Here is a 461373-nt window from a genome sequence, read left to right as displayed (position 1 = left end):
CCGAAGGCCGTCGCTACTACATGGGCGGACTCCACTTTACGGGTAACGAAGTCCAGAGCGATGCCATGCTCGGCTATGTGTTCCGTCTTGATAGCGGTGCCGTGTTCGACCAGTACCTCTACGAAGCATCCCGTAAGGCTTTGCTCGATTCCTACCGCGAAGATGGCTACCTCTTTGCCCAATTCGATGAAGAGAGAACGTTCGAAAACGATTCCATTGTGAACCTCGCCTACAAGATGAACGAAGGTTTGCCGGCTCAGATCCATAAGGTCCATGTGCGTGGCAACACCAAGACGAACGAAAAGGTCATCCGTCGCGAAGTCCGCCTCTATCCGGGCGATACGTACCGCCAGTCCGCTTTGGAACGTAGCTTCCGCGAAATTATGCAGCTCAACTACTTCGACATGGTCGTGCCCGATATCAAGGTCGTGGGCGAACAGGAAGTGGATCTCGACTTTGCCGTTCAAGAAAAGCAGGCCGGTACAGGTCAGTTCAGCTTGGGCGTCTCTTATAGTGAAAGCGATGGCTTTGTCGGTACGGCAAGCATCTCTATCCCGAACTGCTGTATGGGCGATGGCCAGCAGGCTGCCTTGAACCTCGAATACGGTGCCGACAAGAAGAGTGCTACGATTAGCTTTACAGAACCGTGGTTCCTCGACAAGCCGATTACGGTCGGTGCAAGCCTCAGCTATTCCTGGTGGAACATGGAAGACTATGACGACCACGACATTACCCGCTACGGTGGAAACATCTTTGCCGGTAAGCGACTCAAGTGGCCGGATGACTACTTCTATGGTCAGATCGGTTATGGCTGGCTCATGAACGATCAGGGCCCGAACATCGACAATAGCTATGTGGTCTATACGGGTATTGAATCGGCATTCAACTTCCGCATCCAGCGTGACGACAAGAACTTGCCGCAGTTCCCGACCGAAGGTTCCCGTTATGTGCTCGACGTGCAGTGGGCCGATAAGATCTTTGGCAGTGACTTTGAATTCGTGAAGGCCGACCTCTCCATCAAGTGGTGGTTCCCGCTCTTCCGTGACCGCCTCACGATTGCCCTTACAAATGAATACGGTGTCATCTTTGGCGACAAGTTGCAACATCGTACGTTGTATAAAATGGGTGGCGTGCTTGGCTACGATGGTATGCTCCGTGGTTATAGCTCGGGTTCCATTGGCCAGAGCCGTTTGGGCCGCAGCTACCAGTACATCGGTGCTGAACTCCAACTTGGTCTTGTGCCGCAGACGTTCTACTTGCTCCCGTTCTTCTTTGACGCCGGTAACGTGTTCGGTGAACGCATCGACAAGAATGCTCGCGTTGACAAGCCCAAGAAGAATCCGCTCAGTGAATGGGATCCGACGAAGCTCAAGAAGGATATTGGCTTTGGCTTCCGCGTAGTGGTGCCGATGCTTGGCATTATCGGTTTCGACTTTGCCTGGCCGCTCGATCCGGGTGAATCCTACAGCAACGGTACTCAGCTTCCGTCGGTGGGTGATATGGAATTCAACTTTGTCATTGGTCAGTCTTTCTAACCTGACTGGAGGTGCGCTATGATTCGCAAGTTGATAGTTTTGCTTTCGGTAGTCTTTGCATGCGCAAGCTTTGCCGAAGATGGTCTTCGCATTGCCCATGTGGACTCAAAGATTATCTTTGACGGCTTCAAGGGCACCAAGAAGGCTCAAGAAGAATATGACCGCCAGGTGGCTAAATGGGAACAGCAGGCAAACCTTCTGCAAAAGGAGCTTGCCGCCATCAAGGAAAGGCTCGATAAGCAGGTCCTGATGCTTTCGGACGAAAAGAAGCGCGAACTCGAAGCCGAATACAACAAGAAGGATACGGAGCTCAAGTCGTTCATCGACCGCGTCTATGGCCGTAACGGAGAGCTCATCACCGAAAACGAAAAGGTGAGTGCCCCGATTATCCAGCTCATCCGCAAGGCCGTGAACGAAATTGCCTTGCAGGAAGGCTACGACATGGTCATTGACCGTGCTACCGGCGCTGTGCTTTTCTGGAAAAAGGAAAACGACCTTACGAACAAGGTGCTGAACTATTTGAACAATAGATAGTTCTTTGTCTTCGGGCATTTGAAAATCTCGCGGCGTGTGCTGCGGGATTTTTTTTATTGTCTCATGTAATCGCGGATGGCGTCTACGAATTGCTGCCCGAACTTTCGGATTTTCATTTCACCGAAACCGAATACATCTTGCAGTTCGTTGATGGAAATGGGCGCCTTGTAGGCGAGGTCTTTTAGCGTGCGGTCGGAGAGCACAACGTAGGCGGGCCAGTTGTTTTCGTCGGCAATTTGCTTGCGGACTTTTCGCAGAGCTTCGAACAGAGAATTGTCTTCCGCGTCGTCGGCTGCGCGCGTAAATGTCGTGCGACCGCTTCTCGGTTTTGTGTCTTCTTTGGCTTCAATTTTTGCGGCGATGGCGAGTTCTGCCGTTTTCTTCCCGAAGAGTACTTCGTTACCGCTTTCGGTTATTTTAAGGTGGTTGTTTTCGTTGTATGCAATTTCAATGTAGCCGAGTTGCAGCATTTGCAAAAGGTAATCGTGCCAATGCTTGAGCGTTGTCTTGGCGCCTACGCCGAATGTTTTGAGCTTGTCATAACCCTTCTGGACAATTTCGTCGTTGAGCGTGCCTTTGAGAATGTCGGCGGTCATTGAAAAACCGATGTGCTCGCCAGTGCGTTTGATGGCCGAGAGTGCTTTCTGCACGAGAATCGTACCGTTGAATCGCTGTGGCGGGTGCTTGCAAATATCGCAATTCCCGCAGTTGCTGCTATTGTTTTCACCGAAGTAGTTGAGCAAAATGCGACGACGGCAAACTTGCGATTCGGCGTATTCCTGCATGCGGTCGAGCTTCTCGGAATTGATATCTCGCTGGCCGCTTTCGTTTACAAATTTGCGGAGTGTGATGATGTCCTGGAAATTGTAGAACAGCACCGTCTCGGAGGGGAGGCCGTCACGGCCCGCGCGCCCGATTTCTTGATAAAAACTCTCGATGCTCTTGGGGAGATTGTAATGGATGACGTAACGGACGTTGCTTTTGTCGATGCCCATGCCGAATGCGATTGTCGCACACACGACATCGATATTGTCGTTGATGAAATCCTCTTGCACATTGTTGCGTTCTTCAGCTGTTAGCCCAGCATGGTATGCCTTCGCGTAAACGCCTGCGTTGATGAGTTCATCGGCGACTTTCTCTGTGCTCTTGCGCGAAAGGCAATAGATGATTCCCGATTCGTGCTTGTGCTTTGAAATGATGGACAAAATCGCCTTCAGCTTTTCGGATGCGGAATAACCGCGCCGCACATCGAGACTCAAATTCGGGCGGTCGAACGAACTCACGAAAAGTCTAAAGTCACGCAAGTTCAACTGTCGGACGATGTCCTCTTTTGTGAGCTTGTCTGCCGTTGCCGTCAGCGCCATAATTGTTGCGCTCGGGAACGCTTGGTGTAGCATGCCGAGCTGCGTGTATTCCGGGCGAAAATCGTGCCCCCATTGCGAAATGCAATGCGCCTCGTCGATAGCGAATAGAGAAACGCTCAAGTGCTGTTGCATCCACGGAATTTCTCGCTGCAAACGCTCCGGCGAAATGTAGAGAATCTTGGTTTGGCCCGCTTTGCAGCGCTCTCGGATGGCCGCATTTTCGCCTTCTTCGTTGTTGCTGTTGAGCGCGTCGGCTCCGATGCCGTTTGCGTTCAGCGCGTCCACCTGGTCTTTCATCAGTGAAATCAACGGTGAAATAACGACCGTGATACCCTTGAACATCAAGGCCGGAATCTGGTAGCAAATGGACTTTCCGCCACCAGTCGGCATCAGCACAAGCGCATCTTTCCCTGAGATAACATGCTCGATGATTTCCTCTTGCATAGGGCGGAACGAATCGTAGCCAAAAATAGATTTTAAAATTTCACGAGAGGTGGGCATAGCTGTGTATTATTTAAAACGGCGCAAATATACTAAGATGAAAAGGAAGACCTTCTATACAATCTTTGCAATCGCGTCTAATTGACTACGGATTTCGGTAAAGTCTTTGTTTAAATCTAGACTTTTTACACTGATTCTGTTCCCGCTCATTTTGTAGTCTTGATCTGGTGAAATAGCCTCATTTGTTTTGGCATAAAGAAGCATTCCCGAAACGGTTTTGTTGGCCGATTGTGTCTCGTACGCCAAGTTCTTTACATAGGTAAAGATTTGATACATGTTGTGTGAATGCTGGGTGCTAGAATTGTAGGTGTTTTGCAACATGCTATTGTAGTATTTGGTGTCAATAATCAGTATTCGGTTTTCATTTTCAAGAGTCACATCCGTTTTCATAATTGGCAACATTTTATCAATTGAGTCGTCCAATTGCCAACTTAAATGCGGTGCATTTGCGTTCAGTTCCGGGTGCTCACGGCGAAAATATTCAAGTACAAATTTCTCGTATAGACGGCTCATTTTTTGATCGTCTTCAAAAGAACGTTTTGTACCTTTTTTTTGACTATGATTTATGAGCCATTCATCATATATCCAATGGCAAATGTAAATGAGCATCTGGTATGTTGCGTTGCAGCGATTAAAATGGATGTTCCAATTCACAAATCGTAAGTCTATTGGCTCTACACAAGAAAAGTAGGTCAGTAGCTTATGAATTTTTTTCTTGCGTTCATGGGTAACATCCTTGCTTTTCAATAGAATCGCGAATGTTTGTTTTAGAATTCTATTCAACAGGGCGTTTTCTGTATATTCTTGAAAAGAACATACTAGCTCTCTTTTTTGCGAACTTATGTTTTTAATGGATTCCGAAAGCTCTATTTTCCCATGAGGGCATTTGAGGGATTCAGTTGCATCAATATAATCCCTCAGCAATCCACGCTTTATTTGAACCGTCACTCTGAGAATCAGAATTTCTGCATATAGGTTGTCTGTATTGTCGAAAAATTCTGTTTCATCGGATAACGCTTTAAATGCGCCTTCCTTCAAACAGCGAAAGGCGTACGAAAGCATGTGATATATGTTCTTTACGAGAATCATTGAATCGATGCTCTGAGTTTATCGCTCCAGTTCTTTACTTTTTCAGGCTCGTCAAACCAATATTCTTTCAGGAGCGGAATGACATCATATTCAACAACCGACTTGAGCCATTCATTATCAATGGTTTCATTTTCTTCGAAGCAAAAGTAGCTGTGACCTATGCAAAATCCTTCACCAAGAGAATCATCGGCGGCGATTTCCTTATTGAGATTTTTTACACATTCAATAAGACAGTCGTACTTCTCGTTTTCTGCACTTTCACGCCTGCTTTCAAATTGCTCTGAATCAAATGCAGGCTTAACATCAAAAAACGAGAAACGACGGCGTAAAGCGTAGTCAATCATTGCAATGCTGCGGTCTGCAGTATTCATGAGGCCAATGATGTATAAATTGGAAGGTACGGAGAATAATTCATCTTCGTATAGCAAACGAATTTGCTGGCCGCGTTTATCGTTTTCGATAAGCATGAATAGTTCGCCGAAAATCTTGCTTATGTTTCCACGATTTATTTCGTCGATGATAAAGAAATAGTTGTTTTCTGAATCCTCTGCCGCTGTATTACAAAATTCATAGAACGGACCGCGTTTTAGCTTGAATCCATTTCCATCAGGACGGTAGCCCATTATGAAATCTTCATAACTGTAACTTTGGTGGAATTGAATCATTTTTACTCGAGATGGATCTTTTTCACCAATCATCGAATAAGCTAGGCGTTTTGCCATGAATGTTTTCCCCACACCAGGGGCGCCTTGTAGAATAATATTCTTTTTCCTCTTAAGCAAACCAGCAAGTGAATCATAGCTGGATTCATCCATAAAGACTTCTTCTAAGAAATCTTCTTTAGAGTAATTAGAGATTGGTTGTGGTTCCGGTTTGATAGATGTTTCAACAACCTTTTGCGTTGTTTTTTGGTCCTCGAAAAAGTCTTCAAGCTGGTTTCTTAAACCAGAATATTTTGTGATGTCGGTGAGCATCTTCATGGAAAATGCACCCTCGTCTTTCAATTCGTAATTGCAATCGGTATGTGTCCATTGCACTTTTCGACTACTGCAAAAGGAATCTTTGTTCTTATCATAGAAATAATCTCCCTGAATAATGCCACGGCCAATAACTTTTGACATTCCGTCTTTTGCATAAACGATATCACCAATTTTCATATCGTTTACGAATTGCCAAAATGCATGAACATCATTTTTATGTGATGCGGAGTCTTTGTGAAATTTCTGCAAGGCAATTCGGTATTCTTCTTTATTTTTTAGAGTGCTCCAATCAACAATTTTGCTATAACCAATGGATATTTCTCCATTTTTCTTATCGTTCGCCCAATTTGCAGCTTTTGCTCCAGGAGAATAAACCCAGTAGCGAACGGCTTCAGAATCATCTGGAGAGGCTTCGTTTTCCATCCAATATTTTGCAATGTCTTGGTCATATAGAATTTGACCCAAAACTGTACCTAGGTTGTCTGGATTATTGCATTTGATGTTAAATGGTTCAAAGAATTTTTTTGCAGAATCAAAAAAAGAGTTTCTTTCGTAAGGAACCTTAAAAATTTTTTTTGCAATCAGTTTACGATGTTTTTCGCTTACATTTCCAAAATGTGTTGTTGGTTGATCTAAGTATTCAACGGCATTCATTGCAGAATCGGAAACTTCATCTTTGTTCTTCTTATACTGTAATAAGAATCTTGTCCAGCTATTTTGATAAATGCCTGCTTTAGCAATGACACGGTAATCTTCATATTTGTTGTATTTCTTTTTATCACTGGCACTCATATCGCAATATGCGACAATAGAGAAAATCAATTCTCTAATTTCAATAATCGTGGGGTCTTGAGAGTTCTTGATTTCTTGGAATCCTTCACTGGAAGAAGATTTTTCAATGAGGTTGTCTAGAAGTTTTGGACTTATAGAGTATGCTTGATATTTTCTGAGAGCTTCTTGCCCTTTGGCAAGCCAAAAGTCTTCACACGCTATTTTAGCAGCGAGCTTTTTATCTGTTGCAATTTTATTTCTTATCAATTTTTCAAGTTTCTCGTCCATATAAGCCTCTTTTGTCTAATTATACATTTTGTTGCTCAGAATGAGCGCGAAATTTCCTAAAACAGTCTAAATGCATTCTGGCTGTCCGTTCTTCACTTCGTCTACAAACTCTCGCTTCCATGATTTTCCATTGATATTGTCTAGGTAGAAATTCCCAGAGCAGATGAGCCAAATGATTTTGTCAATTTTATATGGTGTGGCTGTTTTATCGCCTTTATATTGCACCTCGTTTGAAATGTTCACAATCGTTTCAAAGACGGCGTAGTCGTCGTGTTCGCAAAATCCAGCGGTACTTATGACGTCTTTAAGGTGAACATCTGGCTTTGGATATTCGGAGTAGCCTAATTCCTTGAGTGCGTTGCAGACGAGTGAAAATCCCATCCCCTTGATTCTTATTGAAATAAGAAGCGGTAATGCCATCTTGGTCTTTGCGTTGTATCCGAAACTTGCAATGAATCCTCTGAAATCGTTTGCATCTTTGAAGCTTGATAAGAATTTGGCAATGCTTATAACGGCTTCACTCCACCTGAACCAGCAATTTTTAGGTGAATCTGTCGAGGTTACGTTGAATTGCCTACGGAATTCTTTATAGAGTGTATTTGCGTCCCAAGTCTTGATGACACGAGCAACATTGAAGTTGCAAAGAATTTTTTTTATTTGCTTGTGCCGTTCCCTAAACTTTATAACGTTGGGCAACATTTGCTGTGTCTGCGCCGATTCTATAAAGCCTTCGAAAACATCCGCAATTGAAGAAAATCCATTGCGTTCTGGGATGAAATATCTTTGCAATGAAGCTTCTGTAATGCTTGTGGGCAAATGGGCTAGCAAAAATTGATATGCTGTGCTATAAAACTTGGTGTAGGTCATTTTCCCCAAATATACATCATATAACTGTCATAAAATTTCAAAAAAGAAAAAATCTTCTACAGCCCTAGAGCTTTAGCTCTATCACGAATAGATTCTTTGTATTTCGCTTTGCCTTGTTCGCTTAAGAAAGATTTGTCTAGCATTTCTTCCATTGCGGGAACGGCATCGATGGCTTGCTTTATAAAACGGGCGGCTCTCTTCTCGACAACTCCGATTCTCTTGGCAAATTCCATAAAATCTGGAGAACCGTAAAAACCGTTTGCCTCGTAAAAAGGAGTCTTGAAATCGTCTTCGTCCTTGAATAAATCGAGTGCTGTACGCGATTGTTCGTGGGGGATGTGTAGCGATGTGTTCAGCAAGTCGTATGCAGGAGTCAAATCGTAGACATCGGGATTTTCGACGGAATTGCGGAGCGAAAAATTCTTCGCGTGTGCATCGCCGTTACATACGAGATAGTTGAATAATACTGTCCTAAAAAATATCTCAATGGCAACATCGGCAGCGCTTACGTTTTCGCGAATTAGCGTAGCGATTCCCTCGTATGAAATTCCTTTGTATTTGTAGTCGCTACCGTTTATTTCGGGGACGAGGCCCGCAATTTGCGCAAAGTCGCTTTGGCTCAAGCGCTTTCCTGTATGCTCGCCAGTTTCGATGACATCAAAACGTTTGGTAATGTAGACGGGGTCTCCGTTTTTGAAGTAAAGTAGAGCAGATATCGCTGTCGGGATTTTGAAAAGGACACGCGCCATCAGCATTGTTACGTGTTCGTTGGCAGGTGCGTCTTGATAGTTTTCGTAGTACGGCAATAATGTTGGCTTCAGAATGTGTGTCCCGCCGCGATCTGTGTTGATTAGTTTTTTGTTTTCAACTTTCACGGAAAACTTTGTCTGCGCTCCGGAAATGGAAATTCTCTTGACGGTACCATCTTTTGCGAACGCTAGTTGTGGAATGTCAAAATCCAAAGTTGCGCTAAATCTAGAACCGCCAAAAAGCGCCTTTGAACAGGCGCGACAAAAATCTTGTTCCGTTTCTTTTAAACAACAGTGGCAGAGTCCCATTAGTGGCTCCTTTCTCGTATGGTGACGGCACCGATAGTTTCATGGCTGGCAAGGTTCAGAAGCATTGCAAATTTGTCTGTGCGCTTAATGCCGAGACGCTCACAATAGAAGGCCTTGTTTGCTCCTTCAGGCAACAATCCCTGAAAATATGGGAAAAGGTAAGACGATCTAAACAGGCGTTTCTTTTTCGGCATGTCCAATGCGATGGATGGGTTTTGTGAAACAACATAATTGGAGTCGTATAAAAAAGTGTAGCTCCTGCTGTTTTGCAAGAGGTAGCCGGCAAGGATGTTATTGTAGAATACGCATGCACTGCGGATTTTGTGGCTATTCATGAGAGACCCTCTCGCTTAGTGTGACCACGAAACCGAGTGGCTTTACCATCTTGTTCAACACGTTGATGGATGGGTTCGCTTTCCCGAGTTCGACAGAGTTGATTGTTCTGGGAGAAACGCCGGAAATCTCGGCCAGATCCTCTTGAGACAGGCCTAGTTTCTTGCGCCTTTCCGAAATCTGTTTTCCGAGATTTTCCATAGCTGTAGCTCCAATAATGACAATTAATTCAATATGAATTGTCTTGAGATTTGCAATATATTGCGGTTTTTATGTTAAAATATATAATCTGGCCTAATTTGTCAATGAAAATCTGCAAGATATTGCATTTTTTATTACCTTTTCGCTAAAATCCCACCCACGGAGGTCCCTATGCCAAACACATTCCCTGATCCGATGATGGTCCACCCGATTGCGGGGTATGACAAGGAAATTTACGTGAAGCCGACGCTTAAGAACCCGCAGATTGTTGTGGGTGATTTCACCTACATTGCCGATAGCGATTTTGAGAGTCACGTGATGCATCTTTATCCGTGGAATGACGACAAGTTAATTGTCGGAAAATTCTGCCAGATTGCCTCGGGGGTGGAGTTTGTGATGAACGGCGCGAACCACCAGATGAATGCGGTTTCGACGTTCCCGTTTTACACTTTGCAAGGTTGGAATATGGCGCCTCCTGCAAAGGAGAATTTGCCGCTCAAGGGCGATACGGTGATTGGGAATGATGTGTGGATCGGGCAGAATGCGGTGATTTTGCCGGGGGTACATATTGGTGACGGGGCCATTATTGGTGCAAATGCGGTTGTAGGGAGTAATGTGGAACCTTATACGATTGTGGTGGGTAATCCGGCGCAGTTTATCCGCAATCGTTTTGACGAAGAGTTGACGGCACTTTTGCTTCGGTGGAAATGGTGGGATAAGCCGGTCGAAGAAATCAATTCGCTTATTCCAATTCTCACAAATCCGGACTTGAATTTTGTCAAAGCAAAAATCAAGCAATATTTGGCGAATTCTTAGTGGTTGAAAGTTGCATTTTGCGCTTTATCACAGACGTATTCCGCTTTATCGTTTTTGTGTGTAGTTTCTTATGTTGTTTTTTTATATTATTTTAGTTAATGGTTAGAACTTGAGAACTGGAGTGGAGCATGCGTAAATTAGTCATTATTCTATTGATGTTCCTCGTTGGGTATTCCATGGCGGCCGACAAGAAAATCTTGATCGCCTACTTTTCCCATATTGGTGAAAACGTTGGTCTCGGCATGATTGTCAAAGGCAATACCGAAATTGTTGCCGAGATGATTGCGGAAAGGACTGGTGGCACGCTTTTGGAAGTGAAGCCCGTTACAGCATATCCTAGAACTTACGACGAATGCCTCAAGGTGGCAAAAAAGGAACTTGCGCAAAACGCTCGCCCAGAGATTAAACCGATGGATATTAATCCCGAGGACTTCGATGAAATCTATATCGGTTATCCGGTGTGGTTGAACGATATGCCTATGCCGATGTATACTTTCCTTGAAAAGTATAATCTGAAAGGAAAGTTGGTTCATCCGTTCGTGACGCATGAGGGGAGTGGTCTTTCTGCCATTGCAAAACTGAAAAAGGCTGCACCGGGAGCTGTTGTGACGAAAGGTCTTTCTATCTATGGGCATATTGCTCAGAACAGTCCTAAAAAAGCACAGAAGGATGTGGATAAGTGGCTAAAATATCTCGGTGTACTTTAGATATCGCGATGGGAGTGGTCTCGGCTCTTGGCGTTTATGGAATTTATGCCTTTATCGAACGGGGCTTGTGGAAATACATGACGCTTCAACAACCGTTCTATGCCTTGGATTTGGAACACGGGTATTTGCTATTTACTTTGGATTACATCACTATTATGGCGCTATTCGCAGTCTCGATGCAGCTTGTAATGCAGGCTTTGAACAGATATTTCTATATTAGGAATGCATAATTAAACTGCGGCATGGCCGCTAACCTCTAATCACTAACCATTATTCACTAAAATATGGCCGAACAAAACAAAGCAGAAAAATTCGTTTTCTACATGTACAAAATGACCAAGTCCTATCCGCCTAACAAAGAGGTGCTGAAGGACATTTCTTTGAGCTTTTACTATGGCGCAAAGATTGGTATTATCGGCCAGAACGGTGCCGGTAAGTCGACACTCCTCCGCATTATGGCGGGCATTGACAAGGAATTCCAAGGCGAAGCTTGGATCGAGCCGGGTCGCACCGCAGGCTACCTGCCGCAGGAACCGCAGCTTGACCCGACCTTGACCGTCAAGGAAAACGTGATGCAGGCTGTCGCGAAAAAGCAGGCCGTGCTTGACCGCTTCAACGAAATTTCCATGAAGTTTGCTGAACCGATGGAAGACGACGAGATGAACAAGCTCCTCGACGAACAGGCTAAGCTTCAGGACATCATCGACGCTCAGGATTTGTGGAGCCTCGACCGCAATATCGAAATTGCAATGGACGCTCTCCGCTGCCCGCCGGGCGATTGGCCGGTGACGAACCTATCCGGCGGTGAAAAGCGCCGTGTGGCTCTCTGCCGCTTGCTTCTCGAAGAACCGGATTTGTTGCTCCTTGACGAACCAACGAACCACCTGGACGCAGAAACGGTTGCATGGCTCGAACGCCACCTCCGTGAATACAAGGGCTCCGTGATTCTCGTGACGCATGACCGTTACTTCCTTGACAACGTAACGAACTGGATTCTGGAAATTGACCGCGGTCGCGGCATTCCTTGGGAAGGCAATTACGCCCAGTGGCTTGACCAGAAACTTGAACGCATGAAGAACGAAGAGAAGGGTGAATCTGACCGTCAGAAGCGCCTCGCTCGTGAACAGGAATGGGTCAAGCAGAGTCCGAAGGCTCGCCAGGCAAAGAGCAAGGCTCGTCTCAAGGCTTACGAAGAACTCTTGGCCGAAGATTCCAAGGAACAGATCAAGGTGGCTCAAATCCACATTGCAAACGGCAAGCGCTTGGGCGATGTTGTTATCCAGGCGGAACATTTGCAGAAGGCCTTTGGCGAAAAGGTGCTGTTCGACGATTTGAACTTCAGCTTGCCGCGCTCGGGTATCGTGGGCATCATTGGTCCGAACGGTGCTGGTAAAACGACTTTGTTCAAGATGATTATGGGCCAGGAAAAGCCGGATGGTGGTACGCTCAAGATTGGTGAAACTGTCGAAATCATCAGTATGGAACAGGGCCGCGAAAGTTTGGACGATTCCAAGACGGTTTGGGAATCCATCACGGGTGGCAATGACGAAATCTTGGTGGGCGATCGCAAGATGAATGGCCGTGCTTACTGCGGTCTCTTCAACTTCACGGGTGCGGCACAGCAGAAGAAGCTTTCGCAGCTTTCCGGTGGTGAACGCAACCGCGTGCTCATGGCAAAGAACTTGCAGAAGCCGGGCAACCTCTTGTTCCTTGACGAACCGACGAACGACTTGGACATTGAAACATTGCAGGCTTTGGAACAGGCTATCCTCAAGTTCGCAGGCTGCGCCGTGATCATCTCGCATGACCGCTGGTTCCTTGACCGTATTGCAACGCACATCCTTGCCTACGAAGGCGATTCGAAGGTCGTGTGGTTCGAAGGCAACTGGAGTGAATACGAAGCCGACCGTCGCAAGCGCCTTGGCGAAGACGCTGACAATCCGAAGCCGATTCGATACAAGACTCTCACGAGACAGTAATACAAAAAACGGGACTCGAAAGAGTCCCTTTTTAATTATTTGCTGCTGCGGATGGAGTGTGGAACTTCGTAGCCGTGTTTGCGTAACAGTGTTACGTAATCCTTGTTCTGCAAGCGTTCTTCGGACTTTTTGATAAAGTCAGGCTTTTTCTTCAGCTTACTCTCAATCGTTATTATTACGCTTGAAACGAAAATAGTTGCGGTAAAGAAAAGCAGAATGCCGAAAAATTCGCGAGATGAATATGGTATATTCAAAATCAGTATCAGTAAGGCCACCGAAATAACAAACGTAACAACATTTACTTTTATGGAAATACGCCCGATGTTCCAATTACCAAAACTTCGATTCAATGCGGGTTCCAAACGCCCGTAAGCAAGTTGTTCCATTCCGCATTTGGGGCAGATAAATAACGGGCTCCCGTACATCGGCGAATTCCTTTCGTAAGGATATTTGTGGGGCGTTCCGCATTTTCTGCAGCGCCAGTCTTTCTCGATAATTTCTATGGCGAGCTCGCTAGGAGTGTCGTACGGGTTTGATTTTTGGTGGACTTCCCGGACGTACGACTTGATGGCGTTACGTTTTAGGAATGCATAAGCCACTAGCCCTCCAAAAAAGGCCAGCGCACTCCATAAGGCATTGTTTCCGTGGTCGAGATCCTTAAAAAAGATTATTAGCAATAATGGGAACCATAATCCGCAAACCATTATCAACCTCATTAGCAGATCACTTAAAAAATTGATTATAGCCCCAAACGGTAGAGATTTTGTGCTTTCAACCCATTTTTTTAGGATGTTGAATATCGGGAAGAATGCCAGTCCCCAAAGAAAATTTATAATACACAAAATTGCAATCATGTTTCCACTCGATTCATAAATAGTTGCTATATAATCTATAAAAAATAAACCTAAAGTAAAATCCATGTAAAGTGCAAATAAAACCTTTGCGAAGTCTTTGTTGCAGGCATTGCATAACTCCAAAGGACTTTTTATCTTGATGTTCGTTAAAATATCAATGCGCAGCGCTACAGCTACCAGATTGGCGTGCATTACATTGGAGCCGCAGGGAAGGCGGCTCTTTCATTTTTTTATATTTGCAATTTAGTAGGTGACCTTGGCCCTTTTTAGGGGCGAAAAATGGAGGGCTATATGAAAAAAATCATGGCGTTGGCTTTTGCCTTGTTCTTTGCGGTAGCAAATGCCGCTGAAACGTATGAGGCTTCGGAAAAAATCACGCAACAGGTTCTGTCAGGGGAACTTTCCCAGACCGTGTATGCTGGCGATGAAATTAAGCCGGTTAAAATTCTATATGAAAATACTGGCCTTGGCGAAGATGCTGTACCAGAATATTCATCGACGAACTTTTTGGAAAATTTTGGCTTGTCGAAAAGGTGGACTAAGGGGCCCGCTTGTGAAATTGCGGGAGAGATGAGAGATGATATTCCCGCTGGTAAGTACACTGCATTTATCGTCGTCAAAGACGCTGATGGCAAGTTCGCCATGACAGAGTTCGAGTTCATTGTGCTGGAAAAAGAAGAAACGTTGTCTTTAAAATGGAATAAAAGTAGCGGTGACGTGAATCAGGAAGTCACTGCGGGTAAGTCTATTACACCTATCGTTTTCGATTACGAGGGAATAACAAGTTATAGCGTAAGTGGACTCCCGTCTGGACTTGTAAAGAATATTGATGAAAAAAAACATAAAATCATGATTGTCGGCTCTGTAAATAGCGATGTAATGTCTGGTGATTATGAATACAAAGTCACTGTTAAGAACGACCAAGGCGATGAAAAGAGCATGTCGGGAACGATTGTTGTGGAAAGTGGCAAGGCTCGCACATCAATAAAACTTGTTAGTGAAAAAGCAAGACAGGAAGTCCTGGCGGGCAATGAGATTGAGCCTGTCGTGTTTGAGTTTGCAAATGTTCATGTCGATGAAAGTTTATCTTCATTTAAGTTCGAAGGATCGTTAAAAGGATCGTTTGCGTATAGTGTAGAAGAAAATAAGCTCACGTGCAGTGGAACTGTCGATGAGAATTTGAAGGATGGATTATACACGATAAGAATTATTGCAATTGGTGAAAATAACAATGATACCGCTTTTGCAAACGTTGATGTGATTCATAAGTCTGTAGAGACGAAGGTATATGTCATTGAAAATGAAACGCAGTCGCTGACTGCCGGCGATTCTATCAAGCCGATTGTTTTCAAGGTAGAACATGGCTCTAATCTTGAGCTTACGAATTTCCCGGGTGGTTACGGGCTTAAAAAAGATGGTAATACGGTGACTATTACAGGGCTGGTTGAAGAAAATGCTAAGGGCCCGTATGAAGTTGTGCTTACAGTCACTGGTGCCGACAACAATGCGAGTGCAAAGGCGACGATTAATGTAGCAGCTGGGGTTATGTCGTTCGATGTTATTGAAGGTAGCGATAATCAAACGGTTGTTGCTGGCCAAGAGATTGTTCCGATAGTTTATCAGTACAACCATGTGAAACTTATTAATGGTAAAAAAATCCTTGCTGATTTGAAAGTGGAACAAGATAAAGAAAAAAAGCAAGTTAAGATTTATGGAACTGTGGATCCTAAAATGGCGGCCCATGAATACGTTTATTCGTTCGAACTGACGGATTATTATGGAGAAACAAAGACTGTAACGGGCAAGATAAATGTCGTTGCATCTATTGACGATATTTCGTCTTCGTCGAATTCTGCAAAGTCCAGCAGTTCCGCGAAGTCTTCGTCGAGTTCGGCAACGAGTAGTAGCTCTGCCGTGCAGTCCAGCTCTAGCGAAAAGGCCGAATCCTCTTCGAGCGAAAAGACCATTAAGATCGTGACGGTGGCAATGAACGGCGTGAAGTTCGGCTATGCGGATAACGCACTGACGATTGCGCTGCCGACATCTTCGATGGTGCGTGTGCAGGTGTTCGACTTGACCGGTCATCTGGTCGAAACGTTTGCGGAACCTGTGAATGGCACAAAGAGCATTAGCCTCGCTCATTTGAACCGAGGCAGTTACCTGGTTCGTGTCGAAAGCAACAGCATGGTTCGTACCGCAAGAATTGCCGTGAAGTAAGGAAACGCCCTGTCACGTCGTGCTGACGTGTCAAAGGGAGAAAATTCTAGTGACTTTAAAAATAGCCCGTGAGCAGGAGCGGCAGAATAACCCTAAAAATAGCCCATTTGGGCTATTTATTTTTTTTACCTCTTTTTTAAATTTGACGCGGTTTAACATAAAATGGGATGCTTTACCCTATGAAAAACATCAAATTTTTCACATTTTTAGCAATTTTCCTCCTTTCTGCGGCTGTTTCGAGCGCGTGGGCAACGGATGTCACCTTGACTTACAAAATCGATGTCCAGGGCACAATTTTAAAGCCTGTGGCGCATATCTATAATGCCGCAACAGGCGAAGAAGTCGCTTCCTGGGATCATGGCAAAGGCGTCCTTTGGCCTGCGAACGAAGGGCACACCATGAACGATGGTTATGGCATCACTTTCACGCCCAATCAAGAATTGGACAAGACCGGCAAAAACGAAAACAACAAATCGACATCCACGACGGCCTTCAGTACCGAAAAAATCCCAACGACTTTCACTGTGTCGGTGGGCAAAGAGGGCTTTTACTTCAAAAGCGTGACGTTCAAGGAAGATGGTACCGAGAAAGCGTCTTCCTCCAACATCGCCCCAAACTCAACCTCCATCGGAGTGAGGGTTCCGGCAAACAAGTTCTTCAACTACATCACCGTGGTGCTGACGGTCGATGCCTATGCCGTGAGTGTTCCTGAAAATCTTACCATCAGCAACGCTTTTGCGACCATCAATAGAGTCAAATACTACAAGTCCGGCAAAACGGTCACCCTGACAGCCAAGGAAAATGAAATCATAAATACGATTACTGGCGTAACAGCTTCCAACGAGAACGTAACGATAAACCTCGCTGCCGACCGAAAAACCGCCACTTTCAAGATGCCGAGCGAAGATGTTGCCATCACGGCTACGACTGCCGAGGTGTATACCGTGAGTGTTCCCGACGGCATTACCTTGAGTGATGCATTCATCAACATCTCGGGTACGGATTACTACAAAGCTGGCGAAACGGTCACCTTCGGTTTTTCGGGTTCCGGCAGTGTAGTGTATTTTGTCAATGGTGAACGTATTGAGGGCAACAGCGTTACCGTGGGGAAAAAAGATTTGAAGGTGGAAATTGGCATCCCCTACATCGACGAAAATGGCAAGGAGCAAATCCGCAAGCTTGGCGAATACACCGTGCTTACCTCCTTAACCGACGTGAGCAACCTCGGAGGCGGCTGGTACGTGGTGCAGGGCAAGGTGAAATACTCGAACCAAGTCAAGTTTAGCGGTGACGCTCATCTCATCCTCGCGGACGGTGCGGAGATGGTGATTAAAAGTGAAACCGACGGAATCCAGGCTGATAAAAATCTGACCATTTACGGGCAGAACGGGCAAAGCGGAATTTTGAACGACACCGGAAATGGTTCGGGCGGTTGCGGCATCTACAGTAAGGGAACTGTCTCGATAATCGGCGGCAGTGTCACGGCCTCTGGCTCTAGCAGCGGCATCTACGGTTCTGAAGGAGTCACGATAAACGGCGGTATCGTCACGGCCACTGGCTACAACGGCATCTACGGTTCTAACGGAGTCACGATAAACGGCGGCAGCGTCACGGCCACTGGCTCAGGCGGTTTCGGCATCTACAACTGGAAACGCAATGTCACGATAAACGGCGGCATCGTCACGGCCACTGGCTTCAACGCCATCTACAATGATTTTGGCAATATCACGATAAGCGGCGGCAGCGTCACAGCCACTGGCAAAAACAATGGCATCTACGGTCCTAACGGAGTCACGATAAACGGCGGCATTGTCACGGCCACTTGCGGCTACGGCTACGGCATCTACAGCCAAAACAGTGACATCACCCTTGGCTGGACAAACAGCACCGACTTCATCAAGGCTAGCAGCTATAAAGGCTCCGTCCAAATCGCCGAGGGCAAGTCGTTCAAGGACGAGAATGGCAACGTATATAGCGGCTCGCTCTCCGCTAATGATCTCAAAGCTATCGAAAGAAAGACCCTTGTTCCTGCAGTGCCGTTCCCCGACAATATGGTCATTGCCGATATTCCCGACCAAATTTACACCGGTGATTCCATTTGCCCGATGGCTGATGTGACTATGCCTGCGGGTGTCGATCCACTTGTCAAAGGCGAGGATTACAAGGTCGTTTGCAAGGAAAACTTGAATGCCGGTACGGCTACTTTGTCTGTCCAGGGCGTCGGAATCTATTACGGCGAAATTAAAAAGACATTTACAATCGCGAAGGTATCGCTCACCGTCACCGCGAAGGATAAGACCATCGTTTACGGCGATGAACCCACAAATGACGGTGTTGAATACAGTGGCTTTATCGGCGAAGAAAATGAGTCGGTTTTGGGTGGCGAGCTCTCGTATAGTTACAGCTACAAAAAGCTCGACAAGGTCGGCAAATATACGATTACGCCAAGTGGATTGACCTCCGGCAACTACGAGATTACCTTTGCCGCAGGCACGCTGACAGTCGAGATCGCTGATGTTTCCGTGGAAGCTCCGGTCGCCAAGGAAAAGCTCGTTTACAACGGCAAATCACAGGAACTTGTAACAGTTGGCAAGACCAACTTCGGAACGTTGCTTTACAGCCTCGATGGTGAAAAATACAGCGCCGAAATCCCAGCCGCTACGGATGCAAAGACTTATACCGTCTATTACAAGGTCGAAGGAAGTGACAACTGGAATGCCTTTGAGGCGAAAACAATCGAAGTGGTAATCGCGAAGGCTCCGCTCACTGTTACCGCGAAGGACAAGTCCATCGTTTACGGCAATGAACCCGCAAATGACGGTGTTGAATACAGTGGCTTTATCGGCGAAGAAAATGAGTCGGTTTTGGGTGGCGAGCTCTCGTATAGTTACAGCTACAAAAAGCTCGACAAGGTCGGCAAATATACGATTACTCCTAGCGGCTTGACCGCAGGCAACTACGAGATTACCTTTGCCGCAGGCACGCTGACAGTCGAAAAAGCTGATATCTCTGTGGAAGCACTGGCAGCCAAGGAAAAGCTCGCTTACAGCGGCAAATCACAGGAACTTGTAACGGCAGGCAAGACCAACTTCGGAACGTTGCTTTACAGCCTCGATGGTGAAAAATACAGCGCCGAAATCCCAACCGCCACTGACGTAAAGACCTATACAGTCTACTATAAAGTTGCAGAAAGTGACAACTGGAACGCCTTTGAAGCGAAAAAGGTCGAAGTGGTAATCGCGAAGGCTCCGCTTACAATCACCGCCAAGGACAAGACAATCGCCTACGGCGATGAACCTGCAAATGACGGCGTGGAATACAGTGGCTTTATCGGCGAAGAAAATGAGTCGGTTTTGGGTGGCGAGCTCTCGTATAGTTACAGCTACAAAAAGCTCGACAAGGCTGGCGAATATACGATTACGCCAAGTGGATTGACCTCCGGCAACTACGAGATTACCTTTGCCGCAGGCACGCTGACAGTCGAGATCGCTGATGTTTCCGTGGAAGCTCCGGTCGCCAAGGAAAAGCTCGTTTACAACGGCAAATCACAGGAACTTGTAACAGTTGGCAAGACCAACTTCGGAACGTTGCTTTACAGCCTCGATGGTGAAAAATACAGCGCCGAAATCCCAGCCGCTACGGATGCAAAGACTTATACCGTCTATTACAAGGTCGAAGGAAGTGACAACTGGAATGCCTTTGAGGCGAAAACAATCGAAGTGGTAATCGCGAAGGCTCCGCTCACTGTTACCGCGAAGGACAAGTCCATCGTTTACGGCAATGAACCCGCAAATGACGGTGTTGAATACAGTGGCTTTATCGGCGAAGAAAATGCATCGGTTTTGGGTGGCGAGCTCTCGTATAGTTACAGCTACAAAAAGCTCGACAAGGCTGGCGAATATACGATTACGCCAAGTGGATTGACCTCCGGCAACTACGAGATATCTTTTGCCGCAGGCACGCTGACAGTCAAGAAGGCTGATGTTTCCGTGGAAGCTCCGGTTGCCAAGGAAAAGCTCGCTTACAGCGGCAAAGCACAGGAACTTGTAACGGCAGGCAAGACCAACTTCGGCACATTGCTTTACAGCCTCGATGGTGAAAAATACAGCGCCGAAATCCCAGCTGCCACGGACGCAAAGACCTATACCGTCTATTACAAGGTCGAAGGAAGTGACAACTGGAACGCATTCGAAGCGAAAATAATCGAAGTGGTAATCGCGAAGGCTCCGCTCACTGTTACCGCGAAGGACAAGTCCATCGTTTACGGCAATGAACCCGCAAATGACGGTGTTGAATACAGTGGCTTTATCGGCGAAGAAAATGCATCGGTTTTGGGTGGCGAGCTCACTTACAGTTACAACTACAAAAAGCTCGACAAGGTTGGCAAATATACGATTACACCTAGCGGCTTGACCGCCAGCAACTACGAGATATCTTTTGCCGCAGGCACGCTGACTGTCAAGAAGGCAGATGTTTCCGTGGAAGCTCCGGTCGCCAAGGAAAAGCTCGTTTACAACGGCAAAGCACAGGAACTTGTAACGGCAGGCAAGACCAACTTCGGAATGTTGCTTTACAGCCTCGATGGTAAGAAGTATTCTTCTGAAATCCCAACTGCTACGGATGCAAAGACCTATACCGTCTATTACAAGGTCGAAGGAAGTGACAACTGGAATGCCTTTGAAGCGAAAAAGGTCGAAGTGAAAATCGCAAAGGCAGATGTCTCTGTGGAAGCTCCGGTCGCTAAGGAAAAGCTCGTTTACAGCGGCAAATCTCAGGAACTTGTAACGGCAGGCAAGACCAACTTCGGCAAATTGCTTTACAGCCTCGATGGTGAAAAATACAGCGCCGAAATCCCAACCGCCACGGATGCAAAGACCTATACCGTCTATTACAATGTCGAAGGAAGTGACAACTGGAACGCATTCGAAGCGAAAAAGATCGAAGTTAAAATCGAGAAATCCTCCGCTATCGGGCGCATGAGCCCGCGCGCGGCCAGGGTCACAAGAGCTGTGGATCGCTCCTTTGACCTCAAGGGTCGCCCGGTCCGTGGCTCGTCGAATGCCCGAGGTGCTTACTACAAGAAGTAACCTCGCTATCCTCGCTCTCCCCGCTTGACGGGGGGGGAATGCTTGGAACAAAACAAAAAAGCTCCGCGATGGCGGAGCTTTTTGCGTTTGCTAGACGCCGCTTCTAACGAGACTATGCTCTTGCGGCGAGTTCCTCGGGCGACCTCATGAGAATGTCCCAGTCGCCGCGCTTGATGATTTTATAGGCATAGCCCTGTTCCGTGAGGAACAGCTGGCGGTTCATGGCGAATTCCTGTTCCTTGGAGTCCTGCGTCACGATGCTGTAAAAGTGGGCGGCACCGCCGTCGCTCTTGGGACGGAGCACGCGGCCGAGACGCTGGGCTTCTTCCTGGCGGCTTCCGAACGTACCCGAAATCTGGATGAGCACGTTTGCGTCCGGCAAGTCGATAGCGAAGTTACCGACCTTCGAAACCATGAGGTTCTTCTGCGCGCCCGAACGGAAGGCTCCGTAGAGCTTTTCGCGTTCCTTGTTCGGCGTCTTGCCGGTAATCAGCGGAATCTGGAGGTCTTCGGAGAGCGCTTCGAGCTGGTCGATGTACTGGCCGATGATGAGCACGCGGTCATCCGGCTTGCTGAAGTACTTGAGCAGGCGTTCGACGATGTCCGTCTTTTCGGGGTTCGTGCTCGCGAGCGTAATCTTGTCGCGCACGGGGGCAAGCGCATACTTCATTTTTAGTTCCGGATCCATCGGGATGCGGATTTCGTTACAGTCAGCAGTTGCAATCCAGCCTTGTGCTTCCAAGATGCGCCATGGAATGTCGAACTTTTTCGGTCCAATCAAGCTGAACACTTCGGTTTCCTTGTGGTCTTCACGGACGAGTGTTGCCGTAAGGCCCAAGCGGCGCGTGGCCTGCATTTCGGTACTCAAGCGGAACACCGGAGCCGGGAGCAAGTGGACTTCGTCGTAAATCATGAGGCCCCACTTTTCCTGGCTAAAGAGCGGGAAGTTTGCAAGTTCCTTCTTGACCTCTTCTTCGGTCATTTCTGGTTCCTTGCCTTCCTTGTTTTCGTCACCCTTCTTGGCGCGCTTGCGTTGCGTCAAGATCTGGTAAGTGGCAACCGTCACCGGACCGATTTCCTTCACTTCGCCGGAGTATTCCTTGACCTGGTCAAGCGTAAGGTTCGTCTTGTCGCAGATTTCGCGGATCCACTGGCGGGAAGACGAAATGTTCGGTGTCAAAATCAAGGTCTTAGTTTGTACCAAAGCCATGGTGGCAAGGCCAATCACGGTCTTACCGGAACCGCAGGGGAGAACAATCACGCCGGAACCGCCCTTTTCGCTACCGCTTGCGTAGAACACTTGTGCGGCATCCTTCTGGTAATCGCGGAGCTTGAACGGCTTTCCGGAAACGGTCGTTTCGCGGAGCTGGATGGGGAGCGGGTCGCCAACGGTGTAACCAGCCAAGTCTTCGACCGGGAAACCTGCGTTGGTAAGGACCATCTTCAAATGGCCGCGGCGTTCGGGGTCAACAACAACGTGCGTGTCATCGATGTGCTCGATAATAAAAGGTTCAACGTCCCTCAACTTGCAAATTTCGAGGAACATTAATTTGTCATCAGATTCCATCATCAAGCGTCCGTCTTCTTTTTTGAGACGAAGCAAGCCGTAACGAGCCATATAGTCTTCGATTTCTGTGACAACGGTCGGCGGAATGGGGTAGCGGCTCTGGCTTTCGAGTCTTTCGAGGACTTCGGGTGCGCGCAGCCCTGTTGCGGCAGCGTTCCACAAGCTCAAATGAGAAATCTTGTAAGTGTGCAGGTGCTCTGGGCTCTTGACGAGCTCTGTAAAAGGAGCGATTGCATCACGTGCGGTAGTGTAATTAGGATTATCGACCTCGACCATGATTTCGAGGTTACTTTGTACAATAATTGCGCCATTCGGATTCATAGAGTGCCAAATTTAGTTATTTAGGGCGCGTTTCGCAAGTCGTACGTTTTTGCTGAAAATCTTACAAAAAAACTCCCCGGACTTGTGTCCGAGGAGTCTTTCGAGCCGCCCAGCAGATTTGAACTGCCGACCTGCTGATTACGAATCAGCTGCTCTACCAGCTGAGCTAGAGCGGCGAACGGGGACAAATATAGTAAAACGATTATTTCTTGTCAAGATTTACTGACAACCTTTATTTTTTTTTCTATGATTGGTCTACGAGAAAATTTTTAACATGGAAGCTTAATTATGGCTAACGAATCTAATAACAATAATTCTGAACTTAAAGCCTTCTTTGTCCAGCACGGTACAAAGATTGCTGTGGCGTTTGTCATCCTCTTCGCGATTATCGCTGGCATTGTCCAGTATAAGGAAGCTCGCAAGGTGGCTGCTGCCGAACAGAGCGAACTCATCGGCGTGGGTCTCACTTATCTCTATGCGAACGAAAAGGATAGCGCTCTCGTGGAATTCGAAAGCAAGATTGCTTCTGGCAAGCTTGAAGGCCTCGCCTTGGCTAAGGCATCCCTCCTTGCTGGTAACATCAAGTTCGAAAAGAAGGACTTTGATGGTGCTGCTCTTCATTTCCAGAACTCTTTGGATAACGCTGGTTCCGTCGCTCTCGTGCGTTCGGCTGCCATGCATGGTCTTGCCGCTGTGAAGATGGAAAAGGGCGACTTCTCCGCCGCAGCAAACTTCCTCGAAAAGTACATTGCTGAATTCGGCAAGCGCACTGGCGACAAGGAAGACCGCTACCAGAAGGACGAACCGGCTGACGAGGTCCCGATGGTTGCAGACGCCATGTGGAAGCTCACTCTCGTGTACCAGCAGCTCGGCGCAAGCGACAAGGCTAAGGCTACTGCCGAACGTCTCCTCCAGGTCTATGGCGACAACCGCGCCTTTGCTGACAAGGCTCGCAAGTTCCTCGCTAGCCTCTAATCGCTAGATTTTCTGAAAAATTTAAGTCCGTCTCCTTATTGGGGACGGATTTTTTTATGGAGGTGTTTGTAGAAAATTTCTTTTAGTTAAGGCGAGAATTATTCTTTAATAAGTGAAAAAAAGAAATCGTTTAGAGAATAAAGCGTCGGCCAAGGATGGGGAGGGTGCAGGGAGGGGCCCGTGCGGCCTTCGCAACTCCGAGCTGGGGCCCCGCCCGCATGAAGTTCTTCTTAAAAATCTATTTACAATCAATGACTTTTTAAAAAAGTATATTGATATTATACACAACCTAAAATGGGAGGGTGGGCCATGAAAATATTTTTATGGGCTTTAATAGTGGCCGTCGTGTCATTGTCTTTCACTGCATGTGGAGATTCCCCTGAAAAGTTTGTGAATGAAGTGGTCGATAGCGGCATCAAGTGCGAAACGCACGAATACGACAAAGCGAAGTGCGATGAACTCGCTGTCGAGTTTAGGGCGCGTAACCACAATTTTAGTGAAGACGAGCAGAGGCGGATCCAGAAGCAGGTCGTCGAAAAGTTCTTTATTGAACTGAAGAAGCTAAACGACAAGAATGCGAAAGAAGGTCCGACACTTTAGTTTTTATATCAGATGGCTAAAGTCCAGCCGATGATAAACAATGCGTAGTAGGCGGCAATCCAAAGGATGTCGGCCGCGACTGTAGGCGTTCCCCAGCGGAGCGTCTTCTTTTTTGGGATGAATCCGCAAAGTAGGCCCGCGATGAATCCATACAGGTGGCCGAGGATGTCGGCGTTTTCGCCGAGACCGAGGAATACGGCGAGCGAGGCGGCGCCGCAGAGCGGCGCAAAGCGACGGAGCATACCGTGCGTTTCGCGCGGCATGAGACGGAACTCGATGACGGCGAGGCAACCGATGGTTGCAAATACGAAGCCGGAAAAGCCGAGCGAACGGAAGCTTGTCTGCACTGTGAGCGCAACGAAGAAGTTGGCAATAGCGCTTGCGACCGCTAGGAACGGCACGAGCTTCGCGAGGGGGATGCGGTAATGGAGTAGGCTCAGCGCCAAGAATCCCGAGACGAGGTTTGATGCGAGGTGGCGGCTATCGGCATGGAGCGTCATGGCGGTAATCGTGCGCCACCATTCTCCGCGCAAGATTTTTGATGCATCGGCAATGCCTGCATTGTGCATCTGGATGGAAATGTCGGAGAAGTCCAACAGCGTACAGGCGATGGGAATGGCGAGCACCCAGAGCGGGTGTAGCGTGAACTTTAGCGGGAGCGGCGGGTTCTCGTCGCGTGGAGGATTCTCGCGGTGGTAGAGGCGAATCTGGAATTGCGCTGCACGGCGTTTTTCAGGCTCCACGAAAATCTGGAACGGGCCTTCTTCGGAGCGCTCGATGCGGTGCGTAATGCCCTGTGACAAAAGCACGAGACTCTCGTCGCGGATTTGCCTAAAACCGCCCTCGCTCACGCGGACATCGGGCGGAATCTGTTGCTGTTCTTCGAACTGCTCGGAGCCTTGTTCTGTTGATGGCGGCGCGGTCTGCGAAAAATCGATGCTTTGTACAATCGGGGATGGCGCGGATTCTTGGATTGCACGCGGGTCTGTGCCGAGTTTATCTGCATCCGGTCGGCGGCGAATCATGGGCGATATAAAGTGTGGCATGGCGACCTTCCTTCTGCATCATTAGTAAAATCGGACATCTTATTTTTTAGTTTAGAAGCAAACTGCGTGCCAAAAAGGAAAACCAACTTTAAATATTCCCCAAAAGCAAAATTCACTAAAAATCAAAAACAATAAGTGTTCCTGCTTGTTCAAAAAATAACATGCAATCGTTTCAAAAGCAAATATTTAAGGAATTTTTTGAAACGCTGTCAGAGCAACTGTGCTGCAGATGTGAGAGCGAACTTGCCGGTAGCCGTTTCGCATTCGGCGCGGACGTAAGCAAATCCGAGTGTCGCGACCGGAATGTCGGCGTGGTCGGGGGTGGCAACTTGGCTCCCGATCATGACTTCTTCTTCGGGGGCGAACTTCCCGTTGTTCTGTATGCGGCGACCGTAAATGCGAACATAGCGGAATCCACCGCCGGTCTCTTTGTTGCTGCGGGCGTGGAACGTGATTCCGTTATTGTCGCGTTCCCACCAGAGGGCAGGACCATCCGTAATGTAGCAGTTGTCTGCTGCGAAGGCTGCGTTAATGTCTGCAAGCGAGAGCGGGGACTTTTGTTTTGCTCCACTCTCATCTAGTTTAATCACCGTTCTTACATTCCCGAAGGTATGCGCACGGGTGTGCTTGAGCGAAATAAGTGGCAAGTCTACAGCAGTCATGCTGTTCAGGTCGCCGTGGGCATCGTTTCCGCCGATGGGGAGCAAATAATTGCCTTTGCCTAATTCATTTATCCAAAATTCTCGACCGAGCTTGAAACCTTCATCGCGGATGCCGTTCCAGAATTGCAGTCCGCGAATCGAATGCTTGTTTTTCAGTTGCAAATCTTCGGGCTTCCAGTAACCGCGACGGAACACGAACTTTTCCAAGAGTCCCATTTGCTGGAACGGATGCGCTGCGAAGCAGTGCGCCTCGGTCATGTTCAGGATTTGCTTGATGCTACGCGTTGGTCTGTTTTCGAGCCAATAGCGGCCGCAGTCGCCGAGCCCCGGGAGGTAACCTTCGGGGGCGAGGACTGTCATGTGTACATTCTCGCCTTTGCTGTTCCCTGCAGATACTTCTTCGCCGGCGAGCATGAGCGGCATATCGCCTCCGTTTTCATCTTTCACTGGGAGCGCTGCGATTTCTTCGCGCAACTTCTGGAATCTCGGAACGGGTGAGTCTGCTTCCTTGGTGTAGTCCTCTTGCGTGAATGCAAAGTCGTAAGCGTGGTCGGTGCAGTTCACAAAGTCGAGCCCGACCGCCTTGGCGGCGAGCTGCAAGACTTCGGGCGTGGCGCCGTATTCCACATGGTCTGCGGAGTAGTGCGTGTGGCAGTGCATTTCGCCTGCGGCGTAGCCGGGGGCGATGGGCGGCATCTCGTTCAAGACTTTAAAGCGGAGCGGAACGGGTTTGAGTCTTGACAAGTTCCAGCGTTCAAACGTTTGCGATTTACCTTCGCGTTCAACGGTCAGTTTGCAATGCGCTTCGTATGTGCCTGCCGGGATTTTCCCGAGCGCAAGCGGAATGAATTTCATCTGATTGCAGACTTCGATATTCAAGTCTTTGCGGATGACGATGTCCGGTTGCGGCGCATCTTGTAACTGCAAATCCGGAGCCTGCGCATTTTGCGTCCGCGTTTTTAAAACAATTTCCGCATTTTTAATTGTTGTCGGGAAATGGTCTGCGTCACGCACGACAATCCAGAGGTAAGGTTCTACCCCCGGCACAAATTGGAACGGTGCATCGAAAATGATTTCGGGCCACGGCTTGTAAAGGAGCGACCAGGGTAGCTTGAACTTAAAATGCGTTTCTGCATAACGCAATTTTTCCCCCGGCCAAAAACTCATCAGTCACCTTTTGATTTTACGTTTGCAGGATCCGCGCTCTTTTGGGGCGCGTCTTGAGGTGCTGGCGTACTCGAAACCGGCGAAGTCCCGGCGGAATCTTGCACTGCAGTCTTCAGTGAATCTGCGACTTTTGCGGAATCTTGCACAACACTCGTGTCGATTTTCGCGGAATCTTGCGTTGTAGCGATAGAATCTTTCTTCGTATCGTCGATGATTTTGACTTTGGGCTTCTTGCCTTCGCCGTCATCGTCATCATCGTCGTCGTCATCCTTGGGCTTAGGCTTGTTCCATAACCCGAATGAACCTCTAATTTGCAATTGTATCCCACCTAGGTTCCATTTTGCCTTTTCGTCAGGACCGTTCGGGACGATTGATGAAAATGGCTTGTTGGACTTCACCGAAATAGAGTTAAATCCGATGTCGCCATAAAGCTTAAAGTTGTTCCAGGTTGCAAATAGATAGCCGACACTTACGCCAAAGCCAGCGCCAAACGGGGAGTTTTCCGCTTCGAGTTTGCCCCATGTCGTGTAGATTTCGGTGCCCGGCAATGTCCAGTACCAACGGACTGCAATACTGAAAAGTCCGCCCGTGCTGAGTGTGATGAAGTTCTTGGGGAGCGCCAACCGGTATTCAAGGAATAGCGGAACGCCCTGGAGTGTGTACTTGTAGCTGTGCGTGTTGCTCTTGCGGTCGGTCAGCACGACGGATTCGTTGTCGTAGATAAACCCGATGCCCGCGCTTAAGAACTGGTCTTCGCGGAATTGCCACTGGATTCCCGCCGTAATCGGGAAGCAGAAGTTCACCTTTTGGAAATCCTGCTTTGCGACGTTCAAGGATTCGGCGCTGTTGACGGCTGTCGCCTTGAATCCGTAGTAAATCGTATCGATGGCGTCCTGAAAATATTCTCGTTCGGTAAACCCGATGAACGAAATCGACGGCTGCACGAATACGGACAGGATGGAGTAGTCGTGGTCCAGCTTCTCATCGCTTGCGGCAAAGACCGTTGCAGAAAACAGCAACGCCATAAGCAGTGAAATAGAACAGGACTTAAACTTCATCCGATGGCCTAGTTAGCGAGAGTCTTTTCTTCTTTTTGCAGACGTTTCTTTTCGGCTTCTTTCTTGAGGCGCTTTTCGTAGGATTCCTCGGCCTTTGCAATCTTGTCTTCGGCCTTCTTCACGCGCTTTTGAATTTCGGCGTCTTCGCCAGATTCATTCTTTGCGATGTTGAGGTATTCCCTAGCCGGTTCAAACTGGTCGAGGTCCGTGTAGGCATCTGCGATGAGGAAGAGCGTTTCCTGGCGGCGCTGTGCCTTGGGGTATGTTTCCAAAAATTCCTTGAAGTAGATGACGGCGGCCTGCGGCTTTTCCATGCGCAGATAAAGACGGCCCGTCTGGAATTCCTTTTCGGCCACGCGGTCCACGAGGAGGTTGTAATAGTAGTTGACGGAGTCGCGGAGCGGGGTATTCGGGTGGTTCGCGAGGTAGCGCTCAAAATCCTTCATGGCGGTTGTCGTGTTGGATTCGTCGCGGTCAATCTTGTAGTCCATGTTGAACGAAGAAACTGCCTTGCGGTATTCGGCCGTTTCTGCAAACGGGGAACCCGGGAAGTTCACGATAAAGCTTCCGTATTCGCCACGGGCTTCAATCCACTGCTCCAGGTTGAAATGGCTCTCGGCAATCAGGAACTGGGCCTGTTCCATGTAGCCGGAACCGGCGCAAGTCGAAAGGATTTCTTCGAGCTTTTCTGTGGCTCTGCCGTACTTTTCGGCCTTGAAGAGTTGCTCTGCTGCTTCGTAGCGGTTTTTGCACCATTCCGTATGGGTTATTTTGGACGAACTGGTTGAAGAACAACCCATCATAGTTGCCATATAAAGGAAAAGAGGAACGAACAGGGTACTCTTGAAAACTTTTTTCATTTTTTTTCTTTGGTTAATTCTAACTTTCACGCTGTAAAGTAGAAAAAAACGACTCTAGAGAAAAATGATTTTAGTCCGCTATGTCTTGAAAGAGCTAATTGGTCCTTTTTTGGCTTCGCTCTTTGGCATTACTTTTTTGTTTGTAGTTGACTTTTTGGTCAAAATCTTGGACAATGTGTTGTCCAAGGGATTGCCTACATCCACGGTTCTTGAAATTTTTGCGTTGAACTTGGCGTGGATGCTTTCGCTTTCTATTCCGATGGCGGTGCTTGTCGCAAGTCTTATGACGTTTGGCCGTATGTCGGGGGACCAGGAAATTACGGCTGTCAAGGCGGCGGGAATTTCGCCCTTGTCGCTCATGCGCCCGGTCTTGCTTGTGGCTCTTTTGCTTTCTGTCCTGATGGTTGTGTTCAATAACTGGGTGCTCCCGGAGGCAAACCACAGGTCTGTAGAGCTAATGAACGCCGTTTCGCGCAAAAAACCGCACGTATTTATTGATGCCGGGCGCCTCATTACGCAGTTCCCGGGCGTGCAGCTTTGGGTGAACCGCATTGACCCCGTCTCGGGCACGCTGTACGGCATCCAGATTTTTGAAATGGAAAAGAAGGGCGCTCCGCGTATTGTCTATGCCGATAGCGCAACGATGGACTACGTGGACAATGGTGCTACACTTATGCTTCGCCTCCGCAGTGGCGAGACGCATCTTGTCGATCCGGACGATTCCGACAATTATTTCCGCATCCGATTCTTCTCGCAGGATCTTGCCATGCAGAATGTGGATGACCGCCTGGAACGCCGTAGCAGGAGTTACAGGAGTGACCGCGAAATGCCGGTCGAGATGATGTGGGACGTGGTGACGGATGCCCGAGCCAAGTACGATACGGCGTCTGTGCAGGCTAGAACCCGCCGTTTGCCGACGCTTGTCCGTTTGCGTGATCTCGTCGTTGGCGATTCGATCCTCCCGCCTGAGGCAAGTGGAGTCCCGATGGCCGACTCCATGCAGTTTATGCAGGGGCTCCGCAAGATTCGCGTGCAGGAAACGGCTTCGCTCCGTGCCACAGAACGTGCCTGGGGCCGCATGGAAGGCGAACTCAAGCGCGCGGCGCAGTACATGGTCGAAATCCACAAGAAGTTCAGCACCGCTTTTGCATGCTTCATATTTGTGCTGATTGGCGCTCCGCTTGGCATCATGGCGCGCAAGGGTGGCATTGGCACGGGCATCCTCTATAGCCTTGCGTTCTTTGTCATCTACTGGATTTGCCTCATCGGTGGCGAAAACCTGGCCGACCGTCTGGTGGTCTCTCCGGAACTTGCCATGTGGATTTCGAATATCATTATCGGTGTCGTTGGCATCCTCCTTACTCGTGCAATGGTGCGCGACCGCTTCTCGGGCAATTCCAAGGTCTTGCGCTTCTTTAAGATTGTTGGCCGCTATACGGGCATTACCTATTGTATCAGGGCGGTTGCTTGGTTGTTTGGTAAATTCAAGAAGAGGTTCGGATGAAGTTCTCTCGATACCTTATCTGGAACTTCCTGAAGATGTTCCTCATCGTGGTCTGCGGTGCGGTGCTCATCTTTGTTGTGATTGACTTTGTTGGTAACATCAAGACCTGGTCGGCACGCGAGATGAAGTCCGTGGGGGAATACTACCTGAGCTATCTCCCGTATATCATTTATTTGATTACGCCTGTCGCATTGTTTATTTCTGTGCTTGCCTCGGTGGGCAATATGGCTCGTCATCTAGAAATGAGCGCCATGCAGAGCTCGGGGCAAAGTCCGCTTAAGACGCTTTTCCCGATATTCTTCTTGGGTGTCCTCATGTCGATTGGCTCGTACGAAATGAGCGAACACTGGCTCCCGGATGCAAACCACAAGCGCTTTGAAATCATGGAAACCAATGCGCAAAAGCGTAAGAATCCGCGCATCAAGGAAAAACAGGACTTTACGTTTATCGATAGCGAAAAGAACAGCTGGTTCTTTAAACACTACTCGGGTAAGAATAAAGTAGGCAGAGATGTTGTCCTGCTGGTACGCGATCGTGGGCGCCTGGTCGAACGTTACGATGTCCGTGCTATCCGCTGGATTGAAAAGGATTCGGTGACCAAGGCTGGGTTTTGGCGCTTTGAAAACGGGTTCCACCGGATATTCAAAAAGGATGGTTCCGTCGATGTGTTGCCGGTGCGCCAAAAGAGCATGAAGGGCAAGGTGACCACGCATCCGAACGATTTGATCAACGAACGCCAACTTGCCGATGAAATGGATTCCAAGATGGTCAAGGCGCGTATCAACGTGCTGCGACGCTCGGGCGAAGATACCCGTGCGATGGAGACGGCCCTCCAGTTCAAGTATTCCGCTCACTGGATGAACCTGATTGTCCTTTTAATCGGGGCGGCGCTTTGCCACCGGTATAGCCGTTCTGGGGGCCTTTCCCAGAAATTCGGTGTTGGCCTGTTGCTTGTATTTAGCTATTATATTCTTGAGAGAATTGGACTTAAGATGGGTGAAAACGGGGCTCTGTCGCCGTTCTGGGCGGCGTGGAACAGTCACTTCATTTATGCCAGTCTCGCGTTTGTAATGTTATATCGATCATTCCGCTTGTAGAGGGTTGTATGTCCGTATCTGAGATATTGTTTGTTGTAGCCGGTGCATTATTGGGACTTGCTTTTCAGGGGGGCATGTTCCTTTTCCTTATTCCTTTTGCTGTTGTCGCGTTTTCACTCGCCGTCATGAACCGCCCGAGCCTCCCGAGTGGCACGACTGTGATTCCTGTTATCAAGAGCAGCAAGCGTACGACTGCTCTCACGCCGGTTGTGTCTCCGGACATCCGCAATGAATTTACGGACGTCAAGACGGATACGAACGAACCGAACTCGTCGCTCCGCGTGAACCAGATTTGGTCCCGTGCAAATTCGGATGTCGATAAGGCGCTCGGGGATATTTTGCGCTGCCTCAAGGTGCTGATGCCGGATGCGAATACATTCACTGTTTTTACAAATGGCGGCAGTGTGAATGAATTCCGGCTCAGGGCTTTCCAGAGCGATGTGCAGAACTTTATTGACTCGAGCGCAAAGATTACCGAAAACACGGGCGTCTTGAGCCAGCTCTTGCGTCCTGGAGTTAGCCGCATTTTGGAAGGTGATTTGTTTGTCAGCAAGCGCCTCCCGTACTACATCGAAAACAGAAGAATCCGCTCGTTGGTGGGTGTACCTATCCTGGATCGCGATGAACGCCACCTTGGTGCAATTTTGGTGGACTCTTTGCAGCCGAATGCGTTTAAGGAAGCTGAAGCTCAGGCGCTCATGTTTATGGCGCATGTGATTTTCATGGTGAGCTTCAAGAGCTATGTCTCTGCACAGAACTACATTGAACAGCAACAGTTCAGTACGCTTTACCGCTACCAGCGCAAGTTCTTCCAGACGATGGCGGTGAAGGACATCTACAAGCAGATGTTCGAGTACGTCAAGGAGAATATGCCGTTCGACCGCTTGACAATCCTTGCGCTTGACAAGCCGAAGGAATGCGCTGGCCGAGTTGTTTATTGCATCGGCATGGATTCTGAACAGTTTATCGATAAGACGTTTACGTTGTCTGACAAGGGTATCTTTGTGCTTGCGCTCATGAGAAACCGCCCGGTGTTCCGCTCGTTTACTTCGGGTTATGCCGATTACGTGCCGCGCCTGAACGATTCCGAAAAGCGCAATATGGAACTGCGTCAGTTGTTCGTAATGCCGGTGGCATCGGAACCGGATTCCAAGACGGCTGAACTTGCCATCTGCCTTGAAAGCCGTTACACGAACCGCTATCAGGATCATGAAAAGAAACTCCTCAAGGCATTTGCCGGTGTTGCAGGCTTTGCGTATGCCCGAGCTCTTCAGGTCGAAAGGGACAAGGACCTTGCGACGCGCGATGGCCTCACGGGGCTTATGAACCACCGCTCTCTGCAAGAAGCGCTCCGCACTGAAAAGGTACGTGCCGACCGCAAGAAGTATAACATCGGCGTCTTGATGATGGACATTGACCACTTCAAGCGCGTGAACGATACGTATGGACACCCAGTTGGTGACGAAGTCATCAAGGGCATTGCAACGGCAATTAGTGGCGAAATCCGTAAGGAAATTGACGTCGTGGCTCGCTATGGCGGCGAAGAATTTGTGGTGGCTCTCGTTGATACTACTCCGGAAGGCATGATTGAAACGGCAGAACGCATCCGCAAGGCGGTGGGCAAGCTCGAATTCAACGTGCACTTGACGGACCCGCTCCGCGTGACGGTAAGCATTGGAGCCTTCCTTGTGGAACCGGAATTCTCGGACATGAAGAAGGCCGTGAACAACGCCGACAAGGCTCTTTACAAGGCTAAAGATGGTGGCCGTAACCAGGTCGTACAGTTCGAAACTGTTGAAACCGAAGTGGGCGCATAGTCTATGTTTACAGCACTCGATTGGATTGTCTTATTTGCCTACTTGCTCCTCTCACTTGCAATTGGCTTGTGGGTTTCTCGCGGCAACAAGAACCTCAAGGAATACATGTTTGGTGGCGGCTCGATGCCGTGGGTGGCTGTGGGCATTAGCCTTATTGCAACTTCCGTGAGTGCAACGACTTTCCTTGGCGCGCCTGCCGATGTTTTCGGCGACGACATGACGTTTTTGATGTTCCAGATCGGTGCGTTATTGAGCATTTTTGTGGTGGGCTTTGTTTTTATCCCGCGTTTCCGCACGTCTGGCATTTCGAGCGCTTATGAACTTTTTGAAGTGCGCTTTGGGAGCCGTGCGGTGCGCCGTTTGGCTGCTGTCTTTTACTGTTTGCATTTGCTCCTCCGCACGGGTATTTTGCTTTACGCGCCCTCGCTGGTGCTTGCGCAGATTTTGCACATCGACTTGAAACTGGCGATTATCGTCTCGGCGGCGATTGCGATTTTCTACACGTGGTTTGGTGGCATTAAGGCGGTCATTTGGACCGACGTGATGCAGTTCTGCGTGTTCTTTGGCGGTGGCGTGCTTGTGCTCTTGATTATCGCAAGTCAGGTGGGCGGCTTTGGCGAAATGGCAACACTCGCCAGTGAAGCGGGCAAGACGCGCTGGTGGAATCCGTCGATGGATATTTCCGATGCGCGCACGCTTATCTCGGCGGGCTTTGCGTATGCGATTCTTGAAATTGCCATTCGCGGTTGCGATCAGCAGTTTGTACAGCGCTACCTCAGCTGCAAGGATGTGAAGGCGGCGAACCGTTCGAGTGTGCTTTCGATGGTGCTTGGCTGCGCCGTTTCGATTCTCTTTTACTGGGTGGGTGCTGCTCTCTTTGTCTTTTACAAAAAGGCTCAAGTCGCTACGCTTCCGGAAAACCTTGGGCAAAATGACGTGTTCCCGTACTTTATCGTGAATGCGCTGCCGTCTGGTGTGACTGGCTTGATTGTCGCTGCCATTTGTGCGGCGGCGATGAGTAGCCTTTCTAGCGCTATCAATTCCCTCAGCAATACATCCGAACGCGACTTCCTCGGTTGGGGCGAATCGACGGGGATGGGCGGACTCAAACGTGCTAAAATCTGGACGGTTGTCTGGGGCGTGCTCGGTGTGTTCTTTGCTCTCTTTGCTGCAACGCAGCAGGGGAGCCTCCTCAAAAACGCCATCTTCTTTACAGGGCTTTTCACAGGACCGCTTCTTGGCATGTTCCTCTTGGCATTCTTTGCTGACAAGGTCTTTGGAACCGCAGAAAAAGCGTTACGCGCTTGGGTTGTGATTGTCGCTGTGCTTTGCGGTATGGCTAGCCTCGTCTTGTTCCAGGGAATCCCAGCGTTTGGCGTGAAAGCTGTCTTCGGCGGCATCTTTAGCTGGCCGTGGTTGCCCTTCATCAGCATGACTACCACTATCGTCGTGGCACTTGTCGTGAACTTTGTCGCAAATCTTGTTTGCGCAAAACGCGTATAAGAATGACTGAAGTAAACTTAATTTTTCTGAATTATAAATAAGAAATTAAGTAGTTTATCGTTGAATGAATTCCGCAGGGATGATTCACCTGCGGTTTTGTTTTTGTGGATGTTTTGAAAAAAGGAGAAATATATGCAAAACAAGGTTTCGTACATCGTCATCATTGTGCTTGCATTTGTATGCCTGATTCTTTCGATGAAACTCGGGCAGCAAAGCGATGTGGCGGAAACGCGAAAAAATTCGGCGGTATCGGTGTCTTCGGAGTTTGCCGAAGGAAATAAATCTTCGGTGCCGAAGGTCGCGGTTTTTGCTAGGGAGTCTAAAAAGTTTGCTGCTGACGAGTATGTTCTGTCGGTTGAACTTTCCATGGTTGGTACCGATAAAAAAATTCTTTATCGTAAGATGGGTGAAAAACGAAATCGCTTGTTTGAAATTCTGAAGTCTGTTGGCATTTCTGAATCGAATGTGGAACAATCTAGTATTGAGCTCTCCAAGGAATGGGATTATGATTATCAGTATGCAAATCCGGGGAAGCGTTCGTTTCTTGGTTTTAGTTCAAGTCAAAAATTTAAGGTTCACGTAGGGACAAAGCAGTTGAAAAAAGATTTTATACAGCTTCTTTCGGCAGAGCCTGATTTTGAAATCAAAAGATCGGAACCTCAGTTAAAGGATATGGCCGCTTTGCAGGCTAAAGTCGTCAAGAACGTGTGTGACAAAGCGCTTGCGAAGGCTGAAAATTATGCACAAGGTGCTGGCAGCAAACTAGGAAAAATCTTGATGGCGAATGGAAATGTGGACCAGGATCGTTATTGGTGGTTCGAAAAAGCTGATTCCGTAGAGATTGAAGCTAGGTTGAGTCTTGAAATGGAGTTGCTTTCCAATGAAAAGGCCGAATCTTCTAATGAACCTGTAGTGCTTTTCGTTCACAATAATGAAGAACGCAAGTACGCCGCTGATGAATTTGAAACAAATTTTACTCTTGAAATAGTTGGTACAAATAAAAAAAGTTTGTATGAGTTGATGGAAAAACGTAGAGTCTCTATTCTTGAACGTTTGGATTCCTTAGATATTCCGCGAACCGACGTTGATGATTTTGATATAAAACTCCAAAAGAATAGAACAAGACCGATGGCAAAAGTACGTTCATTGGGCGAATTTGGTGGGTACTCGGCTTCCAAATGCTTTAAGGTTTATGTAAAATCTATGGACGTTGCTAGTGCGCTAGTGAATGTGCTTGCTCAGGAACGAGATGTCGAGTTCTCTGGTGTTACGCCGAAACTCAAAAATAGGGATTCGTTGACTGCGAAAATTGAAATTTTGACAAGCCAAAAGGCGATGGAAAAAGCGGAAGCTTTTGCTGCTGGGCTTGGCATGAAAGTTGGCAAGATCATTGATGTTGATGATGGAATGGTATCACGGGAATATTGGAATGAATATCGGGGAAAGTTAGCTCCAAAGTCTTATGGCGGGGGCATTGTGCTTGGTAACGACATGCCTCCTCCATCTAGAGCAATCGCAGATTCCGTCACGGTCGGTGCTAGGATTAATTACGTCGTCGAACTCCAGTAAAGTGGTCTTTCGCTTGGAAAATGACTATTTTAAATTCAAAACATTAAAAAGAGGGCTTAACGATGATCTCGAAATTGCTTAACATCATCTATCTCGTACTGCTAATCGTCTGCGTGTGCGTTCTCATTCGCGTCGTTAAAAGTGAACCGGCGGCTGTTCCTGTAGCAGCATCTAACGGAACTGTTGCATTCGAAGTGCCGCGCATTGAAGTTTCGGCTTCGGAATCCAAGAAGTTTGCCGCCGACAAGTTCGAGATGGGCTTTAGCCTTGAAATCCGCGGCAAGGACAAGGAATCGGTTTCCAAGCGCTTGGCTGAACGCCGTTCCGTGATTTTCGAAAATGTGAAATCGCTTGAAATTCCGCAGTCCAACGTGGAACAGAACAGCGTTGAAATCCACAAGGAATGGTCTTATCGCAATAGCAAGCGCGAACTCGTCGGTTACGTGGCCACGCAGAGCTTTGTGATTACGGTAAATCGTAAGATTGATGCCGCCGCTCTCGTGCAGGCACTTTCTTCGGAACCGGATGTCGAAATCCAGCGCACGTCCGCCCAGCTCAAGGATGTCGATGCGGTGCAGTCTACTGTCATCAAGGCGGCGGGTAAAAAGGCAACGGCCAAGGCTAATGACTATGCCGAAGGCGTTGGCGCCAAGCTCGGTCGCGTTCTTCAAATCAATGGCGAAGGCGGCGGAATCATCTACAACCAGTACAATCGTGTCTACCGTGCCAAGGGCGTCATGCTTGCGGCTAATGCCATGATGGACGGTGCCGCCGCTCCCGACGAAACCGCAATTGCCGACTCCGTCGAGGTAAGCGCTTCTGTCCGCGTCGTTTATGAACTAAAGTAGTTCTAACAGACTTTCTTCATATTCCTTGGCCGCCTTTTCGAGGGCGGCTTTTGTCATATCCGGGCTGCATCCGTAGAATCCAAGCGGCTTAAACCACTTCATGCCGGCTGCATTTGCGGTCATTTCGAACGGGATGAGCATTTCTTCGGCGGTGTAGCGGTTGAGGCCTTCGTGGGTGTAGTGCTCTGCGGCGGCGCCTGCCGTAAATACGACGCGTACGGGCATTCCCTTCAAGAAGTTGTCCGCGCTGTAGACAATCGGGCTCATGACCTGGTCTTGCCAGTCGCGCAAACTGGCGGGGGAGTTATACCAATATATAGGGAACTGCCAAACAATCGCCTTGGACTCCCTCAACAATTTTTTTTCGGCCTCCAGGTCGAAGTAGCCATTAACCCGGTTTTTGTCAAGGTGGTGAAACACAAAATTGGGATTTTTTCTGTTGATATCCACTAAGTGTTTGTTGAACATGGAGTTAGAAATGTTCGGATGCGATAGAAGAATTGTGATTTGATTGTTCATTATTTTTTCTTGTTGATAAGTTGAGGAAATATTATAAAAAAATTACATCTTACGTGCAAAAAGTCTTCCAAATTGGACTAAGATTTATTATACTTGTAGTGATGTCGACCTACATCTTGTGGGTGTGGTTCGACTTCGAACACAAGATATAGTAAAATCGGAGAAATTTGACTATATTTGAGGAAACGGGAATTGAAGGTTTTTTTTAGATGATTTTTACTGTCAAAAAGCGCGACGGCCGCGAGATGCCGTTCAACATCGAGAAGATTGCAGACGCCGTAATCAAGGCTTTTAGAGCCTCTGGCGAATTGGATGAACAGATTAAGGCTTCACAAGCCCAGATGAATTTGCTTGGAAGTGATGACCTTTTGACGAACGTCGCTCTCAAGGTTGCTGCCGAAGCTGTAGGCCATCTCGAAGCCGAAAATAAGACCAAGCCGGACATCGAAGAAATCCAGGATGCTGTTGAAAAGGCTTTGACCGAAGGCGGTTACGCCGATACCGCCAAGAGCTATATCTTGTATCGTGCCGAACGTACTCGCGTACGTGAAGTCAACACCCGCCTCATGCAGACGCTTCATGACATTACGTTCAGCTCTGCCAAGGAATCCGACCTCAAGCGCGAAAACGCCAATATCGATGGCGATACCGCCATGGGCACCATGCTCAAGTACGGTTCTGAATCCGCTAAGCACTTCTACACGATGATGATGCTCAAGCCGGAACACAGCCGCGCCCACATGGATGGTGACATTCACATCCATGACCTCGACTTCTATTCTCTTACGATGACCTGCTGCCAGATTGACCTCATTAAGTTGTTCAAGAACGGCTTCAACACGGGTCACGGTCACTTGCGTGAACCGAAGGATATCCGCAGCTACGCCGCTTTGGCCGCTATCGCCATTCAGAGTAACCAGAACGACCAGCACGGTGGACAGTCCGTGCCGAACTTCGATTACGCCATGGCAAACGGTGTGCGCATCACGTATCGCAAGGCTTACCTTTCGAACATGGTCAAGGCTCTCATGCTCTTGACGGGCAAGACCGAAGAAGAAATCCAGCCGGTGGTGAAAAAGCTCCACGGCGAAATGGCTGAAATGGGCATGGTGGCAACGCTCGTGCCGAATGAAAAGTTCCAGACAACTGAAGCCCACGAACTTTCCAAAACTTATGACGCCGAAACGGTAAAGAACGCCCAGAAGTTTGCCGAAAAGATGGCTTACGAAGAAACCGACAAGGCAACGTTCCAGGCAATGGAAGCTTTTGTCCACAACTTGAACTCCATGCACAGCCGCGCTGGTGCCCAGACACCGTTCTCTAGCATCAACTATGGTATGTGCACGGAACCGGAAGCCCGCATGGTCATGAAGAACTTGCTCCTCACGACCGAAGAAGGCCTCGGCGGTGGTGAAACGGCTATCTTCCCGATCCAGATTTTCCGCGTCAAGGACGGCATCAACCTCAATCCGGGCGAACCGAACTACGACTTGTTCAAGCTCGCCTGCCGCGTGAGTGCCAAGCGCCTGTTCCCGAACTTTAGCTTCCAGGACGCTCCGTATAACCTGCAGTACTACAAGCCGGGTCATCCGGAAACCGAAATTTCGTACATGGGCTGCCGTACCCGCGTGATTGGCAACCATTACGACCCGAGCCGCGAAATCTCTTACGGCCGTGGCAACTTGAGCTTTACCTCGATTAACCTCCCGCGTATTGCTATCAAGATGAAGTCCGTGGACCTGTTCTTCAAGGAACTCGACCGCATGCTTCAGCTCGTGAGCGACCAGCTCATGGAACGCTTTGCTGTGCAGAGCCGCCGCAAGGTCAAGAACTTCCCGTTCCTCATGGGACAGGGCGTGTGGATCGATTCCGACAAGCTCGGCTGGGAAGATACCGTGGGCGAAGTCATCAAGCACGGTACGCTCTCCATTGGCTTTATCGGCCTTGCTGAAACATTGGTGATGCTCACGGGCAAGCACCATGGCGAATCCGAAGCTTCCCAGGAACTCGGCCTCAAGATTATCGGCCACATGCGCGAATTCTGCGACAAGGAATCCGAACGCCTTGGCCTCAACTTCAGCTTGCTTGCAACACCGGCTGAAGGCCTCTCTGGCCGCTTTGTGCGCATGGACAAGAAGAAGTTTGGCATTATCCCGGGCGTTACCGACCGCGATTACTACACCAACTCTTTCCATGTGCCGGTCTACTACAAGATTTCTGCTTTCAAGAAGCTCTCGCTCGAAGCCCCGTACCATGCGCTCACCAACGCAGGCCACATCAGCTACATCGAACTTGATGGCGACCCGACGCAGAACTTGGACGCTTTCGAAAAGATTGTGAAGCACATGGCAAAGGTGGGTATCGGTTATGGTTCTATCAACCATCCGGTGGACCGCGACCCGGTTTGCGGATTTGTGGGTGTGATTGGCGATGTTTGCCCGCGTTGCGGACGTAGCGAAGGCCATGCGATTTCGTGCGAAAAGCTCGAAGAACTTAGAAAGAAATTCCCAGGAATGCCCGCATTCAGAGGGATTAGATGATTTTACAAGGAGTGCAAAAAATGTCTGAAAAAGAAATGTCTCAGTATGGTGAAGGTGTCGGATTCGAACGCATCCGCCGCATTACAGGTTACCTTGTCGGTACAGTCGACCGCTTCAACAATGCCAAGCGCGCTGAAGTCAACGATCGCGTAAAGCACGGCGTATAAGATGGATGAATATCCTCCACTGCGGATTGCAGGGATTGAGCCCGAATCATTCGTGGACGGTCCCGGAATCCGCCTGACTGTGTTTACCCAGGGCTGTCACCACAACTGCCCGGGTTGCCAGAATCCGCAGACTCATGATTTTGAGGGCGGACACTTTATCGAGCGCGAAGCGATCATCACGATGATCAAGGAAAATCCGCTGCTCGATGGTGTGACGTTTAGCGGAGGCGATCCGATGGACCAGGCGGCGGCTCTTATTCCGCTTGCCCGCGAAATCAAGGAACGCGGTCTCAATCTCGTGATTTTCACGGGATACACGTACGAACAGCTGATGAAGCTTACGCCCGAAAAGCCGGAGCTCTTTGAACTGCTCACGTTCGCGGACATTCTCATCGACGGTCCGTTTGTCATGGCGAAAAAGTCCCTGGATATCAAGTTCAGAGGTTCTTGGAACCAGCGCATTATCGATGTGCAAAAAAGCCTTGTCGAAGGTCATGTGGTCATCCACCAGATTCAACTGGACGAGATGGCGGAACACCCCGACAGGGAATACAATACATAAGGGTTAAGTGGTTGAAGCCATATTACTTTGAAAATGTCATGCCGGCCATAGTGCCGGCATTGCTATTTTTAGGCTTAATTCTTCAACGCTGTAATCGGCACTACGAATACTCCGTCAGGACGCTTGTAGGCGGCGTTGCTCATTCCGCAAATGACGCAGAGATTGGATGGGGGAATTCCTGCTGGATCATTGGAAATATCGTTCTGTATATCTAATAAGTTGCGTGCTGCTTCATCAATCTGATTTGCTCCGAGCTTTATTTCAAAAGCGTTCCAGCTACCATCGGGCATCTCAATAACGGAGTCTATTTCCTTGTTTGCGTAGTCTTGGTAATGGTATAGTTTTCCTCCGAAGGATTTTGCGTAGATATCCAAGTCGCGTTCGCAAAGTGATTCGAAAAGAAAGCCTAGAGTGTTCAGATCATTTAAAAGTTTGCTAGGTGTCGCTCCCAATAGTGCTACTGCAAGTGAAGGGTCGGCGAGGTGTCGTTTTTCGGCTTGCTTGACTCTAAGCTTGGAGCGTATTTTTGTGCAGAATGGAGGCTGGTTCTCGACAAGAAAGAGTCTTTTTAAAACATCAAGGTAGCTTGCTATTGTATCCGAGTCGATGTCGTCATCATCGATTTCTTTGATGTCGTTCTTCAATATTTTGTTTGTTGCTGTGGTTGATTCGTTTCTGGCAAGAGATCTGAGTAACAACGTCATCTTGCTTTTGTTTCGTTTGATTCCGTCAAGACGATCCATATCGTCGTCGATAATGGCTTCAAGATAGGCTTTAGGAATGGCCATGGATTGTTCCGTAGAAAGTCCAAGATTGCCTGGCCATCCACCGCGAACCACGAGTTCTATCAAGTCGTTTAATTGGACGTCTCCCGTCATGACTGGTTCGATTTTGCCGTTGCAAATGTCCAGTAACGAAACCTTTCCGCTAGAGGCTCCTGATTCGTATAGCGACATTGGCCGCATGCGAATTTTGGCGATTCGTCCGGCTCCGCTGTGCAGAACTCCTTTACGCGACGGTGTAGATGAACCTGTCAGGATAAATTGACCCTTGAGCGCACGATGATCAACTTCGTAACGAACGGCGTCCCATACTGACGGAACTTCCTGCCATTCATCGATGAGTCGAGGTGTATCTCCGCTTAAAATCAGTTTTGGGTCGAGCTCCGCAAGTTGTCGGTTCTGGAAATTGCCACTTGGGTCGCCTAGTTCGATTTTGCTGTTGGCGTGATAATCGGAAGTCCAGGTTTTGCCGCACCATTTGGGACCTTCGATGCATACGGCTCCGAAGGTTGAAAGGGCGTTTTCTATTTGGTTATCGACGATTCTTGGCTTGTAATTTGACGATTTCATACCCCTTAAAATATATAATCGGTATGATTTTGTCAATATATTCGGTGTAATTTGCTATTTTCATTCGGTTCGATTTAATGTTTTTAATCGGTATGATTTTGGATTTTTATTCGGTCTGATTTTGTAGAAATACGAAATTTGATCGGAATAGGGGTTAATTGTTAAGGAAAAACTCCAACGGAGCATTGGAGTTTTTCGGAAGGGGATGAATGCCGAACATTTTCTTGATTATATTTACCTCATGGTTATGAATATGTTTGGGAAGATAGTTTTGGCTGCGGCAGCTGTGTCGTCAGCTATGGTGGCATCGGCGTTTGCGGCGGGTAAGGTCGCTTGCGTTGGCAATAGTATCACGTATGGTTACGGGATTGAGTCTTGGCCTGACCAAACGAGCTACCCGCATCATTTGCAGGGGATGCTGCGCGGCGATGTGCCGAGCGATACGGTCGAGAATTTTGGCGTGAGCGGACTTACGGTCCGCAAGGACGATCAGGCTTCGTATTGGAAGGGTTACCGCTTTGCGCCGGCGATAGAATTCGCTGCAGATACGGTTATCATCGAGCTGGGAACGAACGATTCGAAATCGTACACGACTTGGAATACTCCGGCGCAGGATGCTGCGGTGGACTCTGCGATTACGGCGGATTTTGAGGCGTTGATTGACACGTTCCAGGTGAAGTCGAAACCGCATATTTTTATTTGCTTGGCACCTTATGTGAACAACGTAGAATGGAATATTCTTGATACGGCGGTCGTGAATCGCGTGAACCCTGCGATTTTGCGTGCTGGGCTCGAAAAGGGCGTGAACGTGATTGACTTGCATTCTCGTTTTAGCGCCCTTGAACATCCGAGTTGGTATTTGGAAGATATGGTGCATCCGTCTGTCGAGGGCGCAAAGCATTTGGCAGAAATTGTGTATGCCCATTTGCAGATGGATACATTGCAGGTAACGCAGGAAGGCTCGTTGCTCAAGGCTCCGAAGGGCTTTGGTTATCAGTGGTACAAGGACGGAAAACTGCTTGATGGCGAAACTCGTGAAACGCTTGAGGTTTCGGAAGTGGGCGAGTACAAGGTTTCTGTGAAAGTGGATGAGAATACGCTTTCGCGAATTGTGACTGCTCCGTTGAAAGTCGAAAAGACGACCGCCTTGAAGCCGGGGGCTCGTGTCGCTCACGATAATTCAGCGGGAGTCGCGAACATGGCTAAATCGGCGCGACGTTTTGACGCTCAAGGCCGCGCTCTGAAAGCTCGCGGACCATCGCACCAGAAAATCTATATCAAACGCTAAAACTGAAAAGGGAACGACCGGAGTCGTTCCCTGCGTGTTTGAGAGATGGACCTGTTCCCGTAGCATCGCTAGAGCTTGTTTTGGTGTGGGGCTTTTATAGCTCAATCCGATGCTAGAGCAAAATTCCTTTTTTTATAAAGATAGATGCGTGTGCCCTAAAAGTCGAGGGAAAACAGGTGCCTCGGGAACAAAGCGTCCTCGGTAGACAACGATTTTGATGCTGTTTTTGGGGCATTTTTACCGAATATCGGCTTTACAATATATTTTTAGAGTATGAAATCCAGTGCAGAAAAATTGCAGCCTGAAGAGCGTCTCGGTTCAATCCCTCCGAAGCGCATGTCGGTTTTTGAATTTGATGATTACCGCGCTTATTTGCGGCACTATTTTGAGTGTGCGCAAGCCTTGAACCGCCGTTATTCGCTGCGGAGTTTTTCGGACAAGCTTGGATTTTCGTCCAAGGATTTTATTTCGCGCGTGATGAAGGGCGAAAAGAGCCTCACTCCGGCGAGCATTGCAAAAATTGTCGGTGGATTGCAATTCGATGAAAGCGAGGCTGCGTATTTCGAGGCGATGGTGCTGTTCTGCCAGGCGTCCAACGACGACGAGCGTGAAAATTACAAGAAGCGCATGGAAGAAATCACGGCGACTTACCGTTTCACGCAGCAGATGCTTTTGACTCGCGCATACCAGTATGAAGTTTATTCGCACTGGTACTATTCCGCAATCCGCTCGATTATCGGGATGATTGGTTTTGATGGCGATTACGATGCTCTCGGGGCGCGCTTGATGCCGCCGATTTCTGGAGAGCAGGCGCGGCAGGCGGTGGATTTGCTGGAACGAGTCGGGCTGATCAAGAAGGACGCCAAGGGCAACTGGATTTTGAACAATCCGGCGATTAGCACAGGCGACAAGGTCATCCAGCAGGCGTTTATCAATTACCACAAGGAATTTATTGATTTGGCGAAGGAGTCCATCTCGACGATTCCCGGCAGCGAACGCAACCTCAGCAGTGTGACTCTTGGCATTTCGGAGGGTTCTTACAAGAAAATTGTCAAGTGCATCAATGAGTTCCGCAAAAAAATTTCTATGATTGCTAATGAGGACGAGGACGGTGGCCGCGTTTTCCAGATGAATATCCAGATTTTCCCGTTGTCCAAGTGAGGATGCAATGAAACGAAATACTCGATTGGCTAAATCGGCGGTTTCTGCATTGTTCGCGTTGCAGGCGTTGCTTGCAATGGTTTTCCTCGTATCTTGCTCCGACAATAAGGTGGCGGGCGGGAACAGTTCCGAAGTTGGTTCCCCGGAATTGATGGGCACGCTTGCGTTTATGGACGGTTCGCAAGTTTCCGCGAAAGTTGCGTCTTACGCCCGAGTTTACTGCGTCCCGGCGGATTTCGATCCTGCAAAAGAAGATAGCACGTCGTACTACACAACGACTGCGGATTCGATGGGGCATTTTGCATTTGATAGCTTGCCTGAGGGTGTTTACAACTTGGAAGCGTTTTATGAAGTGCCGGATGGAAAGTCTTTTGCACTTCGTGAGTCGGGTCTGAAAATTGCGACAGATTCTGTGCAATCTGTTGATTTGAAAATGAATCAAAGCCGCAATATTAAGGTCTATTTGCCTGAATCCAAGGACTCGCTGGCGAGTGTTTCTATCGTAGGCTCAACGTACAAGGCGACTGCAAAAATTGCTGAGGATGACGTTGGGGCGTATGCGATTTTTACCAATGTGCCGGCATCGTACTATGATTCGGTACAAGTGAGTACTTCGGAGGGCTCTAATAGCATCAAGGCTGTTTATGTTGGTGGGCCGGAGGCTGTTCCGACGCTTTTTTATGATGAGTCGGTTCGCACTTTGGAAATCCCGCTCAACACGGCGGCGACGGGTATTGACTTGCACGATACCATCGAAGGATTCCCGCTGTATGTCCGTTTGAGTGACTTGAATGCAGATGACCGTGAATCGCTTGTCAAGAATATTTCTGCACTTAAAGTTTATTTGGAGCCTGCTTCGGACTGGACAACATTCAAGGTCGTTTATGACAAGGATTCTCTCCCGATGGGGTTGTGGGTTCGCTTGTCGACGCTTTACCCGCAACGCGAAACGCAGAAGCTCGTTTTCGCGTGGAATGCTGGGGTTGCGGAGGTGCCGGGTGCCGCAGATCCGTTCTCTTATACGGATGGCTTTGTCGCTGCATGGAACTTTGATGAACGTGAATTCCCGGATTCATCAGTCTTGACTTCTGGCGATAATCCGTTCAAGGGACGCGTCACTGATGTTTCTACTGGCGATGGAATTATTGGTGGAGCATTTGTATTTAACGGTAAATCTTCTGTTATTGAAGTTCTGGAATCCGCAGACTATTCGGGCTTTGCGTTAAAGGATACCTCTAGCTTTACATCATCGTTCTGGGTGAATGTTGAAGATACTTCGACATCTCGATTCATCTGGAGCAAGTCCGAAGCGGAATACCACTTCAAGTATCAGGCTGGTGATAGCGACCGTTCGAGCTGGATGTACAAGGAACTCGATGAATCGGATTTGGGTCATTGGTATGAGGCGAGCATCGCGATTGCGCCGGAAACCGATTACAAGCAGTGGGTGCATTTTACGGTCGTCAAGTCGGGCGATTCAACGGCGATTTTCAGGAATGGCAAACTTGAAGATGTTTTGATTAGCCGCAACAATACGGATGATAAGCGAACGTCTGATGGTCCGTTTGTCATTGGCGCCCGCAAGCAGTCCAGCGGAAAGGTGGACCGTGTTTTCAAGGGTTCGCTTGATGAACTTTACTTTATGAATAAGGCGAAAGGTTCTGAATGGGCGAGACTCATTTACTTGAACCAAAAGCCAACTGGCTACTGGCCGAAATAGATTTGGTCGTTAGTCATTAGTTATTAGTCAATAGTGATGAGAATCGTCGAATGCTCGTGCTGAAATGCCCGCGCATTTTGAAACTAACCCAACTTCTCGGTGAGGCGTGTGTAGCGTCTTGTGCTGCGGTTGTTGCGCACGGCTTGGTAGAATGCTCCTGGTGCAGACAAAATCCACACATGGCCTTTCGCACGCGTGATGGCGGTGTAGATGAGGTTCCTTTGCAGCATAATGCTGTGGCTCGAATCTAGTACGACGATGACGGCGGGGTATTCGCTACCCTGGCTCTTGTGGATAGTGCAGGCGTACGCAAGGATAAGTTCATCGGCTTCATCGGGCTCGTAATCGACAGTCTTGTCATCGTAAAAGACCGTGATTTTTTTCGTGTCTTTCCCGATTTTGTAGATGATGCCGACGTCTCCGTTGAACACGTTCTTGTCGTAGTTGTTGCGGATTTGCATCACGCGGTCGCCAGTACTCCAGTTGCCGCTCGCGATTTTGATGCGTTCCTTGTCGGGGTTCAGGAGGTCTTGCAAAAAGTTATTTAGCTCGTAAATGCCGAGCGGTCCTTTGCGCATCGGCGTGAGGAGCTGCATTTCTTGCGTATCGACGTCGATTTTTTCCTTAATGCCGCGAGTGATGAGGCGGGCGATGATGTCTTTAGCTTCATCGGCCGACTCGTAGGGCAAAAAGTGGAAATTCGTGCCTTCGATGGGCGAGGGGCTAATGCCCTGATTGATTTTCGATGCTTTGTCGGCGATGTCGTTTCCGCCGGCCTGGCGGAAAATGTGCTGAAGGCGGGTGCTCGGAATCTTGGGGCAACGCAACAAGTCGTTCAGCACATTGCCAGCTCCCACGCTGGGGAGCTGGTCGGCATCGCCCACGAGAACGATACGCGCATTGAGTGGCGTTGCTTCGAGGAGCGAGGCGGCAAGCCACGTATCGACCATACTGAATTCATCGACAATGAGCAAATTGCATTGAAGCTTGTTGTCGCCATCGCGATGGAACTTGCCCGAAATCGGGTCTACTTCGAGCAAACGATGGATTGTGCGGGCTTTTTCGCCACAGCATTCGCCCATGCGCTTGGCTGCGCGCCCTGTCGGGGCCGTGAGGCTTACGCACTCTTCCATTTGGCGGGCGAGGTACAGAATCCCCTTGAGGATTGTTGTCTTACCTGTGCCGGGGCCACCGGTGATGATGGAAATCTTTCGCGAGAGCGCCATTTGGATTGCGCGTTTTTGGATCGGGTCAAAGCTGAACTTGTGTTCGCGTTCCCACTGCGCAAGGTTGTTTTCAAAGTTGTCTATTGGCAGTTCGTTGTAGCGCAAACGGAGCTTGATGTTGTCTGCGATGCGCTGCTCGGCATTGTAAAGCGGCGGAAAATAGCAGTCGTCGCCTTCGCGCGTGATGCGCCCAGAATCGCTTGCCTTTTCGAATTCGTCGAGGAGCGTGTTGATGGCGCCTTCGTCGTCCTGCATCAAACGCAAGTTGCGGAATGTGCGTTCCAGGAGCACGTTCTTCGGCAAAAACACATGTCCATCGCTCACAGACGCTTCTTGCAATGTGTAAAGCAATGCCGCCTGGAAGCGCTTGGGGCTGTCTTTCGGGAATCCGACTTTCTGCGCGATTTCGTCGGCCTTCAAAAATCCGATGCCCCAGACTTCTTCGCAGAGCATGTACGGGTTTTGCGTAATGCGTTCAATCGTCGCTTGTCCGAACTTGTTCCAAAGGCGCTTTGCCACGCTGCCGACAATTTCGTGCTTGTACAAAAACAGCATCGTTTCGCGGCTGTGACGCGCTTCTTGCCAACGTGCCAAAAAAGCTTCCACCTTGCGGGCGGGGAAGCCTTTGATTTTTACTTCGCGGAACTTGTCCGGATTGTTGTCGAGAATGTCAGCGGTTGCATCGCCAAAAGCTTCCACAATGCGTTCGGCAATCTTTTGCCCCACGCCCGGAAATTGTCCACTCGCCAAGTATTCAAGGATGTCGTTATCGTCTGTAGCGAGGTATTCAAAAGAAGTCGCCTGGAACTGCTTCCCGTATTTCGGATGCGAACCCCAGTCGCCCTCTACTACAATCGTTTCGCCGGCCTGCAAAGCAGGGAATGTCCCTGTGACGACAACGACCTTCTTGCTTTCGATATCGTTCAGGCGCATCACGGTAAAGCCATTTTGCTGGCTATGGAACGTGATGCTTTTGATTGAACCTTTAACTTGCACGAATTTTGCGGCGTTTGTATTTGCGGCGCTTGATTACTGAGCCTTCGGAATTTTACCTTCGTCCAGTTCCGGTCTCCAAACATCGGCATCGAAATCAGGCATCTTGGTAAGCTCCTTGCCACGAACGCAGAGGAAGAATCCGAGAATAGCAGCGTCATGGAGTGCGATCACAAGAGCGGTCTTGTAGTCGAGACCAAAGCCGAGCGGAGCGCCCTTGAGGTTTTCCGGGCTCACCCAGAGGATGTAATCAGCCGTAATGAACGTCATGAACATGCACGGGATAAGCGCAATCCAGAAGTTCTTCTTTTTACTGCGGAGATAAACGGTTGCCACGCAGAGGCTGCAAACGGCCATGAGCTGGTTGCTCCAGCTGAAGTAGTTCCACAAGATATTGAAACCTTCGGGGTTCAAGTTGCTCCAGAAGATAATCACAGCGCAGAGAGCGAACATCGGAATCGTGAGAATCAAACGGTTACGCACGGAGGTCTGTTCAAGGCCCGTAAGTTCAGCAATCGTAAGGCGGAGGCTGCGGAGGCTTGTGTCGCCACTTGTAATAGCAAGGATAATTACGCCCACGACCACGAGGATCGAAATCGGAGCCCAAGGAATCACGGTCGAAACGAGAACGCTCAAAACCTTCACGCCCGAAGCGCCTGTCAAAAGTTCCGGCATCTGGTGATAAATGAACATGCCACCTGCGGCCCAAATCATACCAATCAAACCTTCAATAATCATCATGCCGTAGAACGTCTGGCGACCGGTCTTTTCGGTCACTTCCGTACGGGCAACGAGCGGGCTTTGTGTGCTGTGAAAACCGCTGATGATGCCGCAAGCAATCGTCACGAAGAGCATCGGGATGATCGGCTGGCCAGCCGGATGCTTATGGAAGTTGCTCATGATGTCTGCAAAGCAGAATTCATCGAGGACGTTCAAGTTCGGGACGATGCCCACGAAAATAGCGAGGGAGGCGAGAATCAGGAGGGCGCCAAAAACCGGGTAGATGCGGCCGATAATCTTGTCAATCGGGAAGAAGGTGCTGATGAAGTAGTAGGCAAAAATGACGGCGACGGCAATCCAGAAAAGAGTCGGCGAAACGTGGCTGCCTGCGAGAATCGGCGTATTCACGAGTGCTGCCGGAGTGTTGGTGAACACGGCGCCAACGAGAATGAGCGCGACCGAGATAAGTGTCATCACAAGCTTTGCCGGACCCTTGCCCAAGAACTTACGGGAGAGTGCCGGAACGTTGTAACCGTTGTTGCGCATGCTGATCATGCCGCTGAAGTAGTCGTGCACAGCACCGCCGAGCACGTTTCCGAGCGGGAGCAAGATGAACACGATGGCGCCAAACTTGATGCCAAGAATCACGCCGATCACAGGGCCAATGCCTGCAATGTTCAAAAGCTGAATGAGAACGTTTTTCCAGTGCGGCATCGGGACTCGGTCAACGCCATCCGGGTTTGCGAGTGCCGGAGTCTTGCGGTCGTCTGGTCCGAACACGCGTTCGACGAACTTGCCGTAGGTGAAATATCCAAGGATGAGGATTGCAACACCGATTAGGAATGTTATCATTTTTTGTGCCTTCTTTAGTTTTTAATTAAAACTGAACCATTGCGTTGATCGATATGGCTATATAAGTTTGCCAGAAGTAGCTGATATCGACATCGTCAAATTCTACAGTTCCGCTATTTTTAGTGTGGACCGCCTTGTACCAGTTCTCATAAATGCGCAAGGAAGGGGACAGGCAGAAAAAGTCTGTTATATAATAGCGCATGTACGAGATGATGCCTACACCGGAACCCATCAATTCGGAATCAAAAAATCCCTTGATGCTTGTCACGTTGTTTTCGGCCTTTAAGCTAGAAAATGAATATCCGAGACCGACACCCACCTGGAAAAAGTCAGGATAGAAAAAGTTGTAGCTTGCTTCGAATCCGAATCTGTAATAACGGACGTCCTGCTCGTTTAAATCTTCGGGGAGGTTTGCAATTTTTCCCTCATAAGACCAGTATTGGAACGAAAGCCCAAATGTGAATTCGCGGATGTTGACACCTAGATTGTAGTCCGGGGCAATAAAAATCTTCGATATTGGAAGGTTGACCGTTTCTTCATCGCCGTCCTTGTCGATGATTTTCATATCACGCTTGAACAAATCACCACGGTTAGCAATGACGTTAAAGCCAATGCTTGCAAAATAAGAACGCGGCCAGTAGCTGAAATCGCTGTCGTCGGGTTGCGCAAAAACAGCCGAACATACCAAAGCGATTGCCAACAAAATTTTTCTCATTTTTCCTCCAAAATAATTAGTGCCCTTAAAAATAGAATTTTAAGGGCAACCTGTTGCAAATAGTTATGTTTTGCAGGGTTTATTCGGCATATTTGAACATGGCGTCGATGCACTTCTTGGCCTTCACGCGCACGCCTTCGTCGAGCGAGATGTGTTCTGCCTTTTCGGGGTGGCGGAGTGCTTCCAGAATGTTTTCGAGTGAGTTCGACTTCATGTATTTGCACATGCAGCAGCTACCGATAAAGTTCATGTCCGGATGTTCGTAGTGCATACGGGCATTGAGGCCGCATTCCGTGAGGAGCAAAATGCAGCTGTCTTTGGGCTGCTGGTTGATGTAGCTCACCATCTGGCCTGTGCTTCCGACGTAGTCACTAAGCATGGCGACAGACGGGTTGCATTCCGGGTGGCTAATCACCTTGAGATTCGGGTTTTGGCTACGGAAGAACTGGATTAAATCCGGGTCGTAGTTTTCGTGAACGTAGCAGCAGCCGTTATAGAGCTTGATGTCCTTCTTGACACCGCGACGCTTCATTTCGTCGATGATGTTCTGGCCCATGAGAGCATCCGGAACAAAGAAAATCTTGTCGGACGGAATCGTTTCGACGATGTGCATCACGTTACCGCTAGTCACGCAGACATCGCAGGCGGCCTTCACGTCGGCAGTCGTGTTGATGTAGCAGACAAACGTGTAGTCCGGATTCTGCTTGCGGAGTTCTTCGACATCCTTGCCGGTAATGGAATCGGCGAGGCTGCAACCCGTGAGCGGGCCCGGGATAATCACATCCTTTTGCGGGTTCAAAATCTTGGCGGTTTCGCCCATGAAACGCACGGCAGAGAAGAGAATGGTCTTTTGCTGGACGGTGGTGGCGTCCTTGCTGAGCTTAAAGCTATCGCCAGTGAAGTCGGCAACGCCCAAAAGAATTTCAGGAGCGCAGTAGCTGTGGGCGAGGATAACGGTATCCTGTTCTTTCTTGAGCTCGTTGATTTCGTTGATGAGCGGGAGCATCTTTTCCACTTTTTCCATGGTGTAGGTGCAAAGGGCTGCGCCCGGCTTGACGGACTTGAGACGATTGTAAAGTTCTTCTGCTGTCATTGTGTTACCTAGATTATTGCCTAGTTAAAAGATAGTAAATTAATACCCGGCCCATTCAGCGCTGATGGAGGGGCTTGCCTTGCGGATGTTCGATTCTTCGGGAGTCTCTTCCTTGCGGGCGATGTCGCCACTTGCAATCCGTTCCTTAATTTCGTCGAACGTCTTGGGTGGCACGGAATCGGGGGAGTTGTCGCCGAGCACTTTGCAGGGGGCGGCTTCGGATTCTTTTGCCTTGTCCTTGACGGGTGTGTATTCGCGGAGGGCGGGGACGCTGTAGAACTTGTCTTCTTCGGGGCACCAGGCGGTGAGTGCCTTGCCGTAGACGCAACCGGAATCGAGACCGATAAATCCAGGAATGTTCACGAAGCCCATCTTGGCCCAATGTCCAAAGATGACGAGCTTGTTCCACTTGACCTGTTCAAACCAGGGTTTGTCATTCCAGTAGCGGATGGAAAGGAGCACTTCGGGGCTCATGTCTTCGAGACGCGTCTTGCCCGGTTCTAGGCCTGCGTGCACGAGGAGGGCGTGCGGCGTGTCGCGCCAGAGCGGCCAGTTCTTCACGGTATCGCGGATGTAAACCCATTCGTCAAGCGAAAGCGCCTTGAAGCGCTTCTTCTGCTTTTCGGTCCAGTTGCTCTTGGGCGTTTCCATCATGCGGATGAGATGTTCTTCGTGGTTTCCGCGGACGGTTAGAATGCCGAGTTCCTCGACAATGCGCATGGCACGCATCATGTCGGGACCTTTGTTGATGATATCGCCGGTCTGGTAAATGGTATCGCTACCGCGCACAAAGCCGAATTGGTCGATAATCGCAGAGAGTTCGTCTGCGCAACCATGAACATCACCGATATATAAAGTACGTTTCATGGATCGCCTACAAGTGCACGGCCTGTCGCAATTTGTTCAATTCGTTGGGCGTGAGTTCGCGGAATTCGCCTGCGGGCAAGTCGCCGAGCTGAATTTGGCAGTAGCTTACGCGCTTGAGGTCGCGGATTTCGTAACCGATGGCACGCATCATGCGGCGGATTTCACGGTTTTTGCCTTCGATAAGCACAAGTTCTGCAAATCCGTTTTCGAGGTAGACGTCTGTGGCGAATGCAATTTCTTCCTGGGCGTCCGGATCTTCCGGGTCGCGGATGTCCACGCCATCGACCAAGCGCTGGGCGGCAGATTCGCTGAGCGGGCGAGTGGTCCACACGTAGTAGCTGCGCGGCACTTCAAAACTCGGGTGCGTGAGGCGGTAAAGCAATTCGCCGTCGTCGGTGAAAAGCAAGAGACCGCGGCTTTGCAAGTCAAGTCGTCCAACGTACTTGAAATTATGGTATCCCGGTGGCAAGTAATCGTAAACCGTGCGGCGGCCCTGCGGGTCGTCCTTGGTGCAAACACAACCAGCCGGCTTGTGGAGCATGATGACTTTTGTTTTCTTGTTTGTCGGGAGCTTCAGCAACTTTCCGTCAACCGTCACCTGGTCCTTGGTTTCGTCCACTTGATGGCCGAGGTCAGAGATTGTTTCTCCGTTTACCTGTACGCGACCGTCGGCGACGAGTTCGTCTGCGGCACGGCGGCTAGCAAAACCACTGAGAGAAATGTACTTGTTTATACGCATAATCTTTTTGCTCTGTCATCCTGGAGCCTCGTAGAGGCGATAGGATCCATCAAGCATCTCCTTTATTTGTCATCCCCGACCTGTTCGGGGATCGCCGTCTCGGATGTGGCATCCGTCTTTTTTAGGAATGCCGGGCGCTTCTTTGGCTTGGGTTCCGGTTCTTTTTCTGGCGGGTAGAGGAGTCCGAAGCGGAGTCCTGCCGTACTGATCTTGAACGTTTCTACGCGAAGCTTTTCGAGGAGCGAACGCAACCAGAACAAACCGCAAATGATAACTTCGTGGCGGCCGTTTCCAAGTCCTGGGAGCATCGCGCGGAGTTCTTTCGAAAGATTCGTGATGCGCGTGGTGACCGCTTCAAGGTCGGCAAGGCTCATTTCGAGACCTTCAATCGCCTTGTAGTCAAACGTTTGGCTGTTCAAGAAGACCATCGCAAGTGCGGTGCCTGTACCACCGATAAGGTAGACAGGCTTTTTCGTCATGCCCTTGAAGGACAAGTCCTTGAATGTTTCCTTGATAAACTTCTTGTATTCCGGACCGGGAATTGGGCCCATCGCCTTGAACATCTTGAGCGCGCCAACGGGAATCGAGAATGTCGTTTCGCCGTTGCTGAGTTCTGTGGAACCGCCACCGATGTCAATTGTGACGTTTCCTTCGCCGTGCCATTCCTTGACGGAGCGGTAGGTGAGCTTGCCTTCTTCTTCTCCGGTGATGACGCGCGGCTTGACCCATACTGCTTTTTCGACAGCTTCAATCACTTCGTCCGGGTTTGTGGCCTTGCGCATGGCTTCGGTCATCGCGACTGCCTTGAGGTCTGCGCCGAGGGCGTGCAAGTCCATGCGGAACTTGGTCATGATGTTGACGAGTTCCTGGATGCGTTCGGGCGTGATTTTCCCGTGTTCGTAAATGTCTTCGCCGAGGCGGCAGACTTCGACCTTCTGGAGTTTCGGCACGAGAATCTTGCGCGGTGCTACAGGCGCTTCACTTGATTCGGCAGGTGCGACTTCGAACGCTGCGATTAGCAAAATGCAGCTGTGACTCCCGATGTCAATGGTTGCCTGGAGTTTATTTTCCACTTTCGGCCTCGTCCTTTTTTTCTTCTTGCTGATTCATCTTTTTCAGCATGATGTTCTTCATCTTTTCGGCGAGGGCGCCTGGATTTGTGAGGAACTGCTTGGCGTGAGCGATTGCTTCTTCAACGACGGATTCCGGGTACTTGGAACTCCATGCGGCGACGATGTCGCCTGTCGTGCTGCCGAGCGGTTTCTTTTCGCGGATTTCCTGGCCCATCTTGAGAGCGAGCAAAAGTCCGAGTTCGAATGCTTTCGGTTCTGCTTCGGCTTCAATCATCTTTTCGATGCGGGCGATGCGTTCTTCAAAGGGAATGTTCTGCGAATTGGTCAAATCATTTTCTGAAATCATGCTAACAAAAATAGTAAACGGAGGGCGGACCGCCAATATAAAAAAAGACCCGCAGAGGTCTGCGGGTCAAAATCGTTGGATCAAAAAGAAGATTACTTCTTGGCGGCCGGCTTCTTAGCAGCAGTCGGCTTCTTGGCAGCGGCCGGCTTCTTAGCGGCAGCGGGCTTCTTAGCAGCGGCCGGCTTCTTAGCGGCAGCAGGCTTCTTGGCAGCGGCCGGCTTCTTAGCAGCAGCGGGCTTCTTAGCAGCGGCGGGTTTCTTTGCAACAGTTTTTGTAGCCATTTTTTTTCTTCCTTTTTTGTTATTTATTTGTTGATACCTGAAAAATAACTTCTTTTTCACAAATAATCAACACATAATTTAAAAAAAAGTGATTTTTTTTGAAAAAATTTTGTTATAGCGTTCACTTGATAGAAAAATGTTATCGTTAACAATTTTGAGTAAAATAAAATCGACCTCTTGCGAGATCAATTTGCTAAATAAAAATGATTTTAGTTTATCTTAAATTTAGAACTAAATATTTTTAATTAAGCTCTAGCCTTGACACTTTCGATGTATTTCTTAACTCCTTGAACACCAACGGAATACATATCTACGAACTTTGTGGCGAACGGCGGAATTTTGTTCGGATGCATGCCGAGAGCATCGTGCATCACGAGAACATGACCGTCTGTGAACTTGCCTCCGCCAATGCCAATTGTCGGTGCGGAGACTTCTTTCGTGATTTTTGCACCAAGTTCTTCGGGAATGTGTTCGAGAACCATTTCGAAGCATCCGAGACCGTCGACGAACTTTGCTGCCTCTTCAATGGCGCGAGCTTCTTCTTCGGTTTTGCCTTTCTGCTTGAAGTTTTCTGCAGTCTGCGGTAAAAGTCCGAGGTGGGCGCAAACGGGAATGTCCTTGCTGCGCAAAAATTCGATGACGCCTTCGGGAGTGCCTTCGAGCTTGATGCTGGAACAGCCCACGTCCAAAAAGCGGCGGGCGTTGTCGTAAGCGGTTTGCGGATCCTTGTCGCTCATGTAGGGCATGTCGCCAATGACGTGCGTGTTCGGGGCGCCGCGGCAAACGGCGGCTGCGAAGATGAGCATTTCGGTCATGCCGATTTCACGCGTGCTCTTGTAACCGAGCATTGTGTTTGCAAGGCTATCGCCTACGAGAATCTGGTCAATTCCGGCGGCTTCTGCAATGTTTGCGAAAGCGAAGTCGTAGGCGGTGATCATGGAAATCATTTCGTGCTTGGATTTTTTTGCTTTGATATCTTCTGGTGTTAACATGATGACCTCTTCACTTAAACTTTTCAACTAGGGCAAATATACAAATAGTGTAAAGTTATGGCTATTCCGGCGGAATCCAGTGAATGAACTTAATGATAATCAAACAGCTTTCGTGTTTCGTTCAAGAATTTTATGGAGTGGATTTCTTTTAAAAATCCGATGTGATGGCGCAAGTAGGTGAGGAGCGCGTTCTCGGCGAATTCAGGACGCTCGATTTTGCCGCCTGTTTGAAGCGCCCAAAGCCCATTGAGCGTTTCTAATCGTGCACGCGGGTGCTCGACACCGAGGCATGTTTGGCATACGAATCCGCCTGTTTCGGGGAAAAAGTCTGCGGCAGGCTTTTCGAGTGTGCGACCGCAGCGGCTGCAAGTGGTGAGGTCTAGATTGTAGCCCCACATATCGCAAGTGTCCAGGAGCCACTGCGCAAAAATGCGCGACTTGTCGGTGATAACCTCATCAAATTCGCTGATGGCTTGTTCCAACCGCTCAAATTCTTCTTGCAGGGGGACGCCTTGCGGCGCGTAACGCAGAATCATTTCGGTCATGACCTGCGCTTTCGCTGTGCTGAGTAAATCGTTGCGCAAGTTCTTACGCCAGTCCAAAAGCGTAGCTTCCTTGATGAACTGCAAATCGGTATTCGGATTTTGGCGAAAAACGACTTCGCTTAACGCGAGCGGATCAAGGGCTCCCCGGAACGGAGATTCCTTTTTCTTTCCGCCCTTCACGATAAACGAGACAATCCCGCTTTCTTCCGTAAGCGCCTTGACGATAAAGCTAGAATCGCTGTACGGAAAGCGGTGCAGAACTATAGCGCGAGTTTTGATCATAAGTTCGCGGCTTTTATGCCGTGATTACTTCGCTGGGAACGGAGGCCAGCCCATTTCCTGTCCGCCAACGACGTGCAGGTGGATGTGGAACACCGTCTGACCGGCGTCAGCCTTGCAGTTGAACACAAAGCGTGCGCCGCCTTCTTCGAGGCCGAGGTCTTTCGCGATGAGCTGTGCGCGGTAAAGCATCTTACCCACGAGTTCGCAATCTTCCGGCTTCATGTCCATGATGGTTGCAATGTGGCGCTTCGGCACGACCAAAAAGTGTACCGGAGCTTGCGGGGCGATGTCATAGAAGGCGAACACATCGTCGTCTTCGTAGATTTTCTTGGAAGGGATTTCACCCTTGATGATTTTGCAGAAAAGACAATTTTCACTCATAGTATGTATAATAGTAGTAAAAGTTTTAGGGGTTTGTGTTGTCGATGTTCAATTGGGCAATCGCCTTTTCATTTGATATGGGCTGTTGAACCAACTTCATGTAGATGAGCAGGGTGATGATTGCGAATATGTCGAAGAGTACTTTGAAGATAAAGACGTACCTTATAATAGGGAAGAAAAAACTGGTGAAGACTAAAAAAGTCCAAAATTGGATACTCTTTATCATCCCGAGTGTTAGTAAAAAGAACAGGAAAAGAAAGGTGGCAGGTATGAGCGGGGTCAAAAGAAGGAACGTTGGTATGGGTGCGGAATAGATACCATGTTCCTCAAGAATCTTTTTTTGTTGTGTGAGGATGTCCTTGAAAATGAAAAACGTCATGAACTGGCCGATGCAGGGAAATAGCGATCCGATAGCGGCATCCTTTGGAAAAAATCGTGTTTCTGTCCATTTGCGAAGGTTTCTTAAAATATGGTAAAGCCATTTGCAATAAATTGAGGCTGTTGAAAACAACATGAAGAATATGAATAGGGATAGGATTGGATATATAATAAGAAATAGATTGTCAAAAAAATTGGAACCTAAGCTGAGTGTTGCTATCCCAATCACGAAAATGAACAAATCTGCCAAGATAATTGTTTGAATCGATTTCTTTGACCTGGCAATCAGTTTCTCGCCACGCAGGACGTTCTCCTGAATTTTATCGTCAGGAACTTCTTGCGGTTTGTCGTTGACTGATTTGGTTTCTTTGTAAATCATAATACCTTGGTGGACAAACTAGAATAAATCGTCTAACGTCAACTCGTTTTGAATTTCGTTCCATGCAGCGTTCTTCGCGAGGCCGCATGGCGTTACAAGTGTCAAGTAAAGCGACTTGCGGGTCTTTGTGACTTCGCGGAATGTCTCGCGGCGTTGTTTTAAATATTCCATATACGTAGAGGTGATTTCGTAAGGCTTGCTAGAATATTTCATTTCGCAGAGATTGATGACTTGGTCGCGACGGTCGATTAGCAGGTCGATTTGTGCTCCTTGCGAATCTTTGTCGCCTTTGTAACGCCAAGAACATACATCGCTTTGGATTCCTGAAATGCCAAGTTTTTGCTTGATTTGGTCGATGTGATTTAAACAGACTTGCTCAAAGGCGTAGCCGCTCCATGCTCTGCGACTTGGTGAATCAATCATGTTGCTCCATCTGTTTTTGTCTCCACCACGGTAATTTTTGGCATAGCGTAGATAAAATAGTGAATAGAGATCTACGAGTTGGTACATGATGTCTTTTGCTTTTTTTCCGAAGGCTGCATAGCTACGGATAAAGTCGCAATTTTCAAGGTTTTCTAAAACTTCCGTTAGCACACCGCTATCAGAAATTTTTAGTGCGGCTACAATTTCAGAACGAGTCATCCCAATAGTCTTTTTTGCGAGCAATTCAACGATTCGCTTATACATCGTTGAATCGTTAAACAAGGACTTGAATAGGAATCCGTATTCTTCGGCAAGGGGAGCGTTGGGTGCGAAAAATAGTTCGTCTATATTTTGCGTTGTACTGAGACCTTTTTTCAGCATATCCAAGTAGAACGGCGTGCCGCCAAGGCACATGTATGTCTCAAAAACTTGTTGCCTTGAATAAGGCATTCCTCTGGACTTTATAAAGTCTTCGGTTTCTTTAAGAGTAAATGCTGAGAGGTGGATTCTCCTTGTAACGCGGTTGTGGAGACCTCCCTTGTTGCCGAGGAGTTTGTTTGTCATCCACGAAGTTGCGGATCCACATACGATTAGTTTGAGATTGTCTTGTCGGGAACCCCAGCTGTTCCAGAAATATTCGAATGCGTTCAAGAATTTTGAACGAGGGGTGTCCAGCCAAGGGAGTTCGTCTATAAAGACTGTTATGGGGCGCCCTTTGATGCTTCCTAAATAGTTTTGTAGTAAGGTGAATGCCTCGTCCCAAGAACTTACGGCCGGAACGAAACTCTTGGAATATTCCGCAATCTTTTGGCAGAATCGGCTCAGCTGTTCTTCTTTGCTTGCTCCATACGACCCGGTGCAATAAAAGTCGAACTTGTCGTTGAAGTATTCGCGAATCAAGAATGTTTTTCCGATGCGACGTCGGCCATAGACTGTAATGAATTCGGGCTTTCCTGATTGCGCGCATTCTTCAAAAAGAGCCTTTTCCTTTAACCTTCCGACAATGAGCTTTTCCATAAGAACCTCTAGTAGTATTACGAAATCTACTAAAAAAATAGAGATTTCGCAATAGTTCGTTTTCTGAAATATTACGAAAAGTGATAAAAAATATGAGATTTCGTAAAGGTTCAGATTTTGAAGTGCTACGAAATGTGTTTAAAAAAGTGAGATTTCGTAATGGTTCGGCTGAAATTTGAATGTCCGTAGCTATGGCGGACGCTTTTCCTCGCTTGATGTGAACGATTCCGTATCCCGTTCTATCGCCGAAACAAAAATATTTTTCGTATCTTTAATCCGTAATGATTTTCTTTGGTAAAATATTGGCGGCGGTTTTTGCGTGCGGTGCTTACGTGGTGCTTCGGCTTACGGGCTGGAAGCATAAAACCGTATTAGCTAATGCAAAGCATGTGGCTTCACCCGTCAACTACGATGAACTTTTGCTTAACTTGACGCGTCATGCGAGCGAACTCTTGTTTCGTTTCGGGACTTTCAAGAAGTTGCCGCATGATTTTACCGCATACCCGTGCTGTGTGGATGGCTGGGACTTTGCACTTGACGAGGCGGCTATTCCGGTGCTCGAAAAAATGCGGAGCGGCGGAATCTTCTTGACCGCGCATTACGGCAATTACGAAGCGATGGGGCCGTGGCTTTGCCGCCTTGAAATCCCACTTGTCGCAAGTTATATACCCGTGAAGCCCAAGTGGCTTAATAACATTCTTGAACGCAAAATCCGTGCGGTCAATGGCCTGAGTTATTCCGTGGATGCCCGGACACCTCGCGACTTTATACGCATCTTGAACGAAGGCAATCTTTTCTGCTTGCTTTCCGATCAGGATTCCCGCATTCCGAGCGCACTTTCGGGAACGCTCTTGGGGCAACCCGTAAATGTGAATCCGCTGCCGGACTTTTTGCTCAGGCATCGTCCGCAAACACCTGTGTTTATTTGCTGGATGGAGGAACGCGGCGCATCTCCGAAAGATGAATCTCTAGAACACTCGTCTTCAAAAAAAGTTCGCGTGCTCCACGCTGTCGAGGTGGGAGGCGTGCAGTCCAAAGTCGCCGAAAAATTTAACAAGTGGCTCGAAGAGCGCATCTGCGAAAATCCGAATCTCTGGTACAGCTTCACGCACCGTCGATTCTACAGCCAGTCGCCAGAAATCTATGGAGGGTAACATGGCTTTTGTCCCACACGAAAAGAAACCATTACTTGCCCGAATACTGGATTGGTTGAACGAGCCAGATGAATGGCCTGCTTGGGTGCAGTTCTTTTTGCTGCCGCGACCGCTCGGGCATAATAACTTTTTCACGGTCCGCATCGTGTTGCTTGTGGCGATGGCATTCTTTACGCTACAGGCGTTCGCTGGCGGGTATGAATCCTGGATTGCGCAATTCCTGCACAACCTGAACCTGCCGGTTCACGAAACGGGGCACATCGTTTTTAGAATCTTCGGGAGCGAAGTGATTACGTCGCTTGGTGGCTCGCTTTTCCAGACGATTATGCCGCTCGTATTTTGCTTAGCACTTTGGATTAAACCCCGTGACCTGTTCGGCGCTTCGATTGCGCTTTGGTGGGCGTTCGAAAACCTGATTGACGTGGCGCCTTACATCGAAGATGCTCTCCCGATGAAACTCATGCTCATTAGCGGTGGCACCGGTGCCGAAGCCCCTTACGGGTTCCACGACTGGAACTTTATCCTCTCGGAAACTGGCCTGCTTTTGAAATGTGACTCAATTGCCTCGACCGTTTATACCGTTGGCTATGTCGGCATGGCGCTTTGCGTTTTGTGGGGTGCCTGGAGCCTGATTTATTATTTTGTGTTCCAACGCCAAAATAAAGGGCTTTTGGACTAGTTTTTTATTGTAAAGATTGTGATTTTGAACAAAAATAGAAACCTAAATTGCGATTTTTCCCCTAAATAACATATATTATAAAACTACAAGAATTGCATGTTGAGGGGCGCAGTATTATGAACACATCCCGCCATACAAAAATACGGAGCGTTACGGTCCTCGTAGTTGCTGCATTGTTGCTTGAACTGACGACCGCAGTGCAGTACATTTCTACACGCCGTGCCATTACCGCACAAATTAAGGAAATGGCCAAGCACGATCTTACCTCTGCAAACCGAATCATTGAAGTCAAGGAAATTGCAGAATCTGCCATTGCGGCTGTGCTGCCGGAAGTGGAGCGCCTTGTCGATACACAACAGCAAGATTCGTTGCACATGGCGTTGCAACGAGTGGTTGCGAACCATCCTGAAATTGTCGGCGTCGATTTTGCCTATCGTGTGGGGAGTGATGGCCTTCGCGATGGGTATTTTACGTTTAGGGACGATGCAACCAACGAAATAAAAGACACCGTGATAGGATTTGACTATACGGAACGCACTTGGTACCGCGAGGGCTTGCATGGCACAGGTTCCTGGAGCGAACCGTACATGAGCCGCTATTACGTGGCGCTGATGTCTACATTCTCGCGGCCAGTCCACGATCCTCAAGGACGTGTCGTTGCCGTTATTGGCGCCGACGTCCCGATGCGAGAACTCTCTTCGATGGCTGTGCAGCTGTACGATAACCAACAGCGCTCGCTTATCCCTGTCATCATTCTTCAGCTTGTCGGCCTCTTTGTGCTTGGCTTTATCATGTACCGCAGCATCATCAGCGTCCGTAAGTTAAGCAAAGTCAGTGCCGAAAAAGACCTGATTAACAGGGAACTTGGCATTGCAAATGCGATCCAGACGGCGATGCTTCCGCCACCGCTGCCCGAAAGCGAATTCCTGAATATCGTTGGTAGTCAGGTCCCGGCAAAACAGGTGGGTGGCGATTTTTATGATTATTTTGTGCGTGATGGAAAGCTGTTCTTCAATATCGGTGACGTCTGCGGCAAGGGAATCCCGGCGGCACTTGTCATGTCGATGACGCAGGCCGTGTTCCGCACGATTGCAACTAAAGTCGATGATCCATCTCACATTGTGATGGGAATGAACACGATGGCCAGTCGTGGAAATACGACGGGAATGTTTGCAACGCTTTTTGTTGGTGTGCTAGACCTTGCAACGGGGCGCCTGAGCTACTGCAATGCCGGCCATGAAAAGCCCATTATCATTACTGGACGTAATATGCGATATCTCGATGTTACCGCAAATATCCCTATCGGGGTCATAGAAGAAAAAAAATACAATATCCAGGAATCGGTCATCGCTGCGGGCGATATGATCTTGCTCTATACGGATGGCCTCACCGAAGCGATGAACGCAAATGGAAAGCTGTTTGGATTGAAGCGCGTTGAAAAAACGATTTGTGGGGGTGGAAAAACTGGAGGCAATAGTGAACTCTCCGCATTTGCGGAACCGCAGCAACTGCTGGATACGATGTCACATGCGGTGTCCGAGTTTGTGAATGGCGCGGAACAGAGCGACGACCTCACCATGCTTGTGATAAAGTACAAAGGATAAGGACGGGGAAAATATTTAAAAATTGCCTAAAATAGGTTACCTATTTTAGGCTGGGTGAGGCGCTGCTGGTTACTAAAACCAGTAGCGCTTCATCTTTTTCATGAATGCTGCGTCTACAGGCCATCCGGAAGCGTCAGGGATGACAGAGTCAATAGCGCAGTATGGGCATAACGCTGTCAGGTCTTCCCTGTCGATGCAGAAGTCTTCTACTTCTGATGCGGGGAATGTTTTGCAGCAAAAGAAGCAGCCGCACATCTGGGATCTTTTTACGAGCCCTCTGTTCTGGAAGGAAGCGGCGTGTGCCTTTTTGATAATCTCAGGCATGTTTCTAGTCATATAAGAATCCTCTATAAAAGTTTTCCCATGTTGGGAGTTTTTAGGCAATGCTGTTTTGAATCTTGCCGGATTGGATAAGAAATTCTCTTACGTAGCGATATAGTCTCTACAGAAGTTTGAAAAAGCTCTGGAATCGCTTGGAGTGCATGGAACAGAGAATATCTTATTTGCTCCTTCTTCAATGTGTCGCAAGATGACGTGCTTGCCGTGACGTGCGATTTCCCATTTTTTGGACTTTAAGATGTTTAGGACGAAATCGCGGATGTCTTTGTTGTTGGAAATGTAAGGCTGCATTGTGCTCTCCTGGGCTAAGGTTTGTTGGATGCCGAGGGAATAGCGAAATGCGTGCCAAATTGCAGCTAATGTTGGGCTCTTGTTTGAAATAATGAATAAGGTGTCGTTTTTTGAACAAAAAGGGGACTTTTCTGGGGCGTCAGATATCTTTGGAAAAAAGAACTATGGTGTGTTGCTTGTTTAATACGAAAAATTTTTCCATTTAAAAGAAAAATATTACGTATATTAAATATTGGTTTTGCAGAAATGTTGATTTTCCCGTAAAAACGGCATTTTTTTACTTGGCATGAATTTTGCATTTGAAAAAGTGTAATTTTGACCATAACATAAAGGAGATTTTATTATGGCATTTGATCCTTCTAAGTATACCGTTGCCAAAGCTCGCCCGCTTCCTGTGATTCTGCTGCTTGATCGCAGTTGTAGTATGTCCGGCAACAAAATCAACCAGCTCAATGCATCGGTCAACGAAATGATCGAATCTTTTAAGACGGCTGGTCAGGGTGAGGTTGATATCAATGTTGCCGTTATCAGTTTTGGTGTGGGCGGAGCTACTTACGATGTCCCGCTGCAGCCTGCAAAGAATATTGAAAGTCTTTTGTGTTTGAACGCAAATGGCAACACTCCGATGGGTGCCGCTCTTCGCATGGCGAAGGATATGCTTGAAGACAAGTCTATTATCCCTTCTAGCGGTTACCGCCCTGCTGTGGTCCTTGTTTCGGATGGAGAGCCTAACGATGATTGGAAAGATGCCATGCAGGCTTTTATTGGTTCGGGTCGTAGCTCGAAGTGTGAACGCTTTGCCATGGCTATTGGGACTACAGAGGCAGACGACGTTCTGAACAAGTTCCTCAGCGGCACGGAAAACAAGGTGTTCCGCGCAGATCAGGCAACGCAGATTCGTGACTTTTTCAAGTTTGTGACGATGAGCGTTTCTGTCCGCAGCCGTTCGCAGAATCCCAATGCTCTTCTGCCTGCTGCAAGTAATACGCCTGCACGTTTGGAAGACTTGGCTAAAGAATTCGGTTTAGATCTGTAATTGGGAGAATCTTAAGCATGAAAGAGCTGTATGTTATTGTTGATGTTTCTGGCAGTATGTATGCCATGGGTAAGCCATTAATTGTTGGCAATATTTTGCAGACTCTTTCTGCTTGTGAAAAATTGGCTGATGAGACGGATCGGATTACTGTTGAAAAAATACAGTGGGACGGCAGTGCGAACGAATTTGAGTCTTTAATTGAAAAGTGCAACGAGAAAAAAACACTGCTTTTGACGGATGCCTATTCTTTGGCTGATTCATGTTGTAAGTCGCGCGTCATAAAAGATTTTATAGAAAACTCAAAAGATTCTTTGTATCTCGTTCTTTGTGGCGGTGATGCCATGGATGTTTCGGCTTATAAGTTTTTTTCAAGCTTGAATGTGGTTCTTGCTGAAGATGTATTGAAGACCGTGGAAATTTTGATGAGTCAACAAGACTGTTCTACCGAAGAAGAGGGCTGGTGATGTTTTGCTTTGGAAAAAAATTTGTATGTGGCGCAAGCGTTAAGGGGCCGTCCCATGTGTTGCATGGAATTGTCAATCAAGATGCGTTCTTGTACCTGAAAAAAAGAAAGTATTCTCTCTTCGTTGTTTCTGATGGTATGGGGAGCAAGCCTTATTCTGATTTAGGTTCAAAGATGGCGTGCATGTCTGTGGCCAAGGAAATTGAGCTCTTTGTAAAAAACAAGCATTCGTCTTATCCGATTTCTCAGTTGTTTGAGAATGTTGTTGAACAATGGAAAAAGTCGGTTTTGCCTCACGATGTAAAAGAATGCTCTGCAACATGCCTTTTTGTATTTGCAACGAAAACAAAAATATTGACCGCAAGACTTGGAGATGGCATGATTTGCCTATTGGGCAAGGAGTCTTCTCAAAGTGTTGCACTGACGGATGACAAGGATGGTTCATTTTCTAATGCGACTTGCTCGTTGTCGGATTCTTCTGCGGTGCGGGAATTTAAGTATGCCATTTATGATAGGTCTTTGTTTAAAGGGGTTGTGTTGTCGACGGATGGAATATCCGCAGATATGAATTCTGGGAAGGAACTTCCATTTGCGGAAGATATTTTCTGCGAATTGAAGAAAATGTTCTTTTGGAAGCGAAACGCTTTTTTGCGGAATATGATGGAAAAATGGCCTGTTCCGCACCATACCGATGACAAAACTATTGTTGTAGCGGGGCTGTAATGCAAAATGCTGATGAAAATGTTTTTCCCTTGTGTGATAGTGAAGGGAATACTGTAGAAATTAGAAGTGTGCTGGATTCTTATGGTTGCTCGCACGATATCGCTAAAGTTCTAGGTCAAGGAGGGCAAGGTGTTGTTTGCCTTACTCGCAATCCTGAGATTGTTATAAAGTTTGCACTTGATTCCAAAGGTCGTCTTATCTGTAGGGACAAAAATAAGGAAACTTTCTTAAAAAATGATGCAGCCTTTAAGGCGATTATGCAAAAACCATTTCCGGAAAGGCTTCATTTGGCTTATCCGATGGCTCGCCTTGTAGATTATTCTGGCTATGTGATGCGTCTTATGGGTGATATGACGGGTTTTTCTGACCTTGTTCCTTTGGATGAAAAAGCGATTGGAAAAATGTCTGAAGATGGTGGACACCGTAGGCGTTTTGAACTGCTTGCGAAACTTGCGGCTTTGTTGGCTAAAATGCATGGTGTAGGGATGGTCTATTGCGATTTGTCTCCGAATAATGTGTTTGTGACAAAAGATCCTAAGTTTACAACTCAGAATGTTTGGCTTATTGATGCAGACAATGTTTTTATTCCTGGTGAGGATTCTGAGAAATTGGTATATACGCCTCGCTATGCGGCTCCGGAATTACTTGAGGGGAAAAGCTGTAGTATAAATAGCGATGTGTATTCCTTTGCTACGTTAGCCTTTGAAACTCTTGCTGCTCTCCATCCGTTTGCAGGAAAAATGGCCAAGGTTGGAGGTTTTGAAGACGATTGGGATGTAACCGCTAAAGATGCGAAAAAAGAAGATGAACAAAAGCAAGTTGATATAGATCCACAATATTCTGGCAAAATTCCTTGGGTTGAAGATTTTAGCGATGTTTCTAACCATACAGATGATGGTTTGCCTAGGCAGAATTTCTTGACTGACGAGACTTTCACTTTGTTCAACATGACTTTCTCAGAAGAAGGTCGTGAAAACCCGAAAATTCGACCTACGTCGGTTCTTTGGGCAAGAGCGTTTGCCCATTCGCAGGCACAAAGCGTGCGTTGTCCCGATTGTGGCATGAGCTTTGTGTATGATGAATCTGCAAAAAATTGTCCTTGGTGTGATAAAAAGCATCCTCCGATTTTGCTGTTGAAAGATGAAAATGGCAAGGTTGTCTTTGCTCATGAATTGGAATTTTGTGAAGATAATTCTGGTTCTGAATTTCCTTTGCCAGAACATGTGTTTATGCCGTTTGATGTAAACACTTTTTATCGTGGAGTCTTTAAAGTACGTACTGTAAATTATAATGGCAGAGGTATCGAGTTTTCTTTGCAATTGCAGTTTGTGGATAATTGTGACTTTTTTATGGGTGTAAATGGAAAAGAAGAAAAAATTTCGGGTCGTTACATTCTTCAGATAAGGAAGGGCGAAACGTATGCCTTAAAATGTGTTGGACGCAACGAATGGTCTCGTACTCTTTCTGTTGAAATTGTGGGGAAGTGCTGATGATGAATGTAAATCATATTGAAACTGTTCCGTTTTATGAGAATATTGAAGCAAAGGTTGTTGTTGATAAAGATGCTTCATGCATAAAAGTAGGCTCTTTTACAGTCGTGCCGAATCCCATTCATCATAACTATATTATCCGGACGAAAGATCGGGCTGTTGAATTTGATTTCAAGAATAAGCAGGACAAAGAAAATGTGGATTTCTGCTTCCGCAGAAAACAAGCGCATATATGCGAAGTAAAGTCGGTCTCCAAAGACGGTGAATTTATTTTTGATTTTTATGTGTTTGCGGGGGCTGTTGTAGAATTTGGCGATGTTGCTATTCTTGCAGAAATGGAAAAATTTGGCAAACTGCAGGATAAAAAAGGCAAAGATGTTGAAGAATTCCGAAAGAGGCTTGCTGAAGATTGCATGGTGATGCTTGATGGTGAATCTTATTTTATCATGCAAGGGGATTCCGAAACTCCAAATGATGAACAGGAGGAGAATGCCGATGATTCAGATGAACCGGAAAAAACAGAAATTGGTAGCGCTTTTTCAATTCTGTGCAGTCATTTTGGTAAATGTTTTGCTATAAAGGTGCAACAGAAAAATTTAACCTCAACCGGAACTGAAAAATATTTTACGGTAACCGGTACGGCTTTGCGTAAAAATATTCGCCCCGCTTGCAATTTTCACTTGGTAAAGGCGAACATCTCTTTTTCGGATCAGAAAACAAAGGCTTCTGAATACAATCTTGAAAAGCTTAAAAATCTGATTGAAAAAAGCGGCAGTTATTTAAAGGCTTGGCGCGAATATACTGCGGCTCGTGGAAATCGTATTCTTGAACAGGCTCGAAAGTTCGGCGTATTGCATTATGAACGTTGCACTCCTGTTTCTGAAGACTGCATAAAGCTTTATTTTAAGGAAAATATTTCTAAAAAAATGAAGGAATCTTCGGTCGAAGAAGCGGTCCTTTGCTTCAATAATGTGGCACAGCCTCTTTTTATGCAGGATATAAAATGTGATTTCCTTGAATATTGCGAAAAGAAGAGTCTCGCTGCGAAGGAACGCAAGGCGATAGAAGCAAATGAGAATCAAGCAAAAAAGAAAGTAGTTCAAGAAGAAGTTGTATGTGATGTTGCCGATTATGAAGGTAATTGGATTCAACTTACGCTCCCGACGGATAAAAATGCTCCGACAATTTCAAACATTCCTCAGAAAGGCTGTATTTGGATGTCCATGACTGGCGAAGAGAGCCAAATCAATCGACAGCAGGATGCCTGGGATATGATATCTACGGGACGTGCGGGCATCAATTTTTTGGGAAATATTTTGGAAGGCAGTTTTGATTTTATGTCATTTGGTAAGAATCCTTCCAAGATGCATATTTCAAATCGTGTGCAAGAGAAAATATTTAGGAATCCGCCAACAGATCGACAGCTTGAAGCGATTGACGTGGCTCTGACTACTCCTGAAATTGCTCTTGTGCAGGGGCCTCCTGGCACTGGCAAGACTACAGTCATTACGGCTGTTCTTGAACTTTTGAATGAAATGCAGGATAAACGCGGTGTCACTGCGGGTCGTGTCCTTGCAACGTCGTATCAGCATGACGCTGTAGAAAACATGATTGAGCGAATTCGCATCAATTCCCTGCCGACTTGGAAATATGGAAAGCGTCGTGACGCTCATGGGAGCTACAACGAACATATAGATTCCTGGTGTAAGGAAATTGAAGAAAGAGTCCTTTCGCTTCATCCGAATATTGAAATTTCTCATAGCGAAGAAATCTTTGCAGATAAAATTGCCGAATATAGAATATCTCCGTTACCAGAAAATAAAGAGAGCTTGCTTGAATATGTTGCTTTGCTCCCTGTGTCAGAAAAGCTTGCTTCTGAAGCGAGAAATCTCTTGTTGCGAAAAGATAAGGCTATTTCTTCTGTGGATAAGGCTTTATTTAGAAAAATCCTTTCCATCAGAACTTCTGAAAAAACGTATTCTGATGATGGACAAAAGCGTGTAGAAGAATTGTATTTTGCGCTTGAAAGTATTTGGCTGCCTAGGCATCAAGAATGGGAATCGTTTTTAATGGATTTGGTTGTTGGAAACGCATCGCCATCGACAGAACAACTTCAAAAACTTGCTGAATTGAAATCAATTTTGCTTGAGGAATTTTCCCCAAGACCTGCATATTTTGCTTTTGAGGTTGATGACGAGGTTATGTCCTTATGCAATAAGGTTGTCGTTTTCTTGATGTCGCTCCATAGCAAAAAAAGTAAAAAGGATCAGATTATTGCAGATTGGGTAGACGCTCTTCGTTCGGGGCATCAGGCGTTTGCCCGAACATTGAAGGAATGTGATTATGTTTATGCAGCGACAAGCCAGCAGTCTGTTGGAAAGGATATAACGAAGCAAAAAAAATCTGTTGAACAGGCGAATAGTTCCTATATCAAATTGTATGATACCGTTATTGTGGATGAAGCGGCTAGAGCGACTCCTCCCGATTTGCTTATCCCGATGTGCAAAGCTGTAAAACGTATTATTCTTGTGGGTGACCATAGGCAATTGCCGCAACTCGTTGATGACGACCTTTGCAATGATGTTTATGAAAAAACGCAACAGGAAATGGAATCCAAGAAAGATTCCACTTCGGAGTCGTCAGAAAATGTGAATGACGCTTACGAGAATGCTTTCAAGTTAAGCCTTTTTGAGCTATTGTTCAAGAAACTCAAGGAATTAGAGGAAAAGGATGGCATAAAGCGGACGATTACATTGGATAAACAGTTCCGTACTCATCCTGTTTTAGGACATTTCTGTTCCCGTCTTTTCTATGAGCCTTATGGCGAAGGATACGAATCTCCAAGACCGGCGAGCGACTTTGAACACAATCTTCCTGGGATTGAAAATAAGGCTGCGGTTTGGATTGATGTTCCTAAAGAATGCGGTAGAGAAGAAAAGCATGGAACGAGCCGAATTCGTGATTGCGAAGCCGAGTGTATAGTCGAGACTATGATGAATTTTGTACGGAGTCAGAATCATCTTGCTAAAGAAAAGAAAATGAGCTTTGGTATCATTACGTTCTATAGCGCTCAGCGAAATCTCATTCTGCAAAAGCTTGGACGTTATAAAAAGGAATTGAAAGATTCTGTGACTTACAAGGTTGGAACTGTTGATGCTTTCCAGGGAATGGAATTTGATGTCGTCTTTCTTTCGGTTGTGCGTTCTACAGGGGCTATTGATTTTCTTACTCCCAATAGACTTTGCGTCAGTATGTCTCGTCAGAAAAAAGTCCTTATTGCTGTTGGAAGTAAAGATTTTGTGACATCTGAAAAGGCGAGGGCTCAAAAGGTGCCTGCTTTGGCTGAATTTTATGATTTGTGCAATGGAAAAAATGACGAAGGTTATGGAGTGGTCTTGACATGGAAAAAATAATTGGTGGAAAAGAATGGAATGGTGCATTCCCTGTAAGAATACGCCAAAAAATTTTGTGGCCTTGTTTTGAGTTCATTGCCCAAGCTGCGGGTGTTGATGATTATGAGAGAAATATCATCGAAGAGGTAATCCTTCGGCTTGCGGATATCAATGTGACTGATATCAAGGATATTGCTTCAAGTACAGGATTAGAAGAAGATCTTATTTCTTTTATGCAGTCGCGTCTTGAACAGCATGGATGCCTTGATGGTTGTTTCAAGATAACAGATATTGGCAAACAAAGATTGGGTGAGATGATTGAAAATCACAGTAGTTCAATACATGTTTATGTTGATGCTGTATCTGGAGATGTCGTTCCTTATTTTAGCATGTTGGAAGACAATGACCGATTTAATTACTCTTTTGGAAAAGAGGTGTGGGAAGAATCAGGAAGGTCTTTTTTCAAATATAAAGGTTACTCGACAGCAGGAACCGAATCGGATGAATTTGAAACCGCTTACAAACTTCAATATGACAAGAATTTGAATTTTGTCCCGCGAAGTGAAGACGTTACAGCGATGCTTCATAAGCTTTACCCTGGTAAAGACGGAATCTATGCGCGTGTAGAAGAAAAGCAAAATACGTCAAAAAATCTCAGATGGATTTTGATGGATGTCTTTCAGCCGGAAGGCTCGTCTCGAGACTGGGTGTTTACTGATGGCTTTGGTAAGGTGACTTCGTTCTTTTCTGTTCAGCGGATTAAGAATGATGTTGATAAGAAATATATTGCAAGCCTTCGTGAAAGTGTCCAGGTAAGAACAAATGCGAATAATAGTTCTTCTGTAAGCAAGTCTGTCGAAAGGTACTCCAAATTGAAGGAAAAGCTCGTTCCTGTACAGAAATGCATGAAGGAATTGAATTCGTTTGTGGATTCTCCAGACAAGGAAGATAAATTGCGCTCAGCGATGGTTGATTCTGTAGTTTATTTGATTCAACTTGTAGAATGGGTCCTCTTCTATATTTTGCACAAGCGTTCTAATGAGTACTGCGCTAAAACGGTTCTTGACAAGAATAGAAGAATGTTCAATAGCAAAGCGTCTACCCATATTATTGGAAGTTCGGCTTTTAAAAGTGCGCAAAATCTTGGTTTTGATGTTGGCTTGAATGAGAGGAAAGCTTTCTGTCAAAAGAATGGGAAACTTTGGAATGCCTTTGAAAAGACTCCAAAACTGTTACCTCTTTTGGATTTGCTTCTGATATCTTTAGATCAAGAGTCTTGGCTTAAAGAATTTGCAAGCGAAAATCCCGATTTCCTGTGTATCCTTGTAGATTTGAATGAAAAACGCAATCAAGGAATGCACGAAGGATCTGTTGGGAAAATTGAGGATTTTCCTACCTATGTAGAAGAAGCGTACAAAGAAATTCTTCTTTTGATGCAAAAGGGACTCAATATCAAGGTAAAGGAAGCAAGTGAATTTTCTTTTGAAGAAAAGATTGCTTTGCGGAATGAACGAGATGAGGCTATTTCTAGAATGGAGGATTCTCTTGGATTTTCGCTATGCTATGCATTGAATGCGGGTTTGATCAGCTTTATTATTGATATGGAACGCCGTGGAACGAATGCTGAAAATTTGAATAATGCGATTATTCTTGATCAATATCGAATTTTGGAGTATTTGTTTAAATCGGTAAATGAATGTCTTGGTGATGAACTGAAAAATTCAGGTTGGGTGGAAAAGGTAAAACGTGCTGGTTTTGTAATTCCTGAAGAAAATGTATTTAAAACGTTGCTTAAGACAAAAGAAGATAAAATTAGCGCTGCGTTGAATAGGAAAAATGCTTCAATGAATGCTGCCTGTATCGCTTTTTGTACGCTTGCCGATGCGGAGTTGTTGCGAGGAATTTCTGCCCAATGGCGTGAAATGCTCTCGGATATATGTTATATCGCGCATAAACGGTCTCATGGGGAAATTCCGGATTCTATTGATGAGAAAAGGACTCTAGAAATAAAAAAACGAATAATTGATTTGATTCATTATTTTGCGAAAAATGGATTTTTAACAAGTTATTTGTTTAACGGCTAAAAGAAAGAATTTAAATATTAATTGGAGATAAAAACTATGTCTGAAGAAAAAGATTATACAAAAGAAGAGAATGTTTACTCTAAGGAAGATGTCAAAAAACTTCTTGATGCATCAAAGAAAAAAATTGATGAACAGAAAAATCAAATCACGGATTTGAATAATCAGCTTGAAAATTACAAGTCCCGCGAAGCGTCTATCCCGACGGAAGAAGAAATTAAGGCCTTTAATGAGCAAAAGGCTGATGTCGTGGCTCGTAAAATTGCGCTTAATGCCCAAGAAGAGGCTTTTAAAAAGATTGAGGCATCGCTTGTCGCAGCTTCTCACGATCTTGCGCAGAAGAAGGCTGAACTTTTTAAGGATGCCGAAAAGCTCGCTGCTGACTTGCATGAAAAGCGTATCAATGAAACCAAAGAAGAAATTCAGAAAATGCGCAATTCTGCAACAGAATACTGTGAAACGTTGCGTGAAGACGCGAAAAAGGCTGCTGAAAAAATTCAGAGTGAAGCTAATGACTTTGCCGAAAAAATTCGCTTGAGTGCAAAAACGGAATATGACCGCATTGTCAATGACGCTAAAGGCAAGGCTAATGGAATTATTGATGCTGCAAAAGTTGATACTGAAAATTTAAAAAATCAAATTGAAAAATTGAAAAAAGAAAATGCGGAACTTTCTGGAAAGAATACGGAACTTGATGCCCAAAATAAAGCTCTCTGTGAAGATAAACAAGGCCTTGTCAATGAGTTAAAACAGCAAAAAGCTGAATTCGACAAGACTACTGCTACTTATGAAAAGACGATGGCGAATTTTGAAACTCTCAGGGTTCAGCTTGAATCGAGTGGAAAGAATGTTGATGAATTCTCGAAGAAAATTGCTGAGATGGATACTCGCGAGCAGGAACTCAACGCCAAAAACGATGATTTGGACGGACGTGATCGTATTGTTTCCTTTAAAGAAAAACGTAATGATGTCAAATCTAAGGGTCTTGATGAAAGAGAAAAAAATATTGATAATGATGTAGAAAAACGTTATTCTGAAATCCTTGCTGATAAGGATCGCAAGATTAAACGGATTGAAGAAGAAGCTGCATCTTTGCGTAATTCTATCCATGCTAATGAAAGCATTGTTGCAAAATTCGAAGACCTTAAGGCTGAATTTGACGGCAAAAATCCTGCGGAAATCCTTTTGGATTACCAGCGCGTAAAGCAGGAACTTGCCCTTGCTTTAGAAAAGGTCAATAATACACCGTCTTATACGTTGCAGAAAACTGCGGCTGATTTGGCAGAAGAAAAAGAAAAGCTTGTAGAACGTGAAAATGCTGTTGCGGAAAAGATTCTTCAGAGTGGGGCTTTGCATAGTCAGCTTACACAAGCTTTAGCAGAAAAGGATTCTTTGGGTCAGAGGATTGACGCTCTTGAAAAAGACAAAAAAATTGTGGAAGACCAGCTTACTCGTCTTCGCTCGACTTATGAAAATCCTGCAGAACGTGATGACCGTATCAAGGCTATCAATGAACCGTTGATTAAGGAACATTTAGACCGTAATAAATCGGCGGATATTAAGGAAACGGAATGGCTTAAGGGCATTAATGATAAGATTGAACAAAGCGGGTTCCATTTCTCGAACCGTATTCTTAAAGCTTTCCATACGGCTCTTAAAACTTCTGAAATGTCTCCGCTTACGGTGCTTGCAGGCGTGAGCGGTACGGGTAAGTCGGAACTTCCGCGTCTTTACTCCCGCTTTGGCGGTATCAATTTCCTTTCGATGCCTGTGGAACCGAACTGGGATTGTCAGGAAGCAATGCTTGGTTATTACAACTCGATTGATAATTGCTTTGAACCGACGGATATGCTCCGTTTGCTGGCGCAGTCTCAGCGTAATGTTGATGATCAGCAGGGGCTTAATGATGTCATGACGATGATCCTCTTGGATGAAATGAATCTTGCGAACGTTGAACTTTATTTTGCGGACTTTTTGAGTAAGCTTGAGACTCGTCGTGGCCTTAAGGAAAATGATCGCTCGTTCCCGTTTATTGGTGTGAAAATCGGAAGCAAAATGGCTGATTTTCCGCTTCGTTTGGGACGCAATGTTCTTTGGACGGGTACGATGAATAACGACGAAACGACAAAGACTCTTTCGGACAAGGTTCTTGACCGCGGAATCGTGATTAATTTCCCGCGTCCCAAAACGTTAATCCGTTCTAGGAAAAATAGCGTCCTTGCAGAACCTGCACCACTTCTGTTGAAATCCAATTGGAGCTCTTGGCAGAATGCGGTTGATTTTGAAGACAACCTCATTAATGGCTACAAGGAAAAAATCGAACAGATTAACGAACAGCTTGGAAAGGCGGGACGTGCCTTGGGCCATCGTGTCTGGCAGTCTATTGAAAACTATATGTCGCTTTATCCTGACGTCATTGCTGCTGAAAGTGATTCGTCTCGTAAGCATGCTATGGATAACGCGTTTGAAGATCAGTTGGTGCAGAAGGTGATGCCTAAGCTTCGCGGTCTTGAAACTCGCGGTACGCAGAAAGATGTGCTGGATGCGATTAAAGGCATTATTCCTGAAACTCTTCATGAAGACTTCAAGAATGCGGTAGAACAGAATTATGGTCAGTTTATTTGGACAACATCTGGTTATTTGCTGCGTGACGATGTTTCGAATGATCCGCAGAATGCAAAAGATTCTGCTGAGGCAAAACAAGACTAAGGCGTAAGGAATTGGTATGTCGGTAGAGCTTTGTACAATATATAAGCAGATCGCTGCGGGAAATGGAAAAGAGTATGAACTTCTGTTTTCTATAGTAGGATTGTTCTCATCAGTAATGGAGTTTGACCCTGTTACAGATGATCCTCTCCCTGTTACAGTTGATGATGTTTTGTACGGCCTTTCTTCTGTCAATGCAGAAAAGTGCGATTGGCAGAATGACCGCTTGCAACATGTCGTGTGCTTTGTTTCTACCGCTGTTCGCAATTTGATTGATTTGCTTCATGAAAAAAATATTCGTGAGCACCGGATTACACGCCCTGAACAAGTACGTGAAGTTGATAGCCGAAGCATGATGTGGCTTGCTAAAAAGCCTGGCTTTACTGTAAAACAAAAAATTGCGTCTGAACAGCGCATGATGGGGGTGTATCATACAACAAGCCTTGATACTGCTGAAAATCGCCTGTTCAAGGTCTTTATGCAAAATTTAGAGGACGTTCTTTTAGAGAAGGAAAATGCTTGCTATAAGTGTGGACTTTCCATAAGTGAGGACTTTGAACGTTTTGTATCAACGGTACACCAATGGCTGAAAAGTGATGAGGCTTTGCTGATAGGCAAGTGGAACAACACTCCTCCAAACAATACCCTTCTCAACGATAAGAATTATCGCAAAATCTGGAAAGCTCACTTGATGCTTCGGAATTTGAATGATCAAGTTCAATATGATTTAGACCATCTTGAATCGTTAAAAAAGTCAGCATGTTTTTGGCTTTTTGTGGCGAAAATGAATCGCTATAATGATGTTCGGTTTCAACAAAGGGTCCTTTTTCCTGATAGTATGTCACTGAGCTTGATGCCGGAAAAAACGGCTCTTGTCGGGTACATGAAAACTTCGTCTTGGGGAAAGATTAAATACACTTTGGACGATTTCAGCATTCCTCAAATTTCGGAGGTGACGCAATTATTTTCATTTGCAGAAGATAAATGTAATAGTCTATTGCCGAATAAAGCGTTTGCGGTTCCTGAAAAATTTGTCAATGGTGATGTGAAATTGACAGAGGTTGCCGCTGTTGACCTTAGCACGGTTTTACCTTCTTATACTTTTGGAAATGGATCTAAAGGGCGCTTTTCACAAAAGCTTGTTCATCAGTCTCAATGTGTCAAGGATATTTGGTATCCCTGTTCTTCGGCTCATTCAAAATTGATTTATACAAAATCAAAGGATTATAAGACTTTTTCGATTCATTCCATTTTTAATGCTAAATTGTTGCCGGATTCGGATTCTGATGATAATAAGAGTTATGTGGAAAAAGCGTGTAGCAGTTTTGCAAAAACCATAAAGGGTGAATTGTGTTGTGGCAAATGCCTTTATGTCACCAGTGACGATGTAGATGATTTCTCGCCGAGTGTGAATGCTTTTAAGTTTAGCATGAATTCGACGTTCTCGAATACGGAAATTTTACCAAGGAGTATTGCTATCCTGTTTACCAAATTGCAGGATATTCAAAAGAATTTCCATGAGGGCGATGTAATCTCGGTAAGGATGATTTATGAAGACTATGAAATAAAGTCTAAAATACGAGTTAATTACGATAAGGAACTAGCAAAGGAAAATCCTGAAACAAAAGGTTTTGTATTCCAGCGTTTGTCTGTGACGAGAGAAGATGTCAAAAAAATAATCCCGCCAAAAAATGTTCCGAAAAATATGGAACACTTGTTGACTTCGCTAGATGCAAACTTGTTAAAAGATTCATTTTCTGTTGATGAATTCCATTTTGAATCTAAAACTTCATTTCAAAAAATAACAGCAGCGAAAAAAGAGATTGTCTTTTATGCCGATGACGACTCGTCTGTAGGGGCGGTTGAATACGATTGTTTGCAGAAAATTACTCCTGATATTCCTTTGTGGCTAGATGTTCTGCCAAAGCTCAGTATGGTTGATTCTACAGGAAAGGAATATGTTCTTGTAGAACCTGAAATAGTTTCCATTCGTCCTGTTGTTGGTAGACCGGTAGATATTAAAATTCCGTGGAAATTCAGTTTCCCTATAGGTAAAGAATTCTACGAGTTTCCGCTTGCGCAGGGGGCGAATAAAGAATCTTCGAAGTATTTTGCGTTTATAAAGGATTCTTCGTTGCCTCTTGAACGAGAAACAACATGCCGCTTAAAGTTGACTTATACGTATGGAAATCCGCTTCCGTATAATTTGGAATTTATTCCGATTTCAGAAACTGCGGAATTTAAGTCGGTATCCGTGAAGTGGGAAAATAAGTCGCATAAGGATTATATCCACGATATGCCTGTGCCGAATTTTGTTCGAGAATATACTTGGGCGGATATGCGGGCGGTGAAAAAACGTGATTTAGAAAAAAAATCAAATTTGATTGACGAATGGTTGCCTAAGGAATATTCAAAAATTATATACTCTGGAACTTTTACTCTTCTGCGTACTTTTTCTCCAAAACCAACATTTTCAAGCCAGAATGATAATAAAAGTGCGTTCTTTTTTCATATAAGTCGTCTAAATAGGGATGCCATTTGTTTCATCGATAATAGGCAACATCCTCAAGTCGGATGTAAAGTCTGGTGCTGTTTGATGGAAACGCGTAAAGGAATTCAAGGGGTTGATCCTCATGTTGTTGGACGTAATTGGAATAAGACTGAATTTACAAAATCTCTCAGATTCCCGGCCATAATGGTATGGAATAACGGCAGAAGTATTGAAGATGAGGCTTGTCCCATAGTGTTCCGTGAGGGTACTAAAAAAGTACTAGAAAAATTGAAGAATATTTTGCAAGAAGAAAAACTCCCTACATGTGTAGCAAATGAATTTATGTTTTTCTTGTCTTGTATGCATAAAGATATTCCAGATTGGTTTTATCCGTATCTGACAAATGTTCTAGATAACGTCTCAGATTATTTTGATTATCCAAACTGGATTGCTTACGCACTTGGAGACTGTTCTACGGAATGGCAAAATGATTTATTAGAGCGGACATTCTCGTTGCTTGAGGACCCTAAAAAGGCGGAATACGCAATAAGGATTTTAGCGGTTGCGTTATGGCGTGTAAATAGCTTTGTCTTCAATTTGACATCGTATGATGCTAGAGTCCTTGTTACTGCAATCCAAAAGCAGTTTGATGATTTGAAAAATAATCAGCTAAAGGCTGCGGTGTCACCAAAGCTAAAAAAGCAAAAAAATCTGAATGATAATCGATTGTATTCTGCATGTTTAGAATGCTTGATTGCGCTATGTCGCTTGCGTAAAAAGAAAAATGGCAAAGATGCTGATAGTAATATGCTGTCCGCCCTTTCTCCTGTTGCAAATCCGTATGTAAAAAGCATTGTTGAAAACATGAAGTCCATAAAATGTGAAATTAAGACTTTTCTTACATTTGATATTGAACGCTCGCCTGATGACCATACCCCAGAATTGTTATATGCTGCACATGGATATTTGTCTGGATTGATTGATTCTAATGCCATTAAGGTTTTGGAAGCTGATTTTAACGAATGATGGATGTATAAATTGCTATTGATATGAAAACGAAAATCACATTGCTCACTTGGATGGCTGTCAATAACGATCCTAATGCTTTAGAATCGTTGTTGAAAAAGTTGGGTCAAAAATATGACGTTGAAAAGGTTATATACCTTTACCAAAAGGAATATGCCGAAAAACTGGAAAAAGTAAAGCCGCTTAGTTCGGCTATAAATCCGGTAGAGGTGAATGTCAAGAATCCGACTGCGCATAAAGAGATTTATGAAATCATAAAGCGAGAAATTCTCCCGATGGTGAATGATGAACCGAATTTGTTCATCAATGTGTCTTCAGGTACGCCTGCAATGCATTCTGTTTGGCTTATTCTGTATGCGGGAGGCGTTTTTCCCGATGGAACGCGACTAGTTTCTTCACAAATTAATCGCAAGACTGGGGGGACGACTTGTGATAATGTTGATTTTCCGATAGATACTTATTTAAGTGAACTCCGTAGGTATGAAAAGGAAAATCCGAAAGAGGCGATTTATAAACCGGAGTATGTAAAATCTGAGGCTCGCAAAAAAGCTTTAGAGCAAATTCGTGTTTACGCAAGCATTCAGAGTGTGCCGATGCTTTTGCTGGGAGAACGTGGCATTGGCAAAAGTCGTTTGGTTGAATCTGTTGTTTCGAAGATTAAGAAAAAAGATGTTGTTTCGGTTGCTTGTGGAACATTGGATTCTAATCTAGCGGAATCTGCGATGTTTGGTCATAAAAAGGGTTCTTTTACTGGTGCTACGGCTGACAAAAAGGGCTATTTTGGAGAGGCTGACGGCAAAATCCTTTTTTTGGATGAAATCCAGGATTTGCCGAAAGGTGTACAACGCAAGTTGCTTCGAACATTGCAGGATAAAAAACATCGCTATCGCATTGTGGGCGATGATAAAGAATCTACGGCGGATGTGGAGCTTGTATGTGCTTCAAACCTAACAGACTCTGAATTACGGAAGAAGTTAGATCCCGATTTTTATGACCGAATTAGTTTCTATCGGGTGGTAATACCGCCTTTGCGGGAATGTCGCGAAGACATTGAGACGGACTGGAATGAAGTTTGGAAAACAGTCCGCTTGGATAGCTCTCCGAAGGATGCTCCCATGGATAAGTATCTTGAAAAATATTTCAAGACTTCTAGATTGTCGGGAAATTTCCGAACATTGCAGTCTATTGCTTATCAGTTTATTGCATGGAATGGCAAAAAGACGATTGAGGAAATCCTGAAAGATCTTCCTGCGGATGACTCTCCGAATGGAACTTTTGATATTGGAGAATTTTCAGAATTCCAAAATTTGAATTGGAAAGAGGCGACCAAGCTTTTTCAGCAGAAACTTGCCAAGTATTCATGTGATAAGTATGGAACTCAGGAAGCTGCTGCTCAAAAGCTTGAATGTACCTCAAAGACATTGCAAAATGCGATGAAGTGAAATAACAGCTAGAATAACTGTGTCTTGAACAGTCGATCGCCTGTATCTGGGCCTTTATTTCCACTTTGAACTTTAACGTTTGAGCCCTTGAAGGAATTCCCTGAAATACGCACTGTATAGGTGTCCAGCGTGCTGAACTTTTCTACAGCCTTATAGCAGAGAACGTTGGTCATAATCTTGATGTCACTAGAAATCCCGTTCAGGCTTTCGATAGCTTTGATCATGGATTTGCCGGAATTGATGACGGAGTCGATCAAGAGGACTTGCTTTCCCTTCAACAGTTCTTGGTTGTCTTGGAAAAAGTTGGGAGATGTTTTGTCGTCGAAAAAGACGATAGGACAATCCAGGGCGTCAGCGATACCCATGGAGAAGGGGAGGCCTCCTCGCATAAAGCAGACGGCGACGGAGTTGTGGAAGTCCTGCTTGAAGGCGGACGTGAGCGCAAAACCCAAACGGTAGTGGGCGTGGCGCAGGCTTGCTCCAATGACGTTGGAGTCGCTTTTGCAGATAGCAATCAATTCGTTGATGCTTTCGTTGTTCTTGGCTTCGGTCAATGCGTTAATCATTAGACAACCTCGATGTTGTTGTACTGATTGGGGTTTTGTTTGAATTGCTTGATTTTTGTTTCGGGGTGGGCGTTCAAATATTCCTGTACGGAAGAACGCGTTTTTCCCGGTGCGTAGATGACGCCCTGTTTAGAGGCGGATTCCAACATATAGATGTCGGTCAAGCTATCTCCGCAGGCGAAAACTTCGTGGTCGTGAGAAATGTTTTGCGCAAGGAATCCCTTGACAAAATCGGAAATCGTTGTTCCCGTGGTCTCATCGCTATTCACCATCAGGTCAACGATGTTGTTCTCTCTGAAAATTTGCTGCCAGATGGTGCTGATTCCAGAAGTGACTCCGACGATGAAATATCCTTCGTTACGGAGCTCGCCAATTTTTTCCGTCACAAGGGTGTTGAAATGGAATTGATTGGTGGATGGGCGTACCGTAAAATTCTTGTGCAGCTGGTTGTATTTCCAGAACTGGTATTGTGAATAAATGTCACCTGCAAAGATTTCCTTGACGGGTTCCAAGGATGCACCGTTTGCCTTGAAATAGTCTGTTCCGGTGTCTTCTTTGACGATGGTTCTGTCGCAGTCGAACAACGCAATCTTTTTCCCGGAGGCTTTGCTTTTGCAAATTTCGGCAAGACGGGCGGCCTGCTGATAGCTGTTGCGCGTCTTGTAGTTTGTCGTGTACGTTTCGATGAAGGCGATGGTGCTTTCAAAATCGCTGTCGAGAACGATGAAGTCCTTTTTGATTTTGAAGCAGATATCGCGAAGTTCACCGATTTCTTTCTTTTGCCATGCGTCAATGTCGCTTGCAGAAAGGTTGGCGAATTTCTGATTTTTCGCAGAGTTTGCGATGCGACTTTTGACGTCTTCCGGCTTTGCCTTCAGGTAGAAGAATGTGTCGTAGCATTCAGCATCGTTCTTCGTGAAGACGGTATCGTACTTGCCGTCTTTGGGGAAACAGTAGTGGCCATCTGCAAAGATGTTTTCCTTTTGCATAAGCTTTTGGGCATATTCGGCGCGAACATCATCCTTGTCGCTTGCAGAAAGTTCCTTGAAAATTTTTCCAAAGGAGTCTAAAGCGATGGTGTTGAGGGATTCCGAGCCCTTGGGGTGTTCGTAGCCTTCGAATTTACCGGATTTGAGGAGCTTGTTTATGAACGTGTCTTTGCCGCAGCAGGAGATTCCATAGATCGCGTACTTCATATAAGTATCCTTTTAGAGGTTGTCGTAATAGCACTGACCATCAGCGCATGGGGTGATGTGAGAGACCATATAACGTTCAATTCCGTCAATAGGGTCTGTCGCGTTGCCGAGTTCGTATTTGGAGTTTCCGACGAATCGTCCGCAGGGGTAAACTTTTCCGTTGTCGAAATAGATGTTGGTGCGTCCGACGCCGCAAAGTTGACCATACATGGTGCAGTCGTATTTCTTTGCCTTGAACTGCCTCATTTCAATCTTGCGGGTTTGGGCGAGTTCCAGAAATTCCTGGAAGTCTTTTTTGCTGATGAACAAATGCGGAGATTCAACATCAACAAGTCTTGAAAACGTGACGTTCTTGAAGTTTTCTTCAAAGAAATCCAATACGCTTTGGGCGTGGCGTAATGTTTCGCGGTGGACTGTGGCATTTACAGAAGGCGCTTCACCAAACATCTTTTTATAGAGTTCTACAGATTGCATGATGGTTGCAAAAGAACCCTTCCCAGTCGCATTTACGCGGCACAAGTCGTTGATGGATTCGTATCCGTCAATTGAAAAGCAGAGCTTGAGGATATCGCGGTTCTCGAAAAAGAATTGGCAGATATCTTCATTGAAATGCATCCCGTTTGAGATGGTGTAAAAGCTTAAGAGGTGCTCTTTATCAATGACTTTTTCCATTTCAATAATGGCTTTGATGAGCTTGAAACGCAACAGGGGTTCACCGGAGCCAACAAGGCCAATCTTTATGTGGCCATGATGGGCTTTGGCGTAGTCCAAAAGGTTGCTGATGATTTTCTTGGCGTTGGTTTCGCCGATTTCAACAACGCTGTTTTTGTCGATGTGTGTGTCGAAATGGCAGTAGGTGCAACGAAGTTGGCATTTGCTAGAGAGCGAAATACAGGCGCGGTCGATCATGATTAAGCTTCCTTGAAAAAGTTTAAGAGTTCCGTGTTATTGCTTTTTATGGCGTAGTCTAATGCGGTAAGTCCTTCGAAACTTCTGATTTTGGGATCTGTTAATGGGTAAAGAAATTTGGCGCAGGATACCTGTTTTTTGATGCAGGCCTTGATAAGAGCGGTAAATCCGTTGGAATCCTGCTGATTTGGGCAAGCTCCGTTCTGATAGAAATACTGGACAAAGTCTTGTTTTCCATGCCATGCAGAAATCATTAATGCCGTGTTGCCGCGATTTTTTCCTTGAGACTGGCAGTCAATATCAGCACCGGCTTCTACGAGTGTTTTTACAAGTGCCATTTCTCCAAGTTGAACCGCGTGGCTAATAGCGGGGAGTCTGTATTTGGCTTCATCGCAAAGGTCGCAGTTTGTTTTTGGGTGGTTTGCAATAAATTCAGTCATGGATTTATCTCTGTTGCGGACAGCTTGAATGAGTGGGGTGTAGCCTGATTCAGGATGGATGAAGTTGGGATTTGCTCCTTTGCTCAAGGCTATTTTGGCGGTCTTGATGTTTCCTGCTTTGACTTCTGCAAAAAAGCGGAATGAAGCTTCTCTGTTAAAACCGTTGGCGTTGATAGGGAACTTTTCTTCAAAGTCTTGCAGATTCAAAACTTCAAGATTGTGCAACTTGATTTCAGCAAGAGAAAAGAAAACATCGTTCGTCAGCATATACACTATGCTGTGGATGTTGCGCTTGGCGACTTGCGTTGCAGCAAAAATGATTTTTTGATCATTGATGCCGTTGGCGTTTTCTTCATGAACTATGGAGAGCTTGTGCGGGTATTCTTTGCGGAACTTCTCGATTGTAACCATGGCGAGCCATGCTTGCTGTTTTTGCCCATGATCCTTTTGATAATTGAGCTCGGAAATAACGGTGTCGGGAATGATAATCTGGCTAATGTTTTCGTTTCCAAGAAGCTGATTGATGATTCTTGGACGGTTGAGTATGACGCAGGTGTCAAGGACGAAAATGGTACTCTTTTTAATCTGCAGAATTTCGTTTGCACTGACATGGAATACGTCATTGATTTTCATAATCTGCTCGGTGGTCGGGATGCATTTGGCGAGTTCCCAGTTAGATACGGTCGGGCGTGAAACGTCCAGCTTGCGGGCAAATTCATCTTGAGTGAGGTTGTTGCTGATTCTGATTTTCAGGATTTCTTTGGCGGTGTTTTCGAAGTTCATGGTTGGCTCCTTGTAGATGTTTGTTTTTATGTCGCTGAACGGGTGCTAGGCTCTTTTTTTTAACCTTGATGTCAGTTTTTCTGACATTCACGGCCAAAAAAAATGACGTTTCTTAGGCCGATGTCAGATTGCAGTTGCTTGATGGCCCTGCTCTTGTAAACGCCCTTGATGTAGCGATAAGGCTCGGCGGAAAAGAAGACTCGTTCACCTTTTTTAAGAGGGGCTTCGTCAAAGCAAAAATTCTGGAGTTTCACCCAGACATGGTCGGTGAGAGGGTGGCCTTCTTCGTCTCTGATCTGAGTCAGGATGGCAACGGTTCTGTTGTCCGAAGTTCTGCCGAATCTGCCGAAGCAAGCGCTGTAAGAGTGCTGTGTAAGTGTTGTTCCGAGATTTCTCATAAAATGACCTCTTTGGGTTGTTTTTTTTGTGTCAGGAGGGAGTTTCCCGCTGACATTTACAGATGTAGAAACCCGAAAAGGGACAAAAGGGGACAAAGAAAAAAGTGAAAAATGGCGATTTTACGCGAAAATTGACGATTTTGAGTGCTTTTCAATATTCGTCGAAAAAATTTTTGAGTGAAAAAATTATTTTTGTCCCTCAAGGAAATTTTATGAGCGAAAAAAATCCTTTTATAAATCAAATCAAGGAAAAAGTCCAAAAGGCAGGAACGGTTATCAAGGATACTGTTCAGGAAGTTGTCGATGAAAGCGGACTTTCGACAAAAGAAGGCCGTGAAGAAATTCTAAAAAGAGCGAAGGACGTTGCTGACAAAGCGAAAGAGTCTGTAATTCATACAGCTCAACGTGGAACTTCTGCAACTAAGAAGGTGGCGAATCAAACGATTCGAATGGCGCAAGCCAAAAGTGAAAAAATAAAGACCTCAATTAAGGACAAAGTTGATACTATGAAGGCAAATAAAATAACTGAAAAAAAGAGTGTCAAGGGAGCCGCTATTGTAGCTACTGGACTTGCTGTTGGCGGAATTGGCATTGGGGCTGGAGTGGCTGTCGACGATGCCGATACTCATTGTGCATATTACACTCTTGAACAAGAATACTATATGATGCAGGCTTGCGTCAAGTCTTGTGGTTCTTATCACATTAATAAATGTGCCGAAAAAATTAGAGAGTTTGAGTGCAGTGAAAAGAAAGAGTATTCGGAGTCAAAGAATGAATTTTATTATTCTTGCCCGATAGGAAATTCTTATAGATATTGATTTATTTGAGACTACCATGATCGATAAAATTCATCAATGGCGGAACTTGCGAAACGAGCTTGACGATATGCTTAAAGCTCGTGAAATGAAGTACGCCGAAGCGGTCAAGGAATACTATAGAGAAAATCCTAAAGACGCTAGCGAAAAGAAGTCCTCTAGTAAAAAGTTCAGCGTAAAAAGCGATTACGATGAATTTTCTTATGACAATTGCGTCGAGAAAAAATATTGGAAGAAACGACCGAAAAACGATAAGCCTTCGGAAAGCGAATTGAAGGCAGATCAGCCGGATCCTAAAAGGCTTGAACAGGCGATTGCCTTCTTTGAAAAACTGAAACATTTTTTAATGGCTAAAGATTGCCCAAAGCCAGAACAATGGCTTGCTGAAAATTTTGGCCAAGATTTTTTGAATCGCTTCAGAAAAGAAGTTATTGAACCCATCAAACAAGAAAAGGAGAATCAGCTCTTTTCCGGCAAAAAAGACGATGACGGAAAAGATGAATTTGATTTTTAGACTATGAAAAAAATACTGTTGATTTACATTGTGCTGGTTGCAGGAATGTTGATGTCTTGCGATTATCAAAAAAGAGAATGTGTTGTCAAGGCTTCTAAATGCTTGACAGACGAGGCTTACCGAGATTCCCTTTACAAGGGTTGGAAGGCTCCGATTAACAAGGATTCTCTGGTCGATTCTGTTTTCGCTATGTTGCGTGAACAACGCCAAATACTGCTTGACATGGGCGCCGAAAAGAAAACGGCTCCTGAAATTCAGCCGGTTATTGAAAAACCGAATGTCGCCCCTGTTGTTGAAAAGCCGAATGTTGCTCCTATCGTTGAAAATGTAGAAGAGCCGGTGGCTGAAGAAAACGCTAATGTGGCGACAGACAGTCAGCCAAAGGAACGTAAGTGGGGCAAACTTTTAACGGGGGCTGGCGCTGCTGTTGTCGGAGCCGCTGTTGGAGCTGCTGTTGTGGATAAATTGTACTGCAACGAACGCTTTGACATAACAGTTGAGTATAAATTGATGGTGGCGTGCCTCAATAGCTGTGGCTATAGCGAAGAGACCATTGATAAATGTGGCGCCGGAATAATGCGGTGGATCTGCAAGGATAAGGAAAAGGTCGAGACGATTCAGAATCGTGTTCAGGGCTCTTGCTCGATTAGATAAGTTTTTATTTATATTTCAAGAAAAAAGGAGCGTCTATGCGCAAAAATCTTGGAGTAAAAACATATCTGTACCCGCAGCCGACTTTGGTCATCGCCACTTATAACGAAGATGGCTCTGCAAACGCCATGGTGGCTGCCTGGGGCTCTATCAGCGACAACAACCAGGTTGCCATTTACGTGGCTAAGACCCACAAGACCATCCCGAACATTCTTGCTCGCAAGGCTTTTACCGTGAGCATGGCTACTGCGGACCACATCAAGGCTATCGACTATTTGGGCATTACCAGTGGTAACCGAGTGGCTGACAAATTTGCGAAGGCCGGTTTTACATCCGTCAAGAGCGAAAATGTCGATGCCCCGCTTGTTGCTGAATTGCCTCTCACGCTTGAATGCAAGCTCGTGAGCTACGACGAAGAATCCGAACTTTTGCTCGGTGAAATCGTGAACGTCACTGCCGACGAATCCGTGCTCGATCAAGACGGAAAACTCTCCGTCGAAAAATTAGCTCCGGTTTGCTACGATTCAGCAGGTCACGGCTACTACGTGATGGAACGCCGCGTGGGCAATGCCTTTAGCGACGGAAAGAGCATCTAATAAAATTAAATCCTTAACGTTTCCACCCAGTCAATGTCTGCCGTTACGGTAAGCGTCTGTAATCCACAGGCTGCTGCGGCGGCGGTGTTGACGGGGCTATCGTCAAGGAAGATTGTTTCGGCGGGGGAGGCTCCGAGCTCGCGAATGGCGGTCTTGAAAATCTCGGGATCGGGCTTTTGCAAATGGAGCTCCTGACTCAAGAAAATCTTGTCGAAAAAGTCTTCGAGCTTGTTGCCGTTCGCATTGAACCAATTTTGGCAACAGCATTCCCAATGCAATTCGTTTGTATTGCTCAAAAGCGAAACGCTTGCAACGCCTTCTGTTTTGCGCAAGCGACGGAGTGCTTGTAATTTGCGGTCGGCAACTCCCAGGCAAATAGAATTCCATGCTTCTTCGATATCGCGAGGCGTTGTCGGGGCCTCGGCGCTTCTTGCGAAAACATTTGCGGCGCACTTGCCTACATTGTAGCATTTCTTCGCGACTTGCTGGCAGAACTCTGCGGTCGTCACATACCCGAGTTGGTAATCTTCCATCAGTTTGTAAACAGAACCGCCCGGCTCAAGTTCAGCGGGCGGCAATCCCAAAGCGACAAAGCGTTCGTAAGCGTTTTTCATGCGGATGTCCAAAAGGACTCCGCCTAAATCAAAAATGTAGTTCTTGAGCATGTCGCAAAAATAGAAATTTAAGATGGCAATTTTTCGCTCAATTCTAGTTGCGATAGCGTGGCGGCAACTGTCGAAACGCCTCCGATAAATGCGGCAATGAATGAACCGCAGATAAGGTAAAGCGGTAACGAATAAACGGCTCCGGTGGCGAATGCGACGAACTTTAATTTATGAGTTTCCTTGCGGCTATCCTTAGGGGACAAACGCCAACGTTCGTAGGTGTAGTCCATAAATCCAAAGCCAAAGTAATACGCGTTGATGATGAATATCAAGATGAGCGATGCGATGCTCCCCGCGACAGGAATAAAATTCAAAAGCAAACAAAGGGCGGTCAAGACGAGTTGCTTTGCCGTGTTGCGAACGGCAATCACGACGGCGCGCAAAATATCCTTGAGCGTTTGCTTCATGTCAAACGGAAACTCTTTCCCGGTGAGGATGGTTTCTGTCTTTTCGGAGAGGAACGTGTAAATGGGCGACATCAAAATGTTGACAATCGTGCCGCCGATGAAAATGAATAACGCAAAGAATACAATGGGGAGGATAATCTTGATGGCGACCATGCCGGCGTGAATCCAGCCGTTCATGTTTTCGGTGCTGCGCTCGATGATGCCGTTTATCCAGTCGCTAATGCCAACGCCCGAGAATATGAAGGCGACCACGACGATAATGTTCAAAATAGCGGGGATGAGCAAATATCTTGTGAGCTTGTTTGCGCGTATAAGACGGATGGCCTTGATGTATGCGGCAAATCCGGTCTTGAATTGTTTTGCTATAGATACGTTTTCTTGTTCCATTGTTTTAAATATAAGAAAGCCTGCGATTGGGGAAATCGCAAGCTTGATGATTAGAGTGTGGTTTGTTATGAAAAAGAACTTATTTGACCATATAAACGCCCGTGTTGTGGAACTTGTTCTTGATGGCGCTCTTGATATCGCCATTGGCGTTTACGTTCCCGAGGTTTTTGCCCTGCAGGTCGAATACCTGTGCGTTGCTGATGGGCTTGGCCTTCGGTGCAAATTGGGGAAGGGCCGTGGAGCTTGCTTCGCCTGTGTAGACCTTGGCGTAGGCGAAGTCGAGTGTGCCGGAGGCGTTCCCGTTTTCGGGGTATTGGCCCGCTTCGCCGAGCACCTTCGCTTCGTACATGGAATTGCCGAGTTCAAGACCTAAGCTCTTCCAACCGTCAAAGTGGGCTGTAATGTCGATTGTTCCGCAAGAACGCTTGCTCTTACGCACGCTGAAGTACTGCGTGAAGGGCGTGTTGTCGCCTTCGATGGAACCGCGCTGGACTTTGTCGACGTAGACTTCGTAGGTGGCGCCGTCAACGGTGATGGTGCCGCGCAAGCCGCATTCGTCACAGTTTGCGGTGGATTTGCCGATCCAGTTCGGGCGATACGGGCTCCAGGTGTCGACGATGTACCATTCGATGAGCGGGTCTTGCGACCAGCCGTAAACACCGATGTACGAGTAAGTCACGTTGGAATAGCTTTTGAAAGACGGGTCGGTCAGCTTGAAGTCGGCGTAAAGGTGTCCGAGGTCAGTGTATTTGAGCCCGCTATTCATGCCGTAGCGGATGCCTTCGCGGCAGAGGTAATCGTTCACGTTGTTGAATTCGCAAGAGAACGAACCGTCGGTATAGAATGTGGCGGAGTTGTTGCCGATGTCGGCCCAGAGTTCGTAACTATAGTTACCGATATCGTTAATGTCGTTGGAGGTGACGACCGTGCTTTCGCTGCTGTGGGTTGCTGTGTTGCAAAAATCCTGGGAATAGGCTTCTGTGGCAAACGCAACGGCAAGACTCAAAACGAAAAATTTCGAATTTCTCATAAAACATCCCTTTTTTATACTCCAAAGGTAACTTTTAATGGGGTGGTTGGGGTATCCATCGTAAATTAAAATTTCAAAAGTGTTGCAGATGTTTTAATGCGTTTCGGCCTTCTTTCTGCGGTTTCCGGACGGCTTTTTTGAGCCTTACCCCCAAGTGTCGAAAATTTGACACTTTCTTTTGCTATATTCGGTAGACCCCCGAACGGGGTGTCTGGCAGCGGTGGTTGCCAGGCTTGTGTCACCGAGGGCCGTGCGGGCTGTGCTATCCAATGAGGGGTGTATGGCTCGGTGGACCCCAAATCCGGAAACGGAATCTACAAGTAGGAATCTCAAATGGATTTTTCTGCGATTATTGCTGAAGAGCTGAATCTTGAAGTGTGGCGCGTTAGTAAGGCGCTCGAACTTATGGACCAGGGGGGCACGATCCCCTTTATCGCCCGTTACCGTAAGGACCAGACGGGTACATTGAACGAAATTGAACTCCGCGACATCAGCCACCGTCGCGACTACCTCCAGGAACTTGTGGACCGCAAGGAAACGATCCTCAAGAGCATCGAGGAACAGGGCAAGCTCACGCCGGAACTCAAGGCACAGATTGAAGCTTGCAAGGACAAGACTCTTCTCGAAGATATTTACGCTCCGTTCAAGCCGAAGAAGCGTACTCGCGCAACGATTGCAAAGGAACTTGGTCTGGAACCGCTCGCCCGCCTGATGTGGGCTCAGGAAAATACCGGAAACACGGCAGAAGAAATTGCACGCATTTATTTGTCCGAAGAAAAGGGCCTTGCCGACCCGCGTGCCGCCCTCAAGGGTGCTGCAGACATCCTCGCCGAAGAAGTTGCAGACAACGCCGAATACCGCCAGTACCTCCGCAACAAGGTCGAAAAGACTGGCGTCATGGTTTCCAAGGTCAAGAAGGATTTCGAAAAGCAAGAAACCAAGTTCAAGGACTACTACGACTTTAGCGAACCGGTCTCCAAGATTCCGAGCCACCGTATGCTCGCTCTCCGCCGTGGCGAAAAGGAAAAGGTGCTCCGCCTCTCCATCGAAGTCCCGAACGAAGAAATGATCGGTTACCTCCAGAATCAGGTCATCAAGCACGACTCTGTCTGGAAGCCGTATCTCGAAGATATGTGCAAGGACGCTTGGGAACGCTTGCTCCAGCCGAGCATGGAAAGCGAAGTGCGCCTCCTCCTCAAGGACGCCGCCGAAGAAGAAGCTTTCAAGGTGTTCTCCAAGAATCTCCAGGACGTTTTGCTCGCCGCTCCGGCAGGCCACAAGGCTGTGCTCGCCCTTGACCCGGGTTTCCGTACGGGTTGCAAGGTCGCTGTGCTCGACAAGAACGGCAAGTTCATGGATCACGGCATCATCAAGCCGCATGAACCGTGGAACGACAAGGCTGGTGCCGCAGTTTATCTGATGAGCCTCATCGACAAGTATCAGATTGACCTCATCGCTATCGGTAACGGTACGGCTAGCCGCGAAACGGACGCTTTCTGTGGCGAAATGGCTCTCAAGTTCAAGGGCAAGGTTCCGCCGCGCGTTATCGTCTCCGAAGCTGGTGCATCTGTCTATAGCGCAAGCATGATTGCTATCGCCGAATTCCCGAAGGAAGACGTGACGACCCGTGGTGCTATTTCCATTGGCCGCCGCTTGCAGGACCCGCTCGCTGAACTTGTCAAGGTTGATCCGCAGTCCATTGGCGTGGGTCAGTACCAGCACGACGTGAACCAGCGCGAACTCAAGAAGCGTTTGGACGAAGTCGTGGAAAGCTGCGTGAACATGGTCGGTGTCGACGTGAACAGCGCTTCTGCTCCGCTCCTCTCTCACGTGGCTGGCCTCAGCAACACGCTCTCTGAAGCGATTGTGAAGTACCGCGAAGAAAATGGCGCTTATGCAAGCCGTGAAGATTTGAAGAAGGTCAAGGGTTTTGGCCCGAAGGCTTTCGAACAGGCCGCAGGCTTTATGCGTATCCCGGGTGCTGAAAACCCGCTCGACGATTCCGCTGTGCATCCTGAAAACTACGCTCTTGTCGAAAAGATGGCTGAAAAGGTCGGCGTTCCGGTCAAGGAAATGGTCGGCAATGCAGACGCTGTGAAGGGCATCAAGCTCGACGAATTCCTCTCCGACGAAGTCGGTCGTGCTACTTTGGAAGATATCCTCAAGGAACTCCAGAAGCCGAGCCGCGACCCGCGTAAGGAATTCCGTTATGCTAAGTTCGATGACCGCATCAAGACCATCAACGACCTCGTGACGGGTAGCTGGATGGAAGGTGTCGTGACGAACGTCGCTAACTTCGGTGCTTTCGTGGACATCGGTGTGCACCAGGACGGTCTCGTACACATTTCTGAAATCAGCGACAAGTATGTGACGGACGCTAAGGACGTGCTTACGGTCGGTGACGTGGTGAAGGTTCGCGTGGTTGCAGTCGATGCTAACCAGAAGCGCATCAGCCTTTCCATGAAGCAGGAACAGACGGACGGTGTTGCCGGTGCTGGCGCTAATGGTCCTCGCGGTCAGCGCGTGGGTGGCCCGCGTGGTAACTTCGGTCATCGCGACGGTGGTGCTCGCCCGCAGGGTGGCATCCAGGGTCATGCAACGATTGCCGACCTCAAGAACAAGATTGCCGGTAAGGAACGCCCGGGCTTTGCTCAGAAGAAGCCGCAGGCCGCCCAGCCCGCCAAGCTGAACGCTCTTCTTAAATCTATGAAGAAGGGCTTCTAAGATTTGATTGAAAATGTCACCCCGGCCTCTGTGCCGGGGGCGCCTTTTCGGCATCCCTCTTTCAAAACAAACAAAAACAGCACTCGATAGAATCGAGTGCTGTTTTTGTGTTCAATCTTACAAGATAAGCAAAGCTTCGTACCATCGCGGGGTTCCGCGATAACTTTGCCTAAATGCTCGAATTACGAGAACTTGATCACGCCGGCCGGGCAGCTGTCAGCAGCGTCCTTGATTTCGTTTTCGTAAGCGCTGAAGTCAACGCCTTCCTTAACGACCATCTTTTCCGGAACGGAGAAGACTGCATCGCAAGTTGCTTCGCAAGCGCCGCAGGAGACGCATTCGTCGCTAGATTCATCGAGCCAAACTTTCGTAATTGCCATAAAATACCTCTTATATTGGTTAGGTTTTCCCAAAAGATATAAAAAAAATACGCTTGAAGAGTGAAAAAGTGAAAGAAATTGGGAAAAAAAGGTTTAACCAATAAGTCGTGCTTTTTTCTTTTAAAAATTAATCCTTCGTGGTAAGCCTAGAGTTCCTTTTTCTACATTTGCGGTAAATTTTTCGGGCTAATCCGGGCAATGGTGCTCGCTTTTCGCCTGAGAATTATGAGGACATCGTAAGCGATGAAAAAAGTGGTTGTAAAAATTGGTGGCAGCTTGGCGATCGACGAAGCTAAGTTGGCCGATTTTGTGGCGGCAGTCAGCAAGCTTCCGGCTATGGGCTGCCAAGTGGCCGTGGTGCACGGCGGTGGCAAGGACATCAACGAGAACATCTCCTTGCTCCGAGAACAACCCACCTTTATCGACGGTCTCCGAGTCACGACGCCTTCTATCATGAAGATGGTCGAAATGACACTCTCGGGTCACGTCAACAAGAAGCTCGTGCGAATGCTCCTCGAAAACAATTGCAACGCTGTCGGCCTCAGTGGCGTCGATGGCAAGTTGTTTGAAGTGGTCAAGAAGCAGGGCAAGGTGGATCTTGGCCTCGTGGGCGAAGTCAAGAAGGTCAATCCGCAGATTGTGGAAACGCTTTGGTCTGCTGGCTTTGTCCCGGTCGTAAGCCCGATCTCTATCGGTCCTGACGAAAACGGTAAGGCTGTGAGCTGGAACGTGAATGCCGATACTGCCGCAAGCGAACTGGCTGTGGCACTCCACGCTGACCAGTTCGTGCTGGTGAGCGATGTCCCGGGCGTGATGGACGATACCAAGACCGTCATTCCGGAACTCACGGAAGATGCAAGCGAAGCCCTCATCGCTTCTGGCGTCATCAACGGCGGCATGATTCCGAAGGTCCGCGAAAGCTTCAAGAGCATTGAACGCGGCCTCAAGAGCATTCACATTGTCGGCTGGAAGGATGCCGACCACTTTGTAAAACAAATTAATGGAGAACTGAACTATGGCACAATCCTTGGCTAATTCCATTTTTGAAGAAGACAAGCAGTTTATCGCCCCGCTTTACGGTAAGGCCAATATTGAATTTGTCCGTGGCGAAGGTTCTTACTTGTTCGACAAGAACGGCAAGAAGTATCTTGACTTTGTCGCTGGCATCGCCGTGAACGCTCTCGGCCACCAGAATGCTGCTATCAAGAAGGCTGTCGAAGAACAGATGGACAGCTTCTTCCACATTTCGAACCTTTATCCGAACTACCCGCAGGTGAACCTCGCTAAGGCTCTCCTCGCTGCAACGGGATTCGACAAGGCATTCTTCTGCAACTCCGGTACCGAAGCTAACGAAGGCTGCATCAAGTTTGCTCGTAAGTATTTCGATCGCAAGGGTGAAAAGAACCGCCAGAAGATCGTAACGTTCATCAACAGCTTCCACGGTCGTACGTTTGCAGCCCTTTCTGCAACGGGTCAGCCGGCCATCCGCGAAGGCTTTGGCTCCATGCCGGGTGACTTTGTTCACGTTCCTTGGAACGATGTGGCTGCCCTCAAGGCCGAAGTCAACAGCGACACTTGCGCTATCATGCTTGAATCTCTCGCTGCCGAAGGTGGCGTGATGACCGTTTCCGATGAAATGGTCGCTGCAATCAACAGCTTGAAGAAAGAATTCGGCTGCCTCGTGATTGTCGACGAAGTCCAGGCAGGTATGGGCCGTCTCGGCACATTCCTTGGCCTCCAGAAGCATGGCATTGATGCTGACCTCGTGTCGCTTGCCAAGGCTCTTGGCGGTGGTCTCCCGCTCGGTGCAGTGCTCCTCCGCCAGAAGGTTGCTGACCAGCTCAAGGCAGGCGATCATGGCACGACGTTTGGTGGTAACCCGGTTGCTTGCGCAGTGGGTCTCGCTGTCGTGAACCAGATTGCAAAGCCGGAATTCCTCGCCAATGTCGAAGCTCGCTCCGCTCAGCTCAAGGCTGGCCTCGAAGCGATTGCTGCTAAGTTCCCGGCAGTGAAGAGCGTGCGTGGTGAAGGCCTTATTCTCGGCCTCGCTCTCGACGAATCTCTCCCGGTCGGCAACGTGATTGCTGCTGCTCGCGACGAAGGCATGATGGTTCTCAGCGCTAAGGGCAACGTGCTCCGTTTGCTCCCGCCGTTGAACGTCTCCGCTGCCGAATGCGACGAAGCTTTAGCAAAGCTTGAAAAGGCTTTTGCAACAGCTACAAAGTAAACCGCGGCGCACTTGTCATGCCCGATCTGATCGGGCATCACCTTTTAAAAACAGCCTATGGATAAACTCCATAGGCTAAATTTTTTGCATTCTGTATGTTTATTTATGTAGTTTATACAACGATGAAATCCCCGAAGTTAATAAGTGTTTTTGTTGCAATCCTTTTGACCTTGTTTTGCGTTTCTTGTTCAAAAACGAACGAGGAACCAGTTTCTAGTTTAAAGGAGTCGGGATCTGTTTATACAAAAGACTATTTTGTTCTGCGGCCATTTCATATAGCGTTGCCCAAGGGATATTCTGTGGAAAATATTCCTCATTTTGAGTTGGGTATTTACGAAATTAAAGACTCTGTAGGGCGTAAGCTTATGACTTTCATTCAAATGACGTACTATCATGGTGCATATCCGATTTCGTTTTTGCCTCCAAAAAATCCTAATGAGTTTAGCGAGGCGGGAAGGCTTGATACGGTTGTAACTATCGATGGAGTAAAAACTAAAAAGCGACAAGTTTATATTTGGTCTGATCGAACTCCGTTAAAGCGAAAAAGTTGGCAACCTCCTGAAATAGTTGAGTTTATTTATTATCCCGACCTAGTTGATTCTTCTATTTGCGAAAGTATAATCCGTTCTGCCCAAATTCATAGTTATAATAAGGATTATATGTGCAGCATTTATGTTCCTGAAAATAATTCTTTAGAAGGAACAAAAATGTCTAAAATGCGCGATTTGGATATAAAAGATATTCAATCTCTGACAAAAGATATTGAGTTGTTGCCTGCCGTGACTGCGGATGAAGACTTCTTTGAAAAGAGCGGGAAATACCTCCTCCTTGCCGATTGCTTTTTGAATGATGAGTACAAGGGCTCTTTTCACATTGACGAATCCTGTGAAATCGGATGGAACGGAAAATACGCCGAAAAAGAAGATATCCTTGATTTGCTGGATGCCATGGAAGATAAAGAGTTTAAAGAAAAGCTTGTGAAAAAGTGTGGCATTTCGCGATGAATTTTATCTATTGTAAAATTAAAAAAATCTTTGAGAATTATTAGGCCAAATGGGCTTCTAAAACGTGTTAATATAAAGGACGGGGAGCGTTTTTCTGTCTATGAACCCGACATTATCGGGTGTTTTAACACTGGAAAAATATGGGAAATAATATTGAGACCGAAACAAAAAATGGCCATGGTGAAATGATTGGCGAAGCAAAGACTTTTGAAGAATACAAAGGGGCAGGTGTTTTCGCGGATCTTCTTCTCGATAGGACTTTCAAGAAGGCTTTCAATCCTGACTCGCAGAACAAAGTATGTTTGATTGCGCTTTTGAACGCCGTACTTGAAGGCGAAATAGCGTCACCGATTGTCGATGTGCAGTCTCGTAACAAGGAATACAGCGACGGTTCGAATGAAAATCGTACTTCGGTATTCGACTTGCACTGTATTGATTCTGCCCAGCGTAGGTTCATCATTGAAGTGCAGATTCTTTTTCAGGAAAACATAGTTAACCGTTCAATATATTATGCTTCGCAAACAATCATTGCTCAGGGGCGACGCGGCAAAAAGTACAATTACGAATTGAATCCTGTTGTTACAGTTGTTTTTATGGAATTTAATGTGTTTGCCGATGATCGCTACATCCGCCGTGCAAAGCTTCGCGAAATCAATGGATCTTGCATCAGCGATACTCTCAGCTTTGCTTTTGTGGAGCTTCCGAAGTTCAATAAGCCTTTGGACGAACTTGAAACGATGCTTGACAAGGCGCTTTATGCTCTTAAGAACATGAAAAACATGACGCAGATGCCCAAGCAGTATGCAAACACGGTGTTCGAGCTCTTGTTTTCAACAGCGAAATTGGCTAAATTATCGAAAGAGGAACAGAAAATGATTGACGAAGCACAGAAAGCCAAGTGGGATGAATACGCAATTCATAAGGCATCGGTTGATACAGGCTTGCAGCAAGGTCGTGATCAAAGAAGTCGCGAAATTGCGAAGAAAATGCTGTTGAAACACAAGCCCATCGAAGAAATTACGGAGTTCACAGAGCTTTCTGAAGCTGATGTTTTGGCAATTAAGGCTGATTTAGATAAAACCTGAATTGCTCACGAGCCTTCCTATAAATTTGCAAAAAGACCTGGACTTTGTTCCAGGTCTTTTTATTATCTCCCTTCCCGTGACGCCTTCTTTTGCAGGTACATCTGCCTGTCGGCGGCTGCGATGACCTCTTCTTCGGATTGCAAGCCTGTCGTGCGGACCGCAAAGCCGTAGGCGGCGCTTTCCGTAATTCCCTGAACTTGAGTTTGTTTGGATTCCTCAATGAAACGGCTTAAAAACGCTTCACATTTTGCGCGGTTGAATTTGGGAATAATCACCAAAAATTCATCGCCTCCGGTGCGGATGGCTTCGGCGTTTTCGGGGAGAATCTTCTTTAGAATCTCGGCAAAGTTTCGTATGTATTCATCACCCTTGCTGTGTCCGTAGTTGTCGTTAATTTCCTTGAGGTGGTTTAGGTCAAACATCACGTAACTGCATGGGAGCTTGCGCTTCACATCGTCGGGGTGCATCACAAGGTAGTTTCTGTTGAAAAGTCCCGTCATGGCGTCGTTGAAACTCAGTTTTTCGAACATTTTATGCGATGTGTTTTCGCTGACCTGAACACCGACAAAAAGGCAGACAATTACGAAGACCACGCTGACGATATCCACGCGGATCCCTTCGACAAACGGAGCTGCCGAGCCTGCAATAAAGGGCAGAATAAAGTAGATGATAAAGAAGGTAAAAGTCCGTAGTCCAAACTGCTTGCGGTAATAAATGATGATTCCCGTCATGAGAATGCCCCAAACGCCTGTGGCAAGCCAAGAAACGATTGTCTCGTTTGAAGTCCAGTCGCGGGTAATGTCGCCTGTAGAGATGTCTACGCCGACGTTCAGCAAAAAGTCGAGAACGCAAAGTGCATAAATGGTATAGCGCGTGATTTTACGTAGTTCGCATTTCCTGTTTTCGAGGAATGCAAATACGTACTGCGAAAAGTAGTATATGCACAGCGCGCTTGAAACAAAGCTGACTAAATCGACAATGGTATAAACTGGGGCCGAAAGTTCACCGTCGCAAAAGTGGATGATGGCGTACGTGATAATCACGCCGTGGTAGGCGATTATCATGCCTGTAAAGTTGTACTGAAGCCTGTCGTTACGCCAATGCCCGACCCAGAGGAGAACCAAAATGAGGAACAATATGGAAAGGCTGAACAAGTCGATACAGATGTTTACCGCCTGGATAATATCGTTCATGGTTCCCTCCGTAAAAACGTGTAATAAATACGTTAGCATAAATATATAAACAATTGGAGGTTTTATGCGTTTTTTGGACTGTGCGCTAGACTATTTAAAGAAGGATGCCGATGAACTCGCACCTTTGACGGTACGCACGTATTACTGGAATTTGAAGAAAATTGCGCTTTTTGAACCGGAGCTCGAATGCGATGCTGTGACTTCTGAGACAGTGCGGAATTACAAGCGCTACTTGGAAACGCTCCACAATAAAGAAGCGACTGTGGTCAAGGCGCTTTCGGTGTTCCGTATTTTTTGCAACAAGATGAAGGCGGACGGAGTGATTCATGGCGACCCGTTTGAAAACGTGAAGGTGGGGCGTGCCTATTCGCGTCGTGGATTTTTGACGTTGCGTGAGCTGAAACATCTTTATTTGAGTTACATGGAGTCGCATGTCGCTTTGACACGGGCAGAAGATGACGTGATGCGCGTGTTCCTGTTCAGCTGTTTTACGGGGCTCCGTTACGGGGACTTGCGTACGCTTGATGCTTCGGAAATCTTCGACTGGAAAATCCGTAAGCAAATGCATAAGACGGGCGAGGCTGTGTACATCCCGATTCCTGTGCAGGCGCGGCTGTTGCTCCCGAACCCGCTAACGTCTGGGCGTGTGTTTCATGTGGTGGACAATTCGACATTCAATCGCACGCTCCGCAAGGCCGCTAAAAAGCTAGGGCATTACAAGCATGTCCATTGCCACCTGGCACGGCATACTTTTGCAACAACGTGCATCACGATTGGAATCCCGTTACCTGCAACAAGCAAACTTCTCGGCCACCGCAACTTGGATACGACGCTTATTTACGCCAAGTACGTCGACACGTTTTTGGACAAAGAAATGAAAAAGTTTGACCGACTGAGGTAGCGCCATCGGCGCAGTTGGCTTTGCTTAGACCGCTTCCCGCTGGGCAATGATCTCTTCAACTTTTTTGTTGATGCGGTTGTTCTCCAGCTGGTCGTGCACTGCCTGCTCGTTTGCTGTTGCGGCTTTGATGAGCTTGATGCCGAGAACGGTAAGGATAATCCACAAAATCGTACTGATGAATAGTATAGGAGTATTTAAGCTTTTACAAGTGAGATAATTGAAAATGGGTGTTGCAATGTTGAAAATAAAGAACCATGTCAGCAACTTGTTTGACTCTGTTTTAACTTTTATACCGAGTAATTTTAACGTGTTGCCTTGATTTTCTAATAATGCTTTAAAGACGAAGTAATTGACGACGGGGATGTAGTAGCAGATTACGGCTCCCCACGGAGCGAAAAACGTCTCTGTGAATTTGCTTTGTTCTTTATGGGCGTGATACACCCATAGCCAGTTTTTGCCGATGAAAACGCAAAAGGGAATGGCGGTGAACAAAAGTAAAAGGAATATGGTCCCCAAAGCGCTTTTAACTTCTTCGCTTACGGTTGTTCCAACTTGATAGTTCTGGAATGCGCCGAATGTCTTTACTCCTACGAAGAAGAAAAGGATGTTTAGGACTATCTGGAATTTTGTCCACGAGATGGCACTCTTTCCGCGTCGTACGTTGTCGTCGAAAGCTCGTTCAAGTTCTGGGTCGACGAGTTTTTTGAGCGATTCACTGTAGGCTTCTTCTTGCGCTTCGGAATCTGCGGTCGAGGCGTCGTCCCCGTCTTGCGAAGACAAGCTTTCGTTCGGTGCATCGCACCACAGGCATTTCGGCATATCGTCTTCGTATTCTCTTCCGCATTTTTTGCAAATCATAATAACCTCTTGTGAACTAATTCGAATTATAAAATACAAAATAAAAATGCCCGCACGTGGCGGACATCTTGTAATTGTACTAAGGAAGGGAGTCTAGAGGGAAACCTCGGGGTTCCCTCTACTGCTTATTAGTCGGAGCCTGTCTTGCGACCGGGGCGAGTTCACCATGCTTCCTAAACAGGTGCTTCACGAGCGTGCCAAATCCACGGAGAACGCGGTAACGTTCACGCGGGTTCTTGATGGCCATGATGCCCTGACGAATGATGTAGCTCGGACGCAAGTAGAATTCACGGCGGGCCTTGTCGCAGAAGTCAACGAGAGCCTGGCTCGTGAGTTCGCCACGCTGGATCGTAGTGCGGTGGAAACCGTCTTTGTCGAGCCACTGGCTGTAATCTTTCGACTTCAAAGCGCCACTGGCGAGAGCTTCCTTGTAAGCTTCGGTGCCAGGGTATGCCATGATGGGGTAGAACTGGGCTGTGTTCGGGTTCAGCTTCTTGGCGTAGTCGAGCGTCATGCGGAGCGTTTCCGGCGTGTCGCCCGGGTTACCGACCATGAAGCAACCGTGAACGAGGAGTCCTGCCTTGCGGGCATTCTTCGTAAATTCAATAGCCTTATCGGTGTTCTTCACGCCCTTGTGGATCTTTTCGAGAACCTCGGGGGAGGCGCTTTCGAAGCCCACGCACATTTCGCGGCCACCGGCCTTCTTCATGAGCTTGAGCAAGTCGAGCGGCACATCGGCGCGGGCGTTGCAGCTCCAAGTAATCTTGAGACCACGTTCAAGAATCAAGTTGCAAATTTGGCGCACGTGTTCGTGGCTTGCCGTAAACGTATCGTCTTCAAAGAAAACTTCGCCTAAGTCTTCGAAGTTTTCCTTGATGTACTGGAGTTCGTCGACAACATCCTTCGGATCGCGGCGGCGGAACTTGTGACCGTTGAGCGTCTGCGGAATCACGCAGTAGCTGCAGTGGTTCGGGCAACCACGACCACTGAGAATCACGATAAGCGGGTTCAGGTTTGCGCCGTAGAAATACTTCTTGTAGCAGCTGTAAAGGTGCTTGCGGTAGACCTTCGAGACCCACGGGATTTCGTTCAGATTTTCAATCTTCGGACCTTCGGGCTGGAAGTCCACCTTGCCTTCGGCGGTGCGGTAGGCAAGACCTGCAAACTGACCAACGGGAGCGCCATCGCCACGGAGGGCGCGGACGAGGTTCCTACAGGTGTAGTCGGCTTCGCCAATCACCACGTAGTCCAAAGACGGTTCCATTTCCATGGATTCGAGCGGCTCGGCGGTCGCGTGCGTACCCATGATGGCCACCTTCACGTTTGGCATTTCCTGCTTGATGGCGTGGACAACCTTGAGGTCATTCAAAATACTCGGGGTGCTAGTGCTGCAAATAACGAGTTCCGGGCCGAACTTCTTGATGCCTTCGAGCGTCTGCGCGAGGTCAAGTTCCATGGCGGGGCTGTCAATCAGCTGGATTTCGTTACCGTCGGCTTCGCAAACGCCGGCAGCATAGCTCAAAAACATGGGCCAGTAAAGTGTACTGGACTTCGTAACACACGGGGATCTAGATTCCCGACTGAACATCGGGTGGAAGGGGGGATTTAAAAAAGTAACGTTCATGACGCTCACAAAATACATAATCTAAATGGATAATGCTACATTATAATGCGATGGAAAAGCGTTTTTTTACAATTTTTGCGGCTTTCGTGATGTTTGGCACGGCAATCACGGCCTCTGCGGCGCCTAAGTCCGTGGCTATGGCTTTGGATACTGTTCGCACGACGTATGATGATGGCCGAATCTCTCGAATTTACACGGTCAAAAAGGGGACCGACGTGCGCGAGGGGGTGGCGCTTTCGTACCATCCGAACGGAAAATTGGCGGTAGAGGCCCCGTATAGGGATGGCAAGTTAGATGGTGTTTTACGTTCGTACGACGAAAATGGAAAGTTGCGCGAAACTGTAGGCTACCTGGACGGCGAAGAAGAGGGCTTTAGCATTGTCTATTTCGAAAATGGCCGAAGAAAAAGCCGCGAGACGTATCGTCGCGGCGTTCTGAATGGTGTTTCGGAAACTTGGGACGAAAATGGTAAGCTCCGTCGCCAGATTCCTTACGAAAACGGGCAGGTTCACGGCGTCTATAAATCGTTTGACGAAATGGGCGTCATCGAAGAGGACATGAATTTTGTTCGAGGCATCCGCAATGGCACTTACCACCGCTATGCTTTTGGCAAAGTCGTTTTCGAAGCCGAATTTAAAGACAACCGCTGCGTCAAAAATTGCAATTTTTAGTGGATTATTTCTTCTTTGGCTTCATGGCGTTCCAGACCATGTAACCGATGAAGAGCACGCCGAAGCCAAGCAATGCGATAGCGAGTTCGGAGTTGTACTTCTCGATGATGTCCTTCTGACCGTGGGCAAAGTAGCCGAGTAGTGCTAAGACGCAGTTCCAGATGGCGGCGCCGAGGAACGTGTAAAGCGTGAACGGGGCAAGCTTCATCTTGGCAAGGCCTGCCGGAATAGAAATCAGCTGGCGGATCACGGTGATGAGGCGGCCGACGAATGTCGAGATGGCGCCATGTTCACGGAAATAGTTTTCTGCCTTTTCGACCTTTTCGACGTCGAGGAGCAAGAAGTGCCCGAGACGGCTATCGGCAAACTTGTAGATAATCGGGCGTCCGAGAATCTTCGCGAGATAGTAGTTGATGTACGCGCCGATGAGTGCACCCAAAGTGGCGAACAAGACGATGAGCGCGATGTTGAGGCCGGAACCCGGCTGTAAAGCCTTGTACGCGGCGGGCGGCACGACAAGTTCCGATGGGAATGGAATAAACGAGCTTTCAATGGCCATCAAAAGCGTAATCGTTCCGTAGTTCAAGTTCTCGTTGTACCAGTCGATAATCTGGTTATAAATGCCTGTCGATTTTGCGGTGTCGGCGGCGGTTGTTGCAACAGCGCCTGCGTCCACAGAAAGCGTGTCTGCAGCAAAGGTAAATGCGGTAAAGAGGAGTGCTAAAGCAATGGTTGTTTTAAGGATAGAATTTTTCATTGGGGCAAATTTAGAAAATTAAAAATAGAAGTAAAGTCCGACTCCGAGGAGGGCGGCGCCTGTACCTAACAAAATGCTACCTGCGATGGCCTTGTTGTCGCCTTGGTTTACGAGTTTCTTGTTCTCTTTGACTTTGTTCTGATAGTTTTCGCCTTTGACAGCGCCAGGAATCTTGAGTTCTTTTTTAATGTCGTCTGCATCGTTGTAATCGAGATGTGCAAAGTACATGAGCAAAGCTCCAATGAGCATCGTTCCTGCAGAACCTCCGATAAACGCTTCACCGATGGTTTGCATTTTCTTGTCGTGTAGCCACTTGTTCTGCTTTTCAATTTCGTCGAAATTGGTCAACTTTTCAAGATCAATGCTCAAGTCGATTTGCGAAACCGGTGCTACAAAGAAATTGATGAGCGTATCGCGGTAGCCTGCCTTGCGGATGATGAGGCTGTCGGTTCCCATGTTGTAGGCAGGGATCTTTTCTGGCGTCTTGGCGATAGCTTTAGAACGCTTGGTAATCGGGGCGCTTGCCTTGTAGACGTTAGCTCCTTCGGGGGATGTCAAAATTCGGATTTCTGGTGCGACGCGTTTGAGCTTGAGCGCAACGTGTACGGTGTCGCCAGGGAGCGGCATTATGGATGTGCTTGCGCCCCACAGGTGCCTATCGACATTCCAATAGGCGTAAACGGTGAATCTAGTTGTATCCGAGGTGATGAATGTGCAGGGCGATTTGCAGATGGCGTCTTTTTCGGAACGTGAAATCGTGGCGCCATCCGGATCCGTTTCGATGTGGATGTAGGCCCTGTTTTTCTTAGTCTTGATGGTTTCCTTGCCCTGTGCGTCAAGAAGCTGGTTTTTGAGCTTGTTGTTTGTGATGGCGTCACTGAATGCTGCGGTGCGCGAAACGTTTACGCTAGACCTGTGCAACATCGGGAGTGAATCTTCGTAAAAGGCGTGGGTGAGGTTGAGCGTAAGGCTATCGGTCTTGATGTTTGGAACGATTTCTCCAAAGTAAATGGACCTGAAACCGTAGGCGGCCAGTTGGTTCTGCATGCAAATGTTGTCGTTGCAGTTCTTGATATCGCTTTTGCGGATGACTTGCGGATGTTCTCCTGATTCCATTAAGAGTCTTGCGGTAAGGCCGGTGAACTGGTCAACAACACTTTGTTCGACACCTTCGGCGTTATAGGCAACAAGGACTGTCTTGACGGGCTTTGTCGCAGGCTTTGCAACGGGCTTTTCAACAGGTTTCTCGGCAGAAGAACTTGAAACCGGAGCGACCTTTGCACTAGAAGAGCTCGAGGCGGCGGAGCTTGTGATGGACGAGCTTGAAACAGGGACGGTTTTATGTGACGAACTCGAAGTCGCTGCACTGGAAATCGGTGCGGGCTTTGCGCTCGAAGAACTTGCTGTCGAATGTTTGGCAGCGGAACTGGAGGTTGCCAACAGGTCGTTGCCTTTTTCGTCTACAATTCGCTTGAATTGCTTTTTGGCAATCTTCACGATGGTGAACTTGTTTTGGATGTATCCGCCAAGGCTTACGGTGTCGTTTTCAATCCCCATCAGTTTTGCGCGCTGGCGTGTCCCCGAAAGAAGTTCCACGTCGACGAATATCCCTTCGGGATCGGCGAAGGCTGCGGTTAATGCGAATGCGAGTAGTAAGAAAATCTTTTTCATATTCTACCTAAAATGAAAGGACGAATCCTGCAGTGAGGACCGCTAAACCTGTTGCAAGAAATATTCCAGAAACCGTTTTTGCTGTTTTGGCTGAGCCGCGGTGATCAGTAAAGTCACGCATGTGTGCGGCATAGCGTTCGTTTAAAAAGCGCGTGTTCTCCATGGCCTTTTTATGGTCTTTAGCCTTGCTAATGTTGTAAAGCGAGACTATCGCAGAAATTCCGCTAATGGTAAATGGCACAATCGATGCCCACTTGAAGTATCCACCGAGAATGCGCCTGTTCCTGTGCTTTAAAAAGTCCTGGTTCATTGCGATTTCGTCGTCATCAACGCTTTGGCGGAGCGCAACGATGATGAAAGAAGTGTCGTTTGGGGCTAGCGCAATGTTGATGGTCGTGTCGGCATAATCCGGGTGGAAAAATGAAACCATGACGGTGTCTTTCCCTGCGGGGACAGGGATGAACGCCGGAGATACGTAATCGGGCCTGCTTGCAAAATCAGGTGAAATTGTACCGGTGTACAAGTCGACTGTCGAGGGGTTTGTTGAAACTTGTAAATAGCGAGTCTTTGCAGAGTCCTGCTGCGCAAAAACGTTGGCGTAGAATGTCAACAGCAAAACGAAAATAGCGAGGGAGGCATTTTTGAAAGTCATTATTTGCCCTCCTCAAATTTGGCAAAAGGTCCAGAAACTTGGGTGACAGAGCCGTTGACTCTTATTTTCCAGTATGTGTCGGGCGCCTTGTTGCGGGCGTAATCTTCTGCGTATATGGTGAGATTGCATTCTTTTGCGCAGGAATTCTCGATGGAGATAATGTTGTTCTCGTATTTTGTAAGCAACGTATCCGAATTTTGGACGGCTTGTATCTTGGAGACGTTTACTCCTGAACCGTTGTCAAAGATGAAGAACTTGATGGGTGAATCAGTCTGGAAATCCGTGCTGGCTGGGACCATATTGGGTTTCACATTGTCGTGCAAGAACAAGGTGTCGGTGACGTTTTTTGTACTGGGCGCCAAGTCAACTCTCATGGAATCGCAACCGTATTCCGTGCGGTTTACATCGCATACGACGATTTTTAAGTTGGACTGTGGCTGTAAAGATTCCTTGATGACGAGGCTTGCCTTGGATTCCGAAAATTTCGAAAGCGTGTCGCCTGCTGCAGAGATAATTGCCCCGACAAGTTTTGATTTGTCTGAATAAGGGCTGAACTGGCAGGCAATAGGAACCTCGAGAATTGCGGTACCGTCATTTTTTAATTTGGTCGAAAAACTGAAAACGTCGCTATAGGTTTGTTCGGTGTAGCCTTTCTCGCTTTTTGTCGTGGCACGAACGCCCCAATAGATTGTCGAAGTTTCTGAGGTATGTTTTATGGTATCGCCTTTCTCGTTAATGTCGGCGTCTAGCTGTCCAATTAAATTGACGGTGCTAGAGCAGTCGATATTTCCGAGAGAAGATTCCCAAATCGTATATAAGTTATAGCTCGCGTAAATGGTACAGTAAGAGGTTTCCCACGGGTCGATTCCTGAAATTCCCCATGAGAGCTCGAGACCGTTTTCGTTGTCTCCATCAACTTGGTTGTAGTTGTTCGCAGGAGATTGTAAAGTGACCTTTGTGGGCGTGTTGACGTAAATAGTTGCGTTGGTGCGCAATGTGTCCCCAAGGTGGTCTACCGTTTCAAATGTGACCTCGTGGATTCCAGCTTTGTCAAAGCTGTGGTAAATCGAAGAGGCTCCCGCTTCATCCTTGTCGATAATCCATTTGTGGGTATTGTAATAGGGCGTCGCCTTGTCTGTCGGTATGTATTCTCCGTTAACGGAGTAAATGCCGCAGATGCGTAGCTTCTCGTTGATGTTGACGAAAAATTTATCCGAAGCTTGGTATTGTGAACTTTTGTACGGCTCGCCGACAAAGCTTTCGGGAACGACAAAAATGGACTGCGTGATTTCTGGAACATCCGAGGCGTGAATCTCGGCATCGGAACACGAAACGAGCGGGAGCAAAAAAGCTGCAGAAAAAGCGATTGAAAGCGGAAGGAGCTTGTAATTCATTATTCTTCCCCCTTCTTTGCGGGCTTCACGTAAAGCTTCCAAGTCTTGCTTTGCTGTAGTCCATTCTTGTAGATGACGATGGACTTTATGGTCTGTTCGGCATCGAAAAGGCTTGCTTCAAGTTCAGCGGTGAAAGACTTGCCTTCGCTCCTAGAAACGGAAATGATCGTTTTATTCTTGGTGACGTTGAAAAATTTCAGAGAGTCGATTGCAAATCCGTAAGGATTGTTTTCTTGAATGAAGAACTTGATAAGTGCGTCATTTGTAATGGTCGTATCGTTATTTGTAGTAAACCAGAGTGTACTCGGTAAAATGTAGAACGACTTGTTCGAAACGTTCTTGCTCCCGTCTGATGCAGAAACGGTGAGAACGCGGTATGTCCAGCTTTTGTCGGTTTCCTTGAGCACGACCGTTAAAATGCTGTCCGTGTAGTCTTTTTCTAGGGAGGTCTCGTTTTCGAGATAAGCCTTGACGCTAGAATGAGTAATTGTCCTGCTTCCGTCTTTTACGATGAAACGGAGCGAGTCTGCAAAATCGAGCGTATCTTGGCCTGTCGTGGATGTGATTATCGGTGCGATGGTGTCAATGAGCTTGAGGTCATTTTCGGTTGTAACAAAACCGTCGTTGATGGTAATGTCTTTTTGGATTGTTCCAAAATCAGCATAGTCCGATTGAATGTTTAATTGGTATTTCCCGGCCGGGATTGCGTCTAGAGAAATCTCATTGTTTGTCGATGAAAGCTTAAGATTGTAATCGAAACGTTTTTCGGAATTGCTCTTGTCCTGTAATGCTATGCGGATTGGAGTTGTCGAAGCTTGGCCTATATCCACTTTGGCTTGCAGGGAGCCTTCTCCCGGGAATCCTTTGGTGAAAAAGGAACTCTGGATTTTTTGTGCTGATGCAAAATTGTATTCGTTAAAAGCCTGGACTGTCCAGTTGTATTTTTTGAATGGATTTAATTTATTGTGGTATGTGAAGTGCGGTTCGTTCAAGATGGTGTCGATGGTCGTGAACTTGGATTCCGCATTGGCAAAACTCTGTTCGCTCAGCAAAAAGTGGTAGTAGTGCGCTAGCTTGATTCCTTCGGTCTTTGCGCTCCACGTAAAGTAGATGGATTCGTAGGGGTCGATGGCCTGAGTGCCGTCAGCCGGGGTGAAAACGCTATCGTTTAATACGGGATTATCGGATACCCAGACTTCAAGCGAATCGTAGTGCATGTCGCCGAAATAGTCTTTTAAGACAAACTTGAACTTATGGTACCCAGGGTCAGAGAGTTCTTTTTTGAAGTTGTACTCCGATGCGCAATATTTGCCATCCATGAGCCAGTGGTAATCTTGGACTTTGATAATCTTGTTCGGGCTGACCGTGGTTTGGAAATAGACTGTGTCGTTGATGTGGAATGTATCCGCCTTGACATTTGATGCAGACTCGCCTAAGGACCTCGCTAGTGAAGCCTGAATTATGATGCTGGTGGCGTCAGATTCGTTGAAAATGTAATCGTCTGAATTAAAGCAGGATTGGAGCAGATAGGCCATCGCTACAATGAAGGACATTCTGATGAATTTCATTTGGCCTCCAGCGTATCGACGACAAAGAATTTTTTGTAAGCGAGCGTATCGGAATCTCCGTAAAGGTCGTTGACGATAATGCGGAATTTGTGCTCGCCTGCTTTAAAGCCGGATTGCTTGACTTGCTGGAGCGTTCCGACATCGTAAGGCTTGCCGTCGATTTCTAAAATGTGAAATAGCGAATCGCCATTGTTGATATCCATGTCCATGCTGTACCATTCAAATAGGAATGCGGATTCCGACGAGCCGTAAAGCGTGTCGCCGTTTACGGGTATTGTGGAATCCGAAAGTACAGGAGGCGTGTTGATGACAATTGCGAAATCGTAAGTCTGCTTGTTTCCTTCCTTGTCTGTGGCGATAAGCTTGTTCGGCATGGCGCTCGATGACCTTTTGGGGTAGAAGGAATGGCTTTGGCCACGTTCAAGCAAGCTGTCTTTAGTATCTGTTGAATGAATCCATTCGAAGGCAATTTCGTCCTGAAATTTTTCAGGGGTGACTTTTGCCGTGATAGTCGCAGAATCGGACGGGTTCACCTTGAGTATGGTTGTGTAGTCATTGTCTTTTTGTTTAACCAAGACGCTAATCGATTCGACTGGTTCAGCCGCCTGAGGATCGCTAGGTGCATCGAGACAACCGGCGAAAAATACGCCGAAAAAGGATGCAATAACAAAAAAGGGTAAAATGGAACGATTGAACAAATTCATTTGGTTTAAATCTAACTATATTCGTGGACATGAGTGCGCAAAATTTTGAATATAAAAACGCAATGGCGCGTTTAGGGGAAATTCTCTCGAAAATCGACAATTCCGAGATGGAAATTGATGAACTTGCTGTTGAGGTTCAAGAGGCTACGCAGCTTTTGCGCAAGTGCCGCCAGATTTTGATTGCGACTGAAAAGAACGTTCAGGACGCTCTTAATGAATTGGATGGTTGATGAATACCGAAAATTTTGATAAAGCGGTACCTGCCATCGAGGTAAACGGGCTTACGGTCAAGTTCCCGATTCGCGGGGGCGTTTTTAGCAAAGTCAAGGATTATTTCACTGCCGTAGATAACGTTTCGTTCACGCTCCCGCAAGGGAAGATTCTTTCGATTGTGGGGGAGTCTGGTTGCGGAAAGTCGACTCTCGTGAAGTCTTTAGTCGGGCTTGTGCCGGTTTCTAGCGGTAAGGTTAATTTGTTTGGGCTGCCGGTGAACGGCGGCAAGGCCGGAACCGGGAAAGATTTTGTACGCGTCTCGGACCTGGTGCAGATGATTTTCCAAGATCCGTTCAGCAGCTTGAACCCGCGACAGACGGTGACGGAAATCTTGACAGCGCCTGTGATTGCCCGCGGCGTTCCGTATGACGAGGCTTGCGCCCGCGCGGTAGAACTTTTGGAACGCGTATCGCTCCCGGCGGGGGCTATGGACAAGTTCCCGCATGAATTCTCGGGCGGTCAGCGCCAGCGCTTGTGCATTGCGCGTAGCTTGATGGTGCGCCCGAAGGTGCTGCTCTGTGACGAAGTGACGAGTGCCTTGGACGTGTCCGTGCAGGCGCAGATTTTGCATCTGCTCGACGATTTGCGCAATGAACTCGGGCTCAGCATTCTCTTTATCAGCCACGATATGCAGGTGGTTCGCGCTTTGAGCGACGAAGTCCTGGTCATGTACTTTGGGCATGCCGTGGAACACGGCTCCGCCGATATCGTCCTCACGAATCCGCAAAACGACTACACGAAAAAGTTGCTCGCAAGCGTCCCGACTATTAGACGGGAATAAAAAAGGCGGGCTCGAGGCCCGCGATTCTTTACTTCACTTTCGCGATGTTCTCGAGTGCGTCTTGCATGTACTTGGCGTAGAGCTTCGAGAGCGCTTCGGCTGCGGAATGTGCATCGCGCTTGTTCATGCTCTGGCGCTCGTCATAGCGCTTTTCCCACAGCGGAGCGTCTTCACCGACCTTGCGGAACGTGAGCTGCACTGCGAGGTGAGCTTCTTGCGAGCTGCCTTCATCAATTTCTTCAATGGCATCGACATTGCCGAGCAATTCAAAGTCCGGCTTGCCCATCGGCTTCAAGTCCACAGACTTGAACATGTTGCTCTTAATCAGGTATTCGCCTGCAACCTGCGTGAGCATCTGTTCCGGGCGCGTTGCCCAGAGGTCCAAATCGTAGAACATAAAGTCGTACGGAGATTCGCGATAGACAATGTTCGTGCGCTGGTAGGCCGGGTCAATCGTAAATTTCTTGACGTGTATGCGGGCATCGCTAGTAGCGCCTGCAACCGAGATGGACTCTGCCGAAACAGTGTAATAGCGGGAAGGTTCGGTCGAACCACCGAGGCAACCCGTGAGCGTGAAAACAGAAAGGAGTGCGGCGACTGCCAACAAACGATTTGCTTTAAACATCTTGGTTTCTCCTTTTTAGCGACCGTTCTTGCCTTCGGAACGGATAAGTACAGACGGGTTGTTCTTGATTTTCTGTGAAAATTCTTCGAGGTTTTCAAGAATCGTGTTGAGTTCATCCATGGCGTTTCCGACCTGGTCTTCGTTCTTGTAAACGATGGCATCCACACGCTGGGCGAGCTTGTTCATCGATTCGGCGGTCTGCATCAGGTTCTCGTTCAAGCCCTTGGTGTCGATCGCTTCGAGCTTTTCCTTGAGCACTGTAAGATTTTGTTCGGTCTTGGCGGCGAGCTTTGCTTCTTCGATTTTTGCAAGGATCTTCTGCAGCGAAGCGGCGGATTTGCTCATGTTGTTGAGCGGCTTTCCGAGATTGGCCGTTATGTAGCTCAAGTTTGCGGTCGTCTTTTCGAGATTCTGGAGTGTGCGAGAAATGCTTTCGGCGTTTTCAGGATTCAGCACACGGACGAGCCCGTCAACAATCGGATTGACTTTGCCAAAGAGGTCGCCCATCTGGCCTGTAATCTGGTCGAACATCGAGGCCGCTGCCGGGACGAGGCCGCCTTCGGGGACGTTCGGTTCATTGAAATTTCCGCCGGAGAGGATAACCTGCTTTTCGCCGGTGAGGTTCATGCCTGCGGTAAGTCCTGCACGAGTGCCAATCTTGATTGGTGTTCCTTGCGTTACCTTGAACGCAACGACGACCTGGTTCAAGTCCTGTTCGTTGATTGTGATGCTTGTGACGCTACCGACGGAGATACCGTTCAACTTCACCTTGGCATCGACAAAAAGTCCGTTCACGTCCGTGTCGAAAATGGTGTAGTAGTTGTCGTATTGCTCGCTCAGGTAACGCTTGAGCACGTAACCCAGGAACACGCAAATAAGTACTCCGCAAAAGAGCATAAATGCGCCAAGTTTTATTCTTTCGGATCGGGTGGTTTCCATTATTTCTCCAACTCAATCAATAAAGTCAAAGTGGTAAAAGTCTTCGTCATTGTATTCTTTGGGGCATTGCCTATTGAAGAAATGCCTGAGGATGGGATCGTCAGATTCCATGCCTTCTTTCAAAGTCGCATCTTTCAGGACGTAGCCGTCCTTGAGGTACACAAAGCGGTCGCAGACAATCTTGATGCTCTCGAGTTCGTGGCTCACAATCACCATCGAAACGCCGAGCGTGTCGCGCAGTTCGAGGAGCAGTTCGTCGAGCGAACGGGCGGTCACCGGGTCAAGGCCTGTGGACGGTTCATCGCAGAACAGAAGTTCCGGTTTGAGCGCAATCGCGCGGGCGAGTGCGGCACGCTTTTTCATACCGCCAGAAATCTCGCCGGGAAACTTGTGGAACGCGTGGAGCAGGTGCACCTTCTCGAGGCGGTCTGCGACAATCGCTTCCATCTGGCTCTTGGGCATGTAGGGCATGCTACGCTTGAGCGGGAGCATCGCGTTTTCGGCGACGGTTAAGTCCGCAAGCAGAGCGCCACTCTGGAAGAGCACGCCGGTGCGCATACGTGTTTCGCTATCGAGGCCTTCCTTGGGGCCGAACGACTTTCCGAAGTACGTAATCGTACCTTCGTCGGACTTGATGAACTTGAGCACGTTGTTTAAAAGCGTCGACTTACCGCAACCGGAACTGCCGAGCACCATGCGGATTTCGCCCTTGCGTACACCGAACGAAATATCCTTGAGGATAGTCTCGTTGCCGTAGCTCGCTTTCAGATGGTCAACTTTTAGAATTTCGTCCATATTGACCTCTAGTAGAAAATGAAGGCGAAAAGGGTATCCGAAATCACGATCGTGCAAATGGCTGCAACGACGCTGGACGTGGTCGCCTTACCGACCGCTTCTGCACCGCCGTGGGCGTTGAGTCCCTTGTTGCAGGCAATCAGCGTTACAATCCAGCCAAATACAAGTGCCTTGATAGTGCTCTTGAGGAACGTCATCGGGTCGATGCCGTCGCGAAGCCCCATCATGTAGTTCGAGAAAGAAATATCGCAGAAGAAATACGCAATGAGGAAGCCAGCGAAACTACCGACGATGGATGCGCTAAACGAGAGGATCGGCGTCGTGATGCTCAAGGCAATGAAACGTGGGACCACGAGGTACTGCACCGGCGGAATAGCCATGGACTTCAAAGCCTTGACTTCTTCGCAGACGCTCATGTTTGCAATTTCTGCCGCCATGGCGCTACCGGAACGCCCTGCCAAAATAATCGTCGTGAGAAGCGGGCCGATTTCTGCAAAAATGAGGAACCCAAGCCCCGAAGCGAGGTAAGAGCCGCCGCCAACCGCATTCAGCATCACCGAACTCTGGAGAGCCATCGTAAGGCAGATAAGTCCCACGAACAAGAAGCAAATGCCCATGGCTTCACTGCCTGACTTGAACATCTGCTTCGTGATACCGCCAAAGTGGATTTTACCCTTGTCGAACGGCCCGACAATCGTCCAGTAAATCGCTGTAAAGAGCAAAACGAGGACTTCAAAGACTTCCTTGAGGAGCGAAAAACCGGCGCCACCCATCATTTCGAGGATGTTGTTGGTCTCGCGCTGCGGCTTCTCGGGCGGAACCATCTTGCGGAGGTTCTGCAAATGCTGCTTGATTTCGGGCGGAAAGTGCTCAAGGATGAGCTTGTTGCCTGTCTTTTCGGAAAGTTCCGCTAAAAGTGCAAAAAAGGCATCGGCGCTGTAGTCCATCGAGGCAAGGCTTGATCCGTCCAGATGAAGCTCCCCTTTGGTGAGGGCGCTCTTGCAACTCGAAAGCAGCTTTTTGCTGTTCGCGGCAGTGAGAGCGCTAGGCAAAACTATCGATGTCATTTCCATTGGGCGGAAATTTAGAAAAAATATGCAATTTGAATATGGTAATAATGACAGACTATTAGATATACGTGATGAAATGCATAAATACGGTAATGTCGTTTACATGTTATTGCCTTGTCATGCCCGACGTGAACGGGCATCTCCCTCTCGTGAGAGCCTCGTAAAAATTCTATTTTTGCAATTATGGTAGAATTCCGCAGAAACAACCGCTTCAAGGGTAATGGCGGGGCGTTTAAAGGCCCGCGTCCGAACCGCAATAATGATCGTCGTGACTCTAGCTGTGAGTCGCGCGGTGAATGCTTCACGCTCCGCATCGAAAAGATGGTGCAGGGGGGCGAGGGTATGGCGCGCTTGGAAGATGGTCGCGTGTGTTTTGTGGCGGGAGCGCTGCCAGGTGAACTCTGCAAGGTGCGCCTTACGTTCCAAAAAAAGGACTTTACCAAGGGCCGCGTTGTCGAAGTGATTGAACCGAGCCCGGATCGTGTCAAGCCGCTTTGCCCGCTGTACGGAAAGTGCGGCGGTTGCAGCTTGCAGCATTTGGCTTCTGAAAAGCAGGCGGAATATCTCGAAAAAGTCGAACGCGAAAATTTCAAGCGCCTCGCTCATGCGGAACTGCCTGAAGATTTTGTCATCCACACAGGGAATGCCTGGGGTTACAGGAACCGCGCTCGTGTCGTGCTCCGTGGCAATTCCGCTTTCGGTGCGGCAAATCGTGAAGGTTCGGCAAAACGCGCTGTCTTTGGTTTCCGTGGTGAAGAAAGCAATAACATCGTCCCGTTTGAAAAATGCCCTGTGCTCACGGACGGCTTGAATGAATTCCTGCGTGGACCTGCCGCGACGCTTCTCGTGAATAATTGCCATTCGGGCGGTCGCCGCGATGTCGATGTGAACATTTTCGATAACGGCGCGGGCGAGGTTTCGTTTTACTACCCCGGAATGCACAAGTCCGAATTCGATGCCCATGCCGTGAGCCATGTCGAAATTGCGGGCCGCAAAATTGAAGCGGATGCGTCCGTATTTTTCCAGAGCAATTTGGGGCTTTTGCCAGAACTCGTTGAATCGGTCCGCAAGGCTGTGGATGAAGGCTTGGCAAGTGGCAAGTCCTCTGACGCTTGGCTGATTGACTTGTTTAGCGGTGTCGGTTTCTTTGCCTGTATTTTGCAGGACAAGTTCAATAAGATTACGACTGTCGAACGCGAAGAAGGCTGCCTCAAACACGCAAAGGTTAATTTGTCTGTCCCTGCGGCGTTCCCCGAAGATTCCGTGGCATCTCGAGATTGCGCGGCTTCTCGCACCCCTGAAATTGAAAACGTCTCGGCCCCTGCCGAAGATTGGCTCGTTGAAAACGTCGTTGATGTCCCCGCCACCCTCATCGTTGACCCTCCGCGAACAGGCCTCCCCAAAGAAGCTTTGACCGCTATCGTGAAAAGCTCTGTCAACCGTTTGATTTACGTTTCTTGCGACCCGGTGACGCTTGCACGCGACTTTGCCAAGTTCTCCGAGGCCGGATTTGCCCTTTCTCACGCCGAAGGCTTTGCTTTTTACCCTCAAACGCCCCATCTTGAGATGATGTTTGTACTTGACAGATAGTTTTTTGCTATTTTAAAAAGTGCTGTTGGGAAAAAAAGAGAGGGATACAATGAACAAAAAACAGAAAGTCGTTATGCTTGCAACTTTAGCCTTGGGTGGGCTTTTTGCAGGTTGCTCAAAATCCGAACCCATTATCGCCTGTGGCCGTGAATGGAATCCGGCTGTGGGTTATGTTGCCGATACGGGTAGCGTATTCAGAATGGCTGATGAACTCATCATCCAGTTGCGTTATGGAACGGGTTTCGACTTTAACACATTGAAATTTGCCTTTTACGAAGGGACGCTTGCGAAAAAGGGTGAAAAGCTTTGGGAACACGATTTCCGTGTGACGAACAAGATGGAAGCTTTTACTCTTGAAGCTCGCTCACGCCGTGGTGGCTATGCAACTGCTCGCGAAATGACGAAGCTCAAGGCCCCGGGAACAGTTGTTGTCGAAGTCTCTTCTGAAAGGGGCTTGATCGCCGAAAAACAGTTGTCTATTGTCAATCAATAATTGGTTATCTTGATGAATAAAATAAAATTCTTGAGTGGAATGTTTGTCGCTGCAATGCTCACCGCTTGTGGCGAAACTGAAGTATCTGTTGACTATAAATTAAACGCTCCTGTCACGCTCGAAATGTACACCGAAAGCTATTATGCGACGCTGGACTTGAAGGGCGAAGAAAAAATGGGGACGATTACAGCGACGTATGCCGATTTGAACTACTCTTCAAAAGGCGATACGACGTTTGTCAAGCGCAATTACGTGATTGACAAGTCTCGTGGATACCTCAAGAATTTTATGCCGACGGAACTTGCCTGGCGCATCAAGGAAGTGAACCTTGCCGCCGTGGACCGCAATGTGACGAGCCTTACCGGCATTGACGATGGCTATGACACGCTGCTTGCCCATGTCCCGATGCCGAGCCGCTGGCGCGAACAGCTTTTGAATCCTGAATTCAAGCCGCATCTCAAGCGCTTGGAAAAGCACCGCTGGGAAATGGACCACTTGCTCAAGGGCGTCGTGCCGGTCAAGGGCAATGTGACAGAGCTCCTCAAACAGCAGGGGCGCTTGAACTTTGCGCTTATCAAGGTGGACTCCGTGGTGACTAAAGGCTTTACAAACCGCGACCACCGTAAGTGCCTGGACTACGTCGTCTATTTGCAAGAAACCGAAAGCTTCCCGTACTTCATTTGGGAACAGCACGTGGGCAGCAAGATTGTGCCGGAAAAGTTCAAGGCTTATTCTTCTGGACTTAAGGGCGAATACCGCACTGAGTTCGAAGTCATGATTGAACCGGAAACGGGCCTCCCGTGCCAGGAACGTGAAGTCAAGGTCGGAACGCACACGATGATCCACCCCGAAACAAAAGATACTGTCACGTTCACGAGCCACATCTCTTACGAAAGACTTTACAACACCAAGCGCGAAGTGACCGAAGCTGCTGAATAAATTGCAATTGTCATGCCTGCCACCGAGCAGGCATCTCCATTCAATGTCATGGCAACATTCTAATAACCATTGACTAATAACTAAGTTCTGCTTATTTTTTTTTGTACCTTTATTTTATGCGTTTGACAATCCCTCTCTTCCTTCTCCCTGTCGCGATGAACTTCATCGGTTGCGCGACGCACGTCTCCTCGCAGCAGACTATGGCTGATGACCGTAATCTCGTTTACGAAGATACGTATAAGGCGTACCGCGAGGCCGAAGAAAAGTATTTGAACTTGCTGTTCAATATCGAACGCATGCCCGAAGAAGAAGAACTTTGGATAATGAAGCGTGAGCGTATGATTGAGCTTATGCAGCTCAAGGAACTCATGCTGAACGCCCGCTTGGAACTCGATGGCGCCATCCAGGAATGGGAACGCCACTTGCTCGATGTCCAGGCCGAAGTGAAATCTCGTGAAATCAAAAAAATCAATCCGAATTTCAAAGGCCGCGACGCCCAGCGCACCAGCCCCGGACAACTCCTCCCCGGCGAAAAAAATACCAAGAGTTTTAACTACTAAAAACGGCGGCTCTAAGCCGCCTTTCGTTTATAGAAGTCTAGAATAGCTTACACAGTTATAATTGCAGATACGTTTTATAATGCAATAAGCGTCGGCCAAGGTATTTCCTTCGCAGTAGCGTGCAAAACGAGTGTTGCGACGGGCTGCTTGCAGACCGGCATAACCGAGTGAAGCCGCTGACGCCGTTAGGCGTCAACTCTGAGCTGGGGCCCCGCCCGCGTGAAGTACTATTTTGATTTATAATTGGCAATTTTTTATTGCCAACTATTTTGGAACCCCATCCCAATGGAAAACTTGATTCTCGTGGGGCAGATATCCTTGTGCAACAGCGGCAATTCAATCGGAGTCAACTTGCGCCCGCCGCGCAAATCCTTATCCTCACCAATGCGGCTCAGACCGCGAGCAAACGTGAGCGAAATATCGAACGGAATACTTCCCCAAATCTTGTTGCTCATGCGGAAGCTTAAACCCACGGAACGGTCCCAGAATTCGTGCTTGGTAAACTTGTTTGTAAAGAAGTCTCCGTTCCAGGCGGCACCAATCTGAGCGAATAAGTCGACGTACAAACTGCGAGTTGAGAAAATCCAGAGATTGTGTCTCCAGTCGTCGTAAATCGGGTAGAGGTAATGGAGCTCCGCCATTGCCGTCTTTGTACCCGAGAGTGTGTAGTCTTCGTTGCTACGCAAGTACGGGTAACCATCGAGGAATACCGGGTTGTAATAGTACGAATCCAACGTGTCGCTGACATCGTCTGTATTCCAGTTGAAGATGCTTGAAATCTTTCCGCCTGCCGCAAGTCTTGCGTGGAGGAAAGGCGTTTGCACGCTTCCGTAAAGGTTCAAGCCGAACTGGTGGAGCGCAAAGTTCCTGTAGTGCGTTGCGATTTTACCGTTTTCGGTGACGTAAAGGGTTCCGGGACGGCTAAGGTCGCTGTTGGCGTACTGGTAATAGGCAAAGAGCCCATTACCTTGTCCGGAAATTCCCGAACCACCTTCGCCTTCTTGGTCTCCAGATAATCCGAAACCGACTGTTGCGCTAAAGCGTTTGTTGTATGTCCATTCGATGGATTCATCGTAGAAGTTGACATTCGCCCAGTCGTAACTGATGGCCGCTTGCAATGTGTCGATGCTCTTGAAAATGCTGTAGCCTGCGGTTCCTGTAATGGCCTGTGTAGCGTAAGAGTATTTGCTTGTTTTTATGCTGTCTCCTCCGTTTCCTCCAACATCTTCGACACGAATAGTATCTTTGTTTGTGTAGTTCGCATAGCTGTACGAAAGTCCAAGGTCAATAGGCGTGCTGCGGTTATCCCATGCGATAAAGAATTCCTTTTCGATTTTGGGATTGAGTCCGTCACCATTGATGTAGTCGATGCCTTTCCCGAGTTCAAGCAACAATCCGAGCTGCACGGTGTTTTTCTTGAGGGCGTCACTGATGACAACGGCAAGGCCAAGCTTAGCCTTGATTTCGCCTTCGCCAAAGACGGTCATGCTCGGGGCGTTTTCGGAAATGCTGAAAATCGGGACGAACAGCGGAATGTTCGGGATTGGCTTGTAGTTGCGTTCGGCGCCTGCAAATTCGCGGTCGATGAGCTCTAGCTCTTTGTGCGGTTTTTGCGGGAGTGTTCCGTGCAAGATGATTTCGCGTTGTGTCGAATCTGTAACGGCAACCTTGATGGTGTCGCTGTGCTCGACTTGAATCACGTCCTTGCGTAATACCTCTTCCGTGCATTTTGCGGTGTCGGCAACATTGCTTGCGACGTTTGCGCTCTTTGTTGAATCGGCGGTTTTGGCAGTATCGGCGCATGCCACATAAAGCGTGTCGGTAAACTGCAAAACGCTGTCTCGCACGCTCACGATAATGCTGTCGCGGAATACGGGTTCTGATTTTTTGGCGTACGGCAACTTGTAAAGCGAGAAACCGTCCTTGTCGTATTGCGTAAAGAAAATCGTATCGCCAGCAAGTGTCGGCGTGAAAGCACCGCCAACTACGTTCGTGAGCGCGCGTTCCTTGCCGGAGTTCAAGTCTTTTTCAATCAAGTTGAAAATGTTGTTGCGGTTGCTTGCGAAGATAATCTTGTCGTTGTCAATCCAGTTGACATCGCGCTCGTCATAGCCTGTGGTGCTTACGACTTTGAAGTTTGCTCCGTTCGTGTCCACAATGGCAATTCCGCGTTGCACATCGTCAAAGAAACTGAATGCGATGCGTTTGCCATCCGGGCTGAATTTCGGACTGTAAATGTTATAGTAGAGTTGCGAAGAATCGGGCTTGAAAATATCAATGGGATCTTCTGCGGTGATGTTTTTGATATCGCTATTGAACGGAACCTTGCTCAAGACGAATCGTGTGCTGAATGGTTCGCGGCGCACGAATACAATCGCTGTCCCTTGCTTGTTGAATGATGGGTAAACCGCATCGGTGAGGTAGGTGAGCGTTGTATGATTCTTGTTGGTATCGCTTACAGCAACGTCAAAGTGGGCGTGGCCATCCTTGTCGCGGTTCTCGTAGCTGATGTAGGTGAGGATTGGACCGTGAACGCTATCGTCATAAACGTCAATGCCCTTGTCGAACCAGGGTTTCTTTGCCCTGAATCCGGATTTTGCAAAATCGGCAATGTTGATGAGGTTGCTATCAGCGCCTTCAACTTCGATATCGCCAACTTCAACTTTCGCGGAAACCGTCGCAGTACTATCTCTCGTCTCTAGTCTCTCGTCTTTCGTCTTGAGTGTATCTTCCATTGGAATCTTGAACACGCTGCCGTCAAACCACGGACCGCCAAAATTCGAAATGCCATAAAGGTTTTTGCCGCTTACGACAGGGAAGTCCTGCCAGAATGCGTCCTTCGTAATCTTGATGCCTTCGACGAGCGTGCCGAGAGAATCTTTTTGCGCTTGGTAATACTCAGTAATTTCTTTTTTCCAATCGTCGTAAAGTTGCTGTTCGCTGATGCCAAGTACGCTTTTAATCGCTCCGTTGAGCGTGGCGCGGTAGGGCTTTCCGAGTTTCTTCCAAATCTTTGGAATGGCATCGTCGCCGTAATGCTTTGCAATATAGAGCACGAGTGAAAAGCCTTGCGTGTAGGGCCCGAGTTCGGCGAGTAGCGAATTGTCCGAAAAGTCGTGCATGTACGGGAGCGTCATGAGGCTATCGTTCAGTGCGGCTGTGCGCAGAAGCATGTCGCGGTGCGTGTCCCAGGCGTCAAACCCCATGCGTGAAGATTCGTATTGTGCAGTACCTTCGGCAAGCCAAAGCGGCTGCAACGTAAACGGAATCATCGTGAGAAAGTCGCTTCTCGTGCGTTCATTATAATAGTCGGTATAGCTGAATTGGAATCCGTAAAGGTTCGGGACGATTTTAGCCCCGCTCTCAATGCTCACGAGATGGCTGAATTCGTGAGTCACCACGTCCGAAATCCAGCCGTGGCTGCTGCGGATCTTAAAATCCCAGTTGGTGAGCCAGAGGTTCAGTGCGTTTTCGCTCGGGATGGCGCTGCCGTTGCTGTAAAGAGCGTTGTTCAAGACCGCGCTGATGCGTGGAAGCGGCTTGTTGTAGCGGCTCGTGACGGAATCGTAGACGGCTTCGGCATAGGTCGAAACCTTAGCGGCGTGCGTAGAATATTCGACAGGGTAGATGAACTGGAAATGTTCCGTACCTGCAGTTTTCCATTTTATATCGCTCTGGTTACCGTAAAAACCGATTGCGTTTGCTGTGCCCACCAAAAAAAGTGCGGAACAGACTCCCAAAATGCTCTTAATACTAAACTTCATAATCGTAATTTAGAATTTTAAGAGCTTGCAGGATAATTGTTTTTAACGGAAAAACCGCATGATTGCTCATGCGGTTGCTTTGGAGGAGATGAGGATCTTCCATTGTTGTTCAATAAAAAAATACCTAATATCCCCATAGAGTAGAATCCTTAAAACTACAATTTTGTGAAAATCTGTATCGATTGTACGAAAAAAGCCACGCATTTCTGCGTGACCTTTTTTGAGGGGGTTTTAAGGAGAGACTTATTTGCTACCGACGCCGAGTGCCTTGTCGAGGCCTTCGATCAACTTGCCGTTTTCAATCACGGAGAAGTTGCCGGTGTAGCCCCAGTGCGTCCAAGGAATCTGGAGGGTGTCGCAGATTTCGCGCATGGCCGTGAGGTAGTTGATGCGGGATTCAGCGGTAGAGCGGAGGTTCAATGCGCCGAATTCGTTGATAATCACAGGCACGTTGTTGGTGGCTGCCCACTTCTTGGCCTTGAGAATCTGTTCCAAGATGGCTTCCTTGCTGCCGGTCTTGTAGTAGTTCTTGATGTTGGTCTTCACGTAGGACTTTGTGCTCTTGTTGACACCGAAGTCGCCAGAAACCGTAGACCACTTAGCCGGATCGTAGGGGAACGGAATATCGTGGATGGTGGCGTAGTCCGTCCAGGAACCGCCCTGATGCGTGAAGGCGAACGGTTCGTAGGTGTGGATCACGTAGATGATGTTGTCATCGGTGAACGGAGTGCGCTTGGCGAGGAGCGTGATGGAGTACCACTGGGCATCACCGAAGAGGATGGTGTGCTTGGTATCAACCGTGCGGATGGCGTCAATCATAGCCTGGGCTGCGGTTGTCCATGTTGCTGCAGTGACCTTACCATCGCTCATGTCCGGTTCGTTCAAGAGCTCGAAGAACAGGTCTTCGCGGGGGCTTTCGGCGTAGTGGGCTGCAACATGCTTCCACGTTTCTGCCATCATCTTGACGTAGTTGGCGTCCTTAGCGCTGGTGGTGTTGTAGCTGTTGTCGTATTCGTGGTAGTCGATCACGAGAGACATGTTGTACTTGGCCGTCCATTCCACGAAGGAGTCGAGAACCAGGAACAAGGTGTCGTCGTCGAACTTGAGTTCGGTATCGGTGCCTGCGACGAATGCGTCACGGTTTGTGGCATAGAGGTCGAGGTCAATCGGCAAGCGGAGGCTCTTGAAACCGTTGTCGGCAAGAATCTTGACGTCGCTTTCGCCCAATTCGAAGGACTTGAACTTGCCATCGGCGTTTTCGAGCCAGTTGGTAAAGTTGACACCCTTGTTGAGGTACTTCATGGCCTTTTCCTGCAACGGGTTCGTCACAGTAATTTCTGCTTCGGTGAATTCAACGACCGGAATGACCGGGTCCTTGATTTCCATATCCGGCTGGTCTTTTTCAACTTCGGAAGAGTCCTGCAAATAGATGTTGTCGATGAAGAGTGAGTCGGTCATGACTTTGCTCTTGCTTCCCTTTGCTTGGAAGCTGATTGCATTAATGTGCTTGGCGTCGAACGGGACTTCCTTGCCCCAGCCGCCCTGTACGAGGTCCTTGAAGCGGACAACGGCCTGTTTCCATGTGCGGGATGCCGGGAACTTGGCGAGATGCACGTCGTAGTCTTCGACATCGGTGATTTCAACATGCACTTCATGGGCGCCGCCCTTGTACCAATAGGTAAGGCCGCCGAAATGTCCGTTGGCTTCGTCCGGTGCGACTTGCACGCCCCAGCCTACGTACGGATCGTATTCGTAATCGCCTCTGTCGAGCGTGTAGTTGACTTGCAAAGCGTAGTTGGAACCGTTGTTGACGCGGCCCGGGATGATGTTTTCTTCTTCGTTCAGCGGAGTCGTGATGATGGATGCACCGCCGTTGTCGTTATCGTTGTAGGTGTACCAGTAATCACCAATTTTGCTCAAGTTGTCGCCGTCTTCAAAGTCATCGACCAAAGTGCCGAGACCTGCCGGCATGGTAATCGGGCCTTCTGCAGGGAGCGTAGACGGGTCAACCACAGCGGCTGAGCTGGAGGTCGGGTCGACTACAGCATCGCTAGAGGTCGGATTCATGTCGCTGCTAGAAACCGGGACCTGATTTTCGGCGCCCGGAGCCGGATTGTTGGCGAACAAAGCCTGGGCATTGTCGTCGCCGCAGGCGGTAAGTGCCATCACGGTTGCGATGCCGAGAACGCTCATCTTTGGATAGAAATTCTTGATTTGCATAAAACCCTCTTAAGGTGATTTTTTCTTTTTTACCAAAGATATATTTGGGGCCTTGCTTTATACTATGTAAAATGATGTATCGGAGTAAAAAGTGTAATAAGTGTTTTGGTCTAAAAGTCCACTTTCTGTACGAAAAACGTTAAAAAATATTTTATTTAACTGACATGGTGCTTTTGACAAACGTTAATCTTTTTATCTTTGCGTTGGATGCGCTATTTTTCGGAAATTTATCACGAATCGACCCAGTACATTCCCCACGGCAGCGGGGATCCCGTCATTATGCACTGGGAAAAGCAGGCGTATGCCGACAAGCGCTACGAGGGGTGCAATCGTTACCCTCTGACGGCCGCTTTCATGCCACTTTTGGCGCCGGTTTCGGCGGATTACCTGAATCCGGTTTGCGTCTATGCCGTGGTGCATGGGGGAGAGGTCCCCGATGGCGTTTACTACGTGGACCGTGCAGAATCGAAGCTTGTCAAAATTGGCGGTGTCGATGTCCGCAAGGCGATTCTTGCATCGTTTCCGGAACAGGAATTTATAACCGAAGCGCAGACGATTTTCATTTACACAGGGCTCCTGGAACGTGCGGTTTGGCGGTTCCGCGAGGCCGCGTATCGTCAGGTGCAAATGGATGTGGGCTCAGCTTGCGCCAATACGATTCTTTTGGCAAAGTCGCGTGGTCAAAAGGTTTTTGCGCTAGGCGGGTTTGTCGATGATTCCGTTGCTGTGGCGCTCAAGCTCGGGGCTACTGAAATGCCGATGGCGGCAATTGCGGTTTTCCCGGAAAAGAGCATGGTCGCGTTCAATTCCGTCGATGATGGCGTTGGTGAACTCGCGTATTCGAACCATGCGGAGATGGGCGCTTATGCGGGCGAAGATGAATGTCGCATGGAGATTTCGCGTTATCCGTCGCGATTCATGTTGCAAAATCGTTTGGAAAACATTGATGACTTGAACCTTTGTATGAAGGTGCGCCGCTTGAATGCGCAGGCGCTCCCGGGCGATGAATTTCCGCTGACGCCGTCGAAGTTTACGAACGACTATTATTTGCGCGAACTGTGGTATTTGCGCGCCGATAAAAAAGTGGCAACACCGTTTGCCCATGGAACGCTTGACCTGGATGATTTCTCGTCGATGTTGCGCTGGCTGGAACTCGCGCAGTTGAACGCTTTTGGCGCAGGACTTATAAAAATTTGGGTGGTGGTTTTTGATGTGATGTTTGTGTATGCAGGAGTGTACCGCTACATCCCTGTTCGCAAGTCCATCTATATGCAAAGCGGTTCTGCCAATCCGAAAAAGTTTAACAAGTGCTTTGCCGTTCCAGAACAAGTTCAAAATTCCATGTTCGCTGTGGTGCTTACTTCGAACTTGAATGAATCTTGCCAAGTGCTTGGGAATCGCGGCTACCGCTACATGAACTTAAACGCAGGCGTGCTCGCCGAATCGCTTTACGTCTCCGCGCGCTTGCTCAACAAGACTGCCCGCGAAGAACATTTCTTCTACCACGACGAACTCAAAAAGCTTCTTGATATTCCCGAAACCGAAAGCATCATCTCGACCGTGCTCATCGGGAAAAGCCCGGCTAGATAGCGGATTTTGAAACGCCCGCGCATTGTCATGCCCGCCATAGCCTGTAGTGTCATGGCGGACTTGATCCGCCATCTCGTGGCATTGTCATGCCCGCCACCTTTGTCATCCCGGACTCCGTTCCGGGAGGGCATCTCCATCTCGTCATCCTGAGGAGCGTAGCGACGAAGGATCCATTATTTCTCGCTTTTGCATTGTCTCCCCGGATTAGTTCTCTTTGACTACTTGCAGCTATGCTGCTTAGTAGTCATGATCCGCGAATGGGGACGGTATTCTTGTTTTTAAGCGAATATATTGAGCATCACTGGTGTCACGAACACTGTCATCACGCCCGCGACTCCTATTGACAAACTGCTCATCGCGCCCTGAACTTCTCCGATTTCCATCGCCTTTGTCGTTCCAAGCGCATGGCTTGCAGTTCCAATGGCAACACCTTGTGCAACAGGATTTCCAATGCGGAAAAATTTGCAAACAAGCGGTGCTGTCACGGCGCCTGTAATTCCCGTAATGACAATCGCCACAATCGTGATGGACGGAATACCGCCAATCTGCTCGGAAACCACAGAACCCATCGGAATAGTGATGGACTTCGGAATGAGCGAAAGCATCAGAGTCTTGCTGATGTTGAAAATCTTGGCGCAAGCGATTACGCAGGCAATGCTTGTGATGCAGCCCACGAGAATCCCTGTTAAAATTGGGAGCCAGTTGTTTTTGAGTGCCTGGATGTGTCTGTACAAAGGAACGGCAAGCAGAACTGTTACAGGTCCAAGGAAGAACGAAATGTAATCACCACCTACTTTGTATGTTTCGTATTTGATTCCCGTGACGGTCAAAAATCCGATGATGAGAATGGTGGCGATGAGAATTGGGTTCAAAAGCGGGTTACGCCATTTGTTGCGGATGGTAACGCCAAGCTCAAAAGCAATGATTGTAAGAATAATTCCAAACATAGCGAGTTAAAATCAATTTTTATTTTTGTTTTTTTTGCTTAAAAGTTGAACGGTCCAGCCGGTCGTTACCATGGTCACAATCGTAATCACGATGCAGAGGAATAGCAACAGTGGCCACTGGCTTTTAACGTCTTCGCCGACGAGCATAAGCCCAATTGCAGGTGGCAAGAAGAAGAACGAAAGGCGCTTCAAGAAGAAATCGCTCACTTCGCGAATCTGGTCGAGTTTCACGATTTTTAGGCAAAGTAACAAGAGCAGGATGAGCATTCCGAGAATGTTGCCGGGGACGGGAATGCCCGTGTAATCATGAATGAGGTCGCCTGCGTAGCAAATCCCCAAAATCAAGGCTAGTTGTAAAAATACTCGCATGCGCCCAAAGATAGAAAACGCCTTCACGTTTGCAATAGCTATATTTTGCGGTATGAAAATTGTATTTATGGGAACGCCCGCGTTTGCGGCTCAATTCTTGGAGCACCTCGTTGCTTCCGATAACGAAGTTTTAGCTGTTGTCACACAGCCCGATCGCCCGGCAGGCCGTGGCCGCGTGCTTACGCCTCCGCCTGTGAAAGAGGCTGCGCTCAAGCACAATTTGCCGGTCTTGCAGCCGACGGACTTGAAGTCTCCTGAATTCGAAGCAGACCTCCGCAAGTACGATGCCGACCTCTATGTCGTCGTGGCGTATTCCATTTTGCCCAAGAACATTTTGGGCATCACGAAGTTTGGTGCCGTGAACGTTCACGGCAGTTTGCTCCCGAAGTACCGCGGTGCCGCTCCGGTGCAGCGTGCTATTGCCGATGGCCTCAAGGAAACTGGCGTGACCGTTTTCCGTCTGGACGAAAAGATGGACCACGGTCCGATTCTTGCACAACGCACGGTCGTGATTGACCATCAGGACACAACCGCAAGCTTGCTCGACAAAATGGTCGCTCCGGGTTGCGATGCTTTGGACGATGCCCTGAACCAGCTCAAGAACGGTTGCGAAAAGGATTTGACGCAAGACCATGCACAGGCAAGTGGCGCTCCGAAAATCAAGAAAGAAGAAGGCTTGATCGACTTCAATTTGCCGGCACGCACGATTCACGATCGCATCCGCGCGTTCAATCCGTGGCCGGGTGGCTATGGAAAGCTCGGTGGCCGCATGGTGTACTTGCGCCAGACGGACACTCCTGAAAACGGTCCGAAGCTTGCTCCGGGCGTTGTCGAATTCAAGGACAACCGACTCTTTGTCGGCACTGGCGAAGGCGTTCTCGAAGTGATTGAAATCCAGGCCGAAGGCAAAAAGCCGATGCCTGTGGCTGACTTTATGCGTGGCATTCAAAAGCGCGAGGGACTTCAATTTTGCTAACGGAACGTGAAGAAGCCTTTCGAGTCCTTTTGCTTTGGCAAAGAGATGGCTCGTTCATCAAGGAAAGCGGACTTTCTCCATTTGCGATGGAACTTGCTCTAGGCGTTTGCCGCAGGCACTTGTACCTTGAATATTTCGTCAAGTCGCTCACGAAGAAATTGCCATCGCTCGAAGCCCGCGTGATTCTTGAAATGGGCCTCTTCCAGATGTTCTTTATGGACGTGCCGGATTACGCTGCAATCAATGATAGCGTGGAACTTGCAAAGTCTGCAAATCTCGGCGAGAGTACTGCGCGGCTTGTGAACGCGGTGCTTCGCACTGCTCGCCGTCAAGGCGAGCCTGCGCTTCCACCGCAGCGCGTTCGCCGCGTGAGCGTCGAGAATTCCGTGCCTGAATGGCTTGTGCGTCGCTGGTTCGACGTGTACGGAGGCGACCGCGCCGAAGCCTTGGCGAAGGCGACACTGGAGCGCCCGACTGAATGGATCCGCGTGAACTTGCAAAAGACGAGCGCTCCGGTGCTTGCCGAAAAAATCGGCATTACGGGCGCCTCGATTCTCTACGACCGCTTTATTGAAATCCCGCGAGACGTGGGCGTGAAGCTCTTGCTTGCGCTTCCGGAATTTGTGAAGGGTGAATTCTCGTTCCAGAATCCGTCTGCATACGAAGTCGTGAAACTCCTCGACTTGAAGCCCGGCTTGAAAGTCTGGGACGCTTGTGCCGCTCCCGGTGGTAAGACCGCTCTCATGGCTGAAATGGATAGTTCGCTCGAGATTCTCGCAAGCGATTCGTCCGCCTCGCGTCTTGAAAAGATGCAAGACCTGATGAACCGCCTCGGCCTTACAAACATCAAGACCGAAGTCATCGACCTTGCGCCTGCTCAAGATTCCGCGACCGCTCCGCAGCATTCGTCTAAGTTCGACCGCATTCTTCTCGATGTCCCGTGTAGCAACATGGGCGTGATCGCTCGCCGTCCGGAATCCGTCTACCGCATGACTCCGGAATCCATCAATGAAGTTGCCGAACTCCAGTTCAAGATTCTTGAAAACGCATCTGTCGCACTCGCTCCTGGCGGGCGCCTCGTGTATGCCACATGCAGCCCCGACCCGACGGAAACCACGCGCGTCATCGCACGATTTGTCAAGGCTCATCCCGAATTCGTGAAAGTCGGCGAACCCGTCTTGCCAGGTCTCAAGGATTCTCGCCTTGACGGCTTTTTCGCTCAAGCTTTGGAATACAAAAAATGAAAAAACTCATTACGATTCTAGCAATAAGTCTGGCATCGCTTTTGCATGCCGAAGATTCGTTTGCGTTTATGAACGATTCTTTGGCCGTAAAAGAAGATGTCTCGTTTTCGCATTTCGCCGTATTTCTCGAAGGTGGCGAAATCTACCCGATGGGCGATTTGCAGGACGCCGTGAAAAATACGTTGTATGGTGGCGTCGGTGTCCGTTACACTTATTGGGATAATGTCGATGGAATCGTAATGTTCCAGTATGCCTATTTCAAACCGCGTCCTAAGATTGGATATGATGGCGTTCATCAGTTCATGGGCCGCGTTGGCGCCGATTGGAAGTGGTCGGTCATTCAGCCGGTGGTGCTTGGTGCGGGCTTTACTTGCAACTGGACCCGTGCTGATGCAGAAAATTTTGATTGGATGGATCGTGGTGGCTCTTTGGCCGATAACGAAACTGAATTTGGCTGGTATGCAAGAATTAGTTTGCCGGTATTCAAGTTTAAAGAATATAGTGCCGGGTTCCATTTGATGTGGGAACGGCTTTGGACTTTACCGAAACGTTCTGATATGTTGTCTGCTGGTGTCACTTTCGAAAGGAGCCTTTGGTAATGAACTCCTTTGTTAATAAAATAATTTCAGCTTTGGCTATTGCGACTACTTCCGTTTTTGCGTCAGTCGATCCCGAAATGGAAGGCATGGAAGTTGTTTCCCGTGATGACGGAACTTTCTTGGTGGGGTCTCCGACATTCTATTTTGATAGGCTTATTGGCGCGGGTGGAATACACTCCGAAAGTGAATTGTGGACGCCTCGCAAACTGCACTACCGCTTGCTTTTTAACCGCATGTCTGTTTTGCCAAGCTGGAATCCTATCGAAACTCCGTCCATATGGATGAAGACCGGTAATGAGCTGGGCGACATGATTTATCAGGACTTTTTAACGGATGCCGCAGACCGTCCGGATAATAGAACTCCGATTCTGGAAGGGGGCTTCCGCACGCCGCTTTTCCACGGATTTTGGGCAACGGCCCGTATGTTCCAGGATGACCACTATTGCAATTTCCGTGGCTATCGCGTAGCAAAGACTAAAGAATCATTCTCGTTGTTTGGCGAAAACTGGCCTTTGTTCAGTTCGGGTTATGGTGGCCTTGGCTATACGAATGATTTTATTAACGCCTCTGTACTTGCAGGCATGGAATACATCTGGCTCTTTACGGAAACTTCTAGATGGATTCCTGTGCTGTATAAGCCGCGTGTCGAAGCACGTGCCGACTTCTGGAATTTCTCTACAACGCTTGTTTATGAAAATGCGGAATATCGGGATGATAGCAAAAAGGAACAGGGCGAACGCCATGAAGTGAACGGCTCCATTGTCTATAGCTGTGGTGAAAAATGCAGACAAGGTATGCTCCAACTTTCTGCCGGGCTTGCTTTCCGATTCCTCGATGATGACGGCACGGTCTATACAGGGCTGAAAAATGATCGAGTCCTTTGGCCTTTCCTTGAAATGCGATTCAAGCCAATGAGCCAGCTCAAGTTCGATGTCATGTTCGGCGTAAATGATAGAGACTGGCTTGTGCAGGATAGCATTGAATACCAGGTGCCTGCATTAGAAAAAATGAACATTACGGTCGGTGCCAAAAATATTTCGGGAACGCGTTTGAATCCGATTGCAGATACCTATGAGTTTTTTGATGGCGATACGGTTTCGTTGACCGCTGATGGCCGCATGAATTTGTTGCAAGGCTATGTTCGTTTTGAAGATACTCTTTCGACTTTCTTGAGTTTTGGCTTGCAGGGAAGTTTCTGGGCTGAACATGGCGCCGAAACATTCGATGTCAAGAAATTCGTTGACGATGGCGATTTTACGGCTCGTCATGGTGATGTCGGCCGCATCAATTCTTGGATTAAGGGTGTGACCGGTGAGTTCTGGTTAAATCTTTGGTACAAGGAAATGTTCAAATTTACGGCTCTTACAGGCTTTGAACGTATTGATGGTAACCAAAAACGCTTTGAAGTCAATCCCGCTGAATTCTTTGTGGCGTTTAATGCCGATTGGCTCATCAAGAGGTCTTTCCGCATATCGCATTCCATTCGCTACAGGAGCGATGCTGAATGGAACCTCCGTTCTAGGGACCCGCTAGTTGTAAAGGGTGACTGGTTCTGGGATGTGACTTTTGAACAGCGCTTCCCGAAGTATGGAATCTCGTTGGCGGGCACGCTAATTCAGGTGCTTGGCGATGAGGTCATAGAAACACCGAATGGTGGATACAGCCGATTCCGCTTTGTCTGCACTGCAAAGAAGGCTTTTTAATTTGCTCTAGTCATCCTCGACCGTCAGGGAGGGGATCCATTATTTTCTTTAATGCTTTTAAGCTAAAGCTATTCGCGAAAGTCTCCAAGGCTTTCGCTTTTTCTATCCATTCAAATGTGGTGGACTTCGGCAAATGCGCTGATTTTGCTTTTATTGAAAGCCGCACATGTAAAACATCGCATTCGATTTTATGCACTGTAATGCTGTGGCGGAAGGTCCCGCAATGTTCTACGGATTCGACTTCGTCGGCATTGATGTAATCTTCAGCCTTGGCAGGGAGTGCAATGGTGGCGTGGCGAGCGCTTTCAAAATGTGGGAGCGCCAGTTGCTTGTCCAGAAATTTTTGTCCGCCGTTTACGGCTAAGATTTTTTCGTCCGCGCTCTCGACTACAAGCACTGTCCCGTGCCAACTTTTTTCGGTGCGCTTTTTGGCTGGTGGAAATTCAGCTGTGCGGCCATCCAAGAACGCACGACATTCTTTATGGAGTGGACATGTTTCGCAGAGTGGGGATTTCGTTTTGCAGACCGTGCGCCCGAGTTCCATCAGCGCTTCGTTATGCATGTACGCTTTTGGAGAATCAGCCACTTCCCGCGCATATTCCCAATAAATCTCTGCGCAGTTTTTTTCTGTCGGCAAAAATTCAAGCTCGTACAACCGGCTAAAAATCCTGACGAGATTCCCATCCAAGATTGCTTCTCGCTGGTGGTAGGCGAGGCTTAAAATCGCCCCTGCCGTGTACGCACCAATTCCTGGCAACGCTTCTAGTTCCTTGCGCGTCTCGGGCATCTTGCGCACTCCCGTCATCCTCGAAGCGGAGCAAAGGGCGGCTACAATCTTCGCGGTCTTCAGTATATTTCTGGCGCGGCTGTAATACCCAAGCCCTTGCCAATATTTAAAGACCTCGGCTTCATCAGCCTTTGCAAGCGTCTCCACATCCGGGAACCGCTTCATCCAACGGATAAAATAATCCTTGACTGTTGAAACCTGCGTCTGTTGCAACATTGTCTCGCTGATCCATACGGCATACGGATCGCGCAACGCGTCCAAGTCCGCAGGCCTCCACGGCAATTCTGCCGCATTCGCCCTGAACCATTCGCGCAAACGTTTCAACGAATCTGGTGTCATTTGTTGTTCGGTTAAATCCCGTACACTTCCCGCTTGAGCTTTCTAAAGAACTCAAACTGCGTCTTGGTCGAGCTTGCAAGCGTGTAGCGTTCGCTTCGCTTGTGGCAATCAATGCGCATCTGTTCGTAGAGTTCCGGCTTCTCGAGCTTGATGGTACGGCATTCTTCGAGCGTGTCTAGCCACTTCGCTTCGTCAATCGGCAAAATGCGTCCGCAGCTGTCGTCCTGCACAATGTCGTGCGGGCCACCGTAATTGCTTACAATTGCAGGCGTGCCTGTAGACATCGCTTCTACGACAACGTTTCCGAACGTGTCCGTCGTGCTCGGGAACAAGAAAAAGTCCGCATCCGCATAAAGGCTTGCGAGCATCTCGCCGCCCTGCTCGCCTGCAAAGCAAACGCTCGGATTGTCCTTGAACTGCTTCTTGATTTCTTCAAGATACCAGCCGTAGCCCACGTACATGAGTTCCACGTCATCGTGTTTGGCTGAGAACTTGCTCCACACGGAGTTCAAAAATTCCAGATTCTTTTCCTTGGAAATTCTACCGATAAATGCAAAACGCACGGGCCTCTTGGTGCGGTCGCTGCCGAACTTTTCCCAAGCGCCTTTACCACGCATCGTGGGCGAAAACTTGTCAAGCGGGAGCCCGCGGGGGAGAATCTGTACCTGATTTGCCGGGACTTTCAAGTCCTTTTGTAGAATGTTCGCGTAGTCATCGCAAGGGCTAATGACCGGGCGAGCCATCCAGTAGAAAATGCGCATGAGCCATAGCACGTATGTGTGCATCCACTTTGCCTTCACGAGCGTCTTTGCGTAAGTCGGCACGTCAGTGCGGTAATGGCTAAATACCTTGATGCCTGCAATCCATGCGCATAGACAAACGACCCAAGCGCCAGGGCTCGGCGTTTCCAGTTCAATCATGTCGATGGGGTAGCGCTTGAGCAATCGCAGTGCCGGCGAAATGCGCGGAATCGCAAGTTCGCTGTTCGCGTACCCGAGCTGTTCCATGCTGAACAAACGCGGTAACAAAACGCAATAGCTGTTTTCAATCACACCGCACGGGCGCGTGTTAAACGCACTGCCGGCGAGGTAAGCCTTCATACCGTGAGCGCGCATGTACGGAATCACGTTTCTCAAGTTGTTTGCGATGCCGTTTGTCTCGTCCAGATTGTCCGAGTAAAACAGAATGCGTACATCGTCCGGGTCTCTTTTCTGGCGTTCCTTTTTCAAGAAAAAGCGCAACTTCAAGAGCTTCGGCAAGTTTATAATCGGCGTGAAAAACACAAGAGGCGGAATCCAGCAAGTGCGGATGTTTCCGGGCGGTCTGTGGTCAAACGAGAAAATTTTACGGAAGGTACTCGTGACCTTGCGTCCAAAGATGGCCGGGCGTGTATCGAGCTTGTCGCTAGCCTTGAGCTTTGTTGAACTTGACGCAGTCGTCATACTTCACTCCTTTGCCACCGAACAAGTCTAATGCACTACCAATGGTAAGGTCAATCTTGCCATTCGAAATTTCTTTGCAATGAATCAGGTCTTCAAGCGATTTTGCGCCACCTGCATACGTTACAGGAATCGGGCTATTCTCGGCGAGGAACTTGATGAGCTCGTCGTCCATGCCCTGCTGCTTGCCTTCGACATCGGCTGCGTGAACCAAGAATTCATCACAGCTCTTGGCGAGGTCTTCGAGCGTTTCCTTGTTGATTTCGATATCGATAATCGTCTGCCAGCGGTTGGTGGCAATCTTCCATTGCGGCTTGCCATCGACCATGCCGGTGCGCTTGCAACTCAAGTCCAAAATCAGGTGTTCCTTGCCGACGGTCTTTACAAGTTCGTCAAGGCGCGATCGGTCGAGTTTTCCATCCGGGAAAATCCAGCTCGTCACAATCACGTGCGAGGCTCCGGCTTGAATGTACTCCAGTGCGTTCTGGGCGTTGATGCCACCACCAACTTGCATACCCCCTGGATACGCCGAAAGCGCGTCCTTTGCCGCGCTCTCGTTTCCCTTACCAAGCATAATCACGTGCCCGCCTTTGATGCCGTCTTTCTTATAGAGTTCGGCAAACCATGCGGATGACCTGTCTGTTTCAAAATTTGTCTTGAGTCCCGCTCCGCTATCGGAGAGCGAACTGCCGACGATCTGCTTTACCTTGCCATCGTGCAAGTCAATGCACGGCCTAAACTTCGTCATTAGTCCTTGACCCCTGTAATAGCCCAGTCGATATTCTTGCCGAGACCGTTCTTGCTTCTGCCACGGTAGAACAAAACTTCGCCACCTGCAGCAATCTTCATGGCCTTCTTTGCAAACCATCCGTCAATCTTGTCCAAAAGCGATGCCTTCTGCAACACCTTGTTCACGGGGAACACCATGGCCGGGACGCCGTTCTTCCATTCAAAGGAGAGCGTGGTCTTCGGGAACTTCTTGCCGTTGTAATCAGCACCGCCTTCCTTGACCTTCGTCGGGATGGCAACCTTCATGCCCTGCGGACCGTTGTACAAGGCGTAACCCATGAGCTGGCCGTCTGTCGTTAGCGTAATGCGTCCGGCGTGCATCGGCGACTTGTCGCTTGTGCTAAAGTTGATGGTGCGCGATGCGAGTTCCGTTGCCTGTGCGGTTTGCCAAGTCTGGTCCATGTAGGCGTAGCCTTTGACCACCAAGGTGTCTTCGTTGTAAGCAATTTTGCCCGTCACGCGGCCGTACGGAATATGAATGTACTGGGCAAACTTTTCCTTGCCGAATGTCCAAGTGCCGTTACCCGGAACCATACCCTGGACAGCGCTTTCGAAAGTTACGTCAAGGAGGAATTTTCCGCCCTTGTCGGCGCTGTAAAGCACACGGTGGCCCTTGCCTGGCTTGTTCTGGAGCATATATTCGCCCTTGATATCAATCGTAGCCTTTTCCTTGCTTGCGACAAGGCGTTCAGGCGGGTACTGGCGACCGACAGAATAAGTTTTTCCCTTGAAGTTCCAGAAACTCAAGTCGCAACCGATTTTGCGGCCCGATCCCGGCACGTGAAGCAAGGAGTAGTTCACAAAGGCGCGAGTGCCGTTGTCGAACACGAACTGGTAACTCCAAGTTTCGTTGAATTCCTTGGTGATTGCCTTGTGTGGCATAAAGTCGCTTACAGTGAGGGCTCTGTCGTTACCCTGCGGTCCTGTAACTTCTGCGGCGTGTGTTGTCGCAGAAATAGCAAGCAGGGAGCAAATCCCCAAAACAATATTTTTTATTTGTAATCTCATACTTGAAAAAATAAAAAAAAGCTGTTCTTGTGGAACAGCTTCATTCTAGAAATTCGCTGAACGGCGGTTATTATGGAATGAACTGCCGATAATCGGAACAAGTTACAGGCGCAAGTCGCGGCCCATGCCCATCTTGAGTTCCACGCGACGGCGGACGACCATTTCGTTGAACAAGTCCGAGAGGCAATCTTCCATGCAAATCATGGGTTTCCAGCCGAGATTCATGATCTTGGTGGGGTCGCCAATCAAGAGCGGAATGTCGTTGCAACGGTCGTAACCCGGGTCAAAACGGAAGTCTACGCTCACGCCGGAGATGTCCACGAGCATTTCCACGAGTTCGCGGAACGTGTAGGACTTTCCGCAGCAAATGTTGAATGCTTCGCCGGATTCGGCGGTGTTCAAAATCTGGATAGCGGCGCGGGCAACGTCACGCACGTCAACCACGTCACGGCTTACGTCGAGGCTTCCCGAATAAATGACCGGTTCTGCGCCGTAATACTTTATCTTCACCAGCTGGTAGGCGATGGAAGGGATTACAAAGCGGCGGCTGTGATGCGGGCCCGTAAAGTGGAACGGACGAGCAAACACGATGTGGAGCCCGTTTGCGTTGCGGAACTGGTTCCCGAGAATTTCCATGCATGCCTTGGATGTGGCGTACGGAGTAAGCGGGTTAGGAGGGTCCGTTTCCTTGTGCAAGTAAGTCAGTTGTTGTTCCGTTCGGCCGTAGATTTCGCTACTGCTGAGGAGCAGGACTTTTGCCTTCGGCACAACCTGTCGCACCGCTTCGAGGAGTGTCTGCGTACCCAACAAGTTGATGTTGAGCGTTTCGTAAGGCTTCTTGTAGCTGAGCCCCACAGAGGATTGGCTAGCCAAATGGTAAATGTGCGTCGGTGAAACTTTCTGAATCATTTCCAGCACATTCCTGAAGTCTAGCAAATCACCGGTCAGGTACTGTACTCCTTCGACCTTTTGCCACGGCTGCGGAAGTTCGTCACTGAAGCTGTACAGCTCGTGATTGGTGCCGCTTAAGTTAGATAGAATACTGTACCCAAGTGATCCCGTTCCCCCGGTAACCAATATACTCATCTAAACCTCACTTGCCTGGATGGCTTTCCAGGCATCTGCAATAATACCCTTATCAATATTACAAACTTTTTCGACCTTTCCGATCTTTGTAGGCAAAATATAAACTCTTGTGCCTTTTTCGGCCTTCTTGTCGACAGCCATCGCAGCCCATGCCGCTTCGACATCCGTGTTGTATGTCTTCGGGAATCCGAGATCGTCGAGCAACTTGTTTTGACGTTGTTCATCTTCTTTCGAGAGCTTTCCGAGGAGTACTGCAGCGCGTGCGGCCACTCGCATGCCCAAAGAAACGGCGATGCCGTGGCTGTAAAGCTCGTAATGCGTGAGCTTTTCAATCGCGTGACCGAACGTATGACCGTAATTGAGGATGGCGCGGAGGCCTGCTTCCTTTTCGTCGATGCCGACCACTTCGGCCTTGATTTGGCAACTGCGGAAAATCATGTGCTTCAACACGTCAAAGTCGTGTGCCTTGATCTTTTCGACGTTATTTTCAAGGTAGGTGAAGAATTCTTCATCGTAAATCACGCCGTACTTGACGATTTCGGCAAGACCCGCAAGGTATTCGGTTGGGGGGAGCGTGTTCAGCACAGAAATGTCGCAGACAACCGCTTTCGGCTGGTAGAAAGCGCCAATCATGTTCTTGCCTTCGGCATGGTTCACGGCGACTTTACCGCCAACGGAACTGTCGACCATCGACAAGAGTGTTGTCGGGAACTGCACAAACGGAATGCCGCGCTGGTAAGTGGCAGCGCCAAAGCCTGCCATGTCGCCTACGACACCACCACTAAATTGCAAAAGGCAACTCTTGCGGGTGTAACCGCGGTGCAGCATAAAGCTGTAAAGCTGGTTCAAGTTGTGGAGCGTCTTGTGGCCTTCGCCGGCCTGGAACTTAAAAATCGGGCAACGGCCTGCCTGGCCGCGGAGTTCCGAAAGCTTCGTGTTCTGTTCCTTGGCAATCGTTGTGTCCGTGCAAATCAAGAATTCGTAAGTCGGGGCAAGGCGTAAGCCTTCAAGCATGATTGCTGCGTCCGGCACAATGTTCTTGCCGATGAAAATCGGGTAGCGGCCACCTTCGCTCGGGTGCACGTCAAGCGCGTGGCTTTCCCAGAACTTGAGCATGTGCATAATGCGTTCCGTGACGTGCGTTTCGGAATAGTCGTTCGAGCTTTCGACGCTAAAGTCCGCATTGGCGTAATTCTTTTCGCGGTCTTTCAGCATCTGCTTGATCTTTTCGAGGCGTTCTTCGTCCGAGAGGTTAGCAAGGAGCGGTCGCGTGTTCTTGCGGCCAATGCGTTCCGAAAGCACTTCGGGCTTTGCCCACAGGCGGATAATCGTTCCGTTTTCGCGGATGACCTTCAAGTTTTCGGCTTGTGTGAGAGCGCCACCGCCAAGGGAAACGACAAGAGGCTTTTCACTCTGTGCAATTTCGGCAATCACGTCGCGTTCCATCTTGCGGAAAGCGGCTTCGCCATCTTGTTCAAAAATTTCGCTAATGGACTTGCCAGCGCGTTCTACAATGACGTTGTCTGTATCGACAAACGGGCGTCCGAGGCGGTCTGCGAGGGCGCGACCTGTACGGCTCTTGCCGCTGGCCATGAATCCGGTAAAGTATAGATGCTTCTTCATTTTAGCCCTGCATTCCTTTGCGCATAATCGCAGTCAGTTCTTCGTTTGTTTTGTTTTCGGTTTCTTTCGGGAACCACTTTTTAAAGCTTTCGAGGCCCTGGTGTACGAGCATGCCTTCGCCAGTTACAATCTTGCAACCCTTGGCTTCTGCCATCTGCAAAAGCTTGGTGTGTGGCGGCGTGTAAACGATGTCGCAGACGACCTGCCCCTTATGCAGACATTCGTCTGTAATGGGGGAGGCATCAATGTTTGGGCTCATGCCGACCGAGGTCGCGTTGATGATGATGTCAAAGTTTGCAGAAATACTTGCAAATTCACCAAACGTCGTGACTTGAACGGTCTTGAAATTCTTGTCGCCTGCTTTGCCCGACTGGAAAAACATGTTCAGAGAACCTGCGAGAGCTTCGCCTTTTTCCTTGGTGCGGCAAACTATAGTAAGCTCGTTTTCTTGTTCCACAAGCGTAAACGCAATCGACTGGGCGGCGCCACCGTTTCCGAGGAGCGCAATCTTCTTGTTAGACGGATTTACGCCATTCTCTTCGAGATTTCGCACGCAACCGTAAGGGTCTGTCGTCGTTCCGCAGAGAGTCCCGCCGACAATGCCGTCCTTCCAGTACAGCGTGTTCACGCTGCCGGTGAACTTCGAAATTTCCGAAAGTTCATCGACCAGGCGGGCTGAACCGTCTGCATTGAAAAATTCCGTCTTGTAGGGGATGGTGACGTTTGCACCGTGAAACTTCATCGCCTTGAAGCCTTGAATCGCCTGGGCGAAATTTTCTGGTTCGGGTGCGTAGGGGAGATAAGCCGCATTGATGCCAAGGGCGTCAAAAAGGGCGTTGTGCATAGCGGGCGATTTGCTGTGAGCAACCGGATGCCCGAAAATGCAAAGAGTTTCCGTCTTTCCGTTTATGGAAGCCAAAGTAACCTCGTATGTCCTTCCCACCTGTGGGGAAAAACTCTAAATAATACACTACAAAGATATATTATTCTTGCGAGAAAGAATGAAAAAAGATGTTTGTTATTGGTTGTTAGTCATTGGTCATTAGTCGCTGGTCTTTAGTCTAAACGCCCCCTAGACACAATTTCTATATTTGTGCCCGATGAAATTACCTATCGTTTGCATAATTGGACGTCCGAACGTCGGAAAGTCCTCCCTCTTCAACCGCATTCTTGGCCGCCGTGCCGCCGTGGTGAGCGACCGCGATGGTGTTACCCGCGACCGTCATTACCAGAATGCGATTTACAAGGGTCACGAATTTACAGTCGTCGATACGGGTGGATTCTTGCCCGATGATTCTATCGACGTCTTGGCGGACAGCGTTCGCGCCCAGATTTTTAACGCCGTGAACGAAGCCGACCTGGTGCTCTTCATGGTCGATATCCGCGTGGGCATCACCAAGCTCGACCAGCAGTTTGCGCGCCTCATCCGCAAGCTCGACAAGAAGGTCATCCTCGTCGCGAACAAGAGCGAATTGCAGGGCGACCGCCAGGAAAGCTACGAATTTTTGAAACTCGGCTTTGGTCAGCCGCGTACCGTCAGTGCCTTGACCGGCTACGCTTGCCTCTCGCTCTTGGACGAAGTGGTCTCCGTGCTCCCGACTCCGGTGCGTGGCGAACGCCGCGAAGAACGTCCGGTGCGTTTTGCCATTCTCGGCCGCCCGAACGCAGGCAAGAGTACGCTCCTCAACCGCCTGTTGAACGAAGACCGCGCTGTTGTTTCGGATATCCCGGGTACGACCCGCGACTCCATCGACTGTGACTTTGTCGTTGACGGACAAAAGTTCGTGGTTACCGATACCGCAGGCCTTCGCAAAAAGGCTCGCGTCGAAGACGAAGTGGAAGTCTTCAGCAACATGCGTACGCTCGAAAGCATCCGCCGTTCTGACTTGTCCGTGCTCGTCGTCGATTGCACGCGCGGCATGGAAATCCAGGACTACCGCATCATCACGGAAATCCGCAAGGCCGGTAAGGGTCTCGTCGTTGTGCTGAACAAGTGGGATATCCTCCCGAACAAGAACGACAAGTCCTTCGACCACATGGTCAAGGAACTCCTCGAACGCGAACCGATGCTTGAATTTGTACCGATTCTCTCGATCAGTGCCAAGGAAGGCCAGCGCGTAGGCCGCGTGATTCAGGCTATCCAGACCGTCTATGCCAACTGCCGCCGTGTGCTTGGCCGTGACCGCGTTGCCGAAAGCTTTGCGAACTTCTTGCAAGAAAAGGCTCCTCCGAGCCACAACGGCCGTGTCGTCATGCTCACGCGCGCCTGCCAGATCATGGTGGAACCGCCGGTTATCGACATCGAAACCCGCACACCGGAACTTGTCGACGAATCGTACAAGCGCTACTTGCTCAAAAAGTTTTATGACGAATTCCAGTTGCAGGGCGCTCCGCTCCGCCTGAATTTCGATAGAAAGTTAACCCTCAGAAAGGATGAAGAACTTGAACAGTTTACTGAGTCTTCCAATAGCGTACTTGCTGGGGTCGATCCCCAGCGCCATATGGATCGCAAAACTCGCGAAAGGTAAGGACTTTGATATTCGTGACTACGGCTCCAAGAATGCGGGCCTCACGAATACATTCCGCGTGCTCGGCTGGAAGCCTGCTCTCCCGGTCGTGTTCATGGATCTTTTGAAGGGCTTTTTTGGACCGTTTATCGCTCAAAAGATGTGCGAAGCTCAGGTCGCCGCTGGCGGTGCCGATTACAGCGCATGGGTACCGCTCGTCGCAGGCCTCCTCGTGATTCTCGGCCACAGCTTCACTTGCTTTGCCGGTTTCCGCGGTGGTAAGGGCGTGCTTGCGGCCCTTGGCGTGTTCCTCGCCATTTCCCCGCTCACAGTCCTTTGCGCATTTGCCCTCTGGATTATCCTCACGGTCACCACGAAGTACGTCTCCGTCGGTAGCATCTTCGGTTGCGGTCTTCTCGGCGCACTTTCCGTGTTTGGCTATGTCTGCCCGGAATACTACTTCGAAAGCATCAACCTTGGCCAGATGATTCTCGCCGTGATTGTCGCCGTGTTCGTCATCGTGAAGCACAAGTCGAACATCAAGCGCCTCCTCAACGGCACCGAGAACGGCTTCGGCTGTAAGCGCAAAACAAATGCGTAGGTTGAGTGTCGCGGCCAAGCTTGCTTGGACATGACCGAGACCAGCATTTGGGACTAGAGCGTAGCGATAGTCCCAGTAAGGACTTGTCATTCCCGCCTTGAGCGGGAATCCCCTTTTCGTCCCACATCATTCCGAGGCGATAGCCGAGGAATCCAGTAAATTTCTCGATTGAATGTGACTAGACACATTTAATTATTGTAGATTATATGCGGCAATGATTTTTGGCAATGTTGAGCATTGCCTACGAACCATTAACTATTGACCAATGACTAATGACCATTGACTAAGGAACGATATTATGAAAGTTACAGTTTTAGGTACCGGTGGCTGGGGCCTGACCCTCGGTCAAGTTGTTTACGAAAACAAGAACGAACTCACTTTTTGGACCAATTCCCAAGCAGAAGTAGACCTTCTCTCCACCGAACACCAGTACAAGGACAAGCTCCCTGGCGTTGTTTTCCCGGCTGATTTTAAGTACACGACCGATATGCACGCCGCCCTCGAAGGCTGCGACATGGTCCTTATCGTTGTTCCGTCCCAGTTTATGGCTAGCGTTGCCGCAAATCTTGGCTCCTGGACCCCAGCAAAGGGCAAAGAACCGATTGTCGTTTGCGCCACGAAGGGTATTCTCGAAGGCACGGACCAACTCATGAGCGAAGTCATCCTCGAAAAGGTTCCTTGGCTTACCGAAGACAAGATGGTTGCCTTTAGCGGTCCGTCTCACGCCGAAGAAGTGAGCCGCCACGTGCTTACCGCCATTGTCGCTGCTTGCGTGAACGAAGAATCTGCAAAGGTTGTGCAGCAGGCGATGAGCTGCTCTTACCTCCGCGTCTATACTTCGACCGATATCGTTGGTGTGGAACTCTGCGGTTCCGTGAAGAACGTGATTGCTATTGCTTCTGGTGTGCTCTATGGCCTCGAAGCGGGTGGTAAGTTTAAGATTGGTGACAATACCCGCGCCGCAATCCTCACGCGTGGCCAGGCTGAAATGTGCCGCTTGGGCAAGGCTCTCGGTGCAAAGCCCGAAACGTTTGCAGGCCTCGCCGGCATGGGCGACCTTATTGTGACGTGCCTTTCTCAGCACAGCCGTAACCGCTACGTGGGCGAACACATTGGTAAGGGCGAAACGCTCGACCAGGTGCTTGCAGGCATGAAGATGATTGCCGAAGGTGTGCCGACTTGCCGCAGTACGCGTGCACTCGCGAAAAAGCTTGGCGTCGAAATGCCGATTGTCGAAGCCGTCTATCAGATGTTGTTCGAAAACCGCAAGGTCGAAGACGTGGTCAAGGAAATCTGGGGCCGCGAACTCAAGGCCGAAAACTGGGCTTAGTTTAAACAAACTAACAAGTACTCCGCCACGAGCGGAATTCACCTTTACATTGTCACCCCGGCCACCGTGCCGGGGTTGTCTTTTTATCCCGTCATCCTGAGGGCGAAAGCCCGAAGGATCCAAAATTTCTCGCCGAAAAAACAGAAAAACCATCAAAATCCTTCAAAATTTCAATTTGTAAATAAAATTTTACTTTTAAAAATTAAAATCAGAATTTGTTCTTTTGTCCGAAATTTCGAAATTTTAAAATTGCCGTTTTTATTTAAATTTCGCCAAATATGTCAAAAAGTTTACAGTTTTAGCACGTAATCTTTTTGTAAGAAGTTGGACGTAAAAATGCAACTTTATTCCAAGTTGAAATAATTTTTTGTAAGCAAAACTTAACTTTTGCGAAAAATTAATGTAAACTTTGTTTTGTGAAAGTTTTTCACAAAGATTGGAGAAAATTCAACAAGGGAGCATATTATGCATTACGCAAAGCTCAGTGTTGCGGGTTGTGCCGCACTCATGTTTGGTCTCATCGCTTGTTCCGGTGAAGACGGAAAAGACGGTGTTAACGGCGTCAATGGCCTTAATGGTGCCGATGGCGCAAGCTGCGAAGTCAAGTCCTTGAAGGACGAATCCGGCTACAAGGTGCTCTGCGGAGGGGATTCTGTTGGCGTCTTGTTAAATGGTAAGACTGGTGCAACGGGTAAGCAAGGTATTGCTGGTGCTACTGGTGCTAAGGGTGATACCGGTAAGACTGGTGAAAGCTGCAAGGTTGAGCCGATTACCGACGGTTACAAGGTGCTTTGCGGAAACAAGGAAGTTGGTACGTTGAAGAATGGTGCCAAGGGCGAATCTTGTACGACCTCTGAAGCCGAAGAAGGTATCAAGATTACTTGCGGTACTACCTCTACTGTTCTCAAGAACAAGAGCTGCACGGTTAAGGAAACCGCAGACAAGGATGGCACTAAGGGCATCCAGATGACTTGCGATGACGGAACCGGTGGAACGGTTTGGAACGGTAAGAGCGGTACAAGCTGCACTGCCAAGAAGGATGGTGATGAGCTTAAGATGTACTGCGATGACAAACTCGTTGGTTCTGTGACGGATGGTACGAGCTGCGTTAGCACGGACAATGGCGAAGGTGTTGTTACCGTGAAGTGCGGTGATGCCGAACCTGTGGTCATTGCTAAGGCCATGTGCGGTGATAAGACCTATGATCCGGCCGATCAGTTCTGCGTTCTCACTACACTTTTCGATAAGTGCGGAACAGATGCAAAGAAGGTCGCTTATAACATCTCTTCTGAATACTGCGAAGCTGGTGTTGTCACGCCGATGTGTATTGACGTTGAATTCAAAGATCAGGTAGAAGTTAAAGTTGAAGATATTAGCATGCGTGCTCCTAAGGCCGATGAATTCTGCTGGAACGGCTTCATTACCAAGAAGTGCGGTGGCAAGGAATTCGGTGATTATGAGTTCTGCGGTACGACTAATGATAGAACCAAAGACTCTATTATGACTTATTGCGCAAGATATACGAAAATTGATGACATTATTATCGATCTCAATAAGTCTCGGATTGTTCGTGATGCCGATGAAGAAGATCTCGATGCTCGTGCAGAACTCTTCAGTTTCATTTATGGAGCTAGCTCGCCTTACTCTAGGGAAAGTGTGAATGATTTCTTTGTGAAACTTGATCAGTACAAGGTGAAGCCGACTCAGTTCTGCGATGAAGAACTCGAAATGGTGTTCAACAAGTGCGGCGATAAGACGTTCTCTCCCAAGAATCAGTTCTGCGATAGACGTGATAACCACGTCTACTCAGTGGTTAAGGTAGGCAGCAACTGGTGGATGGGTGAAAACCTCGCCTTCGAATACAAGTTGCCGTTAATTGAAAATGACAAAATTAAGGTCGGTGGTAAGGTCATGTACTTTGAAAAGGATGCTTATGAAAACTATGCGGGTGAAGATGGCTTCCGTTACTACACTTGGGCTTCTGCAACAGGTGCCGGTGATGTTAGAACCACTTCCACTCTTCCGGAAGCCTTCATTAACGCAGTCGAGGGTGATGAACTCGAGTCCCACAAGCTTGTTACCGGTGCTTGCCCTGAAGGTTGGAGACTTCCGACTAAGGAAGAACTCCAGACTCTTGTTGAATCGAGAGAATTGCTGAAGTCGTTTAATGTGGCTGCTTCTGGTTACTACAATGTTGAATTTGTTGTTGATCCTGAAACAGAGAAGGAAGTTGCTAAAACGACTCTTATGAGTGCTGACGATGCATTCCTGTGGTCTAATACTGATCAGGAAGCTGATGGCGCAAAGGCTATTGCTTTGATGTACCCGCATGACTCGAATGTACTTGAAACGACATTCGATGCATACACCAAGACACTTGCCCTCCCGATCCGCTGCATCGCTGACGTCGATTAATTTAAGTCTCACATAATACAGCTCCAAGGCACCTGGCTCTCCACCAGGTGCCTTTTGGCGTTTTTATCGCCCATTTCTAAAATCCGCTCAGCTTGCACAAAAAAGGCCCGGATATAAATCCGAGCTAAAAAAGATTGCTTCGGCGCAACCGCCTCGCAATGACGTACATCGATAATTTATTGCTTCTCGATCTCCGCCTTGATGGCAAGGACATCTGCTTCAGAAAGCTTTGAAATTCGTACGACCTTTTCTACAGAATCACCTTCAACAAGCAAATCTTTTGCCACTTCGCGAGCCTTTTTATCCTGAGCATCATAGAATATGTAATCCTTGTCGAGCACCATCATAGCCTCCGTCATAAGGTATCTTGAGCTAAAGTTACTCATTTTCACTTCGTTTTGCAATAGTCTGAACACCGGGTCTTGCGCATACTCGCTAAAATCTGCACCTCGGTTTAAAGAATCAATTGCTCGCAACCATTGGGCTAGGCGACTGTTGTCATCTGCAAAGTGTTTTTTGGGAACGCCCCCGTAAAGCGAGCAGAGATTGTTTCGGCGTAACCGCCTCGCAATGACGTACAACAATAATTTATTGCTTCTCAATCTCCGCCTTGATTGCAAGAACCTCCGATTCAGGAAGCTTTGAAATACGTACGACCTTAATAAAAAACAAACGACAGACATAAAGCCTGCCGTTTATTAGAAATGTAATCAATAACTATTACTTCGATTTCAAAGCTTCAAGCCGTGCCTTCGCCTCAGCAATTTTCTCTGGGGGCAAGCCCATTGCCTGCATAACGCTTATAGCATCGGCATGACCTTCAGTTTTGCCTTCCGACTAGCCTTCAGCCTTTCCTTCAGTCTTACCCTTGAGAAAATTCTCAGCAATAACGGCATCGTATGCATGCATTTCGTCGAACATGAATTGCTCCATTTTTTTCAAAAGTTCAGGATCCGCATTGCTTACCCGCAGGCGATCCAAAGCATTCTTAAGAAGAGGGTATTCCGATTCGGGGACTTCAAGCGGGCCCCTTGAAATAAGCCTAAGCCAGAAATCTTCACGGGAGTTCACGCCCTTGCGAAGCTTCAAGAACTTCACCAAATCGACAATAATATATTTATTTTTCGGGAACAGCGGCAAGGCCTTTCCCGTCTTTACATCGTGTTTGCTATACAGCGTCCATGTATCCTTGTAGATTTCCCTCGGCTCCAAAATCGGGAACCTACAAAGCCAAATGGAAACAGTTTCAGGAACCTCGTAATAATGAGCCATCTTTTCCTTTTCGGACATCGCAAGGAACTGTTCCGACCGATTATAATCATGCTTGCCACGTATCGTTAGATACGCGTTGTAAAGTTGCATACGGTCCAAAAAGAACGGATGTTCGCGGTTTTGCAACTCGATATTCATGAAGCGATTGTCACGTGTCGACACCCACACGTCAAGTCGCATGGGTTCATCGCCCGGCATAAACACGTCGATATACTTTTCGAATGCGTAACTGAGGTCTACGATTTCGTGGTCATGGTCAAGTTCAAGAATACTATTCAGCAGGTCACGAATCGTGTCCTTGTCATCCAGCAACGCACGGAAAGTCGCCGGATAATACGGGAGCAAGTATTCTACGCCATCTGCGTTTTTGACGATATATGGTTTTGTAGTTGTATTATTATCATTTACCATTTGAATATCCTTATAACGGTAAGGAACGTCCCCTACCTATTACATTAACACGCTTTTCGCGCCCGTTTGGCCCGTTTTCTTTTGTAAAAAGTTGAAAAAACGAAAAACGGCCCGCGTTTGCGGACCGTTTTAATGAATAATAGAAATAGTCTTTACTTCTTGAAGACGCGTTGGGCGTTAGACTTTGTCTTCAAAATGTAGGCGCCCTGGCGGATGCTCGGCTTGAGCGTGCCGTTGTCGTTGAGGGCTTCGCCCTTGCGGCCCTTCCATACAAGGTTGCCGTTCATGTCAAAAATGTAAGCCTGAGTCTTAGAGTCGTTGACGATGGAGCGGCGGGTCATCTTGATAGAGCCCGTGCCCGTGCAGCCCGTGGCGACAATCTTTGCAATGTAGATGCCTGCGGATTCGCTGTTGAAGGTGAGGGCGGTAGAACCGTTTTCGCCTTCCTTCTTGAGGGAGACCTTGGTTTCGCTCCACTTGGAACCTGCGGCGAGCTTGCCGTATTCGTAATCGACCCAGCTACCACCTGCAGCGCCGCCCACGTTCACGTAAGCGTCAGAAGTGCCCTGGCTACGCATCGTGATGACGAGGCTTGCACAAGAGGCGAGAGCCTTGGCGCCTTCGGTGCTGATGTTCAAGAGCTGGTTCTGGTAGCCGCAAGATTCTTCGGACTGGTCGCAGCCGGCGAGCGGAACGCTGGCGTAGCCTGCAATGCCGTCGATGGCAGTTGTGCCGTAGGTGACGTCGGAGAGCTTGTCATCCATGGCCTGCCAGCCAGAAACGTCGGTCGAAGTCGTGTAGTCGACAATCACAACGTCATCTGTCGGAACGATAATCGGTTCGACGTAGCTTGCATCGCTTGTCTCGTCCTTGCAGGTTGCAACTGTGGCTGCTGCTGCGCCCTTCTTATAAACGAGAGTCGTGATGGAACGTGCCGGGAGAACGGTGCATGCTGCAACAGAGATGTTCTTGCTCTTGAGGCCGTTTTCCTTGGACTGCACGGCGGTAACGAGGCCGTAGCCTGTGATGGCCGGATTGTCGAGCTGGATGGCGGTGCTACCCGTATTGATAAGGATGGTCGAGATGGAATCGCCGTTTGCGCTGAGGAAGGCGACCGTCTTGAGGTTTGCGTCGTCAGTTGCGGTGGCAATGACGCTTGCCCCCGGGTTCACGAACTTGGAATAGTGGCGCATGGCGTGGTATTCCGGGAAAATCTTGAAGCCGGCGTCGTCACAGACGTACTTGCCGCTGCCGTCGAGGTCCCAGCCTGCACCCGGGCAGACGCCAATCATCTGGGAGTGGTAACCCCAGAAAAGCTGCCAGGCGATGTAGCCAGAGAGGCGACCGTCGGTAAAGCCAATCTGCATGATCTGGGCGAGACCGAGCATGTCCTTTTCGCGCGGTTCGTCGAGCATCGGGCAGAATTCCGTCATGATGATGGGCTTGTCGCCCTTACCGTAAACGTCGGCGATGGCCTTCATCGGCTTGCGGAAGTTTTCCGGATCGAGGTAGTTGTTGCCGGAGTTGTCGTTTCCGTCACCGGCATGGTAAAGGTGGTAGGAGTAGCCGTCGAGTTTGTTGGCGTCGAGTTCCTTGGCGTACTTTTCAAAGTTGCTGTAGCCAATACCGAGCGGTTCCGGGCCGATTAGCTTGGTCTGTCCCTTCACGGCGTCATAGACGGCGTTCAAGGCTTCCTTGTAACCGGCGATTTCGTTAGTTTCTGTCGGTTCGAAGAGAGTTTCTTCATAATCGGCTTCCATGTCTGGTTCGTTCTGGAGAGAAACATAGTCCGGAGAGATGCCTGCGGCCTTGTAGGCTTCGAGGCTCTTCTTCCACCAGTTGGCAAAATCACTGTAGACGTATTTGCCATACGGGTCGCTGTTCGAGGGCTTGAGCGTGTTCTGGCTCTTGATCTTTTGTCCGTCCACTTTACCGTTCAAGTTGCCGCTCGGCTTGAGCTTTGCCGGAGCAGACCAGCTGGACATCTGGATTTTCATGTGGTCGCCGAGGCGGGTCTTGGCGGCCTTGACGATGTCGATGTCGTCCTGGATTTTTGTGATGTCTTCGTCCTGGTACCAGTTACCCACGCGGAGCAAAGAAATGTTAAGACCCGTGAATGCGGTGTCGAAAAGGGCTTCTTGGTCTGCTGCGGGGAGGTTCTTGATCCAGCTCTGGTAGTAAACGCTTGCGCCACCGAAACCCGTAACTTTCTGGGCGGTGGAGGCGGGGTTAACCGTTACGCTTGCGGCAAGTGCGCTAGAAGCGAGCAATGCCGTTAAAGACAAGTATTTTCTCATTTTACACTCCTAAATTACACCGGATATATCCCTACACCGGTTCGACCATACACCGAGAGTTAAAGATACTAAAAGTAATAAGGAGTTTCAAGAATTTTAGAACTTAGAACATCTCTCTTTTCTCTAAAAGAAAATAACTAAGTTCTAAGAGCGGAGCGGACTAAGCTCTGCTAACTGCGCCACAGGCGCTAGTAAGCGCCGTCGCCCTTGAACACGACCTTGAACGTCTTCAAGATGAGCTTGAAGTCGTCCCCGAGCTTACCATCGCGACGGATATAGTCGTTGTCAAGGCGCATCTGACCTTCGAACGGGATGTTGCTGCGGCCACTGACCTGCCAAATGCAGGTAAGGCCCGGCGTCACGGAAAGGCGCATGCGGTGCCACGGCTCGTATTCAGCCACTTCAGACGGAATCGGCGGGCGAGGTCCGACAATGGACATGTCGCCTTTGAGAATGTTGATGAGCTGCGGCAGTTCATCGAGGCTGAACTTGCGGAGAACGTGTCCGAACGGGTAAATACGCGGGTCGTTCTTCATCTTGAAGGTCTTGCCGCCAGTCTCGTTCTGGGCCATGAGTTCTTTTTTGCGTTCTTCGGCGTCAACGTACATGCTGCGGAACTTGTACATGGTGAACAACGCGCCGTTCTTGCCAACGCGAGTCTGCTTGAAGATGACCGGGCCCTTCGGGTCGCTGATTTTGACGGCGAGCGCACAGAACAGCAGGAGCGGAGAGAGTACAATCAATGCAACAGACGTGCAGGTGATGTCTACAATCCTCTTGATGATGTGCCTAAAGCGGATCTTGTGCGGGTGGACCCAGATGTCAGAAAGGTTCAAACGGTTCAGCGTGAAGAAGCTTCCGTTAGTGCTGTTGAATTCCTTCAACTTGTCGTCCATTTCGAGGTTGTCCTTTTCCTGGTATCCGGTGTAAAGGTATGCCTGGAAAATAGGGGCCTTGGGCTTGTGGCGGAGTGCCTGGATGAGCCCTGCGTCATTGAGCTTGTGGAGGATCTCCTTGCGGATGCCTTCGAGCGTGCTCATGTCGGAATTCAAGAGGATGATGCCGATACCGCTATTGTCGCTCAGATAACCGAGAACGTCGATAAAGCGCAGGTGCGAAAACATCGTAAGAACGCTGATTTTCCACGTGTTTTCGACAATTTTGGACGGACGGCCCCAGCCGAGCACGTCGTACTGGTGCGAATAAATCTTGATGAAAAGGAAAGGCTTGCGGGTGCGGTTCGCGCGCAAAAATTCCTCGTTCAACCTCGCCTTGAAGAGCCTTGCGGGGTAAACGATATTCTTTAACTTTTGCTCGTTAAGGATTGAACCGATAGTCGGATTTACTGCTTCCTGTTCCATGCGCCTAAATATATAAAAAAGAGAATTGCTTTTAATCAAGGCCATTTTTTAGGCGTTGTAAATCAATGTTTGCAATACGGACTTTTTTTATTAGATTTTTTGCAGAAGGATAGAAAATGATATTTAAGCTTTTAGGGGCAATTGTCTTTGCGGTATTTTTTGCGGGATGCCAATCGGATGGGGGACCAACCGAGGTTTTGCCGTATTCGGGAATGCAGAGGCAAATGTTGCTTGTCGAGGGGTCCAAGGATACTGTTATACTGGGCACAAATAAGAACGGTGCCAAAATAGACGAATCTCCGGAAATGGAAGTCTTGCTCGACTATGATTATTGGGTGGACGTCCATAAGGTAACTTGTGGTGAATTTAAGTCGGTCATTGATGAATCGGTTGTTGAAAATCGCATCGATTGTGGCCCGGATAGCTTGCCTGTTGTCAATGTGACTTTTTTTGATGCCGTTCTCTTTGCGAATGAAAAAAGTAAAACAGAAAATTTGGACACTGTCTATGAATATTCTAGTGCGGAATTTGACAAAGACGGCCGTTGCGTGAATCTTGCAGGGCTATCTTTCCATCTCAATAGGAAGGGGTTTAGGCTTCCGACCGAAGCGGAATGGGTTAAGGTGGCCTCACAAAAAGATAAATGCCTGGATTGCTTCGAAAGAGAGAAGGAGTATGTCAACGACTACAAGGGTATTTTCAAAAATGAGGTCATGATAAATTATGCGGGCGCTTCCAGTACAAATGATGTCGATGAGCGAATTATCAAGGGTGGAGCTTCGTCAAGCCTTTATTCAAGAGGGGGAACGTATCCTGTAAGTCCATCTACCTATGATGACTATATTGGATTTCGTTTGGCGATTGGCGTAATCCCTGATGCGGCTTTTTTGGATCAAGGCGGAAAAATCGTAAATTCTCCTGTCAAAGTGGTTTCATCGGTATTGAAACTGTGGGATTACACAAAGACATCCAAAGTTAAGCTTGTCTTTAAGAACGAAGCTACAGGGAACCTCAATTACATTGATTATGACAACGAAAGTAAAGTTGTTGAACTAGTGGATTCGGTGCCGGCTTATCACCCGGATATTTCACCGGATGGGAGCAAGGTTGCCTATTGTACGGGTATTGAGGGGCTAGATCGCAAGTCTCAGGTTTATGTCCGTAATTTGGATGATGGCAACTCTGGTATTGTGAAATTGGATGTAGAAAGTGCCGCGATTCCTCGCTGGAATGTTTTAGAAAGTGGCGATACCGTTATTACCTATGTGACGGGAGCCGGTAACAATTCGAGCGAAAAATCCTTCAAGAGCATGAGCACGTGGCAAGTTCCTTTTGCAAACGGAAAGTTCGGAAAACCTGTTAAGTTGTTTGATGGTTCGTACCATGGTGGTGTCAGCGAAGACGGAAGGCTTGCCGTTACGGGGTCGAAAATTCTTCGGGCTAATGTCAACGGAAAAGAGACTGTCTGGTATAATGGGGAACAATCTTGCAATGTGTCGCTTTCGAGAGATTTTAGCAAGCGTACGTCATTTCTCGATTTCCATAGCGCCACGGGTGAAAAATTTGTGGGCGATAAGTACAAGGTTCATGAAATTCTATTTGTGGCGGATAGTACCGGAAAACTTATTCAATATGTAAAGGCTCCTTATGGTTATGCTTTTGACCATCCTGAATGGGTGACTGGGCGCGTGAACCAGAATATTGTGGCGACCTTTACAAATTCGGATGGCGCTCATTCAAAAATTGTCCTCGTCCATTTGCCCGATAGCTCTATTACATATCTTGTCGAAGGCGATGAATTGTGGCATCCGAGTCTTTGGGTTCGTGAAGCGGCTAGCTCCAGTTCTTCAGAAAGTGTAATGAAGAACGTTTTGTTGGATGAAGATAGTGCGGGTTTTTATGTGAAAGACAATGAATTCCAGGAAGCGCACTGGAGTTATAAGATGGAACTTGTCTGGACTTATTGGGATTCTGCGGATGTCGTTATTTTGGGGTCTTCAAGGCCTCAGCACGGTATAATTCCGGCCTTGTTCAGTGATCAGTTTTCGGTAGTCAATCTAGCGAGTGCGCACGGGTGTATGCATTCTTCCTATTATATGGCGTTGAACTACGTGTTGCCACATTATAAAAAGCTGAAGTACATTATCATAGAAATTGCACTTGATAGGCTATGGCTGACAAAACAGAATAGTTTCTTTAATCTTAGGAGCCAAAATATCAAGGGGTATGTTTACGATGCCAATCACGATTTCTGGAAGTCCGGCATTCCAGAAGGTCTTAAGGAAATGACGCATGAAGTGCCCAAGGTGTCTTCTTATGCGGCTAACTTGACTGGGCGTGGGGCAATGCCTTTGAACAGCTGTGGCAACTGGAGGTCGTCTGTTTATGCGGAACGCGATACGGCATGGCTAGATACGGGGCGAGTCCGTCTTGAAGAAACTTTGCTCTACTTGACCGAAATTATAGAGCTCGCAGGTCAAAAAGGAATTAAGGTGATTGGGGTAGAAATGCCGCAAAATCCGAATTACAAGAACGTGAATGCTTACGGAAAGTACGGGTTGCGCAATAGCGATGCTCCTGAAATCATCGAACAGATTGAATCTTTGACTAAAAAGTACAGCAATTTCACGTTCTTTGACCAGCACAAGATGGGGAAACACGATTATCTGAAAGGCATGAATTACGATGATGACCACCTCTGTCGTGCGGGTGCCGAGCAAATAACCCACCGTCTGGATTCCCTGTTGAAAACATTGGACTGATTTTTTCTACATTATAGCGCGTAAAATTTAAAATGGAGACGCTATATGTTGCGTATTGGTTTAATTGGCACGGGTACCGTTGGTGGTGGTGTCATTCAGATTCTTGAACAGAAGATTGCCGAATATAAGGAAAAGCTTGGCGTTGAGTTGGAACTCTCCTGCATTTGCGCCAAGTCCGAAGAAGAAGTGGCCCCGTACAAGGCTAAGGGCTACAAGGTCTCGACCAATGCCGACGAAATGATTGCTGGCGACGATATCGACGTGCTCGTGGAACTCGCCGGTGGCTACAACATGCCGCGCAAGTGGATCCTCGCTGCTCTCGAAAGCGGCAAGCACGTGGTGACGGCTAACAAGGCTCTCCTCGCCAAGTACGGTCACGAAATTTTCCCGCTTGCTGCAAAGAAGGGCTTGCATGTCCTGTTCGAAGCCGCTGTCGGCGGTGGCATTCCTATTATCCGTAGCCTGCAGGAAGGCCTGCTCGGTTCTACGGTGGAACACCTGAGCTGCATCATTAACGGTACTTGCAACTACATCTTGAGCCGCATGGCCGAAGAAGGTCTCGACTTCGACGTCGTCTTGAAGGACGCCCAAAAGCTCGGCTTTGCCGAAGCAGACCCGACTTTCGATATCGAAGGTATCGACTCCGCCCACAAGACGGCCCTCCTCGCAAGCCTTTGCAGCGGCAAGCGCGTGGACTTCGAAAAGATTCACGTTACCGGTATTTCCAAGATTACCGCCCAGGATATCGCATTTGCCAAGGAACTTGGCTGCTGCGTGAAGCTCCTCGGCATCTACCACCGTGAAGGTGACCGCGTGGACGCCCGTGTCCATCCGTGCTTCGTCCCGAACACGAACTTGCTTTCTAACGTGAACGGCGTCATCAATGCTGTTTACCTCAAGTGCGACAACCTCGGCGAAACGGTTCAGACCGGTGCCGGTGCAGGCCGCCTCCCGACCGCATCTGCAGTTGTTGCCGACCTCGTGTCTCTCGCTCGTTCTACCGACCAGGGCAGCCGCAAGGCACTCCCGATGGGCTGGTTCAACGTCGAAAACTCTGCAACGCTCGTTCCTATCTCCGAAACTAGCGCCCGCTACTACCTCCGCTTCACGTCCCGTGACGCTTGCGGTGTGCTCGCCAAGATTACGAAGATCCTTGCAGACAACAACATCTCTATCGAAACGATTATCCAGAAGAACGTGAACGACCCGGGCAAGGTGTCCATCGTCGTGATTACGGAAAAGACTCTCGACAGCAAGCTTTCCAAGGCTGTCGATGCAGTGAACTCTCTCTCTGAAATCGTTGAGAAGAGCCAGGTTATCCGCTTCCTCGCTTAATTAAAGGTCGTATATGATTCGCGCAACTACTATGGAACGAATTCTCTTAATCCTCTCGGATTTTGCAGCTTTGTCGATTTGCTTCGCCTTGGCGTTTTGGGTTCAGTTCCATAGTGGCCTTATCGTAGACAAGTTCGACCCGAGCAAGACGTTCGCAAGCTATTGGCAGTTTGGACTCGTCTTGAATATCGGGTGGCTGACCTTGTTTGCCTTTGCCGGATTGTATCGTTCCTGGCTTTTGTTATCAAGAACACACCAGGTGCTGCGTGTACTTCGCGCTGTTGTAATCGGTGTGGTCTTGATTATAGTTTGTCTCTTCGGTGCCGAGTTCATGGGGAAGGTCTTTACGAACCAACCGCTCAATGAAGGCTACCTCTATGGTTCCCGGTTCCCGTGGATTTTTATTTACGGCGGCCTTGCAATTTTGCTTGTCGGCCTGTTCCGTATGCTCATCTATGTCTTTTTGCGGGCATTGCTCCGTAAGGGCTATGGGGCGAACAACATTCTCGTGCTTGGCGCTACTGAAGCGGGTAAAAAGATTGCCCGTGACTTGGCGAAGACTCCGGCTCGTGGTCAGCGTGTTGTTGGCTTTGTCGATGAACGCTACCAGGTCTTGCCGAAAAAGTTTGCGAAGGTTCCGGTTCTCGGCAAGTATTCCGATTTGCCTGCACTTGTCAAGAAGTACAAGGTCAGCGGCATTATCATTGCGCACGAAAGTACTTCTCCGCAAGAGATTATGCGCGTGCTCGTCTGGATTTGCGAACTCCCGCTCCATATTTACATTGTTCCTGAACTTTATAGCGTCGTGAATGGCCGCTTCAAGGCAAACCTCGTTTACGGTTTTGAATTGCAGGAACTTTTTGCGTTTACGATGCCGCCTTGGCAGGTTCGCGTCAAGCGCATTATCGATATTGCTTTTGGCTTGTTCCTCGGACTTTTGTCTCTCCCGGTCTGCCTGTTTGCCGCTATTGCAATCAAGCTCGATGACCATGGTCCGGTTTTCTATTCGCAGGAACGCATTGGCCTTTACGGCAAGCCGTTTACGGTCTACAAGTTCCGCACGATGCGTACCGATGCTGAAAAGTTCGGTGCCCAGTGGGCTACCAAGAAGGACCCGCGCATTACACGAATTGGCCGCTTCTTGCGCAAGACCCGCATTGATGAACTTCCGCAGATTCTTTGTGTTTTGAAAGGCGATATGAGCATGGTGGGCCCGCGTCCGGAACGTGCCGTGTTTATCGGCAAGCTCCGTGAACAGATCCCGTTCTACATCAGCCGCCTCAAGATGAAACCGGGCCTCACAGGCTGGGCTCAGGTTTGCCACCACTACGATACGAGCATCGAAGACGTGCAGATCAAGCTCCAGTACGACATGTACTATTACGAGAACATGAGCTTGCTTCTGGACTTCCAGATTTTGGCTCGAACAGTTTATGTTGTTTTAACCGGAAAAGGCGCACAGTAATGTACGGCGATAATTCTACTCCAGTATTCCCAACCGAAGATGCTTTGACCATGATCCGCCTCGCTTTGGCGGAAGACGTTCGCACGGGTGACGTGACCAGCGAATGGACCATTCCTGCGGACCAGAAACAGCATGCCCGCCTCATCGCCAAAGAAGATGGCGTGCTCGCCGGCCTTCCGATTATCGAACTCGTGTTTCAGGAACTCAAGGCAAATGCCAAGGTGACGCTCCACAAGAAAGATGGTGACGTCGTGAAGAAGGGTGACTTGATTGCCGAACTCGATGGCACAACGCACGAACTTTTGACGGGCGAACGCACGCTTTTGAACTTCATCCAGCAACTCTCCGGTGTGGCAACTGTGGCTCACACGTTCCAGGAAGCTTTGAAGGGCGGTAAGACCAAGGTTCTCGACACCCGCAAGACGATTCCGGGTTTCCGCACGTTGCAGAAGTACGCCGTTCGCGTCGGTGGCGGTTCCAACCACCGCATGGGCCTCTTTGACATGGTGCTTGTGAAGGACAACCACATTGCAGCTGCCGGTGGCGTGCTCGAAGCTCTTGAAGTTGTCAAGAAGAACAACAAGCAGGGCTTGATGGTCGAAATGGAAGTCGAAAACTTCGACCAGCTCCGCGCTCTTCTCAACAAGGGTGTTGACGTCATCATGCTCGACAATATGAGCAACGAAATGATGGCCGAAGCCTTGAAGATTATCAAGGAAAGCGGTGACAAGGTGCTCGTGGAAGGTTCTGGCAACATGACGCTCGAACGTGCGAAGCAGATTGCAACGCTCGGTCTCGACTTTATCTCTGTCGGCGCCCTCACGCATAGCGTCAAGGCTCTCGACATCTCGATGAGAATTTAATTCGAATTTGTTATGGCGGGCGTTGCCCCGCCATCTAGCTGTCATGCCCGATGCTGAATTGTCATGCCCGCCACCGAGCGGGCATCTCCTTTATTATTCTCCTTTACTATATTTCTTACATCTTGACGCTTTATGGGAGTTTTTTATGCGTTGTTTAGTTACTGGTGGTGCTGGATTCTTAGGAAGTCACCTTTGCGAAAGACTTTTGAATGACGGTCACGAAGTCATTTGCTTGGACAATTACTTCACAGGCCGTATGGCTAACGTTGCCCACCTGCGCGACAACCGCAATTTTGAACTCATCCGTCACGATGTGACTGAACCGATTCTTTTGGAAGTGGACCGCATTTTCAACTTGGCCTGCCCGGCAAGCCCAATCCATTACCAGTTCAACCCGGTAAAGACCATCAAGACAAGCGTCATGGGCGCAATCAACATGCTCGGCCTTGCAAAGCGCGTCAAGGCCCGCATCTTGCAGGCTTCTACAAGCGAAGTCTATGGCGACCCGGCTGTGCATCCGCAGACCGAAGACTACTGGGGAAACGTGAACCCCATCGGCATCCGCAGCTGCTATGACGAAGGCAAACGCGTCGCCGAAACGCTTTTCATGGATTACCACCGTCAGAACAAGGTCGATATCCGCATCGTCCGCATTTTCAATACGTACGGTCCGCGCATGCTCCCGAACGACGGTCGCGTCGTTTCGAACTTTATCGTCCAGGCGCTCAATGGCGAAGACCTCACCATCTACGGTGACGGCAGCCAGACCCGCAGCTTCTGCTACGTGGACGACCTCATCGAAGGCTTTGTCCGCATGATGAACCAGGACAAGATTATCGGACCGGTGAACATCGGCAATCCTGGCGAATTCACGATGCTCGAACTTGCGAAGGAAGTGCTTGAACTCACGGGTTCCAAGAGCAAGATTGTCTACAAGCCGCTTCCGGGGGACGATCCGAAGATGCGCCGTCCGGACATCACGCTTGCCAAGAGCGCTCTCAAGTGGGAACCGACCATTCCGCTCCGCCAGGGCCTCGAAAAGACCATCGTCTATTTCGACAACTTGCTCAAGGCAAAGTAACCATTTATCTTAAATATTTGTCGTTCATTCTCTACTTTAGGGGAGTCGTCGAGACTCCTCTTTAAATTTTTCGATAAAGTTTTAGCTTTGATGAAAAAGAGAGAGTAAAATGCTTCGCAAGTTGTTGTCATCGCTATTGTTTTTGTCTGTAGCCGCTTTGAGCGCGCCCTTATTTTCTGACCAAACGATTCCTGAAGATTCTATCAATGTCGGTTACACAGTAACGAATACGACGTTCGAAGACACGGTTGACATCGATGCGCTAGAAAAGCCCAAAGAAGTTTACCCGCTTATCGTCTTGGGGGAGGTCCTTGGCTTTAACGGATTTGTTTGGGCGTGGGACCGTTATGTTTTGGACAAAGGGTATGCGCGCACGGGGCCGAAATACTGGAAACGCAATATGAAGGAAGGTTGGCAATGGGACCATAACCATTGGGCGATTAACTTTTATGGACACCCGTATCAGGGGGCGACTTACTACAATTTTGCACGTGGCGCGGGCTATGGTTTTTACGGAAGCCTCTTGTTTGCCGCATTGGGGAGCTACACGTGGGAAATGTTTGCCGAGACGGAATACCCTTCCATCAACGACTTGATTGCCACATCGGTTGGCGGCGCTGTCTATGGCGAAGTCCTCTACAGACTCTCGCGAAAACTTTATGGCGTTGATGAATCCGCATGGTACAACCAGGTCGGCGCATTTGGAATGGCTCATTCCGCTTACTTACAAAGAAAAATATTCGGCAACCGCGATATCATCACGGGTAACTCACCGTTGGACCTTTCTATTTTCTTGGGAACGGGTTCGCACTTCGGGAACATCTATCGCTATGGTGGCCGCAATGAGGATGACTTGGACCAGCGCTGGGACGATAAGCATATTATGTACGGTGCCGAAATTGAATACGGCAAGCCGTTCCGCAAGGTCAAGCGTCCGTTTGACTACTTTAATTTGTTCACTCGCGGTGAAGTCGGCCCCGATGGGACGCTTTTCCAGCTTGACGTGACGGGCAAGCTTACAAACGCCGGTGTTCATGGCCGTGGGCATTGGGTGGACTTTGCGACGTATCTCGATTATTGCACGTTCTATGGTGACTTCGCAACGGTTGGCACAATCTCTGTCGGTACGGGTATTGACTTTTCGCTTTGGCTTTTGCCCTCGATGCGTTTCCGCATGTACCACCAGATTTACTTCATACTGCTAGGCACGACGGATATGGGCTACGATGACCTGATTCGTGAAGTGCACCCGGAATATGAATCGGATATGGACAATTACCAGTACAATATGGGTGCAAAGTATGTGTTGGGGATTGAAGTTTCAATCGGGAAAAAGTTCCGCTTCAAGAACAAGACGATTGTCGATGCTCTGCACACGATTCCGGGCTCGCTACCACACTATGGAGCCGATGGCTGGGACATGTTGCTGATGAACTACACCTCTGCGGAATACAACTTGACGGATAGAATTGCCATGGGTGGCCGTTTCGATACTTATGCCAAAATCGCCGCTTATTCCTCGGAATTCTTTGAACCCATGAGCCGCGGCGTCTTCGCGTACACCCTGTACTTCAGCTATAAACTGTTTTAATGGAGTTATTAGTCCTTAGTTACTAGTTATTAGAAATGTCATCCTCGACCGTTAGGGAGGGGATCCATTGACATTCATTCTACTTTTTGCTATGATGTTTATATAATGAATGACCTTCCTTTTCATAAGAATGCGAATATCCGCACTGCGGATTTTTCGATGCTGAATTTTTTGCGTCAAGCAAACGTGTTGCCCGATAAGATTGCAATGATCACCAGCCTCAAGGAATTCGGGCTTGAAAATTATGTAAAAGTCCAGGCGGCGGTGCTCCTCTTGGTGAAACGCGGTTCTGTAGATGTTGAACTTGACCTTAAGACTTACCACCTCGAAGCGGGGGCCTTGTTCGTTGTGTTCCCAGAACAGGTGTTGCGAGCCAAGAAGGCTTCTGCCGATTTTGAACCGGTGTGCATTGCTTGCTCCAAGAACATGATTGATGAACTCATCATTCGCTTTGATGACAATACGCGATTGATTTTAAGGTTCCGTGAAAATCCGCTTCAGCAACTCGACAAGGGCAAGTTTGAACAACTGAATGCAAGCTTTGAATTCTTGAAGAAAAAGTTTGAAACGACAGAGACGAATGCTTGCCGCTTGCAGGTCCTCAAGAATCATCTGATTGGACTTTTGTACGAATGCATCGGCTTTGTCGATGAATCGCTCACGACGGATGTCGTCAAGAGTCGTGGCCAGGTGCTATTTGCGCAGTTTATTGACCTCGTCGTCGAAAAACATCGCGAACAGCATTCCGTGAAATTCTATGCCGATGAACTCGGCATTACGCCGAAGTACCTCTCTGCCGTTGCCGAAGAGCAGACTGGCAAGAATGCCAAGCGTTGGATTGACGAACATATTGCGCTTGATGCAAAAGTTCTGTTGCGCTCGTCTTCCAGAGACATCCAGAAAGTCTCTAAGATTCTGAACTTCCCGGATGTTTCGTTCTTTGGAAAGTTCTTCAAGCGCCTCGTCGGAGTCTCGCCCAAAGCCTACCGCAAAACCGCAGAATAAGTTCGTTAAACCAATGTTGTCATGCCCGGCCTCGACCGGGCATCTCCTTTATTTACGATAATTTAACCAGTTGTCTATAATCATTTTTTTTCGTATGTTGTATATTACTAGATTGTTCTTAATTTGCAATAAATAAGTCTGATTATGAAATTGAAAAAGGTTGTCTTATTCACGCTGCTTTTGGCCTCCGTTTTACTTCTCGCCGCTTGTGGCGAAGAAGAGCGCAAGGAATATTACAATCAAAATACGGTTAAATCCATTACAACATATTGTAAAAATGTCAAAGAGGGCAAATACATCTCTTATTATTGGGGTGGAAAAGTAAAAGAGACGGGCTTTTATAAAAATGACAAACCGAATGGTGTGTGGAAATCGTGGCACGAAAATGGACAACTTGCTTTTGAAGGCTTTTATCATGAAGGTATGCGGGATAGCGTTTGGAGATGGTGGCATAGCAATGGACAATTGTCGAGAGAAGAATTTTATAAAGGTAAAATGTATAATTACTGGATTCAGAATTGTCATCGACTTTCGGGTTGCTATGATGACTTTATTCGAGATAGTGTAAGTAGAGAATGGTATGCGAATGGAAAAATAGAATCAGAAGAACATTATAAGAACGGAGTGCGAGAAGGAACTAGTAAACGTTGGTTTGATAATGGTCGATTGCATTCTGAAATGTTTTATAAATCAGGGAAAATAGATGGCATCTTGAAAATTTGGCATTATAATGGGCAAAAGCTTTGTGAGCATGGTTATAGATTAGGCCGAAAAGAAGGGGCGTGGAAAGCATGGTATGAAAATGGTTTTTTGGAACTCGATGGAATGTACAAGTCTGATAAACGAGAAGGACCTTGGAAATCTTGGTATTGGAACGGACAATTGGCGGAAGAATCTTTTTATGTATCGGGTAAAAAAGATGGTGTTAGTAAAAAATGGTTTCATGACGGCAAGTTGAAAGAGATAATTTCGTATAAGTTAGGAGAATATGATGGCCCTTGGAAAGCGTGGTCCGAATACGGACAATTGAAAGATGAACGATTCTATAAAAATGGTAAGTTCGAAGGAACTTGGACAGAATGGTATATAAATGGTCGTCTGAAATCGAAGGTCATTTATAAAGATGGTAAACGTTATGGAACTTGGAAATGGTGGTATGAAAATGGGAAAATGCAATGGGAAGATAATTATGTATCAGATAAAGCCCATGGCGTATGGAAGAGATGGTATAAAAATGGAAAATTGAAAGCCATGTTTTATTATAAAGACGGCAATTTAGAAGGCGTTCGGAAAAAATGGCATGAAAATGGGAAAATCGCCGAGGAGGAACATTATAACGAAGGAAAACTCAACGGCGTTAGAAAAACGTGGTTCGAAAATGGACGTTTAAAGGCTGAAGAATACTATGAGTTAGACAAGCCCATAGGTGTATGGAAAAAATGGAATGAAAACGGTGAACTGATTGAGGAAGAAACTTTTAAAGACGGATTTAAGACATCCGTCCTTGATAACCCTGTTCGTCGCGATGATGACAAAATGAAGGAAAAGAGACGAAAGTCTGTGCCGACAATTCCTGTACTAGAGAGACTGCGAACTCTTTATGTTGATGATTCTTTGAAAGCTCGACAGTCTATTACAGACGAACCTGTTTGGAAGAGAAAGTTCGATTGATCCGCCTTACAATTATTAAACTTTCATCGCATCGACTTGATTGACGATTGCAGTCACGGCTTCGATGTACTTGTTGATGTTTGATATAATCACGTCGTTGTCTTTTGACATTTCGGGGATGCGCACGCCCGGGAACATTTCGTAAACTTGTTCGTGATTTTCGGGATAATTGCCTGTTGAAAGGTAATAGACACCGTAAAGCAAGGGGAGGAGTGTCGTTGCAGAACGCACGTAAATCCCGTGCGGATTGCGGTCTTCCTTGAGGTAAAGGAATGCTCGGCGTAAATGCACGAGAAGTCCGCGCAGTTCGCGTTCGCATTCGATTCGCAGTTCTGCGAGGTTCGGGTAAAAGTCTGCAATCGGCGCCTCGCCACAAATCGTTACATTTCGGCTCTTGATATGCAAAAATTCCAGCGGGAACACGTCTTGCGAAGTCTTGATTTCATAACGGCTGAACACGTGATTGAACACGATGTTCTCATGCTTAGCTTTTGATGTGAGCTTTTGTAGCGGGAGCAGGTCCTGTGCGGAATTGGACTTCAAGATGAAGCTGACGGTCCATGGAGATTCCAATGCGGAAAACCCTTCCATAAGGCAATCTCCGTGAACGAACGCCGAAACGAGATTGTCGCCGAGCGCTTCTTCAAAAAGTTTCGGCCATTCCGAATTCTGAAATTCTGCAACGCTTAAAATCTTCTTCATAGTTTACCATCCTCCGCCGGAGCCGCCACCGCCAAAGTGGCCTCCACCAAATCCACCGCCGAAACCGCCACCAAAGCCGCCTCCGCCGCCAAAACCGCCAAAGCCTCCACCGAATCCCCCTCGTGGCCCGTGATGCCCGCGGCTGCTATTGCTAAGGGCGTTCCCGAGCAGGAACCAGAGACATCCGTTTCCGCGCCCGCCGCCGTTCTTCGAAACAAGTAGGAACAGAATCACGAAAATAATGAGTGCGAGTCCGAATGGGCTGTTTTCTTCTTCTTGCGGGAGCTGGTCGGTATTGACCTCAAGCGTGATGCCTTTTTCCTTGGCGACAACTTGCGCAATTTCCCAGGCGAGCATCATCACGCCCTGGCCATACTTTTCAACTCTGAATGCAGGGACAATCGTCTTTTGCTGGAGCCGTTCCACGAGCACGTCGGGCAAGTAGCCCTCGGCGCCATAGCCGACTTCGACACTACGCTTGTGCTGCTTCATCGCCGCAAAAATCAGGACGCCTTCGTTTGATTTGTCGCCAACGCCCCAGCTTTCGGCAATGTTCAGTGCGTAATCTCTAAAGTCCGCAAAGCCGATGTCATGGATGAGCGCTACCGCAAGTCCAAAGCCTGCTTTTCTGTAAAGCTCTTCAGAAAGCGCATTGACGAACTGCACTTCTTGCTTTGAAAGCAAGCGGTCTTCGTCGTACACGTAACTGTTCTGCGGGCGCTTGGGGAGTCCCGCCTTGTTCACCTTGAAACCCGCCGCAACCGGGATTGCGAGCAACAGAATGAACAGTATCGATAAAATTCTTTTTTGCATAGAAAAAAGCCGCTAACCAGCGGCTTTGCAAAGATACATTTATAAATTGTCTAAAATTGCATCTATTGGTTTTGTGACCACGTGAATTCCATCAATTATTTGCAGAGCGGCAACAGCTGCTTCTGGAGCGGGCTAAAGTCCGTCTTCTTGATAGCGCTGATGGTTGCATCAACTTCATTCTTGCCGACACCTTTTGCCGTTGTGAAAAAGTTGACCTTGTCGCCCTTGATAGAAATGGTAAAGTCAAAGGACGAGATAAACCCGAGTTTGCCTCTGAAGGTGTTTTCGATTTCTACGCTAAGTTCCGGTGCCGTCGATTCTTCGTCTGGGCTGACGAAGATGGACTTCTTCGAAAGAGCGTTTTCAAGAGCGTTGCAAGCGTTTGCGATCATGTCGCAGTTGAGCTTGACTTCGCAACGGGAAAGCTTCACGCGGTACGGAACTTCAAGGGCGTTTCTCAAACCAGCCTTTTTCAGAACTTCAAGCGGGAAGTTCGGCTCCACGGTAATCACGTACGGGCCCTTGTCGAAGTTGACGTTGCGCAGCTTGAACGTGGCAATACCATTTTTCTGCGTACGGCGTTCTGAGAGAGTCTTGCTTTGACGAGCGACAAGCGGGAAGCTTGGCACAGGACCAATCGAATCCTTGACGATTACATTCCAGGACGGCATTTCGGCCTTGGTCAGTTCAAAGTTCGGTTCGGTCGTCGTTGTAATCGTGATGTTCGAAAGTCTTTCGATGAGCATGTTCTCGATTTCGGGGAGACCATGTTGCAAACGATGGCTGTCGTCCAGCGGATAAATATCGGCAAGCTGGAGCAGATAGAAATTGTATTCGTTGACCTTGTCTTCGGCTTTTTCCAAGTCGTTTGCGGCATTGATATAAACGCGAGTGTCGATAGCCTTTCTAGCGGACTTCTCGAGTTTAGCGATGTCCTGTTTTAAAGTCTTCAGACGGAACTGGAGGCTTGCGGTGAACTCGTCCATGTCGAGAGTTGCGGTTGCCTTGAAGCCTTTATCCACTTTTACAGGAGTCACCTTGACGCCTTTCAAGACGACGTTGCTCTTGACATTGCTCTTGGACCTGTAAGTTTCACCGAGGACGCTTTTGCCATCGTTGATGTCTTCGTACTTGGTCAGAGTCTGGGTGGCGCTAACTTGGGACTTGATCTGCTTTGCGACGCCTGCCATGGCGGTGTTGTTCGCATCTTCTTGCGATACTGTGGAGGTGGCGGTGTAGGTGACGATTTTCCCTGCCATCGCCGGGATTACAGCAAGACACGCACAAAGGATAAGGGCTTTGATATTCATTACTAGTTCAGCTCCATCAAAATCAGCTTACGAGTGATGTTATTCTTCTTGGTCTCTGCGATAGGCTTGAATACCTGTCTGATCTTCGAGTAGACTTCTTGGGAATCCTTGTACTGCAAGGGATTGGCGTAGATGACGAAGTCAAGTGTCTTGGCGGTCATCACGTTTACCTTCACGGAACTGAAGTTGCTCTTGAGGCCCTTCATGATGGCGTCGTGGAGGTCTTCGGTCTGGCTGTCGGAGTATTCACCCTTGATGTTAACGACGACCTTGTACTGTGTACCCTTGGCGAGGTCCATCTTCCAGTATCCGAGAATCTTCTGTTCAAGTCCGGGCATAGCCTTGCGGACGGCTGCGCCGATGTTTGAATTGATGTTGATTTTGGAAGTATGGCCGTTGTTGCGGACGACTGCAGACTGCGAACCGAGGAGGCGTGCGGTCGAGGTTTCGTAGGCAGAAACTTCGACGGAGACTTCGTCATTCGTCACTTCTGGGGTATACTTAATATAGATGTCGGCATCCAAAGCCACGCTTGCAAGGTAAGACAAGTCGTCTTCCGTATTGGCGATATCGCTTTGCATCTGGAGGATGCTGCTCAGCTCGGCCTGACCATCGACAGACTTGACCTCGTAGTTCTTCTTGGTCAGGTAGCCGTTAATGGCTTCTGCTGTTGTGCGAGAGTACGGGCTTTCGCTAGAGAGGTCTGGAACTCCGTCCTTGAGAGTCAAGTTGGGAGAGACCATGATAATCGGGGTCCCGATGTCCTGGATGGCGCTTGCATTGGCGTAAGTTTCAGTTGCGGCAGATGTCTTTTGAGCTACTGCTGCCGGAGCGCTTGCGTTAAATGCCGTAGGCGCAGCTGCGGTCGATTTTACTGCAGAATTTGTGGTAGAGGCGAATCCGTCCAGTTCGTTATAGGCGCTTTCTGCTCTTTGTCGGGTAGCGGCGTTCTTTTGACGATTGTCGGAATCATTCTGTTTTACGGCATGTGGTGCGGAACAGGCTGTTTCGGCCAGAAGAAGAGCTAAGCAGAGAGAAGGAATCAGGTGTCTCATATTACAATTATCTCTTTATAGGTTTCATATTTTTTTTATACAGATAATATACAATGTTTTGTGTTCGGAAGTAAACAAATATTACGAATTGTAAAATACTTTTTTTAAGAGTTGCTATCAAAGCAAAATTTGGATATATATATCTATAAGACTACGTTTGTTAAAAAGTTTTGCGGATAATGGAAAATTTATCAGCAATTATGTAGTTTGGAGTGTGTTTTAGTAGGCTCTTCACATGAGTGAGGTTGTATATGAGCGAAAAATGGATCTGGCTGCCTGATTGGGCCTCAAATCTCGGGATTTGGGAAGATGATCTGATGGACGTAGCTCCTTCGGCAAACCATAATTATGTGCAGTACAGCCAACTGGCTGAGTTTTTAGAGAAACCGGAGGATATTCCGGAGTTCAAGAAAGCTTCTACGGTAGTCGCCTGGGGGCTTGGAGCCTTGTCGTTGATGTGTTCTACGGCGGGTCCGCAAAAGGGGCAAAAGTGGATTTTGCTTTCTCCATATGCAGATTTTTGCGATGAAATCGGTAACTGGACTGTGCCGAATTTGCACTTTATGGCGCACCAGCTCGAAACGACCACGGAGCCAGCACTCAAGGCTTTCATGGAGCTTTTTGAGGAAGATTTTGGCGACTGGCAGGACGACTGGTTTGATGAAGCCAAGAAGTATGATGCTGATTCGCTTGCCAAGGGCTTGATGTACCTGGCATCGCACAAGGTGGAATCTGTAATCCCGAACAGCGAGAACATCCAGGTGCTTTATGGGCGACTGGATGCGACTGTCCAGCCGGAATGGACGTTGAAGCTTAAGGAATTCTTGCCCAATGCGGAATTCAAGGAACGCCCCAAAGCCGGCCATTGGCCGCCGATGCTGTTACTTTGAGTTGCGAAAAATGTCATGCCCGATTTAATCGGGCATCTCCTTTATGCAATCTCGAAATAGCAAATATTGCAATTAGGTAAATGGCAAAGAACCAAAGCAATGCAGTTTCGACAAATTCGCCTACAGATGTATAGAAGGTGCTCCTCGTCTTGAGGGGCATTTTTCTTTGGATGACGCGCATCTCGAAGATGCCGGTGTTCTGGTCATAGTGACCGTACTGGTCGATGAATGCCGAAACGCCACTGTTGGCGAGGCGTGCCACCGGATAGCCGTAGGTGACGGCCAAGTGGCGCACGATGTTCAGGTGCTGGAATGGGGCGGTGCTGCGGCCGAACCAGCCATCATTCGTGATGTTTACCATCAGGCGGGAACCTGCGCGGATGGCGTCTCTAATGAGGTCTCCGAAGATGGCGTCGTAGCAGATGTATGGCGTCCAGTTGTAAGGTCCATAAACGGGCGTTTCCTTTCCGGGGACAAAGTCGCCTTCGCCAAGGTCCACGTAATTGAGAATGGGGAAAACGTCATCGAAGGGAATGCGCTCGCTGAAAGGCACGAGGTGCTTTTTGATATAGCGCTGCGGAAAGTTTGGATCGCCCGGGGTAAAGAGGAACGAGGCGTTGTAGATTTCAAAGCGGCGCGGGTTGTTCATGTCGTCCGAAACGCGCTTGTAGTCGAGCGCTCCCGTGAGAATGCTTGAGTTTCTCATGTCGGCCATCTGGTGCAAACGCCTCAGGACTAAAGGCTGTCTGCGGATGTGGTCCGGGATGGCGGTCTCGGCGAGGAGAATCAAGTTTGTGCCTGGCTGAACGCTATCGAGCGCCATGTTGAAAGTCTTTGTGACAATGGAATCGAAACGGGCCTTGCTCCACTTGGCGCCTTGGGCAATGCTTGGCTGCACCATCGCGATGGATGGATTTTCAGGAGCGCTTGCGTTGTGGTACGGGGCTGCTTCCGGTGATGAAAGCACGCAAGAGCCGTGAATCAAAAGAGCCATGAAAATCACGAACGGAACGGCAAAGAGCGCGAGCTTCTTGCGGCCTTTCTGCAAAAAGGCGTAAGCGACAACCTGGTTCGAGGTGACAATCAGGATTGTGTAACCGAACACGCCAATGATGGAAAGTGCTTGGATCAGTTCGAGGTAATTGCCGAACGTGTAACCGAGATGGTTCCACGGAAATGCGAAATCACCGTGCGTGCGGAACATTTCGATGGATGCAAAGAAAACGGGGAAGAGGATAAGCAAGTACGCCTTGCCTTTGATCTTTAAGTTCTTGGCGGTGGAGTAAGCAAATGCGGCAAGGACGTTGAACAAGCTCAAGTAAGCGATGAGGAGTATAAGCCCGAGGAAGATAAGTCCTGAAGGCGCTGTCTCGACATTCATCACATTGCGGATCCAATAGTAATTGACGGTGTTGTAGACCATGCTTGCCCAAAATGTCGCAAAGACGGCAGTCTCGCGATTGTACTTGTTGAGCATGATGAACCACGGCACAAGCAAAACGAGAGTGGCAGGGCCAAGAGGCAAAGGCGGGAATGCAAATGCGAGAAATCCCCAGGAAATTGTGGCCAAGGCGATTGCAATGCGCGCGTCTTTTTGCTTAAAGAGCTTGACGTTCCAGCGGATGAACAATGCAAACCAGTAAAGCATCATCGGGATGAACGTCGTTACAATCTGGAAAAGCCCGGCATGGCTGCGCGTGAGGTAATCCAACGCAAGGAACGTAAAGACGATAATGCCGTACGTGTTCATGAACCGCGCAAATGGACGGCGAGCGTTCTTTATGAACAAGAATGGGAGTGCCGCAACGATAGGCAACAGCTGCGGAATCTGCGTGTAAAGCCCGGGCGTATCCGGACGCAACAGGAACAATACAAATTCAACGGCAACGAGTACCGCGATGTAAATCTTGTAAGCTCGCGGAAGTGCTTTAAGCTTGTTTAGGAACTGGTCGATAGTCATTAGTCGTTAGTCGGTAGAACTTAAAGACCGCTTTTGTCTTGGGGATTGAACACGAGCACGAATTCGCCTTTGGGCGGGTGCGACTTGAAGTGTGCGGAAATTTCTGTCGGCGTTCCGATGAGGTGTTCCTCGAACTTCTTGGTCAGTTCACGCATCAGTGCAATTTTGATATCGCCAAAGACAAGCTTGATTTCTTCGACGAACTTGTCGATGTTGTGCGGGCTGGCGTAGAAAATCTGTGTCGCTTCTTCGTCCTTCAACTTCTCGAGCAAGTGGATGCGCTGGGCGCTTTTCTTGGGAGAGAAATACTGGAACGTAAAGTGGTCGGTCGGCATGCCGCAAGAGACGAGTGCGGTAATCATCGCGCACGGTCCCGGGATGGCGCGCACGTCAATACCTTCGCGGACGCATTCTCGCACGAGGTTGAATGCCGGGTCTGCAACGCCGGGCGTTCCTGCATCGCTTACGAGTGCGATGTCGCCGGTATTCTTCAAAAAGTCGACGTACTTGGGCGTGACCTTCTCTTTGTTGAAGTCATGGTAGGCTTCCATGGGCGTCGTGATGCCGTAATTGTCAAAGAGAATTCTCGAATGGCGGGTGTCTTCGGCAAGGACGAGGGGAACTTCCTTAAGGATGCGCACAGCGCGGTAGGTGATGTCTTCCATGTTCCCGATGGGAGTCGCTACGATGTATAAAGTGTATGACATGATGTAAAAATAGATTTTAGACGAGAGTGTAGAGACTCCTCATTCCGAATTTAATAGTCGCTCACGCTATTTAAATCGGTGAGTCTGTTGGAATTGAGCTCAAATGCCAAGCGCTGTACGAGCTTGCGGTGCATTTCACGGGACGCCCTGTTCACGAGATCGGTGCGGAGACGCCCATATAAAATAGCGTTAATGTCTTGCTGCTCAATGAATTCCACATGGCGTACGAGTGCCCCATTGCAAAAGATGCGTGCCGAAAGCTCATATGTCCAGGATTCATTGACGGGGAGGATAGGCCACAGCGGAATGAGGACTCCAATATTCCAGGCGGAATTTGGTTCGTTCTGTTGAACTGTCGCCTTGATGGTTGCGTCCCCGCGGCATGTGTTGCGCGGAAATTCTGTTTCGCTTGCAGCCTTAGTGTAGGCTCGTAGCAAGTCTTGCGAAAGTTCTAGCGAGTCGCTCCCGTAAATAAAGGGAATGTTTCCAAAAAAGCTGAACGATTCATCGGTCAGGGGGATTCCTTCCAGGTCGCCTTGCGTGAGTTTCATGGAGCATCCGGAGAGGATTGCTGCCAAAGAGACGGCTAAACATGAAAATTTGACGATGGAGCGCATGTCTCAAAGATATAAAAAAACGAACGGCTTCGATTTTATTTAGATTGTGCTTATGGAATTGCCCGCTTATTTTATTAGTGACGCCCATCTAGGAATCGACCCGCCGGGTGCGGTCCCCGATAGGGAGCAAAAGTTGATTCAACTTCTTTCTTCGTGGAAGGGGAGAGCAAGCCACGTTGTCGTGGTTGGAGACCTTTTTGAATTCTGGTATGAATACAACTATTATATAGCGTCGGCACATTTCAACTTGTATCGGGCTTTTGCGGAACTGGTGGAATCCGGAGTGGAAGTCCATGTCTTACAAGGGAACCATGATTTTGCCTACGGAGATTTTTTCCCAAAGCATCTTGGCGTAGCTGTACACAAATCCCTGGTTCTTGAAATTCAAGGAAAGCGCGTGTTCTTGACCCACGGTGATGGTGTTCCCAAGTCCGATTACGGTTACCGCTTTATGCGCAAAATTTTGGACCTGCCCTTGAACCGTTTTCTGTTCAAGCAAATCCATCCGGATTGGGGAATGGGGCTTGCACGCTTTGTTGGGCGCAACAGCCGTAAATACGGCGAAAGCCGCACTATAAAAGTCGAAGAATATCTCGAATGGGGCAATCGCATGCTCAAAAAGCAACACTGCGACTACTGCGTTCATGGTCACCACCATCTTTCGGGTATTTGGAATGTACCGAATGGTATTGTGGCGTCCCCCGGGGAGTTTATAAAAAATCCCACCATTCTCTGCATGGAAAATGGTGGGTTGAAATTGGTTTCGCTTTAAGTGGTTTTGTAGAAGCTATTCTGCGGAATCGCTTGCTCGGCCTTCGGTGGATTGAACCATCTTTTTGCTGGAGTTTTCACCCCAAAGCTTTGCGACAAGGTCGATACTTGCAAATTCCTGCCAGTATTGTTCTACCCAGCACCAGTGGTGAACTTCACCCTTTTCATCGGTGATCGTCCAGTTCTTATGTACCGAGAAGGTCAGTTTCTGAGCTTGCGGGGTATAATAAGGATCGGATGATGTTTCCGGCTCAAGGGTGATTGTCCAGGTCTTGCCTACAGTTCGCTTGTAAATCGCGACATTGAATGCTATAAGCAAGGCCAGAAAGATGAGGGTCCACTTGAAGTTCTTCTTCGTCAGCAAGTATATCACAAGGAGAACTAATAATATACTTAGCGCTGCGAAGTTGTAATGAGTCGGATAAAATACTTTGAACACTTCAATCATTTTATCTTCCCTCTAGAACTCCTGAAGATTACTTCTTCTTAGCGGCCTTCTGCTGTGCAACGAGGGCTGCGACGCTGAACGTGAGGACGTTCTTGTCGACCTGGCTTTCTGTACGGAAACTCTTGAGCGGAAGAGCGATGCCGTGAGAAGAAAGCGTGCCCATGAAGGATGCATTAGCATGGCTTGCAATGGTACGGACGTTGATGAAGCCCTTGTTCTTGCTGAAGGTCAGCTTGAAGGTCTTCTTGGCTGCATCGTATTCTGCAACCATTGTCTTGTTTTCCTTGGTATTCAGAGCATTCTTGGTGTTGTGGTCAAAAATGATGGTACCACGGGTGTCAATGGAAAGCATGGTCTTGTTGCCAACGGCATTACGGCATGCGAGAGTTGTCCATTCGCCCTTCTTCTTTGCGCCCTTTGCGGTGAAGACGTACTTGTTGCCTTCCTTGACGAGCGTGTATGCGCCAGTTGCAACCGGGAGACCGATAGCGTTGAATGCGCCCTTGAAATAGAGGAACTTGGACTTAGAGCCGATAATTCCGTTGATAAAACGGAAGGAAGTGGACTTCGGGGTCTTAATCGGCGTGATAGCCACGCGCTTGCCAACCGGGTCGACTTCGACGTCTACATAAGGACCTACGTCGACGGTACGGCCATCTTCAGTCTTGGTCTGAGTGGCAAGCTTGTCGAGCTTGAGGGCCTTGACAGCTTCTTCTGGGAATCTGATGAAGCCACGAACATCCATTTTAACGATTACGTTTTCCATTTACACCTCTTTTGTTTGTTTTGTTTGATTGACGATAAAATAAAAATTTAAAGTCCAAATGTCAAAGATTTTCACTGAAAAAGCATGTACAAAGGATAAAAATAGCTTTTTCGTAACCAATAACATTTGTTGTATAAAAAATAATAATAAAAATGTAAAATGTTGCAACAAATGAAAAAAAATTTTCTTTATTTGAGGGTAATCACGTCAAAAATGGCTTCAGATAGGGATTTTGAGCCTCGCTTCGATAAATTAACGCCTTCGAAAGCTTGCTCAAAAGTGTGAGTTCTGTCACTGAATCGGGCCCTATCTGATAGGATTACTATGTTATTAGAGGTGAAAATGTCCTTTTTTTCGATCTTTACGTCTGCACGAACAAGGAATTTTGGGTAAAGGAGACGGTATTTGTCAGAAATGGCGTCGGCGATACTCCAGACAGGATCAATCAAAAGTATAATATTCTCCTTTTTGACCATTTTTGTCGCTAAAATGGCGCCTGTCCCGCGACCTGCAACGACTTTGGGGGCGTTGCCGTTTATCTGTGAAGCGCATTCGTAAATCATTTGGGCGTCGGATTCGAACGTCTCTTGAGACGGTGTTCCCTTGTTTTCGCCGCTACCGCGGTAGTTGAATGTGGCTGCTGCGTAGCCTGGGAGGCTGTCGAGTTCGGCGAGGAACTGGGCTGCGTCTTCATCGGCATCGGGGTAGTAGAGGATAACGTTATTCTGTTCGTTTCCGACAACGAAACCTTCGAGCTTTGTGCCGTCATCGAGAGTGCAGTTGATGGCTCTTGCCTTATCTGCAATGGCTTCGCGCGCTTCGTTGTGCGTGATGGCGCGGGGAAATGCGTTACGGCGTTCGGTTAAGGCAAGGTAAAATACCATGCTAATATATATAAGGAGAAGAATTCCCGCGTAACGTAAAATTCGGCTCAGTGTTCCCAGGGCGAGTTCTTTTATTTTCATAGCTGATAAGATAGTAATTAGTTGGCGGTATGCGTTTGGCTGTCATCCTGATGCTCGTCATCCTCGACTTTGTCATCCTGACGCTGAAAGCGGAAGGATCCGGTAAAGTCTAGTTCTTGAAAAATAACTGGATGCTTCGCTGCGCTCAGCATGACGAGCCGCCCCAAAACACAAATGTGTAAGCCGAGAGCCGCTGATTTATAACACAAAAACGCCTAAGGCGAGAGATGCGAAAGAGGATGGTGTGGGCAAAAAACACAAATGCGTAGGCCGAGAGTCGCGGCCATGCTTGCATGGACATGACCGAGGCCAGCATTTGGCGTTATACGGCCGTAGGCCTATAACGCAAAAGGACTTCCGGTGGAGTACAACCGGAAGTCCGAGGGATGGGATTGGGTGTTCCTTTAAATTAAGCAATTTTTTTTGAAAGCGTATCACCTAAAAAACAAAAAGTGTTCCCAAGGTGTTCTTTTTTGTCGATTTTAGAATGGAATAGGGCTTTTTTACGGGTTGTTTTCAAAAATAGGTGTTCCCAAAAATCTCAAAAAAAATTAGATTTCCTTTTGATGAACGTTTATGCCTACTACAATTATCGAAAGTACCTCCAGGACTACTACGAGTACCGTAAGTCCGTGCAGAGGTATTTCTCGTACCGGTCTTTTGCAAAGAAGGCTGGGTATTCCTCGTCCGGTCTTTACTTGGATTTAATTCGCGGCCGCAAGTCGCTCACCCAACAGATGATCCCGAAGTTTATAGAAGCTCTCGGGCTCAACGAAAGGGAAGGCCGCTACTTCACCTTGATGGTGGACTTCACGCATGCAACGACGGCGTCTTCGAAGCAGCAGATCTTCGACCAGATGTCCGCGCTCTTGCCGCGTACTATCAAGAACTTGACCAAGAACCAGCAGGAATACTACAGCAAGTGGTATTACGTCGTGGCGCGCGAAGCTCTTGCCGTCTTGAAGATTAACGACAAGAACATTCAGGAACTCGCGCTCTTCTTGAATCCGAAAATTTCACTCCCGCAGGCAAAGCAGACTATCCAGCTCCTTCTCAGTTTGGGACTTATAGAGCTCGGCGAAGATGGATTCTACCATTCCGTAAACAAGGCAATTACGAATGGCAGTGAAATCGCCCCGCTTTTCGTTCATCAGTTCCAAAAGCAGATGATTGATTTGGGTAAAGATGCGCTAGATCACTACAGTACGGAACGCAGAAATGTATCTTGTATGACGATGAGTGTGTCGGCGCAGGGCTTGGAACGTATCATTAGCAAAATTGACTTGTTCCGCAAGGAAATCGTGGATATTGTTCGTTCGGACGAAGGCGAATCCATGGTTTGCGAATTGAACATCCAATTCTTCCCGCTGAGTAAGGAAAAGATGAATCTTCCACCAGAGACGGAAGTCGAGGAGGATGAACATGAAGTTTGCTAAATCGTATTTAGGACTGCTTATGGCAGTTTGCGCTTGCATGTTCGCTTGCACAAGCGAAAACGGCGGTGTTGCCGGGACTGTTACGGATACGGGTAACACGATCGCGCTTGGCGGTGTTGTGACTCGCACTGATGGTTCGGCCGCTGTTGCAGCCTTGGTTCGCGTTGCTCGTGAACCGGGTGTGGGCGATACTCTTACGGAATCTGAATATATCGAAACTGTGACGGACTCGCAGGGTGTGTTCTCGTTTGATTCCGTGTTTGCAGATACATTCCAGCTTGCTGTTGTCGATGCCGAGTACAAGGAAATCTCGTACCAGCCGCGTGCGACAAAGAATGCAGGCGTTCTGGATAGCATCAAGCTAGAGAAGGCCGCTGTGTTCAGCAGTGTGCTTTATTACGAAGATATGGTCGAACCTTCGATGGCGGTTGGCTCTCACTTTAAGGTCTACATGCCGGGTACGCCGTTCTCGCAGAGCGTGTTTGCTGGGGATTCGTTCTCGATGCTTATCCCTGCAGGTGAATGGTGGCTTGGGTTCTGCCCGGGCGATCCGCAGATTGTGGCTCGACTTGCTGATTCCGGTGTTGCCGATACGTTAATTTATCGTACATGGAGCATGGATGGTGAAGTAAAGTCTGGCGATACGATTTCTAAGGGACCGTTTATCTGGAGCCCGACGATGGAAGTCGATTCGTTAATCAAGCTTGAAGAAAAGAAGAGGGCTAAGCCGTATTTGTCCGGCGTTGTGAATTGCCATGACAGCGCTTGTGCCAATGTCCAGGTCCAAATGATTACGGACTTGTATGGCTTCGACTTTGTCGAGGGAGATTCCATCGGTTTTGTCATGCAGACTGTAACGGATGATTCTGGACGCTGGGTGTTGCCGGCTCCGGAAAAGGTCCCGTATGATAGTCTTCGTGTGGAATACCGCTTGCTTGGCGAAGATGGCGCTGTGGCCTTGGCTGGTGTCAGCCGCTATGTGCATGCTTCAGAAATCAAGGGCTTGAAGGATACGCTCAATATCGGTGATACTTCGCTTGTGAAGCCGTCTGTGCTGGTGAGTGGCGTGCTCTTGGCTATTGATGACACGGATTCGACAAAGACTTCGAATTGCATGTCCATGGTGAATAGCGTGGTTGTAGGCCTGAAGGGCACGAGCCATTTTGTGAGAGAAGTGACTTGCAATATGTTGCGTATCGCAGATCTCCCGGCAGGTGGCCATGACATCGTTCTTTACTCTGGCGACCCGAAGGTGGTGAAGACTCTTCAGGAAGCGGATGTCGCATTTGATGACTACGTTAGAATTACGCATGTGCAGTTGCCCAAAAACGACACGCTTGACCAGCAGTGGATGACTTTTGAGCCGCCTACTTTAGAAACTTCGAAATAATTTTTCAATTACCCCTTGCAAAGTTGAAAATTATTTTCTAAAATTGGTGCGCACTGATGAGCTATGGTGTAACGGTAGCACAACAGATTCTGACTCTGTTTGTCTAGGTTCGAATCCTGGTAGCTCAACTAAAAACTCTTTGCTCTTACTCCTGAGCAGAGAGTTTTTTATTTTTAAGGTCATTAAACTATTATGGAATTTTTCGACTACTTTGAAGAGGTTTATGGTGAGCGTTGGCCCACGTTGCTGGAATCGCTGAAAGGCGAAGGCTGTGCAACGAAGCTACAGTTTGACGATGCCTTGGAACCGTACTTTTTGGACGAAGCTTCGGTGTTTGCGGCTAAGGCTCTTGCGGTAGAACCGGGAATGGATGTGCTTGACATGTGCGCAGCTCCGGGAGGCAAGTCCCTTGTGATTGCATCGATGCTCAAGGGCGAAGGCTCGCTCCAGTGCAATGACCGTTCGCCGGACAGGCGTCTCCGCTTGCAGCATGTGCTCGAAAATTCCTTGCCGGAGTCCTGGCGCTCGATTATCAACGTCACGGGCTACGATGGCGTGAAGTTCGGCATGCACAAGAAGGAATGCTACGACCGCATCTTGCTTGATGCGCCGTGCTCTTCGGATCGGCATGTGCTGAATTCGCCTTCGCATCTAGAAGTTTGGTCGGTGAAGCGCGTGAAGCGCTTGTCGGTGGAACAGGGCTCGCTCCTTGCTTCGGCGGTGGATGCGCTTAGACCGGGTGGCGAACTGATTTACGGGACTTGTGCGCTTTCGCCTCTTGAAAACGACGCCGTGGTCGCTAAAATCTTGAAGAAACGCAAGATGATGGAATTTGTTCGAATTGAGGACTTGCCGGAGGGTGCGGACCGCACGGAACTTGGCGTTCACATTTTGCCGGACAAGGCTCATGGCTGTGGCCCCATCTATTGTGCTAAGATGAGGAAAATGGTGTAAGTGGCAACCACCAATAATTACTATATTTTTTGTCGGTAAATAGGAGAATTATCATGGCAGCTTTGAATCTTACTGCAGAATCTTTTGACAAGGTTATTTCTTCGGGTCAGCTTGTGCTCGTTGATTTTTGGGCAACCTGGTGCCGTCCGTGCATGATGATGGGCCCGGTGGTCGAAGAACTTTCCAACGAATTCGACGGTCGCGCAATCGTTGCAAAGATCAACGTCGATGACGAAGGTGTTTCGGACATTTGCGCTCGTTTTGGCATCACGAATATCCCGAACATGAAGTTGTTCAAAAATGGTGTCGAAGTGGGTAACGTTGTCGGTGCCGTGCCGAAGAACACGCTCAAGAACGCCATCGAAAAGAATCTCTAATCGCTAGGAAAAACGCGTTTAAAAAGAGCTTGGGCGGAAGTGTGCCAAGCTCTTTTTTGTTGACGGCTTTTGCCAGTTTTCTACATTTGGAATATGCTCACGAAACGTTTAATTGTCTGCTTGGATGTCCGTAACCGCAAGGTCACGAAGGGTGTGAAGTTTAAAGGTAATATCGACATTGGCGATCCCGTAGAAATGGGCGCACGTTACAGTGATGAAGGTGTCGATGAACTTGTTTTTTACGATATCACGGCAAGTGCCGAGAACCGTCCGTGTGACATGGAAATGATCCGTCAGATTGCAAAGCGCGTGTTTATCCCGTTTGCAGTGGGTGGCGGTATCCGCAACTTGGACGACATGCACGAAGCGCTCCTCGCAGGGGCCGAAAAGGTGAGCGTGAACAGCCTTGCTGTGTTGCATCCGGAAATCATTGCCGAAGGCGCGAAGGCGTTTGGACGCCAGTGCATCGTGCTTGGTATGGATGCTAAGTTCGTGGGCGTTTCGGACAAAATTCCGAGCGGTTACGAAGTGTTTATCCGCGGTGGTCGCCAGGCGATGGGCATCGACGCTTTGCAGTGGGCAAAGCGCGCCGAGGAACTCGGCGTTGGCGAAATCTGCTTGAACTCCATTGACACTGATGGCGTTAAGAACGGTTACGAACTCACGATTACCGACATGATTGCAAAGGCTGTGCAAGTGCCTGTGATTGCAAGTGGCGGTGCTGGAACTCCGGCGCACATCGTAGACTTGTTCCGCAAGACGAGTGCCGATGCGGCACTGGTCGCGTCGATGGTGCATTTTGGCGATTATACGGTCCCTGGAATCAAGGGCGAAATGCTTGCTGCCGGCATCCCGGTGCGCAAGAAGATGAACGGCGAGGTGTAGGATGAATCCGGAAGTTGCCGTCAAGATTTTTGAAGCCGGCAAAAGTGCCGGGGCTGACTTTGTTGAAATTTTTGAAGAAGAGACTCGCAGTTCAAGCCTCGGCTTGAAGGACCGCCAGATTGAAACGGCGACCGCGGGTACCGAGTACGGTATCGGCGTTCGCCTTTTGTACGGGACGGAAGTCCTGTACGGGTTCACGAGCGACGACAGAGAAGAAGCTCTCGTGAAGCTTGTGAAGACGCTTGCGTTTGGGCGCATTGCCGCCGCAGCGGGGGCGGAAGGCTCGGCTGCAAGGCCGTTTGAATTTGCTCCTGAAAAGCGCATTTGTGATTTTAACACGGCCGCTTACAAGGATCCGCGCGTGCTCGGTCAGGCCATAAAGCAGGACTTCTTGTTCCGTGCAGATAAGGCGGCCCGTGCGCTCTCGCCGAAGATTGCTCAGGTGGGCGCCAGCGTAACCGACAGCTGCACTTCGATTTCTCTTTTAAATAGCGAAGGACTGCATCTGGAAATGACGCGTGGCCGTTTGCGTGTAAACGTGAACGTGACAGCAACTGATGGCACGGAACGCTTGACGACGCACGAAGCTCCGGGCGCACTTGGCGGTTATGAACTTTTAGCAAATTATTCTCCAGAAGCTTTGGCAACGGAATGTGGCGAGCGCGTGCTGCGCATGCTCGATGCCGGTTACATCACAGGCGGCCAGATGCCGGTCGTGATGGGCAATGGCTTTGGCGGCGTGATTTTCCACGAAGCTTGCGGTCATCCGCTGGAGACGGAATCTATCCGTCGCAATGCAAGTCCGTTCTGCGGAATGCTTGGTGAAGCGATTGGCCAGCCCTGCCTTACGGCCATTGACGATGGCACGATGGATGGCGTGTGGGGTAGCCTCAAGTACGATGACGAAGGAACGCCGACGCAGCGCACGACGCTTATCGAAAACGGTATTTTGAAAACGTACATGAGCGACCGTGTGGGCGCCATGGAAGTGGGTGTTGCTCGCACCGGAAGTGCCCGCCGTGAAAGCTACAAGTATGCACCTGTAAGCCGTATGCGCAATACGTTTATCGCTCCGGGCAAGGATACTCTTGATTCCATGATTGCAAGCGTGGATAACGGACTTTATGCTGCCCGCATGGCTGGCGGTTCTGTGAACCCGGCTACGGGTGAATTCAACTTTGCCGTCGATGAAGGTTACGTCATTCGTAATGGCAAGATTTGTGAGCCGGTCCGTGGAGCAACGCTTATCGGTAAAGGCCACGAAATCATGCCGCGCATTAGCATGGTCGGTACAGACTTTGAACAGGCCGCAGGCGTTTGCGGAGCCTCTTCGGGACACGTGCCAGTAACCGTTGGGCAGCCGTCTATTAAAGTCGATCAAATTCTCGTTGGTGGACGGTAGTCGCGCTCTTTTCCAATGAAAATGGAAAACTCCCATGAAAATGGAAAAGCCCTCGCAAGAGGGCTTTGGAGTATTATGGGTTGTCAATACAAGTAAAGTACAAAACCATTTCGAATAAAACAAGAAAAGCATGTAAAAAAGAAACAACGGCATCTCGTGAGAGGTGCCGTTGTTTTGGTGTATGGGATGTTTGGTTTTGTATCCATAAAATAGTTTAAATTGGAGTATTGGTGGTGCTTTTTAGAACTTTTCCGATGTAAAGGTTTACAACACTTACAACAGGCAACAACACTTACAACGCCTATAAAATCTGTTTCAAAAAAATCCTCTGAATCGTTGCTTTTGAAACGTTGGCGTGTTATTTTTTGAATAGGGTGGGGACTTGGAACGGCTTGAATTGCCGTTTTTTCGCTGAAAATCGCGATTTTGGGGAGCTAGGGGCGTTTTGGCACGCCGTTTGCATAGGGTAAGGCGTAAAAAAAGAAAGAAGGTCTATTATGTCAGATTTTACTAACGATGCAGAAAAGGTCTTGGCCAAGGCGCAAAGCTTGCGCGACCGCTGTTCGCACTCTTATTTGGGTGCGGCTCATTTGGCCGTTGGTCTTGTTGAAGGCCCTGATGCAACCCTGAAGAAACTTTATAAGTCCAAGGGCGTCAAGACGAATGAACTACGAGGCCGTTTGGAGCCGTTTGTCCAGAAAATCCCGCGCATGGAAGGCGTGAACCCGGATGTGGAACCGGATAGCGACTTGAACCGCATCTTGCGTGCCGCTGTGCAGGCTGCTCGTCAAGTCAGCCGTATGGTGACGCCGGGCGATTTGCTCGTGGCCTTGATGAAGTTCTCGGGTGACCGTGGACTTGCCAAGGTTTTTGAAGATGCGCTCGGTTCGACCGAAGTGGTGGAAACTTGGCTTTCGGACCCGTTTGCGGGTGCCGCGAATGCCGAGGAACAGTCTCCGCTGAAACTCTACGGTCGTGAACTCGTGGAAATGGCGGCAGACGGAAAGCTCTCTCCGGTGATTGGCCGTGAAGAAGAAATCCGCCGTGTGATTTTGATTTTGAGCCGTAAGACAAAGAACAACCCTTGCTTGGTCGGTGAACCGGGTGTGGGTAAGACGGCTATTGTCGAAGGCCTTGCCGAACGTATTTACCGCGGTGACGTGCCTGATGCGTTGAAGGGCAAGAAGGTCTTTGCGCTTGATTTGTCTGCCTTGATGGCAGGCGCTAAGTACCGTGGCGATTTTGAAGAACGTCTCAAATCTGTGATTGATGCGATTGAAGAAGATGGCAACACGCTTATGTTCATTGACGAACTCCACAACATTGTGGGGGCCGGTAAGACCGAAGGCTCGATGGACTTGGGCAATATGCTAAAGCCGAAGCTTGCTCGTGGCGAACTCCATTGCATTGGTGCGACGACGACTCAGGAATACCGCAAATACATTGAAAAGGATTCCGCTTTGGAACGTCGTTTCCAGCCGGTGCAGGTTTCGGAACCGAGTGAAGACGAAGCAATTTCCATCTTGCGTGGCATTAAGGATGGCTTTGATGCGCACCATGGCGTGCGTCTGCACGATAACGCGCTCGTCGCTGCTGTGAAACTTTCGAACCGTTACATCAGTGATAGGTTCCTCCCGGATAAGGCGATTGACTTGATTGACGAGGCGGCAAGCCTTGTGAAAACGCAGATGGACACGGTCCCAGAAGCGCTCGATACCTTACAGCGTAAGGAACTCCAGATGAAAATCGAAGAGCAGGCGCTTTCGAAGGAAACGGATGAAGCGAGCGTCAAGCGCTTGAAAGAACTCCGTGAAGACCTTGCTGTGACCGATGCTGCCGTCAAGCAGATGCAGGAACGCTGGCAAGATCGCCGTGCCGCATTTGCCGAAGTTCAGGACTTGAAGAAATCCTTGAAGGCGGCAAAGGACGAGATGGAACAGGCTGAAGCTCGTTACGACTTGAACCGCGCTGCCGAACTCAAGTACAACAAGATTGTGAACATCGAAAAGGAATTGGCCCAGAAGACCGAAGCGCTCCGCAAGAGTGCCGAAGAAGGCGGCTTGAGCGAAGAAGTCACCGAAGAGACGATTGCGCTTGTGGTGAGCCGTTGGACGGGCATTCCGGTGACAAAGCTCTGCGAAGGCGAAAAGGCAAAGTTGTTGCACTTGGACGAACGTCTGCATGCCCGTGTGATTGGCCAGGACGAAGCTGTTGAAGCCGTGTCCGAAGCGATTTTGCGTAACCGTAGCGGCCTCTCTCGTGAAAATGCGCCGATTGGAAGCTTCCTCTTCTTGGGCCCGACGGGCGTGGGTAAGACGGAACTTGCAAAGGCTTTGGCTGTGGAACTTTTCGATAGCGAAAACGCACTTGTCCGTATCGACATGAGCGAATACATGGAAAAGCATAGCGTTAGCCGTTTGATCGGTGCTCCTCCGGGATACGTGGGCTACGAAGAAGGCGGCCAGCTGACCGAAGCTGTACGTACGCATCCGTACTGCGTGATTTTGCTCGATGAAATCGAGAAGGCGCATCCGGACGTGTTCAATACACTGTTGCAGGTGCTCGATGACGGTCGTTTGACGGACGGCAAGGGCCGTACGGTGAACTTCAAGAACACCTTGATTTTGATGACCTCGAACTTGGGTGCCGAGAAGTTCCGCTTGAGTGCGGCTAACGCCAAGAACGGTGAACCGCCGCAGGTTGCGCTTGCGGATGTCGAAGCCGACTTGCATGCGTTCTTCCGCCCGGAATTCTTGAACCGCTTGGACGAAGTGCTTGTGTTCCAGAGCCTCTCGAAGAAGCAGATTCGCGAAATCGTGAAACTCAAATTTGCGGATTTGGCGAACCGCGCTGCCCGTCAGGACTTGGTGCTTACGCTTTCGGATGCGGCACTTGATGCGATTGCGGAAGGTGCTTACCAGCCAGAATTCGGTGCTCGCCCGATCCAGCGTTACATCGAACGCAACATTGAACGTCCGTTGAGCCACGCAATACTTTCGGGCACTGTGAGTGCAGCAAAGCCCGCTGTCGTGGACTACAAGGACGGAATGTTTGTAGTGAAGTAATTAGACTACAATGCTGTCATAACGTAAAGAGCAATGGTCTTTCGATCATTGTTCTTTTCTTGCATAACGCCGACGTCGAAGTCTACACGAACGTGCGTCCCGCCGAATGTAAGTTCCATTTTAGGAATAATGTCGACCATGAAATCGTCTTTGAGATTACCGATACTTGCAGATGAAGTGACTTCAAGGAACATGCGGAGAACTTGTCCGAAAACGATTGTCGGAATCATGGATGCCGAGAACTTTGCGTAGCCGTCTTTGCCGGTTGCTCCATCAAGGAAGCCGGCGCGAAGTTCATAGTAGTTGGCAAAGCACTTGGCGATAAACTGCTGTGTGCCGATGGTGAAAGCCAAGGCGCTTTGGCTTGTTTCGCTCAAGTCGAGATAGCCGTCAAAAGCGATATAGGAACTGGGTTTGTAGCGGTAACGAACGCCAAGATCAAGCGCTGTCCTTGTTTCTTCTAATTTATTGTAAGTGTTGATGTCGAGCTTTGCACCAACGTCAAAGTTTTTGTTGAGGCGTGTCGTGAAGTTGATGGGGAAAAGGACATCGGAATTGAACGGCGAGCGGATGCCAAGACCGATTCCCATCTTGGGTGACGGGCGACTTTCGGGGCCGAAGTTGTAGCGCATGTCCCAGAAATGGTCCAATGCAAAAGAACTTGTTGCTAAAATGGTGATTAGTAGGCAAAGAATGCGTTTCATGTCCATCAAAGTTAGATAAATCGCCCGGTAAAAGCTAAATTTACACGCGTAAAATGGAGGTATTTGTGGTAGAACCGCGTCCAGAACTTTCTAAACTTTCCGATTACGTCCCAGGCAAGTCCATCGACGAAATTCGTGAACGTTATGGTCTTAAGAATGTTGTAAAGCTTGCGTCTAACGAAAACCCGTTGGGTGCTTCCCCGAAGGCGGTGGAAGCGTTCCACGAAATTGCAAATTCGTTGCACTTGTACCCGCGCGGCGATGCTCCGAAGCTCATTGATGCGATTGCAAAGATGTATGGCGTTTCGACCAACCAGATTGTGATTGGTAACGGTTCCGATGAAATCATCGACATGGTGGGCAAGGCCTTTATCCGCCAGGGCGACAATTGCGTGGGCATTACGCCGACATTCTCCGTGTACAAGTTTACGACGCTTTCGAACGGTGCCGATTTTATTGGCGTTGGCGAAGGCGATGAAAAGGCTTCGCTGGATAAGCTCGCTGCTGCTGTTAACGAAAAGACTCGCGTGGCTTTCATTTGCAACCCGAACAACCCGACCGGTCACTATTACACCGAAGCCGAAATTCGCAGTTTCCTTGCAAAAGTGCCATCGAATGTTCTCGTGTTCTTGGATGAAGCTTATGCTGAATTTGCAACGGCTGCCGATTATCCGAAGATGGCTCCGCTGCTTTCGGAATACCCGAACTTGTTCCTCAACCGTACTTTCAGTAAGATTTACGGCTTAGCTGGGCTCCGCGTGGGTTATGCGATGGCAAGTGTTGAAGTTGTCCGCGCCATGTGGAAAATCAAGCCGCCGTTTGACGTGAACCAGGCTGCTCAGGTGGCTGCCGTGGCAGCTCTTTCTGATACGGCTCACGTTGAAACGACTCGCAAGAACAACGCTGTTGGCTTTGAATACTTGAACCGCGAACTTAGTGCGCTTGGCTTCAAGGTGCTTCCGACGCAGGCAAACTTTATCTGCGTGCATATTGGTGAACGCGCCAAGGAACTCGTTTCGTTCTTGGAACAGAACGGCATGATTGTTCGTGGTCTTACGAGCTTTGGTATGCCGGAACACATCCGCATCACGGTTGGTAAGCCCGAAGAAAACGAACTCCTCGTTTCGCTTGTCAAGAAGTGGGTCGGCTAGGAGCTTGTTATGGAAAATCGCGAAATTGCAAAGGCAGGTGTCGCTCCCGAGAATCTGGAACTCTTGAAGATTGCGCTTAAGACGGCTGAACTTGCCGAAGAGAACATCCTCAAGTTTTATCAGAACGATGTTGGCGTCGAATGGAAGGCCGATAAGACTCCCGTGACGATTGCCGACAAGGGAACGGAAGAACTCGCCCGTAAATTCTGGGCGAAGGAAACTCCCGGCTTTGGCGTCATTGGCGAAGAATTCGGCATTGAAAGTCCGGATGCGGAATACCAGTGGGTGATTGACCCGATTGACGGCACTAAGTCGTTTATCCATGGTGTGCCTTTGTTCGGAACGCTGATTGGCCTTTACCACAAGAACGTTCCGATTGCAAGCGTGATTCGTTTACCTGCAATGAAGAGCGCTGTGTGGGCGGTGAATGGCGGTGGCGCATTCTTGGACGGCCGTGAAGTTCGTGCTTCGAAGGTGTCGCAGTTGAGCGATGCGCTTGTGCTTTCGGGAACGGTCAATACGATGGAAGACAAGGGCTTTGGTGAAGGCTTTACGAAGCTCCGTCGCAGCGCCCGCTTGCATCGTGGCTGGGGTGACTGCTACGGTTATTACCTCGTGGCTGCTGGCCGTGCCGAAATCATGGTGGATCCGGTTGTTTCGCTGTGGGATATTGCTCCGTTCCCGCTTTTGATGAAGGAAGCGGGTGGCAAGTTCAGTACCATTGACGGTAAGACCGAGCTCTTCGACGTAAACGGCAAGCCGACGGCTCCGATTTACGAAGGCTTCACGAGCATTGCGACGAACGGGCTCTTGCACGATACTGCACTTGATTGCTTGAAGAAGTAGGCAATCACGAGAGGAAGGTGCCCGCTCGGAGGCGGGCATGACAAACTGTTTACCACATTGTTGTATAGCTGATGGAATCAGGGACGAACGTGAACGTTATCGTCCCTTTTTTTGCGGTGTTGATGTAGGGAATGTTAAGCGAGTCGAGGCGGTCGGTCACCTGCTTGTGCGGGTGGCGGAACTTGTTCTTGCGACCGCTCGGGATAATGGCGTACGTGGGGGAGACTGCGTTCAAGAACGGTACGCTACTGGATGTCTTGGAACCGTGATGCCCGAGCTTCAACACATCGCTTTTCAGATAGGCGTCTGTCTTCATGATTTCTTTTTCGCCTTTGACGGTGAGGTCTCCGGTAAGCACAACTGAATGTCCGAGCCCCTTGAGCCTAAGTGTGATGCTCCCTTCGTTGGCTTCAACGCAGACATCGTTTCGTGGGTGGATTGTTCGCATTTCGAAGTAGTTCTCTTTCCATAGAATGCCGCGATGGATGTTGCGGATGGGAATGCTCCTTTTGCGGGCTTCGCTGAGGACTTGTTGCCAGTCGGGTTTGCTTTCTTTCATAGAACAATCGCTTGTCCAAAGTTCCTTGACGGGGAACATTTTCAATAGCGAAAGCGCTCCGCCGAAATGGTCCTTGTCGGGGTGCGTGATGATGAGCGCATCGAGTTTGCTCACACCAATGTGGTGCAAAAATGGTACGATGATGTCTTTGCCGGAATCTTGACGGCTGTTGTCGCCTGCGTCCACGAGAAAATATCTGCCGGATGGCGCCTTGATGAGGTGGCTGTCGCCTTGCCCGACATCGATGGTCGTGAGCGTCCACGATGGGTGCAGAACTTCGCAGTAGCTTTCAAATGCAAATAATGCGGCGGCGACTAAAACGCATAAAAATGCATACTTGCGGGCGATGTAATTCTTGTAGCAAATCGGCAAAAGTAAAATCAAGATTCCGAGCGCAAGCAGTACCGCTGGCGAGAATGGCCCGACGGTCATCGAGGCGGCCGCAGAATCCGAAAGAATTCGCGTCAATAGCGATGCTAATCGCAAAAAGAATCTCGCGGCAGCACAGAACGTTCCGCAGATAAAGTCAATGGGCGAGAGCTGTGCGAAAAGCCCCGCCTGCATGCCGAGCGAAATGGCAGGCACGATGATGATGTTTCCGAACCATGCGAACGGCGAAAGCGTCTTGAAATGATGAATCAGGAACGGCGCTGTGGCGAGTGTGGCGCAGAGTGTAACGTAAGTCGGATCGATGGCGAATGCTTGAATCTTTTGCCAAAGCTTATTTTGCTTGAAACTGTCGGGCAAAAACTTTGTCGGGTTGTGTGGCGTGCCGATGATAATCCCTGCGGTCGCGGCAAAAGAAAGTTGGAATCCCGGATTCCAGATGACGCCAGGCTCTGGCAAGATGATAAGGAGTAAAGCGACGCCTAAGCTGTTAAGTGTATTCGCGGGTTTCCCGAATAAAGTGCCAATTTGCGGGATGGCGAACATCATGACCGCACGGCGAACTGCTGGCGAGCCTCCCGTGACGGGAACGTAAATTGCAAGGAGTGTGACGGCAATGATGGTTACCGCTTTATGCGGAAGTCCGGTCGCTTTCAAGAAAATCATGAGCATTCCTGCGAGCAAAACCACGTGAAATCCGCTGATTGCAAGCACGTGCACAAGCCCCGACCGCTGAAAATCGCTACGCAGCACTTCCGGAATCCCCGAGCGGTCCCCTGCCAAAAGCCCCATCAAGAGTCCCGTTTCGGCGGGGTCGAGGTACTTTGCGAATCTCGCCTGCATAAATTGCCGGAACTTAAAAAAGCTCCGTTCGAAAGTCCAATCACCGGGGTATGCTTCCCAATGCTTGAATTTGCCATAAGCGGCCAAATTTTGCGATTTTAGCCAGTTTTGCGTGTCAAAAGCGCCGGGAACGCTCGGTGGCGTCACGGGGTACCATGAAGCCTCAAAACAGATGGAATCCCCGGGCAAAGGGAGGTCCGGCAAGTTGCGTTTTTCGGTCAGGCGCACTTTATACGCCCCGCGCGCATTCTCGTGCGCACTCTCGCGAGCTGTTTCCTCTGCTTTTCCTATAGCAGCATCCTCGGCATAACTTGTAACGTTGATGATAAACGCCGTCCCTTTGGGACGTGGGAGCCTTGATTCGACTTTCCCGCAGCTAGAATTGCCCTCATAAGACCGCTCGGCTCTTATGCATGTCGGGGACTCCTTCTTCGCCTCGCTCTCGCACTCACGCTCGGTTAATACCGGGCGTTCGATGCTCACGGCATCGCTTTTGCCGACTATTTCGCTCACAAATTGCTCGTTCGATGGTTCCAAAATCCCCGGAAACCCCTCATGGGCGATAATTCCTGCCGCTAAAGACACTAAAATCACCCATTGGATGTGCCGCCTGAAGAAATGCGTGAGTAAAAATAGCGTTCCTAGCATAAAAATGGCCATTTGGGGCTCATCTAGGGCTATAATTGTTGATGCTACGGCCAATGCGCTTACAAGGGCTGGCTTGCCATCAAGTGGGGCTAAAAGGTCCTTAAATGCGATAAATATTTTTTCTTTGATATTTTTTTTCATTTTCGTAATTCTTTTGTATTTTAAGTGGGTGTCTATTTTTATACACGCGATTTAGGAGTGTTTGGACTTGGGTTTTATGAAAAATTTTTGTAAAAAAGTGTGGTTCCTGGGGCTTTTGTGCGTCTTGTGCGGGTGTTTTTTTACGTCGTGCTCAGAAACGGTCAGTGCTGACGATGAAAGAATTCTTCCGCCCGATACGAGTCGTTCGATTGACTACAGGCTTTACCCCAACGATATGGCAAAAAACGATTCTGCGGCGGCAAATTTGGCCCGTGGAATTGCTCTTTATTTGCATCCGGGGGCATCATACACGCTTTCTTTTGATATAGATCCTTCGCAACCGATTCCTGAATTACAACTTTTCCGTACGTATAATATCAAGGGCGTGGAAGGTCGCCTGGGCTTTACCAAAGTGCGCTCCTTGTTGCCAACAGTTGTCGGAAACCGCTATGTCTACTCCTTTATTTGTGGAGAGAATAAAATGTCGGTTTGGTTTACATCGCTTGGCGTCAATGGGGAATATTATAAGGGTACTGTAAATAACATAAGTTTAACTGGAATTGGGACTAATAGTGACCATTTCTCGATAAACTTGATTGTTGTGGGCGCTATGGAAAATACGCTTGACGGCATGAATACCAATGAATTGGCAAATTACATGCTAAAGCTTTTCCGTGAGAAATATTATGGTGTGACCATCGATACGTTGTATGTGCGCTATGCCCATAACCATCCGACTTTAGGCTCTTTATATCCGGCGAATCAGCCTTGGGTTGCCGGTATGAGTTCGGAAGATGTGTTTGTGAGCGACCTCGCTGACTGGCCCGAAAAAGAGCTTCAGAGTTCATTGAATATTATGCTTGTCCATAGCATTGGCGCCAATGACATCATGGGATTTTCTCATTTGTTTGCGGGCGTACTTGGCTCGGGTCGGGAAAACTCGGTCGTTATAGGTACGCATGTCCGTAAATCGCCAAGTGAGTATGAACTTCTCTCTTCGAACAGTATCGCCTTGACCGCTATACATGAGACTGGCCATGCCTTTGGACTTCGGCATACTTCGACGACTAGGCGCGATTTGAATCTCAGCAATTTGAGTGGCTTTGTCCCTTCGGATATTTCTGGGGATTTGTCGAATATCGAAGATGGGCTGACGGATACGCCGTTCTGTGAATACATCTTAAATAGCGGTCTTTACAAGCAGGCGGCGGAAGATGCTATTGACTCTCGTGGAGCTTGTGCGAGAGAGGGCGTGGCATCTAGAGTGAAGGCCAGTATTTATACCTGCCCGGATTTGGATAACATCATGTTCCCGGTGACGGTCGACGGCTATGAAAATGCTACTTTTACAGCACAGCAGATGGAACTAATCCGATCGACGTTGATGATTATCCCGCATTAAAAAAATGAAAGCTTCTCAATTTTCTGAAAATGCGCAACTGATAGCATTTGTGTTGCAAAAGGGCTCTGAATGGGACCCGAACGTTATTGAACTATTGGAAAAGACATGGGGTCCGATACGCCATAAAGGGCGTCTCTTTGCGTTTGACAAGACGGATTACTACAAGCCCGAGATGGGTGATGACCTGTATCGTGGAGTAGTCTCCTTTGAAAAGGAAATCCCGCCGGAGACGATTGCCGAAGAAAAGGAACGCAGCAATGCGCTGGAACTCACAACCGCATCGGCTGAGGCTCCTGAACTGCGCCATGTGAATATCGACATTGGTTATATGGACATGGACAAGGTGGTTCTCCCGAGCTACAAACGTGGTCCGTTCAAGCTCTATGCGGGCAAGGGTGTGTGGCTCGACATGCTATTGACGTATGCGAAGGGCGTTTTCCACCCGACGGCTTGGGCTTTTGACGATTTCGTGCGGAACCCCTACCAGCACGATTTGCAGTTGATCCGCGAAAAATTCAAGAAAGCGCGAAAGGGTGGTTAGTTGTTAGTCGTTGGTCATTGGTAAATGGTCATTAGTTATTAGCTAATAACTAGTAACTTGTAATTCCTAATTCCGACTTCCTAACTCCGAACTAATGAGTCAAAACCCATCTCTCAGCTCCCTGTTCTAACTTCTAAGTTCTAATTCTTGTTATATTACAAGATGATGAATAAGAAGTCTTTACTCCTTGGTCTTTCGACCTTTGCACTTTTGGCGTGCTATAGCCCCGAGCCGTTCGAGGCTGAATCTCTGGATGATGATTCCAAAAAACAAACCAGTTCCGAAATGGGAACGATTTACTCCATTAACGGAAGTGAGCAAATTTGCAACCCGTCGATTTCTCAGGATACGGTTAAATTCCCGGCCTCGATGCTGTGGCTCAACTTTAGCAAGATTAAAGTCAATAGCCATGATGACGGATTTTCTGTGACTGATGTGAAACAGCACGACCGTTTGACGATTTCGGATACCGCAAATAATGTGAAGTGGTACTTGATGATCGATAAGGACAAGGGCGAATGCCAGTTCCAGGACCCGGAATGGAGTACCCATCCGAATTTCGTCGTTGCGTTGCGTGGCGTTGGTATCGAAGGAAACGGAACCTGTGGTGACGTTCTGGATTACGGCATTTTTGCGGCCCGTACGTCGGATAAGAAAAAGTTCTGGTTCTATGACAAGGGCATTATTGAACAGGCGACTCCGCATGTTTGGGTAGACCCTGCGGCAAAGGTTGAAGAAGACGCCGATGAATCGACCGTTGAAGGCTTTTTTGGTACGAAGAATGTGCGCTTGACTTATGCCGATGGTTCGGATGGTGACCCGCAAAATATCGTATTTATCGACTATGCCAATGGCGGAAAGTCGAAGGCGATTAAGCTTAAAAAGCCTGCAGATCGCAGTAACTGGAAGATAGAAAGCCCGATGATTTCGCCGGATGGAAATTTTGTCGTGTATAACGTGATGACAAAATCGGAAGATACTTGGGAAGCCTATATCCAGGAACTTTCTAAGGATGCGGAAGCTGTCAAAATTCCCCGTACGAAGGACATGAAGTCGGATCCGGCTCAGCCGCACTGGTTTGAATCGGATGGCCGCCTTTTTGTGGTTTGGACGGAATTTACACAGGCCACATACTACAATAAGATTCATTTAGATAATTCTGCCGCTCAGGACGGTTCTGCCGGACGTACGGTCATGCGTGAAGTTCGCTTGAAGGCGGGCGCTACGGGCAATCAGTTGGTAGAATGGGTTGACGACAATGTTGAACTTGCACCGGTCCCGATGATTGGTGGACGTTCTCCCGATGGCAAGTTCCTGTCGACGGGGTATAAGTACGCTTATTTGCTTAAGCTTCCGTGAGGTGCTGTATGAAGAAGAATTTTTTGATTAAGGGGTGTTCTCTTGTCGCACTCGCTGCGGTTGCTTTTTACGCAGGCTTTAATTCCCCTGTGACACCTGCGACTCCGTGGGAATCCATTGGTGGTTGCGGTGCAGGCGGTTCCGGTGGCGGTTCTGGCGATGGCATCAAGTGGATTGGCCAGGGCGTTTCGGGCGGTTATCTCGAAGCGGAAGTTTTTACAAAGTATAATGTGGGGCAGAATTTTTCTGCTTTTACGGTGAATCCGCATTTCTCAATCAAGCCGACATGGGATACTAAGGTGGGCGTGACGATTCCGTTCATGAGTCATCAGGGCGAAGTGCAGTATCGCAGTAACCAGACTCCGACGGACCGCACTACAGGCGGCCTTGGCGATATCTCGTTCGATTTCTCGAAGACGATTGGCAGTGGCGGTGCGGCTTCGCTTTCGGCATCGCTTACGATTCCGACGGGACAGTACGATGTCAAGCGTGGCAAGGATGGTGGTAAGGAAATCTTGCCGAGCAGTTTCCAGAAGGGGAGTGGCCTTTACTCGTTTACGCTTGGATGGGATTACAGCCGCGATACGGACAAGGGCATTTGGCTTTACAGCTTGAGCTATACGCACCCGTTTGCGATGCACTTGTTCTCGGGCGAGAATGAGTTCAACGACAGCTATTGGAAGGACATCAAGAAACATGGTGACCGTTTCAATTACCGCTTTAAGCCGTATGGCGAAAATGACCTTGGCGCATTCACTCCGCCGTCTATTGGCGGTTCTGTCGCTTATGGCTATCGTGGTCGTTCGGGCATTGTGCAGTCCTTTGGCGTGAATTTCTCGATTCCGCTTGGCGTAGCCTGGATTTCTTCTGAATCTGAAGGTACTTACGACCCGAGACCGGACCCGGATCACCAGGCTTGGTCGTTGGCTCTTGTGTACGGCTTGGAATTCTCGAACCCGGACTTCCCGGTGTTCCTTGCGTTCTCGCTCCCGATTCATGACAAGGCGGGTGGCGCAAATGCTCAGAATGAATACAGCGAAAAGCCGATGAAGAAGTGGAACGCTCCGGACTGGAGCGATATCGGTCAGCAGTGGACCATCGCCGTTGGCGTGAAGGGAAGCTTCTTCTAGTAGTGTGCTAAGCGCGCGGGTGCGTTTTCTTGAAGGCCTGCTTGAGGCGTTCGGCATTCACGTGCGTGTAGATTTGCGTGGTGGAAATGTTCGAATGTCCGAGCATTTCCTTGACACTCATGATTTCGGCACCGTTCTCTAGCAGGTGCGTGGCAAAGCTGTGGCGCAGCACGTGCGGGCTCGCTTTCCCTTCCCAGCCGATATCTCGCAACAAGTTGTGAATGTCGTTCCGGAGAGTGCGGATGTCATAGGGCTTTCCGTTTTCGCTCAAGAACACGTAGCTTGTAATTGTTGGCGTGTGCCCTGCTTCAATTTCAACGGCCCTGAATTTTTCGAGCCAAGATATTAGCGTGTCTGTAATCGGGACGATGCGTTCCTTGTTGCCCTTACCAATCACTCGGACTAGTCTTTCTTTTGTCTGTAATTGATTCCAGCAGAGACTCTGGCATTCCGAAATTCGAAGTCCCGAACCGTAAATGAGTTCGAGCAAAAGACGTGCGCGGACTTGCGGGAGCGTCGGATTCTCGGGCAATTCAGGGAATTTCTCTTCGGCGAGGTCCTTTTGACCGAGGAATGCGACGAGGCGCTTGGGGCGCTTGGGCATGGGGACCGCTTCGGCGGGATTCTTTTGCAAAATCTTGGAACGGACGAGGTACTTGCCAAAACTTTTCAGAGCGGCGAGGTGCTCGCAGATGCTTGTAGGCGCAAGTTTTTGCTTGATTTTCAAATCCCACACGAAGGCCTTGACGTTCATTTCGGAAAATGCTTCGAGTGGTGCATTCCCGTCGAGCGTGGCGAGGTATTTTTCGAGCGATTTTCGGTACGTAATGACCGTTCTTTCGGAATACCTGCGCTGGGTTTGCAAGTATATCAGGAAATTTTGGATGTATTCGTCTAAAAGCATTTTTTTAAAGTGTTTTCAAAAAGAAAAATATCTATTTTAGTTGTCACCAAATGTCTTTTTTGAAAAAATTTATATCTCTCAGGACTTGTTTCCTTGCCTGTGCGCTTGTGTCGACTTCTTTTGCGGCCGACCGCGTTGTGGGTGCGAATGCTACTCTTGATATTGAACCGGGTGCGCGTTCTGCGGCCTTGGGTTCTGCAACTTTGGCGGTCGAAGGTGATTATCTTGGGCTAGGCACCAATGCATACCAGCTTTCTCAGGCCAAATACATGTGGGCTTCGTTCTCGCATACGGCTTATTACGAAGATACCAAGTACGATTATGCATCGATGGTGATTCCGCTCCCGGGTCATCAGGGCTTAGGCGTTTCGTTCTCCAGGTTTGGTGCAGACGACATCCCGTACATCCGTGAAGGCGACCCGCTGCCGGAAGGTACGGATTACAACACGCTTTCGATTGCAGACTGGGTTTTCTCTGTCGCTTGGGGACGCCGCATTATAGACCGCTTGGACTTGGGCCTTGCGTTCCATGTGTTGTATCGTGATATGGACCAGAGTGGCTGGGGTTTCCGTGGCGATGCTAGCGCTCGTTACCAGATCAAGGACGATTTTTATGTATCCGGTCTCTTGAAGGGCTGGACCTCGTCGGCCACCTCCTGGGAATCGGGCGAGTTTGAATATTCTTCACCGGAATTTTATTTGGCCTTGAGCTATGGCTTGCCTGTGAACTACCTGTACGGCAAGTTCAATTTCTATTGGCAGAGTGCAGGGCTTTTCCATCGTGAAGCTAGAGATTTGGATTTTGAAACCGATACTAACGGCAAACGCATTTGGGAAAATCCTCTGGACTGGCTGTCTGGCGGTCATGGCGGTGTGGAATTTGCATTTGACTTTGGCCTCAAGTTGCGCGTTGGTTTAAGCAGCTTTACCACGTTCAAGAGCGTGACGGCGGGTGCCGGTCTTACGATTGCAAACTTCCTTGAAGTGGATTACGCCTTTGAATCTCATCCGGTGTTCTCGCCGGTGCATCGCGTGAGCGTGAACTTTAGCCCGTATCTCTTTGGACACAAGCCGAAGGAATCTGGGCACACGAACAAGACTGCAACTACAAAGAAGTTGGTGACTGAGGAACCGGAAGATTTGCCGGTCGAAGATTTTGTAGAAGAAAGCATACAGGAAACGCCTGTGCCGGCCGCACCTACGGTGAATGAGGTCCCGGAAAGCTCGCCAGTGCCTTCGGCTCCTGCCGCACCGGTAACGCCGACGACTCAAACGGCGCCTGCTACTGCGGCTCCGGCAGAAGATGCTAAGCCTGTGGTGCCTGCTGCTCCTGCTGTAGCTCCTACACAACCGACTCCGATTGTTGAAACTGATGATGAAATTTTGGAATAGGGGATTCTAAGATGGCTGATTCAAAAAGTGTGGGTTTATTCCTTTTGCTTCCGGCGCCGCTCAATCCGATTGGTGCTTTTGATGCCGAAACGTTTAAGGCTAGTTTCCGCGATGTTCTTGCAGCTAATGCTGATGCCAAGTTTATCGGCGTGGACTTGACGGGCATTGATTTTGTTTACAGCGATGCGTACAATGCCTTTATGCAGTTCCATCAGGAACTTTCTAAGCGCAACGGAACGTTTGCAGTTCTTGCCGACCGCGAATCGCTGGCGAGGAGCTTGAGAAAGGTCGGGCTCGAGCGCTTTATCCGCATTTTCGTGAGCGCTGACGAAATGGCATCATTCCTGCCGGTTGAACAGCAGGCGAGCGCCCTCGAACAGGCCGAAAAGTCTGTTGCCGAAGAACCGGCTAAACCGGCTGAAGTCGAGAAACCTGCAGAAGCTGCTTCACAGGAAACGCCTGCCGTGCAAGAAGTTCCTGCCACGCAAGAGTCTCCGACTGCTCCTGTTACTCCGGCTGCTCCTGTCGTGGAGCCGAAAATCCTGGACAAGAATCCGCTTGTGGACGAGACTCCGTCTTCGAAGGGTTCCCTTGTCGCTGTGATTGTACTTTTGCTGATTGTAATTGCTGTTGTCTCTTATTTAATCCTGTAACCGATGGCTGTAGAGTTTTCTGAGTATCAAGGAAAAAGAAGAAGAATGCGGGAAAGCCGAAAATTCCCGCTGATAAGGATTATCATAGTCTTTACCTTGATTGTCGTCGCCTATACGAATGGCTGGTTCCACAAGCTTGTGGATATGCTTCCGCTTCCTGGGAACGAAGAACCTGCTCCTCCGGCTGTCGAAGACTGGATTGCGGGCTGTACGTCGTATGACGGTACGCCGTTTGAGCTCAAGAATGATTATGCGCAGTGTTCTTGGATTGTGACAGATTCCCTGATGCTTCCGAATACGTTCTTGCGCTATGTGAAAAATTTGGCAAGCGATGGCGCCAAGATTCACTGGGTGGCATCCAAGAAAGATTTTGGGGATGCGCTTTTGGTTGTGCTTGAAGATTCTACACGGAATGTCTTTTTGCACATGATGCGTGAGGATTCTTCGAAGGTCTGGATTTCGAGCAAGACGGGCTGCCTTTTCCCGGGGCCGTGTCCGCACGTGCCGCTTGGATGGTCTGCCCTTGCGATTGTAGACAACTTTGACTTCGAAGGCTTGGAACAGTTGCTCTCGGCTGATTTATTCAAGGGACTTGGCGAAGCTCCGATTTACCCTGTGCTTCCGGGCGTTGTGCTTGAAGCGGGGAAGGATTCGCTTGGCATGTTCGTAGAACTCAATCACGGAAACGGAATTACCTCGCGCATGTTTGGCATTGGGTCGTGGAAGATGGCTCCTGTTGTCGGCAAGACGCTTGATTTTAAGGATGCGGTGGGGCGCCTCTCTCCGCAGGACAGTTCTTCGTTCTTTTTGACCGTTCGCCAGAATGGCTTGTTCGTTCGTTGGAAAGATTTCTACAAGGCGACGCATCCGGTGGACTCTGCGCAAATTGCAATTTTTAAAAAGAATCTGCCATTTTGAGTAAATTTATATGAAGCGTGCTTTGTTGTTCCCTGTATATTGGTTGCTTGCGCTAGTGGCGCTTTTTTCTTCGTGCGCTCAGGATGGCGATGGCCCGCTCCCGGTGATGCCCAATGGAGAATTGGTCGAAGGCAAGGGCTATTTTCTTGGAGCAAAGCTTGATTCGGGCAGAGCGATTCACTTGGTTTCGGATACGCTCTATATTACGCTTTCCAATATCTGGTCGTTTTCGAATTGCTCGTTGACTTCCATTGACCTGAATTACTCCTTTGAGGATTCCGTGCTTGTCTTTGCGCCGGAGGTGAACTTCAAGGTGAATACGGACGATTGCTCGTCTCCGATGTATCGCCCGGATACGACATTCAAGCGCATGACGAATGAGCTCTCTTCGAAAATTACGAAGATTGTCGTAAAGAACGATGCAGATTCTTTGCTGGATTCCATTATGCTTCGCCGTGGAAAGCTGGAACTTGATACGTTCCGCATTTTTGTGGATTCCGCTTTTGCAGAACCGGAATCGCTTCCGCTACGGACAAAAGAATCCCCGTCGATTTTGCGCATGCTTGATTCGCTGACTCCGCAGAAGTTCTATTGGAGAACATTGCGTGCAAACTGCACGATGCGCGTGGACATGTGCAATGACGTTGTTGCCGATACCGTTTATCCGACGTCCTGGAAGACTAGCGATACCGCCCTTGTTCCTGTGCGTTATGCTTGTGCATCTGAAGATTCTACTTATTGCCTTAATTCCAAGTGGGAATACGATTCGACCGCGCTTGGCAAGGTGATGGAACGATTGGATACCGTTTGGCATACGAGTACGTATTATATTGAGAAAATTCCTTCGTGCGCAATGGTAAATGGATTTTCTCATTCGTCAATTTATTATGGCGGAAAAATGGCTTTCTTGCGTGAACTTTTTGTGCCCGATGAAAGCGAACTCTCTTGTGGCCCTGCGACAAAGAAGGATTGGGTCGCCATTAACCTTTCGACGGATAGCCTTGTGGTTGAATCCGAAGATAGAATATCTGTAGATAGTTTGTATAAAGTCTGGAAATCGGCGACGATCGCTCGCGATACGCTTAAAGTCGATTCGACGGAGTCAAAATGATTGAATATACCTTTGCTGCCGAAATTGCAGAAGAAGACAAGCCGATAATTCTCAATAGTAAGATTTACAAGCAGTGGCTTGAAGCGTCCGAGAAAAAGTTCAACATCACGAAGGTGCATTTTGCTTCAGTCGACTTCTTTAGCAAGCGCCATGAACCGCTGTTCATCAAGCTGAATGCGACCGCTTTTTTGCCGGATGGAAAGCCTGTGCACGGGATTGTGCTTGTGCGTGGCCATGCTGTGGGTGTGCTCGTCGTGCTTCATTGCGAAGGCAAGCGATACTTGCTCCTGGTGCGCCAACCGCGATTCGCCATTTCTGAAACAGCTTCGCTCGAAATTCCGGCGGGGATTCTCGACTGGTCGGGCGACTTCCGCAAGGTGGCGCTCTCGGAACTCGAAGAAGAAGCTCAAATCAAGGCAAAAGATTCTGAGCTTATTGACTTGATGGATTTCTGGTACAAGGGTAAAAGCGACGGCTTTGCTGGAAGCTGCGGACTTTTGGACGAACGCATCCGCCTTTACGCAATTGAACGTAGCGTGACCCGCGAAGAGCTTAATGCGATGGATGGCAAGAACCAAACTTACACCGACGAGAACGAATGGATCCGCACTGAAGTCTTGCCTTACGAAGAGGCGGCCCATCAGTTTATCGACGGAAAGAACTTTATTGCGTTGTTCTTGTACGAACGCTGGCTCGAAGCCCAGAAAGTGTATTATTAGTTTTTTTTAGTTACTAGTTCTAAGTTACTAGTTACTAGAGAAGAATTAGGACAACTGCGTCTTCTAACAACTACTGACTAACGACTATTGACCAACAACTAAAAAATTGTGTTGTTGATGGTCAGGCCGGCGAAGAACAAAATCAGGTAGCCATACCAAAGTCCGGTCGGCACGTAGTTCCAGATTTTCTTGTACTTATTGGGTTCATCCTTGTTCTTATCCTTGATTCGGATAATGTTCTTTTTGAGATAAAAACCGCAGAGCGCAAGCCCGCCGATGCTGATAAGGATGAGAAGTACGTAAGCCATATCTTAAATATAGTATAAAGCGAGCGTCGCGACAACAAGTTTACTTGTTGGCATGACCGAGCTGAGCTATATGCACTCCAATGGAGTGCCATATAGCATATTGGCAAAAAAATTTATTATTTTAAGAACAAACTTTTATGGCTATAATAAGGAGGAAAAATGAATAGAAATAAAAGAAATTTGGCTTTAATTGTGCCAATGATGGTGCTTTTGGCCGCTTGTGCAGAAGATGATCCTGCGCCAGAAGGTTTCGTTAATGGACCTCAGCAAAAAACGACTTGTCCTACGGATGGGGCCAATGCTCTCACAAAAGAAGAGGCTGTCGTTGATGCTTCTTTGCTTAATTTAGATGTCGTTATACGCGATTTTCAGCAGAATCATTCAGATTTCGAAAACTTCTCGGAAGAATCGGTTGAGCATATGGAGGATATCTATAACTATGTGACCCAGACTGGTGCTACCATGAAAGCTTTTGGCTTTGATGAAGAATGGTATGCGGCTGCGGCTTACCACAACACGTGCGGCAATATGTACTCTTTCGAAAGTGCGGGCGTGGGGGCTCAAATTGGCGTTGATGGGGTGCCTATGCAGGTGAATCCTGCTTTGCCACCGTATTTGCAACAGGTTTCTGCAGGCCCGGTCCTAGAATATGGGGAATGTGCTGAGACTGTGACTGCATTATCTGGGCTTAAGCATTTTCGCGGCTACAAAAATGCTCTTGAAAACGTGAATGGTACAAAGTGCCCTGGCGGAAAAAATAACTGGGCAAATCCGGTTGTTTATACACCGGGGATGGTGGATCCTTATTTGCAGTTTAAGGTGAATGACAATGGAACTCCCGATATGTATGAAGGCGTTGCCATTAAAAAGCTGAATGAACGTTGCGACAATAAAAACTTGGACCAGTGGTTTGCCGATGTTCCTTCTGTGAATAAGCGTGTCAATATGGTCTTTGAGCTTCCGAAGTCTACGGAAGAAAATAATTACTTTGTTTATGATTATAATTCCAACAATGGCGGGTTCTTCCCGCTTGATAGCGTGAACCCGGTAAATCGAGAATGGGTGAGTGCAAAATCTTGTCTTGAAACTATCCAGCCGAAGGGTTTTTGTGATATTTTTGAACCTCAGTCGCTCTCTATATTCTGCCCGCCTTACAGGTATCAGTATGCTTCGACTCAGCAGGATTTGTACGGTCAGAGTACCGCTAAGCTTTGTGCAGATTGGCTTAATGCGGGTGGTCCGCGTGCTGTAAATTCTGAAGGTTCCGGACATAGTGCCGCTTTGCAGGCTACTATAATGAATGGAGCTCTCGGTTTGCAACACTTGCGCAATTATGGCTTTACCATGGTGGGGTACACGGCTTTCCAGTACAAGTCCTCAAACCAGTTGCCGGAACCTGAAGAGTTAAAGTTTATTAGTAGTGGTGACTTGTGGGTGTTTGTCGATGGCGTTCTGGTGATTGATTTGGGCGGTACGCACTTGCCTGCTCCGGGTAGCGTAAAATTACAGACGCTTGCCCAGAATAATCATGGTTGCCATGCTGGGGAGCCTTTGGCCATGTATTCGAATTGCCGAGGGGCTGCCGATGATACGGGCTGGGCGGATGGATCCACTCATCATTTGCATTTCTTTGTGGCAAACCGCCAAACTGAAATCTCTGATTTCTCGATGTCCTTGCCTCCGTCTTTTACCTTCGTTCCTGGTGAACCGTATCAGTTGGACGGGGACGATGAAAATTGCGCTAATTGACGCCAAAGTCAATTAAGGCGGTTGCCTAAGGGCAAAAAAATTTCTCTATTTGGTATGTACTGACGTTCGTGGGTTCAAATTTGGCTTGAACGAGCCGGATTCGGGCCCGAATACGAACGCCGTTTATTGTAAGAGGTTTATTTGGTCGCCCAAGAAAAACTGAATTCTCTCATTGCCGATGCATGCAAGTCCGCATCTGTTACGCTTGTAGAAGCTGATGTGTTCCGTGCTGGCAAACGCAAGACATTGCGAATCTTTATCGACAAGCCCGAAGGTGTTACTATCGATGACTGCACGAACGTGAGTCATTTCCTTTCGGATGCGCTGGACCTGGATCCCGAGTTGATCGAGGGCGCTTATACGCTTGAAGTTTCTTCTCCGGGAATAGACCGCCCCCTCAAGTCTATGGCGGATTTTGAACGCAACAAGGGGCGCCTGCTCCGTGTGACACGCTCGACGGGCAAGCCAGTGACTGGTGAACTTTTGAATGCCGACGAAGAAAATCTGACGCTCAAGCTTAAGGGCAATGCCGGCGAAATCGTCATACCGCGGTCCGAAGTGCTTTCGGCCAAGGTCGAAGTAGAAATTAAATAGGAAGGTCAACTATATGAAGAACGAACCGAAAGTAAACTTGCTCGACGTACTCAAGGAAGTCGTTGAAGACAAGAGTGTCGATGATTCCGTGATTTTGGACGCCCTCAAGAAGGCTCTTATTTCTGCGGCCCGCAAGTATCTGCACATCGAAAAGAAGATTAACGTCGATATCGACATGGAAACCAACGAAGTCCATGTGTTCCTGAACGTCGAAGTTGTTGATGACTATCCGGACTACGACCCGAACATGACAGCCGACGAAGTGGCTGAAATGGACGAAGGCTACATGCTCGTCGATGAAGCTCGCGACTTCAACGAAGACGCTCAGGCAGGCGACAGCCTTTATATGGAACTCCCGACCTCCTCCTTTGGTCGTCAGGCAATCCAGACTGCAAAGCAGCTCTTGACCCAGCACATCCGCAGTGCCGAATGCCAGCGCATCATGGACATCTACCGCAGCCGCATCGGTACGATCATCAACGGTACGGTGCTTCGTTTGGAACAACGTAATGTTATCGTCGATCTCGGTAACAAGATTGAAGCTGAACTCCCGGCTCGCGAACAGATCCCGCACGAACGCTTGACTCAGGGCGCTTCTGTGAAGGCTGTGATTGCTCGCGTGGAAGAATCTACGAAGAGCGGTGCTCAGGTTATTTTGTCTAGATCCAACGCCGACTTCCTCAAGGCTTTGCTCCGTCAGGAAGTTCCGGAAATCTACGAAGGCACTGTCGAAATCAAGGCTGTTGCCCGTGACTCCAAGAATCGCCGTGCAAAGATCGCTGTTTACTCTCGCGATGAAAAGATTGACCCGGTTGGCGCTTGCGTCGGCATGAAGGGTGCTCGCGTGCAGACGATTGTCCGCGAACTCGGCAACGAACGTATCGATATCGTTCACTGGGACGAAAACTTCGACGTGTTCGTTCAGCGTTCCTTGGCTCCGGCATCTGTCCTCAAGATGTTCCCGGTTCCGGATACGGACCGTATCGTGATCATCGTGGATGACGAAAACCTCGCTCAGGCTATCGGTAAGGGTGGCCAGAACGTGGAACTTGCCGGTCGTTTGGTGGATCGCAAGCTCGATGTTCATGGAGAACAGGAATGGTCTCAGATGGACGAAGAAGCCAAGAACAACATCCTCGCTCCGAACTATGAGGATGAAAGAAGAATGAGAGCGAAGCGTATGGACGAAGACAGAAAGGCAAAGGCCGCAGCTGTCAAGAAGGACGTGAACGCTTAAAAACTTTTGCGCAGGGCAAATAGTTTAACGGAAGAATAAGAAAAGGAATTGAATAGGCTATTCATGACGAATGAATCTCAAATGAAACCTAAGGATTGGGCAGATGCTCATGGATTGAAGGTTGATGTGGTGATGAAGCTGCTTCGCGATGCAGGCGTTGCAGTTCGTACCCATATGTCCAAATTGGATATGGCAGACTTTGCTAAAATCGAGGATGCTGCCGCTGCCGAAAAACAGAAGCAGGATGCCCGCAACAAGAATCTCAAGAGGCCTACCGCTTCTGAATCTGATTCTTCCGCTTCCGCTCCTGCAAAGAAGAAGGAAACGTCGGTTGCGACGAACAGACTTGGCTTGAAGGTGAGCCTTAAGAAAGGCCCGGGCGCCCGCAAGGATGCTCCGAAGCCTGTCGCTAAACAGGATCCGAAGTCCCCGGTTGCAAAGCCCGCTGCTCCGGCTGCCGTAAAACCGGCCGCCCCGGCCCCGGCACAAGTTGCCCCGAAGCCCGCCGCACCTGCTCCGGCTCAAGTCGCGCCTGCCGCTCCGGCACCGAAGCCGGCTGCACCTGCTCCCGCACCGGCCGCAGCACCTGCTGCTCCAGCCGCTCCGGCTGTTAAACCCGCCGCTCCTGCTCCGGCCCCGGCACCTCAGGCAAAGCCTGCCGCCCCGGCTCCTGTACAAGCAGCTCCGAAGCCTGCTGCTCCTGCTCCGGCTGTAAAGCCTGCCGCTCCGGCCGTCGCAAAGCCCGCTGCTCCGCAGCCGACAATGATGTCTGCTTCTACGGAACTCAAGCAGCCGCCGATGAAGGCCCAGGTCTTCAAGCCCGATGCTGCAATCCTTGCCCGTATCGAAAAGTCTCGCCAGCAGGCTCAGGCCGCTCGCAACAACCATCGTCCGAATGGCGGAAACCGCAATGGCGGCAATGGCCAGGGTTACACGGGTACGTTTGGCCGTCTCTCGAACAACGGCAATGGCGGTAACGATAACCGCAACAATAACAACAATAATCGTCGCCCGAACGGCGGTAACGCTAGCAGCAGTAGCCGCGGCTATACCGGTCGTAACGGTGGATTCTCCAGCGGTTCCATGCAGGAAGCTTTCAACGCTTCCAACAACAATAACCAGGCTCTCGGTCAGAACAACCAGAACGGTAAGGGCAATGGCAAGGGCCAGAACGGCCGCCATGGCAACGACAAGAACCGCCGCAGCAATACTAAGGACCGTCAGGAAATGCAGAGGGAACAGCAGCAGGAAGCCGTTCGTCAGAACGTCTCCCGCGTGATGGCATCCCTCTCCAAGAACCCGGTCAAGAAAGTTTATCACAAGGAACATTCCGAAAACAACTCGGGTGAAGAAAAGAAGATTCTCAAGACTTCTGACTTCATTACCGTGGGCGAACTCGCAGGTCTCATGGACCAGATGCCGGCACGCGTCATTGCAAAGTGCATGGAAATGGGCATGATGGTGACCATCAACGCTCGCCTTGATTTCGAAACGATCCAGATTTTGGCTGATGAATTCGGTTACGAAGCTCAGCTGATGGAAGAATACGAAGAAGAAGCTCTCGGCATCGAGGAAGAATCTCAGGAAAATCTCCAGCCGCGTCATCCGGTGGTTACCGTCATGGGCCACGTTGACCACGGTAAGACTTCTCTCCTCGACTGGATTCGTAAGACCCACGTGGTGTCCGGCGAATCGGGTGGCATTACGCAGCACATCGGTGCATACGAAGTCACCACCAAGCAGGGCAAGGTTACCTTCCTCGATACTCCGGGTCACGAAGCCTTCAGTGCTATGCGTGCTCGCGGTTCCCAGGTGACCGACGTTATCGTTCTCGTTGTGGCTGCTGACTCCATGGTCATGCCGCAGACGGTTGAATGTATTGAACTTGCAAAGCGCGAAAATGTGCCGATGGTCGTCGCCATTACAAAGATGGACCTCCCGACCGCAAACCCGGACAAGATTCGCGCCCAGCTCGCAGAACGCGGTGTGGAAGTCGAACAGTGGGGCGGTCAGACCAGCTGTATCGAAGTTTCTGCTCGTACGGGTCAGGGCATGGATGTCCTCCTCGAAACGCTTGCTCTCGAAGCTGAAATTTTGGAACTTAAGGCCAATCCGGATACGCACGCCCGTGGCGCAGTCGTTGAATCCAAGCTCGACGTGGGTAAGGGTTCCATGGCTACGATCCTCGTGCAGAACGGTACGCTCCATGTGGGTGACCCGTTTGTTTGCGGTATCTACGCTGGCCGTGTCCGTGCCATGTTCAATGAACGTGGTGTCCAGTTGAAGGAAGCTCCTCCTTCTGCTCCGTGTCAGGTGCTCGGCTTTGACGGTACTCCGCAGGCTGGTGACGAACTTGTCGTGGTGGAAGACGAAAAGACCGCACGTGAAATTGCTTCCAAGCGCCGTATGGCCGCTCGTGAACGCGATCTCCGCGCCCGTAAGACGGTCTCTCTCGAAAACTCCTTCAACGCAAAGAAGGAAGGTACGCTCTCCGAACTCAACCTTATCGTCAAGGCCGACGTGGGTGGTTCTGCAGAAGCTTTGGCCGCTTCCCTCGAAAAGCTTACCAACAAGGAAGTCCGCGTCAACATCATCCGCAAGGGTGTGGGTACGATTACGGAATCCGATATCCTGTTTGCAACGACCGCACAGGCAATCATTATTTCCTTCCACTTGATGCCGTCTCTCGCTGTCCGCGAAATGGCTCAGAAGGAAGGCATCGAAATCCGCAACTACCGCGTGATTTACGACTGCATTGAAGATATCAAGAACGCTGTGGAAGGCCTCCTCAAGCCGATCATGCGCGAAGAACTCGTTGGCGAAGCCGAAATCCGCCAGGTGTTCAAGGTCCCGAAGGTCGGTCTCATCGCTGGCTGTATGGTTACCGATGGTGAAGTCGACCGCACGAGCCATGTCCGCGTTTACCGCAATGGTATCGAACTCGGTACGACCGTGGTCCAGTCTTTGAAGCGCATGAAGGACGACGTCAAGTCTGTCGCTCGTGGCTTTGAGTGCGGTATCGGCCTCAAGGGTTACGACGATATCAAGGAAGGCGATAGCCTCATCTTCTTCAAGGAAGTCAAGGTCGCCCGTACGTTGGAAGACGTTGCTCGTGAAGAAGCTGAAGAAAAGCTCAAGGCTGCAGCAGCCGCTGAAGCAAAGAAGGAAGACGCTTAATGACTCGTAGAACCGATAGATTGGGCGAGCAGTTCCGCGAAGAAATCTCCAAGCTCATTCAAAAGGGCTTGAAGGATCCGCGCGTGAGCACTCTCGCGAGCATTACCCGTGTGGACATTACCGAAGACCTGAGCTATGCAAAGGCCCTCGTCTCGGTGATGGGTTCCGATAAAGAAAAGCGTGATACGCTTGTCGGACTCAACAATTCCGCCGGCTTTATCCGTGGCGTCTTGGGCAAGGCTTTGAAGATTTTCAAGGTTCCGGAGCTCAAGTTCGTTCTTGACGAAAATCTCGAACATGCCATGCACATTGAAGAAATCCTTGCAGAACTGAAGCAGAAAGGGGAACTTTAATTGTCCTCTTCCGGCTTCGTCCTCTTGGACAAAATTGCAGGTGAAACATCTTTTAAGGCCCTTTTCCCTCTGAAAAGGGTCTTTTGTACTAAACGCGTGGGCCATGCAGGTACGCTCGATTTGCGTGCAAGCGGGCTCATTATTGCCGCTACAGGCCGTGCAACGCGCCTTTTGCCTTACATTGAGGCGAAGGACAAGTGCTATACGTTCAGGCTCCATCTTGGCTACGAAACCGATACCCTGGAATGGGACGGGGAAGTGGTCGAGCAAGATGATAGGAGTCTGTCGGTGACGCGTGCGGACCTCGAAGCTGTCCTCCCGCAGTTCATTGGCGACATCGACCAGGTTCCGCCGAATTACAGTGCTGTGAAAATCGACGGCCATCGCGCAAGCGACTTGGCGAATCGCGGTCGTGAAATTGAACTTAAGCCTCGCCGCATCCATATCGAATCGCTCAAAGTTGTGGGCGAGGGGCTTGTAACGGAAGGCTGCACTGGCAAGAGCTTTGCCACGTTTGACTTGGAATGCAATTGCAGCAAGGGAACGTACATCCGTTCGCTTGGTCGTGATTTGGCTCGTGCGCTTGGTACGTGCGGCTGCGTCTCGATGATCCGCCGTCATCGCATTGGCGATGTGACTGTGGATCGTGCTGTTCGTGGGGACGCTCTCACGCCGGAACATTTGCTCCCTGTGGACCAGGTGCTTGATTTCCCGGTTGTCCGCTTGAATGACGACCAGGTGAAAGCGATTCGTTTAGGAAATTGGGTGCCGTGGCGCACTCCTGTTGAAAATTTAAGCACGACGCCAGGGGCGGAAAAGTTTGTCTTTACCGCCGATAAAGATGGTGCTGTGATTGGGCTTGGTGTTTATGACCCGGGCCGCATTTGCCCCAAGTTCTTTTTAGGTGATGATTAAATGAAACGCGCTGTGACAATGGGTAATTTTGATGGATGCCATTTGGGGCATCAGGCGCTTTTCCGCACGCTGAAAGCGGTTGCGGAAGTGAACCATTTGCAGCCGACGGTCATCAGCTTTGAACCCCATTCTAATTATGTTTTGCGTGGGCCGGGCGATCCGTTGCTCCTCACGACGACCGAAGAAAAACGCGAATTTGTCGAGAGCCTTGGCATTGAATTTTTGGTATTGCCGTTCACGAGTGAGTTGGCAAAACTCCCGTTTGATAAATTTGTCCGCACGGAATTGATTGAAAAGCGCGAAGTCGTTTCGATGTTCTTTGGCCATGACCATTGCTTTGGCGCTGGCGGCAAGGGCAATTACGAGACGATTACCGCTGCGTTCCCGGAACTTTCGACGCAGATGCTTTCGATGGTGTTGCACAAGGGTGAACGCGTGAGCTCTTCTGCGGTGCGCAATGCTCTTTTGAATGGCGATGTGGACCGTGCGCAGACATATTTGGGACGCCCGTATCGCTTGTCAGGAACGGTTGTGGTTGGCAAACGCCTTGGTCATACGATCGGATTTCCGACGGCAAATGTGCAAATGGAACAGTACAAGTTCTTGCCGAAAGGCGGTGTGTATGTCGCAAGTGCAAGACTCTCGGACGGTCGCATTTATCGCTCTGTCGTGAACATCGGAACGCAACCGACAACGCCCGGAACGCATAACCTTGCGGTCGAAGCGTATCTGCTTGACTTTAACGAAGACATTTACGGCCAGCACTTAGCGCTGGACTTGCTCGCCTTCTTGCGCCCCGAAAAGAAGTTCGCTAGCATCGAAGATTTGGTGCGCCAAATCGGTATGGATGCCGACACTGCCAAGAATTACAACGGAAATCACTGGGCGGAGTAGGAAACTAGCACTTTTGTGCTTTGTCGTTTTTTGCTTTGCCGGTGAAGTTCGTGCTTGTTATTTTGAAGACGGTCACGGTAGCGGCTTGCTCGGGCGTGAATTCGAACTTGTGCGGGCTAGTGGATTGTGTGGAATGCGCGGAATTTGGGTGTTGCGTGGAACCTGTTGCTTGTCGTTCCATTAGGAGCGAGAGTCCTCGGCATTTCTCGGCAACATCTTCGACGATTTCGGCCTTGCCTTGCCCGACAACGCTTGCGTAAAAGCGCCCGCTTTTGCAATAAATGTCTTCGTGAATCTCGATGCGGTTTTCGACGCACATGCTGAATGCGACATTTGAATTTTTGCGAATGCAGTCGAGTTTTTTACCGACATGTGCGCAATGGAAATACAGCTCTAGAACGCCGCTGTTTAGATTATATCCGAACGACAGTGGAATCACGTAAGGCATGCTTGCATCTGCATCATCCGTCATTGCTACATGACAAGTTGTACATTGCTCAATAATCTTTGCGATGTTTTCGTCGCCTAAAACTTCTCTGTCCTTGCGTCGCATTTTACCTCAACTTTTTACTGTTTGGATTTAAATATAATCATTCAAAGGTGTTGTAATTCGTGAGGTCTCAATTTGCGACTTCACGGATTATATAAGCATCAAAAAAAATTACACAATCGTATTGTCTAGGCAGAAGACTTCGGCGAGTTGCTTGTCGTCCATGTCGGCGAGCCATGTTTCGCCTGCGTTCACGGTCAAGTTGGCGATGGCTTTTTTGGTTTCGAGGAGAGAGTTGATCTTCTCTTCGAAGGTGCCTTTGGTAATAAAGCGGTGGACTTGGACGTTTCGCTTTTGGCCGATACGGAAGGCGCGGTCGGTGGCTTGCGCTTCGATGGCGGGGTTCCACCACAAATCGTAATGGATGACTTGCGAGGCGGCGACGAGGTTGAGGCCGGTGCCACCAGCCTTGAGCGAGAGAATGAGCACTTTGCAGTCCGGATTTTCCTGGAAATCCTGGATCATTTCGGAGCGTTGCGTTTGTGTGCAACCGCCGTGATAGAAATGCGTGCGGAGGCCGAGTTCGCTTTCGATGGTGGATTTTAGCAAGTGGCCCATTTCGGCAAATTGCGTGAAAATGAGCGTTTTTTCGCCTTGCTCTTGGATGGAGGTGAGAAGGTCCAAGAGCATCTGCATCTTGCCGGATTCGAGCTTGCTAGACTTTTGGGACGCGGCGTTGTCGTCTAACCCTTTCAGGAATGTGGCGGGGTGGTTGCAGATTTGCTTGAGGGCAAGAATCATCTGCAAGATGATTCCCTTGCGCTTGAAGAGAGCGTGAGCATCGTTTGCCTTTTCACTGAGAGCCTGCTCCATCTCGAGTTCTTGCATAAAGTGCTCGAGCGTTTTTTGGTAAAGGGCTGCTTGCGAGCGAGTGAGTTCGGCGTATTCGTCCTGGATGATTTTATCGGGCAAGTCGCTGATGATGCTCTTGTCGGTCTTGAGGCGGCGCAGCATGAACGGTGCCGTGATTTTGCGGAACGTTTCGGCGACAATTTGGTTGCCGTTTTTTTGAATCGGCGTTTCGAACTTTTCGCGGAATTCACTTGCGCTTGGAAAAAATCCGTGGTTCGCAAAATCCATGATGGTCCAGAATTCCATGAGGCGGTTTTCGACCGGGGTGCCGCTCATCGCGATTTTCATCGGGGCGCGCATGCGACGGAGCAATTTACTCTGTTCGCTATCGGCGTTCTTGATGTTTTGCGCTTCGTCGATGATAATCGTTTGCCATTCGTGCTTGTCGAGTTCGGTAAAGTCCTTGCGGAATGTAGCGTAAGTCGTGAGCAATACGTCGGCGCTGAACTTTTGCAGGTCGCGGCGGCCTCCGTGGTATGCAAAGAACGTGAGCTCCGGTGCGAACTTCTTGATTTCGACTTGCCAGTTGCAAAGGAGGCCGGCGGGCATTACGACGATGGCTTTTTTCTCCGCAAATTTACCCTCTTGTTTCATCTTGAGGAGGAACGTAATGACTTGTAGCGTCTTGCCAAGGCCCATGTCATCGGCGAGAATGCAACCGAATCCGATTTCCAGATTCTTGTACATCCAGGAGTAGCCGCGCATTTGGTAGGGGCGGAGTGTCGCGTTAAGATTCTCGGGCAATGGAATGTCTGTTTCGGCACGCCAGGCGTCGAACTGTTGCTTGAAATCGCTCGCCATTTCAACCGGAATGTTGTCGCATTCGCCGGTGAAGCAAGCTTGTACGAGTTTGGCTTGCGTGATTTCTGGAACGGAATCTTCTTCGAGGATTTCGTCTGTGGAGGTCTCGGCACCCTCGGCATCATCCCCAGCAGTTTTTTTGCCTTTGTCGTTTTTCGCAGACTCGCCAGATTTGCCTTCAATTTTATCGCGGATGGATTGCAAATCCTGTTCGGTAATTTGCACGTAACTGGACTTGTATTTTAAAAGTCCGTCCGCTTGTTCAGCGAGTTCCAAAAATTCCTTTGCCGAAATGTTTTCATCGCCGATGGCGATTTCCCAATCAAAGTCGAGTAGGTCGCCGGCAGTAAATGCACCAAAGCTCATGCTGCCTTGCAAGCGCATCTTGGGCTTTGGTTTACCGATGTTCAAAAGGTTCTTTGGAATTTCTGTTTGGATGCCGAACAGTTGGAGTTTTTTGAGGCAATCCTGCAAAAAGTCGAGGAGTTCGGCGCCTCGCATTAAAATCGGTTCGCTTGCACGGCGTTCCAAGTATGCATCGAGCGGCTTGAAGCCATCGGCAATGCCGTTCAGAACACTCATAATCGAGAGCAAACGCGAGTCATTGTTTTCAAATAATTCCGAAAGCGGCGTGCGTCTCGGGGCATTCACAAGTCCCGCTGTATTTTCGCTTGCACTCGTTGCATCTTCGTCAAGTACAAAAACGTCTAGCGCTACATCTTCGTCCCTTTCGCTACAGACAAAGAGAATCTGCGTGCGGCAACCGAGACAAGAATACACCGAGAGCCATTGCTGGATTTTCCCTGGAATGGCATGTGCGTTGTTTGCGAGCTTCCCTGAAACGCTATCGAAAAAGAACGAGAGCAAATTGCCGTGATTCGTCTTGAGCGGCGTCTTGTATTTGCGTGCAAATTTCAAAAGCTGCGAGATGAACAGCGAAAGAATGTGCTCGGCGGGTTCCGCGATTTCGAAGAAGGATTCGTCCTTGCTTGTCCACGCGAGTTCTCGCGGGGCGGTGACTTCGAGGTCTGCGACAATGTATAGAATCTCGGGGAGCATTTCGGCGGGGAGCCAGCGCATCTGCGCTACGTCTTTCCCGATCCAGAAAACTTGCGGATAAATCGCTCCGGTGCGCACAAGGTAAAAAGCCACTTGCAACATCAAGTGCAAGTAACGCACGGAGTAATGGTGCCACGAGAAATTCCCTGCGCTCAGGCAGCAAAGTGCGCCCATCACGTTTGTGATGGTGAGGTTGCTATTGATGACTTTGTCGGCCATGGACTGCTCGAAATTCCAATGCCATCCGGGCTTGTGGAACAGTCGCAGTTGCTCGTTTTCCATTAGGAACGTCTTTGCGTTGTTCACGCGGAATTGTTCCGAGAATGCGTCAAAATTCTCGAAGTCGGTGAAGAACTTGTGGCACGATTCTAGTTCATCCGTAAAACTCTTGCGAAAATTTCCGGCGGGGCAGAACTTGGGGAAGTTTTGCAACATCGCGGGAAGAATGTGCGAGTAGTCTTTCCAACTCTTGAAATCGAATGTGGGCAGTTGCTTGGGCGGGATGCTATTTTGCGATTCGCGTCCCGAACCTTTATACCCACCAAATAAACTTGCGCTCGCATCTTCTGCGTGAGAAAGTTCGGCGGCGTTTTGTGCTTCGTGTTCGTCACTATCCCCGGCGGCAGTTCCGATAGCAGATGCGTTTTCTGCGCTTGTGCCTACGAGTCTTGTCGCCTTGCTGAACGACCTCACGAGATTTGCTTCGCTGGGCGCTTCCATTTCCATCGCATCCGGCTTGTAGTCCTTGATAAATTCCAGGTCGAGCCCATGAATTTTGAAAAGGACGTTCGGTTCCTTGTCCGCCTGTTCTGCGATTTTCAAGAATGTGGCAACAAGGTATTTACACGGGCGTTCGTCGCGGCAATCACAGCCCATGTTGACTTTGGCAGGATCGTCAAACAGCTGGAGTCCGCTTTTGCTCATTAAAAGTTCAAGCGAAGGGCTAAGCGCCTTGTTGTTTAAAGCCAAAAGTTCCGCCGGTTGCTGCTTCAAAAAGCTCACGAAGACTTCGGAAGATTCCTTAGAAAATTTCGGGAAGACGATGTAGTTGTTGTGGAGCCCGCCATTCGGGCCTTTCACTACGGATATCACACGGTTATCAACGATGTCGATGCTTGTCACCTGGCCTCGTGCGGCGAACTTGAGCCCCTGCAAAACAGCCTGCTCGCTAGCGGTTGCGAGAATTGAACTCAACCACTTGTTTGCCCACCAAGTCTTTCCGTAACTTCCAAAATCCATGCGCCCAAATATAATAAAAAGTGCTCAAATGAACAAATGAACGGCGGGCTAAACCGTGAGGATAAATAGGACATTAATTACAAATTGTTTTTTATATTTGAGGTAAACTTAAGGAGAAAAAGATGGGATTGAATAAAATCGTACTGGCTCTTGTGGCAGGGATGCTTCTTGTTGAACCGACTTGCGCCAAGTCATCTTTTAAAGGACTTTTAAAATCATTAAGCAAGGGTAAACAAAAGCAAACTGAAAAGGATGTTCCAACACCAGCTAATTCTCAAGTAAAGCCTGCTGCTCAAACCCAAAATACGTTTGTCGATTCCAGAGACGGCGCTACATATAAATTTGTGAAAATTGGTGATTTGGTCTGGATGGCACAGAACCTAAATTATGGTGATACCATTGCTGCTCCGGGACTAATTGGAAACTCCTGGTGCTATGATAATGATAAACGCAATTGCGCTCAGTATGGACGTCTGTACTCATGGTCAGCCGCAATGGATAGTGCCGGAAATATTTCGAATAACGCAAAAGGCTGCGGCAAAGGGAAAAAATGTACTCCGACTTACCCCGTTCGTGGCGTTTGCCCGGAAGGTTGGCATTTCCCTGAATTGGCCGAGTGGCAGAACTTGGCAGATGCTGTAGATAGAAAAAAAGAAGCCTTGCTTGCAAATATCTATTATGGTGCTAAAGATGAATACGGCTTTGCGGGGCTTGCTGCGGGTAGCCATAGATTTGATGGTACTGATACCGTATTTTGGGGGCTTACTCACAACGGCGATTTTTGGACTTCCTCGGAATACGATGAAAAAGAAGCTTTTGAATGGGGGCTTGCGTCTAATAAGTGGTCGTATGGGGAACCTGGGTATGGAAAGACTGCTGGGTATTCGGTCCGTTGTGTAAAGGATGATAGTTTTGCGGCTGCAAATGTTGTGTTCCATGACCCTCGCGATGCAAAGTCGTATAAGGTTGCAAATATAGGTGGCGTTGTGTGGTTTGCCCATAATTTGGATTTCAAGACAAAAGAAAGCTGGTGCTTCAATGACGGCTGGGCCAATTGTGAAAGATATGGCCGTCTTTACACTTGGAAGGCAGCTCAAAGCGCTTGCCCCAATGGATGGCGCTTGCCTACGGATAGCGAATTGCCTGCTATAGTTGATAACGTTGAACGACTTCAAATCGAAGCTTCTGGTAATCGCGACGCTAAGGGCAAATATGGATGGCCCCCTCGAGCAGAATTTTGGACGAGTGGCGCTACAGGTAGTAAAGGCAAGTTCTATTACTATGACCTAAACACTAAAACGGGCAACTTTGATACGCTCAATAAAAAAGCCGCCAAACCCGTCCGTTGCGTCAAGAAGTAGTATACAATTCCGACTTGTTTTCAAAATAACAGATTTGCGAGACATCGTCTCACAAATTGCAAATTACCTCGCGACTCTCACACTTTGCATCTTGCCTGTGGTGCGGTTGCGCAAGAAGTAGATTCCCGAGGATTTTACGGTTCTGGCAGACTTGAGCCTTGTTGATGCATCGCTAAAGCCATAGGCCGAGAGCTTGCCGAGGCGCACTCCTTGTATGTCAAACACGTCGTAATTTTGCAGCGTGCTCTGCTCTAAGCGAATCTTGTTGCCGAATTTGCCGCCTCTATCGTCAATGGCAATCGGCGGTTCCAAAGCGATTGAATCAAGCGAATCCAGCGGATGTCTCTCGATGCCTCTATTGTACGACATGTTCTTGCTTTCCGCCCAATGCTCCTTGAAGTATTCCTTGAGCCATGTCATTGCAGGGCGGTCTACACCGTCCTTAATAAGTCCGGGATTCGATTCGTCGGCCCATACTCCGGCTCCAGTTTCGTAAAGGTATCCCCAAAGGTTGACGCCTGCAATGTATTCCGATTCCATAAAGAGAGGAATATGTTCGGAGTAGCATGCTTTTTGGAGGCTGTCGTTGTTTGTGCCGACGCTATATTCAGTAATAAACAACGGGAGCTTTATTTTGTCGTAGATTTCCTGAATGCCGCTTTGGATGCGTTCGGTGCTAAAACATTGCACTTCCGGGCCGGAGCCTTGGACGAGTGGGGCGAAAATTATTTGGTACGCATCGACGGGTGCGCCCTGCTCCTGGATTTTTTTGATAACTTCGGCGCCTTGATTGTTTTTCCAGCCGTAATCATCGTAGTCGTTCAAGGTTAGGATTGCTTTGGGCCAGCGCTTGCGAGCCATCTTGAACGCCGTGGCTATGAATTTGTAGTCATCATTGTCGCCACCGAGAGCTTCGATGATTTTATTGCCGCTCCCGAATCCAGAATGATAATGACCATAGCTGTCGCGGGAACCTCCGTTTACCACCTCGATCATGTAAGGTGCGGGGTAACGCATGGCAGCTTTGTCGAACCAGTTTTCAACGGCTTTCTTGGTTTCGTCTATATCAAGGTTGTTGAGCCAGCTGGGGGTATGGGTTCCCCAAAGCAAGCTACGGAAATTGAACTTTACATTGTTTTTTTGCGCCCAATAGTAGATACGGTCGCAGCCTGTCCAATCGTACTTGCCGCGTTCTTTTTCGATGACCGTCCACGTGCATGCATTTTCGGGCGAAACTTGGTTCCAGTATGCTTGAAAATCTTCGGGGATTTCTTGGTTGTCGGCAATCATATTGCCAAGAAACTTGTATGCGCCATCGGCAATGCCATGGCCGTAACGGGCGTTCGGATTCTTGAAATATTCCTTGAGCCAGGTCAATGCCGGGCGTTCTACTCCGTCTTTGATAAGGCCGGAACAACCTTGTTCTAAACCGTTACAAGAAAGCCAAGTTTTGCCATAAATGTATCCCCAAAGTGTTATGCCGGCAACATAATCCGTTTCCATCAGGATTGGGAGATGTTCTTGGTAGCACTTTTTTTGAAATTCATCGTCTATGGAACCGACATCGTATTGAGTAATATATATGGGGAGTCCTGTCTGTTCGTGTGCTTCGTAAAGGGAGCGTTTGAGTAAGGATGTATTTAGGCAATAATAGCCTGTCCCTTGTGCGGTTGTTTCGTGGAACTGCATTCCGTAAGCGTCAACTGGCGCCCCCTGGGCCTTTATTTTCTTGAGAAGGTCGATACCCTCTATTTTTTGCCATTGGATGGTATTGTAATCGTTGTAAATCAGGATGGCTTCTGGCCAGCGTTCTCGTGCCATCTTGAATGCCGTCACTACAAATTCGTAGTTGCCGTTATCGCCGCCAAGCGCCTCAACCAGTTTGGAAGAGGTAAAACTGGAGTGGTAGTTGTTGCCCGATTTGACGGCCTCATTGACCACTTCAATCATTTCGAGGTCGGGGTAATGTTCTTTAACCGCATCAATCCAATCAGTCCAAGCCTTTTTTGTTTCGTCAATATCAAGTTTGATCAACCACTGCGGGTTTTGCGAACCCCACAACAGGGTGTGAAACGAGAAAATGGCTTTATTCTTTTTAGCCCAGTTATAGACAAAGTCGCAACCCGTCCAGTCGTATTCGCCGCGTGTCTTTTCAACATGACCCCAAACGCATTCGTTTTCGGCAGTAATCTGGTTCCAGTAGGTGCCAAAATTATCAGGGATTTCGCCCAAAGTGGTCGTGTTGCCCAGAAATTTTGCAGCACCATCGGCCATGCCTACACCCGCAAAAGAAAATGTTGATGCGGCAATGGCTAACGCAAATACCCGAATTACTGTTGAAACTTTATTCATGACAACCCCTAATTTTTGATGGCAACAACACGTAATAATAAAACTACCTCGAAAACGTAGGAATGTATCCATTTTAGAAAACTATTTCATTGACAAAACATCTATATTTGTACCTAAAAATGGTCAGTTCGAAACCCATCCTGACTTAAAACAAAACTAGGAGACTTTATGCGTTCAGAAGCTGAACTCGAAGGCGTCACGCTGCTCGGCAACAGCAAGACCCAGTACAAGACCACTTACAGCCCCGAAGTGCTCGAAAAGTTCCCGAACAAGCATCCGGGTAACGATTACATGGTCACGTTCAACTGCCCGGAATTCACGAGCCTTTGCCCGAAAACCGGTCAGCCGGACTTTGCCGAAATCAAGATCAACTACATTCCGGACCAGTATTTGGTGGAATCCAAGTCGCTCAAACTTTACATGTTCTCGTTCCGCAATCACGGGGATTTCCATGAAGACTGCGTGAACATCATCATGAAGGACTTGGTGAAATTACTCGACCCGAAGTACATCGAAGTCGAAGGCATCTTTATGCCGCGCGGTGGCATTTCTCTTTATCCGTTTGCAAACTACGGCAAGCCGGGTACTGAATTCGAAGCTATCGCCAAGACGCGCCTCTTCGCCGCTATCGATAGGAGAAAGTAATCGTGCAAAACGAACTCCTTATGATAGCCTCCATTTTCGTGTTCTTTGGAGGCTTGGTTGCTTTTTTCCGTTTTTTCGGTAAGCAGGGCATTTTTGCCTGGACCGTCATTGCGACAATTGCCGCTAACATCGAAGTCTTGATTCTCGTGCACGCCTTTGGGCTCGACACGACGCTCGGCAACGTCATTTTCGCATCTTCCTTCCTCGCAACGGATATGATGAGCGAAATCTTTGGCAAAAAAGAGGCTAGCCGCTGCGTGAAAATCGGCATCCTCGCGAATGTGACGTTTATTCTCATTTCGCAAAGCTGGTTCTTGTACATCCCGGCTGCAGGCGATACGATGGCAGAACCGATCCGTACGGTGTTCTCGAATACGCCCCGCGTGATGCTCGCGAGCTTGTTTGCCTACGCCATTTGCGAAATGTTCGACGTCTGGGCTTATCACGCTTGGTGGAAATGGACCGAGAAAAAGTTTAAGGATAAGAAGGGCTACCTGTGGGTCCGCAACAATGGGTCGACTCTTGTAAGCCAGCTCATGAATGTGCTTGTGTTCAACTTGCTTGCGTTTGCGGGCGTTTTCCCATGGGATACCATTGGCGAAATTCTTGTATTTGGCTACGGCATCTTTGTCATCACGACCCTGATGGACACTCCGTTTGTGTACCTTGCCCGCCGCATCTCCGAAAAACACCCGGAACTGCTGAAAGATTAAGGGATGGCGCTGTTAGCGCTATTTGTCATGCCCTGCTCGACAGGGCATCTCCTTTTTGTAGAGCAAAAAAAATCCCGCTTTCGCGGGAAGTACATAATTAAAGTTCAATTCCAAGTTTTAGGCTTGCGTCAGCGTAAAAATAGGGGTTCGTTTCATCTAGGATTTGAAGAAGTATCCCTGAATGGAGAGAAAAATCTATGAAGAACCTGTTGCTGAAGCGTAATGTGTAACCGCCAGTCAGTGCAAATATGTATTGGGTGATTGATAAGTCAATTGTTACGCCACCATCGGTGGTATAATAATCGTTGTATCTGTAGGAATCGTTGTTTTTTTCATAGCGGTCTCTGTATTCAAAACCATAAGAATGATCGGCTTGTATTGTTGCAATTTCTGTGAGGAAACCTGCATGCCAGTTTCCATGAGTTGTGGCGAATAGTTTACTGAATTCCAAACCAATGCCGAAGCCTTGGTCGAAATAGCCTCTTTCATAATGAGAATATCCATCATAATAATACTCATGATCGTAATCGTCAAATGTTTCATGATTAAAAGGAAAATCATGATTATAATATCTCACATGCGCCTTAACATCAAAATTGCTTCCGACACGGATGGAAACACCGATCATCGGTCCCCACTGGGCAAAACCTAGCGGATCCATCCAAAAACCGAGCTTGGTTTCTTTAGCCTTCGTCCACCAAACGGAGTTCGGATTTTTTTCGGGCGAAAGCTCTTGCGGCTTGTTGTCAAGGTTTTCTTTGGTCCCGTTCTTGTACGTGATTTCGCTGATAGATTCTTTCTTTGCCGTGTAAGTCGGGCCTTCGGGATTGTTGAATTTCTTGTAGCGGACCGTTGTTTCGTCAATTTCGAGGATGTTTGCTTCTTCGCGGGTTCCGTTTTTCATGGAGATGATATCTTGCGCGAAGGAAGGGATGGCAAATGCTGTGGCTAATGCGAGCGAAATTATAGTTTTTCTCATAAAAAAGTTCCTGGTTAGGGGTATTTTTGAATCTGCTGAATTGTAAAAAAAAACTAACATGCGTAAACTATACAAATGGGCATTTGAATCCGGCTCAATATCGCAATGTGATTTAGATTAATTGCATTGGGCGTGTAAATTTGTATATTATCGTTATCAAACCAAAAACTTTAAAGAGGGTTTTATGAAGTTTTCACATGCTTTGATTTTGGCTAGCTCCCTTGCATTCTTTGCTTGCGGTGGCGATGACGATTCTCCGTCTGCAGCTCCGTCCACTCCGACCTACGATTGCACCGTTTCGGACGGCGTCAAGGTTGCTTACCCGACCGTTAGCGAACAGTTTAAGATTGGTCAGACCATTGATGTTGTCTTTGGTACGACAATTGAAGATGGCTACCGTATTGCGTTCAAGAAGAATACTGGCGCTGACCCTATCGATTTGCTCGATGAATCCTATGACTTGACTGGCCCGGCCGATGGCAAGACTTGCCACACGGTAAAGGTCAAGCTCGATGCCGCCAAGGGTGTTGAAGCTACTTTAACTGGTATTATCCGTGTTATTCCGTACAACAAGCAGAATAAGGGTAATAACTCTGCACTCTTCGTTGTTAACGAATGATCCCTCAATTCAATGACCAAAGTATCACCGTAGCCATTGTCGGTTGCGGTGGTTTTATTGGTTGTCACCTTCTCGACGCTATTTTGACGCGCACCAAGTGGCGCGTTTTTGGCGTTGATTTGGATTTTTATAGAATCCAGCACCGGCTGAACGACGAACGTTGCGAGTTCATGGTCGCAGACCTTGCCGATAAGAGCGTCGTTGAACGAATTGCAAAATATCCGATTGTCGTGAACTTGGCGGCAATTTGCGTGCCGAGCCGCTACATGGCGGAAGCACCCGAAGTCATCCGTAGCAATTACGACCATCCAGCAGCGTTGGCCGATGCTTGTGCAAAGTCGGGCTCTTGGCTGATTCATTTTTCGACGTCCGAAATTTACGGGCGCACGCCGGCTGATTCGGGCTTGCTTGTTGAAGATGAATCCGAGCTTACATTTGGGCCGGTGACGGCGAGCCGCTGGAGTTATGCGACTGCAAAACTATTGACAGAGCGCTATATTGCGGGTCTCAAGAATTTGAAGTGGACCGTGGTTCGACCGTTCAACTTTGTCGGGCCGTATATGGACTTTATGCCGGGCGTCGATGGCTCGGGCATTCCACGAGTGCTTGCTAATTTCTCGTCGGCGCTTGTTCGCGGCGAACCACTGAAGCTTGTGAATGGCGGTGTTGCAAAGCGCAGTTTCACGAGCGTCTTTGATGCGGCCGATTTTATGTTCGCGCTGTTTGAAACGGGTGATGTAGCCTTCTCGCAGGCGTTTAACATCGGAAACCCGGATAACGAACTCACGATTGCGGAACTTGCCAATAAAATGCGCAAGATTTTTGCCGAAATCAAGAGCGTGAATGTTGAAACGATTCCTGAGCCGGAAGTTGTGTCTGGCGTGGAATATTACGGCGAAGGTTACGAAGATTCCATGCGCCGTTTGCCGTCTGTCGAAAAGGCGGAACGCTTGCTTGGCTTTAAGGCCAAGACTCCGATTGACGTTGTTTTGCGCGAATCGTTGACGTGGTTTGTAAATCACTATGGATCCGAAATCAATTGATTATTTTATCTTCGTCCCTGCGTACAACGTTGAACGTACGCTTGGCGAAGTCCTCTCTAAAATTGATGAATCTGTTTTAGCGCGTGCACACGTACTCGTGATTGACGATGGTTCGCGCGATGGGACCGCGCAAGCGTATGAACGCTTTATGTCAAGTTGCGTGGAAAATGCGGAGAGTGCGGAAAATGCGCGCTTTGAATATTTTAGGTTTGAACAAAATAGCGGCTACGGTGCCGTTGTCAAAAAAGGGCTTGCTGAGGGGATAGCTTCTGGAGCTGCGTTTGTCGCTTGCTTGCACGGAGATGGTCAATACCCTGCCGAAAAACTGGGCGAGTTCTTTGCCGAAATGGAGAACTGCAATCTCGATTTGTTGCAGGGCTCGCGCCATGCAATAGCGGGAGAGGCGAAGCGCGGTGGCATGCCTTTGTATAAACGCATTGGCGGTGCGTTTTTGACCGCTCTTGAAAATTTATCATTCCGCGTAAAACTTACAGACCGTCATAGCGGTTTTATCGTTTATTCTTCACGGTTCTTAAAAACGCTTGATTTGAATAAACTTAGCACATCTTTTGATATTGACTTGGAACTCATTTCTATTGCCGATGCTCGCCATTTTGCCATAGCAGAACTCCCAATCCCGACGCGTTACGCCGATGAAAAATCGAACCTTAATGTGGTCACTTACGGTATGCGCGTTTTGCGCCAAATCTGGCGAAGAAAATTTTTACAATAAAAGATAAGCGTATAATGACAAGAATGGTGAATATATGTTTGTTGGATCAGGAACTAATGCTGTTTTTTGGACTTCTAGTGGCTCAGGATCTGATGGCACTGGACCGAATGCGGTTTATGTGAGAATCTCATATGATAAGGTAACAGCAAATATTGGTGCCTTTTCAAAGAAATCTAAAGTTTCAGTTCGTTGCATAAAAAACGCCGAAAGTAATTAACCGCAAAATTTCATTGTCATGCCCGCCACTTGTCATCCCGGACCCCGTTCCGGGAGGGCATCTCCGTTAATGGTTGCCTAATAATTTTATATTTGTTGTCACAACAAGGAGTTTTTATGGCAGAAATCGGTACACCTCTTAGTTCTACCGCAACAAAGGTTCTCTTTTGCGGTTCTGGTGAATTGGGCAAGGAAGTCATCATCGAAATGATGCGTCTTGGCGTCGAAGTGATTGCTGTGGACCGTTACGCCAACGCTCCGGGCATGCAGGTGGCTCATCGCAGCTACGTGATCAACATGCTCGATGGCAAGGAACTCCGTGCCGTCATTGAAAAGGAAAAACCGGACTACATCGTGCCGGAAGTCGAAGCGATTGCAACGGACACGCTCGTGGAACTTGAAAAGGAAGGCTACAACGTCATCCCGACCGCCAAGGCCACCAAGCTCACGATGAACCGCGAAGGTATTCGCCGCCTGGCTGCCGAAGAGCTCGGACTCAAGACGAGCCCGTACCGCTTTGCGGACAACTACGAAGATTTCAAGGCTGCGGTTAAGGAAATCGGCATCCCGTGCGTGGTGAAGCCGGTGATGAGTTCTTCCGGTCATGGTCAGAGTGTCATCAAGACCGAAGCCGACATTGAAAATTCCTGGAACATTTCCCAGACGGGTGGCCGCACTGGTGCTGCCAGCCGCGTGATTGTCGAAGGCTTTGTGCCGTTCGATTACGAAATTACTTTGCTCACGGTTCGCCATGTGGCAGGCACGAGCTTCTTGGAACCGATTGGTCACCATCAAGTGGGCGGTGACTATCAGGAATCTTGGCAGCCGCAGCCGATGAAGCCGGAACTCTTGGAACAGGCGAAGGTGATTGCAAAGAAGGTCACGGACGCTCTTGGCGGTCGTGGCATCTTTGGTGTGGAACTTTTCGTTTGCAAGGATGAAGTCTTGTTCAGCGAAGTCTCTCCGCGTCCGCACGATACGGGCATGGTGACGCTCATTTCTCAGGACCTCTCCGAATTTGCATTGCACGCACGCGCTATTCTCGGTCTCCCGATTCCGAACATTGCATTCCACGGCCCGAGCGCCTCGAAGGCAATCGTTGTCGATGGCAATTCTGACCACGTGAAGTTCTGCGGCTTGGAAGAAGTTCTTGCAGAACCGGATACGGGTCTTCGTTTGTTCGGAAAGCCGGAACTCAAGGGCCACCGCCGTATGGGCGTTCTCCTTGCTCGCCGCGACACTGTCGAAGAAGCCAAGGCAACTGTCATGGCTATGCGCGAAAAAGTGAAAGTGACTCTGTAAATCGTGATGCCCGGTCGAGCCGGGCATGACTTTTTTACAGTATTTTCCCTAATGCAATAACTGCGGCAGTGCGTGCTCGCAAGCGCGTATTGCCCAAGTTCAGCAAATGGACTTTCCCGTTCTTGAACGCTTTTATCGCTTCAATCTCGCGAGGCGAAAATCCGCCTTCCGGGCCTACGAGTAAAGTAACTGGTTTGGCGTCGCTGTTTTCGGCGGCGCCTTCATTTATATCCAACTTGCGCTCTCCATCGATGTCGCAGAGAATCAGGTCTCCCTGATAATTCTTGAGCCACTTATCGAATTCAATTGGCCCTTCGATGCGTGTCATCCAGGGCTTCTTGGATTGCTTGAGGCTCACGAGCGATTTGAGTTCGGCGCGTCGAACCGTCTTTTTCAAGTCGGAGTTCTTGGGTTCCTGGGAATAGTCCGTACGCAGAAAGATGATGCTGTCCGTTTCGGTTTGTGCCGCATGGAAAACGACTTCTTCGAGTGCGTCATCCTTGAGGCAGGCGATGCCGAGGTTCAGGCGCGGGCGCTTGAGCGGAGTGTCTTCGACGGTATCTACGCGGACTTCGCAGGCTTTGGCGTCTGCCTTGGTGATTGTTGCATCGGCGTAATGCCCGAGGCCGTCGCAGAGTTGTAGAATTTCGCCATTCACGGCGCGGCAAACGCGTACGGCATGGCTACTTTCGTTTTCGTCCAAGATAATGGTGCCAACGCTAATGAGCGGGCAATAGAAACGGCTATCGGGAGTTTTCATGAACGTTAAAATAGAAAATTTCTATATTACACCTCGTGAAAAAGCCTATAAAAGCTGTTGTCTTCGATTTAGACGGAACTCTCTATTTGAGTGGCCGCCCATACCCTGGTGCGGTCGAAACGGTCAATCGCGTCGCTAAGCGCGTGCCGGTCTATTACTTGAGCAACAATACGAGCAAGTCTCCGGTCTTTTACGAGAACCGCCTCAAGGTCATGGGGCTTCCGCTGGCTGATGATTCCATCATTTCGGCGCTGTACCTCTCGCTCGATGCGATTCACGAACGTAAGATTAAGAACGTCTTTTTCTTTGCGAACCCGGAAGTGTACGAATGGTTTGCTGCGCAGGACCCGAGCCTCAATTTGCGCCCCTCGGTCGAAGAAACGGAACTAGTGCTTGTCGCGTACCACAACAGCTTTGACTACCGCGAACTTTGCGAACTCTCTTTTAGAGTGCAGCGCGGCATCCCGTTCTGGGTCACGCATACGGATTTTGTCTGCCCCGATGAACGCGGCCCGGTGCCCGATATTGGTAGCTTCATGGCGCTTCTCAAGACCGCTTATGGTGTCGAACCTGAGATGAGCTTTGGCAAGCCGAACCCTGCAATGCTCTCTGGACTTCTGAAGCTTTACCGCCCGGAAGAAATCCTTTTTGTGGGTGACCGTCTCTATACAGACTTTGAACTGGCGAAACGTTCCGGCTGCCGATTTGTATTGCCTCTGTGCGGCGAATCGAAAATGGCGGATGTCGAAAAGCTCGACGTGAAGCCTGAATTTATTGTCAATAACGTTAGCGAAATAGATTTTAACGCCTTTTTGGAAGGAAAAAAATAATGCATCGTATTGCATGTCTTTTGTTCTTGCTCGTTTTGATTCCTGCTGTTTTGTGGGCGGGTGACGGTCGTATTACGGTTGCGGTTTCGTTGCAACCTTATGCAACGCTTGTTAAAATGTTGGGTGGCGACCGCGTGAATGTGGTGACGCTTTTGCCGCCGGGAGCTGACCCGCATAACTTTGAACCGAAGCCTGCTGTCATCAAGGCTTTTTCTGTAGCCCAGGTCTATTTTACGGATGGTTCGGGTTTGGACAAAACTTGGATGCCTCGTTTTTTGGGCGCGAACAAGAATGTTCAGGTGGTCGATATTTCCAAGGGCATCGAATGGATGAAGTCTGAGGAAGAGCACGGCGCTCATGGCCATCATCATGATGAAGAAATGGATCCGCATATTTGGACTTCGCCGACTCGCATGAGGTTCCTGGCCCAGAATATTTTCCAGGAACTCAAAAAGCTCGATCCGAAGTATGTCATTGATTATGTCAACCGCGCATCGATGGTGCAAGATGAGTTGGCTCTCGTTGAACGCCAGTTGAATGAAGCCGTTATCAGCATGCCGAAAGATCGTCGTTCGTTTATTGTATTCCACCCGACGTATGGGTATCTCGCCAAGGATTTCAAGCTTAAACAGTATACTATTGAAGTTAACGGCAAGGAACCTAAGCCGAGAGACTTGGCAAACCTTGTTAAGGTTGGCCGCAAAAATGGCGTGAAGACCGTGTTTGTACAGCCGCAGTTCAGCAAGCGTGCCGCAGAAACGATTGCCAAGGAATTGGGTGCCGTCGTGGTTGAGACGGATCCGCTTTCTGCAGATTTTATCGGTAATACGCAAAAGTTTATCAAAGCCATTAAAGAGGGTGGCAAAAAGTAATGGCCGCCATTGATATCAAAAACCTCACGTTTGGCTATGGAAAGTCGCCCGTGCTTACGGACGTGAACTTGTCCATTGACGAAAATGACTTTGTAGCCATTATCGGGCCGAATGGCGGTGGCAAGTCCACGCTGATGAGGTTGATGGTCGGGCTCTTGAAACCGACGTCTGGGACGGTGCGCGTTTTTGGCGAAAAGGTCCCGACAAAGAAAGTGGCTATTGGCTATGTGCCGCAGAATACGAACAAGAATATCGACTTCCCGATTACGGTGGGCGAGTGCGTCGCTACTGGCAAGACCGGGCTTTCTCCCAAGTCGGATGAAGTGAAGGCCGCGCTTGAACGCGTGCATATTGGCGCCTTTTTGGACCGTCGTCTGGGCGAACTGAGTGGCGGTGAACGCCAACGTGTGCTGATTGCCCGTTCTCTTGTCTGCAATCCGAAAATTCTCTTTTTGGATGAGCCGTCCAACAATATCGATGTGGCGGGGATTGAAGCGCTTTACAGCATGCTTGCAGAATTCAGCGAGACGATGACGATTGTGATCGTGACGCACGACTTGATGGCGCTTTCGCATAAGGTGAAGAGCGTCGTTTGCGTGAACCATTCCGTGCATTACCACGAAGGGGCGAACCTGACCGAAGAAATGCTCCATAGTACTTACGGCTGCGAGGTCGATTTGATTGCTCACGGGGTGCCGCATCGCGTTCTCGGGAGCCATGACCATACCCATGGTGGCTGCTGCGAGCACCATCACCACGAAGTGTGAACCCACAAGCTCCATAATAATGTTATAATTGTATAGTACTTGTGTTTCATTGGAGGTAAAAATGAGTGCAGAAGTCGAAGATTTGACCGTCGAATACACTGACGAAGAAACCGGCGAAGTCGTCATCAAGGAATTGAGCAAGGAAGTCCTTTCGAAGGGCGCCTGGCCGACCGTGATGTTCTTCTACCAGGACCGTGACCCGAAAACGGGCGAGTTCAGCGAACCGAAGGTCTCTCTGCGCCGTTACCGCAAGATGCAAGGCACGTTCAAGCCCCAAGGCAAGTTCAAGATTACAGGCAAGGCGCAAGCCGAAGCCATTATCAACGTCTTAAAAAAGTGGTATAACATTTAATGCCAGACCCTGCTAGTAAAAAGAAAGACTACACTATCGATTTCCTGTGCGAGGGGAATATCGAGTCCTTCCCGTGGAAGGATAAGTTCGAAGCTATGGCCCGCAAGCTCCTTGCCGAAGAAGGCACGGAGAACAACGTCAACATCGTGCTCTGCACCGACGAGTTCGTTCGCGAGATGAACAAGAACTACCGCGGACTCGACAAGGTGACGGACGTGCTTTCGTTCGAATGGCACGAAGAAATCCCGGGCGAAGAAGAAATGCTCGGCGAAATCTACATCGCAAGGGACCAGGTCAAGCGCCAGGCCCCGCAGTACGGCAATAGCTTTTTTGCCGAGATGAAGCGTGTGATTGTTCACGGACTGCTCCACCTGTCGGGGTACGACCATATCAAGGCCGCCGACCGCAAGGTGATGCGTGCCCGCGAATGTGAGTTCTTGGGACTGGATCCATACAAGGACAAGGAGAGCATGGAAAATGGGTGATACGAACACCATTGCGATTGTTCTTCTCGTTTTCTTTCTTTTAGTTTCGGCATCGTTTACTTTAATCAAGGCAGTCTTTGCCGCCATCTATGCCAAGCGTGAAGACCACGACCGCACGGACCGCGAAGCGAAGATTGCAAAGATTGTCGAAAACCGCGGCTACAACGAGACCGTCTCCATCGGCCGTATCTTTTCGGACGTGGGCATTGGCGTGTTCGGATTTTATCTGTTCTCGAATGCCCCGTGGCAGTGGACGCACGATTTTTGGCTGCTCGGTATCATGGCGTACATGCTTTGCGCTTGTGCCGTGATTTATATCGTGACCATCTTTTTCCCGAACCTAATTGGCAACCTGAAACCGGATACTTTATCCGTGGTGCTCGTGCCGCTGTACAGGCTCATCCGTATGCCGTTTGTGCCGGTGGGACGCGTTTGCCATACGATTTACCTCAAGCTTTTGGACGCTCTCGGTTACGATGCCAAGCTCAGCTTCTTGCCCGAAGAACGCCGCGACGCTGTGCAGGCGGACCTTTCGGATTCTTCGCTCTCTGAAGGCGAAGGCCTTGAAAAAGAAGAACGCCAGATGATCCTCAACATCTTCGACTTCGTGGAAACGCCGGTGCGCGAAATCATGACGCCGCGTGTGGACATGTGCGCGATTGATGTGGACACATCGCTTGAGGACTTGGTGAAGGTTTTGAACAACGAACGCCATTCGCGTTTGCCGGTTTACAAGGAAACGGTCGACAACATTGTCGGTATCCTTTCGAACCGTGACTTCTTGGAATGGTACACGGAACATCGCGACGAACCGTTTGACTTGATGAAGCTCGTGATGCCGCCGGTCTACGTGCCGTATCACAAGAAGATTGATGACCTGTTGACGGAACTCCGCAAGACGGGTAACCAGCTCGCGATTGTCGTGGACGAATACGGTGGAACCGCAGGCCTTGTAACGCTTGAAGACATTCTTGAAGAAATCGTCGGCGAAATTCGCGACGAAGACGACATGGACGAAGACGAGGACGTGCAGAAGTTGAAGGACGGTCGCTATATTCTCGATCCGCTGATGACGCTCTCGGATTTGGAATACGAACTGGATGTGGAACTGAAGCCGCCTGAGAATTCCCACGTGGAAACGCTCTCTGGCCTCATCCAGGCAACGCTTGGAATCATCCCGTCGCCGGGCGCCGAAGTCAAGATTCAGGGTTACACGTTCCGCGTTCTGCGCATGGATGGCACCCGCATGGAAAAGGTCATGATGATCCTCCCTGCCGGTGTGAAAGGCCCCAAGACGCAGACACTCCATAAGGTGTAAGTCGTATGTCATGCCCGCCTTGAGCTCTTTGATCACTTAGTGCTTTAGCACTTATGTGAGCATGATCCGCGTATGGGGAGGGCATCTCCTTTTAAAAAAGAAAAAGCTCGCGACCTTTGGAATCGCGAGCTTTTTTCTTCTTGTCATCCTCGACCGTTAGGGAGGGGATCCATAAAGTTTGGAGTATATGTATTACAGTTCTTCGACTGCTTCTGCTCTCAGGTTCAGCACGATGTGTTCCTGGCGCATAGGCGTGTTGTTGCCCATGTAGTATTCCAGCATCTTGCCGAGCGAAGCGTCGGGCGGAATGCTCACCGTCTCGAGGCGCATGTCCTCGTTGATGAACTGTCCGAATTCTTCCGGGCTGATTTCGCCAAGACCTTTGAATCGTGTAATCTCGAGACCGGTCTTGCCGATTTCCTTAGCGGCCTTGTCGCGTTCCGCTTCGTCGTAGCAGTACTTGGTCACCTGCTTGTTGCGCACGCGGAAAAGCGGCGTCTGCAAGATGTACAAGTGCTTCTGTTCCACGAGTTCCGGGAAGAACTGCAAGAAGAACGTCATGAGCAAAAGGCGAATGTGCATACCGTCCACATCAGCATCGGTCGCGATAATCACTTTGTCGTAACGCAAATTCTCGAGACCGTTTTCGATATCGAGCGCGTGCTGCAACAAGTTGAATTCTTCGTTCTCGTACACGACCTTCTTCGTCATGCCAAAGCTGTTGAGCGGCTTACCGCGCAAGCTGAACACGGCTTGCGTCTGCACGTTACGGGCCTTGGTGATAGAGCCGGATGCGGAGTCACCTTCTGTAATGAAAATCATCGATTCGCGGTTGAGCGCGTTTTTCACGTCGGTGAGGTGGATCTTGCAGTCGCGAAGCTTGCGGTTGTGCAAGTTAGCTTTTTTGGCGCGTTCGTTCGCGAGCTTTTTGATGCCTGCGATTTCCTTGCGTTCACGTTCGTTCTGCGTGATGCGGTTGAGGAGTGCCTTTTCGGTTTCGGGATTCTTGTGCAAGAAGTTGTCGAACTCGCTTGCCACGTAATCCACGACCCAGGAGCGCAGCTGGGCGCCACCCGGAGCGACCGTCGTCGAGCCGAGCTTTGTCTTGGTCTGGGATTCGAAAACCGGTTCCTGGATGCGTACGGAAATCGCGCCAATGACGCAGTTGCGCACGTCTTGCGGGTCCAAGTCCTTCTTGAAGTGGTCGCGGGCGCCTTTGACAAGACCTTCGCGGAAAGCCTGCTGGTGCGTACCGCCCTGCGTGGTGTGCTGACCGTTCACAAAGCTGTAGTAGTGTTCGCCGTACTGGTTCCCGTGCGTGAAGGCGCATTCAATATCCTTGCCCTTGAAGTGAATCACCGGGTAGCGGATGGAATCGTCCACGTGCTTGTTCAAAAGGTCCAAAAGGCCGTTCGGGCTCGTGTAGACCTTGTCGTTCATGATGAGCTGGAGGCCGTTATTCAAGTAGGCGTAGTTCCAGACCTTCTCTTCCATGTAGGCCGGGAGGAAGCGGTAGTTCTTGAAAATGTCGGCGTCCGGTTCAAAGTAAATTTCGGTACCGTTCTTTTCGGTCGTTGCACATTCCTTGTAGTCCTGCACTAGAACGCCACGGCAGAATTCAGCCTGCTTCATGCGACCGTCGCGGTAGCTTTTCACGATGAACTTGGTCGAAAGGGCGTTCACGGCCTTTGTACCCACGCCGTTCAAACCGACGGACTTCTGGAACGCTTCGGAATCGTACTTACCACCCGTGTTGATCTTCGACACGCAGTCGATGACTTTGCCGAGAGGAATGCCGCGCCCGTAGTCGCGCACGCGTGCCGCATGGTCGTCAATGTTGATTTCAATCTTCTTGCCGGCACCCATCACGAATTCGTCGATGGAGTTGTCGATAATTTCCTTGACGAGCACGTAAATGCCGTCGTCCGGGCTCTGTCCGTCGCCAAGTTTACCGATGTACATACCGGGGCGCAGACGGATGTGTTCATGCCACTCTAGGGATTTGATGCTGTCTTCTGTATATTTCGTAGCTGCCATTAATCAATCTCTTTAAAATTCACTTCCATATATAGCAAACGATTTTCTCAGCAACCTTAATGGGGGCTTTTGTGCTTGCTATGATCGTCCTGCAAATATATAAAAATTTTAAATACTGCACATTAGAGCATTTTAAAAAGTCAAAAAAACACTCTAGACGTTTTATCTAGAGTGCAATTCCTAAGCGGAAACTTTTTTAGAAGTTGAAGCCGACCTTGGCAGTGATTGTCGTGAGCGTATTCTCGCCGTAGTAGTCTTCGCCAATGCCGAATCTGAGTTGTGCACCTGCATAGACTTGCGGGGTGATGTTTGCGGTAAAGCCGAAGTACGGGTCAAAGCCTGTTTTTCCAGTGTAGCTCTTGCTTGCGTCATCACCCTTGTAAGAGTACTTGCCGAGCAAGGTGTGGGTTTCGAGACCGACATACGGAACGAATACCGGGTTGACTTCGAAATCAGCTTCTACACCGATGTTCAATTCCCAAGGCGGGGTTACATCGTTGTCGCCGGCAGTTTCGAGTTGGAGGCCAAGTTCAGAACCGAAGTTTACGATGCCGAATTTCTGGGAGTACTGGGCACCGAAGTGGAATGCGAATGCTCCATCGTCATCACACGTGTTGTCGCCGCAAGTGGGGAGAATGAAGTCCACAAATGCGCTTACGTTAGGTGTGAACTGGTAGCGGGTCATGAGCTGAATTTTGCCAAGACCAGCAACGTCGTCATAAGATTCGCCATCGTAAGCGGCGTAGAGGAGGAACGGAATGCCGATACCGAATTCAAAGTTCGGAGTGATGGAGTAGCGGGCTGCTGCTGCAATCTGTAATTCAGAAAGCTTTTCGATTTTAAAGTAGGCAACGTCAAGTTCGGCCTGGCCTTTGCCACCATCCAAAATCGGGAAGTAGTCCCAGGTTGCAAAAGATGCGCTAGCGGTGAGTGCTGCTGCGAGTGCGATTTTTTTGAACATTATTTTCTCCTTGAGGGTTTGTTTTTTGTCAATATAGTAAATATATAAAATGTTGTGCATAAAAATACCTTATATGATTCAAATAAATGCAACACATTGTGGATATAATTTGTTATATTTGTACAAAACATGAGAAGGAGTCGCTTGCTCCGTTATTTTGGACGTAGGCGAAGTTTGGAGAGGTTCCTAAATTATGGACGCAGTGCAAATAGCGCGTGAACGTTTGAAACTTTTGAAGTTGCTTGCCCAGAGTGGCAGGTCTATTGCTTCGGGTAAGGGTAATCCGCAGAAAGACGTATTTAAGTCTTTGGACCGCGAAGCCGTTACGCTTCCATAAAATTGTTGCTTTGTTGCTTATCGTCTTTTTGACGTTCTGAAAATTATTAGCTATTATTGTGCTGCATTTGGCTAATGAACATTAGCCTTTAGCGAATGATAATGGAGAAATTTATGAAGACGATTGGTTTGATTGGCGGCATGAGTTGGGAAAGTACAATCACGTACTATGAAATTTTGAATAAAGAAGTTGTCAGCGCGTTGGGCGGTTTTCACAGTGCAAAAATCTTGATGTACAGTGTCGATTTTGCAGAACTTGAAGCGAATATGTCCATTGGCAATTGGGATGGCGATGCGGCGATTCTTGCTGATGCTGCAAAGCGTCTCGAAAGTGCTGGTGCTGACTTTATCGTGATTGCTACGAATACGATGCACAAGCTTGTCCCGCAAATCGAACGTGAAATTCATATCCCGATTCTGCACATTGCCGATGCGGCTGCAACAAGCGTTATTCGCGATGGCTTTACGAAAGTTGCATTGCTTGGCACCAAATTCACGATGACGCAAGACTTTATCAAGGACCGCCTTAAGAGCGCTGGTCTTGAAGTGATTGTGCCGGACGTTCCGGATATTGAAATTGTGAACAACGTGATTTTCAATGAACTTTGCTTGGGTAAGGTTCTCGATGCATCGCGTGCAGAATACCAGCGCATCATTGAAAGCTTGAAGGAACGTGGTGCTGAATGTGTGATTCTTGGCTGCACGGAAATTGGCATGCTTATCTCCGAAAAGGATAGCGTGCTCCCTGTGTATGACACGACCATCATCCATGCCAAAGAAGCCGCCCGCCAAGCGCTGGGTTGATTGTTCTATATGCTACACGATGTAGTATATGCAAAATTTTTGTGCGAAATTTTTAGAAAAATGCTTAAATTTTGCAAAAATCTTTAATTTTGTAGCATAAAAAGACTTGATTTTGGAAAATTACGGTTTTATATTTTTTAATATGAAACCGATCGTCGAATATACCGATTTCCGCATGTTTATGCGTGATTACTACGAGGAACGCAAGCGCTGTTCCGCGTTCTCCTGGAGAGAATTCTCCAAGAACGCAGGATTCAGTTCACCCTCGTACATGAAGGTCGTTTGCGACGGTAAAAGCAAGTTGAGCCGTATCGGTGTAGAACGCACGGGTGCTGCCATGGAACTTGCTGGTTTCGAGATGGATTATTTCAGGGCGATGGTCAAGTTTGGCCAGGCGGAAACAGAAGAAAGTAAAAAAGCCGCCTACGAAGAAATGCTTTCCATCGCAAAGACGTACAAAGTCCGTACGATTGAAGGCGAGTTTTTCAAGTACTACGATACTTGGCACAACTCGGTTGTCAGGGAACTTGCCCCGATTATGCCGGGCGCCACTCCTGGCGAAATGGCGAAGATGTGTTATCCGCAAATTTCTGCTGCGGAAGTTCGCGATTCCCTCGATTTCCTCACAAAATCGGGACTCCTGAAAAAAGAAGATGAAAATTTTGTCCAGTCCGAAACTTCGATCAAGGGCACAACGGATGCAACGCGACTTGCCATGAGAAATATGCTCCGCCAAATGTCCAGGCTTGCGACTTCGGCGCTTGAACTCCCGAAGGAAATTCGTAATTTTAGTGGAGTGACCATGGGGCTTTCGCGCGAGTCTTTCCGTAAAATCGAATGTGTGCTGAATGAATGCCGTCGCCAGATTATTGCCATCGCCGCTGAAGAAAAGAATATTGAACAAGTTTATCGCTTGAATTTGCAATTATTCCCCCTGACGAAAAACGTGAAGGAGAACGAAAATGAAGAAGTGTAGTTTGTATGAACTTATAACGCTCGCGGTAATCTTTTCGTTGAGCTTCTTTGCGGGGTGTTCTTCGGATAAAATTGCAGGTACGTCCGAAGAAACAAATGAATTTGCCTATAGAGTTTCGTCGAGCTCCGAAGAGGAATCGTCTAGTTCTTCTGCAAAATCGTCGAGTAGCTCACGAGTGGCTTCAAGTAGTTCGCGCACAATTTCTAGTAGCTCGCACGCCATTTCGAGCAGTTCTGCAAAATCAAGTAGCTCTTATGCGGAGTCCTCGAATAGTACGCCTCCTGGAGCCACAAGTTCTTCTACTGGTGTTGATGTGAATAATAATTCTAGCAGTTCTGAAAAACCAAATGAAGGTACGGCAAAGCCTGATATTTCGTTGGATTATTACTTGAAATTGCTCAATCAAGAATCGGATGCGTTTGATAGTGGCGTCATGGCGACATCGATTGATCTAAACATAGATGGCGATCCGCAAAATCCGAATCCGCCGATGACGACCGAATTTGATACGCCTTGGCCGCACAAGATTGTAAAGCAGAATGTCGATGCGTTGCAAGAATACTTCCCGATGGCATTTGCGATGTATCCTCAAATCATCAGTGCGATAAAGAACGAAACTTTGGACGAAAATTGTGGACTTTATACGTTCAATGTGTATAGCGATGGATTGACTGCAGCCTATATCGTTGCTGAAATTACCGAGAATACCATCAAGGTGATTGATATTCCGGCGGGAGAATGTAAGGCGCTGTCTTTGACTCAAATGTCCAGGTTCCTGTTCTACTATTGTGGCGAAATCAATAGCCATGCCGAAGCGGAACATATAAAAGTTGATGTGGATTTGTCTGATAATTGCCCGAATCTTAAAACGGGTAATGAGTGGGTGAAATTATAAATTAAGGAGAAAACATCATGAAAAAGAATCATTATGTCAAGGTGATGAGCCTTGCCGTTGTGGCGGCTACCTCTTTTGCAGTCGTTGCATGCGATAACGATACTCTCAGCGGTCCTGATTTCAACGCTGGAAACGGTGGGACTTCCTCGGCAGTTGAACAGCCTGCTCCGCAGTCCTCTAGTTCAGAGGTTGCTGTAAGCTCTTCATCCGATATCCCGCTCAGCTCGCAGTGTGCTGCACTGCTTCCTGAGTGTGGTTACACAGTCGAACAGCTTTGCGAATCTGGCGAGACCCGATTCTGCGTGAGCAGTTCTTCTTCTGTGAAAAACAGCAGTTCTTCGTTTTCTCAAAAGCCGTTGAGCTCTAGCTCTGTTGAAGTTTGTCCGAACGGTCATTGGGCTACCCACTGTAATGGGATTTGGACTCAGGAACCGGTTTGCTGCGAAGAAAAAAACGTGGAAACTTGCAGACACATCACGGATTACGATGGCATGACCGAAAAGGGTAACTGCGTGGATCAGAACGGCCGCACCGCTGTTGACTGCGTGACAGGTGCAAACTATGAATGTCAAAACAACAATTGGCAACTGGTGACTTGCTTGAATGTCAAACCGGATGAATGCAAGCCGGGGATGGGTGGCTGTGGCTACCGTCTCTGCCAACCGGATGGCATCAAGGAAATTGCCGATTGCGGAAGTGGTGCCATTTACGTTTGCAACGGTGAAACGTGGGAAGTCAAGGCGACGGATAACAATAAATTCTGCGCCCAAGGTAAACTCGAATACTGCGAAGCTTGCTATAAAGAAGGCGTATTCAACGGCCATTACAAGTGCGAAGGCGGCAAGTGGAGAGAGTACGGCATGGGCGATGAAATCTGCGAGCACATCACCGATGTCAAATGCGATGATAATAGGCCTGGTTGCGGTTTTTGCGGTGTAGAAAAAAGATTTGCATTTGATTGCGAAACAGGTGAGGAATTTGTGTGTGATCAGGGATACTGGTCTCTGAATGTCAAGGATTGCGAACCGGGAATGGATGGATGCGCGGTTCCTGTATGCAACGCTCTTGCTCCTGAATGCGGCTATAGCGAATACGAACTTTGCAACAAGTATGGCATCGATAGATACTGCAATGACAAGTGGCTGAGCGAACCTTGCGATGGCTCCGAATCTAGCAGAGACCTCCGCATCGTGGAATCCAATAATAGTTTCAGGATTGAAAACTACATCTGCGTCAATAACAAGTGGGTGGAACGCTTCAAGTATTACGAATGCGGTGAAGAAGTCGATTGCGACCGCCCGTCTCTGCGTTGCCAGGCAAGCCCTGTAATCGGAACCGCTTGCGAAAACGAAGGCGAGTCTAGCGATATCGATGGCTGCGTGTTCTTTTGCAGCGCCGGTCGCTTCCTCTACGCTCCGCCGCCAGCGTGGTGATAAGCGAGAATGTCCTTTAAAATAAAATGTCCGCGGATCTCTTGTAACTGCGGTCTGTGAAAAAAGCGGCGCCATTCGGCGTCGCTTTTGTGTGGGTTGGTAAAATTCAAATCTTTGGTCTTAAAATTTAGGACCTTTAGGGAAAGGGACGTGTTCGTTTGGACGAGGAACATCGAACGGCGGGTTTTCTGGGTGCTGTTTTTCCCATTCGTCGCGATTCTTTTCGATTTGCCCTTTTTCTTTGTTGATAATATTTTCTTTCGTGATATTCTTGTTTTCGTTTAGCGCGTTGTTGCTCGTTTTTTGCAAGTTGATGTCTTGCTGGATATCCTTGATTTCGGCTTGGGCGTTTGCCTTGATGTCCGAGAGAATTTGTTGCCGTGCTTGCTTGCGTTCTTCACGTAAGCGCTGCCAGTCTTCTTTCTGTTTCTGTCCAAGGTCAGGGGCGTCCTGCGCTATTTCTGACCTTCCTGCAGGTGTCGCGATATCGGATTCCGGTTGTGCAAACGGAACCGCCACGAATACCGAGCTGGTCAAAAGTGCAATAATTTTGTTTGCGTTTTTCATAGCGTTAACCTTGAAAAGACTCGGAAAAAAGAGGGCGACGGTTGCTCCCGCCGCCCAGTTTTTTAGGAGGAAAGTCCTTATTCAACCTGTGCTACGGTCTTTTCTTCTTTTACAGTTTCCTTTTCAGCCTTCAAAGCTTCACGTTCTGCACGCTGTGCTTCGATTTCGGCCTTCTTGGCTTCGATTTCAGCCTTGCGAGCTTCACGTTCGGCCTTCAAAGCTTCTTCGCGTTCTGCACGCTGAGCTTCGAGTTCGGCACGCTTGGCTTCCATTTCGGCCTTCTTAGCTTCGCGTTCGGCCTTCAAAGCTTCTTCACGTTCTGCACGCTGTGCTTCGAGTTCAGCCTTCTTAGCTTCCAATTCAGCCTTGCGAGCTTCGCGTTCAGCCTTCAAAGCTTCTTCGCGTTCTGCGCGCTGTGCTTCGAGTTCAGCACGCTTTGCTTCCATTTCGGCCTTCTTGGCTTCGCGTTCGGCCTTGCGGGCTTCTTCGCGTTCAGCACGCTTAGCTTCTTCTTCGGCGCGCTTGGCTTCCATTTCGGCCTTCTTAGCTTCGCGTTCAGCTTTCAAAGTTTCTTCACGTTCAGCACGCTTTGCTTCTTCTTCAGCCTTCTTAGCTTCACGTTCGGCCTTCTTGGCTTCGAGTTCAGCCTTGTGAGCTTCGCGTTCGGCCTGGAGTTCTTCTTCCGTCTTCGGGGTCGGCGGTTCGATTTCCGGCTTCGGCGGCTTCGGAGCTTCTACCTTGGCTTCGTCCTTGTCGAGCTTGATCTTGTCAAGGAGACCCTTGCGAGCTTCCTTGCTTTCTTCGCGCATCTTCTTGAAGTCGATCTTGTCGACAACTTCAGCTTGGACTTCTTCCGAAATTTCAGCGGTGATTTCGGCCTTGACGCTCTTCATGTCAGAGGCATCGCTCTTGGCAGATGCATTGGCAAAAAAGGCAAGCGTAGAGATTGTGAGGATTGCGATGAATTTTGTTTTCATGATTCTTCCTATGGTTGTGGGTGGATTTTTTTGTTTCCACCCTGTATTTAGCAAGAACCGTGCCAATTTTGAAAATGTGGCGAAATTGCGTAAATTTCGATGTTTTTGTCCGAAAAGTCCTTTTTGCTGGTCTTAAAACCCATAAAAAAACGAGGTAATTCGCCTCAGTGGGGATAAAAGTTCCGAAAATTTTATTCCCCTTTAGACGTCTTGTTTTTCTAATTGCTTTTTTATACATTAGTTCGCAACTTATTATATCATTTCTTAGATCCTTAAATATTATCCCGGGCAGGGGCCGCAATTGTAACGCCAGAGGCGTTCGCATTGAAAAAGCGGGCATGCGCATTTTAGGAGAATCGTGTGCTTCTAAGGATCTTGGGAATTTCCCTTTTGACATTGTTGTTGTCTTCGTCGGTGGCGGGAGCGCGTTCGGTTGAAAAGCCAAAGTCAGTTCGGACTTCATCGGGGGCGGTTACGCTTGATTTTGTGGATGTCGCGCTCTCGGAGGTGGCGCGGACGCTTTCGCTTGCGTATGGAACGTCCATTTTGACGGATGATGCGGGCGATGTTCGCGTGACGTTTCACCTGGAGGGGGTAAGCCTTTTCGAAGGGCTGACTTCGCTTTGTGCATCGCATGGCTTGGATTTGGTGTTGGAAGGGCGTGTGTACCATATTCGGCGGGCGCGTGTGCAGAACGGTACGATTGCGCTCACGGATTCTGGCGTGGTCATTGACGTGAAAAACATGAACGTGCGCGAGTTTGTGAAGGAATTTGGCCTGAATACGTGCGTGAATGTGCTTGCGGATTATGACGTGGATGGCGTGGTGAGTGGAAATCTGAGGCGAATGGTTCCAGAAATGGCGTTTCGCGTGTTGATGGAATCGAACGGGTTCAAGGTACGCGGGGAGCGTGGGTGTTTGCGGGTTTCGCGTGCGAAAACGGGGAATGCATTGAACGGTTCGCCGGATGGTGCGGAAGTTTCTGTGGAACGTGCGGGAGACCTTTATTCGGTGGATTTGCAATCGGCTTCGCTCAAGGCCGTGCTTAAGGCAATTGCAGAAGAGGCGGGGCTCAATTTGGCGGTTTATGGCGACTTGAATGAAACAGTGCAGATGTCGTTCAAGGATGTTTCGTTGCCGGAACTTTTAGCGTCACTTTTTCGCGGAAGTGCGTTCACGTTTCGGCTAGATTCGTCGTCGCTTTGGGTCTCGGAAGAAGGGGCGAAAGCGCTTGCCGATGTACAGGTATTCCCGCTAAAACATGTTTCGCCCGAGAAGGCAATGTCGCAACTTTCAAAGTTTATGAAAGGCTCGGAACTGAATGTCTCGGAATATCGTGAGCAGAATGCGCTTGTGCTTGGTGGCTCACCGCGGGCGATTGCGCGTGCTGAGGAGCTTTTGAAAATGGTCGATGTGCCTCAAATGCAGGTGACGCTTGCGTGCGTGATTGTGGAGTTCCGCAAGGGGCGTAGTTTTGCGATTGGTGTGCGGAGCGGGGCAACGCGGAATGTGGGTGAGCGCGATATTCAGGCGCGCGGGTTCTTTGATTTCTTGGGCAAGGATATTTCGAAATCGGGGGCGTTCGGAAAAATTGGAATCTTGCCGGATCGCTTTGAGCTGGAGCTTTCGTCGATGGAAGAGAACAACGAGGCAAAGGTGCTTGCGCGACCGCGCGTGACAACGTTGAACGGCAACAAGGCGGAACTTAACGTGACGAATACGGTCTATTATCTTGTCAGTCAAGTTTCTGCAGATGGCTACCCGATTACGGATTATCGTTCGTTTAACGATGGTATTTCATTGGAACTCACTCCAACGATGACGCAAAACGGTTTGATAACGTTGTCTGTGTCGCCGGAAATCAAGACGGCGGGCAGGAGCACTGGCGATGGGCCGCGAGACATCAGTTCTCGGAACATGAAGACAACAGTGGTGTTGCGCGATGGCGAGACTTTGTGCTTGGGTGGGCTTATTCGCAAGAACAAGACGGAGGTGCGCTCGGCGGTGCCGTTCTTGGGGAGTATTCCTTTGCTGGGGCGTCTGTTCAGTTACACCTCCGAAGAAGAGGACGAAAGTGAACTCGCCATTTTTATCACGCCGAGTGTGGAGACGAAGGAATGATTGGGTGGGCGAAAAAAGTCGCGCCTGTCGCGGCTCGGATGATGACGTGGGAAGTGACGACAGCATTTGACGGGATGCCTACGGAAACGGAATTGCGCAAGCGATTTGATGAAAATTTTAGAGAAGTGTTTAATGCCGGTTTTGCAGATGGCGAGTGCGCGGTTTTCTTTTGGCCGCTGGTCTCGTTCAATGCGTCGGATGGACGCAAACATCGCTATCTCGTGGCGGTGGCGGATGAACCGTTGGAAAATTACCGAAAAACGTTTGACCGTTGCTTGCCAAAACAAATTGCGTTGTATGCAATTGCTGATAAAGTACTGCGAGGCGAACGGGATGGTGTGAATTGCTTGAAGTGTGATGAAGCGTGCGCGGAGTGTGGCGGCGAATGTGTTGTGTTTGATAATAACTGCGTGGAAAATGGAAATTTGTTGTTTGTCGCGTTTTGGGGACATTGCCTGTACATCCTCGTTTTTATGGAAGGCCGTTTATGCCATTGGTCAGAAGAGTATGGCTACGGAGAAGTGTTTGATGACGCTTGTCGGGAACGTGTAGCGCGCTTTAAGGAATTCTTGAAAGCCGATGAACTGTTTGCGAAAATGAATGACGTGGGGGAGTTTGTTGTTTGCTGTGAGAAAGTTGGGACTGTCGAGGAATCGCTGCATGTGAAAGATCTCTTTCAAGTTGCTGTGCGTGATCCGTTTTGGCGTGGCAAGGATTTAGATGAGTGCGATTCGATGAAACCTTGTGAACTGCGTCGATGGGTGATGAGCTCTGTGGCTTTGCTTGTTTTTTGTGCGAGTGTTTTTGCAATGTGTGGCGGTTCTTTGAATTTGTTATGTGCAAAATTTTTTGATGACGAATTGCGCAATTCGTTTGTAGACGTTGCGCCTGTAGAATTGAGTCAGCCTGCGGCTCGTGATTTAGAAATGCTTGCGTGGGCGGAAGGGCATCGCGATTTGCTCCCTGCCAAATGGACTCTCGGAAGGGCAGGGCTCTCTTCTCGTGGCGCCTGCGATTCGTCGGAAATCAATTTACTTGGAATTGTGGGCGGGCGAGTGGCGCTCGTGAAAACATCTGCAGGTGAGACGAAAACGCTTTCGGTCGGTGATTCGCTTTCTCGATATCGCGTGAAGCGAATTGGAATGAACGATGTTGTGATGCGTTGTGGTCGTAAGGAGGTTCGTTATGCGCTCAAAATGCGGTAACGTTCTTCCGCTTGTGTTGGGCTTGTTACTTGTGCTTTCGATTCTCGTGACTGCAATGCTTAAAATGCCGGGGACGCTCCGCCGAAACGTATCGCTTGTTGCAAAAGAAACACAGGAAATGTACCTTGCGGAATCGGCGGTGCTCGCGAAACTGAATGGCTTTCCGGATGGCTATTTTGCGGAGCTTCCGATTGTTGAATCTCGGATTCTTGGACCGTGGACCGAATGGCGTGTTCGTAATAAATTCCAGTTCATGCTGGGGCTTGAATACGGGCGATTCTCGACTTCGGAATGGGCGCGTTGTGCCGTAGTGCTGGAGCAGAATTTGCATGAACGCATTTTGCATTCAGCGGGCTTAAAAAATTTGTCAGGGAATCGTCGCTTTTTTAAGCTCGATTCTTCGGATGGGCTTTCTGCAGAACGCACGATGGCGATAAACGTGAGCGTAGGCGATTTGAAGTTGGATCTTGGCGAATCCCGTGCTTTTGACAGTGTTTTTGAAAATCAGCGAAGTTCGCAAAAGTTGATCCGTTCTTTTATGGCGAATGTCGAGGGCGATGTCAAGATTCGCGGGAATGTTCACTTTGATACGCTTCGGATTTATGCGACCGGCTCAGTGAGCGTTCAGGGAAATGTGACCGCGGACTTTGCTGAAATTTTTGGGCTTGCGGGAGTGTCTGTCTCGGGAAATGTCTCGATGGCGGGTGCGCTCCTCTCGAAACTGAATATTGAAATTTCAGACCATGCACAAATGAATTTCCCGAGCGTGGCTCTTGCGGTCGGCTATCGCGAGAACCGCTTGTCGCTCCTTGAAAAGTCTGTGTTTGAAGGCTTGGCGATTGCGCCGTCTGGAACTGTTGAACGTGATTCTTCGGCAAAGCTTCTCGATTCAACTCAGGCGCTTTTGCCATTTTGTATGGACACTCGCAATGTTGTGTTTTCCCGGAGGCGCTTGTGACTTGTTCTCGTCAAGGCTTTACTTTGCCCGAAGTTTGCGTGGCGCTTACGGTTTTTCTCGTTGGAACAACGGCGCTCCTTGGCGGTTGGAACTTCTTCAATCGCGAAGTGGCGGGGGAGCGGAAGCGCTTGGAGGAATTCTATGACGTGCTATCTTCGATGGAATCGTTGGTTGCGAACCGCCCGGATTGCGCGGACTCTTTGTCGGTTCGCCTGATTCGTGTTCCTGGTAACCCGCATTTAGCGTGGGCGGTTGTGGAACGTGAACATTATTCTCTCAAACGCTTGGTGCGTTGTCGGTGAGAATCGGAGGCGCTTTTCTTTGCGAATGAATCTAGCTCTGCCTAAATCTTCTCGACACGGCTTTACGCTCTTGGAAATGCTTGTCGCCATAACGGTTGCCGCGCTCCTCACGACCGTCTCGTTGAACGTTTATTCGATGTTCCATCACGGCGTTCTCGAAACAAGCCTCCATTACGAACAGTTCGTCTCGGAAAAAGTCAAAGAACTCCGCTGCCGCACCCGCTTTGTGCGTGGCCTCCCGCCTTGCGACACTACCTCGGGCGAATCTCGTGCATCCCGTGGCGCCATTCGTGCGCGTTTCTAGAGCCCCAAAACACCAACAAAAAAAGCCCCGCGTTTGCGGGACTTCTTGAATTGCGTTTGGCGAATTTCGCCACATCTTGCAGGACTTTAACTTAGTTCGTAGCCTGTTCTTCGACGCATTCGGAGCACTTAATGGCCTTGCGAACTTCGAAGATGTTGCTGATGTAATGCATAAAGCTAAGCACGCTCACCGAGAGGAAGCCGATTGCATAAAGGGCAAGGAACGGTCCAATGATGTACTTGCTGGCGTTGATGTATTCGAGCAAACCGAAGATGCAGTAGACGCCGACGATAAGTTCGAGGAGTGCCATCCACGGGAACTTCTGTGCGTAGTGGCTCTTGGCCTTCTTCTTTGCGCCACCGTTCTTCGGGGTACGGACGAAGCTGCCCTTTGTACCGAGAACTGCGGCGAACACTGCGCGAGAGTTGCTGACTGCGATGCCAACGCCGAGCGCCATCAAGATGGGGAGCGAGAGCAAGCGGATCTTCCAACCGGTGTAGCCGGAGCAACGCTGGGCAACAAAGTAAAGAACAGAAGGAGCGATTGCGGCGAGGAAGATGAATGCGAAACCAACCGTGTATGCCCAAGTGGGGAGGTGTCCGACCGGTTCAAAGAAGGCGAGCAATGGCCAAGCGCAGAGGGCGGTGAACAACATGCAGGGGTGGATCGAGTAGTGCGTCGTGTGAAGTATTGCGCCAATCTTCACGCGGAACGGAACCTTGGAGCGCAAAACCTTCGGCAAAATCTTGATAGCGGTCTGGATGGAACCCTTTGCCCAGCGGAACTGCTGAGCCTTGAATGCGTTGATGTCGTTCGGGAGTTCGGCCGGAACAATCACGTCGAACACAAACTTCATCTTCCAACCAGCAAGCTGGGAACGGTAAGAAAGGTCCATGTCTTCGGTGAGCGTATCGCCTTCCCAGCCGCCACCGCCGTAAATAGCGTCCTTGCGCCAGACACCGGCGGTACCGTTGAAGTTCATGAAGAGCTTGCCCCAGCTACGTGCGGACTGTTCCACCACGAAGTGGCCGTCGATACCGATAGACTGGGCGAGCGTAAGACCGGATTCGGTGCGGTTCAAGTGACCCCAGCGGCCCTGGACAAGGCCGACCTGCGGATCCATGACCAAGTACGGAACGGTCTTCAAGAGGAAGTCTTTTTCAGGAACGAAGTCGGCATCGAAGATGGCGAGGAATTCACCCTTTGCAACAGCCATGCCTTCCTTGAGGGCGCCAGCCTTGAAGTCCTTGCGGTTCGTGCGGTGGATGAGCTTGATGTCATAACCGCGGGCGGCGAGTTCAGCGACTTTCTTCTTGGTGACTTCGTAGCATTCGTCCGTGGAGTCGTCCAAGACCTGGATTTCGTGCTTGTCCTTGGGATAGTCGATGGCGCAGACCGCTTCAAGGAGTCGTTCTACGCAGTTGGCTTCGTTAAAAACCGGGAGCTGGGTCGTGACCTGCGGGAGGTCTGCCATGGAATGTTCGCGGTAATACTTCAAGATCGCTTTGCGGTCTGAAAGTCGCGTCTTGCGGCTGTTCTTGAGGAATAGGTAGATGCTGTAGTAGCAACTGAACCCGTAAATCACCAATCCCACGCCTGCGATAACGTAGACGACGAACATTGCGTATAGTAGTATAGTACTCATTCTACTGTAACCTTTGCATTTATTGAATGCTTGGGGCCAAATATAGAAACGCTATGTGACCTTTGCTACATTTTTCAGGAATTTTGGCCCATTTTTTGCTTTGGAAAGTGTATTTTTACATAGGTTTGGTTAGACTTTTTTACAATGGCGAAATATGCAAAAAATGGCAGATGAACGCAAGAAAAATTTAACATCTCCAATCGCTCGCTGGATAGATGCGAACCGCGAAACCGCAGGTTTTACAGAATCTTTACGTAAATTATTAATGTATGCGTGCGTGGAATGGATCCGTCGCGGTACATCGGCACTCCTTACCCCCGAAGAGGCTCTATCTAAAATAGTATGTTGTGGTCTTTCGGAGTTCCCGGTGGGGGAATGGGCAGAAAATCCCGAAAATTACACCGATGAAATCGCCGATTTCTGCGAAAAAGCGAAAATTTTGCCGTTACCTGCCACCCTCCAGGGCGAAATTCCCTCCCTTTTGGATCTCCGTGGTGTAAAATGCCCCCTCAATTCCGTCCGTTCGCGAATCGTCATGTCCGGTTATCCGGCAGGCCGAACGCTCAAAATCTGGCTCGATGAGGGTTCCCCGATAGAAAATGTGCCCGGATCGCTCATTGCCGATGGCCATAAAGTGCTTTCTCGCGAAAAAAAAGGCAATTATTGGGAAATCTCTGTGGTCAAAACGCAATCTAAAGTATAGATTGTTTATGTGGAAAACAGAGTATTAGTTATAGGCGATGAATTATTTGGGCCAAAGGGCGAAGCGGCGAACCGTTTTGTGGAAGCCGTGCTGTGCCGGGAACCTAGCCGACCTATACAGTTTTCCGTAAATGTGCCTGTTGCGGTCTCGTTATCGCAAATCAAAGCGCGTCTTTCTTCCGATGTCATTGGTAAAAATGCCGGCCGCATTATCATGGGGCTTGGGCTGCGTGAACTGAACCACGGCGGTACCGATGGCGCCTCGATCGCCTCGCTTTACGAAACGCTCGTGAACGAACTCGTGAACAAGACGCAGTCGCGACTCTTTTTGCTCACGATTCCCCCGGAAATGTTCCCGATTGCATTAAGCGAGGTGGAATATTTAAATACTATGATTCGTGAGTTTTGCGCTGCGAATGCCCCCCGCACAAAGCTTCTCGATTTTGCGGAATTTGCCGAGACGTTCAAGGAAAAGCAGATGGAACGCGGCAAGTTCGGGCGCTCCCTCTTTATGGAAGATGGCTCTGCCACGTCGCTTTGCTGCATGCTTTTAGCGCTATATTTGCAGGATAAACTTGTAGAAGATTTAAAGGAGATGTAATTATGGGTCTTTTTGACAATCGTTTTGCTAGTAAAAATGCGGCCATGAGCCGTGCGTTCTCCATTGATTCCGAAAAGGACAAGCAGAAACGCAATACCGCCCGCGAGCCTGCCGCCCCCAAGATGGGCATCTGCGACAAGTGCCACAAGGAAGCCTTGCTGCGCTCTTACCGCACCCGTGAAATGTCCATGTCCGACGGAGCCGCAAGTTTTGGGACGGTGGTCAAGCACCTCTGCGAAGATTGTGCTCCGCGTTCCAAGCGCTTCGAAGATGCAAACGTGCCTGCGATGGACAAAAAGCAGGTCAAGAACCTTATGCGCTCCGCAAAGAAGGGCTTGCTGTAGTAAAAACAAGCTGAAATTAGAGCTTTGAACTTTAAATGGATATGTCCGCGAAGGCGGGCGTATCCATTAATATTTGATTATATGACAATTGTTGTTTGTCGAAAATCGTCCGCTTGCGTCTCGATTGAACGTCTTTGACTTTGAATCTTTTGCGGTGCGCAATCGATGAATTGTTTGCGTCTGAATCCCCTGAATAACGGTGTATTCGCCTACTGCAGAAAGCTTGGGAACGTAATCGCAATGTGTATTTTCGTCCCATACGTTGTAATATAATGCAGAGTAGTTTTTGACGTAAAGCGTATCACCGATATTTAACTCAAGATCGCTTGGGTAGAGAATCCATGTTGAGTCTGCGACCTTTGACATAAGGGTTTCTTTTTCGGAATGAATTTTAAAATTGTGTAGTACTGCTCGAGCTCCGCGACTTGTTTTTGCGGATTCACTTTGAGTGTATTTTACGGTAACGTTGCAACCGGGAATTGCTTTCATGCAAATTGGATCCGTACTGAGGTCAATATTCGCTTCAGCGACAATGCCTGAAATATCTACGGTGTTGCCCAAATTAGGGAATGAGGACATGTCTGTGTTTTCGGTAGGCAATTCATTCTGAATCTGCATTCCTTTGGGAGTGCTGCTGATTTTGCAGGACTGAGCCATAGCTTCGCCCAAAGCAATAAGAATGAGTATAAAGGAAATTTTTTTCATACATATAATGTATTTTTACTTGAGATAAAGTTCAAGATGTTCAATTTGTGTTTTGGGTAAATTATAATAAATCGCAAAAATTTTACACAAAAAATGTGGGCCAAACGGGCGCGAAAAGCGTGTTAATATAAAGGACGGGGAGCTGTTTTCCGTCTATGAGCCGACATTATCGGGAATTTAACAACGGAAAAATATGGAAAACAATAATAACATTGTAGAAGCACATTGGGGTAAAACTATTAGCGAGGCTAGAACTTATGAGGAATACAAAGGCGCAGGAGTTTTTGCTGACCTTCTTACGGACAGGACTTTCAAGAAAGCCTTCAATCCCGACACTAAGAACAAGGTTTGTCTGATTGCGCTCTTGAATGCTGTGCTTGAAGGAGAAATATCATCGCCGATTGTGGACGTGCAGTCCCGTGACAAGGAATTCAATGACGGGTCGAACGAAAACCGGACAACAGTCTTTGACTTGTACTGCATCGATTCGGCACAGCGACGCTTTATTATCGAAGTGCAGCTCCTTATGCAAGAAAACATTGTCAACCGTGCAATTTATTACGCATCGCAGACTGTCATTGCGCAGGGCGAACGTGGACAAAAGTACAATTATGAGCTGAAACCTGTTGTTACAGTAGTTTTTATGGAATTCAATGTATTTGTCGATGACCGCTATATCCGCCGTGCCAAGCTCCGTGAAATCAATGGGGCTAGCGTTAGCGAAGTCCTTTCTTTCGCTTTTGAGGAACTCCCGAAGTTCAACAAACCTCTGGACCAGCTTGAAACAACGCTAGACAGGGGGCTTTACGCGCTCAAGAACATGAAAAACATGACGCAGATGCCCAAGCAGTATGCCAATACGGCATTTGAACTCTTGTTTTCGAGTGCGTATTTGGCTAAATTATCGAAAGAGGAACAGAAAATGATTGATGAAGCGCAGAAAGCCAAATGGGATGAATATGCAATCAACAAGGCCGCCCTTGATCGAGGCCGTAATCAAAAGGCTCGCGAAGTGGCAAAAGATTTGCTTATTGAAGGTGATTCTGTAGAAAAGGTCGTACGCGTTTCAAAGCTTTCTGAAGCTGATGTCTTAGCGATTAAAGCGGAAATCGATCAAAAGTAATTAATGCTCTAGGCATTAAAAAAGCCAATGACAGTAAAAATAATCCGAGGTCAATCAAAGACCTCGGATGTTTTTTATCGAAAAAGAGGGAAAACGGAAAAAATCGAGGACTGCTGTAAAATATATTTTATAAAAAAATCTTACCCCCCTTAACGAAATTGGGGTAAATTCCTAAATTTGGGTCTCGAATTTAATATGGAGACCTTCAATGTCTGATATTCACGCCAAGGAATCCGTCAAGCAGTATTTGACAGGCGTCGTTTCGACAATCACCCCGGAAATCGTTCGTAGCATTAAGCGCGGCTACACTCGCAAGGATTTCACTAGCGACTTGATGTCGGGCTTGATTGTCGGCATTTTGGCTCTCCCCTTGGCGATTGCATTTGCTATCGCTTCTGGCGTGGGTCCGGAACAGGGCCTTTACACGGCCATTATCGCTGGCTTCATCATCTCGCTGTTGGGCGGTTCCCGCTTCCAGATTGGCGGCCCGACGGGCGCATTCATCGTGATTGTCTACGGCATTGTAAGCCAGTACGGTTATGATGGCCTTGCTTCGGCAACGCTCTTGGCCGGTATCTTCCTCGTCATTTTCGGTCTTGCTAAGTTTGGTGCGATTATCAAGTTCATCCCGTATCCGGTGACGGTCGGATTTACGGCGGGTATCGCTATTATTATTGCGCTTGGACAGGTGCCGAACTTCTTCGGCCTTACGTTTGCAGGCGCTGACCCGGCTGATGCTGTGGGCAAAATCAAGCTTTACGTTTCTTCTTTCGGTTCCATGAATGTCTATTCCGTGATTGTGGGCGTTGTCGCTCTCGCGGTCTGCATCTTGTGGCCGAAGATTACCACGAAGGTTCCGGGTTCCCTCATTGCGATTATTGTGGCGACGGTGATGGTAAAGGTCCTCGGCTGGGATGATCCGGTGAACGGTCACGGCGTGGTGACGATTGGCATGAAAAACCACATCCCGAGCGGATTCCCGGTGCCGCACCTCCCGAATATCAGCCTCGAAATGATGCAAAAGGTGTTCCAGCCGGCACTTACGATTGCCATGCTTGGCGCTATCGAATCGCTCCTTTCTGCAGTGGTGGCTGACGGTATGACGAGTACAAAGCACCGCTCTAATACGGAACTTTTCGGCCAGGGTGTGGCTAACATCTTGAGCCCGATTTTTGGCGGTATCCCGGCAACGGGTGCTATTGCCCGTACCGCAACGAACATCCGTAACGGTGCCGTGAGCCCGATTTCTGGCCTTGTTCACGCTGTCGTTCTATTGCTTATCATGCTCGTGCTTGGCAAGTATGCCGAAATGATCCCGATGGCCGCCCTTGCTGCCGTGCTTTTCCAGGTCGCTTTCAATATGTGCGGTTACCGCAGCGTGATCAAGATGTTCAAGGCCCCGAAGAGCGACGTGACGGTGATGCTTGTTGCCTTCTTCCTCACGGTGATTATCGACCTTACGGTCGCTATCGAAGTGGGCGTGCTCCTTGCTGCCGTGCTCTTCATCAAGCGCATGAGCGATGTGGCCGAAGTTGAAGCGGTTTCTTCTGCCTTGAAGGATGACGATGACGAAGCCGCCCGCAATACTCTCGGCCGCCAGGTGCCGAAGGGTGTGCTTGTGTACGAACTTGCCGGTTCGCTCTTCTTTGGTGCGGTGGACAAGTTCAAGGAAACGATGAACCGCATTTCCGAAAAGCCGAAGATCTTGATTTTGCGCATGCGTAGCGTCTCTAGCATTGACGCTGCCGGTATCAACATGATTGAAGACTTGCTTAAGCGTTGCAAGAGCGAAGGTACGCAGCTCCTCTTGAGTGGCGTGCATGCCCAGCCGGTGGTGGCTTTGACCCGTGCCGGTGTGCTTGCCCAGCTTGGCGAAGAAAACGCTCTCGGTAACATTGATGCGGCCCTCAACCGCGCCCGCGAACTTCTTGGCCTCCCGATTGTGGATGCCTCCCAGGAAGAACAGAAGGCTCCGACCGTGTCTTGGGAAAAGAGCCTCGACAAGCCGTGGATGCCGGAAGAATCGAACGCTGCCGTGGCTGAAGAAACTCCGGAAGTCATTGCAGAACGCATGATGGACGAACCCATCAAGAAGATTGAAGAACGTAAGTAATGAGTTCGTACGAAATATGTAAATTTTGTACGGATTTATTAGGTGACTTTGCTCAAATTTTCTGAAATATCGTAAATAATTTTTTAAAAAAGTCTTTTGATTTTTGAAAAAAAAAGTTAAATTAAGCTTCGTAGGAGAATCCTACGGTTTACGAGATGAGAATGGGATACTGGGAAGAAAATCAATACACTGATGAAGACCCGAAGCGGACTGCTTTTGAGGAATTCGTCGTAAATTTTGTGGTTGCCTTTAGCGGCTCCGCTCTATTGTTCCTTGTGAACATCATGTAAAACCTTTAAATTTCCCGCTTTTCGCGGGATTTTTTTTATATCCGCCACCGCGCCCCCCCCCTTGAGAAATATTCCGACTTGGAACTTTCTTGTTTGGATGTTGCTTTTGAAAATATTTTTAGCGCGCCCTTGATTTCTCGTATACATTTATAAATGTGCCGGTGGTAGCCCACTGGTACAAAAGGAAGAAGGGAAAAATTAGGGTGTTTGGGATGTTTGGGGTGTGTGGTCCATTGCTGTTGAGTTCATTCGTGGCTGAAGCCGCTTTCGGGAATGAAAGGTAATGAGAGTTCTCACAGCAATGGAAAAATCCGTCGGATACGTCCGGCGGATTTTTTTTGTCCCAATTTGTCATCCTCGAAGCGAAGCGTCGGGGATCCATTATTTTTCTTTAGCGCTTGATTATAAAAATGTGCTTGTTCTTGGCGGGGCGGCCGAGCAAATCGAAGTCTCGCGATTTTGCCGGATTCAATTTGAGGCGTCGTGTTGCGGAAGTAATGGGGCTAGAAACGGTGCTAGAGTATTTTTCACTGGGAACAAGGAATATGGTGATTGTCCTTTGGTTGTCCCCGTGTTTTTTTTCGGTGGCGGTAAGCGTGTCGCCTCTCATTTCGTATTCGTAAGAGACTTGGAAATCACTTTCGGTTGATGAACCGTATTCGTAGCATTTGTTTTCGTTTGTTGAGTCTTGAACGATGAATGTATTCTTTCCATCGTTGAATTGGTATAATGTATCATTACTTATATAGTAATTGTATAGATAAGAGTCGGTTTTTTCCCCGTTTTTTTCAACATAAGACTTGACATAGAAGACGGAGTCCTTATCTTCGTAAACCACATATTCAATGATGGGTGGATTGCCCTTGCCTTCTTTGCGGATTATTTTGAAATCTCCCTCTTGCGTAATGGTAATCTTGACATCGAGAGCTCCATAGTTAAGGGACTCGTGATCTTGGACTTTGATTTCCCAATCGTCAGAGCCTTTTTTCTTGGTGTAAACCCTAGCACTGTCAACGTAAGAGCCTGTATAGTAATACTTATAGTTTTCGTACTTTTGGGGTTGGCTAGAGTATCCTTGTTGGGAGTAAATGCTATCTACAAGAAAGTTCTTGTAATTCAATATTGTAGGCTCGGTGGATGTTGGGTAGTCTTTGATGAAAATGTCAAAGGTAGAACGAAGGCAATCGATAGCGAATGCGTTTAGTGCTCCCAAAGTAATGATAAGGATAAGTTTTTTCATATAGAAGAATATAAAAAAATCTTATCTGTTAAAAATAAAATAAGGCGACCGAAGTCGCCTTTTTATAGTATTGTCATTCCCGCCTCCGAGCGGGAATCTCCCTCTCGTCTAAAGACTGCTCATCAGTCGCTTTTTCGCGGGGCTGTCGGGGAGCGGTAGGAAAGTCTCTTGTGCGAACGAACGCATGAGCATTTCCTGGGCTGCCTTTTTCGGGATGCCGCGGCTCACGAGGTAGAACATCTGTTCTGCATCGAGTTCGCCGACGGTGTTGCCGTGCGTGCATTCCACGTCATCGTGATAAATCTTGAGGACGGGCTTCACGGAGACACTTGCATCTTCGCTCAAGAGGATTGTATTCACGAGTTGGCTGGAGTTGACTCCTGTGCAGTCGTAACCGACGATGACGCTTCCGTCGTAGCTCACACGTGCAGAACCAGAAAGCAAGTTGCGAGCAAGCTGTGTGCTTGTGGTGCGTGGGGCTTCGTGGTAAATTGTGAGGCGGCTGTGCTGCGAGGCTTCGCCATCGAGAACGTGGAGGCTGCGATAATCGAAGTTGGCGCCTTCGCCTTTGAGGTGGCATTCGACGCTGACGCGGCCAATCGCAGTGTCCTTGCAGATGCTCGAAAAGCGAACGTTGGCACCTGCGGCCTGGTTGATGTTGAAATGCCTAAAGCGGAGCGGCAAATCGCAAGCCGGATTTGCAAAGAAGATTTCGACGTCTGCATCTTCGCCAACGTTGATATCAAAACGTTCGGCGGCGATGTCGTGCGAAACCTTGTTGTCGAGAATTTCGAGGCTCACTTTGGCGCCTTTACCGATGTCAAGAACTGTGTAACCGAAGTCGTTGTTGCACTTGAGCATCGCCATTTCGGCTGCGCCGGGCACGATTTCGCGAATCATGGGGCGGGCCTGGTTTGCAATCGGGAGGAGGGCGGCAAAGTCGGTTTCTTGGTTGGCCGGGGCTGCTGCCGGGGAAGTCGTTGGGGCTGCTGCGGGAGATGCTGCAAAATCTGTGCCCATAAATTCCGGTGTTGGGATTTTGGCGACCGGGAAGAACGACCAAAGTTCGTTATTGCGACGGGGCATGCCGAGTTCGCGGAGGCGTGCTATCGCCTGTTCCGCGGTGGGCAAGTTCTGTATAAATTCAGCGTTCATTATGCGTCCTCGCAGTTACTTGGCTTCTTCAATCCAGTCGTAGCCTTGATCTTCGAGCTTGAGGGCAAGTTCCGGGCCGCCGCTCAAGATGATTTTGCCGTGACGGAGCACGTGAACGTAAGTGGGCTTGATGTAGTCCAGCAAGCGCTGGTAATGCGTCACGAGAATCACGGCCTTTTCGGGCGACATGATGTGATTGATGCCGTTTGCCACGATGCGGAGGGCGTCAATGTCGAGACCGGAGTCCGTTTCGTCGAGGAAGCTCACCTTCGGGTCGAGAATAGCCATCTGGAGGATTTCGTTACGCTTCTTTTCGCCACCGCTCATGCCGTCGTTTACGCCGCGTTCACGATAGCGTTCGTCCATTTCGAGCAAGTCCATCTTTTCTTCGCAGAGCTTCTTGAAATCTTCGTCGCTCATTTCGGGCTGGCCGAGGAAGGCTCGCTTGCTGTTGAGCGCCATCTTCAAAAATTCGACGTTGTTCACGCCCGGAATTTCGGTCGGGTATTGCGTGCTGATAAAGAGACCGGAGTTGGCGCGTTCGTTGATTTCCATTTCGAGCAAGTTCTTGCCGTCGAGTTCTACGGAGCCGCCATCGACATGGTAGGCGGGGTGGCCTGCAATCACTTTGGAGAGCGTGCTTTTGCCGGAGCCGTTCGGGCCCATGATGGCGTGAACTTCACCCGGCTTGACCTCAAGATTGATCCCTTTCAGGATTTGGGTGCCGTCTTCGATACTTGCTTTAAGGTTCTTGATGGATAACATATTTCCTCTTTAATTTTAAAATCTTGTGGGCTTAGCCGAAATCGTCCATGGCTCCGAAGTCATCGTCGGGAACGTAGGGCTCGTCTTCGTTCGGGTCGTATGGTACATCTTCAGGAGGTTCGCTCGATGCGAATTGCTCATCGCTTTCGAATGGAGGCGGGGCTTCCATCTCTGGGGGCTTTTCGTTTGGTTGCACCGGGGGCTGTGCGGCGGGTGCTGCGAACTGCGGCGAACTTGGTTGTACAGCGGGTTGCGCGAATGTTGGCGCGTTGTTGAACTGCGCGCCGTTCCCTCCGTTCATTGCAAGCTCGTTAATTTCTGTGTAAAGCTCGATGAGCGGTGTTTTGCTCTGGATTATCTGCTCGGCGAAAACGTCCGGCGTAATGGCCGAAATCTTGCGCTTCTTGGCGACAATTTGAATGCCCTGCGTGAACTTGTTCAACTGCATACGGAGACGCATGCCTGCTTCGGAATCAAGCGGGATGAGCTTTTTGTAGCGGTCGCAAAGGTTGAGCGTGAGCACGGCAACCGTGTCGTAAAATTCCAGAATCTCGTTCGGCGTTTTCCACGTCTCGTCGGGGAGTTGCTCCAAGAAAAGCTGCAACTGCGGCGAAAGCGATTCGTACAAGGTTCTCGGCGAGAATGAGCCCGTTTCTGCATATTGCGCGAGAATGGACTGGATAAATTCATCGATGAGCGGAGAATCAAAAATTTGGATTCCGCTTGCGGCAAAGTCCATGTCGAAATATTCTGCGGCGCGGTCGAGAAGCGTGGGATTGCGGAATAACAAATTCGCAAAACGCACTTCAATCGGCGAGAGCAGTTCCCACGGGACGCTCACTTGCGGCGCTGCGGGCTGTTCGGCTGCTGCCGGCAATTTTTCGCGTTTCGGGTGTGCCACCTTGATGCCTGCGAGCGAACGCGTGGTGCTGTAACGCTCGGAAACGAGCTTCAAATACTGATTGCGGAGTTCCGGGTTCTCGATGCTCTTGATGAGCGTCTTTGCTTGCGTGATGAATGCGGCTCGATCTTCGGGGCTGTTGTTCGGCATTGTACGCCCGAGATAGCTGAGCCAGTCTTCGGCTGTGCGGAGCGCTCTTCTGAAAGCGTCCGGGCCTTGCTCGTTTACGAAGTTGTCCGGGTCAATCTTGGTGCCGTCCGGTCGCGAAAGCGCAAAAACTTTTGGCGAAAGACCTTTGGGCAGTACGATTTCGAGACTGCGGCGCGTGGCATTTTGCCCGGCGGCGTCTCCGTCAAATACAAGGTAAGCGGTTTTTGCGTAGCGGGCGAGAATGCTGGCGTGATTCTCGGTAAGCGCCGTACCCGAAGCGGCCACGACGTTCTGCACACCGCTTTGGTAAAGGCTGATGAGGTCAAAATATCCTTCGACGATAATGACCGCTTTTTCCTGTAAGATTGCGTTTCGGCTGTGGTTCAGTCCGAAGAGAATATCGCGCTTGCTGTAAAGTGCAGTCTCCGGGCTGTTCATGTACTTGGCTAGCTTTATTCCGTTATGCGATGCGGGGTCGCTCAGGTCTCGACCGCCAAATGCGACAACGACTCCCGAAAGGTTCTGGATGGCAATCATCAAGCGGTCGCGGAACTTGTCTGCGATACCGCCGTTTTCTTTTTCGACGGCAAGCCCTGCCTTGACGCAATCACGCGGCGAGAACCCGTTGCGGGCGGCATAGCCGATTAAGCCTTCTCGCCCTGTTGGAGCGTAGCCGATGTGGAATTGCTTGCGCGTCTCAGGCGAGACATGACGCTTGTTCAAATACTCCAACGCTTTGGGGCTTAACGTGAGCTGTTGCTCGAACCATTCGCAGGCAAGTTCGTTCAACTTGCGGACCATAGTGCGTTCTTCGAGCACTTCGGTATTGACGTTGTTGCCGAGGTTCGGAAGTGCAAAACCCACAAAGTTTGCGACCCATTCTACAGCGCCCTTGAAGTCGAGTTTCTCGTGTTCTTGGATGAACTTGAAAACATCGCCACCCGCACCGCATGCAAAGCACTTGTAAATGCCCAGCGTGGAATTTACCGACATGGATGGGGAGTGGTCATCGTGGAATGGGCACACGCCGACGTATTTGTTGACCCCGCTTTTTTTGAGCGGCAAGAACTGCTGAATGACCAGTGCGATATCCGCCTGGTTCTTGAGTTCTTGGATGATTTCGTCGGAGTAGAACGGCATGCGCCAAATGTAGAAATTTTTGTGGGTGGGGTCGGCACTGTTTGCCTATGGGGTCGCTTCGCTTTGGGTTTAGAAGTCGCTTGCTGATTTGGAAATTTTCTTATTATATTGCTATTTATAGTTTTTGTCTATTAAGTTTTTGTTTAAATGAATTTAATTTATACTTAAAGAATGGTTTTTAGCTATTGGTCAATAGTCAATAGAAAAATTGTCCGGCTTTCATGCCGGATATTTTGCATATAGTATAGTCAATTGTAAAATTTCATTCTTATTGAAAAAATATTGGACCAAATCGCTCAAAAAAGCGTGTTAATATAAAGGACGGGGAGCGTTTTTCTGTCTATGAACCCGACATTATCGGGTGTTTTAAAACTGGAAAAATATGGAAAATAATATTGTGGCCGAAACGAAAAATAGCCATGGTGAAATGATTGGCGAGGCAAAGACTTTCGAAGAATACAAAGGGGCTGGAGTCTTCGCGGATCTTCTTCTCGATAGGACTTTCAAGAAGGCCTTCAATCCCGACACGCAGAATAAAGTATGTTTGATAGCGCTTTTGAACGCCGTACTTGATGGCGAAATAGCGTCACCGATTGTCGATGTGCAGTCCCGCAACAAGGAATACAGCGAAGGATCTAACGAAAATCGGACCTCCATCTTTGACTTGCACTGCATTGATTCGGCACAGCGTAGGTTCATCATTGAAGTGCAGATTCTTTTTCAGGAAAACATAGTTAACCGTTCAATATATTATGCTTCGCAAACAATCATTGCTCAGGGACAACGCGGCAAAAAGTACAATTACGAATTGAATCCTGTTGTTACAGTTGTGATCATGGAATTTAATGTGTTTGCCGATGACCGCTACATCCGTCGGGCAAAACTTCGCGAAATCAACGGGTCTTGCATCAGTGATACGCTCAATTTTGCGTTTGTGGAACTTCCGAAGTTCAATAAGCCACTGGACGAGCTCGAAACGACGCTCGACAAGGCGCTTTACGCCCTCAAAAACATGAAAAACATGACGCAGATGCCCAAGCAGTATGCAAACACGGTGTTCGAGCTCTTGTTTTCAACAGCGAAATTGGCTAAATTATCGAAAGAGGAACAGAAGATGATTGACGAAGCTCAGAAAGCCAAGTGGGACGAATACGCAATCCATAAAGCGGCTATTGATAGCGGCTTGCAGCAAGGTCTCGAACAAGGTCTCGAACAGGGTCTTGAAAAAGGTGCCAATCAAAAAGCTCGCGAAATTGCAAAGAAAATGTTGTTGAAGAATGAACCTATTGATAAGATTATCGATTTCACTGAACTTTCTGAAGCTGATATCCTCGCTATCAAGGCTTCTCTCGGCCAATCGTAAATTGACGAAGTGCTTTGAATAATAGATGTCTGGCTTTCCCGCCGGACTTTTTGCTTTCTAAACAACCGCTTTGCTTTTCCAGCGGCCGCTCTTCCAGCGCCAAATGTTGGCGAATGAGCGGTAGAATTCGTCGGCAGCCATGCCAAGCCAAAGGCCGGGGAGGCCGAGCCCAACGACAAATGCGAGGATAAGCGATGTTGCAAGCCCTAGTGTCCACATCATGCCGCTACCCACGAGTGCCGGGAATTTGGAATCGCCTGCGGCGCGGAGCGATGTGGTGACAATGAAGTTTACGGCTTTGAAGGGTTGCACGGCGACGTCGCACCAGAGGCAGATTTTGCCGAGGCGGAGGACTTCGGGATTGTCGGTGTAGAGCCGGAGCAAGTGTTCGCCGAGGAGTGCTACTGCGACGGATAGCAAGAATCCGCTGATGATGCCCACGGCGAGTGTTTGGTGAACGCGGCGGTTTGCTTTGACGTAGTCATGTGCACCGACGAGGTGTGCTACGAGAATCTGGTTTCCGCTGCCAAGGCCGACTCCGAGAATGACGGAAAGCGCGGCAAAGTTCCCTGCGAACACGCGGGCGGTCATTGCGGTTGTGCCGATGTAGACGACCATTGCTGTGATGAACACTTGGAATAGCTGGAAACTGATGGGTTCTGCTGCGGCGGGGAGTCCGATGCGAATCCAGTCGGGCAAAAGAACACGGGTGCGTTTCCAGTCGCGAATTTTGCTGTGGTGGTGTACTTTGAACTTGAGCACAAGCCAAAGGATGCCCGAAGAAATGAGCCAGGAAAGTGCGGTCGCGAGGGCGACTCCGTGAACGCCCATTTTCGGAAGTCCAAAAAGTCCTTCGAGGAACACGACATTCAAGGCCGCGTTTGTGGCAATCGTGAGCGTGTTCCCGACAAAGTTCCAAATGGTAAGGCCGTGGGTTGCGATGAGGGCGGTCAAAATGGTTTGCAAGGCGCGGAAGGCGAACCCAAACGAAACAACGCTTAAAAATTGCGTGGCGAATACAGCTGGTTCTTCGGTGAGTCCCATCCATTGCGGAATGTTCCCGGAAAGCGGATAAATGATGAGCGTGAGCGCAATGCCGAGAAGGATGCTCCCGAAAAGAACCATCGTTTGCGTGCTGCTGGCGTGGCTGTTCTGTTTCGCGCCAATGTATTGCGAGACGATGCTTGCGCCGGATTGCGCAAAAGCGTGGAGCGCGGTGAAAAGAGCCCCGAGAATGGGGAGCATGGCGCCGACGCCAGCGGCTGCGGTTTCGGAAGTGCGCGACAAAAACCAGCTGTCCATCATGGGCTGGATCATGCTCACGGCAAATGTGAGGATTAGCGGCCACGAAAGGCTAATGAGCGAACGGTCTTTGACGTCGATCTGTTTCATGTGTAAAAATCTAGAAACAACGAAGGCCCCGTCAAAGGGCCTTTTTGATGAAAATGTTTTCAAGTGTATCCAGTGTTTTTTTAGACGTAGAATTTATTTGTTTTCTAGAGATGCGGCCAGTTTTTTCTTGGCTTCGCGGCGGATGCCGGCTTCTTCGTAGCGGCGGATTTCGTCTTCAGTTTCGGGAATAATCGAGGGAATCGGGGTCGGTCTTCCGTTTTCGTCCAGGGCGACAAATGTCATATAAGCGTGGCAGATGACTTCGGGCTGCCAGGATACTTGCGGGTCGATTCCTAAGACCTTCACTCCGATTTCCATGGAGGTGTTGAAGGCGCGGTTTACGGATGCCTTGATGGTGAGAATTGTGCCGACGGTCGCGGGTTTGAAAAAGCGCACGTTGTCGATCGAGACCGTTGTGACTTTGCGTCTGGAATGGGTGCAGGCGGCAATGCAGGCTGCCTTGTCGAGGAGCGATGTCAGGTGTCCGCCGAATACAAAATTGTAGGCGTTGACGTCGGAAGGGTGAACGATGTCGCGGGTTTCGACTTGAGATTGCTTGACTGTCTTTGCGTTTTCCATATCCGAAAAATAAATATTGTCGTGGGCGAGCAGGGCCTTGAATTTCTATATTCAGGTTATTATGGAAGAAAAAAAGACTTATAGAGAAGTGATGCCGGGCGAACTCCCGTGCGAAGTGCCGGAATGTGACGGCGTGATGGTCGTAGATCCCGATAACAGCTATAAACTCACCTGCGATAAGTGCGGGCATATTAAAGAGTAATTGTTATCTCGTAATGCAATTAACCGACTTGAAAATTGAGTACCCGGAGCTTCCCGTTGTTGAACATCGGGAGGAGTTTTTTGAGCTTTTAGAAAAACATCAAGTTATCATCGTCAAGGCTGATACCGGTTCTGGCAAATCTACGCAGCTACCGAAGTTCTTGTTAGAATGGTTTTGTTCGCGTCATCCTGGAGCCGAAGGCGAACGGGATCCAGTCAAGTTTAAGATTGGCGTTACCGAACCTCGGCGTTTGGCGGCGATTTCCATTGCGGACCGCTTGCGCGAAGAACTCAAGGACGAAGAACTTGTCTCGACGAAAATCCGTTTCTGGGAACAAGGTACAAATGAAGCCCCCATCAAGGTGATGACGGATGGTATCTTGTTGCAGGAGTTCCGCAAGGACCGCTTGTTCCGGCAGTACAACGCCATCATGATTGACGAAGCGCACGAACGTTCGTTGAACATCGATATCTTGCTTGGCATTTTCAAGACGGTACTTTCTCGTCGTCCGGACTTCAAGTTGATTGTTGCATCGGCAACGCTTGACGCAAAACTTTTTGAAGAATTTTACGACAACAGTTGCGTGATGGAGGCCGAAGGCCGCACGTACCCTGTGGATGTCGAGTATTTTTTCTCGGACTATGGTTCGGCAAGCGCACTCCGTGACATCTCGGGCAAGGGCGATTCTGGCTTAATCGAAGAAGCGCGTGATGCGATTCTCGATTTGGAAACGCGACATCGCGACCATTTGCTTTGCTTTTTGCCGACGGAACGCGACATTCAGGATTTAGCAGGCGAACTTGCACATGAGCTAGATGCCGCGACTTTTGATGTGCTCCCGCTTTACGGGCGTATGAGCCCTGACGAGCAACGCCGCATTTTCAAGCACACGGGCAAGACGCGAGTGGTCTTGGCGACGAACATTGCTGAAACATCGCTTACGATTCCGGGAATTGCTTACGTTGTCGATACGGGTATGGCCCGAATCTCGCGCTACAATGCGCAGGCGAGAATCCAGGGGCTTCCCGTCGAAGAAATTTCGAAGGCCAGCGCGCGGCAGCGCACTGGACGCGCAGGGCGCGTGAAGCCCGGCGTGTGCATTCGCCTTTACTCTCCCGAGAATTTTGAAAAGCGCGATGAATTCACGGAGCCAGAAATTCGCCGTAGCAATTTGGCAAATGTCGTTTTGCAGTTGCGCAGTTTGGGACTTGAACTCGAAAACTTCCCGTTCTTGCAGTCGCCTCCGCATTCGGCATTCCGTGGCGCTTACAAGACGTTATTTGAACTTGGCGCACTCACGGCTGACAATTCTAGCGGTCATGTGACCAAGCTTGGCCGCGATATGACGCGCCTCCCGATGGACGTGTCGCTTTCGGCGGTGCTTTTGCGCGCTCGCGATTTGGGCGTTTTGCAGCCGGCGCTTATTGTGTGCTCGGCTCTTAGCATTCAGGATCCGCGTGTGGTGCCGAACGATGAACCGGAACGCACTCGCATCCGTCAGCTGCACCGCAAATTCTGCGGTCACAAGAGCGACTTCCTCGTTTACGTTTCGATGTGGAATGCGTTCTGCACGGACTGGGACGGCAAAACTTGGAACAAACTCCGCAAGTTCTGCGATAAGAACAGCATGCACTTTTTGCGCTTGCGTGAATGGGTGGATTTGTACGAACAGTTCAGCCGCATTCTCGAAGTAAAGTTTGAAAATAAAGTTTGTCCGTTCGATTCGTTCCATCGCGACAATTTGCACATTGCGCTCCTCTCCGGATTCTTGGGCGGGATTGCGCACCGCGATATTGAAAACGGCTGCTACCGTTTGGTGAGCGGTCGCGAAACGCATGTGTTCCCGGGTAGCGATTTGTACGCCAAGAGCGTGGAATGGCTTTTCAGTGCCGAAGTGCGCGAAACGAGCCGCACGTTCCTCACGAAGGCTGCCGAAATCAAGCCGGAATGGATTTTGCAAGTGGCAGAACCGTTCTGCACACGCCGCTGGTTTGAACCGACGTGGAATAAGGAACGCGGCTTTGTCGAAGCGGTCGAAGAAGTGAGCTTTAGAGGGCTTGTGATTAGCCGTGGTCATCGTGTGGATTACGCCCGCGTGAATCCCGAAGACTGCGCCCAGATTTTCTGGCGCGAAGCGGTAGTGATGGGCGAGGTGGCTAGGCCTTTTGATTTCATGAAGCACAACGACCGCGTCGTCGAAAATCTCCATGCTCTCGAAGCGCGTAAACGCCAGTTCGGGCTTGCTCCGAGCGAAGATGCGCTTGTGGGTTACTACACGCGAATTGCGGGTAACGTCAATTCCATCAAGACGCTCAAAAGCTACATCTACGAGCACACTGACCAATTCTTGAAATTCGATGAAAAGTATTGGTTGGATCAGTTGGATGGCGGCACGAGTGGAACCTCTTGGACAAGTGATGAAAAAGGTGTCAATCGCATTGTCATTCCGAGCCCCGCACAAGTCAAGTCTAAAGATGCGGCTCCAGCCCCAACTCTTGGCGGTTCCATCGAGCATTTCCGCATTGGCGAGCGCGTTGTTACAGGTGAAATGGTCTTTGACGCCACTCGCGATTGCGATGGCATTACGCTCTCGTTGCCTTACGATTTGCTGACTGAAATTTCTCCGGCAAAATTTGCGATGAGCATCCAGCAATGGCGTGAATGGATGATTGAATCCGTGATTCGCGAAATGCCCAAGAGCGTCAAGAAATTGCTCGAAGCCAAACGCACCGCGATTGACGATGAATTCTTTGCGGCACTTGACAACTTCCCGCATAAAGCTCCACTCTTGTTGCTTTACGAAGTGCTTTCGAATACAAAGGAAATCCGCTCGGGTGCAAACGGCGCTAGCATCGACGTTCCGACGGTGAATCCCGACAAGGAAAATCATTTGCGTCTGCATTTGGTCGTTTCAAAGCCTGGTTTCCCGGAACCTTATAAACTCGAAATTTCTCCGGAATGGGGCTCTTACCGCATGTTCTTGGCGGTTCGCCCGGCATTGGTGACGTTTGGCATTGACTTCCCGCTCGAAGGAATGCGCTTTGGTTGGCGTCTTGGGCAGTCGGCGTTGATGGTGTCGGATGAATCCCGTTTTTGGCAAGCTTTCCGCAAGCGTGTTGAGGGCGCGCATCTTGAATCCGCTGCGCATCCCGAAACTGCGGCGCATCCCGCATCGCAAAAGACTTCACTCTCCGAAGAGAAAAAACAGCTCATTGCCGACCGCTTGAACTTGCTCGAAATGGGCGGTGTCTTTGCGGATAACTTTGAAACGGCTCTCAAGATTTGGGTCGCAAAATCGCTTGCGGCTGATAGCCTTGATGCGACTCGCTGTGTGCGCTTTACAGGGCTAGAATTCTCACGTGGCAAAAAGATTCGCGACTTCAAGAGTCTTGCGGCAAACACCCGTAGCGAAGATGAAGAAATTCGCCTCTCGCTTGTGCGTGCAACATACGAATCGGGCCTTATCAGTGCTGAAGCTTTTGTAAAGGACTGGAATTTGCTTAAAGATTTCAGCGTGGAAATGCGGAGTGGAAACGGCAAGTCGACCTTAAAAAACAAAACCATAATTGCGATCCATACGGCGTACCAAAAAGAACTTACTTTGTTTGAACGTCTGCGCGTTCTTGCAGAACTTTTCAACATAGAACTCCCGTTTGACGCATCTCGTGAATCTGTGTCCCGCGAAAACACGGAACTTTCGGCCAATACCCTCCGCGAATATTTCCGCCCGTACCTCAAGGCGCGTTACCTCAAGGACCACGAACTGAAAAATGCCCGTGAACTCCTCGGAAAAATCGACCGCACGCCAACGGATGACCCGGAATTTGCCGAACTTTACTTGCAAGCGAAGGCAATGCTTGAAGATTTTGAAATCCTCAAGTACAAACGCAAGGGTAATGACGCCGAAGATATTGTGGAAGAAGACGCTTTAGCAAGGTTGAAAGGCCGTTTTGGACGACTTTAACTACTTTCGCGGGCGCGAATTTTCTAAATTTGTCGCAATGAAATCCGTTATCCGTATATTGCTTGCATTCAGTTTGGTAATGCTTGCAGCCTGTAAAACGAAAGACCCGGTGATTGTCACCGTGGGCGATTCCAAGTTGCACCAGTCGGAGGTTTACACGTACGCTCCTGATTGGGATTCCTGGGGCGATCGTGAACGCATCCTCTTTTTGCAACGCTGGATTGATGAAGAACTTGTGTACCAGCAGGCTGTGAAGGCCGGTGCGCTGAAAGATTCTGTGCTCATCCGCATGATTGAACGCACGAAGCGCAAGATTGTCGCCGATTATTTCATGCAGTCTTACCTTGATACGATGATTGTGAGCGATGTCGAAAAAATTGACTTCTACCACAAGAACCAGGACCTTTACTTGAACGGAAAGACGACTGTTTCGGGGGCGATTATGTCCTTTGCCGATTGGAAATCTGCCGTGCAGTATTACAAGGAATTCAAGAATACCAAGTTTGAATCGATTCCGCCTAACCATCGCCTGGTGAAGCGCATGAGAGAATTTGACGGTGTTGATGAGACTCCGGATCCGTGCATGATTCCGTCGATCCGCCGTGCGGTTGTCGGCCGTATTACTCCGATGAAGGTCTGCGATGGCGCTGCAAAGATTGCGGTTGTGACTAACAAGCTTGATTCTGCCGATGCGCGTCCGCTTGATGAAGTGATTGACGATGTTTCTATGCATGCCTGGGTGGAACACCAGAATACGGTTGTGAAGCGCCTCAAGGATGAATGGAAGACCGGAATCCCTATAATTACGAAGATGAATGTTCTTAGTGAAAAGGAAAAATAATGATCAGTAATCGAATTGCCTCTTTAGTTTTTGCTCTGTCTGTCGCTTGCTTTGCCGAACCGGTATTGATGGAAGGCATTGCGGCTGTCGTCGATGGCAAGCCGATTATGCGCTCGGATTTCATGAACAACCTCTACAGGTTCCAGGAAACGCCCGAAGCGGCAAATATGACGGAACAGCAGCAGAAAGAAGCTGTGCTGGACCGTATGATTGAAGAAAAGGTTTTGCTCAGCCGCATTGACCGCGACTCGATTGTGATTTCGGAAAATGAAGTGGACCAGCGCGTGACGGCTCATCTCCAGTCCATTGCAGCAAGCCAGAAGATTGATATGGCGACGCTCGAAAAGGCGGTGCGTGCTCAGCTCGGTCTTTCGATGATTCAGTACCGTGAACAGCTCGGTAAGCAGATTCGCAACCACATGGAAATTTCCCGTGTGCGTCAGCTCCACGTGGGCACGATCCACCCGACCAAGAAAGAAGTGGACCTCTTTTACAAGGATTACAAGGACTCGCTCCCGCGCCAGTTCAACTGCGTTTTGTTGAGCCATATCCAGCTTCCGATTAAGCCGGATTCCATGATTGTGGATTCTGTGAAGCGCTTTGCCGAAACGTTGATCGATAGCCTCAACCTCGGTATCAAATTTGAACTTTTGGCCCAGCGTCATTCGCAGGACAGCTCTGCGGCTAAGGGCGGCGACCTCGGTTACTTTAAGCGCGGTCTCTTGGACCCTGCATTCGAAAAGGCTATTGAACGCTTGAAGAATGGTCATTATGCATCGACTCCGGTCAAGACGGATTTAGGCTGGCACATTGCCCGCGTGCTTGGACGTAAGGAAGATGGCGTTCGTTCTGCACAGATTCTCTTGCGCACGATTCCGACAGCAAAGGATTCCGCTGCGGTGGTGGCTCTCGCCGATTCCCTCCGCAACAATATTAAGTCGAAGGAAGAATTTGCCAAGGCTGCAAAAACGTTCAGTGAAGATAAGTCTAGCAACTTCCAGGGTGGTTTGCTTGGCTGGTTCCAGCGTAACGAAATGGAACCTGCTTATGTGGACCCGGTCGCGAACTTGAACGTCGGTGAAATTTCTGAACCGGTCATGATTGATGGCGCTTACCACTTGTTCCGTCTCGATGATTCCCGCCAGGTGCGCGAACTCACGCTCGAAGAAGATTACGGCAAGATTGAACTTATGGCCGCAACGCACTTGGAAAATGAAAAGCTCCAGAAGCTCATCCAGAAGTGGCGCAAGGAAGTTCTCGTCGAAATCAGAATGACGGAATAATATGATTCATTTTACCCACGTCACGAAATCCTACGAAGCCAACTGGAAGGCGTTGAACAACGTCACCTTCCGTATTAATAAGGGTGAGTTTGTTTTCTTGACGGGGCATTCCGGCGCCGGAAAATCGACGGTGCTGAAACTCATCTACATGGATGAACGCCCGGACGAAGAACGCGGCGGCCAGGTGATGGTCAAGTTCTCGGACAACGTCTTGTACGATAGCAAGAACACGCCGGACGATAGAATCCAGGCGCTCCGCCGCAAGATGGGAATTATTTTCCAGGACTTTAAGCTGTTGCCGGACCGCAATGTTTTCGAGAATGTGGCGCTTGCGCTCCGCATTGTCGGGACTCCGAGCAACAAGATTAATGCGGCTGTCTTTGACGCGCTTGCGCTCGTGGGCATTAGCCAAAAGCGCTTTGCAATGCCTTACACGCTTTCGGGCGGTGAACAGCAGCGTGTGGCGATTGCCCGTGCGATGGTGCACAACCCGTATCTGCTTTTGGCGGACGAACCGACCGGTAACTTGGACCCAAAAAATGCTGAAGAAGTCTTCTGCATTTTCAAGGAAATCAATGCCCGCGGAACAACCATCCTCATGGCTACGCATAATCCAGATTTTTATTTGAACAGCCCGTTCCGCCGTCTTGAACTCAGCCACGGCGAATTACTTAACAGAGATATTCTTTAAATGCTGAAATGCGGCGAGATGCCGCAAATCTTGCTTAACATTGTCATTCCCGTTGCGTTGTCATTCCCGATTTAATCTCTTTGACTACTTGCAGCTATGCTGCTTAGTAGTCATGATCCGCGTATGGGGAAGGAATCTCCTTCTCGTCTTATAAAAAGGAGATGCCCGCTTACTTCGACTGCGCTCAGCACAGGCTCCGGCGGGCATGACATTGAAGCGGAGCGTCCTTTTTAGAACAAGCTCGGATCTTCGTTAGAACCTTCGCTTTCACCGCTTCCGTCGCTAAACGGATCTGCCGGCGAAATGCGGCTCACGCGCTTGATCTTCTTGGCGGTGAACTTGCTGCCGAGAGCCTTGTAGCCCTTGACTTCCGCAATTTCCGTCAAGTCGAGTTCTTCCTTCTGGACTTCGCGACCGACCTGGTATTCCATCAGTTCGCGTGCGTCATCAGTTGCAAAGAGCTCGATGAGCTTCGTGTCCTTGTGGTCGGAAACAACGCTGAATTCCGTCGTCATGGGGCAGCCTTCAAGGTTGAAGCGTTTGACCATGTAGTTGAAATTCGAGCCTTCGAAGTAGAGCACCGTAAAGACCTGTGTGGGGTCGTACTTGTGCAGGTACTTGATGTTCGAACCGACGAGAATCGGGTCTGCCATAGTGTGGACACGAGCGCTACCATCTTGCTTGATGATGAGCAACTTGTCGTTTTCACCAAATTCACCGAGGCAATCGCCCTTCTTCTGCGTCGAGACGATACCGCTCGGAGCATCGAAGTAAAGCACTCTTGCGCCAAGTGTCGAAACGCCCTTGCGGAGTCTCTTGACTGTCTTGACCGGGTACTTCGAAACGATATTGCCAATGGCTCCACGGCCCTTGACTTCGACTTCGCTAAAGTCCACTTCAAAGTTCAGCTTGATGCGCGGACGCGGCTTCAAGATGACTTCGACCACTTCGGCTTCGCCGTTCATGTTGCTCGACATGTAAAGGATTTTGCTACCGGGCTTGTTCTTTCCCATGTAGTAATCCTTGTCGCGAGTCACGCCGCCGACGTTGAAACGCTTGATGTAAGCGTAGCCGTCCTTGCCATCCTGGTGGATGACGTTATAGATATGGCGTTCGTCGTCCTTGTTGAACTTTTCGACGAGAATGATATCCTTACCGACAAAGTCCTTGTCGCTGACCTTCACGACCTTGAAGCTGCCGTCGGCCTTGAATACGATCAAGTCATCGTATTCCGACACGTCGAAGAGGTATTCTTCCTTCTTCATGCCCGTGCCCACGAAACCTTCCTTGCGGTTCACGTAAAGCTTCTGGTTTGCAAGTGCCACGTGTACGGCGTTCACCTTACCGAATTCGGCAATCTGCGTGCGGCGTTCCTTGCCTTCGCCGTACTTCTTCAAGATGTTCTTGAAGTGGTTTACGGCGTAATCGATAATGTGTTCCTGGTTGTACTTGCACTTTGCAATGTTTTCTTCGAGTTCCTGCAAAAGCTGGTCGGCCTTTTCGCGGTCGTAATGGCTTATACGGCGGATCGGAATTTCAATGAGCTTGCCGATTTCCTCGTCCGTAACGGTCTGACGATGCAGACGCTTGAGGTACGGCGTGAGGCCTTCGCGAACGAGGCGGATAATTTGTTCACGGTCCTTTGCTTTCTTGATGACCTCGTAGACTTCTTTCTCGATAAAGATTTTTTCGAGCGTGGTCATGTGCCACTTGTCTTCGAGGTGCTTGAGCTCGTTGGCGAGTTCCCATTCCAAAAGCTTCACGGTGTGTTCCGTGTTGAGCTTCAAGATGTCAGAAACACCGACAAATTTCGGGTGCTTGTCGATAATGACGCAAGTGCACGGAGAGAGCGACTTTTCGCAGTCCGTAAAGGCGTAGAGTGCATCGATGGCGACTTGCGGGTCCGTCCCCGGCTGCAAGTGCACGAGAATTTCAACGCCCTGGCTCGTGTTGTCGTCCACGTGCTTGATCTTGATTTTGCCCTTGTCGTTTGCCTTGACAATGCTTTCGATCAAGCTCACGGTCGTGGTGCCGTACGGGATTTCGCGGATGGCGAGCGTCTTGTTATCGACCTTTTCAATCTTCGCGCGGACCTTGACCTTGCCCCCGCGTTGACCGTCGTTGTAGTCCGACACGTCGATGATGCCGCCCGTGAAAAAGTCCGGGTAAAGCGTAAACTTCTTGCCGCGCAGGCAGGCGATGCTTGCCTCGCAGAGCTCGCGGAAGTTGTGGGGGAGGATGGAAGTCGAGAGACCGACGGCGATACCATCGACGCCCTGAGCCAAAAGCAGCGGGAACTTGACCGGGAGCGTGACCGGTTCTTCGCTACGGCCATCGTAACTCGGGATCCATTCCGTCGTTTCGGGGTTGAACACGACATCGACAGCGAACGGCGTGAGGCGGCCTTCGATATAACGGGGTGCTGCAGCGCGGTCGCCCGTGTAGGGGTTGCCCCAGTTACCCTGGGTGTCGATGAGCAAATTTTTCTGGCCGAGGCCCACAAGAGCATCGCCGATGGAGGCGTCACCATGCGGGTGGTAGGCCATTGTTCGACCGACGATTGTTGCCACCTTCTGGTAGCGTCCGTCGTGGTTTTCGAACATGGAATGCAAAATACGGCGCTGAACAGGCTTCAGGCCATCTTCAAAATACGGGACCGCACGGTCCAAAATCACATAGCTGGCGTAATCGAGGAACCAACCATCGTAAAGTCGTTCTAGGTGATTGACGTTAGATAAACCTAGAGTAGTATCGGGTGTTTCTTGATTCATGGCTCGAAATGTAGTAAAATTTTTCCGCGAAGAAAAATTTTAGTGCTCATTAGTGCAAAAATGGAATTTCGAAAAAACTTATTCCTTAATCTGGATGTGCTTTTTAAGAATGTCTTCAATTTTTTTTGCAATTTCCGGTTCCTGTACGGCTTGCATGCCGGCGATTCCAAATTTAGGGGCTAGCTTAATCCCTTTCTGTCCAACGGGAGTGGCTAGATAGGCGTTCATTTCTTTGACTTCATTAAGGGTGTAGTTTTCGGCATAAAGCTTGAGCATAACCTCTTTATACTTGGGCATTATAACTTTGATGCATTCTTCAACGACCGCATCGACATCGTCCAACTTTAACAATCCCATTTCCCCGAACTTTTGGTATTGAGGGGCTATCATTTGTTTCATGGTTTCTTCGGGATGAGTAAGTTCCATGGCTCTATTGAATTCTTTCTTGTACGCTGCATCCTGCGCAAAAACGTTGCTAGATATAAGAGATAGGGTCGCAACTAAAATTGCTTTTCTTATAAAGCTTTTAAACATGGTTATCCTTTTGTTTTTACTTTGATGCAAATATACGATTTAATATCGTGTTGTTTACATAATAAAATCAGAAATTTGCGGATTTTATATATTTTATGCCATTAAATCATTTCCTGGGTGCTATTATCAAACAGTTTTTTAAAAATCCGTTTATCTTAATTACGTCTGTGGCGTTTTTGCTGCAAACGATTATGCTCGTCCTGTTCTACGCTTTGCCGGATCCGCTAGGGCTTTCGATGTCCGAGATGTTTGCGGGCAAGACGATTTGGCAGATTTTCATGGCGTACGGCGCAATTCTCGTGATGTCTTCGATTTTCACGTTCCTGAAGAGTCCGCGGGCGCTTGCCGTATTTTATGTCATTTACTTTTTCTTTGCAATCGCTGATTACGAGGTTTTCCGCTTTAACCACCAGCGCCTTTCGTATTCGTTTATTCGCACCTATTTCCATGTTTCGAACATTACGGATGCAACGACGGTTTCCACGCTTGGAGGCGATGGTATAGGGACGTTCCTTTGGATTGGTCTAGTGTTCTTGATTTTAGCTGGTGGTATCGCGTTTTGTGTGACGTATTCCGTGCGTCAAAGACGCATGACGATGGCTCAAGTCGCAATTGCGCAAAAGCCGAACAAGAGAATTGCTGTCACGATGCTTTCGTCTGGTGCGGTACTTTCTGTGATTCCTTTGATTTTGTTTATCGCTGGTGTGCGTGGTGTAACGAATTTCCCATTTCAAATCGATTGGCGCTTTACGCTTGGAAAATGGACTTTGACAGCTCCTGTGTTGCACATTGCTGGGCTTGAATCCTTTGAGTTTTTCCGCGATGGCTATTCCATTACGGATGAACTTGTCCGTGATCTCGATGCATTTTTGCCGGCGGATTTCGCAGGGGCTCGCCCAGATGCGGAATTTCCTGGCTACCGCAATGCTCCGCAACATGAATACAAGGCGACAAGGCCGTATAACATCGTCTTTATTTTTGGAGAATCTTACAAGGGTCGCGTGCTGAACCAGATGCTGGATGGCGATACAACGATTGCTCCGAACTTGTGGAAAATGGCAAATGTAGGCGGTCTCTGGTTTAAGAATGCGTATAGCGGTAGCTACCCGACTGTTCGCGGGACAACTTCGACTTATCTCGGGTTCCCTTCACACCCGAATCGCGATGTGCCTGCGTTCTATGCTTCGAACCATTTCAAAGGTTTCCAGGAATATCTGACAAATTACCATCGCGCTTACATGACGGTTTCGAATCCGGTGTTTGACCATACTTTGCCCTTTGTGGAAAAGTTCTATGGCAACAACTGGCGTGTGATTGAAGACCCGAAAATTCCGGGAACTTCAGACAGCTTAGGCATGGATTTGGCGATTGAAATGCTCAAGACGATGCCAACGGATAGCGCTTGGTTCTTGGCGGCGAATACGATTGCAACCCACATTCCGTTCTACGGTTACCCGGATAGTTACGCCTCGAAGCCCGAAGACGCGATGGTGCGTTTCAAGAATGCATTACGTTATACGGACGAGCAAATGGGTCGATTCTTTGAAGCTCTTTATGCACGCCCTGATTTTGACCGCACGGTTGTCGTGATTCTTGGCGACCACGATACGCCTGTCGATTCCATAGATTACAAGGTTCCGCAGCCGCTTGGCGTTGCCGCCGCCCAAATTTTCATGGGAATTTTCTCGGCCGATACGAACCTGTTTAAAGGTCTTGAAATTCGTGAAGATGTGGCATCGCAGCTCGATATTGGCCCCACGATTCTTGATTTGGCGCAGGTCCGCGCTCCAAACCATTTTTGGGGTTATGACTTGCTGACCGAAAAACGCTCAGCAGAGCAGCCTGCACTATTCTACACGCAGAACGCTTACTATCTCGGGTTCCGCGATTCCGTGCTCACGGGTGGCCTCGAATCCGATGAAGTCTATAAAGGCAAAAACGGCAATTTCGAACATGTTTCGGACTCCTTGTCGCTTTATTGGAAATCGCGTGCCGTTGGAGCTAGCAAGTTACTGCGTTCGCTTCTGCGCAACGACAACATGTTGCCCCACTAGTCCTGTTTTTAGGCAGTTCGTCGGAATTTGCCGATGGCGATGTGCGTATGTTGTAAGATTATTAATATATTTCTACGCATGAATACAAAAAAATCGTTTGCGGAAAAATTCTCGCAGTGGTATATCCCTCTCATTTGCCGTCATAAGTATGCGGCCTTAGCATTTTACTTTCTTCTTGCGCTCCTCCTCGCTTTCCCGATTCTCGTGAAGCCGGGGTTAAAACTCGACGCCGACCTTTCGCACCTCTTGCCCGAAGATACGCCGAGCGTAAAGGCGCTTGAAGAATCGTACGAGCGTTTCGGCAGTACCGACCGCTTCATGATTGCTATCCAGAGCGAAAGCGTAGAACTAGCCGCTGCTTTGCAGGATTCTGTTCAGGCTTACATCCACAAGAATTGGCAGGGCGATTTCGTCTCGACGCAGGTGGATAACGACAACCAGTTCTTCAAGGACAATGCGCTTTTATACCTTCCGGTCAAGCACCTCGAAAAGATTCGTGATAACCTCGAAGACTTGCAACTTGAAATTGGCCGCAAGAATGGCCCGCTCGTTGTCGACTTGCTCGGTGATGGTCCCACGGATTCTGCGAGCTCTGCAAACGGTGAAGCGGCTCCGAAAAAAGAACGCGTCTGGTTCGATGCCAATTTGCCGATGGAACTCGGTCTCCCCGAAGAAGCGGTGAGCGCGTTCGATGCATTCTTCAAAAAGGAAACGAAAGTCGATACCGTTAGCGGTAAAAAGGAATGGAATCCGAAGGCTTACCTCCCGGAAAACATGAAAAACCGTTTGATCGGTAGCCCGGAACCCGATAGCACAGGCAAGATTCTCTTTAACGCCGTCGTAAACGCAAAGTTGATTAAGCCCTCGACGGACTATGAATTTGTGACGAAGATTCTTGCAAAGACGGATGAACTTTTGGCGTATTTCCGCAGCAAGAATTATCCGGTGCCGACTCGCTTTACGGTGGAAGGCACTTACGAAGGCTTGAAGGAAGTCGATGAAGTTGCTAACGACAGTATCTTCTCGTTTGGCATTAGCCTTGTCCTGATTTTCCTCTTGACTGCATTCTTCTTCAGAAGTGTGAAGGGCCCGATTCTCGTGACCGGCTCTGTGCTTTACGCTTGCCTCCCGACGCTTGCTTTTACCGCACTTTTCTATGGCAAGTTGAATCCGTTTACTGTGTTTGTGGCATCGATTATTTTGGGCATCGGCATTGACTACTCGATTCACATTTTGGGCAATGCGCAGAAGCTTTTGAACAAGTACAGTTCTCTTGAAGAAGTTCTCGAAGAAACGCAGCGCAAGATGCTCAAGCCGTTTATCTTGGCAAGTTTCACGACGATTGCCGCGTTCCTTACACTTTTGGTTGCGCACTTCCGCGGATTCTATGAATTCGGCATTGTGGCATCGATGGGTGTTCTCTTCAGTATGATGACGTCTGTCCTCGTTTTGCCGGTCTTTGTCGCTTGCATGGGCGGTATTCCTGCGGCTCCGCAGAAGTCGCTTTTGCCGGATTCCTGGAGCGAACAGCGCATTTTCAGTTTCTTCAAGCATGCCGCTCTGATTGGCTTTGTGCTTGGCGCTGTGGCGCTCTGGTTTGCTCCGCATGTGGATTTTGAACACAACTTGAAGAACCTTCGCCGTGTGCATACGGATAAGGTAGTTCCTGCGGCTGAACAGAAAATTTCAACCAAGGTAACCCGCGCCACGAATCGTGCCGTGACTTCGACGCCTGCGGCGGTGATGGGCTCTAAGCCAGAACTGCTTGACAAACTTTATGACACGTTGATGATTCGACTCCATGACGAAAAGGATCCTCTGCTTGGTAGCTTCCTCACGCTCAAGAGCTTTGTGCCGCCTGCGGATTCCCAGGAAAAGCGCCTTGAAGTTATCGAAGAAATCCGTGATTTGGTGGAAGCGCGCGTCTTTGACAAGGCCGAAGGCGATGATTCCGCAAACGTCTCGACGCTCCGCAAACTTGCTCAAGTTGAAAAGCCGTTTGCCGCCGAAGATGTTCCGGCATGGACGCTCGACTTGCTCCGCGAAAAGGATGGCTCTTACGGTAAGATTGGCTTTATTTACGGTGACTTCCCGAGCTGGGATGCCCATGCGTTGCACCGCTTCCAGGAACGCTATGGCAACTGGAACTTTGATGGCGAACGCTTGCGCACGTTCTCGTCGCAGTTTATCCTTTCGGATGTGATTGAGTCGGTGAAGGCGGATAGCTTTAACTTGGCATCGGTCATTGTGCTTGTCATTTTCCTCACGTTGATTGTTTCGTTCCGCAAGCCTTCGATGTTCTTGGCTGGTGGCGTCTCGTTTGGCATGGGTGCGCTCCTCACGCTTGGACTTTTGGGTGCGCTCACGTACTTCTTTGAATTTGGTAAAATCAGCATCTACAATGTGATTGTGATTCCGATGACGCTGGGTATTGGCATCGATGCGACAATCCACTTTATTACGTCTTGGTGCTCGAAATCCAATGAAGGGATGAACCTTCGCCAGCTCTTTGATACGACGGGCCGTAACGTGATGGCTAGCTCCATGACGACGATTGCCGGCTTTGTCGGCTTCCTCTTTACGACGCACCGCGGCTTGCAGGGCATTGGGCACCTCGCTTGCATGGGAATCTTCATGTTCCTCGTGACAAGTGTTATCTTCTCGATGTATCTTTGTGGCTCCTGGCTCAAGAAAAAGGATGAAAAGAAATAAGGATGATTTATGAGTAAAATCAACACAATTGTCGTTGCCGGTGGAACGCATGGCAACGAACGCACGGGCGTGAGCCTGGTCGAAAAGTGGAAGGCTCATCCTGAATGTTATAATACGCTTTGTAAATCGGCAACGGTTGATGTTGTGCTTGCAAATCCGGAGGCGGTTCGCCTCAATCGCCGTTACCGTGACCATGATTTGAATCGCGCATTTGCTCAGGCTTGCTTGGATATGTCTGTGGAACCTGCGCCGTACGAATTCCGCCGCGCTCGTGAACTCAATAAGATTTACGGGCCCAAGGGCGAAAATACGCGCACCGACTTGATTTTGGACGTGCACAACACGGGCTCGAATATGGGCTATTGTCTGATTCTTTCGACTCGTGATCCGTTTACGATGAAGGCTTCGGCTGTGCTCACGCAAGAATTCGAGGACGCCTGGATTTATTACCAGCCCGAAGAACGTAGCGCTTCACCGTATTTTGGAACGGTCGCCAAGGCGGACGTTTGCATTGAAATTGGCCCGCAGCAGCATGGAACGCTGAATGCCGCTATTTTTGAACGTTCCGAAAAGCTTGTGAAACGTTATTTGGAACTTGCTGAGGAATGGAACCGTGGAGAGTTGCAAAAGCGCGCTCCGATTAAGGTTGAAGTTTATACGCAGCTGCGAGACTTGGGATACCCGAAGCCGCAGGGCGGTGGCGCCATACAGGCGATGATCCACCCGGAATTGGATGGTCACGATTACCGCGAACTCAGACAAGGCGACAAACTTTTCCGCACGTTTGATGGCAAGGACATCTTGTTCGAGGGCGAACCGGACGGTCGCTCGGTCTACCCGATATTCATCAACGAGCCTGCGTACTACGAGAAAGACATCGCCATGAGCCTCACGGTGAAAACCGTGGAAGAATGGTAGGCTGCGGCGAGAGTCGCGGCGCTTGTCTTTTTTCTACATTTGTACAGTAAAAATTAGAGGTCTGATATGGCAGAAAACGAAGAAGAATTGAAGTCTATCACGGGCGAAGAAAGCCTGAACAGTTTTATGGAACTCGTGCAGAAGTTGAAGGACGAACCTTGGACTTCCCGTTTGAACGATATTCTGGATGCCTTTGAAGACTTCTTGACGATTCGCCCGGAACCGCCTCAGTCCTGGCAGGACAACTATGCCGCTAGCGGTAAAAAGTTTGACTACTACCAGATTGTGTTGCCCGAAGATTTCCAGGACCCGTACGAAGATGACCTTGGAAACATCAACCGCTTGCGTGGCGAATTTGCTCGTGTGCCGAGCACGATGGCTCTTGAACATGAACTCGTGAGCCGCAATTACTTTATTTTTGAAAATGGCCATGCCGAACCGATTCCTGCACCGCGCCCGATTCTGATGCTCGAAAGCAAGGACCGTGCCGATGATGAACAGCCGCAGGAAGGCGATATCACGTGGGATTGCTGCATCTCGATTTTTGCGGATGGCAGCTATGTTGCCTACAATCTCGATCACGATGACGAAGAAGAACTTGGCGAAGATTTCAAGGTCGTCTTTGAAAAGCATATCAAGACGCTTTCGAAGTTGCAACTTGTGATTCCCGTGGAAGGTCGCGATTACGGCATCCTCCGTAGCGACGCATAATCGCTATGGATAAATTCGAAACTGAAATCTACCTGCGCTACAAGCAAATTATTGAATCGCAAACGGCGTGCTCCTTTACATGTCATCCCGGACTAGTTCCGGGATCTCCATTTCTTTGCAAAACTGAATTGTCATCCTGGAGGGCTCTGCCCGATAGGATCCAGAGCGATTCCTGTGCAGTCCCTCGCCATGTTCACATGGCGGATTTGCTGGACCGCTACGATGTTTTTTGCTTTGACGGTTACGGCACCCTCTACAATCGTGATAGATTTGTTTACCCCGGTGCAATGGATTGGTTTCAGTTGCTTCGCCGTGCAGGTAAAATCCTTCGCCTAGTGACAAATGCCGCTTCCGATGTGGACGGCGTTTTGGCTCGTGCTGCGGAAAAGCGTGGCTTTGACTTTTCGACGGAAGAAACGATTTCGTCGGGAAGCTTGCTACCGAAACTCGTGGAACAGTTGCGTTCGGGTGTCGCGACAAATGCGGCTGCCGGAATTGTGAATGGATGCACTGGTGGAACTGCTGCGAAACCGCTTGAATTGCGCGAGGTCTATTACATCGGCCGTGAATCGGGCAGGAATGTTTTGAAAGCTTGTGGAATTACCGCAGTTGCGATGGATGCAGAACCTGCCGAGCCGATTGTGGCAATTTCGTCTGCGAAAGACACGCCAGAAACTTATGCGCGCGCGGTCAAAATTTTGCAGAAACCGGGTGCAATTCTTCTCGTGCTGAATTCGGATGCATGGGCTCCGAAAGTGCCTGATGAAAATGGTGTGACGGCTCGTGAGCCTGTTTCGGGTGCGCTCTCGGAACGCTTGCGTCGTGATTCTATGTGTGAGGCGAATGGGGGCGAGGGCTGTGAAACCTATTACTTGGGCAAGCCCTTCCCGCAGATTTGGGAGCGTGTCAAAGCTTCGCTTCCGGTGGGCTCTCGCGTGCTGATGATTGGAGATACGCTTGGAACAGACGTGTATGGCGCGAAAATTGCAGGCTTCGATTCTGCTCTAGTTGTCGGGCGAAATGTGCCTGCTGAAGAACTCGAAGCGGATGAAATTGCTCTCGGTATTCGCCCGGATTATTATTTGGAACCGTAAAATAAAAAGAACCAAGCTTGCGTTTTTATTTTATTACAAAAAATTCACCTATCGTTTCTTTGTAGATATTTCCATAATGGTTCACGTTGTACAACTGCACGTGCGAACCCGAAATCTTACTTGCGATTTCGACATACATGTCCCTCAGCGTTGCGTCGGGTGTTTCATCAAGCAGCTTCGTAAAACCTCGGGTAAAACTATTCGTCAAGTATACGCCCATTTCTTCGTTTCGTTCATCCGCCTTACTCGTTTCATAAGGCGACGCCGCTGTTAGAAAAACGATACCAGGAATATCCGCCTTTTCCGCCGTTTCACCAAGTCCACCACTATAGCAGGCCTCCACGGCAACCAACACCTTGCGGTGCGGAATTTCTTTTATCAGCGCAACAATCTGCTCATAACTAACCTTGTCTTTACCATATTCCAAATACCCCGGCATTCCGTGACCACTCCAAAAGACAAAAACATTGTCGGTCGACTTTGCACGGAGGACCTTTGACAACTTATCACTTGAATTTCCCCTTAATATATTTCCTAGATCAGACACCGTTACGGAACTTAATTTGTAATCAACCACACCATTTTCATAGACATTGTCTCCATCCAAACGGATAAACAGTTCCCCCGGATACAGGTTGCGACTATGATTTGCAATGTCATCTTCGGCAATCACGATAATATGGTCATCGTCGTACCCCATCTTCTTGAGTTTCTGGTAAATGGCAAAGATGTCCGCCTGAAACCGGTAATTTGCCCAGCCCGATGAGGCTGCAACCAAAAGCGCCCAATGTTTTGAAACGTCATTGTAAGAAATATTCGAATCTGCATATTCGAAAAAACTCGTATCCACATCGGCCTTGAAAAAATCCAGCCAATTTTCTTCTGGATTTATCGAATGTTTCGAGTCGTCGTTGCTGGTAAAATCATTCGTGACATATTTATGGTCAGCAATATTCCACCCGCGATACACTGAACCGCTCACACTGTTGTCCCTATCCAAGAAAGTCCAAGAGCTCGATACCCCCGTCAAATCAGGCAAGCGTCCGTTCTGCAACGACTTGAAATTTTCATGCATTCCGGCAATCATCCAATCGCCGCCGGTACCGTCCCTTCCTCCGAGCACAGCTCTAATCGATTCATTCAATTCCAAGCCCGACGAAACGGAATAAGTCGCGGCATACGCCAAAATATACAGAGCATCAAAGAAATGCGCTTCGCCATTGAGAATGTCTTCGCCAAAATGTTCATGGTATGCTTGCGCAAACCCAGACTCGGGCCTTGCGTACAAATCAAAGCCACGGTAAAAATCGTAATGAAGTTTTTTCACGATAGAGTCCGAAGCGAAATTATTCGAACACACCACTCGGATTCCACCTTGAGAAGCGACATCCTGTTGATACAATTCATCATCAAAGGCTAAGGCCATTTTGTCATCATAGGGTTCAAATAACAAAACGCTATACGGCTTCCTTCGTTCCAAATAAGTCTGCGTAAGCTTCCGCAGTTCGGTTTCGTCATTGTACAAAAAGATTCTGTCTATTTTAAGACCGAATTCTTCGGCCATAAAACCTAGCCAGTCGACATAAGAACTTACGAGTCCGCCATTCAACTCGCTTGACGGAGCCAAAAGTGTAAGTTCCAGTTCATTCATAAAAATAGACGCAAAAGAACTAGCCAAATGCGAGAAAGCGGATTCTATCAGCATAAAGTCGTTTTCAACCAAGTTCCACAAATTCGGCATGTTGGCAAAAAAACGCTGGTATTCCACATTCGACGCCTTGGGCGAAAGAATCGGCTTCGCACTTTTCCGCAAAAGTTCCGCCATGCGGTACGCCTTGTCCGATTGAGTGGGCCCCACAATGGCCGCATAGTCCGTATCGTGAGCCACCTTTTCCATATACTCGTCGATATCGGCATCATCCTGGTTCTTAAATTCCAGTTGCAGTTTTACCTTTTGGTCTAGCCCGTCCTGAGCTTTTTCCATATTTTCCAAAGCCCATTCGGCGCTGCGTTTCCAACGGACCATTTCAGAAGATTTCGCCATGACGGCGACCCTGATTTTACGCGTTTTCGTATCGGTCTTGGCAGAGACGGAATTATCAGAACAGCCGCAAAGGCAAAGTATTGCTACCGTCATCCATATCAAAAGCAGAGCAGGCTTACTTCTTTGCATGGCGAGCCTCCTCGCGAACCGCTTCGTCATAATACTTTTCATAGCGGGCTTCGAACTCTTTCGTATCGTCAAAATTCTTGTTAAACACAATCGAGGCGGCACCGTCACCCAAGCCAAAAGAGCGGAACCGAGGCCAATCCTTACCCAAAGCCCATTCTTCCAAGTAGCGAATAACAATCCCCTTAATGTCAATGACCAAAGTAAACGGCACCTTTGGCAACACGCCGCTTTGGTCAACATCCATCCCAATCATAAAGTGTCCCGTATTCGGATAATCGATCAAGGCCCGACGCACGCCCTTGATAGCGCCCCCCAACAAAGGAAAAATAGCCGAAGGTCTATCCGCATCTAGAATATAATTCGTTATCGAAAAAGTAGCCACGTAGGCAAATTCAATGTTGTTAAAAGCCGTTTCATCATTTTCATTGTAAGTAAGATAATCCACCCCCAAAGTATCTGCTATCGTCTTATGCACATCGTAACCCTTCCTAAAGCCATCAATCGATGTTTCAAGGCTCGCAAAACCAGGTGCCGCCGCCAAAATCATGCAGGGATTTATGCCCAGAATTGCCCCCGACAAGTAACTTGCGCCATAGCGGTCAATCGAGAATGAATAAACGTCTTGCGGAAAGCCCGCCGAGTCGGCCTCAAACAACAGGACCTTGTTCCCGTCACCCGAAAAACGGATGTCAAGTTTTTGCGCCAACCCGGCATACGCCGAAGACGCCAGGATAAGCAACGAGGAATCCGTGTCGGCATTTTCCTTGAGCCACGCCTGCACAAGTGAATCGGCCTCGTCCATAGATTCCGGCTGCAGCAGACGGAAGGGCACTCCACTATCTTCATTAAACCGGAATAGTCCTGCCAATATCTGGTCATTATAGCTATTATCGCCAATGCCGTTGACGCTTGCCACAAGCGTAATGTTCGCTATGCCCGGGCGATTTTGCACAGCATCAAAAACAGATTCGCTGTTGGAACAGGCATACAGCGAAAATAGTAGAAAGAATCCAAAAAACAGCCTTAACATCATTACCTTAATGATAAAAAAATTCCCTCAAACGAGGGAATATTTTTGTTGTTCTGAAAAACTAATCCTTTAGACAACGAACACTGTTTGCGTTGTACTTTACCTCTTCGTTCAGATAGGCATCGTCTTTAAGCGCTTCTATACGTACCAAGAACGCAGTATAGCCGTGATCATCTGTCGAAGTCCAGAACCGTGCTATATCACCTAAGGAACGATACTCGCTATCCTTGTAACCTGCAGGCAAAACGTTAAGGCCGTAGTCATCACTTCCGTTTCCATCGCGCAGCCAGTCTGAAGTAGATTTGAGAGCCTTGCCCTTATTTTTTACAATTCCATAAAATAATTCATTCCATTCGTACTTACTCGGCAAGTGCCACCCTTTGGGGCACGCCTCCATAGCCGCATCCCATTCGTAAAGTCGACCATATTTTTTACAATTATCCGCATTGTCGTCATAGCAATAGCTATTCGGTGTTTCATACAGAAGATTCTCTGCCATCCAAAGTTGCGAGCCGATTTTTTCCAATTTATACATTTTACCATCACGGGGATCAACCCTATAATTTTCACTCTTCTCAAACGCATCCGTCAGGCACTGTAACGCAGCCTCCTTGCTAAACAGTCCCATAAAACTACAAGCGAAAATCGCACCCATTTCAAGAGAATCAAAAGAAGCGTCATTATCTTCATAATCTCCGCTATACATCTGCCTCAAATCAATGACTGTATTCAGACTAGTGTCCTTGGGAAAAACGACACGTAATTCCCCCTTACGCTGCCCCTCTGAATCATTCTTTTTCACATGGATTTTCACATCCGCATTACCCAAACCCGATTCCGGCAAGACCGAATCGATAAAAGTGGAATTATTTTCGATACGCCACTCACCGTTGGATTCCAGATTTAGTTCATAGAAGCTCTCCCCCTTGCCAAGCAACAGCACGCCACCGTTGACAGGCGTCTCACCCAATTTGATAGAGAGCACGTTGTCTTCACCGTTTGCGTCACTAGAACTGTCCGAATCCGAGCAGGCAATGAAACCGACCGCACACAAAGCAAGTGCGATCATCGTGAATTTATAACTTTTTGCAAAGCTCATGATTTTCTCCTTCTTTGACGGATACTTTATTTTAAAATAATTCTTTTCAACATGAATTCAATAAAAAAAACTCGAACAACGCTCCAACTTAGAATAGTCTATATGCAGAAATATTCCCCCAAGCGGGGGAACTTTTTGTTATACGTGAAATTTATTGATAAATCATTTTATTCCTGATAGAATATAAGCGCGTCATATGCGGCCGCCTCCAAAATATTAAAGGTGCTAGCACCATCTTCCACACCGATCTGGCCATTATTTATTGCATAATAACTCGTATAGCCATTCTTATCTTTCCGTAATCCTAACCCAACAAGTCCGCAAATATTTCCTTTAACATCCTTCGAGTCGCATTCGCTCTTTCTCGTCATGGCTGCACCTAAGTTAGTAATCTTATTGTTTTTAAAAACTTTTTCAATTTCTTGGAATGCTTCCTTAGTAGGAATACTCCATCCTGATGGAACAAATTTATCCTTCTCTTTGACTTTGTAAATGAGAATGGGCTTGTTATCTAAACCGTGGCCAACATTAAAAGTTCCTTCACCGACAGCTACATATTGATATTCTTTTCCTGTTTTATCAATGGTGCTAGCATAATTATCGCGGAGCCAAATACGATTGAAAACCTTAACCAAGGGATAATTATGATTCTGAACTTTGCCATCTCTTAAATCATTTTCACTATTGGGAGGATACTTTTTAGGAACGTAAATCTTCGAAGCTAAATAAGCGTCTTCAACCGTGCCTGCATGATGTTCCGTGCCTTCAGGCGCTACACTCGTCACAGAAGCTCCTCGAATATAGAGTTTCTTCGCCGCGCCGAAGTTCATGTTTTCATATTCGACTATGGCGGCATCGGTTCCATCCCAGCTGACACGGGCCGGCTTGTGGTCCTTGTCGCCAATGTAGAAGCCCAAGTTAAAGCGGACCTTGTTGTTGATGACGGGGTAAATAACCATCACTTTTTCTTTGAGGTTCAGGAGCGGCACAAATTCCAACATGGCCTTCGCCACCAGTTGTCCGCCCAAGTAAATATCCTTAATCAAGGTGTTGGTGTCCAGGTCTTCTATCTTCGGTACATCGATTTCGGTCACGGTCCCACAGTCATAGCCATACTCAAAATCAGAAGCGACCTGTTTACCGTTCAAATAATCTTTGAGTTTTTGCTTACGTTCCTTGGCCTTTTCGCCAAGGCTTTCGTCAATCAATTCATAAAGTGGAATTAAGCCTCCATCCGAAAAACCGATAAGAGTTGCTGCGCCGGTATTTTTTGAAACAGACTGTTTCCACTTGTTCACATCTTCATTATTCAGAATTTTGGAATCCGACAATTTAAGCGCTAAACCATCATCCCCCCCAAGAACATCTATATCGATATTCACATTCGAAAGGTTTTGTTCCAAGCTCGATTTCATTTCCGTACTCACTTCGGCACTCGCGTCAACAACGCCCTTGTACGCAGCCTTGGCGAAAGCGCTGATATCGTATTTGGATGTAATCTTGGATACATCTGCCGTCATCGATTGACGAATGCGTCCGCCAAGCCTCGAACCCCATACCACATGGGTTCCAAAATCACGAACCAGCTTTTTGAACCCTTCATTAGTACTTGGGTAACTTGTATTCAATCCATTAATGGAATTGTAGGCGAATTTTTTCATATATTCTTCAGACTTGAGCAATTCCAAAGGAAGATCAAAACCCGCAGTCTTTACAGCAAGGTCCAGATAGGTCAATGCATATTCATAATTACTCTTATTCGATGTGTTCATATCAAATGCGGCTCCGATTTCTCCCGAAAAGCCTGCTATTCCGCCCTCAACATTAACTTTGGAACTCAACTGGAAACTTATATCGGAAATTGTCGACCCCGTAATACTTGTAGTCTTGAGGCTTGCCTTCGTCGGCCCGATAGAAACGCCTCCATCCTCATTCAATTTTTTGACATCAAAAATTTCACACTTGATAGCTTCATAGTCGGGATAGCCCCCAGTAATGGCATTATAGCCATAGCCAATAGCATAAACCTTGTTACTCTGCGTCAGCTCAGTCACCGCATTATCATCGTAGTCGCCGTTATACTTCTGCACTACGGTAATGGTCTTGTTCAGGGAGGTGTCTTCAGGGAACACAATGTGCAGATTGCCCACAAAACGTTCGTCCAAATCGTTTGTGGTTAAACGAATTTTAACGGTCGCATCGCTGCTACTGGATTTTTTGCTAATCGACTGAATAAATCCTGTTTCATCCTCGATGCGCCATTTTCCGTCAGCCACGATCTTGAAATCGTAGGTGCTGTCCATCATGTCCAACATCAACGTGTCGCCGACAGTCTTGCCAGACACTTCGACTGCAATGGAGTTTTCGTTCCCCCCACTAGGAGAGTCTGAACACGCGACTAGACCTGCGGTTAAGGCGCATATGAGAGTTAATTCCACAGAAGATTTGTGGGTATTTGAGTAATTCATGATTACCCCTCCTTCTTAAGAAATGTTTAGGCACTTGAGTGCATTATGATTGAAAAATCATTTTTTTGGGGTGAGAAGGTCAATAATGAGTGTAAGAAAATTGTATCGAAACTTGAATATTCCAAGTTGGAATGTTTTGAAGAAAAAGAACCAAACTTGCGCGATAATTCCAAAATTCGCTCTTCGCACTTCGTGCATGACCGAATTTTGTCGAACCCTCTTCTCGGGTTCTCGACCCACTTATATCACTAGTAAAATAAAAAGCCAGGCTTTGTGCCTGACTTTTTATTTTCGAGCGGGAAAAGGGTCTCGAACCCTCGACATCGACCTTGGGAAGGTCGCGCTCTACCAACTGAGCTACTCCCGCGTGGGTAGTCTTAATTTAGTAAAATTAGGGGGCTTGTAAAGGTATGCCTTCTTTTTTTCTATTATTGAAATATGCAAAATTTCAAGTTTAAATCTGTTTGTGGCGTAGTGGCGCTCGTTTGTCTTGTTTCGACGAACATTGCATGGAGCGAGGGCGGTTCAAAACGCGGCTTTTTTGATAGTTTCGTAAACTTCTTTACGCCGAGTGGTTCTGTGCAAGGCGAAGGTCCTATATTTGATGAACTTAAGGGCGTCGAAACGCAAATCGATAAGATTGAAGTTCAGTATTCTAGAGAACGCCGTCCGGGCAATAAGACGCGCTACCGCAAGCAGTTGGATAGCCTCCGCAATGTCCGTGATTCGCTGATTACGGTGATTGAGAAAATGCCGTCTGGGGTGAACGTCGCGCAATCAAGTGCCGCTCTTTCGAGCGCTGCGCAGTCTAGCTCTAGTGTTTTGCTGAATACGGCAGGCTCGAGTGCGTCGAAGCCGATTTCGTCTGCGGCGGTTCCCGCAAGCAGTGCTGCAAATGTTGTTTGCTCTCGCGATACGGTCTTTGTCCACGATACACTTGTCGTGCGTGATACTGTCGTGATTCACGATACTTTATACGTCGTGCTCGCGAACAAGCCTGAAGCAACGCCTAAAGCATCTCCGAGCAAATCGAAAAAGAAAGCCGATAAAGCTTCGGAAAAGTAACTGAAAAAAAATACGCGGCTCCTCAGCCGCGCTTCTCGTTAATCCTTATTCCTTAATCGTATATCCCGAGCGGAAGTTTTCGATCAAGCAACTGCTGATGCTCACGCTCGTGTCGTATTCGGGAATGTCCTCGCGTTTGACCCAAGTGGCGCAAGCGAGTTCCGCCTCTTGCATGTGAATGGTTGAATCGCCATCAAGTTCGGCTGTGTAGCCCGAGATGAGCGATTCCGAGAACGGCCACGGTTGGCTGCCAAAGTACTTGATATTCTTCACGCGAACGCCTGCTTCTTCAAGAACTTCGCGCTTGACTGCCTGTTCGAGGGATTCGCCAATTTCCACAAATCCCGAAATGAGGAACATGCGCGTCTTGTCCGGATTGTCCAAATTGCGAGCCATTAAAAGCTCGTTGCCATTGTGAACAGCGACAATCACGACCGGCGAAATCTTGGGATAGACGGTGTTCTTGCAGCTGGGGCAAATCATGGAGCGTTCCTTGAGCCCTCGCTTCATGAGACATCCACATTTACCGCAGAACTTGTTCAAGCTTTCCCACTTAGCAATGTGTGCCGACGTGGCACCACCGAGACGTTCCAAATGGCTTTCAAGCGTGCGGAACGTACGATTGCCGCGGAACTCGTAACCTTCTGGAATTTCTGGCAAGTTTGTATTGCACAAGAAATAAGCGTCACCGTCGATGCTAATCAAGTAATGGCATTCGCATTGCGGGAATTCGCTCACACGCGGAATGGCGAAGTTGTCGCCAGCCTTTTTGAAAAGCGTTTGTTCGCCATTGAAAAAAATCAAGTAATCGGTGGGCTTCGGTGCAATGTCTTTAAATTCGTTATCAAACTTGTGCGGAGTAATTTCGTGAATCATAGGATTTTTATTTCTTATTGAAAAATTTTTTGGCGGTCGAGACGCCCACGAACGAGAACAGAATTCGTGCAATCATTTTGGGGGCGCTGTGAACCTGCGGATAAATATTACGGGCGTTCTTTAAAATCCAAGGGAACCATAGCGGCGATAAAAACGCATGGCTAAAGCGTAATTCCAAGAACAGAATGAACTTGTCCAAGAATCGGCGGCTTTCGTCTGGCAGTTTCTCGAAAAGGTTCGAGCCTTTGACTGCCTTTGCCCATTGCAAATTCGTCTGGAGCTTTTCACTCCAAGTTTTGTTGCCTTCACCGATGGCGTTGTTGCCATGAATGCGGTACTGAATAACTTTATCTGCGATAGCTCGGTAACCATTTTCTGCGGTTGCGCAAAGCGTAATCCATTGGTCGTGTACGGGGACCTCTTGCGGAATCGGTAGCGCAGTCTTCAAAAGCCTTGCCTTGAAAGCAACCATACAACCGGTTACATTCGTGTAGCCTGTAAGAAGCGCTTGCTGGCTCAAGTGCTCAACAATGCACGCCTTCTTTCGCCACGATGATTCTGTGACGACTCCGTCTCCATCGATAATTTCGGCATCGCCAAAAATCATGGAACTGTCGCCAATCTTCTGGCTCATCACTTCTAATTTATTCGGGAGCCAAATGTCATCTTGGTCGGCAAGGAAAATCAAGTCGTCGTCAGCGAGTAATTTGCTTGCCTTTTCCAATGCAGTCGAAAACGATGCGCGGTGCCCTCTGTTCTTTTCAAACTTGGTGATTTCTAGCGGGAGCTTGTCTTTATAACTTTCCAAAATTTCGCATGTAGAATCTTTGGAACCGTCATCCACTGCTATTATAACATCGGCAGGTTTTGTCTGCGCGACCAAAGAATCAAGCATCTGCGCGAGATACTTTTCTCCGTTATAAGTTGCGAGTGTGATGCAAATTTTCATGCTTTACGCCTAACGCCAAAGGATATGCCACGCGAGGTAAGCGCGGTATGCGATTCTAAAATAGAGGCTGTTCGTGCTCTTGCCGCCCGTGAACGAGACTGTGTTTTCGTGACGGCGGTAAAGCTGCAAAACTTCGTCTTGGTAGCCGCACTTGAAATGCTTTTGTGCGTAATACGAGACCCACAAATCATGCGCGACAACTTTCGGCGGGAACGGCATGCAAGCGTCTTTCACTTGTTTGGTAAAGCACATGCAAGCGCCGAGCCAACAATTGTTGATGATGTTTCGCAAGAGCGATTTTTTCATCGGCCATTTTTCATCGTAATGGCGTTCCTTGATCACGTTCAAGTTGGCATCGACGAGCGAGCAGTTGCAAAGAATCGTGTCATAGCCGCCTTCCGTGAGGAACTTTTCCATCTTGTCGAGCTTGCCCGGCAACCAGACGTCGTCTTGGTCGGCAAAGTAAATCAAGTCACCCGTAGCCTGTCGCATGGCGTTTTCAAAGTTGTGTGCAACGCCGTGATTTTCGTTGTGGAAAATTTTGATGCGTGGATCGTTGTAGCTTTCAATGATTTTCAGAGTGTCGTCTTTCGAGGCGTCGTCAGAAACGATGAGCTCGTCATCTTCTCTAAGCTGCGGAATAATGCTGTCCAGCTGTTCCTTGATGTATTTGGCGCCATTGTAGGTCGCCATGCAAATGCTTCTTCTCATACCTAGAACCAACTATACAAAATTTTGTACATCAAGAACTTTAAGTACGATAATCCGAAATCCTTGTGGAGCAATTTTGCGACTTGGAAGAACTGTTTTTGCCCTGCACGTGCGATGGCTCGTGCGAAAAAGCCTTTGCGGGCCTGTTCTGCGCCAAGCGTATTGCTGGTGTGCTGACGGTAAAGAATCGTCGAGTCGTCGAGAATCGAAATGACTCCGCCTTTGAAGTGGACGCAAAGGGCGACCCATTCGTCGTGCATGGTTGCGAGAGGAGACATCGGGAGTGCTGCCAATTTTGCGGCGCGGTTGAACATCATCGTGCAACCGGTGACCACGTGGCGCACACAAATTAATTCTGGGTGCTTGCGGAAAACGTCAATTTTCAAATCTTTGTTGAACGATTCCGAAAGTAAATTAAGTTGTTCGTCGACAATGCCCAAATCCGTCGCTACGAGAATCGGCACGTTTTTCGCGGCAGTTCCATCCATGACAACTTTCGGGGCTTCGGCAACAGCCTTCTCGATTTCCTTCATCCGAGCAAGAGTTTTCTCAATTTTCTCCAGCAACCAAATATCGTCCTGGTCGCAGAACATGTAATACTCGGAATCCACATTTTCGAGCAAATACATAAAAGACTTCGCCGCGCCTCTGTGCTTTTGCGAGTCTTTTAAAATCGTAACTCTGTCTGGAAACATTCCGTGAAATTGCTCGACGATTTTCATCGTATCGTCCGAGGAGCCGTCATCACGAACATACAAATGGAACTGTTTACAAGATTGCTGGAACAGCGATTCAAGCTGTTCCCAGATGTACTTGCCGCCATTGTAAGTGGCTAGCAAAATCGCAATCTTGTAGTTGTTCCGTTCCATTGACTTCCGCGAATCTACTAGTAACTATTAACGAGTATCTAGTAACTTTATTCCAGATACGTGTACCCGTAAAGTCCGGAACGATAGATGTTCAAGAATTCCTTGCCTTCCTGAAGCGTAATCTTTCCTTCCTTCACAGAGCGCGTGACCCAGTTTTCCATGTTGCGGACAAGAGCCTTGTCGCTGAAGTTCACGTAGTCGAGCACGTCTTCCACGGATTCACCGTCAATCACCTTGTCAATATCGTAGCCGCCCTTGTCGTTGCAGACAATATGCACAGCGTTCGTATCGCCAAAGAGGTTGTGGAGGTCACCGAGAATTTCCTGGTATGCACCGACGAGGTAAACCGCGATAAAGTACGGCTCGTCCTTCTTGATCGGGTGGAGCGGAATGGTGCGTGCCACTTCGCCACCGCGAACGAACATGTCAATCTTGCCATCGCTATCGCAAGTCACGTCCTGAATCGTCGTCTCAATCGTCGGCTCTTCGTCCAAACGCTGGATCGGCATAATCGGGAACACCTGATCCACGCCCCAGCTGTCCGGGAGGCTCTGGAAAAGGCTGAAGTTGCAGAAGTACTTTTCGGCAAGCAAGCGCGGGAGTTCGCTCAATTCATAAGGCGGATGGCGCAAGTCGCGTGCGAGCAAGTCCACCTTGCGGGCAATGCTCCAGAACAAACGTTCGCTCATAGCGCGCGTCTGCAAATCCACGTCGCCCATCTTGAAACCGCTCAAGGTGTCGTCGTTAATCTGCATGGCGTCATGCCAGCTTTCGAGCAAGTTCTTCGGAGAAAGGCTCTTGTAAATGCCGTACAAGTCCTTCAGTGCTTCCGGAGCGTCATCGCTAATTTCGTGAACGCTTTCGTCAAAGAATGCCTGGCCAGCCGTTTCAAGCACGTTGAACACCAAGATGGAATGGTGAGCCGAAAGAGCACGGCCCGATTCTGCAATGATATTCGGGTGAGGAACATCGGCGTTTTCGCATGCTTCGAACATCGCGTACACAACGTCGTTTGCGTATTCCTGGATGGAATAGTTCACGGAGCTCGCGTTAGAACTGCGCGTGCCATCGTAATCCACGCCCAAGCCGCCGCCCACGTCCACGAATTCAAGGCCCATGCCCATCTTTCTAATTTGGACGTAGAACTGCGAAACTTCGCGGAGTCCATTCTTGATATGGCGAATGTTCGTAATCTGGCTACCCAAGTGGAAGTGGATGAGCTTCATGCAGTCTTCCATCTTCTCTTCTTTGATGTAGTCGAGAGCTTCCAAAAGTTCAGAACTGTTCAGACCGAACTTGCTGTGGTATCCGCCGGATTCTTCCCACTTGCCGCTACCAGAGCTTGCAAGCTTGATGCGAATACCGATGTTCGGGCGCACGCCGATTCGACGAGACAAGTCAACAACCAAGTGAAGCTCGTTCATCTTTTCGACGACAATGAAAATCTTCTTGCCCATCTTCTGTGCGAGGAGAGCAAGCTCGATAAAGTCTTCGTCCTTGTAGCCGTTGCAGATAATCAACGCGTCCGGATTTTCCATGTTCGCAAGTACCGCGTGGAGTTCCGGCTTGGAACCTGCCTCAAGGCCGATGTTGAACTTGGAACCGTGACTCACCACTTCTTCCAAGACCGCGCGCTGCTGGTTCACCTTGATTGGGAAGATGCTGTAATGGCCACCCTTGTAGCCATATTCAGTCGTCGCCTTTGTGAAGCACTCGTGAATCTTTTCGATGCGGCTGTCCAGAATATCCGGGAAGCGCAACAACACAGGAGTCGAAACATCGCGCAAGGAAAGTTCCTGCACGAGCTCGTAAAGGTCGATGCTCGGACCGCCATTCTTGATCGGCGAAACCGTTGCGTGGCCCTTGTCGTTAATGTCAAAGTAACTTACGCCCCAGCCCTTTACGTTGTAAAGATCTCGGGAATCGTCAATGCGCCATTTTTTCATTGCCTAGTCCACAAGTACCGGGTTGAAATCTTCGTTCCACGGGAGACCGTATTTGGTGAGGGCTTCCATGAACGGATCCGGATCGAACTCTTCGACCGTATGCACACCCGGCTTGTTCCATTTGCCCGTGAGCACCATCATGGCACCGCACATTGCCGGAACGCCAGTCGTGTAGGCGATAGCCTGGCTGCCGAGTTCCTTGTAGCATTCCTGGTGGTCGCAAACGTTGTACAGATAGTAAGTCTTTGGCTTGCCATCCTTAGTACCCTTGAAAATGCAACCGATGTTCGTCTTGCCCACCGTGCGAGGACCGAGGCTTGCCGGGTCCGGGAGGAGAGCCTTGAGGAACTGGATCGGAACAATGTCCTGACCCTGGAACTTGATCGGCTGCGTGCTGAGCATGCCCACGTCTTCGAGGCAACGCATGTGGTCGAGGTAGCTCTGGCCAAACGTCATGAAGAAGCGGATGCGCTTGATGCCCGGGATGTTCTGGGCGAGGGATTCAATTTCTTCGTGGTGGAGAAGGTACATGTCCTTCTTGCCGACCTGTGCGAAGTTGTATTCACGCTTGATGCTCATGGCCGGGATTTCAACCCAGTGGCCCTTGCCGTTCTCGTCCGTGTCCCAGTAGCTGCCCGGAGCAGAAACTTCGCGGAGGTTGATTTCCGGGTTGAAGTTCGTTGCGAACTTGTAGCCGTGATCGCCGCCATTGCAGTCGAGAATGTCGATTTCTTCAATCGTATCGAACTGGTGCTTCAAGGCGTAGGCGCAGTATGCCTGAGAAACACCCGGGTCAAAGCCGGAACCGAGCAAAGCCGTGAGACCAGCCTTTTCAAACTTTTCTTTGTAAGCCCACTGCCAGCTGTAATCGAAGTAGGCGCTAAAGCCCTTTTCCTTGCAGCGCTTGTCGTAAACCTTGCGCCATTCCGGATCGTCGATGTTTTCCGGCTCGTAGTTAGCCGTGTCCATGTAGTTCACGCCACATTCAAGGCATGCATCCATGATGGCGAGGTCCTGGTAGGGGAGAGCGATATTCATCACCAAGTCCGGCTTGTATTGCTTAATGAGAGCAGAGACGTTCTCGGCCTTATCAGCGTCCACGGCGGCAGTCGTGATGACCGTCTTCGTATTCGGGCGGAGTTCCTGAGCCAACTTCTCGCAATTTTCGCGATGACGGCTGGCGATGCAGATTTCGCTAAAAACTTCGCTGCAGGTGCAGCACTTCTTGATAGCAACTGTGGCAACGGCGCCACAACCGATAATCAATGCTCTTGCCATTTTTTGTTTGTTCCTCATTTGTTGAGAGTTAATCCATCGGGATGGCGATCCCGGTAGAGAATGTTACTGATGGAAAATGTAGGAACTTTTTCGTATGACGAGTGCGGAGCAGAGCGCATAACAAGCCTGTTTTGCATAGTTCTTGAGCACTTCTTCCTTGTCATTCCCCACCTGATGGGGAATCTCCTTGCACGAGACATGTATTGGGCGTTCCCTTGCCCATGGGCAAGGTCGGGCTATATTCTAGGGGCAACCGTCTTCGCTACGCTCTCCGCTAACCTCCTAGAACGGAGCCTTGCTTGCGCAAGTCTCCGCCACACAGTGGTCACTATCCCTAACGCAATTTGTCTGTACAAAACGACTACAAATATTCAAATTTGTAGTCGTTCTCTAAAAACATTTCAACGAAATTCGGACTATCTAAATATTTTCCGTATTTGGTTGAAATTTTGCCATAGATAAACTAAATAAAAATCCACGAATCTAACACTGTGGATTTTCAAATTGCTTTTTTAGCGTTGTGCTCTTCGCTTTTGGATGTCGTCTACCGGAAAAACTGAAATGCTAGAGATGTCTGCATCAGTTAATTTGGGAATAGCAAACATGGCGTCGACCATTTCGAGTTTGGTATCTTTAATCTTGGCTTCAAGCTCTTCTTCTTCGACTTCGGCAATGGATTTGTATCCATAAACTTCGCTGCATTTCTTGAAATCCATTTTAAACTGCTCCTTGGCTTCGCCTTTAAACCAGTACTTCATAAGCGTGCAAGGCGAGCGTTGCAGAAATATGCTGGCATATTTTTATTACCGAGCCGTCGCCGCGGACGCCGTAGGCGTCAAATATATAAAAGTTTGGGTGAGGATGCCATCCCCCCCAAAAATTGTGATTCCCGTTACTCTCATTCCTAACAAAAAATGGTATTTTAAAAAGACTTCTCGTTCACCTTCAACGATTAAGGAATTTGGCTATGCTTCAAAAAATGTGGAATAAATGCAAAAAATGCGGCTGCGATAAAGCTGAGGACTCCGAAAAACTTTGCGAATCGTGCAAAGAAAAACGTCGCGAATTTTGGAGCGATATCAAGAAAATTGTGGGTGTAGGCGGTGCCGCCTTTTTAGTGCTCATCGCGGGCGGCAAATTAACGAAAAAATCCTAATCCCTATCCTTCGTCAGCGCGTATCCGCGGATTGTTCTCAAACGCTTTGTTTTCGGGTCGATGGTAACGCCCCAAAATCCGGTGGATAATAGTAAGTAGATTTCGTTGCCTAGATGTTTCCATGTAATGAAAACATCGTTTTTCCCGGCTGAAATGTCTTTGTATTGGATTTGTTCGTCCCAATTGGTTCTGTGTTCCTGTTCTCCATTGACAATGTAGGGGAAGAATTTTGTTATCCATCCGTTGATGTGCGGGGTTGCTCCGCAACTGAGATCCTCCGGAAAATATTTGTAGATTCCCCTCCAGAAATTCATGTTAATCTTGTTGTTGAATGTCTGGATAAATTCATTTAGAATCGGATCGACTTGTTTAGCCCACCAGGGCATGTCGAAAATAAGCGCAAGTTTGTCGAATGAATCTTTCAACTTTTGCCAATCTCGCTTTTTTCCTTTGATGATAATTTGAGGAATCCCGCACAAAGTGTGTATGGAGTAAGAGTAATATTCCGAACTGATGGACATAAGCGTTGCTTTTGCAACAAACTTGTCAATTGCTGTGGATGTAGAAAAGTCTATGTCGAACGTATTTCTTGTATCTTCCGGGAGTTTTTGGTAAAGTGAATCGTATGTTTGTGCAATGCTCTTTTTCCATGCGCTGGGTGGCGATTGCAAAGTAAGAGCGTTATCATTTATGACAAGATTTGTGTCGGCCTCGTTTTTTACGAATTTATCTTTAAATTTATCGCGATTGTATTTAATATGCAGACGGATTCCGTCCATAATCAAAAGCCAAATGTCATCGGGATAAATCTCGATAGAGTGGTGATTCGCAAAAGCGGTCCCAATCATGGCTACAAAAGGGTGTGGAAATTTGTAATCGTCGATGTATAAATCCTGGATAAACTTTTTGTCTGTACGTTCTTCTAAGAGAACTTGCTGACCATCAAAATCCATGATTTCGGTCATGGCGTATTTGGGCTTGCTCTCTTTGACTTTTTTGTCCTTGACAATTGCGTCCGCTGCTGCGGTTCCAAGCCCGATTGCAAAAAATAGAATGAAAATAATTTTATTCATAAGAGGAATATACAAAAATGTGTATGGATAAAAGTTGAAGAGTGTTGCGTTTTATTCGCTTGTCTTTACTCTTGCGCCGTTCAGCTTGTAATACCGAATTTCTTTATGGCGCGGACCGCCGAACTTTTGCGACTTGTTTGGGGTGCGACGGATCTTGATAAACGTCACTTGCGAACTGTCCCGTGCAAACCATTTTTCAAGCGAGTCCAACCCTGCATTTCCGAGAACGGCTAAGTCGTAAACAATAACCTTTGACGCTCCCGCCGCGAGTGCAGTATCTAATTGCGACGAAAGTCTTGCGTTATCGGCGAGCGCGTGCGAATCGTCTGTGCGGAACAATTCCATATCGACCCAAAATTCAATCCCGTATTGCGAACACGCATTCGCAACTGCACGCTCGTAATTTGCTACGGTCGAAATGTCTGCATGTGCTTTTCCCGCATCGCTAGCGCCGATGCCATCTTGCACGGCGATAACATCGGGCTTGAAACCTGTGGCAAAAAGCGATTCGAAAAATACTTGTAGCTTTTCGGGCGTTTCCAAATTCTGGTTGTAAAACGGAGCAGTCATGACTTTCCAACCTTTGGACTGTGCCGCACGTGTTACCGGAATCAAAAAGTGTGTTGCGAGTGCTGCCGCGGTCGCATCTGCTCTGAGTCCATCCCAATAATAGCGCGCAATCTCTTGCGGGATATAAACTCCTTCAATTACAGTCTCGCTTCCGTAAAGAGCGTACAGTTCTTCGATGACCTTCAAATTTCTCGCTGCCAGTGTATCGAGTTGCGAAATCGTCGGCGGTGTGTACCAATTTTCTCCGTCGTAATAAAGCCCGAACCAAAGCTTGTTTCCGGCAGGCTTCGCTGCATCGATGCTCTTGGGGAAAAGCTGGTTGTTCTTGTATTGCGTGTTCTGCAAAAAGTCTAGCTGTGAAGGGTAATACAAATGTGTCTTTTCGACTGCCGCGTATTGCAACACAACCTGTTCCATGCCGAGGGTGTGCAATCGTTTGTGCATGTGGTTGATGGAATCTGCTGATTGGTATGCTGTCGTCCAACCTGCATCGAAAACACCATCCAAATTCGCGGCCACCGCATCTGCCGAAAAACCGCTTAAAGCGAGTGCAAAAGACAAACAGCGGGGAATGTATCGAGTGACGAACATAACAGAAATATAATCTGTTTTTTGTTCATCGAAAAGAATTTACTTACCGATATTCAATCGTGTAATTATATTGCTTTTGCACGTTGCTAAACATCTTGCCCTGAATCACAGGTATGTAGGTGCTTTTTATGACATTCCCGAGTGAATCCGTCTCGATTTCAACGATTTGTCTCAGTGATTCTGCGTAATCGTAATACTCTTCACGGACGAATTTGCCGTTTTCGTAGACTATGTTTCGGGATAGGCCATTTTCCCAAATGGTAGCCGTTTTGCCGTCGTCAGTATAGGTGTATTTTCGATGAACTTTCTTCCCTGTAAATTCATCAGAAAAAATTTCTTCGATGGGTTGCTTTTGTGAATTTGTCTTTTTCAGCTGATAGCTGTAGGTTTCGCCGGAGTAAATGATTTTTGTCTCATTCGCTTCTTGATTGCTTTCGGTAAAGTTGATTCTGTACGCTTTGCTGCGCTTCGAATCGCTAATCTGGATGAGTTCGTCCTTGTCGTTATACGAAAATTTAAGCTCATGCGCAAAGGGATATTTTATTTGTGCTGTCGTTATTTTTTCGTTTGGTGTCTTTGGAAACTGTACTTTAAAAACGGATCCGGAATCGTTCTTTTGCGTGTAAACGATGTTCCTTGTTCCTCCGTCGTCTTCTTCGGTCATTGAAATGTATGTGAGACCTGCAGAAAGTCGCGTTTGTGCGTAAAGATGAATGTTGATGTTTCTGTCTATCAGGTATCCGTTTTCGGTTTTACTTTTCAGTTGGTATAAGTTGGTTCCGGTAGAATCCTTTATGACAGCTTCTACTAGAATACCGAATTCGTCCCAGCATTTTTTAGCATACCCTTTGAACGTCTTCTTGCTTTTGGCCGAATCTAGAGTCGAAATTTCGGCTTCGATGCAGGCGACGTTTCCTTTCAAAATTCTTCCTTCAAAGTCGGTGCGGTTATAGGTTTTCCAACGACCGTACTTGTCTAGGTGCGAAAAGAACTCGAGCGCCTTTGCACCTTGGAAATTAGTGCATCCGCAAAAAAGAATCGCAAAAGAGAAAATGCTAAAAATGCGTACTAAGGACATTGATTACCAAAGGGCGGGTGTGGTAAATTGCATTCCCAGTTCAAAATAGATACCCGGAATGAACTGGATGGGGGATACTTCTAGGCCTGCTTCGTAGCGCATCCATTTGCCCCAGAAAAATCCGGTCTTGGATGTCAGATACTTTATGTTGGCGTTTAAAGGAATGTCAATGCTTTCACGGAAGCCTTTCGGAGATTTTCCGCTGAGGTAGTATTCTCCATAGAGCTTTAAGTTGTCCGTGTGCTTCATCTTATTCTTGACGACTTCGTGGTACCAGGAGTTTTCTTCGTCAATCACGTATCCGTCGTAACCGTTGTGCGAATAACCGGCGCCAAAGCCGAAGCAGCTACCGGATGACGGCATACAGTGGACAACGCCGGCCGTAATGTCGACCAAAAAGCCGAGAGCGCCGAATCCGCCCATGTATTTTGTCGAGTCTGCAACCCAGTTGTTGTCTTTAATCAGGTCGTCGGTGTAAGCGAATCCGTGGATACCGATGGTGGCGGCTAACTTTATGGCCCAGCTACGGTCCTTGTTTCCTTTAGGGATGGCGACGAACAAATTTTTCTCGTGGTTAATCTGTCCGTTCAGGGCGCTTTCAGAAACGTCTTTGACTTGCCATGTTTTTGGCGAAGCCTTTCTCTCGCCCCAGCTATTTCTGCCTTTGTTTTCCGTTGTGTAAGACATAAAGGGAGACGTGTAGCGGAGGGAATCTCCGTATCTGGTAAAGCTGTATGCAAATGGGGTCTCGGACCAACCGATACCTAAAACGTCCTCGTTATCGAATCTACCCCAAATGAGGTGTTCTCCGTCATAGTCGTATTGGAATACATTGGTATAGGGTGCGATGACTTCAAGTTCATGGAGATAGCCTGAGTTGAATGTAGCCTTAAGCTTGAACGGCTTTTCGTCTTCGGAGGCTCCTGAATGGCCTACGATTGGGGCGGAATTCTTCTTTCTGAAACTTTGATTTTTGACTCGGTCGCTCACGACATTAAAGATGGGGGAGTTTCTGATGAAACCTGGATCGTATTTATCCGAAATAAAGAGGTCTCCGCAGTCGCTAATCCATTTTTCGGCGAGTTTTTCTGTTTTCGTGATGGCTTCTTCGTCATAACGCAAAATAAGGGACCCGTTTTCGTAGACCTTCTGGATTGTCTTTTTAGGATTAAAATCCGGATTGGTAAAAACTTCAAGGTAATCAAGGCATTCTTCAACGTGGACTTCAAGTTGTTTGTAGTCTTCGCTGGCGGCATGGCTCAGGCCAAATCCCAAAAGGAGGAGGCTCAAAGAGTATTTTTTAATAAAGTTCATATCTGTACCTAGTATAAAGGTTTGTTTGCAATTTTAGAAACAAATGTAATAAAAAACACCGGATTTCTCCGGTGCCTGTTTTTTGAATTTAATTGTGATTAGAAGTTCTCTTCGTGGACTTCGAAGTAGGCTTGCGGGTGAGCGCAGACGGGGCAGACTTCCGGGGCCTTCGTTCCGACCACGATGTGTCCGCAGTTGCGGCATTCCCAAACCTTGACTTCGCTCTTTTCGAAGACCTTGGCCGTTTCCACATTCTTGAGGAGGGCGCGATAGCGTTCTTCGTGCATCTTTTCGATGGCGGCGACCATGCGGAACTTCTTGGCGAGAGCGGTGAAGCCTTCTTCTTCAGCGGTCTTCGCGAAGCCTTCGTACATGTCGGTCCATTCGTAGTTTTCGCCTTCGGCGGCAGCCTTCAGGTTCTGGGCGGTGTCGCCGATGCCTTCGAGTTCCTTGAACCAAAGCTTGGCGTGTTCCTTTTCGTTGTCGGCAGTCTTCTGGAACAAGGCTGCGATCTGTTCGAATCCGTCCTTTTTGGCGCGGCTTGCAAAGTAGGTGTACTTGTTGCGAGCCTGCGATTCGCCGGCGAATGCTGCTTCAAGGTTCTTTTCGGTTTGGGTTCCTGCGTATTTGTTTGCCATAAAAAACTCCCTTATTTGATAGGTTTTGTTTCTAATATACCTCATTTTGTTGCTGTGTGGAAATTTTTATGACGCATTTTTGTAATAAGTTGGAGTAAGCCGATTTTGTTAAATGATACAGGGTGTATCTTTTAGAATTTAAAAATGAAAAATATTTGTTAAAATCCTTAAAAATTTGAAATTTTCTTTATTTTTGTATCATTTTAATATTGCGTGCGCTTGGAGGGAAATCTAAATTTATACATGTAAGAACGGATGTTCTAACCCAAAACTATTGACCAATAACTAAAGACTGCTTATGAAACCGATAACAGAATATAAGGATTACCGCCTGTACATGCAGGACTTTTACGAAGAGCGTAAAAGGACGAGCGCATTTTCGTGGCGTGAGTTTTCCAAGCTGGCGGGGTTCAAGTCGCCGGTTTACCTAAAGCTTGTTTGCGAAGGCAAGAGTAGCTTGAGTCTCGTCAAGATGGAACAGGTCGCACATGCGATGGGGCTTGCGGGGCACGAGTTTGCTTACTTCACGCAAATGGTCAAGTTCGGCAATGCAACGAAGGACTCTGTGAAAAAAGAGGCGCTTCTTGAAATGCAGAAGATTGCTCGCGAGCATCAAGTGCGCGTTGTCGATGCGGAATCTTTTGAATTCTATGAGTCTTGGAAAAATCCGACGATTCGTGAACTTGCTCCGATGATGCCTGGAAAGCGCCCGCTCGAAATGGCGAAAACTTGCCATCAGGTGATTTCGGCAGAACAGGTGCGCGATTCGCTCGCATTCCTTGTGCAGACGGGTTTTCTTAAGCGCGAGGCGGAACATACTTATGTGCAGACGGAAAAGACTGTCATCGGCACAAAAGAATCGCTTCCCATTGCGGTTCGCGGCATGCACAAAGAAATGGCTTCGCTTGCGAGAACGGCTATCGACAAGTTCCCGATTGAAGAACGTCATTTCACGGGTGCAACGCTTGGGCTTTGCGAAGAAGCCTACGCCCGCATTTCTCAGGAGTTGGACGCGTTTGTACGCAAGGTGGCAAACATCGCTGCCGAATATGAAAACGTCAACCAAGTTTATCGACTGAATCTTCAGTTGTTCCCTTTAACAAAAAAGGTTGAGGAGGAAACCAATGAATAACATCATTAAATTTACCATGGCGGCGGGTGTTCTCGCTTTAATAGGCTGTTCCGATAGCAATGTCAGCGGAGCTGCGATTGAAGGCAATGCTTTGGCACAGAATAGCAGTTCATCTAGTAACGTTGTAAGCAGCAGTGGGGTGCAAATCCCGAATGGAAAAATTTCTTTTGATACTCCGCCAACGGCTCGTGTTAAGGTTACGGGTGGTGATGTTCTTGTGTACAAGCAATCTGCAGGAGCTCGTTCGCAATGTGATGTAAATAACAAACATTATAGCAGTCATGTTCAATTCAGTTTGGATAGTGTGGCTCACCGTGATATTTCGTTAAGCGGTTTGGGAGACAAGTGCGAACCGATTTTAGAAGCCTTCTTAAAGACATGTGAATCTAATGTTTTTGTATTAAATTCATCGGGTCTGTTTTACTACGATTATCCAAATTTAAACGATATAACGTGTGAAAATACGAAAGATATATTTATTGTTTGCGATGCTATGCATGGGATAGAAACGTATGAATCCTGTACGGACGGAAATCCGTCCTATTGTACATCGGTGGTTGTTGACACAGCATTTTTCAATAACTTTGTAAGTGATTTAACAAAAGAAACAGATGATATTTGCAACTCGTTATATGCAGATATGACTCTGGATAATTATTCAAAACAATTTACGGAAAATGTCGATGAACTTTCTTTTGATGACCATGTACTTGCGTTCAATGGTGGTGGTGCGATTTATATTTCAGCACCGGATTCGATTACGCATATTAAGGAAATATCGCCCCAAGAAGTGTTAGAATCTTTCCCCAAAACAGTTCAATATGTTGGAAATTCGCTGTTTTCGGAAAATTGCAAGTTGTATTCTGTATCTCTAGGGATTAATTCGTATTATTATGGGTTTATTTTGAATAAGGTCTCAAAAGACTCGATAGAGATAACAAAAATAGCTCCTAGTGGTAATTGTGAATATGGGAATACGGACTTTCTAAGGAAAGCTGAATTCCTTGTCCAAGATTGCGATGGCTTAATTGACGAAAATACGGAAATAACAATTAATAGTTATACGAGTTCAATTTGGAAGTGCGGAGAATACGGATACCCTTCAGATGACGTTATTGAACAGCATGGTGAATGGTTCCATTCTAGTTTCGTAAAGTAAATTCAAGTCAAGCCCATTTGCTAAAATAATTCTAGATTGTTCTCCGTACAGTACGGAGAACTTTTTTATGGCTATTTACAACAACATTCTCGAAACGATTGGCAATACGCCGCTCGTCCGCATCAACAAGCTCAACAAGGGCGATGCCGAAGTCTATGTGAAACTCGAAATGTTCAACCCGCTCGGTAGCGCAAAAGACCGTGTGGCGCTCAACATGATTGAACGTGCCGAACAAGAAGGCAAACTCAAACCGGGTGCGCTCATCATTGAACCGACCAGCGGCAACACGGGCGTGGGCCTTGCTTATGTCGGTGCAGTCAAGGGCTACAAGGTGGTGCTCACGATGCCGGATTCCATGAGCATGGAACGCCGCATGCTGTTGAAATCGCTCGGTGCCGAAGTCGTGCTGACCGAAGGTGCTAAGGGCATGGCTGGCTGCATTGCGAAGGCAAATGAAATCGCTGCTGCCAATCCGGGTAGCTTTATCCCGCAGCAGTTCGACAATCCTGCAAATCCCGAAGCGCATTACCGCACGACCGGTCCGGAAATCTGGCGCGATACGGATGGCAAGGTGGATGTGTTCATTGCTACTGCAGGCACGGGCGGAACAGTTTCTGGCACGGCGAAGTTCCTCAAGGAAAAGAATCCGAACGTTTATGTTATCGCCATTGAACCGGATGATTCTCCGATGATTTCCAAGGGTGTTGCGGGCCCGCACAAGATTCAGGGAATTGGAGCAAACTTTGTCCCCAAGAATTACGATCCGAAGGTGATTGACGAAGTGTATCTCACAAGTACCGAGAAGGCGGGGAACGCCGCTCGCGCTGCCGCTGCCGAAGAAGGAATCTTCGTCGGGATTTCGTCGGGTGCCGCTCTCGAATGTGCGCTCACGGTCGCGAAGCGCCCGGAATTCAAGGGCAAGCGCATTGTCGCAGTGCTCCCGGATACTGGCGAACGTTACCTCAGCACTTGGCTCTGGAACACGTAATCGCCACTGCGCGAGACTTTAAAAAGGAAAATGCCGACTCCCGTGAGCCGGCATTTCTATTAAGTGAGGAATTCATTAAGAAGTTTATTTAGAAAGCATTTTGCCGTTAAGCGTTGCAATCCAGTGCTTGTCTCTTGCCCTGGCCGGAATCTCGATATTGGTCGTTCCCGCCTTGATCTGGGTCTTGTACAAAACAGCACCGTTCAAATCGACTAGAGCAAACTTGCCGCCCATATCCGTGTGGATTTCGAGGTAGTTGCCAATGACCACGAAGAAGTTTGTCGGAGACAGTCTGCTGAGATCGTCATAGCGGATGCCCATCGGAATGGAATCTTTGTCCTTGCCGTCGTTCTGCCAATCGGGTTCATGGATTGACGGATCTACAGGAGCCATCGCAATGGGGGAGGCCGGTTCCTTGAATCCAAGCTGTTCGTCCATCCACTGCATTCTTTCTTTCATCTTCTTGCGGAGGTGTTCCACTTCGCCGTCCCAAGTCGTTGCGTTGTAGCCACCCATAGGCATGCCAAAGCCACCGCCACTGCTGCTATTGCAGTATTTCATTGGCTGTGGGTCCGCATCGTTCTGACCGCTTGATTTGCCCAAGTTCGGCCAGCGCTTGAAGTTTCTGTCAGCTGCGTTCTTGAGGTACGTCTTCATGGAATCGAGGTAGAGATCCAAAGTCTTGGTGTGCCAAACGCCACTGCGGAGTTCTGCCCAGCGTTTCTTCAATTCACTTTGGTAGTGACTGTCCTTCCACATGCCAAGGAGCCAGTTTGGGGCCTTGAGGGAGCTACCCATGCCCCACATGCCGCCATTGCCTGACTTTTGGCTGTTTTCGATTTGCCAGCCGCTTGTGCCAGAACTTCCGAAGCCGTTTCCGCCACCACCGAAACCTCCACCGAAGCCGCCGCCCCACATGCCACCGCCGTTATTGCCTCCGCCATTTTCGGGCTGGCTGCCATTACTCATGGCGAGGTTAAAGTCCCAAGCCGGGCCAAGTGTTACCTTGCCTTCCGTCTTGACTCCGTTCTTGTCGGTTTTGTCCTTTGGCTTGTGCAAGAAGAAACTGCACCAGTAGGAGTCCGCGTTGTTCGTCACTTCTTCGTGCAAGACATAGTCCAGAGCCGATGTCATATCCACGTAGTTTTCATAGCCTTGACCGTTCTTGCCGTTCTTGAACAAGCCTTCAAGATCGTTCAGGTATTTTTTCAGGTAATCTTCCTGTTGCTTTTGGATGTTTTCCTTTTTGGGGTAGTGCAAAATGACGTTTAAACCGTCAGAAGTGTTAAAGCCTTCCTTTTCGATGGGGCCACTGCCTGCGCCACCGGTGTTGGTGCCCGTTTTGTCAAAAGCCCAAATGTAGCCGCCGGTGAGGCTATCGCCTGCGATGTCGGTTTCTTTAAGCTTGCTCACGTTCACGCGATACTTGCCGCGTTTGATTTTTTCAATAAGCACGTACACGCCGCGGTAAACGCCGTTGATGTACAAGTCAAAATGCTTAGTGCGTGGGCTGTAGTGGCCTGCTTGTCTAAAGAGCCAGTGGGCGAGAGCGTTTCGCATCATGCTCTTGTCTACATAAGGACCATGGAAAACCCAGTCGTCTGCAGGCGGGAGCCCGAACAGGCTGACGTCAAGACCTTCACCTTTTTCGTCACGGACTTCTACGCCATAGCCTGGCTTCGGGAACAAGGCGGATGATTGCCCTCTTACCTTGATGCCAATGTCATAAAGCGTACCTTTGGCACTGTCTGCAACGGAATTTGTTTTCCCGTCGAGCACGCGCATTGTTGCAGGAATTTTTTCGGTGACATTTTTGTCAAGGCATTCGCCTTTGGTGTCAACGAAAACAATCGGTAAGTCGTACGTTTGCGCAAGGGACATCCCTGCCGCAAAGCAACACGATAATAGGGCTTTTTTTAGCATAATGTATCCACACTCCTTATCCATCTCTTCTAAAAATAAATGCACCCTTGTTGAAAGGGTGCGTTTATTTCTGTTTACACGTTGTTTGCGTTTACAACTTTACAACGGCTAATTTCGCGCGTTTTGTGCAAATTATGCTTTGATGCGCAAGCGAGCGTATTCGTAAAGGCCGAGCGAAAGGGCTACAGATGCGTTGTACGAATGAGCTTCGGGCTTCATCGGGATGCGGAGTACGGCGTCGCATTGCTTCTTGATGAATGGGGGGAGGCCTACGTCTTCGCCACCGACGGCGAGCACCACGTGGTCTGCAAAGTCGAAACCGGCGAGGTTTGTTTCTGTGTCGGCATCGAGCCCGAGAATCTGGTAGCCGGCCATCTTGAGTTCGCCGATGGCGCCTTCAAGGTTGTCCGGACGGCAGATGCGGAGCTTTTCAAGTGCGCCTGCGGAAGTGCGGGCGACGCTCGGGGTAATGCCGCACATGCCCTTTGCGGGGAGGAGCAAAATATCGACGCCCAAGGCGAGCGAGCTACGGATGCAAGCACCGAGGTTACGCGGGTCTTCGATGTTTGTGGCAACGGCGATGAGCTTCTTTTCGCCCGTGTCACGGGCTTTGAAGAATTCTTCGCGGACGTCCATCCAGTTCAGGAGTTCCTTCTCGTTCATGAGAGCGACGACGCCGTGGTTCGGGCGGGCGTAGCTGTCGAGAATCTTGGAATCGACCTGCTGCACGTGCACGTGGGCGCGCTTGGCGAGCTTCTGGAGTTCATAGAGCTTCGGGTTGCCGGACTTGTGCATGAAGAGCACTCGGTGGACCTGGAGCGGGTTCTTGTTCAAAAGTTCTTCGACTTCCTTGATACCACCGACGGCGACCTGCGGGGCAGCATCGGCATCACCGACTGCAGGCACGAAGTTTTCCTGGTTAGCACGGCTCTTGTCAAATTCGCGGCGTTCGCCAAAATTACGCTCGCCTTCAAAGCGCTTCGGGCGATCGCCAAAGCTCGGACGGTCGCTGTCGAAACGGCTCGGGCGATTGGCGAAATCGTCGCGGTCGCGACGGAGGTGTGCCTGGCTTCCGATGCCTCCACGGCGTTCGGGAGCGCGTTCTGGTTCGTCCGGATGTTCGCGGTTGAACTTCGCCTCATCGAATGTGGGGCGTGCTGTGCGCCCAAAGTGGCGCTTGCGATCGTTACCAAAACCGCGACGGCTGTCGTCATTATTGAAACTCATTTTCTGGATTCTCCATGAAAAGGTTTAAATTGTCATGCCCGCCGCTGAGCGGGCATCTCCATTAAAAATTTAGAATTCCACGCTAGTACTTTTCTCGACAGGCAATCACCGTGTGCATCTTCACATCGGTTTCTTTCTGCTCTAGCGGTTCCTTGGAAAGTTGCGCCGGAGTCATAATCCCTGCCTTAAATGCGTTAGGGTATTTGGCGAGGAACCTGTCGTAGTATCCCTTGCCGTGTCCTTGTCTGCTCCCATCCCAATTGAACTTTACGCCTGGGACCAGGAACACAGGAATGTCGCCTTCAAACTTCTCGATGCCTTCGCGGGGCTCCATGATTCCATAGTGCCCCTTGACCAAGTCCTTCTTGAGGTTTGCAATCTTGTAGAAGTGCATGATGCCTTCGCCCTCGCACTTTGGGAGCAAAAGGCGTCCTTCGGTGGCGAGTTCCTCGAGAATCGGCATGATGTTCGGTTCTCCCTTGAGCGGGTAAAAAGCAGCGATGTTCCTTGCATCGTGGTAGCCTGGAATGTCGTGGATTTCCTGCCACGGTTCCTTGATGATGTCATCGCCCTTTTTCATGCGACGCATCTTCAAGATCATCTCGACGATGGGACTGCTGCCGAAAATCAGCAACACTAAGATTACAATAACGATGGACGCGGCCATTTAAAAACCTTTATTTTGAGGCTCTATTCTTCGTCGCCAATGCGCTTTGCCGTTGGCAACTTGTCACGCAAAATCTCGTTCCAGAGGCCTTGCTGCCAGTGCATCAAGTGCGCTTCTTCGTAGCGTTTTTCCCACGGAATGTTTCCCGGAGCGGCAAGCCAAATCAGCTGAGACTTGTTTGCGAGGAGCGCTGCATCGATTTTCAGCTCTTCGGCCTTTTCGTCACGCCACGTTTTAAGCGCGTTGAGCAAGTCCGAATGCGGGATGACTGGCGGTGGTGGAGCCTTCGGGAGGCGCATCGGCCAATCGCATTCCGGGACGGCCATCGCTGTGCGGAGCATGTTCAGGAACGATTCTAGACGGTCTCCCTTGAAATTGCGGGGGAGCTTTGGCAGGAACGTTTCGCTGACTTCCGGAAAATGTGAATTCTGGGCATTCACAATCGCAAGCATCAGTTCGGACTGCATCACCTTATAAGGTGGACGGTCGAGTTCTTCGGCCTGCTTTTCGCGCCATTCCCACAAGTGCTTGAGGATGTTCAATGCGCAGGGGCCGTAAATGCTGGAACCCGTAATGCGCCACGGATCTTTTTTCGGGGCGTTCGGAGTCCTTGCGTGTTCGATAAGCGTGTTGCACTGCTCCGTGAGCCAGTTCATGCGACCGGCCTGTTGCAGTTTTTCAGCTAAAATGGCACAAAGCTCGTGAAGGTAGAACGTATCGTGGATGGCGTATTCGCACATATCCAGCGAAAGTGGTCGAATCGTCCAGTCGGCTCTCTGGTTTTCTTTCTTGAGCTCGTCGCCAAAATATTCCTTGACCAAATCGGCAAGCCCGAGGTGCTGTTCGCCCAGAATCTTTGCTGCAAGCATTGTGTCGAAAATGCTCTTCGGCGAAAAGCCGTAAGTCTGCCACAAAAGTCTGAGGTCGTAATCTGCACCGTGGAAAATCAGCGTCTGCATTGCACGTGCCTTGAACAGCGGTGCAAGGTCCAGCCCACAAAGCGGATCCACAATATAATGGTGTTCGCCAATGGTAATCTGGATAAGACAGAGACGAGCCGTGTAATGGTACATGGAATCCGCCTCGGTGTCGACAGCGGCCATGTCATAAAGCTCCAAATCAGCAAGCAAGTTTGCGAGCGATTCTTCACTATCTACCAATATGTATTTCTCGTCTTTAATCATTTGACAAGGAAATGTAATAAAAGAAATCGATAGCGCGCTATTTTTCCCCCGAATTTACCCCAACACAGCACTTTCCCCGCGCAAGTGTGCTGTAACGCACAGTGAAATTTTCCTAAATTGCACGCCATGAGAAAGATTTCACTTACCGGTATCAAGCCGACGGGTACTCCCCATCTCGGCAACTATGTGGGCGCAATCCGCCCGGCTCTTGAACTTACGAAGACTTACGACACGGTCTATTTCATCGCGGACTATCACGCTTTGACGACTGTGCAGAACGGCGCCGAAATGCGCGCGAACATCTACAAGGTCGCGGCCACTTGGCTTGCTCTTGGTCTCAACCCGGAAGAATCCCTGTTCTACAAGCAGAGTGATATTCCTGAAATCTTTGAACTTAGCTGGGCTCTCAGCTGCTTCACGCCGAAGGGCTTCATGAACCGCGCCCACGCTTACAAGGCAAAGGTCGAAGCGAACACCGCTGCTGGTGTTGATGTGGACTCCAATGTGAACATGGGTCTTTACTGCTACCCGTGCCTTATGGATGCCGACATTCTCATGTTCAGCGCAGACATCGTGCCGGTGGGCAAGGACCAGAAGCAGCACGTCGAATTTGCTCGCGATATCGCCATCAAGTTCAATAAACACTTTGGCGAAGAAGTGTTCACCGTTCCGGAACCGGTTTTCCAGGAATCCACTGGTGTCATCCCGGGTCTCGACGGCCGCAAGATGAGCAAGTCCTACGACAACTACATTGACATCTTCCTTGAACCGAAGGCTCTCAAGAAGCGTCTCGGCAAGATTGTGACGAACTCCCAGGGCATCGAAGAACCGAAGGATCCGGATACTTGCAATGTGTTTAAGTTGTACAAACTCTTTGCAACGCCGGAACAGACCGAAGCTCTCGCAGCACGCTACCGTGCAGGTGGCATGGGCTGGGGCCACGCCAAGCAGGAACTCCAGAATGTTCTCGAAGAACATCTCGGTGCCGCTCGCGAAAAGTACTTCTACTTGCTCGACCATACCGACGAAATCGAAAAGATTCTCGCTTACGGTAAGGAACGCGCCCGCGCCAAGGCCAAGGTCATGATGGACCGCGTGCGTCATCTGCTTGGTACATACTAAGGCGACTAAGAGACCGCTCGGCTTTTACTTTTGTCATGCCCGGCGGAGCCTGTCCTGAGCGAAGTCGAAGGAACCGGGCATCTCCCTTTTAAAACATTTTACAAGGCTCTCGGATTTTCCTCCGGGAGCTTTTGTGTATATTGAACCTTATGATAAATTTCTTTTGGCAAATATCGGAATTTTTTTCAAGAATTCTTTAGGGATACTTCGCACATGCCTAATCCCTCGGAGCATTATCTGATGCTGGTACAATTTATGATTTTGCCAGTATTGCCGCACTTGCTAAGTTTTCTGTTTGCTTTATTTTATAAGAAATTTCGTTTAAAGAAACTTTGGCTCGGCCTTTGGATTACGCTTTTCTGCGCTCTCGTTTGCGGCTATATTTGGGCGGTTTCCAATTTTGATTGCGATGTCGTAGATTACTTGTTCTCAATAATGCTGCCTTTTGCGGCAATGTTGCTCTATATCTTCTCTTTTATGGTTTGTGGATTTTTTGGCCGAGCGTTCAATACAAGAAAAATTTGGCATCGATTGAGTGTTCCTTTTGTTGTGATTGTACCGTTCTTTATTTTCTTGTTCTTCGGTTGGAGCCTCATGGTTCATCTTATGGAGAAATCTCCGATGAACCTTTGGAACAAAACGATTTAGCAGCCACCCAAGATGCAGATTATGAAATGTTCTTGTCTGAATCAGATGCATGGGGCGATGATTCCAAAACCGTCTCCTTCCGCGAAAAGAATGATTCCGTATTTTTTAAGTTTACTTATAATATGTGTGCCAATACCGATTATGATTACGATGAACCGAAATTGACAATTCAATTCGGTGGAACTTCGGATGGCAAGTGGATATTGATGGATTCAGAAAAGTCGGTGGTTGTCCGAAAGTTGAAAAAATCTATTGAAGATTACAGCCAGGAACTTTCTATAGATGAGGTTCTCGATGGCTATGGCTCTTCGGTCGTACTCAAAGACTACAAACGCAAAACTCGTCGGCGTCTGTATTTTCCGAATGCAAAACTTTCCCATGTGTACGAAGCCATGACGATTGAAAAAACGTTCGAAAGCTTTATGCCTCCGCGTGAAATTTATACCACGCTTTCTTACAGGGATGTTGCAAAAAAGTGCAATGATCCTCGCAACGTTTTTGTCGAAAGCATCGTTCATAGTCAACAAAATAAAACAGCTGCTGAACAAGTTAAAACCCCTGATCAAAAAGATTCCCTAGAATTAAATAGATCGGAGGAAAAATGAATGAAATTCTCAAATGCTTAATGACTTTTGCAACGGAGATTCTTCCCGTAATCCTCTCGGGAATTATTTTCTTTGCGCTCCGTAAAAATACGTCGTGGAAAAAGTTTTGGTTAGTTCTTGGCTTGCTTCTTCCGGCATTTGTCGTGTTCCGGAGTGTCCAATGGCTAGTTGGCAAAAATGATTTAGAAATGGCTATTGAGGACTTGTTCTTTCTCGCGTTATATGTCTTGGGAGCTTTTATTGGGAATTTCTTTAAGACGAAGAAAGTTTTGTATGTAATAGCTGGTTCTGTCGTTGTGTTGCTTCTGTTCTTGGCCATTAAATGGTTGGTTTATCATGATTCAGAAATGTTTCCGTTTGGAGAAATTGTTGATGAACCATTGCAGAGTGTTGAATTGGAGTTAGCGCAGAATGCTGATTACGAAATAGAAATGATTCAGGAAGACGCCTGGTGGAATGATACCCGCATCATAGCCGTCAGAGAACGGAATGACTCTGTTTTTTATCGTGCCGCCTATCGCATGTGTAGTGCTGAAAATATTGATGATGAAGGCTATAAACATCGGATAAAGCCAAATATCGATTCGGTCCAGTGGGCGCTACTGAGTCCCGAAAAGTCTTTAATTGCAAAATCACTAAAAAATTCTATAGAAAAATACAAACAGGAATACCACTCGGATCTTGTTTGGGATGGCTATTCTGTTGATGTCTCTCTGAAGGATTATAAACGTAAAACCAGTCGCCGATTGGATTTGAGCAATGCTTCCATACTTGGAATGCAGGGTGCTATGGCTATTGAAAAAATGATGCTCGATCTTATGCCTCCTCGCGAAACTTTTACGACGCTTTCTTATGATAAGGTCTCGAAAAAGTGTGCAGAAATAGAAAATGCACGGATCCAACAGATTGAGGCAAGTCGCAATAGCAAATAATTTTTATTAAATTACAAGCGTGCGAATTCTTTTTTTAGTCCTTTTGCTGATTTTGAATGTCTATGCCGAAGCCAAAGGCTCCGGTACGGTTCGTTCTGGCTCTAAGGCGAAAAAAGCGAAGTCCGAGGTGGTCACTAAAAAGTCTACAACATCCAAATCGGCGAAATCTCGCAAAACAGCCTCTCGCAAAGCTTCGCAAAAAACAGCAAATTTAGACACTGCGACACCGGAGTCCGCTACTCTGTCCGGTACGACTGACGTTTCTACGAATTTTGCAAATCCCGCCATCTCGGCAACCTCCGTCGCAGATACAGCAATAGAAAGCGAAATCGTTCGCGATACCATCGTCGATACCGTTTACGTGATTATGCCCGAATCGGCACGCGCGCAAGAAAAGCCCAAGGGGTACAACATCCCGTTGCCTCACCAGTCGGCGTATTTGAAGGATGGTATTTCTGTCGGCATCGGTGCCGGGCTTTTCAAAGCATCCGATGACTGCGATTGCCTTGGCGTGTGGCAGGGCCAGTTTGAATACCATTATAGGGACTATGTTACGGGTGGCTTCGACGTCCGCTTCTTTGGGGGAACGCTCGACCGCGATATGATGCTCATGTACCAGCGCTACCGCCTGAATGTCAAGTTCCACAAGAGCTTTACGGGCGCAGACTTTTATGCTGGCGCCATGCTTGGACTCGAGACGACCGACCTCTCGGAATTCCGCAAGGAATTGAAGGACGGCGTCCGCAGGAACCGCTCGGATGAAGTGGATTCGAGTAAGGTTGCGGAACTAGACAGCCTGTCCGAAGAAGGCGAATCCTCGCAGAATGCTGTTTCCGAAAAGAACTGCGAAAAGATGTTCTCTCTCGATGGCTTTACGCTTGGTGTCGAAGTCGGCATGGGTGTTGCCTTGTCCCGCTATTTGGGCCTTATGGGCAGTGCAAGCTACGAGTTCAACTTCTCATGGGCGCAACTGGTCTCGTTCAGCCCGGGAATTGCGTTCAATGTGCAAGAAATCTGGCCATGGGGGCGCAACAACCTCCGCTCGACGTGGGTTTCCTTCGAAATGATATTCCAGCGATACTTCAATCGTGGAGTGGGGGAATGGGCCGTAGCCGGATTTGTCGGCCTCCAGTTCGGGATTTAACGATGCTTTTCGGGGGCGACTACCTCCCGAGGTTTGACATCCGGAACGCTTTTTTCTATATTACCCGCACCGATTTATTCGGAACCCTCCCGGAGCCAATGTCGGTTTCCGGGCGATAGACCAAAGGGACTCATTATGAGACAATACGAAACGATGGTGATCATCGACGCTATGATCTCTGACGACGCTATCAAGGCTGAAGTCGAGACTATCGCTGCAAACATCACCAACGGCAACGGCGAAATTCTCCGCCGTGACGACTGGGGCAAGCGCAAGCTCGCTTATACTATCAACAAGCGTCAGCATGGCTACTATGTGATTTTCTACTACAAGGCCGAAGCCTCTGTGGTTGCTAACATGGAAGCCGCTCTCAAGCTCAACGAAAACGTTCTCCGCTGGATGACCCTCGCTGATTATCCGATGAGCGAAATCGTTTACGACCAGACTCAGGCACAGTCCACCGAAGAAATTATTCCGGTTGACGCAGAAGAAGGGGAGGCTGAATAATGGCTTTTGAAGATAAGAAGCAGGCTACTCGTATTCGCCGCAAGAAGACTTGCTGGTTCACCGAGAACAACGTCAAGTTCATTGACTACAAGGACGAAAAGACTCTTCGTCGCTTTATCTCTGAACGTGGCAAGATCATCCCGCGCCGCATTTCTGGCACTTCTGCTAAGTATCAGCGTATGCTGAACGAAGCTATCAAGCGTGCCCGTCAGATGGCTATTCTCCCGTTCGTTTCGGACAGCATGCGCTAATAGGAGGAACTAGACTATGGAAATTATTCTTAAGGCTAACGTCCCCCACTTGGGCAAAATGCTCGACGTCGTGAAGGTTAAGGATGGTTACGCACGTAACTACCTCTTCCCGCGTAAGCTCGCTGTTCGCGCAACTAAGGAAGCCAAGCTTGAAATCGAAAACAACCGCGCTGCTGTTGAAGCTCAGTTCCAGAAGGAACTCGCTGCCGCCGGCGATGTTGCTGCAAAGCTCGCACAGGTTTCTGTCAACCTCGAACGCCGCGTTGTTGAAGGCGAACGTCTCTACGGTTCTGTGACCGCAGGTGACATCGCTGAAGCAATCACCAAGGCTGGTGTCAAGGTTTCCCGTGCTCAGATCGACCTTGCTGAACCGATCAAGCAGCTCGGTGTCTACACCGTGACTGTCAAGGTCTTCAGCGACGTTGAAGCACAGGTCAAGGTTTGGGTGGTCGCAGAGAAGTAATTCTCTTCAGTTCCACTGAAAATCTTACGGACCGCTCCCAATCGGGAGCGGTTTTTGCTTGTTATAGTACCATTTTACAACGTTTTAACGGCTGGCGCCGTTGAAAAAGTAAGCAAAAAAATATATTTTATACTGGGTTTGATTAATTGGGTTAGATTAATTAAAAAAGAGAGTGGTTTATGATCAAAAAGATTGCTTTGTTCGCTCTTGCTGTATCTGCAGCGTTTTCGAGTGCATTCGCCGCCAGCGATTGCTCTGTTGCGATAACTCCGAGTTTGGGCATTTTTAGTGGAAACCAGATTAAGCCGACCGTTACAAGAGTGATGTGTGACGATGTCGAACTTACCGATTTTTCCGTAACGTATGGCGAAAACATAAATGCGGGCGCCAATGCGGGAACTGTTTATGTGACTGTGAAGGGTAATACAGACCCCATTGAAAAAAAATTTGATATCGAACAAAAGCCCATTAAAATCTTGATCGATAATGCCGAAAAGGAAAAGGGGACTAAAGATCCGGTATTTACGTGGAAATTGGCTGAGGTAAAAAACCTCGATGCGAAAGCTCTTGAGAGTTTGCAGGCCGGATTGGAAGAATTTATTGAACTCACAAGAAACGCCGGCGAGGAAGTCTTTACTTATCCGATTACGTTGGCAGACGGTATTTATGAAGGCTTGAAAAAGAATTTCCCCAACTATGATTTCTCTTTCACCCCGGGCGAATTTACAATCACCAAGACCAAGGTGACTGTGGTGGTTACAAGTACGGCTAAGGTTTATGGTGAAAAAGATCCAGAGTTTGAATACACGATTCACGGAAATATCAAAGAGTCCGAATATTCAGCGTTGGGAACCATTGAATTGTCTAGACCCAAGGGTGAAAATGTTACAGCCGATGGCTATTTAATCTCTGTAATTGTCGAAAATATGGAAACAGATGATTACTATGTGGAAACTGTTCCTGGTACATTCGTTATTCAGCCTGCACCGGTAAATGTTGTTGTCGATGATGTAGAAAAGATTTATGGCGATGCAACGCCTGCATTTACCTACAAGGCAACAGGACTTCTTGGCTCGGATAAGCTGAAGGATGTTACGATTAGTTGTGCTAAGTGTGTTTCGACGGGACTTGAAAATGTCGGTGAATACGCTGTTACCGCTTCGGTGAAGGCTGCTTCTAATCCCAACTACAAGGTGACGACGAAGGGTGGTACGCTTACTGTTACGCCGAAGGCCGCTACGGTGACTATGAACAACGCCGAAAAGACTTACGGCGAAAAGGACCCAAAATTTACATATGAAGCCGAAGGCCTTGTGACAGCAAGTGAATCGCTTGCATCTCCGACGATTGCTCGTGCCAAGGGTGAAAATGTTGGCACTTACAAGGTCAGTGTTGAATTTGCAGAAGGCGCGAACCCCAACTATACGTTGACTGTCAAGCCGGGTACTCTGACGATTAATCAAAAGGCCGTTACCTTGGTTGTCGATAACATTACCAAGAAGTATGGCGAAAAGGACCCTGAACTGACATACACGGTCAGCGGTATTGCTTCGTTCGACGGCGTCAAGGATGAACTGAAGGGTGTCTCTCTGAAGCGCGAAGCTGGTGAAGATGCCGGTGACTACGCCATTACGGCTACGGTTGATGATGAATCGAACCCGAACTACATCGTCAGTACAAAAGATGGCCAGTTGACGATTACCGCAAATGACGATAAGATTGTGGTCACGATTACGGGACATGTCGATACCGTTGAATATGATGGCAAGGAACATACTGTGAAGGGGTACGATATCTCTTCCAATAGTGAAGCGTACTCCCTCAAGTTTGTCGAATACAGTGGCAAATCTGTTATTGCAGGGACGAATGCCGGCAAGTATTATATGGGAATTTCTGCCGCAGACTTCAAGAACACTTCGGTGAACTATCCCAATGTAACGTTTGATGTCACGGATGGAGCTTTGGTTGTAGAACCGAGAGCATTGGTGGTTTCTGCTAATGCTGATACCATTACGTATGGCGATGAAACTCCGACTGAATTTACATGGTCTGTCGATAGACTTCTTGAAGGTGATGAACTCGATAACATCCACGTGTCTCTTGGCAAGACAGGTCTCCTTGCTGCTGGCGACTACGAACTCACCTTCGACAAGAAGAGCCCGACGAACACGAACTATGAAGTGACCAAGTACGAAACGAACTCGCTTACCGTGAAGCAGAAGATTGTGACGGTGACTGTGAACGATACGTCCAAGTTCTATAGCGAAGCCGATCCGGAAAAGTACACCTATACGGTCTCGGGATTGCTTGATGGTGACGAATTGCCGGAACTTTATATGAAGCGTCAGCAGGGTGAAGACGTTCTCCTTGATGATGAAACCTATAGCATTTCGGGTGTGTTTGTCGAAGATTTTGACAATCCGAACTACATTGTGAAAATCAGACAGGGACACTTTACGATTAAGCCTTGCACGCAGAGAATTACCGTTGCTATCTATGGTGACAACGTAATTGCTATGTATGACGATGGCAACGAGGTCTCGGCCCTCAAGAGCTTTGATGTAAGCCCGATGCGCATTCCGGGTGAACCTTGGTTGCCCGAAGAATTTGCTTACAAGAAGGAATTCGTTTCGTACAAGGGCGATTCTTTGATGACTGAAACGGAACTTGGCGTTTACCCCATGGGACTTGTCGCATCTGACTTTGTCAACATTTCTCCGAACTTCGAAAATGTCAACTTTGTCGTTACGATTGATGGCACGTTCAAGATTACGGACCAGGAAATTTCTATTGCTGCAGTCAAGGGCGCAAAGGCATTTGGACTTACCTCTGGCAATCGCAGCATTCAGGTGAGCGGTTCTAAGGTGGGTCAGCGCTTCGCTGTTCTCGACATGCAGGGCAGAGTGCTCCGCTCGGGTGTCGTAGAATCCCCGAATTTCGAAATCCCGGTTTCGAATGCTGGCATTTACATGGTCCGCGTGGGTGCATCTGCACAGCGTATCCGTGTCAAGTAGCCTTTAACTAAGATTTTAATGTAGAAAGTCTCGGATTTGTGTCCGAGACTTTTTGTTTTGATAACATTTTTTGCTATTTTAAGGTTATATGCGCAAGTTTGCTCTTTTACCTCTGTTTTTAGGTCTGTCTCTCGCCCAGCTTTCTTTTGGCCAGGTGCGAGACCTTTTCGCTGAATTCGAAGAAGAAGCTAAGGCCCCGGCTTCGGTTCCGGCGAGTTCTGCTTCTGTAGCTCCTGAAGCTACAAAGGCGCCTGCTACTCCGGCGGTCGCTCCAGAAAGTTCTGCGGCTAAGGCCCCGGCAAGCTCTGCTTCCAAAAAGTCTAAAGCGAAGTCCTCTAGCAGCAAGGCTGTTTCGAGCTCTTCTGTCATTTTGTCCAGTTCATCAGCTGTCGTCGTGAGTTCTTCCTCTGTAGAGGTTAGCGCTCCTTCTAGTTCATCGGTGGTTCCGGTCGAGTCGAGTTCTTCTGTGGAGGCCGCTCCGGCTGTGGCGATTGTCGATACCGCCGTTTTGGACTCCGCTGCACGTGATTCCCTCATGCGCGAAGCTGCAATTGCCGAAGCAGAAAGGGTGCGTGCCCAAGCCGATTCTTCGAGACGTGCCGATTCTCTTGCGCAGGCTCAGGCCGCAGGCCTTACGGATGTGAGCAGCAGTTCTGTTGCCGCCTCCTCGAATAGCATGAGCCGTCGTGATTTGCTTGGACCGGTGAAGGTCTCTAAGGTCCATGGCATTGACGAGCTGAAGGGCCGTTACAAGAATCCGCGCAAGGCTTTGTTCCTCTCGCTTTTGGTGCCGGGTGCAGGTCAGCTGTATGTGGGTGGCTCTACGGCAACGTATGTCCGCGGTGGCGTCTATATGGCACTTGAAGTGTTCATGTGGAGTGGCTGGGGTTACTTCTCCATCTACAAGTACAACCAGCAGGTGGATAAGTACAAGAAGTTTGCCAAGCAGCACTATTCCATTGGCCGATACGAAGATGCCATGCGTGATCTCTATAGCGCTGCAGGCTCCCTCTATCCGTCTACGTTCAATAGCCGTTATATGGGAACACGTAAGTCGTTCTGCGAAGCAATTTATGGCGATGCGACCTATGGCAAGTGCTATCAGGACGATGCCTTGTTTAGCGACGACAAGACTCATCTGAATAACTTCAAGGACAAGGACAAGTCCTTAGGCGATGAAATGAAGGACTTCAAGCGTTCGTTCAACAAGGAATCTGAACTCTTCCAGCTTATTTCTGAAGGCGCTTACGTGCGTGGTTGGGATGATGTTAAGAATGGCGGTACTTTGGCCATTGACTTAAACCTCGAAGATGAAGATGCTGAAACTGTTTCGCTGGGTGAATCTGAACACATGCTCAAGTACCGCTCCATGCGCCGCGATGCCAATGATTATGCTGACATGCAGGCTTGGTTCATTGGCGGGCTCATCTTGAACCATATCGTTTCTGCCGTGGATGCTGCTTTGACTGCAAATGCTCACAACAAGGTCCTCTATGAAGAAGATGTTTCTTGGTATGACCACTTGCATTTCGATAGCGGAATCTCGTTCAAGGATTCCTTCGGCTGGTCTGTTCGCGCCAATTGGGGATTCTAATGCGCATTATTCTTGCCATACTGCTTGCGTCTGTCGCCGCATTCTCGCAGATTGTGGTGAGCGTTGATCAAAACGTCTATAAGAATAGCGAAAAGAACGTGTTCTTGGCCGTTGGTGCTTCGGCGCTTTTACCGGGCATGGGCGAACTTTACTTGAACGAAAAGAAGTTTGTGCGTCCGTTTGTCTGGACTGACCTTGCGTTGTGGGTGACGGCTGTGGGCTCTTATGTCATAGGGGACCGCTATGTGACGTCGGCTCACAATTATGCTGTGCGCCATGCTGGGCTTACTGGCAAAAAGAATGTTTCGTTGCTGAATACGGTGGGGTCCTATCGTAGCCGTTCGGGCGTGTTTGGACAAAACTCCTCGCCGGACATGAACGAGGACTACAACCAGGCAATGATCCGCTCTGACAAGAAGGTCGATGAAGAATTTTCGAATGACATCCAGTGGGATTGGGGAAGCTCCGACAATCCGGAATCGACGGAACATATAGAAGAATTTAAGAGCCGTATGCGTCATTACCGCATAAGCCGCATCGTGTTCCAGGTTTCTGTGGGAGCGCTAATCCTGAACCGTGTGGTTTCCATGCTCGATGCCTGGCGCATTTACCGTGCCACCTCGACCAAGTCGTTCTCAAGCAAAGTGCAGTTCGAACCGGAATTCTATGAAGATGGTGCTGCGCTTTTCATGAACGTAAAATTCTAATTTTGTCATTCCCGCCTCAGTGCGGGAATGTCCTTTTTTATGCAACTTTTTTACAGTGTTAATCATCTAAATACGCGAAAATAATCAAACTACTCCCTACCGTCTACTTCTAACTAAAATATGAAACACCTTCTTTTAATAGCACTCTCTTCTCTTCTTCTTGTGGCTTGTGGTAGTAAAGACGATTCCGCCAAGGGCGCTCCTGCTGGCAAAGGCAATGGCGGTAAAAAGGGTGGCGCTCAGAGAGTGCTGAATGTCGAAGGTTATGTGGCAGAGCTTGGGTCACAGGGCAAGAACTTCCAGACGATGGCGACTCTTGTGCCGAAGAACAGTGTTTCGCTTTCGGCGGCAACTTCTGGCCGCTTGGTGAGCCTCAAGGCTAAAGACGGTGCTATAGTCAAGAAGGGTACGCTCCTCGCAAAGATTGACGATTCTGAACTCCGTGCGCAGCTCAAGCAGGCGCAGTCGAACAAGATGCTTGCCGAGCAAAAGGAACAGCGCATCCGTGGTCTCTTTGAAAAGAACGGGGCGACCAAGCAGGATTTGGAATCGGCAGAAGCATCGCTCAAGTCTGCGCAGGCAAGCGTAGAACTTATCCAGGCTCAACTTGCAAAGACCGAAGTCCGTGCGCCGTTTAGCGGCAAGCTTGGCTTTGTCGATGTGTCCGTGGGCGCTTGGCTCAACTCTGGCACCCCGATTGCTGAACTCAGCGAAGTGGACCGACTCAAGGCGAAGTTCTCGCTCCCGCAGCGCTATGCGTCTGTCATCAAGGTGGGCGACAAGATTTCTCTCAAGGACTCTGAACGCAATGTTGAAAAGTTCGGCGTTGTCTCTGCGCTTGATGCCGTGATTTCTGAAAGCAGCCGTACTCGCCGTGTGATGGTCGATGTCGATAACGCAAAGGGCGAACTCATTGCGGGTAGCTTTGTGAGTGTGAATGTCGCGATGGAAGCTAGCAACGTGCAGAGCTTTACGATCCCGTCCGAAGCGATGATTCTCGACAGGGAAGGCGCTTACGTGTTTGTGAGCCAGGGAGGCAAGGCTAAGATCAAGCATATCACGACGGGACTCCGCACGCCGATGTCTGTGCAGGTGCTTTCGGGCCTTGATGTTGGTGATACGGTGATTGTTTCGGGTATTGTGAGCCTCCGTCCAGGTGCCGATGTCAAGATTAAGGGACTCCGCCATTCGATCAATTACGAGGTAGAGTAATGAGCGTAAGCCAGCTCTCCGTCCGTCGCCCAGTCCTCATGACAGTGATGGCGCTTGTCATCCTGTTGCTTGGATTTTTTGGGCTCAGTTCTCTCGGCATTCGTGAATACCCGAACGTTGACTATCCGTTGATTCAGGTGCGTACTTCTTACCCAGGTGCAAACGCTGCCGTGGTCGAAGCGGAAGTCACTGAAATCTTGGAAGCATCCATCAACAGTGCGTCAGGTATCAAGGCTTTGACGTCTACGAGCCGCGATGGTTTCTCTTACATCAGCATTGAATTTGAAACGGGCATGGACTTGGAAGCGGCCGCAAACGAAATTCGCGACCGCGTGAGCCGTGTGCGTCGTCGCTTGCCGGACGATGTCGATGAACCGACAGTTTACAAGTCCGATAGCGATAGCGACCCGATTTTGATGGTGAGCCTTGTGAGCGACAAGTTCGACCCGATGGAAGTTTCGGAAATTGCGAACAACCACGTGAAGGAACGCTTGCAGACGATTAACGGCGTTTCGGAAGTGGCAATTTGGGGTGAAAAGCGCCCGGTTGTGCGCTTGTGGATTGACCCGGTGCGTATGCAGGCTCTTGGCGTCTCGGGCGCGCAGATGGCGGCCGCTTTGAAACAAGGTAACTTGGAACTCCCGTCTGGTTCTATCGAAGGTACAGAAACGACGCTTTCGATTCGTACGCTTGGCCGAGTTCTCGATCCAAAGTCCTTTGGCAATATTGCGGTGAGGACGGCTGAAGATGGAACCGTGATCCGCATTTCTGATGTCGCGGATATCCATTACGAACCGAAGGATACGCGTACTGGTTTTAGACGTAACGGCAAGAATTCCATTACGCTTGCTCTCATGGCGCAGCCGGGCAGTAACCACGTTGAAATTGCAAACGAATTCTACAAGCGCGTCGAAGACATCCGTCGTGAAATCCCGGAAGGCGTGGAACTGCTTTACGGTCGCGATACTTCGATTAACATCCGCGCGTCCATCAAGGAAGTGGTGGAGACCATCTTTATCGCGTTTATTCTCGTGATTGCGATTATCTTTGCGTTCCTCCGCGAAGGCCGTACAACGTTTATCCCGATGGTCGTGGTGCCTGTATCTGTGATTGGTAGCTTCTTTGTGCTTTACCTTTGCGGGTTCAGTATCAACGTGCTTACGCTTTTGGCGATGGTCCTCGCGATTGGCCTTGTTGTGGACGATGCCATTGTGATTGTGGAAAACATTTATCACAAGATTGAAAGTGGCATGACGCCGAAGCAGGCGGCAATTGCAGGAACAAATGAAATCTTTTTTGCGGTGATTGCAACGTCTGTTGTGTTGATGGCGGTGTTTATTCCAGTGCTTGCCTTGGGCGGTACAACTGGACTTTTGTTCCGCGAATTTGTGGCGGTGATGATTGGAACAGTGTTTCTCTCGACGCTTTGCGCTTTGACGCTTTCGCCGATGCTTTGTTCTAAATTTCTGAAGCACCAGAAGAAAGGCGCCTTCTTTAAACTCACGGAACCGTTCTTTGACTGGCTGAACGGGATGTATTCACGTTTGCTTGGCGGATTCCTAAAATGGCGCTTGCTGTTGTTTCCGATTGTGGCTGTTCTCTTGTTTGGAGCGTATTTCTGCTTCAATAACATGAGTAGCGAAATGGCGCCGACCGAAGACTCCAACGCTGTGATGGTGAACATGAGCATGCCCGAAGGCGTGAACCTCTCGCGCACCAAGCGCATGGCCGATGAATTTGTCGATGAAGTGACTTCGATTCTCGATTCCAATGAATACACGGAATTCCAGGCGGGTGCTTGGAATGCGGGCAACTCGAGAATGCGTTTGTTCTTGAACGACGATAAGAAGGCTCGTCGTCCGCAGAGTGAAATCGCCCGAGTGATTCAGGTGCTCGGTAACGAATACCCGGATTTGCGCGTGATGGTGTTTGAACCGCAGAGCATTAGTACGCAGCGCGGTGGCCTCCCAGTGCAGTTTGTGTTGCAGGCTCCGAACATCGAAGTGCTGCGTGACCTTGTTCCTAAATTCGAAGAAGCGGCAAGCAAGAGCCCTGTGTTCAGCGTGGTGAACAGCAACTTGCGCTTCACGAAGCCGGAACTCCACATCGAAATTTTGCGCGACAAGGCAAATGAAGAAGGTGTGTCGGTGAACGATATTGCACAGGCGGTGCAGCTTGCCATTAGCGACCAGACTTATGGCGATTACTATAAGGACGGTCGTCAGTACGATATCATTGGCGCTGTCGGTTACCAGTACCGCGATACGCCGGAAAATCTTTCAATGCTTACGGTCAAGAACGGCAAGGGCGAGTTGGTGAGCTTGGACAACTTTATTACGTACAAGGAACAGTCCGCTTCTCCGTCGCTCCCGCGTTACAACCGCTTTAGCGCAGCGACCATCCAGGCAGGCCTTGTGCCGGGCAAGACGATTGGTGATGGCGTCGAAGAAATGCGCCGCATTGCAAAGACCTTGTTGAAGGATTACCCGAGCGTGAGCACGACCTTGAGCGGTTCTTCCAAGGAATTCGAAGAAAGCTCTTCGGGACTCTACGTGGTGTTCTTGCTTGCGCTAGCACTTGTGTTCTTGGTGCTCGCGGGGCAGTTCGAAAGCTTCCGTGCGCCGTTTGTGATTTTCTTTACGGTGCCGCTTGCACTTTCTGGCGCTTTGGTGAGCTTGTTTGTCACGGGCCAGACGCTCAACATCTTTAGCGAAATTGCTTTGATTCTTTTGATTGCTCTCGTGACGAAGAACGGTATCTTGATCGTGGAATTTGCAAACCAGATTGCCGAGAATACGGGCTGCAGCAAGCTCGAGGCGGCTCGGATGGCGGCGGAACGCCGCTTCCGCCCAATCCTCATGACGAGCCTTTCGACAGTATTGGGCGCAGTGCCGCTCATCCTGACCGGCACCCCGAGCCGCATTGCAATGGGTGTTGCCATTGTAGGCGGTCTCACGTTTGCAACGTTCATGACGCTTTTCATTGTGCCTGCAGCCTATAGCTTCTTCGCCGGAAAGGTCGAATGCACCAACACTGATGCAAGCAAGATGGCATAAGCAGTTGGCTGGCTGCTTCGCCGCTACTTCACCAGCTGAAATGCTTTTTCGCCTTCACGGCTCATGCCGTAGCGGGTGCGCAGTATTTCTTCTTTGTAGAGGGAATCGGTCTTTAACTTCAGGATGAGTTCGTCTCGCTCTTCGATGACCTTGCTCAGAGAGTCGATTTGCTTCTGGTAAAGCTCAATTTCCCTTGCGATTCTACGCTGCTCCGGAATGCTGTTCTTGCCGAACAGCAAATGGAAGACCAGGAACGCGAAGGTTATCGCGGTGGCAATTCCAATAATAAGTCGTATGTGCAACTAATTATGCTCCGTTAAAATAGAATTGGAAGTTGTCCTTTGACGAGACTAGACCAGATATTTCTAGCTCCGTCAATATAGCTAAAAGTTCTGGCGCCTTAAAGTCGAAATCTTCTTGAAGTTCCGAAAATGTTTTGCGGAATCCGTTAAACCGGTCAAAGACTTTTTGAGCCCCGTCCGACAGTTGTACCCCGTATGTGCTCAATTGCTCGATTTTTGCCCCTTCGAGGCATGGAATTCCGGCGACTGCCCGTAGACTTTCGGGGATGAAGACCGCTTTGGCGTGCCCGCTGTCGAGGAGCGCGTTCGTGCCGCTGTAGAGTTCGCAGTCGAAGTTCCCGGGGCAGGCGAGGAGAGGTTTCCCTTCGTCTAGGCAGAATTGCGCGGTGAGTAGGGCGCCTCCTTTTTGACGGCTCTGGACCACGAGCGTCGATTGGCTGAGCCCGCTGATGATGCGGTTCCGTGCGATGAAGTTCCCCTTGTAGGCAGGCGTGTCGCCTTCGTATTCGCTCAATAGGGCGCCTCCTGCGTCGATAATCCGTTTGGCGAGGGTGTTGCGTTCCCCTTCGATTTTGGCGTCTAGCCCTTGCGCTAAGACGGCTATTGTGGGTATGCCTGCATCGAGGGCTGCGCGGTGGCAAAAGCTGTCTATGCCCTGTGCAAGCCCTGAAACAACAACGGCATTTGTGGGTTTGAGCGAATCGACGAGTCGCCTGCAGAGTTCTTCGGCGTTGGCGGATGGGCGTCGCGTGCCGACCATGGCGATGCCGATTTTGTCGTTGGAGGGGAGAGAGCCTTTGCAAAAGAGTTGCTTGGGACTATACTTGGATGCACGCAAGGCGAGCGGATAATTTTCGGGAGAGAGTTTCGTTTCCATACTATTGTCACACCCTGGATGTATTTTGGGGTGTCGTATTTGGTGAGAATAAAGTTAAGGGATATAAGAAACGATATAAGCAAGAATCTAATAAAGCTGTGACTTAATTTACTGAATTTGTTGCAGAAAAACAAGGGGGCGCGTTTACTTTCTATCTTTGGGCGCATGAAGTACACGTTTAAGGATCTCGTCGATATTATGGCTCGTCTGCGTTCGGAAAACGGCTGCCCGTGGGACCGCCAGCAGACCACGCATTCGCTGTTGCCATATTTGGTTGAAGAAAGCTGTGAGTTTATCGATGCCGCGCAAGATGGCGACAAAGAGCACATGTGCGAGGAACTCGGTGATGTGCTGTTCCAGGTGGTTTTCCATTCGCAGGTGTGCAAGGAACAGGGCGACTTTACGATTGATGACGTGATCCAGGGCTTGTGCGAAAAGATGGTGCGCAGGCATCCGCATGTGTTTGGCGATGCTAAAGTAGATACGGCAAATGACGTGAGCCGCCGTTGGGAACGCATCAAGGCTCAGGAGAAAAACAACTTAAAGCATGCGGGCGAGTCTATTATGGATAAAGTCAGCAAGAGCATGCCTACGCTTGCGCGCTCACAAGATATTATCCGCCGCGTGGCGAAAGTCGGTTTCGATTGGGGGGAGGCTGCTCCCGTGTTTGATAAGGCACAAGAGGAATTTGCGGAATTCCGTGCCGAGATGGAAAAGATTTCTCCCGAGAATGCAAACGTGGATCGCCTGGAAGATGAATTTGGCGACATCATGTTTAGCCTTGTGAATGTGGCTCGCCATTGCGGTTTCAACGCCAACATCGCACTGCAACGCGCGAACAACAAGTTCGAAAAGCGCTTCCGCGAAGTGGAACGCCGCGTCAAGGAACAGGGCCAGGAAATCAAGGACGTGGGCCTAGAGGGCCTGCAAAAGCTCTGGAAAGAAGCGAAGTTGAATGCTTAAATGGCTCCGCTATTCCAATTTGGAATGTTCCGCGCGGGATTAAAAGAGTGCGCGAAATTTTGTTCGCACTCGTAATTCGTGTGCTATATTATTCTTGTGGCACAAGTAAATTCTGGTTCTGAGACGGGAAGCCGAATCGAATCGCGGAGTAGAACTTACTAGTGTTACGTTTATAAGAGAGTCCCGTGAGAGCATTGCGGGACTCTTCTTTTATACGAATTACTGTGTGTGTGTTAACCCCAAACAAAAAGACCTGCAACTTCCGTTGCAGGCCTTTTAAACTTTCGAGAAGTTCTAGGACTAAGCTCTAGCCTTGACCTTGTCGCCGTACTTCTTGATGAGTTCTTCCTGGATGTTCTTCGGAACCGGGAGGTACTTGCAGAATTCCATCGTGAATTCTGCCTTACCCTGGGTCATGGAGCGGAGGTCCGTAGCATAACCGAACATTTCGGAAAGCGGAACTTCTGCATCGATCGTGGTCATGCCCTGTTCTTCGCTAGTGCCAGTGATTGCACCACGACGCTGGGAAACGTTACCCACGACACCGCCCTGGAATTCGGTCGGAGTCTGGATTTCGACCTTCATGATCGGTTCGAGAATCTGAGCACCAGCCTTAGCGAAAGCTTCGCGGAAGGCCATACGGGCTGCAACCTGGAACGCCATATCAGAGGAGTCGACCGGGTGGAATGCACCATCCGTGACTTCCATTTCGATGCCGACAACCGGGAATCCGATGAGGGAACCTGCTTCCATGCAGCTCTGGAAACCCTTATCGCAAGACGGGATGTATTCCTTCGGAATACGGCCACCGACGACGGAGTTGACGAAGTTGTAGACCTTTTCCTGGTCGCCTTCGACTGGCATCGGACGCATTTCACCGACAACCTTAGCGTACTGACCAGAACCACCGGTCTGCTTCTTGTGGGTGTAGTCGAACTTGGCCGGACGGGTGATGGTTTCGCGGTAAGCAACCTGCGGAGCACCAGTCGTCACGTCGCACTTGTATTCACGGCGCATACGTTCGATATAAACGTCAAGGTGGAGTTCGCCCATACCCTTGATGATGGTCTGACCGGATTCCTTGTCGACTTCGACCTGGAACGTCGGGTCTTCCTTCGTGAAGCGGTTGAGGGCCTTGGACATGTTGTCGAGGTCGTCACGGTTCTTGGCTTCAATAACAAGTTCGATAACCGGGTTAGGAACGTGCATAGAAGTCATGTTGTAGTGGTTCTTGCCATCCGTGAAAGTCGTACCGGATGCGCAGTCGATACCGAACAGAGCAACGATGTCGCCTGCACCGGCTTCGGTGATATCCACCATTTCGTCAGCGTGCATACGAACGAGACGGCCAACGGAAACCTTCTTGCCGGTTGCCATGTTGGTGATCATGTCGCCCTTCTTGAGGGTACCCTGGTAAACGCGGACGTAGGTGAGCTGGCCATAGCGGTCGTTCACGAGCTTGAATGCGTAGCAGACGAGCGGTGCGTTGTCTTCGGACTTGAGAACAACTTCAGCTTCGTTGTTGTCGAGGTCGAGAGCCTTGTTTTCAACGTCGGTCGGGCACGGGAGGTAGTCGATAACGCCGTCGAGGAGCTTCTGGACACCAACGTTCTTATGAGCAGAACCCATGAACACCGGAGTGATGTCGAGGCGGATGGTAGCTTCGCGGATGACCTTCTTGAGGAGGGCCTTGTCGATCTGGTCGACGCCGTACTGGCCTTCCATAGCCTTTTCCATGACTTCGTCGCTGTAGTCAGCGCAGCAGTCAACGAGCTTTTCGCGGTATTCGTTAGCCTGGTCGACGAGTTCTTCAGGAATATCCTTTTCGATCATGTCGTCGCCGTTTTCGCCTTCGAAGTAGTAAGCCTTCATTTCGATAAGGTCGACCACGCCCTTAAGATTGGATTCCAAACCTATAGGAATCTGCATGACGCACGGCTTGTGGTTGAGCTTTTCCTTGAGCATGACTGCAACGCGGAGCGGATTTGCACCAGAGCGGTCGCACTTGTTCACGAACACGACGCGCGGCACATGGTAACGGCGCATTTGGCGGTCAACGGTAATAGACTGGGACTGGACGCCTTCAACGCCAGTGAGGACGAGGATAGCACCGTCCAACACGCGGAGAGAACGTTCCACTTCGATCGTGAAGTCCACGTGCCCCGGGGTATCGATGATGTTGATGGAGTCCTTTTCACCGGTCTTGGTGTGAGTCCAGTTTGCAAACGTAGCGGCAGACTGAATCGTGATGCCGCGTTCGCGTTCAAGTTCCATGGAGTCCATCGTGGCACCGACGCCGTCTTTACCACGAACTTCGTGGATAGCGTGGATACGCTTTGTGAAGTAGAGGATACGTTCGGTAAGAGTAGTCTTACCGGAGTCGATGTGAGCAGAAATACCAATATTTCTGTGCAGCTGAATGTCTTTCATATTTTTATTCCACTAATGGAGTTGATGTTATTGAATGTTGCGCCCAAAAATAGAAAAAAAGGGGCGAACGTTCAAGTCCTGCCTTCCTGAAAGGGGGTTCTTTGGTGATTTTTTGAAAAATTTTGAAAAAAAATGTTTTTTTCTCCAAAATTTGTTTTTTTTAAGAGTTTTTTGTTACATTGTGCCACATCTTACAAATAAACAAAAAGGAGTAAAATAATGAAAAAGACTCTTCTTCTTGCTACCGCAATCGCATCTGCTGCAGCTCTCTCTGGTTGCGCAGTGGCTTCTGCCCCGGTTACTGGCTTTCTCTACTCGGACGTTACCTATCCGGTGAACGCTACCTCCAACGATCAGGGCCCGAAGACTGGTGAAGCTTCTGCTTCCTCCATCCTCGGCATCTTCGCTACGGGTGACGCAAGCATCGCAGCTGCTGCAAAAAACGGCGGTATCACCAAGGTTAAGACCGTTGACGTCAATGCAACGAGCTTCTTCGGCATCTATGCCAAGTACACTGTCGTCGTGACTGGTGAATAATTTTTAATTCCAGAAATTAAAAAGAAAAAGGGCGGTATTTATACCGTCTTTTTTTTGTTGCTTAAAAATGTTGAACAGACCAAAAAGGTTGGTCTAGCGATGGTGGTGTGCCTTACTAGACCGTTTCGTTGTCTTTTTGTTCTTCTGCGCTATCGGCGGGTTCTTCGGTGGATTCTGGGTCCTTGTCTATAGAGTTTTCGACGAGTTCCGGCTTTTCGACCCCTTCGAGCGCCTTGAAGTAGGATTTGGCGGTCTTGCCGACTTCGTTTGTGTCGAAGTAGGTGTATGCACCGTTACCGACCGCGCCAATTGCCGGGATGGCTCGGAGGGCGATGCGGCCAAGGAAGTTCGCGGAAATCTTGACGCCGATTTTCTGGAGCAACTTTTGGAGGGCTGCAAGCGAAAGCTTCTGGACGACGATGCGGCTGCCTGTGCGTACGGCGACATCGCGGAGGAGCGATGCGGCGCTGTGGCGGAATAAACACCAGACCATGGCTTCACGGCTGAGCAAGGCAAACTTGCCGTAAGTGCAGGCGATGTCGGAGACTAGCTGTGCCTGGATGCGCCAGACGGCGGCAATGTCCGGGATGGAGGTCAGGACGCCGGTAAAACCCGCCGGTATAGAAAGCGACGTGCTTATGGCGGCAGCCTTGATGGCCGCTTGCTTGATGAGAATGTCGGCTCTTGCATCGGGGTCCCTGTTGGGGCAGAGAAGCGAATCCGGAATGTCCGTAATCAGGTTGAAGACGACTGAGTTGAACATTTCCTGAATGGAGCTGGATTCGTCTTTTTTAAATTCGTTAAAGTTTAACATAACTGCCTCCTTCTATTTCAAGAACATTTTAACAATTCCTGCGATGTTTTGAGGAATCTTATAATTAAAATTACTTTTTTCTAACCACATTTTCACAATTTCATCCACCCAAAGTCGATCTGAAGCGATTTTTGTGACAAAAAATTCGGTTTTTTCGCCGTTTTCGACAATTTTATAGTTCAAATGGAACGAAATAGGGGAGGTTTCTCCATGCGGGATGACTGTGAGGTCCATTGTCTGCTTTTCGGCATTGACGCTGAAGGACACGTTGTTTAATGCTTTCTGAAGCTGTTCTTCCATGATTACACCTTCTGTGGCGGTTAGAACAAAATTTTAGCGAACAAGCCCGTACCCTTTGGGAGAGCCTTCTTGATGGAATGGTCTTTGAACCACAAGGTGGCGATTTCGTTAATGAGCGTCCGTGGGCTTTCTACTTTGTTTATGACGATCATCGTTCCTTGTTCCGTATCTTCGAAACAGTAGTGCGCACAAAGTGTGGTCGGCGAGAATTCGCCATGCAGGAGGATGGTTACGTTTGCCTGGTTTTCAAGCGAATCGATTTCGACGTTCAGGATTTCACCAAATCGGTTGATGAAGTCGTTGCGTCTGAAGAACATCTCGATGGCTTTGTCGCGTGCGTTAGAAAGGAAGGACATGGTTTTATTATTAGTTGGTAGTTACTAGTTGTTGGTTACTAGTTAATTCGTGTACCTGTTTTTTCGGTTGTAATATATATTCTTTTGCGAAAAATGCAAAAAAATAACACCTCGTGCTTTTTACGGCGCGAGGCGTTCTATAGTATTTGAAATGCGGCGGTTTAGCGCGGAAGCGTGAGGATGTCGATGCCATCCTTGGTCTTCACGACGGTGTGTTCCCACTGGGCGCTGAGAGAGCCATCGCGGGTCACTGCGGTCCAACCGTCAGCGAGAGTCTTTGTTCCCGGGCGTCCGACGTTGAGCATCGGTTCGACCGTAAAGACGTTACCGACTTCGATGAACGGGCAACGTTCGTAGTTGCGGAAGTGGTAGACAGTCGGTTCTTCGTGGAAACCGCGGCCGATGCCGTGACCGCAGTAGTCTTCGACGACGCTAAAGCCGTGTTCGTCGGCGATGTCCTGGATGGCGCAGCCGATGTCGTTCCAGTGGGCGCCTCTTTCACCTGCAGCGCGGATGCCTTCTTCCATGCAGAACTTGGCCGTATCGACGAGTTCGCGGGCAATGTCAGAGACCTTGCCGACGCAGAACATGGCAGACGTATCGCCGTGGTAGCCGGAGAGGATCGTGGTGATGTCGATGTTCACGATGTCGCCATCCTTGAGGATGGTGTTCGCGTTCGGAATGCCGTGGCAGACAACTTCGTTGATGCTGATGCAGGCGTAGCGCGGGTAACCGTGATAGCCCATGCAGGCGGAGATGCCCTTGTGCTGGCGAGTGTAGTCGCCGATGAATTCATCGATTTCGAGCGTGGAGACGCCGGGCTTGCACATTTCTCCAGCACGGATCAGCGTTTCGGCAGCGAGAGCGCCGGCATCGCGGATCAGTTCGATTTCTTTTGCGGATTTTACTTTGATCTTTGCCATTTCTAGGCCTTCTTGTTTTTATTTAAGTTCTTTTATGTGCCTACTTCTTCCAAGCGTATCTGTCGAGCAGGTAGGCAAGTAGCATCTGGTCGTCGGTCGTGCCGTTCGCGAGGTCTTTGACGAGCGGGAGCATACGGCTGATGCGTTCGGTTGCTTTTTGACCGCCGAAGTGCTTGCGGACTTCTTCGAGGCGGACCTTAGTGCGTTCGCTCACCTTCTTTGCGATTTCTTCGTTTGTGAGCGGATCCATCTTGATGAAGTTGATGCCGAAGTCGACGGCCGTCTGGCGGAGGTCGATTTCTTCGACCGGCGTGATAAGCGAGATGCAGAGACCGCTGCGGCCTGCACGGGCGGTACGTCCGCTGCGGTGCACATAGACTTCGTGGTCGGCAGGGTGGTCGTAGACAATCACGTGTGTTACGTGGTCCACGTCGATACCGCGAGCGGCCACGTCTGTGCAGATGAGAATCTTGAGCTTCTTGTCGCGGAAGGCGTTGAGCGTCTTTTCGCGGAGGCTCTGGGCCACGTCGCCACTCAATGCGCCAACTTCAAAACCGTAACCGGAAAGCACCTGTTCGAGGTAGCTCACGTCGCGCTTGTAGTTGCAGAAAATCATGCAGCTTTCAGGATTGTAGTATTCCAGAACCTTGATGGTCATGGAATCCTTTTCCATCACGTCGCAAGTGTAGTAGCGGTGTTCGAGGTTGTTCGCGATGACCTTGTCGTAGCTGAGCGAAAGGAAATCGGCACCCGGGCGCTGGAATTCGCGAGCAAGGCTCTTGACCGTCTGCGGAATCGTGGCGCTGTACATCGTGCAGGAGATAGCCTTCGGCAGGTACTTGCGGATCTTCTGCATGTCGGGGTAGAAACCCATCGAGAGCATTTCGTCCGCTTCGTCGAGCACGAGGTCGCGGATAGAAAGCAAGTCTACGTTGCCGCGCTGGATGTGGTCCATGAGACGGCCCGGAGTGGCAACAATCACATGAACGCCGGAGCGGAGAGCCTTGATTTGCGGTTCGTAGCTCACGCCGCCAAAGATGGCGACGGACTTGATACCCGTACCCTTCGAGAGCTTTTCAAATTCTTCTTGCACCTGGATGCAGAGTTCTCGCGTGGGCACGAGGATAAGTGCCTGCGGATACGGATGGTCACGGACAATGACCTGCAAAAGCGGGAGGGCATATGCGCCCGTCTTGCCCGAACCCGTCTTCGATTGCACGAGCATATCGCGGGCGGCGAGCATGTAAGGGATGGATTTGCGCTGGACAGGCATCAGTTCGGTCCAGCCGTGTTCCCGGAGAATAGCCTTCTGTTCTTCGGGGAGCATATCAAACGTATAATCGGGGAGCTTGTTCTTGGGCTCGATAATTTTGACAGGCGTTAAAAACGGATTTACTCTTTCTTTCGTTTCTTCTTTAATTTCGTCACTCATAGTGACGGCAAATTTAGCAAATTATAAAGTCCAGTGGTATTCAAACCCAAGGCTTACAAAGCAATCGAGGGTGAATCTTCCGATTGTTGTGGGGGCGGCGCCTGCATCGGGCGATGGGGCTTCGTAAATGTCCCTGCCGCGGCTAGAGATGCCTGCACGCAGGTCTAGGCCGTAATGCTTCTTGAAGACGAACTGTCCGCCAATGCCGACCAACGCGCCTTTGTAGACGTCTTCAAACTTGACGCGGTACTGGTAAGCTCTTGAGGGCTTCTTGACTTCTTTTTTCAAGCCAATATCTTCGGAATAGAACGTGTATTGGAATCCGAGGAAGAATAGCGGCGTGATGTCGAGCCAAGTCGTGATGGGGTAGGTCATGGACAAAATAGCGTTGAGGCCAATGTCGTGCTGTCCAAAATTCCAGTGGTCGAGTTCTTTGTAGACGGTGTCGGATTTGTCTGTTTTCATGTCGCGGTTGGAATAGCGGTACATGAGTTCAATGCCCATAAATCCGTGCCAAGTGAGGCCTGCGTAAAGGCTGAGGAATGTATCGTCATCTTCGATAAAGTTCCAGAGGCTTACAGAATCCTTGGTGACTCGGTAATTCCTGACGCGGCTTCTGGTGTGGCTGCTAGTCCAGTTGTCCGGTGTGAGCGGGAAATGGGCTTGTGAGTAGCCGACTCCAACACCTGCCCAAATCTTTAAGTTCGGGACTTCCTTATAGAGGTCGTCGGGTTCAGTCTGCATCTTGAGGCGTTCTTCTTTGGTGAGGCGGCGCTTGGTGCGCTTGTCGAAGAACGTGGCGGCGATTTCGTCACTGAGGGCGACCTTGTCGGAGTTTGCCTTGACGATGCCTGCGGCTTTAGGTTCCTGAGTTGTTTCGTCAAAGATGGCAACTTGGATGAATTTCCCTTGAGGTGCAAGGAAGAGGACTATATTGTCTTCAAGGGCCTGGATCTTGGCTGCCATGCCGGGGTGCCTTGCACGCAAGTAGCTCGAGGGCAATCCTTTTTCGAGGTTATTCGAGAGCCAGGACCCATATCGAGTGGCGATGGTGTCGCGTTCCCATTCACCGAGTTCACGGCATTTGGGCTCTCCGATGCCCGTGTTGTTGCGTCGGAGCGATAGACAGAATTCGCCTGCGTTGACGGGGGCGTTCCCGTCTAAAGTCCAAATATAAATGGTTGCATCTTTCCAAAGAGTAAATTTGGAATCGAAGTAAACTTCGGCAGCGCTTGCCCAGGAGACCAAAAACATCAAGATGACGAGGAGCTTTTTCATTTGACGACCCCCTCGTAAAGATTCTTGCGGATTTTTTGGACGGCCATCTGGACGAGGTTCGTCAAGTTGCTTAACTTGTACGTCGTTATCGGCTGCTGGATCTCGTCAACGGCGCTAAAGAGCGGGCGCTGTTTCAAATTGTCCCAAAGCGTGTACGAGAAAATGGCGCTGACGTTGTCTGGCTTGCGGAGACTTTCGCTTTCGTTATGGATGAAGGCGTAGTCAAAGAAGTTTTCGCGTTTCAGGTCTGTGCCGATGATAAATTCGTGCAGAATGAGCACTACGGGCGGGACGTTCCCTGCGGAGTCCTTGAGCGTAACGCCTTGTTCCGGAATATGGCCCTTGATGAAAATGCGTTCGTCAAGTTTTAGGCTTTCTTCGGGGAACTTGGTATTGGCTGTATCGGGGAGGACGATGAGATTCCCGTACGCTTTGCGCATCTCGGTTTCGAAGATGTTTCGGCAGTGGAGCGTTCCTTTAATTTGGATGCTGTCTGTGCCGATTTCGAGGCGCTTGGCAAACCAGTTCGAACGCGTAATGACAAATGCGTTTTCGATACCTGTCACCGCAATACCGCCATAAGGTGCCTTATGGTAGGAGGGGTGGCTTGCGGTCCAATGATAAGAATCTGCACACCCGGCGAGCATGCAGATTGCAAATCCAAGGGAAATTATGGACTTCTTGAACGCCATTAACACTCGAGTCTTGAGTTGCCTTAGACGGCGCCCCACTTTTCGCGGTAGGCGTAGACGCGTTCAAGGATTCCTTCGGGGGCATTGATGGCCTTGCGGTTTTCTTCGCTTTCGAGGAATGCGATGATGTCGTTGATGTTCACGATGGAATGGGCTTCGATGCCGTATTCATCCTGGACTGTCTGGAGGGCAGACTTGCCGTTTTCGAGCTTTTCCTTGCGGTCCACAGAAATGAGGAGACCGATGACGTTTGCGTTTTCAATCTGGGAAAGCGCCTGCATCGTTTCGTTGACAGATGTACCTGCGGTAATCACGTCTTCGATGATGACGACGTTTGTCTTTTCGGCGTACTTGTAACCGACGAGAGAACCGCCTTCACCGTGGTCCTTGACTTCTTTTCTGTTGTATGTGAACGTGAGGTTCTTGGCGTACACGTCAGAGAGCTTCATTGCGGTTGCGGCGCAAAGAGGGATGCCCTTGTAGGCCGGACCATAAAGATTCTGGGCCTTGTCGGCAAAGTGTTCCATGAATGCTGCTGCGTAGAATTCTGCAAGCTTAGAAAGGGATGCGCCCGTGCGGAACTCTCCGGTGTTGATAAAGTAAGGCGTTTCGCGGCCACTCTTGGTGATGAAGTTGCCGAACTTGAGGGCACCGGATTCTACGAGAAAGTGTACAAAAGTATCTGTTTTGGTCATTGCAAATTCCTAAGCTTTTGCTCCGACGAGGAGCGCGATAACTTCAGAGATGATGTTGTAGTTGGTAATGAACTGGATGGCGAACATGGCGACAAGGCATATGACGCAAAGCACCAAATAGCTATGGAAGGATCTTTCGAATCCTTTGACCTTCATCTTGAAGATGAGCCAGACGCCGAAGCTCAAGATGGAGCTGAATACCCATGCGGCAGACGTGGTTAATGGGGCAATGCGGCTTACGGCGAATGTAATGGCGATGCCCGGCAAGAAGAAGAATGCAACGCTCAAGACGACGAGCAGTGCAAAGCCGACGTAGTAGGCAAGTCCGCGGTCTTTCTTGATGATGACCTGGGAACCGATCGATGTCTGTTCCTCTTCGCCTGTCATCGGGTTCACGAACGTTTCCGGCTTGAACTGCTTGTACGGCGAATTGGATCTCGGTTCCTTATGCTTTGCCGGCGAAATGACTTCGCCTGTCAGCGGATTGACGAGCTCTTCGGTAGATTCAAAGCTAGTCTGGTTGACTTCGGCTTTTGCTTCGGTCTTGACTTCGCTTTCTGTAGTCGGCTCTTGAGCGGGGACTTCATTCTTGATTTCTTCGGACATAGGTGTCTCCTAGAGAATAAAGGTTCTGCCTGCGTGGACGAACACGCGGTGTTCAAGCCAAAGCTTGAGTGCCTGCGAAAGCGTACGCTTTTCGATATCCTTGCCGAGTTCGACGAGTTCATCGATGCTTGCGGTTTCGGGGACGCGCTGGATGTCTTGACAGATAATCGGACCTTGGTCGAGGTCTTCAGTGGCAAAATGCGCTGTAGCACCGATAATCTTCACACCCTTGTGCCATGCCTGGTGGTAGGGCTTTGCACCCTTGAAGGCCGGCAAGAATCCGTGGTGGATGTTGATGATGCGGTACTTGAATTCTTCTGTGAACTGCGCCGTCAAAATCTGCATGTAGCGGGCGAGGACGATTGTATCGGTCTTTGTTTCTTCGATAATTTCGCGGAAACGGTTCTCGGGGATCGTCTTGTCCGGGTTGGACGGCACGTAGTAGAACGGCACGCCGAAAGAGCCGCCCACGGGGCCCAAGTCCGGGTGGTTACCCACGATGCAGCTGAATTCGCAGGGAAGGTCGCCATCGCGACGTTTGAGGAGAAGGTCGTAAAGGCAGTGGTCGGTTTTCGATACGAAAATGGCGACACGTTCAGTCTTGGAGGTGTCGAACAGCTTCCAGTTCAGCTGGAGGTGCGGGGCAATCGTTTCGAGGTGTCTTTTGACTTCGGGTATGCCATCTGCTTCGATGTCGAAAACGGCACGCAAGAAAAATGTTTCGATATCCTTGGCTGTGTGTTGCTGGAGGTCGATAATGTTAGCTCCGGCCTTTGCAAGAACTTGCGTTGTGCCGGCAATAAGCCCTTTTTGGTCGGGGCAGAGAATCTGGAGAATATAACGAGTCATAGACATACTATAATATTAAAAAATTTAGGCCATGTTACCAAATATTTTATTTCCAAGTAGACAAAAAATAACTAACATTACACTAAGAAATAAAAAGTATTGAAAAATGGAGAGAATTAAATTGTTCAGACTGGGAATTTACTCCGTGCTCGCTTTGTCTGTTGCGCAGGTGTTTGCTGCACCTCCTAAGACTTGGGATGCCATTTTTAACGCCGAAGGTCAGGGCGAATACGCCGCTGCCAAGATTGACGGCAATATCCGTTTTGGCGAATACACTCACTACAAAAATGTTCAGCCGGTTTCCTTCCGCGTTCTTGATGACAAGTTCGACTTCTCTGTTGCCGGTAACATGACTGTTCCTGCAAAGATGGTCGAAGATCCGAGCTTCTACGAAAATTGCCGCAATACCATGGAAGCATGGATTTCGTATTTCGACAGGCCGCGCCGCTTTGGTAACCAGGACCTCATCATCAATGTCGTCGGTGTTGACTTTGCTTGCGGTAACGACTTGTTCAACGTTCATGACTTGCGTATAAAGTTCACGAATCCGCAGGCTCAGAAGGCTTGGGTGAACGAACTTGAAGGCCGTCAGAAGTACAAGCGCGAACAGCTTTCGGAATTCCGCATTGCCGAACAGGAACATCGCGCCGAAATCCGTGATAAGTCTTCTTCTTTTACGGACCCGCGTGACGGACAAGTTTATCGAATCATCAAGGTCGAAGGCCGTGAATGGTTTGCTCAGAACGTGAACTACAATGTCGAAGGCCACTCCTGGTGCTACGAAGACAAGGATTCTTACTGCGCCCGTAGCGGTCGTCTGTACGACCTTGAAGGTGCTCGTAAGGCTTGCCCGGAAGGCTGGCACTTGCCGCGTGACCGCGAATGGTCCGATATGCTCAAGGGCCTCACGGGTTGCTATGACGGTGTGGACAAGTGCGGTAACTTTGCTACAAAGATGAAGGCTACGACTGGCTGGCAGGGCGGTGGCGGTACCGACGAATACGGTTTCACCATTTTCTCTTCGGGCTATCGCAAGCTCCTCGGCACATCCACGGTTCGCTATGTCGATATGGGTGAATATGCTGGCTTCTGGTCTGCACAGAACGGCCGTAACGAAACGATTTGGCTTTGGGCTATGGGACGCATGAGTGACCAGATGGTTCGCCAGCTCGTCCCGGCAACCGCAAAGAACAACGGCTACTCTGTGAGATGCATTAACGGTAACTAAGGCTTGCGCTGAGCGCAAAAAAAAGAGAGCTTAAAAAGCTCTCTTTTTTTATATGCATAAAAAATGCGTCGCGCCGAGGGCGCGGCGTATTTTACATCTGGCGGATGGGGAAGAGGCCGAGTAAATCCAGCACGTTCTCGAGCACAATCTGCGTAGACTGCACGAGGAACAAGCGGGACTTTTCTTCGGCGGATCCGAGCACGCGGTCTTCGTGGATGAACTTGTGTGCGGCTTCGGCAATTTCGAGTGCGTATTGCGCAAGCACGCTCGGTTCATCGTCCTTGACGGCGGCGAGAATCTTTTCGCCCTTCTTGGCGAGAATGTTGATGAGGCTATAGGCGGCGTCATCGGTAAGCTGTGCGTAATCCACGTCAGCCACCGGAACGGTGTAGCCAGCCTTGCGCATAATGCTGCAAAGACGGACGTGTGCGTTCTGCACGTACGGACCTGTGTCGCCTTCGAAGCTCATCACGGCATCCCAGTCAAAGCGGACATCCTTCAATCGGCTGTTCTTGAGGTCGTTGAAGGTAAGAGCGCTGATACCGATCTGGCGAGCAATGAGTTCCTTGTTTTCGAGTCCCGGATTCTTTTCGTCGATGAATTCGAGAATCTTCTTCTGGGCGGCTTCGATTACGTCGCGGAGGAGGCTTGCCGTACCGGTACGGGTCTTGCCCTTTTCCCACTTGCCGTCGACCATCTGGAGGATCACGCCGAACGGAATGTGGTACATGTCCTTGTACCATTCGCGGCCCATCTTCTTGAGCACGTGGAACACCTGCTTGAAGTGGAGAGCTTGTCCCAAGTCCACCACGTAAAGGCACTTGTCGAAGTTGTATTCTTTCTTGCGGTAGATGGCGGCGGCGAGGTCGCGGGTTGCGTACAACGTGGAACCATCGCTCTTGCGGATAAGGCACGGGTTCAGGTCGAATTCGTCGAGCATCACCACGTCGCGTTCCTGGCTATTTACCAACAAGTTCTTTTCGCGGAGTTCGTCGAGCACTGCCGGAATCTTGTCTTCAAAGAAGGATTCGCCAGTGTAGTGGTCGAAGCCAACGCCCATCATGTCGTAAATGCGCATGAGTTCCTTGAGCGTTGCGGCGCGGAAAGCGGTCCACAGCTTGCGGTAGAATTCGTCACCCTGTTCGAGCTTTGTGAATGCGGCGCGTGCTTCGTCTTCGAGGCCGGGTTCTTCCTTGGAGGCCTTGGAGAAGCTTGCGTAAAGGATGTTGAGTTCCTTCACGGTGAGGGCGTTCAAAGTTGCTTCGTCGGTCGGGAGCTTTTCGCGGAGGTACATCACGATGAGCTTCCCGAATGCGGTACCCCAGTCGCCCAAGTGGTTGATGCGTTCGACCTTGTAACCGGCGGCCTTGTAAATGCGGGCGAGCGAGTTACCAATCATGGTGGAGCGCAAATGGTGGAAGGCGAGTTCCTTACCGATGTTCGGTGAGCTGTAGTCGATGCAGACAACCTTGCCATTCGATGCGGCGTGGCCGTATTCCAAACCCTTGGCGGCGATTTCGTCGAGGGTAGACTTGGCGAGGAATCCGCGGTCGATGAAGAAGTTGAGGTAACCGTTTACGGCTTCAACTTTAGAAAGACCTGCCGGGAGCTGAACCTTGGCGGCTAAATCTTCGGCAATGAGCTTCGGTGCCTTGCGGAGAGTCTTTGCAAGCGAAAAGCACGGGATGGTGTAGTTGCCATGACTTGTATCAGGCGGTACGGAAATAAGTTTCAATGCGGCTTCTTCGTCAAAAGCTCCAGTTGCAGCAAGTGCCTTTGCGATTTCTGCATTAAATGAGTTCATTGTCGTCTCCAGACTTCTTGGCGTCTTCGCGGATGAAGTCGTGTTCGTCGAGGTTCATGAGTTTGCCGTCTGCATAGAGGCGGTCGAAGGAAATTTCGTTTCTCTTTTCTTCTTCGAAGAGGTGAACCATCAGGTCAAGACCAGCATCGAAGATGGCCCAACGCACACCTTCCTTGTATTCAACGCCGACATAGTGGAGCTTGCGAGCCTTGAATTCCTTGGTGAGTTCATTCAAAATGGCCTGCATCTGGGCTTCACTTTCGCAAGTGGCGATGAGGAAATAGTCCGCTTCGTTTTTGACGCCGCGGAGGTCGATGAGCTGCACGTTCTGGGCGCGAAGTTCAAAAAGGATACCTGCACCAAGCTTAACGGTTTCAGAAAAATCTTGGTTATTTGTTGCTGTCATTTTTTTCTCCCTGATCGGGTTCTATTATTTGTTGAAAATCTCTTCCGGTGTGTACGACGGCATCGACCGTGGCGTTCTTGTTCTGGAGTACAAGAATGTTCTTTGTTTTTAAGGTTGCGGCGAGCGCCTGTGCGCCTTCCCATTCCGGGTTCCTGAGCACGATAATCGTTTCGTCGTAATTCTGGAGGCGTTCGTTGTCGATATGGACGACATCAAAACCGTTGTCGCGTAAGAAGGTGCGCATCTTGACGGCGGCACCCTTCATGCTGCAGCTGTTTAGCACTTCGACTTCGCCCTTGATGCGGCGAACTTCGCGAACGACGGGGGCTGGCTTTTCTTCTTCACAGCCTGCCAAAAGGAATGCGGCAAAAACAGCCGAAGAAACTCCTACGGCAAAGTTCAGGTGGAGCGCTTTAGAATAGTTGCGGAACATTCTTTGCCGTAAAATTTAGAAAAATAAAAAGCCCCCGAAATAAATCCGGGGTGGCAATATAGAATAGATGTGCTTACTGGCAGAGAATGGAACTTCGGCTAGGGCATTCGCTGTGGAAGAAACTGCGTGGGCCGTAGGCTTTCAGGGCGTCTCGTTCATTGACGTAGGAAATTCTTATCAATGTGTTTTCGCTTGGCTTGTATTCTAGAGAAACATCTGGAATCAACACATTAACATTGCCTTGGCGTAGGTCCTCTCTTGCGATGCGGCTACCATTGCTAATGTTTGCGTAGATTGGCATCCAAAGACCGATATTTGCGTACAAGTGAAGAATCGGTGTGAACTCGTAGGCGAAATGTCCCATAAGGCTTTGGTTAGCGAACGACCCGAAACTTCCTGCAACGAAATTGAGCGAATAGGAGTATGCGACTTTTAAGGCCGGATCGAATGTCTGGTGACGGACCATGCGGTCAGAATCAAATTCGCGGTTCCAGGGGATGCCATCGTTTCGAAATTCGTAATTGGCCTCGGCAATGACTTGGGAGGCCATTTCGGACGGTTCGATGTTTGTTGTGACGTTTGCGAAGGCAAGCGTTGATATGCAAAGAGCAGATAAAATAATTCGTTTCATAAAAACGAATATACAAAAAAACGTGTATAGAAAAAAGCGAGAAAAGAGACTATATAATTTAAGGATTATGATAGATCGTCGCGAGAATGGAGGCGTCGGCCAAGGTATTGTCTTCGCAGTAGCGTGCAAAACGAGAGTCGCGGGCGACTGCTTGCAGGCGCACATGACCGAGTGAAGCCGCTGACGCCGTAGGCGTCAACTCCGAGCTGGGGCCCCGCCCGCATGACGTGCTCTTTGCGTTTAAAAAAGATTTTATTCAGTTTTTATCTGCAATAAAAAGAACTGCTCCATGGACAGTCATCGTAGAAATAACGGTGTGGTCCATAGGCTCTGAATGCATCTCTTTCGTTGACGTACAAGATTCTTAGGGAAACTTTGTCACTAGGCTTGTATTCAAGCGCGATGTCTGGAATCAAGACCCCCACGTTCCCTTGCTTTACATCTTCGCGGGCAATGCGATTGCCGAAGTGGAGGCTTGAATAGAGCGGCATCCATAGCCCAACGTTTGCGTACAAGTGTAAATTAGGGGTGAACTCGTAAGCGAAATGAGCCATAAAGCTTTGCTGGGCAAACGATCCGAATGAACCGCCGATAAAGCTCACGGAATAAGTGTATGCGACTTTCAAAGCAGGGTCGAATGTATCGTGACGGACGAGGCGTTCGGGGTCGAAGTGCTCTCGGTTCCAAGGTATGCCGCTTTCTTGAATGACGTAGATTGTATCGACTATGGTGTCTTGTGCTGCAACGAGTGTTTCCGAGAGCGCGGTAGAATCTGCCTTTGCTGCGGCGGCAAAGGTGAACGCTGCTAGAAATAACACTGTAAAACACATGGATCGCATATCATGAATATAAAAAAAGGAGGCTTCGGTATAAAACGAAGTCTCCTGGTTGAGATTGATTTTTCAGGAATTATTTGTTATTGTCGGTCTTGGAGTCGTCGCTCTTGGTGACTCCAGCGAGTTTTGCCCCGAACATGGAGCCAAGAACTGTACGGAGGTCAATGCCGAGCGAATCCGTGAGGCCATTCGTGACCTGTGTGAGCGTCTTGGTGATATCGCCGGTGAGCTTTGCCGTATTGCCTTCGCCGTACATGGTGATATTGCCAATTTTTTCCATCGGCTTTGCAATGGCGGCTGCAATTTGAGGCATCTGCTCGAAGTACTTTTCAATGGTTTTGAGCTGCATTTCCTGACGGGCTGCGTCACCATAGAGCTTCATGGCTTCGGCCTTCTTGTTGAGCGCTTCTGCCTCGGCAAGACCTTGAGCCTTGATTGCTTCTGCTTCGGCTAAGCCTTTTGCCTTTGTAGCTTCAGCTTCGGCGAGTGCCTTTGCCTTTGTAGCTTCGGCTTCAGCGAATGCCTTTTCCTTTTCGGCGTCAGCAATCTGCTTGATGGCCTTGGCGCGCTGTTCTTCCTTGTAGCGGACGGCTTCAGCGTCTTTTTGCTGCTGGAAGAGTTCGGCTTCGGAACGCTGGATTTGTGCCTGGCGTTCGGCTTCTGCTTTCTTTTCGATTTGAGCCTTAAGTTCCTTTTCGGTCACCATGACCATGCGTTCGCGAATTTCAATTTCCTTTTCTTGCTTGGCGACTTCTGCTTCGGCTTGGGCAACATTGATTTCCTTCTGCTGCGTCTGCTTCTGGATTTCGTAAGCGGCATCAGCAATTGCCTTTTCGGTATCAGAAATCTTCTGCAAGTTGGCCTTTTTCACGGCGAGGTCGTTCTGCTTCTGGGCAATTTCGAGTTCTGCGGCAACGGCTGCATCGTTTGCTTCTTTCTTGGCCTGCGATTGAGCCACGCTGATATCGCGTTCGGCATTCGCCTTGGAAATGGCAGCTGCCTTGCGGATGGCAGATGTCTTATCGACACCGAGGTTTTCAATCACGCCGTTGGCGTCTTCAAAATTCTGGATGTTGAACGTCTGCACAACAATGCCGAGCTTTTCAAGGTCCGGGATGGCATTTTCGAGCACGAGTTCAGAAACCTGCTTGCGGTCACCCACGAGATCCACGAGCTGCATACGGCCAACAATTTCACGCATGTTACCTTCGAGAATGTCAACGATCATAGCGCGGATGTCTTCGGGTTTCTTGTTCAAGAAGTTTTGTGCAGAAGATTTGAGGCGGTCCGGATTGTCCGAAATCTTGGCGGTCACGACAGCATCGACGGAAACGTTGATGTAGTCCTTGGTGGGGACTGGGCTGCCTGTCTTCACGTCAATCTGGATCAGTTGAAGTGAAAGGTGGTCGGCGCGTTCGAAGAACGGAATGCGAAGCCCTGCACGGCCGATGATGACTCTAGGCTGTTTTTGGATACCGGATACGATGATGGCTTCATCAGGGGCGGCCTTGATGTAAGACATCACGAAGATGATGATAAGTAAAAGTATTGCCGATGCAATGGCAATGTAAAGGATATTATCTGGCATTAAAACCTCGTTATTTTAGTTTACCTTTAATATACAACATTTACATTGTCATAAACTGCCAAAACGTAAATTTTTTTATAAAAAAAAGCCCGGCGAAGCCGGGAACTTTATACGCATGTATTTGTGCTGTTAGATTTTTTCGATGATTTCGTTTTTGCCGTTGACGCGGATAACGGTCGGTTTCCAGGTCTTGGCTTCTTCTGGAGACATCGTTGCATAAGCCACGATAATCACGAGGTCGCCCGGCTGTACCAAGCGCGCAGCCGCACCGTTCAGGCAAATCACGCCAGAACCGGCTTTGCCCTCGATTACATAAGTATCAAGGCGGGAACCATTATTGACGTCAAGGACGCCGACTTTTTCGAAGGGGAGGATGCCTGCTGCATCCATCAAATCGCGAGCTATAGTGATGGAACCCTCGTAGTTGAGGTTTGCATCAGTAACTGTAGCGCGATGAATTTTGGCTTTAAGTAATTCTAGCTGCATTGCTGCTTAGAACTTGACATTGAAGAAGCTTGCAACGCCCTGGTCCGGAGTCGGAATAACGCCAAAGCTGAAGCGGTTTGCGTCTGGATTGCTATCCCACTGAGTGGTGATGAATGCATCTGCAAAGGACCAAAGATGAGCGGCTGCGATTCCGAGGAATCCGTACCACCAATAGCTCTTGTCCTGAACATAGAGAACCACTGTTGTGGCGATACTGCCGATTTCGAGGACATCCATAAAGGTTGCCTTGGCAGTCTGTTTTGTTTTCCACTGATAGTAAGATGGAATCAAAAGGGAAATATAGGCACTGCCCTGATCACCATTGCGATAGCGATAAGAACGGTCGATGTCTGCATCTTCCATGCCTTCGGCACGCTGGCTGAGCCAATCTTCTTCGCTCACGCCGAGTCTGTTCCATGGCTTCTGGAGGTATTCTGTCGGGCGGATGCCAAGTTCGACGAGCTTCGTCAACTTTTCACGAGAGACGCCCTGTTCCTTAGCCTGCTGGTATTCCCACTGAGTAAGGCCCATGTCTTCGTACTTGAAGCCTTCCCACTGGCCACCGACGGCCTGTGCATTACCAATGTTAGCTTGAGTTGATGCTTCGGCATTAGCCTGAGCAATGGAATCTGCAGTAGCAGCATCCTGGAAATCGTCAGAGAAGAGGTCGTCAGACTGAGCAAACGCTAGTGAGCCCGCGAAAAGAACAGCAGAAAGCACTTTGAACATGTTACTCATTTTGATCTCTTTCTTAAACGTTTAATGCCGGGGGAGGGAATCGAACCCTCACACTCTCGCGAGTACTGGATTTTGAGTCCAGCGCGTCTACCAATTTCACCACCCCGGCGGGGGAGCACAACAAATATAGCACTATTTTTGCTTTTTTTGTAGGTATAAAGCAAAAAAACGCATGTTTTAGGCGCTAAAATCTGTAAAAAATTTTTTCGAGTATAATTTTGTTTGCTTAAAGGGCCTGTTTTACGAGCATCGGCCTGAATTCCACATTGAGCGGGGCCAGTTTTTTGGCGCCATAGTCCACTGCACTTTCCTTTGTATCAAATGGACCGGTGCGCACGATATAGAGGACTTTGCCGCTTTCAAGCGTGTTCTGGCTGATGGTGCAGGCGATGTTGCGCTTTTTGAGATTGTCTACGAGTAAATCGGCGTTGGACTTGACGCCAAATGCGCCCAATTGCAGTTGCCATGCGGATTTGGCTTCGGCAGGCTTTGCTTCGGGAGCCTTTGTTTGCGCGGGTTCAGCTGTAGCGACTGTTGTTGCGGGGGCTGATGTCTTTGATTCTGTGGCTTTAGCGGCGTCATTATTTGCTGATGGCGTTGTGCTTGCTTGCGGAGCGGCGCTTGCGGCCTGTTCAGCCTTGACTTGCTCGGCCTGAGCTTGTTCCCTCTTGGCGGCGGCTTGCTTCATGGCTTCGGGATTGCCGAGGTTTTTGCAGGCTTCGTTCAAATCTTCGCTGTGGGCGCGGTCTTGGACGGCGACGCAGACTTTTTGCAGCACGGTCACTTGATGCGGCTGCGATGTTTCAATAGCGTGTACGAGAGATTCGGCGGCCTTGTTGTAGCGGCCAAGGTACATTTGGAACTGGGCCTTGGTCATCATGAGGTCCGCGTAAATGGCTTGTTGCGGGTTCGTCTTGTCGATGAGACTGTCGAGACGCTTGCCAGCCTTGCTGAAATCAGCGGCGATGCCCGTTTGGGAAAGGGCTAGCACGTTCCATAAATAGCATTCGGTACGAGTGTTTTCAGGTTCGTTCGGACAGACCTGTTCGTATGCGGCGGCGGCGACTTTCCAGTTGCCGTTGACGTAAGCTTTTTGGGCGGTGGCGAGAGTCGGTGCGGCCTCAGCAAAAGATGCTGTGGTGGCAAACGCGCACAGTGCGCCTGTAATAACCAAATTGTGAATAAAATATTTAGCCATATTACCCTCTAGTTACCCTCAAGAGTAAAGATATAAATATTTTTACAAAATGGCTTGCTTTGAATGCGTAACTCGTTGATATTCCACGAGTTACGTAAACTCGACTAGGGTGTGCGGTCTGTGGTTTTGAGGTGCGTTACACGAGGGTGCCGCGGAGCGTCCAGCCTCGGATATCGTCGATTTTCACCTTGACGTAATCGCCCGGCTTGATGATGCGACCTTCTTCCGGCTTGAAAATGACCTTCTTGAAGTTGTCCGTCTTGCCGACGAGTTCTGTCTTGTCGCGGGTGGAGCCGTGTTCGACGAGGATTTCTTCGGTGCGGCCAATCATCATCTGGTTGCGTTTGAGCGTGATGGCGTTCTGGAGTTCCACGAGGCGCGAATGGCGAGCCGACTTTTCTTCGGGCGTGAGAATTTCGGCTTCGTTGAAGGATTCAGTGCCTTTGCGCGGGCTGTAGATGAACATGTATGCCGTGTCAAATTGGCAAGCTTCGAACGCCTTGATCGTCTGTTCGAAATCTTCGTCGGTTTCGCCGACAAATCCGCAAATCACGTCTGTCGAAATGGCGTAGTACGGATCCTTGCTGCGCAACTGCTCGATGACGGTCATGTACTGATCCATGTTGTGCTGGCGGCGCATTTTCTTGAGAATTGCGTCGGAGCCGCTCTGGAGCGGAATGTGCGCGTAATGGCAGACCTTCGGATTGTTCAAGAGAACGTCAATGAGTTCGTTTGTATAATGGCGCGGGTGCGGGCTTGTAAAGCGGATGCGCTTGATACCACCGATTTCGGAAACTTTTGTCAGTAATGTCGTGAAGTCTGCGTTTGGCGTCTTGTAGGCATTCACCGTCTGGCCGAGTAACATCACTTCGGTGATGCCCTTGTCGGCGGCTCGCTTGACTTCTGTCAGCACGTCGTCCATGTCGCGGTATTTCTCGGGACCACGGAGGTACGGCACGATGCAGTAGCTGCAGCGCTTGTTGCAACCACGCTGGATCGCGACGAATGCGCTCACGTCATTCTGCAGCTTGGCGTATTCGCCGAGGTAGTTCTCGTCGCGGTCTTCGTCGATGAACATCTTGTGGTGCGTCTTGTGCAGCGGGCTCTGGGCATCCCCGAACAAGAGTTCTGGAATTTTGCGGTACTGGTCCGGGCCTACGATGTAGTTTACGTTCTTGAGGCGCTTGAGCAGTTCCGGCCCGCGATTCTTGGCCATGCAACCGCACACGACGACTTTCACGTCGGGATTTTTCTTGCGCAAGTACTTGAGCTTGCTGATGTTGACGATGGCTGTTTCCTCGGCCTTTTCACGCACGCTGCAGGTGTTTACGATGATGATGTCGGCATCTTCCTGGTTGTTCGTCTCGACGCAACCGCACATGTCTAACTCCTGCGCAATCATCGCGGAGTCGTATTCGTTCATCTGGCAGCCGTATGTGGCCAAGTGGTATTTTTTCATGCGGCCAAATTTAGTAAAAGGCGAGCGACGCGCGAGTCAAGCTTGCTTGAACGAGCATGTCCGAGCCGTACTAAATGCACGCGAAGCGTGCCAAGATAGTTTTTTAGACGAGAGATGAGTGACGAGAGACGAGGGATAAATGGCGCAAATGGCGGATGTTGCTGCTCGAATATGCGGAAAATGCGAAAATCTTATAATCTTAATGGCAAGTTCTAAAAAACTTTAAGCCAAAACGATGTGAAAAAAATTGTAAAAGAAATCTTTTTTCATTGATTGTTTGTTCTGAATTTTGTTATTTATGGCCATGGCAAACTTCTTTAGCAAATATTTTAGTGAAATCGCATTGATGGCTACAGCGGTGCTGTGGGCTGGCTGCGGTAATGTTGATAAAGATTCGAAAAATGAAAAGTCGGTAAGTAATGGCCCTGTTGAATCGTCTGATTCTGCGGCGTTGCAGAATGTAACGGAAAAAGACGATTCTCTTGTGAGTGAAATTCTCAAAGATTCACTTGATGCGAACGCCCAAACAGTCGTATTGCTGGATTCCGCGAAACTGCTTGAAAAGCAGCGGACTATAGATAGCTTGATGAAGGCTTATTTCCCGATTGAATGGAATGATGTAGAAAAAAAGAAAGACGTATATCAAAATGCTCTTATGATTTTTGCAAAAAATCGTGATTCGATTTTGAAAGCTAGATCAGATTTGGGCTCTGTTATGTGTTATTATGGTGTTATTGTAGATAGGTATAAACCACGTCCTCGTCTTGGCTCTAAAGATGACTTTAAAGTTGGATTTAATGATGGTACTGGAAATTCTTCTGTAGATGGTAGGTCTATTCTTCAATCGTTATTGGGTAATTCGAATGTGTTTCCGTCTAAATGGACTCTGAAAGTTCTTTATAAAAATATTGAATTCGCAGACAAACAAACTGTTAATCAAGATATGGTTTCTAGAGTTAAACGTGTTTTTCAACAAAGAAGTCCCGGCCTAAAGCACATATACAGAAAATTCATCAAGAAAAATCCAAATAATACATTTGATGGCGTAATTACTTTAAAGTTAACGATTGCTGCTGATGGAAGAGTAAAAAAATCGTCAATAAAGGGATCGACTACGGGTGTTAAAGAATTTGATGAAGAGATAAGAAAAGCTGTAAGTCAATGGACGTTCCCTAAGGTTAAATCAGGGACGACTGTTGTTTATATCCCCATTCGTTTTTATGAATAAGCCTAGCCTTCGCACCGTCTAAATAAAAATTTGTATTTTCTAAGCATGAATAATATTGCAAAATCTCATTTATTCTTGCTTGCTTTTGTTCTCCTGACGACGATTTGGTCTGTTATCGGAGTCGAAGATACTTACCTCACTTGGATTCTTGAAGCGGCTCCCGCGATTGTCGGGCTGTTGGTCCTTGTATTTACCTACAAAAAGTTCAGGATGCCCACGTATCTTTACGTGGTAATGGCGCTCCACATGGCGGTGCTTTTGGTGGGGGCGCACTATTCGTATGCGAAGGTTCCGCTTGGATTCTGGATGGAAGATTGGTTCGGTTTTATGCGCAACAACTACGATAAAATTGGGCATTTGATGCAGGGCGTTACTCCTGCACTTGTGATGATTGAACTTTTGCGCCGCACGACTCCGATCAAGACGGCGGGCTGGACGGGATTTTTGTCGGTGTGCGTGGCCGAGGCAATTTCTGCGCTTTATGAAATTATTGAGTGGCTAGCATCGCTCAGTAATCCGACGGATACGGAAGCGTTCTTGGGAACGCAAGGTTACATTTGGGATACGCAGACAGATATGTTCATGTGCCTTATCGGGGCGACCATTTCTGTTTTAATTTGTTTGAATGTTAAAAAGTTCCGCAAATTAGAAACTTAAGAAATAGATTTAAATTATGGTTGGTTTTTGGGTTAAAGCTTTAGATAAAAAGATGGCGGCGTTTTGCGCGCTAGCCTTTGCGCTGCTTTTTGCCGCTTGTAGCGACGACCACTTTGACACGACTTCGGTGAATCCTATAGGTGGCGAAAGTTGCGCTGCCATTGAAGAATCAAGTTCTTCGGATTACGCGTTGTCCTCGTCTGTTGTTGCATCGAGCTCTTCCGCGGATGGGTTAGTTTCGATTTCAACGACTGTTATGGAGGATACGCTTGAAATATTTGCATTTGGGGGTGTGAAACTTGACGTTGTTGCGGATTCGTTCCTGACAAAGTTTGATTATGGCGATGTCGTGACGGTGATGATTGCGGGGTACGATACGGTGGATGTTCCTGTAGTTGCGGGTTACGGATATGTTTTTCCTGGTGAATTCTTTTTGTATGTCTCCGAGGGGTTGAACTATATCAAGCTTGAGGCTCGTTACGGCCAAATGGCTGAGGTCGTTGGTCTCGGGCGCGATTTGAAATTCCCGATAGATGTTGTTGTGCAGATGAAGGAAAAGGGTGGCTATGTTGACCATCTTGAAAATTTGAAGTCGCTTTCAATTGCGAATTATCCGGGGGCTTATCCTGATTTGTCTATTGAGGAGTTTGCGAATTTTAGAATGGTGCATACAACCGGAATGGGCGAGGGGGTGCTTTATCGATCTTCAAGTCCGATTGATCCTGCGATTTATCGCAATGCCATTGCGGATTCATTGGCGAAAGTGGCTGGCGTCAAGACTTTTGTGAACCTTGCAGATGAATTACAATATGCCGAAGAATACAAAGGCTTTGCAGATTCTTATTATGCAACGCAGAATGTGGTTTATCTTAATGTGGAACCTGCTTTTGCGAATTCGCCGTTCAAGGAAGGGCTTGTCAAAGGCTTGCGCTATATGATAGAGCATGACGGCCCGTATCTAGTGCATTGCACGTATGGTATGGACCGAACTGGATTTACGATTGCTGTGCTCGAAGCGCTGATGGGGGCAACCGCTGGTGAAATCAAGGCGGATTACGCCACGACTCACAAGAATTTTTATAACGTGGTCGATGGTAAACATGTTGATTTAACAACAAAGCAGGTTGAGCTGCTTCAGGCGATTATTGTAAGACTTATGCAGAATTCGTTCAAAACGGCTGGTGTTGACATCTCTGATTTCGAAAATGCAGATTTAGCGTCCGCTACAGAAAAGTATTTGCTTGCGCTCGGGATGGAAAAGAGCGAAATCGAAGCGCTGAAAGAACGACTGAAGTAGATAATTTTGTTATTTATGATGTATGGCAAAAAACTTTAGCAAATTTCTTGGCAAAATCGCTTTGATGACCGCTGCAACGTTGTGGGCGGCTTGTAACGATTCTGATAAAAAGGCGGAGGATCCTAAATCAGATACAAAGTCGATTGTTAATCCGATAAAGTTGAAAAAGGGTGAACTCTCTAAAATTTATCGTGATAGTATTCCTGTAAAAACGCTAAAACCCGACTTGGGTGGATTTATGCAAAATCAAACTGTGGCTCTTTATGGTGTCCTTCCGGATGTTGTTCACAAAGGGGGTGATGGCAAGGTGGTCCCTAGATGCCGTATTAAGCCTTTGTCTGCAAAAAACGTTGTCGTTGAAGGTCGTGATATTGATGTTCAGACTTTTTTAAAGGTTTATCGCCAACGAGTTCATGGTTTACGCTTTATCTTCGATAAGAATGTAAGGCGTCGATCAGATTTAGCAAGTGAATTTGAAGGAAGAATAGTCTTGACTTTGAAAATTGCTTCAAGCGGCGATGTTGAAAATGTTCAAATTAAATCGACTACAATTGCCGAAAATAGCCCCTTTAGCGCTATTAATGAAGATGTCAAGGAATCTGTCAGCCATTGGGTGTTTCCGAAATCGAAAAACGGGGCGACATTCTCGTTCCCGATTTCATTTTACATGATGCTTCCGCAACCATCGATGTTTGATGATTCGTCTTCAATAAAGAACAAGTAGCTTGTCGTGAAGTTCTATCCTTTTTGCGGTTCGCGATTTTCGTAATCTTCTAGGAAAGAATGCGGTTCACCGCCGGCCTTGAATCCGGGGAATGTCTCGATGCAGACGGAGTGCAGGCTGTTGAAGATGCTCTTTTCAATATTCGGGTTTTCGCGCTTGAGGCGTTTGATGAGCGCCTTGATTTCTTGACGCTTGCTTCCACCACCGCCGTTGTCGCAGACGGTGCAGCTTTCGGTAAAGCGACAGGCGCACTGGATAAACTGCAGCCCGTTGTAGTTTTTCCAGTTGATAATGTCTTGCTCGTTGATGCAATACATGGGGCGGATGAGTTCCATGCCGCCGAAATTCAGGCTGTGGAGCTTGGGCATCATGCCCTGCAGTTGCGAGCCGTAGAACATCGCCATGACGGTGGTCTCGATGACGTCGGAGAGGTGGTGACCTAGCGCAATTTTATTGCAGCCCAGGTCCTTTGCCTTGTGGTAGAGGTGGCCACGGCGCATCTTGGCGCAGACGTAGCAGGGGGAACGTTCGGTGTTGTTCGCCACGTCGAAAATGTTCGTCTCGAAAACGGTGATGGGGATTTCCAGAAGCTTCGCATTGCTTTCGATTTTCTGGCGGTTGATTTCGTTGTAACCGGGGTCCATCACCAGGTATTCCACGTCAAATTTCACGTCGCTGTGGCGGTGAAGCATCTGGATGAGCTTCGCCATGAGCATGGAATCCTTGCCGCCAGAGATGCAGACGGCGATTTTGTCGCCTTCTTCGATGAGCTTGTAGTTCTTGATGGCGGTAATGAATGGCGTCCAGAGCCTTTCGCGGTATGTTTTCGAAATGCTCCGTTCTACGCTTTGGACAAATGAAAGTTCTCTTGCCATTTTCATTACCTTTTTTGCGTTTATTTGCAAAGTTCCTTGTAGCAGCTGTCGAATGCGGCCATGAATTCGTCGATTTCTTTTTCGGTGGTGAGGTGCGAAAGGCTTATACGCCAGGAGTTCAAAGCATTTTTGCGGTCGCGGCTGACGGCAAAAACGGCGCGGGAGGGGAGCGCATCTACGCTGCAGGCGGACTTGACCGACACGTAAATTCCTTTGTCCGAAAGAGCTTTCTGGAAAATGTTCCCGCGGGCTCCCGCGACACTCAGGTTCAAAATGTGCGGAACAGCGTCTGCGGGGGAATTGATGCGGACTTTCGGATAGCCGCAGAGTTTTTCTTGCAAAATCGTTCGCAGTTCCTTGACGCGGGCAAATCGCTCTTCGAAATGCTCCACGGCAAGCGACAGTGCCGTTTCGAGGGATGCGTCCAACGCGAGTGTCGGGGTGCCGCTGCGGTAAATGGTGGTGCTGGCGCCGCCGTAAATGAGCGGTTCCATGGCGATTCCGCTTTTTTTGTACAAAAGCCCGCTGCCCGAAAGCCCGTAGAACTTGTGCGCGCCGATGCTTGCCGTGTCTGACAAATTCAGGTTTATGGGCGTTTTCCCGATGGCCTGCGTTGCATCCACGTGAAGGCTGCAGTTCGGGAACTCGCGGACAATCTTGTTGATGGATTCCAGCGGCTGCACGGTCCCGAGTTCGCTATCGACTGCATTCACTGTTACGAGCACCGTATCTTTACGGAGCAGGCTGCGTAAGTCTTCCAGGTCGATTTTCCCGTCGGTACCGATTTTTACCATATCGATTTCGTAGCCTGCTTCTTGCAGAGCCGTGAGCGTGGCGCTTACCGAAGAATGTTCCAGCGGGTTCGTGATGATGTGCTTGCCCACATGGCGCTTGGCCTGGACGATGCCGCGGATGGCGGTGTTGTTGCTTTCGCTTGCGCCCGAGGTGTAAATGATTTCGTCGGGGTTTACGTCCAAAAGTTTCGCGATGGAATCGGTCACTTGGGCGAGGAAAGCTTTTGCTGCATGTCCTGCTTCGTGATTCGAATTGGCGTTGCCGGTAAACCTGCGTTCAACTTCGCAGAATCGTTGCAAGGCTTCTTCGCATGCCGGGGTGTTTGCCGTGTAGTCGAAATAGGACATAACTATCAAAAAGATAGAAAATTGGGAGGTGCCTTCTGCGGTTAAATGAACTCGGCGAAGTCTTTGATGTGGCCTGCGGTGTAGCGGGGCTCAAGCGGAAGCAAGTTTTCTGCTTTGCCGAAGCCTTCGAAAAGCGTGATACAGTCAATGCCTGCGTTCTTTGCGGCTAGAACGTCGGGAGTGTCGTCTCCAATCATAATCGCTTTTTCGGGGGCGATTCCTGTCTGGCGGAGAATCTCGTTAATGCCGGCGGGGCTTGGCTTGCGTTCGGGCGTGGTGTCGCCGCAGAGGTATGTGGCGAAAGAATTTTCAAGACTGAATTTTTTGAGAATCTTTTGCGCGGGAGCGACCGGCTTGTTTGTGAGCATAGCTGCGCATCTTGTCTCGGCGCAGTTTCCATTACTTGTCTTGCAATCCCCATAGCGATTGTTTGTGGCGATTCGTTGCACGAGTTCTATAACGCCTTCGTATGGTTCCGTATTTTCAGTACAATGCTCCCAGTAAAAATCTGAATAAACTTTATGGATTTCTTTGATTTTCTCTTCGCTGTAGTTTTCGCGAGCGAGCGTTTCGGCGACTTTTGCCATGTCGCGGGTGCTTGCGACGGGAATGAAATTTGCAGCGACTGCTCGACGGATCAAGTTCATGGAACCGTTTCCGATGAATGTGCGCACGTCGTCGTTTGAATGCGTGTGCAGGCCGAATTGCGTCATCGCGTAGTTTACGGCTGGTGCCAAATCGCCAAGCGTATTGAACAGCGTGCCGTCCAAATCAAAAATGAACAGTTCTTTTTGCGCGATGAGAGCCTTGATTTCGTCGAGTGAAGTCATGGCGCCAAATTTAGAAATTTTATATATTCAAGCTATGCATTTCCATCGGTTTTGTATCTTGGCTGTACTTGCGTTTTCGTGCACGTTCTTGTTGGCGTGTAGTTGTGCGTCTACAGATCATTGCGCCGAGGAATGGTACGGACCGACGGATGGTGACTCGATGAATCAGAAAAATGCAAAATGCCTTGATCAAGAAAAATACGATTCTTGCCTCAGCAGGTATGTGAATGCGCAGAATCCCGATGTCGAAGCGCAATGCCATGAAGAGGCTCTGTATGTGTGTCAGGATCGTTTGAAACGCAAATGACTAATAACGAACAACTATTTACTATATTCATTTTATGATGTCTAAAATTTTTAAATCTGTTTTTGCAGCGGCTCTCGCTTTTTCGGCGACTGTCATGGCTGAAGATATTATCCGTTTTGTGCCGGACCCGTACCCGATTGGTTATGCGGATCAGGGCGATGTGCGCCATATCGTTATCAAGGGTGCAAATATTACAAATAAAGAAATTGTCCTTGAAACTGTGATGGGTCAGGGCATTGGCATGTCGAACTTCAAGTATCCGACGAAAATTGCGCCGAATGCTCCGGTGACGATTGAATTCGATATGGATTTTGCGGGCATGGACGGCCAAATCAACCCGGTTGTGGTGATGGTCGATAATCAGGGTAAGTCGTATGCCGCACAGCTCGACGGCTATGTGAAAAATCCGATTTTCTTTGGCGAAAAGCTCTTTGATACGGGCTATTATGCCGCAAACGAAAAGCGTGAATGGACGTTCTACGTTTGGGGTACGGACAAGAAGACGCGCCCGGACCTGGCGCTTGACGAAAACTCCCAGAAGGATTTTAAACTCAAGACCAAGAACGTGATGCTCAATGTTGATGACATGGGCAAGATCAAGGAAGGCGGTAAGGTGCCTGGCATCAAGGTCACGCTTTCGACTTCTGGGCTTACACGCACAGGCTGGGAACTCAAGCAAAAGAGCATCCGCAAGATTGTGGGCTTCAAGAGTAAAAAATTCCCGAAGGCAACGCCCGAAGTGCTGATTATTGGCTACTGGAAGGACTAGTGATATTTTAGAAAGGACTAGAACTGCCGGAATGGGCTAATTATTGCTTTTTTCGGCAGCTTGCCTTGAAAAAATATCGTGGTTTAACTAACTTTGGCATACTCTTGTAAGAGACCTCGGGATGTAGCTCAGCCTGGTAGAGCGCTTGAATGGGGTTCAAGAGGTCGCTGATTCGAATTCAGTCATCCCGACTAAAAAGACTCGTCATTGACGAGTCTTTTTTGTGTTAAGGTCTGCGCGCATTTAATGCGCGCGTTTTGTGAATTACAGCCCGTGTTCGAGTGAGTAATCCGAAATCTTGATGAGCGTGTCGAGCGTAGCGTGCATTTTTGCAGTGCGTTCGGCTTCTGTTTTGGCGAGGTCGTGTTCCTGGCGCATGTCTCCATCGTTAAAGAGATAGACTTCGTCGTTGCTAGCGGTCTTTGAGACGACGCGGTAGTTATCGAGACCGAGTGCGGAGTAGCCCGAGTAAGCGCCTAGCGAGAGTCCTGCGCGTTCCTTTTTAACGCTCGTGCTATCTGCATTGAAAATGGTTTCTGTGTCGCGCAGCAAGTTGTGTCCCATGAAAATGTTCGGAACCGCGTAGCCAGCGAGTTCAAGCACGGTGGGGGCGATGTCGATTTGAGCGGCTGTCGTCGTGTCGCGTGTTGCGTCGAGTCCTTTGCCGTGGATAAAGAACGGAATCCAGCTGATGTTCGAGAATCCGCCGCCGTTCATGGTCGAAACGCCGTTTTCACCCAAGGGGAATCCGTGGTCAGCCATGATAATGACGTAGGTGTTCTTGTACCATTCTTCGTTTTGGATGGCGCGGATGAATCGGGCGAGCTGCCTGTCGGCGTAATTCATCGTGACGTTGATGCGTTCCTGCAACGGGCGCGCTTTTTCTTCTTCGGTCATGCCGGCTGCAAAGTTGAACGGGTAATGATTGGAGCGCGTCATTAGCGTGGCGAGGAACGGCTTGCCTCCCTTGGAGAGTGTGTCGCGTACGAATTCTGCGGCGTGGTCCATGAAGGTCGAATCGTCTTCGCGTTCGCGATTGTAATGTTCGGCGGTGTACCATTTTGCCATCCAGACGCCAAGGTTATCCCAGGCGGGGTCTGCGGCAGACATGTAATGCGTGCTGTAGCCATTCTCGGTTAGCACCGAGACGAAACTCGGGAGTGTCACATGTGCAAGATCGGTGGCTTGCGCGAGTCTGGAGTGGTGCGGGATGCCGAGGTGCGTCGAAAGGACGCCGCCTGTGGTCGGAACGCCGCTGGTGTGCATGCGCATCCACACGTGTGAATTGGCGGCGAGCGAATCGAGGAACGGCGTGGGCGAGGGCTGAATCTGCGGATTCATGTAGCCCGTGTTGAGCCCGCGATGCGATTCCATAAGCACGAGGATAAAGTTCGGCTTCATTTTGCGTTGGACGGCAAGTTTTTCGCTGTTCTGGAGTTCTGCGGTTGGGACTCGGTAAAGCGGGAGACCGTGGCCTTCCTTGGCGTCCGAGAATTTCCAAAGGCTATCGCCTTCAACGCGTTGCCACAAATTCTGGTAGGAGGTTCGGTAGGTGGCAAGCTCTTTTTCTGTAAGACCTGCAACTTTTTTCGTGACAAATAAATCGTTGTAGACGAGCGATACGACTGGACGGAGCTTTGCCATGCGGGCGTTTCCAGTCCAGATAAAATAAACGAACAGATACGAAGCGATGTAGAAAATGACCATCGCAATGACGGACTTTTTCATGCGCAGTCCGTCAGGCGTGTGGTAATGCTTGTACAAGAGTTTGTAAAGACTATAGGTCAGCGGGAGCATCAGCACAAGTACGACGAACTGCAAGTACGGAACGGACAAGTCGTTTGCCACGTAGTCGTAGAACATGGCGATGGACGAAGTGTCTTTGTACGTGTCCATAAGCCCAAAGCTTAAATGTCCGCCGAGGAAACGCATCACTTCGTTATCGAGGAGCGTAAAGAGCAGAATGACGCTATGAAAAACCGTGTAGGCAATTGTCGTGACTTTTGTTTTATTAAACTTTGCGGCGATCCCGCCGAGAATCATAAACACCACGAGCGCATTGCAAATCCACATAAAGTCGATGCAAACTGCGTGGAAAATGAACCAGTCTGGCTTAGATACAAACGGGAATCCGTAAGGGTTGCTGCGGAACAAGAGCATAACGCGCAGCAAAATGTGCGTGACCCAGAATGCGAGCGAGATTAAAACCAAGTTCTTGGACGGCTCTAAGAACTTGGCAATTTTCTGTATAAAGTTTTTCATTTCTTATTTCCAGAAATTTCTTTGTACAAATCGAGCTGGCGCTTGAAGCAATCATTCCAGCTGAACTTTTCAGCGTATTTACGAGCTTTAATCTTCTTGTCGGTGAGGTCGGAATGGTAGAGCTCGACAATCGCATCTGCCAACGCTTCGGGCGTGCGTTCCTTGAGAATTGTGCCTGCGCCCGATTCCGTGACGTGTTCGAATGCGGCCCCGGCGGCAGCTCCGACGAGTGCGTTCCCGCTTGCCATGCTTTCTAGAATTGAAAGTCCAAAAGTTTCCCAGCCAGAGAGTGCAAGTCCCATGTCGACACTTGCGTAATAACGAGCCATTTCGTCGATGGAATTCACAAAACCGATATAGCTGACGTGCTTGTATTTTGCGGCGGCTTCTTGCACGAGCGGGAGACTTGGACCTGTGCCTGCAAAGACGATGGCGGGCTCGTGTCCGAGTTTTTGCGCTAAGATGTCGTAAGCGCCAAGAACAAGGTCAATGCCTTTTTCGTTGCAATGCCTGTGCGGGAAGAATATCGTGAGGCGGTTCGGATCGCCATCCTTGAGTTCGTTCACGAGTGCTTCGTCACGGCGGCTTGGCGAGAATGTATCAATGTCACAACCGAGCGGAATCCAACGCGGGTCGGGGAGTCCGTTCTTCTTGAGGCGAGCCATCGCTTCTTTTGAAGACGCTTGTACGCAATCGTAGTTTTTAAATTCCTGTTTGGCGTACCAGAAAGCAATTTTGCGGGAAAGAACGCCAACGCTTGCGCCGAATTTTTTGGCGATGGGTCGGCCCACGTAAGTTACGGGGAAGTCGGCATGCCAAAAGCTGAACAGTGCCGCATTGGGAACAACTTTTTTTGCAATGCTGCGCACGGCCGAGGGCAAAATGTAGGGTGAACCCACTTCAATCACATCCGGCTTGTACTTCTCGAGAATCGGACGAATCTGTTTGGACTTCCACATAAAGCGGTATTCCCAGTTGCCAGGGAATCGGAAAGCTTCTACATGTTCGATAATTAAACCATCGCTTCGCTTTTCTGTATAAGTGCTCGCCGAGGGCATCACGAATACGGAAAGGACTTCATTTTGGCGTTCGTAAAACGCCATTTTCTGCAAATGGTAACGGCGGACTCCGCCTCCTGACGGACTCCAGAAGTTGTTAAAATCGACAATGGTAAACATTAAGCTTCTTTCATGCGGCTAGATTGTGGGTCAATCAAAATCTTGTCTTCGTACACGCGGCTTGTGCCCATGCGCTTGGAATCTACGGAGAGATTCAATGCGCCATCCTTTTCGGTAAGCCAGTAAATGGCGTCAGAATCGCGGAGGTATGCACGCGGGCCAAGGAGTCCCATGTTGGAATCGATGAGTTCGCCACCGAGGAATATCGGGATGTCGAGAGCCTTGTACAAGTCGAGCATGATGGACGAACGCTTCTCGTGGATGTCCGGGAGTTCCGGGCGGTCGGTAATCTTCATGTGGTCGATACCGTCAATCACGAGAATCAAGTCCGGATGGTCCTTGAGTTCCTGGCTAAGTGTCTTGAGCAAGTCGTTAAAGTCGAGCGAAGGCATGTCGTCCCAAATTTCGAGACGATTGTTGCGTACGTAAGCCATCAGGTCGCGCGTTGCTTCCGTAATCTTTTTGTTGATTTCGTTGTCTGCATTCTGCTTGCGGACGTTCAAAATCGATTCGCCGATAATCATGGAAACAAGGCGGTCAAAGATTTGGCGGCGCGGCGTTTCATAAGCGACGTAAATGACCTTGAGGTTCGGGTTGCTCTCGATAAGGTCGAGCGTAAGGCTCGAAAGCAAGAATGTCTTGAGGCCGAATGGCTGAGACGATACAAAGAAGCATCCCGACTGAACGCCGTCGATTTCCTTGGTGAGCTTCGGGAATGTGCTGAGCTTGTAGCCCACGCTTTGGTCTGGCGGACAAGCCATTGCGGTATCGAAGTTTTCCTTGATGTCCTGCAACAGCATGGAGCGGCGGTGCGAATGAATAGTATCGACTTCGGTATTGGCGATGAGGTCAATAAGCTGGTCGGCACCGTTCTTGCGGACAAACGTATCAACGGATTCGTCCTTCGGCAGTACAATGGACTTGAGACTCATGTGCATCTGTTCGGCGAGTTTCAAGTACTTCTGGATCTTGAGTTCCTGATTGCGGCGATCTTCTTCGCGGCGCAAGATGACCGTGAATGATTCGGCTCCGCAAGCCTTGAGTTTGTACAGGTGGTTGACGTTCAGTTCCTGGAACATCGTGGAGACAACGCCTGGGATGCCGGCGAGGTCAGCGGTGAGCGCGTCAAAGAATCCCTGTACGATAATGGGGTTTTCGCTATCGGCTTGGATGTTGAACGGAATGACGGTCGGACCAGAAGCATACGTGATGTAGGTATGGCTCTTTTCGTTATCGTCGATGAGTCTACCGTAAACGGAATGGATAAATCCCTTGGAATTGCGGGCCGGAATGGTAATTCGCGGTTCGTGGTACGCTTCGAGGTTGTCGAGGTAAAAACTGATCTGGTGGCGTTCGATGCCGGAGAGCATGCAGTAGCTGATGAACGGTTCCGGGTCGCCGCTGTAGTAACCGAGACCGTAAAGTTGGGCTTGGCCAATGCTCCAGCCGCGGGCTTCGAGGAACTTTGCCGAAGAGGGGCTCTTGCAGGCAGCCCAGTGGCAGTAACGCACAAAGCATTCGAGGACCTTGGATTTTTCGCCACCGACTTCCTTGACCCACGGGTGTTCGCTATCCTGGTTGTTCGCGAGGTCCTTGTCGAGTGCGCCGAGGAATTCAAAGGCTTCGGAACGGGCGGTCTGCTCGTCCATGCCGTTGAAGCGGCTCTTCATCAAAAAATCGACCAAGTCGCCTTCTGCACCGCATTGGAGACAGCGATAGCGCCAGTAACCTAGCGCATCGTAGAAAAACAGCGATGTTTCTTCTGGAGCGTGGAACGGACAGCAGGCGATAAGGTTACGCCCCCAACGGCTCAGGGGAATTCCCAACTGCCTCGGGTGAGCTTTAGTTCTCATATACTCTGCATGTTCTTGATCAATCAGCATTGCGGCCTCCTATAAGAGAAATCTAATAAAGTACGCTCCCGTAAATGCGTTTTTTTTGAAAAAAAAGCAATTTTATCTATTTTTTGGATTATGGTTATTCTTGGTATTGACCCGGGCTCGATTACGACCGGATATGCGTTCTTGAAAAAGACTGGCAACCAAATTCAGGTGCTGGAATATGGCACGTTCCATGCGAACGCCACTAAAAATCTCGAAGATAGGCTTGTGCATATCGTGACGGAGCTCGAAAAACGCCTGGATCATTACCACCCGGATGCGCTTGCGATGGAAGGCGTGTTCTTTGCAAAGAACGTGAAGAGCGCATTGGTGCTTGGGCATATCCGTGGGGCGATTCTTGTGGCGTGCCATCGTCGCGGAATGACGTACGAGGAATACCCGCCAAAAGTCGTGAAGCAGGCTGTGACAGGCAATGGCGCCGCCTCGAAGGAACATGTGGCGAATATGATTTTTGCGCATTTGGGAATTGTAGGCGGGGAGCTTCCGCTGGATGCTTCAGATGCGCTTGCGATTGCGTGGACTCATGCAAACCCGGCTCCGTTGGCGCAGTCGCTTTTGGGTAAAAAGTCGAAACCCAAGAAGAAAACGACGGTGCAACAGTGGAAAGACTTGATTGAAAAAATGGGAGGGACGATTCAATGACGGACTTGTCTCAGGATTTGTTGCCCTACGGCCTAGGAACGCCGGACTTGGTGGAGTTCCAGCCGGGATACTTTGTAGACCGCGAAATTGTGGATGATTTACGTGCTCTGTCAAACGAAGCCCAGGCGAACGGTTTTGAGTTGCGTATTGAATCGGCGTACCGCTCGTTTGAAAAGCAACTTTCGATTTGGAACCGCAAGGCTCGTGGCGAACTCAAGCTCTTGAATGAAAAGGGCGAGCCGATGGAACGCCCGAAAGACGAAGAAGAACTGATGTATGCAATTCTCACATGGTCGGCATTGCCGGGGGCGAGCCGTCACCATTTGGGGACGGACATCGACGTGGTCGATGGAGCTGCGTGCCCGGAGGGCTACGAAGTGCAGCTCACGCCCGTGGAGTGCAGTGGCATGTTTGCAAAGTTCCATGCGTTTTTGACGTCTCGGATGGAGTCTGGAACATCGTTTGGCTTTAGTCGTGTGTTCATTCCCGGACGCGGGAAAATCAAGCCTGAAGGCTGGCACATTGCGCACTTGCCGACATCGCGTAAGCGCTTGGAACATTTCTCGCTAGACACGCTGCGAAGCATTTATGAACGCTCGGACATGGAATGCAAACGCGTTGTGTTGGCGAATCTCCCGCAGCTTGCGGAGGAATATATCTATCCTTACTTTGTTTGATGAACGGCTTTGCCGCAGTTCTGAGTTACTAGTAACTTACGGTTCCTATTATGTTTCTATCTCCCGAATCCCGCGGTATTATCCGGTTGCCTTCTCTTGAATATGGGCGCTCTGTGTTGGGCGCTCCGCTGCTGTACTACCCGTGCAAGAGCGAATGCAAGTTGCTTGTAATGGCGGGGATTCACGGCGAAGAGCCGGAGACGACGTTCCTCCTGAGTCGCGTGCTCCGTGCTTTTGATGAACCTTTTGATTCTATTGCTTTTATTTTGTGCGCCAATCCGGATGGTGTCGCTCTTGGAACGCGTGGGAACGCCAATGGCGTGGACTTGAACCGCAATTTCAAGACGCAAAACTTCTCGACGGAAAAGGTCGGTTCGCGCTCGATTCTCGAAGCGCCTCGCGATACGCTTTTATCGCCGGGTGCATTTGCGGGGAGCGAACCGGAAACGCAAGCGCTTGTTGCGTTAATTGAAAAGCTGAAGCCTGTGAGCGTGCTTGCGATGCATGCTCCGATGGGCTGCGTTGATGCTCCGCAAAAGACAACGCTTGTTGAAGGCGTGATGGAGGCATTTAACTTGCCTTGGTTGCCGGATATTGGGTACAAGACGCCGGGGAGCTTCGGGACGTGGTGCGGTGAACGAAACTTGGAATGCGTGACGCTAGAACTCCCGCGCATGTCTCTCGAGCAACTGTTTGACCGCTATGGTCGTACGTTCGCGGAATTCTTGGAACATCAGTCGTCGCTCTAAAACGCTTCTATAATCTCCAAAAAGAAAAACCCGCTCGCGGCGGGCATAAATTCAAACTAAAGGCTAGAGACCAGTGACTAGCGACTAACACTACTTCTTAGAGGCCTTAGCTTCTTCGATAATCTGCTTGCGGTAGATGATGCCTACGGCAAAACCAATCACCATGTAGCTACCGCCAAGAATCAGTAAGTATTCAAGAATGAACGGCACCTTCGGGTTGTAGAAGAGGATACCGGCAACGTAGGTGAGCAAAATCAGCACAATCTGGAAAATGTTGAATGCCTTGTTCTTGCGCGGCTGGAGTTTCGGGAGGAACAACGGGCTTACCATCAAAAATCCTGTGGCTACAAACACGATAATCGGGAGCCAGAAGAGGAACGTGCTGGAGTCTGTGAAAACGCCCTTGGTCATGAGGAACACGATGAGAGTTGCATTGACCATGCCTGCAAAGGTGGAAGGGAGGCCGGAGAAATGGTGGTGGTACGTGTCAGAGTCGCAAGCGTTGTACTTGGCGAGGCGCATGGCTGCACAGAGTACGTAAACGGCAAGTGCAACCGTCATCAGGAGCCCATGGTTCTGGAACCATTCCGGTGCGTAAATCTTGTAGGTGAAGAAAACGCAGAATGCAGGGGCGAGGCCGAAAGCCACCAAGTCAGCAAGGCTATCGAACTGAGCGCCGAATTCGGAACTGGCGTTCACGAGGCGGGCGGCAAAGCCATCGAGCTTATCAAAAAGGGCACACAACATGACAAAGTAGGCACCCATGCGGATTTGGTCTGCCGAACTAAAAGAACTGAATGCACCGGTTGTCCAGCAGATGGAAAATACACCGAGCAAAAAGTTCAGGCTAGTAAAAGTATTTGGCAAAACAAAACGTAATTTTCCCACGATATACTCCTTGAGTTGGTCTGCTAAAGATAATTTTTTTACGGCGAAATGTAGCTTTTTTATTGATTACCCTGTGGTTTGACAGGTACAATTTCCCATAGGGCGCTCACCCCGGTCGCAACAATCAGGTTGTTGGGTGGGGCATACGGGTTTTCTTCAGTCGGAAAGTTTGTCCAGTGCTTGGTCGAGAACTGATAGAATGTTGCGGGCCTGTACATGAGGGGGAGCACAGGGACTGTCTGCATAAACAGCTTGTTGAGCTCGCGGTAGGCCTGCGTGAGGGAATCTTCGTCCGAAATGGTCGGAATGTCGTTTAAAAGCTGGTTGATTTCGTCATCTTGGAAGCGTCCCTGGTTTGCGTAAGATTCTTCGCCGACAGGCTTGCTTGCTGTGCTGTTAAGCATCTGGTAGAACCTGTTCCACGGATTAGCGATCGAGTTCTCGGATGGCGGAGTCTTCATGGCTAGGTCAAATGTGCCACGGCGGAGGTCCATGTCCCAAATCCCGTAATCGACAATCTTGGGGACGGCGGTAATGCCAATTTCTTCGAAGGATTCGATAATGACGTTAATGGCTTCAATCCAGTCTGTCCAGCCTTGCGGGCATTCAATGGAGAGGCTCCGGACGGGCTTTTTCTTCTTGTCGAGGAGCTTACCTTCTTCGTTCCAGGAGAAACCTGCTTCTGCGAGAATCTCGCGAGCCTTTTCGGTGTTGTAACCGTAACCGAACTCGTCGGCATCTTCCTTATAGAAGTACTTCTTTTCGGGACCGAAGGGGAGGATGAACCCAGGCTGTATGGGCGGGGTGTAGTTCGAAACGGCGCGTGCCTTGATTTTTTCGAAGTCGATAGCGTGGGCGAGGGCGCGTCTAAAGTTTACGTTGTTGAACGGTTCCTTTGTGGTGGCGATGACTAGGGCCGTTATCGTTGATGGAAGGTGGTACGGCTCGACACGGCTCCAGGCGCGGATGCTGTCCTTTGTCTTTTCCCAGATTCTCGGGAGATAAATGGAGGATACGTCGAGATTCCCGCGGACCATCGCATTGTTGAAATTGTCGTTCCCGTCGTAAATCGGGTGGATGATGTACTTGGGGGCGGGTTTCTTGCCTCCGTACTTGCTTGTACGCCAGTAATTTTCAACGCGTTCGAGCACAATCTGGTCGGGGGCGTAGTTTTTGAGGATGTATGGTCCCGAAGCGATGGGCTTGTTCTCGTTCTTGAAAATTAAAATCTTCTCCATGTTGTAGGTCTTTCCGGTCTTGGCAGACTTGATTAACGGTTCAAAGACCGACTTGGGGAGGATTGATGTCTCGGTGATGGCGTTCAGGACCATGAGCGGGTTCCTGTTCGCGGCGAGATGGAACGTGATGTGGTTTTCGCTGTCGGCGGAGATGGTCTTGATGTGCTTCCAGTTGTTGTGGTGGGATGTCGGGAGGATTGAATCTATCCTGAACGAATAAATGACATCTTCAGGAGTGACTGGTTCTCCGTTGTTCCACTTGGCCCTTGTGTCCAGGTGCACGGTAATGCTCGAATCGGTCTGGCTGTACGAATCGGCTAGCATCGGGTCTAGATTTCCCGTGAGCTGGTTATAGGCGAGGAGCGACTCGTACATCAGGCGGATGTTGCCGTCAGAAGGGAAGTTCGGGTCTGGATCGAGCGGATTGAACGTCGTGGGGGGAGCCCAGTCAAAACCGCCGATATAAAGCGTTTCGTTACGAGGATAATCGGAAACTTGAGGCTTGGGATTTTTAGAAACTTCGTCCTTGCAACCTGCTGCCATAAACGCAACCGCTATGGATAGGTAGCACAAAGAAGTTAATTTCTTAAAATGAACACTCATAGTTTCCCTGAACAACTTGATTGGGTAAATTTAGTGAGTTTTTAAAAAAGTGACCACTAAAATTTAGTTTACTAATAGCTATAGCGGTGGTTTATAGCGGAAAACCATAGAGAACGCGCTTGGGGGAGGCGCTAAACAATGTGTGGTTCAGGATAAACGGGGTTCCTGCTCCGCCGGGCGTGTTGAACGTCTTTACGACCTTGCCAGTCTTTATAGAGATCGCAATGATTTCGTTTCCTTGGTCAATCCAGGCTTTACCGTCATAGATAAACGGCTTGGAGAAAATGGACTTCTTTCCTGGGAACTTCCAGAGCGGCGTGCCTATGCTTGAATAAAGGAGAATGGACTGGTCCGAAAGCGAGATGATGATTTTGTCTTCATTCTGGTCGCGGAATACCTGCATCGAGACGATGGGATTTTCCATAAGCACCTGGGTTGGGCTGAAGTCCTTGCGCTTGGTGTTTTGCAGGAATAACTTGTTTGTGCTAGAGACGAGCACCAGCGTAGAATCGATCCCGTCCATTGCGGTAATGTTGACTTGAACCTTGTTTGTCGAGTAATCGATGGTTTGCCCGTTGTCGTCATTGAGGCGCATGAGTTCTCCATCGAGATTGCACAGCTGGAGGCTACGGTTGATTTTGACGACATGGAAAGGCATGGAATAGACTTTGCGTGACCAGACGATGTTGTTTGTCGTACGGGAAATCTTGAGCAAGAATCCGTTCCACGTCGAGGCGTAAATGAAGTCTCCGGTCATCGTGAAGTTGAACGCCTTGCCTGGGAGTTGGAGCGGCTTGTTGAACAAGTCTTTGTTCATGTCGTAGATGTTCATTTGATAGCCGGTCGAAATGACGATGGAATTTTCATCGGACTGGATGACGGGTGCGTTGCCGATTTTTCCGATGTGCTTGCTCCAGCGCTGTTTGCCTGTTTCGACATTGATGCAGATGAGTTGTTCTGTGGCGGGGTCAACTGTGTACAGGTTCTTTTTTGAACCGAACAGTTGCGGGTACATAGTCTTGGGCGAAACGTTTAGCTGGCTTGCAAAGCTTGCGCCGATGACCCTGCTGTAATACTTTAAGACGATGCGTGCAATTTGAGGGCTGCCGGTGGAGAGTCTCACGGCTTCTGCCCATGCTTTTTGCCGTTCTTTTTCTGAAACTTCATGTTGTTCCAGGCTGAACGCTTTTAAAAAATGCGCTTCGGCGTTACCGGGCTCGTTCTTGATGATGGAATCGAGAATGGGAGAAATGTTATCCCACTGCTTTCGCTTTGCCATGTGCACTGCCTGTGATGCAAGCTTGCTGGAGTACAGCGGGCGTTGACCGTAGTAGTGCGCATCGATGGCGTAAATCTTTTTATTATCGAAGGGAATGTAGATAAAGCGACTTTTGGCGATGGGCTCTGTCATGGGAGCTTTCGCCAGGTTGAATCCCCATAGCGGGCGGAGTAGCGTGTCGACCGTGATGACCGAACCTTCGTTCGAAAAAAGTCCGAGCGTCCCTTGGGCGAGCGAGTAAATGTTTGAGGCGTTTGCGCGAACGCTTGAAAGTATGGCGCCTGTATTCCTGTCATATAAGGTGATTTTTCCGGAGGCTTCAAGCGTGACGATGTTGTTCTCGAACGCCTGAATGCTTTCGATGTTCCCGATGGCAACTTTCCAGAGCGGGGACTTGATGTTTTGTAGCGAATAGCAGAACAGTTCGTTTCCGGAGACAAGATAGATGTTGTTCTTGTAAACAAATGACTTTTGGATGATGTCGTACTGCGCGATGGTAAACGATTCGGTGGCTGAACTTGCCGAAATAAAGTGGAGCGCGTTATCGGTGCAGTTGACGATAAAGTTGTCGTTGATGAATTGTTCGTTTTGCAACTGGCAAGAGGTATAGTCGGTGTTGCCTTTGATTATGGAGCCTTTACGGTCAAGGATGTAGAAGCCTTTTTCGTTAATGGCTATGGCGGTTCCGTTTACGGATGTAAATTGCGAAATGTTCTTGACCTCGAACGAGATAATCTGATTCGGGGAGTTGTGGGGCTTGAAAAAGACGGAATCGCGCGAAGAATTCTGGTACCACATTCCATCGGAATTGATGTGCAGCAGGTGGCTTCCTTCTTTCAGCTTTGCTGCAATTTCGATGACCATCCCGCTTTCGATTTTGGCGATGTGGCCGTTTTCGAAAAGAATGTTGGCGTTTTTGCCTGGGAAGAACTTGCGGATGGGACTACGGAGCGGGATAACTTTTTGCAGGAGCCTTTCCGGGGCGTAGTTTGTGGCGGCGTCACGGCCTGCAAGCCAATAGGCCTTGCTCGTGTTATGGGTAAAACCTTGGCTACGGCTGTAGAAATGGTTTGACTGAGCCCTGTTGTTGGCAAGGTCGTAAATTTTCCCGAGATAGAAAAATGCGGCTTCCTTGTCGTCGTCATCGCCTTGGCGCGAAATCTTTTCGAGCTGGCGAATCGATTCGTCAACTTCACCTTTCATTTCGAAAAGGTAGATGGCTTCCTGAAGCTGGGAGGCCATCTTGCTTGCAAAAGCTTGGCTAGAAAACAGCGAACAGAGGGCGAGGACTGTAATAATCCACGCCTTGAAAACGTTTTCTTTTTGCCAAGTATTACGCATCGAACTTGTAGCCTGCTCCGCGGATAGAAAGGATGATTTTCGGGTTTGCCTGGTCGTCTTCCAGCTTGCGTCTCAGATTCACGATGTGGTTGTCAATCGTGCGGGTGGACGGCATGTTTTCGGGGGTATAGCCCCAGAGGTCTTGTAACAGGTCTTCGCGCAAGACGACTTCGCCACGGCGCTGCCAGAAATATTTGAGAATTTGGAATTCCCTTGTGGAAAGTTCCAGCGGAACTCCGCCCTTGGTGGCGATGAACTTCTTGAAATCCAGGTGGATGTCGGCAAAGTCAATGGCGTCGACGGAGGCGAGTTGCTTTGTCGGTGTTGCTTGTGCCTGCAAGTCAATTCGGCGGAGGAACGCCTTCACGCGTGCTAAAAGTTCCAGAATCGAGAACGGCTTAGTCACGTAGTCATCGGCGCCCATATCAAGCCCTGCGACCTTGCTCGTTTCTTCGGTCTTGGCGGTGAGCATGATGATGATGCATTCCGGATGCTTCTTGCGGATGATTCGGCAGACTTCAAAACCGCTCTTCTTGGGGAGCATCACGTCCAGCAAGATGAGGTGCGGCTGGAACGAATCTGTCTTTGCGATAGCTTCTTCGCCGTCGCATGCCGTTTCGACTTCGTAGTTTTCGAGCTCGAAGTTGTCCTGGAGCCCAAGCCGGATGATTTCTTCGTCTTCAACAATGAGAATTCTGTGTTGTTGCATAATCATTCTGCCTTTTTGAATCGTACGGTGAAAGTGGAGCCCTTGCCGGGCTTACTGGTGAGTGAAATGGTTGCCTTGTGCGTTTCTGCAACGCGCTTCACGATTGCAAGCCCAAGCCCGGAGCCTTTTGTGCTGCGAGTCATTTCGTCACCGACTCTATAAAAATCATTAAATATATTTTTTTGTTCCGAAGACGGGATGCCTATGCCGGTATCTGCCACGGAGAAAACGACTCTGTCTTCGTCGGGGGCGACTGTTATGGTGATGTCGCCTGGAGCGTTTGTGTACTTAATCGCGTTTTCGATAAGGTTTTGCACCAAGCTGTAAAGGGCTGTGTAATCGCCAATTATAAACAAGCTTGGCTCAATTTTTGTATGGAATATCAGGCCCTTTTCTACGCCGATGTCTTCTACGTTGTCAAAAACCTTCTGCACGCAAGCCGAGAAGTCGAGCTTTTCCCAATGGAAACCGCCCTTGCCGTGTTCCATGCGCGTGTAGTTCAGGATAGCGCCAATGAGGTTTTCGAGGCGGGTCGCTTCTTTGCCGATAAGGCCTGAGTATTCCTGCACTTTTTCGACTTTTTGCACGCGCCCGCGGGCCATCATTTCGGCAAACATCTTGATGGAGGTAAGCGGAGTCTTGAGCTCATGCGACACGCTCGAAAGGAAGTTCGCCTTCATGGCTAAAAGCTTGTGTTCTTGCGTGAGGAATCTAAACATCACGATGGAACCGAGCAACACGGTAATGAGCGAGAACGACAGAAGCCCGTACATGAGGAACATGCGCTTGCGGGTATCCTTCTTGATTTCGCTTAAGCCTTTCTCGTACAAGGTCAAGTTCCATGAAATAACTTTGTCTAGAGTGACTTGCGTGAGGACTGCGGAACTGTCCGAAACATGCCCCAGAATAAGCGCCTTGTCGGGACCTTCGGTAATGGAATAGGGAATGCCTTTCCAGCCTTGGGCCGATGTCTTGAGCTTGGAACGCATGCGTTCGCGGTATTCTTCGATGTTCACCTTGGCAAGCACGACCTGGTCGCCCGAAAGGATTGGGTAGCTCATCTTGATGAATGTCGACTTGTTGTCGCTCATGATGTCGATGCCGTTCTTGGACGTCGTTTCTTTATTCAGGAGCGATTGGACAATTTCCTTGTTGTTGAAGAATATGTCCATGTAACCGAGCTGGCGGTTGAAGTTCTCGCGCAAGTTCCAGAACGCTTCGCGTTTTTCCTGGCTCAAGTTTTCAAAGGAGAGAATTTGAGTGAATGCCGTTTCGAAGAAGAATCTTGCCGATGGCAGATTCTCGATGTTTTCGCTCTGCAAAAACTGGTTTAACACGGCGAGCGTGTAGTCTTCGGCTTCTTTGTGCTTCTTTTGCGCGACGAGAATCTCGAAGTGCAACAAGTTGACCGAACGCGTGAGGTCCGAGTGGAGGTAGCCCTGCTGGTGCGGGTGCTCCTCGAGAATGTTCAAGAGGCGGAGTGCTTCGTCGTAGTCCTTGGTCTTGTAAGCGATGCGCACAAGTCCAAGGATGTTCTGGATCTGGTCGTCGATGGACTCAAACGAAAAATGCAGCTGGCGTGCCGACCGCGAGAGGCTCACCGGCTGAGGCATAGCCGATGTGACTTCTTCACGGAACAGCATCCGTTCGAACGAACTTGCGATACTGTTCGAAAAGTCCGAAGTCTTTGAAAAGTGCTTGGACGAAATGTCGGGGTAGATGAGGGTCCCATTGTTGTACAGGAACATCGCCTCGATGCCGTTTACGGTCTTGAACTGCGTTGCGTTTCCGAAGTCCAAAAGGCTATGGGGCTGTTCATAAAGGTACAGCGATGCCGACTTGACTTCCTGGAAAATCTTGCTCTGTTCCTTGCTGATGGTCGATTCGCATTGCTCGCGGAAAGTCGCAACGCTTTCGCTGAAGTTCTTTTGTGCAAGGAACGCTTCGTTCTGGATGTTTCTAACGCTCAAGAACGAGAGAATTGCCGTGGGTAGGACAATTCCCCCTGCAAAAAAGGAAAGAAAGAGAAGATTGCTACGAGATATCCGCATTGGCGTCCATTTCCTTAAAATGGAATATGCGCCGACAATTCAGGAAAAATCAGTATAAGAACACTTCCTGCCATGAGAATGGCCAAAAGTGAAATCGCAACACCGATGATAATCAATAAGTTCTTAGTCACTGTGCCAAGTTTGCCTGATGTGTTATGGATACCTTGTGTCCAACTTCAATACGGCGGCTGTTCGAATAGACTTCGCGAACGAGAACCGTAGATTCATTCGGGGTAGCTCTTGCAATGATACCGCGGCCAAGGAGTCTCGGCGGGAGGCTTGCATCGGACTTGTCTTCTTCCCAGATGGCAATGGCGTTACCCGTGTTGAAGCCCTGGTTTTCGCCCTTGTCGACTAGAACGTAGGCGTAAGCGCCAATGATGAGCATCGGGTCCATGGTATAGCGGAGCATTGCCATTTCTTCGATCTTGGCTTCTGGGACTGCGGTGTAACCAGTGACGTTCAAAATGTTGAGGGGCTGCTTTAAGCGGGCCTTGGAATGGTCCATCTTGATTTCCCTGAAGCTCTGGACAATTTTTGCTCTGGAAAGAGTATCGCCAATGGCGGTAATCTTTGCATAACCGGTAAGCCTTACCAGTGCGTAGTTGTCAAAGCTCTTGCCCTTGTGGGTCGGGACTTCAATGGCTCGTGCTTCCAAAATTTCGACAAGGTCACCCTTCTTGAGGCTTGCGTTTGTCTTGCTGCCAATGCCTACGATGACTTCGGATTCAGGAATGTGGATGATGGGTTCCTTCTTTTCTCCGGAGCGGATGGAGAAGAAACGCTGGTCCTTCTTGATGGAATCAATGGAGTAGATTTCTGGGGCCAAAATCTGGTAGTAGCCGTTGAAAATCTTCGGAGCCGGGCGCTTCTTGTAAAGGTAAGTGTCTGCGGCCTTTTTCGTCTTGTGCTTCTTGTCCTTGTCGCGGAGGTTGCCGAGCATGTTCTCGAAGTCTCCGTTGCGGGCGTCACGTTCGTCACAACCGACAGAGGTAATACCCTTGGGCAAGTTGGAATCGGCAACCGCACCTTCGCACGGTCTTGTTTTCGGGAGACGGTAACCGTCGTCCTTGATGCCCTCGCCTAAATAGATGGAGTCGCCCGGATAAATCCAGTGCGGGTCTTCAATGTGCCTATTGTTTTCCCAGAGGTCCGGCCATGCGAACGGATCGTTTAAAAACTCGGCGCTCAAGTCCCAGAGGGTATCGCCTTTTTTAACCACGTAGGCAGATGCAATCAGAGCCGAAAGACCAAGACAGATCGAAGCACATTTTAAAAATCGCATACTATTCCCTAAGCAAAATTTTGGTATTTGTTAAATAATTTAATCTTTTCTTTGCTTAAAAGAGGGCGTTTTTTGCACAAAATGCGGAATATCCGACGAATTCGAGCGCATGGGGCGTTCTTTCGGACGCTGGATATTGCGAGAACGGTGTGCAAGGGCGGGGTTCTGGCCCAAAATGCCTACTCTATCCGGCACGAACAAGAAGAGAATTTCGAAGGTGCCACGGCCCGGTTCCATGTAGAGCGGGATGTTCTTGCGGAGCATATAGCCCTCGTTACGGAAAGCCTTGATGGCCTTGGAGGCGGTTTCGAGATTCCCGGTCTGCAAAAGGATGCGTTCGGGGCGGGAACCGGCGAGCGTGAGGATCATTTCCGATGTCAACGTGTCGTTTGCGCTCAGATTGAGGTAGAACGTCCAGCGGCCTTCGGCGTTATCGCTCTTTGAGAAGAATTTCGAGACGAAATTGGCGTCCAGGTGGCTACGGTGGAAACGCATGTTTTGCGTTGCGACATTGCGGATGTTCAGCTTGGAAGACTGCATCGCCACTTCGCGGCAGTCGAGCGATTCGACTTGCTTGAAGAATGGGGCGAGCGATGCCGAAACGTAAGAGGAGCCGGAGCAGAATTCAAAGAAACGGTCTTCGCGGTTCGGGTGGATGGCGTCCTTGATGCGAACAGGGAGGTTGAGCCATGCATCCTTGATGCGCGGCGTCCAGTCGAGAACGTGCATACTAAAGCCGGTCGATGCAATCGGCATAAAGCTACTGCCGAAGGAACACTTGGCTTCGACCTTCATGCCCTGGGCATCGGCAGGGTCAAAGAGACGGTCCGGCAAGCACTGGATCTGGTGGCAGCTGATAACTTCGGGGCAGTTGCGTTCGATAAAGTCGACGAATGTCTTGTAGCCGTGTGCCGAAATCTTGCCTTTGACGTTCACTTGTACGAGGAGCGCAAAGCGTCCGTCGCCTGTGGCGCGGAACCAGATTTGGCGCAATGCCTTTTTGAAAATGCGCAAATGTTCCTTGTGGAGCTGTTCCAAGACGCGGCTCACGAGCTCAATCGGCTTCATGTCGCGGGACGGAGCGTCGATGACCAGGTTTTCCTGGGCGCCGTGGTATTCCTTGACGATTCTCCAGTCGGAATTCTCAGGAGTTGCATCAGCGGTGAACCAGGCTTGCAACTTTCCCGGAATGCGGTCGTTTTCCATCCATGCGGCAACTTGGGTCTTGATGTCGTCGAACGAAAGAATTTTGCGGACAACAGGCTTTTCGGCCTTTGCCTTCTTTTCTTCGAGTTCATCGTCCTTGCGGACATCGGATTTTCTGGAAGCGTGGAACTTGCCTCCGGCGAGGGGTTTGCCGATTCTGTTGCCCATGGTGTTACGGGCAATGCTCCCTTCGGAGCGGCGTGAAAAACGATTGTTCTGTTTGTACATCTTTATAATCGTGTTGAATGTTTAAACTATAAATCTAGGATAAATCCAGGAGCATTCGCGGGCGAGAGTCTTCGGGAATTCGCGGAACGAGCCTTTAATCTGGTACGTGTTCAGGCTACCTTCAACCGGCGTGAGCGAAATGACGCTATCGGCGCGGGATTCGAGGTAGGGGTATTCGCCTATGTTCGTGGAAGTCACGACGGCGCAACCTGTGAGGGCGATAATCGAATCGACCATTTGCATCAGAATCTGGTGCGGGGAGCCGCTGAGTCTTGAAGACTTCGGGTTGTGCAAAACGGCAGATATCGGGTCAATCACGACGACCTTGTAATCGTGATTTTCGAGCTTCTTGGCGCCTTGGATGCGCTTTGCGATGAGCTGTGCGATTTCAAGCGGTGTAAGCGCTGTGCCGCGGAGGTTCAAGAAACCGAATTTGGGCGTGTTCGGCTGGAGGTTGCGTTTTTCGCCAAGCAAAAAGAGACGGTTCAAGAACACGGACTTGGTGAGTTCCAAGTTGATGTACAGAACGTCGTTTGCATTTGTCGTGTTGCCGAGCCAGTCTTCGCCGTGGCAAATGGAAAGCGCCATGTCCATGAGTGCAAGCGACTTTCCGCTTTTCGGCGGGGCTGTGAACAAGAAAAATTCACCAGCGCGGAGCACGTTCTCGATAATGGTAACGTCTTTTTTCGGGGCTTCTTCGCTATCGCTAGCAAGTTCTACAAGCGGCTTTCCGTCAAGTGAGTATTCCGCCCATTCGCGCCATTCCGTGAAATTCTTGGCGCCTTGTTCCAGTGTGATGAGGTACTGTTGCTTGCCGTTGCGGAGCACGCCTGGCATGCGGACCATCTGGTTTGGATTGCGGTTGCCGTCATCGACTTTAAAGCCTTGCGATTCAAGCGTCTGGAAAAGGAAGTCTACGCGTTCTTTGTATTCTTCCTGGTCATGCGCTTCAATCTTGATCCAGGCCTGCACGGAGTTTGCGCCCGTGTTTACAAGGGCGGCGCAGGGGAGATTCAAGGCCTTGTAGTAAGCGAGCTGTTTCGCGAGCGTCATCTTCGGGTTGTCTACGACAACGTAACGGTAATGCCAGCTTTCGTCGGTCGCGTCGGCGCCGCCTTTCACTGCGTTAATCGTGAGGAGCGCTCCGTCCGGACCGTCGAGCTGCTTCATGATTTTCTTGAGCGCTTCGTCTTGCGCGATAATCTTCGAGACTATTTCGCGAGAACCTGATGGCGTGTTCGAAATCTTGAATTCAACTGTTTCGTCGGGCTTGAACGTTGCCGCCAAGAGCTTTGCAAAGTCTTTGCGCCAGTCAGGGGCGGGCCATGGAATCGAGAGAGCTTCGGGGTCAATCTTGAAGTTCTGCAACAGCTCAAGAGACTGGTTGTCGAGACCGAGCGCAATCATCTGCTGCATCATTGTTGCCGAAATGGGTGAGATGACGGTTGGGCCCATGGCGGCATAGCCTGGAGCCATGCCCGGCTGGGCTTGGGCGGCTTGGGCCTGTGGAGCTTGTGCGGGTTGCGCTGCGGCTTGAGCGGCTGCCTTTTGTTCGGCTTCGCGTTCGGTACGGCGTTTTTCTTCAGAGAAGGCGTTGCGCAAAATCTTCTCGACATCGTCTGCCGAGAGCCCCTCGTCGCGAGCTTTGCCACCGAGCTGGAATGTGGCGTCCATGAACGTCCAGCCTTCGTCAAGCGCGGCAACGCCTGCTTGGAACAAAGCCTTCTTCAGTTCATTCTGGTCGGCGAATTTGCTCTTTACGAAGTCGTTAAGAATTTTCTTTCCGTTTTCCATGGACACCTCCAATTCTCTCGAGTGGTTTGGTGAGTTTCAGTTTACTTCAGCGGGTCGCTATTCGGGTCGAGCTTGCCGGTTTTTACGTATTCCTGAATGTCTTTAGAAATGCGCATCGAGCAGAACTTCGGACCGCACATCGAGCAGAAGTGCGAGGACTTTGCGTTGTTGCCCGGGAGCGTTTCATCGTGGAATTCTACGGCGCGTTCCGGGTCGAGCGAAAGCGCGAATTGGTCGTTCCAGCGGAAGCTGAAACGGGCGCGCGAAAGCGCGTCATCGCGGAAGTGAGCGGCAAAGTGGCCCTTGGCAAGGTCTGCTGCATGGGCGGCGAGCTTGTATGTCACCACGCCTTCACGCACGTCATTCTTGTCCGGGAGGCCCAAGTGTTCCTTCGGCGTCACGTAGCAGAGCATGGCGGTACCGAACCAGCCTATCATTGCAGCACCGATAGCAGACGTGATGTGGTCGTAACCCGGAGCAATATCTGTCGTGAGAGGGCCAAGCGTGTAGAACGGTGCGTTGTGGCACATTTCAATCTGGCGGTCCATGTTTTCGCGAATCTTGTGCATCGGCACGTGACCCGGACCTTCAATGATGACCTGAACGCCCTTCTTCCATGCAATTTCGGTGAGTTCACCGAGCGTATCGAGTTCGGAGAACTGGGCCATGTCGTTTGCATCTGCAATGGAACCCGGACGCAGCCCATCGCCCAAAGAAACGCAAACGTCGTATTTGGCGAGAATGTCGCAGATTTCGTCGAAGTGCGTGTAAAGGAAGTTCTCTTGCTTGTGGACCATGCACCAGCGGGCGATGATAGAACCGCCACGGCTTACGATGCCTGTCGTGCGTTCCAAGGCAAACGGAATGTACTTGAGCAAAAGTCCTGCGTGGATTGTAAAGTAGTCGACGCCCTGTTCTGCCTGTTCAATAAGCGTATCGCGGAACACTTCCCACGTGAGGTCGTCGGCAATGCCGTTCACCTTTTCGAGAGCCTGGTACATCGGCACTGTTCCTATAGGTACCGGGCTGTTGCGCAAAATCCATTCGCGTGTTTCGTGAATGTCCTTGCCGGTCGAGAGGTCCATCACCGTATCGGCACCCCAGCGTACGGACCAGACCATCTTTTCGACTTCCTGTTCAATGGAAGAAGCGACAGAAGAGTTACCGATGTTGGAATTGATTTTTGTGAGGAAGTTACGGCCGATGATCATCGGTTCGCATTCCGGGTGGTTTACGTTGGCAGGGATGATGGCGCGGCCTTCGGCGAGTTCCTTGCGCACGAATTCCGGCGTGATGGCGTCACCGCTACTGCCAAAAATTTCGTCCATCTTCTGGTTTTCGCGGATGGCGACGTATTCCATTTCGCGAGTAATCACGCCTTCGCGGGCGTACTGCATCTGAGTCTTGTGGGCGCCGTCTTTTTCCAAGCGTTCGCGGATCCACGGTTCACGAATGCGTTCAAGTCCTTTCTTTACATCAATCGTCTTGTCGGGGTCGCCATAAGCGCCACTCGTATCGTAAACAGGGAGCACAGGGCATTTCGGGTCGTCGAGCGAAATTTCGCGCATGGCGACTTTCAAATCCGGGAAAATCTTGCCGGGGACATAAATCTTGCGAGACTGCGGAAAAGGCTTGAAAAAGCCGTTGGATTCAGACATATTCGTTCCTTTTGTTCAATTACGAACCAAGTTCAAGGGGTATAATCTCAGCCTGCGTATTGTGTGCAGGCACCCCGCCTATAATATAGAACATTTGCAACGTCATCCTGAGGGCGAATGCCCGAAGGATCGAGTTATTTCTAAAAGTAGTATGAATTGCGTCGTTCACGCCATTTTATTCTCGTGCAATAATTAGATTTTTTAGGTATTTTTTTGAAAAATGCAAAGGAGAATTTTATGTCGGAAAAAGAAATGAACAACCAGAGGGCTATCTATGCACTTTCTGACTTGAGAATGTACGCGAGTTCGCATTCTTTGGATGCGATTGATTATGTTATTGAAGTCTTGCAAAAATTGGAAAATGCAGGAATTAAAAATCCGCTCAAATCCTTAAATCCAGAGGAACAGTAATTTATGGAACAGGCCACAAATACAATAATGGCTTATGGAACTTTCTGGGCTCTCGTGCCGGCTCTTGTCGCGATTATTCTCGCCCTTGTCAGTAAAGAAGTTTACTCGTCGCTTTTTGTGGGCGTCATTGTCGGTGGACTTCTTCTTTGCCAAGGAACAGGCTCGGGATTCTTCGATGCCGTTTTCAAAAATGGCTTGATTGCAAAGGTCGCAGACCCTTATAACGTGGGCATTCTCATATTCCTTGTTATGTTGGGTGCAATGGTGGCGCTCATGAACAGAGCGGGTGGTTCTGCCGCGTTTGGCAACTGGGCCAAGGCGCACATCAAGTCAAAAGTCGGTGCGCAGATTGCAACGGTTTGCTTTGGCATCTTGATTTTTATCGATGACTATTTCAACTGTCTCACGGTCGGTAGTGTGATGCGCCCGGTGACGGATCGTTATAAGGTGAGCCACGAAAAGCTTGCATACTTGATCGATTCGACGGCCGCTCCGATTTGCATCATTGCACCTATCAGCTCTTGGGCCGCTGCAGTTTCGGGATTCGTGGAAGGAGAGGATGGCCTTACGCTTTTCATCAAGGCAATTCCGTTTAACTTTTATGCCCTCTTGACGATCCTTACGCTTTTTCTGGTTGTTATCTGGAATGTGAATATCGGCCCGATGAAAAAGTATGAAATGCATACAAACGCTGTTGGCGGAAACCTGGAAGAAATGAATTTTACATCGACGAAAGGCGGAGTCCTGGATCTTGTCATGCCAATTGCATCTTTGATTGTGTTCTGCGTGCTTGGCATGATTTATACGGGCGGTTATTTTGCTTCAGGCGATGCGGCGAAAGGCTTTGTCGATGCGTTCGCTTCTAGCGATGCGTCTGTCGGTCTTGCGATTGGTTCGTTTGGCGCATTTGTCTTTACCGTTTGCTTCTACATGAGCCGCCGTGTGTTGCGCTTCAGTCATAGCATGGCTTGCTTGCCGGATGGCTTCAAGGCAATGGTACCTGCAATTTTGATTTTGGCTTTGGCATGGACACTCAAGGGCACGACCGATGCGCTCGGCGCAAAGGAATTTGTGGCTGGCCTTGTAAAGGGCGGCGCCGCAGGGTTTATGAACTTCATGCCGGCGATTATCTTTGTGATTGCTGCTTTCCTCGCTTTTGCAACGGGAACTTCTTGGGGCACGTTCGGCATCCTCATCCCGATTGTCGTAGCGGCATTTGGCGGTGTGGATTATAGCCTCATGGTCATCTCGATTTCGGCTTGTATGGCGGGTGCCGTTTGCGGAGACCACAGCTCTCCGATTTCGGATACGACGATTATGGCAAGTGCGGGTGCAGAATGCAATCACGTGAATCACGTCAATACGCAAATCCCGTACGTGCTTGTCGTAGCCGCAATTTCATTTGTCACCTACATTGTCGCAGGCTTTACACGCAGCGCAGTACTTTCGCTGCTATTCGGTTTTCTGCTGACTTTTGGTACGCTCGTGATGATTAAAAAGCGTGCCAAGAAGGATGGTGAATAATTTGTCATTCCCGATTTAATCGGGAATCTCCTTTGCGTTTTATATTGACTTGTGCCAGGATGACGGCGGTGAACATTAGCACGCATCCGATTCCTTCTTGAAGGGTGAATCGCTCACCGAGCATCACCCATCCAGAAATCACGGAAAATACAGATTCAAGGCTCATCAATAGCGATGCTATGGTGGGCCTTAATTTGTTTTGCGCGACAATTTGCAATGTGAACGCCACACCGCTCGAAAGGATGGCGGCGTACAAAAGCGGAATCCACGGCTTGAAATGCGAATAGACGTCTATCACCGTGCCAAACCCCGCAAAATTTCCTTTCAAGTCCACGAAAAACATCGGGAAAATGGAAAGTGTTGCGACCACGAGAAACTGTATTGCTGAAAGTCTCACATTGTCCATGTAAGGGCCGTACTTTCCGACGACGAGAATGTGAGCCGCAAAGGCGAGCGCGCAAAGCAATAGGATAATATCGGATGGCTGGATGGTAAAATCTTCTTTGATGCAGAGCAGGTAAAGCCCTTCAAGCGTAATGGCAACGCAAAGCCAAATCTTGGGGGAAATCTTCTTGCCGAAAAATGTGCTTAGAATCGGGACGAAAATGATGTAGCACGCGGTGAGGAACCCCGCCTTTCCGGCGGAACATCCGAGAAAAAGCCCCGTCTGTTGCAAGTTCATCCCAAAGAAAAGCGTAAGTCCACAAATCAGGCCCGCCTTCCAGAGAGCTCGATTTTCTTCTTTCGTTTTCGGCTTTCTAGGGCTTTTGTTGAATTTGTCCAATACCTTCGCCAGTCCGAAAAGGACACCTGTCGCGATGAAATTTCGCATGCACACGAATGCGAACGGACCGACGTCGTTGCCTTCGATTTGGGCGACAAATGTGGAACCCCACAGAAATGCCGCCAGTACCATTAAAAAACTATATCCAATATTTGCCATCTCGGGTGAGAAAGTTAGAAATCAAGGCTCTATTTTACATTGATTCTGTGCACTTGATTACCCGCTTGAACCAGATAATTGCCGGCACGACGCATTTCGAACGCAACATTTCCGGTTGCATTCACCTGCCTATTGTAAATGACCCGGCCCTGCATGTCGAAAACGTTTCCCTTTGCGCCTGTCTTGGCGCCATAGACTTGCAATGTCCGACCTGCGACTTTGACACCGAACGACGGTCCCTTGGAAATCGCGCGAAGCGATTTCCTTCCAATTCTTTCCGACCAGATGGTTCCATTGTTTGTGTTGACGCAACTATTTAAGAATTTTGGATATGTGCCTTTATTCTCCGCCGGCCAGAAGAATTCCTCCCATACGCCTTGGCTGTAATAATCGTTGATGAATAGTCCCGAAATACTATGGTTGTTGGCATAGTAAACAGGAGTCGTTTCGCCTCTGCTCAGCACACCAATGGGCTGCCACAGTACAATTCCGTCCACCCAATTGCCGCTCCCGTCCAAGAGGGATTCGTTCACGACAATATCGTTTTTTTGCCAGGCGCAGGGGTGGGTTTCTGTAACTTTGGCGCTATCGAGCTTTTTGCTCGTATACAGCGCAAACCAGTACAACTCATTGCGATCCGAGATGATGTAACAACCACTTTCATTTGTGGCGGGTTTCTTGGGTTCAGGGTACCAATGTGCATAAAGGTCGAAATCGCGGCTGAAGTAGTCCGTTTGCGGGAAATCTTTTATTTCATTAGCATAGGTGAGTTTATCAAACCAGCCTACAAAAACAAAGCCTTCACGAGTTGGTTCTTTTAAGGTCGTGATGACATCAAAATTAAATGTCGCCGGATTGTCGGTGTTATTCACCCCGCCATTCAAATGGTAAGTGATTTTATAGTTGTTCGCCACCCACTTTGCGTATAATGTAATATCATCGTGGCGATCCGGTGTAAGTTCCTTCACAGGCGTTTTAAACGTGGAATCGGCATACCAGCCGTCAAAAGTGTATCCTATTTTTTCTAGTCCCTTTAATGTATAGGTCGCAGAATCCGCGGACCAGCGCAAGGGATTGATTCCAAAATTTAAGCTACCATTGGCTACATAGGTCACAAAGTACTCGCTTTCCCACTTGGCGTAAAGGGTGTAGTATTTTTTTGTTCCAACCTTAATTGTATCGATTCTTTCTTTATACAGATTGTCGGTGAACCATCCTTCAAAGGTGTCGCCCTGCTTTGTGGGGCTTGCCAAAATAACAGCGGAATCGTTTGTGTAATACTTGGGGTTTTTATCGCTGTTCGTGCCACCGTTCAGTTTATAGTCAAGGTAATACTTCACTTTGGAACTTAAAACAGGATGCGGATCCATGCCTATGTTTTGTTCCCATGCGGCGCCATAGGAACCCTCCTGCAATTTTCCTAGAACGGTCCCGTCCTTGAATTCGTTCGCTGTCGCTTTTGATCCACCGTATTTGGCAGTCGCATCGCCGGCATAGTAGGCGTTCTTGATTTCAACATGGTGGCGGGAACTGTCGTAGAAACACCTTTGAAGATTTTGGAAACCAAAAATAGCATCGCCTCTGTCAGAAATGGTTCCAACGTTAAATACGTTCTCGAGGATAAAATCCTGCGCTTCCCCGACAATACCTCCGACTCCGTCCTTATAACTAGATTCACCGGTAATGCGGCCCGCATTGTAGGCGTTGATAATCTGAGTCACGTTACTCGGGGTCATAGTGGGCCATTCGGGCTTTGCTAGGGCAGGCTTTGACAAGGGAGGCGGAGCACAAAGGCACGACCAGTCTTCCTCGCTTATAATTGCACCGGCAATGCCGCCGGCGTTACCGCGCGCGACAACCGTCGCCTCGCTAAAAACATTGACAAGAAGCGCCGACTGGTCTATATAGCCGACAATACCTCCTGCATAACGGGTACCTTCAAAATAGGAATCCTTAATACCCAAGTTCCTTACGACGGGGGGCTTGCCGGCGCCTTCATAAAGCTTAGAGAAAAACCCGGCTTCATACTGTTTTTTTGTATAAAGCCCCGAAATGGTGTGGCCGTTGCCCTCAATTATTCCGCCAAATGCAAAAGGCTGCCAGTACATGATGTCATTGCGGGTGGAGTCTGGGTTCCCTTCCGCATCCAGCAGATTTTCATTGACCACGATATCGTTCTGGAGTTCTATGCAAGCAAAGGTGGAAAGTTTGGGGATGGCGTAAAGTTCCTCCTTGGAGGTGATTTGGTAACAGCTGTCAACACTTAACTGGGGTTCCTTGACTGCAGGGGCCCAAAGCGCTGTTAGCGTGTATTGGTCTCCACTGCAACGGGATATACTTTTTTGGGGAGCGTCGTAAAAAATACCGGTGGAAGCTTCTTTAAACCAGCCCAGAAACCGGGAACCTTCGCGGATCGGCTCGAGGAGTGTAATCTTGCATGTGTCTGATATTACGGATGAGTAAAAGTCGCTACTCGTGTCCTTTACGACAACGTAGCTATCCGGGTTCGCAGGGTTGTTTACACCCCCGTTCAAGTTATAGGTGATGGTCCGTGTGTCGCCTACTGCGGCAAAGCCGAATCCCCCTAAAGACAACAGCAATAACATGGAATACAAACACTTCATATCTTTAATATAATCATTAAATAGTTTTAGCGGATGTAAAATTCATCATTTATATGGAATTGCAAGTTGTACGCTGATGGAGGTGTATTTTAAAAAAAACTTGCTCTATAACCTTATATTGCCACTATTTCCTCTCGTCTCTCGTCTCTCGTCTCTCGTCTATTTTCTAAATTTCCCTCGTAAAATTTTAAAAGGACCCTGTTATGGAAATCCCCGAATCTTCGAATTTTATTCAGGACATTATCGTTAACGACCTCCAGACCGGCAAGCGCGATCACGTGCTGACGCGTTTCCCGCCCGAACCGAACGGCTATATTCACATTGGACACGCCAAGTCCATCTGCTTGAACTTCGGCACTGCTAAAAAGTTCGGCGGCTTTACGAACCTCCGCTTCGACGACACGAACCCGACCAAGGAAGATGTGGAATACGTCGATTCCATCCGCGAAGACGTGAAGTGGCTCGGCTTTGAATGGAAAGAAGAATTTTTCGCAAGCGACTACTACGACCAGATTTACGCCTTTGCCGAAAAGATGATTGAAATGGGCAAGGCTTACGTCGAAGATTTGACTCGCGACGAAATGCAGGAATACCGTGGCAACGATGCCGGTAAGCCTTCTCGCCCGAGCCCCTACCGCGACCGCAGCGTCGAAGAGAACATGAAGCTCTTCCACGAAATGCGCGACGGCAAGTACGCCGACGGTGAAAAGTGCCTCCGTGCCAAGGTCGACCTCGCAAGCCCGAACATGAACATGCGCGACCCGGTCATTTACCGCATCAAGCATTGCACGCACCATCGCACTGGCGACAAGTGGTGCATCTACCCGATGTACGACTTTGCCCACCCGATCAGCGACTGGATCGAAGGCATCACGCACTCCATCTGCACGCTCGAGTTCGAAGCCCACCGTCCGCTTTATGACTGGTTCCTCATTGAACTTGGTTTGCAGAACCGTCCGCAGCAGATTGAATTTGCTCGCTTGAACCTCACGTACACGATGATGAGTAAGAGGAAGCTCCTCGAACTTGTGCAGACAAAGGCTGTGCTTGGCTGGAACGACCCGCGTATGCCGACCGTTTGTGGTTTCCGTCGCCGTGGCTTTACCCCGAGCTCCATCCGCGAGTTCTGCAGCCGCATCGGTGTTTCCAAGGCCGACTCCATGGTCGATGTGAACCTCCTTTACTTCTGCATCCGCGAAGAATTGAACCAGACCGCTAACCGCGTGATGGCCGTGATTGATCCGGTCAAGCTCGTGATTGACAACTGGGAAGCAGACAAGGTCGAAATGATCGAAGTCGAGAACAACCCGAACGACCCGAACGCAGGAACCCGCAAGGTGCCGTTCAGCGGTGAACTCTACATCGAAGCAGACGACTTTATGGAGGAACCGCCGAAGAAGTACTTCCGCTTGAAGCCGGAAGGCGAAGTCCGCCTCAAGGGCGCTTACTTTGTCACTTGCAAGAGCGTCGAAAAGGATGCAGACGGCAAGGTCAAGGTAATCCACTGCGTCTATGACCCGCTCAGCAAGGGTGGCGAATCTCCGGATGGCCGCAAGGTCAAGGGCACGATCCACTGGGTCTCTGCAGCACACGCTGTGGATGCCGAAGTGCGCCTCATTGATAACTTGTTCACGCTCGAAGATCCTGCTCAGGTCCCGGAAGGCGAAGATTGGCACGATTACCTGAACCCGAATTCCATGGTCGTGAAGCAGGCCAAGGTGGAACCCGCTCTCGCCGACGCCAAGCTCGAAGACCGCTTCCAGTTCATGCGTCAGGGCTACTTCTGCCTCGATAGCGAAGACTCCAAGCCGGGTCACCTCGTGTTCAACAGAACTGTTGGTTTGAAGGACAGCTTCAACCCGACAAAGTAATTGACGTCCTTGGACGTCATCCTCGAAGCGAAGCGTAGGGGATCCATTAAGTACCTCGGCTTAATCGCCGGGGTCTTTTGTTTTATTGTGATTATTTTGTATTTTGTTTTAGTAGACTAAACTAAGAAGGAATGTGATCTATGAAAAGTAAAATTCTGATTTTGATATGTGCGCTTGTGGCGCTTTCATTTGCCAAAGATGAAAATCCTTTGCAAGAGGCGATGGAAATCATTAAAGAGTCAAAAACTCTTTACTCGTTAAAATATTTGGAAAAACCAATTCCAGTGCCTGATCGAAGTCGGCTGATAAACTACCCGGTCTACCGTGAGAAAAAGGGCGATAGCTATGATGTGAAAGCGATTAAGGCTACGGGCGAGGCTAAAAAATTACTCGACAAGGCTGAAAATTATTTTGGGTCCCATCAGTATGCCAAGGCTCGTGATGCCTACACGCTCGCTTTGCAAGAGGATCCGAAATTGTATAGCGCTATAACCTATATTGGTCAGACTTACGGGATCGAAGAAAATTGGGACAAGGCTGAACTTTGGTATAAAAAGGCGATTGAGGCAAACTATGTGGATTTTCTCGCACACTGGTTGCTTGCCGATGTCTATAAAATCAAGGGCCAAAAGGAAAAAGCTCTTGATGAAATTTCTATTGCAAAAGTCCTGAACCGCAATAACCCGCGATTGGAAGCGTTGCGCAAGGAAATTTACGGATTAAATGGCTTGAATATTAAGAATTGGACTTTTAACCCACAGGTAAGGATGTCCAGGGATTCTGTTACGGGGAATGTGAATATTGTTGCCGACTCGATTTGGTCGTATTATGCATTTGTTCAAGCGGCATGGTTTTATGAACCCGTGTATAAGGCGAAGGCAAAAAAGTATTCAATGCCTCAAGCAATGTATAGGGAATGCTTGATGGGGTTCCTTCCGTTTATAGGCGATAAGGCTCTTGTAGATTCCGTTGACGTACTGAAAAGGCTTGTTAAGGTTATTGAAGCGGATAAGTTGGATGAATTCGTTTTTTACGATATGCTCCTTCTGGATTATCCGACAGCATCGTTCCAGTTGGATAAAAAGCAAATCGAGGGCCTCAAGGATTACTTGATTTGGGCAAATCAAAAGTAGTTTTTGGATAATCTTGAAACCAAGGGGTGGTCGGCGGCATCTAATAAGATGTATTTTAAGGATAAGGAGGTTCCTATGTTTAAAAAGACGTTAAAATACGTTCTGCCATTGGTGTTTCTTTTGGCAGGATTGGCGAACGCCCAGACGCGCTATACGCCTTCGGAACTGGATACGCTCGTTTCGACGATTGCGCTTTATCCGGACCCGCTCTTGGTGCACGTATTGGATGCGACAACGCATGGCGAAGACCTTCCAAGTGCATCTGCATTTGCAACTGCAAATCGCCATTTGAAGGGTGATGATTTGGCGGCTGCAATTGAACGAGCCGAACTCGATTACGATGAGTCGGTGATTGCGCTTATCCCGTTCCCGGATGTCCTCCGCAAGCTTGCAAAATATGCGACGTGGGCAAACCAGCTCGGCGAAGCGGTCGAAATGCAAAAAGCCGATGTGATGGATGCTGTGCAGAGAATGCGCAAGGTTGCCCACAAGAATGGCTATTTGAATAGTGATGATAAGATTGCTGTGAAGGTTGATGATAACGTGTCGATTCAGCCGGTTCGCGAAGAATATGTGTACGTTCCGGAATACGACCCGCGTGTTGTCTATTACGTTGTTTCGGACGGTAGTTTCCGCTTGCGCTATGTGAATGGCGTTTGGACTGGGGCCGGTCTCGTTTACTGGGGCTGGGATCCGTTCTATTACGATTGGGTACACCGCCGCCCGCATTACCGCCATCCGCACCGTTATGCACCGCCTCCGCGTCACCGTGTAAGGGCAAGACCTGCTACGGGGCCGCGTTTTAACAATCCGCCTCCTCCGCGTCCGCGCAATGGAACCTGGCATTCTTCGTCTCCTGCGCCAATGCCGCCTTCTAACAACTGGCGCTCTGCGACAGCTGCTCCTCAGCAGTCAAATGTCTTGAGAAAATCATCGCCTTCAGTTCAGGCATCTTCGAATAATTCTCGACCGGCGCCTCCGCCACCGCCGAATTACAAGCGCCCGGCACCACCTCCGCCGCAGGCTTCTAGCTCGAACGATGATGAGGACAAACGTTGGAATTCGCGCCGTTCCGATCGTCCGCGTAATGCGCCTCCTCCGCCTCCATCGCGTAGAAGGTAAGGCTATCTCGGGGCGGAATTGCCGCAATCCTATCCGCGCTTTTTCACTACAGAGCAAATTGGGCATTCTTCATCTTTATGCCCGCGCGCTTTGCAGTAGTTGCGCCCAAAATAAATGATTTGCAAATGACGCTTTTCCCATTCTTCTTTGGGAAAAGCTTTTTTTAAATCTTCTTCGGTCTTTTCAACACTTGAACCGTCGCTTAATCCCCAGCGTTCAGCGAGGCGATGAATGTGCGTGTCGACCGGGAATGCTGGGAGCTTAAAGATGTGACTCATGATGACGCTCGCCGTCTTATGTCCGACTCCAGGGAGGCTTTCGAGTTCTTCGAATGTGTGCGGGACTTCGCCTTTGAACTTTTCGACGAGCGCTTGCGAGAGCTTGAAAATGTTTACGCTTTTGGTGTTAAAGAAACCGCAAGGCTTGATGATTTCGGCAATGCGGTCTACACCGAGCTTGATCATCTTGGCGGGAGTGTTTGCTTCTTTGAAGAGGACCGCAGTCACCTGGTTTACGCGGATGTCTGTACATTGAGCGCTTAATACAACGGCCACGAGGAGCGTGAATGGGCTTGTAAAATCTAGCGGGATGGGTGGACTAGGGTATAGTTCGTCCAGCTTATCGCCAATGAATTTGATTTTGTCGCTTTTCTTCATGCGATGCCCCCTGCGCTCTCGTCTTTCGTCTGTAGCCCTTGGGCGTTCTTCCGTTTAGTTTTTGTCGCGCGTAAAGTCTTGCTGCATGTTGAAGCTCGGCATGTCGTCGTGCGGGTGGCCCACTTGAACGGCCGGGACGCCTGCATAAGTCGTGTGAGCAGGAACATCGCAAAGCACCACGGCGCCAGCGCCAATCTTTGCGCCGTCTCCGATGTGGATGTTGCCGAGCAACTGAGCGTGTGCGCCGAGCATCACGCCGTTTCCGATTTTCGGGTGACGGTCGCCGATTTCGTTACCGGTTCCACCCAAGGTCACGCCGTGCAAAAAGCTCACGTTGTTGCCGACGGTTGCTGTTTCACCGATGACGATATTTGTGGCGTGGTCCACCAAAAGTCCGTGGCCAATCTTTGCAGCCGGGTGGATGTCCATGCCGAACTTGCGGCTGATGATGCTCTGGAGCATCTTGGCCGGGAAGTGGCGGCCTTCTTCATAAAGGATATGGGCTACGCGGTAGGCTTGCAATCCTTGGAAACCCTTGAAGAACAGTAGAGGTTCGAGGGGGCCCGTGCAAGCGGGGTCGCGGAGGACCGTTGCGTGCAAGTCCTTTGTCGCGCAAATGAGCAAGTTGGGATACTTTTCGTACATGACGCGGAACATCTTCTCGAGTTCTGCGCGGTCGATGACTTCACCGGCGAGCTGACAGGCGAGGGTTACTCCAAGCATATCCGCAAAGTTCTTGCGGTTAAGGATTTGCTCTTCGAGCATCAACTTCGAAAGCGGCTCGGTCTTGACGAGCTCTGCTGCGTCCTTGCGGAGTAACTGTTCCATTTCTTCTGGTGTCATGATGACGCCAAATATAAAAAATATGTGACCGCGGCGCGGGCCTATTTGCTTTTCTTATAACTCTAGCAATGCTTTGGCGGGAATCCAGAACCAGTCGGGGCGGAATTCTAGCTCGTAGCAGGCTTCGTAGATGGCTTTTGCGAGAATGTAGGGCTTGGATTCCTTCTCGATTTCTTCGGTAGAAATCCCGGAAACCTTGGAGTACCCTGTGACAAATGCTTTTTGCGCTTCGGCCGGGTCGGTCTTCGCGACGGCGCCTGCATAGGCAAAGCTGCGCAACATCCCGGCGATATCGACGGCGGGGGAGCGGATAGTGCGCCTGTAGTCGAGGCTTCGCGTGGGTTCCCCTTCAAAGTCGATAATCTCGAAATGCTTGGTGCCATTTGCACTTTGCGTAATCAGCACTTGCCCGAGGTGGTAATCCCCGTGGATGCGCTGCTTTTTGATAGTCTTGTCGCTGAACGTCTCGCGGAGCAAGTCACTGTAGCGGATGCGCAGTTCTGGGAGCTTTTCACGCAGTTGCGGAGCGTACTCGGTATCCGTGGAGTTTTGGAGCAACTGTTGCAATCGGTCGAATGGCGGCTCGATGCCGCTGTACTTGGGACCGCTTAAACGCTTGAGGCTTTCGTGCATCTGCGCGGTGGACATCCCGAGCTGGAAGGCGTCTGTGCTATCCATGTTGTTGCAGAATTCGCTCCAGGCGTCAAGTGCGTTCGGGAAATGTTCTTCGAGGATTCCCCACGTGTAAACTTCACCGCCTTTGGCCTTGTAATTGCAGACGGCGTAAAGTCTCGGGACGCGGCTGCTGTCGGCCTTGTTCATCGCTTCTAGAATTTCGGCTTCGGGATGTAACCCCGGTTCTAGCCTGCGGTATAGCTTGAAGAAAAACTTGCCGGGCGCGCAAAATGCGGAGTTGCTCTGCTCCTTTGATACGGGCTTGATGCTCGTGAGGGCCGCCCTAGAAAATGGCGATGTAATTCTAAACGAGAAAAATCCGGAGTCGCCTGCGAAAACGGACTGTTGGGAACCATCGAGGAATGCGTCTTCGAGAATCTTCCCGGCCGCGTTTTCATCGTCAATGACGGTATAGATATCGCTTTCTCCGTCGTCAAACGAAACCTTGATAAGTCGAATGCGCGTACCGCCAGCTTCTGTGGAATCAATTTGGTCGACGCGGGTGATGGTCCTGTTTTTTCCCATGAACCAACGTTGTTTGCTAAAATACTTGATAAGGTTCATAGTCCGAATATATAATTTTTGACCAGAAAATATTTTTTAAATAATAAACCATTTGACCAAAATAATATATAATATTAAACGTAGGAGATGGAAGGGTGGATTCTCCTTGGAAAAATAAAGAAAGTGCCTTCGATTTGGATTAGGGGGCGCTTTCTTCTTTTTTTATACGCTTTTTTTTATTTTCCGGGACTTGTGAGCGGGGCAAAATACCCCTGAGATCGCAACGAAGCTAGGACTTTTAGCTGTTGCGGGACGGGTTCGCGTGGAAGACCTTCAATGACGAAGGGAGGAATCTGCTTCACGGGCTTGAAAGCTTCTGGAACATCGCTGTAATCGCAGAGTTGCCATGCGGCAAGCAGTTTTTCGATGAATTCACTCCACGGAAATTTATCAGTGGGGTGCATGGTGAACCTGGCCGGCTTGAGATTGTCCCTTGCGTCGAGCAAGAGACTCCCGTCTTTGTAACAGGCGATAACGGCGGCCTTGCGTGAAGCGCCGTCGGTTGCTTTTTGGGCGGGTATGTTTAAAATGAGTTGCAAACCTATGCCGTGGCGAGGAGTTCGCGCTGGATAAGGCTGTACTCGTATTCCGAAATGGAGGTGATCTTTAAAATCAGCTCGCGCTTGAGCCCTGCTTTGATGAGCTCTTTTGCTTCGTCAATTTTACTTGTTGTTGCCATATTAAGCCTCTTTTTCTTAAAAGACGTAATATAAAAATAATCTTTCTGTGGTAAAAATGTCAATACCGGAAAGAAAATTTTTCGGCAAATATATAAAAATTGTGTTCTGTAACACATTGATGGTCAACGAATTAGGATTGACTAGATGTCCATGGGCTTATGGACGGCGGTGTGATTCAATTCACTAAGGTGGGCGAGATTATAAAAATTCCGGGGGGACAATACCATCCAGAACGGGAAAGTTTTTGCGGTAATCACGTTCGGCCTCACGGTCTAGCTCGGCCGAAATGACCATTTCGCGTTGGGTTGGGCCTTCGGCGAGAACGTCTCCATTTGGCGAAATGATGAGGGAGGTGCCCGCAAGCGGGAGCTTTTGGTCGCTACTTTCGCTGACGGCGTTCACGGCGGCGATATAGACCTGGTTTTCGATGGCTCGTGCCTTGATGAGCGTTTCCCAGTGGGCGCGTCTCTTGGCGGGCCACGCCGCTTGGATCGTGATGAAATTTGCGCCTTTTTTGGTCGCTTCGCGGAAGATTTCTGGGAATCGCAGGTCGTAGCAGATGAACGAAGCTATTGTCCAGCTTACAGATTCTGCCTTATTGTCATTCCCGACTTGATCGGGAATCTCCTTTAATTTAAATAAATTAATATTTTCGCCGGCTTTAAAGCTTTCCTTTTCCGGGAAGAACAGGTTCATCTTGTTGTAGCCGCAGAATTCCTTGGTTTCGCGCGGCTTGTAGATGCTCACGTGGTTGTAAAAACCGTCGCTTGCGCGGGTGATGCCTGCCCCCATGATGGTACAGCCGGTCGCTGTGGAAACTTCGGAGAGCGTGCGTGATGTTTCGCTAGACTCGTTTGAACTGAAGTCTTCGGCGGCATCGTCCAGATCGGCGGGGACATACCCTGTGGCAAACATCTCGGGAAGGAGCACGAGGCTCCCTGCATCGGGCTTTGCGTCGAGAATCATCTTCTTTGCGCGTGCTAGATTTTCGGTTTTGTTGCCTTTGGCGCTATCGAACTGGACTAAATAAACTTTAAGCATGCGTATAATATAAGATGTTGAATGCTTGTCGTGATTTTTTCTGCGTAAAATATCTATTTTGAAAGCATGAAGTTTCGCCTAATTTTCTGTTTTATCCTGTTCCTTGTCGTTGGGGCTCTCGCTGCATCCCCGACAACGATTATTGGTGTTGTCCTTGAAGCGGAATCCGATTTGCCAGTCAAGGATGTCGCCGTTTCTTATAAGTCCGGCAAGCGGATCGGGGAGACTGATTCCCGAGGCCGTTTTGAACTGTCTGTGGATTCCAAGAATGCGACGCTCGTGTTCAAGAAAGAGGGCTTCGATAGCGTCTTTGTGGACTTGCAGGACTATGCTGACCTTCTGGACATGGTGATAACGCTTAGCACGAATGTCACGAATCTCGGGGCAAGCACGATTATCGGTGATGGCGAGCCGGTCAAGTGGGAAGTCGAACGTACGGTGAAACTTGAAAAGCTCGAAGATGCTGCGGGCATGCGTTTTGACTTGACGGAACACTTGAGCCAGATGCCCGGTATTTCAGGACAGAAGGATTTTAGCAGTGCCCTTTACTATGACGGTTCTCGTGCAGGCGACGTTGCTTATCATTTGGGCCGTCTCCGTATCCCGAACATGCGCCACCTGGATGTCGGTTTCCCGGGCAACCTTTCTATTATAAATCCGCATACGTTGAGCGGTATCGAAGTTCATGACCATTATGGACAAGGTCCGGTGGGCCAGGGACTTGCAACCTCGATCCAGTACATTCCGGAACAGACGAAGGGCGAGTGGGGCTTGAGAGGTTCTGCTGGGCTTACCGTGCAGGAAGTTGTACTTGATGCTCCATTCTTTATTTGGGATAGCTTCCGCTTTGCGTTCCGTCGTCTCGATGGCGAAATGCTCAAGAATCTGGGCGAAAAGTTCTTTACGGAATTCCGCAAGCGCGATGACGATTGCTCTGACGACTGCAAGGTGAAGTCTTCGGATCCGTTTGACCTTACTGCGTTTGACATCTATGCGCAGTTGAACGGTTCTGATTCGCTTGGCAACAAGACTTGGGCTTTGCGTACGTTGTACAGTTCCGACGAATATAAGGTCAGCCAGGATACTTCGTCTACGTACGGTGCGGTCAATTCGATTGATATTATTGAAGGTAGCCAAAGCTATTTGGTTATCGGTGCCGAATACGCTTCGAAGTTCGGAGCTAGCTTCCATGCAGGTCTTGTGCGTGAACACCTGAGCGATACGTTGCGTGATACGACGGGGTTCCGTTCGGGCAAGCTCTCGGAAGAATCGGCAAGAACGTTTATTGATGGCTATAGCCAGACGCATACGACGCTTAGTGCCGGTGCAGATAAGGACTTCAATGCGGATATCTTTGGTGCAGGCCTTCGTGGTGCAGTTCTTTATGAACATCACATGGTTGAACGCAGCTATCCGATTCCTGGTGGCGAAGAAAGTAGCGATTACCAGACGGGGGTTCTGTCGGGTGCTGTAACGCTTGACTGGAAGAATGAATTTTCTGAGCACATCATCTCCGTGGGTGCTGTTGCCGATGCGGCAGACCATAAGGCATTGCCAACGGCCTCGTTCGATATGGAACGCAATTTGTCCAAAACGGATTCTGCTTACTGGAGACTCTTTGGTAATGCCGCTTACCGTGCCGACTGGAAACATTATTTTGACGATGGCGACTTGACGGGCCGCTTGGAATCGGGAACGTCTCTTAAGCTTGGACTTGGCTACCGCTCTAAGTACTTGGTTGCGCAGTTCTCGGGCTTTGGACGTTTCTACTTTGATCCGCTACTCCCGTTGCCGAAAGCTTTTGCAAATTATGAAGATGTAACTCCGGTGGACTACGCTTGGGTTTCGGGCGCATCGGGTTCTCTTGAATGGAAGACGTCGCACCACTTCTCGATGGCGATGAATGCAAGCTCTGTTTACGGTGAATACGAATTGAAGGGCGGAAAGTCGTTGCCGTGGGAAGCTAATTCCCGTTTGGACGTTGTGTCGCATTTTAGATATTATCCGCGCAAGGACTCGATTGTGTCTGTCATCTTGACGCACCATGCGGCATGGCACAGACCGCTTTACTACTATGCGATTAAGCCTGCTACGAATGAAAAGAACGGAACTCGAGAACTCAAGGATTACAACAAGTTTACGGATCTGTACAGAACCGACTTGCGCGTGAATTTGGATTTGACAAGGTCCAAGGGATTCTTTAGGCATGCAAGGTTCTATCTTGAACTCGACAACATCTTCTCGAAGCTCGATGTTGCTGCGCTTAAGTTCCTCGGTTCCGAAAATGGACGTGAACGTTCTTGGGTTGCTCGTGATAATGACAAGAATACCGCGAATGGCTATGACCTCGTGCCGTTTATTGCAAAGGGCATGGGCCTTTACTTCCAGTTCGGTGTAGAAGTGCAGCTGGGAATTTAATGAGTAGGCGGTAGGAAGTAGACTGTAGGAAGTTGCGCTAGTTGTCATTGCGAGGATCGAAGTGACGAAGCAATCTATTCTTTTGATAATTGCGTTTTCTGCAGTTCTTTCGTTTGCGCATGTGACGGATAGCTTGTTTGTGCCGCCGAAGCCAGCGAAACCTTTGCGTTATTGCTCTTCGGCAAAGCAATGGGTGGATTACGCCAGTCACGATTCTAATTTGGTTGAAATTACATATATGCGCGGGCTCCGCATGGACCTGCGCTATGCCACATTTAACAACGTGACCGGTCATGATATGTATTGCGGTATACAGCGTGCATTTATCCATAAAGACGGTTTGCCAAAGCTCAAACGTGCGCTCTCGATTATCGCCAAGGAATTACCGGGATATACGCTTGTGATTTTTGATGCGGCGCGCCCGATGTATGCGCAGTCGGTTCTAAAACAATCTGTGGCGGGAACGCCTTACAGCCATTTCGTTTCGTCGGGCAAGACGGGCGGGCTCCACAATTACGGGCTTGCGCTTGATTTGGGAATTGCCGATAGCACTGGCAATTTGCTGGATATGGGCGCCGACTTTGATTCGTTTGAACGTTGTGCGGGTGCAGTGGGCGAGGCTGATGCTTTAAAGTCTGGGCGCCTAACTCAACTGCAAATCGATAACCGCAACTTGCTCCGCAATATCATGAAGCGTGCGGGGTGGGTGATGCTCTCTAGTGAATGGTGGCATTTCAACGCTTTCACGCGAGCCTATACCAAGGAACACTACCCGCTGTTCCCTATTTGAGTTAAGAGTTACTGCGGCGATGCCGCCCATGGTAACTTTAATCTTGTATTTACGGCAGTGTCTTGATGCTGGCACGCTTGAGACGGTCGTTGAGTGCCATGCCGACGCCTGTGTTCGGGATGGGATCGACGAGTATCAAGTCGTAATCGGGCGTATCTAGGTCGTGCATGTAGGCGTAAAGCTTGGAGGTCGCTTCGACCATGTCGCCTGTTGCTGACAAATTTACAGTTGCAGGAACAGGGCCTTGCTGTGTACCGAATGCAATGCGCACGGTATGCTCTGGGAGCGGGTAGCCTGCTGGAACTTCGCCGTAGTAAAGCGGGACTTGTGGGCGGTAATGTGTATCGCACTGGCCGGGGGCAAGCATCGGCTGGCCCGGCTTGGATGTAGATTCCTTGATTTTTACTTCACCGAGGATGGCCTTGAACATTTCAGGCGTGATGGCGCCTGGACGCATGACGGTCGGTTCGCCAACAAGGGAAATAATCGAACTTTCGACACCGACGGAACAGGGGCCGCCATCGACAATGCCTGCGATGCGGTCAGCGAGCTGTGCCGCAACATGTTCAGCGGTCGTGGGGCTCACGTGCTTAAAGAGGTTTGCGCTCGGGGCGGCAAGCGGGAGTCCTGATTCCTTGATGATTGCCTGTGCAATCGGATGGCTTGGGAAGCGCACCGCCACGGAGGGGAGGGCGCTTGTGCAAAGGTCGGGGATGCAATCCTTCTTGGGGAGGATGATGGTCATCGGGCCCGGCCAATAGGCTTCGGCGAGCTTGTAGGCGCTATCGGGAATGTCCTTCGCGATGTCGGTGAGTTGTGCAATGTCTGCGATATGGACAATCAGCGGGTCGAACGTCGGGCGTTCTTTGGCTGCGAAAATCTTGGCGAGAGCTTTGGGCTCGAAAGCGTTACCGGCGAGGCCGTAAACCGTTTCTGTCGGGATGGCGACGACTTCGCCTTCCTTGAGGAGGCGGGCGGCTTCGCTTACACTTGTCCATGGTGGGAATTTCATGAAATAAAAAATAGAAAATGCAGAAGGATTTAGTCTATTTGTCATTCCCGGCTTGACCGGGAATCTCCAGTCTCTAGCGTATAAAAAGGAGATGCCCGCTCGGAGGCGGGCATGACAAGGTTGCGAAGGCTTTCGCCTATTGCTTAAGCTTCGGTTGTTGCTGCCGGAGCTTCTTCCTTCTTTTCGTCCTTGCGGCCGAAGGCAAACACCTGGTCGCAAGCGGAATTGAAGCGCTTCCAGATTTTTTCGGAGTGTTCACGAGGAACTGCACCGACTTCCTTCCAGAGGCGGCGGAAATGCTTGACCTTGTTCATCGAGGCAACGACCGTCTGATCGTTCAAGTCAGTGAGCAAGTCTTCGGCCTGTTCGCAGAGGAGAATCTTCTTCTGGAGGTTGTTCTGGCGAGCCTGTTCCTGAATGTCGAGCTGGTCGCGGCGGCGGGTGAAGAAGTCGTCGCAGACATCGCGGAATGCCTTGCGGAGTTCATCGTCGTCGTTACCGCAAGAACCGAGCGTGACCCATTCCTTCTGGATGTCGCGAACGGCATCGGCGAGCTGGTTGGAGCCTGCGCTTTCGGCAAACTGGCGGACCTTTTCGATCATTTCCTGCTTTTTCTTCTTGATGTCTGCAATCTTGGCCTGGAGTTCCGGGTCAGATTCAGCCATCTTGGCGACAATCTTATTGACGATTGCGTTGAAGCGTTCGTTGATGGATTCTACAGCGTCCTTCGGGACCATGCCAATCGTCTTCCATTCAGCATCGATGGCCTTGTAAGCTTCGATGACTTCTGGAGTGATATTGGCGATGTCGAGAGCTTCGAGCTTTTCGCAGAGGGCCTGCTTCTGTTCGAGGTTCTTCTGCTTGGCGGCATCCATTTCTTCAAAGTGGTTGCGCTTCTTTTCGAAGAAGGAATCGCAAGCGGTGCGGAAACGAGTCCAAATTTCGTCGGACTTGCTCTTCGGCACTGGGCCTGTTGCCTTCCATGCGTCCTGCAACTGCTTGAGCTTGGTGGAGGTGGCGTTCCAATCGGTCGAATCCTTGATGGCTTCGGCTTCGATGCAGAGGGCGACCTTCTTTTCGTAGTTGGCTTCGCGGCTTTCGTCTTCGAGCTTTACGTTTTCCTTGTGCTGGGCATAGAAGGCGTTCACGGCGTCCTTGAAGCGCTTGTTGAGGGCTGCAAAGGCTTCCTTCGGGACCATGCCGATGTTCTTCCAGTTTTCCTGGATTTCCTGCACGGACTTGAACTTGTCCTTCCAGAAAATTTCAGCGTTAGCGACGAGGTCTTCGACCTTCTGGCAGAGGGCTTCCTTGTCGACGAGGTTCTTCTGGCGTTCGGCGTTCTGTTCTTCGATGAACGGAGCGCAGTTTTCCTTGACCTTGTCTACGAGGGCCTGGAAACGGTCGCGGTAGTCCTGGAACTTGGCTGCAGAAATCGGTCCGATTTCACGCCACTTGCCGCAGAGTTCGCGGAACTTGGCAAGTACGGCCTGGCTCGGAGTTTCCTTGGAGAGCGCGTCCATTTCTTCGATGATGGTGTCGCGGTCCTTTTCGTTGTGCCAGTTTTCCCACTGCTGCATTTCCTGGAAACGGGAGGTGGCAATCTTGTATTCCTGCCAGAGATCGTGGTACTTGAACTTCTGTTCGCCAACGATTTCCTTCCATTCCTGATAAGTGTCGCGGAGAATCTTGTGGATTTCGCGGAATTCCTGGTTCTCATCGATGTTCTGGATACGTTCAATGAGACCGCGGAGCTTCTTGGAATTTTCTTCGATGACCTTCTGGGCCTTTTCGTTGAATGCACCGATGAGTTCGCTGAGCTTGGTGCGGAGTGCGTTATAAGCCTGGAGAATCGGATCGTCGCCTTCGAGGAGGGCGAGCTTTTCCCATTCGCGGACGATGGCATGCAAGTGCTTGCCCGTGTTTTCATCGATCTCCGTTTCGGAGAGAGCCTGGAGACGTTCGAGAAGGCTCTTGCGGATGGCAATTTCTTCTTCGCTTGCGTTTTCAGATTCTGCGGTCGGAATTTCAATCTTCTTTGCTTCTTGAGACTTGAAGTAGGCGTTGTTGAATCGCTTGATCAAGGCTGCGTCCATAAGGGACTTGCCTTCGTTCCATTCCTGGATGATGGCATTTACGCGGTCAGCGTTTTCTTCGGTCGTGCCTGCTTCGACAAAACCTTCGAGTTCAGTGAGCGATTCCGTGAGGCGTGCAATCTTTGCCTGCTTTTCGGCTTCGGCGTTTTCTGCAGCCTTCTTTGCGGCGTTAGCTTCGTCGTAGAACTTGTTGAAGCTTTCGTAAATTTCATTGAGCTTTGCGGCAGATTCGCCCATGCCAAGTGCGTTAGCTTCGTTCATCAAGTCGTCGAACTGCGGCTTGGTGGCGAAAGCGTCCTTTTGGGCGGCGAGGAAGTGAGCCTGCTTGATGAGGGCTTCGCGCTTGCTCTGCAAGAGTTCGGCTGCCTTTCTGCCATTGTCTTCGGCTTCTTTCTTTGCACGAACTTTATCCGAAATCTTCTTGCGGACGGACGTGTGCTTGGAGCTCTTGATGAGGTCGGCCTGCAATGATTCAGACGTGACGCGGTCTGCGGCTTGCAGTGCGATTTCTTCGCTGGAATCGCGGGTAGCGATCTGGGCGAGCAGGGACTGCTTGCTGCACTGCTTGACAAGTTCTCTCTTCAGATTTACGTTGTCTGTTGCCTTGAGGACATCTTCGGTATAGCGAGTGTCCTTGATGGCTTCGATGTAACCGAGGACTTCGCTATTCAGAGCGGATTCGTTAAAGTTTTTCAGCTTTTTGACGATTTCTTCGAAAGCTCTCGATTCTGCCAAACGGCGTACGCCGGCATCGCTGTCTTTTGTCGAAATATCCTGAAGTGTCTTAATAATTGCAAGTTTCTTAACTGCAGCCATTCGCACTTCGACATTATCATCAGAAAGGGCCACTCGTTCGACAATATCTTGACTAGTGAGTTCATCCAAGTCTGCAATTGCTTCAATGCGCTTTGCGGGGTTGGAATTTTGCCATTTCGGTTTAAATGCGTCAAAAATGCTCATAATATCTCCAATAGGTAGGCGGGGCTTCCTCAGCTCCGTATAGCATAATCTAACTAAAAAAATATTATAGTCAGGAAAAACAGTGCGAATTTATGCCCATTTAAGCTTGTAACAATACTATCTTTGCCGCGTGGCAAAAAGAATTCCCAAAACGTCAGCTCCGGAGATGGTCAAGGAACGCTGTAATTCGGCGCTTCTGTCGCGTTTTTGCGAGGTTTACATCCCGTTGTCCCCATCGGTTTTTACTTACGGGGTGCCGGAAGGAGCGGATATTCAGCGGGGGAGTGTCGTTTGGGTGCAGCTTGCCCGCCGTAAGCCTACGCTTGCCTTGGTGAGCCGTGTCCATAGCGATAAACCGTCATTTGACGTTCGGTATGCGTGTCCGCATGAGTCGGGGTATGTGTTTTCTGAACGTTATATGGAATCGCTGGAGTGGGTGTCTAAGTATTATATAAGCTCGCCCATGCGCACTCTGAACGTGTTTTGGCCCGCTGATTTTGACAAGTTTCTCGATGCCTTGCTGGCTGAAAAATCTGAACCTCGGGGCGAGGCTTCCTCGAATGGACCTGAAATGGAGGTCTGTTCGGACCTGCCCCCCTTGACAGGCGAACAAGAGACTGCACTAGCTAGTCTTGTTGAAGATTTGGATAAGGATGGTTTTCGAGGAACGCTCCTGCATGGTGTGACTGGCAGTGGTAAAACGAGAGTTTATCAGGAATTGGTGCGCGAAGCGCTTAAGCGCAATAAGCGCGTGCTTATTTTGGTGCCTGAAATTGGGCTTACTCCGCAGACGGCGTCGCGTTTTGAAGATTATTTGAAAGTACCTGTCGTGGTGCTGCATTCGGCGCTCTCGGCTCCGCAAAAACGTGCGGGTTATTTGGCTGTGCTAGATGGCTCTGCAAAAGTGGTGCTTGGGACGCGCAGCGCCATTCTTTTGCCGTTTGATTTTGATGTTGTTATTTTGGACGAAGAACATGATTCTTCGTTTAAGCAACAGGACCCGGCTCCGCGTTACCATACGCGTGATTTGGCTTTCCACTTGGCGCAAAAGTACGGAGCACTTGTAGTGCTTGGCTCTGCAACGCCTTGCCTTGAAACATTCCGCAATGCAAAGGCGGGGAACCTCAAACTGTTGACACTCAAGAACCGTGCGACTGCGGCTCCGCTCCCCGAAGTAAAAGTGATTGATATGGGCAAGGTGCGCCAGCAAAAAGGCGTGCTTATGTCTCCTGCATTGCGCGAAGCGCTTTCGGATTGCATTGCCGGTGGCGACCAGGCGATTATTCTCATGAATCGTCGTGGTTACTCTAAGATTAGAGTTTGTTCTGAATGCGGTGAAACGCTTTACTGCAAACATTGCCATATCCCGCTCGTGTATCATAAACAGTACAATGCGCTGATGTGCCATTACTGTGCTGCGCTTTATCCGGTGAATACTCCGTGCCCAACATGCGGTGCCGAAACGTATGAGTTTGTCGGCGGTGCAATTGAAAAGCTCGAAGAAGAAATTCACGAATGGGTGGCCGATGCGAAAGTAATCCGCATGGATCGCGATACAACGCAGAACGTGGGCGCTGTTGAAAAAATCTTGACATCGTTTAGGAATCGTGAATACAACATTTTGCTTGGAACGCAGATGGTCGCGAAAGGTCACGATTTCCCGGGCGTGAAGCTTGTAGGGATTGTTGGAGCTGATTCGGGCCTTGGCATTCCTGATTTTCGTTCGACGGAACGCTTATATCAGCTGTTGAGCCAGACGGCGGGACGCGCGGGACGTGCTGGTAGCGGTGGCCGCGTGTTTATCCAGACGCTTAATCCGACAGAACCTGTGATGCAGTACGCTATTCGCCATGATTTTGATGGCTTTGCTGAGACTGAATCATCGAACCGCCAGATGGCTTTTTATCCGCCGTTCTGCAAGCTTGTGGAAATCAGTTGTGGCTCACGCGATGAAAATCTGCTTCGCGATACGGTGAACCGCCTTGAAAGTATTTTGCGCAAAGAATCTTCGATGACAGTGCTTGGACCAGTCGATGCGTTTGTACCGAAAGTGCAGAACGTGTTCTGGGTAAAGCTCTACATTAAAACGCAAAACCTTGCGGCAGTGCGTAAGGTACTTGCTCCCATTTTGAATGCGCCCAAGGCCTGGGTGCCAAACGTTGAAATCAAAGTTGAACTAGAATAAAATTTGTTCTATATTTGAACAAACGTCGTTTGTAATTAGGGAGAAAATATGCGCTTATTTCTTTTTACTGTATTGCTTGTGCTTGCCAATATGTCTTTTGCCCAAAGTGTCTGGGATCAGTATCCGCCTAAGGGGTCTACGCCTATTGTAAAGAATGAGCCTGAAATATCCCCAAATGAATCGATGTATTCAAGGCCTCGGCTGGAAAAGATTGCCTATAGTTACGGGAGCTGGTATGCGGGTACCCGAAAAATAAGCGATAGCGAAATGGAATCGCTCGTAAGTACAAACCCTGATGCGGCCGCTGAGTTACAAAGAGGAAAAACACTATATAAGCGTGCTTTGGTGCTTTCTGCAGTTGGTGGTGCTGCATTAGGTTTGGGAGTCTGTTTCTGGGTTGATGATATCAGTGGTGGTAAGCCGCTTACGATTGGTGGCGGTGCTGTGGCCATTTTCGCGATAGTGCTCGGTGGAATTTCTGGGAACCACATGACGTCGGCTGTTGAAATTTATAACAAGAGCCTAGGCTACGATACTAGCTTGCAAATAAAAATTGCTCCGACCCCTCAGGGCGGAGCAGCACTAGCATTTGCGTTCTAGCTCTTATTTGTCTTTGAGCAGACCGAAAATTTGACCTTTCACAAGCCAGCTTACGCCGAAGAACGTGAGCGCAATCGCTTCAACGATGAAAATCTTTGCAGGGAATTGAATCGGTAAAACAAGCAGGAACAAAGTGCAGAACATGCCGATGCCGCAGACTCTGTAAATGATGTTGCGGATTCTTTTTTGCTTGGTGTCGCTTTCGCCAAGAGTGAAAAGAAATAGGCTGTTGATGGCCAAAAGTATAAAGAAGATAACTGCCGATGTTAAGTGGATGACGTTAGAAACGGCTATAGGCAATTGGAAAAATCCAACGATTTTGCCGTCTGCAGCGGAACAGTCACAAGGGAAAATGACAATCATCAAGCCGAATATGCCTGAGGCTGTTGCGACAAGTTCATCGCGCCAGTCGTAGCCCTTGTAGCAAATCAGAACGACTGCTGCCGTTGTCAAAATGCCTGCAAGTGCTGGGGTCAAGTAATATGTAGCCGAGATGGAGAGTGTTGTCCAAAAATCGTCGGGAATTTTTGCGGGCTGAACTTTGGCAATGATGGCTGCTCCGGCGAGCGCAATCCACGGGAGGATCATCCCTAAGAAACCTGCAAAATTGCGGATTCGCTTCATCCAGGATTCTGCGCATCTCTTTGTGATGGCTTTAACATCTTCAGCATTGCAACCAGAAGTAATATTTTCTTCGCTCATAAAGTCCCTTTTGTTCTGTTGTCTACAGATGTCATTAATATAACAAACTCTTTAAAAAGTCTTATTTATAGTTCTACGATAAATCGGTAAAAACAAAGTGCAGAAACGCCGAGAATAAAGATGAGTACGATCACGAACTGTATTGGATGCTCATGAAAATCGTAATCGGCTTGACCGTACGTGAACTTACCGCGGACAATCGCGCTTATGAAAAGTGCTAAGAAAAGAATGCCTAAAAGAAGTGTCATGGGGAATAAAGATGTATATGGGTGTTGTTTATTGTTTATAAGAACTCGGAATCTCAATGAGAAGCTCATCTTTAATGGTATTAGATTCCTTGTAATTATTTTTATCCCAATACCATACTGTATAGTGATAAATCGTATCGTTTGTCCCGTCTAGTACAATTGGTTCTGCTCTGTCCCAATCAAAATTTAATCTGCTTCTGGTTTTATATTGTTCTTTATCGGAACCGAAATGCACCTGCGTCAGCAAGAGTGATTGATGAAAGTCCCTTATATCAACCGTCTTTTGGGCTAGCAATTGTCGCCCACCTCCCGATTTACGTTTTATATAGATTTCTACATCAGCAGCTTTTCTTAGATGACGCCTGCACGGGAAAACATCCCCACCAATATAAACATTGCAGTAACTTGCAGCATAAAATTTCAAACTTCCGCTCCAAGTTTGTTTATAATTTGAATCATTTTGACTATAGGAAATATCCTTTTGTTCCTTTCCATTGATAGTGTATTCCAGCACATATTTTTCAGTAAACTTAAGAGGACCATCTAGAATCCCGTAAATATCTAATTTTTCAGCATCATCATAATACGCCATCATTCCTTCTATAACAGGATAAAAACACGAAGACAGCAGAATGGATATAGAAAAGAATAAAATATTTCTGAGCATACAGACAACCTTATGTTTGCTTCTTTGAGCGGCCTAAGAAATACCCATCACAACAAAGTCCCACAAGCTTGTCAAAACCGATACCAACCCAATGGCTGGCAAAACAAAGCAAAAGGACGGCGTTGGCGGCAGGAACAAACCAACGATAAAAAGAATCGCACTAAAAGCATATAGTGAATAGAAAAATATTTTGTTCATTGTCTAAAATCTAGTAATTATTCTGCTTTTACCTTAGCTCCATTCACTTTGCTGATTTCTCCGTCGAAATAGACGAAGTCGCTGTCTTTGTTTTTCCATACAGCGCGGAAAATGGTGGGGCGTTTGATGCCGTCGGAGTAGGTTTTGTAGTTTTCGCATTGCGCTTCCCACGGGGTGTATTCGATGGTTCCATCGGGTGATATTTGACCACGATCATTTGTTGTAAACGAGGTCATTTCGTAAGCGTTGTTGAAATGGAAAATTCCGGTTGCGGTTACGCCTTGGTTTGTAATTGTAGCTTCGACGGTGTGGTCATCAATTTGCTTGAACGTGATGAAATCTTTTAGGAGTGCTTCTGGCAAAAAGAATGCTTCGGCGAGATAGGTAATGAGACAAGCCTTGTCCATTTCTGGGCCGGTCTGGTCAAATAGCGTAACGATTTTTGCGAGAACGCCTTTCATTCCGCCTTTGCCGTTCATGTAGTAATCGTAGCCTTGGAACGGGATGCCGAACATTTTGCTGTCGATAAAGGCGAGCCTTTCTGGTGAATCGGCAAAGTCCACATGCGTGTAATCGATTTTGATTCGCGGCTTATTCACGCCCATGCCAAAATCGACATTTTTGTATTCCATGGTTAAGTGCGAGCGTCTTTCTTTGCCGATGTAACCGCTTGTTTTGAGATATTTTTGGATGAGATGTGGGAGGTTTGCGATACTTGCGGAATCTAGTGTTCCGGTGATTGCTGTGACGCTTTGCAACCTAGCCTCGACATCGTTCTGAAACTGCGTCTTGACGGGTGAATAGGGAATATTGAACCAAATTGCTAAAAGTAAAATGAGGGAGGCTATGATAATCAAGATGGTCATGAAAAATCTCTTTGCGGGTTTCATTTTTTGCATGATTTTTTTTGATGTTTGAAATTAATTGGAGCAACCTTTTGTCGGGTTGATTTTTGAATCGTTTACAAGACTCGCGATTTTTTTTGCTAAACGCTGGGCGTTGGGATGATATTCATCAATGTCTGGAAGTTTCAATATTATCGTTGTTGCGTTTTTATTATTGGCAAGTTCAACAAATGCGAATGGATGGAAACATAGGTCTCCTACCCAGGTGTATTCAATTTCCGGTTGATAATAGGTGATTTCTTCAATAATGTCTTGAACTAAGTCACGCGGCAAGTCGTTGCGATAACAAGAATCTTTTTGCGATTTTTCGCTGCTTATAATTTCACTGCTTATATAACGGAGTTCTGTTGCTTTTAGAGTTATAGAATCTTTATATACGGATATATTCGCTGTGAACTCATCTTCTCCGTTTTGTATAGATGCGAATATATTGATGTCGCTATTTTTATCGGCTTCAGGATGGTTCGAGTAAAAATCGTTTATGGATAGTTCAAACCGTTCCGTTTGAAAAACGTATCCAAACGCTCGATTGTATAGAAGTTCAGATCCTGACAGAATTAGGAAAAACGTAATAAATGAAATGGTGAGATAACAGGTCTTTTGCTTTTTTGTTTTTTGGCTTGTGGTGAGGTCAAATGTTGATAAAGGAAAAATAGCTATGAGTAGCCAGCAAATACACCATGCAAAAATATAGGGTCGCTGTGTAGAATCCTGCTCGTTGATTGCGTATATTACGGATATCGAAAGTGAGATGACAGTGATAATTGTGAGTAGAATTGATACGGTTTTCCCTGCAATGAACATTGCCCTGGGATGCTTGGTCGAAATGTTGGCGAAAATGCCTAATAGTAAAGGAATTATTGCAAAAATGATAAAAAGTACAATATTTACAATTATCATGAATAATGCGTCTGTCGGTTCCATAAATTCATTCCATTAGTTGTCTGTTTAAAACAAATCCAACGTGCTGTCCAGGTAAATTTCTTCGCGGACTTTAAGCTTATGCTCGGGTTTGGTCATGTAATAAAGCAAAAATTCCAAAATGAGAGCGCTGCCGAGGCTACGGCCTTCGATTTTAAAGTGCTGGAATCCTGCGGGGGCGTAGATGTTTTGAATGTCCTCAATCCCAATAAAGCCGGGATTCTTCATCGCATCGGAAAAATGGTAACCCCTTTTGGCTGTGGGGGAGACGCAGACATGGTCTTCGCTGTTTTCGCCAAGGCTTTTCTGGCTCACGTTCTCGTAGCATTTTTTGCGGTCATAGCAGCCGAACCAACAACATTCATTGCAAAGAAATTCAACCTTTTGCTTTTGTGCGTTTGTAAGTGCGTTCAATTTGTCGAATTGCTTGTTGAGTCTGAAATCGGGAACGACATAGCGGAATTCTTTGCGGTCTAGCTCCGCTTTGAACAACTCAAAATCAGTGATGACTTTCGTTGTCGAGGAGACGAAATAAAAGTTAGGGTATTTTGTTTTGATGTAATTCAGCAACAGGTCGGAATGAATGATGATTCCGTTTTGAACCGCGCGCATCTCGCCATTGTCTTGAAATGCGCGACTCTTGTCGGCTTCTTGAATTGTGTGCATCTCGTTAGCATTGGAAACTGCGCCGTTTTTAAACATTTTGCACAGCTTATTGCATCGAGTGTCTGCTAGATGTTCTTCGCGAATCAATGAATTGCTGAAAGTGAGTCTTGCCGAAATCCCGTATTCGTGAATAAGTTCTGCAACTTTTCGCGGCTCTGCTTCGCCAAAACCTACGCGCCCGCCGCCCCAAATGCAATCGCTTGGCGCTCCGTAAATGGAGCCAATTTCGCACCAGTCGTAAAACCAATCCCGGTGTTCACGCCAAAGTGGCAAGAATGCTTTGTACAGCTCGTAAAATTCAAACAGTCCGGGGAGGTGGTAAAATATTTTCATATTACTTTAATGCGGGTAGTTCTTTTAAGAGGGAATCTAGACGCGCTGTAAAGTGGATTGCACCCGGATAAGCGAGGTGGTCACGGTCGTATGCCATATCGCCGGTATAGTCGTGATCGCCCATTTTATTTTCGTCGAATAATATAAAGTTAGGATAGGTTTTAGAGAGGTCTGCAATTTCTTGGAGCAATATGGGTGCTTCGCTGCGGGGAATGCCGTAGCGACCAAATGCGCCCGTCTTCTTGTAATTCGGGTTCTGCGGGAAGACGACTCCGATAAAGTAAATGCCTTTTTCGTGTGCTGTTTCGACCATTTTCTTTAAGCTGTTAAAGTTTGTGCGGTATGAACCGGGAGACCTTCTATACAAATTGCTGTCCGAATCGACTTGAGGCATTTCTTCCCAGACTGATGCTCCTGGAATTGAATCTAGGCCGCGAGTTTGGCGGTATTTGTTTGCGTAGCTTGATATGCCCGGTGAATCGTACGTCAGTTCTGCAAGTCCTTCGGGGTAGCCGTCTTTCCAGTAATTGTGATCCTTGTCGTAAACGTATCCGGGACAGATTTTTGCGCGTCCATTAAAGAAGCTACCGCTAAAGGTGTTGAATCCGCGGTCGATGTCGATGGATGATACGATGTACTTGACTTTGGACATGTGCGGAATAATGTAATTGTCGTACAAAAATTCGGAGCCGCTGAGGGTGTTCCCGATAAAGGCGAGGTTGACTCCGAAAAATTCCTCGCTGAGTTCCATCGGGGCTACGCCATGTTGCGCTCTAGATGAACCGATGATGACGACGTCGGCCTTGTCTTTGTATTGCCAAAGAAGTTCCATTTTGTAACGGGCTTCGGCGAAGACCTGGGCTTGTCCGGCCTTGTAATAAACGCCTGCGCTATCGGTGTCTAGTTCGAAATTAATTTGATAAGGGACTCCGGAACTGGATGATTCGCTAGAACTTGATGCGGTGCTGGAACTGGATTCTTCGACGCTTGAGCTCGAAGTAACTTCGGAACTAGAGGATTCTGCAAGCAGGGAAGAACTGCTAGAATTTATTTGTTCGGAACTTGAACTTGGAACTTGCTTTTCGGAACTTGAGCTTTGTGCAATTTCGCTAGAACTTGAACTTTGCGCTGGTTCGTTTGAACTTGAACTTTGCGGAGATGTGCTGGAGCTAGAATTTAGCGTGGGTGTACTTGAACTGGAGCTTTCTGCGTGAGCGCTAGAGCTAGAACTTTGTGCGAATGAACTTGAACTAGATTTGGGCTTCGGAATAATCTTTTTAGGTTGTACCCATAGGCATGGATGCCACAGTTCTTCGCCTTCGGCCAAGTCGATAAATGTGGTATCAACTGTGCTTACGAGGACAATCTTTTTGTGGGATCCGTTGATGTTAGTCAATGTGGCGACCAAGTTTGAAGTGCTTGATACCCATTCGGTGTGGTCGAACGTGTTGCCGTTTGGGGCCGCAATAGATTGAATCAGTTTGCCTGTGCTATCGGCGATGAGAATGCGTTCGTGTGTTGCATAGTGTGAACCGACAAATTCTTGGCCTGTTTTTCCGCCAAAGTCCAAGAATGCGGTGCGTTTTGAGCCGTCTTGTGCGAGGCTTACATTGCATGCTTGTTCCTGAGAGTACCAGATGTCGTTCTTTTGCCCATAACGTACGCGGAGGCGCTTTGCTCCTGTGACTGAGAGGCTGTTGTCTTGGGCGATTCCTCCGTGGAAGGTGCCGTCAAAAAGTTTTTGTGGTGTGCCGAACTTGTCGTTTGCAAAAGTGACTTGCCATGTACTTTGCGCTAGCCATGATGATTCTTCGGAATTGTTGCCTGCATCGGTCACGTAAACGATTGCGGTGTCTCCATTTTCGAGAATTCTCCAGCGGGGGATGGCGGCGCTTTTGACTTGGAGTTCTATAGGTGTAGAGGAATTTTCTGAAAGTTCCCTAATGTATAATTTAGACTCGCCCTGAATGCCTTCGGGCTTGGTTGAGAATGCGACGAATTTTCCGTTGGGCGAAATTTCAGGATGGTAGACGTTTAGTGTGTCGTGAATTTCTGAAACTTTTAGGTTGCCGTTGTTGTAGTCGATGAAGGCTAGGTTGTTGGTGACATCGTTGCGGAAAGCGAGTTTCATATTGTAGGAACCGGTATAGCTCTTGAGCGTTGCGGCGCTAGCGATAGGTTCGATTTTACTTTCGCTGATGTGCCCGTTGCTTGTGAACCACGCTGGTTTGGGGATGACTCCCAAGGCGAGGCGGAACCCCACGTACTTGGCCATGGTAGAAGATGTTACGGAGTAAACGTCACCGCGGCTGTACAGGTTGCTGTTCGCTTTATCGGAATTGTAGTTGCCACCTTTGATAATGCGTTCGCCGATTTCGCCGCCGTCAGTTGAACCTGTAAAGTTGGTGATGGTAGTGTCCTTCAAAATCCCGAGCCAGTCGTTGGTCCATTCTGTGATGTTGCCCGAAAAATCGCAGAAGCCGGCGCCATCGAAACCTTTGCTGCAAACGGTATGGACTTTGTAATCGGAATTGCTGTTGTTCCAACTGTTCTCGTGATCCCAGCCAAGTTGGGCCGACAGAATCCATTCCGCTTCGGTAGGGAGCCTGAAACCTTCAATTTCTAAATGCGTTACGAGGCCTTCGATGTCGGTGCAATGGTTTTCTTCGTCAAAACTTGCGTTGGTGTATGTGTAAACTGTATCCAAGCCTAAAGATTTACTCTTGGCGTTTGCGATTAGGATTGCATCAAAATAGGTGACGTCGGTGAGAGGCAGACTGTCATTGGCGCAGTTTGGTTTTAGCCGGTCAAATTCCTTGTCCAGTTTTTTGTAGTCGCCGCAAGTGAATTCATGGACATCCATGTAAAACTTGTAGTTGAGTTTTGCGTCCATCTGCGGCTTTTCGCTTGCCCTTGCCGAAGACTTGTCGGTACCGATAAAGAATAATAGCTCTGGATGATAAACTTCTATCATCGAGTCGAACGTTTTGGTGAGCGTGCTGTCAAAAACCTCGACGGGATTTTCTTCGTCGACGGAAGGTCCTTTGGCTACAATGTCTTCGGAATTTGCGTTTACGCAAGCATCTAAGCAAAAGAATAATGCCAAAGCAGTAAAAAAGAATACTGTTTCTTTGCAGCGCATAAATCGATCCTAAATTCAGTCCTATTGAATATAGTTTATTATGGTAAGCTCTGCACTTCAACTTTTCGCAACAATTCACGAAAATGACGAAAAAATCACAAAAAGTAAAAATGTCATTATCTGACATCCTTTAAACCTATATTTGTCATGTAACCTTCAGAAAGGAGGCCTGCAATGGCTAATGAAATGTTTTATATCAAAGTTGAAACGCCCCAAAATGCGACGGTTTATGCGTTCACCCGTAGTGTGACGGGGATTCTCGATTATGCGGGAACTGCTTCTGCTACAGAATATGATTTTTCTCATATGCAGTGTGTTGACGGGAGTGCTTATTTCACGCCTTCTTGGTACATGTACTTGCCGAAGGAATTGCAAGCGACGATTAATGTCTATTTGCCAAACGATATCAAAAATTTAGATGTTGGGCAATATTCGTTCTTGTTGCATGTGGGGGCGCTTTTGCTTGCCGTTGATGAACGCGATGGTCTGCTTATCGCGGAACTTTTGCGCCGTCGAGCTGCGGTGTTTGCGAACTTTTTGCCGATTGTGTTACACCTCATAAAGCCCGTAGCGGCCGAGGCTCTGTTTGCGTATGTCTATGGCGGTTTCCGTGGCGACTCTGACTTTGCGCAGATTTACAAGGCTAATGCTCCTATTTCTACAGGCGAAACGAATGTTGCGGCGATTCTTTTGGAGGCCGCAAAGGATGCTCTTAAACCGAATCCCGAAATGGAATCGCCGGAGGAGATGTTTATTCGCTATTTCCGCGAAGCGGAATCATTTGATTTTACGATTGGGCTTGTGGGCGCAACGAATCATCCCTGGATTGCGGGCATCGAAAAATATGAATCGGTCGTTAAAACGGCGACGGCGTTCCGCTTCTTTGATGATGCTACGGTTGGCGCCAAAAGTCAGGAATTTTTCGCATCGCTTGCGACCATGGTGCAGGCGGAACCGTACAATCCGCATGACCATAATGCGATTAGCGTGAGCATTGATGACTTGGGGGCAAAGCTCAAGGGCTTGGTTTCCAAGAGCAAGGCTGGGTATCTGCGTGCAACGGGGGCCGCGATTTTGCGCAAGGCGCGTCCAAGCCTGTTTGCGTATGGTTCTAAGCTGTGGCGTTTGGGAGCGGACCCGAGCTTCTTTGAAAATTCCATTGTCGTAAGAATTCACACATAACACCTCACACAAAAATTCCCGCCTCTCGGTAAACGATGGGGCGGGAATTTCAAAGGTTGTGCGCGCGAATCTCGCGGCTTTCTGCACTTGTAGCTTTGGGTGCGATTTACTTCTGGCTTAAAATAGCGCGGAGTTCGTCAGCAGCTTTCTGAAGATCATCGTTCACGATGGTGTATTCGTACTTGCCCTTGGTCTTAGCAAATTCGATTTCTTTCTTCGCGTTTGCAAGGCGGAGCTGGATGACTTCTTCGCTGTCAGTGCCGCGGCCACGGAGGCGACGTTCGAGTTCTTCGTCGCTTGGCGGCAAAATGAAAATGCCGGTGGCGTCCGGGTAGACCTTGTCGAAGTTCACCTTGCCGAAAACGTCAAGGTCAAACAGCACGCGGTTTCCTTCGGCAAGAGTCTTCTCGACAAAGCTCTTGGGCGTTCCGTAGTAGTTGCCGTGAACCAGGTTGTATTCGACTAATGCATCGTCCTTGATCATCTGCTCGAATTCTTCCTTGGTCTTGAAGAAGTAGTGGACTCCATCGATTTCGCCTTCACGCGGCTTGCGCGTTGTAGCGGAAATGGAATACTTGATGTCCGGGAAATCCTTGATGACAAGATCCTTGAGGGTGGTCTTGCCCGCGCCACTGGCGGCACTCATAACGAAAAGCTTGTTTTTCATTTTTTAGTCAATGGTCAATAGTTGTTAGTCAATAGCCATTAGCTTTAACTAGGCTCTATATGCGCCAAATATAGCTAATAACCAAAGACTAACAACTCGCTCGTCTATTTCTTGTCTTCGATGTACAGCGGGCGCTGCTTGACTTCGTCGTAGATTCGGCCGATGTATTCGCCGAGAATGCCGATGGTCAAAAGCTGCACGCCTGCGAAGAACACGATGGCGGTCATGAGAGATGCCCAGCCCGGAACCGTTGTCGCAGGGGAGAGGAACTTTTCGAGAATCGACCAGACGAGGAGTGCAAAGCCGACGATTGTAGCAATGAAACCCATGTAGAAGCTAATCTTGAGCGGAGCCGAGCTGAAGCCCGTGATGCCGTCGAACGCGAGGCGCAACATCTTCTTGAGCGGATACTTCGAAGTGCCTGCGGTGCGTTCGGCACGGTCGTACTTGACGCCTATCTTCTTGAAACCGACCCAGCACACGAGCCCACGCAAGAAGCGGCTGCGTTCCGGGAGGTTCTTGAGCTGGTCCACCACGCAGCGGTCCATGAGTCTGAAGTCGCCGGTGTCAGGCGGAATGTCGATGCTCGTGAGCTTGCCAATCAAACGGTAGAAGCAGAAAGCCGTAAAGCGCTTGAAGAGCGTCTCGCCTTTGCGCTTGTTGCGCTGGGCGTAAACGACCTGGTAGCCTTCACGCCACTTTTCGAGCATCTCGTGGATGAGGCTCGGCGGGTCCTGCAAGTCGCCATCGATAATGACGACGGCTGCGCCTTGGGCGTGGTCGAGGCCTGCGCTGAACGCTGCCTGGTGGCCGAAGTTACGGCTAAAGTTGATGATTTTGTTGTTCGGGTTCCCGGGGAGGAGGCCTTCCACGATTTCTCGGGTGCGGTCCTTGGAACCGTCGTTTACGAAAATGAGTTCGTGTTCGATATCCTTGAGCTCTTCCTCCAAGACGCGGTAGGTTTCGGCAACGATCTCTTCTTCATTAAAAACAGGTATAATTACGGATAAAAGCATAGTGCAATTATAGCAATTTAAAAAATAGTTACTAGTTAATAGTTGTTAGTTACTAGGGAATTTTTGTATAAATTACTTCTAGTAACTTGGAACTGCGGCGAAGCCGTTATGGTATAAGTACGGGGTTGATGATGTCTACGTGGCTACAGTTGATGCCTTCCTTGGGGTACGACTTGATTGTGAGCTTTTGAACGCCCGCGATGTTTGCCTCGACTTTGTGCAATTCGCTGTTTTTAAAGAACGGAGTCTTTGCAAGCGATTTGCCGTCGCCGATAACTTCTACCGCAACGCCATCGCTGCAAAGCGATTCGTCGTCAAGGCCAACGGAGAACCTGACCGTAGTAAACTTTTGTCCGACATCGAAAACTGTTGTTGAAGAGGCGTGCATGCCAATGCCGCTTATAAAGCTTTGGCCGTTAACGCTGAGCTTGTTCCCTTCAATGCTCTTGTTCTTGCGCATGTTGCCCCATTCCTGCTTGTGGCTTTCGATAGGGTAGTCCGAGAGGGCTATAGCGCCGTTTCCCTTTTCAAAGTAGAACTTGGAAACATCGGCGAGCTTGCTTTTTGTAGCCAAATCTTGCACCAGGAATCTCACTTGGTTGAATCCAGGCTGCAAACTTGCGAGGTCCACTTCCTGATCGTAAGAACCGAACTTGTAATCGCCTTGTTCGATTATTTTGTCGTTGATAAGGAGTGCGAACTTCCATTTGGCAGCGGCCTGTCCCTGTTCCTTGAGCTCGTAATGAACTTTGAGCATGGCGGGCTTTGTGGCGATAGAATCGGCGGGGGCGACTTCCAGTTCGTTTATGGCGATAATCTTTTCGGGATTGTAGTTCTTGCGGCCATTGAACTTCGCTATCTGGACCCAGTAGTTGTTCGTAATCAAGATGTTCTTGACTCCCGTCAAATCCATCTCGCGTTCAAATACGTCGCAGGTCGTGGCGATGCGGTGTTCCACGGCTTTCTTGTGGTACGTGTGGCTGTCCCAGCAGTCCAGTCCGCGGATGTAATAGACTTCGCCCTTGTACTTTTCGATCAAGTCCTTCATGTCGCTGTTCGACATTCTGCGGGCATTGTCGTAATGGATGGACGATATGCCGTAACCCACAAAGTGCCAAGGACGGCCGTAAATAAAGAATCGGTCCGCTTGCGGCAGTTCCTTGAGCCATCCGAGAATTTCGTACTCTTCGATGGTCAGGTGGTTGCGATTGTACATGATATTGTCATTGAAATTCTTCTTGTAATGGAACGTCCATCCGGTAAAGGCGAGAGCCACAATCAATACGCCGAGAATCGCTCCCGTTCCGTTCTGCTTTTTGCTACCTGTCGGGGTAGTAAAGTACTGGATCATGTGCGTAATTGGGAGGGCTGCCACAAATGCCATAGATGGCAACATCACGAGGCTATAGCGCTGGTTGATTTCGATGCTGAAATCGCCGGAGACGTTTTCGAGAATCACATACGTCTGGATGTGGTAAAGGAGCAAAAAGGCGAGAATCTTGAGGTACGTGAAATCGCTCTTTCTTGCATCGTTGATGGCGCGGAAGATGAGATAAATGCCGCCGATGGCGAACAAATAGTTAAAGTAGCTGAGGAACGGATTTGTGAGGTTGCCGTTCTTGTCGAGCTTTGCGGTCATCACATCCCAGTTCTTGGCGAGGTCTTCAAAGAAGTGTCCGTGGGCTTCAAATTCGCCACCCTGGAAACCGAATCCCTGGAAGTAGCTAATTGTGAGGAGTACTGGCACGGAGAAGAGCGAAAGCGTCACGAAGAAAACAGGGGCTTTTTCGTCTTTCTGGTCGAGAAGTCTCGGGAGCGCAAAGAGGACGAACGCAAAGACACAGAAGATTGTTTCTTGGCGGGTCTGGGCGAAGAAGGCGAGGATAAGGGCGAGGAGCATCCAGTGCATGACCGTGTTCCTGTCGTATGCCCACTTAAACACGAACAGAGCTAAAGCCGAGAGGAATATATAGAGCGGTTCAACGGACATGGCGCGGAACTGGAAAAGTACCGTCGGTTGGAGTGCCATGAGTAGCGAGGCAAGGAAGGCAAGGAGGGGTTGTCTGGTCCAGGCGACAATTGCAAGGAACATGAGTAGGAATGAAAGCGGGAGCATCACGAATTCGGCCGTGAAAATCCAGCGGAGATCGGTGCCGAATAGCGACATGCCGAGGCGGTAAAGGAAGGATAACCCCTTGGTCTTGAAACTATTTGACGTGGCCTTGCATTTGAGGGTGCCTTTGTCGAATTCGCCCTGGTTGCAGGTGCCGGATTCGTGGTTGTAGTACATATTTTGGGCGACGGACATAAAGACGCTTTCGTCACTTTGGACACGGTGGCGGGCCTCGATTTGCGTGAAGGCGAAAATCGAAACGGCGACGGTGAACACGAGCGTCATGATGCTTACGGACTTTGCGGGGAGGATTCCCTTGAACCATTCCCTAAAATCCTTGCTCAAAAAGCAGAAAAGAATGATCCCAAGAATGAACTGAATCGCAAAAAGTGGGAGCGGCCAGCTCAAATCCATGCGACGGATGGTTTCCCTGTGATTGATGTTCGGGGCAAGGTAAATAAGGAAGGGGATGGCTATGGCAATGAGGGTGCCTAAAAAGCCTGTGGGGTGAGCTAAGTTCTTGAATAGTCTCAAGATAGCGTCTTTGATATTCATTTGGTTCCTTCTCGATAACACGTAAAAGCGCTCCAGGAATTGCTTCATTTGGGGCGTTTTGGGATTATTTTAGGTTGTTGCGAAAATATAACTTTTTATTGCTTTGGGCTTTTCATTTGACAATATACCTTGAGAGTTTCGCAAGAAAAAACTAAATTTGCCGCGTAAAAACAAAACTCTAAAGGGGTTAGACCGTGCAAGATTCATTAGTTACAAAAGCAGCTGACAACGTCCGTATCCTTTCTGCCGCAATGGTGCAGAAGGCCAAGTCCGGACATCCGGGTGGAGCCATGGGCGCCGCAGACGCCATCACGCTTTTGTTTGCTGAATTCTTGCGTTACGATCCGGACGATGCCAACTGGATGGCTCGCGACCGCTTCTTCATGGACCCGGGTCACATGAGTCCGCTCCTCTACTCCGAACTCGTCCTCACGAACCGCCTCACGCTCGAAGACGTGAAGAACTTCCGCCAGCTTGGCAGCCGCACTCCGGGTCATCCGGAAGTCGATGTCGCCCTCGGTATTGAAAACTCCTCGGGCCCGCTCGGTATCGGTCACGGCATTGCTCTCGGTGGTGCTATCGCCGAACGCTTCATGGTCGAACGCTTTGGCTCCATCCTCGAACACAAGACCGTCTGCCTCGTTTCTGACGGCGGTCTCGAAGAAGAAATCGCATACGGCGTGGGCCGCATTGCAGGTCACCTCAAGCTTTCGAACCTCATTTTCTTCTACGACGCAAACCAGGTCCAGCTCAGCTGCAAGACAGAAGACGTGATGGACCACGACTTCGTGAAGCAGTACGAATCCTGGGGCTTCCGCGTTATCGAATGCGACGGTTCCAACATTGCTGAACTCCGCAAGGCATTCAAGGCCGCTTGGGCCGAAACCGAAAAGCCGGTTCTCGTCTACGGTCACACCACGATGGCCAAGGGCGCTATCGCCGAAGACGGCAAGAGCTACGAAGGCGCTGTCTCTACGCACGGTCAGCCGCTCAATGCCGCAGGTGCTTCTACCTCTGCTACCGTCAAGAATCTCGGTGGCAATCCGGACGATCCGTTCCAGGTCTTTGACGACGTGAAGGCTGGCTTTGAAGCCCGCGCTAACGAACTCCGCAAGCAGGTCGCCGAATGGAAGAAGGCTAAGGCCGCTTGGGATAAGGCTAACGCCGAAAAGTCCGCAACCCTCAATGAATGGCTCTCGGGCAAGGGTCTCAAGATCGACCTCTCCAAGCTCAACATCAAGGAAGGTGTTGCAACTCGCGTCACGAGCGGTACAGTTCTTGGCTACCTCGCCGAAAATTATCACAACATCATCTGCAGCTCTGCAGACCTTTCGAACTCCGACAATACGCAGGCATTCCTCGACAAGACGGGCATCTTCCGCGCTAACGACTTCAAGGGTGCATTTGTCCAGGTCGGCGTTGCAGAACTCACGATGGGTGCCATTGCAAACGGTATCGCTCTCCACGGCGGTCTCTATCCGATTTGCGCAACGTTCTTTGTCTTCAGTGACTTCATGAAGCCGGCAATCCGTATGGCCGCTCTCATGGGCCTCCCGGTCAAGTACGTGTTTACGCACGACAGCTTCCGCGTGGGTGAAGATGGCCCAACGCACCAGCCGATTGAACACGAAACGCAGATTCGTTTGCTCGAAAGCCTCACGAAGGCTAGCGGTAAGGCCGAAATGCTCGTGCTCCGCCCGGCAGATGCTTACGAAACGCTCGCTGCATGGGAAATGGCTTTTGAAAACAATGACAGCCCGACGGCTCTCATCCTCACTCGCCAGGTCGTGAACACGCTTCCGGGTGAAAACCGCTACGAAGCAGCTAAGGCTTGCCGTAAGGGCGCTTACATTGTCAGCGACAACACTGCCGCAGGCAAGAAGCCGGATCTTACTTTGGTTGCAAACGGCAGTGACGTTCTCCTCGAACACCAGGCTGCTGAACTCCTCCGCGACGAAGGCAAGTCTGTGCGCGTGGTTTCCATGATTAGCCCGGCTCTCTTCCTCAAGCAGCCGAAATCTTACCGTGATAGCATCATCGCTCCGTGGACTCCGGTGTTTGCAAAGTCCAGCGGTCTTCCGCTCTTGTTCGCCCAGGTCGTGGGTGGCTTCGGTAAGGTCTCTGGTCTCGAACGCTTCGGTGCTTCTGCTCCGGCAGGCGTCCTCGAAAAGGAATTCGGTTACGTTCCGGAAGCTGTTGCCGCAGCCGCTAAGGAATACCTCGCTGAATACGCCAAGAACGTCGAAGACTTCAAGAAGGCAAACGCTTAAAAATCGGGGCCGCAAGGCCCCTTTTTCTTTTGTAATTTTATTGTGATTTTGCGCACTTTCTCTTTAAAAAGTGTTATATTCAAAGCATGATTTGCCCGTTTTGCAAGAATGATAACGACAAGGTTGTCGATAGCCGCGTGAGTGGCTCGTCGATTCGTCGTCGTCGTGAATGTTGTGCTTGTGGCCGTCGCTTTACGACCCGTGAATATATCGAAGTCCAACCGTTGACCGTTATCAAGCGCAGCGGCGAGCGCGAACCTTTCCAGCGCGAAAAATTGCAACGTGGCATTATGAACTCCTGCAAAAAGCGCCCGGTTTCCATGGACGATATCGAACAGCTGGTGACGCGCGTGGAAAATTCGTTGCAGATGTCGGAAGGCTTTGAAGTGAGCTACGATCAGATTGGCAACCTCGTGATGCAGGAACTCAAAAAGCTTGACGCTGTGGCGTATGTGCGTTTCGCTTCCATCTACCGCGAATTCAAGGAAGTGGGCGAGTTCGTCGACCAAATTAAAACATTGGATAAATAAATTAGGAATTCGGAGTTGTCATCCTGGAGGGCGTGAAACGACCGACGGGATCCAGTGAATTTTCTATTTTTTCTGTGTCATCCTGAGCCCTTCGACAAGCTCAGGACAGGCTCCGCAACGAAGTTGCGAAGTCGAAGGATCTAGGATTCATTTTCTCGAATGGCTTTTGATTTAAAAAACAAGTTAGCGATTGCGCACGAAAAGCGCGCTCCGTTATTCGATGTAACGGATGCTTTGCGCATTGTGAATGGCGCTGCCGATGGTTTCCCGGGACTCACGATAGACAAGTTCGGTGACCGTTACCAGATGCAGTTTTTTGGACCGGAGCTATTGACGAGCAAGACCGAAATTGTCGAGGCCTTGGGCGCTCTTTTCAATCCCGTTTGCGTAGTCTCTAAGGAACGCCTTTCGAGCTCTGGAAAATCGCTTGAGAACGCTCCGATGGATGTCGTGATTGGTACGCGTGAAGATGCCGTTGGAACCGTTCGCGAAGGCAATGCCAATTTTCATGTGGACTTGCTCGATACAATCAATCCGGGGCTTTTTTTGGATATGCGTCACGTGCGCCTCGAAGTCGAAGAACGATTCCGCGAAATGTCCGGCGCATCTCCGGCGAATCTCGAAGCCTCGGCGCATCCCGAAAATCCCGGCCTCCGTTTTTTGAACCTATTCAGCTATACATGCAGTTTCTCCGTACACGCCCGTCTAGGCGGTGCTGCGGTTGCTACAAACGCCGATATCAGCGGCAAGATTCTCGACAAGGGCCGTGAAAATTACGCCTTAAACGGCCTCGATTTGCGCCCTGGAGAGTTCTTCCGCGGTAACGCTATCGAATACGTGCATTGGGCTCAAAAGAAGGGCTTACGTTTTGACGGTATCGTGCTAGACCCGCCGAGCTTTGCGCGTTTCAAGGGCTTTAACTTTAACGTGCGCGAACACTTGATGCCGCTCGTTGCTGACTGTGCAACGCTCCTGAATCCGGGCGGATTCTTCATGGTGAGTTCCAACTACAGCGAATTCAACCTGTCCGCTTTTGCTCGCGATGTCCTCGCCGCAGTTTCTTCCGTGCACCCGAATGCAAAAACGTCTTGGAAAAAATCCCAAGACGTAGACTTTGTCGGTAGCGGTTCTACAAAAGATTCTTGCTTAGTCGCGACTCTTGTAGAGGTATGAGGTAAGTGCTTAGAACTTAGAACTTAGAACTTAGAACTTAGAACTTAGAACTTAGAACTTAGAACAATCTCTTATCTAAGAGCAAATAACTAAGTTCTAAGAGCGTAGCGGTCTAAGTTCTGCCAACTGCGGCGTAGCCGCTCACTCCTCACCACCGTCCATTTCAATTTTAAGCTCTTTGAGCTTGCGCCAAAGTGTAGCACGGCTAATGCCGAGCTTTTTGCAGACTTCCGTCTTATTGTTCTTGCATATACTGAGCGCATGCAGAATGTGCCTGCGTTCCATCTCGTCGAGCGAAAGAATTTCTTCATCTTCGGCGGGTGCCGGATTATGCGTGATGAACTTCGTCGGATTGTGCGTTAAAAGCCCTGCGCTATCCGTCTTGCCCGAAATCGGTTCAAAATGAATCGGCTTTCCGAGCGGATTCTCGGCAGACTTTTCATTTTCTTCCGCATCTTCGGCGTTGTCGAAAACAGGCTCGCTAGCGCTTTCTTTAAGGCCGCCGGCGTCCTTGATATGCGGAATCGCAACCGTCTTTTCGCGGGCTTCCACCTGCACGTATTCCGGCAAGTCTTCGAGCTTGATGACGCCACCTTCCGAAAGCACAATCGCATGCTCCATGATGTTTTCGAGCTCGCGGATGTTGCCGGGGTAGGGGTACTTTGTCAAAGCGTAAAGAGCCGCCGGTTCAAGGTCATGGATTTCCTTGCCCTGCGATTCCTTGTTCTTTAAGATAAAGTAACGGATTAAGTTCGGGATGACGGGCTTCCTGTCGCGGAGCGGCGGGAGCTGCAAGTGGAACGTGTTCAAGCGGTAATAAAGGTCCTCGCGGAATCGCCCTTCGTGCATCGCCTGTTGTAAATCGCGGTTGGTTGCCGCGATAATGCGGATGTCGAGGTAGCGGGCTTCCGTTTCGCCCACGCGACGGATCTCGTGGCTTTGCAGAAAGCGCAAAAGCTTCACTTGCGTTGCAAGCGAAAGCTCGCCGACTTCGTCGAGGAAAAGCGTACCGCCATTGGCGGATTCAAACAAGCCCTTTTTGTCGGCGGTAGAGCCTGTGTACGATCCCTTCTTGCTACCGAAGAGTTCGCTTTCCACGAGGTTTTCGGGGATGGCGCCGCAGTTGACCGGCACAAACGGTTCGTTCGCGCGCTTGCTGTAGCGGTGGACGACGTTTGCCAAAAATTCCTTGCCCGAACCAGACTCGCCGGTTATAAGTAAGGTACTGTTGGTCGGTGCGACCTTATAAACTGTTTTTAGAATTTTGCGCATCTCGGGCGTGTCGCCGAGAAGGCTGTCCAACACCTGGGATTCCATGAGCTGCGTGTTGGACTTGTTTTGCTGCTGTGCCTGGATTTTGCTTGCCGTGCTCTCAAGGAGCGATAGCGTGACCGGCTTCTTCAAAAAGCTGCTTGCACCACGGGTAATGGCGCTAGCGGCACCCTGCCAGTTGCGGTCATCGCACAGGACAAAGATTTCGATACCAGGCTGGCGTTCCTTTAAATAGCTGATCAAATCCATATTGTCGAGCATTAAAAAAGGAACCTCGATAAACGCAAGGTCTATCGACGTCTTTTTTATTAGCGGCATCAGAGTCTTATCGTCGGAGCAGACCAGGAGGTTCGTTCCGGCTACAGACCAGTTCCGCTGTAGCTCCTCGACAAATTTCCGATCAAAATCAGCGATCAGGATATTCATCATTTATGCTATTACGAATGTGCCTTGATAATCTCGTCAACTTTGTTGCGGAGCTGCTGGAGATCCAGCGGCTTGCTGAAAATTGCGGCAACATCGAAGTGCTGTGCCGTTGCAAGGTAGTCTTCAGCAGAAGTACGGCCACCACCGCTAATCGCGATCGTGCGGTCGCTCATGCCCATACGGCGGAGGTCAAGGACAACTTCAAATCCATCGCCTTCCGGCATGATGATATCGGTGATAATCACATCGTACGTATTCTTCTGATAAAGCGACTTAGCCTTCTTACCGTTGCATGCAGTATCGACAGTGTAACCTTTCAATTCCAGAGCAGACTTCAACATGAGGTTGAGCTGAGCGTCATCGTCAATGATGAGTATTGTAGACATTAAGCCTCCATTTTCTCGTTTCTTATAGACCAATATAGATTAAAAATAGTTCCTTCGCCCAAGGTCGTTTGTACTGTATAGCCCGCATTGCCTTCTTTTAGCAGTCTTAGTGCCGAAGACAGGCCCAAACCGAGGCCTTCGCCTGGCGCCTTGGTCGTAAAGAACGGTGAAAAGATGCGTTCGAGCGTGGCTGTATCCATGCCGGTACCCGTATCTTCGACAGTGATTTTGGCATATGTGCCAGCTTCGATCTGCGGGGCGTAAGGCGTGATGAGCGGTTCCGTGAGCACTTCGCGTTTGAGTGCAATCGTGAGCGTTCCGCCATTTTCCTTCATAGCGAAGATGGCGTTGTTTGCAAGGTTGCTGATAATGCGGTCGAGTGCCGATACGTTTCCGACGATGCGGATGTTCTTGTCGAGGTTGTCTGCCTTGACCTTTACGTTCGGCGGGAGCGTAATCCAGAGCTTCTTCACCACGTCGTCGATAATCATGTATGGCGCGAATTCCGTGAGCTTGTCCTTTTCAGTTGTCTTTCCGCGGATGGTGTTCAGGAGTTCCTCGAGGGATTCCTTACCGCGTGTGGCCGCCTTGCGAGCTTCCTGAATGAACATGTAAGCTTGGTTGTCCTTGTCGAGCACTTCGAGGGCGAGGTCGCAGAATCCAATCTGGGAACCGAGAATGTTGTTGTAGTCGTGCGCAAAGCCACCGCAGATGGTGCCCAGTTCTTCGAGCCTCGAGTGGATGTGCTTTTGTTCTTGCAACATGTCTCGTTCTTTTTCGAGACGCATTTCCTTGGTAATGTCGATCTTGATGCCGATGATTTTGTACGGCTTGCGCGGGGCCATAATGGGGATAAACATGTTGTTGAAAATCATGATATCCTTAGCAACACCTTTGCGGACGGCCATGTTGTAGTCGTCCTGCTTCAAAATCTCGATATCTTCTTCCTCTTCGTTTTCTTCATTGAACGTCTTTTTAACTCGTTCGTAAGAGATGAAACTTTGCGGTTCGCCTTCATTACGTGCCAGGAGTTCCTGTGGCAAAATCTTGTTGTCCGGTTCGGAGGTCTGCAACAGGTTTCCGCGGCTCTTGATATCCGTCTGGTTTTGCGTCATGAACACGCCCTGCTCGTTCTTGGACCAAAAGCGGAACGGAAGCGTACTGATAAGCGTATCCAGGAAGTACTTACTTTCATCGACCTTCTTTTTCCAGATGTTCAATCGTTCCTGATAACGGATCTGGTCGAGCTGGTATTCCTTGAACTGTTCATCGCGGTTTTTGATAATCTGCTGGTAATGGAGCGTGTTGGAGACGTCGCTGAAAAAGGCTACGTTATAGTTTGTTGTCAATGATTGACGGATCTGGTAAATCGATACGTTGAAAATATGGTCTTCGTTGTCAATCTTGATTCTTATTTTGTTGTAAGTCGATTCTCTTGAAGGGTCTGTAATCTGAGGGAATATCGAAGACACCTTCTTGTTGTGAATCGCTTCTTGAGTCGTGTGCAAAATGCTGAGTGCGGCCGGGTTGGCGAGCTGGATTTCACCTTTGTAGTTGTAATAAAGCAATCCGTCGACCATGCGGTCTTTTAACTTGTCCAAGAACCACGAAGCGCTTTTGTTCTTGAACGAGACCGACGTAAAGTACTGCCCGGAAAGGATTGCCAAAAATACCGAGATGAACTGCGACCATTTTAAGAACTGGTCGAAGTTGTTGAACTTTGTAGAAATGGGGATGATAAAGTCAAAAAGTGCGGCAAGCGTTATAAAGAACACGAATGACGCCAACATGTATATGCTCACCTGGTGGGGGAGCATGGTGTCGCTGGACTGCACGATATTGCGAAGCATGATGTATGCCGTGACGATAATGCACGGAAGAACAAAGATGCAGAACAGCAATGTATAGAAATAGAAGTACGGCCTTTCTGCAAAGGGGCGGTAGCCAAAGAAGTTGAGGCTTGTAATAGACGACGGGTCGTTAATGAATAAATAAGTCGAAATCAAAACGGCCAAAGCCCCGAGAATATTCAGGAGCTTCCAGCCATTTTTTCGCTTTACTTTCAGGCTTATTTCTGCAGTGTGCTGTATCGCGTTCCCAAGCTGGATCCAGCCAAGAGCCGATGTGCAGAAAATAAGTTGTCTTGCCGTATAGGCTTTTGTGCCTGCGACAAAGTTTTCACCGCTAAAAAAGATGTCGCCAATCAAGTTGCTCGCTTGCCAGAAGATGCTGATAATCACCAACTGGTGAATGGATCTCGGGAGCTGCTTGACGGACGTCTTTTGCCCAAGCATGATGGGAAAATAGCATACGATGATTAACGCAACGACAGATAGCGCTATAACGTAGGGTGAGTTAGTAAATAGACTCTCTTGCATATTTTCCCAGTCTCTTGAACGGTTTTACTTTGTCCTCTTGATGCCGAATGTCTTTGTCTGTTCGAAGGATGTCTTCGTCGAGAAGTTGTTGATGACCTTCTGGTCACCCTTGACTTCGGGGTTGTTCAGGTTCGGCGAGAACGTGGCATCGATTTCGGCCTTGTAGATGAATGCACCTGTACCCACAGCTCTGTCTTCGTTGGTGCGGATGCCGGCAGTACCCTTGTTAGCCCATTCGATGGCGAATTCCACCAAGTTGTTGGGCGAGAGGTACTGCTTCGGATCAACTTTGAAGGATCTGTGGAAGCGGTTGACAAAGCTGCCGAGGTTCGAGTATATCGGAATGTTGAACTTCACGAGCAGATTGTCCCAAGCGCATTCGTCGCCGAGAGAGGCTCCACGCGGAACGGTGAGCTTCACGTCAAAGATGGCGCCGCCGATATCGGCAGAGTCGATACCCATGAGCGTAACCTTGTCGTTCTGAATGAGGTCGAACTTGTTCGTTGATGGATTCTTGACGTAGAAACGCATAGTTTCGGCGACATCCACCTTGGTTTGGTTGGTGGAATTGGCGTCGGTGACGATTTCGCGGAGCTTCACGTCGAACTTGATTCTCGGAGCGCCGTTGCCGTTGACCAAAATCCAGGGAACATCAAATTCCGGATAGTTGCCATTGGCGTCCTTGAATACGCTTGTCATACCGGAACCCATTCTGACGTAGTCGCCTTCCATGACGTTGCCGGTTTTGTCGCCCAGGTAGAAGAGCGTAATGCCCGCGTTGTCCTGCATAAAGTTCCAGCTCGAGAAGGCGTTGCTCTTGACATTGGACTGAATATCGGCGCGCTTGTGTCTATAGTATTCCTGAGAGGAATCAGCAATGACTAGCGGTTCGCTTGCGGTAATGCTTACGATATCTGAAGTGGCAGTCTGGTTGATCTTTGCAGATACATAGACCGGGCCGACCTTATCTTCGGCTAGGACTTCGTTTGTTTCGGTTGCAGCGCCTGTTCCGAGGTACTGCGTGACAAGTCCTGCATGGCTAAGCATCTTTCCGCCCGGAGTTGAACCTTCGTAGTTACCGGCGGTATTGCCGAACTGGAAGGGCTTTTCGAGGTCGATGGAGAGGTTTTCGCCAACAAATACAAACTTACTCTTTTCGACGGTGAGCGTTTCGGGCTTTGCCGTACCGAAGATGATTTCCAACTTATCAGGTGTATGCTTTTCGTCGAGAGCCTTTTGGAACGTGATATCGACATGGCTTGCATACCCGTTCTGGAACTTGTCCGTGATGACGGCGTAAGTCATCGGAATCGGCAAAATCTTCAAGAGGATTTGGACCTTTTCCGGTGTGCAGATACCTGCGACTCCGTTGCCATTCAAGTCGGTAATCGTTCCTGCCGGGTTCAGCTGTCCCCACATGCCTGCAGTGACTTGCGAACCGTTGCCTGCATCAAACGGAATTTCAAAGTCCCAAATGTTCTTGGCTTCGTTATAGAGCTTGGCAGAAAGCACGGTTGGCGTTGCTGCCAAAGTTACACCGTCTGCACCATAAAGGATAAGCGGGAAACTTGTACCCGGAGCAGAAATCGGTTCGCTAAATTGCAGATAAAGGTGGTCCGTCGTCGACGTATCCTGGCGTTCGAGAACCGTTGCCGAAAGGAGAGCCGGCGGCATGCCATCGGAGTAGGTGTCATCGACGGTCTTTGCGCTACCCTGGATGTTGCTCGTGAGCGAAATCTTTCCGGTTGCATTTGTTACGATTTCTTGCGGCACGGAGATTTCGACGATGAGCGACTTGCCGTTCAGAGACAAGACCTTTTCGGCGGGGATTGTTTCATTGCCATAGGTAAACGTAATGGCCTTAAAGCTCTGGTTTGCCTGATATTCCGACGAAAGTGTAATGTCCATGGCGTCAGGAATATGGTCGCAGTTCAAATCGACAATCTTTGCAACATCGATAATCGGCCAAGGCGGCAATTCCTCGATGTTGAGTTCTGCAACAGCCGGCGTGTAGGCGTAATCTTTTGTATTCGGGTGTGTTGCCGAAATGATTGTTTTTACGGCAACTTTAGAGCTCACGTAAATCGTTGCAACGCCATCGTAAAGCGTAATTGTCGTTACAGGAATTGTTGCTGCCGGGTCCGTGTAGAAGAGAACGTTCGGGTCGTCTGTGACGAGTTCTACGTTCAGGTTCTTTTCGTCCTTGATAAGCTCGAGGGCGCTATCGAGGAGGGAAATCTGGACTTCGACATATTTATCCTTGTAGCCGGTAATGCTTGCCTTGTCGAACACGAGGTAGCGTTTTTCGAGCGGTTTCGTGATACTGTCGATTTCAACATTGCTACGGACCACGGCGCAGGCGCAGTCATACTTATTTTCGGCCTTCTGGTTGGCATTTCTGTTGTGCCAGCTGACCCATTCCATATAGTTGTTGCCGTAGGCGAGTGTCGTGTCTCCGCCGAAGGTGATGGCGTCTGTGCGATTTGATTGGGTGTAAATGAATGGGTACGGATTGCCGTTCATTTCAACTGCATCAAGCATGCCGTTCGGCGAAACCTTGCTTGTCGCGAGGTAAGTCGTCTGCGGATTTTCTTTTTCGATTGAGTGAATGGGGCTTACGAACGGGCTTTCAAAAGCGATGTCAATGGTACGTTTGACTTGCGGTCCTTTCTCTGGTGTGTAGTCTGGAGCGTAACCATAAACATATTTGCCGTGGTAGTAGGCGGTTACATAATATGTTCTGGTGAACGCCTTTTCTGTTTTTCCATTGACGGTTTCGACATACATGTTGGAATTGGACTCTTCCTTGTAAAGAGGTCCGCGGGTTAAATCGATGCCTTTGAAATAGGCTGGATCGTCGTCGCTTGTGTGCGGTCTCAATGACCAGCTATTATCGAGTTCCCCGTATGTTGGGTTTACGATAAATTCAAAGAAGTAGCTCCCGGATACAGCGAGCTTACCCTCAATATGGACTTGCGTGTAGTAGCCATTTTCTGCAGATCCATTCATTGATGTCACATTATATGGGACCGGTTCTTCGAAAACGATGGTGGGCCAGCCAACTGCTTGACCTGTACCGTCCCAAATGGACTTGTTGTTGCTGGCTCCTCTGACTGGGACGGGGAAATAGAATCTCATATCGAGATCTTCATAATCGACCGTATCCTTGTTTGTAATGAAGACGAGGAATGTATTGCATTTTTTCCAGTCCGAGGTGTTGGCACAGCCGTCTTTTTTGAGCGGCTTAATGTAAATTTCCATTTCGACTGTCGTTGCGTACTGCTCTGTCGTGAATGAGTATTCCTCAGAGGTTGTCTTACCCGAGGATACGGTGAAATAGTAAGTTGTACCTGGTTCAAGCCCTGTAAGGATTGCTTCGTGGAATAAGGCTGAACCGCCATTGGCGATATTATGTTCTGTGTAGGTGCCTTTTGTTTTTCCGTAATGAATCGTTCCATCGAGGCGGTCGGAACTCCACCAGTAAATCTTTGCACTGCGGTTATCGACCTGGCAAATGGTGACTCCACTGATTGTGGTGGCGGTCGAGGTCATGGTAAACTTGTACCAATATCCATGGTTGTCGTCAGTAGAGATATTGCCTTTCTGGTCAACACCTTCGAGGAAGAAGTAGTAGGTCTGGCCAGGAACAAGTCCTGTTAGCGTTACGGAGCCTTCTATGACGGCTTCTGTCATTTGAATGGTCTTTGCCGTAGTAGAGTTTGGTGTTGCGTCATAGGTAACGGTCACTAGGGCGAGTTCATCGGTCTTCCAACTGATAATTGCCGTAGAGTCTGAAGTCGGGATGCCGACAACGTCACTGAAAAGAGGTCCGTCGTTGTCGGGAGGAAGCTGTTCGGCGAGGCTTTGTGCCGGGAAAAGGAACTGTGCCGAGAAGTCGATACATGTTTCGGTCGATGTGTATTTGCTCCAGTCTTCGATCAAAGGCAAATTGGGCGCGCGGCCACCCATCAGAGCGCCAATGGGGCACTTGTATTCATAGGGCATACCGCCTGCGTTGTATCCGTCCGGATTTGCGGAACGGTTATGCGGGTGCTGTGGGTTCTTGTCGCCTGCGCCAAGCAGCAAGGAAATATCCCAGGGGTTTGCGCCCAAAACGTAATACATGTTGTCAAGAGCCACTTTTAAGTAGCGTTCATCCTTCGTGAGTTCGTACAAAAGGAAAACGGCCACTGCAGAACCCATGTTGTATCGCATCACGCCCCAGTCAAAGGATGTCCACACCAGGTTGTAGGGCGGTTCTACATGGAGCGAAGAACTGCCTTCGCGGGGTTCTTCATTGCCAGATCCCGGGTAAAAGACTGCGACGGAATCACCGTTGGAGTTCGTTTCGACCTGCTTGCGGAATGCCGCCATGACGCGCTTGGAAAGAGCATCTCTTTCTGTTTCGTTAATATTGAATTTTGCTTCGTATTCTGGGTCGTTCAAGATGAGCTTTTGCATGGCGAAAAGCACGTATGCAAAAAGGTTCTGGTAGTCTGTTGCCCAGGAGTTGTTGAAGCCTGGACCCGTGCCGAGATAGCCTGCTGGGAAAAACGCCAAGTCGTACTGTGCTGTGGAATTGATCATTCCATTTTCGTTCATGTCCGTATTCTTGTACAGGTCGTAGGGATAAATCGTGTCGCCGGTAGCGTACCAAAGCGAAACTGCTGCTGCCGCTGCGTCGTCTTCGCAGAGGCCCATGCCACTATAGTATCCCTTGCCGTTGAAGTATGGGGTCTGGCTTTCGTATGTTGTTGCCTTGCCGCGTCTTGCGCACTTGTCGTTGGCTTCGTACTGTTCCGTGTATGTCATGAAGGTCGTCCTGACGATTTTTTCGTAGATAGTCTTGGCGGCGTCAAGCAATTCCTTGGAGTAACTCGGATTGATGAACCTGTAGCCTACGGCGACGTTGGCTAGGGTTGCCGCATAAATGCCTGCGACGTTTGTGCCGATGCCCTTGAGCACAAGGCGGTCTGGACCGCCTTTGCTCTGCACCTGCATGTCCTGTTTTTCGGGTACGTCCCAGTAGTTGTGGTCCCAGTCGCTCATGCCGACGGTGTGGTACATGTCGCCTTTTTCGATCAAGCCGTCTGCGACGGAGGCGTTATAGAGCTTCAGAATGTAGTCGGCACCGACCTTTGCTTCGTAGAGAATGTCCGGAATGCCGTCCTTGATGGTGTCGCCATAGGAATTGCCGAATCGGTCCTCTGCTTTGTCCTGGTAAGTGAGGTAAACCATGGAAAGTACGTATGCGGCATAGCCGACCGTTTCTGCAACTTTAAAATGGTCCCCGCAATCGTGCCAGCCACCGGTCAAATCGTGACCTACAGCCGAACCGTCTTTCAGGTGGCATGCTCCATGGAAATGCGACTTGGTATCGCCGCAACGCTGGATGCCAAAGAACATCAACGACTTTTCGAGAATGGAATTATAGATATAAGGGCTGATGTGGAATGTCGCTGAAGTATCTTTCCCGACAACGATGAAGTATTCACCTACTGTAGATAAGGAGGTGAAATCTGCTCGGTAGAGTGTTTCCTTAGCATCGGTTGTATCTCCAAGGAATCCCATGTCCTGAATGGAGTTGAAGGCTTGCCTCACCATGATGCCCGGCTTTGTGACCGTGCCGATTAAGGAAAGGTTTCCGCCACCGGGGACTTCCTTGCCGCTATTGGCGTCAATGACCTTGAACGTCATCTCCTTCGGGTCTGCAACGTAGGCGTATTTGTAATGCTCCGGCTTGAATCCGCTTTGGTTCAGGCGAATAGGACGTCTGTTGAATACGTTTACCGTATCGTTGTACTCGCGGGTGCAGGTTTTACATGTCCTGTCAAGGTTGGGGAGGGTATGAATTTGAGCTGCCGCTGCAAATTCAAAACCGAACAGGGCAAATAAGAATATGATGCTAATGAGTTTTTTCATACTGCTTCTTTTTTTATTCAAAAAATAAAGAGCCGCCAGGACTAAAAGTCCTGGTGGCTAATTGCGTAAGTTACTTTCTTCTCTTGAAGCCAAATGTCTTCGTCTTGCTGTCTGTTGCCTTATCGGCTCTAGCACCGACTTCGGAGCATTTTGCCTTGTAATCGTTGGTTGTTTCGTCGAAGGTTGTTGCACAGAAGGTTTCCGCCGTGAAGTCGAACTTCGCGATGTAGGCTCCTGTTCCAATCTTGTTGCCCTTCTTGGAAACCGGGGCTTCGTTGTCCTTGGCTGCCCATTCCAAATTGAGCTTGAGCGTGCCGTTATCGACAAGGTTTCTTGCTGCTGCGAACTTTTCCTTCGGAATGTCGAGCTTGTATGTATTGATGTACTGCCCAAGGTTGTCGTAGAGGTCTGCGACAACTTTCAGGTGGATGTCATACATCGGCTTTCCATCGCGAGTCGTGAAGCTTGCAGCAGGCATGACGATTTCGACTTCGAAATTCGGGCCCGAGCCATAGTATGCAGCCGTATCGACCTGGTCAATGACTGTTCCGTCACCGCTGATGAAGTTGTACTTGCCGCCGATAGCCGTTGTTGCGATGAATGCATCATTCTGGATTGTAGCCGGGCGACCTGCATAAGCGTAAAGCTTCGGAGTCGTGACCGGGTTAGTGAGGTTCACTGCAAAGCGGATATTGTCATCGCCTGTGATGCGCACATAGGGGTTTGCTGTTGTCGGTGCAAGGTTGTTCTTGTCGACAAAGACGCCACCGAGAATCTGCGGGACGAGGCGGACGCGGTCACCAGCGTGGAAGACGTTATCCTTCTCGTTGTAAGTGAACAGCTGGCTTCTGCCTGCTCCGTTCGGCTGTTCGGACGGAATGTATTCGTCGCGTTCGCGCTGGATGTACTTGCCAACGCCGATTTCGGTAACCGGTTCGGATATGGTAACGGAGAGCACTCCGTTTCTGATCATACGTGCCGAGGAGACAACCGGTGCGCAGTTGTCGTACAACGTGTAGTTCGTTTCAAAGAAGCCGTTTGCAGCACCCTTGAGCGGAGAAACCGTTCCGTTACCATCTTTATCGCCGCTTGTAGAACCATACGGGTAGGCGAGATTTGCCGGAATAGTGATTTCGATAATGCTATAGGTGTTGACAGAATCCTTTGTGGTAACCGAGTCAATCTGAATCGTGAACGGAGCCGAAACCGTATCTCGGATGGTCCAGTAGCTTTCCTTCGGCACAATGACGCCGCCGGTCGTGTCTGCTGTCGTGATGAACGAGCGCGTAATGCCCGGGTCACCCCAAATGGTCACGATGCTATCAAAGACATCCTTCGGCTTGAGCTTTCTTTCGAATATGATGTAGACTTTGTCCGGAATACCATCGCCTTCGATATCGATCATTTCAGCATGGTAGACTGGGACCGGGCGAGAAATAAGCGTTACAGGAACGCTCGGATTACAGCCGGCCGGGTTAATCTGGTTGAAGTTCTGGTCGGTAATCATAAATCCGCCAGTCGCCTTTGCGCTAGCCAAAGCGCCAATCGGTACAAGCAAATTGTTTACGTTACCGCTGATAATCAATTGCCAGCTCTTGCCGTTGTTCGTTGTCGTCGGGGCTGCAGCGAGAGTCGGTGCGCTAGTTGTACCTGCAATCACGAGCGGCCATTCGTTCATGTTCGAGAAGATGACCGGTTCCGAGAAAGCTATCATGACGGTATCGAGACCGCTATCGTCGTTGTCCGATTTTTCGAGGATGGACACGCTCACGAGAGTGGGGAGGATGCCATCGGTAATCTTTGCGCTTTCGGCATTGGCGACACCGCGGTCGGCGACGTAAGTCGTAATCTTTCCGGACGGATTTGCATTGGTCGGAATGAGGCTTGTGTCAAGAGCGATGAGGATTTCGTTCTTGTCTGTATAGTTTGCTGCGACAAGCGGAACGCTGACCGTATCGCTCATGCCTTCGATAAAGTACCTGATGCTATCCAGCGGGTAATCGGCGCTGAGCTTGTTCGTGAAAACGATTCTAAGCTGGTCGGCCTTGTTGTCGCAGTTGCTGTCTTCGGCGAGAACGGTCTGCGGAGACGGAACCTTGGATTCGGCGTAGAACGTCTGCTTGGAAACATCGTCTTCGTCATCCGGGTCGGTATAGACAACCTGGATAGTGTCGCCTGCAAAGAACGAAATCTCGGAAGTGGCGTTTCTTGTTTCCTTGGAGTGGCTGACTGCTGTAATCGGTCCACCGACAAAGTGGCCCGGATTGGCGGCGTCTGCCGTCAAGGTGACCTTGAGAACATCGTTCTTCTTGTTGTTGAGAACCTGGACTTCGAGCGTCTGCACGTTGCCCTTGATCTTATCCTTGTCCATCAAGTCGATAAAGAATACTGTGCCTTCGGTATTTGCTGGGCTTGTAATCGGATTGCCTGCAGCATCCTTGATGACAAGTGTCGAGGCTGTAGCATCGCCCTTGGAGAAGTTGATATAGTAGTTTCTGTTCTCAAATGCGCAACCGCCGCCTTCGGAGCATTTTTCACATGTGGGGTTCGGGCCTGCAAAGATGGTGATGTCGATTTTGTTGCTTCCAATTCCCATCTTGACCGGAATATCGAGGTCCCACATGTCGGTGGTCATATTGTACTTGGCGATAATTTCTGTGCCAGCTTCGTTCAAAAGCCATCTGTCGGTACCATCAGCAAATGCTTCGCCGCTGACCTGTACACCGTTAGCCCAAATCTTTGTAACGTAGCCACCTTCGGTGATGTGTGCGTAACCAGTCACATGGACGGTGCTGCTAGTCTGGTCAATGTCGATATGAGAACCATTGGAAACGTTGAATGGCGGGTCAAATGTCACGTCCATCTGGTAGTTCGCTTTCTTGGTTTCCATTTCGCTCTTGGAAGGGCTGAATCCCCAAATAAATTCGTTTTTACGATAAACGACAATGTAGGGGTTTACAGGAATATCGTTGTCAAGGTCGCCGTAGTCTTTGTCTTCTTGAGGCATGCCATCATAATCTGCGCCATCGACGAGGAATTCGTGCGGAGCCCAAGACCAGTCTCCTGTAGTCTTGTCCATGTGCTTCTTGGCCGGAGCACGAAGTGTCTCGCAAGTCTTGTAGCCGTCATTGCTAATACCCGAAGAATAGGTCAAGTCAACACGCAGACGAGACTGGGACTTGATAATCGAGGAACCCAGCGGCACTGGGAAGTAGTAAGCGTACTTACCTGTTGTCGGATTGTATGTGTCGTCCAAACGGACCGGTAATGCGGCACGCATCAAGTCACGGAGTTCGCGGTCGTTTTCGCAGGGCTTGTTGAAGCCAGCTTCGTCGTAAGCTTGGCAGATGTCGGAGTCTATCAACGTGGCGCACTTTTCTACTTCTTCGGGCTTTGCGCTGAAGTACATGCGCAACGTAAGGCTGTCGAATGCGCGAGCTTCGTTATTGTAAATGTTGAGATTTAGGAATTCCGTTCCTCCAAATTCGTATTGATAGGCGCGGACTGAGAAATCGTACCAGCCGACAGGCGTTGTGAACTTGAGGAGGTTGCCCTTGTCATCGACATTAGTCTGTACACCGTTACTTTCAACCATAAAATAGTAGGTCGTCTTTTCTTTAAGTCCGCCAATCTTTACGTAGTGGAACTGGGTCGGAATGCCGGACACGTCTGCATTTCCCGTTCCTGTATTGAAGGCAAATTCTTCGGCCTTGGAGTGCGGAATTGTATCCCAGTAGATCTTGGATTCGTATTCTCCGTTCGGGGTGTACCACATGATTTCGGCGCTGTCGGCACTGACGTTACAGACGGTAACGTTTGCGATGTTTGCGTTTTCGATGGTGCTGAGTGTCGTGAATGTGAACGGAGTCTGCGTGCTATCCACGAGGAACTTCGTCTTTGAGTTCTCTGGCTTGTAAGCGTTGGAACCGGTAACGTAGAAGTAGTAGGTCGTACCCGGGGTGAGACCTCGCAAAACCATTTCGTGCTGGATCCCGGCAACAGAGTCTACTGCGTTTAGAGTGTACTGGCCTTCAGTTGTGCCGTAAGAAATGATGGTTGTACCGCGCTGCGTGAGCTTGATCATGACAATTGCCGAGTCCATGCTCACATGGCGGATTTCTACGCTAATGTCCGGTGCGGCCGTACGGTCAAACTTGGCCGAAGCTATCATACCCGAACTGACGAGCGTTGCGGCAGCATCGATACAGGTTTCAGATTTGTGGTAGTCTTCCCAGCTCTTGTTGTCGGGGACCATGGAGTTCGTCGTTCCCGGAGTCACGCCACCATAAAGTGCTCCTACAGGCGGATTATACTTGTAAGCGGCACCCGGTTGGTTCTTGCCTTCGGGGTTTGCTGCGCGGTGGTGCGGGTGGGCGTCGTTCTTGTCGCCGATACCCAAAATGTAGGACACATCCCACGGGTTTACGCCCAAGAGGTAGTTCAGCTGGTTGATACCCAACTGGAACATTTCATCGGCCTTCCAGTTAGGGGTTCCCAAGTTCGGAAGAGAAAGATTCTGTTTCTCAATATCCTTTGCTACGTCAGCATAAGCCAAAACTTCAAAGATGTTACCCGCCTGGTAACGGTTGTAAATCCAGGTCTGGTCCGTCTGCATTGAATACCAGATGGGGTCGTACTTGACTTCATTGCCCTTCCAGCCAATATCTTGAACCATGTAATTGGAAGGATCCTTGCGGGGCAAGGTGATTGTCGCCGTACCGGCGCTCACATCGCTCAAGTTATGGATCATGCTCATGATACAGTCTTCAATGGCGTTGAGACGTTCTTCCTTGGTCATGCCAAATTCATTAATAGCCTTGTTTTCGTCAGCAAGAATCAACTTGTAAAGGGCATAGGTCGCATAAGCATAGGCGTTGGCCCAGCTCGTGTTCTTCACGTTCTTAAGGAAGCCCTTGTTGTCGGTCACGAACCAACCACCCTCAAAGCAGCCCACGCAATTATCCAAAAAGGACTGCGGAACCGTCGTGCCAAGTGTCCTAGAACGAATTGCATCGTCACCATACTTTGAATCGCCTGTGGCATACCACAGGGCAACAGACGCAAGCGCAAGGTCGTCAAAGTATTCGTTATTGCCGTTGTAGGCTGGAGAAGACCAACCGGCAGCTTCGGTATTATTCTTATAAACCTTGCCTTGAGCCATAGACTTTGCAAAGTCATACATTTCCTTTGCAACTTTCAAACAGCTATCGGCAAAAGCCCTATGTTCAGGGTATTCAGAATAAAGCTTACCCACAAGGGCAAGGCCTGCTGCCGTTTCGCCACCGATGTTTGCTCCAATTTCACCTAGGCGCACAGTACGCGACATGGGACCGCCACGGTCTGTAGCTGCGGCAGATCCGTCAACAGGCAGTTTGTCGCTGTTTTCGGGGCGGCCCCACCAACCGTGGTCAGAACCAAAGTTACCCACAGAAAGAGCCATGTCGTCAATCACGCCCTTGGCGCGAATATAAGCTCGCAACACATAATCTGCACCATGCTTTGCTTCGCGCAACATATCCGGCATACCGTCTGTATTGACCGTTTCGCCATGGTTGAATGCGTAATGGTCTTCGTCGGCATCGGCGTTTGTTGCGGCAAGGACTGCTGCAACCATGAATGCGTACATTTGGGTCTGGGATTCCTTCAAGTGGTCGCCACAGTCATAGTAGCCACCTTGCAACGTTCCTGCAAGAGCTGCGTTATACTGATCTCGAACATCTTCTGCTCCCGTCACTACGGCACCGGCGCCATCCTTCATATGGCTTGCTGCATGGAACCAGGAATCACCATCACCGCTGCGGTTGATGCCGTAGAACTTGAGGGCGGCATCCTTCACCATGGAGTAAACCTTGTTGGAGATAATGAATGTGCTCGAAAAATCGTTACCGACCTTGATACGGAGACGCGTTTCGGTCGGGATTCCCTGCGGAATGTGACCAATCATGAGCTTGCCGGCTTGGCCGGTGATGTCGACTTGGTAGCGTTTCTGGTCGTTCGTGGCGGCGTTAGTGCCTGCAATAATTGTCCAGTCCGACGAAATGCTTTGACCAGAAGGGGTTAGTGAGCCCATTACAGCAGGGCTAAAGGATTTGCCGTTGACGTCAACGACTTCAAAGGAGGAGGCGTTACCAATGTAATAGAATTGGCGTTCCAGATCCGATTCCAGATAACCTGCCTGGTTAACGCGGATAGGAGACATGCGGACGTTGATGGCGTCGAGGTAGGCTTGATTCAATGTGTCTGGAATCAGGGCGTTCGGGGCGTATGCTGCCGGAGTCCTGTTTCTTGGCACCATGTTGTGCTTTTTCGTGACTGTGGTGTCGAATCTATCGAATACGGTGCTATCCCAAGTCAATGGGAAAGTCGGTCGAATCAGATCATAAGGAGTCGGTTGTTCCTGCTGTGCTGCCATTACAGAGGTGGCAGCGCACAAAGCTAACAGATACTTCTTAATACTCACATTGTCTCCTTTACATATGTAAAAATCGGGCAAAACGAGTCTTGCCCTCTAATTATATTCTCTCAAAAGATAAAATAGATTATTTATGTAAAAATGTTTTACGGGAAAAGCTTTTTTTGTTCTCAAATTATACTCTAATTTTGTGATTTTTCTTAGAGGTGGGAATAAGTGTAGCATATAGGACGAATGCTCAGTTTTTATACAAAAGTTTACAAAAAAAGACCGTCCTTGCGGGCGGTCTCTAAACTCTTGAAAAGCGTTCTTAAAGTCGCTTATTAGTCCCCAGTGAAGATGATCACGAGAACAGAAGCGATGAATGCTGCGGAAACAGCGATGAATTCCCACGGATTGTCCATGACGGCGGACTTAGCGGTTCCGCTGGTTTCCTGAGCGACTTTCTGTTGTTCTTCAGCCTTTGCCTGGGCTTCTGCTTCGGCGGCCTTCTTTTCTTCTTCGGCCTTGGCGAGAGCGGCGGAGTCTACCGGAGCTTCGGTCTTGGCTTCGAGAACTTCAGTGGCTTCAGCGGCCTGAGCCTTAGCGGTGTCGACGACTGCCTGTGCCTGAGCCTTGGCGGAGTCTGCGGTTGCTGCTGCCTGAGCCTGCGTTGCTGCAGCGGCGTCAGTAGCCTGAGCCTTTGCGGAATCAGCTACTGCTGTAGCCTGTGCCTGGGCGGCTTCGGTCGTTGCTGCGGCTTGAGCCTGGGCAGTGGCAGCGGCGTCAGTTGCCTGAGCCTTTGCGGAATCAGCTACTGCTGTAGCCTGTGCCTGAGCGGCCGTTGTTGCTTCTGCGGCCTGAGTCTGAGCAGCGGCGGTGGCTTCAGCGGCCTTTGCCTCTACTGCAGCTGGTGCTTCGGCTGCTTTTTCTACCTTGGCGGCAACGGCCTTCTTTGCTGTGGCTGCCTTGCTAACCTTTTTTGCGGCCGGAGCTGCAAAAACCATAGCTGCCGAAATCATCGTGGCGAGCAGAATTTTTTTCATCGTTCAATCCTCTTGGAAAATGAATTTTTTTGTTTCGTTATCAAAAATAATACATCTTCTGTGATTTTGGTCATGGAAAAAGTAAAAAAGTTCAAAAAAAATGTGAAAAAAGGAGATGAACGGTCGTTTTTGGGGGATAAAGTGGAGATAAAATGGGTGGTTTATTCTCTGGAAAGAATTATTTTTACTGCCGGAAGTAACGAATTAACCCTTAACCCCTATTATCTACTATGGCATTCAAATACGAAGCTACCGTCCAGCACGGTGAAGATACTACCGAATACGTAAATCTCGGTAAAGATGGCGTTTCTGTCGCCGAATTCGAAGGCAAGAAGATTCTCAAGGTTTCCAAGGAAGCTTTGACGAAGATTGCTCAGGCTGCTTTCGAAGAAGTTGAATTCTGCCTCCGCCCGGCCCACACGGCCAAGGTCGCCAAGATTCTCCAGGACCCGGAAGCTTCGGATAACGACAAGTTTGTCGCCCTCACCATGCTCAAGAATGCATGCGTTGCCGCTAAGGGCATTCTCCCGTTCTGCCAGGATACCGGTACGGCTATTTGCGTTGCCCACAAGGGCCAGCAGGTCTGGACGGGCTTTGATGACGCCGAAGCGATTTCTGAAGGTGTCTACAACGCTTACACCACCAAGAACCTTCGCTACAGCCAGATTGCTCCCTTGACGATGTACGAAGAAAAGAACACCGGTTGCAACCTCCCGGCTCAGATCGACATCCACGCCGAAGAAGGTGCCGAAATGAAGTTCTTGTTCGTCGCCAAGGGCGGTGGTTCTGCCAACAAGACTTATTACTGGCCGATGACCAAGGCGCTCCTCAACCCGAAGTCCTTGGAAAAGTTCCTCGCCGAAAAGGTGAAGACGCTCGGTACAGCCGCTTGCCCTCCGTACCACCTTGCTATCGTGATTGGCGGTACCTCTGCCGAAATGAATACGCACATGGTGAAGCTCGCTAGCTGCGGCTACCTCGACGATATTCCGACGAGCGGTTCTGAAGGCGGTCGTATTTTCCGCGACCTCGAAATGGAAGAAAAGGTTCTGCACATTTGCCAGAAGACGGGCATTGGCGCCCAGTTCGGTGGTAAGTACCTCGTACACGATGTTCGCGTGATCCGCGCTCCGCGTCATGCTGCAAGCTGCCCGGTTTCTATCGGCGTAAGTTGCTCTGCTGACCGTAACATCAAGGCAAAGATTGACGAAAACGGCCTTTGGCTCGAAAAGATGGAACACCATCCGGAAAACTACATCCCGGCTGGCAACGCAGTGAACCTCGCTCCGGCTATCGAAATTGACCTTGACCGTCCGATGAAGGAAGTGCTCGCCGACCTCACCAAGTATCCGGTGAAGACGCGCCTCTCCCTCAAGGGCACGATGATTGTGGCCCGCGACATGGCACACGCCAAGATTGCCGAAATCTTCGACAAGCAGGAACGCGGCGAAGAACTCACGGACGAAGAAAAGACCGTGCTCAAGGTTGTTTCTGACCACCCGATTTACTACGCCGGTCCGGCCAAGACCCCGGCAGGTATGCCGACGGGTAGCTTCGGCCCGACGACGGCCAACCGTATGGACCCGTACGTGATGCGCTTCCAGAGCAAGGGTGCTTCGATGATCATGGTCGCTAAGGGCAACCGCTCTCAGGACGTGACCGACGCCTGCAAGAAGTACGGTGGATTCTTCCTCGGCTCTATCGGCGGTCCGGCAGCCATCCTCGCTGAACAGAACATTCTGTCCAACGACATCGTGGCCTTCCCGGAACTCGGCATGGAAGCCATCCGCAAGATCACTATCAAGGACTTCCCGGCATTCATCCTCGTGGATGACAAGGGCAACAACTTCTTTGAAGGCTTGATTTAGTTAGAAGTAGGAAGTAGACTGTAGGCAGTGATTTTTGCTGATGCTGTCATTCCCGCCTTGAGCGGGAATCTCCCTTTCAATAGAAACGCCCCGCAAGTTTATGCTTGCGGGGTGTTCTTGTATGTGAAAAATTTAGGAGTTTCTAGTCTTTGAATTCTATGCTTTCAATGGCGTCAAAAAGTTCTGTCCTAACATTTGTGTCAAACGTTAAACTACGCATGAAAACAACAACGATATTTCCTTTGGGTGTTAATCTTGATGCGATGCAGGTTTCCTCTGGCGTTCCGTCATCATGTGTTATTTTGTAGCATCTGTGTGTATACTTTTTTTTCGGAATTATAGCCAGCATCGATAAGGTTTTCATTTGTACAATCTTTGAAAAATTCATCGTAAGCGGTGAAAATTCTGGTCGTCTTTAATGAATCGCTTATGTCGTTTTGGAAAACTTCAGGATTGTTTTGTACAGCTTTGCTGTATGAAGCGAGTATGAAACCCATTTCTAAATCTTCGTTAAATAACGTAACGGAGGCGATTCCTTTAGTGGTGTCATGAACAGCGTTTTTGTAATAAAAAGGGAAGTTGACGTTGTATGGGGTGTCTATTTCGAGTTTCTCAGGCATTTCTGTCGCAATATATGCTTTTGCTGTTGATACACGGACGTAGATGAGCATCTGTCCAAGAACGATGGGGCGCATTCTTGTCCCCGTCAGAATGGCGCAACCAGAAAGTACTAGTACCGCGAAAATAAGCGAAATGGATAAAAACTTTTTCATAGAATCTCCTTTTTAGTTATGCTGAAATAATAATAAATTCTATACGGATTTATGATTGCAGGGTGTTCTTGTATATAGGAATTTGTTTATATTTAAAGCGATGTTTAAGGCTTTGCGTATCTCTGTATTTCTTTTGGCGTGCTACAGTTCTGTAGCGATGGCCCAGCTTTTATCTGATACTGCGAAAATTCAAAATGAAGAAAAAATTTGGGTCCCTGAATCTGTATTAAACATGTCTCCAAATTTACCTAAATGTATGGACTTAGGAAATGGATGTCTCGGTGAAAATTTTAATTATGATAAAGTAAAAGATGGAATCGAATGGGATAAGTGCCGCAATGGGGACGAAGATTGCTATTTGACAAAAAATGTGAAGAAAGCGGAACCCTTTGTTAAAGCTCTAGTACAGCCGTTTATCTATAATCACGAAAAGCGTGAACGCCAGTCCGGCGAATCGTCAAAATAATCGTAATGTAATTGCTATTGAAAAAAGCAGACTTCTTTCGAAGCCTGCTTGAATGAGTTTGGTTGTGAGGAGTGTGTTATTTTGTATTTGAAATTCGAATTGTTTTGTTATTGGTCTTGATGACGTAAATGCCACCTGGTAGATTTACACGAGCTTTATCCCAAAAGTTTTGCATAGAGCTTTCGCTTGCTTGGAATGAGGTCACGCGGTTTCCAAGGACATCATAGACGGAGTAGGCTTGCGATGAATTTGTGCGCTGGCTGAATTGTGGTAAAGCTGTTTTTTCTTTTGCCGCTGTAAATTCAATCCAGTCAAGATTGAAGTATGGCTTGTCTATTCGAATTTTGAGTACATGGTCGCCTGCTGTAATTGCAGGCACGGTTGTAGTGACTGTTTCAAAGTTTTTCCAATCGCCGGTGTTTGGCACCATGATTTTGGCGATATCCTTATCATCGACGAGAATGGAGAAGAAAGTGCTATCGCTTGGCGACGATACGCGTGCGGTAATGTCGAGCGAATCGTTTTTGGAGACTTTTATCGTATAACGCAGCCAATCGTTGGCATAACCCCAGCCGTAAATAATGGCGTCGCCTGCGCTGTCGAGGCCTGCATTGTCTTCGCGGTACAGGTTGTTTTCGTTTTCGATATCGCTGTCTAGGAAGCCGCGACCGTTTCCGCCTTTATCATAGTTCTCGACTTCAATTTTTCCAGGGATAGTAAGCGTGTCCTTGAATGGTTCAATTTCGACTTTTTTAGAAATGTCAATTTTACTTCCGTAACCGGCGGCGACAATATTTGCTTGTACCAAATCATCCACAGAATCGGGCGGGTTTCCGATGGTCATCACGCCTTCAAAGAACGTTCCTGCGCCGCCATCGCTGCCGTCACCGCCGTTGCCGAGGACAATGGCGCCTTGCAATTTGCGCGGGCTGTAGCCTCTTTTGCGCGGGCCGTCCCACATGGTGTTGAGGGTTCCTTTTTGAGCACTGCCGCCTTTGAGCTTGAACGTCCCGTCGTTCGGGCCTTTGAGCATGGCGGTTACATAGTCTGCTTCAATAGAAAGTGCGTCCGGCCACGGTGTCGTATGGGTCTTGCCCCATTGCCAACCAGCATCGTTTCCCTTGAATACGCCGTCTTCCAAGTCGGCGGCAACCCACGGACCGTTTCCTTGTCCTGGACCGCCCCAGTCCTTGTCGCTTCCGAAGTAGATGCATTCCATAGTTCCCGGGCCGTCATCGTTACCGGTCGTTTCTGCGTTTCCGTAGTTGAAACAGCACAAGTCGTTGTAATGCCTGCCATCAACCACCATGTACATGGATTCTTCTTCGTCTCCGGTGGCTACACCTTTGGTGTTGTTATTGCGGTAACCGGTAGCGGACCAGGCGTCGCGATAGAATCCGTAAGCCTTGCGCCCGCTGATGTAAATCGGGGCTCTGTTGGCGTCCGCTTCCTTGGCGCCTTCTTTTAGCCAATAGACTGGTGGCGATTTCTTCAAATCGTTCTTGTAGCTGCTCTGATCGTAAATGATTGAAATTGTGCATTTGGAGCCTGCACAGAAATCGTCTTGCACGGAAGATTTGACATAACCTCCCATGGTCTCGACTGGAATGTCCTTGGTTTGTCCATCGGCTCTGCGGACTTGGTAGAGGTTCCCGCTGTAGCTGGAGTAGAGCGCGCGTGTCAAGCTGTGGGCGGCAACGCATGGTGTTTTTGCCTTTGCGTAAATGTCGCATGGGCCTTCGTTAGCATTAGAAACTACGGCTGTAGCCGCCAACAAGGCTACAACCTTGAATGATGTGTTGGTATTCATCCAAATATCCCCCTTTGGTGATTTCTATTAAGAAAATATCTCTTTGAAGGGGGATAAATATTGGCTTTTAGAAATCTTCCATTGTCAATTTATCAAAGGCGAATAATCGGATGTTTAAATAACTTTGTCTGTGACGATGCGCCATTCGCCTGGCTTTAATTTGCCAAGCGGGATGTTTCCGATTTGCACGCGGACAAGGCGGAGCGTGGGGAAGCCTACGGCTGCAGTCATGTGACGGACTTGGCGGTTCTTGCCTTCAATGAGCGTGAGCTTTACCCAGCTCGTGGGAATGTTTGCGCGGAAACGTACCGGCGGATTGCGTTCCCAAATCCATTTCGGGGCTTCGACAATTTCAGCTTTGCAGGGCTTGGTGTGGTAGCCCTTGATGTCTACGCCTTTGGCGAGCTTACGGACGGCTTCTTCGGTGATTTGACCGTCCACTTGCGCGAGGTATGTGCGCGGGTGCTCGTATTTCGGGTCCAAAAGTTTTTTGATGAGCTTGCCGTTATCAGTCAGGAGCAAAGCGCCTTCGCTATCATGGTCGAGGCGACCTGCGGCGTACACTCCTGGCGGAAATCCGAAGCTATCGAGGGCGGAATGGCCCGCTTCGGGGGTGAACTGGCTCAAAACACCAAAAGGCTTATTGAAAATAATAACGGTAGACATGCGCCCAAATGATAAAAAAAATTATATTAAAACCATGATTGATATTTATACTTTGGCGAAAAATCCGCTTGTGTTCCAAAAGCCGAGAACAATAACTTCGGCTTATATTGATGTTTCTGGAAAGATGGGCCTTGCACAGACTGTGCTCATGGTCCAGGACAATATTACAGAAAATTTTGGCGCCATGAAAATGGACAATTTCGTGGTGAAAGAAAAGGGCGGCTTCTGGGTCGTTTACAAGGCGAAGTTCAAGTTCCTCAAGCGTCCGTACTGGCGCGACAAAGTCGTGACAACGTCGTTCCCGGCAGATAATCAGCTGATTCGTTTGAATGAAAATACGGCGATTACCACGGTGGAAGGCGAGCCGATTATTTTTGCAAAGCAAGAAATGTGTTGTCTGAGCTTGGATCGCCATCGCCCGATGCGCCTTTCGGATGTGGACTTCCCGACGGAAGGATTCCCGGATGCGTTTATGACGGACGAATTCGACCGCTTTAACGTGAAACCAGAAGAGTACGAAGAAGTTTATCAGCAAAAGGTGTTGCCGCAACATATCGATATGTCGCACCACATGAACAACATCGAGTACGTGAAGCTTGCGTTGAACGTGTTTAGCGCTTCGGATTTGGAACTCTGCATCCCGTCAGAGCTCGAAGTTCATTACTTGGGCGAATCCGAAGAAGGGCAGACGATGAGAGTCTTCCGTGCAGATCACAATGGCGCAACTTACATGCGAATTCTCGACGAAAATGATCGCGCCGTCTTCGAGATGAAACTCCGTATGATGTAAGATTGTTGTTCTGATTGTCATTCCCGACTTGATCGGGAATCGCCTTCTTGTTCTGTGAAAGGAGATGCCCGCTCAGTGGCGGGCATGACAAGGTTCTCTAGTTTGTATTACAAAATATCAAAGAACTCCGGACGGTGAAAGTCCGGTTTTTCTGTTTCTATGCGGAACGCGCTTAGGTAATGGGGCGTGTTTGCTTTATCGGCGCACTTGTAGAGGTTTCCGCGGAGTGGCGCATCAAACGATTTAATGCCAAAAATCTCGGCGGGAATTTCAATCGACATTGTCCAGTAGACGGAATCGTCCTGAATGCTTGGCGCTGTTCCCGAACGCTTGATTTTTGCGATATCTTCGAGTGGAAGAGTTTGTCTGTTATTGCGGTCTTTTCCACGGGCGGCAAGCACGAATCCTCGGCTTGTCGTTTCGAAGTTGAAATATTCGGCTGGGTTTGCGGGGTTCTGCAAAAAGATTTCCACGCAGGAATCTTCCCAGCTGCGTCCGTTGTCTTCTTGAACGGCGGCGCGGTAGCAGTCCACGGGCTCTTCGACGGTAAATTTGACGACGACGTTATTGGGCGTTTGCGAAAACTCGGCAGTGACCATCGGATGAATAATTTCCTGGTTGGCCGTCCATTTCATATTCGGTTTTAAAAGCATGGATAGAAGTTAGAAAAAAGTGATTAATCAGTGATTTAATCGATTAATCACTTTGCCTGTTTGGATAAAAGTGCTGAAATTTGCTCAAAAACGCCAATTTTGTATTTGGCATGTTTTTTGCAAAATGCTTAGCGATTCCGCAGTGACGTGAATGCGCCAAATAGCGGCGAACATTAAAAAATAGGAGGCCGATATGGCTGAAAAAACTGAAAAGAAAACATCGAGTATCCCTGCAATGTCCCCTGCATTTGATTGCCTTGCCGTGACGAATGTGCAAGTCTATCCGTTCAAGGAAGGGGCAAATCTTGGCCACATGAAAGGTGTGGCGACAATTGTGCTGAACGATCAAATCCAGATTCGCGGGCTCCGTGTGATGGATGGCGAAAACGGTATGTTTGTGGGCTACCCGATTGATACGTTCTACAAGGGTGAAGATTATCGCACCGTGTGCTTGCCGATTACTCGCCAGTTGCGCGAACACATCGAAAATTGCGTGCTTGAAAAGTATCAGGCCGCAGTAGCATAAGGTAGGTGCAAATTGTTTCGCAGAATCCGTTCTTATTGCTTGTTTGGAATTAAGGCTGTTCCCGTGAGTGTAGAAGTCGATGCCTCTCAGGGACTGCCTGGTTTTACTCTTGTTGGGCTTCCGGACAATGCGGTAAGGGAATCTCGAGAGCGTGTCGTTTCGGCGATACGTTCTATCGGGAAAGTGGTGACCGGTTTCCGTACAACGGTGAATCTGTCGCCGGCGGATCTGCGAAAGGAGGGGAGTGCATTAGACCTTCCGCTAGCGATAGGCTTGCTTGTTTCGACTGGGGAGATTGAAGTCCCTCAGTTGGATCGCTATGTCTTTGTGGGTGAACTTTCATTGGATGGTTTGTTGAAGCCTGTCCGTGGAGTGTTATCCATCGCAATGAATTTGTCTACAGAACGTGACTGTATTCTCGTTATTCCGCGCGGGAATGTGCAGGAAGCTTCGCTGGTGGAAGGTCTTCGTTTTATTTGTGCGGATTCGCTTGGCGAATGTGTTGAAATTCTGGAGCGCAATTCCAGTCAAGATGTGAAAGTTGCAAAAGGGATTGCGTCGTACTGCGTAGATGTTGATGATAAAGTACCTGATTTTAAAAATGTGGTGGGGATGGATGGAGTAAAGCGTGCTCTTGAAATTGCTGCAGCTGGTGCGCATAACTTCTTGCTAGTGGGCTCACCTGGTGCGGGCAAGACTCTTTGTGCGAAATGCTTGCCGGGAATCCTCCCTGAAATGACTGAATTGGAAATTTTGGAAACGACGCGAATTCATTCGTGTGCTCGAAGTGCAGGAGATTCTGACGAGTTTAAACCTGTGCTTGTAAGACCGTTCCGTTCGCCGCATCATTCGGCGTCTATGGTTTCGCTTGTGGGCGGTGGCACTAGGCTCTTGCCGGGTGAGGCGAGCTTGGCGCATAACGGCGTGTTGTTTTTAGATGAACTTCCCGAGTTCAATCGGAGTGTTTTGGAAGCGTTGCGCGAGCCGATGGAAGAAGGAGAAATCTCGGTCAGTCGTGCAAGTGGGACTGTGGTGTGGCCCGCGCGGTTTATGATGGGCGCTGCAATGAATCCGTGCCCTTGTGGCTATTCAATGGACCCTAAACGCGAGTGTACCTGCTTGCCCGAAGCGCGTAAACGTTATCGTGAAAAAATCTCGGGACCGCTATTGGACCGTATCGATATCCAGGTGAGTGTGCCGCCTGTAGATGCGGCAATGTTTGCTGTAAAAGGGCGAGGGGAGTCGTCTGCCGATATTCGTAGGCGCGTGTGTGCGGCTCGTGCTATTCAGCGGGAACGCTTTCGCAATTTGACTTTTAAGTCCAATGCCGAGATGTCTTCGGAATACGCTCGGAAATTTGCGGCGATGATGCCTGCCGTAGAAAACTTTGCGGTAAATGCCGCTGCTAAAATGGAATTGAGTGCGCGCGGATATTTTAGGTTGTTAAAAGTCGCGCGCACGATTGCTGACCTGCGCGGCGCCTCCGCCGTAGACGTCGTGGACCTCTCCGAAGCTTTGCGCTACCGCGCCTTTAGAGGCTAGTGGCTAATTTGGAAATTTTTGTCATCCTCGACCCTTGAACGCGCAGCGCGAGAGGGGAGGGGATCCAAGAAGAATTTTATATGTCGATAAATATGCAAAAGAAAGGTTTTACATATATCTTATTCAATAAAAAGAATGGAACTCTTTATGTTGGAGTGACTTCTGATTTGAAAAAGCGGGTCTTAGAGCATAAGTCTAAAATCATTCCTGGATTCACGAAAAAATATAATGTGGATAAATTAGGTTATTTTGAAGAGCTAACATCAATTCGCTTTGCTATAGAAAGGGAGAAAAAATTAAAGCGATTGCATCGGTGCGATAAAATAAGATTAATTGAATCTGTTAATTCCGAATGGAAAGATCTTTTTGAATTGATGGCTTAGGAACACTGCTTTCTAGATCCCCTCCCTTCGGTCGAGGATGACTGGCTCGGACAAGTCTCCTTCCTACTTCCTACCGCCTACTGTCTACTGATTTTCACGCTTGCTTCGGCGCCGAGGCAACCGGGGACGGCTTGGGGCTTTGCAACAGAGACTTCGACTGCGGTTGCTTTGGGATAATGTTCCAAGACGTATTCTGCGGTCTTTACGACAAGCGTCTCGACCAGCTTGAAACAAGAAAGGCGGATGAACCCTTTTAGTTCTTCCGCCAACTTTGCATAGTCGATAGATTCGTTTAAATCTTCAGTTTCTGCAGCTTTAGCGAAGTCCAACCAAAGAGTCAGGTTCAAGATTATTGGCTGCTCGTTTTCGCGTTCGTAGGGGAGTATACCAACGATGCAGTCAAATTGAACGTCTTTGAGCCGGATTCGCCCTTGTTCCATTACCATGCGAACAAAACGATAGCAGTGGTCAAGGAGACAGCTGTTACGCCGAACCAAATGTTACGGCCCATAGCGTAAGAATCCTTGGTATCCTTGTTGACCTTCATTCTGGCCTTAAGATTGACGTAGGACCAATCGCTGTTCTTCAAGAATCCTTCAGGACCGGCTTGGTTTCTGTAGTAATCAAGGCATTTTGCCTGATCGCCAAAGGAGCTACATGCGATCTTGATCTTTTCATCAACTGCGTTAGCCACTTTTTCGAGATCCTTATAAGCCTTGTTTGCTTCGCTAGACTTCATCTGCTGGAGAACGCCCATAACGGCGCTGCCTGCGGCAACAGCAGAAAGGGCAACGGCGCTCCAGAAGCGGACTTCGTCAGCAATACCGAAACGGTCGGTGACGTCCTGAGCTGCTGCAGATGCGGAATAGTCGCGAGAGTCTGCGTAAGAGTTCGATTTGTTCAAATCGCCGGAAACGTCAATGTTCTTGTTCTTTGCGGCAATGATGTCTTCATCGCAAGAAACGTCGAATTCATCGCATTCCTGCTTCGGAGCGGTACTGGCGGATGCCTGAGCTTCGCCCTTGAGTTCGGTGGCGATGCCGTTCACAAACGTGATTGCAGATGTTGCGCCTGGAATGTAAACGAACTTGCCGTCGAAGTAAACCTTATCGGCGTCGTCACCCGGCTTCATGCCGCGGCGGACGTAGAGCTTGGACTTGATGACGTTCTTGTACGAAACCGTAGACGGAACGCTCAAGGCAGTCATGGAAGAAAGGTCGCCGGCTTGGCCCATGTAAAGCTGGTAGGCGTTGAGGCCAGATTCTTGAGCGAACTTCTGGCGGAGGACGACGTTTCCAGAGGGAACGGCTGCGGCTTCATCAACAGAAACGGTATTCAGTTCGCCGCTAGAGGCGAAAACCTGATTGTCGGACATAACGGCATCTTTAGCCGAGAAATCAGCAATATCATAAACTCCAGCAAAAGCTGCTGCTGCGGAAAGGCATAAGGCCAATAAGAAAGAACGCTTCATCGTATCTACTCCGAATAATCCAATTTTTTTGGAAAAATATATAAAAAAAACACCAGTAATGAATTATATAAATTTTTTTCACGATTAGAATCACGATTTGGGCGAATAAATTATAAGTGTGATAAAAATGTCACCTTATAATATGAAATGACACCTTGTTTGTAAAAATCTAGTTACAAGAAGTGCGGGAAATCTTCATGTTTTTTCTAATGACTGATAACTAACGACTAATAACGGCCGTTTCTATTTACTATATTTCCCTGCGTAAAATTTTAACCCTAAAAAGAGGATTGCTACAATGGCAAAGCTTTCTATCGAAGATCTCGAACTCGCCGGCAAGCGCGTGTTCATCCGTGTCGACTTCAACGTTCCGCAGGACAAGGTGACTGGCGAAATCACCAACACCAAGCGTATCGAAGCCGCTCTCCCGACCATCCAGTACGCTCTCGATCACGGTGCAGCCGTCGTGCTCGCTTCTCACCTGGGTCGTCCGAATGGCGAAAAGAACATGAAGTACACGCTCGCTCCGGTTGCCAAGAAGCTCGAAGAACTCATCAAGAAGCCGGTGAAGTTCCTCTCCGACTGCGTGGGTCCTGAAGTCGAAGCTGCCTGCGCCGCTATCAAGCCGGGTGAAATCATCCTCCTCGAAAACCTCCGCTTCCACATCGAAGAAGAAGGCAAGCGCAAGATCAAGAACGCCGATGGCACCGAAACTAAGGAAAAGGCCGACAAGGAAGCCGTGAAGGCCTTCCGTGCAAGCCTCACCAAGCTCGCTGACGTCTATGTGAACGACGCTTTCGGTACCGCTCACCGCGACCACTCTTCCATGACTGGTGTTGAACTGCCGCAGCGCGCTGCTGGTTTCCTCATGAACAAGGAACTCAAGGCATTCGACCAGGTGCTCAACAATCCTCCGCGTCCGTTCCTCGCCATCCTCGGCGGTGCAAAGGTCGCTGACAAGATCCAGCTCATCAACAACCTCCTCGACAAGGCCGACAAGATCATCATCGGCGGTGGCATGGCTTTCACCTTCAAGAAGGTTTTGAACAACATCGAAATTGGTTCTTCTTTGTTTGACGAAGAAGGTGCCAAGCTCGTTCCGGATCTCATGGCTAAGGCTAAGGCTGCTGGCAAGGAAATCATCCTCCCGGTTGACTACATCGCAGCTGACAAGTTCGCTGCCGACGCTGCCACGAAGGCTGTCACTGACGCCGAAGGCATTCCGGCTGGATGGATGGGCCTCGATGTGGGTGCTGAATCCACCAAGCTCTTCGTGAATGCAATCAAGTCTGCAAAGACCATCGTTTGGAACGGTCCTGCAGGCGTGTTCGAATTCGAAGCCTTCGAAAAGGCTACCAAGGCTATGGCTGACGCTATCGTCGAAGCTACCGCTGCTGGCGCAATCACCGTTATCGGTGGTGGCGATACCGCTACGGCTGCCAAGAAGTACGGCGCAGACAAGAAGGTGACCCACACCTCTACGGGTGGTGGCGCTTCCCTCGAATTGCTCGAAGGTAAGGTGCTTCCGGGCGTTGCTTTCCTCACTGACAAGTAATCGCAAGAATGTCATCCTGGAGCCCTAAAAAGGGCGATAGGATCCATCACCTTTGAAAGACTCTGCAATTTTTGCAGGGTCTTTTTTGTGTTGTCATGCCGCACTTGATGCGGCATCTCCTTTCAAAACATTTGCGTTTGCGAGGGTTTCTTTTTTATATTAATTCGCATGAAAATTATTTTGTTGTGTGTCGCGTTGTTGATGATGCCTTGCTTGGCGAATGAATCGGCTGTGGTTACGCCAGTTGATTCCGCGGCGTATTACGATAGTTTAGCGAATTATAATTATCAAAGGTTTCGTGCGAATGAGACAATGTCCGAAGTGCTTTATTGGACGAGTGTTGGATTGTCTATTGCCACTCCGATTTTGGTGTTTGCCGCTAGAGGCGCTGCAGATTGTTATGGTCCCGAAGGATGCCGTGGGGGAAATGTTGTTTTGGACGCTGCTGCGATTACCGCTGCGATTTTGGTCTTGCCTTCTTGGATTGCTTATGGAGGTTTTAGTATCGCGAAAATCAGACGTCAGCGGGATTTCTATAATTACAATCGAAAAAAAGATGAACTTTTGGAGCAGCGAAAATCAAAAGAAGCTGAATCCTTCAATTTGCAAGTGCAAATTTCTCCTCTGCTGAATCCTCTGGATGGGCGCTACGGCGCTGTTTTGGCGTTCTCGTTTTAGCCTTGTTCGCCTTGCTTTGGCTCGGCGGTTTCGTCGTGTTCCTCGATTTTACTGACTTTGGTGAACCAGTAGTCTTCGCTGTTGATGGAGCTCATGTTGCCGATGAGCTGGTCGAGGTCGAGATTCTTGATGTCGTTGTTTTCGTTAGGCATGTCTAAAATATAGAGTGTTTTAAAGGCGATTTTTGAAAAATGGCGAAATTTACGTGAAAATTTTCAATTTTTGAGCTTTATTCACGTAAAATTTTAATGTTGTATGTAATAAAAGCTGGTGAACATGCCGCTTTTGTAAATTTTTTTGCTTTTTGGAAGTGATTTTTTCGCGAAAAAGGATCTTTAACCTGTGTTTTGTGCCGGTTTTGAGCGCGAAATCCCGATTTTTCGAAAATTTTGATTAATTTGTACTAGAATTTACGTGAAAATTTGTGAAAAACGCGCTTTTCTCACGTAAAAAATGATGAAAATGCAAAATTTAGTTTTTCAGCGCCTGTCACGAATGTAAATTTACATTGTCTTTTGCGAAAGGAGCATTTATGTCGATTGCCGAATTTTCGAAGAAATTCCATGCGGATAAGCGCGGTAATTGCGCTATGGCTGTAGCTTATGGCTATGCGCGTGCTACGGGCAAGTCCGAAGAAGAAGCGGTAAAGGCCGCTGAAATGTTCCGTACTTTTGGCGGTGGCAAGGCACCGGATGGCTTGTGCGGGGCGCTCTATGCGGCGAAGATGATGCAGCCCGACCATGCCGAATCGATTGAAGATGTCTTTAAGCGTGGGGCGCAGGGTTGTACCAAGTGTCAGGAAATCCGCCCGAACAAAATTATCCCGTGCAACCGCTGTGTGGAACTGGCGGGCGAGGCGCTGGACTTTTTAGAAAAATAATTACACTCTCACGTTCAAGAGGTCTTCTTCCCAAGCTTCTTTTTGCTTGCGGAGGGCTTCGAGAGACTTGTCGTCAGCGCCACTTTCGTCGCGGGCTTGCATGAGCTGCTTGTAGCTTTCGGCAAGTTCTGTGGCGTGCGGATAGTCCGACGCAATTTTAGCAAGAGATTCTAGAATGGCTTCGTCGGAGTACAGGCGGGCGATGCCTTCGAGCGTACGCTCGATGTACTTTTGTGTTTCATTTTCTCGCCTGAACGATTCTGCCTCTTCAAATTCAAGGGGCTTTATTTGGTCCATCCATTCGCATTCTTTGGCGTAAAGCTCGTTATCTTCGGCGATGGCGTCGTTGCGGCCAAAAATTTCCAACTGCGACTTGAGGAACGGTCGATAGCTATCGATGTCGATTTTTTGCGGAGTTTGGCTGACAAAATTGGCAAGATTCTTGAGATTTGCTTCGGAAGGATTGTTCAGGAGGCATTCCTTGAGCACGGCCAACTGGTCTTTGGGCGGGAGTCGCTTAAAAGATTCCGAACGGGTGGTGTTGGCGCGGATTCTGAGGCGCAAAATGCGCAACAGCAGGAGCATCATGATGATAAAGAAAACAATGGACCAATTCATGGGCGGAAAAAATAGCTAATCCGCTAAAAACGGTCGTGAAATTTTGACGTTTTGTTCAGATATAATACGTGAACTGTCATGTTTTCTCAATATTTTCTGTTTTTACATATATTTTGCATTATAAAAGGACCTCATTTTGTTTTATTTGGTTTATATTTAGGTGGAATTGTTGTAACCTATTAATAGGTGGAGATTGGAATCTTATGAAATTTTATAGATGGATAACCCTCGGTGCTCTGTTTGGTTGTTCCGTTGTTGCTTTTGCCCAGACCCAGGATGTCCGCACGTTGGATATTGTGATTCGCGATTTCCAGCCGAATCACCCGGACTTCGAAAACTTTTCGGAAGAATCCGTCGACCATATTAACGAGATATATAACTACGTGACACCGACTGGTGCCGCATTGAATTTGTATGGCTACGATGCCGTTTGGTACTCTAGCTCTAATTACCATAATACTTGCGGTAATATGAACACGTTCACCAAGTATGGTGTCGGTGCTGAAATTGGTACTGATGGTTTCCCGAGACAGGTGAACACGTATCTCCCGGCCTATTTGCAGACTGTTTCTGCTGGTCCTGTCTTGGAGTATGGTGAATGTTCCCAGAAGTCTACTCAGGGATGGACGCAGCGTGGTTACAAGAATGCCCAGAATGACGTGAGTGGTTACAAATGCCCGAATGGTGGTACAGTCTGGGCTAACCCGGTTATTTACACGCCGGGCATGGTGAACCCCTATTTGATGTTTGCTCCTCCTGGTGCCGATGGCAAGATTGATATGTATGACGGTGTCGTCATCAGCAAGATGAACGAACGCTGCGATAACAAGTTCTTTGAACAGTGGTATCTCGACGTGCCGGGCCAGAACAAGCGTGTCAACACGACAATGGATATCCCGAGGGATCCGGCTGGTACCAAGTACTACATTTACGACTATAACTATAACAATGGTGGTTACTCTCCGCTGGATAGCATCAACCCGACTACAAGAGAATGGGTGATGAACAAGCCCTGTAACGCTTCGATCCAGACGAACGGTGTGTGTGACCAGTATGACCCGCAGACTCTCTCTATTTTCTGCCCGCCTTACAATTACCAGTACGCCAAGTCTCAGGCCGACTTCTTGAACCAGAATACGGCTCAGCTTTGCCAGGATTGGTTGAATCAGGGTGGCCCGCGTGCTGTTGATAACGGTAGTGGCCATAGCGCAGCTTGGCAGGCCGCTGTGATGAACGGTAGCCTCGGCTTGCAGCATCTCCGCAATTACGCCTTTACCATGATGGGTTATGCAAGCTTCAAGTACAAGGCTTCTAACCAGACTCCGACTCCGGAAGTGTTTGAATTCGCTGGTGACGATGACATGTGGATCTTCGTGGATGGCGTGCTTGTTGTCGACTTGGGCGGTACGCACTTGTCTGCTCCAGGCAAGGTCAACATCCAGACTTTGGCTTTGAACAATCATGGTTGCCATGTCGGTGAACCGCTTTCCGGTTACACGAACTGCTCCGGCGCTTCTGATGCAACTGGCTGGGCCGATGACACTTGGCATCATTTGCACTTCTTCTATGCTGACCGCCAGTCCGATGGTTCCAACATTTACATCCGTACGTCTCTTGCCGAACTTGCTCCGTCTCGTTACGGCCAGCCGACTGTTAGCGATGTCGTCGTGAAGGTGGACGAAAACGGTATTTCTCACAACAGCATGTACATGAACGTCCCGCTGGCTGACTCTAGCCTTATCGCCATCAACAATCCGAACGTTCCTTCGATGGTTGTGTTGCGCGAAGTGACCGATGCTAACGGCCAGAAGGTGACGTTGGTTTATGGCTTCTATGTGACTTCGATGACGGGCCCGGTTGACAAGGGTGCCGATGGTCAGATGTACCAGTTTGAAGGTGTCGTGAAGGACCTTAATGGAAACATTGTTGAAGGTGGTCTCCTTGGTGATGACCGCTTGGCATTCAACGTTCCGTATAGCCAGGGACTTAACGATGATGGCAATGGCGGTAACTACACTGCACAGGAATGGGCTCAGTTGATGGCCTGGTCTCAGAAGGTGACTTTCTATGTGGCTTCTAGCTCTGGCAAGCATGTGGAAGGCTTCGATGAACGTGAAAAGTGGGGTAAGATTTCTTATACCGCTGTGGCTACGACTCCTGTGGTGCCTGACGATCCTGCTTATGACCGTCCGGACTTTACGAATGAATCCCAGACGCTTACGAACTTGGCTGGTAGCGGTACGATTCCGACCGACATGACGGCTGACCTTGTTTTGACTCCGATTCCGGCTGTCAATAACGTTGACCCGCTCAAGTGGGCTAAGGATAGCGCCAAGGTGCTTATGACTTCTGGTGCTCAGGGCGCAACGACAATCCCTGCAGGTGCCGGCGTTGTTTATGGTGCAGGCCAGGATGCAAACAAGACTCTCTGCTATAATGACGGTTCTGCTAGCGTTCCGGGCAAGAAGAGTAACGAATCTTGCACGAGCTGGTCTTTCCCGACTACTCAGCCGTTCCATGTGAACATTCGCGTGTTTGACCATCTCGGCCACTTTGTGAACCAGTACAGCAAGCGCGTGACGCAGGAAGAATTTGAAAACGCCTTGAACGGCTTGCGTTCTTCTACGAAGTCTGCAGGTGTGAAGATGCCGGGCTGCGGTGAAACTCCGATGTATGGCTCTACGGGTGCAATGCTTGCTACGATCAAGATGTATCCGGTTACGGACAAGGGTCGCTTGCTTGCAACGGGTCCGTATGTTTACCAGATGACGGTCGTGAAGGAAGCTTACTCTTACTGCTATGCAAGTAACGGTAACAACCCGACCATCATGACGATGCCGTTCCAGCGTACTACGGAAACGATTCGTCGTGGTTATCGCAGAACTCAGAAAAAATAAGGCTTAGTTCTATAGATTTTTGAACACCCTGTGGCTTTGCGCTGCGGGGTGTTTTTCTACATTGTGATTATGCTTTACCGTAAGTTTATTTCTCGTCTGTTTGTTGCCATGATGCTTGCTTTGCTGGCTTGCGTTTTTTCGGGCTGCTATAGCTTTACTGCAAGTACGCTTCCGAGCCACATCAAGACGGTCAACATCCATGAAGTCGAGGACAAGACTTTGGACCCGGTACTTGCAAACAACATTCATACCGCTGTTGTCGATATGTTCAAGCGCAATGCGGGTGGCGTGCGTCTTGTGAATGACGAGGCAAATGCCGATTTTGAAATTACTTTGTTAAGCTATTCGAACAAGCCTGAAAACTACAATAGCAATAGCGATGTTGAAACGTATCGTGTGACAATCCGCGTTGAAGTCAGGTTTTACGATAACGTAAAAGAGAGAATCATCTACGAGAGCAAGTCGCTTTCGGCGGATGGTGTCTATGACGTCCAAGCTAACGAGACCGAAGACCGCCATGGCCAGACGCGTGCCGTTGAAAAGCTCCAGGACCTGATTGTCTCGAATGCCCTTGCCAAGTGGTAACTATAGCCCATAAAAAAAGCGACTCGGCAATATCGTAGGAGTACGCATCTTGCCGAGTCTGGGGTTGGTTTGGAGTATCACAAATATGCTTAATTTTGTCGCTTTTGTTAAGCCCTGCTCTGAATAATTCCCCAAAAAATTGCGGAAAATCACATTACTACAGAAAATCCTGTAGTGTCACAGGCTTTTCGTTCAATAAGGCCTCTATGAGCGTGCTGCCTTTGTAGGTGAGCTTTAGTGAAAAGAACGGTTCGCCGCGTTCCAGGAGGGCTAGGAATATCAGGTCGCCGTCCCAGTGGGGGAGTTCCTTCACTTTTTGCTTGTCCACCCATTCCAGTACGCCTTCGTCGCAGTCTTTGATGGAGCCTGTAAATTCGGTTGCCGTAAAGAGGTGCATGAATTCGGTCTGGTCCATGCCGTCGCTGATGAACGTGACGATGCCGCGGTACTTGGGGCGGATGAGTGTGAGCCCTGTTTCTTCGAGTGCTTCGCGGTGGATGCAGTCTTCGGGCGATTCCCATTCTTCGAACTTGCCGCCAATGCCTATCCACTTGTCCTTGTTGATGTCGTTTTTCTTTTTGATGCGGTGGAGCAGCAGGTACTTGCCGTCTTGTTCGATGTAGCAAAGGGTTGTGTTTATCATGCGGGAAAATATAGAATTGTTTGCTTTTAAACACATTTTTTAGGGCTTTTTGCAGAAATATTGACAAACTGCGCGAGATAAATGTATAATTATTGTATGATTTACGAAACTTTTGGCTGGTACTATGCAGAATTGGGTTAAAGAAATCGTCGTAGATTCGAAATTTGAAAATGTCAAGACCTTGACGGACTTTGTTGAAAGCTCCTTGGAGCCGCTGAATCCGTCGCCTAAGGCTATCATGCAGATTGGCGTAGCCATTGATGAACTGTTCAGCAATGTTGTTCGCTATTCGGGATCTTCTAATATGAAGTTGATTCTGAATGTGAACGAGGACGTGCTGACAGCAAAGCTGACCTTTATTGACGAGGGGGTGGAATACGATCCGCTGAAGAAGACGGATCCGGACGTTTCGCTCTCGGCGGAAGACCGTGAAATTGGCGGGCTCGGAATATTCCTCGTGAAAAAAATCATGGATGGCGTTGAGTACAAACGTGATGGTCAGAAGAATGTTCTAACCGTTGTCAAAAAACTGGGTTAATTTATTGTAGATTTTAAAAATACAAAGAGAGGCTGATAATGAAAATCGAAAAAAATGTGGATGGTACCAATACCTCTTTCGCATTGGAAGGGCGCTTGGATACGATGACTGCTCCTTTGCTTGAATCCGAGATTCAGGGCAAGCTGGACGGCGTCACGGATTTGGAATTTGATTTTGCCAAGCTGACTTATATTTCTTCGGCGGGATTGCGCGTGTTGCTTTCTGCTCAGAAGATTATGAACAAGCAGGGCAAGATGATCATCAAGAATGTCTGCGATGAAATCAAGGAAATTTTTGAGGTGACGGGATTCTCGGACATTCTGACTGTCGTGTAGTTTGGTTTAGAATTTGTATGGATGAAAAAACGGCACCAGTGCGGTGCCGTTTTTTGTATGAAAAGGAGATGCCCGCTCGGTGGCGGGCATGACAAGTTCTTATTTTACGCCGATGAGGCTGAGGTCGCGGACTGCGCCCTTGTCTGCGCTGGATGCCATAGCAGCGTATGCCTGGAGAGCCTTGGACACGACGCGGTCGCGGTTCTCAGGTTTCCATGCCTTGGCACCACGGGATTCCATTTCCTGACGGCGTGCGGCGAGTTCTTCGTCGGTGAGTTCCACGTTGATGGTGCGGTTCGGAATGTCGATTTCGATGACGTCGCCTGTGTGCACGAGGCCGATGTTACCCTTGTTGGCGGCTTCCGGAGAAGCGTGGCCGATGGAGAGACCGCTCGTACCGCCGGAGAAGCGACCGTCGGTGAGGAGGGCGCAGGACTTGCCGAGGTGACGGCTCTTGAGGTAAGAGGTCGGGTAGAGCATTTCCTGCATGCCAGGACCACCCTTCGGGCCTTCGTAGCGGATGACGACGACGTCGCCTGCCTTCACCTTGTTGCCGAGAATGCCGTTCACGGCTTCTTCCTGGCTTTCGAACACGATTGCCGGACCGGTGAACTTCCAGATGGATTCGTCAACGCCTGCGGTCTTTACGATGCAGCCATCGATGGCGAGGTTACCGTAAAGAACAGCGAGGCCGCCGTCCTTGGTGTAAGCGTGTTCGCCATCGCGGATTGCGCCGTTTGCGCGGTCGAGGTCGTGGTCAGGATACATGAAGTTCTGAGAGAATGCTTCGATGTTGTACTTGCGGCCCGGGCCTGCGAGGTAGCGCTGCTTGGCTTCGGCTGTCGGGTTACGCTTGAGGTCGTTTGCTTCGAGAGCGTCGCCCATCGTAGCGGCGTGAACAGTCTTTGCACTCTTGTGGATGAGGCCCATACGGTCGAGTTCACCGATGATGCCCATGATGCCGCCTGCGCGGTTCACGTTTTCGACGTGGATGTTGTGGACGGTCGGGGCGACCTTGCAGATGCACGGCGTGTTGCGGGAGAGGCGGTCGATGTCCTTCATGGTGAAGTCCACGCCAGCTTCCTGAGCGACGGCGAGCAAGTGGAGAACGGTGTTAGAAGAACCGCCCATGGCGATGTCGAGGCGCATGGCGTTTTCGAAGGCGTCCTTCGTGGCGATGCTGCGCGGGAGGATGCTTTCGTCGTTCAAATCGTAATACTGGTGGCAGAGTTCCACGATGCGCTTACCGGCGGCTTCGAAGAGCTTCTTGCGTTCGGCGTGCGTTGCAACGATGGTGCCGTTGCCCGGGAGGCTAAGGCCGAGAGCTTCGGTAAGGGAGTTCATGGAGTTTGCGGTGAACATGCCGGAGCAGGAACCGCAAGTCGGGCAAGCGTTGGCTTCGATGTCGGCAACTTCTTCATCGCTGATGGTGTTGTCTGCAGAATCGATCATGGCGTCGATCAAGTCGAGAGCGCGGTCCTTGCCGTCCTTTGTCGTGACGTGGCCAGCTTCCATCGGACCGCCAGAAACGAAGATTGCCGGAATGTTGAGGCGCATAGCGGCCATGAGCATACCCGGAGTCACCTTGTCGCAGTTGGAAATGCACACGAGGGCGTCTGCGCGGTGGGCGTTTGCCATGTATTCGGTAGCGTCTGCGATGAGGTCGCGGGAGGGAAGGCTGTAGAGCATGCCGTCGTGGCCCATGGCGATACCGTCATCGACTGCGATGGTGTTCATTTCCTTAGCGACACCGCCGGCTGCTTCGATCGCGCGTGCGACAACCTGGCCGACATCCTTGAGGTGGACATGACCCGGTACAAACTGGGTGTAGCTGTTCACCACGCAAATGACGGGCTTACCAAAGTCTTCTACCTTGGTTCCTGTTGCGTGCCAAAGGGCACGTGCACCGGCCATTTCACGGCCTTCCATAGTCTTGAGCGAACGAAGTTTCGGCATAATGATCCTTTTTTGTCTTTAATAATTCCGGCGGCATTATATATGCCACCATAAATTTCGGTTATAAGTTAGAAAATTAATTGTTGTTATGATAAAGGGAATGCGCCTAGATTGTAGCAAAGAAGGCGTTGAGGCTAAAGCCGCCGTGGCTTGTTTGGATGACTTTGGCGGTTGGGTTATGCTCTTTCGAAAGGGCGGGGCATTCGCGCAAAAGGTTTGCGGTGCAGGTGTACTTGGTGCCATCGCGGGTGTCGTCTTTTGGGGCGAGGATGGCGACTGTGAGCGATTTGCCGAAATGGTGCAGGTCGCGAGCAAGTTCTGTTAGCTTTTTACCTATTTGCGTGTAAAGCTTTGGGGCGTCAAAATCGAGGCGCTTGCCGTAGGGCGGGTTCAGCACGAGAATGGGCGAGGTGTCGCCGCAGGCGTCTGCAATTTCTTTGGCGGTATAGCTGAAGAAATCTTTTTGTTGCGGTGCGATTGGCGCAGGCGAAATGTTTGCAAGCGGGCTACATTCGATGTTGTGCTTGATGATGTTTACCGCGCGTTCGGAAATGTCGCTCGTGATGATTTTCGCGATTGTCGCGAATGTGTTGCAAGACTTTACTGGACCCTTCGTTTCACTCAGGGTGACGGGTGCAGAAGAGTTGCTTCGCGTAATAAAATTCCACGTGGCTTCCTTGAAAGCGGGCTGGTGTTTAAGTGCAAAATCGCGACAAGTGCCGGGAATGATTTTGTTTGCAATGCAGGTTGCTTCAAGACTGAACGTGCCACTGCCGGACATGAGGTCGATAAGGGTGATGCTTCGCGGATGGCTTGTGTCATCCTGAGCGGAGCGCGGAGCGCGAAGTCGAAGGATCTCTATTGCTTCGAAGATCATCGCGGAGGCGATGGTTTCTTTGAGCGGAGCGTCGTTCACGAATCGCTCAAAGCCGCGTTTATAGAGCTCTTCGCCGGCGAGGTCTAGCCAGATGGTGCAGCGGTCGTCTAGAAAGTTGACATAGAGATTTTGCGACGGGGCGTTGCGGGGTGTCCCCGCAGAGGGGGTTGCGGATGCCGTGTCGGCAGAAGCGAGGGGGAGGCTTACCCCTTCTATTATTTTGTACAAACGTTCGGCGATGGCGTCGCTGTGGTACAGGCGGGAATGTTTGCACGTAACGTGGATGTGTGGTAAGTTACTAGGAATAATACTCTCGTCTCTCGTCTGTAGGGCGTTGTCCGTTCTCTTGTCAAAATACAGTTCCCATGGGATTTCGGCGGCTTTCTTTTCGAGATCGCGGAAGTTTTCGGCTTTGAAACTTGCAACTTCCATGAGCACGCGGTAGGCGATGCGGCTTACGGCGACGGCTTTCCAGGCTTCAGTGAGTTTTGTGGTGAATTCGACTTTGCCATCCCCGATGACGTGCGGCGGTTCTGTTGCGCTTTCGCCTAAAATGATTTCTAATTCTCTCGAAAGAGTTTGTTCAAAACCAAGCGGAGACACGGCTAAAAAGCGGTGCGGTTTTCCGATGATGTGTTTCTTGATGCGTTTTTCGAGAGCGTCACTCATGGACTGCAATATAAAAATTGCTAGGAGTCCAGGTCAACGGCAATGAGGTCCTTGGAAGGAACAGTCGGGGAAACCATGGGGAGCTTGCTCAGGTCCAGGTTGATGGCGATGATTTCGCCGGAGAGCGACATAATGGCACCGGTAGATGTGTTGAAAGTGCCGATGACTTTGCCTGAACCGTCGCTAACGGTCATCGTCTTGGGGGCGATGACGTAGTATTTGGATCCGAGCTGGTAGAAGTAGCTCGGTTCGCTCACGACTAGATTTTGTGGAATTTGAAGGTTAGAAGTTTTATTTGATGCAGAATCCTGGGTCGCTGCACTTTCGGAGCAGTTCCACGCAGTGGCAAGAATGCCTGCTAACAGTAAGCATCTAAAAATGGGTAACTTCATAATCTTTCCTCGAATTGTAAATCTATATTGACAATTCAATTTTGAACCTTAAAAAAGCTTTTCGTAAGTTTTAAATGTTCTCTTTGTGTTCTCGAGCACGCTTGTGGGGCTTTTGCGACTGGATGGGGTGGTTTATGGTGCGTTGAGGGCCTGTTGGGAGCGTTTTTTTAACTTTTTTTTTATTGTGTTACTATCTTTCTTAATATGAATATGAAAAAGTTTGTGTTATTTTCTGCGATTGGCCTTTTGGCCGTTTCCGCATTTGCGGCTCAGGGCGCTCCGATGGGTGCGTCTGTTGATCCGACTCCCGAAGAACAGAAGGCTCTCGATGCCTTGAAGGGTAAACTTGAGGGTGCTATTGTCTGGTCTACGAGCCGAGCAAATTCTCTCCATGATATCTGGATTATGAATGCGGACGGAACAAATGTTCGCGCACTCACCAAGAGCAATAATGTGGACTGGTTCCCGCGTATCGCTCCGGATGGATCCAAGGTGCTCTTCAACCGCAGCAAGGGTGGCTGGGTTCCTGAAAACGATGCAAACTACCCTGAAAAGTGGGACTTGTGGACTGTCGGTATTGACGGCACGAACGAGATGAAGATTGTCGAAAATGCAACGTGGGGCACTTGGCGCCCGGATGGCAAGTCCATTGTGTTTAGCCGTGCAGGCAAGGTCTTTACGATGGACCTCGCGAGCAAAAAAGAAACGCTTGTGCTTGATGGCGAAAAGGTCTTCAAGAAGGCGGGCGTGATTTTGCAGGAACCGAACATGAGTCCGGATGGCAAGCACCTCGCGATTACACTCCGCGGTTCAATGCGCGAAACGGGCGTGTGGGACTTGACGAAGAATGTGTGGACAAAGTCCGGTGACGGTTGCCAGATTGACTGGAATTTTGACGGCACAAAGCTCTACCGCGTGAACCCCACGGGTAACGGTGGTACGGCTGCTCCGAGTGAAATTTTGTGGTTCACCGCCAAGGATGGCAAGCAGGTGGAAAAGGTCGGCTTCTTTGGAATCCCGAAGAACGTGAAGCTGATGGACCTGCCGGGCCGCCGTAGCCATGAATACTTCCCGCGCCTCTCGCCTGATGGCAAGTGGCTTGTGTGGGGTGCAACCGACAAGGGCCATGACCACGATTTGTTCGACTACGAACTGTACATTTGGAAGATTGGCGAACCGGTCGAAACAGCAACGCGTATTACATACAACAGTGGTAATGACCGCTGGCCGGATATTTGGTTTGGGAAGGTTCCTGTGAGCGCAGCTCCTGCAGCAACGGCTAAGGCTGTTGAATCTGCCGCGAACGCAACGGCTGCCGCGATTGCCGGTGGCGTAAGCGAAGCCAAGATGGATGAACTCATCAAGGCGATTGACCGCTTGACGGATGCCGTGAAGGCTCTTGCTCCGGCGAAGTAATTTTTGCAAAACATTAGCCCGGTAATACCGGGCTTTGTCATAGCTTTGCTTAAGTGTGAATAAAACCCGCGAAATTGGTTCGCGGGTCTTTGCTTTAGTCTTTTACGCAACGAAGTGTATGTGGAGGTCTGTAGTAGTATTCGGATTCGTAACTCAATTTTTTCCCGATTATGGATGTGCGGGTAAATGGCTGCATCGTAGCTGTAAATGTCCATCTCCAAGGTGAAACGACTTCTTTTTCTCGATCATGATTTCCGGTAATGTTGAAATTGTCTACAAGGCTTTCATCGTAAAAGGCGTAGGTGTTTGTTCTTTTGTTGAAGTCCTGTTGTGGGTAAATGAGCAATTGCTTAATTTGTTCATTGCTTTGGGAGATTTCTAATAGCTTGTCCCATTCATGGTAATTTGGAATGTGATATTTTTCTGGACATATTCCTTGAATCTTTTCTCCGCTTTCAGCTGCATAGAGTAGTGGGTAGAGCTCGGTTGTATCCGCATCGTCGGGCTTGTTGAGAATCTGCTTATATGTGTAAGTTCTGCCGTATCCAGGGAAGTGTTGAGGAGCATAATATGTGTTGGAATCCGTTGTTGCCGGCGCTTCGAATTCCAAAAGGCTTGCCATCCAAGTGACTGTGGTTCCATCAGACATCTCTATGTCGAGTGTCTTGTAGACATTTCCGTCACGATTGTCGATGAGCTTTCCATACTTTGCTGTATCTACAGGTATTTTTTCTGGTTTTGGGTAATCTTTGATGCAGCGTATTTTCTCGGTACCGCTGGTTACATAGTTTGGATTGAATGTTCCACTTGTTTGGTAAACTTCACCTTTTGAATAATGGATGTTTATATACTCATCCGTTGTGGACACGTAGTATTCGCTACTCCGATAAAAATCAAAGCCTTGGTCGAATAATAGCTCTCCATATTGGTAATTCTTTTGGATCAGTTCAAGCATGTTGTTCCATTCTTTTTTGCTCGTAATGTGCCAATTGTCAGGACATAGTTTTGTATATATATCTTCATATACGTATTCAGTTTTATTAAATTCAAGTGTATTTGCCATCCATACGGCAGAATCTCCGTTCTCAAACTTTAAGGTGAGCGTTTTATAAACATGACCATCACGAGAATCGACTAAGGTTCCAAATTTACCGGTGGTATCAACAATGGGATCGCTCAAGCTTCTGAAACCAGTGTATTCAACCCATGTAGAATCATGGCAGATATGGAGAGAATCCCGATAAGCATTGTTCTTTTGTAATTCACCCTCATTTTTACAATGCCCCCACACTAATCCTTGATGTTCCGGTGAAATGAATTTGTTTATATACTTTTCAAAATTTGGAATAGTCTTTTTCATGTATTTCATGTTTTCTCGGGCTGAATTGAATGTCCCGTATGTCGCTGAATAGGAGTTCTCTTTTACTCTATTCTTTAAAGTCGTATCGCTCCATACGCCGTCTGTTTCTAGATCGTATGTGATTTGTGCTAAAAGGTCAATGGTTTGGGCAATGTCGCCATCGTGATGGTTGAGGAGTATAAGGGTAATCGCTAGGAGCTTTGCGTCTCCTTCGCCATTGGCGAAAATATCCATGTTTTCGAAAGGCGTCCCGTCATCATCGATGTTGAAGGCTTTGAGGACTTCAATTTCGGCTTGCTTTTGGGCTTGTGTAACATTTAAACCTTGTTGTACCAAGTATTGAATTCTGTTAAACGCCAAGTGACTCAGAATGTTGATGTTGACGTCTTTGTTTTTTTCAATCTTGACAAGACCATTCAATGTGATGGGGGTGAATGATCGTTTTCCTGTAATTTCGTTGATGAAATTACCTTTGACAACCATCCATGCGTAAGGCTTGCTTAGGACTACGCTATCGATGTGATACTTGCCTTCGTCGTTGTCTATTGTTGTGGAATAGTGAATTCCTGTTTGGTGCAGTTGCTCGTCGAGTTCGTAGAGTGTAACGGTTGAACCTTTGATGAATGGCCCTTTTTGCGAAATTCCCGATACGGTTTCTCCAGATAAGACAGCGTCGCTTTCGCCATTGGATGCAATTGGGCTGAACGTTGACTCGTTGCTACATGCCTGAAATAGCAGGCTTAGTGCCAGTATGGGAGTTGCGATGAGCCCATTGAAAAAAGATTTGATAAGCATGGTTTCCTCCTTTAATTTTTGACACAACGAACGTTGAGTTTAAGGTCTAGAACATTTGATTTGAGTGTTTTGTAATTGGTGTTCCAAAAGTCGATTATTAGGGTTGGAAAATAACCCGTATTATTCAGTAGTCTTGCTGATGAACCGAAAAAAACGGAATAGAAATTGGATTGTCTGAGAGGAGTGTTATCGTAGATGTAATCGCTGTTTACATCAAAGGAGATGTCTCCTTTTGTATCGCAACTGACCTCTTCGAGTTCTTCGGGTGAGCCTGTTTTGCAAGTAGAATAATTTTCATTTATTTGTGCATAAGCAAATGCAATGAAGTGTGCGTATGGTACAAAGGAGTTATGATTTGTAGCAATGGGCTCGAAAAATATAGGTATTGCTCCGAATTCGATGTTGTCTTCTAGTATTCTATTAGTAAAGTAGATTTTGTTCCAATCTTTGCTGTATAAGTTGCTAGGTGAACCTACATATTCAAGAAGTGCTTTCCATTCGTTAGTATTTGGAATATGCCAGCCTTCAGGACAGATTCCTTGGTAAAAGATTTCTTTCCTGTCTAGTACAGCCTCGTAATGCTGAATGAATGAGCTGTCCTTTAGGACTAAAGCTTCTTCTCGTGTATAAATGCCTTTTTGATTTTCTTCGTTTTGAGTTGCAGAATTGCCAGCAAATTGAAGATTTTCTGCCATCCATTCATACGTTTTTTCTTTAAAGGTGAAACTTGTTGTTTTATAGGTTTTACCATCTCTAGGGTCGGTTATGGAGCCTGTTTGGTGTTCAATCTTTTTTGTTGAATTTTCAAATTGTTCGCCTGAAAGGAGGAACCATTTTTTTCCAGTACAAATCGCGTATTCGTAAGTGAAGGATGTATCGGCTGTGTTGGTTGGCATATTTGTTATTTCTATGGGAATTGCGTATTGCAACTTGGTGTGTTGGCCGAGATTTTCTTGGGTGCATGACCCGAGATTTTCGTAACGACTTAAGACGTTTGTTGCGTTCTCTTTTTGGAATACGAACGAGTATGCGGCTATTTTTTCTGTTAAGCTGTTGTTAAGGGTGCCGTCTGCTGCGAAATCGTTGGCAATGCTGTCGATGAGTGTTTTTACTTCTTTGCAGGAGAAACTGTAATCTCTGTGAACGGTTTTGGAAATCGGGATATATTCTCCAATAAAGAAATTTCTATCCACCATTTTGCTGACTTCGTACAAAATACGATCTTCTTCGGTTTGTCCGTTAATGTCGAGGTCTTCTGCAGAATGCTCGTGTTTCTCGTAACCGAATTGGGCGAATATTTCTTTTTCGGCTTGAGCTTTTGCAGCGTTGAAAGGCATCCCGGAACTGACGAGATTTAAGATGCGTGGGTATTCAAAGTGCGTGAACAAATTGATGTTCGTGGAATTGCGGCTGCTGATGTCGCTTGCTGCATTTAGAGAAATAGAGCAGTCCGAAAATGAATGCGTGAATTCTCTATTGTAGAATCCTTCGGCGGTGAGCAATGCGTATTGGCTTTCGAGATTGATGTTTTCAATCTTGAATTCGCCGGCATCGTTTCGAATGGTGGCGTAAAACTCCTTGCCGGTAGGGGTGAGGCTTCCGTCTTTGCTTGTTTCTCTGAGGTATACGCTGGAACCCTTTGCAAACGGCCCTTTCTGCGAAACGCCTGCGATGGTCTTGTTTGTGATGGCGACAACGCCTTCGGTTTCTTCGCTGATGCCGCCTGCAACATTGCGA

Annotated in this window: 391 protein-coding genes and 5 tRNA genes (1 of these 396 only partly in view); 194 read left to right on the top strand and 202 right to left on the bottom strand. The window is 48.8% G+C overall.

Annotation, left to right across the window (positions count from 1 at the left end; all coding sequences use genetic code 11):
* Together B7982_RS10155 and B7982_RS10150 are read left to right on the top strand one after the other, a co-directional pair.
* On the top strand, window positions 1-1535 hold the 3' portion of the coding sequence (locus B7982_RS10155; protein WP_088660651.1) for an outer membrane protein assembly factor. Its footprint begins 1210 nt before the window's first position; the window shows 1535 of its 2745 coding nt (coding positions 1211-2745); the start codon falls outside the window, past its left edge; the stop codon is at window positions 1533-1535.
* Between the two features lie 18 nt (window positions 1536-1553).
* Window positions 1554-2069, top strand: a complete 516-nt coding sequence (locus tag B7982_RS10150; protein ID WP_088660637.1) for an OmpH family outer membrane protein — start codon at window positions 1554-1556, stop codon at window positions 2067-2069.
* 53 nt (window positions 2070-2122) lie between these two features.
* Here the strand turns inward: B7982_RS10150 and recQ are convergent, their stop codons facing one another.
* The 7 genes from recQ to B7982_RS10115 all read right to left on the bottom strand — a co-directional run bounded on the left by recQ (window position 2123) and on the right by B7982_RS10115 (window position 9521).
* Window positions 2123-3934, bottom strand: a complete 1812-nt coding sequence (recQ, locus tag B7982_RS10145) for a DNA helicase RecQ (RefSeq protein ID WP_088660636.1) — start codon at window positions 3932-3934, stop codon at window positions 2123-2125.
* A 54-nt stretch (window positions 3935-3988) separates the two neighbouring features.
* Entirely contained in the window at window positions 3989-4972 is a 984-nt protein-coding gene (locus B7982_RS10140; protein WP_233138493.1) for a hypothetical protein, read from the bottom strand.
* A gap of 47 nt (window positions 4973-5019) precedes the next feature.
* Entirely contained in the window at window positions 5020-7062 is a 2043-nt protein-coding gene (locus B7982_RS10135; protein ID WP_088660634.1) for an AAA family ATPase, read from the bottom strand.
* 66 nt (window positions 7063-7128) lie between these two features.
* Window positions 7129-7929, bottom strand: coding sequence for a hypothetical protein (locus B7982_RS10130; RefSeq protein ID WP_088660633.1), 801 nt, complete (start codon window positions 7927-7929; stop codon window positions 7129-7131).
* A gap of 56 nt (window positions 7930-7985) precedes the next feature.
* On the bottom strand, window positions 7986-8987 hold the full coding sequence (locus B7982_RS10125; protein WP_088660632.1) for a type II toxin-antitoxin system HipA family toxin: 1002 nt from the start codon (window positions 8985-8987) through the stop codon (window positions 7986-7988).
* The gene (locus tag B7982_RS10120) at window positions 8987-9322 is read right to left on the bottom strand and encodes a HipA N-terminal domain-containing protein (RefSeq protein WP_088660631.1); all 336 of its coding nucleotides are present in this window, start codon (window positions 9320-9322) and stop codon (window positions 8987-8989) included. Before B7982_RS10120 ends, B7982_RS10125 begins: the two co-directional genes overlap by 1 nt.
* Window positions 9315-9521, bottom strand: coding sequence for a helix-turn-helix transcriptional regulator (locus tag B7982_RS10115; RefSeq protein ID WP_088660630.1), 207 nt, complete (start codon window positions 9519-9521; stop codon window positions 9315-9317). Before B7982_RS10115 ends, B7982_RS10120 begins: the two co-directional genes overlap by 8 nt.
* A gap of 171 nt (window positions 9522-9692) precedes the next feature.
* On the opposite strand from B7982_RS10115, the gene B7982_RS10110 reads away from it, so the two are divergent.
* The 4 genes from B7982_RS10110 to ettA all read left to right on the top strand — a co-directional run bounded on the left by B7982_RS10110 (window position 9693) and on the right by ettA (window position 13023).
* Entirely contained in the window at window positions 9693-10337 is a 645-nt protein-coding gene (locus B7982_RS10110) for a CatB-related O-acetyltransferase (protein ID WP_088660629.1), read from the top strand.
* 128 nt (window positions 10338-10465) lie between these two features.
* Window positions 10466-11044 carry a flavodoxin gene (locus B7982_RS10105; RefSeq protein ID WP_233138492.1) on the top strand — a complete coding sequence of 193 codons (579 nt, stop codon included), beginning with the start codon at window positions 10466-10468 and terminating at the stop codon, window positions 11042-11044.
* On the top strand, window positions 11017-11274 hold the full coding sequence (locus B7982_RS10100) for a hypothetical protein (RefSeq protein WP_233138491.1): 258 nt from the start codon (window positions 11017-11019) through the stop codon (window positions 11272-11274). The genes B7982_RS10105 and B7982_RS10100 overlap by 28 nt, the downstream gene beginning before the upstream one ends.
* A 54-nt stretch (window positions 11275-11328) precedes the next feature.
* A complete protein-coding gene (gene ettA / locus B7982_RS10095) occupies window positions 11329-13023 on the top strand; it encodes an energy-dependent translational throttle protein EttA (protein WP_088660627.1) in 1695 nt (564 codons plus the stop codon).
* A gap of 35 nt (window positions 13024-13058) precedes the next feature.
* On the opposite strand, the gene B7982_RS10090 is transcribed toward ettA, so the two are convergent.
* On the bottom strand, window positions 13059-14069 hold the full coding sequence (locus tag B7982_RS10090; protein WP_088660626.1) for a hypothetical protein: 1011 nt from the start codon (window positions 14067-14069) through the stop codon (window positions 13059-13061).
* Window positions 14070-14168: 99 nt separating this feature from the next.
* Between B7982_RS10090 and B7982_RS10085 the strand changes: the two genes are divergently transcribed.
* On the top strand, window positions 14169-16094 hold the full coding sequence (locus B7982_RS10085) for a T9SS type A sorting domain-containing protein (protein ID WP_088660625.1): 1926 nt from the start codon (window positions 14169-14171) through the stop codon (window positions 16092-16094).
* 179 nt (window positions 16095-16273) lie between these two features.
* Window positions 16274-21181 carry an MBG domain-containing protein gene (locus B7982_RS14935; protein WP_158212998.1) on the top strand — a complete coding sequence of 1636 codons (4908 nt, stop codon included), beginning with the start codon at window positions 16274-16276 and terminating at the stop codon, window positions 21179-21181.
* A 112-nt stretch (window positions 21182-21293) separates the two neighbouring features.
* Here B7982_RS14935 and B7982_RS10075 read toward each other — a convergent pair whose 3' ends face one another.
* Entirely contained in the window at window positions 21294-23069 is a 1776-nt protein-coding gene (locus B7982_RS10075) for a DNA repair helicase XPB (protein ID WP_088660623.1), read from the bottom strand.
* A 103-nt stretch (window positions 23070-23172) separates the two neighbouring features.
* Window positions 23173-23245 (bottom strand) — tRNA-Thr (locus B7982_RS10070).
* A 112-nt stretch (window positions 23246-23357) separates the two neighbouring features.
* Between B7982_RS10070 and B7982_RS10065 the strand changes: the two genes are divergently transcribed.
* Both B7982_RS10065 and B7982_RS10055 read left to right on the top strand, forming a co-directional pair.
* Window positions 23358-24044 (top strand): tetratricopeptide repeat protein, encoded by a 687-nt coding sequence (locus B7982_RS10065; protein ID WP_088660622.1) that lies wholly within the window; start codon window positions 23358-23360, stop codon window positions 24042-24044.
* Between the two features lie 309 nt (window positions 24045-24353).
* Window positions 24354-24644 (top strand): hypothetical protein, encoded by a 291-nt coding sequence (locus tag B7982_RS10055; RefSeq protein ID WP_144065953.1) that lies wholly within the window; start codon window positions 24354-24356, stop codon window positions 24642-24644.
* A gap of 8 nt (window positions 24645-24652) precedes the next feature.
* On the opposite strand, the gene B7982_RS10050 is transcribed toward B7982_RS10055, so the two are convergent.
* The 4 genes from B7982_RS10050 to B7982_RS10035 all read right to left on the bottom strand — a co-directional run bounded on the left by B7982_RS10050 (window position 24653) and on the right by B7982_RS10035 (window position 29437).
* Window positions 24653-25669 carry a rhomboid family intramembrane serine protease gene (locus tag B7982_RS10050; protein WP_233138490.1) on the bottom strand — a complete coding sequence of 339 codons (1017 nt, stop codon included), beginning with the start codon at window positions 25667-25669 and terminating at the stop codon, window positions 24653-24655.
* Between the two features lie 230 nt (window positions 25670-25899).
* The gene (locus tag B7982_RS10045) at window positions 25900-27495 is read right to left on the bottom strand and encodes a hypothetical protein (RefSeq protein WP_233138489.1); all 1596 of its coding nucleotides are present in this window, start codon (window positions 27493-27495) and stop codon (window positions 25900-25902) included.
* A 23-nt stretch (window positions 27496-27518) separates the two neighbouring features.
* Window positions 27519-28544 carry a hypothetical protein gene (locus B7982_RS10040; protein ID WP_233138488.1) on the bottom strand — a complete coding sequence of 342 codons (1026 nt, stop codon included), beginning with the start codon at window positions 28542-28544 and terminating at the stop codon, window positions 27519-27521.
* Between the two features lie 41 nt (window positions 28545-28585).
* Window positions 28586-29437, bottom strand: coding sequence for an outer membrane protein assembly factor BamD (locus B7982_RS10035; protein WP_088660616.1), 852 nt, complete (start codon window positions 29435-29437; stop codon window positions 28586-28588).
* Between the two features lie 64 nt (window positions 29438-29501).
* On the opposite strand from B7982_RS10035, the gene B7982_RS10030 reads away from it, so the two are divergent.
* The 6 genes from B7982_RS10030 (at window position 29502) to B7982_RS10005 (ending at window position 37775) form a co-directional block, all read left to right on the top strand.
* A complete protein-coding gene (locus B7982_RS10030) occupies window positions 29502-30941 on the top strand; it encodes an LptF/LptG family permease (RefSeq protein WP_233138487.1) in 1440 nt (479 codons plus the stop codon).
* The gene (locus tag B7982_RS10025) at window positions 30938-32038 is read left to right on the top strand and encodes an LptF/LptG family permease (protein WP_088660615.1); all 1101 of its coding nucleotides are present in this window, start codon (window positions 30938-30940) and stop codon (window positions 32036-32038) included. Before B7982_RS10030 ends, B7982_RS10025 begins: the two co-directional genes overlap by 4 nt.
* 74 nt (window positions 32039-32112) lie before the next feature.
* The gene (locus tag B7982_RS10020; RefSeq protein WP_233138486.1) at window positions 32113-33855 is read left to right on the top strand and encodes a sensor domain-containing diguanylate cyclase; all 1743 of its coding nucleotides are present in this window, start codon (window positions 32113-32115) and stop codon (window positions 33853-33855) included.
* Window positions 33856-33858: 3 nt separating this feature from the next.
* Window positions 33859-35358, top strand: a complete 1500-nt coding sequence (locus B7982_RS10015) for a sodium:solute symporter (protein ID WP_088660613.1) — start codon at window positions 33859-33861, stop codon at window positions 35356-35358.
* A gap of 132 nt (window positions 35359-35490) precedes the next feature.
* Window positions 35491-36927, top strand: coding sequence for an SIMPL domain-containing protein (locus B7982_RS10010; RefSeq protein WP_088660612.1), 1437 nt, complete (start codon window positions 35491-35493; stop codon window positions 36925-36927).
* A 62-nt stretch (window positions 36928-36989) separates the two neighbouring features.
* Window positions 36990-37775: an SIMPL domain-containing protein gene (locus B7982_RS10005; protein ID WP_088660611.1), complete on the top strand. Its 786-nt coding sequence runs from the start codon at window positions 36990-36992 to the stop codon at window positions 37773-37775.
* Here the strand turns inward: B7982_RS10005 and B7982_RS10000 are convergent.
* Complete coding sequence (locus B7982_RS10000) at window positions 37767-38294, bottom strand: NAD(P)H-dependent oxidoreductase (protein WP_088660610.1); 528 nt, start codon at window positions 38292-38294, stop codon at window positions 37767-37769. The two genes, B7982_RS10005 and B7982_RS10000, sit on opposite strands and share 9 nt — an antisense overlap.
* A 209-nt stretch (window positions 38295-38503) precedes the next feature.
* Here B7982_RS10000 and B7982_RS09995 point away from each other — a divergent pair, with 209 nt between their 5' ends.
* The 3 genes from B7982_RS09995 to nrdG are packed head-to-tail and all read left to right on the top strand — an operon-like array spanning window position 38504 to window position 41563.
* Entirely contained in the window at window positions 38504-40834 is a 2331-nt protein-coding gene (locus B7982_RS09995) for an anaerobic ribonucleoside triphosphate reductase (protein ID WP_088660609.1), read from the top strand.
* Window positions 40831-41001: an anaerobic ribonucleoside-triphosphate reductase gene (gene nrdD, locus B7982_RS15150; protein ID WP_073423359.1), complete on the top strand. Its 171-nt coding sequence runs from the start codon at window positions 40831-40833 to the stop codon at window positions 40999-41001. Before B7982_RS09995 ends, nrdD begins: the two co-directional genes overlap by 4 nt.
* A 1-nt stretch (window position 41002) precedes the next feature.
* Window positions 41003-41563, top strand: coding sequence for an anaerobic ribonucleoside-triphosphate reductase activating protein (gene nrdG / locus B7982_RS09990; protein ID WP_014546808.1), 561 nt, complete (start codon window positions 41003-41005; stop codon window positions 41561-41563).
* A 74-nt stretch (window positions 41564-41637) separates the two neighbouring features.
* Here nrdG and B7982_RS09985 read toward each other — a convergent pair whose 3' ends face one another.
* A complete protein-coding gene (locus B7982_RS09985) occupies window positions 41638-42915 on the bottom strand; it encodes an ATP-binding protein (protein WP_088630748.1) in 1278 nt (425 codons plus the stop codon).
* A gap of 247 nt (window positions 42916-43162) precedes the next feature.
* Between B7982_RS09985 and B7982_RS09980 the strand changes: the two genes are divergently transcribed.
* From B7982_RS09980 to B7982_RS09970, 3 genes are all read left to right on the top strand, one after another.
* Window positions 43163-44203 carry a GDSL-type esterase/lipase family protein gene (locus B7982_RS09980; protein ID WP_233138485.1) on the top strand — a complete coding sequence of 347 codons (1041 nt, stop codon included), beginning with the start codon at window positions 43163-43165 and terminating at the stop codon, window positions 44201-44203.
* A gap of 273 nt (window positions 44204-44476) precedes the next feature.
* The gene (locus tag B7982_RS09975; protein ID WP_088660608.1) at window positions 44477-45364 is read left to right on the top strand and encodes a TIGR02147 family protein; all 888 of its coding nucleotides are present in this window, start codon (window positions 44477-44479) and stop codon (window positions 45362-45364) included.
* 7 nt (window positions 45365-45371) lie between these two features.
* On the top strand, window positions 45372-47084 hold the full coding sequence (locus tag B7982_RS09970; RefSeq protein ID WP_088660607.1) for a LamG-like jellyroll fold domain-containing protein: 1713 nt from the start codon (window positions 45372-45374) through the stop codon (window positions 47082-47084).
* An 83-nt stretch (window positions 47085-47167) separates the two neighbouring features.
* Here B7982_RS09970 and B7982_RS09965 read toward each other — a convergent pair whose 3' ends face one another.
* From B7982_RS09965 to B7982_RS09900, 14 genes are all read right to left on the bottom strand, one after another.
* Window positions 47168-49306 (bottom strand): ATP-dependent RecD-like DNA helicase, encoded by a 2139-nt coding sequence (locus B7982_RS09965; RefSeq protein WP_088660606.1) that lies wholly within the window; start codon window positions 49304-49306, stop codon window positions 47168-47170.
* A 33-nt stretch (window positions 49307-49339) separates the two neighbouring features.
* On the bottom strand, window positions 49340-50875 hold the full coding sequence (locus B7982_RS09960; RefSeq protein ID WP_088660605.1) for a carbon starvation protein A: 1536 nt from the start codon (window positions 50873-50875) through the stop codon (window positions 49340-49342).
* Between the two features lie 25 nt (window positions 50876-50900).
* Window positions 50901-51590, bottom strand: a complete 690-nt coding sequence (locus tag B7982_RS09955) for a hypothetical protein (RefSeq protein WP_088660604.1) — start codon at window positions 51588-51590, stop codon at window positions 50901-50903.
* 79 nt (window positions 51591-51669) lie between these two features.
* Entirely contained in the window at window positions 51670-52683 is a 1014-nt protein-coding gene (gene nadA / locus B7982_RS09950; RefSeq protein ID WP_088630741.1) for a quinolinate synthase NadA, read from the bottom strand.
* Between the two features lie 39 nt (window positions 52684-52722).
* Window positions 52723-53550, bottom strand: a complete 828-nt coding sequence (locus B7982_RS09945) for a metallophosphoesterase (RefSeq protein WP_088660603.1) — start codon at window positions 53548-53550, stop codon at window positions 52723-52725.
* 7 nt (window positions 53551-53557) lie between these two features.
* Entirely contained in the window at window positions 53558-54289 is a 732-nt protein-coding gene (locus tag B7982_RS09940; RefSeq protein ID WP_074207883.1) for a pseudouridine synthase, read from the bottom strand.
* A 62-nt stretch (window positions 54290-54351) separates the two neighbouring features.
* On the bottom strand, window positions 54352-55362 hold the full coding sequence (locus B7982_RS09935; RefSeq protein WP_088660602.1) for a phosphatase: 1011 nt from the start codon (window positions 55360-55362) through the stop codon (window positions 54352-54354).
* Window positions 55352-55708: a hypothetical protein gene (locus B7982_RS09930; RefSeq protein WP_088660601.1), complete on the bottom strand. Its 357-nt coding sequence runs from the start codon at window positions 55706-55708 to the stop codon at window positions 55352-55354. Before B7982_RS09930 ends, B7982_RS09935 begins: the two co-directional genes overlap by 11 nt.
* Before the next feature lie 92 nt (window positions 55709-55800).
* Window positions 55801-55989: a hypothetical protein gene (locus B7982_RS09925; RefSeq protein WP_144065952.1), complete on the bottom strand. Its 189-nt coding sequence runs from the start codon at window positions 55987-55989 to the stop codon at window positions 55801-55803.
* A gap of 245 nt (window positions 55990-56234) precedes the next feature.
* Window positions 56235-56981, bottom strand: a complete 747-nt coding sequence (gene panB, locus B7982_RS09920; protein WP_088660600.1) for a 3-methyl-2-oxobutanoate hydroxymethyltransferase — start codon at window positions 56979-56981, stop codon at window positions 56235-56237.
* 89 nt (window positions 56982-57070) lie between these two features.
* On the bottom strand, window positions 57071-57808 hold the full coding sequence (recO, locus tag B7982_RS09915; protein ID WP_088660599.1) for a DNA repair protein RecO: 738 nt from the start codon (window positions 57806-57808) through the stop codon (window positions 57071-57073).
* Between the two features lie 24 nt (window positions 57809-57832).
* Window positions 57833-58189, bottom strand: coding sequence for a histidine triad nucleotide-binding protein (locus tag B7982_RS09910; protein WP_072827496.1), 357 nt, complete (start codon window positions 58187-58189; stop codon window positions 57833-57835).
* A 25-nt stretch (window positions 58190-58214) separates the two neighbouring features.
* On the bottom strand, window positions 58215-58946 hold the full coding sequence (locus B7982_RS09905) for a hypothetical protein (protein ID WP_088660598.1): 732 nt from the start codon (window positions 58944-58946) through the stop codon (window positions 58215-58217).
* Window positions 58947-58964: 18 nt separating this feature from the next.
* Window positions 58965-60386, bottom strand: coding sequence for an ATP-binding protein (locus B7982_RS09900; RefSeq protein WP_088660597.1), 1422 nt, complete (start codon window positions 60384-60386; stop codon window positions 58965-58967).
* 281 nt (window positions 60387-60667) lie between these two features.
* Here B7982_RS09900 and B7982_RS09895 point away from each other — a divergent pair, with 281 nt between their 5' ends.
* From B7982_RS09895 to B7982_RS09885, 3 genes are all read left to right on the top strand, one after another.
* Window positions 60668-61540, top strand: coding sequence for a lysophospholipid acyltransferase family protein (locus tag B7982_RS09895; protein WP_088660596.1), 873 nt, complete (start codon window positions 60668-60670; stop codon window positions 61538-61540).
* A gap of 1 nt (window position 61541) precedes the next feature.
* Window positions 61542-62219, top strand: a complete 678-nt coding sequence (locus tag B7982_RS09890; RefSeq protein ID WP_088660595.1) for a hypothetical protein — start codon at window positions 61542-61544, stop codon at window positions 62217-62219.
* A gap of 116 nt (window positions 62220-62335) precedes the next feature.
* The gene (locus B7982_RS09885; RefSeq protein WP_088660594.1) at window positions 62336-63823 is read left to right on the top strand and encodes a PP2C family protein-serine/threonine phosphatase; all 1488 of its coding nucleotides are present in this window, start codon (window positions 62336-62338) and stop codon (window positions 63821-63823) included.
* 72 nt (window positions 63824-63895) lie between these two features.
* Here B7982_RS09885 and B7982_RS09880 read toward each other — a convergent pair whose 3' ends face one another.
* Window positions 63896-64159 (bottom strand): hypothetical protein, encoded by a 264-nt coding sequence (locus tag B7982_RS09880; protein ID WP_014546831.1) that lies wholly within the window; start codon window positions 64157-64159, stop codon window positions 63896-63898.
* Between the two features lie 87 nt (window positions 64160-64246).
* Window positions 64247-64453 carry a hypothetical protein gene (locus tag B7982_RS09875; RefSeq protein ID WP_233138484.1) on the bottom strand — a complete coding sequence of 69 codons (207 nt, stop codon included), beginning with the start codon at window positions 64451-64453 and terminating at the stop codon, window positions 64247-64249.
* Between the two features lie 343 nt (window positions 64454-64796).
* Between B7982_RS09875 and B7982_RS09870 the strand changes: the two genes are divergently transcribed.
* From B7982_RS09870 to B7982_RS09830, 9 genes are read left to right on the top strand one after another with little or no spacing between them, the layout of a single operon-like run.
* The gene (locus B7982_RS09870) at window positions 64797-65489 is read left to right on the top strand and encodes a VWA domain-containing protein (RefSeq protein WP_088660593.1); all 693 of its coding nucleotides are present in this window, start codon (window positions 64797-64799) and stop codon (window positions 65487-65489) included.
* A gap of 17 nt (window positions 65490-65506) precedes the next feature.
* On the top strand, window positions 65507-65953 hold the full coding sequence (locus B7982_RS09865) for a hypothetical protein (protein ID WP_088660592.1): 447 nt from the start codon (window positions 65507-65509) through the stop codon (window positions 65951-65953).
* Window positions 65953-66675 carry a PP2C family serine/threonine-protein phosphatase gene (locus B7982_RS09860; RefSeq protein WP_088660591.1) on the top strand — a complete coding sequence of 241 codons (723 nt, stop codon included), beginning with the start codon at window positions 65953-65955 and terminating at the stop codon, window positions 66673-66675. Before B7982_RS09865 ends, B7982_RS09860 begins: the two co-directional genes overlap by 1 nt.
* Window positions 66675-68165 carry a protein kinase gene (locus tag B7982_RS09855; RefSeq protein ID WP_088660590.1) on the top strand — a complete coding sequence of 497 codons (1491 nt, stop codon included), beginning with the start codon at window positions 66675-66677 and terminating at the stop codon, window positions 68163-68165. Before B7982_RS09860 ends, B7982_RS09855 begins: the two co-directional genes overlap by 1 nt.
* Window positions 68165-71578, top strand: coding sequence for an AAA domain-containing protein (locus tag B7982_RS09850; RefSeq protein ID WP_088660589.1), 3414 nt, complete (start codon window positions 68165-68167; stop codon window positions 71576-71578). The genes B7982_RS09855 and B7982_RS09850 overlap by 1 nt, the downstream gene beginning before the upstream one ends.
* Complete coding sequence (locus B7982_RS09845) at window positions 71566-73641, top strand: hypothetical protein (RefSeq protein ID WP_088660588.1); 2076 nt, start codon at window positions 71566-71568, stop codon at window positions 73639-73641. The genes B7982_RS09850 and B7982_RS09845 overlap by 13 nt, the downstream gene beginning before the upstream one ends.
* Window positions 73642-73677: 36 nt before the next feature.
* Window positions 73678-76347 (top strand): chromosome partitioning protein ParA, encoded by a 2670-nt coding sequence (locus B7982_RS09840; RefSeq protein WP_088660587.1) that lies wholly within the window; start codon window positions 73678-73680, stop codon window positions 76345-76347.
* Between the two features lie 16 nt (window positions 76348-76363).
* Complete coding sequence (locus tag B7982_RS09835) at window positions 76364-79861, top strand: DUF2357 domain-containing protein (protein WP_088660586.1); 3498 nt, start codon at window positions 76364-76366, stop codon at window positions 79859-79861.
* 23 nt (window positions 79862-79884) lie between these two features.
* A complete protein-coding gene (locus B7982_RS09830; protein WP_088660585.1) occupies window positions 79885-81303 on the top strand; it encodes a sigma-54 dependent transcriptional regulator in 1419 nt (472 codons plus the stop codon).
* 8 nt (window positions 81304-81311) lie between these two features.
* On the opposite strand, the gene B7982_RS09825 is transcribed toward B7982_RS09830, so the two are convergent.
* From B7982_RS09825 to B7982_RS09805, 5 genes are all read right to left on the bottom strand, one after another.
* A complete protein-coding gene (locus B7982_RS09825) occupies window positions 81312-81869 on the bottom strand; it encodes a phosphoribosyltransferase (RefSeq protein WP_088660584.1) in 558 nt (185 codons plus the stop codon).
* Entirely contained in the window at window positions 81869-83065 is a 1197-nt protein-coding gene (locus tag B7982_RS09820; protein ID WP_088660583.1) for an AAA family ATPase, read from the bottom strand. Before B7982_RS09820 ends, B7982_RS09825 begins: the two co-directional genes overlap by 1 nt.
* A gap of 12 nt (window positions 83066-83077) precedes the next feature.
* Window positions 83078-83974 carry a radical SAM protein gene (locus B7982_RS09815; RefSeq protein ID WP_088660582.1) on the bottom strand — a complete coding sequence of 299 codons (897 nt, stop codon included), beginning with the start codon at window positions 83972-83974 and terminating at the stop codon, window positions 83078-83080.
* Between the two features lie 2 nt (window positions 83975-83976).
* Window positions 83977-85197, bottom strand: coding sequence for an ankyrin repeat domain-containing protein (locus B7982_RS09810; RefSeq protein ID WP_088660581.1), 1221 nt, complete (start codon window positions 85195-85197; stop codon window positions 83977-83979).
* A 71-nt stretch (window positions 85198-85268) separates the two neighbouring features.
* Window positions 85269-85595, bottom strand: a complete 327-nt coding sequence (locus B7982_RS09805; protein ID WP_088660580.1) for a hypothetical protein — start codon at window positions 85593-85595, stop codon at window positions 85269-85271.
* Between the two features lie 104 nt (window positions 85596-85699).
* Between B7982_RS09805 and B7982_RS09800 the strand changes: the two genes are divergently transcribed.
* The 4 genes from B7982_RS09800 to B7982_RS09785 are packed head-to-tail and all read left to right on the top strand — an operon-like array spanning window position 85700 to window position 88171.
* On the top strand, window positions 85700-86413 hold the full coding sequence (locus tag B7982_RS09800; RefSeq protein WP_088660579.1) for a hypothetical protein: 714 nt from the start codon (window positions 85700-85702) through the stop codon (window positions 86411-86413).
* A 16-nt stretch (window positions 86414-86429) separates the two neighbouring features.
* Window positions 86430-86924 carry a hypothetical protein gene (locus B7982_RS09795; protein WP_088660578.1) on the top strand — a complete coding sequence of 165 codons (495 nt, stop codon included), beginning with the start codon at window positions 86430-86432 and terminating at the stop codon, window positions 86922-86924.
* Between the two features lie 3 nt (window positions 86925-86927).
* Window positions 86928-87578, top strand: a complete 651-nt coding sequence (locus B7982_RS09790; protein WP_088660577.1) for a hypothetical protein — start codon at window positions 86928-86930, stop codon at window positions 87576-87578.
* 35 nt (window positions 87579-87613) lie between these two features.
* Window positions 87614-88171: a flavin reductase family protein gene (locus tag B7982_RS09785; RefSeq protein ID WP_088660576.1), complete on the top strand. Its 558-nt coding sequence runs from the start codon at window positions 87614-87616 to the stop codon at window positions 88169-88171.
* 5 nt (window positions 88172-88176) lie between these two features.
* On the opposite strand, the gene B7982_RS09780 is transcribed toward B7982_RS09785, so the two are convergent.
* The 3 genes from B7982_RS09780 to B7982_RS09770 form a co-directional block, all read right to left on the bottom strand.
* Window positions 88177-88836: an HAD family phosphatase gene (locus B7982_RS09780; RefSeq protein WP_088660575.1), complete on the bottom strand. Its 660-nt coding sequence runs from the start codon at window positions 88834-88836 to the stop codon at window positions 88177-88179.
* 17 nt (window positions 88837-88853) lie between these two features.
* A complete protein-coding gene (locus B7982_RS09775) occupies window positions 88854-89630 on the bottom strand; it encodes an EI24 domain-containing protein (protein ID WP_088660574.1) in 777 nt (258 codons plus the stop codon).
* A gap of 79 nt (window positions 89631-89709) precedes the next feature.
* On the bottom strand, window positions 89710-90660 hold the full coding sequence (locus B7982_RS09770; RefSeq protein ID WP_088660573.1) for a glycoside hydrolase family 11 protein: 951 nt from the start codon (window positions 90658-90660) through the stop codon (window positions 89710-89712).
* Window positions 90661-90993: 333 nt separating this feature from the next.
* On the opposite strand from B7982_RS09770, the gene B7982_RS09765 reads away from it, so the two are divergent.
* Entirely contained in the window at window positions 90994-93384 is a 2391-nt protein-coding gene (locus B7982_RS09765; protein ID WP_088660572.1) for a Tex family protein, read from the top strand.
* A gap of 182 nt (window positions 93385-93566) precedes the next feature.
* On the opposite strand, the gene B7982_RS09760 is transcribed toward B7982_RS09765, so the two are convergent.
* Window positions 93567-93764 (bottom strand): ferredoxin, encoded by a 198-nt coding sequence (locus B7982_RS09760; RefSeq protein ID WP_014546849.1) that lies wholly within the window; start codon window positions 93762-93764, stop codon window positions 93567-93569.
* Between the two features lie 243 nt (window positions 93765-94007).
* Here B7982_RS09760 and argB point away from each other — a divergent pair, with 243 nt between their 5' ends.
* The 4 genes from argB to B7982_RS09740 all read left to right on the top strand — a co-directional run bounded on the left by argB (window position 94008) and on the right by B7982_RS09740 (window position 98080).
* On the top strand, window positions 94008-94799 hold the full coding sequence (gene argB, locus B7982_RS09755; RefSeq protein WP_014546850.1) for an acetylglutamate kinase: 792 nt from the start codon (window positions 94008-94010) through the stop codon (window positions 94797-94799).
* On the top strand, window positions 94780-95991 hold the full coding sequence (locus B7982_RS09750) for an aspartate aminotransferase family protein (protein ID WP_088660571.1): 1212 nt from the start codon (window positions 94780-94782) through the stop codon (window positions 95989-95991). The genes argB and B7982_RS09750 overlap by 20 nt, the downstream gene beginning before the upstream one ends.
* Before the next feature lie 95 nt (window positions 95992-96086).
* Window positions 96087-96995, top strand: coding sequence for a hypothetical protein (locus tag B7982_RS14800; protein ID WP_158212996.1), 909 nt, complete (start codon window positions 96087-96089; stop codon window positions 96993-96995).
* A gap of 140 nt (window positions 96996-97135) precedes the next feature.
* Window positions 97136-98080: an Rpn family recombination-promoting nuclease/putative transposase gene (locus tag B7982_RS09740; protein ID WP_088660569.1), complete on the top strand. Its 945-nt coding sequence runs from the start codon at window positions 97136-97138 to the stop codon at window positions 98078-98080.
* 62 nt (window positions 98081-98142) lie between these two features.
* Here B7982_RS09740 and B7982_RS09735 read toward each other — a convergent pair whose 3' ends face one another.
* Window positions 98143-99273 (bottom strand): GGDEF domain-containing protein, encoded by a 1131-nt coding sequence (locus tag B7982_RS09735; RefSeq protein WP_088660568.1) that lies wholly within the window; start codon window positions 99271-99273, stop codon window positions 98143-98145.
* 64 nt (window positions 99274-99337) lie between these two features.
* Here B7982_RS09735 and B7982_RS09730 point away from each other — a divergent pair, with 64 nt between their 5' ends.
* Window positions 99338-100174: a site-specific integrase gene (locus tag B7982_RS09730; RefSeq protein ID WP_088660567.1), complete on the top strand. Its 837-nt coding sequence runs from the start codon at window positions 99338-99340 to the stop codon at window positions 100172-100174.
* Window positions 100175-100198: 24 nt separating this feature from the next.
* Here the strand turns inward: B7982_RS09730 and B7982_RS09725 are convergent, their stop codons facing one another.
* A complete protein-coding gene (locus tag B7982_RS09725; RefSeq protein WP_088660566.1) occupies window positions 100199-101032 on the bottom strand; it encodes a hypothetical protein in 834 nt (277 codons plus the stop codon).
* A gap of 118 nt (window positions 101033-101150) precedes the next feature.
* Window positions 101151-102620 (bottom strand): radical SAM protein, encoded by a 1470-nt coding sequence (locus B7982_RS09720; RefSeq protein WP_254917941.1) that lies wholly within the window; start codon window positions 102618-102620, stop codon window positions 101151-101153.
* An 86-nt stretch (window positions 102621-102706) separates the two neighbouring features.
* On the opposite strand from B7982_RS09720, the gene B7982_RS09715 reads away from it, so the two are divergent.
* Window positions 102707-103327 (top strand): toxin-antitoxin system YwqK family antitoxin, encoded by a 621-nt coding sequence (locus tag B7982_RS09715; RefSeq protein WP_088660565.1) that lies wholly within the window; start codon window positions 102707-102709, stop codon window positions 103325-103327.
* A 4-nt stretch (window positions 103328-103331) separates the two neighbouring features.
* Here the strand turns inward: B7982_RS09715 and B7982_RS09710 are convergent, their stop codons facing one another.
* Genes B7982_RS09710 through B7982_RS09685 form a run of 6 tightly spaced genes read right to left on the bottom strand, consistent with a single transcriptional unit; the run spans window position 103332 to window position 109944 of the window.
* The gene (locus B7982_RS09710) at window positions 103332-104084 is read right to left on the bottom strand and encodes a DedA family protein (protein WP_088660564.1); all 753 of its coding nucleotides are present in this window, start codon (window positions 104082-104084) and stop codon (window positions 103332-103334) included.
* A gap of 18 nt (window positions 104085-104102) precedes the next feature.
* Window positions 104103-105755 carry a hypothetical protein gene (locus tag B7982_RS09705; RefSeq protein ID WP_088660563.1) on the bottom strand — a complete coding sequence of 551 codons (1653 nt, stop codon included), beginning with the start codon at window positions 105753-105755 and terminating at the stop codon, window positions 104103-104105.
* A 7-nt stretch (window positions 105756-105762) separates the two neighbouring features.
* Complete coding sequence (locus B7982_RS09700; protein WP_088660562.1) at window positions 105763-106407, bottom strand: hypothetical protein; 645 nt, start codon at window positions 106405-106407, stop codon at window positions 105763-105765.
* Window positions 106407-107801, bottom strand: coding sequence for a hypothetical protein (locus B7982_RS09695; RefSeq protein WP_088660561.1), 1395 nt, complete (start codon window positions 107799-107801; stop codon window positions 106407-106409). Before B7982_RS09695 ends, B7982_RS09700 begins: the two co-directional genes overlap by 1 nt.
* Window positions 107801-109369 (bottom strand): hypothetical protein, encoded by a 1569-nt coding sequence (locus B7982_RS09690; protein WP_088660560.1) that lies wholly within the window; start codon window positions 109367-109369, stop codon window positions 107801-107803. Before B7982_RS09690 ends, B7982_RS09695 begins: the two co-directional genes overlap by 1 nt.
* On the bottom strand, window positions 109366-109944 hold the full coding sequence (locus B7982_RS09685; protein ID WP_233138482.1) for a hypothetical protein: 579 nt from the start codon (window positions 109942-109944) through the stop codon (window positions 109366-109368). Before B7982_RS09685 ends, B7982_RS09690 begins: the two co-directional genes overlap by 4 nt.
* 191 nt (window positions 109945-110135) lie before the next feature.
* Between B7982_RS09685 and xseB the strand changes: the two genes are divergently transcribed.
* Window positions 110136-110303 carry an exodeoxyribonuclease VII small subunit gene (gene xseB, locus B7982_RS09680; protein ID WP_233138481.1) on the top strand — a complete coding sequence of 56 codons (168 nt, stop codon included), beginning with the start codon at window positions 110136-110138 and terminating at the stop codon, window positions 110301-110303.
* Window positions 110303-111127 carry an ABC transporter ATP-binding protein gene (locus tag B7982_RS09675; RefSeq protein ID WP_088660558.1) on the top strand — a complete coding sequence of 275 codons (825 nt, stop codon included), beginning with the start codon at window positions 110303-110305 and terminating at the stop codon, window positions 111125-111127. Before xseB ends, B7982_RS09675 begins: the two co-directional genes overlap by 1 nt.
* 28 nt (window positions 111128-111155) lie before the next feature.
* Here the strand turns inward: B7982_RS09675 and B7982_RS09670 are convergent, their stop codons facing one another.
* The 4 genes from B7982_RS09670 to B7982_RS09655 are packed head-to-tail and all read right to left on the bottom strand — an operon-like array spanning window position 111156 to window position 114553.
* A complete protein-coding gene (locus tag B7982_RS09670) occupies window positions 111156-111752 on the bottom strand; it encodes an ABC-type transport auxiliary lipoprotein family protein (protein WP_088660557.1) in 597 nt (198 codons plus the stop codon).
* A 15-nt stretch (window positions 111753-111767) separates the two neighbouring features.
* Entirely contained in the window at window positions 111768-112691 is a 924-nt protein-coding gene (locus tag B7982_RS09665; protein ID WP_088660556.1) for an MlaD family protein, read from the bottom strand.
* Window positions 112692-112703: 12 nt separating this feature from the next.
* Window positions 112704-113486, bottom strand: a complete 783-nt coding sequence (locus B7982_RS09660; protein ID WP_088660555.1) for an ABC transporter ATP-binding protein — start codon at window positions 113484-113486, stop codon at window positions 112704-112706.
* A gap of 8 nt (window positions 113487-113494) precedes the next feature.
* On the bottom strand, window positions 113495-114553 hold the full coding sequence (locus tag B7982_RS09655) for an ABC transporter permease (protein WP_233138480.1): 1059 nt from the start codon (window positions 114551-114553) through the stop codon (window positions 113495-113497).
* A 186-nt stretch (window positions 114554-114739) separates the two neighbouring features.
* On the opposite strand from B7982_RS09655, the gene B7982_RS09650 reads away from it, so the two are divergent.
* The 4 genes from B7982_RS09650 (at window position 114740) to B7982_RS09635 (ending at window position 118138) form a co-directional block, all read left to right on the top strand.
* Window positions 114740-116146: a class I SAM-dependent RNA methyltransferase gene (locus B7982_RS09650; protein WP_088660553.1), complete on the top strand. Its 1407-nt coding sequence runs from the start codon at window positions 114740-114742 to the stop codon at window positions 116144-116146.
* Between the two features lie 49 nt (window positions 116147-116195).
* On the top strand, window positions 116196-116639 hold the full coding sequence (locus B7982_RS09645; protein WP_088660552.1) for a hypothetical protein: 444 nt from the start codon (window positions 116196-116198) through the stop codon (window positions 116637-116639).
* Window positions 116640-116651: 12 nt separating this feature from the next.
* Window positions 116652-117578, top strand: a complete 927-nt coding sequence (locus B7982_RS09640; protein ID WP_088660551.1) for a hypothetical protein — start codon at window positions 116652-116654, stop codon at window positions 117576-117578.
* Window positions 117579-117694: 116 nt separating this feature from the next.
* Complete coding sequence (locus B7982_RS09635) at window positions 117695-118138, top strand: hypothetical protein (RefSeq protein ID WP_146196775.1); 444 nt, start codon at window positions 117695-117697, stop codon at window positions 118136-118138.
* A 254-nt stretch (window positions 118139-118392) separates the two neighbouring features.
* Here the strand turns inward: B7982_RS09635 and B7982_RS09630 are convergent, their stop codons facing one another.
* Window positions 118393-121902: a PD40 domain-containing protein gene (locus B7982_RS09630; RefSeq protein ID WP_088660549.1), complete on the bottom strand. Its 3510-nt coding sequence runs from the start codon at window positions 121900-121902 to the stop codon at window positions 118393-118395.
* Window positions 121903-122145: 243 nt separating this feature from the next.
* Window positions 122146-124122: a carbohydrate binding domain-containing protein gene (locus B7982_RS09625; RefSeq protein WP_088660548.1), complete on the bottom strand. Its 1977-nt coding sequence runs from the start codon at window positions 124120-124122 to the stop codon at window positions 122146-122148.
* Between the two features lie 207 nt (window positions 124123-124329).
* Here B7982_RS09625 and B7982_RS09620 point away from each other — a divergent pair, with 207 nt between their 5' ends.
* Window positions 124330-125712, top strand: a complete 1383-nt coding sequence (locus tag B7982_RS09620) for a nitroreductase family protein (protein WP_088660547.1) — start codon at window positions 124330-124332, stop codon at window positions 125710-125712.
* 278 nt (window positions 125713-125990) lie between these two features.
* Here the strand turns inward: B7982_RS09620 and B7982_RS09615 are convergent, their stop codons facing one another.
* Together B7982_RS09615 and B7982_RS09610 are read right to left on the bottom strand one after the other, a co-directional pair.
* On the bottom strand, window positions 125991-126659 hold the full coding sequence (locus tag B7982_RS09615; protein ID WP_088660546.1) for an LrgB family protein: 669 nt from the start codon (window positions 126657-126659) through the stop codon (window positions 125991-125993).
* A 12-nt stretch (window positions 126660-126671) separates the two neighbouring features.
* The gene (locus tag B7982_RS09610) at window positions 126672-127028 is read right to left on the bottom strand and encodes a CidA/LrgA family protein (protein ID WP_088660545.1); all 357 of its coding nucleotides are present in this window, start codon (window positions 127026-127028) and stop codon (window positions 126672-126674) included.
* Between the two features lie 52 nt (window positions 127029-127080).
* Between B7982_RS09610 and fmt the strand changes: the two genes are divergently transcribed.
* Genes fmt through B7982_RS09590 form a run of 4 tightly spaced genes read left to right on the top strand, consistent with a single transcriptional unit; the run spans window position 127081 to window position 131550 of the window.
* Window positions 127081-128004, top strand: a complete 924-nt coding sequence (gene fmt / locus B7982_RS09605; RefSeq protein WP_073423904.1) for a methionyl-tRNA formyltransferase — start codon at window positions 127081-127083, stop codon at window positions 128002-128004.
* A 29-nt stretch (window positions 128005-128033) separates the two neighbouring features.
* On the top strand, window positions 128034-129248 hold the full coding sequence (locus B7982_RS09600) for a transcription antitermination factor NusB (protein ID WP_233138479.1): 1215 nt from the start codon (window positions 128034-128036) through the stop codon (window positions 129246-129248).
* Window positions 129245-129847, top strand: a complete 603-nt coding sequence (locus B7982_RS09595) for a hypothetical protein (RefSeq protein WP_088660543.1) — start codon at window positions 129245-129247, stop codon at window positions 129845-129847. Before B7982_RS09600 ends, B7982_RS09595 begins: the two co-directional genes overlap by 4 nt.
* Complete coding sequence (locus B7982_RS09590) at window positions 129847-131550, top strand: hypothetical protein (RefSeq protein ID WP_088660542.1); 1704 nt, start codon at window positions 129847-129849, stop codon at window positions 131548-131550. The genes B7982_RS09595 and B7982_RS09590 overlap by 1 nt, the downstream gene beginning before the upstream one ends.
* A 10-nt stretch (window positions 131551-131560) precedes the next feature.
* On the opposite strand, the gene B7982_RS09585 is transcribed toward B7982_RS09590, so the two are convergent.
* From B7982_RS09585 to aroE, 7 genes are all read right to left on the bottom strand, one after another.
* Entirely contained in the window at window positions 131561-132676 is a 1116-nt protein-coding gene (locus B7982_RS09585) for an A/G-specific adenine glycosylase (protein WP_088660541.1), read from the bottom strand.
* Window positions 132677-132687: 11 nt separating this feature from the next.
* A complete protein-coding gene (locus B7982_RS09580; RefSeq protein ID WP_088660540.1) occupies window positions 132688-134118 on the bottom strand; it encodes a glycosyltransferase in 1431 nt (476 codons plus the stop codon).
* Window positions 134081-134863, bottom strand: coding sequence for a phosphoribosylformimino-5-aminoimidazole carboxamide ribotide isomerase (gene hisA / locus B7982_RS09575; protein WP_088660539.1), 783 nt, complete (start codon window positions 134861-134863; stop codon window positions 134081-134083). Before hisA ends, B7982_RS09580 begins: the two co-directional genes overlap by 38 nt.
* Window positions 134863-135912, bottom strand: a complete 1050-nt coding sequence (locus B7982_RS09570; RefSeq protein WP_088660538.1) for a hypothetical protein — start codon at window positions 135910-135912, stop codon at window positions 134863-134865. The genes hisA and B7982_RS09570 overlap by 1 nt, the downstream gene beginning before the upstream one ends.
* A gap of 102 nt (window positions 135913-136014) precedes the next feature.
* Window positions 136015-136998, bottom strand: a complete 984-nt coding sequence (locus tag B7982_RS09565; protein WP_014546883.1) for a GDP-mannose 4,6-dehydratase — start codon at window positions 136996-136998, stop codon at window positions 136015-136017.
* Window positions 136999-138621 (bottom strand): 3-dehydroquinate synthase, encoded by a 1623-nt coding sequence (aroB, locus tag B7982_RS09560; RefSeq protein ID WP_088630684.1) that lies wholly within the window; start codon window positions 138619-138621, stop codon window positions 136999-137001. It abuts the gene before it with no gap.
* Window position 138622: 1 nt separating this feature from the next.
* Entirely contained in the window at window positions 138623-139540 is a 918-nt protein-coding gene (aroE, locus tag B7982_RS09555; RefSeq protein WP_088660537.1) for a shikimate dehydrogenase, read from the bottom strand.
* Between the two features lie 181 nt (window positions 139541-139721).
* On the opposite strand from aroE, the gene der reads away from it, so the two are divergent.
* The 4 genes from der to B7982_RS09535 all read left to right on the top strand — a co-directional run bounded on the left by der (window position 139722) and on the right by B7982_RS09535 (window position 145474).
* Window positions 139722-141149 (top strand): ribosome biogenesis GTPase Der, encoded by a 1428-nt coding sequence (der, locus tag B7982_RS09550; protein WP_014546886.1) that lies wholly within the window; start codon window positions 139722-139724, stop codon window positions 141147-141149.
* A complete protein-coding gene (gene plsY, locus B7982_RS09545) occupies window positions 141097-141729 on the top strand; it encodes a glycerol-3-phosphate 1-O-acyltransferase PlsY (RefSeq protein WP_158212995.1) in 633 nt (210 codons plus the stop codon). The genes der and plsY overlap by 53 nt, the downstream gene beginning before the upstream one ends.
* 298 nt (window positions 141730-142027) lie before the next feature.
* A complete protein-coding gene (locus tag B7982_RS09540) occupies window positions 142028-143059 on the top strand; it encodes an NAD(P)H-dependent glycerol-3-phosphate dehydrogenase (RefSeq protein ID WP_088660535.1) in 1032 nt (343 codons plus the stop codon).
* A gap of 465 nt (window positions 143060-143524) precedes the next feature.
* On the top strand, window positions 143525-145474 hold the full coding sequence (locus B7982_RS09535; RefSeq protein ID WP_088660534.1) for an FISUMP domain-containing protein: 1950 nt from the start codon (window positions 143525-143527) through the stop codon (window positions 145472-145474).
* 176 nt (window positions 145475-145650) lie between these two features.
* On the opposite strand, the gene B7982_RS14795 is transcribed toward B7982_RS09535, so the two are convergent.
* The 4 genes from B7982_RS14795 to B7982_RS09520 form a co-directional block, all read right to left on the bottom strand.
* Window positions 145651-145860: a hypothetical protein gene (locus tag B7982_RS14795; protein ID WP_144065949.1), complete on the bottom strand. Its 210-nt coding sequence runs from the start codon at window positions 145858-145860 to the stop codon at window positions 145651-145653.
* A 451-nt stretch (window positions 145861-146311) separates the two neighbouring features.
* Complete coding sequence (locus tag B7982_RS09530; protein ID WP_233138478.1) at window positions 146312-147157, bottom strand: Rpn family recombination-promoting nuclease/putative transposase; 846 nt, start codon at window positions 147155-147157, stop codon at window positions 146312-146314.
* A 152-nt stretch (window positions 147158-147309) separates the two neighbouring features.
* The gene (locus tag B7982_RS09525; RefSeq protein ID WP_088660533.1) at window positions 147310-149454 is read right to left on the bottom strand and encodes a glycoside hydrolase family 30 beta sandwich domain-containing protein; all 2145 of its coding nucleotides are present in this window, start codon (window positions 149452-149454) and stop codon (window positions 147310-147312) included.
* A gap of 188 nt (window positions 149455-149642) precedes the next feature.
* Entirely contained in the window at window positions 149643-150815 is a 1173-nt protein-coding gene (locus tag B7982_RS09520) for a sugar transferase (protein ID WP_088660532.1), read from the bottom strand.
* 212 nt (window positions 150816-151027) lie between these two features.
* Between B7982_RS09520 and B7982_RS09515 the strand changes: the two genes are divergently transcribed.
* The 8 genes from B7982_RS09515 to B7982_RS09480 all read left to right on the top strand — a co-directional run bounded on the left by B7982_RS09515 (window position 151028) and on the right by B7982_RS09480 (window position 162588).
* Window positions 151028-153577, top strand: a complete 2550-nt coding sequence (locus B7982_RS09515) for a TIGR02171 family protein (protein WP_233138477.1) — start codon at window positions 151028-151030, stop codon at window positions 153575-153577.
* A 45-nt stretch (window positions 153578-153622) separates the two neighbouring features.
* On the top strand, window positions 153623-154912 hold the full coding sequence (locus B7982_RS09510) for a homoserine dehydrogenase (RefSeq protein WP_088660530.1): 1290 nt from the start codon (window positions 153623-153625) through the stop codon (window positions 154910-154912).
* 31 nt (window positions 154913-154943) lie between these two features.
* A complete protein-coding gene (locus B7982_RS09505; RefSeq protein WP_233138476.1) occupies window positions 154944-156377 on the top strand; it encodes a sugar transferase in 1434 nt (477 codons plus the stop codon).
* The gene (nadC, locus tag B7982_RS09500) at window positions 156377-157240 is read left to right on the top strand and encodes a carboxylating nicotinate-nucleotide diphosphorylase (RefSeq protein ID WP_073423287.1); all 864 of its coding nucleotides are present in this window, start codon (window positions 156377-156379) and stop codon (window positions 157238-157240) included. Before B7982_RS09505 ends, nadC begins: the two co-directional genes overlap by 1 nt.
* 145 nt (window positions 157241-157385) lie before the next feature.
* Window positions 157386-158321 (top strand): UDP-glucuronic acid decarboxylase family protein, encoded by a 936-nt coding sequence (locus tag B7982_RS09495; protein ID WP_088660528.1) that lies wholly within the window; start codon window positions 157386-157388, stop codon window positions 158319-158321.
* A 109-nt stretch (window positions 158322-158430) separates the two neighbouring features.
* Window positions 158431-159912, top strand: a complete 1482-nt coding sequence (locus B7982_RS09490) for a DUF3943 domain-containing protein (protein ID WP_088660527.1) — start codon at window positions 158431-158433, stop codon at window positions 159910-159912.
* A gap of 171 nt (window positions 159913-160083) precedes the next feature.
* The gene (locus tag B7982_RS09485; protein WP_233138475.1) at window positions 160084-160917 is read left to right on the top strand and encodes a helix-turn-helix domain-containing protein; all 834 of its coding nucleotides are present in this window, start codon (window positions 160084-160086) and stop codon (window positions 160915-160917) included.
* A gap of 144 nt (window positions 160918-161061) precedes the next feature.
* Window positions 161062-162588 (top strand): toxin-antitoxin system YwqK family antitoxin, encoded by a 1527-nt coding sequence (locus tag B7982_RS09480; protein ID WP_088660525.1) that lies wholly within the window; start codon window positions 161062-161064, stop codon window positions 162586-162588.
* 15 nt (window positions 162589-162603) lie between these two features.
* On the opposite strand, the gene B7982_RS09475 is transcribed toward B7982_RS09480, so the two are convergent.
* The 4 genes from B7982_RS09475 to B7982_RS09460 form a co-directional block, all read right to left on the bottom strand.
* Window positions 162604-163290, bottom strand: coding sequence for a hypothetical protein (locus B7982_RS09475; RefSeq protein ID WP_088660524.1), 687 nt, complete (start codon window positions 163288-163290; stop codon window positions 162604-162606).
* Window positions 163291-163293: 3 nt separating this feature from the next.
* Window positions 163294-164103, bottom strand: a complete 810-nt coding sequence (locus tag B7982_RS09470; protein WP_088660523.1) for a YgcG family protein — start codon at window positions 164101-164103, stop codon at window positions 163294-163296.
* 95 nt (window positions 164104-164198) lie between these two features.
* A complete protein-coding gene (locus B7982_RS09465) occupies window positions 164199-165413 on the bottom strand; it encodes a hypothetical protein (RefSeq protein WP_088660522.1) in 1215 nt (404 codons plus the stop codon).
* Window positions 165414-165415: 2 nt separating this feature from the next.
* On the bottom strand, window positions 165416-166468 hold the full coding sequence (locus B7982_RS09460; RefSeq protein ID WP_088660521.1) for a hypothetical protein: 1053 nt from the start codon (window positions 166466-166468) through the stop codon (window positions 165416-165418).
* A gap of 251 nt (window positions 166469-166719) precedes the next feature.
* Between B7982_RS09460 and B7982_RS09455 the strand changes: the two genes are divergently transcribed.
* A complete protein-coding gene (locus B7982_RS09455) occupies window positions 166720-167358 on the top strand; it encodes an alpha/beta fold hydrolase (protein ID WP_088660520.1) in 639 nt (212 codons plus the stop codon).
* A gap of 13 nt (window positions 167359-167371) precedes the next feature.
* Here B7982_RS09455 and lnt read toward each other — a convergent pair whose 3' ends face one another.
* The 3 genes from lnt to B7982_RS09440 are packed head-to-tail and all read right to left on the bottom strand — an operon-like array spanning window position 167372 to window position 170576.
* Window positions 167372-169318 (bottom strand): apolipoprotein N-acyltransferase, encoded by a 1947-nt coding sequence (gene lnt, locus B7982_RS09450; protein WP_233138474.1) that lies wholly within the window; start codon window positions 169316-169318, stop codon window positions 167372-167374.
* A gap of 20 nt (window positions 169319-169338) precedes the next feature.
* Window positions 169339-170025 carry a 16S rRNA (cytidine(1402)-2'-O)-methyltransferase gene (gene rsmI / locus B7982_RS09445; RefSeq protein WP_073423278.1) on the bottom strand — a complete coding sequence of 229 codons (687 nt, stop codon included), beginning with the start codon at window positions 170023-170025 and terminating at the stop codon, window positions 169339-169341.
* Window positions 170026-170075: 50 nt separating this feature from the next.
* Window positions 170076-170576, bottom strand: coding sequence for a hypothetical protein (locus B7982_RS09440; RefSeq protein WP_233138473.1), 501 nt, complete (start codon window positions 170574-170576; stop codon window positions 170076-170078).
* A 118-nt stretch (window positions 170577-170694) separates the two neighbouring features.
* On the opposite strand from B7982_RS09440, the gene B7982_RS09435 reads away from it, so the two are divergent.
* Window positions 170695-171414, top strand: coding sequence for a UDP-2,3-diacylglucosamine diphosphatase (locus tag B7982_RS09435; RefSeq protein ID WP_088660518.1), 720 nt, complete (start codon window positions 170695-170697; stop codon window positions 171412-171414).
* 15 nt (window positions 171415-171429) lie between these two features.
* Here the strand turns inward: B7982_RS09435 and B7982_RS09430 are convergent, their stop codons facing one another.
* The 3 genes from B7982_RS09430 to B7982_RS09420 form a co-directional block, all read right to left on the bottom strand.
* Window positions 171430-171786: a hypothetical protein gene (locus B7982_RS09430; RefSeq protein ID WP_233138472.1), complete on the bottom strand. Its 357-nt coding sequence runs from the start codon at window positions 171784-171786 to the stop codon at window positions 171430-171432.
* Window positions 171787-171889: 103 nt separating this feature from the next.
* Window positions 171890-172627 (bottom strand): hypothetical protein, encoded by a 738-nt coding sequence (locus B7982_RS09425; protein WP_088660516.1) that lies wholly within the window; start codon window positions 172625-172627, stop codon window positions 171890-171892.
* A gap of 188 nt (window positions 172628-172815) precedes the next feature.
* Window positions 172816-173592, bottom strand: a complete 777-nt coding sequence (locus B7982_RS09420; protein ID WP_088660515.1) for an alpha/beta hydrolase — start codon at window positions 173590-173592, stop codon at window positions 172816-172818.
* 566 nt (window positions 173593-174158) lie between these two features.
* On the opposite strand from B7982_RS09420, the gene B7982_RS09415 reads away from it, so the two are divergent.
* From B7982_RS09415 to B7982_RS09380, 8 genes are all read left to right on the top strand, one after another.
* Window positions 174159-175028: a TIGR02147 family protein gene (locus tag B7982_RS09415; RefSeq protein WP_088660514.1), complete on the top strand. Its 870-nt coding sequence runs from the start codon at window positions 174159-174161 to the stop codon at window positions 175026-175028.
* Window positions 175015-176418, top strand: a complete 1404-nt coding sequence (locus B7982_RS09410) for a hypothetical protein (RefSeq protein ID WP_088660513.1) — start codon at window positions 175015-175017, stop codon at window positions 176416-176418. The genes B7982_RS09415 and B7982_RS09410 overlap by 14 nt, the downstream gene beginning before the upstream one ends.
* 57 nt (window positions 176419-176475) lie before the next feature.
* Window positions 176476-176546, top strand: a tRNA-Gln gene (locus B7982_RS09405).
* A 64-nt stretch (window positions 176547-176610) separates the two neighbouring features.
* Window positions 176611-177372: an RNA methyltransferase gene (locus B7982_RS09400; protein ID WP_073423271.1), complete on the top strand. Its 762-nt coding sequence runs from the start codon at window positions 176611-176613 to the stop codon at window positions 177370-177372.
* A gap of 53 nt (window positions 177373-177425) precedes the next feature.
* Window positions 177426-177749, top strand: a complete 324-nt coding sequence (gene trxA / locus B7982_RS09395) for a thioredoxin (RefSeq protein ID WP_088629436.1) — start codon at window positions 177426-177428, stop codon at window positions 177747-177749.
* A gap of 93 nt (window positions 177750-177842) precedes the next feature.
* Window positions 177843-178634, top strand: coding sequence for an imidazole glycerol phosphate synthase subunit HisF (gene hisF / locus B7982_RS09390; protein ID WP_014546916.1), 792 nt, complete (start codon window positions 177843-177845; stop codon window positions 178632-178634).
* Between the two features lies 1 nt (window position 178635).
* Window positions 178636-180036, top strand: coding sequence for a TldD/PmbA family protein (locus B7982_RS09385; protein WP_088660512.1), 1401 nt, complete (start codon window positions 178636-178638; stop codon window positions 180034-180036).
* A gap of 497 nt (window positions 180037-180533) precedes the next feature.
* Complete coding sequence (locus B7982_RS09380; protein WP_073423260.1) at window positions 180534-183101, top strand: ATP-dependent Clp protease ATP-binding subunit; 2568 nt, start codon at window positions 180534-180536, stop codon at window positions 183099-183101.
* Window positions 183102-183106: 5 nt separating this feature from the next.
* Here the strand turns inward: B7982_RS09380 and B7982_RS09375 are convergent, their stop codons facing one another.
* Window positions 183107-183805, bottom strand: a complete 699-nt coding sequence (locus B7982_RS09375; protein WP_144065948.1) for a hypothetical protein — start codon at window positions 183803-183805, stop codon at window positions 183107-183109.
* A gap of 65 nt (window positions 183806-183870) precedes the next feature.
* On the opposite strand from B7982_RS09375, the gene hisC reads away from it, so the two are divergent.
* The gene (gene hisC / locus B7982_RS09370) at window positions 183871-184956 is read left to right on the top strand and encodes a histidinol-phosphate transaminase (protein WP_088660510.1); all 1086 of its coding nucleotides are present in this window, start codon (window positions 183871-183873) and stop codon (window positions 184954-184956) included.
* A gap of 9 nt (window positions 184957-184965) precedes the next feature.
* Window positions 184966-185802, top strand: coding sequence for a histidinol-phosphatase (gene hisN, locus B7982_RS09365; protein ID WP_088660509.1), 837 nt, complete (start codon window positions 184966-184968; stop codon window positions 185800-185802).
* A gap of 49 nt (window positions 185803-185851) precedes the next feature.
* Here hisN and B7982_RS09360 read toward each other — a convergent pair whose 3' ends face one another.
* On the bottom strand, window positions 185852-188104 hold the full coding sequence (locus B7982_RS09360) for a DNA internalization-related competence protein ComEC/Rec2 (protein WP_233138471.1): 2253 nt from the start codon (window positions 188102-188104) through the stop codon (window positions 185852-185854).
* 352 nt (window positions 188105-188456) lie between these two features.
* Here B7982_RS09360 and B7982_RS09355 point away from each other — a divergent pair, with 352 nt between their 5' ends.
* The 4 genes from B7982_RS09355 to B7982_RS09340 all read left to right on the top strand — a co-directional run bounded on the left by B7982_RS09355 (window position 188457) and on the right by B7982_RS09340 (window position 192812).
* Window positions 188457-189782, top strand: a complete 1326-nt coding sequence (locus B7982_RS09355; protein WP_088660507.1) for a hypothetical protein — start codon at window positions 188457-188459, stop codon at window positions 189780-189782.
* A 4-nt stretch (window positions 189783-189786) separates the two neighbouring features.
* Window positions 189787-190323, top strand: coding sequence for a DUF4416 family protein (locus B7982_RS09350; RefSeq protein ID WP_088660506.1), 537 nt, complete (start codon window positions 189787-189789; stop codon window positions 190321-190323).
* Window positions 190324-190485: 162 nt separating this feature from the next.
* A complete protein-coding gene (locus B7982_RS09345; RefSeq protein WP_088660505.1) occupies window positions 190486-191682 on the top strand; it encodes a hypothetical protein in 1197 nt (398 codons plus the stop codon).
* An 8-nt stretch (window positions 191683-191690) separates the two neighbouring features.
* Complete coding sequence (locus B7982_RS09340) at window positions 191691-192812, top strand: hypothetical protein (RefSeq protein WP_088660504.1); 1122 nt, start codon at window positions 191691-191693, stop codon at window positions 192810-192812.
* Between the two features lie 7 nt (window positions 192813-192819).
* Here B7982_RS09340 and B7982_RS09335 read toward each other — a convergent pair whose 3' ends face one another.
* Entirely contained in the window at window positions 192820-193716 is an 897-nt protein-coding gene (locus tag B7982_RS09335) for a tyrosine-type recombinase/integrase (protein ID WP_088660503.1), read from the bottom strand.
* Window positions 193717-193823: 107 nt separating this feature from the next.
* Between B7982_RS09335 and B7982_RS09330 the strand changes: the two genes are divergently transcribed.
* Genes B7982_RS09330 through B7982_RS09310 form a run of 5 tightly spaced genes read left to right on the top strand, consistent with a single transcriptional unit; the run spans window position 193824 to window position 198508 of the window.
* Window positions 193824-195107 (top strand): hypothetical protein, encoded by a 1284-nt coding sequence (locus B7982_RS09330; RefSeq protein ID WP_144065947.1) that lies wholly within the window; start codon window positions 193824-193826, stop codon window positions 195105-195107.
* A gap of 11 nt (window positions 195108-195118) precedes the next feature.
* Window positions 195119-195760: an STAS domain-containing protein gene (locus B7982_RS09325; RefSeq protein WP_088660501.1), complete on the top strand. Its 642-nt coding sequence runs from the start codon at window positions 195119-195121 to the stop codon at window positions 195758-195760.
* 45 nt (window positions 195761-195805) lie between these two features.
* The gene (locus tag B7982_RS09320; protein ID WP_233138470.1) at window positions 195806-196678 is read left to right on the top strand and encodes a M23 family metallopeptidase; all 873 of its coding nucleotides are present in this window, start codon (window positions 195806-195808) and stop codon (window positions 196676-196678) included.
* Window positions 196679-196688: 10 nt separating this feature from the next.
* Window positions 196689-197789 (top strand): hypothetical protein, encoded by a 1101-nt coding sequence (locus B7982_RS09315; RefSeq protein ID WP_088660499.1) that lies wholly within the window; start codon window positions 196689-196691, stop codon window positions 197787-197789.
* Entirely contained in the window at window positions 197786-198508 is a 723-nt protein-coding gene (locus tag B7982_RS09310) for an NUDIX domain-containing protein (RefSeq protein WP_088660498.1), read from the top strand. The genes B7982_RS09315 and B7982_RS09310 overlap by 4 nt, the downstream gene beginning before the upstream one ends.
* A gap of 98 nt (window positions 198509-198606) precedes the next feature.
* Here the strand turns inward: B7982_RS09310 and B7982_RS09305 are convergent, their stop codons facing one another.
* On the bottom strand, window positions 198607-198816 hold the full coding sequence (locus tag B7982_RS09305; protein ID WP_088660497.1) for a hypothetical protein: 210 nt from the start codon (window positions 198814-198816) through the stop codon (window positions 198607-198609).
* Between the two features lie 159 nt (window positions 198817-198975).
* Between B7982_RS09305 and B7982_RS09300 the strand changes: the two genes are divergently transcribed.
* From B7982_RS09300 to ribF, 7 genes are all read left to right on the top strand, one after another.
* A complete protein-coding gene (locus B7982_RS09300) occupies window positions 198976-200565 on the top strand; it encodes a fibro-slime domain-containing protein (protein ID WP_233138469.1) in 1590 nt (529 codons plus the stop codon).
* 141 nt (window positions 200566-200706) lie between these two features.
* Window positions 200707-201159, top strand: coding sequence for a ribosome maturation factor RimP (gene rimP / locus B7982_RS09295; RefSeq protein WP_014546932.1), 453 nt, complete (start codon window positions 200707-200709; stop codon window positions 201157-201159).
* A 13-nt stretch (window positions 201160-201172) separates the two neighbouring features.
* Window positions 201173-202396: a transcription termination factor NusA gene (gene nusA / locus B7982_RS09290; protein WP_085490843.1), complete on the top strand. Its 1224-nt coding sequence runs from the start codon at window positions 201173-201175 to the stop codon at window positions 202394-202396.
* A gap of 81 nt (window positions 202397-202477) precedes the next feature.
* The gene (gene infB, locus B7982_RS09285) at window positions 202478-205573 is read left to right on the top strand and encodes a translation initiation factor IF-2 (protein WP_233138468.1); all 3096 of its coding nucleotides are present in this window, start codon (window positions 202478-202480) and stop codon (window positions 205571-205573) included.
* Entirely contained in the window at window positions 205573-205926 is a 354-nt protein-coding gene (gene rbfA / locus B7982_RS09280) for a 30S ribosome-binding factor RbfA (RefSeq protein ID WP_014546935.1), read from the top strand. The genes infB and rbfA overlap by 1 nt, the downstream gene beginning before the upstream one ends.
* Window positions 205927-206841 carry a tRNA pseudouridine(55) synthase TruB gene (truB, locus tag B7982_RS09275; RefSeq protein ID WP_088660495.1) on the top strand — a complete coding sequence of 305 codons (915 nt, stop codon included), beginning with the start codon at window positions 205927-205929 and terminating at the stop codon, window positions 206839-206841.
* Window positions 206842-207735: a riboflavin biosynthesis protein RibF gene (gene ribF, locus B7982_RS09270; RefSeq protein ID WP_014546937.1), complete on the top strand. Its 894-nt coding sequence runs from the start codon at window positions 206842-206844 to the stop codon at window positions 207733-207735.
* Window positions 207736-207739: 4 nt separating this feature from the next.
* Here ribF and B7982_RS09265 read toward each other — a convergent pair whose 3' ends face one another.
* Window positions 207740-208288 carry a pyridoxamine 5'-phosphate oxidase family protein gene (locus B7982_RS09265; protein WP_088660494.1) on the bottom strand — a complete coding sequence of 183 codons (549 nt, stop codon included), beginning with the start codon at window positions 208286-208288 and terminating at the stop codon, window positions 207740-207742.
* A gap of 108 nt (window positions 208289-208396) precedes the next feature.
* Window positions 208397-212236, bottom strand: a complete 3840-nt coding sequence (locus B7982_RS09260; protein WP_088660493.1) for a DEAD/DEAH box helicase — start codon at window positions 212234-212236, stop codon at window positions 208397-208399.
* A 122-nt stretch (window positions 212237-212358) separates the two neighbouring features.
* Here B7982_RS09260 and B7982_RS14790 point away from each other — a divergent pair, with 122 nt between their 5' ends.
* On the top strand, window positions 212359-213597 hold the full coding sequence (locus B7982_RS14790) for an FISUMP domain-containing protein (RefSeq protein ID WP_144065946.1): 1239 nt from the start codon (window positions 212359-212361) through the stop codon (window positions 213595-213597).
* 63 nt (window positions 213598-213660) lie between these two features.
* Here the strand turns inward: B7982_RS14790 and B7982_RS09245 are convergent, their stop codons facing one another.
* On the bottom strand, window positions 213661-215949 hold the full coding sequence (locus B7982_RS09245) for an endo-1,4-beta-xylanase (RefSeq protein WP_088660492.1): 2289 nt from the start codon (window positions 215947-215949) through the stop codon (window positions 213661-213663).
* Window positions 215950-216117: 168 nt separating this feature from the next.
* Here B7982_RS09245 and queF point away from each other — a divergent pair, with 168 nt between their 5' ends.
* Both queF and B7982_RS09235 read left to right on the top strand, forming a co-directional pair.
* Window positions 216118-216594: a preQ(1) synthase gene (gene queF / locus B7982_RS09240; RefSeq protein WP_088660491.1), complete on the top strand. Its 477-nt coding sequence runs from the start codon at window positions 216118-216120 to the stop codon at window positions 216592-216594.
* A 2-nt stretch (window positions 216595-216596) separates the two neighbouring features.
* Entirely contained in the window at window positions 216597-217307 is a 711-nt protein-coding gene (locus B7982_RS09235) for a queuosine precursor transporter (RefSeq protein ID WP_088660490.1), read from the top strand.
* 97 nt (window positions 217308-217404) lie between these two features.
* Here the strand turns inward: B7982_RS09235 and B7982_RS09230 are convergent, their stop codons facing one another.
* Window positions 217405-218286 carry a hypothetical protein gene (locus tag B7982_RS09230; protein WP_233138467.1) on the bottom strand — a complete coding sequence of 294 codons (882 nt, stop codon included), beginning with the start codon at window positions 218284-218286 and terminating at the stop codon, window positions 217405-217407.
* Between the two features lie 184 nt (window positions 218287-218470).
* Here B7982_RS09230 and B7982_RS09225 point away from each other — a divergent pair, with 184 nt between their 5' ends.
* From B7982_RS09225 to purT, 4 genes are all read left to right on the top strand, one after another.
* Window positions 218471-218905, top strand: coding sequence for a hypothetical protein (locus B7982_RS09225; protein ID WP_088660488.1), 435 nt, complete (start codon window positions 218471-218473; stop codon window positions 218903-218905).
* A complete protein-coding gene (locus B7982_RS09220) occupies window positions 218902-219948 on the top strand; it encodes an NAD-dependent epimerase/dehydratase family protein (RefSeq protein ID WP_088660487.1) in 1047 nt (348 codons plus the stop codon). Before B7982_RS09225 ends, B7982_RS09220 begins: the two co-directional genes overlap by 4 nt.
* Window positions 219929-220681, top strand: a complete 753-nt coding sequence (locus B7982_RS09215; protein ID WP_088660486.1) for a glycosyltransferase family 2 protein — start codon at window positions 219929-219931, stop codon at window positions 220679-220681. The genes B7982_RS09220 and B7982_RS09215 overlap by 20 nt, the downstream gene beginning before the upstream one ends.
* A gap of 333 nt (window positions 220682-221014) precedes the next feature.
* Window positions 221015-222199: a formate-dependent phosphoribosylglycinamide formyltransferase gene (purT, locus tag B7982_RS09210; protein WP_088660485.1), complete on the top strand. Its 1185-nt coding sequence runs from the start codon at window positions 221015-221017 to the stop codon at window positions 222197-222199.
* A 34-nt stretch (window positions 222200-222233) separates the two neighbouring features.
* Here purT and B7982_RS09205 read toward each other — a convergent pair whose 3' ends face one another.
* Window positions 222234-222959, bottom strand: a complete 726-nt coding sequence (locus B7982_RS09205) for a 16S rRNA (uracil(1498)-N(3))-methyltransferase (RefSeq protein WP_088660484.1) — start codon at window positions 222957-222959, stop codon at window positions 222234-222236.
* A 35-nt stretch (window positions 222960-222994) separates the two neighbouring features.
* Here B7982_RS09205 and B7982_RS09200 point away from each other — a divergent pair, with 35 nt between their 5' ends.
* The 6 genes from B7982_RS09200 (at window position 222995) to B7982_RS09175 (ending at window position 227583) form a co-directional block, all read left to right on the top strand.
* Entirely contained in the window at window positions 222995-223789 is a 795-nt protein-coding gene (locus B7982_RS09200; RefSeq protein WP_088660483.1) for an HAD-IIA family hydrolase, read from the top strand.
* Entirely contained in the window at window positions 223789-224661 is an 873-nt protein-coding gene (locus B7982_RS09195) for a metal ABC transporter solute-binding protein, Zn/Mn family (protein ID WP_088660482.1), read from the top strand. Before B7982_RS09200 ends, B7982_RS09195 begins: the two co-directional genes overlap by 1 nt.
* Window positions 224661-225428 (top strand): metal ABC transporter ATP-binding protein, encoded by a 768-nt coding sequence (locus B7982_RS09190; RefSeq protein ID WP_088660481.1) that lies wholly within the window; start codon window positions 224661-224663, stop codon window positions 225426-225428. The genes B7982_RS09195 and B7982_RS09190 overlap by 1 nt, the downstream gene beginning before the upstream one ends.
* A 61-nt stretch (window positions 225429-225489) precedes the next feature.
* A complete protein-coding gene (locus B7982_RS09185) occupies window positions 225490-225780 on the top strand; it encodes a hypothetical protein (RefSeq protein ID WP_012820392.1) in 291 nt (96 codons plus the stop codon).
* A complete protein-coding gene (ybeY, locus tag B7982_RS09180; RefSeq protein ID WP_012820391.1) occupies window positions 225780-226265 on the top strand; it encodes an rRNA maturation RNase YbeY in 486 nt (161 codons plus the stop codon). The genes B7982_RS09185 and ybeY overlap by 1 nt, the downstream gene beginning before the upstream one ends.
* The gene (locus B7982_RS09175) at window positions 226258-227583 is read left to right on the top strand and encodes a hemolysin family protein (RefSeq protein ID WP_088660480.1); all 1326 of its coding nucleotides are present in this window, start codon (window positions 226258-226260) and stop codon (window positions 227581-227583) included. Before ybeY ends, B7982_RS09175 begins: the two co-directional genes overlap by 8 nt.
* Window positions 227584-227775: 192 nt before the next feature.
* On the opposite strand, the gene B7982_RS09170 is transcribed toward B7982_RS09175, so the two are convergent.
* Window positions 227776-229620: a DNA topoisomerase IV subunit B gene (locus B7982_RS09170; protein WP_088640788.1), complete on the bottom strand. Its 1845-nt coding sequence runs from the start codon at window positions 229618-229620 to the stop codon at window positions 227776-227778.
* 196 nt (window positions 229621-229816) lie between these two features.
* Entirely contained in the window at window positions 229817-230581 is a 765-nt protein-coding gene (locus B7982_RS09165) for a porin family protein (RefSeq protein WP_144065945.1), read from the bottom strand.
* Between the two features lie 193 nt (window positions 230582-230774).
* Here B7982_RS09165 and B7982_RS15025 point away from each other — a divergent pair, with 193 nt between their 5' ends.
* The 5 genes from B7982_RS15025 to B7982_RS09145 all read left to right on the top strand — a co-directional run bounded on the left by B7982_RS15025 (window position 230775) and on the right by B7982_RS09145 (window position 235025).
* On the top strand, window positions 230775-230918 hold the full coding sequence (locus B7982_RS15025; protein WP_181369112.1) for a hypothetical protein: 144 nt from the start codon (window positions 230775-230777) through the stop codon (window positions 230916-230918).
* 113 nt (window positions 230919-231031) lie between these two features.
* Window positions 231032-231721, top strand: coding sequence for an aspartate/glutamate racemase family protein (locus tag B7982_RS09160; RefSeq protein ID WP_088660478.1), 690 nt, complete (start codon window positions 231032-231034; stop codon window positions 231719-231721).
* Between the two features lie 142 nt (window positions 231722-231863).
* A complete protein-coding gene (locus B7982_RS09155; protein ID WP_088660477.1) occupies window positions 231864-232697 on the top strand; it encodes a TIGR02147 family protein in 834 nt (277 codons plus the stop codon).
* Window positions 232684-233592 (top strand): hypothetical protein, encoded by a 909-nt coding sequence (locus B7982_RS09150; RefSeq protein ID WP_088660476.1) that lies wholly within the window; start codon window positions 232684-232686, stop codon window positions 233590-233592. The genes B7982_RS09155 and B7982_RS09150 overlap by 14 nt, the downstream gene beginning before the upstream one ends.
* Before the next feature lie 17 nt (window positions 233593-233609).
* Window positions 233610-235025 carry a hypothetical protein gene (locus B7982_RS09145; RefSeq protein WP_088660475.1) on the top strand — a complete coding sequence of 472 codons (1416 nt, stop codon included), beginning with the start codon at window positions 233610-233612 and terminating at the stop codon, window positions 235023-235025.
* Window positions 235026-235145: 120 nt separating this feature from the next.
* Here B7982_RS09145 and B7982_RS09140 read toward each other — a convergent pair whose 3' ends face one another.
* Together B7982_RS09140 and B7982_RS09135 are read right to left on the bottom strand one after the other, a co-directional pair.
* The gene (locus tag B7982_RS09140) at window positions 235146-235592 is read right to left on the bottom strand and encodes a hypothetical protein (protein ID WP_088660474.1); all 447 of its coding nucleotides are present in this window, start codon (window positions 235590-235592) and stop codon (window positions 235146-235148) included.
* Window positions 235593-235669: 77 nt separating this feature from the next.
* The gene (locus B7982_RS09135; RefSeq protein ID WP_088660473.1) at window positions 235670-236569 is read right to left on the bottom strand and encodes a hypothetical protein; all 900 of its coding nucleotides are present in this window, start codon (window positions 236567-236569) and stop codon (window positions 235670-235672) included.
* 390 nt (window positions 236570-236959) lie between these two features.
* On the opposite strand from B7982_RS09135, the gene B7982_RS09130 reads away from it, so the two are divergent.
* The 5 genes from B7982_RS09130 to B7982_RS09110 are packed head-to-tail and all read left to right on the top strand — an operon-like array spanning window position 236960 to window position 241459.
* Complete coding sequence (locus B7982_RS09130) at window positions 236960-238690, top strand: type II secretion system protein GspD (RefSeq protein WP_233138466.1); 1731 nt, start codon at window positions 236960-236962, stop codon at window positions 238688-238690.
* 38 nt (window positions 238691-238728) lie between these two features.
* Window positions 238729-239895 carry a hypothetical protein gene (locus B7982_RS09125; protein WP_233138465.1) on the top strand — a complete coding sequence of 389 codons (1167 nt, stop codon included), beginning with the start codon at window positions 238729-238731 and terminating at the stop codon, window positions 239893-239895.
* Window positions 239876-240853: a hypothetical protein gene (locus tag B7982_RS09120; RefSeq protein ID WP_088660470.1), complete on the top strand. Its 978-nt coding sequence runs from the start codon at window positions 239876-239878 to the stop codon at window positions 240851-240853. Before B7982_RS09125 ends, B7982_RS09120 begins: the two co-directional genes overlap by 20 nt.
* Window positions 240850-241155, top strand: a complete 306-nt coding sequence (locus tag B7982_RS09115; protein WP_158212994.1) for a prepilin-type N-terminal cleavage/methylation domain-containing protein — start codon at window positions 240850-240852, stop codon at window positions 241153-241155. The genes B7982_RS09120 and B7982_RS09115 overlap by 4 nt, the downstream gene beginning before the upstream one ends.
* Window positions 241156-241180: 25 nt before the next feature.
* Window positions 241181-241459 (top strand): prepilin-type N-terminal cleavage/methylation domain-containing protein, encoded by a 279-nt coding sequence (locus B7982_RS09110; protein WP_088660468.1) that lies wholly within the window; start codon window positions 241181-241183, stop codon window positions 241457-241459.
* A 91-nt stretch (window positions 241460-241550) separates the two neighbouring features.
* On the opposite strand, the gene B7982_RS09105 is transcribed toward B7982_RS09110, so the two are convergent.
* Entirely contained in the window at window positions 241551-243080 is a 1530-nt protein-coding gene (locus tag B7982_RS09105) for a glycosyltransferase (RefSeq protein WP_233138464.1), read from the bottom strand.
* Between the two features lie 178 nt (window positions 243081-243258).
* On the opposite strand from B7982_RS09105, the gene B7982_RS09100 reads away from it, so the two are divergent.
* The 3 genes from B7982_RS09100 (at window position 243259) to B7982_RS09090 (ending at window position 244751) form a co-directional block, all read left to right on the top strand.
* Window positions 243259-243807: a sulfurtransferase TusA family protein gene (locus tag B7982_RS09100; RefSeq protein WP_088660466.1), complete on the top strand. Its 549-nt coding sequence runs from the start codon at window positions 243259-243261 to the stop codon at window positions 243805-243807.
* Window positions 243808-243939: 132 nt separating this feature from the next.
* Complete coding sequence (locus B7982_RS09095) at window positions 243940-244407, top strand: hypothetical protein (protein WP_233138463.1); 468 nt, start codon at window positions 243940-243942, stop codon at window positions 244405-244407.
* Window positions 244408-244409: 2 nt separating this feature from the next.
* On the top strand, window positions 244410-244751 hold the full coding sequence (locus B7982_RS09090; RefSeq protein ID WP_073425058.1) for a hypothetical protein: 342 nt from the start codon (window positions 244410-244412) through the stop codon (window positions 244749-244751).
* A 66-nt stretch (window positions 244752-244817) separates the two neighbouring features.
* On the opposite strand, the gene B7982_RS09085 is transcribed toward B7982_RS09090, so the two are convergent.
* The gene (locus tag B7982_RS09085) at window positions 244818-245456 is read right to left on the bottom strand and encodes a hypothetical protein (protein ID WP_088660464.1); all 639 of its coding nucleotides are present in this window, start codon (window positions 245454-245456) and stop codon (window positions 244818-244820) included.
* Window positions 245457-245649: 193 nt separating this feature from the next.
* Between B7982_RS09085 and B7982_RS09080 the strand changes: the two genes are divergently transcribed.
* The 3 genes from B7982_RS09080 to B7982_RS15145 all read left to right on the top strand — a co-directional run bounded on the left by B7982_RS09080 (window position 245650) and on the right by B7982_RS15145 (window position 248982).
* Window positions 245650-246579 (top strand): Rpn family recombination-promoting nuclease/putative transposase, encoded by a 930-nt coding sequence (locus B7982_RS09080; protein ID WP_088660463.1) that lies wholly within the window; start codon window positions 245650-245652, stop codon window positions 246577-246579.
* A 208-nt stretch (window positions 246580-246787) separates the two neighbouring features.
* On the top strand, window positions 246788-248692 hold the full coding sequence (locus B7982_RS09075) for a SulP family inorganic anion transporter (protein WP_088660462.1): 1905 nt from the start codon (window positions 246788-246790) through the stop codon (window positions 248690-248692).
* A 161-nt stretch (window positions 248693-248853) separates the two neighbouring features.
* Window positions 248854-248982 (top strand): hypothetical protein, encoded by a 129-nt coding sequence (locus B7982_RS15145; protein WP_012820371.1) that lies wholly within the window; start codon window positions 248854-248856, stop codon window positions 248980-248982.
* A 391-nt stretch (window positions 248983-249373) separates the two neighbouring features.
* Here the strand turns inward: B7982_RS15145 and B7982_RS09070 are convergent, their stop codons facing one another.
* The 4 genes from B7982_RS09070 to dnaG form a co-directional block, all read right to left on the bottom strand.
* Window positions 249374-250222 carry a hypothetical protein gene (locus B7982_RS09070; protein ID WP_088660461.1) on the bottom strand — a complete coding sequence of 283 codons (849 nt, stop codon included), beginning with the start codon at window positions 250220-250222 and terminating at the stop codon, window positions 249374-249376.
* A gap of 108 nt (window positions 250223-250330) precedes the next feature.
* Entirely contained in the window at window positions 250331-251377 is a 1047-nt protein-coding gene (locus B7982_RS09065; protein ID WP_088660460.1) for a SufD family Fe-S cluster assembly protein, read from the bottom strand.
* Between the two features lie 15 nt (window positions 251378-251392).
* A complete protein-coding gene (sufC, locus tag B7982_RS09060) occupies window positions 251393-252142 on the bottom strand; it encodes a Fe-S cluster assembly ATPase SufC (RefSeq protein ID WP_012820368.1) in 750 nt (249 codons plus the stop codon).
* A 31-nt stretch (window positions 252143-252173) separates the two neighbouring features.
* The gene (dnaG, locus tag B7982_RS09055; protein WP_088660459.1) at window positions 252174-254333 is read right to left on the bottom strand and encodes a DNA primase; all 2160 of its coding nucleotides are present in this window, start codon (window positions 254331-254333) and stop codon (window positions 252174-252176) included.
* Between the two features lie 382 nt (window positions 254334-254715).
* Here dnaG and B7982_RS09050 point away from each other — a divergent pair, with 382 nt between their 5' ends.
* Window positions 254716-255696 carry an Rpn family recombination-promoting nuclease/putative transposase gene (locus B7982_RS09050; protein ID WP_088660458.1) on the top strand — a complete coding sequence of 327 codons (981 nt, stop codon included), beginning with the start codon at window positions 254716-254718 and terminating at the stop codon, window positions 255694-255696.
* 57 nt (window positions 255697-255753) lie between these two features.
* Here B7982_RS09050 and B7982_RS09045 read toward each other — a convergent pair whose 3' ends face one another.
* The gene (locus tag B7982_RS09045) at window positions 255754-257088 is read right to left on the bottom strand and encodes an MATE family efflux transporter (RefSeq protein ID WP_088660457.1); all 1335 of its coding nucleotides are present in this window, start codon (window positions 257086-257088) and stop codon (window positions 255754-255756) included.
* A 93-nt stretch (window positions 257089-257181) separates the two neighbouring features.
* A complete protein-coding gene (locus tag B7982_RS09040) occupies window positions 257182-257667 on the bottom strand; it encodes an acyl-CoA thioesterase (protein WP_073425048.1) in 486 nt (161 codons plus the stop codon).
* Between the two features lie 61 nt (window positions 257668-257728).
* Here B7982_RS09040 and B7982_RS14930 point away from each other — a divergent pair, with 61 nt between their 5' ends.
* Genes B7982_RS14930 through ftsE form a run of 5 tightly spaced genes read left to right on the top strand, consistent with a single transcriptional unit; the run spans window position 257729 to window position 264648 of the window.
* Entirely contained in the window at window positions 257729-257869 is a 141-nt protein-coding gene (locus B7982_RS14930; RefSeq protein ID WP_012820363.1) for a hypothetical protein, read from the top strand.
* 13 nt (window positions 257870-257882) lie between these two features.
* Window positions 257883-261833 (top strand): ATP-dependent RNA helicase HrpA, encoded by a 3951-nt coding sequence (gene hrpA, locus B7982_RS09035; RefSeq protein ID WP_088660456.1) that lies wholly within the window; start codon window positions 257883-257885, stop codon window positions 261831-261833.
* A gap of 37 nt (window positions 261834-261870) precedes the next feature.
* The gene (locus tag B7982_RS09030; protein WP_233138462.1) at window positions 261871-262674 is read left to right on the top strand and encodes a hypothetical protein; all 804 of its coding nucleotides are present in this window, start codon (window positions 261871-261873) and stop codon (window positions 262672-262674) included.
* Window positions 262674-263957 carry a peptidylprolyl isomerase gene (locus B7982_RS09025; protein ID WP_088660454.1) on the top strand — a complete coding sequence of 428 codons (1284 nt, stop codon included), beginning with the start codon at window positions 262674-262676 and terminating at the stop codon, window positions 263955-263957. Before B7982_RS09030 ends, B7982_RS09025 begins: the two co-directional genes overlap by 1 nt.
* Before the next feature lies 1 nt (window position 263958).
* Entirely contained in the window at window positions 263959-264648 is a 690-nt protein-coding gene (ftsE, locus tag B7982_RS09020; RefSeq protein WP_085491894.1) for a cell division ATP-binding protein FtsE, read from the top strand.
* Window positions 264649-264878: 230 nt separating this feature from the next.
* Here ftsE and B7982_RS09015 read toward each other — a convergent pair whose 3' ends face one another.
* Both B7982_RS09015 and B7982_RS09010 read right to left on the bottom strand, forming a co-directional pair.
* Window positions 264879-267419, bottom strand: coding sequence for a DNA gyrase/topoisomerase IV subunit A (locus tag B7982_RS09015; protein WP_088660453.1), 2541 nt, complete (start codon window positions 267417-267419; stop codon window positions 264879-264881).
* A 78-nt stretch (window positions 267420-267497) separates the two neighbouring features.
* A complete protein-coding gene (locus B7982_RS09010) occupies window positions 267498-267953 on the bottom strand; it encodes a DUF2059 domain-containing protein (RefSeq protein WP_088660452.1) in 456 nt (151 codons plus the stop codon).
* 167 nt (window positions 267954-268120) lie between these two features.
* Here B7982_RS09010 and B7982_RS09005 point away from each other — a divergent pair, with 167 nt between their 5' ends.
* The 5 genes from B7982_RS09005 to B7982_RS08985 all read left to right on the top strand — a co-directional run bounded on the left by B7982_RS09005 (window position 268121) and on the right by B7982_RS08985 (window position 275442).
* Complete coding sequence (locus tag B7982_RS09005) at window positions 268121-270007, top strand: LTA synthase family protein (RefSeq protein WP_233138461.1); 1887 nt, start codon at window positions 268121-268123, stop codon at window positions 270005-270007.
* Window positions 270008-270085: 78 nt separating this feature from the next.
* Window positions 270086-272719, top strand: a complete 2634-nt coding sequence (locus B7982_RS09000; RefSeq protein WP_088660451.1) for an RND family transporter — start codon at window positions 270086-270088, stop codon at window positions 272717-272719.
* 9 nt (window positions 272720-272728) lie between these two features.
* Window positions 272729-273637, top strand: coding sequence for an aspartoacylase (locus B7982_RS08995; protein ID WP_088660450.1), 909 nt, complete (start codon window positions 272729-272731; stop codon window positions 273635-273637).
* Window positions 273638-273703: 66 nt separating this feature from the next.
* A complete protein-coding gene (locus B7982_RS08990; RefSeq protein WP_088660449.1) occupies window positions 273704-274348 on the top strand; it encodes a hypothetical protein in 645 nt (214 codons plus the stop codon).
* Window positions 274349-274353: 5 nt separating this feature from the next.
* On the top strand, window positions 274354-275442 hold the full coding sequence (locus B7982_RS08985; protein WP_233138460.1) for an HAD-IIA family hydrolase: 1089 nt from the start codon (window positions 274354-274356) through the stop codon (window positions 275440-275442).
* 25 nt (window positions 275443-275467) lie between these two features.
* On the opposite strand, the gene B7982_RS08980 is transcribed toward B7982_RS08985, so the two are convergent.
* The 5 genes from B7982_RS08980 to B7982_RS08965 all read right to left on the bottom strand — a co-directional run bounded on the left by B7982_RS08980 (window position 275468) and on the right by B7982_RS08965 (window position 282579).
* Complete coding sequence (locus tag B7982_RS08980; RefSeq protein ID WP_158212993.1) at window positions 275468-277615, bottom strand: C13 family peptidase; 2148 nt, start codon at window positions 277613-277615, stop codon at window positions 275468-275470.
* Entirely contained in the window at window positions 277602-278648 is a 1047-nt protein-coding gene (locus B7982_RS14925) for a hypothetical protein (RefSeq protein WP_158212992.1), read from the bottom strand. Before B7982_RS14925 ends, B7982_RS08980 begins: the two co-directional genes overlap by 14 nt.
* A gap of 58 nt (window positions 278649-278706) precedes the next feature.
* Window positions 278707-279744 carry an FISUMP domain-containing protein gene (locus tag B7982_RS08975; protein ID WP_083555456.1) on the bottom strand — a complete coding sequence of 346 codons (1038 nt, stop codon included), beginning with the start codon at window positions 279742-279744 and terminating at the stop codon, window positions 278707-278709.
* A 167-nt stretch (window positions 279745-279911) separates the two neighbouring features.
* Complete coding sequence (locus tag B7982_RS08970; RefSeq protein WP_088660446.1) at window positions 279912-282212, bottom strand: MAC/perforin domain-containing protein; 2301 nt, start codon at window positions 282210-282212, stop codon at window positions 279912-279914.
* A 294-nt stretch (window positions 282213-282506) separates the two neighbouring features.
* Window positions 282507-282579 (bottom strand) — tRNA-Gly (locus B7982_RS08965).
* Window positions 282580-282650: 71 nt separating this feature from the next.
* Between B7982_RS08965 and B7982_RS08960 the strand changes: the two genes are divergently transcribed.
* A complete protein-coding gene (locus B7982_RS08960) occupies window positions 282651-283277 on the top strand; it encodes a hypothetical protein (RefSeq protein ID WP_088660445.1) in 627 nt (208 codons plus the stop codon).
* A 45-nt stretch (window positions 283278-283322) separates the two neighbouring features.
* Here B7982_RS08960 and nudC read toward each other — a convergent pair whose 3' ends face one another.
* From nudC to B7982_RS08925, 7 genes are all read right to left on the bottom strand, one after another.
* A complete protein-coding gene (nudC, locus tag B7982_RS08955) occupies window positions 283323-284153 on the bottom strand; it encodes an NAD(+) diphosphatase (RefSeq protein ID WP_088660444.1) in 831 nt (276 codons plus the stop codon).
* Window positions 284154-284160: 7 nt separating this feature from the next.
* Complete coding sequence (locus B7982_RS08950; protein ID WP_088660443.1) at window positions 284161-285102, bottom strand: glycosyltransferase; 942 nt, start codon at window positions 285100-285102, stop codon at window positions 284161-284163.
* A gap of 9 nt (window positions 285103-285111) precedes the next feature.
* On the bottom strand, window positions 285112-285813 hold the full coding sequence (locus B7982_RS08945; protein ID WP_233138459.1) for a glycosyltransferase family 2 protein: 702 nt from the start codon (window positions 285811-285813) through the stop codon (window positions 285112-285114).
* A 2-nt stretch (window positions 285814-285815) separates the two neighbouring features.
* On the bottom strand, window positions 285816-286682 hold the full coding sequence (locus B7982_RS08940; RefSeq protein WP_088660441.1) for a glycosyltransferase family 2 protein: 867 nt from the start codon (window positions 286680-286682) through the stop codon (window positions 285816-285818).
* A gap of 47 nt (window positions 286683-286729) precedes the next feature.
* Window positions 286730-288628, bottom strand: a complete 1899-nt coding sequence (gene speA, locus B7982_RS08935; protein ID WP_012820343.1) for a biosynthetic arginine decarboxylase — start codon at window positions 288626-288628, stop codon at window positions 286730-286732.
* A 3-nt stretch (window positions 288629-288631) separates the two neighbouring features.
* Window positions 288632-289906, bottom strand: a complete 1275-nt coding sequence (locus B7982_RS08930) for a saccharopine dehydrogenase family protein (RefSeq protein WP_074208888.1) — start codon at window positions 289904-289906, stop codon at window positions 288632-288634.
* 512 nt (window positions 289907-290418) lie between these two features.
* Window positions 290419-290664, bottom strand: coding sequence for a hypothetical protein (locus tag B7982_RS08925; RefSeq protein WP_088660440.1), 246 nt, complete (start codon window positions 290662-290664; stop codon window positions 290419-290421).
* Window positions 290665-290873: 209 nt separating this feature from the next.
* Between B7982_RS08925 and B7982_RS08920 the strand changes: the two genes are divergently transcribed.
* Window positions 290874-291062 (top strand): hypothetical protein, encoded by a 189-nt coding sequence (locus tag B7982_RS08920; protein ID WP_088660439.1) that lies wholly within the window; start codon window positions 290874-290876, stop codon window positions 291060-291062.
* Here the strand turns inward: B7982_RS08920 and B7982_RS08915 are convergent.
* The 5 genes from B7982_RS08915 to rbr form a co-directional block, all read right to left on the bottom strand.
* Entirely contained in the window at window positions 291059-292135 is a 1077-nt protein-coding gene (locus B7982_RS08915; protein WP_088660438.1) for a DUF4419 domain-containing protein, read from the bottom strand. The two genes, B7982_RS08920 and B7982_RS08915, sit on opposite strands and share 4 nt — an antisense overlap.
* Before the next feature lie 51 nt (window positions 292136-292186).
* Entirely contained in the window at window positions 292187-293296 is a 1110-nt protein-coding gene (locus tag B7982_RS08910; protein ID WP_088660437.1) for a DUF4434 domain-containing protein, read from the bottom strand.
* Window positions 293297-293339: 43 nt separating this feature from the next.
* Entirely contained in the window at window positions 293340-294374 is a 1035-nt protein-coding gene (locus tag B7982_RS08905; RefSeq protein ID WP_088660436.1) for a hypothetical protein, read from the bottom strand.
* Between the two features lie 3 nt (window positions 294375-294377).
* Entirely contained in the window at window positions 294378-295688 is a 1311-nt protein-coding gene (locus B7982_RS08900; RefSeq protein ID WP_088660435.1) for a hypothetical protein, read from the bottom strand.
* Window positions 295689-295786: 98 nt separating this feature from the next.
* Window positions 295787-296326 (bottom strand): rubrerythrin, encoded by a 540-nt coding sequence (gene rbr, locus B7982_RS08895; protein WP_088660434.1) that lies wholly within the window; start codon window positions 296324-296326, stop codon window positions 295787-295789.
* A gap of 298 nt (window positions 296327-296624) precedes the next feature.
* Between rbr and B7982_RS08890 the strand changes: the two genes are divergently transcribed.
* The 3 genes from B7982_RS08890 to cysK all read left to right on the top strand — a co-directional run bounded on the left by B7982_RS08890 (window position 296625) and on the right by cysK (window position 299605).
* Window positions 296625-297458, top strand: coding sequence for a TIGR02147 family protein (locus B7982_RS08890; RefSeq protein WP_088660433.1), 834 nt, complete (start codon window positions 296625-296627; stop codon window positions 297456-297458).
* The gene (locus B7982_RS08885) at window positions 297451-298617 is read left to right on the top strand and encodes a hypothetical protein (protein WP_088660432.1); all 1167 of its coding nucleotides are present in this window, start codon (window positions 297451-297453) and stop codon (window positions 298615-298617) included. The genes B7982_RS08890 and B7982_RS08885 overlap by 8 nt, the downstream gene beginning before the upstream one ends.
* A gap of 67 nt (window positions 298618-298684) precedes the next feature.
* Window positions 298685-299605 carry a cysteine synthase A gene (gene cysK, locus B7982_RS08880; protein ID WP_088660431.1) on the top strand — a complete coding sequence of 307 codons (921 nt, stop codon included), beginning with the start codon at window positions 298685-298687 and terminating at the stop codon, window positions 299603-299605.
* 84 nt (window positions 299606-299689) lie between these two features.
* Here cysK and B7982_RS08875 read toward each other — a convergent pair whose 3' ends face one another.
* From B7982_RS08875 to B7982_RS08860, 4 genes are all read right to left on the bottom strand, one after another.
* On the bottom strand, window positions 299690-301486 hold the full coding sequence (locus tag B7982_RS08875) for a CotH kinase family protein (protein ID WP_088660430.1): 1797 nt from the start codon (window positions 301484-301486) through the stop codon (window positions 299690-299692).
* Between the two features lie 174 nt (window positions 301487-301660).
* Window positions 301661-302755, bottom strand: a complete 1095-nt coding sequence (locus B7982_RS08870) for an RNA methyltransferase (RefSeq protein WP_088660429.1) — start codon at window positions 302753-302755, stop codon at window positions 301661-301663.
* A gap of 82 nt (window positions 302756-302837) precedes the next feature.
* The gene (locus B7982_RS08865; RefSeq protein WP_088660428.1) at window positions 302838-303422 is read right to left on the bottom strand and encodes a 5-formyltetrahydrofolate cyclo-ligase; all 585 of its coding nucleotides are present in this window, start codon (window positions 303420-303422) and stop codon (window positions 302838-302840) included.
* A gap of 23 nt (window positions 303423-303445) precedes the next feature.
* A complete protein-coding gene (locus tag B7982_RS08860) occupies window positions 303446-304606 on the bottom strand; it encodes a ribonuclease D (RefSeq protein WP_088660427.1) in 1161 nt (386 codons plus the stop codon).
* Window positions 304607-304732: 126 nt separating this feature from the next.
* Between B7982_RS08860 and B7982_RS08855 the strand changes: the two genes are divergently transcribed.
* The 13 genes from B7982_RS08855 to B7982_RS08795 all read left to right on the top strand — a co-directional run bounded on the left by B7982_RS08855 (window position 304733) and on the right by B7982_RS08795 (window position 319861).
* Window positions 304733-305728 carry a tryptophan--tRNA ligase gene (locus B7982_RS08855; protein WP_085490815.1) on the top strand — a complete coding sequence of 332 codons (996 nt, stop codon included), beginning with the start codon at window positions 304733-304735 and terminating at the stop codon, window positions 305726-305728.
* Between the two features lie 213 nt (window positions 305729-305941).
* Entirely contained in the window at window positions 305942-306376 is a 435-nt protein-coding gene (locus tag B7982_RS08850) for a hypothetical protein (protein WP_158212991.1), read from the top strand.
* Window positions 306358-306981: a hypothetical protein gene (locus B7982_RS08845; RefSeq protein WP_088660425.1), complete on the top strand. Its 624-nt coding sequence runs from the start codon at window positions 306358-306360 to the stop codon at window positions 306979-306981. Before B7982_RS08850 ends, B7982_RS08845 begins: the two co-directional genes overlap by 19 nt.
* Complete coding sequence (locus B7982_RS08840; RefSeq protein WP_233138458.1) at window positions 306978-307913, top strand: tryptophan-rich sensory protein; 936 nt, start codon at window positions 306978-306980, stop codon at window positions 307911-307913. The genes B7982_RS08845 and B7982_RS08840 overlap by 4 nt, the downstream gene beginning before the upstream one ends.
* A gap of 19 nt (window positions 307914-307932) precedes the next feature.
* On the top strand, window positions 307933-309057 hold the full coding sequence (locus B7982_RS08835) for a hypothetical protein (protein WP_088660424.1): 1125 nt from the start codon (window positions 307933-307935) through the stop codon (window positions 309055-309057).
* Between the two features lie 135 nt (window positions 309058-309192).
* Window positions 309193-309564 carry a 30S ribosomal protein S6 gene (gene rpsF / locus B7982_RS08830; protein ID WP_012820328.1) on the top strand — a complete coding sequence of 124 codons (372 nt, stop codon included), beginning with the start codon at window positions 309193-309195 and terminating at the stop codon, window positions 309562-309564.
* Window positions 309564-309815 (top strand): 30S ribosomal protein S18, encoded by a 252-nt coding sequence (rpsR, locus tag B7982_RS08825; RefSeq protein ID WP_012820327.1) that lies wholly within the window; start codon window positions 309564-309566, stop codon window positions 309813-309815. Before rpsF ends, rpsR begins: the two co-directional genes overlap by 1 nt.
* A gap of 16 nt (window positions 309816-309831) precedes the next feature.
* Complete coding sequence (gene rplI / locus B7982_RS08820; RefSeq protein WP_012820326.1) at window positions 309832-310278, top strand: 50S ribosomal protein L9; 447 nt, start codon at window positions 309832-309834, stop codon at window positions 310276-310278.
* Between the two features lie 179 nt (window positions 310279-310457).
* Window positions 310458-313292 (top strand): MBG domain-containing protein, encoded by a 2835-nt coding sequence (locus B7982_RS08815; protein ID WP_088660423.1) that lies wholly within the window; start codon window positions 310458-310460, stop codon window positions 313290-313292.
* Window positions 313293-313380: 88 nt separating this feature from the next.
* Window positions 313381-314886: a hypothetical protein gene (locus tag B7982_RS08810; protein ID WP_088660422.1), complete on the top strand. Its 1506-nt coding sequence runs from the start codon at window positions 313381-313383 to the stop codon at window positions 314884-314886.
* Complete coding sequence (locus B7982_RS08805) at window positions 314886-315593, top strand: hypothetical protein (RefSeq protein WP_088660421.1); 708 nt, start codon at window positions 314886-314888, stop codon at window positions 315591-315593. The genes B7982_RS08810 and B7982_RS08805 overlap by 1 nt, the downstream gene beginning before the upstream one ends.
* 120 nt (window positions 315594-315713) lie before the next feature.
* Window positions 315714-316805, top strand: a complete 1092-nt coding sequence (locus tag B7982_RS08800; protein WP_088660420.1) for an efflux RND transporter periplasmic adaptor subunit — start codon at window positions 315714-315716, stop codon at window positions 316803-316805.
* Window positions 316805-319861: an efflux RND transporter permease subunit gene (locus B7982_RS08795; protein ID WP_088660419.1), complete on the top strand. Its 3057-nt coding sequence runs from the start codon at window positions 316805-316807 to the stop codon at window positions 319859-319861. The genes B7982_RS08800 and B7982_RS08795 overlap by 1 nt, the downstream gene beginning before the upstream one ends.
* A gap of 23 nt (window positions 319862-319884) precedes the next feature.
* Here the strand turns inward: B7982_RS08795 and B7982_RS08790 are convergent, their stop codons facing one another.
* Together B7982_RS08790 and B7982_RS08785 are read right to left on the bottom strand one after the other, a co-directional pair.
* Window positions 319885-320163, bottom strand: coding sequence for a septum formation initiator family protein (locus tag B7982_RS08790; RefSeq protein ID WP_088660418.1), 279 nt, complete (start codon window positions 320161-320163; stop codon window positions 319885-319887).
* A gap of 4 nt (window positions 320164-320167) precedes the next feature.
* A complete protein-coding gene (locus tag B7982_RS08785) occupies window positions 320168-321040 on the bottom strand; it encodes a DNA-processing protein DprA (RefSeq protein ID WP_088660417.1) in 873 nt (290 codons plus the stop codon).
* Between the two features lie 165 nt (window positions 321041-321205).
* Between B7982_RS08785 and mazG the strand changes: the two genes are divergently transcribed.
* Window positions 321206-322003: a nucleoside triphosphate pyrophosphohydrolase gene (mazG, locus tag B7982_RS08780; RefSeq protein WP_088660416.1), complete on the top strand. Its 798-nt coding sequence runs from the start codon at window positions 321206-321208 to the stop codon at window positions 322001-322003.
* Window positions 322004-322303: 300 nt separating this feature from the next.
* Here the strand turns inward: mazG and fusA are convergent, their stop codons facing one another.
* Window positions 322304-324433, bottom strand: a complete 2130-nt coding sequence (gene fusA, locus B7982_RS08775) for an elongation factor G (RefSeq protein WP_088660415.1) — start codon at window positions 324431-324433, stop codon at window positions 322304-322306.
* 219 nt (window positions 324434-324652) lie between these two features.
* On the opposite strand from fusA, the gene B7982_RS08770 reads away from it, so the two are divergent.
* Window positions 324653-324970, top strand: coding sequence for a TRL-like family protein (locus B7982_RS08770; protein ID WP_088660414.1), 318 nt, complete (start codon window positions 324653-324655; stop codon window positions 324968-324970).
* Window positions 324971-325085: 115 nt separating this feature from the next.
* On the opposite strand, the gene B7982_RS08765 is transcribed toward B7982_RS08770, so the two are convergent.
* The 10 genes from B7982_RS08765 to purU form a co-directional block, all read right to left on the bottom strand.
* A complete protein-coding gene (locus B7982_RS08765) occupies window positions 325086-325784 on the bottom strand; it encodes an EcsC family protein (RefSeq protein ID WP_088660413.1) in 699 nt (232 codons plus the stop codon).
* A gap of 12 nt (window positions 325785-325796) precedes the next feature.
* Entirely contained in the window at window positions 325797-326084 is a 288-nt protein-coding gene (locus B7982_RS08760; RefSeq protein ID WP_088660412.1) for a hypothetical protein, read from the bottom strand.
* Between the two features lie 20 nt (window positions 326085-326104).
* Entirely contained in the window at window positions 326105-326440 is a 336-nt protein-coding gene (locus B7982_RS08755) for a hypothetical protein (RefSeq protein ID WP_088660411.1), read from the bottom strand.
* 161 nt (window positions 326441-326601) lie between these two features.
* A complete protein-coding gene (gene map, locus B7982_RS08750) occupies window positions 326602-327363 on the bottom strand; it encodes a type I methionyl aminopeptidase (RefSeq protein WP_072826825.1) in 762 nt (253 codons plus the stop codon).
* A gap of 40 nt (window positions 327364-327403) precedes the next feature.
* The gene (locus B7982_RS08745) at window positions 327404-328795 is read right to left on the bottom strand and encodes a DEAD/DEAH box helicase (protein ID WP_088660410.1); all 1392 of its coding nucleotides are present in this window, start codon (window positions 328793-328795) and stop codon (window positions 327404-327406) included.
* A 21-nt stretch (window positions 328796-328816) separates the two neighbouring features.
* Window positions 328817-330073 carry a hypothetical protein gene (locus tag B7982_RS08740; protein ID WP_088660409.1) on the bottom strand — a complete coding sequence of 419 codons (1257 nt, stop codon included), beginning with the start codon at window positions 330071-330073 and terminating at the stop codon, window positions 328817-328819.
* Window positions 330070-330765 (bottom strand): hypothetical protein, encoded by a 696-nt coding sequence (locus B7982_RS08735; protein ID WP_088660408.1) that lies wholly within the window; start codon window positions 330763-330765, stop codon window positions 330070-330072. Before B7982_RS08735 ends, B7982_RS08740 begins: the two co-directional genes overlap by 4 nt.
* A gap of 23 nt (window positions 330766-330788) precedes the next feature.
* The gene (pyrE, locus tag B7982_RS08730; protein WP_088660407.1) at window positions 330789-331460 is read right to left on the bottom strand and encodes an orotate phosphoribosyltransferase; all 672 of its coding nucleotides are present in this window, start codon (window positions 331458-331460) and stop codon (window positions 330789-330791) included.
* A gap of 9 nt (window positions 331461-331469) precedes the next feature.
* Window positions 331470-332066 carry a hypothetical protein gene (locus B7982_RS08725; RefSeq protein WP_088660406.1) on the bottom strand — a complete coding sequence of 199 codons (597 nt, stop codon included), beginning with the start codon at window positions 332064-332066 and terminating at the stop codon, window positions 331470-331472.
* Window positions 332067-332075: 9 nt separating this feature from the next.
* Window positions 332076-332915: a formyltetrahydrofolate deformylase gene (gene purU, locus B7982_RS08720; protein WP_233138457.1), complete on the bottom strand. Its 840-nt coding sequence runs from the start codon at window positions 332913-332915 to the stop codon at window positions 332076-332078.
* 106 nt (window positions 332916-333021) lie between these two features.
* On the opposite strand from purU, the gene B7982_RS08715 reads away from it, so the two are divergent.
* Entirely contained in the window at window positions 333022-334143 is a 1122-nt protein-coding gene (locus B7982_RS08715; protein ID WP_088660405.1) for a fibrobacter succinogenes major paralogous domain-containing protein, read from the top strand.
* Window positions 334144-334234: 91 nt separating this feature from the next.
* On the opposite strand, the gene argS is transcribed toward B7982_RS08715, so the two are convergent.
* The 11 genes from argS to miaB all read right to left on the bottom strand — a co-directional run bounded on the left by argS (window position 334235) and on the right by miaB (window position 343722).
* Entirely contained in the window at window positions 334235-335947 is a 1713-nt protein-coding gene (argS, locus tag B7982_RS08710) for an arginine--tRNA ligase (RefSeq protein ID WP_088629365.1), read from the bottom strand.
* Window positions 335934-336353 (bottom strand): ribosome silencing factor, encoded by a 420-nt coding sequence (gene rsfS, locus B7982_RS08705; RefSeq protein ID WP_012820303.1) that lies wholly within the window; start codon window positions 336351-336353, stop codon window positions 335934-335936. The genes argS and rsfS overlap by 14 nt, the downstream gene beginning before the upstream one ends.
* Window positions 336337-336786 (bottom strand): LytR C-terminal domain-containing protein, encoded by a 450-nt coding sequence (locus B7982_RS08700; protein ID WP_088660404.1) that lies wholly within the window; start codon window positions 336784-336786, stop codon window positions 336337-336339. Before B7982_RS08700 ends, rsfS begins: the two co-directional genes overlap by 17 nt.
* Before the next feature lie 73 nt (window positions 336787-336859).
* On the bottom strand, window positions 336860-337417 hold the full coding sequence (locus B7982_RS08695) for a hypothetical protein (protein WP_088660403.1): 558 nt from the start codon (window positions 337415-337417) through the stop codon (window positions 336860-336862).
* Window positions 337418-337680: 263 nt separating this feature from the next.
* Entirely contained in the window at window positions 337681-338235 is a 555-nt protein-coding gene (locus B7982_RS08685; RefSeq protein ID WP_233138456.1) for a hypothetical protein, read from the bottom strand.
* A 91-nt stretch (window positions 338236-338326) separates the two neighbouring features.
* The gene (locus B7982_RS08680; protein ID WP_012820299.1) at window positions 338327-339841 is read right to left on the bottom strand and encodes a flotillin family protein; all 1515 of its coding nucleotides are present in this window, start codon (window positions 339839-339841) and stop codon (window positions 338327-338329) included.
* A 129-nt stretch (window positions 339842-339970) separates the two neighbouring features.
* Window positions 339971-340327, bottom strand: a complete 357-nt coding sequence (gene panD, locus B7982_RS08675) for an aspartate 1-decarboxylase (protein WP_012820298.1) — start codon at window positions 340325-340327, stop codon at window positions 339971-339973.
* 6 nt (window positions 340328-340333) lie between these two features.
* Window positions 340334-341065: a hypothetical protein gene (locus B7982_RS08670; RefSeq protein ID WP_088660400.1), complete on the bottom strand. Its 732-nt coding sequence runs from the start codon at window positions 341063-341065 to the stop codon at window positions 340334-340336.
* A gap of 25 nt (window positions 341066-341090) precedes the next feature.
* Window positions 341091-341174: transfer RNA gene (locus B7982_RS08665), tRNA-Leu, on the bottom strand.
* Window positions 341175-341291: 117 nt separating this feature from the next.
* Window positions 341292-342263, bottom strand: a complete 972-nt coding sequence (locus B7982_RS08660; protein ID WP_088660399.1) for an SPOR domain-containing protein — start codon at window positions 342261-342263, stop codon at window positions 341292-341294.
* A 136-nt stretch (window positions 342264-342399) separates the two neighbouring features.
* On the bottom strand, window positions 342400-343722 hold the full coding sequence (miaB, locus tag B7982_RS08655; protein ID WP_088639921.1) for a tRNA (N6-isopentenyl adenosine(37)-C2)-methylthiotransferase MiaB: 1323 nt from the start codon (window positions 343720-343722) through the stop codon (window positions 342400-342402).
* A gap of 304 nt (window positions 343723-344026) precedes the next feature.
* Between miaB and B7982_RS08650 the strand changes: the two genes are divergently transcribed.
* Genes B7982_RS08650 through B7982_RS08635 form a run of 4 tightly spaced genes read left to right on the top strand, consistent with a single transcriptional unit; the run spans window position 344027 to window position 347628 of the window.
* A complete protein-coding gene (locus B7982_RS08650) occupies window positions 344027-344950 on the top strand; it encodes a TonB family protein (protein WP_158212990.1) in 924 nt (307 codons plus the stop codon).
* A gap of 45 nt (window positions 344951-344995) precedes the next feature.
* A complete protein-coding gene (locus B7982_RS08645) occupies window positions 344996-345607 on the top strand; it encodes a DUF2238 domain-containing protein (protein ID WP_088660397.1) in 612 nt (203 codons plus the stop codon).
* Between the two features lie 16 nt (window positions 345608-345623).
* Window positions 345624-346904: a tyrosine-protein phosphatase gene (locus B7982_RS08640; RefSeq protein WP_233138455.1), complete on the top strand. Its 1281-nt coding sequence runs from the start codon at window positions 345624-345626 to the stop codon at window positions 346902-346904.
* A 22-nt stretch (window positions 346905-346926) separates the two neighbouring features.
* Window positions 346927-347628 (top strand): hypothetical protein, encoded by a 702-nt coding sequence (locus B7982_RS08635; RefSeq protein ID WP_088660396.1) that lies wholly within the window; start codon window positions 346927-346929, stop codon window positions 347626-347628.
* Between the two features lie 14 nt (window positions 347629-347642).
* On the opposite strand, the gene B7982_RS08630 is transcribed toward B7982_RS08635, so the two are convergent.
* From B7982_RS08630 to B7982_RS08620, 3 genes are read right to left on the bottom strand one after another with little or no spacing between them, the layout of a single operon-like run.
* A complete protein-coding gene (locus tag B7982_RS08630) occupies window positions 347643-348503 on the bottom strand; it encodes an ATP-binding protein (protein WP_088660395.1) in 861 nt (286 codons plus the stop codon).
* Window positions 348504-348523: 20 nt separating this feature from the next.
* Entirely contained in the window at window positions 348524-349645 is a 1122-nt protein-coding gene (locus B7982_RS08625) for a cysteine desulfurase family protein (protein ID WP_088660394.1), read from the bottom strand.
* Window positions 349646-349686: 41 nt separating this feature from the next.
* Window positions 349687-350475: an HAD family hydrolase gene (locus tag B7982_RS08620; RefSeq protein WP_088660393.1), complete on the bottom strand. Its 789-nt coding sequence runs from the start codon at window positions 350473-350475 to the stop codon at window positions 349687-349689.
* A gap of 58 nt (window positions 350476-350533) precedes the next feature.
* Here B7982_RS08620 and B7982_RS14920 point away from each other — a divergent pair, with 58 nt between their 5' ends.
* The 3 genes from B7982_RS14920 to B7982_RS08605 all read left to right on the top strand — a co-directional run bounded on the left by B7982_RS14920 (window position 350534) and on the right by B7982_RS08605 (window position 351742).
* Window positions 350534-350782: a hypothetical protein gene (locus tag B7982_RS14920; protein WP_158212989.1), complete on the top strand. Its 249-nt coding sequence runs from the start codon at window positions 350534-350536 to the stop codon at window positions 350780-350782.
* Between the two features lie 34 nt (window positions 350783-350816).
* Window positions 350817-351551: a hypothetical protein gene (locus tag B7982_RS08610; protein WP_158212988.1), complete on the top strand. Its 735-nt coding sequence runs from the start codon at window positions 350817-350819 to the stop codon at window positions 351549-351551.
* Window positions 351552-351668: 117 nt separating this feature from the next.
* A tRNA-Pro gene (locus B7982_RS08605) sits at window positions 351669-351742 on the top strand.
* A 73-nt stretch (window positions 351743-351815) separates the two neighbouring features.
* On the opposite strand, the gene B7982_RS08600 is transcribed toward B7982_RS08605, so the two are convergent.
* Genes B7982_RS08600 through B7982_RS08590 form a run of 3 tightly spaced genes read right to left on the bottom strand, consistent with a single transcriptional unit; the run spans window position 351816 to window position 356874 of the window.
* Window positions 351816-353813: an LTA synthase family protein gene (locus tag B7982_RS08600; protein WP_088660390.1), complete on the bottom strand. Its 1998-nt coding sequence runs from the start codon at window positions 353811-353813 to the stop codon at window positions 351816-351818.
* Complete coding sequence (locus B7982_RS08595; RefSeq protein ID WP_088660389.1) at window positions 353810-354991, bottom strand: glycosyltransferase; 1182 nt, start codon at window positions 354989-354991, stop codon at window positions 353810-353812. Before B7982_RS08595 ends, B7982_RS08600 begins: the two co-directional genes overlap by 4 nt.
* Window positions 354991-356874: a CHC2 zinc finger domain-containing protein gene (locus B7982_RS08590; protein WP_088660388.1), complete on the bottom strand. Its 1884-nt coding sequence runs from the start codon at window positions 356872-356874 to the stop codon at window positions 354991-354993. Before B7982_RS08590 ends, B7982_RS08595 begins: the two co-directional genes overlap by 1 nt.
* A 90-nt stretch (window positions 356875-356964) precedes the next feature.
* Between B7982_RS08590 and ruvC the strand changes: the two genes are divergently transcribed.
* Genes ruvC through mpaA form a run of 3 tightly spaced genes read left to right on the top strand, consistent with a single transcriptional unit; the run spans window position 356965 to window position 358960 of the window.
* Window positions 356965-357534, top strand: coding sequence for a crossover junction endodeoxyribonuclease RuvC (gene ruvC / locus B7982_RS08585; RefSeq protein WP_088660387.1), 570 nt, complete (start codon window positions 356965-356967; stop codon window positions 357532-357534).
* Entirely contained in the window at window positions 357531-358211 is a 681-nt protein-coding gene (locus B7982_RS08580; RefSeq protein ID WP_088660386.1) for a M15 family metallopeptidase, read from the top strand. Before ruvC ends, B7982_RS08580 begins: the two co-directional genes overlap by 4 nt.
* Before the next feature lie 50 nt (window positions 358212-358261).
* Window positions 358262-358960, top strand: a complete 699-nt coding sequence (gene mpaA / locus B7982_RS08575) for a murein tripeptide amidase MpaA (RefSeq protein WP_088660385.1) — start codon at window positions 358262-358264, stop codon at window positions 358958-358960.
* Between the two features lie 90 nt (window positions 358961-359050).
* Here mpaA and B7982_RS08570 read toward each other — a convergent pair whose 3' ends face one another.
* From B7982_RS08570 to thiC, 9 genes are all read right to left on the bottom strand, one after another.
* On the bottom strand, window positions 359051-359848 hold the full coding sequence (locus B7982_RS08570) for a phosphatidylcholine/phosphatidylserine synthase (RefSeq protein WP_088660384.1): 798 nt from the start codon (window positions 359846-359848) through the stop codon (window positions 359051-359053).
* 59 nt (window positions 359849-359907) lie between these two features.
* Complete coding sequence (locus B7982_RS08565; protein WP_233138454.1) at window positions 359908-361629, bottom strand: ABC transporter substrate-binding protein; 1722 nt, start codon at window positions 361627-361629, stop codon at window positions 359908-359910.
* 151 nt (window positions 361630-361780) lie between these two features.
* Window positions 361781-364309, bottom strand: a complete 2529-nt coding sequence (locus tag B7982_RS08560) for a hypothetical protein (RefSeq protein ID WP_088660382.1) — start codon at window positions 364307-364309, stop codon at window positions 361781-361783.
* Window positions 364302-365018 (bottom strand): response regulator transcription factor, encoded by a 717-nt coding sequence (locus B7982_RS08555; protein ID WP_088660643.1) that lies wholly within the window; start codon window positions 365016-365018, stop codon window positions 364302-364304. The genes B7982_RS08560 and B7982_RS08555 overlap by 8 nt, the downstream gene beginning before the upstream one ends.
* A 2-nt stretch (window positions 365019-365020) precedes the next feature.
* On the bottom strand, window positions 365021-366988 hold the full coding sequence (locus B7982_RS08550; RefSeq protein ID WP_233138452.1) for a cell wall metabolism sensor histidine kinase WalK: 1968 nt from the start codon (window positions 366986-366988) through the stop codon (window positions 365021-365023).
* 208 nt (window positions 366989-367196) lie between these two features.
* Window positions 367197-368354 carry a LysM peptidoglycan-binding domain-containing protein gene (locus B7982_RS08545; protein ID WP_088660380.1) on the bottom strand — a complete coding sequence of 386 codons (1158 nt, stop codon included), beginning with the start codon at window positions 368352-368354 and terminating at the stop codon, window positions 367197-367199.
* A gap of 39 nt (window positions 368355-368393) precedes the next feature.
* Complete coding sequence (locus B7982_RS08540; protein ID WP_088660379.1) at window positions 368394-369788, bottom strand: hypothetical protein; 1395 nt, start codon at window positions 369786-369788, stop codon at window positions 368394-368396.
* Between the two features lie 21 nt (window positions 369789-369809).
* A complete protein-coding gene (locus B7982_RS08535; RefSeq protein WP_088660378.1) occupies window positions 369810-371582 on the bottom strand; it encodes an AAA family ATPase in 1773 nt (590 codons plus the stop codon).
* 41 nt (window positions 371583-371623) lie between these two features.
* On the bottom strand, window positions 371624-373240 hold the full coding sequence (gene thiC / locus B7982_RS08530) for a phosphomethylpyrimidine synthase ThiC (protein WP_088660377.1): 1617 nt from the start codon (window positions 373238-373240) through the stop codon (window positions 371624-371626).
* 237 nt (window positions 373241-373477) lie between these two features.
* On the opposite strand from thiC, the gene B7982_RS14915 reads away from it, so the two are divergent.
* Both B7982_RS14915 and B7982_RS08525 read left to right on the top strand, forming a co-directional pair.
* Window positions 373478-373651: a hypothetical protein gene (locus B7982_RS14915; protein WP_158212987.1), complete on the top strand. Its 174-nt coding sequence runs from the start codon at window positions 373478-373480 to the stop codon at window positions 373649-373651.
* Window positions 373652-373654: 3 nt separating this feature from the next.
* Window positions 373655-375175 carry a Na+/H+ antiporter NhaC family protein gene (locus tag B7982_RS08525; protein WP_088660376.1) on the top strand — a complete coding sequence of 507 codons (1521 nt, stop codon included), beginning with the start codon at window positions 373655-373657 and terminating at the stop codon, window positions 375173-375175.
* 4 nt (window positions 375176-375179) lie between these two features.
* Here B7982_RS08525 and B7982_RS08520 read toward each other — a convergent pair whose 3' ends face one another.
* Both B7982_RS08520 and B7982_RS08515 read right to left on the bottom strand, forming a co-directional pair.
* Window positions 375180-376091 (bottom strand): DMT family transporter, encoded by a 912-nt coding sequence (locus tag B7982_RS08520; protein WP_233138450.1) that lies wholly within the window; start codon window positions 376089-376091, stop codon window positions 375180-375182.
* A gap of 56 nt (window positions 376092-376147) precedes the next feature.
* On the bottom strand, window positions 376148-378742 hold the full coding sequence (locus B7982_RS08515) for an InlB B-repeat-containing protein (protein WP_088660374.1): 2595 nt from the start codon (window positions 378740-378742) through the stop codon (window positions 376148-376150).
* A 203-nt stretch (window positions 378743-378945) separates the two neighbouring features.
* Between B7982_RS08515 and B7982_RS08510 the strand changes: the two genes are divergently transcribed.
* The 3 genes from B7982_RS08510 to B7982_RS08500 all read left to right on the top strand — a co-directional run bounded on the left by B7982_RS08510 (window position 378946) and on the right by B7982_RS08500 (window position 382868).
* Window positions 378946-380613, top strand: a complete 1668-nt coding sequence (locus B7982_RS08510) for a glutamine--tRNA ligase/YqeY domain fusion protein (RefSeq protein ID WP_088660373.1) — start codon at window positions 378946-378948, stop codon at window positions 380611-380613.
* 140 nt (window positions 380614-380753) lie between these two features.
* On the top strand, window positions 380754-381746 hold the full coding sequence (locus B7982_RS08505) for a hypothetical protein (RefSeq protein ID WP_088660372.1): 993 nt from the start codon (window positions 380754-380756) through the stop codon (window positions 381744-381746).
* Between the two features lie 75 nt (window positions 381747-381821).
* Window positions 381822-382868, top strand: a complete 1047-nt coding sequence (locus B7982_RS08500) for a DUF3300 domain-containing protein (RefSeq protein WP_088660371.1) — start codon at window positions 381822-381824, stop codon at window positions 382866-382868.
* A 29-nt stretch (window positions 382869-382897) separates the two neighbouring features.
* On the opposite strand, the gene nth is transcribed toward B7982_RS08500, so the two are convergent.
* From nth to B7982_RS08475, 6 genes are all read right to left on the bottom strand, one after another.
* Window positions 382898-383524 carry an endonuclease III gene (gene nth / locus B7982_RS08495; protein ID WP_088660370.1) on the bottom strand — a complete coding sequence of 209 codons (627 nt, stop codon included), beginning with the start codon at window positions 383522-383524 and terminating at the stop codon, window positions 382898-382900.
* 54 nt (window positions 383525-383578) lie between these two features.
* Window positions 383579-384367 carry a serine O-acetyltransferase gene (cysE, locus tag B7982_RS08490; protein ID WP_088660369.1) on the bottom strand — a complete coding sequence of 263 codons (789 nt, stop codon included), beginning with the start codon at window positions 384365-384367 and terminating at the stop codon, window positions 383579-383581.
* Between the two features lie 54 nt (window positions 384368-384421).
* Window positions 384422-385606 carry a phosphotransferase gene (locus B7982_RS08485; RefSeq protein ID WP_088660368.1) on the bottom strand — a complete coding sequence of 395 codons (1185 nt, stop codon included), beginning with the start codon at window positions 385604-385606 and terminating at the stop codon, window positions 384422-384424.
* A 176-nt stretch (window positions 385607-385782) separates the two neighbouring features.
* Window positions 385783-386145, bottom strand: a complete 363-nt coding sequence (locus B7982_RS08480; protein WP_088660367.1) for a hypothetical protein — start codon at window positions 386143-386145, stop codon at window positions 385783-385785.
* 2 nt (window positions 386146-386147) lie between these two features.
* Window positions 386148-386285, bottom strand: coding sequence for a hypothetical protein (locus B7982_RS15020; RefSeq protein WP_181369026.1), 138 nt, complete (start codon window positions 386283-386285; stop codon window positions 386148-386150).
* Between the two features lie 199 nt (window positions 386286-386484).
* Window positions 386485-387327 (bottom strand): nitrilase-related carbon-nitrogen hydrolase, encoded by an 843-nt coding sequence (locus B7982_RS08475; RefSeq protein ID WP_088660366.1) that lies wholly within the window; start codon window positions 387325-387327, stop codon window positions 386485-386487.
* A 66-nt stretch (window positions 387328-387393) separates the two neighbouring features.
* Here B7982_RS08475 and B7982_RS08470 point away from each other — a divergent pair, with 66 nt between their 5' ends.
* Window positions 387394-389745, top strand: a complete 2352-nt coding sequence (locus tag B7982_RS08470) for a hypothetical protein (protein ID WP_088660365.1) — start codon at window positions 387394-387396, stop codon at window positions 389743-389745.
* A 61-nt stretch (window positions 389746-389806) separates the two neighbouring features.
* Window positions 389807-390535 (top strand): M15 family metallopeptidase, encoded by a 729-nt coding sequence (locus tag B7982_RS08465; protein ID WP_233138449.1) that lies wholly within the window; start codon window positions 389807-389809, stop codon window positions 390533-390535.
* A 49-nt stretch (window positions 390536-390584) separates the two neighbouring features.
* On the opposite strand, the gene B7982_RS08460 is transcribed toward B7982_RS08465, so the two are convergent.
* Together B7982_RS08460 and B7982_RS08455 are read right to left on the bottom strand one after the other, a co-directional pair.
* Window positions 390585-391547 (bottom strand): L-threonylcarbamoyladenylate synthase, encoded by a 963-nt coding sequence (locus B7982_RS08460; RefSeq protein ID WP_233138448.1) that lies wholly within the window; start codon window positions 391545-391547, stop codon window positions 390585-390587.
* Window positions 391548-391690: 143 nt separating this feature from the next.
* Window positions 391691-394600 (bottom strand): DUF349 domain-containing protein, encoded by a 2910-nt coding sequence (locus tag B7982_RS08455; RefSeq protein ID WP_088660363.1) that lies wholly within the window; start codon window positions 394598-394600, stop codon window positions 391691-391693.
* 130 nt (window positions 394601-394730) lie between these two features.
* Here B7982_RS08455 and priA point away from each other — a divergent pair, with 130 nt between their 5' ends.
* Together priA and B7982_RS08445 are read left to right on the top strand one after the other, a co-directional pair.
* Window positions 394731-396785 (top strand): primosomal protein N', encoded by a 2055-nt coding sequence (gene priA / locus B7982_RS08450; protein ID WP_233138447.1) that lies wholly within the window; start codon window positions 394731-394733, stop codon window positions 396783-396785.
* 48 nt (window positions 396786-396833) lie between these two features.
* Window positions 396834-397385, top strand: coding sequence for a hypothetical protein (locus tag B7982_RS08445; protein ID WP_088660361.1), 552 nt, complete (start codon window positions 396834-396836; stop codon window positions 397383-397385).
* Window positions 397386-397388: 3 nt separating this feature from the next.
* On the opposite strand, the gene B7982_RS08440 is transcribed toward B7982_RS08445, so the two are convergent.
* The 7 genes from B7982_RS08440 to B7982_RS08410 all read right to left on the bottom strand — a co-directional run bounded on the left by B7982_RS08440 (window position 397389) and on the right by B7982_RS08410 (window position 405131).
* Window positions 397389-398087: a hypothetical protein gene (locus B7982_RS08440; protein WP_088660360.1), complete on the bottom strand. Its 699-nt coding sequence runs from the start codon at window positions 398085-398087 to the stop codon at window positions 397389-397391.
* 65 nt (window positions 398088-398152) lie between these two features.
* Complete coding sequence (locus B7982_RS08435; protein ID WP_012820252.1) at window positions 398153-398335, bottom strand: hypothetical protein; 183 nt, start codon at window positions 398333-398335, stop codon at window positions 398153-398155.
* A gap of 28 nt (window positions 398336-398363) precedes the next feature.
* Window positions 398364-399002, bottom strand: coding sequence for a hypothetical protein (locus B7982_RS08430; RefSeq protein WP_144065940.1), 639 nt, complete (start codon window positions 399000-399002; stop codon window positions 398364-398366).
* A gap of 215 nt (window positions 399003-399217) precedes the next feature.
* Window positions 399218-400066 carry a DUF6544 family protein gene (locus tag B7982_RS08425; RefSeq protein WP_088660641.1) on the bottom strand — a complete coding sequence of 283 codons (849 nt, stop codon included), beginning with the start codon at window positions 400064-400066 and terminating at the stop codon, window positions 399218-399220.
* Between the two features lie 54 nt (window positions 400067-400120).
* A complete protein-coding gene (locus B7982_RS08420; protein ID WP_088660358.1) occupies window positions 400121-401029 on the bottom strand; it encodes a hypothetical protein in 909 nt (302 codons plus the stop codon).
* Window positions 401030-401053: 24 nt separating this feature from the next.
* Window positions 401054-402025: a hypothetical protein gene (locus B7982_RS08415; protein WP_088660357.1), complete on the bottom strand. Its 972-nt coding sequence runs from the start codon at window positions 402023-402025 to the stop codon at window positions 401054-401056.
* 1 nt (window position 402026) lies between these two features.
* Window positions 402027-405131, bottom strand: a complete 3105-nt coding sequence (locus tag B7982_RS08410; protein ID WP_233138446.1) for a TIGR02171 family protein — start codon at window positions 405129-405131, stop codon at window positions 402027-402029.
* Between the two features lie 210 nt (window positions 405132-405341).
* Between B7982_RS08410 and B7982_RS08405 the strand changes: the two genes are divergently transcribed.
* Window positions 405342-406349 carry a hypothetical protein gene (locus tag B7982_RS08405; RefSeq protein ID WP_088660355.1) on the top strand — a complete coding sequence of 336 codons (1008 nt, stop codon included), beginning with the start codon at window positions 405342-405344 and terminating at the stop codon, window positions 406347-406349.
* Window positions 406350-406455: 106 nt separating this feature from the next.
* On the opposite strand, the gene gmk is transcribed toward B7982_RS08405, so the two are convergent.
* From gmk to B7982_RS08390, 3 genes are all read right to left on the bottom strand, one after another.
* Window positions 406456-407016 carry a guanylate kinase gene (gene gmk / locus B7982_RS08400; protein ID WP_012820245.1) on the bottom strand — a complete coding sequence of 187 codons (561 nt, stop codon included), beginning with the start codon at window positions 407014-407016 and terminating at the stop codon, window positions 406456-406458.
* 104 nt (window positions 407017-407120) lie between these two features.
* Window positions 407121-408032, bottom strand: a complete 912-nt coding sequence (locus tag B7982_RS08395) for a glycosyltransferase family 2 protein (protein ID WP_085490762.1) — start codon at window positions 408030-408032, stop codon at window positions 407121-407123.
* A gap of 106 nt (window positions 408033-408138) precedes the next feature.
* On the bottom strand, window positions 408139-410700 hold the full coding sequence (locus B7982_RS08390; RefSeq protein WP_088660354.1) for an NPCBM/NEW2 domain-containing protein: 2562 nt from the start codon (window positions 410698-410700) through the stop codon (window positions 408139-408141).
* Window positions 410701-410894: 194 nt separating this feature from the next.
* On the opposite strand from B7982_RS08390, the gene B7982_RS08385 reads away from it, so the two are divergent.
* From B7982_RS08385 to B7982_RS08375, 3 genes are all read left to right on the top strand, one after another.
* Entirely contained in the window at window positions 410895-412970 is a 2076-nt protein-coding gene (locus tag B7982_RS08385; protein ID WP_088660353.1) for a transketolase, read from the top strand.
* A gap of 86 nt (window positions 412971-413056) precedes the next feature.
* Window positions 413057-413500, top strand: coding sequence for a transcriptional regulator NrdR (nrdR, locus tag B7982_RS08380; RefSeq protein WP_012820241.1), 444 nt, complete (start codon window positions 413057-413059; stop codon window positions 413498-413500).
* Between the two features lie 159 nt (window positions 413501-413659).
* Window positions 413660-414673: a class I SAM-dependent rRNA methyltransferase gene (locus tag B7982_RS08375; protein WP_088660352.1), complete on the top strand. Its 1014-nt coding sequence runs from the start codon at window positions 413660-413662 to the stop codon at window positions 414671-414673.
* Between the two features lie 141 nt (window positions 414674-414814).
* On the opposite strand, the gene B7982_RS08370 is transcribed toward B7982_RS08375, so the two are convergent.
* The 6 genes from B7982_RS08370 to B7982_RS08345 all read right to left on the bottom strand — a co-directional run bounded on the left by B7982_RS08370 (window position 414815) and on the right by B7982_RS08345 (window position 432494).
* Complete coding sequence (locus tag B7982_RS08370; protein WP_088660351.1) at window positions 414815-416374, bottom strand: sigma-54 dependent transcriptional regulator; 1560 nt, start codon at window positions 416372-416374, stop codon at window positions 414815-414817.
* Window positions 416375-416382: 8 nt separating this feature from the next.
* Window positions 416383-416757, bottom strand: coding sequence for a response regulator (locus B7982_RS08365; RefSeq protein WP_088660350.1), 375 nt, complete (start codon window positions 416755-416757; stop codon window positions 416383-416385).
* Window positions 416757-419051: an ATP-binding protein gene (locus B7982_RS08360; RefSeq protein ID WP_158212986.1), complete on the bottom strand. Its 2295-nt coding sequence runs from the start codon at window positions 419049-419051 to the stop codon at window positions 416757-416759. Before B7982_RS08360 ends, B7982_RS08365 begins: the two co-directional genes overlap by 1 nt.
* Window positions 419052-419159: 108 nt before the next feature.
* The gene (locus B7982_RS08355; protein ID WP_088660348.1) at window positions 419160-425057 is read right to left on the bottom strand and encodes a glycoside hydrolase family 9 protein; all 5898 of its coding nucleotides are present in this window, start codon (window positions 425055-425057) and stop codon (window positions 419160-419162) included.
* Between the two features lie 70 nt (window positions 425058-425127).
* A complete protein-coding gene (locus tag B7982_RS08350; RefSeq protein WP_088660347.1) occupies window positions 425128-431517 on the bottom strand; it encodes a glycoside hydrolase family 9 protein in 6390 nt (2129 codons plus the stop codon).
* Between the two features lie 275 nt (window positions 431518-431792).
* A complete protein-coding gene (locus B7982_RS08345) occupies window positions 431793-432494 on the bottom strand; it encodes a hypothetical protein (RefSeq protein WP_088660346.1) in 702 nt (233 codons plus the stop codon).
* Between the two features lie 230 nt (window positions 432495-432724).
* Here B7982_RS08345 and B7982_RS08340 point away from each other — a divergent pair, with 230 nt between their 5' ends.
* Complete coding sequence (locus B7982_RS08340) at window positions 432725-434362, top strand: fumarate hydratase (RefSeq protein ID WP_072826902.1); 1638 nt, start codon at window positions 432725-432727, stop codon at window positions 434360-434362.
* A gap of 290 nt (window positions 434363-434652) precedes the next feature.
* On the opposite strand, the gene B7982_RS08335 is transcribed toward B7982_RS08340, so the two are convergent.
* The gene (locus tag B7982_RS08335; RefSeq protein WP_088660345.1) at window positions 434653-435135 is read right to left on the bottom strand and encodes a lipoprotein; all 483 of its coding nucleotides are present in this window, start codon (window positions 435133-435135) and stop codon (window positions 434653-434655) included.
* Window positions 435136-435235: 100 nt separating this feature from the next.
* Between B7982_RS08335 and B7982_RS08330 the strand changes: the two genes are divergently transcribed.
* A complete protein-coding gene (locus B7982_RS08330) occupies window positions 435236-435601 on the top strand; it encodes a hypothetical protein (protein ID WP_144065939.1) in 366 nt (121 codons plus the stop codon).
* Window positions 435602-435677: 76 nt separating this feature from the next.
* Here the strand turns inward: B7982_RS08330 and B7982_RS08325 are convergent, their stop codons facing one another.
* Together B7982_RS08325 and B7982_RS08320 are read right to left on the bottom strand one after the other, a co-directional pair.
* Window positions 435678-437411, bottom strand: a complete 1734-nt coding sequence (locus B7982_RS08325; protein WP_088660343.1) for an arabinofuranosidase catalytic domain-containing protein — start codon at window positions 437409-437411, stop codon at window positions 435678-435680.
* A gap of 114 nt (window positions 437412-437525) precedes the next feature.
* Entirely contained in the window at window positions 437526-438077 is a 552-nt protein-coding gene (locus B7982_RS08320; protein WP_088660342.1) for a pseudouridine synthase, read from the bottom strand.
* Between the two features lie 34 nt (window positions 438078-438111).
* On the opposite strand from B7982_RS08320, the gene B7982_RS08315 reads away from it, so the two are divergent.
* Entirely contained in the window at window positions 438112-438867 is a 756-nt protein-coding gene (locus B7982_RS08315) for an acyl-[acyl-carrier-protein] thioesterase (RefSeq protein WP_012820229.1), read from the top strand.
* A gap of 107 nt (window positions 438868-438974) precedes the next feature.
* Here the strand turns inward: B7982_RS08315 and B7982_RS08310 are convergent, their stop codons facing one another.
* Window positions 438975-439520, bottom strand: coding sequence for a carbohydrate-binding family 9-like protein (locus B7982_RS08310; RefSeq protein ID WP_088660341.1), 546 nt, complete (start codon window positions 439518-439520; stop codon window positions 438975-438977).
* Window positions 439521-439713: 193 nt separating this feature from the next.
* Here B7982_RS08310 and B7982_RS08305 point away from each other — a divergent pair, with 193 nt between their 5' ends.
* The 3 genes from B7982_RS08305 (at window position 439714) to B7982_RS08295 (ending at window position 441971) form a co-directional block, all read left to right on the top strand.
* Entirely contained in the window at window positions 439714-440046 is a 333-nt protein-coding gene (locus B7982_RS08305) for a SpoVG family protein (protein WP_233138445.1), read from the top strand.
* 12 nt (window positions 440047-440058) lie between these two features.
* Window positions 440059-441588 (top strand): YifB family Mg chelatase-like AAA ATPase, encoded by a 1530-nt coding sequence (locus B7982_RS08300; protein WP_088660340.1) that lies wholly within the window; start codon window positions 440059-440061, stop codon window positions 441586-441588.
* A 92-nt stretch (window positions 441589-441680) separates the two neighbouring features.
* Entirely contained in the window at window positions 441681-441971 is a 291-nt protein-coding gene (locus tag B7982_RS08295; protein ID WP_073424715.1) for a GIY-YIG nuclease family protein, read from the top strand.
* 77 nt (window positions 441972-442048) lie between these two features.
* On the opposite strand, the gene folB is transcribed toward B7982_RS08295, so the two are convergent.
* The gene (folB, locus tag B7982_RS08290; protein WP_233138444.1) at window positions 442049-442417 is read right to left on the bottom strand and encodes a dihydroneopterin aldolase; all 369 of its coding nucleotides are present in this window, start codon (window positions 442415-442417) and stop codon (window positions 442049-442051) included.
* The gene (locus tag B7982_RS08285; protein WP_088660339.1) at window positions 442411-443442 is read right to left on the bottom strand and encodes a hypothetical protein; all 1032 of its coding nucleotides are present in this window, start codon (window positions 443440-443442) and stop codon (window positions 442411-442413) included. The genes folB and B7982_RS08285 overlap by 7 nt, the downstream gene beginning before the upstream one ends.
* A gap of 298 nt (window positions 443443-443740) precedes the next feature.
* Between B7982_RS08285 and pgk the strand changes: the two genes are divergently transcribed.
* Both pgk and B7982_RS08275 read left to right on the top strand, forming a co-directional pair.
* Window positions 443741-444997 (top strand): phosphoglycerate kinase, encoded by a 1257-nt coding sequence (pgk, locus tag B7982_RS08280; RefSeq protein ID WP_072808597.1) that lies wholly within the window; start codon window positions 443741-443743, stop codon window positions 444995-444997.
* A gap of 168 nt (window positions 444998-445165) precedes the next feature.
* Window positions 445166-445675, top strand: coding sequence for a hypothetical protein (locus B7982_RS08275; RefSeq protein WP_088660338.1), 510 nt, complete (start codon window positions 445166-445168; stop codon window positions 445673-445675).
* Here B7982_RS08275 and B7982_RS15015 read toward each other — a convergent pair.
* A complete protein-coding gene (locus tag B7982_RS15015) occupies window positions 445672-445827 on the bottom strand; it encodes a hypothetical protein (protein WP_176421738.1) in 156 nt (51 codons plus the stop codon). The two genes, B7982_RS08275 and B7982_RS15015, sit on opposite strands and share 4 nt — an antisense overlap.
* Window positions 445828-446207: 380 nt before the next feature.
* On the opposite strand from B7982_RS15015, the gene B7982_RS08270 reads away from it, so the two are divergent.
* Entirely contained in the window at window positions 446208-446555 is a 348-nt protein-coding gene (locus B7982_RS08270) for a hypothetical protein (protein ID WP_088660337.1), read from the top strand.
* Here the strand turns inward: B7982_RS08270 and B7982_RS08265 are convergent, their stop codons facing one another.
* Window positions 446556-447173: a hypothetical protein gene (locus tag B7982_RS08265; protein ID WP_088660336.1), complete on the bottom strand. Its 618-nt coding sequence runs from the start codon at window positions 447171-447173 to the stop codon at window positions 446556-446558. It abuts the gene before it with no gap.
* A 203-nt stretch (window positions 447174-447376) separates the two neighbouring features.
* Here B7982_RS08265 and B7982_RS08260 point away from each other — a divergent pair, with 203 nt between their 5' ends.
* Both B7982_RS08260 and B7982_RS08255 read left to right on the top strand, forming a co-directional pair.
* Window positions 447377-450070 (top strand): fibro-slime domain-containing protein, encoded by a 2694-nt coding sequence (locus B7982_RS08260; protein ID WP_088660335.1) that lies wholly within the window; start codon window positions 447377-447379, stop codon window positions 450068-450070.
* Window positions 450071-450139: 69 nt separating this feature from the next.
* Window positions 450140-450655: an LptE family protein gene (locus B7982_RS08255; protein ID WP_088660639.1), complete on the top strand. Its 516-nt coding sequence runs from the start codon at window positions 450140-450142 to the stop codon at window positions 450653-450655.
* 157 nt (window positions 450656-450812) lie between these two features.
* Here the strand turns inward: B7982_RS08255 and B7982_RS08250 are convergent, their stop codons facing one another.
* Complete coding sequence (locus B7982_RS08250; RefSeq protein ID WP_088660334.1) at window positions 450813-451298, bottom strand: 8-oxo-dGTP diphosphatase; 486 nt, start codon at window positions 451296-451298, stop codon at window positions 450813-450815.
* Between the two features lie 124 nt (window positions 451299-451422).
* On the opposite strand from B7982_RS08250, the gene B7982_RS08245 reads away from it, so the two are divergent.
* Window positions 451423-451836, top strand: coding sequence for an ATP-binding protein (locus B7982_RS08245; protein ID WP_088660333.1), 414 nt, complete (start codon window positions 451423-451425; stop codon window positions 451834-451836).
* A 38-nt stretch (window positions 451837-451874) separates the two neighbouring features.
* Complete coding sequence (locus B7982_RS08240) at window positions 451875-452171, top strand: STAS domain-containing protein (RefSeq protein WP_088660332.1); 297 nt, start codon at window positions 451875-451877, stop codon at window positions 452169-452171.
* Window positions 452172-452270: 99 nt separating this feature from the next.
* Here the strand turns inward: B7982_RS08240 and ilvD are convergent, their stop codons facing one another.
* The 3 genes from ilvD to B7982_RS08225 all read right to left on the bottom strand — a co-directional run bounded on the left by ilvD (window position 452271) and on the right by B7982_RS08225 (window position 456065).
* Window positions 452271-454127, bottom strand: coding sequence for a dihydroxy-acid dehydratase (gene ilvD / locus B7982_RS08235; protein ID WP_073442874.1), 1857 nt, complete (start codon window positions 454125-454127; stop codon window positions 452271-452273).
* 106 nt (window positions 454128-454233) lie between these two features.
* Window positions 454234-455673 (bottom strand): class I SAM-dependent RNA methyltransferase, encoded by a 1440-nt coding sequence (locus B7982_RS08230; protein ID WP_088660331.1) that lies wholly within the window; start codon window positions 455671-455673, stop codon window positions 454234-454236.
* A gap of 20 nt (window positions 455674-455693) precedes the next feature.
* On the bottom strand, window positions 455694-456065 hold the full coding sequence (locus tag B7982_RS08225) for a hypothetical protein (protein WP_088660330.1): 372 nt from the start codon (window positions 456063-456065) through the stop codon (window positions 455694-455696).
* 204 nt (window positions 456066-456269) lie between these two features.
* On the opposite strand from B7982_RS08225, the gene B7982_RS08220 reads away from it, so the two are divergent.
* Window positions 456270-457481, top strand: a complete 1212-nt coding sequence (locus B7982_RS08220; protein ID WP_088660329.1) for a PD40 domain-containing protein — start codon at window positions 456270-456272, stop codon at window positions 457479-457481.
* A 94-nt stretch (window positions 457482-457575) separates the two neighbouring features.
* Here B7982_RS08220 and B7982_RS08215 read toward each other — a convergent pair whose 3' ends face one another.
* Complete coding sequence (locus B7982_RS08215; RefSeq protein ID WP_088660328.1) at window positions 457576-459636, bottom strand: FISUMP domain-containing protein; 2061 nt, start codon at window positions 459634-459636, stop codon at window positions 457576-457578.
* Between the two features lie 11 nt (window positions 459637-459647).
* On the bottom strand, window positions 459648-461373 hold a 1726-nt coding region (locus B7982_RS08210), incomplete at its 5' end, for an FISUMP domain-containing protein (RefSeq protein ID WP_144065938.1).

Source organism: Fibrobacter sp. UWB2 (genome assembly GCF_002210425.1).
GTDB lineage: Bacteria > Fibrobacterota > Fibrobacteria > Fibrobacterales > Fibrobacteraceae > Fibrobacter > Fibrobacter elongatus.
The sequence above is the reverse complement of the archived record's forward strand: the minus strand, read 5'-3'. Positions and strand labels throughout refer to the sequence as shown.

Excerpts from the sequence above, each read along its gene's own strand:
- B7982_RS10150 (WP_088660637.1), top strand. The coding sequence starts at position 1,554 with ATGATTCGCAAGTTGATAGTTTTGCTTTCGGTAGTCTTTGCATGCGCA.
- recQ (WP_088660636.1), bottom strand. The coding sequence starts at position 3,934 with ATGCCCACCTCTCGTGAAATTTTAAAATCTATTTTTGGCTACGATTCG.
- B7982_RS10135 (WP_088660634.1), bottom strand. The coding sequence starts at position 7,062 with ATGGACGAGAAACTTGAAAAATTGATAAGAAATAAAATTGCAACAGAT.
- B7982_RS10130 (WP_088660633.1), bottom strand. The coding sequence starts at position 7,929 with ATGACCTACACCAAGTTTTATAGCACAGCATATCAATTTTTGCTAGCC.
- B7982_RS10125 (WP_088660632.1), bottom strand. The coding sequence starts at position 8,987 with ATGGGACTCTGCCACTGTTGTTTAAAAGAAACGGAACAAGATTTTTGT.
- B7982_RS10120 (WP_088660631.1), bottom strand. The coding sequence starts at position 9,322 with ATGAATAGCCACAAAATCCGCAGTGCATGCGTATTCTACAATAACATC.
- B7982_RS10115 (WP_088660630.1), bottom strand. The coding sequence starts at position 9,521 with ATGGAAAATCTCGGAAAACAGATTTCGGAAAGGCGCAAGAAACTAGGC.
- B7982_RS10110 (WP_088660629.1), top strand. The coding sequence starts at position 9,693 with ATGCCAAACACATTCCCTGATCCGATGATGGTCCACCCGATTGCGGGG.
- B7982_RS10105 (WP_233138492.1), top strand. The coding sequence starts at position 10,466 with ATGCGTAAATTAGTCATTATTCTATTGATGTTCCTCGTTGGGTATTCC.
- ettA (WP_088660627.1), top strand. The coding sequence starts at position 11,329 with ATGGCCGAACAAAACAAAGCAGAAAAATTCGTTTTCTACATGTACAAA.
- B7982_RS10090 (WP_088660626.1), bottom strand. The coding sequence starts at position 14,069 with ATGCACGCCAATCTGGTAGCTGTAGCGCTGCGCATTGATATTTTAACG.
- B7982_RS10085 (WP_088660625.1), top strand. The coding sequence starts at position 14,169 with ATGAAAAAAATCATGGCGTTGGCTTTTGCCTTGTTCTTTGCGGTAGCA.
- B7982_RS14935 (WP_158212998.1), top strand. The coding sequence starts at position 16,274 with ATGAAAAACATCAAATTTTTCACATTTTTAGCAATTTTCCTCCTTTCT.
- B7982_RS10075 (WP_088660623.1), bottom strand. The coding sequence starts at position 23,069 with ATGAATCCGAATGGCGCAATTATTGTACAAAGTAACCTCGAAATCATG.
- B7982_RS10065 (WP_088660622.1), top strand. The coding sequence starts at position 23,358 with ATGGCTAACGAATCTAATAACAATAATTCTGAACTTAAAGCCTTCTTT.
- B7982_RS10055 (WP_144065953.1), top strand. The coding sequence starts at position 24,354 with ATGAAAATATTTTTATGGGCTTTAATAGTGGCCGTCGTGTCATTGTCT.
- B7982_RS10050 (WP_233138490.1), bottom strand. The coding sequence starts at position 25,669 with ATGATTCGCCGCCGACCGGATGCAGATAAACTCGGCACAGACCCGCGT.
- B7982_RS10040 (WP_233138488.1), bottom strand. The coding sequence starts at position 28,544 with ATGGCGTTGCTGTTTTCTGCAACGGTCTTTGCCGCAAGCGATGAGAAG.
- B7982_RS10035 (WP_088660616.1), bottom strand. The coding sequence starts at position 29,437 with ATGAAAAAAGTTTTCAAGAGTACCCTGTTCGTTCCTCTTTTCCTTTAT.
- B7982_RS10030 (WP_233138487.1), top strand. The coding sequence starts at position 29,502 with ATGATTTTAGTCCGCTATGTCTTGAAAGAGCTAATTGGTCCTTTTTTG.
- B7982_RS10025 (WP_088660615.1), top strand. The coding sequence starts at position 30,938 with ATGAAGTTCTCTCGATACCTTATCTGGAACTTCCTGAAGATGTTCCTC.
- B7982_RS10020 (WP_233138486.1), top strand. The coding sequence starts at position 32,113 with ATGTTCCTTTTCCTTATTCCTTTTGCTGTTGTCGCGTTTTCACTCGCC.
- B7982_RS10015 (WP_088660613.1), top strand. The coding sequence starts at position 33,859 with ATGTTTACAGCACTCGATTGGATTGTCTTATTTGCCTACTTGCTCCTC.
- B7982_RS10010 (WP_088660612.1), top strand. The coding sequence starts at position 35,491 with ATGCAAAACAAGGTTTCGTACATCGTCATCATTGTGCTTGCATTTGTA.
- B7982_RS10005 (WP_088660611.1), top strand. The coding sequence starts at position 36,990 with ATGATCTCGAAATTGCTTAACATCATCTATCTCGTACTGCTAATCGTC.
- B7982_RS10000 (WP_088660610.1), bottom strand. The coding sequence starts at position 38,294 with ATGAACAATCAAATCACAATTCTTCTATCGCATCCGAACATTTCTAAC.
- B7982_RS09995 (WP_088660609.1), top strand. The coding sequence starts at position 38,504 with ATGATTTTTACTGTCAAAAAGCGCGACGGCCGCGAGATGCCGTTCAAC.
- nrdD (WP_073423359.1), top strand. The coding sequence starts at position 40,831 with ATGATTTTACAAGGAGTGCAAAAAATGTCTGAAAAAGAAATGTCTCAG.
- nrdG (WP_014546808.1), top strand. The coding sequence starts at position 41,003 with ATGGATGAATATCCTCCACTGCGGATTGCAGGGATTGAGCCCGAATCA.
- B7982_RS09985 (WP_088630748.1), bottom strand. The coding sequence starts at position 42,915 with ATGAAATCGTCAAATTACAAGCCAAGAATCGTCGATAACCAAATAGAA.
- B7982_RS09980 (WP_233138485.1), top strand. The coding sequence starts at position 43,163 with ATGAATATGTTTGGGAAGATAGTTTTGGCTGCGGCAGCTGTGTCGTCA.
- B7982_RS09975 (WP_088660608.1), top strand. The coding sequence starts at position 44,477 with ATGAAATCCAGTGCAGAAAAATTGCAGCCTGAAGAGCGTCTCGGTTCA.
- B7982_RS09970 (WP_088660607.1), top strand. The coding sequence starts at position 45,372 with ATGAAACGAAATACTCGATTGGCTAAATCGGCGGTTTCTGCATTGTTC.
- B7982_RS09960 (WP_088660605.1), bottom strand. The coding sequence starts at position 50,875 with ATGATAACATTCCTAATCGGTGTTGCAATCCTCATCCTTGGATATTTC.
- B7982_RS09955 (WP_088660604.1), bottom strand. The coding sequence starts at position 51,590 with ATGAGAAAAATTTTGTTGGCAATCGCTTTGGTATGTTCGGCTGTTTTT.
- nadA (WP_088630741.1), bottom strand. The coding sequence starts at position 52,683 with ATGACAGCAGAAGAACTTTACAATCGTCTCAAGTCCGTCAAGCCGGGC.
- B7982_RS09945 (WP_088660603.1), bottom strand. The coding sequence starts at position 53,550 with ATGAAACGTACTTTATATATCGGTGATGTTCATGGTTGCGCAGACGAA.
- B7982_RS09940 (WP_074207883.1), bottom strand. The coding sequence starts at position 54,289 with ATGCGTATAAACAAGTACATTTCTCTCAGTGGTTTTGCTAGCCGCCGT.
- B7982_RS09930 (WP_088660601.1), bottom strand. The coding sequence starts at position 55,708 with ATGATTTCAGAAAATGATTTGACCAATTCGCAGAACATTCCCTTTGAA.
- B7982_RS09925 (WP_144065952.1), bottom strand. The coding sequence starts at position 55,989 with ATGGCTACAAAAACTGTTGCAAAGAAACCCGCCGCTGCTAAGAAGCCC.
- panB (WP_088660600.1), bottom strand. The coding sequence starts at position 56,981 with ATGTTAACACCAGAAGATATCAAAGCAAAAAAATCCAAGCACGAAATG.
- recO (WP_088660599.1), bottom strand. The coding sequence starts at position 57,808 with ATGATCAAAACTCGCGCTATAGTTCTGCACCGCTTTCCGTACAGCGAT.
- B7982_RS09910 (WP_072827496.1), bottom strand. The coding sequence starts at position 58,189 with ATGAGTGAAAATTGTCTTTTCTGCAAAATCATCAAGGGTGAAATCCCT.
- B7982_RS09905 (WP_088660598.1), bottom strand. The coding sequence starts at position 58,946 with ATGATTTACAAAGAAACCAAATCAGTCAACGACAAACCGCAAGAAGTT.
- B7982_RS09900 (WP_088660597.1), bottom strand. The coding sequence starts at position 60,386 with ATGGAAAAGCTCATTGTCGGAAGGTTAAAGGAAAAGGCTCTTTTTGAA.
- B7982_RS09895 (WP_088660596.1), top strand. The coding sequence starts at position 60,668 with ATGATTTTCTTTGGTAAAATATTGGCGGCGGTTTTTGCGTGCGGTGCT.
- B7982_RS09890 (WP_088660595.1), top strand. The coding sequence starts at position 61,542 with ATGGCTTTTGTCCCACACGAAAAGAAACCATTACTTGCCCGAATACTG.
- B7982_RS09885 (WP_088660594.1), top strand. The coding sequence starts at position 62,336 with ATGAACACATCCCGCCATACAAAAATACGGAGCGTTACGGTCCTCGTA.
- B7982_RS09880 (WP_014546831.1), bottom strand. The coding sequence starts at position 64,159 with ATGACTAGAAACATGCCTGAGATTATCAAAAAGGCACACGCCGCTTCC.
- B7982_RS09875 (WP_233138484.1), bottom strand. The coding sequence starts at position 64,453 with ATGCAGCCTTACATTTCCAACAACAAAGACATCCGCGATTTCGTCCTA.
- B7982_RS09870 (WP_088660593.1), top strand. The coding sequence starts at position 64,797 with ATGGCATTTGATCCTTCTAAGTATACCGTTGCCAAAGCTCGCCCGCTT.
- B7982_RS09865 (WP_088660592.1), top strand. The coding sequence starts at position 65,507 with ATGAAAGAGCTGTATGTTATTGTTGATGTTTCTGGCAGTATGTATGCC.
- B7982_RS09860 (WP_088660591.1), top strand. The coding sequence starts at position 65,953 with ATGTTTTGCTTTGGAAAAAAATTTGTATGTGGCGCAAGCGTTAAGGGG.
- B7982_RS09855 (WP_088660590.1), top strand. The coding sequence starts at position 66,675 with ATGCAAAATGCTGATGAAAATGTTTTTCCCTTGTGTGATAGTGAAGGG.
- B7982_RS09850 (WP_088660589.1), top strand. The coding sequence starts at position 68,165 with ATGATGAATGTAAATCATATTGAAACTGTTCCGTTTTATGAGAATATT.
- B7982_RS09845 (WP_088660588.1), top strand. The coding sequence starts at position 71,566 with ATGGAAAAAATAATTGGTGGAAAAGAATGGAATGGTGCATTCCCTGTA.
- B7982_RS09840 (WP_088660587.1), top strand. The coding sequence starts at position 73,678 with ATGTCTGAAGAAAAAGATTATACAAAAGAAGAGAATGTTTACTCTAAG.
- B7982_RS09835 (WP_088660586.1), top strand. The coding sequence starts at position 76,364 with ATGTCGGTAGAGCTTTGTACAATATATAAGCAGATCGCTGCGGGAAAT.
- B7982_RS09830 (WP_088660585.1), top strand. The coding sequence starts at position 79,885 with ATGAAAACGAAAATCACATTGCTCACTTGGATGGCTGTCAATAACGAT.
- B7982_RS09825 (WP_088660584.1), bottom strand. The coding sequence starts at position 81,869 with ATGATTAACGCATTGACCGAAGCCAAGAACAACGAAAGCATCAACGAA.
- B7982_RS09820 (WP_088660583.1), bottom strand. The coding sequence starts at position 83,065 with ATGAAGTACGCGATCTATGGAATCTCCTGCTGCGGCAAAGACACGTTC.
- B7982_RS09815 (WP_088660582.1), bottom strand. The coding sequence starts at position 83,974 with ATGATCGACCGCGCCTGTATTTCGCTCTCTAGCAAATGCCAACTTCGT.
- B7982_RS09810 (WP_088660581.1), bottom strand. The coding sequence starts at position 85,197 with ATGAACTTCGAAAACACCGCCAAAGAAATCCTGAAAATCAGAATCAGC.
- B7982_RS09805 (WP_088660580.1), bottom strand. The coding sequence starts at position 85,595 with ATGAGAAATCTCGGAACAACACTTACACAGCACTCTTACAGCGCTTGC.
- B7982_RS09795 (WP_088660578.1), top strand. The coding sequence starts at position 86,430 with ATGATCGATAAAATTCATCAATGGCGGAACTTGCGAAACGAGCTTGAC.
- B7982_RS09790 (WP_088660577.1), top strand. The coding sequence starts at position 86,928 with ATGAAAAAAATACTGTTGATTTACATTGTGCTGGTTGCAGGAATGTTG.
- B7982_RS09785 (WP_088660576.1), top strand. The coding sequence starts at position 87,614 with ATGCGCAAAAATCTTGGAGTAAAAACATATCTGTACCCGCAGCCGACT.
- B7982_RS09780 (WP_088660575.1), bottom strand. The coding sequence starts at position 88,836 with ATGCTCAAGAACTACATTTTTGATTTAGGCGGAGTCCTTTTGGACATC.
- B7982_RS09775 (WP_088660574.1), bottom strand. The coding sequence starts at position 89,630 with ATGGAACAAGAAAACGTATCTATAGCAAAACAATTCAAGACCGGATTT.
- B7982_RS09770 (WP_088660573.1), bottom strand. The coding sequence starts at position 90,660 with ATGAGAAATTCGAAATTTTTCGTTTTGAGTCTTGCCGTTGCGTTTGCC.
- B7982_RS09765 (WP_088660572.1), top strand. The coding sequence starts at position 90,994 with ATGGATTTTTCTGCGATTATTGCTGAAGAGCTGAATCTTGAAGTGTGG.
- B7982_RS09760 (WP_014546849.1), bottom strand. The coding sequence starts at position 93,764 with ATGGCAATTACGAAAGTTTGGCTCGATGAATCTAGCGACGAATGCGTC.
- argB (WP_014546850.1), top strand. The coding sequence starts at position 94,008 with ATGAAAAAAGTGGTTGTAAAAATTGGTGGCAGCTTGGCGATCGACGAA.
- B7982_RS09750 (WP_088660571.1), top strand. The coding sequence starts at position 94,780 with ATGGCACAATCCTTGGCTAATTCCATTTTTGAAGAAGACAAGCAGTTT.
- B7982_RS14800 (WP_158212996.1), top strand. The coding sequence starts at position 96,087 with ATGTTTATTTATGTAGTTTATACAACGATGAAATCCCCGAAGTTAATA.
- B7982_RS09740 (WP_088660569.1), top strand. The coding sequence starts at position 97,136 with ATGGGAAATAATATTGAGACCGAAACAAAAAATGGCCATGGTGAAATG.
- B7982_RS09735 (WP_088660568.1), bottom strand. The coding sequence starts at position 99,273 with ATGAACGATATTATCCAGGCGGTAAACATCTGTATCGACTTGTTCAGC.
- B7982_RS09730 (WP_088660567.1), top strand. The coding sequence starts at position 99,338 with ATGCGTTTTTTGGACTGTGCGCTAGACTATTTAAAGAAGGATGCCGAT.
- B7982_RS09725 (WP_088660566.1), bottom strand. The coding sequence starts at position 101,032 with ATGATTTGCAAAAAATGCGGAAGAGAATACGAAGACGATATGCCGAAA.
- B7982_RS09720 (WP_254917941.1), bottom strand. The coding sequence starts at position 102,620 with ATGTTCAGTCGGGAATCTAGATCCCCGTGTGTTACGAAGTCCAGTACA.
- B7982_RS09715 (WP_088660565.1), top strand. The coding sequence starts at position 102,707 with ATGGAAAAGCGTTTTTTTACAATTTTTGCGGCTTTCGTGATGTTTGGC.
- B7982_RS09710 (WP_088660564.1), bottom strand. The coding sequence starts at position 104,084 with ATGAAAAATTCTATCCTTAAAACAACCATTGCTTTAGCACTCCTCTTT.
- B7982_RS09705 (WP_088660563.1), bottom strand. The coding sequence starts at position 105,755 with ATGAAAAAGATTTTCTTACTACTCGCATTCGCATTAACCGCAGCCTTC.
- B7982_RS09700 (WP_088660562.1), bottom strand. The coding sequence starts at position 106,407 with ATGACTTTCAAAAATGCCTCCCTCGCTATTTTCGTTTTGCTGTTGACA.
- B7982_RS09695 (WP_088660561.1), bottom strand. The coding sequence starts at position 107,801 with ATGAATTACAAGCTCCTTCCGCTTTCAATCGCTTTTTCTGCAGCTTTT.
- B7982_RS09690 (WP_088660560.1), bottom strand. The coding sequence starts at position 109,369 with ATGAAATTCATCAGAATGTCCTTCATTGTAGCGATGGCCTATCTGCTC.
- xseB (WP_233138481.1), top strand. The coding sequence starts at position 110,136 with ATGGCGCGTTTAGGGGAAATTCTCTCGAAAATCGACAATTCCGAGATG.
- B7982_RS09675 (WP_088660558.1), top strand. The coding sequence starts at position 110,303 with ATGAATACCGAAAATTTTGATAAAGCGGTACCTGCCATCGAGGTAAAC.
- B7982_RS09670 (WP_088660557.1), bottom strand. The coding sequence starts at position 111,752 with ATGTTTAAAGCAAATCGTTTGTTGGCAGTCGCCGCACTCCTTTCTGTT.
- B7982_RS09665 (WP_088660556.1), bottom strand. The coding sequence starts at position 112,691 with ATGGAAACCACCCGATCCGAAAGAATAAAACTTGGCGCATTTATGCTC.
- B7982_RS09660 (WP_088660555.1), bottom strand. The coding sequence starts at position 113,486 with ATGGACGAAATTCTAAAAGTTGACCATCTGAAAGCGAGCTACGGCAAC.
- B7982_RS09655 (WP_233138480.1), bottom strand. The coding sequence starts at position 114,553 with ATGACATCGATAGTTTTGCCTAGCGCTCTCACTGCCGCGAACAGCAAA.
- B7982_RS09650 (WP_088660553.1), top strand. The coding sequence starts at position 114,740 with ATGGTAGAATTCCGCAGAAACAACCGCTTCAAGGGTAATGGCGGGGCG.
- B7982_RS09645 (WP_088660552.1), top strand. The coding sequence starts at position 116,196 with ATGAACAAAAAACAGAAAGTCGTTATGCTTGCAACTTTAGCCTTGGGT.
- B7982_RS09640 (WP_088660551.1), top strand. The coding sequence starts at position 116,652 with ATGAATAAAATAAAATTCTTGAGTGGAATGTTTGTCGCTGCAATGCTC.
- B7982_RS09635 (WP_146196775.1), top strand. The coding sequence starts at position 117,695 with ATGCGTTTGACAATCCCTCTCTTCCTTCTCCCTGTCGCGATGAACTTC.
- B7982_RS09630 (WP_088660549.1), bottom strand. The coding sequence starts at position 121,902 with ATGAAGTTTAGTATTAAGAGCATTTTGGGAGTCTGTTCCGCACTTTTT.
- B7982_RS09625 (WP_088660548.1), bottom strand. The coding sequence starts at position 124,122 with ATGCAAATCAAGAATTTCTATCCAAAGATGAGCGTTCTCGGCATCGCA.
- B7982_RS09620 (WP_088660547.1), top strand. The coding sequence starts at position 124,330 with ATGCGCTATTTTTCGGAAATTTATCACGAATCGACCCAGTACATTCCC.
- B7982_RS09615 (WP_088660546.1), bottom strand. The coding sequence starts at position 126,659 with ATGTTTGGAATTATTCTTACAATCATTGCTTTTGAGCTTGGCGTTACC.
- B7982_RS09610 (WP_088660545.1), bottom strand. The coding sequence starts at position 127,028 with ATGCGAGTATTTTTACAACTAGCCTTGATTTTGGGGATTTGCTACGCA.
- fmt (WP_073423904.1), top strand. The coding sequence starts at position 127,081 with ATGAAAATTGTATTTATGGGAACGCCCGCGTTTGCGGCTCAATTCTTG.
- B7982_RS09595 (WP_088660543.1), top strand. The coding sequence starts at position 129,245 with ATGAAAAAACTCATTACGATTCTAGCAATAAGTCTGGCATCGCTTTTG.
- B7982_RS09590 (WP_088660542.1), top strand. The coding sequence starts at position 129,847 with ATGAACTCCTTTGTTAATAAAATAATTTCAGCTTTGGCTATTGCGACT.
- B7982_RS09585 (WP_088660541.1), bottom strand. The coding sequence starts at position 132,676 with ATGACACCAGATTCGTTGAAACGTTTGCGCGAATGGTTCAGGGCGAAT.
- B7982_RS09580 (WP_088660540.1), bottom strand. The coding sequence starts at position 134,118 with ATGACGACTGCGTCAAGTTCAACAAAGCTCAAGGCTAGCGACAAGCTC.
- hisA (WP_088660539.1), bottom strand. The coding sequence starts at position 134,863 with ATGACGAAGTTTAGGCCGTGCATTGACTTGCACGATGGCAAGGTAAAG.
- B7982_RS09570 (WP_088660538.1), bottom strand. The coding sequence starts at position 135,912 with ATGAGATTACAAATAAAAAATATTGTTTTGGGGATTTGCTCCCTGCTT.
- B7982_RS09565 (WP_014546883.1), bottom strand. The coding sequence starts at position 136,998 with ATGAGTATATTGGTTACCGGGGGAACGGGATCACTTGGGTACAGTATT.
- aroB (WP_088630684.1), bottom strand. The coding sequence starts at position 138,621 with ATGAAGAAGCATCTATACTTTACCGGATTCATGGCCAGCGGCAAGAGC.
- der (WP_014546886.1), top strand. The coding sequence starts at position 139,722 with ATGAAATTACCTATCGTTTGCATAATTGGACGTCCGAACGTCGGAAAG.
- B7982_RS09540 (WP_088660535.1), top strand. The coding sequence starts at position 142,028 with ATGAAAGTTACAGTTTTAGGTACCGGTGGCTGGGGCCTGACCCTCGGT.
- B7982_RS09535 (WP_088660534.1), top strand. The coding sequence starts at position 143,525 with ATGCATTACGCAAAGCTCAGTGTTGCGGGTTGTGCCGCACTCATGTTT.
- B7982_RS14795 (WP_144065949.1), bottom strand. The coding sequence starts at position 145,860 with ATGAGTAACTTTAGCTCAAGATACCTTATGACGGAGGCTATGATGGTG.
- B7982_RS09530 (WP_233138478.1), bottom strand. The coding sequence starts at position 147,157 with ATGGTAAATGATAATAATACAACTACAAAACCATATATCGTCAAAAAC.
- B7982_RS09525 (WP_088660533.1), bottom strand. The coding sequence starts at position 149,454 with ATGAGAAAATACTTGTCTTTAACGGCATTGCTCGCTTCTAGCGCACTT.
- B7982_RS09520 (WP_088660532.1), bottom strand. The coding sequence starts at position 150,815 with ATGGAACAGGAAGCAGTAAATCCGACTATCGGTTCAATCCTTAACGAG.
- B7982_RS09515 (WP_233138477.1), top strand. The coding sequence starts at position 151,028 with ATGCAGAGGCAAATGTTGCTTGTCGAGGGGTCCAAGGATACTGTTATA.
- B7982_RS09510 (WP_088660530.1), top strand. The coding sequence starts at position 153,623 with ATGTTGCGTATTGGTTTAATTGGCACGGGTACCGTTGGTGGTGGTGTC.
- B7982_RS09505 (WP_233138476.1), top strand. The coding sequence starts at position 154,944 with ATGGAACGAATTCTCTTAATCCTCTCGGATTTTGCAGCTTTGTCGATT.
- nadC (WP_073423287.1), top strand. The coding sequence starts at position 156,377 with ATGTACGGCGATAATTCTACTCCAGTATTCCCAACCGAAGATGCTTTG.
- B7982_RS09495 (WP_088660528.1), top strand. The coding sequence starts at position 157,386 with ATGCGTTGTTTAGTTACTGGTGGTGCTGGATTCTTAGGAAGTCACCTT.
- B7982_RS09490 (WP_088660527.1), top strand. The coding sequence starts at position 158,431 with ATGCTTCGCAAGTTGTTGTCATCGCTATTGTTTTTGTCTGTAGCCGCT.
- B7982_RS09480 (WP_088660525.1), top strand. The coding sequence starts at position 161,062 with ATGAAATTGAAAAAGGTTGTCTTATTCACGCTGCTTTTGGCCTCCGTT.
- B7982_RS09475 (WP_088660524.1), bottom strand. The coding sequence starts at position 163,290 with ATGAAGAAGATTTTAAGCGTTGCAGAATTTCAGAATTCGGAATGGCCG.
- B7982_RS09470 (WP_088660523.1), bottom strand. The coding sequence starts at position 164,103 with ATGCAAAAAAGAATTTTATCGATACTGTTCATTCTGTTGCTCGCAATC.
- B7982_RS09465 (WP_088660522.1), bottom strand. The coding sequence starts at position 165,413 with ATGAATATCAAAGCCCTTATCCTTTGTGCGTGTCTTGCTGTAATCCCG.
- B7982_RS09460 (WP_088660521.1), bottom strand. The coding sequence starts at position 166,468 with ATGAGACACCTGATTCCTTCTCTCTGCTTAGCTCTTCTTCTGGCCGAA.
- B7982_RS09455 (WP_088660520.1), top strand. The coding sequence starts at position 166,720 with ATGAGCGAAAAATGGATCTGGCTGCCTGATTGGGCCTCAAATCTCGGG.
- lnt (WP_233138474.1), bottom strand. The coding sequence starts at position 169,318 with ATGACTATCGACCAGTTCCTAAACAAGCTTAAAGCACTTCCGCGAGCT.
- rsmI (WP_073423278.1), bottom strand. The coding sequence starts at position 170,025 with ATGTCATACACTTTATACATCGTAGCGACTCCCATCGGGAACATGGAA.
- B7982_RS09440 (WP_233138473.1), bottom strand. The coding sequence starts at position 170,576 with ATGAAACTCACGCAAGGCGACCTGGAAGGAATCCCCCTGACCGATGAA.
- B7982_RS09435 (WP_088660518.1), top strand. The coding sequence starts at position 170,695 with ATGGAATTGCCCGCTTATTTTATTAGTGACGCCCATCTAGGAATCGAC.
- B7982_RS09425 (WP_088660516.1), bottom strand. The coding sequence starts at position 172,627 with ATGGAAAACGTAATCGTTAAAATGGATGTTCGTGGCTTCATCAGATTC.
- B7982_RS09420 (WP_088660515.1), bottom strand. The coding sequence starts at position 173,592 with ATGAAAATAAAAGAACTCGCCCTGGGAACACTGAGCCGAATTTTACGT.
- B7982_RS09415 (WP_088660514.1), top strand. The coding sequence starts at position 174,159 with ATGAACGTTTATGCCTACTACAATTATCGAAAGTACCTCCAGGACTAC.
- B7982_RS09410 (WP_088660513.1), top strand. The coding sequence starts at position 175,015 with ATGAAGTTTGCTAAATCGTATTTAGGACTGCTTATGGCAGTTTGCGCT.
- B7982_RS09400 (WP_073423271.1), top strand. The coding sequence starts at position 176,611 with ATGGAATTTTTCGACTACTTTGAAGAGGTTTATGGTGAGCGTTGGCCC.
- trxA (WP_088629436.1), top strand. The coding sequence starts at position 177,426 with ATGGCAGCTTTGAATCTTACTGCAGAATCTTTTGACAAGGTTATTTCT.
- hisF (WP_014546916.1), top strand. The coding sequence starts at position 177,843 with ATGCTCACGAAACGTTTAATTGTCTGCTTGGATGTCCGTAACCGCAAG.
- B7982_RS09385 (WP_088660512.1), top strand. The coding sequence starts at position 178,636 with ATGAATCCGGAAGTTGCCGTCAAGATTTTTGAAGCCGGCAAAAGTGCC.
- B7982_RS09380 (WP_073423260.1), top strand. The coding sequence starts at position 180,534 with ATGTCAGATTTTACTAACGATGCAGAAAAGGTCTTGGCCAAGGCGCAA.
- B7982_RS09375 (WP_144065948.1), bottom strand. The coding sequence starts at position 183,805 with ATGAAACGCATTCTTTGCCTACTAATCACCATTTTAGCAACAAGTTCT.
- hisN (WP_088660509.1), top strand. The coding sequence starts at position 184,966 with ATGGAAAATCGCGAAATTGCAAAGGCAGGTGTCGCTCCCGAGAATCTG.
- B7982_RS09355 (WP_088660507.1), top strand. The coding sequence starts at position 188,457 with ATGAAAAATTTTTGTAAAAAAGTGTGGTTCCTGGGGCTTTTGTGCGTC.
- B7982_RS09350 (WP_088660506.1), top strand. The coding sequence starts at position 189,787 with ATGAAAGCTTCTCAATTTTCTGAAAATGCGCAACTGATAGCATTTGTG.
- B7982_RS09345 (WP_088660505.1), top strand. The coding sequence starts at position 190,486 with ATGATGAATAAGAAGTCTTTACTCCTTGGTCTTTCGACCTTTGCACTT.
- B7982_RS09340 (WP_088660504.1), top strand. The coding sequence starts at position 191,691 with ATGAAGAAGAATTTTTTGATTAAGGGGTGTTCTCTTGTCGCACTCGCT.
- B7982_RS09335 (WP_088660503.1), bottom strand. The coding sequence starts at position 193,716 with ATGCTTTTAGACGAATACATCCAAAATTTCCTGATATACTTGCAAACC.
- B7982_RS09325 (WP_088660501.1), top strand. The coding sequence starts at position 195,119 with ATGGCTGATTCAAAAAGTGTGGGTTTATTCCTTTTGCTTCCGGCGCCG.
- B7982_RS09320 (WP_233138470.1), top strand. The coding sequence starts at position 195,806 with ATGCGGGAAAGCCGAAAATTCCCGCTGATAAGGATTATCATAGTCTTT.
- B7982_RS09315 (WP_088660499.1), top strand. The coding sequence starts at position 196,689 with ATGAAGCGTGCTTTGTTGTTCCCTGTATATTGGTTGCTTGCGCTAGTG.
- B7982_RS09310 (WP_088660498.1), top strand. The coding sequence starts at position 197,786 with ATGATTGAATATACCTTTGCTGCCGAAATTGCAGAAGAAGACAAGCCG.
- B7982_RS09305 (WP_088660497.1), bottom strand. The coding sequence starts at position 198,816 with ATGGCTTACGTACTTCTCATCCTTATCAGCATCGGCGGGCTTGCGCTC.
- B7982_RS09300 (WP_233138469.1), top strand. The coding sequence starts at position 198,976 with ATGAATAGAAATAAAAGAAATTTGGCTTTAATTGTGCCAATGATGGTG.
- nusA (WP_085490843.1), top strand. The coding sequence starts at position 201,173 with ATGAAGAACGAACCGAAAGTAAACTTGCTCGACGTACTCAAGGAAGTC.
- infB (WP_233138468.1), top strand. The coding sequence starts at position 202,478 with ATGAAACCTAAGGATTGGGCAGATGCTCATGGATTGAAGGTTGATGTG.
- rbfA (WP_014546935.1), top strand. The coding sequence starts at position 205,573 with ATGACTCGTAGAACCGATAGATTGGGCGAGCAGTTCCGCGAAGAAATC.
- ribF (WP_014546937.1), top strand. The coding sequence starts at position 206,842 with ATGAAACGCGCTGTGACAATGGGTAATTTTGATGGATGCCATTTGGGG.
- B7982_RS09265 (WP_088660494.1), bottom strand. The coding sequence starts at position 208,288 with ATGCGACGCAAGGACAGAGAAGTTTTAGGCGACGAAAACATCGCAAAG.
- B7982_RS09260 (WP_088660493.1), bottom strand. The coding sequence starts at position 212,236 with ATGGATTTTGGAAGTTACGGAAAGACTTGGTGGGCAAACAAGTGGTTG.
- B7982_RS14790 (WP_144065946.1), top strand. The coding sequence starts at position 212,359 with ATGGGATTGAATAAAATCGTACTGGCTCTTGTGGCAGGGATGCTTCTT.
- B7982_RS09245 (WP_088660492.1), bottom strand. The coding sequence starts at position 215,949 with ATGAATAAAGTTTCAACAGTAATTCGGGTATTTGCGTTAGCCATTGCC.
- queF (WP_088660491.1), top strand. The coding sequence starts at position 216,118 with ATGCGTTCAGAAGCTGAACTCGAAGGCGTCACGCTGCTCGGCAACAGC.
- B7982_RS09230 (WP_233138467.1), bottom strand. The coding sequence starts at position 218,286 with ATGAGAAAAACTATAATTTCGCTCGCATTAGCCACAGCATTTGCCATC.
- B7982_RS09225 (WP_088660488.1), top strand. The coding sequence starts at position 218,471 with ATGAAGTTTTCACATGCTTTGATTTTGGCTAGCTCCCTTGCATTCTTT.
- B7982_RS09220 (WP_088660487.1), top strand. The coding sequence starts at position 218,902 with ATGATCCCTCAATTCAATGACCAAAGTATCACCGTAGCCATTGTCGGT.
- B7982_RS09215 (WP_088660486.1), top strand. The coding sequence starts at position 219,929 with ATGGATCCGAAATCAATTGATTATTTTATCTTCGTCCCTGCGTACAAC.
- purT (WP_088660485.1), top strand. The coding sequence starts at position 221,015 with ATGGCAGAAATCGGTACACCTCTTAGTTCTACCGCAACAAAGGTTCTC.
- B7982_RS09205 (WP_088660484.1), bottom strand. The coding sequence starts at position 222,959 with ATGAAAACTCCCGATAGCCGTTTCTATTGCCCGCTCATTAGCGTTGGC.
- B7982_RS09195 (WP_088660482.1), top strand. The coding sequence starts at position 223,789 with ATGCATCGTATTGCATGTCTTTTGTTCTTGCTCGTTTTGATTCCTGCT.
- B7982_RS09190 (WP_088660481.1), top strand. The coding sequence starts at position 224,661 with ATGGCCGCCATTGATATCAAAAACCTCACGTTTGGCTATGGAAAGTCG.
- B7982_RS09185 (WP_012820392.1), top strand. The coding sequence starts at position 225,490 with ATGAGTGCAGAAGTCGAAGATTTGACCGTCGAATACACTGACGAAGAA.
- ybeY (WP_012820391.1), top strand. The coding sequence starts at position 225,780 with ATGCCAGACCCTGCTAGTAAAAAGAAAGACTACACTATCGATTTCCTG.
- B7982_RS09175 (WP_088660480.1), top strand. The coding sequence starts at position 226,258 with ATGGGTGATACGAACACCATTGCGATTGTTCTTCTCGTTTTCTTTCTT.
- B7982_RS09170 (WP_088640788.1), bottom strand. The coding sequence starts at position 229,620 with ATGGCAGCTACGAAATATACAGAAGACAGCATCAAATCCCTAGAGTGG.
- B7982_RS09165 (WP_144065945.1), bottom strand. The coding sequence starts at position 230,581 with ATGTTCAAAAAAATCGCACTCGCAGCAGCACTCACCGCTAGCGCATCT.
- B7982_RS15025 (WP_181369112.1), top strand. The coding sequence starts at position 230,775 with ATGGACGCAGTGCAAATAGCGCGTGAACGTTTGAAACTTTTGAAGTTG.
- B7982_RS09160 (WP_088660478.1), top strand. The coding sequence starts at position 231,032 with ATGAAGACGATTGGTTTGATTGGCGGCATGAGTTGGGAAAGTACAATC.
- B7982_RS09155 (WP_088660477.1), top strand. The coding sequence starts at position 231,864 with ATGAAACCGATCGTCGAATATACCGATTTCCGCATGTTTATGCGTGAT.
- B7982_RS09150 (WP_088660476.1), top strand. The coding sequence starts at position 232,684 with ATGAAGAAGTGTAGTTTGTATGAACTTATAACGCTCGCGGTAATCTTT.
- B7982_RS09145 (WP_088660475.1), top strand. The coding sequence starts at position 233,610 with ATGAAAAAGAATCATTATGTCAAGGTGATGAGCCTTGCCGTTGTGGCG.
- B7982_RS09140 (WP_088660474.1), bottom strand. The coding sequence starts at position 235,592 with ATGAAAAACGCAAACAAAATTATTGCACTTTTGACCAGCTCGGTATTC.
- B7982_RS09135 (WP_088660473.1), bottom strand. The coding sequence starts at position 236,569 with ATGAAAACAAAATTCATCGCAATCCTCACAATCTCTACGCTTGCCTTT.
- B7982_RS09125 (WP_233138465.1), top strand. The coding sequence starts at position 238,729 with ATGATGACGTGGGAAGTGACGACAGCATTTGACGGGATGCCTACGGAA.
- B7982_RS09120 (WP_088660470.1), top strand. The coding sequence starts at position 239,876 with ATGCGCTCAAAATGCGGTAACGTTCTTCCGCTTGTGTTGGGCTTGTTA.
- B7982_RS09110 (WP_088660468.1), top strand. The coding sequence starts at position 241,181 with ATGAATCTAGCTCTGCCTAAATCTTCTCGACACGGCTTTACGCTCTTG.
- B7982_RS09105 (WP_233138464.1), bottom strand. The coding sequence starts at position 243,080 with ATGTTCGTCGTCTACGTTATCGCAGGCGTGGGATTGGTGATTTACGGG.
- B7982_RS09100 (WP_088660466.1), top strand. The coding sequence starts at position 243,259 with ATGCAAAAAATGGCAGATGAACGCAAGAAAAATTTAACATCTCCAATC.
- B7982_RS09090 (WP_073425058.1), top strand. The coding sequence starts at position 244,410 with ATGGGTCTTTTTGACAATCGTTTTGCTAGTAAAAATGCGGCCATGAGC.
- B7982_RS09085 (WP_088660464.1), bottom strand. The coding sequence starts at position 245,456 with ATGAAAAAAATTTCCTTTATACTCATTCTTATTGCTTTGGGCGAAGCT.
- B7982_RS09080 (WP_088660463.1), top strand. The coding sequence starts at position 245,650 with ATGGAAAACAATAATAACATTGTAGAAGCACATTGGGGTAAAACTATT.
- B7982_RS09075 (WP_088660462.1), top strand. The coding sequence starts at position 246,788 with ATGTCTGATATTCACGCCAAGGAATCCGTCAAGCAGTATTTGACAGGC.
- B7982_RS15145 (WP_012820371.1), top strand. The coding sequence starts at position 248,854 with ATGGGATACTGGGAAGAAAATCAATACACTGATGAAGACCCGAAGCGG.
- B7982_RS09070 (WP_088660461.1), bottom strand. The coding sequence starts at position 250,222 with ATGAAAAAACTTATCCTTATCATTACTTTGGGAGCACTAAACGCATTC.
- B7982_RS09065 (WP_088660460.1), bottom strand. The coding sequence starts at position 251,377 with ATGAACGCTGAATTTATACAGAACTTGCCCACCGCGGAACAGGCGATA.
- sufC (WP_012820368.1), bottom strand. The coding sequence starts at position 252,142 with ATGTTATCCATCAAGAACCTTAAAGCAAGTATCGAAGACGGCACCCAA.
- dnaG (WP_088660459.1), bottom strand. The coding sequence starts at position 254,333 with ATGCCGTTCTACTCCGACGAAATCATCCAAGAACTCAAGAACCAGGCG.
- B7982_RS09050 (WP_088660458.1), top strand. The coding sequence starts at position 254,716 with ATGGAAAATAATATTGTGGCCGAAACGAAAAATAGCCATGGTGAAATG.
- B7982_RS09045 (WP_088660457.1), bottom strand. The coding sequence starts at position 257,088 with ATGAAACAGATCGACGTCAAAGACCGTTCGCTCATTAGCCTTTCGTGG.
- B7982_RS09040 (WP_073425048.1), bottom strand. The coding sequence starts at position 257,667 with ATGGAAAACGCAAAGACAGTCAAGCAATCTCAAGTCGAAACCCGCGAC.
- B7982_RS14930 (WP_012820363.1), top strand. The coding sequence starts at position 257,729 with ATGGAAGAAAAAAAGACTTATAGAGAAGTGATGCCGGGCGAACTCCCG.
- hrpA (WP_088660456.1), top strand. The coding sequence starts at position 257,883 with ATGCAATTAACCGACTTGAAAATTGAGTACCCGGAGCTTCCCGTTGTT.
- B7982_RS09030 (WP_233138462.1), top strand. The coding sequence starts at position 261,871 with ATGAAATCCGTTATCCGTATATTGCTTGCATTCAGTTTGGTAATGCTT.
- B7982_RS09025 (WP_088660454.1), top strand. The coding sequence starts at position 262,674 with ATGATCAGTAATCGAATTGCCTCTTTAGTTTTTGCTCTGTCTGTCGCT.
- ftsE (WP_085491894.1), top strand. The coding sequence starts at position 263,959 with ATGATTCATTTTACCCACGTCACGAAATCCTACGAAGCCAACTGGAAG.
- B7982_RS09015 (WP_088660453.1), bottom strand. The coding sequence starts at position 267,419 with ATGAATCAAGAAACACCCGATACTACTCTAGGTTTATCTAACGTCAAT.
- B7982_RS09010 (WP_088660452.1), bottom strand. The coding sequence starts at position 267,953 with ATGTTTAAAAGCTTTATAAGAAAAGCAATTTTAGTTGCGACCCTATCT.
- B7982_RS09000 (WP_088660451.1), top strand. The coding sequence starts at position 270,086 with ATGAATACAAAAAAATCGTTTGCGGAAAAATTCTCGCAGTGGTATATC.
- B7982_RS08995 (WP_088660450.1), top strand. The coding sequence starts at position 272,729 with ATGAGTAAAATCAACACAATTGTCGTTGCCGGTGGAACGCATGGCAAC.
- B7982_RS08990 (WP_088660449.1), top strand. The coding sequence starts at position 273,704 with ATGGCAGAAAACGAAGAAGAATTGAAGTCTATCACGGGCGAAGAAAGC.
- B7982_RS08985 (WP_233138460.1), top strand. The coding sequence starts at position 274,354 with ATGGATAAATTCGAAACTGAAATCTACCTGCGCTACAAGCAAATTATT.
- B7982_RS08980 (WP_158212993.1), bottom strand. The coding sequence starts at position 277,615 with ATGCAAAGAAGTAAGCCTGCTCTGCTTTTGATATGGATGACGGTAGCA.
- B7982_RS14925 (WP_158212992.1), bottom strand. The coding sequence starts at position 278,648 with ATGATGTTAAGGCTGTTTTTTGGATTCTTTCTACTATTTTCGCTGTAT.
- B7982_RS08975 (WP_083555456.1), bottom strand. The coding sequence starts at position 279,744 with ATGAGCTTTGCAAAAAGTTATAAATTCACGATGATCGCACTTGCTTTG.
- B7982_RS08970 (WP_088660446.1), bottom strand. The coding sequence starts at position 282,212 with ATGAATTACTCAAATACCCACAAATCTTCTGTGGAATTAACTCTCATA.
- B7982_RS08960 (WP_088660445.1), top strand. The coding sequence starts at position 282,651 with ATGCAAAATTTCAAGTTTAAATCTGTTTGTGGCGTAGTGGCGCTCGTT.
- nudC (WP_088660444.1), bottom strand. The coding sequence starts at position 284,153 with ATGATTCACGAAATTACTCCGCACAAGTTTGATAACGAATTTAAAGAC.
- B7982_RS08950 (WP_088660443.1), bottom strand. The coding sequence starts at position 285,102 with ATGAAAATTTGCATCACACTCGCAACTTATAACGGAGAAAAGTATCTC.
- B7982_RS08945 (WP_233138459.1), bottom strand. The coding sequence starts at position 285,813 with ATGAGAAGAAGCATTTGCATGGCGACCTACAATGGCGCCAAATACATC.
- B7982_RS08940 (WP_088660441.1), bottom strand. The coding sequence starts at position 286,682 with ATGGAACGGAACAACTACAAGATTGCGATTTTGCTAGCCACTTACAAT.
- speA (WP_012820343.1), bottom strand. The coding sequence starts at position 288,628 with ATGAAAAAATGGCGCATTGACGATTCCCGAGATCTTTACAACGTAAAG.
- B7982_RS08930 (WP_074208888.1), bottom strand. The coding sequence starts at position 289,906 with ATGGCAAGAGCATTGATTATCGGTTGTGGCGCCGTTGCCACAGTTGCT.
- B7982_RS08925 (WP_088660440.1), bottom strand. The coding sequence starts at position 290,664 with ATGAAGTACTGGTTTAAAGGCGAAGCCAAGGAGCAGTTTAAAATGGAT.
- B7982_RS08920 (WP_088660439.1), top strand. The coding sequence starts at position 290,874 with ATGCTTCAAAAAATGTGGAATAAATGCAAAAAATGCGGCTGCGATAAA.
- B7982_RS08915 (WP_088660438.1), bottom strand. The coding sequence starts at position 292,135 with ATGAATAAAATTATTTTCATTCTATTTTTTGCAATCGGGCTTGGAACC.
- B7982_RS08910 (WP_088660437.1), bottom strand. The coding sequence starts at position 293,296 with ATGTTCGTCACTCGATACATTCCCCGCTGTTTGTCTTTTGCACTCGCT.
- B7982_RS08905 (WP_088660436.1), bottom strand. The coding sequence starts at position 294,374 with ATGTCCTTAGTACGCATTTTTAGCATTTTCTCTTTTGCGATTCTTTTT.
- B7982_RS08900 (WP_088660435.1), bottom strand. The coding sequence starts at position 295,688 with ATGAACTTTATTAAAAAATACTCTTTGAGCCTCCTCCTTTTGGGATTT.
- rbr (WP_088660434.1), bottom strand. The coding sequence starts at position 296,326 with ATGGCAAACAAATACGCAGGAACCCAAACCGAAAAGAACCTTGAAGCA.
- B7982_RS08890 (WP_088660433.1), top strand. The coding sequence starts at position 296,625 with ATGAAACCGATAACAGAATATAAGGATTACCGCCTGTACATGCAGGAC.
- B7982_RS08885 (WP_088660432.1), top strand. The coding sequence starts at position 297,451 with ATGAATAACATCATTAAATTTACCATGGCGGCGGGTGTTCTCGCTTTA.
- cysK (WP_088660431.1), top strand. The coding sequence starts at position 298,685 with ATGGCTATTTACAACAACATTCTCGAAACGATTGGCAATACGCCGCTC.
- B7982_RS08875 (WP_088660430.1), bottom strand. The coding sequence starts at position 301,486 with ATGTCCCTTGCGCAAACGTACGACTTACCGATTGTTTTCGTTGACACC.
- B7982_RS08870 (WP_088660429.1), bottom strand. The coding sequence starts at position 302,755 with ATGAGTTTCAATAATGACGACAGCCGTCGCGGTTTTGGTAACGATCGC.
- B7982_RS08865 (WP_088660428.1), bottom strand. The coding sequence starts at position 303,422 with ATGGCCGCGTCCATCGTTATTGTAATCTTAGTGTTGCTGATTTTCGGC.
- B7982_RS08860 (WP_088660427.1), bottom strand. The coding sequence starts at position 304,606 with ATGATTAAAGACGAGAAATACATATTGGTAGATAGTGAAGAATCGCTC.
- B7982_RS08855 (WP_085490815.1), top strand. The coding sequence starts at position 304,733 with ATGAGAAAGATTTCACTTACCGGTATCAAGCCGACGGGTACTCCCCAT.
- B7982_RS08850 (WP_158212991.1), top strand. The coding sequence starts at position 305,942 with ATGCCTAATCCCTCGGAGCATTATCTGATGCTGGTACAATTTATGATT.
- B7982_RS08840 (WP_233138458.1), top strand. The coding sequence starts at position 306,978 with ATGAATGAAATTCTCAAATGCTTAATGACTTTTGCAACGGAGATTCTT.
- rpsF (WP_012820328.1), top strand. The coding sequence starts at position 309,193 with ATGAGACAATACGAAACGATGGTGATCATCGACGCTATGATCTCTGAC.
- rpsR (WP_012820327.1), top strand. The coding sequence starts at position 309,564 with ATGGCTTTTGAAGATAAGAAGCAGGCTACTCGTATTCGCCGCAAGAAG.
- rplI (WP_012820326.1), top strand. The coding sequence starts at position 309,832 with ATGGAAATTATTCTTAAGGCTAACGTCCCCCACTTGGGCAAAATGCTC.
- B7982_RS08815 (WP_088660423.1), top strand. The coding sequence starts at position 310,458 with ATGATCAAAAAGATTGCTTTGTTCGCTCTTGCTGTATCTGCAGCGTTT.
- B7982_RS08810 (WP_088660422.1), top strand. The coding sequence starts at position 313,381 with ATGCGCAAGTTTGCTCTTTTACCTCTGTTTTTAGGTCTGTCTCTCGCC.
- B7982_RS08805 (WP_088660421.1), top strand. The coding sequence starts at position 314,886 with ATGCGCATTATTCTTGCCATACTGCTTGCGTCTGTCGCCGCATTCTCG.
- B7982_RS08800 (WP_088660420.1), top strand. The coding sequence starts at position 315,714 with ATGAAACACCTTCTTTTAATAGCACTCTCTTCTCTTCTTCTTGTGGCT.
- B7982_RS08795 (WP_088660419.1), top strand. The coding sequence starts at position 316,805 with ATGAGCGTAAGCCAGCTCTCCGTCCGTCGCCCAGTCCTCATGACAGTG.
- B7982_RS08785 (WP_088660417.1), bottom strand. The coding sequence starts at position 321,040 with ATGGAAACGAAACTCTCTCCCGAAAATTATCCGCTCGCCTTGCGTGCA.
- mazG (WP_088660416.1), top strand. The coding sequence starts at position 321,206 with ATGAAGTACACGTTTAAGGATCTCGTCGATATTATGGCTCGTCTGCGT.
- fusA (WP_088660415.1), bottom strand. The coding sequence starts at position 324,433 with ATGAAAGACATTCAGCTGCACAGAAATATTGGTATTTCTGCTCACATC.
- B7982_RS08770 (WP_088660414.1), top strand. The coding sequence starts at position 324,653 with ATGAAAAAGACTCTTCTTCTTGCTACCGCAATCGCATCTGCTGCAGCT.
- B7982_RS08765 (WP_088660413.1), bottom strand. The coding sequence starts at position 325,784 with ATGTTAAACTTTAACGAATTTAAAAAAGACGAATCCAGCTCCATTCAG.
- B7982_RS08760 (WP_088660412.1), bottom strand. The coding sequence starts at position 326,084 with ATGGAAGAACAGCTTCAGAAAGCATTAAACAACGTGTCCTTCAGCGTC.
- B7982_RS08755 (WP_088660411.1), bottom strand. The coding sequence starts at position 326,440 with ATGTCCTTCCTTTCTAACGCACGCGACAAAGCCATCGAGATGTTCTTC.
- map (WP_072826825.1), bottom strand. The coding sequence starts at position 327,363 with ATGGCAAAGATCAAAGTAAAATCCGCAAAAGAAATCGAACTGATCCGC.
- B7982_RS08745 (WP_088660410.1), bottom strand. The coding sequence starts at position 328,795 with ATGAGTGACGAAATTAAAGAAGAAACGAAAGAAAGAGTAAATCCGTTT.
- B7982_RS08740 (WP_088660409.1), bottom strand. The coding sequence starts at position 330,073 with ATGAAAAAGCTCCTCGTCATCTTGATGTTTTTGGTCTCCTGGGCAAGC.
- B7982_RS08735 (WP_088660408.1), bottom strand. The coding sequence starts at position 330,765 with ATGGCGTTCAAGAAGTCCATAATTTCCCTTGGATTTGCAATCTGCATG.
- pyrE (WP_088660407.1), bottom strand. The coding sequence starts at position 331,460 with ATGACCAAAACAGATACTTTTGTACACTTTCTCGTAGAATCCGGTGCC.
- B7982_RS08725 (WP_088660406.1), bottom strand. The coding sequence starts at position 332,066 with ATGTCCGAAGAAATCAAGAATGAAGTCCCCGCTCAAGAGCCGACTACA.
- purU (WP_233138457.1), bottom strand. The coding sequence starts at position 332,915 with ATGACTCGTTATATTCTCCAGATTCTCTGCCCCGACCAAAAAGGGCTT.
- B7982_RS08715 (WP_088660405.1), top strand. The coding sequence starts at position 333,022 with ATGGAGAGAATTAAATTGTTCAGACTGGGAATTTACTCCGTGCTCGCT.
- argS (WP_088629365.1), bottom strand. The coding sequence starts at position 335,947 with ATGAACTCATTTAATGCAGAAATCGCAAAGGCACTTGCTGCAACTGGA.
- rsfS (WP_012820303.1), bottom strand. The coding sequence starts at position 336,353 with ATGACAGCAACAAATAACCAAGATTTTTCTGAAACCGTTAAGCTTGGT.
- B7982_RS08700 (WP_088660404.1), bottom strand. The coding sequence starts at position 336,786 with ATGTTCCGCAACTATTCTAAAGCGCTCCACCTGAACTTTGCCGTAGGA.
- B7982_RS08695 (WP_088660403.1), bottom strand. The coding sequence starts at position 337,417 with ATGAAACGAATTATTTTATCTGCTCTTTGCATATCAACGCTTGCCTTC.
- B7982_RS08680 (WP_012820299.1), bottom strand. The coding sequence starts at position 339,841 with ATGCCAGATAATATCCTTTACATTGCCATTGCATCGGCAATACTTTTA.
- panD (WP_012820298.1), bottom strand. The coding sequence starts at position 340,327 with ATGCAGCTAGAATTACTTAAAGCCAAAATTCATCGCGCTACAGTTACT.
- B7982_RS08670 (WP_088660400.1), bottom strand. The coding sequence starts at position 341,065 with ATGAGTAACATGTTCAAAGTGCTTTCTGCTGTTCTTTTCGCGGGCTCA.
- B7982_RS08660 (WP_088660399.1), bottom strand. The coding sequence starts at position 342,263 with ATGGCTAAATATTTTATTCACAATTTGGTTATTACAGGCGCACTGTGC.
- miaB (WP_088639921.1), bottom strand. The coding sequence starts at position 343,722 with ATGAAAAAATACCACTTGGCCACATACGGCTGCCAGATGAACGAATAC.
- B7982_RS08650 (WP_158212990.1), top strand. The coding sequence starts at position 344,027 with ATGGCAAACTTCTTTAGCAAATATTTTAGTGAAATCGCATTGATGGCT.
- B7982_RS08645 (WP_088660397.1), top strand. The coding sequence starts at position 344,996 with ATGAATAATATTGCAAAATCTCATTTATTCTTGCTTGCTTTTGTTCTC.
- B7982_RS08640 (WP_233138455.1), top strand. The coding sequence starts at position 345,624 with ATGGTTGGTTTTTGGGTTAAAGCTTTAGATAAAAAGATGGCGGCGTTT.
- B7982_RS08635 (WP_088660396.1), top strand. The coding sequence starts at position 346,927 with ATGGCAAAAAACTTTAGCAAATTTCTTGGCAAAATCGCTTTGATGACC.
- B7982_RS08630 (WP_088660395.1), bottom strand. The coding sequence starts at position 348,503 with ATGGCAAGAGAACTTTCATTTGTCCAAAGCGTAGAACGGAGCATTTCG.
- B7982_RS08625 (WP_088660394.1), bottom strand. The coding sequence starts at position 349,645 with ATGTCCTATTTCGACTACACGGCAAACACCCCGGCATGCGAAGAAGCC.
- B7982_RS08620 (WP_088660393.1), bottom strand. The coding sequence starts at position 350,475 with ATGACTTCACTCGACGAAATCAAGGCTCTCATCGCGCAAAAAGAACTG.
- B7982_RS08610 (WP_158212988.1), top strand. The coding sequence starts at position 350,817 with ATGATGTCTAAAATTTTTAAATCTGTTTTTGCAGCGGCTCTCGCTTTT.
- B7982_RS08600 (WP_088660390.1), bottom strand. The coding sequence starts at position 353,813 with ATGAAAAACTTTATACAGAAAATTGCCAAGTTCTTAGAGCCGTCCAAG.
- B7982_RS08595 (WP_088660389.1), bottom strand. The coding sequence starts at position 354,991 with ATGTTTACCATTGTCGATTTTAACAACTTCTGGAGTCCGTCAGGAGGC.
- B7982_RS08590 (WP_088660388.1), bottom strand. The coding sequence starts at position 356,874 with ATGCTGATTGATCAAGAACATGCAGAGTATATGAGAACTAAAGCTCAC.
- ruvC (WP_088660387.1), top strand. The coding sequence starts at position 356,965 with ATGGTTATTCTTGGTATTGACCCGGGCTCGATTACGACCGGATATGCG.
- B7982_RS08580 (WP_088660386.1), top strand. The coding sequence starts at position 357,531 with ATGACGGACTTGTCTCAGGATTTGTTGCCCTACGGCCTAGGAACGCCG.
- mpaA (WP_088660385.1), top strand. The coding sequence starts at position 358,262 with ATGTTTCTATCTCCCGAATCCCGCGGTATTATCCGGTTGCCTTCTCTT.
- B7982_RS08565 (WP_233138454.1), bottom strand. The coding sequence starts at position 361,629 with ATGGCAGCAGGTTGCAAGGACGAAGTTTCTAAAAATCCCAAGCCTCAA.
- B7982_RS08560 (WP_088660382.1), bottom strand. The coding sequence starts at position 364,309 with ATGCGTAATACTTGGCAAAAAGAAAACGTTTTCAAGGCGTGGATTATT.
- B7982_RS08555 (WP_088660643.1), bottom strand. The coding sequence starts at position 365,018 with ATGCAACAACACAGAATTCTCATTGTTGAAGACGAAGAAATCATCCGG.
- B7982_RS08545 (WP_088660380.1), bottom strand. The coding sequence starts at position 368,354 with ATGCGATTTTTAAAATGTGCTTCGATCTGTCTTGGTCTTTCGGCTCTG.
- B7982_RS08540 (WP_088660379.1), bottom strand. The coding sequence starts at position 369,788 with ATGTACAAACAGAACAATCGTTTTTCACGCCGCTCCGAAGGGAGCATT.
- B7982_RS08535 (WP_088660378.1), bottom strand. The coding sequence starts at position 371,582 with ATGGAAAACGGAAAGAAAATTCTTAACGACTTCGTAAAGAGCAAATTC.
- thiC (WP_088660377.1), bottom strand. The coding sequence starts at position 373,240 with ATGTCTGAATCCAACGGCTTTTTCAAGCCTTTTCCGCAGTCTCGCAAG.
- B7982_RS14915 (WP_158212987.1), top strand. The coding sequence starts at position 373,478 with ATGTCGGAAAAAGAAATGAACAACCAGAGGGCTATCTATGCACTTTCT.
- B7982_RS08525 (WP_088660376.1), top strand. The coding sequence starts at position 373,655 with ATGGAACAGGCCACAAATACAATAATGGCTTATGGAACTTTCTGGGCT.
- B7982_RS08520 (WP_233138450.1), bottom strand. The coding sequence starts at position 376,091 with ATGGTACTGGCGGCATTTCTGTGGGGTTCCACATTTGTCGCCCAAATC.
- B7982_RS08515 (WP_088660374.1), bottom strand. The coding sequence starts at position 378,742 with ATGAAGTGTTTGTATTCCATGTTATTGCTGTTGTCTTTAGGGGGATTC.
- B7982_RS08510 (WP_088660373.1), top strand. The coding sequence starts at position 378,946 with ATGGAAATCCCCGAATCTTCGAATTTTATTCAGGACATTATCGTTAAC.
- B7982_RS08505 (WP_088660372.1), top strand. The coding sequence starts at position 380,754 with ATGAAAAGTAAAATTCTGATTTTGATATGTGCGCTTGTGGCGCTTTCA.
- B7982_RS08500 (WP_088660371.1), top strand. The coding sequence starts at position 381,822 with ATGTTTAAAAAGACGTTAAAATACGTTCTGCCATTGGTGTTTCTTTTG.
- nth (WP_088660370.1), bottom strand. The coding sequence starts at position 383,524 with ATGAAGAAAAGCGACAAAATCAAATTCATTGGCGATAAGCTGGACGAA.
- cysE (WP_088660369.1), bottom strand. The coding sequence starts at position 384,367 with ATGACACCAGAAGAAATGGAACAGTTACTCCGCAAGGACGCAGCAGAG.
- B7982_RS08485 (WP_088660368.1), bottom strand. The coding sequence starts at position 385,606 with ATGAACCTTATCAAGTATTTTAGCAAACAACGTTGGTTCATGGGAAAA.
- B7982_RS15020 (WP_181369026.1), bottom strand. The coding sequence starts at position 386,285 with ATGGCAACAACAAGTAAAATTGACGAAGCAAAAGAGCTCATCAAAGCA.
- B7982_RS08475 (WP_088660366.1), bottom strand. The coding sequence starts at position 387,327 with ATGCTTAAAGTTTATTTAGTCCAGTTCGATAGCGCCAAAGGCAACAAA.
- B7982_RS08470 (WP_088660365.1), top strand. The coding sequence starts at position 387,394 with ATGAAGTTTCGCCTAATTTTCTGTTTTATCCTGTTCCTTGTCGTTGGG.
- B7982_RS08460 (WP_233138448.1), bottom strand. The coding sequence starts at position 391,547 with ATGAAATTCCCACCATGGACAAGTGTAAGCGAAGCCGCCCGCCTCCTC.
- B7982_RS08455 (WP_088660363.1), bottom strand. The coding sequence starts at position 394,600 with ATGAGCATTTTTGACGCATTTAAACCGAAATGGCAAAATTCCAACCCC.
- B7982_RS08445 (WP_088660361.1), top strand. The coding sequence starts at position 396,834 with ATGCGCTTATTTCTTTTTACTGTATTGCTTGTGCTTGCCAATATGTCT.
- B7982_RS08440 (WP_088660360.1), bottom strand. The coding sequence starts at position 398,087 with ATGAGCGAAGAAAATATTACTTCTGGTTGCAATGCTGAAGATGTTAAA.
- B7982_RS08435 (WP_012820252.1), bottom strand. The coding sequence starts at position 398,335 with ATGACACTTCTTTTAGGCATTCTTTTCTTAGCACTTTTCATAAGCGCG.
- B7982_RS08430 (WP_144065940.1), bottom strand. The coding sequence starts at position 399,002 with ATGCTCAGAAATATTTTATTCTTTTCTATATCCATTCTGCTGTCTTCG.
- B7982_RS08425 (WP_088660641.1), bottom strand. The coding sequence starts at position 400,066 with ATGACCATCTTGATTATCATAGCCTCCCTCATTTTACTTTTAGCAATT.
- B7982_RS08420 (WP_088660358.1), bottom strand. The coding sequence starts at position 401,029 with ATGGAACCGACAGACGCATTATTCATGATAATTGTAAATATTGTACTT.
- B7982_RS08415 (WP_088660357.1), bottom strand. The coding sequence starts at position 402,025 with ATGAAAATATTTTACCACCTCCCCGGACTGTTTGAATTTTACGAGCTG.
- B7982_RS08405 (WP_088660355.1), top strand. The coding sequence starts at position 405,342 with ATGGCTAATGAAATGTTTTATATCAAAGTTGAAACGCCCCAAAATGCG.
- gmk (WP_012820245.1), bottom strand. The coding sequence starts at position 407,016 with ATGAAAAACAAGCTTTTCGTTATGAGTGCCGCCAGTGGCGCGGGCAAG.
- B7982_RS08395 (WP_085490762.1), bottom strand. The coding sequence starts at position 408,032 with ATGCTTTTATCCGTAATTATACCTGTTTTTAATGAAGAAGAGATCGTT.
- B7982_RS08390 (WP_088660354.1), bottom strand. The coding sequence starts at position 410,700 with ATGAATATCAAAGACGCTATCTTGAGACTATTCAAGAACTTAGCTCAC.
- nrdR (WP_012820241.1), top strand. The coding sequence starts at position 413,057 with ATGATTTGCCCGTTTTGCAAGAATGATAACGACAAGGTTGTCGATAGC.
- B7982_RS08375 (WP_088660352.1), top strand. The coding sequence starts at position 413,660 with ATGGCTTTTGATTTAAAAAACAAGTTAGCGATTGCGCACGAAAAGCGC.
- B7982_RS08370 (WP_088660351.1), bottom strand. The coding sequence starts at position 416,374 with ATGATGAATATCCTGATCGCTGATTTTGATCGGAAATTTGTCGAGGAG.
- B7982_RS08365 (WP_088660350.1), bottom strand. The coding sequence starts at position 416,757 with ATGTCTACAATACTCATCATTGACGATGACGCTCAGCTCAACCTCATG.
- B7982_RS08360 (WP_158212986.1), bottom strand. The coding sequence starts at position 419,051 with ATGCTTGGGCAAAAGACGTCCGTCAAGCAGCTCCCGAGATCCATTCAC.
- B7982_RS08355 (WP_088660348.1), bottom strand. The coding sequence starts at position 425,057 with ATGAAAAAACTCATTAGCATCATATTCTTATTTGCCCTGTTCGGTTTT.
- B7982_RS08345 (WP_088660346.1), bottom strand. The coding sequence starts at position 432,494 with ATGAAAAAAATTCTGCTCGCCACGATGATTTCGGCAGCTATGGTTTTT.
- B7982_RS08340 (WP_072826902.1), top strand. The coding sequence starts at position 432,725 with ATGGCATTCAAATACGAAGCTACCGTCCAGCACGGTGAAGATACTACC.
- B7982_RS08335 (WP_088660345.1), bottom strand. The coding sequence starts at position 435,135 with ATGAAAAAGTTTTTATCCATTTCGCTTATTTTCGCGGTACTAGTACTT.
- B7982_RS08330 (WP_144065939.1), top strand. The coding sequence starts at position 435,236 with ATGTTTAAGGCTTTGCGTATCTCTGTATTTCTTTTGGCGTGCTACAGT.
- B7982_RS08325 (WP_088660343.1), bottom strand. The coding sequence starts at position 437,411 with ATGAATACCAACACATCATTCAAGGTTGTAGCCTTGTTGGCGGCTACA.
- B7982_RS08320 (WP_088660342.1), bottom strand. The coding sequence starts at position 438,077 with ATGTCTACCGTTATTATTTTCAATAAGCCTTTTGGTGTTTTGAGCCAG.
- B7982_RS08315 (WP_012820229.1), top strand. The coding sequence starts at position 438,112 with ATGATTGATATTTATACTTTGGCGAAAAATCCGCTTGTGTTCCAAAAG.
- B7982_RS08310 (WP_088660341.1), bottom strand. The coding sequence starts at position 439,520 with ATGCTTTTAAAACCGAATATGAAATGGACGGCCAACCAGGAAATTATT.
- B7982_RS08305 (WP_233138445.1), top strand. The coding sequence starts at position 439,714 with ATGGCTGAAAAAACTGAAAAGAAAACATCGAGTATCCCTGCAATGTCC.
- B7982_RS08295 (WP_073424715.1), top strand. The coding sequence starts at position 441,681 with ATGCAAAAGAAAGGTTTTACATATATCTTATTCAATAAAAAGAATGGA.
- folB (WP_233138444.1), bottom strand. The coding sequence starts at position 442,417 with ATGGTAATGGAACAAGGGCGAATCCGGCTCAAAGACGTTCAATTTGAC.
- B7982_RS08285 (WP_088660339.1), bottom strand. The coding sequence starts at position 443,442 with ATGAAGCGTTCTTTCTTATTGGCCTTATGCCTTTCCGCAGCAGCAGCT.
- pgk (WP_072808597.1), top strand. The coding sequence starts at position 443,741 with ATGGCAAAGCTTTCTATCGAAGATCTCGAACTCGCCGGCAAGCGCGTG.
- B7982_RS08275 (WP_088660338.1), top strand. The coding sequence starts at position 445,166 with ATGAAAATTATTTTGTTGTGTGTCGCGTTGTTGATGATGCCTTGCTTG.
- B7982_RS15015 (WP_176421738.1), bottom strand. The coding sequence starts at position 445,827 with ATGCCTAACGAAAACAACGACATCAAGAATCTCGACCTCGACCAGCTC.
- B7982_RS08270 (WP_088660337.1), top strand. The coding sequence starts at position 446,208 with ATGTCGATTGCCGAATTTTCGAAGAAATTCCATGCGGATAAGCGCGGT.
- B7982_RS08265 (WP_088660336.1), bottom strand. The coding sequence starts at position 447,173 with ATGAATTGGTCCATTGTTTTCTTTATCATCATGATGCTCCTGCTGTTG.
- B7982_RS08260 (WP_088660335.1), top strand. The coding sequence starts at position 447,377 with ATGAAATTTTATAGATGGATAACCCTCGGTGCTCTGTTTGGTTGTTCC.
- B7982_RS08255 (WP_088660639.1), top strand. The coding sequence starts at position 450,140 with ATGCTTTACCGTAAGTTTATTTCTCGTCTGTTTGTTGCCATGATGCTT.
- B7982_RS08250 (WP_088660334.1), bottom strand. The coding sequence starts at position 451,298 with ATGATAAACACAACCCTTTGCTACATCGAACAAGACGGCAAGTACCTG.
- B7982_RS08245 (WP_088660333.1), top strand. The coding sequence starts at position 451,423 with ATGCAGAATTGGGTTAAAGAAATCGTCGTAGATTCGAAATTTGAAAAT.
- B7982_RS08240 (WP_088660332.1), top strand. The coding sequence starts at position 451,875 with ATGAAAATCGAAAAAAATGTGGATGGTACCAATACCTCTTTCGCATTG.
- ilvD (WP_073442874.1), bottom strand. The coding sequence starts at position 454,127 with ATGCCGAAACTTCGTTCGCTCAAGACTATGGAAGGCCGTGAAATGGCC.
- B7982_RS08230 (WP_088660331.1), bottom strand. The coding sequence starts at position 455,673 with ATGAGTGACGCTCTCGAAAAACGCATCAAGAAACACATCATCGGAAAA.
- B7982_RS08225 (WP_088660330.1), bottom strand. The coding sequence starts at position 456,065 with ATGAAGTTACCCATTTTTAGATGCTTACTGTTAGCAGGCATTCTTGCC.
- B7982_RS08220 (WP_088660329.1), top strand. The coding sequence starts at position 456,270 with ATGAATATGAAAAAGTTTGTGTTATTTTCTGCGATTGGCCTTTTGGCC.
- B7982_RS08215 (WP_088660328.1), bottom strand. The coding sequence starts at position 459,636 with ATGCTTATCAAATCTTTTTTCAATGGGCTCATCGCAACTCCCATACTG.